Here is a 461,373-nt window from a genome sequence, read left to right on the forward strand (position 1 = left end):
ACGCGCCAGAACACCCAGATTGACCACCTGCTGGCCCAGCACATTCACCGTGCCTTTCACCACACCCAAACTTAAACCGGCGGCCAGCGAATCCAATGTGGTTGCCCCGGCCTTGGTGATGCCGCTGCCGCCCAGATTGGCACCGCCCACAAAGCCCGAACCACCGTCCGCGATATTGCCGCCGCCCGTCATCCACTGAATACCGAACTCGGCAGCATCCTCTGCATTCACTTCCACGATCAGGCTTTCCACCAGCACCTGAGCACGACGTTGATCCAGCTGATCAATCACTTCACGCAAGCTTCGGTAGACCGGATCGGGAGCGGAAATAATCAAAGTATTGGTGGATGGGTCGGCTTGCACGGTCGCACCACCCGCGCTGAAGGCCACAGTGCCGCTGGCATTGTTCGCAGCGCTCAAACCCAACTCCCCTTGGGGCTGCTGGCCCGTTGTCGCCGAGGTCGTCATGGCCTTGGCACCGCCCGTGGTGTTGGTATTGGTGTCAGGAGCCAGACTATTGTTGTTTTGCTGCTGATTCCCTGTGGACGCATTCCCCGAACCCGATTGCCCGGTCAAGGCTGCTCGCAACACTTCGGCCAGCTGCACGGCCTGGGCATTACGCAAATAGACCACGTGCAAATTGCCCTTATTGCTTTCCGGGCTGTCGATACGGCGTATCAGATCGCGCGCCAGATCCAGACGGGCCGGACTGCCTGCCCGCACCAGCACGGAATTACTGCGCGGATCAGCCACTACGGTAATGCGCTGCGCCACATCGTTGCCGGGCGTGTCCAGCATTTGCGAAGCCAGTGCCGCCACGTCCAGAGCTACTCCGTAATCAATCGGGATGATGTCGGTATTCAAGCCTGCGGGGGTATCAATCCCGGCAATCACCTGGGCAATACGATCCAGATTGTCGCCATAGTCCGTCACGACCAGAGTGTTATTGGACGGGTAGGCATTGATAGGGTTGTTGGGCGAAATCATGGGCCGCAACACAGGCACCAAGGCCGTGGCGTTTTCATAACGCAGGGTGAACACACGGGTTTCCAGCTCGCCGCTACCGCTGGCCCCGGCACCGGCGGCACGCACGGCACCACCTTGTTGACGCGCTTCGGCTTCGGGCACCACGCGGCTGACCTTGCCATTACGCAACACGGCAAACCCTTGCATGCGCAGGGCAGACAACAGCATCTCGTAGGCGGTACGGGCATCGACCGGTACTTCGGACACCAAAGTCAGTTGTCCTTTTACGCGAGGGTCCACGATGAAGTTCTGGCCGGTAAAACGGGCCAAGGCAGCCACAACCCCATCCAGCTCGGCATCCACAAAATTCAGCGTGATGTCGTTGCCTTGCGGGAACTCGGCCGGGTCGGGCAAGTCGATCGGGGCGGCACTGCCCCCGACACGTTGTGGAACCCGACGTGTCACGGCCGGAGGCGAGGTATTGCTATTGGCAAAGCGCGGGTCAGCCTGAGTGCTACGAACGGGCGTCTTGCCTACCGAGGCAAAAAACGAAGAAGGATCGGGGCCGGGCTCAGGTTTCTGACCATTGCTCGCACAGGCGCTCAACAGCACGGCTGCACCCAGGCCTAAAAGGAAGCGAGGCCGCAGCCCAGGAAGTCGTTTAGTCAAGGTACTCATAGTCAAAATATCGTTATTCCTGCTTGCTAGTCGTTGTGGCTATTCGCCATTGGGTCACACCCTGACGCTGAGGCCCCAAGGCCTCCAGTAACTCTTTGAATCGTTGATCGTCGGCTTGTCTGGCTTGGGCGCGTCCTTCAAACAGCCCACCATCCGGCCCCCACTGGCCTTGACCTGCCAAGGTCAAATCCCCCGCCAAGGTACGCAGGCTTAACTGCACGCCCTGCCCCTTGCGGCTGACTGCCAATTGGTAATCACCCAGCTCGGCCTGGGCCGCCAGCGCGGAGCGTGCATTACGCCAATCCAGTTCCAGCAACGGCCCGTTTTCAGCGGCCAGAGCCTGACTGGGCCAGCGCAGCTGCAATTGCCCTTGCGGTTGCACGGTCTGCAACAAAGGATGCAAACGTCCTAACAGCGCGGCGGGAGCGGTCAGGCTTTGGCCCGAAATACGCCAACCTTGCAGGCTGGCTTGCAGGCGCACAGGCTGATCCAGCCAGCCATGGCTCAACTCCATTTGCGGCCAGGGTGCCAAACGCCAACGCCAGCTGACAGGACCGGGAACAGTGCGGGCCAACAGACCCGAACCCACGACCAGCAAGCCTTGACCGGAGGCCAGGCTGCCATGGGCGGTTTCCAGCCGTAGCGGCAACTGCTCGGGCTGCCAGGCCAGCATCATGCGGGCAGGCAGAAAGGGCACGGCGGCCAGCAGCAAACACAGCGCCAGCAAAACCCACCCCATGATCTTGGCCAGCTTTTTCATGAAGGCTCTCCTGCACGCAGCACAATGCGGCCATCCAGCAGACCGGCGCGTTCACGGCTATCGACCACAGAGCGACTCATGCTGACTTCCTGCACGGCAAAGCCCAGCACGCGGGGGGCGTGCATCAGCCAATCCATCAAGGCAGGAGCGGCCACAGCCTGGCAGACCAGAACACGTTGCTCGGCCTGTGACTGCTCTGTCTGACACTGGGTACCCAAGGTCTGCAAGCTGCGCTGCAAGGCCTTGTCTTGCCCTTGTCCATCCACAGGCGCGACCAGCTCTTTATCCAGCACCTGAATCTGCGCCAGCACGGTTTGCAGTTGCGCCATCTCGTACTGCAGACGAGGCAGCTCCTGTTTTGCCAAGGCCAGATCACGAATGGCAGGACGTAAGAGCAACAACCACAGAAACATCAAAACCAGCAAAGCGCCCAATACCGACAAGGCCAATTGATCCCGACGGCCCAAGGCTTGCCAGTACTGTCTTGCCAGGGCGAGCTTGCTTTGTACGGTCAGCCATACAGGCTGAAGTGCGGTGAATTTGCTCATTGCGGCGCCCCCTGCTGGCTGGCTGCTTGCGCTGCTTTGCTAAAGCCGATTTCCCATTGGCGGGCAGACTCGCCCTGCTTCCACTCCAGATCCGATTCAGCCGGCAAAGGCTGCGCGGCCAGTTCGCTGGCCAGCGTCAAATGCAATTGCTGATCTTTGAAACTCAATGCCCGCACCTGTCCTTGCAAAGCAGGCCACTGCACGGCGCTGGCCATCAATAAACGATCAAAGGGAGCCGAGGCCGGGCTTTTCTCGGTCAGCAAACCATCACGATGCTGTCTGGCCTGCGTCAAGGGTGCGACGATAACGGGCAGGTGTGGCAAGGCTTGCCGAACCGCCTGCTCCATCTGAGTCTGCACCTGCCTCATTTGAGATCGCAACGACTGCGCCTGCTGCTGCAAGACCAGGGTCCAACTCAACACAGTGGCCAAAGTCCACCACAGGCTTTGTCGTAGCACGCTGCTACCACCATTCGACGCCATCTCTGGCATCAGCAAGGAGCAGGCCGGCACCGTCAAGTTTTGGCCCTGGCCCTGCCTGTCTTGTTCATGGCCATCGGACCAGGCGTAAACCCCGCTCAAAGGCAGTCCCAACTGACGCGCCTGCTCCCCCAAAGCCAGCAAAGGCTGGCGCTCCGTCCAGGCCAATTGACTCATCCCGGACGGCCCCGGTGCCGAACAGGCCACCCACACCTGTTCGATAGGGCTCAAGCACATAGGCTCGACCGCACTACACGCCACAGCCTGCCGCCGCGAGGCGCTGACCGAGGGAATACGCGCTTCCGTCACCGTCGCCATCCCTGCAGGCAGGACCAGTTCCAAAGAGCGGGCCAGGCCCTTGAACTCCTGCACCTCTCCCCGTCCACGGCGCAATACCCTGGCGCGCTTGTCCCGCAGCACAAAGTCCACCGGCTGATCCAGCCTTGGCGGAGAGTCCAAATAAATACGCAGCACTTTGCTCATCACTTCAACGAATCCAGACAATCCGGCTGCGGTCCGCAGCCCTGTTGATCAGGGCCTGGGTTGCCACCCGGCTATGGTCAAGTCGTAACTCGCCACTTAATAAAAACCATTCACTGCGCACGCTCAGCGTTTGCCCCTCCAGCGCCTCCTGACGTTGGAGGCGGGCCTGCACATCGGCCTGATCCCGAAACCACTGGCCCCGGTCGCGCTGCTCCAAGAGGCCACGCCATTCCACCAGGCTGACGGAAGGCTGCACGGCCGCCAGCACCTGGGCACTGGCGGTATTCACGTTCACGGATTTGGCTTGCGGCAAATAGCTCAGATATGGCTCCAGCTGCTTGGCCTGTTGCTCTGCATTGGGAAAGAAGTCCTGCAAATGAGAGGGCCAAGGCGCTTGCCCGGCCTGTGCCCGCTCCAATCGCTGGGCCAGCTCCAAAGCCAAAGAGGGTTCCTGCTGCACACTGCCCAGCAATTGCTCCAATGCCTGCACATAGCGGGCCTGAATGCGGCCATCGCGCAGCAATAAAGCCAGATTGAATTTGCCCTGCTCATCCTGGATATAGCCGGAGAAGTAAGCCGCACGGGTCTTGTCCGGAGTCTCTATCTTCAGCTCGCTCAGGGCCTGCGCCCACAGTCCACCTTTGTGCGTCACAGCGGAGCGCTGCGAGTCCAGACGCAAGACCAGCACAGCCCAATCCAGCGCGCCGCGCAGCAACCAGTTGGCCTGCATGTAATCGCGCTCGCTGGCCAACTGGGTTGCCAGCCCACTTTGACGCTGGACGATGCCCATGGTGGCAATGGACACTGCCATCACGACCACCAGCGCATTGATCACAGCCATGCCTTGTTGAGATGCCCGTTTCATAGCAGCATCACCACTTTGCGATACGGTTGCTCCTGCCCTTCCAACTGCACTGTCAGTTCTATGCCTGTAGCGGCTGCCCCGGCTTGATCGGGCCACGGCCAGCTTTGCCAGCCACGCGCCGGAATCCAGATACGCAAGTTCCAGGCGGTGACCTGCTCCAGCACATCTTGCAAAGGGCCCAACTCGGGCAAGGGGTAAACCGTTCCTGCCTGGGCAATAGCCCGTTGCAACACGCCTTGCTGCAAACGCCATTGAATCTGCTGGGTTCCCGCTCCGGCTTCGGCGCGACGTTCAATCATCAGGATGGCCGGGCCTTCACCCTTGGCTTGCCAGCGAATACTGGCGGGCAACACCGCCATCGCCCCCGTCGGGTCCGCAGGACCTGGCGCGGTGGGCAGATGCAACTCCAGATCCCGGCCCATTTGGGATAAGACATTGAACAAGGCCTGGGTCTGGCGCGCCTGTCGGCCAAGCTGCTCATCCGCGTGCAAGACCGCATCCAGGCCACGCCAGGACATCAGACTGATCAAGGCCATGATGGTCAGGGCCACCAACATTTCCACCAAAGTGAAGCCTTCCTGGCTCGCGTCTGTCATGGCAAGGACGCCAAGGTCGCATGCAACTCGGCCAGCACGGGGCCTTGGGGCAAGAAAGCTTGTACCGTTACCTGACGAAAGAAGCGATTGGCCGTGGCCTGCACGGTTTGCTTGCACTGCAAGTTCAAGGAACCCTGACGACAAGGCACAACGGTTTCACCCGAATCGGGAAACAGGCGGCGCAGCCGCATCTCGGCCACCACACCATCGGCTGCCAACAGAGCCAGGCTGCGTTCATGCATGGCCTGGCTACCAGAGGCGCTAAGGCCCAGTGCACGCAATCCGGCGGTCAAGGCCACCGAGACGATCGCCAGCGCAATCAATACTTCAATCAAACTCATGCCACGCTCTGTCATGACTGCACATCAAAACGGCCCGTCGGATCGCTGCGTAAATGCAGGACCTCGTGACCATCATCCAGCTCCAGCTGACGCGGCGCGGACAACCATTCATTCACAAAAACCCACGGTCCCGCCGGCTCCAGGCGCACACGCACTGATTCCAAAGTCCAGGATCGTTGAGGAAACAACTGGGCAAAGCGGGCCTGATCGCGCAGCCAGCCCGGTGTGGGGCTGGCACCATCCGTAGCGTCCGGGATCAAGCTGAAGCGATAGCCCTGCTGATCCGCACTCCAGGCGACGCTACGCCCGCTTTCACGCACATAGCTTTGCAGTTCGGCCAGACGCAGAGCCAGTTGACGGGCTTCTCGCTGTATCCCCTGATCCCGGTCCAGCACCAGCACGCTTAAACCCGCGCTGCTGACAATGCCCACGATCAGCAAGACCACCAAGGTCTCGATCAAGGAAAAGCCCCGCTGAGCCACATCAGTCCCAATTGCCTATGTCGGCATCACTGCCCGACCCACCGGCCTGCCCATCCGCCCCCAGCGAGAACACATCAATCTCGCCATGAACGCCGGGTTGCAGATACTGGTACGGATTGCCCCAAGGGTCGTTGGGCAGGCGGTCCATATAAGGACGCCAGTTGCGTGGCTCGGGAGGCTGGGTGGGACGCTGGTGCAGTGCCGCCAAACCTTGAGCGGTACTGGGGTAACGGCCGTTATCCAGGCGGTACAGCTTCAGGGCCTGTGTCAGGGCAGCAATGTCCTGACGAGCGGCGACGGCACGTGCCTGATCGGGACGGTCCATCAGACTGGGGACGACCAGGGCCGCCATAATGCCCATGATGACCACCACCACCATGACCTCAATCAGAGAAAAACCTTGTTGAGCGCGGGACTGAACAGAGCCGGCCAAACGGCGTGCCGGACGGCGAGATAAAGTAGATCGAGACATGAAGGAAATAAGCTACCCAAAAAAACCCAAGCTCTTGTCATACGGGCTTCATGCAGCACACGCACACTAAGAGCCCTTAAGACAGCCATCTTGGCCGTCTGCCAAAGCACTATGCGATGCAGTCTAAATGGGTATTATTTCCGCCATATTTCCGTCACATCTTTGGTTGCGTCTGTGTCAGGCCGGTATCGCTCTGGCCCTGATCAATTTGCTGATCAACCTGTTCCTGCCCTCGGACGGGACCATTGCGCCGGTACTGGAAGAAGACCACCGCGAGCAGATCAGCACGCAGCAAATTGCGCAGTGGTTTGGAGGCAGCACCGCGCTGCCCGAGTTGCGTCTGCATGGCATGATCGTAAGCGGCCAGGCGGGGGCAGCCCTGCTCAGCATCAATCAACAGCCGGTACGTGCGTATCGCCCTGGTCAGGAGCTGGCACCGGGTGTGCTGCTGGATTCGCTGCAACGCGAACACATTGTGATTACGGTAGATGCCGTGCCTCAACAAATCGCCACCGAGCGCAAAGGCCCCGCCATCATTCCCGGTATCCAGCAAGGGGCTAAGCCCTGAATTGAAGAGTTAGCAGTATGATTTAAAGCTGTCTTTCTTCTTCACCCTGGTGGGTATGCCTGCTTTACTTCGTCACTGGTTTGACAGCCTGCGCCCCAAGTCGCTGGCCATTGCACGCCCTGAAATGCTGCGTGCCACGCTAGGCGCCACGCTTAGCGTGTTGTTGGTTTCCTCTCTTAGCCTGTACCTGTCGGATTTTGCACATACGCATCATTGGTTGGTGGCGTCCCTGGCCGCCAGCGCCTTGCTGATTTTTCTGGTGCCAAGCAGCCCGTTGGCACAGCCCTGGAACATATTGCTGGGCAATCTGGTGGGCGCACTCACAGGCATTACCTGCGCGGTGCTGCTCCCTCATCCGATTGCTGCCATTACGATGGCCGTCTGCGTTGCCATGCCCATCATGCTGGCCCTGCGCTGCGTGCATCCGCCCAGTCTGGCAATGGCGGTCTTTCCCGCTCTGAATGGTATTCAGAACTACGACTTCGTCCTGTTTCCGGTGCTGTTTGACTCCTGCGTGCTGATCCTTCTGGGCATGCTGTACAACCGCCTGACCGGCGTGGCTTATCCGCCGGTACATAAACCCGCAACACGCCCAGCCGCCACGCCAGCCCGCTTTACGGACCAGGATTACGATGCGGCTTTAAGCCACTACAACCAGACTCTGAACATCAGCCACGATGATCTGGAAAAGCTGGTCAGTTATGTGCACCAGTCTGCCTTCCGACGCAATCTGGGCACACGCCGCTGCTCCACCCTGATGAATGATGCGCCTCTGTCCTGCCTGGTCAGTACGCCCTTGCAGCAAGCCTGGGACATGATGCGCGAGCGCAAGATCAAGGCCTTGCCCGTGCTGGATCAGAACAAGCACGTGATTGGTATCCTGGCCCTGTCGGACTTCTTGCAACGCGCCGGACTGGATCAGCCGGATAATCTGCGCCAGCGACTCAAGCGCTTCTTGAGCCCCCGACAACGTGCAGCCCCCACAGTGGCCGAGATCATGACTGCGCCGGCCGTCACCGCCAACGCGAACTGGTCGGTGGCAGAGCTGATTCCCTTGTTCAGCCAGGGCCGCCACCGTCACATGCCTGTGGTCAATGACCATAAAGAGTTGGTAGGCATGATTACCCAATCTGATCTGATGCTGGAGCTGTTCAGAATTCTGCAGCCACCACGCGGCAAGCAGGACTGAATATAAAGGTTCAGCCCAAAAAAAATCCCCACTGCTTGCCATCGCCAAACAGTGGGGACAGATCAGCACCCATGCGTCTTACACAGGCGCAGAACCTTGTTACTCGGCCTGCAAGACACCCCGGCGCAACTGATCGCGCTCGATGGATTCAAACAAGGCCTTGAAGTTGCCTTCACCAAAACCATCATCGCCCTTGCGCTGAATGAACTCGAAAAACACGGGGCCCATCAAGGTTTCAGAGAAAATCTGCAGCAAGAGACGGCGGTGGCCACCTTCCGATGTGCCGTCCAGCAAAATGCCACGGCTTTGCAGTTCTGCGGTGGGTTCACCGTGTGCAGGCAGGCGGCCTTCCAGCATCTCGTAATAGGTTTGTGGCGGTGCGGTCATAAAGCGCATGCCCATGGCCTTGAGCTTGTCCCAGGAAGCGATCAGATCATCGGTCAGGAAAGCCACGTGCTGGATGCCTTCACCATTGAACTGCATCAGGAATTCTTCGATCTGGCCCGAGCCCTTGGCAGATTCCTCGTTCAGGGGAATGCGGATTTTGCCATCGGGGGCGGTCATGGCCTTGGACGTCAGGCCGGTATATTCGCCCTTGATGTCGAAATAGCGAATCTCACGGAAGTTGAACAGGTGCTCATAGAACTGGGCCCAGTAAGCCATGCGGCCGCGATACACGTTATGGGTCAGGTGATCGATCTCTTTCAGGCCCGCGCCCACGGGATGACGATCCACGCCGTCCAGGTAAACGAAGTCAATGTCGTAGATGGAGTTGTCTTCACCAAAGCGGTCGATCAGGTACAGAGGGGCACCACCAATACCCTTGATGGCAGGCAGACGCAGTTCCATCGGTCCGGTAGGAATATCGACAGGCTGGGCACCCAGTTCCAGCGCCCGCTCGTAGGCCTTTTGCGCATCGCGCACGCGGAACGCCATGCCGCAGGCCGAAGGGCCATGCTCGGCGGCGAAGTAAGCCGCGTGGCTCTTGGGCTCTTCATTCAGGATCAGGTTGATCTCGCCCTGGCGATACAGGGACACTTTCTTGGAGCGGTGTACCGCCACTTTGGTGAACCCCATCATCTCGAAGACAGGTTCCATCACACCAGGCTGGGGAGCGGCAAATTCGATGAACTCAAAGCCCATCAGGCCCATTGGATTTTCAAACAAGTCAGTCATAGCAGACTCCAGTTGCAATCAGGTAATCAAAGATGGCGTAAAAACGCCTTGAAACTTGGGCTCAAGCCTTGCAGGGGGGCGCGCAGGATACCCCACGCACACTGCGTGCCAAGTGATCACCAAACAACAATTGAAATCCCAGAAACCTCACAGGCTCTGCTCCAGTGGGCGGGAAGCCGAAATGCATTCCCATCGCCGACATTTATTATCAGGTAAACAGGCCTTTTTTCGATATAGAGCATTACCCTAGAGGCTTCAATCACCTGCTCTAGCGCGCCAGCAACTGTGGTACGGACGAGACCAGCATCGCAATGCCGGACAGGGTCAACAGACTTAAAACAAGGGCTCGAAACGTGCTTTGGCTAATGCCCACATACAGGCGCGCGCCCGCCAGCACAGGGATCAGCACAGCCAGCATCACCAGTCCTATAGACGGCAACATGGACGGCAGAATAGAACCGGAAGCAATATAGGCCAGCAAAGTTACCGACAAAGTCGCCAGATTGAAGTTTTGTATAACGGCGCGCTGCTCATCTTTGGGCAGCCCGGTCATGGTGGTCCACAAGGTAGGAATCACCCCCGTCATACCACCGAGCCCGCCCATGATGCCGCCTATCAAACCCGACACGGCATTGGCCAGACGGCTACGCACCCTCACATGGCCCAAACGGCTGGACATCAGCATGATCGGGCACCAGATCACCATCAAGGTTCCTAAAAACGCCTTGAATACGGCTGCATCCAGGAAAGGCAGCAAATAGGTCCCCAAAGGCACACCAATCAGGCCGCCGGCCAGAAACGGCAACAGGATCTGCCAATAAGAGGTACGCCGCCGGGTGAAGGCGGCAATCATCTGCCCTGTCCAGGCACCGCATACCGCCAGCACCGCCGCCAGTTGAGGCTCCAGAAACCAGGCCCAGCAGGACATAGCCACCATGCCAAAGGCAAAGCCCGACAAACCCTGCACAAAACCCGCCACAATGGCGCCAACAGCCACCGCCCAGTAAACCGACTCCATCATCCCCCGCTGCTCCTTGCCTGTAGACAAGCGACAGTATCTCTCTTTACGAATCGAGCGGGCAGAAAAAAGCCTCCACAATGGAGGCTTCCCAAACTGTTACCGGCGTCGGCCAAGACTGGCCAATCAGGCCTGGTTCAGATTGGTTCAGGCTGGGTCAGCAGCACGCAGATCACGAGGTTGGATCAGCGATTCGGCACGCAACACGTCATTCAGGGTCTCGGCATCCATCAAACCACGCTTGAGAACCACGTCACGAATATTGGTACCTGTCTGGAAGGCTTCGGCGGCAACCGAGGTAGCCGCTTTGTAACCGATGAACGGGTTCAAGGCGGTGACCAGGGAAATGGAACGCTCGATATTGCTTTCCAGGCATTCACGGTTGGCAGTGATACCTACCACGCAGAACTGGGTCAGCGTGTCGCAAGCATTGCTCAACAAAGCCATGCTACGCAGCAGGGAGTGAATAATCACAGGCTCAAACGCGTTCAGCTGCAACTGACCGGCTTCAGCAGCCATGGTCACGGTCATGTCGGCACCAATCACTTCAAAGGCAACCTGGTTGACCACTTCAGGGATCACGGGGTTGACTTTACCGGGCATGATGGACGAACCAGCTTGCACGGCGGGCAGACAAATTTCACCCATACCAGCACGAGGACCGCTGGAGAGCAGACGCAAGTCGTTGGACAGCTTGGACAGCTTGACGGCAGCGCGCTTCAACACACCCGACAGGTGCAGGAAACCGCCGCAATCCTGAGTGGCTTCGATCAAATCGTCAGAGACACGCAGTTGAACACCGGACAGATCGGACAAGGCAGCCACAGCCAGCTGAGCATACTCAGGGTGAGCCGTAATGCCGGTACCAATAGCCGTACCGCCCAGATTCACGTCACACATCAGCTTGCGCGATTCTTTCAGACGCACGATGTCTTCGTTGATCATGGTGGCAAAGGCGTTGAACTCCTGACCCAGGGTCATGGGCACAGCATCTTGCAACTGAGTGCGGCCAATCTTCATGTACGAGGAGAATTCCTCGGACTTTTTCAGGAAGGCGTCGCGCAGACGTTCCATGGCGGCAAACAGCGGGTCCAGCGAACGGTAGGCAGCCAGGTGCAAAGCCGTTGGATAGACATCGTTGGTGCTTTGGGCCATGTTCACATCTTCATTGGGGTGAAGATACTGGTACTCGCCGCGCTTGTGACCCATATGTTCCAAGGCCAGGTTACAGATAACCTCGTTGGCATTCATATTGGTCGAGGTACCTGCGCCGCCCTGAATCATGTCTACCACGAAATGCTCATGGCACTTGCCCGCTTGTACGGCCTGACATGCAGCCACAATGGCGTCGTGCTTATCCTGCTCCAGCAAACCCAGTTTGAAATTGGCCTGAGCAGCTGCCTGCTTGACCAGCGCCAGAGCATTAATCAGTTCCGGGTAAGTTGAAATAGGCGTACCGGTAATGTGGAAATTCTCCTTGGCACGCAAGGTATGAACACCATAATAGACTTCATCGGGGACTTGGCGGTCTCCCAGCAAATCATGTTCGATACGGAACTGACTCATAATTCCTTCGTTTCCTTAATAACGATAGCAAGACTTTTTTGATACGCCTCATACTCAATCCCGGACTACAAACGGAACAAAGCCCTACCATTTCTTGCGAACTTGGCAGGGGCTCGGGGACATGCTGGCAAATACCGCTAATAAGCTTTGGATAATGCTTGTATCCAATTCCGGAAAGCAAAGGCCCGTAAAAAACGGGCCTCTATTGCAATCCGCCAAGCGGGGTGAATGATCCAACCGCCTTTTTTGAAGGCATCGTCGAGCTCGGGAAGCGCTTTGAACATTGTAAACGCCGAGCGCTCACATGCACGTCGTTTTGCGGTTTTTCTTGAGTTGGGCCCCTCTGCTTTCCTGACTGACAGTTGAAAACTCGCTTAATTTAGCGGTGTATCTCCGATATAGCTCGCTCATCATGTCTGTAACAAGAGTCTGGCGCTTTGAACACGAGCGTTGCGCGCTTGCATCATTTTGATGCGTTCAAGCCATAAGACTCACAACACAGGATCAAAAATCATCCCATGCTGCCCGGATAGGAAGTCCGGAAACCTTGCAGTTTGAGAAAAAAAGGAAGGCAAAAGAGTATACACAGGCTTTACGACTATTCTGTAAACCCATAGCCGCTTATACTGAAAAAAACTGGTCTTATTTTACTAAATGAAAATTCCTAATCAATAAAAGATGTTTAAATCAGTAAAAATGGAATTAAAAAATAAGATAAATTTCCACATTAAAAGCAGCGGCTCAGTAATAAAAGAAAGCAAACCCGTTTTTATTGGGTTTTATTGATTCTTTCTAAATAACTACTGCTCTTTGCCGCGCACTCCTTAACGGCACAGCACTATGAAATTACTCGATCTGAAATATCAAACTATCCTGAGCGAATCCCAACGCCAGGCCCACCCTAAAACCGAGGATATCGAACTGTGTTTACGCGTTCTGTCGCTGGCCTCCAGCATTAATCGCGCTTCCAGCTCTGTTCTGAACGAATTTGGTCTGTCCGAAGGACGTCTGGTTCTGCTGTTCTTGCTTAGCCGCCAACCCTCTGGCCTGAGCCCCGCGCTATTGGCAGAACAAGCTGGCGTGACCCGCGCCACCATCACCGGCCTGCTCGACGGGCTGGAACAGCAGCAATTGCTGGTACGCCAGAACAATACCTCGGACCGCCGCGTGCTCACTGTTAAACTCACCGAGGCCGGACAAGAGTTGTGCGAGCACCTGCTGCCCTATTACATCGAGTGGCTATCGGGCGTATTTAGTCATGTGCCCCAAGACGTGCGCGAACGCTTGTCCAATTTGTTATCCAAAGCCCTGCAAGGCAACGACACACCGGAAATCAAAGTTGAAAAGCCTCTTTCGCACACCATCCCCGGAACCATGCAGCGCAGTTATATGGCTTAAGGCACATACTCGCCTTGCCCCAGGGTCGACCTTGTCGTCGACCCTACACCGTCAAGGGTGGCAACCGTATCGGTGCCACCCTTTGTTTTCGTCCCTGCAAGGCTGAAATTTATGGATGCTGCTGTTATGGATGCCATGAAAAAATGGCCCAATGTGCCCGCTGTCAGCGGGTATATCTCTTTAGATCAGTCTGGTCATTGGCGTCATCATCCGGCTGGCGATGCTAACCAGCACCCAGGGCAAGTGGGCGAGCGCATTGCCCACCAGGGTTTGTTGGCATTTTTCAACCGTAATTATCAGGCGGATGAACAAGGCCGCTGGTTTATCCAGAATGGTCCGCAACGTGTTTATGTCCGTCTGGACGCGGCCCCACTGATTGTTTCCCTGGCCCAGGATCAAGCCCATTTGCAAGACCATACTGGCCGTCCCGTTGAAACTATTCAGGCCTGGTACATCAGCGCTGAGGGCAGGCTCTATTTGCGCAGCTCCGCAGGCCCGGCCTTGTTAGCGGGCCGTGATGTTCCTGCCCTGCTGGATCAGTTACGCACAGATCAACACGGCCTGGAGAGTCTGGATCTGGAGCAAGCCCAGCGCAGCGAAGGCTGGTCCTTGCCCGCGTACCCACAAGCCTGTTCCCTGACAGTCTGGTCGTCCTGCGTGTCGCCCGCCGAGGAATTGGCGTATATTGTTTTGCCAGAACCCGATCCCAATTGAACCGCCATCACAGAATCTGCATGACCCAGCCATCCGCCTCTTTCTATTTCCCCGCCCCACGCACGCAAAACTTCTGCAATCAATGTGGCAGCAAATTGACACGCCTGGTGCCCCCGGACGATAACCGCATGCGTGATGTCTGCGAAAATTGCGGCGCGGTGCACTACCAGAATCCCCGCAATGTGGTCGGTATTGTGCCCATGTGGAAGGACGATCAGGTCTTGCTGTGCCGTCGCGCCATCGAGCCGCGCTACAACACCTGGACCTTGCCCGCCGGTTTCATGGAGCTGGGCGAAACGCTGGGGCAAGGCGCCTTGCGTGAAATGGGCGAGGAAGCGGGTGCGCAAGTCGAACCCGGCCCGCTCTTTACCGTTATCAGCGTGCCTTACGCTGAACAAGTTCACGTGTACTACCTGGCCAAAGTCATCAGCGACGTGCTGGACCCCGGTCCGGAGTCCCTGGAAGCCCGTTTCTTCCACCTGGACGACATCCCTTGGGACAACCTGGCTTTTCGCACCGTAACCGCCACCCTGGAGCGTTACGTCGAAGACCACAAAGCAGGCCGCTTCCAGATTCACGAATTTGATATCGCCCCCCGCGACCACGGCTGATCATGTCGCTTGTATGGGTCGCTCCTGATCAGGCCCTGCCCAGCCCTGAACACGCCAGCCCCGAAGGGCTGGTGGCTGCCGGTCTGGATTTAAGCGTTCCACGCCTCCTGGAAGCCTATAGCCAGGGCATGTTTCCCTGGTACAGCCCTGGCGACCCGGTTCTGTGGTGGTCTCCTGATCCGCGCATGGTGCTGGAGGTCGATCAATTCAAGATTTCCCGCTCCCTGGGCAAAAAACTGCGCCAGATTGCACGGCAGCAAGATCAGGACGACGCCCCTATCCGAGTCACCTGCGATCTGGCCTTTGAGCAAGTCATAGGCCAATGCGCCGCCCAACGTAGTGCGACCGGCACCTGGATCAGCCCGGATATTGAGCAGGTCTATACAGCTTTGCACCACAGTGGCTACGCCCACAGCGTAGAAACCTGGATGGACGGCAAGCTGGTCGGCGGTTTGTATGGGGTGAATCTGGGCCGCTTTTTCTTTGGCGAATCCATGTTTGCCTTGCAAACCGATGCCAGCAAGATCGCCCTGGCCCATCTGGTGGAGTTCCTGAAGTTCGCGGGCATCCCGTATATAGACTGCCAGCAAGAGACATCGCATCTGGCCAGTCTGGGTGCCAGCCCCATCCCCCGGAAAGACTTTATGGCTGCCCTGGCCTGGGCCAAAGATCAACCCAGCCCGGTCTGGCCGCGTGGGGCATTGCAACTAGGCCTGCCCCCAACTTGCTAGGCTGGCGCGAGCATCCCATAATGGCTCTATCACGCTTGGCAGAGTCGCATGAATTATCCCAAAGCACCCAGTCCCCAAACGCTGCAATTCTATTCCACGGCCAGCTATCGTTGCAGTTACCTGCCAGAACAACAGGCACGCTCGCTGGTTGCCGCTCCTGCTCACCTGATTAACGACACGGTTTACTCCAAGCTGGTCCAGCAAGGCTTTCGACGCAGCGGCACCTTTACCTATCGCCCCTATTGCGACCAGTGCCGCGCTTGCCTGCCCCTGCGTTGTGACACTCTGCACTTTCAGCCTGACCGTGCCCAGCGCCGTGCCAAAAAACGCCACGGCAATCTGGTCGTACAAGATCTGCCCCTGCACTGGAATGCCGAACACTACGAGCTGTACCGCCGTTACCAGGCCAGTCGACACCCCGGCGCCGGCATGGACGAGGACGACCAGTCCCAGTACGCCCAGTTTCTGCTGGCCAGCCATGTCACTTCGCGTCTGCTGGAGTTTCGTGAGCCCGACGGTACCTTGAAAATTGTGGCCGTCATCGACGTACTGCAAGACGGACTCTCCGCTGTCTATACCTTTTTTGATCCCGACGACACCGGCAGCCTGGGCACCTACGCCGTGCTCTGGCAGTTGGACTATTGCCGTCAACAATCCCTGCCCTGGCTCTATTTAGGCTACTGGATCGAAGAAAGCCGTAAAATGGCCTACAAAACCCGCTTTCGCCCCTACCAGCTCCTGATAAAAGGTCGTTGGGAATGGCTGGCTTAACGTCCTCTTTTATCGATCCCCATGTCTGCCCTATTCAGCCTTTATCCCTTGGCTCGCCGGGTGCTGTTCAGTCTGGATGCTGAACACGCTCACGAACTGACTCTGAAATCCCTGCATTGCGCCCACCAAACTCCTATTTTGGGCAGTTTGCTGAAAGACCTGCCCAGCAAGCCTTTGGAACTGATGGGTTTGAAGCTGCGCAATCCTGTGGGTCTGGCCGCAGGCCTGGATAAGAATGGCGCGCATATTGATGCCCTGGGCGCACTGGGCTTTGGCTTTGTCGAAGTTGGTACAGTGACCCCGAAAGCGCAGCCCGGCAATCCCAAGCCACGCCTGTTCCGCTTGCCTGAAGCCAATAGCCTGATCAATCGCTTTGGCTTTAACAACCACGGCCTGGATACCTTTATTGATAATGTGCGCAAAAGCCAATTCCGCTCGCAAGGCGGCATTCTGGGTCTGAACATTGGCAAAAACGCGACTACCCCCATTGAGCAGGCCGATCAGGACTATCTGACGTGTCTGCGTGCGGTCTACCCCCACGCTGATTACGTTACTGTGAATATCTCCTCACCCAACACGCAAAACCTGCGTGCCTTGCAGGCTCAGGATGAACTGGCCCGTCTGCTCGGTTCCTTGCAAGCGCTACGTACGGAATTGGCACAAGAGCACCAACGCTACGTGCCTATCGTGGTGAAAATCGCTCCTGACCTGGATCAATCGCAAATTGATGCCATTGCGGACACAGTACCCTCGCAAGGTCTGGACGGCATTATTGCCACCAATACCACCTTGTCGCGCGATGCCGTACAGGGTTTGCGTCACGGTCAGGAGCAAGGCGGCTTGTCCGGCCCACCCGTGCACGAATTATCCTTGAACGTCATTCGTCGTCTGCGCGAGCAACTAGGCCCCGACTTCCCGATTATTGGTGTGGGTGGTATTGAATCTGGCCGTCAGGCTCAGGAAAAGATCCAGGCCGGAGCCCAAGCAGTACAGCTATATACCGGCTTGATTTACAAAGGCCCCGCCCTGATCTCCGAGTGCATTCGCGCCCTGTAAAACGCATCGTGCCCGCGTGACGCGGGCACTAGCATCCTGAAGCAAGTTCACTACTGGCACGGCAAGCAAGAAAAAAGCCAGCTCGATGAGCTGGCTTTTTCTTTAGCGCCTGATTAAATCAGACCAGCAAAGACTTACTTCTTGCTGGTAGCAGCCGTTGCCGCAGCGGCAGCCGCTTCAACGGTTTTATTGCTGGCTTCGGTAACTTGAGCAGCAGCTTTCAGGCTGGCGTTGGTAGCAGCCTGGATGTTGCTTTCAGCAGCATCAGCAGCTTGGCGAGCAGCCTTGACAACGGTTTCAGCCGCGTTGGAGGCCGTGGCGAAGGAAGACTTCAGCAAAGCAACAGCGCTTTCGGTACCGGTAGGTGCGTTTTTGGCCAGCTGGTCGATAGCGTCAGCAGCGTGCTGTTGACCTTGAGCCAGTTGAGCTTCAGCGATGCGCGACAGGTTCAGTTGCAGATCGGAGAAGATGTCGTAAACGCTTTTGCCATATTCCAGAGCCTGGGCAGCATTAGGCTTGGCCACGCTTTGCGACAGGGCCACAACGTCTTGCACGTCTTTGGCGTTGATAACTTGCTGGGATTGGCCAGCCGCTTGTTCCAGCGAGCTGCGCAGCAGATTCAGGTTCAGACCAACCAGCTTTTCAAAGCCTTGCAGCAATTGACCTTGAGCAGCGAACAGGTTGTTCAAAGTAGCTTGTTGGGATTCCAGTACGTTTTGTGGAATAGCACTCATGATGTTTTCCTTGGAGATACGTGGCCTGGGTCAAGCCAGCGTGAAATTAGTGTCAGTGTTACTAGACAAGGGTCTGAAGAAGGCCCGGCTCATTCGCAACTACGCAAGGCAAACCTTCTATGTTGCACCGCAACAATTCAACTTTAAGCGCTATCCAAAACAAAGTCAACGTAATTTGTTGCGCTGCAACAAAACCGTCATGGACTTGTAATCAAGACTGGAAAAACAACACTAAAACACAGACTTAACGCTGTTTGTCGTATCCCAGCGTTTCGGAAATTTTAGCGGCGGTATTCAGCAAAACGGGAATCCAGTCATCGTGCAAACGCTCGGCCGGAGCAGATAAAGACAGACCGGCCAAAAGCTTGCCGGTGTCGTCATACACACCAGCCGCAATACAGCGCACACCCATCTCCAGCTCCTCGTTATCGCGGGCATAGCCCAGACGACGAACTTGCGCCAATTCGCGCTCCAGCAATTCCAGTTGAGTAATGCTGTTACGGGTAGCACCGGCCAGGCCGGTACGCATGACGTAGGCCCGCACCTGACGCGGTTCCCAGGAAGCCAGAAACAGCTTGCCGGTCGAGGTCAAATGCAAAGGTGCATGGCCACCAATGGCGCGCACCACCTGCATACCCGAGCTCTCGCTCCAGGAACGTTCCACATAGACAATTTCATCGCCCTGCTGCAAGGACAGATTCACCGTTTGTCCGGTGTACTTGTGCAGCTCGCGCATGGGGGCCAGGGAAGCCGCACGCACATTCAGACGGCCTTTAACCAGGGAGCCCAGCTCCAGCAAACGCATGCCCAGTCGGTATAAACCGCTGTCCACGCGCTCCACATAACGTCCCACCACCAGATCGTTCAGGATACGGTGAGTGGTTGAGGTATGCAGGCCAGTTGCAGCCGCCAGATTCTTCAATGCCACTGGCTCAGATTGCTTGGCCAGTTCGTCCAATAGAATCATGGCGCGTTCCAGAACCTGGATCGACATCTGACCACCATTGTTTGACGACGCGCCTGAGGGCGTAAAGGAATTTGTTGTCATTATTAGGAGAATTATGATGCAACGCAACAAATTCCATAATATGAAATGGTCGCGCGCTTGGCAAGCGCTATTTTAGCGCAGGGCTCAAGCTCCCGCCCAAGTCCAGCACCTGCTGGCGCAAATAGGCCAAGGCCTCTGCCGCCGGTTCCGGCTCCCCTTTAACGCCCAGATCAATATGTGGCTGTCCGCCCGCTTCCCCCACGCTGGGCAGGCTAAACGCTTTCACACCTGGCCAATTCAACTCTACATGCTCCATGGCCGGCGTAATACGCGACTCTGGCAAGTTAAAGGCCAGGAAAGAGTGTTCGACTCGATGAGCCAGATGGTGCAGTTCCCGATAGCGAGTATCCAGCGTCCACTCCATCATAGGCCAGGCCATCACAGGAAAACCCGGCATGAAGGTGTGATTGTGAATGAAAAAACCGGGAATCTTGTTGTAGACGTTGGGCACAATTTCGGCACCCACCGGGAACACACCCATCTGCAGGCGCTGCTGGTTCTCGGGCAAGGACATATCTGCACTACCCACGCCATTACGCTCATTTTCAGCACAGCGCTCAGCAATCAAGGCTGCGGCCTCGGGATGCAGCTTCAGCTCCACACCCAAAGCCTTGGCCGCCGCCTGGCGGGTTTGATCATCCGGTGTCGCACCAATCCCACCACAGCAAAACACAATATCCGGCGTCGCAAAACTGCGCTGCAGGGTGGCGGCAATCGTATCCAGGTCATCAGGGATGATCTGGGCGCCCCCCAGTTGCAAGCCCCTGGCCCCCAGCAGCTCGATCAGTTTTGAAAAGTGTTTATCGTAGCGACGTCCCGACAGGATTTCGTCGCCAATAATAATCAGACGAATAATGGCTTGATCCTTAGTTGTCATGGTCAATAAGCGTAGTAGAAGCCGCTGCTGCCTCGTGCTGGCGCAGGCGACGAAGATTTTCCAAAGAGAAGTGGGCAAATACCAGAGCCGAGAACACAGGCAAGACCAGCCAGGCCGGTGGAATCAGGTTCAAAAGGGCAAAGATCAGACCGATCAACCAGTACTGGCTATTCAGACGGGACCACAGATACTTGCGCTCTTGCACATTCGCGTGCTCAACCAGGGAATCCACCCGCAACATGCGCGTCAGGGCAAAAACCCACCACAGCACGGGCAAAATCAGCGCAAAAGGAGGAAAAATCCATAACGGCAAGGTGACCAGCCAACCCATTACAAACAAGGTTCCCACCCACACCGCGTTCCAGACGCTGTAGACCGTGGCATTGTGGCCTTGCTTGACCAGATCGGGATAGTCTTTCTGCTGCAAATGGCCCAGGACCAAAGGCATGACCAGCACAGCGGCAATAATCAGGCCCAACACACCGGCCAGAGGCAACAAAATGCCTAAAGCCAACAAGGGCGCCAGATACACTTTCAGCGAGAACAGACCCAAGCCCACCAACCACTGATCCACGGATTCAAAGGCATTCCAGCCCCCCAGCAGCTCCAGCAACCAGGTCTGAATGGGGGTCCACAATAGCCAGCTCAGTAAAATCAGGCCCACAAACATGATCAGGAAAGGCATGACCAGGGCCACCAGCATGCGTGGCTGAAATTGCGACACCAAAGAACGCTTGAAGGCGATGGAGATGCTGGCCCAACCACCAGCAGGGCCCGATCGCGATGGGGCAGACGAAGATACGGACATACTGCTCCTGCTAAGCAAAATCGATTACCCGAGTATCATAGACACAGTCGCTTCTTTTTGTCTGTATGAAATTATGGCCTTGTTCAACGCCCAACACGATCTGACCGCCCTGGCGGCCCACCTGCAAGCCGAACCCGATGCTTTGTTGATTGCCTGTTTCTGCGCCGAATGGTGCAAAACCTGTCAGCAGTATCAACCCGCTTTTGAGGCTTTGGCCACACAGTTTCCCCAGGCTTGCCTGATCTGGATTGATATTGAAGAGCAGCCCGAGCTAGTGGGCGATGAAGATATTGAAGATTTCCCCACGCTGCTGATCCAGAACGAAAATGGGACCGTTTTCTACGGTCCCATGCTGCCTCATATCGAACATCTGGAGCGTCTGGTGCACAGCATCTCCGAACGCAGCCCGGTCGTTGATGCCGGGCCTGGGGATTTGCGCGCCTTAGTAGCGGCCGCCGCCTAACAGCACACCCACCGAACGCTTGCGCGTTGTATTGGAAGGAGTCGTCACCGCTGGCTTGGGCGCAGCAGCGGTCGATGGCTCGTAAGGCTTGAGGAAAAATTCATCCACGGGTGGCGTGTTCGACTGATACGAACGACGCTCGCCACGCTCGTGACGGTTGGAACCGGAACGGGACGAGGAGGCAGCCGCTGGCAGATCCAGCTTCAGACGTGGCACAGCCGTGCCAATCAGCTTCTCAATTTCTTGCAGCAAATGCTCTTCATCAGGAGCCATCAGGGCAATGGCTTCACCCGAGGCGCCAGCACGACCAGTACGGCCAATACGGTGCACATAATCTTCAGCGTTGTACGGCAAGTCCACGTTGATCACGCAGGGCATACCGGCCACGTCCAGACCGCGGGCGGCCACATCGGTTGCCACCAATACATCCACACTGCCGCTCTTGAAGGCGTCCAATACCTTCATGCGCTCCAGCTGGCTTTTATTGCCGTGGATGGATTCCGCCTTGATGCCTTCACGCTCCAGATAGCGGGCCAGTTGACCAGCACCAATCTTGGTATTGGAAAAGACGATAGTCTGGGTCAGCTTCTTGGTCTTGATCAGATGCGCCACGGCACGACGCTTCTCGTCCGCCGACATGGGGTACACCACCTGGGTGACTGTCGATGCGGTCGCGTTACGGGCAGCCACTTCGATCTCGACCGGATCATTCAGAAAGTTGCGGGCCAGCTTGCGGATTTCCTTGCTGAACGTCGCCGAGAACAACAGGCCCTGACGATTCTTCGGCAGCAAGGAAACAATACGGTCCAGATCGGGCAGGAAGCCCATATCCAGCATGCGATCAGCTTCATCCAGCACCAGAATGCTGACCTGGCTTAAATTGATCGTGCGCTGATCAATGTGATCAAGCAGACGGCCTGGGGTGGCGATGACAATTTCAACACCACGGCGCAGGGCCTCTTTTTGCGGTCCAATATCCACACCACCGAACACTACCGTCGAGCGCAAGGGGACCGATTTGCTGTAGAGCGCAATGCTCTCGGCCACCTGGTCGGCCAGCTCGCGTGTTGGTGTCAACACCAAAGCCCGCACCGGGTGGCGGGCGGGCGAAGCGCTGGTCGTGGCGTGCGCCATCAGACGATTCAGGATAGGCAAGGAAAAGGCTGCCGTCTTACCTGTACCCGTCTGTGCTGCCCCCATGACATCACGGCCGGCCAGCACCACGGGAATCGCCTCGGCCTGAATAGGCGTAGGCTTGGAATATCCCGCCTCGGTAACGGCGCTTAATATTCCAGGGTGCAGACCGAAATCAGCAAACGTAAGGTCATTGGGGGTCGAAGGAGTTTTATCTGTCATGTACGCAAAAAGTCGGCTTGCCACCAGTGGCAAGCATTTGTAACAATCCTATTTTAACTTATGCCCGCCTGCCTCACAGCAGTCACGGGCATGTCAGTACTCGGTTCAGGATTTTATGGCATCACGGCACGTATCAGCCAGAACGCCACCATCCCGGCCACGATTACCCAAACAGCGTTACGGGTACGGATGAACACCAGCACAGCCACCAGGCAGGCCAGAGCTTTAATATCCAATCGGGGGGTGTCGCCGTAAGCCCAAGGCAAAAGTTCCGGGATAATGATTGCTGCCAGAGCAGCTACCGGAGCAAAGCGCAAGGCGCGCCGCATACGTTCGGTCAGGGGCAGCAAATCACCAAACATGAAATAGCCGGAGCGGGAGAGCAAGCTGCACAACACCAACAGGGCGATTGCACCCAAAACGTACCAATCATACTGCCAATCGCTCATCACCGTGCATCCCTATGCCGTTGCAGTTGTTCTGCCGCCACGCCAGCCAGCACTCCGCCAAGCACCGCTGCCACCAGCCCCAAACGCAGGGGCAGCGCCTGTCCGACCCATGCAATCACGCTGGCCGTAATCAAACAGGCCCACATGGCACGGTTATTGACCAAGGGAATCAGGAGCGCCAACAAGGCCAGAATGGCCGCAAACTCCAGCGACCAGGAAGGCGGCACATAGGCACTGAGCACAATGCCCGACAAGGAGGCAATCTGCCAGCTTAGCCAACCAGGCAGGATGATTCCCAGGTAATACCAAAGATGCTCGCGCGAGCCGCGCTCTTTGGAGTCGCCATACTTGGACATGAACAGCACAAACACCATGTCACTGGTGATATAGCCCAGGCCCAGGCGTTTCTTCCAGCTCAGATGACGAAAAAAAGGCTGCAAGGCCGCTCCAAAAATAATGAAGCGAATATTGACGATGAACCCGGCAGTGAAAATCAACCACAAGGGCGCGTGGGACTCGATCAGCGGCAAGGCCGTCAGCTGGGCCGAGCCCGCATACACAAACAAGGTCATCAAGGTGGCTTCAAACCCGCTCAAGCCGGACTTGACCATGGCCACGCCCGTTACAAAGCCCCAGACCACAGTGGCAATCAAGGCGGGAATAAAGTCGATGAAACCGGCGCGCATGTGTACACGATCCTGTGCACTAGGCAACAAGGCCGATAATCTTGTGATGGCTGACACGCCGTCTCCTGAGATGTGCTGCCCGCAAGCTGTAAACAGCGGCGGCAGCTTTGCTTATGATTTTTCTTATTCTAGAAGCAAAACCGAGGCACGAACATCTTGCTCTGTTGATAAGGTCAAGAAAAAACAGGCCGGGTCTTGCTACAATCGCTAGTCTACGCACGTAAAGTTCGGCACCGCCGTTGCGTGCACGGTATTCTTACCTCTCTCATTGTTATCAGGAACCTTATGAGCGCCGCTATCGAACCTAAAAAAGCAGATCACGAACTGATTATGGTCGGAGCCGACGATCTGCCCGTGCACTGCCCCCGTCCAGGTGGCACACTGTGGAACATGCACCCCCGCGTGTATATCGATATCAGCAAGACCGGCGAAGCCGCTTGCCCTTACTGTGGTGCCCGCTACCGCCTGAAAGAAGGCGAGAAGGTTCACGGTCATTAATTTCTGAATCTGGCTTCGTTGGACCCCACTGCTCCCCCCTCTGGCAATGCGATAGAGCCGGGCCCTGTGCCCGGAGCTGACGCGCAACCCTGGCGTCATGCCGATACGGTTGCCCGTCTGGATTCCAGCGCCTGCCCCCTGCCCGCCTGGTTGCCTGGCGGACACATACAGACCATTCACGGGGCATTTTTTGCCCGCCATCACCATATCGCCTTTGTCCGTCAAAGGATTGATACACCCGATGGCGACTTCCTGGACCTGGACTGGACCGGGCCTGGTCTGTTTGCCGACAAGCTGGCCAACGGTGCCACCGCCCAACCCGACGCCCACTTATCCCGCACCGCCGCCCGTCGCTGGATGCAGCCTCAGGATTGGGTCAGCCTGCCCAGCACGGCCGATACCCATGCCCTGATTCTGTTTCATGGGCTGGAAGGCAGCAGCCGCAGCCATTACATCCAGGCAATCGCCCAGTACTTCCGCGCCCGTGGCTGGATTGTGGTGGTCGCCCATTTCCGGGGCTGCTCAGGCTTCCCGAATCGCATGGCACGCGCCTATTACTCGGGTGACTCGGAAGAAATCAGCTTTATCCTGAATACGGTTCGAGGCCATCTGCCCAATGTGCGCTGGCACGTAGCCGGCACCTCGCTGGGCGGCAATGCCATGCTCAAATATTTGGGGGAAGCGGGTGATGAAGTGTCCTGGTTGCAGGCATGTGCATCCATTTCGGTACCACTGGATCTGGTCGCTTGCGGCCGCTACCTGTCCGAATCCCGAATGGGCCGCTGGTTTTACTCGCCCTATTTTCTGAAAAGCATGCGCAGCAAGCTGCAGGACAAGGCTCACCGTTTTCCAGGCATGGTCGATACTGCCCGCTTGAATCAGGCCCGCACCATACGCGACTTCGACGACATTTATACCGCGCCCATGCACGGCTTCAGCCATGCGCTGGATTACTGGACGCGCGCATCCAGCAAGCCTTTGCTGCGCAATATCAAAATTCCTACGCTGGTTTTGAATGCTCGCAACGATCCTTTCGTGCCGCACACCAGTTTGCCGACCATTCAGGACTGCTCGGACTCCATCCTGCTGCATCAACCTGCCGAAGGCGGGCACGTCGGTTTCATCACGGGCAGCATCCCCGGCAATATGGGTTGGTTACCCGCAAGACTGGCCCGCTTCTTTGAAACCAATAGCTAAGATCGGCTAAAGCGGGCCTGCGGGCTCATCAGGAGCGGAAACGCTCCAGCAAGATACGCTCACTTTCCACACGTTCACGCAATTGACGAATCTGCGTATCCAGCTCGGATTGCTGATAGAAGTCCTGGGTCAAATTGCGCGCCTGCTGCAATTGCTCCACAGCGGTAGGCAGAGCCCCCACTAATTCATAGTACTCAGCCATGGCACGTCGGGCCTTTACACCGTCGCCCAAACGATCATAGGTTTGTGCCAGCAACTGATGCAGCTGGGGTTCATCAGGCCATTGCTTGATACGCTCCATCAAGAAAGCCTGCGCCTGATCGTTTTGCCCCAATTGCTGCAAGACCTGCACATAAGCCAAAGCCACCCCTTGGCTCTTGGGCCAACGCTGCCAGGCCTGCTTGGCCAAATTCAAAGCACCTTGCACATCTCGATCGGCAATCGCAATGCGTATACCCAGGGTATCCAGCTCCGGAGCCTGGAATTTGCCCTGTCCCCGCGCTTCGGTCAGATGCGCACGAGCCTGTTCATAATCCTGACGGCCTTGCGCAATATAGGCCAGACCGTACTGCGCCGCAGAGCGCTCCAGATCACTTTGTGACTGGTTCGTACTTTGTAGCGCCTGTTCCAGAACACGCAAAGACTGCCCCCCCCCAGCCTGCATCACCATCAACTTCGCACGGATATACCAGAACGAAGGGGTGTCCTGATAATTACTGGCTGGCAGACCGCGTACCCGGTTACTGATGTCCGATTCACGCTGCTGAGACATGGGGTGAGTGCTGGCGTACTCATTGGCTGTCGCGCGCTCATTCAGACGCGAAGCCGCGGCCAGACGCTGAAACATCTGCACCATGCCTTGTGGCTCATAACCAGCCTTGAGCAGCATCTCGAAACCGACGCGGTCAGCTTCTTGCTCGGCCTGACGAGAAAAACCCAGCTGCCTATCCACGGCCGCTGCTTGTCCGAAAGCAGCCGCCCCCATAGCCAGATCACCACTGCCCGCCAGGGCCCCCAACAAGGCTCCGGCCAGAGCAGCAATCAGCAAATGGTTGCTTTGCGCACTTTGGGTAATACCGCGAGCCACGTGACGTTGCGCTACGTGGGCAATTTCGTGAGCCAGCACCGAGGCCAATTCGGACTCGGACTGTGAAGCCGTGAACAGCCCGCTATGAATACCGATATAGCCACCGGGCAAGGCGAAGGCGTTGATGCTGCTATCACGCAGGGCAAATACCGTCACTGGCTGCGCCATGGCAGGACCGTACTGGGCCAGCTTGCGGCCCATATCCGTCAAATACTGATTGATATCCGGGTCCGAGACATAGTCGGGTGAACGCCTGCCCTGCTCCATGATGGCATTGCCCAAAGTCCGCTCCAAAGCCGGAGACAACTCGGCACCCGAAGCTGCTCCCATTGAAGGGATGCCCACAGGCTGCGCCTGCACAGGCAACACTGAACCGAAAGCCAGCGACAAAGCCAGACATAGAGAAAGCGCGGAACGGGCGGGTTTAAACTGCATGGATACTCCCGACAAAATCAATTGGCCCTGACCATCATAGCGCTTGTCCGCTTGCGAGATTCTGGCAAACGGTGACGCGCTGACAGGCGCATCAAGGTGCCCAAGGCATACAAAAGGCCAAACACTTCAACCAGACCGGCCAGCACCCACATAATCAGGCCACCCATGACCTGATCAGCCAGCGCATCCATACCCGGAATGGCACGACCGCATAAATCGAAAATCGGATAAAGGTCGTATTCAGTAAATGTGATGATGGCGCCCACAATCATCTGCGGCACCATCGTAATAACCGGCGAAAGTATACGCCCACCCACCGACAGCCGGGCCGGTGGTGAAGGCCGACGATCCAGAATCAGGTTCCAGTACATGATCCCGCTGATGACCACAGACCAATTCATCAAACGGTACAAACGCCAGTCCAGCATGGAATAGAACTGCACCGTAGGCAGCATCCATATCAGGACCAGGAAAACAAACAGAAAGGCGACCAGTATCGGGTTGGTCAGGACAGCCTGAACACGTCGGCCACTGGGTCGGCGCAACCATTGAGCCAAAGCCCGCCGCCAGCTCAACGGCAGTCCCGCACGCAAGGTTTGACCGGGATAGGCACCCATCAGGAACAAGGGGCCCAGATGATGCAAGATCAAATGCTGGGCCCGATGGATGAAGAACATGCGCTCAGCGTAATAGTCCAGGCGCGTGTGCAAGGAAAGGTAGAGGAGAATCAGGCCAATCCAGAAGAAGGACTGGCGCAAAAGATTGGGGCGGTGTACTTGCCGCCCCCGGACGTACAAAGCGATGACCAGCAAGAAGGTCAAAAGCAGAACAGGAGAAAACTCCCAAGGTGTCAGCCAGTCGAGCAAGGACATAGCAGCGCCATCCGCAACAAATCCAGTTGCGGTTTAGTTTATAGCAATACGCTCCCGCCCTGCCCACTTCACATTCAGCACACCGGGATAATCCCGAATCAGCCGGGCGCGCTGCATCAGTTCTGCACGCAGTTCAGGCGGGCAAGTCAAGGTCACGCACGCGGTATCGTGCGTATCGGAATGGTCTACCTGCACATTGGCCACGCGGATGCCTGCGGTATTCAGGTCCGAGTAAATACGACGCCGGATCTGGGCCAGATCGCCACGAGGGCAGACAACCGTCAAACGGGAGACGGACAAAGGGGCACGAGCACGCAGGGCAGAAGCCTGGATGCCGGCACGGCGCAAAAAGAGATCAAAAATACGCATACATTCCCCCTATTGCACATAAAAGTTGCAACACATCAGGATTCGGAAAGCCAAAGGCTTTCTAGAGAATGAAATGGCGGGGAATTTAAGACAGCAGAACAGCCGCCTGAGATACCACGCCCTGAAACTTCCAGGACGCGGCAAGCTGTGAAGGAATCAGCGGGCCTGAACGCGCCTGGACATAGATAGGTCGAACATAGATCGACTAGCACTGTCGCCGGGGTCGGGATTCACCACACAGCTCCTATAAAACCAAAGAACCCGTATTGTAACGTGCGCAAGGCAGCGCCACAAGGGCAGCCCTGTGAAAAACCTTTACTTTACAAGGCACTTGATGTGTTTAATACACAGACAAATCCAGCCAGCCCATGTAGCGATAAAAGGCCATGATGATGTGTACCAGCCAGAACAGGCTGATGTTGGCAAAGGCAACCGTAGACACCACTGCCGTCAACACACTGGGCCAGCCATGCTGATTATGCTGATCGCTTTGCGGGTTGTAGAGGGCGTCAAACTTTTCGGGGCTACGCAGCGCCAGAATCACGGCCTCGATAATCCCGGCACTGACAGGCAAGATCAGCAAATTGGGAAATAACGAATCCAGCCCCTGCTGAAACACCAGCGTTCCCAGAATGGCCAGGCCAGTAAACACCAAAGGGACATACCAAAAGCGTCTGCCCAGATAGCGATGGTGCGCACCCACCATACCTAATAAAAGAGACAGCCACGCGGCGGTGACTTTATGGCGAAAAGGTTTGGTCTGTTCAAATGACAAAGTCTGCTGAGACATGCAGGGCATCCGATCCGGGCTTGTGCTGCCAGCCATTGCGCACAGCTGTCATTTGCTTAAAGCCAATTTGACAGCCACCTTCCCGTACAATACCTGAATTACTTCCTTGCCGTCATGAGGTCCCCCATGAATGCCACCGACTACGACATCGCCATTTGTGGCGCCGGTCCCGTAGGCGCATCTTTGGCGCTAATGCTGGCTGCCCAGCACCCAAGCCCGTCACGCATTGCCGTTCTGGGGAAAAACTTCGATCTGGCCAGCACCGAACATGCTCAGGGCGATCCACGCACGCTGGCCCTCAATCACGGCAGCCGTCGTCTGATTCTGAATCAGCTCAAAGCCTGGCCCGAGCGTGCCGCCCTGATGCGCACCGTGCATGTTTCCCAAAAAGGACGCCTGGGTCGCTGTCTGATTCAGGCCGACGAACTGGGCGTACCTGACCTGGGCGCCGTGGTTCATTACGATGCTTTGCTCTGGACCTTGCACGCCCGGCTCCGGGACAGCGGCGTTACGCTACTGCCCGCTCAGCAAGCCCGCACCCACTCCGCCCCCAAACAGATTCTGCTCGACCACGATGCGGGTCAGGCCACAGCCTTGATTGCCGTACAGTGTGATGGCGTCCGCCCTACCGGCGTGCGACGCGATTATGGTCAACATGCCTTGTTGACGACGGTGCGCGCCAGCCAGCCTCAAACCGGCTGGGCCTACGAGCGCTTCACCGAGCACGGCCCCTTTGCAGCTCTGCCCCACCCTGACGCTCCCGATCTATATGCCATCGTCTGGTGCAATAGCCCGGAACGCAGCCAATCCTTGGCCGAGCTGCCTGTTCAAGAGTTCCAGGCCGCCATGCTGCAAGCCTTTGGAGAGCGCCTGGGACATCTGGAGCTGGTGTCCAAGCGTCACATCTTCCCGCTTGCCTTTCATGCTGGCCCCAGTCGCTTGTCCGAACGCCTGCTGGCAGTAGGCAATGCCGCCCAGACCTTGCACCCGGTTGCCGGTCAGGGTCTGAACCTGGGCTTGCGTGATGTCGCACAATTGTCACAGTGTCTGGCCGCCTGGCAAGCAGATTGCAGCCAGAACCCCGATCCCTTTTTGGCCCGCTATGCCCGTTTGCGTCGCCCGGATCGCTGGTTGACCGCTGCCATCACCGACACCTTGCCGCGTCTGTTCGCCACCAGGAATCCATTGATCCAGCATGCATGTGGTCTGGGACTGTTGGCCATGGACACCCTGCCCTTCGCCCGGCAGCCATTTGCCCGGCAGTTGCTGCAAGGAATGCGCGCCTAGGCCCACCTGCGTTACAGGCCCCGATGCGGGGCCACCCCTTATTCTTCTTGTAAGTCCTTGCCCACGAACCCGTGTCGCAGGGTTAAAATCTTCCCCATGCGTATCGGCCCCTGGACCCTTCCTAACCCTATTTTCATTGCCCCCATGGCTGGAGTCACAGACAGACCTTACCGTCGTCTGTGCAAGACGCTGGGCGCCGGTTATGCCGTCTCGGAAATGGCCGCCAGCAACAAGCGCTTGTGGGATAGCGTGAAAACGTCACGACGTCTGAATCACGAGGGTGAAGCGGATCCGGTGGCTGTACAGATTGCCGGTTCCGACCCTGAAATGATGGCCGAAGCCGCTGTGTTCAATATCGGCAAAGGCGCTCGCATCATTGATATCAATATGGGTTGTCCGGCCAAAAAAGTCTGTAACGTGGCCTCGGGTTCCGCCCTCTTGCGTGACGAGCCACGCATCATTGAAATCCTTGAACACGTTGTCAAGGCATGTACTCCCTACCAGGTTCCGGTTACACTCAAGACCCGCACCGGCTGGGATGCGCAATCGCGCAATGCTGTTCGTATTGCCCGCTTGGCCGAGGATATCGGCATCGCCGCTTTGACTCTGCATGGCCGCACCCGCTGCGACTTCTACCAGGGCCACGCCGAATACGACACCATACGCGAAGTCAAAAACAGCCTCTCTATTCCGGTCATCGCCAATGGGGATATCGATAGTCCCGAAAAGGCAAAATTCGTACTAGAGTACACCGGAGCGGATGCCGTCATGATCGGTCGAGCCGCGCAAGGACGACCCTGGATTTTCCGGGAAATCCTGCATTACCTCGAACATGGCGAACATCGTGCAGCCCCCACCTTCGGCGAACTGCGCGATTGCATGATCGAACACCTGCAAGACCATTACGCTTTCTATGGGCAGCACACTGGAGTACGTACTGCCCGCAAGCATATAGGCTGGTATTTGTCGGATATGCCGGACTCCCGACACTGGCTGGACCAGATTAATCGTATCGAAAACTGTGCAGATCAATTAGAAGCCATTACTCACTGGTTTCAAGAATGCGACCTGGACCAGCCCTACCTGCAATAACAGACAGCTGTGTGGCTCTTTTGTATTTAAGTACTACGTATACCTTCAGAAAAAAATGTCAACGACCAACCCACTAGAACAGTCCGTACGTGAACGCCTCGAACGCTACTTCGCCGATCTGGGCGAATCCGAGCCACGCGATCTGTTGTCGATGGTCATCTCCTGCGTGGAACGGCCTGTCCTGCAAGTTGCCCTGGAGAAATCCGCGGGCAACCAATCCAAGGCCGCAGAAATGCTGGGCATCACGCGTAGTACTTTGCGCAAGAAGCTCAGCGCCCACAATCTGCAACCCTGATTCCTAACTCTCACGTCTCACCTTCCATGAAAATCCAGACAGCTCTTCTCTCTGTCTCCGACAAAACCGGTATTGTCGAATTTGCCCAAGCACTCGCCCAACGCGGAGTGCGGCTTTTATCCACTGGTGGCACCGCCAAGCTGCTGGCCCAAGCTGGCCTGACAGTTACCGAAGTGGCCCAGCACACCGGTTCGCCAGAAATTCTGGATGGCCGTGTCAAAACACTGCATCCAAAAATTCACGGTGGCCTGCTGGCGCGTCGCGACAGCGCCGAACATTTGAACACTCTGGAAGAGCACGGCATTGACCGTATCGATCTGCTGGTCGTCAACCTCTACCCTTTCCGTGAAACCATTGCCAAGCCGGGTTGCACCTTTGCCGATGCGGTAGAGAACATTGATATTGGTGGCCCCGCCATGTTGCGCGCTGCTGCCAAGAACCACGGTACGCCTGAAGGCGGCGCCTGTGTGGTGATTGACCCTGTCGATTACGAACGCGTACTGGCTGATATGGATGGCCCTGCTGGTCACCCTTCTTATGGCCTGCGTCTGGAACTGGCCGCCAAGGTTTACGCCCACACCGCCGCTTACGACGGTGCTATTGCGGCTTACCTCACCAGCCTGGCTCAGGCTGAGCCTGCCCAGGACAGCGCCCCCGAAGTGAACACCTGGCCCAATGTGCTGACCATTCAGCTCAAACAGGAACAGACTCTGCGCTACGGCGAGAACCCGCATCAAAGCGCGGCTTTCTACACAGACGGCACCATTGGCGAAGGTCTGCTGGGTCGCTACAAGCAGCTACAGGGCAAGGAACTGTCCTACAACAATATTGCTGACGCCGATGCCGCGTGGGAATGTGTCCGCAGCTTTGACGCGGGCGCTTGCGTCATCGTCAAGCACGCCAATCCTTGCGGTGTAGCTCTGGGCGAAACCGCCGAAGAATCCTATCGCAAAGCGTTCCAAACTGACCCAACGTCGGCCTTTGGCGGCATTATTGCCTTCAACCGTGAAGTGGACGAAGCCGCTGCCCAGGCGATCAGCAGCCAGTTTGTAGAAGTGCTGCTGGCACCTTCCTACACGCAAGGTGCTCTGGACGTGTTTGCCGCGAAAAAGAACGTGCGCGTGCTGAGCATTCAGCCCGGTCAGGCTCACAACGCTTTCGACGTGAAACGTGTCGGCGGCGGCTGGTTGGTGCAAACGCCCGACACCTTCCGCGACAACACCGAAGCCTTCAAGGTCGTGACACAAGTACAGCCCACCGCCCAGCAAATGCAAGACATGCTGTTTGCCTGGAACGTGGCCAAGTACGTGAAATCGAACGCCATCGTGTTCTGCGGTCAAGGCATGACCCTGGGTGTAGGCGCTGGCCAGATGAGCCGTGTGGACTCCGCCCGCATCGCCTCCATCAAGGCTGAAAACGCTGGCTTGACCCTGCAGGGTTCGGCGGTTGCGTCCGACGCTTTCTTCCCCTTCCGTGATGGTCTGGATGTAGTTGCCGAAGCAGGCGCCACCTGCGTGATTCAACCCGGCGGCAGCGTGCGTGATGACGAAGTCATTGCCGCCGCCAACGAGCGTGGTATTGCCATGGTCTTGACCGGCACACGCCACTTCCGTCACTAATATGCGAATCCTGGGCATAGACCCTGGCTTGCGTCGCACTGGTTTCGGAGTGATCGACGCCCAGGGGCCCAGCTTGCGCTATGTGGCCAGCGGGACCATCGTGGTCCCGCCTGATCTGCCTCTTGCAGAGCGGCTAAAGCTGATTCTGACTCACATCACCGAGGTGATTGAGCAAAGCAAGCCCGATACCTCTGCCATCGAAAAAGTCTTTGTAAACAGCAACCCTGCCTCTACCCTTTTGCTGGGGCAGGCACGGGGCGCCGCTTTATGTGCGTTGGCCGTAGGCGGCCTGGATGTACATGAATACACAGCGTTGCAGATCAAGAAAACCGTCACCGGCAGCGGCCATGCTGCCAAAGAACAAATCCAGCTGATGGTCCAGCGGCTCTTGCAGCTGAACGGCCTGCCCGCACCGGACTCGGCCGACGCTCTGGCCTGCGCCATCAGTCATGCTCATCACAGCAGTGTGGTGGGCGGCCTGCAAAAAAGCGGAGCCATCACCACCGGGCCGCGCCGTCGCATTCGCGCTGGCCGGATCTTGGGTTAACTCTCCAGAAGGAATGTCATGATAGGTCGCATCCGGGGTACCTTGATCGAAAAACAGCCGCCTACCATCTGTGTGGATGTGGGGGGGGTCGGTTATGAAATCGATGTACCTATGAGTACGCTCTACCAAATGCCAGAGCTGGGCGCACAGGTCAATCTGTTCACCCATCTGGCTATTCGTGAAGATGCTCACGTGCTGTTTGGCTTTTCCAGCCTGAACGAGCGCAGCACCTTCAAGGCACTGATCAAAGTCACGGGCATTGGTGCCCGCACCGCCCTGTCCTTGCTCTCGGGCATGAGTGCAGAAGAACTGGCTGATGCCATTACGCGCCAGGAAACGTCCCGTCTGGTCAAGATTCCAGGCATAGGCAAGAAAACAGCCGAGCGTCTTTTGCTGGAGCTGCGTGGCAAGCTGGGTGCAGACCTGGGCAGCGGCTGTACAGTCAGCGCCGTTCCCAATAGCCGTGATGATGTGCTGCACGCGTTGGAAGCATTGGGCTACTCCAACAAGGAAGCCAGTGTTGCTGTCAAAGCCTTGCCGGATGATATTGATGTGTCAGAAGGGATCAAACAGGCGTTGAAATCGCTGTCACGCGCTTGAGACGACACTGCTATGTATAAAAAGTCGGGCCGTTCATATGAACGGCCCGGCTTTTTTCTGTTCGCGCAACCGCGCGGTGGCTGAGCTTCTTATTGATGCAATGATTTGCCGACTTACTGGTTTGCTCGTTTGCTCGTTTGCTCGTTTGCTCGTTTGCTCGTTTGCTCGTTTGCTCGTTTGCTCGTTTGCTCGTTTGCTCGTTTGCCAATCCAGTTTGACCTGCGCTTTGGAACATAGGCAAGATAAATGCCTATGTTTACGAACTACTCAATTCATCAAGCAAGCAGACGCCCCAAGGCGGATACATCCACATTCCCACCACTGATCAGTACGCCAACCTTGCGGCCTTGCAAATCACCCTGACGCATTACCGCCGCGGCACCCAAGCAACCTGTAGGCTCCACAACCATCTTCATGCGTTCTGCAAAGAAACGCATGGCCTGAACCAGCTCGGTATCAGGCACCGTCAAAATATCTGTAATCATGCTGCGAATCAGCTCAAACGTCATGGGTGCCAAAGCTTGGGTCAGCGCCCCATCAGCAATCGATGCAGGCGGAGCAATCTTGACGATCTCCCCACTACGCAGGGACTGCTGGGCATCATCCCCAGCCTGCGGCTCAACACCAAAGACTTCACAAGCCGGTGCCATAGCCTTGGCGGCCAGCAAGCAGCCCGACAGCAAGCCACCGCCCCCTAATGGAACATAGAACTGCTGCAAGTCCGGCACGTCCTGAAACAGCTCCAGTGCCGCCGTCCCCTGCCCCGCGATCACATCAGGATGCGCAAAGGGAGGAATCAAGGTCAGCCCTTCACGCTCGACCAGCTCTTGTGCAATTTGGGCACGATCTTGGGTCAAGCGATCGTACTCGATCACTTTGGCACCGTAGCCACGCGTTGCCGCCAATTTGGCAGCCGGAGCATCCGAATTCATGATGATGGTGGCCGGTATCCCCAAGAGCTTGGCCGACAGGGCCACAGCTTGCGCATGATTGCCCGAGGAAAAAGCGACGACCCCTGCTTTCTTCTGCTGCTCGTTCAACTGCGCCAGCGCATTGAAGCCACCGCGAAACTTGAAAGCACCAATACGCTGAAAGTTCTCGCACTTGAAGTAGACTTCGCCATTCAGGCGCTCGTTCAAGGTTGCGGAAGTCAAGACCGGTGTGCGGTGTGCCACAGGCGCCAAGCGTTCAGCGGCGGCTACAACATCAGCAAAATCAGGTAATTCCAGGGACATGGCTAAAATCTCGATTAAAAACTCCAACCCACATTATGCGCGATGCCATGCGAAGCAGCCTAGCGCTGGCCGGACAAATCCAGCCTGGCTGCTACGGATGACCGATTTGCCCACGCATTCCATGCACACTGCCATGTGCCCTGATACTCAGGCGGTGGGTGCTTGGTGTACCATACTGTATATTCAATCAGCGTAGTCATCATGGCCATACATTCCGATTCGCTCTCCAGCCTGCCTTCTGAACAGCGCATCATTACGCCCAAACCCTTGTCACCCAACGAAGAGTCCATCGAACGCGCCTTGCGACCCAAGATGCTGGAGGACTATGTCGGGCAAGCTCGGGCGCGCGAACAGCTGGAAATCTTTATTGCGGCTGCTCGCCAACGCCAGGAAGCGCTGGACCACGTCTTGCTGTTTGGCCCTCCCGGTTTGGGTAAAACCACGCTGGCCCACATCATTGCCCATGAAATGGGCGTGAACCTGCGCCAGACTTCCGGCCCCGTGCTGGAGCGCCCCGGTGATCTGGCCGCCTTGCTGACAAACCTGGAACCTAACGACGTCCTGTTTATTGACGAGATCCATCGCCTGTCTCCCGTCGTCGAAGAAATTCTGTATCCGGCACTGGAAGACTTTCAAATTGACATCCTGATTGGCGAAGGCCCGGCAGCACGCAGCGTCAAACTGGATTTGCAGCCCTTCACCCTGGTCGGTGCCACGACTCGTGCCGGCATGTTGACCAACCCCTTGCGTGACCGTTTTGGCATTGTGTCCCGTCTGGAGTTTTATGACGTCAAAGACCTGACGCATATCGTGGCGCGCAGTGCCGGGTTACTGAATGTCAGCACGACGGATGAAGGCACCTACGAAATTGCTCGCCGCTCGCGTGGCACCCCGCGTATTGCCAACCGACTTCTGCGCCGAGTACGCGATTACGCCGAAGTCAAAACCGGCGGCATCATCCATACCGAATGCGCACAGGCCGCCCTGTCCATGCTGGAAGTGGACCCACAAGGCCTGGATTTGATGGACAGAAAATTGCTGGAGGCCATCGTGCATAAATTCGACGGTGGGCCGGTTGGAGTAGACAGCCTGGCGGCTGCCATTGGTGAAGAACGCGACACGATCGAAGATGTGATCGAACCCTATCTGATCCAGCATGGTTTTTTGCAACGCACCCCAAGAGGCCGCATTGCTACCCTGAACACCTGGCGTCACCTGGGGCTCACGCCGCCACGCAACACGCAGGGTCAGGATCTGTTCGACGCAGAATAAGCGCTTAGCCCCGGCGAGCCCAGGGGCGGAACACCAACAGCAAGGTAATCGCAATCGACACGGCGGCAGCCAACAGCAAGGCTGTCAGCCAGTGTAGATGCGTGAAGGTCAACGCCAGCGTGGTGCAAAACCCCGCCAGACTGCCTGTTCCCCACAAGGCCGAACGCAACGTCGCGACCAAGCTGGCTGCACCCAAGGTTTGGTGAATGGTCACGGCGACCACGGTATAGCCAATGGGGAAAGCCATGATAAGCCCAGACAAGCTCGGCCCCAGCAAAGAGCTGCTGGTGGTCACGATAGCAACCAGAAGTCCTGCCAAGGCCCCTCTGAATATCAGCAAACCCCAGCCCGCCTTTGCTTTGCTGTTCCCTTTCATGCCGGCCAGACGGCGCGACACGCGCAAACTGACCGCAGTCACAGCAATAAACAAAGCCAGCCCCAACACAGGTTGCACCGGCATGAAGGACAAGAGCAAGGCGGCCACCGCCCAACCAGCGACCGCACACAATAAGGTGCGCCAAGGCGACAAGGTGGGAGCACAAAGAATGATGAGCAGCAAAAACAGCTGAGTCGCACTAAGCGAATACACGGCATAGGTTGCCGCCTGCTGCACATAATCGGCGGGGAACTGCTGGGACAGAAAATAGAAGCCGGGGCCCAACACCATGGGCAAACCCGCCAGAGCACCACCAATCAATGGGCCAAATGCGCCCACTGACCACGACACCAGAACAACAACCAAAGCGGTGGCGGCCATGCGGACTGCCAAGGCAGACCACGCCACATCAAGAAAAGCAGTTTCCACGACGGTATCTCGCGGTGAAACCAGGTATCCAGAGCAGCCTGACTCAGCGCTAGTAAAGACGCTGGAGCCAGGCGGCTTCTGTCATCCTTAGCTCACCACACTCCAGTCCAGGGCTTGACCGGCAGCCAGAGGAATCAATGGCTCACCGGCCATCTCCACAGACTCGGGGATCGTGAACTGGCTGCGCTGCAGGGTCATTGTTCCTTCATTGACGGGCAGACCGTAGAAAGCAGGGCCATTCAAGCTGGCAAAGGCTTCCAGGCGATCCAGACGGCCAGCCTTGTCAAAAGCCGATGCGTACAGCTCCATCGCGTGCAGTGCGGTATAACAGCCCGCACAGCCACAACTTTGTTCTTTGCGGCTACGCGAGTGTGGTGCACTGTCTGTACCCAGGAAGAAACGATTGCTGTCGCTGGTGGCAGCATCAACCAGGGCCTGGCGATGCTTCTCGCGCTTCAAGACAGGCAAACAGTACCAGTGTGGCTGCAAACCGCCTTGGAACAAAGCATTACGGTTATAGAGCAAGTGATGGGCGGTGATGGTTGCGGCAACCGGGCCTTCCGCCTGGCTCACATAGGCAGCGCCCTCTGCCGTGGTCAGGTGCTCAAACACCACTTTCAGTTCGGGGAAGGCCTTGCGCATGGGGATCATCACACGCTCGATGAATACGGCTTCCCGGTCGAACAAGTCGATGCTGGGGTCTGTGACCTCTCCGTGCATCAGCAAAGGCATACCCGATTCCTGCATCTGGGCCAGCACCTTGGAACAGTTCTTCAACAAATCTGTCACGCCCGCGTCGGAGTTGGTGGTGGCACCGGCAGGATACAGCTTGACGCCATGCACAACTCCGCTTTCCTTGGCACGGACAATTTCCTCTGGCTGAGTATTGTCGGTCAGGTACAAGGTCATCAAAGGCTCAAACTTGCCAGCGTACTCAGTTTTGGCCAAAGCGGTCAGGATACGCTCGCGGTAGGCCAGAGCCTGTGCCGTTGCGGTAACGGGCGGCGTCAGGTTGGGCATGACGATAGCCCGGTCAAATTGTGCCGCGGTATGGCCCAAGACCGATTCCAACACAGCGCCATCGCGCAGGTGCAAATGCCAATCATCAGGACGACGAATGACCAGGGTATCCACAGTAGGGCTCATATCTTTACTCAATATCAAACAAAGGCCCGTGCTTTGAACCGTCAATAAAGCAACAGGTGCCACAATTGCCTTTCAGCAGGCCGAATCCATCATTATGCTACAGCTACCTGTGCTGCGCATGATTGGCACAGGAATCCCGAACCCAAATCCATAGTGCGTTGCAGCAGCCTGTAAACACTGGAAAATCTGCTTACAGACCCGCAAAGCTCTTGCTCACAAAGGACTTGGACGTATCGGGAGTATCACGGTATGCTGACAGACAAGTCGTGCCCTAACGCATAACCCGCCCCTTCAACTCGTTTCTCAGGAGTTCCGTTCATGGCCAGCACTGAAAAAAAGCCTGCTACCCGCAAACCCAATGCAGCCTTCATGAAACCACTCACTCCTAGCCCAACACTGGCTGCGGTGATTGGCTCTGGCGCGCTGCCGCGTACTGAAGTTACGAAGAAAATCTGGGAATACATCAAGAAACACGATCTCCAGGATCCCAAGAACCGTCGCAACATCAATGCCGACGCCAAGCTGCGCCCCTTGTTCGGCAAGGACCAGGTCTCCATGTTTGAACTGACCAAGCTGGTCAGCGCTCACCTGAAATAAGCACGGGGTGCCCAGGCACCTCTGGCAATATCGGGCCGCGCCGCTGAGCTTTCAGCCGCGGCCCTTTTTTCATTTGGCGGCATCAAGTCCGCTGCTTTCTCGTCTTCATGTCGATTTCAGTCTCTACCCCACCCGCTCAACCCCCACGCGCCTTGTGCTGGCTACGCCGTGATCTACGTTTGCACGATCATGCTGCCTTGCACCATGCCTTGAAAAGTGGTTTGCCTGTAGCCTGTGTGTTTGTCTTTGACAGCACCATCCTGCAATCCTTACCCGCCAATGATGTCCGACTGGCTTTTATCTACGACAGCCTGCTACAGGTTCAGGAGCAGCTGCGTCAAAATGGCAGTGATCTGATCACGGTTTATGGGGACCCTGTACAGAAAATTCCAGAATTGGCGATCAGCCTGAATGCAAAAACCGTCTATACAAACGAGGACTACGAGCCTGCGGCCATCACGCGGGATCGGGCTGTCAGCCATGCTCTATCCTCACAAGGCATGGAACTGCAGCTATTCAAGGACCAGGTGATCTTTGCGCAGGATGAAATCCTGACCCAACAGAAGCAGCCCTACACGGTTTTTACGCCCTACAAGCGCAATTGGCTGGCGCGTATCCAATCTGAAAATGTGCAAGCATACGACTGCTCGCAAGGCCAATGGGCCGCGCTGCCCGAGCAAGCCTTGCCTGGCTTGGAGCAATTGGGCTTTCAAGACGAGTCTCGCGCAAAACTACTGAACCCCGCCGGTTGGCAAGGCGCCCAAACCTTGCTGGAAGAATTCGAACCCAGAATCCACGCTTACCAGGAGCGCCGAGACTTTCCAGCCAAACGAGGGGTATCCTATCTGGCCCCCCATCTACGCTTTGGAACCCTCTCGATCCGCCAGGCGGTATCTTTAGCTTGGCCCAGCGACTCCGAGGGCGCAGCAACATGGCTGAGCGAATTGATCTGGCGAGAGTTCTATCAACAGTTCCTGTGGCACCACCCTGAAACGGCCTCAGAGAGCTTCAAGCCCGCCTACAAGGATCTGCCCTTCCCTAATCGCGAAGACTGGTTCCAGGCCTGGAAAGAAGGCCAGACCGGCTACCCGATTGTGGATGCCGCCATGCGTCAATTGAACCAGTCAGGCTATATGCACAACCGGCTCCGTATGATCAGCGCGTCCTTTCTGGTGAAAGACTTGCTGATAGACTGGCGTTGGGGTGAACAATATTTCGCTCAGAAGCTGCTTGATTACGATATGGCTTCCAATGTGGGAGGCTGGCAATGGGCCGCTTCTACCGGATGTGATGCGCAGCCTTACTTTCGCATCTTTAATCCCATCACCCAATCGCGTAAATTTGATCCAGAGGGGCAATTCATACGACGCTATATCCCTGAGCTGGCGTCCCTGGACAAGCAGGCCGTGCATGCCCCCTGGCAGGCCAAGCAGCTTCCTATCGAATTCAGGCTGGGACAGGATTACCCGGCCCCCATCGTGGATCACGACACACAACGGCATCTTGCTTTGGCGCTATTCAAGCAAGCAGGAGAGCAAGAGCAAACGGATTGAAATACCTTAAGGATATTTATGTCAGACAGCTCCCGACCACCACCTCCAGCCAGTACCCCGGTATTACTGCAAAACCTGCAAACCGCTCATCCTCAAGCACAAGTGGCTATCCTTGATTTCGGCTCCGATCACGCCGAAATAAGCATGGCTCATAAAGGTGTCCCTGTTCATACCGAGCACTTCCCGGAACTTAGTGGGGTCCAGCTCTTGGCAAGCTGTTTCGCAGACTCCAGCTCGCGCGCAGCGCAGTTGGAACATGCTATCGAGGTCGTGGAAGACGCGATCATGCCAGCCCGCCTGGATCTGCGTCAGTTCATGGTGTTTGCCGCTGGGGAGTTTGCTGAAGAGCTTGGCGTCTGGCTCACAGAAGCTCAAGGCAGCGAGCAGCACACTCTTAATCGGGACATGATTGACGACCTGTTCACCCTGTATGCAGCAGCCAGCCAAGGAGCGGTCAGCCTGAAAATGATCAACGCGGGCTCTTTGGAAAATATCCATCAGCTGGTCAATAATCAAAACCTGGGTATTTATCTTTTGCTGCTGCGTGAGTGCCTGCATCATATGCATGTCGAACAGATCCACCTGCTGGCACCTTAAAGTCTTCCTCAACAGGGATAAGCGAAACGCACCGACCAAGGGCCTGAACCAGGGTGCATAGCCAAGCAGATGCTGGCCAAATCTGAGCAAGCCCAAGCAAAGCAACATCAAATAAAAAAAGGTGCTCATCTGAGCACCTTTTAAATATTTCTTTCTGGGCTACGCCAGAACACTACTGAAATGGGATCGCGTTAGTAGTCGTGGCCCAGAGCCTGACCACCTGCCAAAGCCAACCAGCCTTTAATCAGACGGTGGATGATCCATACCATGGCTACCAGAGCGGTTACCCAACCAATAAAGATGGTCGTCAGCAAAGCACTCAACACCACCCACAACAGTCCCCACCAGAAAGTCTTGATGACCCAATCCAGATGGCTGGCATAAATAGTGCCCGATGCATCACCGCGTTTGACGTAAGCCAGAATCACAGCTGCTACAGCTGCAGCACCGAAGATACCTGCACTGATCATAGCCAAAGAAAACAAGCCATAGCAGATGTGCGTAATCTTGCGCAGCGACAAGCCTGGTTCAAGCTCGGGGCTAATGGGCTGATTCATTCGGTTCTCCTGAAACAAGCATTAACAATAACTATACCGAACTATTTTACCCATACTTTGAGCATTAACCGTATGACAGTGGCAGAGCTACCACCATCCAGGCAGAAGAAGCGGCGTGTGAAACGCCGCTTCTATGATCCAGTCACGTTCTATGCAGTTGCTGAAGCAATAAACGTTATGCGCGCCGGTCATAGAGCAGGCCCCCCCTCATGCCGATCAGAGTCACTACCCGGGGCAATCAGCAGCAGCAGCAGCAGCAGCAGCAGCAGCAGCAGCAGCAGCAGAAGAAGAAGAAGAAGAAGAAGAAGAAGAAGAAGAAGAAGAGGTGGCCTGTCGCCACGTCTCAACAACAGACAGTCAGCACAGCAAGAGTAGAACGACCGACCACCCTGCAGGTAAGCAACGACGGATTGAACGCCAATCCTAGGGGGCAGGGACAGGATTCCATGACCAACCTACTAGGCTTAGGCCAAACGGCGTCGGTAAGAACACGGAATACACGCAGCCCAGAACGGGCCAGGAGGGGTGGCGGTGCGCCTGAACCGGGCGGTCCAGGGTCAGGCCTTCGAGCAATCCGAGACAGGCCGGTAGCCTGCGCTTTTGTCGACGCCTAAAACAAAACCCCCGCAAGGGATGCTTGCGGGGGTTTTGAGGAATAAGAGCTTGACGATGACCTACTTTCACAGACGTCCGTCCACTATCATCGGCGCAAAGGCGTTTCACAGTCCTGTTCGGGATGGGAAGGTGTGGGACCACCTTGCTATGGTCGTCAAGCGTAACTGGTTGCCGAGTCGTCTTTTTAAGGGACGCCCCAGCCAATTGGAAGAAGCACACCGCTAGCGATCAGTACGGATCAACTAGCAGCGGTTACGAAGGTGTCAAGCGCGGGTTGCGCTGCACTTCAATATTACGTTCTGTGGTCAACAACTTAACTCACTACAACCTCAAGGGTTATAGGATCAAGCCACACGGGCAATTAGTACTGGTTAGCTACATGCATTACTGCACTTCCACACCCAGCCTATCAACGTCCTGGTCTCGGACGACCCTACAGGGGGGTCAAGCCCCCGGGATACCTAATCTTCAGACGAGTTTCCCGCTTAGATGCCTTCAGCGGTTATCTCTTCCGTACGTAGCTACTCGGCAATGCCATTGGCATGACAACCGATACACCAGTGGTACGTCCACTCCGGTCCTCTCGTACTAGGAGCAGGCTCCGTCAAGTATCCAACGCCCACGGCAGATAGGGACCAAACTGTCTCACGACGTTTTAAACCCAGCTCACGTACCTCTTTAAATGGCGAACAGCCATACCCTTGGGACCGGCTACAGCCCCAGGATGAGATGAGCCGACATCGAGGTGCCAAACACCGCCGTCGATATGAACTCTTGGGCGGTATCAGCCTGTTATCCCCAGAGTACCTTTTATCCGTTGAGCGATGGCCCTTCCATACAGAACCACCGGATCACTATGTCCTACTTTCGTACCTGTTCGACTTGTCAGTCTCACAGTCAAGCACGCTTATGCCATTGCACTATCAAGACGATTTCCGACCGTCTCTAGCGTACCTTCGAACTCCTCCGTTACACTTTAGGAGGAGACCGCCCCAGTCAAACTGCCCACCATGCACGGTCCCCGATCCCGATTAGGGACCTAGGTTAGAACCGCAAACAGACCAGGGTGGTATTTCAAGGATGACTCCACGCGATCTGGCGACCACGCTTCAACGTCTCCCACCTATCCTACACAGGCCGGTTCACAATCCAATGCAAAGCTACAGTAAAGGTTCATGGGGTCTTTCCGTCTAGCCGCGGGGAGATTGCATCATCACAACCATGTCAACTTCGCTGAGTCTCAGGAGGAGACAGTGTGGCCATCGTTACGCCATTCGTGCAGGTCGGAACTTACCCGACAAGGAATTTCGCTACCTTAGGACCGTTATAGTTACGGCCGCCGTTTACCGGGGCTTCGATCAAGAGCTTGCACCCCATCACTTAACCTTCCGGCACCGGGCAGGCGTCACACCCTATACGTCCACTTTCGTGTTTGCAGAGTGCTGTGTTTTTAGTAAACAGTCGCAGCCACCGATTCACTGCGGCCTCTTCATGCTTTGTGCGCAGGCACATCACACTAATGAGGCATACCTTCTCCCGAAGTTACGGTATTAATTTGCCGAGTTCCTTCTCCTGAGTTCTCTCAAGCGCCTTGGAATATTCATCCCGTCCACCTGTGTCGGTTTGCGGTACGGTCTCGTAGAGCTGAAGCTTAGAGGCTTTTCTTGGAACTGCTTCCAGTTAGTTTAGAGCCGAAGCTCTATCCAGTCACACCCTTGAATTACGCACCCGGATTTGCCTAAGTGCCTTCTATGATGCGCCAACGGGGACATCCAACACCCCGATAACATTCTGCAATCCGTCCCCCCATCGCACTCTACGACGGTGCGGGAATATTAACCCGCTTCCCATCAGCTACGCATCTCTGCCTCGCCTTAGGGGCCGACTCACCCTGCGCCGATGAACGTTGCGCAGGAAACCTTGGACTTACGGCGAGGGGGCTTTTCACCCCCTTTATCGCTACTCATGTCAGCATTCTCACTTCCGATACCTCCAGCATTCCTCACGGAACACCTTCACAGGCTTACGGAACGCTCTCCTACCATGTGTACTAAAGTACACATCCGCAGCTTCGGTCTATGGCTTAGCCCCGTTACATCTTCCGCGCAGGACGACTCGATCAGTGAGCTATTACGCTTTCTTTAAAGGATGGCTGCTTCTAAGCCAACCTCCTGACTGTCTATGCCTTCCCACTTCGTTTCCCACTTAGCCATAGTTAGGGACCTTAGCTGGCGGTCTGGGTTGTTTCCCTCTTGAGTCCGGACGTTAGCACCCGGTGCTCTGTCTCCCGTACTGTACTTGCCGGTATTCGGAGTTTGCCATGGGTTGGTAAGTCGCTGTGACCCCCTAGCCATAACAGTGCTCTACCCCCGGCAGTAATATACGAGGCACTACCTAAATAGTTTTCGGAGAGAACCAGCTATCTCCAGGCTTGTTTAGCCTTTCACTCCGATCCACAGCTCATCCCCTAATTTTTCAACATTAGTGGGTTCGGTCCTCCAGCACGTGTTACCGTGCCTTCAACCTGGCCATGGATAGATCGCCTGGTTTCGGGTCTACACCCAGCGACTGAATCGCCCTATTCGGACTCGCTTTCGCTACGCCTCCCCTATTCGGTTAAGCTTGCCACTGAATGTAAGTCGCTGACCCATTATACAAAAGGTACGCAGTCACACCACGAAGGTGCTCCTACTGTTTGTATGCATACGATTTCAGGATCTATTTCACTCCCCTTCCGGGGTTCTTTTCGCCTTTCCCTCACGGTACTGGTTCACTATCGGTCGATCACGAGTATTTAGCCTTGGAGGATGGTCCCCCCATATTCAGACAGGATTTCACGTGTCCCGCCCTACTTGTTCGATGCTTAGTTCCACGTACTGAATTTCGCCTACAGGGCTATCACCTGCTACGGCTGGACTTTCCATTCCATTCGACTATTCACTACGCTAAAACATCCAGGCTGGTCCGGTTTCGCTCGCCACTACTTCCGGAATCTCGGTTGATTTCTTTTCCTCGAGTTACTGAGATGGTTCAGTTCACTCGGTTCGCCTCCACATGCCTATGTATTCAGCATGGGATACCGTATTACTACGGTGGGTTTCCCCATTCGGACATCTACGGATCAAAGCTTGTTTGCCAGCTCCCCGTAGCTTTTCGCAGGCTACCGCGTCCTTCATCGCCTGTGATCGCCAAGGCATCCATCATATGCACTTATTCGCTTGATCCTATAACGCTTGATGCTGTTATAGGAATATGAGTATACGTTGTTGCCGTTCATCAATCCTTAGCTGTTATCCAATCCGAAGACTGAACAACGTCTATATTTTTGAGAACTTTCGTTGAACATAATTTGTTCTGTTGCAATCACAACCCGTGTATTGTCATCACAAGGCGAAATTCGCTTTGCGTTTATTAGACAACACACCTTCGTTGTGCTTCTTCCTAATTGTTAAAGAGCAATTCGTGGGTTGCATAACCCAACGAGCAGTATTCTTTAAAAAGAACACTCTTCGTTGAATCTAGCGCCAGGTCAACCGCTGTTGGCCTGTGCCCTATACTCTGTCATGAACCTTGCTGTATCGACAACCAACCACAAAAGCGGTGGTGGAGGATGACGGGATCGAACCGACGACCCCCTGCTTGCAAAGCAGGTGCTCTCCCAGCTGAGCTAATCCCCCGAGGTAATCGTTGGTGGGTCAAGTTGGAATCGAACCAACGACCCCCGCCTTATCAAGACGGTGCTCTAACCGACTGAGCTACTGACCCATCTATCACCAGTGGGCGATACCTTCAATGGTCATGACATTAACTAACAGCCAATAAGTGTGGACGCTTTCGCTTTGCGAGCCATTCGCTCTAAAAGGAGGTGATCCAGCCGCACCTTCCGATACGGCTACCTTGTTACGACTTCACCCCAGTCATGAATCCCACCGTGGTAAGCGCCCTCCTTACGGTTAGGCTACCTACTTCTGGTGAAACCCACTCCCATGGTGTGACGGGCGGTGTGTACAAGACCCGGGAACGTATTCACCGCGACATTCTGATCCGCGATTACTAGCGATTCCGACTTCACGCAGTCGAGTTGCAGACTGCGATCCGGACTACGATCGGGTTTCTGAGATTGGCTCCCCCTCGCGGGTTGGCGACCCTCTGTCCCGACCATTGTATGACGTGTGAAGCCCTACCCATAAGGGCCATGAGGACTTGACGTCATCCCCACCTTCCTCCGGTTTGTCACCGGCAGTCTCATTAGAGTGCTCTTGCGTAGCAACTAATGACAAGGGTTGCGCTCGTTGCGGGACTTAACCCAACATCTCACGACACGAGCTGACGACAGCCATGCAGCACCTGTGTTCCGGTTCTCTTGCGAGCACGGCCAAATCTCTTCGGCTTTCCAGACATGTCAAGGGTAGGTAAGGTTTTTCGCGTTGCATCGAATTAATCCACATCATCCACCGCTTGTGCGGGTCCCCGTCAATTCCTTTGAGTTTTAATCTTGCGACCGTACTCCCCAGGCGGTCAACTTCACGCGTTAGCTGCGCTACTAAGGCCTAACGGCCCCAACAGCTAGTTGACATCGTTTAGGGCGTGGACTACCAGGGTATCTAATCCTGTTTGCTCCCCACGCTTTCGTGTCTGAGCGTCAGTATTATCCCAGGGGGCTGCCTTCGCCATCGGTATTCCTCCACATATCTACGCATTTCACTGCTACACGTGGAATTCTACCCCCCTCTGACATACTCTAGCTCGGCAGTTAAAAATGCAGTTCCAAGGTTGAGCCCTGGGATTTCACATCTTTCTTTCCGAACCGCCTACACACGCTTTACGCCCAGTAATTCCGATTAACGCTTGCACCCTACGTATTACCGCGGCTGCTGGCACGTAGTTAGCCGGTGCTTATTCTGCAGATACCGTCAGCAGTATCCCGTATTAGGGGATACCTTTTCTTCTCTGCCAAAAGTACTTTACAACCCGAAGGCCTTCATCATACACGCGGGATGGCTGGATCAGGGTTTCCCCCATTGTCCAAAATTCCCCACTGCTGCCTCCCGTAGGAGTCTGGGCCGTGTCTCAGTCCCAGTGTGGCTGGTCGTCCTCTCAAACCAGCTACGGATCGTTGCCTTGGTGAGCCTTTACCCCACCAACTAGCTAATCCGATATCGGCCGCTCCAATAGTGAGAGGTCTTGCGATCCCCCCCTTTCCCCCGTAGGGCGTATGCGGTATTAGCCACTCTTTCGAGTAGTTATCCCCCGCTACTGGGCACGTTCCGATATATTACTCACCCGTCCGCCACTCGCCGCCAAGAGAGCAAGCTCTCTCGCGCTGCCGTTCGACTTGCATGTGTAAAGCATCCCGCTAGCGTTCAATCTGAGCCAGGATCAAACTCTTCAGTTTAATCTCTGTGGTTGTCCCGTCTTGCGACGAGACCGATTGTGTCTCAAAGAAAAATTCAGAGTTACACAAGGTAATTCTTCATCTTTCGTTTGTGAGCACTTGATACAAACTTGTGGCGATCCCCGAAGGGTTCGACTCGCTCATTCCAAGCGCCCACACTTATCGGCTGTTAATTGTTAAAGAGCAGTGACAGTTGCCTGTCGTTCTACTGACTAACCCGGCTGGCTCGTCGCGCCTAGCGCTTCGTGCCTTGCTGTGTTAGCAGCAGAGAAACGAGATTATGAAGCAGATCAGGCAGTGTGTCAAGCGTTTTTTTGAAGAAGTTAGAAAGTTTTAAAACCGTCCAACTCGTCTCGCTTAAACCAGAACTTTCGTTCCTTTCTACCTGCTGAACAATCAACCGTGAGGCTAACCACCCAACTTCACAAACAAGGGTAAATTTTCAAAACCGTTTCAACCTGCAAAACCGCTTAAAAACTTAACGTTGCGTTCTCTGGAGCAGAACCTAGAACTTTAACACAGAATTTTCTGATTTGTCAAGCTCCGGGTTTTACACCCTGTCAGTTTTCTGACCAGTCATTCAAGCTTCGGTGCGGGCCTCTTGGCCAAGGCGGTGAAACTTGTCTAACTGCTCTCTGCGGCGCTTCGGGGAAAACCCTGTGTGTGCTGCAGCGAGAAAAGAACTATAGCACGACGATTTTCCGCTTTGCAAGCGTTTCATGGGGTTTTTCTTGGCATTTAAGAAGCAGAAACCCTTCAAAAACACTTAGATCATTGATAACAATAAGGAATAACTATAAAAATAATTTTTAGCTTAACTTCAGTTTTTTTCCCCTGGTAGCGGCCATCCCATCCTCAACCGCATCTTCCAGACCAAACCGCTGTTTTTCTCGTGAAAATTGGCTAGATATTCTCCAGTCGCCTAATAGCCCCTTCTCTATATATAGAGACAGCGAAACTCATCACCCACGCCAGTCATCAGTCCTTGTGCTTGCTTGCTTGCTTGCTTGCTTGCTTGCTTGCTTGCTTGCTTGCTTGCTTGCTTGCTTGCTTGCTTGCTTGCTTGCTTGCTTGCTGGCTGGCTTGCTGGCTGGCTGGATAACGGACAAAAGAACGACCACACGAACACTGCATCGGCCCTATGCCTCCAATCAACAGTGTCTCTATATAGATAGCGAGTTGAATGGCCTCCAAGATCGAGCATTATGCAGGGCTGCTAGCCGCTCGGGGCCCCGGGACCGGGTGTGGGGGCGAGTCAGAGTACTTGCCGCAGTCGCAGTCATGATCGGGGATGCAAGCAGTCTGCTGTTTGAGCCCAAAGTTTGTGATTGGTCCGGGGGACCAATCACTGGGCGAGTTCAGACTGCGCCCCGATCATGACTGCGACAAGGCGACCGGCGCATTGCGCCGGCAAGTAGTCCGCCCCAACACCCGGTTCCGGGGCCTCGAGTGGCGACCTACGTAGAGCGGTTGAAACAATGAGCGCCCTCTCTATATAGAAGGGCCATTCATCGTTGCGACTCAACCCTCTATATATAGTTGGGTGGTGAGCCTCCCCAAGAAGTAATCCAATCTCCCCCTCTATCCTCACTGACCTTCAATAGCCCTTTGGTTCTCAGTCTCTTTGCTTAGATCTTAGAGTCTCCGAGTCTCTAAGTCTCTAAGTCTCTAAGTCTCTAAGTCTCTAAGTCTCTAAGTCTCTAAGTCTCTAAGTCTCTAAGTCTCTAAGTCTCTAAGTCTCTAAGTCTCTAAGTCTCTAAGTCTGCACTCATGAGAACACCAAACATCTCAACACATCCTCTCTAGTAGAAAAAACCCAGCTTTCTCTCACCGATAGAACGTCCTCTACACCGACACGCTCTCTCTATATAGAGGACAAAGACACACCTGCAGAAAGCAACTAAAGAGACACAAGCTCACCCAAGGCAGGGCTACAAACACAGCTCCCCCTCCTATCTACTCTATATATAGAGAGATCCCCCCTTACGCCCCCAAGCAATAAGCTAATCCCCAATTCATTGTTATTTTCTGTAGCCACGTTCATTACCATTCCTTATGCACTTAATCCTCTAAGCAGGCCTCTGCTTACTCAAGAGAGTAATAATGATCAAACCAATCCTCATCTCCTTGGCATTTGCATTCAGTGCGGTCCTGGCACCGACTGCTTCCGCAGAGCCAAGCACACCCGACACGGCAGCCAAACCAGCCGCCTTGATCTCGGCTGGCGACCTGGCCACCAAGCTGGATCAAAACAATCTGCGCATTCTGGATATCCGCACAGACAAAGAATATGCAGCAGGCCATGTACCAGGTGCCGTCCACACTCCATATGGAGCCTACCGCGGCCCGGCCGAAAACGCCGGTGCTCTGCGCTCCGAAGCCGAGCTGTCTGCCCTGTTCAGCAAAGCCGGCATTTCCAAGGACAGCTACGTTGTCGTCACCTACGCGGGCGCGAACCCCACAGACTTCGGCGCAGCAGCACGCGTGTACTGGACACTAAAAGCTGGCGGCCTGACCCAGCTATCCATTCTGGACGGCGGCCTGCAAGCCTGGGAAGCCGAAGGCAAAGCCCTGAGCAAAGACACCCCCACTGTCACCCCCACCGAATTCAGCTACCACTACAACAAAGACATGGTGGTCAGCACACAAGAAGTCGCTGACTACATCAAGAACGGCCAGGCTCCCGTCCTGCTGGACGCTCGCCCAACCGAATTCTTCAAAGGCGAAAAGCGCGTTGACGCCGCCGCCCGCTACGGCACCCTGCCCGGCGCACGCGAGCTGGACTTCAACAGCTTTTTCCGTAGCGACAAACCTGTCCTGAAAGACACCGGTGAACTCGTCAAGATCGTCAAAGAACAAGGTCTGGACGACAAACCCACCGTTTCGTTCTGCAATACCGGGCACTGGGCTGCCACGAACTGGTTTGTCCTGTCCGAACTGGCCGGCAACCCTAACGTGAAGCTCTACCCCGAGTCCGTCGTGGAATGGAGCCGCAGCAACTTGCCTATGGATAACCAGCCCTCCCGTTTCGAAGTTCTGAAACTCGATGCCAAACGCGCCATTAACTAAAGAAATCGATCATGCTTTATCTGACTAGACTGGGCTTTATCCTGGCCAGCCTGGCCCTGATTGTTGGGGTCGCTCTGGTAGGTGGACTGCGCCAAGGCCTGCTCGTCCTGCTGGGGATTGGCTTTGGTGCCGTCCTGCAAGGAGCTCGTTTCGGTTTCACGACCGGATGGCGTAACTATATCGAGCGCCGTGACCCTCAAGGTATCTGGGCACAAATGCTCCTGCTGGTATTGGCCGCTGCCTTCACCCTACCCTTGATCGCCGATAGTGGCGGTGAGCTGGTTGGCGCGATTGCCCCATTGACCATCAGCTTGGTATTGGGTGCCTTTCTGTTTGGCGCTGCCATGCAACTGGCCGATGGCTGCGGTTCCGGCACTCTCTATAAAGCAGGCGCAGGCGCACCGATTTCCTTTGCGGTTCTGCCTACCTTTGCCATTGGTAGCTTTCTAGGCGCATCGCACCAGCCCGGCTGGATTGCCCTGGGCGGCCTACCCGCTATCGACCTGACTGTGTCCTTGGGCTGGCCCACTGCCTTGTTGATTACCGTACTAGGCTGCGCCGCCGTATCCTGGTTCGTCGGCCGAGGTGCACGTCGCCATCGGAAAGAGCAAAACAGCCCACCTGCCAAATGGGAAATGCGCTGGTGGATGGGCGCTTTGCTGCTGGCCGTGCTGTATGCCATTCACATGATCGTCGCAGGCCAACCCTGGGGCATCGTCTATGGTATTGGCTTGTGGGGCGCAAAAGTATTCTCGGCTCTGGGCTGGTCCCCAGTTGGCGACGCGTTCTGGGGCGTGGCTCCACATGCACAACGTCTGGCTGAACCCGTCCTGGCTGACGTTACTTCGGTCACCAACTTTGGTTTGATTTTGGGCGCCATGGCAGCCTCACGCTGGAATCATCCTGCCAATTTCAAATCCCCCAATGCCCGCACGTTGTGGGTAGGCGCAATTGCGGGCCTGGTGATGGGCTACAGTGCCCGTATGGCCTTCGGATGTAATGTGGGCGCATTCCTGGGAGGCATCGCCTCGGCCAGCATCCATGGCTGGGTCTGGTTTGCACTGGCCTTTGCCGGGTCCATCATAGGCGTGCGCATTCGTCGCCGCGTTAATCCTTGAGTCGTGCAAGCATGAGCAAAACTACTTTCCGCCTTATTACCAGTACCTTCTGGCTGGTCGTTGTCTTGCTAGTTGTCATGGACAGCCTGCAAGACTATCCCTACCGCCCCGAGCCCGCCCCCATTGCCTGGGGTAGTGGACAAGCCGCTAGCGGCGGCCACTGCTCGGGTCGATAAGCCGGGGCCTACCCGGCCTGCAACACCCCTGATGGGAGAAAACCTGGCAGCCTTACTTGGCTGCATCGGGTTTCACCATCAGGGGTTTTCTTTTGGGTGAAGTAAAGCGCATCCGCTTGTAGTGACAAACCGACAGCCTGCATTGCCCGCCCCCACACAAGCGCCAGAGCACGACAAAGCAAGCACAGAGCCGTGCTAGCATCAATCAGATTTCCCAACCCTCTGTTGTCATGCTGACCTTCCTTCGCACCACCTTTAGCCGCAGCCTGCGCATGTTTTATACCGTTGCGCGCATCATGCTCCCCATCATGATTGCGGTGCGTATTGCCGCGCAGTTGGGTCTGATCGAGCAAGTCGGTAAACTGATAGGCCCGATCATGGCACTGGTTGGCCTGCCAGCCGAAGCCGGTATTGTCTGGGCAACCACTGCTCTGGCCGGTATTTACGCTGGCATAGGATCAATGGCGGCCTTGGGCGACAGCTTGAGTTTCAACGTGGCTCAAATCAGCGTCTTGGGCACCATGATGCTGTTTGCACACAATATGCCTATGGAACAGGCCATTGTGCGTCGGGCCGGAGCCAGCTTCTGGTTTACCGCCACGCTGCGGATTGTCTGCGCCCTGCTTTACGGTGGCCTGCTGGCCTGGGGTTTGAATAGCGCCGGGCTGTTACAGGAACCCGTGTCCCTTGCCTGGCTTTATGGGCAATCCAATGCCACACAAGGCGGTTGGCAAGGCTGGGTAGACTGGTTGTGGGGAACGGCCAGCTCGCTATTCATGACCTGGCTGATTATTCTTGGCCTGCTCCTGATCCTGTCAGTCCTGGAGAAAATCGGCTTCACCCGATTGCTGACTCGACTCCTGCTTCCCTTGCTCCGCTTTTCAGGCTTGGAAGAACGAGTCGCCCCCACCACCACGATTGGCGTATTGCTGGGCTTGAGCTACGGCGGTGCCTTGATTATTGATGAGTCCCGCCAGCAGAACTACAGTCCCAGAACACGCTTGCTGGCCTTGTCCTGGCTGTCATTGAGCCACTCCCTGATTGAAGACACCATTCTTATTCTGGCTCTGGGTGCCAACATCTGGGTGGCCCTGGTCGGCCGACTTGTTCTGACCTTGTTGATTATTGGCCTGATGGCCCGTCTGACATTACCAGGTAGCGCCCTGTACAGACGCTACCTTGCTTCTGCCTCGCACCCTCAGGATGCTTAGCTTTTGACCAGCAGATCCTGAAAACGCTGGTAGAACTTCTTGAGCTTGGGCGCAATGACCATCTGGCAATAGGCTTGCTCGGGGTGCAATGCAAAATAATCGTGGTGATAATCCTCGGCCTCCCAGAAAGTGGAACTGTCGAGCACATGGGTCACGATCGGTGCATCAAACTGCGATTTGATTTCTTCGATGACTTCAAAGGCCTGGCGGCGCTGTTCTTCATTTTGACAAAAAATTGCCGACGCATACTGTGGTCCCTGGTCAGCGCCCTGACGATCCGGCGTGGTAGGGTCATGGGTCAGGAAAAATACCTCCAGCAAATCCCGATAGGAAATGACGGAAGGGTCGAATTCCACTTTGACCACTTCAATATGGCCGGTCTGCTTTCCGCAAACCTGCTCATAGGTGGGATGCTCTACATGGCCGCCACAATATCCGGGCACCACAGACTGCACACCTTGCAAGGCTTTGAAAATCCCTTCAGTGCACCAAAAACATCCGCCACCTAATATGGCTGTTTCCTTCATGAATTCTCCTTTGTTGACGAATTGGCTAGACTCAGCAACCAGGCTGCAATAGCTTGTGCTTGCTCGGCGCTGATCCGGTTTTGAGCGGGCATGGGAATAGCTCCCCAGTTCCCCCGACTACCCTGTTGAATTTGTCGCTGCAAATACGCCTGAGTTTCCTGCGCCGGACCTGACGCGTAGCGTTGGGCGATCTCCCGAAAAGGGGGCCCGACCCGTTTACGATCAATTTGATGACAGGACAAGCACTGCGCCTGCACGATATCCATCAGCGCTACCGTATCAGCCTTTGCCACCGGATTAAAGATCATCAATCCACAAAAAACTACTAATGGTAAACGTCTGGCCCAAGAGACTGAATGCAGCATGATCCTTCCCTTACAATTTACCCAGCCCTGGTCTGGGCTCGCAGTCACGCTATTATCTGATATTCATCTCTGTAATGGGCACGCATGTTAATTCACCCGCAGTTTGATCCCGTCGCCATACAACTTGGACCCCTTGCCATTCATTGGTATGGCTTGATGTATTTAGTGGGCTTTGGCCTGGTTTGGCTGGCTGGCACAGCGCGTATCCGTGCGGGCTATGACTTGCTGACCCGCAAAGACCTGGAAGACCTGATCTTTTACTGCGTCCTGGGCGTGGTGGCAGGTGGGCGTCTGGGCTACACCCTGTTCTACCAACCCTCTTACTACTTGTCGCACCCGCTGGAGATTCTGTATGTCTGGCAAGGTGGCATGTCCTTTCATGGTGGTCTGATCGGTGTGCTGGTGACAATTGCGCTGTTTGCTCGAAACCGTCGACGGCGTTTTCTGGAAGTCAGCGATTTTCTAGCTCCCCTGATTCCCTTGGGGCTGGCCGTGGGCCGCCTGGGTAATTTCATTAACGGCGAACTATGGGGTCGCCCCAGTGATGTGCCCTGGGCCATGGTATTTCCACAAGTGGATGCAATCCCTCGCCATCCTTCGCAGTTGTATGAGATGGCCCTGGAAGGCATTGCCCTGTTTATCTTGCTGTGGTGGTTCACGCGTCGTCCACGCGCCGTTGGTCAGACCAGTGCCCTGTTCCTGATCGGCTATGGTTTCTTCCGCTTCATGGTGGAATACACTCGCGAGCCCGACGGCTACCTGGGTCTGCTCAGCGCAGGCTTGTCGATGGGACAGTGGTTGTCCTTGCCCATGATTGTCGCTGGCCTGGCTCTGTTTGCGTATGCCAGCAAACGAGACGTTGTGCCTGGCAGTCAGAAATAAACAAAACAGCAGAAAAGAAAAAAGCCCGTCCAGATCTGGACGGGCTTTTTTTGTAGGTGCCCCACCATTGCCGTCAAGACCGGCATCCTGGAACCGAGGGTCCAAGATCGGCTGTCATCAAGCCAGCTTCGGGTTCGTCGACGAGGACGATCGCTCCTACTGGCTAATCCAACAACCTGTATGCCAAAAGCATTGGTTCAAGGAATGTATGGTCGTGTCACGAACACGGCAGGGACTTACTGGGATGAAGCAGTCCGCGAGGGACAACAAGGGACTGCTTTCAAATTTGGTTTAGCGCGCGGTACCCGAAGGTTCGATGACCTCATCAATCATTGCGTGCATGTCTTCAATTTTACGCTTGAAATCGCCAAAAGCAACATTAGCCAGAGGACCATCAGGTGCTTTAGCGGATAAAAACTCGCTGGCGATCTGAATGGCGGCCATGACGGCGATACGTTCGTTGCCAGAGACACGGCCCGAACCCTTGATAGACTGCATGCGCTGGTCTACCAGTTTGACAGCTTCCAGCAAGCGCGCTTTTTCGGAAGGAGGGCATGCCAGAGAGTAATCGCGGCCCAACAGGGAAATATCGACTCGTTCCATGACTTACTCCTGTACGGCACCGGGTAAACGCATCAGGATCGAACCGATCTGGTCGCGAGCCTGTCCTGCTACATCACGCAACACACCCATACCCGCGCGTGCGCTGTCCAACTCGCGACGCAAGGCAACTACCTGGGCCTGTTCCTGTTCAAGCAGCTTTTTCAGTTCTGCCTGATCAGCCTGCGCTTGTTGCTGCACCACATCCAGTTGACGCTGATGCGAAGCAACACCGGTGGACAGGGACTCGAACTCATCTTGTTGACGACGATTTTGCTGGCGCAAGGCGTCCAGCTCGGCATCCTGAGTTTTCAGACGAGCTAATAATTGAGCGCGTTCAGCGTTGAGCTGACGAGATTGCTCTACCAGTTGACCGATACGGTCAGCGAGAAAGTCGAGATCTTGCAACATGGGCCTTATCGTAAACCATTGCTAGCGTTACTGGGTAGAGGAATTTCATACTAATGATAACCTTTCACCCATCTTTCCATTACCTTTCAAACTTCTTTCAAAGCCTGCCATCCACCTACGAACACGCTCCCAAAAAACCCTAAATTTCCGGAATTACCGGGAAAACCCTTAAAAACTAGGGTCATCTCAGGGTTTCCAGTCTTCAAGTGCTCCATTACCATGCGTCACCTCTGTTCAATGCAGTCGGCACACGCAGAGTATGGAGCCCGCTCCACTATAAAGAAGCTGACACAGGAAAAAGGAAAACCAATGCGCAAGGCAGACAAGGAGAATCCACCTTATGCAAATTAAAAATAAACAGGACTTCTGGTCCGGGGTCATGTTCGTGGTCGTGGGCGCCGCTTTCGCGCTCGGGGCCACCAGCTACTCGATGGGAACAGCCGCCCGCATGGGGCCCGGCTACTTCCCCTTCTGGCTTGGTGTATGCCTGAGCTTGTTAGGGGCGGTTGTCACTTTGGGCTCGATGTCTGCCAAAGCAGAAAGCACCGAGGTAGAGAAGTTTAACTGGAAAGTGCTCTTCGTTATCATCGGCGCGGTCGTGCTTTGCGGTCTGACACTGAACTCGCTGGGTGTTTACATCTCCATTTTCCTGCTTGTACTGATCAGCAGCTTTGCCAGCCATGAATTTAGCTGGCCTGTTGCACTGGGCGCAGCCGTCTTTTTGGTGCTGTTCGTCTGGTTGGCATTCATCAAGGGCCTGGGGCTGGTGTTCCCCCTGTGGCCAAGTTTTCTGGCCTGATTAGGGGGTGAACGAATATGGAATTATTTGACAACCTGATGCTGGGTTTCTCGGTGGCGATCACGCCCGAGAACCTGGCCTACGCTTTGCTCGGTTGCATACTGGGCACCTTGATTGGCGTGTTGCCAGGCATTGGCCCTGTGCCAACCATTGCCATGCTGCTGCCCATTACGTATGTGCTGCCTCCCGTAGCCGGTCTGATCATGCTGGCCGGTATTTACTATGGCGCCCAATATGGTGGGTCTACAACCGCCATTCTGGTTGCCCTGCCGGGGGAAACCTCAGCCGTGGTCACCGTGCTGGACGGACACCAGATGGCCCGTAATGGCCGGGCCGGTGCTGCCCTGGCGATTGCTGCTCTGGGTTCTTTCTTTGCCGGTTGTGTGGCCACCGTGCTGCTGGCCGCTTTTGCTCCGCCCTTGGCTGAAGTCGCCTTCAAGTTTGGACCTGCGGAGTATTTCTCATTAATGGTCTTGGGCCTGGTCGGTGCTGTGGTGCTGGCTTCGGGCTCCCTGCCCAAAGCTATCTGCATGATCTTGCTGGGTCTGCTGCTGGGTATGGTCGGTACCGACGTGAACTCCGGTGTTGCCCGTTACGACTTCGGTATTCCAGAACTGCAGGACGGTATCGACTTCGCCGTGGTGGCCATGGGTGTGTTTGGTTTCTCCGAAATCATGAACAACCTGGAGCTGGGCGATCAACGCGTGGAGATCACTGGCAAGGTCGGCTCGCTGTACCCCAACAAGCAAGAGTTCAAGGAGTCCTGGCCTGCTGTCGTGCGTGGTACCGCCATGGGTTCTTGCCTGGGTATCTTGCCCGGTGGTGGCGCGGTGCTGTCCTCCTTTGCGTCTTACACACTGGAGAAGAAAATCTCCAAGAACCCGGAACGCTTTGGTAAAGGTCACCCTGCTGGTCTGGCCGGTCCCGAGTCTGCCAACAACGCTGCCGCTCAAACCTCCTTCATCCCGCTGCTGACCCTGGGTATCCCCGGTAACGCTGTGACCGCGCTGATGATTGGTGCCATGACCATCCACAACATTCAGCCTGGTCCACAAGTGATGACCAGCCACCCTGAACTGTTCTGGGGTCTGATCGCCTCCATGTGGATTGGTAACCTGATGCTGGTCATCCTGAACCTGCCATTGGTAGGCCTGTGGGTGAAACTGCTTAAAGTGCCCTACCGCCTGCTGTTCCCCGCCATTCTGGTGTTCTGCACGGTGGGTGTGTACTCGCTGAACTACAACGTGTTTGACATTCTGGTCACCGCCGCCTTCGGTTTGGTGGGCTACGTCTGGTCCAAGCTGCGTTGTGAAGGTGCTCCGCTGTTGCTGGGTCTGGTCCTGGGACCAATGATGGAGGAAAACTTCCGTCGTGCCCTGCTACTGTCCCGCGGTGATTACACCACTTTTGTGACACGTCCTCTGTCCCTGTCGCTGCTGGTCCTGGCTGCCTTCCTGGTTGTGGTTGTGGCCCTGCCTTCGGTGAAAAAGAAACGCGAAGAGACCTTCGTCGAAGAGGACTAAGACACCGTCCGTTCTCTGGTTTGAACGCTCCCGCTGAAAGGGAGCATTCAAACCGGCGCAGTCAACAAGAAGGCCTGATTTCGTCTCTCCACGAAATCAGGCCTTTTTCTTTGTCAGCTGATTTCGCTGCCTGCTTTCAAGACAGCCAAATCTTTGAAAGAGCGCACAGCCCTACGTCAGGAAACAAGCCTCAGGCAGCCAGAACTGCCTGCGTACATAAGCTTCCCAACAGGGGAGCCAGAATGACACCGGGGTGAGCCACGACGGCGAACAAACCATCTACAGTCCCACTAGGCCCACACAATGGCTGCTTGTTACTAGTCATGGGGCGCTGCCCGACCTCTATCGACAAGATGTGCGGGACAGAAGGTAGTTGCAGCAACTGGGCAATGGACTGACAGGTTTGCTCGGCCAGACGCTGCAAACCTGCCTCGCCTTCCAAAGGATAATCCAACGCCGACATCAACCCTCTTTCTTTGCCCGGTCGCACCTCCAGATCCTGAGCACAGAGTAAATGCCGGACCCGATTTCTATCAGCATCCAGGCGCAGTAACACGGCGGGCTGTTGCTCTATAGGCAACGCTACCCCCGCACTGGCTGCCAAAGCCAAGGCACCATAAGCATTGGCCAACACCACCTTGTCGGCCGCGATGACTTGCCCTTGCATCTCTATACCGTTCACTCGCCCTCCTGCCGACAACACACGCTGTACCGTACCGGACAAAACCGTGGCGCCATTCGCTTGTGCCGCTTGAATAAAACAACGTGCCAGATCTACTGGCTCCAAGGCGAAATCATCGGGCGCCCACATTGCCAAATCCGGTACGGCTGCCAACGACGGTTCTTTCTGACGCACTTGCGCGGCTGACAGGCTTTCAACCCTGGAACCGGCTGCCAGATGCTCGGCAATCAAGGCGGCTGTCTCGTCCGTCGTTTCCCCCCAGGACAAGGCTCCACGCACGGTCACAGGCAATGCCCCCAAGCTCTGCTTCAGACGCGTGTACTCTTCCAGAGCGTGTAGACGCAAGGCAAAGGCGTCAGTGTCATCAGAAGGTGTACTGGCGCTGGCTCCTACCCATCCAAAAGAGGCAGCGGTTGCACTAGGCACACTACCCGAACCCTGATCGATCAAAGTGACTGCGGCACCCGCTTGAGTCAGATGCCAGGCGACCGACGCCCCCATCACACCACCACCGACGACCAGCACTTTGCATTTATGCGTCATAGCTTTCTACTAATGAGTAAACAAAAAACAGCCAGCCCCTTGTGCGCATGAACAAGCGAACAACCAGCCAGGCAACAAGATACGGTCTGCTCTCAGCAAAAACAACAAGGGCCTGAATCCCTTGCGGAATTCAGGCCCTTGAGATCAGTCCAACTTACATCGTGCCTTGGCGGCGCTTGTAAAAGTTACCGATATACATGGCCAGCAGCACCAGCACGGTAGAGATCAGAATCATGATGATCCCCAGCGCCGAGAGCTTGCCCCACAAACCATCTTCGGCATAACCCAGCACCTGTACCGCCAGCACTTCCGTACCGGGACGGGACAGCACCACCGACACCGTCAGCTCACGAATGAACATGGTTGCCATCAAGATCCAGGCCGACACCACACCAGGAATCAGCAAAGGAATAATGATGCGGCGCATGGTGGTCCAGGAACTGGCCCCGGCAACGGCCGAGGACTCCTCCAGGTGGGCATGGACCTGCACAAAAGCGGCCGACAAGGGTCGGATACCGTAAGGCAGATAAGCGGCGATATAGGCCAACAGCAAGGCGGTCAGCGTGGCATACAAAGGCGTTTGCACAAAGAACCACATAAAGCCGATCCCGATCACAATCCCCGGGAAGGAAAAGGACAGGAAGCTCAAGGTATCCAGCAGCGCCGCCGCCCGCGTTCGTAACTTGACCACCACATAGGCCACAAACAGCGATAGCAATACACCCAGACTGGCTCCGACCACAGCCAGGAACAAACTGTTCTTCATGGCCACTTTGGAGATCGGATCTTGAATGACATCAATCCAGTTCGCCCAGCTCATCAAGGAGAAGGCGCGAGCACTAGGCACCATGGAATACGGAATCATGGAGGTATACAGCAGCACGGCCACAGGCAGCACCACCATCAGCAAACTGATAATGCCCACAATGATGAACAAGGGGATTTTCGCGCGACGCAATTCCAGCTGAGTGGGTTTGAAACCACGGCTGGAGATCGTCACATACTTGCTGCTTTCTTTCGTCATGTAGCGATACAGAACGATCAGGGCAATGGAGGCCGACAGCACACTCATGCCCAGCGCCGCCGCTTTTCCGTAATCCGGAGCGAAGCCGGTAGAGATCATCTCGAACAGATAAGTGGCCAGCACATCCACACGACCTGGGGTACCCAGAACACGTGGCACGGCGTAGGAAGCCAAGGCCCGCACAATCGCCAGAATGAAAGCCGCCATGATGGCTGGACGCAGAATCGGCAGGGTAACCCGCGTCAAGGTACGCCACAGACCGCCCCCGAATACACGGGAGGACTCCTCCATGGAAACGTCAAAAGAGGCCATGGCAGGCGCAATGATCAGGTAGGCCACAGGCATGTTCAACAAGCCTTCAACCAGAATCATGCCCCACAGGGAATAGATGTTCAGCGGTGCTTCCTGCAGGCCCAATGTATCCTGCAAGAACATATTGATCAGGCCGTTGGACGGGTTCAGCAGCAAGGCCCAGCTAACCGAGAACAGCAAGTGCGGAATCATCATGGGAACGATGGACAGCACCGTGAACACCCCTTTCATGGGCATGTTCGTACGCGTATTCAGGTAGGCCAGGAAAACAGCCAGCGCAGTAGAGAACAGGGAAGAGCCCAGCACGAAAACCACCGTATTGAAGGTGACTTCCAGCAAGAAAGGATCGGTGTAGGCGGCTACGTATTTAGCCGTGGTAAAGGAGCCAAAAGCCGTCAGGCCCTGCGAGAAGCTGCCCAGCAGCAACATCAGGACCGGGCACAGCGTCAGAAAGCCGACGATCAGAATAAGCGACCAGCTAAGTGGTCTGCGTGTGTGATTCATGATGCCCCGCCCTTATGCCGACAACAGCATGCAGTGTTCAGGGTGCAGGTTAAAGCGTACGGTATCGCCCTCTTTCACCTTCACGTCTGGATCAATACACACCAGAAGCTGCTCTTTACCCACTTTGACCTCGGCCTCGTAGGACTCACCGACGAACTCCAGGGCCTGGACCTGACCGTGGAACAGGTTCTGCCCCACTTCATTGGCCTGGCTGCTGACACGAATAAATTCTGGACGAATGCACAAGGTAACTTCGGTGCCCACGGGCAGGTCACGCTTCTTGCAATGCAGTTGGCCCAGTTCGCATTCCACAATGGTGGAGTCTGCACGCTGCTCCAGCACTTTGGCGCTGATCTGGTTGGCACGACCAATAAAGTCGGCCACAAAGCGGTGATCGGCATCAAAGTAAATTTTTTCTGGCGTACCAATTTCCAGAATCTTGCCACCTCGCATCACAGCGATGGAGTTGGACAAGGCCAATGCCTCGACGCGATCATGCGTCACGTACACAGCGGTAATGTCCAGACGGCTCAGAAATTCGCGCAGTTCTTTACGGGTTTCTTCACGCAGCTTGGCATCCAGGTTACTGAGCGGCTCATCAAACAAAATGACTTTAGGCTCGGCCACCAGGGCTCGGGCCAATGCCACACGCTGCTGCTGACCACCGGACAGACGCGTTGCGGAACGCTGATCCACCCCTTCCAGCTGCACAAACTTCAGGATGTTCGCGACTTTTTCACGAATCACCTCTTTGCGCTCGCCGCGCACTTGCAAGGGGTAAGCAATATTATCGAACACCGTCATGTGCGGCCAGATGGCGTATGTCTGAAACACCATGCCCAAACCGCGCTTTTCCACCGGCACAGCAATATTCTTGGCGCTGGACCAGACGATCTCGTCCCCAATGCGGATTTCACCCTCGTCTGGGGTTTCCAGACCAACAATGCACCGCAGCAGCGTGGTTTTGCCGCAGCCGCTGGGCCCTAACAGTGTGAAAAACTCATTAGCGGGAATCGTCAGGTTGATATTGTCCAAAGCCTTGAAGGTTTTGCCCTCTGAGACATAGGTCTTGCTTAGGCCGGTAATTTCAATTTGCATAATGAGTAAATGTTTTCAATAAAAATAAGGCGAGGCGCCAAGGCGCCCCGTTCTAGACGAACCTGTCGTTCTTATCGTCCCGATTAACGGACGGCGAAGATACGGCTGAATTCGCGGCCCCAACGGACCAGTTCTTCGTCGCTCAGGTCGCGAATAGGCTCGACCTTGGCTTTATCGATCCCCGCAACCGGAGGGTGTACCCCTGGAGCCAGGACGTATTCGCCAACCTTGTTGGCCAGAATGCCCATGGCTTCATTACCCAGCCAGTAGTCCAGGAACACGCGAGCAGCATCAGGATGCGGTGCATTCTTGGTCAGGGCGATGGCACGTGGGGAGCCCAGCAAGGGCTGATCCGACATGGGGCCCCAGGCCAATGGCGCAGGCGACTTGGTCACGATGTACTTGGGCATGGAAATGGCAATCAACTTCTCGCCACTTTCAATAGGAGCCGGAGTTGGGCCAAACGAGGCCACGAACATGGGCTTGTTGGCAGCCAGGCCTTTCAGGAAGTCCAGCCACTGCTCTTCACTGCTAAAGACCTTTTCCTTCAAACCAATCAGCCAGCCAATGGTGGAGGGGTGGTTGGAAGGGTTGGCCATCACAATCTTGTCTTTCCACTTGGGATCGGCCAAATCTTCGTAGCGTTGTGGCGCATCCTCGGCCTTGAGGTGGTCCGTATTATAGATATAAGACACATATTCGATGCCAAATTGAATAATCGAATCGTCTTGAATGGCCCACTCGGGGTAGCCCTGCACGGCTTCGGACTGATGAGGAATCAGCACGCCCTGCTCTTTGAGCAGTTGCAGCATCGGCAAGGGAGCCTGAACCACATCCGCCATCAACTTGCCGGCATTGAACTCGGTCAGGATGGTGGGAATGAACTTGGAGCTGGAAATACGGGTGTATTTGCCTTCAATGCCTTGCGCTTGTTGCAAGGCCTTCATGATGGGCTCTACCGCCGTGATGTTGGCGTAGAAAACAGCCTGGCCTTGAGCCTTTGCTTTTTCCAGTACGGCTGCGTCTGCCGCCCACGCCGCCCATGGCAAAGAGGTACTCATAGACGCCAGTCCGGTGGCACCTGCCAGCTTCAAGAAACGACGACGATCAAAAGTGGTCATAGGATTCAAGTTCCAGTTAATTAGCCAGGAAATTATGTGCGCCCATCATAATCCAGACAGGCAAATTCCATTTATTACAGATCTATGTTTGGTTTAGAACATGAGGGGCCTGACGCCGTCAAGCCTAAAACGTTTTGCCGCTTATTCGGGCAGGCAAAGATCAAGCCGATAAAGCTACGCTAAGCTGTACGATCGAACAGATTATTTTCAAGGAGGCCCGCGCCATGACCCCATCCATTCAGCCTAAACACTATGAACCCGCCAGCCCGCAAAAAGTGGCGTTCATTGGTCTGGGGGTGATGGGCTATCCCATGGCAGGACATCTGGCCCAGGCAGGGCATCAAGTCACGGTGTACAACCGCAATCCGGCCAAGGCGGAACAATGGAGTGAGGAGTTCAAACAGGCAAGGGCCGCTACACCGGCCCTTGCCGCTGCCCAAGCAGACATTGTCATGGCCTGTGTGGGCAATGACGATGACTTGCGCTCGATTTTTCAGGGGCCGGACGGTGTGCTGGCAGGCATGAAGGCAGGGAGCCTGTTTATCGACCACACCACTGCCTCCGCCGAAGTGGCCCAGGAACTGGGAGCACAGGCGGCCAAGCAAGAAGTTGCATTTATCGACGCCCCCATTTCTGGCGGACAGGCGGGTGCCCAGAAAGGCATGCTCAGCATTATGTGTGGTGGGCAAGCTGAGGATATGGAACGCGCCCGCCCGCTGATGATGAGCTACGCCCAGGCCTGCACCCTGATGGGGCCCTTGGGGTCCGGGCAGCTGTGCAAGATGGTGAACCAGATTGCCGTTGTCGGACTCTTGCAAGGTCTGGCCGAAGCCATGGCTTTCGGTGAACGGGCCGGACTGGATATGGAGCAGGCCCTGTCTGTATTGACCAAGGGTGCGGCGCGCAGCTGGCAAATGGAAACTAAAGGACCCACAATGCTGGCCAGAGACTTTCAGCCCGGCTTTACCGTGAACTGGATGTTGAAGGACCTGGATTTGGTGCAGCGGGAGGCACAGCGTAATGGGGCCCAGCTTCCCGCAACCCGCTTGATTCAGGAGCAGTTTGCGAAGATTGCCCAGCAGGGCCATCGCGATTGGGATATTTCTACCCTGTTCAATCTGCTGGCCCGTCCAAACGACGCGGCTTAATTCACGTGTTTTCTGGTTTAGGCGCTTCGGACTGCAGCAAGGGCAAGCGTAGCGTCGCCTTCAAACCGTAGCCGCCCATATCGTTGGGCTCTCCATCGGTCAGCACAATCGTGCCGCCATTGCGCTCGGCGTAAGCCAGCGCAATGGCCAGACCCAGCCCGGAGCCAGAACCCCGTCCACCCTTGCGTGCCGGGCCGCCCCGGTCAAAACGTACAAATACGCTTTCACGCAAACTGGCGGCCAAGCCCATGCCGTTGTCTGTAACGCTGATCCAGGCCAGCTTGTCGTCATGCCCGGCAGAAACCGTAATTGCACTGCCACTACCAGCGTGATTGATGGCGTTGTGAATCAGGTTGGAAACGGACTCGTGAATCTCGGCATCGCTGGCATACACCCACAAAGGTGCCTGCTCGCCCTCTTCTCCTGGCCCGATCCAACCCAAATCTTGACGATGCTCACGGGCCAAAGGTAGATATTGCAACACCACCTCACGCCCCAGACTGGCCAGGTCAACCTGCCCCTGGCTCATGGTGGTGGTATGACTGGCATGAGCCAAAGCCAGCAACTGCTCGGTCAGGCGAGTGGCCTGCCCCAATTGCTTGATGATCGCCCCGAGGGATTCGCGGACGCGCTCGATATCCGGTTCACGGCGAGCATATTGGGCCTGGGTATGAATAATCGCCAAAGGGGTGCGTAATTGATGCGAGGCGTCGGCCAGAAACTGGGCCTGCCGATCCAGCACGGAACGATACAACTCAATATGGTGATTGACCGAACGCACCAAAGGCACTACTTCACGAGGAACATCACGCTCGTCCAAAGGCTGCAAGTCGTCCACGCTACGGTTACGCACTTCCTGTCGCAAGGCCTGCAGGGGGCGCAAGGCCCACGCTACGGCAAACCACACCAACGCCACAGCCAGCAGCAACATACGCAAATTGCGGAAAATGCCTTCGCGCCAGGCTTCTTGCTGGGTGCGCAACCGCAAATCCAGGCTTTCGCCCACCATGACCAGAACCTGTCTGTGCTGGCCTTTGTAGTGCAGATCGCGCCACAAGGCCACCATGCGCACGGTGTCATTGCGGAAATACGAATCGTAGAAAACCGGCACGCCTTCATGGTCGGCCAGATTGGAAGGACGCGGCAGCCCTTCCATCCCCAGCAAGGTGCGCCCTTTTAACTGATTGGCATCAACACCGCCCAGGTTACGGACCAAAGGGGTAATTTCTTCGACACGGAAATACTTGCGATTACCCGGTCGGGATTCCAGCATGACCTGCGCATAAAAAGGCGGATCAATACGCAAACTGCCGTCAGTATTGAACTCCACGCTGGTCTCCAGCACTTTGGCCGGTTCCAGCAAGGCGCTGTCGTAGACATTTTCCGTGACCGCGTTCATGGCCAGGTAGTCTTCCCAGCTGTCGTAAAGCAGTAAAGCCACCACCCCCGGTATCAGCAGTACCAGCAGCCAAAAGCGCAAACTGCCTTGCCAGGCATTGGCGGGGGGTGGAGAAGGGGCCGTCATGAAACGCCGGATTCCGCCTCAAGCACTTCCAGCATGTAGCCCAGACCACGCACCGTCACGATGTGCACATCGCTATTGGCCAGTTTCTTGCGCAAGCGATGCAGGACCACCTCGATAGCATCAGGGCTGGCATCGCTATCGTGCTCGAATACTCGGGCAAATAGCTGAGACTTTTCTACAGGCATGCCAGAGCGGCTGATCAGAACCAGCAAGGCCGCATGTTCACGCGGCGTCAAATGCACAATGGCATTGTCCAGCAGGAATGCTCGGCTCTCAGGGTTGTATTCCAAAGAGCCACAGCTGACCACTGGAGCCACACGGCCACGGCTACGCCGTACCAGTGCCGCCAGGCGAGCTTCCAGCTCTTCCAGGGCAAAGGGTTTGGTCAGGAAATCATCGGCACCCAGATTCAGACCACGAACGCGATCCTGCAAGGCACCTTGAGCGGTCAGAATCAGCACAGGAGTGTGATCGCCGCGTTCGCGCATCTCGCGCAAAAGCACCAGCCCGTGTTTGTCGGGCAGGCGCAAATCCATCACGACCGCATCATACTCATGGGCCGCCAACAACACTTCTGCCGAGCGGGCGTCATGAGCGGGATCGGGCAAAAAACCACTTTGCGCCAAGGCCCGCTCCAGCCATGCGGCCATTTCCCGCTCATCTTCAACCAATAATATGCGCATGATCCCTGCTATCTAAGGTATCGGCATCAACTGCGCTTTGCAGGCGCTGACGTAAATAACGATTTTCCTGCCGTCGTCGGAACAAAATATCCGACAGCTCGTTCAGCGCTTGCTGATAGACTTCCCGCTTGAACTCAATCACTGAATCAAGTGGCACCCAATATTGACTCCAGCGCCATGCATCAAACTCCGGCGTCGACGAGGAACGCAGGCAGACATCACTGTCTCGCCCTACCAGCCGCAACAGGAACCAGATTTGTTTCTGGCCCTTGTAATGGCCACGCGCCTCCCGACGTACAAAATGATTGGGCACGTTGTAGCGAAGCCAATCTCGCGTCCGGCCTAATATACGGATATGCTCAGGCAGCAAGCCCACTTCTTCATGCAGTTCGCGGTACATCGCTTGTACGGGTGTTTCACCGTATTTAATACCGCCTTGCGGGAACTGCCAGGCATGTTCCCGAATACGCTTGCCCCAAAAAACCTCGTTCTTGCGATTAACGAGGATAATTCCGACATTAGGACGGTAGCCTTCACGATCTAACATAGGCCACCTCTAACGAATTCAATACAATTAGATCTGATTATACGTACCTGACGAGTTCCCTACCATGCATGCTAGCCAGTATCACATTAATACCCTGAAAGAAGCGCCTACCGAGGCCGAAGTTGCCAGCCACCAGCTCATGACGCGCGCCGGCATGATCCGTAAAGCCGCCGGCGGTATCTATACCTATATGCCAATGGGCCTGCGCGTGCTGCGCAAGATTGAAAACATCATCCGTCAGGAAATGGACCGCTCCGGCGCCATTGAGCTGCTGATGCCAGTCGTCCAGCCTGCCGAACTCTGGGTAGAGTCGGGCCGTTGGGAAAAATATGGTGACGAACTGCTGCGAATCAAGGATCGCCACCAGCGCGACTTCGTGCTGCAGCCTACCTCCGAAGAAGTGATCACGGACATTGCCCGCAACGAAATCCACAGCTGGCGCCAGTTGCCCATCAACTTCTACCACATTCAAACCAAATTCCGTGACGAGCGCCGTCCCCGCTTTGGCTTGATGCGTGGCCGCGAATTCACCATGAAGGATGCTTACTCCTTCGACCGCAATGCCGAAGACGCCCAAGCCAGCTACGACAATATGTACGACGCCTACATGCGCATCTTTGGGCGCCTGGGCTTGAACTTCCGTGCCGTGGCCGCTGATACCGGCTCCATTGGCGGTTCGCGTAGCCATGAATTCCAGGTGATTGCCGATACCGGCGAAGACTTGCTGGTTTACAACCCTGACACCGACTACGCTGCCAATATCGAGCTGGCTCCCGCCCCTTGCCTGCTGGCCGAGCGTGCCGCTCCTGGCCAAGCCCTGGTCAAGACCGCCACGCCTGATGCCCCCAAGTGTGAACTGGTGGCCCAATTCCTGGGCTGTGACCTGAGCCAAACCGTCAAGTCGGTTGTGCTGGCAACGGACGTCGAAGAAGACGGCAAGACCAAGAGCACCGTCCACCTGCTGCTGGTTCGTGGCGACCATGAAGTCAACGACATCAAGGTTTCCAAGCTGGCCGGCTTTGAAAAAGGCCACCGTCTGGCCACGGAAGAGGAAATTGTGGCCACCTTTGGCTGCAAGCCCGGTTACCTAGGTCCGATCGGCACCCGTCAGCCTGTGCAAGTGATTGCCGACCTGACCGTAGCCAACATGAGCGACTTTGTGTGCGGTGCCAACGAAGAAGGCTTCCACTACACGGGCGTGAACTGGGGCCGTGACCTGCCCGAGCCCATCAAGGCAGACCTGCGCAACGTGGTTCACGGCGACCCAGCCCCCGAAGGCGGCAAGCTGGCCATCCAGCGCGGCATTGAAGTGGGTCACGTTTTCTTCCTGGGCGATGTCTACTCCAAGAAGCTGAACGCCACCTTTTTGGAAACTGATGGTAAACCGGCTGTCATGCAAATGGGTTGTTATGGCATTGGCGTCAGCCGTATTGCCGCTGCTGCCATTGAACAAAACCACGACGAACGCGGCATGATCTGGCCTCGTGCCCTAGCTCCTTTCGAAGTGGTGATCTGCCCGATCGGCTTTACCAAAAGCGATGCTGTGCGTCAGACTGCTACTGATCTGTACACCCAGCTCAAAGAGCAAGGTGTGGATGTCATTCTGGACGACCGCGACGCCCGCCCCGGCATCATGTTTGCCGACTGGGAGCTGATTGGTGTGCCACTGCGCATTACCATTGGCGAGCGCGGCCTGAAAGAAGGCATGGTTGAAATGCAGGCACGCCGTGACGCCAGCAGCACCAACGTGCCGGTGGACCAGATTGCCCAGGTCAGCCTGGAGCGTTTGGCCACGCTGTAAGGACTCCAAGCAGGGCTGGCCGTGCGCCATGCCCTGCCCGTCAACATAAACTCTTTTACGAACGACATGCTTAATGACAAGTGGGACACCCAGGCTCGGCTTGATATTCGCGTATATTACGAAGACACCGACGCTGGGGGGATCGTATATTACGCCAACTACCTGAAATTCTTTGAGCGTGCGCGCACAGAATGGCTCAGGAACCTGGGCGTAAACCAATCCGATGTGGCCGAGCAGAATCAACGCCTGTTCGTAGTCAAGAAGGTTGAAATACAATATCTCAAACCTGCCCGGCTCGATGATTTGATCTCGGTGCGCAGCCGCATTACCCAGCTGGGTTCGGCTACCATCCATTTCGAACAAGGTGCCCTGCGAGGTGAGGAACTGTTATGCCAAAGCACCATCCAAATTGTTTGCGTTGACGCCAACACGCTTCGTCCAAGCAAGCTGGACTCTGATTTACGTACCCTCTTGGAAAAGGTTCAGGACTGACCATGCAAGCTACTAGCGACCTGTCGCTGATTTCGCTACTTCTCGATGCCAGTATTCCCGTTCAGCTTGTCATGCTGATTCTGTTGGGGATATCGATTCTCTCGTGGGCCTATATTTTCAGTAAACGGGCTGCACTTAAACGCACGCTGGAACAGACCCGCCGCTTTGAGGACGACTTCTGGGCAGGTGGCGATCTGGCCGTGCTTCAGCAATCCATTTCCTCGCGTCGCGCCGAACACGGTGCACTGGCCCGTATTTTTGAAGCCGGCATGACCGAATTCATCAAGGCCCGTCGCAGCCAGAGCTCGGGCCCAGCCCTGCTGGACGGTCCACGCCGTGCCATGCGCGCCAGCTACCAGCGCGAAATGGACACACTGGAAACACACCTGAACTTCCTGGCCTCTGCCGGTTCGGTCAGCCCTTACATCGGGCTGCTGGGTACCGTCTGGGGGATCATGCACGCCTTTATCGGTTTGTCCGGCATGCAGCAGGCCACCCTGGCCTCGGTGGCTCCCGGTATTGCCGAAGCCCTGATCGCCACAGCTATCGGTCTGTTTGCCGCTATCCCTGCCGTGGTTGCCTACAACCGCTTTACCAACGAGCTCGATCGTATCTCGATCCGCTTTGACAGCTTTATCGACGAATTCCTGAACATCTTGCAGCGGCAGGTGAACTGATGCCATCGATGCGTGGAAGCACCGGCCGTCACGGCCGGCGCATGAAAAATGAAATCAACGTCGTCCCTTATATCGACGTGATGCTGGTGCTGCTGGTGATCTTCATGGTCACTGCTCCCATGATTACCCCCGGTCTGGTGGAATTGCCTTCGGTAGGCCAAGCCTCCGAAGTGCCTGCCAAGCCGGTGGAAATCCAGGTTGATAAGGACGGCAAACTGGCCATTCGCTTGCGCGATGCGGGCTCCGAGTTCATGAACATCGAAAAGTCCACACTGCTCAATGAAGTGCGCTCGCGTATGGAGGCCGACAGCCCGGTTGTCATTGCCGCCGACGGCAAGGTTCCCTACGAGACCGTCATGGGCTTGATGGATGAACTGCGCTCCAATGGCATTAACCGCCTGGGTCTGATCGTCGATCGCAACAGCGATCCTGACGCTCGCAAATAACCTCTGGCCGGATAGCGTGCTCGCCGTCCGGCGCGAAAAACCTGAACTGAATGAAGCACAGAACACGCAATACCCGCAATCAGGCGCTGCGCTCGCCTGAGCAAAAGGAAGATCGGCGCGGCTTGCTCATCGCCCTGGGTCTGCACGGGCTGTTGCTGCTCGCCATTTTGGCGGGAGCCCTTTTTTCTGCGCCCAAGACCCCCAATGCGGTGCAGGTCGAATTGTGGATGGACGGTGTCGCACCCGATGCGGCCGTCAATGCTGATCCCGAAGCCCCCGAGGCCGAACCCGAGCCGCAGCCTGAGCCTGAGCCGGCTCCAGAGCCAGAACCCAAGCCCGAGCCCAAACCTGAACCTCCTCCGGCTCCCAAGCCGCCTCCAGAGCCTGAAAAGGTCACCCCTCCTGCTGAACCTGAGGTTGATCCCGAAATCGCCCTGGAGCAGGCTCGCAAGGAACGCGAGAAAAAAGAGCGTGAAGAAAAGCTGGAACAGGAGCGTCAGGAGAAACAGCGTCAGGACAAGCTAGCTGCTGAACGTCGCGAACGCGAACAAAAGGAAAAGCAGGAACAGGAACGCAAGGAAAAAGCTGAAGCTGAAGCCAAAGCCAAGGCAGACGCAGAGCGCAAGGCTAAAGCAGAAGCCGACGCGAAAGCCAAGGCCGATGCCGAACGCAAGGCCAAAGCCGATGCAGAAGCCAAAGCCAAGGCGGATGCCGAAGCTAAAGCCAAAGCAGACGCGGAACGTAAAGCCCGTGCCGATGCCGAGCGCAAGGCCAAGGAAGAAGCATTCCGCCGTGCCATGCGTGAAGGTGCCCCCGGACGTGCCGGTGGCACTGCAGACCGCAACCAGGCCGGAGGCGGTGGTGGTGACGGTGGCTACGCCGCCAAGGTGCGCGCTTGCGTGCAGCCTGGCGTGGTCTACAGCACCCCTGCCCGCTCTGAAGTACGTGGCAACCCTGCACTGCAGTACCGCGTGGACCTGAATGCCGATGGCACGCCTAACCGCGTTCAAATCAAACGATCGTCCGGCATCGCGCAGTTCGATGATGCCGTATCCAAGGGTCTTGCCCGTTGCAGCCCTTTCCCCAAACCGCCTAGCGGGCAGTATCCATCGTATATTGATGGCGAATACCGCATGTTCGATTAATCAGGAGATTGCATAATGACCGCCGCTACCCCAGCCCTGGCGACCTTAGGTCGTCATTGGCGCGCCACGGCCACTGGAGCGTTTGCCCTGGCCGCTGGCATGTTCGCCAGCCAACCGGCCCAGGCCCAACTGCGGGTCGATATATCGGGTGTGGGTGCTACCCAGTACCCCATCGCGATCGCCGATTTTGCTGACAACCCAGCCAGCCAATCGCTAGCTGAAGTTATCCGTGCCGACCTGACCCGTTCGGGTCAATTCCAATTGATCAATGCCACCGGTGCTGGTCTGAATGCAGAAAGCACGATTGCCTACGACGAATGGCGCAATCGCGGTGCCGATTACCTGGCCTATGGTTCGGTTGCCCAGACCGGCGGCCAATATTCCATCAGCTATCGCCTGGTGGATTCGGTCCGTCAAACACAGCTGGATGGGGTGGCTTTTGCGGGCAGTGAAAAAGAACTGCGCCGTATTTCACACCAGATTGCAGACCGGATTTATGAAAAAATTACCGGCGTGCGCGGTGTTTTTTCGACTCGACTGGCCTACGTGTTGCAAACAGGCAACAACTACGAGTTACAAATTGCTGACGCGGACGGGCAAAATCCGCAAGTAATGTTGCGTTCTCGACACTCAATCATCTCCCCAGCCTGGTCTCCTGACGGTAAAAAGCTGGCTTATGTGAGCTTCGAAAACGACAAACCTGTTGTATATGTGCAAACTTTGGCCACCGGTCACCGCGAACCGTTAGCTAATTTCAAGGGTAATAACAGTAGTCCCGCATGGGCTCCCAACGGCAATCAGGTCGCTGTTGTGCTCTCCAGAGACGGTATTTCGCAGATTTACACGCTAAATACGGACGGCTCCGGATTGCGCCGCGTGATGCGTTCTCCCTTGATCGATACTGAACCGAGTTTTATGCCCGATGGCAACTCCCTTGTATTTGTGAGCGATCGTGGTGGCGCTCCCAACATTTACAAAGTAAGCCTGGGTGGTGACGATGCACAGCGCATTACCTTCAACGGGAGTTACAATATTTCACCGGAGGTCTCTGCAGACGGTACTAGGCTTGTATACGTCACACGCAGAAACGGTGCTTTCCGAATTGCCACTCAAGATATGGCATCAGGAGCTGAGCAACTGCTGACGACAGGTCCCGACGATCAGTCTCCGAGTTTCGCCCCTAATGGGATGCAGATCTTATATAGTTCTGTTCAGGGGGGCCGCAGTGTCCTAGCTGTGACATCCGTGGACGGTCGCGTTCGTCAGACCCTCTCGTCTTTGAATGGCAAAGTACGCGAACCCACCTGGGGACCATTTACCAACTGACATCCTGTGTGACTCTTTTTCAAAAGGAATTCAAATGAGCTCGCGCATTCTTAAAAGTCTTACCCTCGCCGTTATGGCTGCCGCCCTTGCTGCTTGCAGCTCGGTTCCTCTGGATCAATCTGGCTCCGGTTCAACCGGCGGTACAGGATCGGACTCTGCCAGCGCAGGCCAGATCATGGACCCCTTCAACCCTCAAAGCCCACTGGCACAACAACGCTCGGTGTTCTTTGACTACGACAGCTACGTGGTTAACGACCAGTACCGTGGCCTGGTAGAAATGCACGCTTCGTACCTGAGCAGCCATCCTCAGCAAACCGTACGCATCGAAGGTAATACCGACGAGCGCGGTGGTGCCGAGTACAACTTGGCTCTGGGTCAGCGTCGTTCCGACGCCGTGGCACGCATGCTGGGTCTGCTGGGCGTAAGCAACAGCCAGATCGAAGCTGTGAGCTTTGGTAAAGAGCGTCCAAAAGCATTGGGTAACACCGAAGCTGATTACGCTGAAAACCGTCGCGCAGACATCGTTTACCAACGATAATCTCTGCATCGACCAAGTGGTTCCGACGCCGTGGCGGTTGTTAACGCCGCGGCGTTTTTTATCGGCGCTGTGCCCGATCCACTGAAAATTCGTTATGCTGGACAGCGGGCTCGCCAGGCCGGCACAAAGCCCCCAGATCACAGCCCCCAACAGAGGGGAAACCGGCAGGTGAGGAGCCTGCGCATTGCGGATGCACATTTTTTAACGGACTTCACTATGCACGCTTATAAAAAGCCTTTTCGTCTCGCGACCGTTACCCTGTTCGCTACGGCCGCCCTGTTCGCCAGCCTGCCGGCCAAGGCCTTTGCCGATGACGAGGCCCGACGCGCCATTTTGGAGCTGCGGCAGCAAATTCGTCAGATGAACGAGCAAAACACCCAGGCTCGCCTGCAATTGGCTGATCAAATTGATACCCTGCGCTCCGAAGTGGTGTCGCTGCGCGGCCAGGTAGAAAAACTGAGCTGGCAAGCCAGCGGCCAAGGCCAGGCCAATAGCCCGGCTCCCGGCCAGCAAAGCCCTCATGCCGCCGACCCACAAGAACAAGCCGTCTTTGATAGTGCCATGGACGCTTACCGCGCTGGCCAATACAAGCCCGCCGCCGATGCCTTTGCCGGCTTTCTGGCCGCCTACCCATCCAGCGTTCTGGCTGACGAAGTGCGCTTTTACGAAGGCAGCAGCCTGTATGCTGTCAAAAGCTTCAAGACCTCCATTCAGAAACTCCAGGCTTTTGTGAAGGCCTCCCCACAAAGCCCACGCGCGGCTGATGCCCTGATGGTGACAGCCTCCAGCCAGATCGAACTGAACGATCTGAGCGGTGCCAAAACCACCTTGCAGCGTATCGTCAAGGACTACCCACAATCCGAGGCAGCCGAGACCGCGCGCAGCCGCTTGAAATTGCTGGAATAATCACCCAGCGCGCAGTGCCACAAGGACCGGGTTCAGACCCGGTCTGTTTTTTTCAGGTGGCCCATCCTTGCCTGACCTCTACTGCTTGCCATGACAAACCCTTTTGCCGATTTCTCCACGCTTGAACTGACCGCGCAAGGCTATCGCCACACCTTTGTGGATCAGGGACAAGGCGCACCCGTTTTGCTGATCCACGGTTCCCTGTGCGACTGGCGCTACTGGCGCTGGCAGATCCCCGCCTTTGCTACCCAGTATCGGGTTCTGGCTCCCAGCCTGCGCTCCTACTGGCCCGGAGCACCCAGCCCCGGCCACTTCAGTACGGCGCAACACGCCCAGGACCTGCAGGCCCTGCTGGATCAGCATATTCCTGATGAGAAAGTGCATATCGTGGGGCACTCTCGCGGTGGTCATGTAGCCCTGCTGCTGGCTCAAAGAATGCCCGAGCAGGTGGCCAGCCTGACCCTGGCGGATCCCGGCTTTCCGACTCCCGGTGCCTACTCCTATGCTCCCTTGTTCCAGCAAGTGGCCGAACGCCTGGAACAGGGCGACCGCGATGGTGCCATGGCTTTGTTTGTGGATACGGTCAATGGCTCGGGGACGTGGAAGCAAATGACACGCTGGTTCCGCGAGATGATTCAGGACAACGCCCACACCATGTTGGATCAGCAGCAAGAGCCCAATCAAGGTCCGGATCTGGAGTGGCTCAAGCAGATGAAGGCGCCCTTAAGTTTCATCACAGGCGAAAACAGCCCCACACGCTATCACCACTGCATGGACATCATTCGTCAGTACCGACGCGAAGACCAGATGCATCGCATCCCGCTGGCTGCCCACGGTATGAATCTGGCCAATCCCAAGGCGTTCAACCAGGCGGTGCTGGACGCGCTGCAAGCCTGAAGCCCAATGCAAAACTGGCCGCATGCAGCGGCCAACTCCCGGTCTCTATCCAAACGCTAATTACGTTTAATAAGCCTGTGTCTTGGCAGGTCGCAACTCGCACTCGGCTTGGACCTGAGTATCGTCCGACAGATGAATGCTCAAGATGATGCGCTCCCCCAGGGCCAAGTCTTCTTTGGCCTGACCCAGCATCACGTGGAAAGCCCCCGGCTTCAGGCTTAATACTCCCCCTGCCGGGATCTCCACCTCGGAGACATGCGACATGCGCGCCATCCCCTCGCTCTCGCTAGTTTGATGCAACATCACATGCCCAAAGGACAATGAGCTGGCTCCTGTCACGGCTACGGACTGCTCACCCTTGTTCTCCAGTTCCAGATAGGCGGCGGAAGGTGTGGGCTCGGGCATCATGCGCACCCAGCATTGGCTGGCATGGACCTGCGTGCTCAAGGCGCGTACCGGTTCGGGCGTGCCATGACCATGGCCTCCATGCCCCTGTGCCATCACGGTGCCGGTTGATGCCAGCAAACTCAAGGCAAACACAATTGCGCTGCGTTTCATGATGCTCCTCGCTTCTTGTTGATCGATTGGAATGGGTCCAGCCCTGAACAGCCGGGCGCCGAACTACCCCGATACGCGGGACGATCTGATACAGTACCAGCCAGTATGCCCTTCTTACAACGGCCTTCTTTTCAGTGACGACGTCATGACCAGCACACACTCTGCACCCGAGCCTAAAATCGATATTGTTCAGTTTCGTGATCTTCTAGAGCGTCTGCATCCCTTTGCCGCCGTTTTGGGTATTGATGTTGTCCACATAGGCCACGACAACGCCTGTTTGCGCTTGCCCGAACGCAATGCCCACCAGCGCATGGGCGGCATGGTGGCAGGCCCCATGCTGATGGGGCTGGCTGATCTGGCCTTGTATGCCGCTGTAGTCGGAGCCACGGGCAACCCCGATGCTGTCACCTCCAGCCTGACCATCAATTTCCTGCGCAAGGCCCCTCCCGGCGATATTCTGGCTCATGCCCGGATTCACAAGACCGGCCGTACCTGCGCGGGCGATGTGCTGCTCGAACCGGCCAACGGTGGTCCGGCAGTCGCACAAGTTATCAGCACCTGGTCCCTGCCTCGCGCCAAATAAACCATGTTTGCAAAGTCTCAAACTACCAGCCCGAGCCAGCTCTGGTTGGCGGAGCTGCAATCCTCCCTGCGATTGGGCGGCCCCCTGATTCTGACCAACCTGGCTCAAGTCAGCCTGTTGGCAACCAACCTGATTTACATGGGCCGACTGGGCCCTGATGAGCTGGCTGCCGGTTCACTGTCCGCCAGTCTGTATCAGGCCTTCATGATTTTCAGCATGGGGCTGGTGTCCGCTGTCGTTCCCATGTTGGCCACAACGCTGGGCCGACGACTGCGCAATGTACGCGAATCCCAGCAAATCATCCGTCACGGCTTTCTGACGGCTTTACTGATTACCCTGCCTGCCTGGATTGTGTTGTGGAATGCCGAGCATATCTTGCTGATGATGGGCCAGGACCCTGTTGTCGCGGCGCGCTCGGTGACCTATATGCACACCCTGCAATGGGCTTTGCTGCCCTATCTGGGTTACATCGTGCTGCGCTCCTTCTTGGCCGCCATGGAAAAGCCGGGATGGACTTTGGCGGTGGCCATCACCGCGATCGGTATCAATGCCGTGCTGGGCTGGCTCCTGGTCTTTGGCAATCTGGGCATGCCCGCCATGGGACTGGCAGGCGCAGGTCTGGCCACCACCTTGTCCAGCATCTTCATGTTCGCAGGTTTGAGCTGGGTGGTACTGCGCGATCCGCGCTTCCGACGCTACTACCTGTTCAACGATGCCTGGCAGTGGAGTGTGAAGCGTCTGTGGAAAATGTGGGCGCTGGGCATCCCCATTGCGATTACCTTCACCCTGGAAACCCTGGTGTTTTACGCCGCCGTCATGATGATGGGCGTACTGGGGCAATCTGATCTGGCCGCACACGCGATTGCCATGCAGATCTGCTCGGTGTCCTACATGATTCCTTTGGGCTTCAGTCAGGTTGCCACCATCCGTGTGGGGCTGGCTGCAGGCCGGGTCGATCCTTTGGGTGCCCGCCGCGCCGGCTGGATTTCCTACATTCTGGGGGTAGGCTTCATGGGGCTGGCGGCTCTGGTATTCTGGTTCGCCCCCTTGACCCTGATTGGCCTGTTTCTGGATCTGGATGTCGCCGAAAACCAGGCCGTTATTCAGTTGGCCATTACCTTCCTGGCGCTGGCGGCGCTGTTTCAGATCAGTGATGGTGCTCAGGCCGTGGCTGCAGGGATGCTACGCGGCCTGCATGACACGCGCATACCCATGCTGCTGGCCTTGCTAGGGTATTGGGTGCTGGGCGTTCCTACGGGCTCTTTGTTGGCCTTCCAGTTCAATATGGGCGGGATGGGAATCTGGATCGGGCTGGTGACAGGTTTGTCTGTGGTTGCCGTGCTGATGACGCTGCGCTGGATGCGAGCATCGACACGCTTGGGCCGCAAGCGGCCTGCACAGGCAGCATAGTTCTGAGGTCGGTTCCATAGATCAATTTTGCATGGCGACTCTGTATTGCAGCTCTGTGCGTCAGCTTTGTCTTCCTGAACGGATGATAAACCAGCCCCGGAACAAACACCGAACAAGCTCGGGCTTGATCCCAGCAGCAGCCTGAATAGCCACACGAGCCACTTATAACAAAGCCCCTTGTCGGAGAGTCCGACAAGGGGCTTTGTTTATCTACAGACTGCGGGGCAGCTTACTGCTTGGGCAGTTTGCTGGCCACGCCTTCCACGTAGTAATCCATGCGGTTCAAGGCATCGTCATCCAGGAAACCGGACTCCAGACGCACCTTGCCATCGTTGTCCTTGATAGGAGCGGCAAAAGGTTGCAGTGTGCCAGCCACGATCTCAGCCTGTTTGGCCAGAACGAACTCTTTCACGTCAGCCGGCACTTCAGGACCGAAGCCTTCCAAAGCAGCCATACCGGACTTCAGGCCACCCCAGGTGCTGTCGTTCTGCCATTTGCCATCCAGAACTTCAGTCGCTTTGCGAGTGAAGTAATCACCCCAGTGGTGGGTCACGGCAGCCAGTTGAGCTTTAGGACCGAACTTGCTCATGTCGGAGTGGTAGGCAATCGCGTACTTGCCAGCTTCTTCAGCCGCTTGCACGGTGGCGGTGGAGTCGGTGTGGTGAGTCACCACGTCCGCGCCCTGCCCCAGCAGCGTGACCGCTGCGTCACGCTCTTTACCTGGGTCGTACCAGCTATTGGCCCAAACCACGCGCACTTGGGCTTCGGGGTTCACACTCTTCAAACCGATGGCAAAGGCGTTGATGCCTTGCAGCACTTCAGGAATGGGGTGAGCACCCACGTAACCGACCACATTGGACTTGGTCATCTTGCCGGCCAATACGCCAGCCAGGTAACGGGACTCGTAGAAACGGGCGTTGGTGGTGGCCACGTTAGGAGCCGTCTTGTAGCCGGTAGAGTGGACGAATTTCACGTCAGGAAACTGCTTGGCCACTTTCTGCGTCTGGTTCATGTAACCAAACGAGGTGGTGAAGATCAGCTTGTTGCCTTGCTGGGCCAGATCGCGAATGACGCGCTCTGCGTCAGCACCTTCAGGCACGTTTTCTACGTACTGAGTGACCACGCGGCCTTTCAGGGCCTCTTCCATTTCACGACGGCCAATATCTTGCTGCCAGGTCCAACCGGCTTCACCGATAGGGCTGACATACACAAAACCGATTTTCAGGGGTTCTTGATCGTTTGCCTGAGCGGACACAGGCAAGGCGGCCAGGGGGGAAGCGATGGCAGCGGCCAAAAGAGCCTTGCGCATAAAGTTTCCAGTCATGTCAGTCCTCTAGTTGTTGGGATTGAAGTTTTTGCCAAGCGATGCAGGCATATTCAACCTGATCCAGTTAGCGTTTCGGGAAATTAAAACCAGCACAATAATCGTGGCCAGATACGGCATCATGGCCAGCAATTGCGAGGCTACCGGAACACCCAGAGCCTGCGCATGATAGGTCAGGATCGTGACCCCACCAAACAAGTAAGCGCCCAGCATGACGCGCCAGGGACGCCAGGTTGCAAACGTCGTCAGCGCCAACGCAATCCAGCCGCGCCCGGCAACCATATTCTCGACCCACATGGGCGTGTAAACCAGACAGATGAAGGCACCGGCCAGACCGCAGCAGGCACCACCAAACATCAAGGCACCCAGGCGAATGTAGCGCACGTTGTAGCCCAGCGAGTGCGCCGAGGCAGGCGATTCACCCACCGCGCGCAGCACCAGACCGGAGCGGGTACGAGTCAGGAACCAGGCCACGGCAATACACAGCACCCAGGACACATAGACCATGTAATGCTGCTGGAAAAAAGCAGGCCCGATCAGGGGAATATCTTTCAGCACGGGAATGGACAGCTTGGTCACGACCAGGGAGTTGCCGGTAAAGGGCAAGCCAATATAGGCCGAGGCCCCTACCCCGAATAAGGACAGGGCCAAACCACAAGCCACCTGATTCGCGCCCAGCCAGACGGTCAGCCAGGCAAAGGCGGCTGCCATGACCATGCCAACCACCGCGCCCAGCACAAAGCCCAAAGCAGGGCTGCCGGTTTGCACGGCCACCGCAAAGCCCACAATGGCCGCCATCAGCATCATGCCTTCCGAGCCCAGATTGATGACGCCCGACTTTTCATTAATCAGCAAACCCAAGGCTGCCAGGAGCAAAGGGGTGCCTGCGTTGATGGTTGCGGCGAGCAAAGGTGCAATCGCGTCCATTACTTTCTCCAGACCAAACGCTTGGTGATGAGCACGTCACAAGCCAACAAGGAAAACAAGAGGATGCCCTGGAAAATGCCGGTAATCGCATTGGGCAAGCCCAAACGACTTTGGGCCAATTCCCCACCGATATAGAGCAAGGACATCACAAAAGAGGAAAAAATCAGTCCCAGCGGGTGCAGTCGCCCCACAAAGGCCACAATAATGGCCGCAAAACCATATCCGGGAGAAATCGAAGGAGTCAGTTGCCCAACCGGGCCCATGACTTCCGCTGCACCAGCCAGACCGGCCAATGCCCCCGAAATCAGCAAGGAACTCCACAAGGCTTTACGGGAGGAAAAACCGGCGTAACGAGCAGCCAATGGGGCCATACCCCCCACGCGCAAGCGAAAACCGGCCATGCTGCGTGTCAGGAAAAGCCAGGCCGCCACCGACGCAATCACCGCCAGCACAATACCGCTATGCAAGCGCGTGCCGGGCAAGACCGCGGGCAACAAAAAGCCGTCCGAGAACAGGCTGGACTGCGGAAAACCAAAGCCATCGGGATCGCGCAAGGCACCGTGTACCAGATAGCTGAGCAAGTGCTGGGCCACATAGACCAGCATCAGGGACACCAGAATCTCGTTGGCATTGAAGCGATCTTTCAGGAAAGCCACGATAGCAGCCCAGGCCATGCCGCCCAGCATACCGCAGGCCAAAGCCACGGTAATCAGGAAAAAACCACCGTTATCGCCATCGTCCACTTGCAGAATAAAGGCCCCGGCTGCCAAGGCGCCCATCACCAACTGCCCTTCCGCCCCGATGTTGAAAATATTGGCTCTGAAACAGATGGCCAGACCGACCGAGATCAGCAGCAAGGGCACCAGTTTGACGCCCACCTCGGCCCAACCATTCAGGTCACGCAAAGGCTCCAGAAAAAATACGTTCAAGCCCGCCAGAGGATTCTTGCCCAGCGACCAGAACAAGGTTCCGGCGACCACCATGGTCAGCAAGACAGCCAGCAAAGGGGAGCACCAGGCCATCAAGGTAGAGGGCGTGGCACGAGTCTCAAGCCTGAGCATGTTCACCCTCCTCCCACAAACCGCTCATCCATTGCCCAATCTGATCAACACTGGCTTGCGCCACGGGAATAGAGGGAGACATACGACCTTTGGAGATAACAATCAGGCGATCGGCAATCGCAAACAATTCATCCAGCTCTTCAGAGATGACCAGCAAGGCACAGCCCGCATCGCGCAGGGCCAGCAGCTCGGCGTGGATCTGGGCGGCAGCCCCTACATCCACCCCCCAGGTGGGCTGGGCAATGACCAGAATGCGAGGCTGACGGGTGACCTCACGGCCAATAATGTACTTTTGCAGGTTCCCGCCTGACAGGCTGTTGGCAGCGGCCTGCTCGTTGGAAGTCTTGACGCGGAAACGCTTGATAATCCCGCCTGCCAGACGGCGAATGCTGGGAAAACGCAGAAAACCGCGCTTCACCGTTTCCGGGTTCTGATGAGACAGCAGCAGGTTCTGAGCCAGAGACAATTCCGGCACAGCACCGCGTCCCAAGCGTTCTTCAGGTACGAAGCCCATGCCCTGATCTCGTCGCCAAGCCGCATCGCGTTGGGCAATCGCCTGACCATCCAGCAAAATCATGTCTGCCCGTGCGCGGGTATCTTCACCTGACAAGGCAGCCAGCAACTCCTGCTGACCATTACCGGAAATACCGGCTACTCCCAGAATTTCGCCCTGGTGCAGATCAAAACTGACATCCTGCAATTCACAGGCAAAAGGATGGGATTTGCTTAACTGCAGATTACGCACCTGCAAGAGCGTCCCGCCTTGTTGCATGCTGCGCTCACCCAGAGACTGAGGCTCGGCACCAATCATCAGGCGCGACAGGCTGGCCGTGGTTTCTTCGCGAGGGTCGCAATAGCCGGTGACCTTGCCCATACGCATGACCGTACAGGCATTGCACAGCTCGCGGATTTCATCGAGCTTGTGGCTGATATAGACAATGCTGCAACCCTCAGCAGCCAGTTGACGCAAAGTGCCAAACAAGCGGCGTACTGCCTGTGGGGTCAATACCGAGGTTGGCTCATCCAGAATCAGCAGCTTGGGCTTGCCCAGCAAGGCACGCACAATTTCAACCCGCTGGCACTCGCCCACGGACAACGTATGGATATGACGTTGGGGGTCCAGATCCAGACCATATTGACTGGCCGTTTCACTAATTCGACCAGCCAGCTCCTGCATATTGGTCGAAGCAGGCAGACCCAATGCAATGTTTTCCGTGACAGTCAGGGTGTCAAACAAGGAAAAATGCTGGAACACCATACCGATGCCCAACTGTCGGGCCGCCGCCGGACTGCTGATCTGGACGGGCTGGCCGTCCCACAGAATCTGGCCCTGATCGGGTTTGACCACACCGTAGATGATCTTCATCAAGGTGGATTTACCCGCGCCATTCTCCCCCAGCACGGCATGAATCTGCCCCGGCAGGATAGAGAGGGAAATATTGTCGTTGGCTACCACCGCCGGATAGGCCTTGGTGATATTGCGAAGTTCCAGGCGTGGCACAGCCTTGGGGTCTACGGATACCGTTTGCTCACCGGACTCAGAAGAATGGCCCACGGGAGACGATAGGGTCATGGCTGTATCAGCAAAAAAGTATAAAACGCCCGAGCAAGCGCATCATGGCCTGCTCAGACGTGCAAAAAGGAAGGAAAACCTAGGGCTTAACGCTTGCCCAGGGCTTGCTCGATTTTCTTGTCAGTTTTGTATTGGCTAAGAGAATATACCGCCCAAATAGCGGCCGGTATCCATCCAATGACGGTCAACTGCAAAATCAGGCAAATAATGCCCGCTACAGGCCGACCGATCGTGAAAAAGACCAACCAAGGCAGGAGCAGTGCGATCAATAAGCGCATGAGAACACTCAATTTAGTGAGGAATGGGCGCTATTTTACCCTTTATTGACCCACTGAATCATTTGTGCGCAAACCAGCAAGACCTGCGGCCCGACTCAGGCAGGCTGAGCCGGGCCGCAGCCTGAAACCAGGATTTACAGCAATTCTTTACGTAATTGCGCAGGCGATTTAGGCGACAACAGGCCAGGAGCCACGTCCAGCACGGACTGGGCACCGATTTGACCTTGCTGGTTCATGCGGTAAGCCGCACGCGCGTAGGCAACCAGCACACTGGAGGTAAATTCCGGGTTGCTGCCCAGGTTCAAGGCGTATTCAACCACTTGTTGCGAACCCGCGCCGGACTGACCGCTACGAATCACAAAACCACCGTGTGGCATGGCCGCGTGATCGCGTGCCAGGGTTTCAGCGTCAATGAAGTTGACTTCCGTGTCGTAGTCCGCGAAGTAGTCAGGCATAGTCACAATGGCTTCACGTACGGCGTCGGCGCTGGCGCCCTCTTCCAGGACCACAAAGCACTGACGCTTGTGTTTTTCACGGGTGCTCAGCTCGGGCTGCTCCCCGTTGCGCACACGCTGTACCGCTGCTTCGATAGGCAAGGTGTATTGCACACCACCGGCTACACCGGCCACACGGCGGATGGCATCGGAGTGACCTTGGCTCAAGCCTTTGCCCCAAAAGGTGTACGTCTGGCCAACAGGCAAGACACACTCGCCATACAAGCGATTCAGCGAGAACAGGCCTGGGTCCCAACCCACCGCGATCAAGGCGGTCGTGCCTGCGCCTTTGGCGGCGGCATCCACGGCTTCGTAGTACTCAGGGATACGGGCGTGGGTATCAAAGCTGTCTACCGTTGTGAACCAGCGGGCCAAGGCCGGGCCTTGTTCGGGCAGGTCATTTTTAGAGCCACCACAGAGAATCAGCACGTCAATATCATTGCGGTACTGTTCGATCTGGTCCAGGGCGCGCACGGGCACGCCTGCACTTTGCAGACGCAGGGAAGCAGGGTCACGACGAGTAAAAACGCTGACCAGCTCCATGTCCGGGTTTTGTGCCAGGGCCAGCTCTACGCCTCGCCCTAAATTGCCGTAACCTGCAATACCGACACGGATTTTGCTACTCATGGTGTTTTCCTTAAAACTGATAAATAAGTGCTGTCAGAACTGCTGCGCTCTGAAGCAACTGGCTTAGTCGCTGATCATACGGGCGGCAAAGCCCATGAACAGCAGCCCCACCGAGCCATTGCCCATCCGGGACAGACGCTGATGGCGTCGGAAAATTCCTGCCAGGCGATCTCCGCCAAAAATCAGCAAAGACAAATAACAAATGCTGATCAGTTCCACCACCAGGCCCAGCAACATAAAGGCCAGGCCCGTGTGACCTTTGGACGGGTCCACAAATTGCACGAAGAAGGACAGGAAGAACAAGATGGCCTTGGGGTTCAACAAACTCAGGAGCAAGGCCTTGCGAAAGCGGGTTTCGTGACGCAAACGCGTGTCCACAGACTGAACCGGGCCACCTTGCCTGAAGGCCGACTGTAACAGCCGCACACCCAAATACAGCAAATAGGCAGCCCCCAGCCAGCGTATGCCCATATACAACATGGGCAGCGTCTTGAGCAGCGAGGCAGCGCCCAGGGCCGTCAGCGTCATCAAAATGCCGTCGCCCACGACCACGCCCAAGGCTGCTTTATAGCCTTCGCGCACGCCATGTCCGGCGCCACTGGCCAGGACGTATAAAGAATTGGGTCCGGGCAAAAGCACGATAAACACCGTACCCACCACAAAGGCCCAGAAATTGACAATACCGATTTGTTCGAACACGCCGGCCTCGCTAAACGCAGCAGAATCCGCAATTTTAGCGCTAAAAAAATGCCCCTGGCACGGGTGGAATGCCAGGGGCGATCAGGTCAATTTGTAAGGTCTACGCTGCCGGACTGACTCGGCTACGCATTACCAGACCTGATGGACTACGCAGTCGCAAGTTCCTGGGTCTGGAACTGCTCCTGTTTCATGGTGCCTTCTTGCTGGAAACGAACGTGCCAGGACAAGGCCTCTTCCAGGATGTGGGGCGTGTGGCCACCACGTTGGCTGGCGCGCTCAAGATAGTCCAGCAAAGCAGGACGGTAGTCGGGGTGGGCACATTTTTCGATGATGACGCGGGCACGCTCACGGGGAGCCAAACCACGCAAATCAGCCAGGCCCCATTCGGAAACCAGCACGGCCACATCGTGCTCGCAATGGTCGACGTGCGATGCCATAGGCACCACGCTGGAGATAGCACCATCTTTGGCGACGGACTTGCTGACAAAAATGGACAAGTGCGCATTACGGGCGAAATCACCGGAGCCACCAATGCCATTCATCATGTGAGTGCCACAGACATGGGTGGAATTCACGTTGCCGTAGATATCAAACTCCAGGGCGGTGTTGATCGCGATAATGCCCAGGCGACGCACCAGTTCCGGGTGATTACTGATTTCCTGAGGACGCAGCACCAGCTTGTCGCGGTAGTTTTCCAGGCCTTCCAGGAACTGCGCCATCTTGGGAGCAGACAGAGTCAAGGACGAAGCCGAGGCAAAGCTCAGCTGGCCGGAGTCCAGCATGGCAATCGCGCTGTCCTGCAAGACTTCCGAGTACATCTTCAGGTCGGTGAAGGGAGAATCCAGCAGGCCGTAAGTGACGGCATTGGCAATCGTACCGATTCCCACCTGCAAGGGCAGCAAGGAGTGGCTCATACGGCCAGCGTCTACTTCGCCTTTCAGGAATTCAATAATGTGACCGGCAATTGCCTGGGTTTCTTCATCAGGTGGCAGCACGCTGGAGGGGCTGTCCAAAGCGTCGGTCACCACAATACCCACGATGCGGGAAGGATCCACCTGAATGGCGGTGGTACCAATACGCTGGTCCACATCCGTCAGTTCAATAGGCTGACGGTTGGGGCGAGCCTCGGGCACATAGATATCGTGTAAGCCTTCCATTTCCACTGGCATGCTCAGGTTCAGCTCAACAATGATTTGTTTGGCTTGCTGGGCAAAGCTGGCCGAGTTGCCTACCGAGGTCGTCGGCACAATTGCACCGGTTTCTGTAATGGCAACCGCTTCAATGACAGCGATGTCGATGGCAGGCAGGTTGCCCGAACGCATGTGCTCCACCGTCAGGGACAAGTGCTGATCGGTAAACAGGACCTTGCCTTCATTGATATGACGGCGTAGCACCGAGTCCACTTGAAACGGCGAGCGGCGAGCCAGCACACCGGCCTCGGCCATCATGCCGTCGCTATCATTACCCAGCGAAGCGCCGGTCACCACATTCAGTTTTAATTGCTCGGTCTGGGCGCGCTCGGCCAAGGCACGAGGCATGACCTTACAGTCCCCTGCACGGGTAAAACCGCTCATCCCGACATTCATCCCGTCTTTGAAGAAGGCGACTGCCTCCTGAGCGGTCATGACTTTGCCTTCCAATTCGGGGGAACGAATGCGATCCTTGAACATCGTGTGCTCCTGTCTCTGTGTCATTGATCTACCTGTTGTTGCTTTCGGAAGGAGCCAGGGCCGAAAGCGCCAGGCGAAATCTTCACGCAACAGAACGACATCACGCTTTAAAAATAGGGGCTGTACAAGCCGGAGATAAAAAGCCGAAATCGCCCTGACAACAGGCGTTTATGTTTTTTGAACAAAGCCAGCATAGCATCGCCATAATGAATAAAATAACTCCCAAGAAGTCGTAAAAGTCATAGACAAAAGGCCTGCCAATCATGGACATCCGATCCTTGCGATACTTCATTGAAACCGTTAAACATCAAAGCTTTACGCAAGCTGCGCAAAGCCTGAACGTGACGCAATCGACCATCAGCAAGATGGTGAAGCAGCTGGAAGATGAGCTGGGCGAGCCCCTGCTGATTCGCGATCACCGTCAATTACAGCTGACTGATTGTGGCAAGGTGGTGCTGGAGCGGGGGCAGGAAGTTCTGCAGAGCATGCAGGGCTTGCTGCGAGAGGTTCACGAAGTTCAGGCCTTGCAACGCGGCCGCCTGGATCTGGGTATTCCGCCCATGATTAATGTGCTGTTTACGGAAGTGCTCAAGACTTTCAAAAACCGGCATCCGCAGATCGAGTTGATTCTGCATGAAGAAACCGGCATGGGGATTGAGCGCATGGTTGCGGCGGGCACGGTTGAAATGGGGCTGAGTATTCTGCCTTTGGGGCCGGAGCTGAATGTATCGGCTACCCCCGTGGCCAAGCATGCGGTTTGGGCGATTGGCCATAAAGATACGCTGGCCGGTGCGCAAAAGAAGATCAAGCTACGGGAGTTGGAAAAGCATCCTTTGATATTCCTGGGCGAAGACTATGCCCTGACCCGTATGTTGCGGCGTGCGTTCGCTCATGCGGGCTTGCGGGCGAATATTGCGGCGCAAAGCAATCAATGGGATTGGGTGGCTTCCATGGCACAGGCGGGAATGGGAGTCGCTTTGTTGCCCCAGCCGTTTCTTTCTCGGCTGGAACCGGGGGATTGGATTGCCAAAGAAGTGGTGGAACCGGCATTGAACTGGGAAGTGGCGCTACTGTGGAATGGGCGGTATCTGTCGCAGGCGGCCAGAGCATGGCTACAGGTCTGTGCGGATGTATTGGGCGGGAACTGGCCTGAGCTTGAAGGGGATTTATAGCAGAACTATTTATTAGCCCTTGAATACTCATCGTGTACTCGACACTAGGCCAAGGCCGGCCCAATCGCATTGAATTGCCATGTACATGCAGGAGCATGTCTTTCTTATGTGACGTCGCTTCGGTTTGGAAAGGCCTGGATTAATGCATAGGCAATCTCTGTAAAGCACCACTGCTGCGGCCTGCGGGGGCGCCGGGCTTGACCACTTGCCGACGCTGCGCGTCGGTACCCTTGTCAGAAAGACAGGACGGGCGCATTCTGAACTCGCGCGATAGCTCGTCCCCCGGACGAGCTATAAGCGTCGCGCTCAAACAGCAGAATGCTTGCATCCCGTCCTGTCTTTCTGCCCGCGGCAAGTAGTCTGAATCGCCCCGCGCCCCCGCAGGCCGCAGCAGTGGTTTATAGCGTCAGCAAGCATCAAGCCAACTTCTAAGCCTGAGACGGTGTATGCAGTGAGGAAGTATTTACATGTAGAGCTGAATCACAAATCAGCATCAGCACATTCAAATTAGAGCAAGATGATCATGATGGGCCACTGCATCAAAAAATATGTGGGCGGGTAGGTGCTTAGTTGCCAGACAAGTAGATCGACTGACAAGTAAACACGAAGAAATAAATGGACAGACAGCCAAATAGACAAGCAGACAGGTAGGTAGGTAGGTAGACCAACAGAAAACAAGAAACCCCGCCAATTTAGCGTCCATCAACAGCTAGTTGGCAGGCTCATGACCATCTGCTCAGAACACATCACAAACCGCCAGTTGTCTCCACATGGAACGTAGGAAATCAAACACCTCTTTTGTTCCACATCCCTGCCAATTTCTCGTACATGAAACGACTGAAAAATCGCGCCATCTCATGCATCGAGCCGCTCAAGCCGTCTGCCCCTGCCTCGGGGCGATTCAGACTGCTTGCCGCGGGCTGTTCTGGAATCCGGGATGAAAGCCCTTTGTTGTTCGAGCGGGACGCTTGTACTTGGTCCGGGGGACCAAGTACCCCGGGAGTTCACAGGGCGCCCGGATTCCAGAACAGACAAGGGTACCGGTGCGCAGCACCGGCAAGTAGTCAAGCCCCGAGGCAGGGGCAGACGGCTTGAGCGGCGTCTTTCCTGAGACGACTTTTCTCAAAGGACAGGATCAATGCTGAAGCACTCCTGATACACAACAACTATTTGTCACCCCACCCACAGACAAAAAAAGAGCCACCCCAAACAGGGTGGCCCTCTTGAACAGCCAGGTCCAACAATCAGAAATAATTAAGCAGTCACTTTCTCTGCAACCGGCTCTTCAACTTCAGCCGAACTACGGATCAGGTAATCAAAAGCGCTCAACGCAGCCTTGGCACCTTCACCAGCAGCAATCACGATCTGCTTAAACGGCACAGTAGTCACGTCACCCGCTGCAAACACACCAGCCAGCGAAGTCGCACCGCGAGCATCAACCTCGATCTCGCCATGACGCGACAGCCCCACATCGCTGCCCTTCAACCATTCCGTGTTGGGCACCAGACCGATCTGAACAAATACACCATCCAGCTTCAGGCTCTTGGCTTCCTGAGTAGCACGGTCCAGGTAATTCAGACCCACCACCTTGGTGCCATCACCCAGAACTTCAATGGTCTGAGCCTGCATGATGATCGTCACGTTAGGCAAGCTGCGCAGCTTGGTCTGCAAGACCTGGTCAGCACGCAAGGCATCACCGAACTCGATCAAGGTAACGTGCTTGACCAAACCAGCTAGGTCAATTGCCGCCTCAACGCCGGAGTTACCACCGCCAACCACCGCCACATCCTTGCCCTTGAACAAAGGACCATCACAGTGCGGGCAGTACGCCACACCACGGTTACGGTAATCCTGCTCACCAGGCACATTCAGTTCGCGCCAGCGGGCACCAGTAGCCAGAATCACGGACTTGGCCTTGAGCTGAGCACCGCCATCCACATCCACAATGACCTGCTTGCCTTCACGGCGAATGCCTTGGGCACGATGCAGATTCATGATGTCCACATCGTAGGCTTTGACGTGCTGCTCCAGCGCCGTTGCAAACGCAGGACCATTGGTCTCAACCACCGAGATGTAGTTCTCGATCGACATGGTGTCCAGAACCTGACCACCAAAACGCTCGGCCAATACACCCGTACGAATACCCTTGCGAGCGGCGTACACAGCAGCGGCAGCACCTGCAGGACCACCACCCACAATCAGCACATCAAACTCGTCCTTGGCGTTCAAGGCTTCGGCACGAGCCGAGTTATCGCCCGTATCCAGTTTGGCCAGCAACTCTTCAGCACTGGCACGGCCTTGATGGAACATTTCGCCATTCAAGAACACGGCCGGAACCGACATGATGTTGCGCTGCTGAACCTCGTCCTGGAACAGGGCACCGTCAATCGCCACGTGCTTGATACGTGGGTTGATCACGGACATGGCGTTCAAGGCCTGCACCACGTCAGGACAGTTCTGGCACGACAGCGAGAAATACGTTTCAAAAACAAAGTCGCCGGGCAGATTACGGATCTGCTCAATCACAGCGGCATCCAGTTTGATCTCGTGGCCACCCACTTGCAGCAGGGCCAGGATCAAAGAGGTAAATTCGTGTCCCATCGGGATACCCGCAAAGCTCACGCTAATGTCGGTACCGGGACGGTTAATTTGGAAGGAAGGCTTGCGCTCTTGCGCATCCGCATCTTCGCGATAGCTGGTCTTGTCGGACAGACCATCAATTTCTTGCAACAGTTCGCGCAGCTCGACGGACTTGGCGCCAGTATCCAGCGTCGCAACGATCTCGATCGGTTGCGTGATCTTCTCGAGGTATGCCTTCAATTGAGTTTTGATGTTTGCATCTAACATGTGAAACGCCCTTTATCCTGTACTGAACGAAACAACTTGAGGTGCCTGAACCGGTCAGGCACCGGGGTGGCGGCGCAACGCACCGACCACCGCTAAAGACCCGTGTTTAAAAGGTCTTAGATCTTGCCAACCAGATCCAGGGAAGGAGTCAGCGTCTTGGCGCCTTCTTCCCATTTAGCTGGGCAAACTTCACCGGGGTGAGCGGCGATGTACTGAGCAGCTTTAACTTTGCGCAGCAGTTCGGAAGCCACACGGCCGATACCGTTGTCGTGGATTTCCAGGACCTTGATTTCGCCTTCTGGGTTCACCACGAACGTACCGCGCAGAGCGATACCTTCCTCTTCGATCAGCACGTCAAAGTTGCGCGACAGCTGATGAGTTGGGTCACCGATCATTGGGTAGTTAACTTTGCTGATGGCTTCCGAAGTGTCGTGCCATGCTTTGTGAGCAAAGTGAGTGTCGGTGGACACCGAGTAAATTTCTACGCCCATTTTCTGGAATTCGGCGTAGTGGTCAGCCAGGTCTTCCAGTTCGGTTGGGCAAACAAACGTGAAGTCGGCTGGGTAGAAAACGAAAACAGCCCACTTACCGGCAACGGTTTCGTTGCTGACTTCGATAAATTTGCCGTTGTGAAAAGCTTGTGCTTTAAAAGGTTTGATGACGGTGTTGATCAAAGACATATTTGCTCCGGTGAGTGATTAATCATTGACAGTAAAGCCATTATAGGAAGCCACTATCGATTAGTAAAATTGATTAATGCAATAACGTTAATTGCTATTAGCTATCGCGCGTCGCATAAAAACTTCTTTCTATGCGTCGCACAGACTTATGCTAACAGAGCTAGATGACAGTGCAACTATCAGCGTTCAAGCTATAAGGCTACTTCGCTGGGCACGGGGCTGGAGAACTGCTTGGCGTTGAACAAACAACGGGCAAAATCCTGCCAAAACTGCGCATCGTCGCCTAAAGAAACATTAATACGCATATATGTAGATGGTTGCTGTTGCGGGGAAAACAAGGCCCCCGGCACCAATAAATGCCCTGGTCGCCCCAAAGCACGCACCAGACTTTCCGTATCCACACCCGTATCCACCCAGACAAACATGCCCGCCTGGGGTGGTGCGTCCGGCGCCAGGCCTACATGCGCCAATTGCTCCAGGGTTTTATGCCTGTCGGCGTTGGCGTGACGGCGCAACCGCTCCAGGTGTTTGCGATAGGGTCCATCTACCAGCACCCGATGAATGACCCGCTCACCCAGCTCCGGTGACGTCAGCCCTGCCAGCATTTTCAGATTCACCAAAGACTGCAGTAGTTCGGGAGCTGCTGCCATATAGGCCACCCGCAAACCAGCTGCCATGACTTTGGAATAGCCCCCCACCAATGTCACCCGGTTCAGTTGATCCAATTGCGCTAGACGGCAGGCAGGATTGGCGTGCAGCTCGCTATAGGTATCGTCTTCAATAATGTGGAAGTCCCAGGTCTGGGCCAAAGTCAGAATGCTGTGCGCCACCGCCGGACTCAAGCTAAAGCCGGTGGGGTTATGCACCACGGTATTCAAAATAACCAGACGTGGACGATGCTCGCGCGCCAGCTGTTCCAGTACCGCCAGGTCCGGGCCATCTGCGCGGCGTGGCACACTCAGCACTCGCACATCCACCACCGCCAGGCGAGCAAACAAGAGATACCAGGCCGGATCTTCCACAACAACCGCATCACCAGGCCGTAACCAATGGCGCAGAAGTAAATCCAGCGCCTGCGTAACACCGCTGCACAATAAAAGCTGCGTATCAGGATCTGCCTGTATGCCGCTATCTTCCAGCTGTCCCGCAATGTGCTGACGCAAGGGCCGGTAGCCATGCGAATGCCCATAGCCCAGCAAGTTGGAGCCGGCGCTACGGCTGACCTGCCGCAAGGCCGCCAGAATCATCTCGTTATCCAGCCACTGACTGGGAATGCCCGCGCTGTCGCTATGCCCCATGAAACTGTTCAACATCCAGTTCACATCTATTTTGCGCGGCTCATTCTTTTCTACATGCAGGGATTCGGAACGCAGGCGTCGAGGGCTGCGCACCCGCACAAAGAAACCGGAACCGGGCCGGGACTCCACCAAGCCCAAGGCCATCAACTTGTCGTACGCGGCCACAACAGTATGCGTACTGACCCCGGCAGACTGCGCCAACCGGCGCACAGAGGGTAAGCGACTGCCGCCCCGATACCGCAAATGCAGGGCCTGCTGCACCCAGGCGACCAGTTGATCGCTAAGTGTCACGTCCGAACCGCGCACGGGCTGCCAATCCAACCATTCCATGATGCTGAGCTCCAAGCGAGAAAACCAACTGTAGCGGAAGTTTGACCAGTACAGCTTGACCGACTGATTGATGAACTGTATCGCAACTGTATTGTTTATTTATTTTAAGCTCAAAGCTGTGATAAACCTATTTCTCATCCGTGGTGATTTTCATGAGCCGCAGCACCAGTCTTCCCATGCCCAGTACCGCCCCAGCATTGCTGATCTATCTCTACGCTTTTATCGGGGTTACCGTCTTTGCCTTCACCTTGCCCATGACACGGCTGGCGGTGCAAAGCTTTGACCCTTGGCTGGTCGGAATGGCACGAGCCAGTATCGCGGGGGTGTTTGCGGCCATCATTTTGCTGGCAACCCGCAGCCGTCGCCCCACTGCGTCGGAATGGCGCGGGATTGCCCTGTCCTGTACAGGTGTGATCGTAGGCTGGCCCGTGTTTTCCTCGATTGCCATGCAGACCGTGCCTTCCTCGCACGGGGCCGTATTGAGCGGGCTGATTCCTTTGGCCACCGCCATTGTTGCCTCCGCCCGCAGCGGTGAACCCTTGAGCCGCCGCTTCTGGATGCTGAGCCTGCTGGGTGCCGTACTGGTGCTGCTCTACGCTTTCTATATCGGTGAAGGCGCCCTGCAAACCGGCGATATCTGGTTGGCTCTGGCGGTATTCATGTCTGGCGTAGGCTATGCCGAAGGGGGGCGTGTTGCCCGCACCCTGGGTGGCTGGCGCACCATCTGCTGGTGCCTGGCAGCCAGCTTGCCGCTGACCATTCCTGCCACCTTGTGGCTGACTTTTCCCATGACAGAAATGCCCTCTTCCCAATCTGTCATGGCTCTGCTCTACCTGGCCCTGTTCTCTTCCTTGCTGGGTTTCTTCCCCTGGTACAAGGCCATGGCCATGGGTGGTGTGGCCCGTATTGGTCAGGTACAACTGGCCCAACCCTTCCTGACCGTACTGATTTCGGCAGTATGGTTAAGCGAGCAAGTGGACTTGCTGACCTGGCTGTCCTGCATCGTCATCATCGCCATTATTGCCGCCAGCCGACGGGCCTGAAAACACAATGACAAGGCGGCTAAATACAGCAAGGGCATATTCACCTAACTAATACTTCGTTCCCAGCGAGGGCTCGCGCAAGCACACTGGCTCATCACTTCATGAACCATGTAAAGGCGATAGCGCGGCCCACGTGACTCCGTTTTGAGCAGGGCCGGTACTGGTATTGCCGCAAGGACATCTGATCATGCCCGCCCAAGCCCCTGCCGCGCTTGCCCTGAGCGCCCGGCCACTGATGCTGTGGAAACAGCTGCGCGACGATCTGCAATACATCGCGCGCGAACACACGGATGCCGTTCTGGCCAGTTCCCTGGCTGCGGAAGACATGGTGCTGTTTCATGCCATGTCCATCTACACCCCCGAGTTGCAAACTGTCACCCTGGATACTGGTCGTCTGCACGAAGAGACCTTGCAGCTGGGGCGGGACATCCAGCAGCACTACGAACGCCCCATCCTGTTTTTTCACCCGGATCCGGACCGGGTGCAGGAACACGTCAGCACTCATGGCACACACGCTTTTTACGAAAGTGTGGAGCTACGCAAGGAATGCTGCGCGATCCGTAAGGTAGAGCCACTGCGTCGTGCCTTGCAAGGCCGATCAGCCTGGATTACCGGTCAGCGCCGCGAACAAACAGCCAGCCGCACCGAACTGTCCAGCAAGGAATGCGACAGCGTCTTTGGGCTGCAGAAATTCAATCCCTTGATCGAATGGACTCAGGACGATGTCTGGGCCGTGATCCGTGGTTTGAGCATCCCCTACAACCCGCTGCACGACCAGGGCTACCCCTCCATAGGTTGCGAGCCCTGTACGCGCGCCATTCGCCCCGGTGAGGACGTGCGCGCCGGGCGCTGGTGGTGGGAACAGCGCGACAGCCTGGAATGCGGCCTGCATGCCAGCAATCTGAATAGCAGTGTCAACACCTGAAGGAACCCCATGGGCGAACCACTCTCTACCCGTACTCATCTGGACTGGCTGGAAGCCGAGGCCATTTTTATTCTGCGTGAAATCGCGGCTGAAGCTGAAAAACCCGTGCTGCTGTTCTCCGGCGGCAAGGACTCCGCTGTGCTGCTGCAATTGGCCCAGAAAGCCTTTGCGCCCGGCCCGCTGCCGTTTCCCTTGATGCATGTGGACACCGGCCACAATTACCCGGAAGTGATCGAATTTCGGGATCGCCGCGCCGCCGAGCTGAACGCCGAACTGATTGTGCGCAGTGTGGAGGATTCCATCGCGCGCGGCACCGTGGTGCTGCGCAATGAAACCGCCAGCCGCAACGGTGCCCAAGCCGTCACCTTGCTGGAAGCGATTGCCGAATTTGGCTTTGATGCCTGTTTCGGTGGCGCCCGCCGTGATGAAGAAAAAGCCCGCGCCAAAGAGCGCATCGTGTCTTTTCGCGACGAATTCGGCCAATGGGACCCCAAAGCGCAACGCCCCGAGCTGTGGCACTTGTTCAATACCCGTATTCACAAGGGCGAGAACCTGCGCGTCTTCCCGATTTCCAACTGGACCGAGCTGGACGTGTGGCAATACATCCAGCGTGAGGCCATTGATCTGCCATCCATCTACTACACCCACTCGCGCGAAGTGGTGGAGCGTCAGGGGCTGATCGTACCCATCACGCCATTGACTCCCTTGCTGGATGGGGAAACCTCTGAATGGCGCGATGTGCGTTTCCGCACCGTAGGCGATATTTCCTGCACCTGCCCGGTGCTCTCTACCGCCGTGTCCGTGCAAGACATTATTGCTGAGACCGCCTTGGCCACCATTACCGAGCGTGGTGCGACCCGCATGGATGACCAGACGTCCGAAGCCTCCATGGAACACCGCAAGAAACAAGGATATTTCTAATGAACACAGTCAATGACGCCTGGCTGCAGGCTGCCGATCAAGGCGTGCTGCGTCTGATTACCGCTGGCTCCGTGGACGACGGAAAATCCACCTTGATTGGCCGCTTGCTGGTAGACAGCCAGGGCGTGTTTGCCGACCAGATTGCAGCCATCCAGCGCTCCAAATACAAGCGTGGCGAGGACGCCGAACCCGATCTGGCCCTGCTGACCGACGGCCTGGAAGCCGAGCGCGAACAGGGCATCACGATTGACGTGGCCTATCGCTACTTCGCGACCCCAAAACGCAAATTCATCGTGGCCGATACCCCCGGTCACGAGCAGTACACCCGCAACATGATTACGGGCGCCTCCACCGCCCAGGCCGCCATCATTCTGATTGATGCGCACCGCGCCAAGGACGGTGAACTGCTGACCCAGACCAAGCGCCACAGCACCGTTGCCAAGCTGCTGGGCCTACGCCATATCGTGGTGGCAGTGAACAAGATGGACCTGGTCGATTGGGACCAAGCCGTGTTCGACCGTATCCATGAAGCCTATCGCCAACTGGCTACCCAGCTGGGGATTGAGCACTTTCACATCATTCCGCTCTCGGCCCTGAAGGGCGAGAACATCACCCAGGCTTCGCCACACACGCCTTGGTATCAAGGTTTGCCACTGCTGCCTTTGCTGGAATCGCTGGATCTGCGCGAGAACATTCAGCGCCCTGCCCGTTTGTTTGTGCAATGGGTGGCGCGTCATGGCGGCAGCCGTGCTGATGGCTTCCGTGGCTACGCCGGGCAGCTCAGTGGCGGTCGCATCCAGGTGGGCGATAGCGTTCAGGTATGGCCTAGCGGAAAAACGGCGGTGATCACACAGCTGTTTCGCGCGGGCACAGAACAAACTTCTGTCAGCGACGGGGACGCCGTGACTGTAGTGCTGGATCGTGAACTGGACATTTCACGGGGCGATTTGCTGACACTGGCCCATGAAGAAGTAAGCACCAGCAAACACTTTGATGCGCAGCTGTGCTGGCTGGACGAGCAGGCCTTGAACACCACCCGCTCTTACTGGTTAAAACAAGGCACACGCCTGACCCAAGCCAAGGTGCAAGCCGTTCATGCCTTGCGCGATGTACATAGCCTGCAAGAGCAGCAAGCCACTGGCAGCTTATCCCTGAATGATATTGGTCGTGTCAGTCTGGTCAGCCGTGACCCGCTGGTGCTGGACGATTATCAGGATCACTCCAGCACGGGCTCCTTTATCTTGATCGACCCCAGCACGAACCAGACCGTGGCTGCCGGTCTGGTTCAAAAAACCGCCTAAAAACGTGTAGCAGGCCTACTGTTTGGCACGCACCAAGGCGAGGGACTGTTCAGCAATGATCAGTTCCTCGTTGGTTGGAATCACCAATACACGCACGGCACTGCTGTCGGTAGAAATCACGGTTTCCCCTGCCTGATTACGAGCCGGATCAATCTCCACCCCCATCCACTCCAGGTGCTTGGCGATGCCTGCCCGAATAGACGGGCTGTGCTCGCCAATCCCCGCCGTGAAGACCAAGGTGTCCAGCCCCTTCAAGGCAACGCACAAGCCCGCCAGATTCTCTGCCGTGTGATAGCAGAAGTACTGCACCGCCAGCTTGGCACGAGGATCATCGGAAGCTTCCAGCGCACGCATATCCGCTTGATCGCCGGACAAGCCTTTCAGGCCGGATTGGGTGTAGAGCACGGACTGGATCTCATCGTGCTCCATACCCTGCTCCAGCATCCACAGCACGACACCGGCATCCAGACGCCCCGGACGAGTCCCCATAGGCAAGCCGTCCAGCGCCGTAAAGCCCATGGTGGTGTGAACGCTGCGGCCTTCTTTCAACGCGCAAGCCGATGCTCCGGAACCCAGATGGGCAACGACGACGCGCCCGTCAGCCAGTTCGGGAATTTCGCGACGCAGGTGCTGGGAAATATAGTGATAGGACAGGCCGTGGAAACCGTAGCGGCGCACGCCCTGTTCAAAGAACCGACCAGGCAAGGCAAAGTGCTGCAAATGCGGGGCATGTCCTTGATGGAAGGCCGTATCCAGACACGCTACCTGGAAGATTTCCGGGTAGTGCTCGAAGATCACGCGAACAGGAGCCAGATTGTTCTGCTGATGCAGTGGTGCCAAGGGTGACAGGCTGTCCAGATACTCCAGCACCTGCGGGGTCAAGGGTACGCTGCTGTCGTAGCGGGCGCCCCCGTGCACAATACGGTGGCCAACGGCAATAGGCCGACCATCCACATGCTCCAGCAGCCAGCGCGCCACCAAAGCCTGCGCTGTATGCAGGTCCTTGGCCTGCTCGCCATCCAGATCCTGCTTGACCATGGATTGGCCCTGGGCATCTTTAACTTTGAAGGCTGGCTGGCTACTGCCAATGCCCGAAACCTGACCGCCAAACTCAAAATCCAGATGGTCGCCCGGCTGGACCTTGTACATATGAAACTTCAGGCTGGAGCTGCCTGCGTTAATGACCAGAATCTGCTCGCTCATTAGTGCGCAGCCTCCACAGCAACTTTACGTTCCAGATAGCCCGCGTAAAGGCTGGCAACGGCGCAAGAAGCCATACGGGTCTGGGCGCTATCGGCTCGGCTGGTCAGAATGATAGGCACACGAGCCCCCATCACGATACCGGCAGCCTGGGCGCCGGACAGGAAGGTCAGGTTTTTGGCCAGCATATTGCCGGCCTCCAGATCGGGGGCCACCAGAATCTGCGCTTTGCCCGCAACGGGCGACACAATTCCTTTGATGCGCGCCGCCTCGGGGCTGATAGCGTTATCCAGCGCCAAGGGGCCGTCAAGCACACCGCCCGTAATCTGGCCGCGATCAGCCATCTTGCACAAGGCCGCCGCCTCCAGCGTGGTCGGGATTTTTTCGGTCACTTGCTCGACCGCAGACAGGATGGCGACCAACGGTTTGCCCAAGCCCAGGCCGTGGTGCAGATCAATGGCGTTTTGCACAATATCCGCTTTGGTGCTCAGATCGGGGAAAATATTGATGGCGCCGTCCGTCACAAACAAGGGCTCCGGATAGCTGGGCACATCCATGATGAAAACATGACTCAAACGGCGACCAGTCCGCAAACCTTTGCCCTGGGTGCACAGCACGGCCTGAATCAGTTCATCCGTATGCAGGCTGCCTTTCATCAGCAACTGGGCACGGCCGGCCAGCACTTCCTCTACGGCTCGCTCTGCCGAGGCATGGCTGTGGGGGGTATCAATCAAGGTGACCCCTTCCAGGCTTAAACCATGCTCTGCCGCTACGGAATGCAAACGGGCCTGCGGGCCAACCAGCACGATCTCGAACAGGCCTTGGGCCCGTGCCTGCAAGGCGGCTCCAAGGGACACATCATCGCAGGGATGAGCCACCACACAAATTCGACTGTGCTCTTTGCGAGCTTGCTCGATCAATCGGGAATAATGACTGGAAGGCCCAGTGCGATCCACGGCGGCCGTATCCGGGCCAGCAGGGTGATTCATGATAGAAGACTCCTTGGAGATGAACGAAGGCTAACCCAACACTAAACCATTTATCCAAGCGTGTGTCTTTGATTGCGAACAGGGAAACTTCAATATTTCGCCCTTTATTCTTTCCAGACCATGAAGAATGAAGCATAAAGATTAAATATTAAAAAAATCCGGTTTAGCCAAGTGCAAACCGGATTTTTATTTCTGTGGTGGCTTATTCGTCCCGAACCACCGCAATCTGAACGTATCCAGGATCAGCCACCCAGGTCTAATTAAAGGCCAAGATCACTCAAACCCGGATGCTCATCGGGGCGCCGCCCCAAGGGCCAACGGAACTTGCGTTCGGATTCTGTAATTGCCACATCATTAATGCTGGCATGGCGCACCGCCATATAGCCATGCTCGTCAAATTCCCAATTTTCATTTCCGTAACTGCGCCACCACTGACCGTATTCATCTTGCCATTCATAAGCAAAGCGCACGGCAATTCTATTTTCATGCCAGGCCCAGATTTCTTTAATCAAGCGGTATTCACGCTCTTTTTGCCATTTGCGTTCTAAAAAAGATTGAACCTGATCTCGCCCCTGCGGAAACTCGCTGCGATTGCGCCAGCGCGTATCCACGGTATATGCCTGCGAAACCTTGACCGGGTCACGACTATTCCAGGCATCCTCGGCGGCACGCACTTTCTGGCGGGCACTCTCCAGATCGAAAGGTGGCAAGGGAGGACGTGTATCCATAGTGATCTCCTAGAAAACAAGAGTGGACCGGACAGTCTAGCGGCAAAACGTAAGCAGTCTCTTACTGGCCGGTATCTGCCCAGGCTGCCTGTTCAAATCCCGCGACCAGAAAATCGATAAAAGCTTGCACACGAGCCGAGCGAGAGCGGCCCGGAGGCGTCAGCAGATGCAAGGTCAGGCTGGGCAAATCCCATTGCGGCAACACGATTTCCAACTGGCCTTGCTCGACCATATCGCCCAGCAGGAATTGAGGCAGCACGCTAAGCCCCAGGCCCTCAAGCAAGGGTGGGATCAGGGCCTGGGCATTGTTGACTTGCAAAGCGCAGGGCACGGTTTGGGAGTAATACTCCTGCCCTTGCTGAAAGCGCCAGACACTGCCGCGTCGCTCGTAGGCGTAGCGCAGGCTCATGTGCTGAGCCAGGTCGCTGGGGTGTGAGGGTCTGCCGTACTTGGCCAGGTAACTGGGGGCGGCAACCAGCCGCAGGCGCAAATTGCACAGACGGCGCACCAGAAGGCTGGAATCATCCATGGTCGAGATACGCAAGGCCATGTCGAAACCTTGTTCCACGATGTTGACCTGAGCGTCGTTAAAGTGCAGATCCAGCAGCACGGCCGGGTGCTTTTCCATGAAGGCGGGCAGCAAAGGGGCCAGATGCTCCAGCCCGAAGGACATGGGGGCAGCAATCTTGATACGTCCCTGCAGGCTTTCTTTCTGGTCGCGTGCCAGGGCTTCCGCGTTTTGTCCGGCAGCTAGAACGGCTTGGGCCTGTTCCAGGCTGGCCTGCCCGGTTTCTGTCAGGGACAGGCGTCGGGAGGTACGGTGGAACAGGGACACATGCAGCTGTTTTTCCAGCCGGGTGATTGCCTTGGAGACAGTAGGTTGTGACAGGCCCAGAACTTCGGCTGCCTGGGCAAAGGAGCCGGTTTCCGCCACAGTGGCAAAGATGGCCCAGGCTTGTAGATCCGGTAATGTTTTCATGTCGTTTTTGGAATGAATTCTATGCTATTGATTCTATTTTATTCAATCAGCAAGACGCCTAGAATTCTTTTTAGTATCCAATATTAAGGAGCGCATCATGATTGAACATCGGCCTTTTAATGAACTGGGCGGCGCCAACCACGGCTGGCTGGACGCCAAGCACCATTTTTCTTTTGCTAATTACTACGATCCCGCTCGCATGAGCTGGGGTGCCCTGCGTGTCTGGAATGACGACACGATTGCGTCCAACACCGGGTTTCCACCTCACGATCATGCCGATATGGAGATCATTACGTATGTGCGTGAAGGGGCGATCAGCCACCAGGACAGTTTGGGCAATAAGGGTCGTACTGAAGCCGGTGATGTGCAGGTGATGAGTGCCGGCACGGGTATTCGCCATGCGGAGTACAACCTGGAAAGTGGTACGACACGGATCTTCCAGATTTGGATTCAGCCAGAGCGTCGTGGTTTGCCACCTGCCTGGGGTGCCAAGCCTTTCCCCAAGGATGAGCGTTCGGGGCAATTTGTGGCCCTGGCCAGTGGTTTTGAAGGTGACGCAGAGGCTTTGCCGATTCGTGCCCAGGCCCGTGTGCTGGGAGCGACCTTGAAGAAAGGTCAAAGCACGACTCTGTCTTTGCCTGCCGAGCATCTGGCTTATCTGGTGCCTGCCACAGGGCGGGTTTCGGTAAATGGTCTGGAGTTGAATGCCCGTGATGGGGCGGCGATTCGCGATGAAACGACGCTGGAAATTCAGGCGCTGGAGGATGCGGAGCTGGTGCTGGTTGAGACGGCGCAGTAATTGCGGACGAGCTGTTTTGAAGATGGGGGAGAGGCCGTTTGAGCGCTCCCCCCGCTTCTTTTTGCTGTTCTGGTGCTCTGAAAATAAACGCAGGTAAGAGAAGATATATGTCTTTTTAAGGTCATATGTCAGCTCGGAAATTAAACAACCCAATAGAACGCTTGGGTTGCCTTGCCGTTTGCTGGCGTAATGTTGTTTGTTCAGTACTCCACCTTGGCAGAAAGACGCCACTTGGAGCCCTGCCTGGGTGTCCGGGCTGAGCACTTGCCGGTGCTGCGCACCGGTCCCCTTGTCAGGAGATAGCTACGGGCGCACCCTGAACTCCCGGGGTGGTTCGTCCCCCGGACGAACCACAAGCGCCCCGGTCAAACAACAGGGCGCTTGCATCCCTACGCTATCTCCTGACCGCGGCAGGTACTCTGAATCGCCCCGACACCCAGGCAGGGCTCCAAGTGGCTGGCATCATGAGCAATTTAAGGGCGAAACGTAACTGTGATGCCGCTCTATGAGCTAATTGATGATGGATTCAGGGGTATTTTTCGTGGCTCAATTTCCTGCCATGAAAAATACAGTTGGAGGTGGGCTGTCTCAACTGTCTGTTTTCGGTGTGGTTTTGAAAAGTATTCCTGATTTTTTGTTTAGCTTAGATAAACAATCCTTCCCCTTGTCTGTCCTTCTCATTCTGCGCAGCCTTCCCTTAACGGAAACCGGCTCATAAAGCAGATCAAAACTTCTTCTTTTCTCTGATTAAACTGTTTGTTCTCAATCGATAAGCGTCTGCCCTGCAGCAATATCGTTACAATTGTTGTAACGCCAGTTTTCAACTCTTCTTAATGCACGCGAACACACCGTGTCCTCTCCCAACCAGTATTTCGTTCTGATCGTCCCTGCCTGCGCGGCATTGCTGGGCATCGCGATGATTTACTGCTGGAGCCGTCTACGCGATCACCGTTACCTGCTCTGGATTGCCTCGGGGTATATCTCCACGGCTATTCCTATGGGGATCCATAGCCTGATGCCCAATGAGCAACTCGCCCGCTGGACTCTGCCTTTGTCGGCTATGTATTTATATGGTGTCTGGGCTTTGTCTCATGGGGTCGCTTTACGTTTTGGCGGACGTGCTCATCCCAGATTGGCTGGAGCAATCGTCCTCGTCACGCTGGGGCTGCTTTTTTATTTTTCCCAGATTGATGATGATCTCTGGCTGCGTTTACAAATTCTGAACTGGGGCCTGGCCTTGTTGGTTGCTTTGCCCATCAAGTCGATCTTGTCCGGCAGGTCACGCACGATTCCTTTGGCAACGCTGTTGCGGGCCTCTTACCTGACAGCCTTGCTTTATGCCTTTGTTCGTGTATTTGCGCTGGCCACACTGATCCCTCGCGAGATGCAGCCAGAGCTGACCCGCTCCGGGTTTTGGCTCTTGATGCTGGCGACCAATATGTTCATCAGCATTTGGGTCGCGCTGGCTATTTTGACCAGTACGGCCATGTCGATTGTGCAGACGCTGGATCATGAGCGCAGCCGGGACCCTTTGACCCGTTTGTTGAACCGTCGTGCTTTTTTCGAGCAGGTCAAAAAACGGCTGGAGCTGTATGGACATAGCGGCTGGGCGGTCATGACCTGCGATCTGGACCACTTCAAGATGGTCAATGACACCTGGGGCCATGTGGCGGGCGATCGGGCCTTGAAGGAGTTCGGGGCCTTACTGGCTCGCACGGTTCGCCAGGACGATTTGGCAGCCCGCTTTGGGGGCGAGGAGTTTGTCTTGCTGATACGCAGCACCAGCTTGCATACCGCCGTGCTGGTTGCCGAGCGTTTGCGCAGCAGTGTGATGAATCTGCATATCCCCGCCACGGCGCATACGCTGACGGCCAGTTTCGGTGTAGTTCAGCTAAACAGCAATGGCGACATCAACCAGGCCATTGAGCAAGCTGACCGGCTTTTGTACGAAGCCAAGCATGCTGGCCGCAACAAGGTCGTTTGGAAGGCGTCCTGAGTTATTCCTCCTGCTTGCTGATACCCTTACAGTCTCTTTTTTCAAGACAGCCCCGTTAGAGGCTGATTGATAGGACTATCACAGCAAAAGCCGGGGGCGTTCACGCCTCCCCAGGAGACCCCATGTCACTTACCGAACTTAGCGCCAGCGAACTGCTGGCAGGTCTGGAAAAAAGCCAGTTCAGCGCCCGTGAGATTGCCGACGAGCTGCTCAAGCAATCACAAGAAATGGCCCATTTGGGCGGTCTGGCACATTTGGATTCAGAGCTGTTTTACCAGCAGGCCGATCAGTCTGACGCACGCCGCGCCCGTGGCGAAGCCTTGGCGCTGGACGGTGTGCCTTTGGTGATGAAAGACAACCTGAACACCACGGACATGCCCACCACGTCCAGCACCGGCGCCCTGCAAGGTCGCGTGCCGCTGAAAGATGCAGATGTAGTCGCACAATTGCGCAAGGCCGGTGCCGTGCTGCCCGCCAAGTCCGTGATGCACGAACTGGCTTTTGGGATTACGACCAATAACGCCACTACGGGCCCCAGTCGCAACCCTTATGATCCAAGTCGTATTCCCGGCGGCTCTTCCGGTGGCACTGCAACGGTTGTGGCAGCTCGTCAGTTCCCGGCTGGCCTGGGCACGGATACGGGCGCTTCGGTGCGTTTGCCTGCCGCGCTTTGCGGCCTGTACGGTTTCCGTCCTACGGTAGGCCGTTATTCGGGTCAGGGCATTGTGCCTTTGTCCCCCACCCGCGATACAGCTGGCCCCATGACTCGCAGTCTAGCTGACATCAGCTTGCTGGACAGCCTGCTCTGCCAGAAGGCCCCTACTGTGATTGCCACTCCTTCCTTGAAGGAGCTGCGTCTGGGCGTACCCCGTGACAGCTTCTGGAAGGATATGGATGCCGGTGTGGCCGACGTGACCCTGGCATTTCTGGATGATTTGCAAAAAGCCGGTGTCACGCTGGTCGATGTAGACCTGTCTCCGGTTCTGAAGATCAATGCCCGCGTCGGCATGCCGATTGTGTTGTATGAGACCTTGCAGAACCTGCCTTTGTACCTGGCCGAAAACAAGTACGACATTGGCTTGGACGAGCTGATTGCCGGCATTCACAGCCCCGATGTGAAAGAGATTTTCGACGCCATTACGGGCGACTACACCATCAGCCAGGAAGCCTATGAAGAAGCGCTGAATGTAGACCGCCCCCTGATGCAGCAAGCCTATGCAGACCTGCTGCGCCAGTCCAATGTGGGTGGCCTGATCTTCCCAACCAGTCCGCTGACCGCCTGCCCGATTGGCGATGATGAAACCACCATGATGAACGGCAAGGCTGTGCCTACGTTCAACACTTACATCTCTCGTACCGACTTGGGTTCGAACCTGGGCGCACCGGGTATTTCCCTGCCTATCGGCCTGTCGGGTGGTCTGCCAGTGGGGATGTTGATTGAGGCCGGTATCGGTGCAGATGATCAGCTGCTGGCTCTGTGCCGTGCGATTGATCCTTTACTACCAGCCACACCTGCACCGGATTTGAGCAAACGGGCATAAACGACGTAAAGGCGGATTAAGCAATCTGCAGGCTACTGCACCAGGCTGAATAACTCGCCACATCCAAATGCCATCAGCCCAACAAGAAACAGGCCGAATTCCTAGGGAAATCGGCCTGTTTTTTTGATGAGGCTCCTCACGAAGGCGTCATGCGCCCGGGTCCGTATTACCACTAAACCGCCGACGCAACATCTGCACCAACCAGCCGTGATGCTCACACAGTGCAGACTGACGAGCCTTGAAAACAAAACACAATACTGTTTTTTATCACAGCATAAAATGGCACACTGAAACTTCCGCCTGCACGGCAACACCCCAACTTCACGGCCAGCACACACCATGAATACACAGATTCTTTTATTGCGTGGCGTCATGCCCACCGGCAAGAACAAGGTCTTGATGGCACCACTACGCGCAGCCCTGGAAGCAGCGGGTCTGAAAGAGGTCCGGACTTATATACAAAGCGGCAATGTGATTGTGACCACAGAGCTGGAACAGCCGGAGTTGGAGCAACTGGTTCACCACACTATCAAGAACAAGCTGGGCGGAGATATTCAGGTTATCGCCCGAACACCGACTTATTTCATGCGGGTGATGGCGAACAATCCTTTCAAGGACGAAAGCCCCAGCCAGCTATATTTCACCCTGCTGCGCTCCCCAGCAGATAGCGTCTTGCTGCATGCCTTCCACGCCCTGGAGCACGCACCGGATCAGGTCCGCGTCATTGATGACATCGCCTATATTGTGTGCGCAACCCGGTATCGAGACCTGAAAGCCAACAATAATTTCATCGAGAGAAAGCTCAAGGTCGTTGCGACGACACGCAACTTCAACACCATGAGCAAGCTGATCGCCTTGAGTACGGGTAATGAAATAGTGATGAACCCCTCAAGCTAAGGCCCGTCGAGCCAGCGCCGCAACGGCCAACTCTTTATTGGCCTCGGTGCGCAATCCATCCTCCAGAAACCAGGCAGCTGACAAGGCCGCATGCGCCATGACCCATCTGAGCAAGCGTTGACGCTCCAGCCCTGCAACCTCGATGACTACCGACAACTGCCGTGCAAAGCGCGCTGGATCGGTGCTCGTTTTAAGATCAGGGTTGCACAGCACATTTACATAGTCGTAATAGCGCTCACCAGTGACGCGCTTGGGATCTATTGCCAGCCATCCACGCTGATCGAAATCAAGAATGTTGCTATGGTGCGCATCCCCGTGCAGAACGACCTGATCACGCTGATCTCGCAGCAGCTCATTGGCCACTAGTGCGCATTCGGCCATCAAACCGCCCTCTTGCTGCGCCATCGGTGCCAGCGATTCAAAAAAATCGCTCAGGGGGCGCAAATTGTCAGGTGGGGCCGAAGGTCGGTTTGAATGCAATTGCTCAAGGGCACGGCAGATACAGGTCGTCGCTGCATCATCTTCCCCTTCTAAAGCCATGCGCAATAGATCCCTGGAGCCCGTTGCACGCTCCATCAGCAACGCTCCAGAGTCTGGGTCCAGCGCATATACATGCGCCGCGCCATCACCAGCCCACCATTGCAGCACTTGGCCGCCGATGCGCTCATCAAGATCTCGTGTGATTTTGATCATCGCCGGCTGCCCCTCCAACTTCCCGGTCAGCCGCACGGGCATCAGATCGCTGGTCGCGGTGCTGAAAGGCTTGCCAGCGGCCTGCGCCCCCCAGCGTTGGAGAAACACATTGAATAGGTTGAAGTTGGACATTGCGCTGGTTTTCGTGGAAATCTCTTTAGGCAAAAGAAAGCCTGGCGTTCAATCATGCCCGACCGCTCATGATCGAAAGCGCCCAGCTTAACTGAGCTTGCCTTATTAATGTGAGTCCAAGTCCAGACACGCACCAGAACCCGGCGTTTCCCTCCCCCCTACTTCACGCCCCAGGACAAATATGTAACAGCCTGACCCTGGTGCTCTTGAAATTAGAAAAGTCGTCCCTATAATTAGCACTCGAAGGGGTTGAGTGCTAAAACGCCTCGCCCCCACAATCGGACCAACAACTAAAGTCATCTTTAAACAGGAGTTTCTCCATGGCACTGCGTCCTTTGAACGATCGTGTGATCGTCAAGCGTCTGGACAACGAACGCACCACCGCTTCCGGTATCGTTATCCCCGAGAGCGCGACTGAAAAGCCCGATCAAGGCGAAATCCTGGCCGTTGGCCCCGGTAAGAAAACCGAGGACGGCAAGGTTCTGGCGCTGGATCTGAAGGTCGGCGACAAAGTTCTGTTTGGCAAATACTCCGGCCAGGCCGTCAAGATCGACGGCGAAGAGCTGCTGGTGATCCGCGAAGAAGAAATCTTCGCCGTGATCGAATAAGTACCGCCAACGAAAATTCAATAGGATTCAAACCATGACCGCAAAACAAGTTTACTTCGGCGACGACGCACGTACCCGCATCGTGCGCGGCGTCAACGTTCTGGCCAACGCTGTTAAGACCACCATGGGCCCCAAAGGCCGTAACGTTGTTCTGGACCGCTCTTTCGGCGCTCCTACCGTTACTAAAGACGGTGTGTCCGTTGCCAAAGAAATCGAACTGAAAGACAAGTTCGAGAACATCGGTGCTCAACTGGTTAAAGAAGTTGCTTCCAAGACTTCCGACAACGCCGGTGACGGTACGACTACCGCTACTGTGCTGGCCCAAGCCATCGTTGAAGAAGGCCTGAAGTTTGTTGCCGCTGGCATCAACCCAATGGACCTGAAGCGCGGTATCGACAAGGCCGTTGGCGTTGTGGTTGACGAACTGCGTCAACTGTCCCGTCCTTGCACCACCAGCAAAGAAATTGCTCAGGTCGGTTCCATCTCCGCCAACAGCGACCACTCCATTGGTGAGATCATCGCCAATGCCATGGACAAAGTGGGCAAAGAAGGCGTGATTACCGTTGAAGACGGCAAATCCCTGGAAAACGAACTGGACGTGGTCGAAGGTATGCAGTTTGACCGCGGCTACCTGTCCCCTTACTTCATCAACAACGCTGACAAGCAAGTTGCTGTTCTGGACGATCCGTTTGTTCTGATTTTCGACAAGAAAATCTCCAACATCCGTGACCTGCTGCCCGTACTGGAGCAAGTTGCCAAGACCAGCCGTCCTTTGCTGATCGTTGCTGAAGACGTGGAAGGCGAAGCCCTGGCTACTCTGGTTGTGAACAACATCCGTGGCATTCTGAAGACTACCGCCGTTAAAGCTCCTGGCTTTGGCGATCGTCGCAAAGCCATGCTGGAAGACATCGCTATCCTGACTGGCGGTACCGTGATCTCCGAAGAAACCGGTATGTCCCTGGAAAAAGCGACTCTGGACGACCTGGGTCAAGCCAAGCGCATTGAAGTGGCCAAAGAAAACACCACGATCATCGACGGCGCTGGCAACGGCACCGACATCGAAGCTCGCGTGAAACAAATCCGCGTTCAGATCGACGAGTCCACTTCCGACTACGACCGTGAAAAACTGCAAGAGCGCGTGGCCAAGCTGGCTGGCGGTGTTGCCGTGATTCGCGTTGGTGCTGCCACCGAAGTCGAAATGAAAGAGAAGAAAGCCCGCGTTGAAGACGCCCTGCACGCTACTCGCGCAGCCGTCGAAGAAGGTATCGTTCCTGGCGGTGGCGTTGCTCTGATTCGTGCCCGCGCAGCTGTTGCCCAACTGAAAGGCGACAACACCGACCAAGACGCCGGTATCAAGCTGATCCTGCGTGCTATCGAAGCTCCTTTGCGCACCATCGTTTCCAACGCCGGCGAAGAAGCCAGCGTGGTTGTTAACCAAGTGGCCAGCGGCACCGGCACCTATGGTTACAACGCTGCTACTGGCGAATACGGTGACCTGGTCGAGCAAGGCGTTCTGGACCCAACCAAGGTGACTCGCACTGCCCTGCAAAACGCAGCTTCGATCGCCAGCCTGTTGCTGACCACCGAAGTGGCCGTGACCGAAATCGTGGAAGACAAACCTGCTCCAGCCATGCCTGACATGGGTGGCATGGGCGGCATGGGTGGTATGGGCGGCTTCTAAGCCACTTATCAGCACCCCGATCCGGGCGGAAATTGATCACTTCTGCCCTGATCGCCACGCTTTTAGTACAAAAACCGGATGGATTTTTCCATCCGGTTTTTTTTCGCCCAAGCAAACCCCTATAATCAGGGCACTTCAATCTGCAGCGTCCTTCATGTCAGACTCTCCATTCAAAAGCAAAGGCGGTGTTGGTCGCCTGTTCAATGCCCTGCGCTACTCCAGCCAGGGCCTGGCCGCTGCTCTGCGCCATGAGGCTGCCTTTCGCCAGGAACTGGCGCTGGCTGTCATCCTGACGCCACTGGCATTCTGGCTGGGGCAAACCCCGGCGGAGATTCTGGTCCTGCTGGGCACACTGGTTTTTGTGCTGGTGGTGGAGCTGCTGAACTCGGCCCTGGAGGCCCTGGCCGACACGATTACCCTGGAGCACCACCCCTTGATCGGGCGGGCCAAGGATCTGGCCAGTGCTGCCGTGCTGCTGTCCCTTATTTTTGCTGGTGCCGTCTGGCTCAGCTTTTTGTATAGCCGTTTACTTTCCTGATTCCCATGACATTCATAGAAAAACTGAACCGTGCCTGGACGGACAACCAATCCATGCTGATGGTGGGTCTGGACCCAGACCCTGCCCGCCTGCCTTTGGAGCTGGCCAGCAAACCCGGCGCGATTTATGAGTTCTGCAAAGCGATTGTGGACGTCACCGCCGACTACACCTGTGGCATCAAGCCACAGATTGCCTACTTTGCCGCTCAGGGTGCCGAGGATCAGTTGCAAGACCTGTGCGACTACATTCGCAGCCGCTACCCTCACCTGCCCATCGTTCTGGATGCCAAGCGTGGCGACGTGGGTTCGACAGCCGAGCAGTACGCACGCGAAGCCTTTGAGCGCTACCGCGCAGATGCCGTCACCGTCAGCCCCTACATGGGCTTTGACTCGGTAGAGCCGTACCTGGAGCACAAGGACAAGGGCGTGATCGTGCTGTGCCGCACCTCCAACCCTGGTGGCTCGGACCTGCAATTCATGGAGATGGCCGACGGTACCCCGTTGTACCTGCACGTAGCCAGCCTGGTGGCAGAGAAATGGAATACAAACGGCCAATGTGCTTTGGTGGTGGGCGCAACCTTCCCCGAGGAAATTGGCAAGGTACGTGCCCGTATTGGCGATATGCCTTTGCTGGTACCCGGCATTGGCGCACAAGGTGGCGATGTGGTCGCCACCGTTGCTGCTGGTATGGACTCGCAAGGTAACGGCATGATGATCAACTCTTCGCGTGCCATTCTGTACGCCAGCCGAGGCGATGACTGGCGTGATGCGGCACAAGCTGCAGCGATTGCTACGCGCAATGCGATTAATGATGCGCGCAACAAGCAGCGTTGATTGATGGCCCTCCCGGCTTGTCGAACAAGCCCGGGGATCGCGACAGCGACAGCGACAGCGACAGCGACAGCGACAGCAATTAGTGTAGATACAAGAAAGCCCCACTCACTTGGATTCAATCCAAAGTGAGTGGGGCTTCTTATTTATTAAGCTATGACCGATAGGACCCGCTCAGGCTCAGTTGAGCCTTAAGCGTAAGAAGCAGCTTCCCCCTACTGAGTCACGAGACCTAGGCCAGGGTCTGACCTGTATTTCAGGTAGCAGGGGCAGTGTCAATCAGACACTACTTCTGCCACAAGTCCAAACGCTAAACTAGGCCTGCGCCTCGACTCTGACACTGGTTCAAATTCTGGTTTGGCTTTGGCTTTTGACCCTAGTCAAGCCTGGTTCCGGTTGCGCCACTGCTTCAGCTCCGGGTTATCCGCTCCCAGCAAACTCTCCAGCGCCTGCTCGGTATGCTCACCCAACTGCGGCGGAGCCATGCGGTAGGACACCGGACTGTCAGAGAAGCGCATGGGGCTGGCCGTCATGCTGACCTTGCCGGCCTGGCTGTGGTCCAGCTCGATACGCATATTCCGGGCCTGAACCTGCGGGTGCGAGAACACGCCGTGCAGATCATTGATAGGTCCAGCTGGCACACCGATCTTGTCCAGCGTTTCCAGCCAGTAAGCGCTAGGATGCTGTTGCATCGCGGCGCTCAGAATCTGCTCCAGCTCATCCCGGTGCTTGACCCGCTGACTGTTAATGTTGAAACGCGAATCCTCAACAATTTCCGGGTGCCCAATTGCTTCGCAATAAGCCGCGAACTGACGGTTATTGCCGATAGCCACAATGATGTGGCCATCTGCCGTCCGGAACACCTGATAGGGCACCAGATTCTGATGTGCATTACCGGCTCGCTTCGGTGCCTGCCCACTGACCAGATAATTCATGTTCTGGTTCGCCAGCATGGCTACCTGACAGTCCAGCAAGGCAATGTCGATATGCTGCCCCAAACCACTGCGTGAGCGTTCAAACAAGGCGGCCAGAATGCTGCTGGTGGCATACATGCCCGTCATCAAGTCCGCGACGGCAACCCCCGCTTTCTGAGGACCACCGCCGGGCTTGTCATCACGCTCGCCCGTCAGGCTCATCATGCCGCCCATGGCCTGGATCATGAAGTCATAACCCGGACGCTCGGCATAAGGGCCTGTCTGGCCAAAGCCGGTAATAGAGCAATAAATCAGGCGAGGGTTGATCTCTTTCAAGCTGGCGTAGTCCAGGCCGTATTTAGCCAGACCACCCACCTTGAAGTTCTCCACCAGAATGTCGCATTCCCGTGCCATGGCACGCACCACATCCGCCCCTTCCTGGCTGGCAATATCCAGGCTGATCGACTGCTTGTTACGGTTGGCCGACAAGTAATAGGCCGCTTCAGCCGTATCTTCCTTTTCAGGTGTCTGCAAAAAGGGCGGGCCCCAGGCGCGAGTATCGTCGCCGGTTTCGGGTCGCTCTATCTTGTAGACATTGGCCCCCAGGTCGGCCAGGTTCTGTGTGCACCATGGGCCAGCCAGAATGCGTGTCAGATCCAGAACCCGGATACCATCCAAAGGGGCAGGACGCGTCGCCTGCGAGGCGTGCTGATCGCTCACGTTACAGTGCTCCATTCAAAAACAATTAGTCCAGCGTGATATTGGCTTGCTTGATCAGGCTGCCCAATTTCTCGTCTTCCTGACGCAGGAACTCGGCGTACTCGGCAGGGGTGGAGGAAATGATGTCCACGCCCTGACGACGGAAGGTTTCAACAAACTCGCTGTTCTCGCTGACGGTTTTCATGGCCTGGCTCAGGCGATCAATAATTTCAGTAGGCGTGCCGCTGCTGACGTGGAAACCAAACCAGGCTGTCACGTTATAGCCCTGATCCAGGCCCAGCTCTGCAAAGGTTGGAACCTCTGGCAACAAGGAGGAACGCTCCGGACCGGACACAGCCAGGGGACGTACAGTATTGGCGTTGATGTGCGTAATTGCGGTGCCCATGCTGTCGAACATGAAGGAGATGTGACCACCCAGCAGATCAGTCATGGCAGGTGCGCTGCCACGGTAAGGAGCGTGGATCACGTCGATATTGGCCATCGTGGTAAAGGCGGCGGCCGACAGGTGCGAGGACGAGCCATTACCAAAGGAAGCGTAAGTCAGATCGTCGGGCTTGGCGCGAGCATGATTGATCAGCTCCTCGCCCGTATTGAATGGGCTTTGCTTGGCGTTCACCACCAGCACGTTCTGCCCTTCCGCCACCAGAGAAACAGCGGCCAGATCCTGCGCCGGATCGTAAGGCAGTTTCTTGTAGAGATGGTTGTTCACCACGGCCTGACCAACCGCGGCCAGCAAGACGGTATAGCCATCGGGAGCAGACTTCGCGACGAAGTCCGTAGCGATAATGCCGCTGGCGCCGGGCTTGTTTTCCACAATGATGATCTGGCCCAGATCCTTGGACAGTTGCTGCGCGACACCTCGGGCAATCACGTCAGTCACACCGCCCGGCGTAAAGGGCACAACAAGACGGATAGGCTTGTCCGGATACGCGGCTTGCGCGCCCAAGGAACAAAACAACAAACCCATTCCGGCCAGCAGAGGAGCCACTTTACGGGCTAGAATTTTTTTCATGAATCACTCCAAACTTATTTTGTCCGATAATCGAACTTGATTATTAAATTGCTAAGTCTTGTTTTTTTTACAATTTATCATCGATAATTCTTGTTAATCCCATCGAGTTCGTTAATCGAACAAAACTAGATCCTGCCACTTACTGAGCAATGACGACGAATAAAGAGACAAGCCCTACCGCCAGCAGCTACAAAAGCGATCCGGACTACATGCAATCGCTAGCCCGTGGTTTGCAGGTGATTACGGCTTTTTCAGACAGAAGGCGGCCATTGCGGGCCGCAGAAATTGCCCTGAAAACGGGTCTGGCACGGGCGGTGGTGCAGCGCTGCCTCTACACGCTGCAAGCCCTGGGCTATGCAGAGCAGGAAGGTCCATTCTGGAAGCTGCGTCCGGCGATTTTGCAGCTGGGCCATGCCTACTTTTCTTCGACCTCCATCGTCAGTCTGGCCCAGCCCATACTGGACGACCTGAGTGACCGCGTCGGTGAAACCTGTGCACTGGCCTTGCTGGATGGAGACGAAATTCTGTATCTGGCACGCGCCCAACGACAGCGTGTACTGACTGTGTCTTTGGGCCTGGGTAGCCGCCTGCCTGCTCACTGCACCTCTATCGGGCGAATGATGCTGTCGCAGTTGCCGCAAAGCAGGCTGGATGCCTACCTGGAGCTGGCTCCCTTCAAGATCATGACGCAATACACCGCCCATACTCGCGAGGCCTTGCTGCGCGAATTAAAGCAGGTGCAGGAAAAGGATTATTCCTTGATCAAGGAAGAACTGGAACTGGGTCTAACGGCCATTGGCGTACCCGTGCGCAGTGCCAGCGGGCGCGTTGTAGCCGGAATGAGCATCAGCATCAAGGACTGGCAGGATACGGAAGAAAAGCTGATCCAGCGCTGCCTGCCCGAACTACGTTCGAGCGCCAGGCAGCTGGGTTTGATGTTACCGGCCTGAGCAATCAGGCGGGATTGAGCATGGTCAGCGCACTGGCCAAGGCGTATTCCACGGCCTGCTGACGGATTTGGGCCCGGTCTCCGTCAAAGATACGGGCAGAGGCGCGGGTCACAATGCCATCACCCCGGCGCTGTGCAAAACCAAAGCACACCAGGCCAACCGGCTTGCCCGCTGTGGCTCCATCCGGACCGGCAATGCCGGTCGTGGAAATAGCCAGTTCCGCATCTGCAGTGGCTTCCAGCGCACCCGCCGCCATTTCCATGGCGGTTTCCTCGCTGACCGCGCCAAAACGATCCAGGGTGTCCTGGTTCACGCCCAGTTCCTGAACCTTGGCCTTGTTGCTGTAAGTGACCAGACCGCGCTCGAACCAGGCACTGGAGCCGGGCAGGTCCGTCAGGGCAGCAGCCAGCAGGCCACCGGTACATGACTCGGCGCAGGCCACCATCCAGCCGCGATCTTTAAGGGCTCGCCCCAGGGCCAGGGCGGCATTGCCGTGCTCGTAATCGCTCATGAGAAAACTCCAAAACGTACCAAGACAGCCATCAGCAACAAGGTATAGCCTGCCGCCAGGAGATCGTCCCACATAACGCCAAAACCATTATGCAGACGACGATCAAAATAGCGGATTGGCGGTGGTTTGAGAATATCAAAGAAACGAAATAAAACGAATGCGATGCCCTGTGCAAGCCAGGTCTGCGGAATCAGCCACAGCACCAGCCAAAAGGCGACCATCTCATCCCAATTCATGCCGCTGTGATCGGACACGCCCAGGTCGTAGCCCGTGCGGTGGCAAGCCCAGCAGCCAATGAAAAAGGTAAGTGGCAAGAAAATGGCCATTTGCGTGTCGGTCAGCACATGCAGACCCAAGACCCACAAGACCCAGGCCAGCACCGTGCCCCAGGTACCCGGCCCCGGACGCAATACGCCGGTACCGCCGCCAAAGGCAATCAGGCGCCAAGGCTTTTTCACCACCCAATCCAGGGTAGGACGTTGAATGGGATTCAAGGAAGGATCAGGAAATGTGCTCATGACACAGACTCAGCCACCAAAATGATCGAAACCGCCCTGGGCAGGGGCAGGATGCAGACCCTGTTGATCACGCACGTACACCCCGCTACCAGCGTGCATGGAGCCAATACAGCTAAGCTGCACGCCTTCGCGCTGGGCCAGCGCCATGATGGACTCCCGTTGTTGGGGAGCCCCCGTAAAACACAATTGAAAAACGTCACCACCAACCAGAACCGCTTCGCGTTGCAGCTCGGCAGGCAAACCCTTTAAGGAAAGATCCAGCGGCAAGGCGTCCCAATCCAGATGGGCGGCACATTGGCTGGCTTTGGCGATATGACCCAGGTCTTGAACCAGGCCATCAGACACATCAATGGCAGCATGAGCCAAACCTGCCAGGGCATGGCCCAGGCGGTAAGGCGGCCAGGGTTGTTCCAAGGCTGGGCGGCTGGCAGCCAGACGATCCGGGTCCGCAGCCAGTCGACCTTGCAAGAGGCGCAAGGCAATGTCTGCCGCCCCCAACGTCCCCGTCAACCAGATGTCGTCACCAGCTTGAGCCGCACTGCGTTGCAAGGCCTGTCCCACCGGGACTTCACCCAGCACCGTAATGCTGATGACCACCCCTTGCTTGCTGCGCGTGGTATCGCCACCGATCAAGGGGCATTGCGCCTGATCGGCCAGTTCAAACAAACCTTTGGAGAATGCGGCCAGCCACTCGGGCCGGACTTCGGGCATGGACAAAGCCAGAAGGCAGGCTCGTGGCTTGGCCCCCATGGCGCCCAGGTCCGACAGGTTCACGGCCAGCGCCTTGTGCCCCAAGAGAAAGGGGTCCACATCGGGAAAGAAATGTTGCCCTTCGATCAATAGATCCACGCTGCTGGCCAGTTGCCAGCCGGGTGTTGGAGTAAAAAGGGCGCAGTCGTCGCCCACTCCCAAATAGCCTTCGGGAGCGGGACGATTGAAATACTGCTGGATAAGACCGAACTCGTTCAGCACGGCACGCCCCGTTTTAGCGGCGGGCCTGCTTGGCAACTTCAGGTGCGCGTACGTCGGCGGCCAGTTTGTCCAGCACGCCGTTCACGAATTTGAAACCGTCGGTACCGCCAAAGGACTTGGCCAGTTCAACGGCTTCGTTAATGGCAACGCGGTAAGGCACTTCAACGTGATGCACCAGTTCGTAGCTGCCAATCAGCAAGATGCCGTGCTCAATGGGAGAGAGCTCTTCCAAAGGACGATCCACATACGGCAAAAAGCGTTCGCGCAGCACAGGGGCTTCGCGCATGACGCCGAACAGCAAGGTTTTGAACCAGGCTGCGTCGGCTTCGCCAAACTCCTCGTCGCCCCGGATATGGGCGTCGATGGAGGTGGCTTCCTGCAGGCCATCAGCACCTCGCAACAGCCAGGAGTAGATGCCCTGCAGGGCAAATTCGCGCGAGCGGCGGCGCGCGGATCGTCCGCTGGCCTTGCTGGCCGGGACTTTATTTGTCGTCGTCAAGATCTTCGTCCTCGTAATCTTCGTCCTCATCGTCGTCCAGCTCGGGTTCGAGGACGGCGATAAGATTGCCCAGCTCGACCGCTGTACGGGCGCAATCGCGACCTTTTTCAGCAGCACGAATCTCGGCTTGTTCATCTGTGTTGGTGGTCAGTACACCGTTGGCAACAGGAATACCGGTTGCCAGGGAGACTTGAGTAATGGCCGAAGCGCTTTCATTGCTGACCACTTCAAAGTGGTAGGTGTCACCGCGGATAACAGCACCCAGAGCGATCAGGGCATCAAATTCGCCGGTTTCAGCCATCTGGCCCAGGGTAATGCCCAGTTCCAGCGCGCCGGGGACGGACAGAACGGTCACGTCACGCTCGTCTACACCCAAAGCTTCCAGCTCTTTCAAGCAGGCTTCCAACTCGGTCAGACCGATGGATTCATTAAAACGCGCACGCACAATACCAATGTGCAGACCTTCCCCATTAAGGTCAGGGGTAACAATGTAAGGATTCATGTTGGAAGCTCCGCTTAGGATTGAGAGTCTGGTTCGCTATGGTAACCCGTCACGGTCAATGCAAACCCGGCCATGCTTGGCATTTTACGTGGTCGCGACATCAAACGGGCTTTACCAACATTGAGGTCACGCAAAATTTGTGCACCAATTCCGTAGGTGCGCAGATCGTTGCGGCTAGGGCGACCGCGTGGCGCCTGGGCCGGGCTGTCTGCAGCCCAGGCCTGAATCTGCTCGAAACTCTCTTCTTCGGAGCTCTGGCAGTTCATCAGCAAGACAACACCGCTGTCGGATTTGGCCACGGTACGCAACGCAGTGGGCAGGGTCCAACTGTGGCCCACATCCCCCTCGATCAGAACATCCAGCACGGTAGTCGGTTCATGTACACGCACCAGGGTTTCCACTTCCGGGCTGATTTCACCGTGCACCAGTGCCAGATGCAAGCCACCGGAAGACAGATCGCGGTAAGCGTGGCATTCAAATTCGCCATAAGGAGTCTTGACGGACTTCTTGTGCAAACGCTCGATCATGGACTCGTGTTCGCTGCGGTACTGGATCAGGTCCGCAATGGTGCCAACCTTGATGCCGTGTTCGCGGGCGAACACCAACAAATCGGGCAAACGCGCCATGGTGCCGTCAGGATTGAGCACTTCACAAATGACAGCAGCCGGGGTCAAGCCTGCCATCGCCGTCAAATCGCAGCCCGCTTCGGTGTGACCGGCACGCACCAGCACACCACCTTTGGCCGCCTTCAAGGGAAAAATGTGGCCAGGCTGCACCAGATCAATCGGACGTGCATCACGGGCTACGGCCGCTTGCACAGTACGGGCGCGGTCAGCAGCGGAAATGCCGGTTTCCACGCCTTCAGCCGCTTCAATCGACACCGTGAAGTTGGTGCCAAAGCGTGTACCGTTGCGGGTGGCCATCAAAGGCAGGTCCAGTTGGCGGCAGCGCTCTTCGGTCAGGGTCAGGCAAACCAGACCGCGACCATGCGTCACCATGAAGTTGATCGCCTCGGCATTTACAAATTCGGCGGCCATGACCAGATCGCCTTCGTTTTCGCGGTCCTCTTCGTCAACCAGAATAACCATGCGACCGGCGCGCAGCTCTTCAACAATCTCTGGAACGGGAGCGATTGGACTGGCGCCCAGTTGACCAGCGTCGGACTGAATTTCTTGATTCATCGTGCTCTTTGCTCAGACAGATAATAATTAAGGCCATTTTACGACACCCAAGGCCCGGCGGGCAGCTTCATTAGTCGGTACACTTGAAGACCGTGCCAAACCGCTCCAAACCCCTATGACCGAACCCATTTTGCCTGCTATGGACGAAAAGCGTCGCCGTATCCAATCCATTGAAACGGGTTTTGGCCTGTTGAAAGTGCTGGTAGATAGCGGACAACCCATGATGTTGCGAGATCTGGCCACGCAAGCTGGGATGAGTTCGGCCAAAGCCCACCCGTATCTGGTCAGTTTTACCAACGTAGGACTGGTGCAGCAGGCTCCGGCTACCGGCCTGTACGAGCTGGGGCCGTTTGCCTTGCAGATGGGTTTGGTCAGCTTGCAAAGCCAGAACCCGGTGAAGATTGCCCTGCCCCTGGTTCAAGCCTGGGCCTCGCGCATCGGGCACACCCTGGGCTTGGCGGTGCTGGGCTCACACGGACCCACCATGGTTCATATCAGCGAGGCCAGCTACCCGGTCCATGTGAACATGCGCTGCGGCACGGTCATGTCCATGCTGCACACGGCCACCGGCCACGTCTTTGCCGCCTGGCTGCCCCCTGAAGTGGCGCGCCACTACATTGAGCGCGAGGCAGGTGACAGCGCGGTTGTCACCAGTATCAGTCCGCTGCGCCCCAGCCCCAAAGAACTGGCTGCCATGCTGGAAAAAATCCGTGAACAAGGTGTGGCACAGGCACTGGGCAACCCCTTGCCCGGTATTGATGCCCTGTCCGTCCCCGTATTTGATCACTCCGGCCAGATTGTGCTGGCCCTGACCAGTCTGGGCCCCAGTACGCTGTTTGATGCCAGTATCAACAGCCCCATCCTGGCTCAGTTGCGACAGTGCGCCAACAGCATTTCACACCAGTTGGGCTGGCGCGAGCCACTAGGTACTCCCCCTTTATAAAACTTGACATGACTACACACACTTATACGGGTGTCGACACTTCAAGTTTGGCTGGTTTACATGCAAAATAATCGTTTTATCCGCCCACCTGTTGTGGGTGATTTCTCGAGTGCGATGCTGTGCTAGAACAAGAACTGAAATTTTTTGTACCCGAGAGTGCCCGTCCCGGTTTATTGACCGCCTTTGACGCAGTACGCACGGGTAGCATTACCTTAAATGCCATTTACTTTGATACGCCCGAACGCGATTTGGCGCGCTCGAGTATCGCCTTGCGTCTGCGCAAGGAAGGCGAGCAATGGGTTCAGACCGTCAAACTGCCCGGTCCTGATACCCTGTCCCGCATTGAAATCAATCACCCCCGTCCCGGCCCGGAACTGGACCTGAGCCTGTATCAGGACACACCCGCCCACGCTGCGCTGGCTCGTTACGCGGATCAGATTCAAGCCCGTTATCAAACCCGCATCCAGCGCGAGCTGGCCCTGATCAAGCAAGGCCAGTCTGAACTGGAGCTGGCCTACGATGTGGGCCATATCGAATCCAATGGTTTGAAGCTGCTGGTCAACGAGCTGGAAATTGAGCTGATCAAGGGCGAGAGCCTGACCATGTTTGAGGTCGGCCAGCGCTGGCTGTACAAACATGGCCTGATTCTGGAGATGCGCAGCAAGTCCGAGCGTGGTGATGCCCTGGCCAGTCTGGCGGACCGCCGCCGGGCCAAATCGGAAAGTCTGGATCTGACGCCCGAACAGGTAGCTGCGGCCTTGACCCGCAAAGCCTACGACCTGCCCAAACCGCATTTTGTTGACACCGAAGATCTGGAACAGTTTTATAGCCTGAGTGCCACCATGAGCCTGGAACAGGTCATTCGCAATGCCGCCTTGCTGGCCGGCGTGGATGGCATACGTCCGGACTCTTCCCGTCAGGCCGACTATCTGGCCTTGATGCGCGTGGGTCTGCGCCGTCTGCGCTCCTGCCGCAAGCTGTTCAAAATGTGGCTATCGGCTAGCGAAGGGTATGCCAATACGCGTCTGACACATTATTTTGGTCTGTTTGGTCAGGCACGCGACCATGACCTGGTACACCTGGAAATCACCCCCTTGCTGCTGCAGGCGGGAATGCCCGGCCCCGCACCTGAGCCTACTCCCGCCCATCTGGAGCACGACCCGGTCCAACTGGCCAGTGCAGCCGAGTTTCAGTCCCTGCTGTTAAGTAATCTGCAGAGCCTGATTTGCGGCCCTACGCTGGAACTGAACGGTGTACCTCAGCCCGAACATTTGATCGAAGCCCGTATCAGCCGCTGGTTCCAGACAATTCAACTACGCAGCCAACGCTTTGCGCAGATCAGCCAGGACAAGCAGCATCGTTTGCGCAACCGTATCAAGAGCCTGCGCTACTGCCTGGAGTTTTTGCCCAGCGCAGCCGACAAGCAAGGGCTGCACAAAGTGCTGCGCGAATGTCAGGCCTTGATTGGTGCAGTCACCGACGTGGACGTGGCACTGGATTGGTATGCCCAACATGCGGCCAACCCCGAGCAAGCGCAGTTTGCGCGGGACTGGCTGACGCATGCCCGCCAAGGTCGTGCCGCCCATGCACAGCATGCGCTCAATGCCTTGGATCAGCATCAGCCGCAAACAGAGCTTCTGCGACGCTGAACGTCAAAAGCACTGAAAAGCCCACTGTGCACTGAGCCTTTGCTTGCTACTACGTAGTGCTCTTTTCCTGGTCGGCCCAGGGATAAAAAAACGGCGATGCCTGTAAAGACATCGCCGCTTTTTTGACAGCCAAACTTGGATTTAAGCGTTCATGCCCAACAAGGCCGACGCAAACTCACGGGCCACAAAGGCCTGCAGATCCTGCATGCCCTCGCCCACGCCAATCCAGTAAACCGGAATAGGACGTACGCCTTGCGCACAGGCAGCAACGGCAGCCAGCGTACCGCCTTTGGCCGTGCCGTCCAGCTTGGTCACAACCAGGCCAGTCAGACCCAAGGCTGCATCAAAGGCACGGATCTGCGAAATGGCGTTCTGGCCGGTATTGCCGTCCACAACCAAGAGAATTTCATGAGGAGCCTGACCATCGGCCTTGCCGATGACGCGCTTGATCTTCTTGAGCTCTTCCATCAGGTGAAGCTGGGTTGGCAAGCGGCCGGCGGTATCCACCATGACCACGCCCATATCGCGGGCACGGCCTGCATGCACAGCATCAAACGCCACCGCGGCGGGGTCACCACCGTCCTGAGCAATAACACTGACGTTATTGCGGGTGCCCCACTCAATCAGTTGTTCACGAGCGGCGGCACGGAAGGTATCACCGGCGGCCAACAAGACTTTTGCGCCCTGCTCCTGGAAGGTGTGGGCCAACTTACCGATAGACGTGGTTTTACCTGCACCATTCACCCCGGCAATCATGACTACCAGTGGTTTGCTCGATTCCAGAGGAAAGGATTTCTCCAGGGGCTTCAAATGATCGGTCAGGATGTCGCACAGGGCCTGTTTGACTTGGGCTGCATCGCTGATTTTTTCCTTACGAACACGAGCACGCAAGGCGGTAATCAGTTTCTCGGTAGCCTCAACACCCGCGTCTGCCATCAGCAAGGCGTCTTCCAGTTCCTCGAACAGCGTTTCATCAACCTTGGCACCGACGAACAGGCTGCTCAAGCTCTGACCGGTACGCGACAAGCCCTGTTTCAAGCGCGCCATCCAGGAAGTTTTCACCACAGGTGCGGCGGCTTCTGGCTCTGGCGTCGGGGCAGGTGCTGGGGCAGGCTGTGGCGCAGGAACTGGAACAATCTCTGGCTCCGGTTCAGGAGTCGGCTGTATCTCGGGTTCCGGTTGCGGTACCGGCTCGGGAATCGGCTGCACCTCGGGTTCAGGCACTGGCTCGACCTCGGGCTCCAGAGCACGGCTTGGCTCCGGCACAGGCTGCACCTCCGGCTCGGGAATACGAACGGGTTCAGGTACGGGCTGCACTTGCGGCTCGTGGATACGGGCAGGCTCTGGGGTCGGGACACTGGCCGGGGCGGGTTGTGGCACCTCTGGCTGCGTGGGCGTAGACTCGGAAGCAGCGCGATGTTCAGCCTGGCTGGCTGCCTGGCTACCCAAAGCCACAGCAGGCGAGGCCACCGGCGTTTGAACCGGCGTGCTTTGCTCCTGCGATACAGCGGGGGATGCATCTGCCGCGTCAGCCTGGGGCTGAGACGGGGCAGGAGAAAGCGGCTCGGTCAGCTCCGTTTGAGTGACTTGTGGCTCTGGCTTGGCCTTCTTTCTTTTAAAAAAACTGAACATACGATTTACACTAGAAAATTCTGTTGAATGACCACATTATCCGATCAAAGCGCTAATGAGAAAACATGCTGTCCGTATTGTAGGTGGTGATTACCGCCGCACACCGATTTCAGTCGTCGATGCACCCGGTCTGCGGCCCACCCCGGATCGTGTGCGCGAAACGCTGTTTAACTGGCTTAACCACTTCTGGGGCGGTCAATTCAGCGACAAGAACGTGCTGGATCTGTTTGCCGGTAGCGGAGCCCTGGGCTTTGAAGCGGCCTCGCGCGGTGTCGCCTTTGTACAAATGGTGGAACGCCACGGACCCGCTGTCAGCAATTTGCGCAGCCTGCGTACCAAACTCAAGGCAGACCACGTCCGTATCCATGCGGGCGACGCCCTCCATATTCTGGAGCGCAGCCAGATGCGCTACGATCTGGTCTTCATAGACCCGCCCTTTGCGCAGGACTGGATGGAACGTATCTGGCCCTTGCTGCCCAATGTGCTGGCACCGGACGCACTGGTTTACATTGAGTCCGAAACCCCTATACAAGCCCCAGATCAATACGGGATACTACGACAGGATAAGGCAGGGCAGGTACATTATCATTTGTTGCGATTTGCTGCGATGCAAAAAACAGTCAATAATGCCGAATTTTCCGGGACGCCTGCACCGCTCCCCCCGGACTCCGACCTGCCAACTTGAACCACTTACGCGGATGCACCATGATCACAGCTGTTTACCCCGGCACCTTCGACCCCCTGACACGAGGCCATGAAGACTTGGTCCGGCGAGCCGCCAACCTTTTCGATCACGTTGTGGTCGGTGTGGCCTCCAGCCAGAACAAGCGCCCTTTCTTCACCGTTGAAGAGCGTGTTGAGATCGCCTCCGAAGTGCTCAGCCACTATCCAAATGTGGAAGTGAAAAGCTTTTCCGGCCTGCTCAAGGACTTTGTACGCGAACAAAATGGTCGCGTTATCGTACGTGGCCTGCGCGCCGTGTCCGATTTTGAGTACGAATTTCAAATGGCGGGCATGAACCGTCACCTGCTGCCCGAAGTCGAGACCATGTTCATGACTCCTTCGGATCAGTACCAGTTCATCTCCGGCACCATCGTGCGCGAAATTGCGATTTTGGGCGGTGATGTAGGCAAATTTGTGTTCCCGTCCGTGGAGCGTTGGCTACAAACCAAAGCCAAGGAACGCAATCAGCAAACGGTTTCAGCCACCTGAACTCGCCCTGCGCAGCGGTCCGTACTACACTGTAGGGTGACCGACTGGTCAAAACCAAGGACCACGCTTATCAGGACACTGCGCTATGGCACTGCACATTACTGAAGAATGCATTAACTGCGACGTTTGTGAGCCGCAGTGCCCTAACCTGGCTATTTACATGGGCGAGGAGATCTACGAGATCAATCCCAACCTGTGTACAGAATGCGTCGGCCACTTTGATGAGCCGCAGTGTGTGGTAGTGTGCCCGGTCGAATGTATCGAGGTTCACCCCCAGCACCAGGAAAGCCAGGAAACGCTGCTTGCCCGCTATCACCGGCTACAGTCCGAACCTACGACATAAGCAGAATAAGAAAAGCCCTGCCATGAGCAGGGCTTGTTCTATAGGGATCACCGCGCAGACAGCTTACTCAGCCTGGGGCAAACGCTTTAACAGACGCAGCGACTGGCCTGTATAGCGGCTGAACCACTGGGCAGGCAAATCCCCTTCGTCTACCAATTGCACGGATTGCCCATTTTCCTGCCACAGGGAAAAGGAATCCGGATCGTCTTCAATAACATCCACTTCAATATCCAGGCGCAACATACCGGGAGCGCGCAACACCAGCTGGCCAAAACGCAGTTCCATACTGAGCTCGGCCAAAGCAGGCAGCGCATCGGCGGCCAGAACCTGCCCCTGATCGTTCCCCAGCACCCATCGCCCCTTGCAGGCCAGTGCCTTGCCGTCACTAAGGGACGGGCCGCCTTGCAACAGGCAAACCGTCTGGTCAGGCGAACTTAACGCTGAACTTGTGCTCATGGCTTGAACCACTGCTTCATGGCTTCGCCCACGGTTTGTGGAACCTTGGCCCCCAACTCTTCCTTGATGATCTGCTTCACCTCGGACTTCACATCGGGGGTGGACTCTGCTTTAGCTTCTGAAGCTTGCTGGCTCAACAAATCCAGCAAACCGTCTTGCAGTGCCTTCTTGATGGAGTTGCTGGCAATGTCTTTCCACTGAATCTGGTAGGACAGCCCTGTCCAGGGGCCGGAGATATGGATAGGAATCAGCACATTGCGCAGGTCCTGGAAGGACTTGCGCTCTTCCACGGCCAGATTGTTGTGGTTCAGGCGAGCCTGCAAAGTCACATCTGCTTGCTGATTTACCAGGTCCAGCGTGGCGCCTTTAGCCGCTGTCACCGTCAGAATCGGGGTGGTGGCCCGTAAATTACGGAAAGTCGCTTGCCCTTTCTTGATATCCAGACTGCCCTGCAAACGGTTCAAGACCGTGCGGCGCAAAGGATCGGACTGGGGCAGCAGCAAAGGAATCTGACCGCCAAAGGCATTGCGCACGGCTTCGTTGATATCGCGCACGCTCTGGTCCAGATCAACGCTGCGCCAGCTGCCGTCATGCAAATCGACCGTCAGGCCGCCTTCCAGAGCATTCAGACGCTCCTGGCTTGTGGCACCTTGAGCCTTCAGGTTCAGATCCACATTGCCCTTGCCGGCCAGGTAGTCATTGCCGAACGCATCCAGCAAGAGCGAACCGACCTGCATTTGCTGCAACTTCAGGCCCAATTCGAAGCGCTTGCCGGGCTCAACCTTGGCCTTGGCCTGAAGCTGACCTTCATACGCCTGCGCATTGAACTGCGACAAATTGATCAACTGGCCCTGGTTCTTGACCTGAGCTTTCACCTGATCCATCACCACACCCAGGCTGCGCAGCTTCTCGATTTCAAAACGCAGATCAAAGCTGAGCGTATCCAGCCAAGCGTAAGAGGAAGCTTCTTCAACCACTTCTTCGGCTGCGGGAGCCGCCTCTGCCTGCTCTGCCTTGGGCTGCTCGACTTGTTCAGCTTCCTCTGCGCCCGGCTCCTGCTCGGCAGCGGCTTCCGGCGCCTCAGCCTCTGGCTCCGGTGGGGTCACCACTTCGGGGGCTGTCACCCAGAAAATCGAACGCAGTTCGTCCAGGTCCAGCTTGTCCGCTTTGAGTACCGCGTTCAGCAACGGCCCTTTACCCTTATCTTGCAAGCTCACATCCAGACTGCCTTGAGCCTGCTCGGTGCTACTGCTTAGCTGCGCACTGTATTCTTGTTTGCCTTTGTTCAGGTCTGCCTGACCCGTCAGCGGCATCTCGAAGCGGCTACCTGCGTCGGCCTCGTCTTCCACGCGGATATTGGCTTGAATCTCCGGCAGACGCAGCCACTCATTCGATGGTTGCCACTGCATGGGAGAACTGGCCTTCAATTGCGCCACACGGCTGCCTTGTTTGATGGCGCCGTCCAGCTTGGCCTGCTCAAATATCAATTCCTGGCTATTACCGGACAAGCCTTGCAGCGTCAAACCCAAACCCAGGACCTTGGGGCCGCTGACTTTCAGGCTGGCAACGACAGGCGAGCCTTCAGCCTGGGCAGGCGATACCTGGATACGAGGCACATCCAGGGCCAGATCCAGATTCTGATCTTCATTTTTGCCACGAACACGCAGCGCCAGCTTCTCGAAAGACACCAGGTCGCTGACGCTGTCGATTTCCATCTTGGGCGTATTTAGCGTGGCATTCAGATCGCTGACCGGGTAAGCGCCCAACCACTGACCTTGCAATTGGGTATCCAGATTGGTGGCGCTGAACTGGCGTTGGGCCGACTTGTAGGCCACATTGCCCTTAAGTGTCAGGCTTTGTGCCTGCAGCTGGTCCAGATCACCGATAAAGCTCAAGTTCAGCTTTTGTGCGCCGTAGGATTTGGAAGCAGGGTCCAGACTCAGTTGCCCTTGCCCTTCCAGCACGCCATCCGCCACGGGATAGTCCCCCGACAAGCGGCTCTTGAAAGCCACATCAAAAGGCTGACCAAAGGTCATGCGACCCGTGTTCACTTCAAGCTGCAACAAACGGCCAATTACATTGCTGCGTTTGCTGAAGTAATGAATCTCACCACCCTTCAGGCTCAGACCTGCAATATCAATCTGGAAATCCGTTTCGCTGCCCGAGCGCTTGGCAATCAATTCAGGAACAGGCAAGGATTCGGGTGCAGGCTCGGCTGTCTGAGGAGCCTCGGCAGCTTGTGCTGCGGGCAACAAGGATACGCCCGAGCGGGCAAGGGGAAGGTGAGGGCCAGCCGGCGGGGCTTGCAGCAAGTCGTCAAAATTCAGCTTGCCTTCTTCATCGCGCACAATCCAGGCTTTGAAGCCGGTAACAGCAACGTGGTCCACTACCAGGCGGTTATTGATCAAAGGCCACAAGGCCACCGCAAACCGGGCGCTTTCCAAAGAAGCGAAAGGATCTTCCGAATTACGGTCAGACAGGGACAGCCCCTGCACGGACAGGCCAATGCGGGGAAATAAAGAAAGTTCGATATCACCGTCAATCTTGAGCGTACGCTGATACTTTTGCTGGACGATGTCAGCCAGCTTCTGCTTGTACGAATTGGGATTGAATGTCAGCAGGAAAATCGCCCCGCCTACCACCGTGACAATAGCTAAAACGACGAGGCTGAATAAGCCCCGCTTAAACCATACTTTCATGTAAGCCTCTAGGACCTCGGGGCAGGATGCAACACGCCATCTGCCCGGATACGAAATGCTAACCCATGTCGGGCCATTGCGAAGTAACGAAAATAAGAAATATCCACCCGCACTTTAAAAAGCAGAGCCTGTTGTCAGTAATTCGCCATTATTACCAAAAGAAATAAAGGCATAGTATTAATGTCTGCGCCCTTAGATGCTTTTCTCTACATACAGGGGTTATGCTTGCTTTGTCTTATATAAGCCACTTGATCATCAATTCCAGAATTAACCATGAAACTAGAGACTCTTGCCATTCATGCTGGCTACCAGCCAGATCCGACCACAAAAGCCGTTGCTGTTCCGATTTACCAGACCACTTCCTACGCTTTCGACAACACGCAACACGGCGCGGATCTGTTTGACCTGAAGGTGCCCGGCAATATTTACACCCGCATAATGAACCCGACCAATGCCGTGCTTGAAGAGCGTGTTGCAGCATTGGAAGGCGGGATTGCGGGCTTGGCAGTAGCCTCTGGCATGGCAGCCATCACGTATGCTATCCAAACGATTGCAGAGGCCGGCGATAACATTGTGTCCGTCAGTAAACTGTACGGCGGCACCTACAACCTGTTCGCGCACTCCTTCCCGCGTCAGGGCATTACCGTCAAATTTGCCCAACCCAATGATATCGAAGCACTGGAAGCCCTGATCGACGACCGCACTCGTGCCGTGTTCTGCGAAACCATCGGCAACCCGGCTGGCAACATCATCGATATCCGTGCACTGGCCGATGCCGCTCACCGTCATGGTGTACCCCTGATTGTAGACAATACCGTGGCCTCGCCTGCCCTGTGCCGTCCTATCGAGCACGGTGCCGACATTGTCGTGCACTCGCTGACCAAATACATGGGCGGTCACGGCACCACCATTGCGGGCATGGTCGTGGACTCCGGTAAGTTCCCCTGGGCCGAGCACAAAGATCGCTTTGCCATCCTGAACACCCCTGACCCGTCCTACCACGGCGTGGTCTATACCGAAGCCTTTGGCCCAGCCGCCTTCATCGGCCGCTGCCGCGTGGCTCCGCTGCGCAATACCGGCGCTGCCCTGGCCCCCTTGAGCGCCTTCCAGATCCTGCAAGGCATCGAAACCCTGCCTCTGCGCATGGAGCGTCATACAGAAAACGCCCTGAAAGTGGCCCAGTATCTGAACAAGCACCCACAAGTGTCCTGGGTGAAGTACGCCGGTTTGCCTGACCATCCGGATCATGAACTGGCCAAGCGCTATATGGGTGGCAAGCCTGCGGCGATTTTGTCCTTTGGTATCAAAGGCGGCATTGAAGCCGGTACCCGCTTTATCGACGCGCTGAACCTGGTGCTGCGTCTGGTCAATATTGGTGATGCCAAATCCCTGGCTTGCCACCCTGCCAGCACGACTCACCGTCAGCTCAATGCCGAAGAACTGGCCGCCGTGGGCGTGAGCGAAGACATGGTGCGTCTGTCCATTGGCCTGGAACACATCGACGACATTCTGGCCGATCTGGAACAAGCTCTGGAAGCAGCGGCACGCGGCTAAGACCCAAAAATCTGTACAGGCCGGAATTGCTGTACAGGTTTTTCTGCATCAAGCAAAAAAGCCTGGAATCGGTATTGCACCGACTCCAGGCTTTTTTCATTCTTGGCAATACGGCCGTCAGACAGACCGTGTCACGGACGCAAGAGAATCAGGACTTGCGAAACAACTGCGTCAAACCACCCAGCAGGCTGCTGGCATCGGTAATGTGAGATGGGTCAAACTGACCATTGGGGCTGGCTTGATTGATCAAGGACGGCAGCATGATCTTCAGATTATCCAGCACGCTTTGCTGATTCAAACCCGACAGGTCCACCAATTGCTTGATGGCCGGTTGCCCCATCACGCCCAGCAAATCCTGCTGGCCGATTTCCTGATTGCTGCCCTGCGAAATCCAGGACGACACCACATCACCAAACCCGCCCGAGCGAAAGCGCTCGATCAGGCCGCTCAAACCGCCTGGATAGCTGCTGATGACTTGAATCAGGGCGGGCAACAAGGCGCCCTGCTCTTTGGATTTGGAATCCGTAGCCGACAAGGCCGACACAACAGAATTAAGCAAACTCATTATTTTTCTCCCCAATGCACGGCCCCGCGCGTGGGCAGGTGCTGATATCAGGCCTCATTATGCCGCGACAGGCCGCCAGGCGGGGCGGATTAATTGTCAAGGTGGGTCAATAGATCACTGGCGGAAAGGCCCTATTGCCCTGAGCTGGGCCTACGCTACACTGGTTTCTCAATAGTCCGGCATCCCCCACAGACCGACTCCATGGAGACCCTGGAATGACGCAAGCTTCCTATACCGTCCTGTCCTCTGAAGAGACTGCTCGTGCCCTGCCTTATCCTGAACTGGTCGCCCAGCTAGGCAAAGCCATGGCCCAGTATGCTGCTGGTACTATCGTCGCCCCAACCCGTCAGGTTCTGGACTATCCCAAAACGGGGCAAATGCTGTCCATGCCAGCGGTTTCACACGATATAGGTGTTCATAAACTGGCTAATGTGATGCTGGACAACCAGCGGCAGGAACTGGGCAGTATCCAGGGCCTGGTCAGCGTCTACGACGCCCAGAACGGTTTGCCGCTACTGATTCTGGATGCACCCACCCTATCCGAACGCCGTACTGCAGCAGTATCCATGCTGGGTATTCAAGCCCTGTGGCCCCAAGGGCCGGAGCACATCACTTTGCTGGGGTACGGACAGCAGGCTGTCGCGCATTGCGATGCCATCATGACGCTGTACCCCAAAGCACGCGTCACCCTGACAGGCCGTAACCCAGACCGTGCACAGGCTGTGGCCACATCCTTGCAAGCCAGATTCGGGGACCGGGTCCAGGCCACCACGGCTGTTCCGGAAAAAACGGATGTACTGATCGCCCTGACCTCCAGCCTGACACCCGTGTATCACGAACCCGCACGCCTTGACCGCTTGCTGATTGGCTTGGGAGCCTTTCAACCAGATATGGCCGAGTTCGAGGCCCACACCTTGCTGGCCAGCCGTCTATATGCCGATGATGTCGCCGGCGCCCGCCAGGAAGCAGGCGACCTGATCCAGGCCGGCGTGGACTGGGAGCAAGTCCACAGCATTCACCAGGCGCTGCGTACCCCAGCCCCCAAAGACAAGCCCTTGTTCTTCAAATCAGTAGGCTCGGCTGCGTGGGATTTGGCAGCAGCACGTTGCGCCCTGCATCATTTAAACCAAGCCTAAATACTTAGGCTGTTAACTAGCTGACTTCACACGCCAAAGCGCGCCCAGAGTGTTACTCTGGCGCGTACAATCCCTTACAGTCACTTACCGATCTCTTTTTGCCGCCCTACCCATGACTTCTACGCTCCCTCCCACCGAAGACGATCCGTATCAGATCCAGTCCAAGTTTGAAATTCTGCGTGTTTTACGGGCTATCGAAAAAGGGGGCCTGTTACTGCACATGGAAGCCAATCAGGGCAATGACCGGATTGTCACCACCATTCTGGATATTGATCTGGACAATAACGTGGTGGTGATTGATACCGCCAACAAAGAAGAAAAAACCCGCAATCTGCTGCAGTCCGAACACACCCATTTCGAGACCTCGCTGGACAAGATCAAGGTGACGTTTCAGGGCCCCACCCCAGAGGTCGTGTCCTACGAAGGTCAGCCAGCCTTGGCGATCCCGATCCCCGAATCCATTCGCCGCTTGCAGCGACGTGAGTTCTTCCGCGTCAACGTACCCGTCAGCGAACCGGCCATGGTGATCTTGCGCTTGAATAACGAGTCCAAAAGCTTTCTGCTGCACGACATCAGTGGTGGCGGCTTGTCTTTGGTGGACGAATCGCAAACCCTGGCAGAGGTGATCGGCACGCATAAAACCGAATCCCTGCTGGAACTGCCGCAAGCCGGTTCTTTTGTTGTGGCGCTACAAGTAGCGCGTACGGAAACGCAGCAACTGCCTAATGGCAAACAGATTCAACGTTTGGGCTGTACCTTCATTGACCTGTCTGCCTCCACGCAGATGGCAATTCAGCATTACATCAGCCGCCTGGAACGCCAGCAGATCGCCAAACAGCGCGGTCACGGCTAATTCGATGCTTAGGGCATCCTCAAATCGCTGGGGGTGTCCACATCGCGCAAAATCCCCTCGTCCACCAAAGGCACAAACAAGGTCTGATCCTTGTTGGCCTGCAACAAGCCACGCGCGCCCTGCTCGTCTGCAAGCTCCAAAAGCTGCTGATGCCATTCCAATCCAAAGCCAACAGGGTTGCCGGGCTGGCCATTCAAAACGGGACGTACAATTCCGGCCCCATCCTGCACAGCCTGGGCCACCGCCGCTACGGTGCTTGGCCGCAACCAAGGCATATCCGCCAGCAGAACGACATAACCATAACGGGGACTGCAAGCGTGGATCCCGGCTTTCAGGCTGACACCCATACCGCGGATGGCCTCAGGTGCCTGAACAAATCTGACCGGCAAGCCACTCAGCTCCCGACGCAAAATCTGCTCATGGACATCACAAACAAGCAGCACTTCATCAAGCACGGACAAAGCCGTCTCACAGACGCGGCGCACCATCGTTCTGCCATCTTCAGTCTTGGCCAATAGCTTCAACTGCTGGCCCGACGGATCGAACCGCCTACCCAGGCCCGCCGCCAGAATAATGCCCGCCACTCCAGATACATGCTGCTGCCCTGCCATCCTGGCTCCTTTTGAACGATGTGGTGCCTCGTCGAAAATGCTTATTACTTCGCTCACTAGACTAATAGAAAGAAGCGTGGAGGAACAAGCTGGGTGAAAGAACATTGATTAGTGGATAAAAGAAGTCTCTGTGAAAACGCCATTCAGTCGGCCTGTTGATGTGTCCGGGCTGAGCACTTGCCGGTGCTACGCACCGGTACCCTAGTCAGGAGATAGCTACGGGCGCATCCTGAACTCGCGGGGTGGTTCGTCCCCCGGACGAACCACAAGCGTCCCGCTCAAACAGCAGGATGCTTGCACCCCTACGCTATCTCCTGCCCGCGGCAAGTACTCTGATCCGCCCCAACACATCAACAGGCCGACTGAACGGCTCACAATGGTTTTCTCTCTACCAAATCCTTGCTAATTCCTTGAAAAATAGGGCTTCTTTCCTTTCACCTCCTCTGCCAGTGCCGTTTGGGCTTTGAGTGAGGCCGGTGGATGGTTTTCTTGTGGGGCCCGGGTACGGCTTGGCGGGCGAGTCAGGGCTCTTGCCGCGGGCAGAGTGCTGGGGCGGGATGCAAGGGTCGTGCTGTTTGAGGAGCACGCTTGCGGTTTGTCCGGGGGACAAACCGCGCTCCGAGTTCACGACCCGCCCGCCCCAGCACTCTGACAAGGGAACCCACGCGCAGCGTGGGCAAGAGACCCGCCAAGACAAGCCGTACCCGGGCCCCACAAGAAAACACGCGACACTGGTTAAAGCCCAAACGGCACGCCCAGAAGAAGGCTCCTCTTAAACAACGACCACTCCTGCCAGCACACAATCCCTGGGCCTCGGCAAACCACCGCCCGTTTAAAAAACAGGGCCAAGGGTTTAAAACCATCCATATCCATTTGACACCATCTGATATATTTTCCCGACGCAGACCAAGGTAGCTCCCCCTACGTCAGCCCCTCACGATGCAGCAATAATGAACGCCCAACTCTAATCAAACTGTTTCCTCTACCTCAGGGGCCATCCAGTGCAAACAATATCTCGCGCTTTCAACACCTGCTTAACAATGAAACCAACAAAACTGTGTGCCGCCCTGGCGCTTGTCATTGCCCCACTGTCTGCTCAAGCCCTGGAAGACAGAATCATAGAAAACGCCTCGGGACGCCCCGTCTTTATCGCGCGTTTTTTTGAAATTGACGATGGTCCATTCGACGACGAGGGCACTACGTCCTCCTGGAGCTGGCAAGGTCATGAAGCTTACAAAAACGAGATCGTTGACGGCTTGGGCTATTGGGCTGAAATACTCCAGACCCAAGGTAACAATCCCCCAACCATCGTCAATATCGGTACGAGTAATGTGTCGGGCAACGCCTACGGTGGCTCACCCGAAGCCAATGACGGCCAAAGTCCGTTCACGCAAATGCAGCAAAATATCTTCGGCCTGTCGCCTGCCGCCGGCTCGCTACCGTTAGGTGGACATGGTTTGTTTGGCCTGGGCACAGACGACTACGCAACAAGTCCGGCGTTTACACAAACACCCCAGACCGGTAAAGACAGCGTACTCCTGACGACCATTCATGAGGTTGCTCATGGGCTGGGTATTTTGAGCAGCGTAGAAAACAGAGGCAATAAACAGGACATACGACCGTATTTCACAAGCCAGCTGAGTAGCTGGACGCAACTGCTAAGGGACGACAACGGTAATCCAGCACAGGCAGGACAGAAAGTTCTATGCAATGGCTGCAACACCTCTTACGACCCTGATGCCTTCGATCTGCGCCAGGACAAGGGTTTCCTAGTCGGTGCCAATATCGAGCAAGTCCTGGCTGGAGGCCTGCAGGGCGTGCCCGTCAAGATACTGGGGGAAAACGGCGACGTAGATGACAACTTCATGAGCCACATCGAACTTCGAAACAGCGTCATGAGCCACCAGAATTTCCGTAACTATTCGGGCTTCATGGAAGCTGAACTGGCCGTTCTGCAAGACCTGGGCTACACCATTGACCGGGGCAACTTCTTCGGGCGCTCGATCTACGGCGATGGCCTTGAACTGGTGAATACACAAGGCTTCTTTGCCCGCAATGCCCAGGGCACCCACTACCTTCCAGGTCAGTACAACCAATCCACTTTAGGCTTGGGCCTGCATATCTATGGCAGCAATAATCAGGTCCGACAAGCCGCTGACCTGCTGGCAGCAGGATCAGGCGGTGCAGGCATACGGGTCGATGGCGAGAACAACACCCTTGTCATCGACCCAGGCGTCAGAATCTACGCAGATGGTTTGAACGGGCGAGGCGTTCAATTTGCCTATGGTCGCGGACACACACTGGTTCATCGCGGCGATATCCAGGCTAGCGGACCTCAGGGTGTAGGCCTGCGTTTCGATTTTGGCACCAACTCGCTAGGCAACGAGACCGAGCGACGTGGATCCTACATCCGTAGCAGCGAGGGCAGCAATGAAGCCCTGCTCCCCGAACTGAACGGCCCCCTGGTTCAACAAGCCGACATCAGCGGGCGAGTTGCAGGTCAAGAAGCGGCCATCCTGATCTCTGACAATGCCTACGTTGAGCGCATCAACCTGATGCAAGGCGCACAAATTGAAGGCGATATAGTGTCGCATTACGCAGAACGCGACGACAACAACAAGCTGCGTCTGACTACGCTGTCCTTTGGTCAGGCTGCCAACAAGATGGGCCGCAGCATTGATCAGCCCGATGCCACATTCCACTTGAGCTACGCCGGCAACATCACCGGCAAAGACAATTTGGCCCTGTCATTTGACGGCGGCACAACGCAACTGAACGGCACCTTGCAGGTTCACAGCGCCACCATCAAGGAAGCGGCAACCTTGGGCGGGAATGCCAGCTTCGATCTGGCCAGCGGCAATGCTCTGATTAATGCCGGCACCCTGGCGCCCGGCAACTCCGTCGGACGCATCAATGTAAATGGCAACTTCCAACAAACAGCAACAGGCCGCCTGTTAGCCGAGTTTGATGGTAAAGGCGGCCACGACACCCTTGCCGTCAGTGGCCATGCTGACCTGGCCGGCACGCTGCAACTGACGCCCGCCGCCGACTGGTATCAAAACGCCTGGTCCGTCGACACAGGCTCGTTTGTTGAAGCAACCAGCTACAGCGGCAGCTTCGGCACCACTCAAATCGCCTCCGTATCGCCCACCTTGCAATTTGACGTTGCTCCTTTGGGTAATGAGCGCTATCACTTGTCGGCCACGCGAGCCAACAATGCCTATAGCCAGTATGGCCGCGACGAGAACCAGCAAGAAGCTGGCCAAGCCTTGTTCAAACTAGCCGCCGCTGGGCCAGCATCCGCACAAGGCCTGTTCCAGACGCTCGACTTCTCCGCTACCGACGGCTCCCAAATATCCGCCGCCCTGGACCAGATCTCACCGGCAGGCTACAGCGCTGCAATGGCCGGCTCCCTGATGCATGAGCGCTCGATCATGCAAACCGCCCGCCAAGGCCTGAGCCAAAGCATGCTGCGGCCCGGTACTGACTGGCAAGGCTACGCCTTGGTATTCGGTGCCAGTGGCGATCAAAACACGCGCGGGTCCATGCTTGGCTACGATGCCAACAGTTATGGCCTGATCGTTGGAGCTGGACGCGCCCTGGAAACGGCCCCCGACTTCGCCGTGGGAGCGCAGCTGGATATTTCAGACCTGTCGGTCAAGCCGGATGCCCCGTACTCCGGCAAGAGCAAAGCCTCCGCGTTCGGCCTTGCAGCCCATCTGCAATACCGCCCCGGTGCTCGGGAAGGTCTTTTTGCATTCAGCGGGCTGCGCCTGGGTCTGGAACAAGCCGATATGCGCAGGCAAATTGCCATTGGAGACTACCAGGCCACGCACTCGTCTGACTGGACAGGACGCAACCTGTCGATTGACGCCGGCACAGGCTACCTGTGGCAGTTGAACCCATCCTTTTCTGTCGGACCCTTTGCCAGCATGAACTATGCCCTGGTGTCCCGCCCATCGGTCGACGAATCTGGCAATGCGGCCACTCGACTTCATCTGGACAGCAAGCGCGTAGACGCCTTGCGCTCCAGCCTGGGGCTGACGGCGGAATGGAAGCGCGCCCTGGCTGATGGCAGCAACTTGGCCGTGAACGTTGACATTGGCTGGAATCACGAATGGCTGGATCGCGACCTGACTCAAGCTGCCCGTTTCGCCATTGCATCCACAGATACGACGTTCAATACCCGCAGTAGCGTACTGCCTCGCGACACGATGAGCCTGCGAACTGGCCTGACCTGGCAACGCAGTGAGCGTCTGTCGATTGGCACCAGCATCAGTTCACAGTTCGGCGGCGGGTATTCATCGCTGCAAGGACAGATGAATCTGCGCTGGGCGTTTTAAAAACAGATGGCCTCACACGGACCTGAACAGCAACTATAAAAAAGCCCCCGAGAGTCGTTCGACTCCCAGGGGCACAGGTCCGACAGCCTGCCCCCAAGCGGCAGACTACCGATACTCGATCAAAGTCCGATCAACTTCATCGCTTCTTCACGCGTTGCCACGGTGGCGTACTTCTGACGCATATCGAACAGGTTCGCCTCGTGAGGGCTAATCGCACGGTCACCCACGCAATCCGATACCACCAGGGGACGGAAACCCAGTTGCATCGCATCGACCACGCTGGAACGCACACAACCGCTGGTCACGGCGCCGGCAACCAGCAGTGTTTGCACACCACGCTGGGTCAACCAAGCCGCCAAGGGCGTACCGAAAAACGCCGACGGCACGTTCTTGCGAACGATGAACTCACCGGGCGCAGGAGCCAGTTCCGGCACGATATGGCTGTTGTGCGCGTCTTCGGTCAGACCCAGCATGCCGGGCACTTTAATGCTGAAGATGTTGTTATCAGCGCCATCGTCGGCATACACGATACGCGTATGCGCCACTGGCCAGCCCTGTTCACGCGCCGTTGCCAACAGCTTCTGTGTGTTCTCGATAGCTTCAGGGATATTGCCGCCACCAAACACGGCAGGATCCGCAAAGCCATTCACCAGATCAATAATCAACAAGCCGTAAGGAGCTTTAGGCTCCAGCGTCGACCCAAACCCTTGTTGAGCGTAAACCGCTCCCTCATTCGTACTCACCAACGCCTCCGTCCAGTACTTTGCCATCACGCACGACAGCGCGGCCATCCAGGCTGACCGTGCAATTGCGCAAAGGAATATCAATGTGGCATGCGGTTGTGCGCTTGCCGCCAGCTTCATTGTTCGGGCCCAGGGAGAACAGGAAGTTACCCTCGAACGCACGCGCATCCATGCCAATGGTGTTCTCACGCGAGTACAGACCCAAGGTGGACCAGTGAGCGCGTGGCTGCAAACCCCAACCAATGTGGGAAATGGCATAACCTTCGGGATCGTTGAAGGTCTTCATGTATTCGTCCAGCAGCTCGGCTTCGATACCACCTTCAATCTTGGTGGCATAGCCGTTTTCCACGGTCAGAATGATCTGCTCGGTAGAGTATTTCTTCTGTGGCAACAGGATGTCGCCCTTGTCGATCACGATGGTGCCGTTAGTGCCCAGCTCGTTCGGCCAGGTCAGCACAAAACCGCTGGGCCAGTGGTCCCAACGACCGGGCTCATCCACAAAACCGTATTCACGAATCGCCGGGAATTCACCCAGCGGGCAACGCAGGTTCGTACCGGCAGGAGAGGTGATGCTCATTTCCTTGGCGGCCTTGATCAAAGCGGCCGCCGCAGTCACGCGTGTACGATCCGCTTCCGTTGGCACCGTGCGAACCAGAATTTCTGGTGGCTCCACGGCCAGCAGAATCTTCGTGCCCGACTTCAGAATGTCGATCTGCTCGGGCGAGAACAACAGGGTCATCAAGTCCAGCACCAGATCACTGGCCTTCAGGGCTGCAATCGCTGCTTCGTTACCCGTCAGCGGGGTCGTACCCAGGTAGGCCAGCGAGTCACGGCTCAAGGCTTTTTCCGCGTTGACCGGCAACAAGTCCAGGCGATTCACAATCGCACCCATGGACTGAGCGGCAATCTGCGCACACTGCATGGTTTGCGGATGCGTGGTCGAGCTGGTCAGCAAGGTCACGGTTTGACCGGCCTGCAGCTTGGACAGGCGTAGCACTTCTTGCCATGCCTCGATAAGTTGGTAATCACTAACTGCCATCTTGTCTCTCCTTGTGAAAAGTTCCGACACTGACGCGGAACCTTTGCATCACGACGGGCCGCCCATGCGGCCCTTTCAACATCACACCAAGCGCTGGCCCAGGAAATCACCGAAAGCTTCGTAAAAGCCTGCTTCGTTATCCCAAGGAATCATGTGACCGGCATCAGGCACGCGAACGTGCTGAACGCCAGGGGCCAGCTGCTGAATCTCGGCCACATCCTCGTCACGCACCACGTCACCACGCTCGGCTGTCATCAGCAAGGCAGGCACGGTCAAATGCGGGAAGTCGACATGAATATCGTCGGTATGAAAGCCCTCAAAGCTGGCCAGAATCGCAGGCTCATGGCAGGTGTGCAGCCACTGGGCACGCAATTGCAATTGCTCTTCGGTCCAGGTCGGGCAAAAGGCACGCATGTCTTCTGCGGTGCAGCCTTTGCGAGCCATCGCCATGGAATCGACGTACCAGGGCAACTTGGAGGGATAAGCGCGACGACCTGGGCCGGACACTGGCGGATCAACCATCACCAGACGGTTCAGGCCCTCGCTGCTCTTGTGAGCGGCACGCAAACCAATGCGGGCACCCATGGAGTGACCGACCACGATGTAGTCCTTCAGGCCCAGCGCCTGAGCCAGTGCAATCAAGTCATCCGCCTGCGCATCCAGGCTGTAATCCATACCTTCAGCCGCTTCGCTCAAGCCGCGACCACGTACGTCTTGAATGTAGGTATCAAAGTGCTTGCCGAACTGCTCGCCCACAAAGCCCCAAGTTACTGCCGGGCTGGTAATGCCGGGAACGATGATGACTGCTGGGCGCTGATCGCGACCCTCGCTGGAGCCACCGTAACGCAAGTAATGCTGACGAATGCCATTGGCATGAACATGGCCGCCGTAAAGAAAGGTACTCATTAATCTGTCCTTGGATTGAAACCGTCAGGCCCTAAGCCCGACCCATGAAAACTGCTGCTGCCTAGGCCATTTGAGGCGTAGCAGCCAGCGCGGCCCGGACCACATCCGGTGTAAAAGGCACCTGCCGAAAACGTCGGCCAGTTGCATCAAACAAAGCATTGGCAATGGCCGAGGCACAGGGTACGGAGGCGGATTCGCCCGACCCCATAGGCGGCTCGGACTGCCTGTCCATCAAAATCACCTCTATGGGCGGGATACGCGGGAAATCCACAATAGGATAGGCACCCCACTCCGCACTGACTACGCCCTGTGCGTTAAAGCGCACCTGTTCATACAACGTGCGGCTCAAGGACTGAATCACATTGCCGTGAATCTGGTGACGCACACCGGCCGGGTTCACCATCTGCCCGGTATCCTGACCCACATAAATCTTCTGCACGTCGATCACGCCCGTTTCTATATGGACCCGCAAATCCAGTAACCAGGCTGACCAGGCCGCCCCGAAACCAGGGAACTTGCTGTGTATATAACGGGCGTACGACAGACCACGGCCATACAAATAGCCCTGCTCATCCGGCTGCCCGCGCGAACCACGCTGCCCAATCTGCCAGTGCCCCTTATCCGCCACCGCCTGCAGCAGTTCCTGAGCACGTTCATCCTGATCCAGATAACGCAGGCGATAGGTCAAGGGGTCCACACCCGCTTCCACTGCCAGCTCATCCAGAAAGCAGTCATGCGCAAAAGAGTTGGGCATGGCCGACACGCCGCGCAACCAGGAAGCGCGCACAATCGCGGGCATGTCCTGACACACAATGCGCTGCTTGGGATAGCTGTAAGGCGGTACGGCCGTACGGTCCCCCATTTCCAATTGACGGGGGGACGCCGACTCCCGCCCCGTCAGCAAGAGCGCCAGATTCGGCGCATCGTTGGAGGGGTAATGGGTCACAAAATCGTAATGACGCAGTTGCCCTTGGGCATCAATGGAGCCTTCGATATCCATCAACTGAGCAGCGCCTTTAGGCTCCCAGCCGTGTTCTTGCTCTCTTGTCAGTTGCACACGCACCGGCGCACCTACGGCTCGGGACAAGAGCAAGGCATCCGCACACACATCGTCAGCACAATTACGGCCATAGCAACCGGCCGCTTCGTGACGGATGATCTCCAGACCGGCCTCGTCCTCTTCCAGCAACTGGCTCAAATGAACGCGCAACATATGCGGGTTCTGCGAGCCTGACCAGATCCGGCTATGACCGGGCTGATAGTCCGCCACCGCGCAAGACGGACCAATAGAGGCATGCAGCTGAAAAGGCCAGACATAGCTACGCTTCAAGCGTTTGCCTTCTGGCGGCAGCTCGTCAAAACCCGGCCCTTTATCGGCCAGCAAACGCTCTGTCATGGGCTGACGACGAATCAGCTGCTCCAGATTGCTCATATCCTCCAGCGGAGGAATCGCTTTCCAGCGCACTTTCAATTCGCGAGCAGCACGCATGGCGTGTTCTTCACGACGCGCGACCACACCAATAAAGTCGCCAATCACCACGACTCGCACATCGTCGCCAATATGACGGATGGACTCCTCGTCCACGGATTCCAGGCTGCGACCGATGAAGTCGCCGCTATCACGCCCTATATAAGGAGGACGCACAACACGGCCATGCAACATACCGGGCACGCGCACATCGTGCACATACACCCACTGCCCTGCGACCTTGCCCGGAATATCGACACGCGCCTGGGCTGTCCCTACAATGCGCAATTGTTCGGCCGGTTTGGTGGGAGTTTCTTTATCCAGATAGGCCCGCAGTTCCAGACCCTCCAGCAGTTGCCAGTACGTCAGGCTGCGCCCGTCCGGGGCAATGATGGTGCCGTCTTCCACGCGTAATTGATCGGCAGGCAGTGCCCAGCGTTCTGCGGCTTGTGCCAGCAGCAATTGACGTGCTTGAGCCGCCGCCTTGCGCAGCGGTACAGCATGAATCTGAATCGAAGCACTGGCGATGGTGGGGCCTTGATTGGGCACCGCATCGGTATGACCCAGCACCATTTGCACGCGTGCCATGGGCACATCCAGCTCGTCGGCCACAATCTGACTCAGTGCAGTTTGAATGCCGGTACCCAGATCCACGTGCCCATTAAAAGCGCGCACCCAGCCCTGTTCGGACACGGCGACAAAGACATCGTCGTGCGCCTGCAAATACTCGGACACCACGCCGGGCTGGCCGGGCGAAGGCTTGGGAGGCCGCGCCGGTGCCGCTAAAATCAGCAAGGTGCCAGACGCCCTGAGCAAGTCTTGCTGCTGGTGGCGCGGCGCATCGTAAGACATCACACTCTCCTGGCTGGGCTTTATATAAGGGGCTGGAAACCGGCCATCAGGGCTCCATCCCTGAAAACCTGCCTGAAACGCCCCCTGGCAAAACATTGATTACTAGCGTACACGCCCTAATAAAAACAAATGCAGTGCGCTTCAACCCATTTATCGCAACTACTATAAAGAGAAAATCAAGGGCTTAATAATCAGTGTAAACCCTATATTAAATAAGATTAGACCGAATTTCGAACGGCTTCCCAAGAGGGCTTTGATTGATACCTCAAGGGAGTAGTAGAATCTATTTACTCGATAAATTAAAGTGTATACACTTAATTTAAGCATATCAATACCGAGCTGATAAAAGCACCGCACACGCTGTCCGACAACAAGGTGCGATCTACCAAAGGTGAAACCCATGAACCCTTGTACTCGCCCGCACACCTTGCGGGTCAATCAAGAGACCCACATCATCGAGGTGGAACCCGATACGCCGCTGCTTTATGTATTGCGTAACGACCTGGAACTGAATGGCCCCAAATTCGGCTGTGGCCTGGGTGAATGTGGCGCCTGTACGGTGCTGGTCGATGGTGTGGCCGCCCGCTCCTGTGTTGTGCCTGTCAGCCTGGTAGAAAACCGTCAGATCACTACCTTGGAAGGCTTGGCCCGGAACGGCCAGCCTAATGATGTTCAGCAGGCATTTATTGACTGCCAGGCCGCACAATGCGGCTATTGCCTCAATGGCATGGTCATGACTGTGCAGGCCCTTCTGGAACGCAATCCGCAAGCCACCGAAGAGCAAATTCGGGACGAGCTGCGCTATAACCTGTGCCGTTGCGGCACACACGTAGAAATCATGCAAGCCGCTGTACGCGTCGCAAAGGCCCGGCAATGAGTCATTCAGTACAAGACCTTTCCCGAGCGTTGTGGCCGGAACTGCCTGCTGGCACCAGCCTGCTGCATGGCGCTGTTGTACGCCCTCCTTACTGGTCGTACGAGAACGGGCAGTATCTGGGTGCTGAATTACAGACCGTAAACCAGCAGGCCGCCCTGCAAGTGCCTGGTGTCGTGGCCTGTGTGCATATGGGCAATTTTCTGGGTGTGCTGGCGGTACAAGCCGAGCAGGCTCAGCAAGGCGCTGCTTTGCTGGATGCACGTTGGGCTACGCCCGTCGCAGCAAACCAGGCTGCGCTTCCAGCGAATGAGGATGTTGCTGCTACGCTTAGCACCCCTGATCAAAGCTATGAATGGCAATCTGCCGCCGAGCATCAGGAAACTGCCTGGGCCCGTGCCTGTTATCACGACAAACAGCTTTATGTTTGGGCGCATACGCAGCGCCCCGCGGCCCTGCTGATTGAGCTGCAAGCCTTGAGCGGCCTGCCCAGCGAACAGATCCATTTGCAGGATATTGCCGGTAATCAGGCCGATGCTTACGACTGTGCCATGGATGCGGCAGTCATGGCCTTTGGGCGCCCCCAGGCCGTACAAGTTCGTGCCAGCCACAGTGCAGACATCATTCGCCTGAGTGTCTTTAAAGGCACTGCAGAGCCAAACGACCTGAATGCCCATTTGCGGGCCACCCGCTGGCAACTGAATACCTTGTCCGGTGCGCGCCCTTCTCTGGCGGCCATTCTTTGCGGTCAGCCAGGTTTGCCCAGCAGCGGCCCGACCGTAAAAAGTGATTACTTCTCCGCCCCTACACCTAACTATGATGGCGCAGCCGCCAGCAGCGACCCCGACAGCCTGGCCCAGGCCACGATCTTTGCTCAAGAGTCGCAGTTCGATCAAGACTGCCACAGCCTGGGACTGGACCCCTTGGCGGCACGACTGGAACAAGTCAGTAGTCCCCAAGGTCGAGATCTGCTGCAACGGGTTGCCGAACAGTCGGACTGGTCCGAACCCTTGCCCGCCCATCAAGGCCCTTTACGCAAGGGTCGCGGGCTGGCCTACAGCCATATTGTTGAACACGTCCCCGGACAAGCTGCGCGCGAGCAGTGGTCCGCCTGGGCCGTGGATGTTAGCGTCGATACCCGCCAAGGCACACTCAGCATAGACAAGCTGACCATTGGCCACGACAGCACCGAACTGGGCAATGCCGAGCAGACCCCAGAGTCTGCACCCGCCTTGGCCGACCGACTAGGCCGTTGGGCGCAGCAACTGCTGGCCAAGGGCGTGGGCAAAGGCGGCGAAGGTCATAGCGACAGCCCCGTCAAAGAAACAGCCGACAAGCCAGCCGTTCAGCTGGTCAAACGGGAGTCTGCTGTAGGCCAGCCTTTGGCCTGGAATCAGGGCGTGGAACTGCCTGCCGCTGCCGCCATTGCCAATGCAATTTTCAATGCCAGTGGCATACGTCTGACCAGCGCGCCCTTTAGCGAACAGTCTTTGACACTGGGCTATCAGGCCGATAAGACAGGCAGCAGCAAAAAACGCAAAGCCTGGTGGGGTGCCTTGGCCGCGGTCGCCACCGGCACAGTCTTGAGTGCCCTGCCCTGGCGACCTGCCATTGCACCGGTCGGCCAGGTGGATACCTCCATCTTTTCAGAGCTGGCCATCGAACGCGGCCGCCTGGTTGCGATTGCGGGCGACTGCATGGTCTGCCACACCGCTGAAGGCGGCACACCCAATGCGGGCGGTCTGGGTTTGGATACGCCGTTTGGCACGATCTATACCACCAACATCACCCCGGACAAAGAAACCGGCATAGGCAGCTGGAGCTACAAAGCCTTTGAACGTGCCATGCGCGAAGGTATTCATCAGGACGGTCGCCACCTGTACCCGGCCTTTCCTTACACAGCCTTTGCCAAGATCAGCGATGAGGACATGCAGTCCCTCTATGCCTACTTGATGACGCAAGAGCCGGTGAAATCCGAAGTGCCTGAAACCAAACTGCCCTTCCCCATGAATATGCGGCCTTTGGTAGCGGGCTGGAACCTGCTGTTTCACCGTGATCCGAATGCCTACGTGCCGGACCCCACGCAAACTGTGCAGTGGAACCGGGGAGCCTATCTGGTCAATAGCAGCGGCCACTGTGCCGCCTGCCATAGCCCGCGCAATATGCTGGGAGCCGAGAAAGGGGGTGAAGCGAATTTCCTGGCCGGTGGTTTTGCGGACAACTGGGAAGCTCCTGCACTCAATAGCTTGTCCAAAGCCCCCATCCCCTGGACAGAGCAGGAGCTGTACCAGTACTTGCGTACCGGCTATTCGCCCCGTCATGGCGTAGCAGCAGGACCAATGGGACCGGTCGTGGCGGGTTTGGCAGAACTGCCTGAATCCGATGTCCGCGCCATGGCGCATTATCTAAGCAGCCTGAACCCGGTCGAGAGCGAACAAGAACAAACGCACGCCGCTCAGGCCGCGCTTTTGGAGCAGAACAGCCGCAGCAATAAGGAAGTGATGTTGATGCCGGGTGAAAACCTGTTCAACGGGGCTTGTGCTGTTTGTCACGACCCGCGCGGTGGGCCGGTGCTATTTGGTGCCCGCCCGTCCCTGGCCTTGAACAGCAATCTGCACAGCGAGCATCCGGACAATACGATTCAGGTATTGATGCACGGCATTACCCGTCCGGCACAGCCTGCTCTGGGCTCCATGCCCGGTTTCAAGAACAGCATGAATGACGAGCAGATGGAAGATTTGCTGAACTATATGCGGGCGCGTTTTGCTCCGGACAAACCGGCCTGGACCGGGCTGAAAGACAAGATTGCGACCATCAGGGAGCAGAAGGGACACTTGTAGACGGAGGGTGTCCGCAGAGAGTGTTTGGACACGTGGCAAACGAAACAAAGGCGGCTTCAAGTTTTCACTTGGCCGCCTTTGTTTTATGGTTCACATCGCCTTCAGACTTGGCCAAGGCCAAGATCCCAGCCAGGCCCGGACTCAAAACCCATCAGCCGGAAAAACCCCCAGCCTCCAGGAACTTCTGCTCTTCCGCCGTGGTAGTACGCCCCAGGATCGAATTACGGTGCGGGAAGCGGCCAAAGCGCTCCACCACATCCAGATGCTCTTCGGCGTGATCCAGCCAGGGACGGCCAATTTCCTGATTCAGACGCACGGCCTCTTGCTGATCGGCCAGGTTCTCTGCATGGGAATACGGCAGGTAGCAGAACACCCGACGCTCCACCGGAATCTGTTTATCCAGCCCCTTGGCCACCATTTCCTTGGCAATCGCCAACCCCTTCTCATCGGTCGCATACATGCGCGTGGTATTGCGAAAAGAGTTGCGCGGAAACTGATCCAGCAGAATCAGCAAGGCATAGGCTCCTTCTGCCGTCTGTGCCCAATCATCCAGCTCGCCCCTGGCAGCACGTTCGTGCCAGTCCAAAAACCGTTCGCGAAATTCCCGGTCAAAGTCATCGGACTTGCGAAACCATTTCTCTGGCCCTGATTCAATCCAGAAATCAATCACTGCCTGAGGATTGGGACGTGCATCTGCCATGGTGTTCTCCTGAAGCCGGTCTGGCCTCCAATACGGGGAGGCCCGAAGTTAGACGGACAGGTAAGTGCGCCGCACTTGCTCGTTGGCACTTAATTCCTGCATGGCGCCACTGTACCGTATTTGCCCCTTTTCCAGCACATAAGCCCGATCCGACACCAGCTCGGCAAAATGCAAATTCTGCTCGGACAGCAAGATGCTGACACCGGCCTGCTTCAGCTCCAGAATCATGTGCACCATCTGCTCCACAATCACGGGAGCCACGCCCTCGGATGGTTCGTCCAGCAAGACCAGATAAGGATTGCCCATCAAGGTGCGCGCGACGGTCAGCATTTGTTGCTCGCCCCCACTCATCTGCCCACCGGGCCTGTCCTGCATTTGACCCAGATTCGGAAACAGGCTGTACAAGCGCTCGGGCTGCCAGTGCGGAGCTGCTGTACCATCGGGCCAGCGCCGTGCTGGCTGACGTCCCACTTCCAGATTTTCCGTGACGCTCAGGTCGGTAAAGATACGCCGGTCTTCGGGCACAAAGCCCAAACCTGCGCGTGCGATTTCAAATGGCTGCTTGTCGTGAATGGCCTGGCCCATGAATTCAATGTGACCGTCGCAGCGCTCCATCAAACCCATAATGGATTTCAAGGTAGTGGACTTGCCCGCGCCGTTACGCCCCATCAAGGCGACCACTTCACCACGTTGCACAGTCAGTGACAGGTCAAACAAGATATGCGCAGCACCGTACCAGGCATTCAAGCCATCCACACTTAGCAAAGGCTGCTTGTCGGCCACGCCTGTGGCAACCCGCTCAGAACCGGCTACTAAATCCTGCATCATGCGGGCTCCTTGTTCTCGAATGTTTTGCCTGTGCCAAAGTACACCTCCTGCACCTTGGGATGCTGACGGATATAGTCTGCATCCCCTTCTGCCACCAGCCGACCACGGGCCAGCACCAACATGCGGTCCGAGTGCTCGAACACCACGTCCATACTGTGCTCGGTAAACAGCACACCCATATTGCGTTCGATCACCAGTTTTTTGGTCAGGCGCATCAGCTCATTACGCTCTTTGGGTGCCATGCCTGCCGTGGGTTCGTCCATCAGCAAAAGACGGGGGTCGTTGGCCAATGCAATCGCCAGCTCTACCCGCTTCACGTCCCCGTAAGCCAGCTCGCTACAAGGGCGTTCGGCCTGCGCCAGCATACCCACCTGATCCAGCAAATCCAGCGCACGAGCCCGTTCGAACTGAGCCGCCCGACGCCAGAAGGAAAACAGTTTTTTCTGATGCGCCAGCAAGGCCATCTGCACGTTTTCCACCACCGTCAGGGACGCAAAAGTTGCGGCGATCTGAAAGGTACGGCCCACCCCCAAGGCAGCAATCTTGCGCGGGGCCAGCCCTACCAGTTCCTGATCGCCCAAACGCACTGACCCGGCTGTAGGCGTCAATTGCCCGCCCACCATATTGAAGGTGGTGGTTTTGCCAGCCCCATTGGGGCCGATCAAGGCCAGAAACTCTCCGGCCTGCACATCAAACTCGATACCGTCTACGGCCAGATTGCCGCCAAACGCTTTTTTAAGACCTCGTACTTGCAGCAAACTCATGACGATGCCTCCGGTGCTACGCGGCGATGCGCCCAGCGTTTGAAAAAGCCGGCAATACCCTGCGGGAAAGCCAGAACCAGCAGCAGAATCACGCCACCGAACAAGGCGCGCCAATACTGTGTAATGCCCAGGAAGAAGTCCTGCAGCAAGGTGAATACGGCTGCACCCACCACTGGCCCAACCAGAGTTTGCAAACCACCCAGCAAGACCATGACCAAGCCATCCACGGACTTGTTCACCGCAATCACTTCGGGCGAGACACTACCCTTGGAAAACACGAACAAGGCGCCAGCCAGACCAGCAAACGTCCCCGCCAGAATAAAGGTCAGCCACTGCACGCGTTTGACGGGAATGCCAATTGCCTCAGCCCGCAAGGCCGAATCCCGGCTGGCACGCATGGCGTAACCAAAGGGGGAGAACAAGATGCGACGCAACAGGAAGGCCGCTGCCACCACCAGCAGCAAGGCAAAGTAATAGTAGCGATCACCCGACAGCCACTCCGCAGGCCAGATACCGACCACGCCATTGGAGCCACCCGTAAAGCTGTCCCACTGATACACAATCGACCAGATAATCTGTGCGAAAGCCAGGGTCAGCATAGCCAGGTAAACACCGGACAGACGCACGCAGAACCAGCCAAAGATCAGCGCACCCAAGCCTGCGACAGCTGGAGCCAGAACCAGGGACCAGCCCATGGACAAGGCCGCCGCCTTGAACAACAGGGCAGCCGCATAAGCGCCTAGACCAAAGTAAGCAGCATGACCAAAGGAGTTCATGCCCCCTGGCCCCATCATGAAATGCAGGCTCAAGGAGAACAGGGACAAAACCAGAATATCCAGAGCCAGCACGGGCGCATACGGGAACCAGTCGCTCATCAAAGGCAAGGCTGCCATCACACCCAGAACCACCAGCACCATGATCTGGAACGCTCCACTACCAGCACGAAGAGGCGCTTCGATAGGGGCCGAGTTACGGCTGACGGCTTGAGCACGTCCAAACAAGCCCCAGGGCCGGAACACCAGCACCACGGCCATGAAGATGAATTCCACCACCAGCGTCAACTTCGGAAAGGCAAAGTCCACACCAAAGAAGGTGACCGTGCCCAGCGCAATACACAGGGCCTTCAATTCAGCGACAATCAGGGCAGCCACGTAAGCGCCGGGGATGGAGCCCATGCCACCGACCACCACAATCACAAAGGCATCCCCAATCACGCTCAAGTCCAGCAGCAGATTGGCGGGCTGACGCGGCAATTGCACAGCACCACCCAAACCCGCCAGGAAGGCACCCAAGGCAAACACACCCGTAAACAACCAGGCCTGATTCACACCCAGCGCACCCAGCATTTGTCTGTCGTGGGTCGCGGCGCGCACCAGCACCCCCCATCGGGTACGGGTGAGCAAGAGCCACAGCAAGCCCAGCACTACCGGACCGATCACGATCAGCACCAGGTCATAGACCGGGAAGAAGCGCCCTGCAATGGAAATAGAACCGTTCAAACCCGGAGCCAGCGGCCCCAGCAGATCTTCCGGCCCCCACACGGCCAAAGCGCCATCATTAATCACCAGCACCAGGGCAAAAGTAGCCAATAACTGGAACAGCTCGGGCGCTTTATAAATACGCCGCAGCAGCACGATCTCCAGCAAGGCCCCCAAGGCGCCTACCAGCAAGGCTGCCACAATCAAGCCTGCCCAGAACCCCAGCGCCGAGCCCCCCATGAACTGCACGGTGGAGTACGCCATGTAGATGCCCAGCATATACAGGGAACCGTGTGCAAAGTTGACGATGCGTGTCACCCCGAAGATCAGGGACAAACCCGCCGCCACCAGGAACAAAGACGATGCCTCGGCCAGCCCGTTAAGGAACTGCACCCATAAACCCGATAAGGCCATTACTGCCTCGCGTCAGAAGTGGCGCACCAGACGGTGCGCCGATCTACGAAATACTGCGTTCCTGGAGTTATTGATTAGCCGCAGCAGGACGCCACTGGCTGACTTGCTCATCCGTAGGCTGTACATCTTTGCCATCGGCATAACGGATATTGGTCATGATGCCCTTGCCGTCTTGTTTGGCCAGCACACCCACATACGCCCCCTGGGTGGATTGCTGATCTTGCGTACGGTAAGTAATGGGGCCAAAAGGTGTGACCACATCCAGACCACGGAAGGCTTTGATCATGGCTTCCGTGTCGGTAGAACCGGCTTTTTCAATACCGGCGGCAATCGACACAATGGTGCTGTAGCCAATAATCGTGCCCAGGCGTGGGTGCTCTTTGTACTTGTCCTGATAGGCTTTCAGGAAGGCATTGTGCTCGGGCGTGTCGATGGCGTACCAGGGGTAGCCTGTCACAATCCAGCCTTCTGGCGTTTCTTCACCCAAGGGGTCCAGGTACTCCGGCTCGCCCGTCAACATGCTGACCACCGGCAAGGCGGGACTGAAGAACTGGCGCTGATTACCGGCACGAACCAGACGAGCCAGGTCGGACGCAAACAGTACGTTAAAGACCGCATCAGGCTTGGCTTCGGACAAGGCCTGCACCACGGCACCGGCATCGACCTTGCCCAGCGGGGTAGCCTGTTCAGCTACAAATTCAATATCGGGCTGGGCTTCTTTCATCAAGGTCTTGAAAGTGGCCACGGCGGACTGACCATACTCGTAGTTGGGATACACAATCGCCCAGCGCTTCTTGTTCAGCTTGACGGCTTCGGGCACCAGCATGGCTACCTGCATATAGGTAGAGTTGCGCAGGCGGAAGGTATAGCGGTTGCCATCAGCCCAGACGATCTTGTCGGTCAAAGGCTCGCTAGCCAGAAAGAATACTTTTTTGTGTTTGGCAAAGTCGGTAATGGCCAGACCGATATTGGACAGGAAGGTCCCGGTCAGCACATCCACTTTTTCACGCGAGATCAATTCCTCGGCCGCACGTACCGCATCGCCGGGATTGGAGTTGTCATCCTTGATGATCAATTGCAGCTGCTTGCCGTGAATCCCCCCGGCCTGATTGATCTGCTCAACCGCCAGCTCCATCCCGTTTCGATAGGGCCCCAAAAACGCGGGCTGGGATTTATAGCTGTTCAGCTCCCCGATCTTGATCACCCCCTCGGCGGCAGCGGTGGCCCCCAAGGTTTGCAACATCATCGTTCCTGCCAGTGCTACCCCTGCAAATGTCTTGTTCATTGTCTTCTCCGTGGGCTTGTGAGGCGAAACACGACTCAGCAACTTGTCTTGTTTTAGTGATTTAAAGTGTACACATGGTATTTTTTGGAGTAAATCGGCCAAGACCTAGGGATATACCCTTGAACACTTTAAACATAAAACACAACAAACCAAGCAGAAAGCCGTTACAGCAAGGAGATCAAGAAGAAATGAGCAGAAAAAGTAGATAGCCTGAAAAGAAGATAACTACCGATATACAGTGACTACACTTAATAAGCCCAAAGATTAAAACGCAACCACCCCGCCTGGTTCCTGCACGCGCCGAATCATGGTTTTCATAAACTGCTCCATCATATCCGGCAAAGGGGAAGCAAACGGCTAAAAACGCTAGAAAGGCTTATGAGCTACTGCTCTGGAGTCACCGCGCCAAAGTGGCAATCAGCCACTGCGAGTCTCATGAACTTTCTGCCCCGCAGAGGGTAAATCGTATAACTGAGGGGTACGCGTTGGGTTGAAGTCCTGCCATTGGCCATCACTCCAATTGCCGTTGGCCCATTCAATCGCGTAGCCCCCATTGCGCTGCAATTCGCGCACTAGTACCGCTTCCTCGGCCGACCCCAGACGCGCCGCCAACATGACGCCCGAAACACGATTTAAAGGCTCTTTTTCAGGCTTATGGCCACCCAGCTTCACGATCCCGCCCACCATGGCACCGATGTAAGCCCCCAAAGCCGCAAAGGCAAGCAACAGCAGCTGAGGCCAGCTTGTCATGCTCAATAACCACCAGCCCAGGGCGATCCCCAAGACGGCCCCTAGAACGACACCCAGGATGGCACCCAAACCACCTCCTCGGGCAGCCTTGTCCAAAGTTCTGTCACCTCCAATCGGATACTGCGCATGTTGACCTCCTGGTTTAAGGTAGAAAATCTGCAGATCCTGACTTTCCAAGCCCAGCCCCTGCAGGACTCGCGCAGCTTGTTGGGCCTGATCAAACGTATCGAATTCCGCCGCAATAATGCGTTCCATAACAAGGCTCCCCAATAAATGTGTTCACCAAAGAACCAGCAAGTTTCGTTCCCAAACCCCGCTTCTACTGGGGAAATCCTCTAGAAGGTTTCACCTGGAAATATCAATGCCTAAAGAATTTTGACGTTATATTCTCAAGAGATAAAAAAACGTAGCCTTCCAGGCTATTCTTTTGGAGACAAGATTTTGACTTTTCCCCGTCGCTTTCCATCCCGACTGACTCTTGGCGTGTTGACCACCAGCGTCTTGCTGGCCGCCTGTGCCAGCGCCCCCTTAAGTGAGCGCAGCGTCACCATCAAGCGCGACAGCTACGGCACTCCTCATATCTATGCCGACAGCACTTATGGCCTGTTCTATGGCTATGCCTATGCCGTGGCTACAGACCGTCTATACCAGATGGAAATTGCCAAGCGCTCTGGCTGGGGAACCGTGGCAGAAGTTCTGGGACCGGACTTCCTGGAGCTGGATAAAGTCACTCACAACAATATCGATCCGGACTCTATCCGCAAACAATTGGCCGCTCTGTCCAAAGAGGACCGCGCCATGTTCGAGGGCTATGCCGCTGGTTTCACCCAACGCGTTCGCGAGGTGAAAGCCCAGCGCGACACCTTGATGCCCAAGGAGTTTCTGGACAAAGGGTTTGAGCCTTCTGAGTGGCAGCCTGAAGACATTGCCATGGTCTGGGTGGGCCTGATTCTGAACCGCTTCTTTGCTGGCACGGCCGAAGTGGCCAACCTGAGTCTGCTGGAAACCCTGAAAGCAGACCAGGGCGCGGAACGTGGCGAACAGCTTTACAAACAACTACGCTGGCTGAACGACCCGACTGCCCCCACCATTATTCCGCAGCCTGACACCAAGGCAGCGCTGGCCGATTTGCCTACGCATTTGCAGGCTCTGTCCGCACAAGCGGCGCAGGACTACCTGCACAAGCAAGCCGTGGCCTTGGGCCCCACCGTGGCCGCAGGCACACCTACTGCCAGCAATGCCTGGTTGCTGGGCCCCGAAAAGACAAGCCACGGTCATGCCGTGCTGTACAACGGCCCGCAACAAGGCTGGTACACGCCGTCCATTACCTATAGCGTCGGCCTGCACGGTGCGGGCTACGACCTGACCGGCAGCACGGCCGTTGCTCTGCCCGCTATTTTGTTCGGCACCAATGGCCAGATTGCCTGGGGCTCCACCGTGGGTTCACTGGACACCAATGACGTCTACCAATTGCGCTTGAAAGACGGTGACCCGCATAGTTACTGGTACAACAATGCCTGGCACCCCATGGAGCACAAGCAGGTACGCATCAAGGTGCGTGGTCAGGACGATGTGACGCTGGACGTTTACCGCGCAGCTCAAGGTTATGTCAGCAGTTGGGACAAAAAGAACAACACCGCCTACGCCAACCGTCGCACCTGGGAAGGCCGGGAAATTGAAACCTTGCTGGGTTGGGCCCATGCGGCCAAGGCCAAGAACTGGGATCAATTCATGGCTCAGGCCTCGCGCGTCAGCGCTTCCATTACCTGGTTCTATGCCGACACCCAGAACAATATCGGTGCGGCAGCCCTGGGCCTCTTGCCCAAGCGCCCAGCCAATCAGGCGATCCAGTTCCCTGCAGCGGGCGACGGCAGTATGGAATGGCAAGGCTTCCTGAGCTTTGATCACAACCCCAAAGTGCTGAACCCGCAGCAAGGCTATATCGCCAGCTGGAACAACAAGGCCTACGGTGCCTTGCTGGCAGACAACTCCAACTTCTCCTATGTGGACCGTGTGCAGGAACTGCTGGCACCGCTACAGGCCAAGCAGCGCCTGAGTGACGAAGAAATCTGGGGCATTGACTCCCTGGGTGCCCGCTCTGATCTGAATGCGCGCTACTTCGCCCCCATCATCCAGGAAGCTGCCAAGCTGCCACGTGCCAGTGCACTGGCACGTCAGGCTGCCGAACAACTGAAAGGCTGGGACTACAAGCTGCACGTGGCCAGCAATGGCAAACAGTACGAAGGCAGCGCCCCAGCCGTGATGCAGGCCTGGATGCAAGCCGCAGTGCCCGTATTCCTGAAAGGTCGTTTGCCTGACAGCGTCTACAACACCTACACACAAAGCCTGTACCCGGCCATGGATGATCCGCGCAGTGCCCAGCCCGCTGCGGCCGCCAAGCTGATCTGGAATGCCATTCAGGGCCCGGCTGCTGGTGTGCCACAAACAATTGATTTCCTGCAAGGTCGCCCGGCCCAGGAACTGGTGCTGGACGCACTGGAGCAAGCTGCTGCCTCGCTACAGAAATCACAGGGTGCACAAGCCCAGCAATGGCGTGCTCCAGCCGTATCCATGCTGTTCGCCGCACGCAATGCGATTGGGGTGCCTTGGTCTGACCCTGCGCACGAGCGCCGCATCATGCCTTATCTGAACACCGGCAGCGCCCGATTCCAGTATGTGCTGGACCCCACCGGCGTGCGCATGTGCTCGGTTATGGCTCCCGGTCAAAGCGGTTTCATCAATCCTGAAGGCGAAGCCAGCGCCCATCACTCGGATCAGTTGGAGATGTTTGCTGCCTTCAAGTGCAAGAGCGATGCCATCAGCGCTCAGGACATCGACAAGGCCAGCCAGGATAGCCAAACCCTGCGCTACTAAGCCGTCAATAGAAAACGAGGCCTGGAGCGTGTGCCGCTCCAGGCCTCGTTTCTTTCTGCTTCACCCGGCAGGCTTAATCCCTCGCCACCACCTGGTTACGACCAGCGCGCTTGGCTTGATATAAGCGCTGGTCAGCCTGCATCAGGACATCCTCAATCACCTGACCGGGCTGGCATACCGCCAAACCCATACTGGCCGTAATCTGAAAAGCCTCGCGGTCGTGGTTATAAAAGGTTTGTGCCTGTACCTGACTCAAAAGCAGATCGGCAAAACTCAAGGCCTGTGCATCACTACGTCCGGCCAGAATCAACACAAACTCCTCGCCACCATAACGGGCCGCCAGATCATCCGGCCCCAGCTGCGCCTTGAATAAAGAGGCAGTACGCGTCAGCACGTCATCCCCTACCGAGTGACCGTGGGTATCGTTGATCTGCTTGAAATGATCCAGATCCACCATCAGCACATGCAGCCTTTCATGCACTGGTCCCTGTCCCAGCTGACGGCTAATCGCGCCCCGGTTCAACAAGCCGGTCAAGGTATCGTGTGTGGCTTGCCGATATAAACGCAGCAAAAGCCCCAGGTGAAAATAATTGGCTGTTAAAGCGACGACCAGCAAGGCTGTCAAAAGCCAAAGATCCTGTAAACCTTTCATGCTTAGCCAGGTTCCCGAACTGACACTGGCCAAAACCTGCAAAGCAATTAACGCGCCCCCCACCAAGGCTGATTCCAGCAAAGTGAAAGGAAAAATGCTTAAGGTGGCCACCAGCAGGAAAGGAATAAAGCCATACCCCAGTACAACGTACTGGCCAGCCCCGGACAGGGTCAGCAGCATATAAGCGTAAAAAGAGGCCGGCAAAATAAAGACCAGGCCGCTTAAAACATAAATACGGGTAATGCGCTGGTGGCCATTGAAAGCCAGCCATACGCACAAGATCAATCCCCCCAGGCTTAAAACCCGTATCGCCATCAAATGCGCGGGCCAGCTGGGCAAGACCAGCCAGTCCATCAAAGTCCAAAGGGGGGTCAGCAAAGCAAATAACAAGCCGACCAGAATGACACGGCTGCGCAAATACTCCATTCGGGCATGAATGAAGTCACGAGAATGATATTTCCCGCTCAGTGTGTCGCGCACCGAGCTAATACTGATCGCTTGCAAGTTTTTCCAGCCTTCCAGAATTGTTCCCATCAATCAATTCGCTAAGAAGAAACAAAGTAACATAACGGCAATTTTTAGTTACATGAGTTTGAAAAACAAGCTGTCAGTTCTTTCAGGGTCAGCCCGCGCTGACCCCGACTTACAATCACACCACTTGAGGTTGCTTACTCATCCAGCTAATTACCTCTTCCAACATCGGTTCGCCCGAATCCTGCGGGCGCCACAACAGACCCAACTGACCATGCAAGCGCGGGTCGCTCCAGTCCAGGTTCAAGATACACAGCTCCGGGTAGACCGGCACCATGCTGCGTGTCATGGGCACTAAAAAGTCGCTATTGACTGCCACACGGGCATTGGTGTGTGCGTAGGCGGACTCAATGGCGCAGGTGGGATACGACAGGCCCTTGGCATCCAGGCCCAGTTCAAAACTGCGCCGCATCGGGCTGTTTCGTGGTGGCAATATCCAGGGATACTCCAGCGTCTGCTCCCAGGTCACTTCATCTTGCTGTGCCAAAGGATGCTTGCGGCAAGCCGCTACCCCCAAAGGCACCATACCCAAAGGCAAATACGCCATCGCCGGGTTACGGCCTGCTTCATCCACACGGCCAATGACCAGATCCAGTTCGCCCTGTTCCAGATTACGACTCAAAATATCCAGCGTGCCTTCCTGAATACGGATATGGCATTGTGGATCGCGCTCGTGCAAATACACCAGCAACTGCGGCAAATAAACCGCAGCCACCATAGGCGAAATACCCAAAGTAAATTGCTGGCGAAAACCCTGCCTGTATTGCTCCAGAGTTGCACTCATGCGGTCAAGGCGATTCAACACCCCCTGGGCCTGGGAAACCAGCGCCAGGGCGGCTGGCAAAGGCTCAATGCCGCGAGCATGACGCTCGAACAAGGGCATGCCTATATTGTCTTCAAAATCCTTGAGCCATTTTGACAAGGCAGGCTGAGTCATATTGGACTGCCGGGCCACATCGCTCATGCTTTTTTCTTCGCACAAACGAATTAAAACCTGCAGATGCTTCAAGCGAATGCGTTCACTCCAGCTCATGACTTACCTATATGAAAGAGGTATATATACCTGCAAGTTATTCAATTTAACATTATGGCTACTGCTTCCATAATGGGGATACCCAAAGCTACAAAATAGGCACTTCATGTCTCAGTCAGTACCCAATTTTTTATTGATCATTGCGGATCAACTCCGCGCAGACCATTTGGCTTGTTACGGCAATAAAGAAGTTAAAACGCCCAATCTGGATGCGTTAGCCGCTCGCGGTTGGAGTGCTGACCGATTTTACGTCGCCACCCCCATCTGTATGCCCAACCGTGCGTCCCTGATGACTGGTCGCATGCCCTCGGTGCACGGCGCCCGTCACAACGGTGTGCCCCTGCCACTGGATTCCAGCACCTTTGTCGATGTACTGCGCCAGGCAGGCTGGAGCACAGCCTTGGTCGGCAAGGCGCACCTGCAAAATATAACGGATACGCCCCCGCTCTACCCACGGCCGGATGATCCTCCAACCAAGGGAGAAGCTCGCCCTCCTCTGCCTACCAACGATTACGGCCAGGAATGTGGCCAATGGTGGCGCGATCGCGCCGATCACGGTGTTCAGCTACCTTTTTACGGCTACGAGCACGTGGACCTGGCCATTGATCACGGCGATCAGGTCTGGGGCGACTATGGCCGCTGGCTGCAGGATGAACATCCTGAAATCGCCGCCCTGTCCGGCCCTGAAAACGCCATCCCGACTCCGGACTACGAGTTAAGCCGCATTGGCCAGGCCTGGCGTACCCGTGTGCCAGAAGAGTACAGCACCACGGCCTGGATTGGTGAACGGACCCGCGCTGTGCTGGACAAATATGCCCAGGAACAACAGCCCTTCTTTATTCAGTGCTCCTTCCCGGACCCGCATCATCCCTTCACTCCGCACGGTCAGTACTGGGATATGTACAAGCCTGAAGAGGTCAGCCTGCCCGACTCCTTCCACCTGGGTCCGCATCCCCTGCCTGCCCATCTGCAATTGCTGCATCAGCTGCGCGATGAAGGCAAAGCCATCAAGCACACTCCTACGCTGTTTGCCTGTTCCGAGCGCGAGGCCCACGAGGCGATTGCGCTGAACTACGGTTCCATCACGCATATTGATGCCGAGATCGGGCGCATTCTGGACCATCTGGAGCGCACTGGCCAGGCGGAGAACACCATCGTCATTTTCATGAGTGATCATGGCGACTTCATGGGCGACCATCAATTGATGCTGAAGGGTCCTGTGCATTATCAAAGCATTATTCGCAGCCCCTTTATCTGGTTTGACCCCAAGGATGCGAAAACTCAAGGCACAAGTGAGGCGGTCTGCTCTACCATTGACGTCGCGCCTACGGTGCTGGAACGTGCCGGCCAGCTGCCCTACAACGGCATCCAGGGTCGCTCCTTGCTGAAAGTGATGCACAAGGAGCCTGTGGAATGGCGCAAAGGCGTACTGATCGAAGAAGAAAACCAGCGCAAGCTGTTCAATACGCCTATTCGCACCAAGCTGCGTTCGCTGGTCACGCAGCAGCACCGTCTGAGCCTGTATGAAGGCGGTCAAATTGGCGAGCTGTACGATCTGCAAGCCGATCCGCTGGAACAACATAATTTGTGGAATGAACCTGACGCGCAAGCGTTAAAAACAACGCTTTTGTGTCAATTGATCGATACCATGATGGCTCACAGCGAAACCAGTCCCTTGCCTTTGGCGATAGCGTGAGCTGAACACTGTTAATTACCCCTATCTGGAGACATCTATGCCCACCCTTTCCTTGCTGCGCAAAGTAAGCATTTGTGCGCTGATCTTACCTTTGGCTACGCCAGTCCAGAGTGCCGAGGTGGCCACCATTGTGGTCAGTTCCGTGGCAGGAGGCCCGCTAGATGTCCTGGGTCGCATGTTGGCCCGCGAAGCCACTGAAACCACGGGCCAAACGATTGTGGTGGAGAACCGGGCGGGTGCAGCCGGTACGATTGCTGCAGAGGCAGTGGGCCGGGCCAAGCCAGATGGCAATACCTTGCTGCTGACACTGGATACGGTTGCGACAGCCAACCCGCATATTTACGTCAACAGCAAGTTCAAGATCGGGGAGTCCCTGGATCTGGTGTCTTTGCTGGGTACTTTTGACCAGGTTCTGGTGGTTCCCAGCAAGACCGGCATCACAACACCTGCCGAGTTTCTGGAGCGCGCCCGCGCTAAGCCCATGAATTACGGCTCGGCCGGTATGGGTTCGCCTGGGCATTTGATGATGTCGGCCTTGACGCAAGATAGCGGTATCAAGCTGGATCACATTCCGTATCGCAGCAATAGCGCTGTGGTCAATGATATGTATGGCGAGCGTCTGGACAGCGGCTTTCTGACGATTGCCGGTGTCTTGGGTCCGATCAAGGAAGGTTTGCTGACTCCCTTGGCGACTTCTGGCGGCAAGCGCAATCCTTTACTGCCTGAGGTTCCTACTTTGGCCGAAGCAAAGCTGCCTGGATTGGAAAACTTTAACGAGAGCTTCTCGTATCTGGTTTTCACCACCAAGGGTTCGCCTCCAGAGAAGATCAAGGCATGGAACGATTTGCTCAGCGATATCGTGAAACGTCCGTCCACCGCCGAGACTTTGCGGATGCTGGATATTCAAGCCTACGACTCATCCAAGGTTTCTCCAGCCCAATGGGTGCAGCAGCGTAACGCTCGCTGGGAACAGATTGTGCGGGATAACAATATTCGCTCTGATCAGTAATTGTTGGAATTACAGCCCCTGGTTTCAGGGGCTGTTTTTTTTGGGCTGCGTAGGTGCGTAGGTATTGCTGAGGGGAGGCTTTCTTCGTGGAGTTGCCTTGGGGAGACTCAATGCTTGATAGCGAGCCAGCTCGTAAAAAGAAGGGAGCAGGAGCAGGGAGCCGGTTAGTGCCGGTGTAGTAGTGGTCACGCCAACAACAACAACAACAACAACAACAACAACAACAACAACAACAAAAGCCAAAGCCAAAGCCAAAGCCAAAGCCAAAGCCAAAGCCAAAGCCAAAGCCAAAAGAGTAGCGCCCCAAAACCTTAAAGCCTCCTCCAGCATCGTAAAAAAGCTACTTAATCCCCACCCCCTTTTTCCTCAACTCCAGTCACCCCGCCTATGACCCACGTACTCAAACCAAGCTCAAAACCTGTCTGAAGCGTCCCAAGAAAAACGAAACCACCGTTCAACAAGTCCAAACCATTTCTACTCTCCAGTGCTGTTTGGGCTATGTACACGATGTTGCTTGTTTTCTTGTGGGGCCCGGGTACGGCTTGGCGGGCGAGTCAGGGCTCTTGCCGCAGGCAGAGTGCTGGGGCGGGATGCAAGGGTCGTGCTGTTTGAGGAGCACGCTTGCGGTTTGTCCGGGGGACAAACCGCGCTCCGAGTTCACGACCCGCCCGCCCCGGCACTCTGACAAGGGAACCCACGCGCAGCGTGGGCAAGAGACCCGCCAAGACAAGCCGTACCCGGGCCCCACAAGAAAACTAACCACCGCTCCCACGCAAAGCCCAAACAGCACGTCCAGAAGAAAGTCCCTTTCTGTCAGCACCCCTCCCACTTCAAATAAACCCTCGCATACAAGGCTCGACAAAACACTCAATCCCAATCAAGCCAACCCTGTACCCAAGCGACATATCAATCCAAACTAATCCCAGCCTTAGTCACGATATCGTGCCAATAATCCGCCTCCGCAGGCAGTCCCTTCCGAAACTCCTCAGCAGAAACCTTGGACAGCAAATACCCTTGATCCAGCAGCTTGCTGCGAATAGCCGGATCAGCCAGAACCTTCTCCAAAGCCCCTTCAATCCTGCTCACGATCTCCGTCTCCGTCCCGGCAGGAACAGCCAACGCCCACCAGTTGCTGATCACCACGTCCTTGTAGCCCAGCTCCTCCATCGTGGGGACATCGGGCAAAGCCGGGAAACGCTCTGGCAGGGCCACTGCCAAGGCCTTCAAACGACCTTCAGGCAGAAAAGCCGCCCCCAAACCATAGCTGCTGACAAACATCTGCACTTCATTGCTCAACAAAGCCTGAATCCCCGGCGCCGAGCCTCGGTAATGAATGCCCAACATGTCGCCCTCCAGGGCCTCGGACAACTTCCAGGCCGACAGCTCCGGCGTTGTGCCTGCTCCTGGCGTGCCGTAATTCACCTGCCCTTTGCGCTGCTGAACATAATCCCGGAATTCAGCCATATTCTTGACCGGCAAATCCCCATTCACATAAACAAAAGCCGCCGCATCCGCCACCTTGTTGATCACATACAAATCCTTGAACGGGTCATAACCCATGTTCTTGTACAAGAACTGATTGATCACAAAATTATTAGTGGCTGAAAACAGCAAGGTGTAGCCGTCCGGCTTGGAGCGCGCCACCATCTGCGTGCCAATATTGCCGCCCGCGCCGGTCTTGTAATCCGTAATTACCGTCTGCCCCAGCTCCTTCGACAGTTCGGGCTGCAAGATACGGAAAATAATGTCACCCGCCGCTCCTGGAGGGTAAGGAATCACCACTCGCACAGGGTGATCGGGATAATCTGCCCAGACCGGACCTGCCGCAGCCAGACCAAGCGCAGCCACCAGGCCCATCACCGTCTTTTTAATTGCTTGCATCTTGTCTCCCCCGCGCGCCTTTTACAGGTCTATGCGCATCAAATCCGTTGCCAAGCGCAAATCGCCTTTGTAGCTTTTGCGAATATCCCGAGCCACTTCATCCAGACGCTCCGGCCCCATCAAATCAACCGGCAAATGATTGCCCGCCGCACGTTTAATCACCGGACTGGTGGAGTCGTAATGTCCAAAATGCGTGGCCACTAAACTCTTCACATTGGCTTTACGAGCGATCTCACCCAACTGCAAAGGACTGGTATGGGCAAACGTCCCTACCCCTGACTGCGCGCGATGCTTCAGGAAAGACTCCGGAAAAGTGCACTCATGTATCAGCAGATCCGCATCCTGCGCCAGGCGAATCATGGACTCACACGGAGCCGTGTCGCCACTGAACGCCACAACCTTGCCTTCAGCCTCCATACGAATACCAAAGCAGTCCGTAATTTCGCTAGGAATGTGGTCCACCACATCAATGTAGATTTTGACGTCCTCGTCCTCGTACATCAGACCTGGCTCCACCTCGAAGACCTCGGGGCGCACCGCTTCAATATTTTTCTGACGAGCCGGATAAGCCGCACGAGCCTGAATATCCACCCGGAACGCGCCATTCTCGAAGGAATGATCCACAAAATCCTGCGTGCCTTTGGGGCCAAAAACCTTCAGCTTGCCTTCACGGTTAAAAACCCAGCTGGACAGTACAAAAAAAGGCAGACCGCAAACGTGGTCATAGTGCAGATGGCTTAAAAACACCCAAGGCACATCGGCTGGATTGATATTGGCCTTCACCATCTGACGCGTGGACCCTTCGCCGCAATCAAACAGATAATTCTTGCCATTCTCCAGCGTCACCAAAATGGACGACTGAGCACGATCGGGATCTGGCAACGCAGCGCCGGTGCCAAGCATGGTTATCTTCACGTAAAACTCCTCCAAACAATAAAAACATCCAGCACCAGAACAGTGCCTTCCCTATAAAGTCATAAAGTTCTATTTTTAGGACTTTATGGAAAAAGTGTACACCTCGCTATCCAGCGGCATAACTTGGTGTTTTTACCTAGGAGTGTCGTAAAGGCGCAGCGCGCCTGGGATGGCAGTCTTAAAGGCCAGGTGTCAGCTCGGTCTGAATGCTGAGATATTTAGCGGGATAAAAGACCTGTGCCGCATAAACCAGTTGATTTGCACGGTTCACAATCAGGCGAATTACCCGCACCACAGGCATGCCTATGTCCATATTCAAATGGCGTGCTAAATCCGCATCGGCAACCCGCACGGTCAGTGTCTGACGAATAGTATGGATCTGCTCGCGAGCCAGACGGTTCAGCACCAGCAGCACTGGCTCCTGACTTAATTCCGGTTGCAAGGTCTGGGCCAGAGTATTCAACACGTAGACCGTATTCAGGCTGTAAGCCACGCCATCAGCGTAATTCACACGGCTGGTCCACCAATACTCATCGGGCAAGGACTGCCCGGTAATTTCAATGGGCAAGGCACCCAGACCATTGCCCAGCTCCACCATGACCGAATCCAGACGCGTCAGATGTTCAATCAAGGCATCCCAATTGGTGGGCAACATCAGCCAATGGTCTTGCGCGACGTCGCCAATCACAAATGTGCCCTTGCCGCGTGTGCGCTCGATCAGGCCTTCGTGTTCCAGCTCATCCAGCGCCGCCCGCACGGTAGCGCGCGAGACGCCATACTCCTGCATCAACTCTTCCAGCGTGGGAATACGCGTGCCTACCGGCCATTCGCCACGCTCCAGGCGCGCTCGCAAGGTATATTTCACCTTGAGCGACAGAGGTAATTTGGACTGTTTGCGCAGCGATGAACGTGTGGGATCGACCATACCAAGAGGCAAGCAAGCACAGGAAAGTGACAAGTCCACATCATAGCCTGCGATGAGTTAAGCCGGAGTTATCCCAAAAAGGTTTAATCTTGAACAAGCAAAGCGTTTATTTTTGCAAAAGTTGGTAAACGAAAATTAAACGGATCGGATACATTATCCCAATCATTGCTTAACTCTTGATACGAGCCCGAGCCCATGGATGTTTTGCCTTCCTCCGCCTCGCACTTGGCCCAAATTTACCTGCTCGGTACCTACCGACTGCTGGTGAAAGGACAATGCCGCGCACAAATCATTAACTACGATAAAGCGCGTATTTTATTGTCCATGTTGGCCTTGGCCCAGGGCAAGCCGATTAGTCGCAGCCGTCTGGCTGAAACGATCTGGCATGAAGACCCCATCAGTGTGGGCCGCGCTCGTTTACGCCACGCGCTGCACGCCTTGCGCCGCGCCTTTGAGGGGTGTGATCAGGCCCTGCACATTACCAATGACACCCTGGCCCTGGACCCCAGCCACACCCAGGTGGATGTGCTCAGCCTGTTGCAACACCCCAGTCAGCCATCGCTTAACGATCTGGAGCGCCTGAACCTGTATCAAGGCCCCTTGCTAGGGCAGGTAAAACTGCACCATGGCGAGCAGTTACAGGACTGGTTGCAGGATACACAGCAAAACATTCGTCAAACTCTGTCGCAATGCCGTGACCGTTACATACAGTCTGGCCTGAGCACACTGCCTACGCCGCAAGCAATCAGTTACCTTAAACGCTGGCTCCTGATCTGGCCAGAAGAAGAAAAACTGCATCAAGAGCTGATTCGGCTGCTGAAACAGGAAGGCCAGCATGAAGCTGCCCTGCACGCCTACGAGCAGTGCTCGGTCTTGCTGGCCGACCGCCTGGGTTGCGAACCCAGTGCCCAGACACGCAGTCTGGTGGATTTGCCGGCACGCTCGATCAGCCCTGCCAAATCCTTACCCACGATGGTCTCCCTGCGCCTGCGCCCCTTGGCCGCGGTCGGCTTTTGCCTGCGCTTTGAGCCCGGTCACCGGCATGCTCGTGAGCGCGGCGGCCATCTGCTGGAACAATGTCGCCAGACCTTGCAAATCTTGATTGAACAGCATGGCGGCTGGCCCTGTGAGGCCGGTCCCAATCAGTTGATTGCCTACTTTGGCTATCCCGAGTTGCTGGAGTCGCCCGTTGCGCAAGCAGCCGCATTGGCACGGGTTGCGGCAACCTTGCGCATGGATGAAAACGTCAAGCTGAGCATCGCCCTCCACGCCGATCTGGCCATGGACGATCAAAGTGCTTACCCCGATCCCTGGGGCCAATTGGCACAAGTGGTACTGCCCTTGAGCTGGGAAGCCAGCCCCGGCACACCACGTATCAGCGTGCAGGCCGCTCTGCGTCTGGACACCAAGGATGTGCAAGGCCCGCTGGGCCGCCAGAGCGAAGCGCTGTGGCTTAATCTGAGCCCTTCCGACGCAGACCCTACGCGTTTAACCAGCCGCGTCTATGGCCGCTCGCAAGAGTTCGACCATCTGGTGCAAGCCTGGTCGCATATCGGTCCCAACCGTGCCTTGCATCACATTGCCATTCACGGTCGGGCTCATATCGGCAAGAGTCTGCTGGTGCAGTCTCTGGCGGACTATGTGCAGAAAACCGCCCACCACTGCATTGTGCTCAATTGTCGTGAAGACAAGCGTCGTGTGGCCTGGCATCCGATTCGTCTCTGGCTGCACGAGCAGATTGCCGATTACCTCACCGCGCAAAACGGCAAGCAGCGCGATCCCTTCTCCGTGCAAACCTTGCAAGAGGCACTGGAAATCAGCCCCAAACAGGCTCAGTCCCTGCATCAATGGCTAAATAGCGGCCCGGACGAGCAAGACCTGAACGAGCCTTCCACGGCTCATATGGATTTATTGTTCAATTTGCTCAGCGGCCCAGGCAATTCGCCACGCCGTCGCTTGCTGATAATTGAAAACGTGCAATGGGCCGACCCGCCTACCCAGCGCCTGATCCGCTTGCTGGCGCACACGGCACCGCGTCACCCCACCTTGCTGCTGACGACCAGCCGCAAACCCGGTCATGGACTGGAACGTGCCGAGCACCTGAGCCTGCGTACACTGGATCGCTCCAGCATCAACAGCCTGCTAAGCGGCCAACGGGGGCAAAGGCTGGCGCGCGATAAACGCAGCCGCCTGGTCCGCTTAAGCGCAGGCAATCCGGGCCATGCCAACGAGCTGCTGCGCTGCCATGAGCTCAATAGTGAATGCAGCGATGCCTTGTGCCTGACTGACCTGGTCTGCACCCAGTACCACAGCCTCCTGCCCGCAACACGCCACATCCTGACCAGCATCGCCTTGCAGGCACAGCCTATTTCCATCGACGAGCTGGCTCTGATGCTGCGCCTGGAAAACACCGCCTTGAGCAGTGGACTGGACACGCTGGCAACGCTGGATCTGATCGATGTGCATGACAAGCATGTCTCCTGTCTGCCGCTGGTCTCCCAAGCGCTGGAACGTGTAGCGATGCAGGAAGAACTGCGTCAGGCCCACTACGCCATCGCCCAGCACGGCATACGCCGCCGTCACGCGCCCGAGTACATTGCCCTGCATCTGTGCGAAGCGGAAAGTCCGGAAGCCGCCTTCTGGTGGCAGCGTGCGGCCCGCGAAGCGCTGGCACAGGACGACCTGCGCCAGGCCAGCCAATACCTGCAGCGCTCCTTGAACCGCAGCGAATTGATTGAAGATTTGCAGGTTCGCCAAACCCTGCAATTTGAATGTCGCATGTTGCAAGGCGCGATTGAGTCCTCGTTGTACGGCCCCGCCTCCGCCTCTACAGCCATGGCCTACGAGCTGGGCCATGAGCTGCATGACGAGCATGACTCGGATCAGGTCATGATCAGCTTGTGGACAGCCTGGACAGCCTTTCAAGCCCAGGGCAATTTCGAGCAAGCCCTGCAAAAAGCGCGCCAGTTACTGGCTCTGGCCAATGAAACCAGCCACGATCAGAACCGCAGCTGGGCCTTGTACGCCATTGGCCAGCACGAGCTGTGGAAAGGGAATGTCACCAATGCCATCCAGACGCTGAACCTGAGCCTGGCCGTCTTTGATGACCTGAAGGAGCAGAACGGTCGTCAGGCCATTGCCGAGCACTTTCCTCAGTCCATTACCTTTGGAACCCTGAGCGTCGCCCTGGCCTTGAAAGGCAATATGGATGCCGCTCAGCAACATGTCCATCTGGCCTTGCAATCCTTGCGTGCGGATACCGCTTTTTCACTGCGCGCCATTACGCACTTGTTCGTCATGCAGGCCTACTACCTGATGGAACAGCTGGAAGACTGTCAGCAAGTGGCCGAGCTGTCCTTGCAAGAGCTGCAAAAATCGCATAACCCCGAGCCCTGGTCTGCACTTAGTCGCTCGTACCTGCACTATTGCCAAGTGATGTTGCAAGGCCGAGAAACCAGTCTGCAGTCCCTGCTCGATTGCGTACAGATCGCACAGTACGGTCTACCCATCAGCACAGATGGCCTGATGAGCCGCATTGCTCGCGCCATGATACGTCTGGGTCGCAGCAATGAAGCCATGCCCTGGCTGGACAAGGCTGCCGCTCAAGGTCTGCGCTATGACACCAATAGTCTGGGCACCGAACTGCACTGTGTGCGCGGGGACGCCTGGATGGCGCTGGGCGAGAACGCGCAAGCCTTGCAGGAGTGGAATCTGGCCGAGCAACACATGGAAAAACATGGCTTGCATCGCTACGCAGACTGGATTCAGACACGCCGACAGGCCGTGCAAAAGCTCAAGGTCTAGTCAATAAAACCAGTAACGACAAGAAAATGCCCCCAAGGATCAAGCTGACTCCTTGGGGGCATTTCAGATCCGCTACCGATAATTGAATCGGCTTAAAGCAGCCACTCGATCGGCAGGATAGACAAGACGCCTACCCCGGCTCGACGCCAGATACTGGCATTCGGCTCGGAGGTGAAAAAGCGCTGGGTGCCGTCTTCGTTCAACTGAATCCACACCAGATCACCCTTTTCATCCAGTTCTACACGATAACTGCGGTAAGGCAGGACGTCCTCAAAACTCTTGGACAGGGCTTGCGCCATTTCGGGGCTCTCGATAATAAAGCCCAGCTCCGTATTCAAATTGACCGAACGCGGATCGAAATTAAAAGAGCCCACAAACAGGCGCTTGCCGTCTACCGCAAAGGTCTTGGCATGCAGGGCCGAACCCGAGCTACCAAAAGGCCCGGAGCCGTGACGCGTAGGCTTGTCCATGGTGGGCCGCAGCTCCAGTAACTGCACCCCGGCTTCCAACAAGGCTTTACGTCGTTTCGCATAGCCTGCATGTACGGCCGTCACGTCCGTTGCAGCCAGGGAATTGGTCAGGATACGGACCTTCATGCCAGGCCGCTTCATCATGTCCTCAAAGGCCCGTACACCTGCAGCGGTAGGCACAAAGTACGAGGACACCAGGTCCACCTGGCTGGTGGGCTTGCCCAGCACATGGTCCATTTGCCAGACCATCAATTGCTCCGGGTTGACCGGGCCCAAGGCCTTGGCCGGATCATCACTGATCATGGTGGTCCGCGCCCACTGGAAATCCAGCTCACCACGCACCAAATGGCTGACCAGGTCCGACTCACGCAGCACCTGCTGGTAATCCTTGGCGCGTGGTTGCGCTTCGGCTTCCTGCAACTTGGCCTGAAACTTCATCAGAGCTTCCGAACCACCCGTTTTGATCAGGCTGTCCACCGGATAGGCCGATTGACTGGCCCAGTAACGGTCAAAATCCTTGGAGACGTCCTGCACCACCGCGCCAATCGCCATCACATCCAGATCCGCAAACAAGACGTCCTGAGTCGCACCGAAGTACTCATCGCCTACATTGCGCCCACCAATAATGGTGACCTGGTTATCCACGGTAAAAGACTTGTTGTGCATGCGCCGGTTCAGACGGGAAAAGTCCGTCAGAAAACCCAGAGGTTTGGGCCAGCGCAGCACAAAGGGGTTGAACAGCCGTACCTCGACATTGGGGTGAGCGTTCAAAGCGGCCAAGATATCGTCCAGCCCGGTGATGCCGTTGTCATCAATCAACAAGCGCACACGCACGCCACGTTCGGCAGCCTGCAATAAGGTGCCCAGCATCAAGGTGCCGGTGGTGTCGCCCCGCCAGATGTAATACTGCACATCCAGCGTTTTTTGAGCGGCAAAGGCCAACAAGGCACGGGCAGCATAGGCATCGTGCGGATCGAACAAGGGATAAATGCCTGTCAGACCGGGATGCTCCTGGGCCATGGGGGCCACAGCCTGGCCAATCATGGTCTCCTTGGCCTGATCCAGCGGCAAAGCCTCACTTTGGCTACGTCCTTCCAGCGAAGGCAGGGCACAGCCTGTCAGGCCAGCCAGCAAGGCCCCACCCGCCATCAAGCTGCGCCAGAAAAAGGACGGCGCTTGTCCCGTAGAACGAGGAATCGTCGGCTTTTTAGCGGGGTCGATTTTCATGAAGGCATCTCTGTGGACATGGACATCGCTCAACATAGTAGCACCGCCCTCGGGACCAAGCCTGGGCATGTTTCGCAATCAATACTTGCAGCAAGTGACAGGGCGGACAACAATAAAGCATCCGCCCATTCTTTAAACTTGAAATAAAAGTAGCATGCCCCCCGCAACATCTCCTGCCTTACTGCCCCGTCACCTTGCCATTATGTTGCTGTTAATGCTGGGCAGCTCCTTCGCCGCCAACCATATCGCGGCCAAAGTGGCGCTGGACCATGGCACCGGGCTAATCATCTCGGTTATTTTTCGCTCGGCCGCGGCCACCCTGGCCTTGAGCATGCTGCTGATCTGGCGCAAGCAAGCCCTGTATGTGCCCCGTCAGTATCTGGGCTGGCAACTGATGCTGGGCGGGCTGATCACCATGCAGTGCATGCTGATTTATTCCTCCATTGCCCGTATCCCCGTCGCCTTGGCCTTGCTGGTGGCCAATATGTACCCGATTCTGCTGGCGCTACTGACCTGGATACTGGGCGGGCACAAACCCACGCGCAAAACCTCCATCATCATGGTGGCAATTCTGATCGGCCTCTTGTTGGCGCTGGACGCTCCCAGTCTGATCAAGGGCGCAACGCTGGATGGGCAGTGGGTCCTGGGCGTGGTGTGCAGCCTGCTGACCGCCCTGACCTTTGCGATTGGCCTGTGGATTACAGAAAATAAACTGGCGCCCTTGCCCGGCCTGGTACGCAGTTTCTGTACCATCAGCCAAACTTTGGTCTGCCTGATTGCACTTAGCCCTCTGGGACTGCTGCCCGGTGGCTCTTCGCTGCCCCACGACGCTATAGGCTGGATTGCCCTGTCGCTGGTCTGTGTGCTGTACACCACGGGCTTTGTGACCCTGTTTGTGCTGGCTCCCCGCCTGGACATGACACGCAATGCGCCCTTCATGAATATGGAGCCGGTGGCCTCGCTGATTCTGGGCTGGCTGATTCTGAAGCAGACCTTGAACTCCACCCAATTGCTGGGTGGCGCGGTGGTGCTGAGCGGGATTGTGGCGCTGGCCTACCAGCGCGCCCCACGCAAGTAAGTATCAGGCCCTGGACAGAAGGCGCTGCCAAACACAGGGCAGCACCTCTATCAAATCCTCCGGGATCAATCCGGGACCAAACTCCAGGGCGGCCTGTGAATGCAGCCAGACAGCCGCCCCCGCCGCTTCAAAAGCAGGCATGCCTTGGGTCAACAAGCCACAGACCAGACCCGCCAATACATCCCCGCTGCCCCCGGTGGCCAACCACGGCGGTGCGCAGGCATTGATCAAGGCCCGCCCATCGGGCGCGGCAATAACAGTATCTGCTCCCTTCAACACCAGCACGGCACCACATTGCGTAGCAGCCAGTCGTGCCGCTTCCAGACGATCAGGCGCTTCCTCAAAAACGCGGGCAAACTCGCCCGCGTGAGGAGTCAATACGCACTGCTCATGCAAGGCATCCCATAACTCCTGGGGCTGTGCTGCAAAGCTGCTGATGGCATCCGCATCCAGAACACAAGGTCGCCCCGTTGCCAGCAAAGCCAAAGTCAGGCGACGGGTTTCCTCACCCAATCCCGCACCCGGCCCCACCAGCCAGGCGCGAATGCGCTCGTCCGTGGTCAAAGTGTCATCCAAGGGGGCCACCATGATGCTGTCCAGCGCACCGGCGTACACCGACCAGACCGAGGGCGGCACAGCCATGCTGACCAGTCCGGCTCCTGCGCGTTGTGCTGCACGAGCCGCCAGACGGCTGGCTCCGGTCATCCGTTCGCCCCCGACCACCAAAGCGTGCCCACGCGTGTATTTATGGCTCTGGGCGCCCAACTGCGGCAGATGAGCCTGCCACAAGGCAGGTTCATTCAACCAGGTATTGGCCTCTTGCAAGGCCGGCGCTGGCATACCGATTTCGGCCAGCTCAAGCTTGCCGCACAAGGCACGGCCCGGATACAGCACATGGCCCGGCTTGTAGCGCACAAAGCTGACTGTCACCGTGGCAGGGGCAACCACACCGCGCACCTGCCCGCTGGCCCCATCCAGGCCCGATGGCACGTCAATGGCACATACAGGAACCTTGGAAGCCGCCAAAGCCTGAATCAAGGCGGCTGTCTCACCCTCCACATCACGATCCAGGCCTGCTCCCAGCAAACCATCCACCACCACGGAAAAACGTCGAAAGTCCGGACACTGACTTTCCCAGCGACCCTGCCATTGCGTTTGCGCCCAGGCGGCCGTACCCTGCCGTATAGACGGGTCCACCAGACTGAACACGGAAACCACCCGCCCCTGCTCGCGCAGAATCTGCGCCGCCACCAGAGCATCTCCACCGTTATTACCCGGCCCGCACAAGAACAGCACCGCTCCTTGCGGCCAGTGGCGCTGCACGGTACGCGCCACCGCACTGGCAGCGGCCTGCATCAATTGCTCGATGGATACCCCGAAAGCCGGAGCGGCTGCATCCATGCTGGCGCACTGTGCCGGACTGTACAGGGCCTGTTTTCCGGGCGCGGCACTCAGGGGCAAAAAACCATATTGGGACACAAAGGGCATGGCAGGCTCACAAAGGCAGAAATCAAAACGTCCCTACGCTGCACGGGCTGGTCACCCGCTGGCGGCCTGCTGAAAACAGAAGGCGTCAGGTCCTGGGCGGCCCGGAGACAAAAAAAGAACGGGTCGCCGCCCGTTCTCTTATCTTAGTGCGAAAAGTCTGAATGCAGAACTGTCGCAACAGCCACCACCTAGGCCGACGGCTGTTCTTGTCTATCCTTGACAGAGCCGACGGACAGCTCACGCGGTACCTCCACCCCGTTCTTGATCGCAATGATCTCGGCCATGATGCTGACGGCAATCTCTGCCGGGGTCTTGCTGCCTATATACAAACCAATCGGACCTTTGAGCTTGTCGATTTCCTCGGCCGTCAGATCAAAGTGCTCGGCCAGGCGTTCGCGCCGGCTCTGGTTATTACGTCGCGAACCAATCGCCCCCACATAAAAGGCACTGCTCTTGAGCGCCTCCAGCAAGGCCATATCATCCAGCTTGGGATCGTGCGTCAGGGCCACAATGGCCGTACGCCGATCCGGCACGCAGGCAATGACCTCATCATCCGGCATGCCCTTAACTACACGCGCACCCGCTACGCTCCAGCCTTGAATATGCTCGCTGCGCGGATCGCAGACCGTCACATCAAAGCCGTTGAACAAGGCAATGGTCGCCACGTACTCGGACAGTTGCCCACCACCGATCAGCAAGAGCCGGTAGGACGGGCCAAAAGTCACCGACAGGCTGTCCTGACTTAAATGCAAGGCAGCCGGAACGCGGGTGGCACTGCCCCAGGCACGGCCAGTTTGCAGATCCACATGACGTTGCACCAGATGGCGCTGCTCCAACAAGCTCAGCAATTCCGACAGGGCTTGCGGGCAGGGATTGAACTCCACCAGCAAACGGATCGTTCCACCACAAGGCAGGCCAAAGCGATGCGCCTCATCCGCGCTGACGCCATACGTCAGCATCTGAGGACAGCCATCGCCATGCAGGCGCCTATCCGCCCCTGCGGGGTCGTGATAGGCACGGATCAGGTCGTCCTCGATACAACCACCCGAGACCGACCCGACCACCGCCCCACCTTTTTCCAGAGCCATGATGGATCCCTCTGGACGGGGGGACGAGCCCCAGGTCTGCACAACCGTAACCAAAATGGCATCACGTCCTTGTGCGCGCCACTCGTGCAACTGGCGCAATACCCTGACATCCAGGCTCTCCATATGTGTCTCCAGTCTTTCCTGTGTTTATTTGAATACCGGCATACCGCCACCCTCGCCCGAATCATCAAACGGATTCAGGTCGGCACCGTACTCGTCCTGCATGTCGATCGTGACTGTATTGGGATCAACTTGGGCGCCCGTTCCCTTGTAATGCGTCACCATGCCAGGGAACAACAGCACCACAGCAATCATCACGATCTGGATACAAATAAACGGTACGGAGCCCCAGTAAATGTCGCCTGTGGCCACACCCGGAATCTTTTTCTTGGTCACTTTATCGATGTAATCATCCTTGGGCGCCACCGAGCGTAAATAAAATAGTGAGAAGCCAAATGGTGGATGCATAAAGGATGTTTGCATATTAACGGCTAAGAGCACGCCAAACCAGATTAAATCGATGCCCATCTTGTCGGCCACCGGCCCCAGCAAAGGCACGATGATGAACGCCAGCTCGAAGAAATCCAGGAAAAAGGCCAGTACAAACACCAGCACACTGACCAGAATCAGGAAGCCATATTCGCCGCCAGGCAGGTCAATCAGCAGGTGCTCCACCCACAAGTCACCATCCACGCCACGGAAAGTCAGCGAGAAGATGGTGGAACCGATCAGAATGAACATCACGAAGCAGGACAGCTTGGCCGTGGTATCCATGGCTTGCTTGAGTAGATCGGTGCTCAAACGACGACGGCTGACCGCCATCAGAATGGCACCGACTGCGCCCATCGCACCGCCTTCCGTGGGGGTGGCAATACCCAGGAAAATCGTGCCCAGCACCAGAAAGATCAGGCCCAGGGGCGGGATCATCACAAACACCACGCGTTCTGCCAGCACCGACAGCAAGCCCAGCTTCAGCCATTTGTTGATCAGGGCCAACACGAACGCCACACCACCAACCAGCAAGATGCAGATAATGACTTTCTCATCTACGGGGCCGTTGGGGTCAACCCAAAATTCGTCCAAGATATAACCGGCCACCAGCGAGATCAGCAGCAGCACACACAAGGAGCGCGCACCCGAACGGCCATTGGCCTCCGAATAAGTGCGATGTTCGGCAGGAATCGGTGGCACATCCTTGGGACGCAGCACGGCCAGAATCAGGATGTAAAGCAGATAAGCGCCTGTCAGCACCAGACCAGGCACCATGGCACCGCGGTACATATCGCCTACCGAACGGCCCAACTGGTCAGCCAGCACAATCAGCACCAGCGACGGCGGAATAATCTGCGACAAGGTGCCTGAAGCGGCAATCACGCCCGTGGCCAGTCTGCGGCTATAACCGTAGCGCAACATGATGGGCAAGGAGATCAGGCCCATGGAGATCACCGAGGCTGACACCACACCTGTGGTTGCAGCCAGCATGGCACCCACAAACACCACGGCAATGGCCAGACCACCAGGCATGGAACCAAACAGCTGACCAATCGTATCGAGCAGGTCTTCTGCCATGCCGGAGCGTTCCAGAATCAGCCCCATGAAGGTAAAGAAGGGAATGGCCAGCAAAGTATCGTTGGCCATGATGCCAAACACACGCAGCGGCAGCGCCTGGAACAGGGACCAGTTGAACAGGCCCATTTCCACACCGATCAGACCGAACACCATACCGTTGGCGGCCAGCGCAAAGGCAACCGGAAAGCCCAGCAGCAAGAAAACAATCAGTGACGCAAACATCACTGGCGCCATATTGGCGACAAATAAATCCATCATGATCTGGTTCAGCCTTTGTGTTGATGCGCTAACTTGGCCTCGGCTTGCCGAGCAATTTCTTCAGCCAGCAGCTCTTCGGGCGATTTTTCCTGCAACTTCTTGTTGGGGTTGGGGCAGGCACCGCGCAAGAAACCAATGCACTTGATCAGGTGCGAGATCCCCTGCAAGGAAATCAGGGCAAAGCCGATGGGAATAATCAATTTGGCGGGCCAGCGAATCAGGCCGCCGGAATTAGAGGACACTTCCTGAGTCAGATAGGAGTCCATGAACACCGGCCAGGACAAGGCCATGATGGCAATACAGGCCGGCAGCATGAACAGCACCACACACGCGGCTTCGATCACAATCTGCTTGCGCTCGGACAGGCGCGAGGCCAGCACGTCCACACGCACGTGCTCATTGCGCAAGAAGGTATAGCCGCCCGTCAGCAGGAACAAGGCGCCAAACAAATACCACTGCACCTCCAGCCAGGCATTGGAGCTGGAGTCAAAGAACTTGCGCGCGATGGCGTTATAAGAGCTGATCACGACAACCAGCAAAACCACCCACATGACCACCCGGCCACATAGCTGATTCAGGCTGTCGATCGCCCTGGATAGTTTGAGTAAAGATTGCATCAATCCCCCAGATTTTCTGCGTTGAAGTTAGTTGGAATCTAATGAGACCGAAAACGGGTGGCGCGCTTTTCGACTGCATCCAGCAGGAAGTACAGCGCCAGCCCCATGACGGCCAGAATGAACAGGGCGGAGAACACCCGCACCGTGTCGAACACCCCTTGGGCGCTCATGATCACAAAGCCCAGGCCACGCTGGGAGGACACGAACTCGCCCACAATAGCCCCTACCAAAGCCAGGGACAGAGCCACTTTCAGGCCCGCCATGATCGATGGCAGCGCAGAGGGCAGGCGCACTTTGAAAAACAGGGCAACCGGCCCGCCTTTCAAAACCCGGCCCAGGTCCAGAATGTCGGGCGAGACCGAGCGCAAGCCTTGCACCGTATCCACAATCACGGCAAAGACGGCGATCAGAAAAGCAATGGCCACCTTGGGCTCGTAGCCGGTACCCATCCAGACCACGAACAGCGGTGCCAAAGCCACTTTGGGAATGCTGTTGAAACCCACAATCAGGGGATAGCAAAAACGCTCGAAGAGCGGTGAACCCACGAGGGCGACGGCAATCAGCACGCCGCCTACGGCGGCCAATACAAATCCAGCCAGCGTGATGCCGAGCGTGTATAACGCTTGACCCATGTACCAACCCAGTTCGCCATACAAATCCTCCAGAATCAGCGAGGGGCGCGGCAAAATCACTTCCCGCACCTGACCCAGCCAACAAATTAATTCCCATGCCAACAGCACCACGACGGTAGAGACCACGCCCGCCAACCAGCTGGGCATGGAACGCAAGGCTTTATTCATGGCTGTCTCCTGCACCATCGGCAATACCGAACAATTGACGGATATGAGCGACATGCCGGCCGAACTCCGGGGTCTCGCGCAAGGACAGCGGGCGCGGACGAGGAAAGTCGATCTTGATCTGCTCCAGAATGCGGCCTGGACGAGACGAGAACACCAGCACGGTATCGCCCAGGAAAACGGCTTCGGCAATGCCGTGCGTCACAAACAAGGTGGTGTTGCCCGTTTTCATCCAGATGCGCTGCAATTCGGCGTTCATGTTGTCGCGCGTCAGTGCATCCAGCGCACCGAAAGGCTCATCCATCAGCAGCAGGCGCGGATCATCCACCAAAGCACGGCAAATGGAGGCCCGCTGGCGCATGCCTCCAGACAACTGACGTGGATAGCTGTCGGCAAACTGAGACAGGCCGGTCAAGGCCAGCAATTGATCCACCTTGTCCAGATAATCGGCCGTGCGCTTGCCGGCAAACTCCAAAGGCAAAAGAATGTTGTCGCGTATGCTGCGCCACTCCAGCAAGGCATCGCGCTGGAACACCATGCCCACCTGGTCGGGCGGGCCGCTGACGGGTTGCTGGTCTACCGTCAGGGAGCCACTGCTGATGTTTTCCAGCCCGGCCACGCAACGCAGGAAGGTGCTTTTCCCGCAGCCGCTGGGGCCCAGAATGCTGATGAACTGGCCTGGTTGAATATCGACATTGATGCCGTCCAGCGCCAGCACATCACGCGCGCCCTCAAAGCGCTTGCGCACATCTTGAGAAAGTACCCGCGCCGCCATTACTTCAGCTCCAGACTGCTCAGGGATTGCGGGGTGACCACGCCGGACTGGTAATAGTCCGTGGCCTTCTGACCGGCAGGAATCAGCTCTACCCGTTCCAGCGTGGCAACTGTCTTGTCCCAGTCCGCAGGCTGGTTCACGCCGATACTGCCTTGCTCGACAGCGGGGCCAAAGTAGGTTTTAAGAATGTTCAGCTGGTCCAGCAAAATGGCTTTGTCCAAACGCGCATTGGGGCGTTGCGCCACAATCGCATCCACCGCTTCTTGTTCGTGACCGCTGTAAATGTAGTTCCAGGATTTGGCCACCACATTGGAAAAAGTCGCCAGCTCCTGTCCCCGGCTGGCTAGCTTGGCTTCGCTGGTGAACAGACCAAAGCTGACCATATCCAGGCCATGCTGGGCGAAAGGAATGGCATTGGAGGCGCGCTGACGCGACACCGAAGCCAGTACAAATGGAATGGTGGAGATCACGGCATCGGCCCGCCCCACCGCATAGGTCGCTGCCTTGCCAGCCGCATCCACACTCAGCAGATCCACATCGCTGCGACGCAAGCCGCCCGCCGCCAGAAACGCATCGACAAAAGGCGCTTCCAGGGAACCAGCGGTATAAGCGATCTTGCGTCCCTTCAAACCCTCCGGCCCATTAATGCCCGAATCCTTGGGCACCAGCACGCCAATGTCGCTGGACGTGGCAAAGGTGGCCAGCCCTTTGACTGGCAAGCCTTTGCTGCGTGCAATCACCATGGATGCCAGCGCTGCCTGGCCCACATCAAAGCGATCACTGCCACCCACGATCTGCACCGCCGTGACAGAACCGTTGCCATCTTCCAGCCGTACATCCAGGCCAGCCTGCTTGAACCAGCCCTTTTCCACGGCCAGATGAAACGGTGCATGGACGGCCCAAGGGGTCCAGTCCAGCTTTACATTCAAGGGCTCGGCTGCCGCCCCCCAGGTGCTCAACAAGAAGGTGGCCCCGATTGCGAGGCGCACACGTCCCCCCAAAGCTTTACGCTCCGTCATCTCCTTACCCCCGTTTTATTTATCGTCTTGCGTCGTCTATGCGCTTATGAGCGCCGGAAAAGTCCCTTGAAGCGGTCCCACAAAATGCTGAAGAACATCTTGACCGGATTGAACTCGGCCACCACCGGCTCTTCGCCTTCGGCCAGTGGTTTTTCCAGGCGCAGGTTCACGTTCTTGCCGAACTCCGCAATCATGCGGCGCACGAAATCCTGAACCAGCCCGGAGCGCGAAAACTGCGCCAGTGGCCCCTGCAGCGAATACACCAGCTCCACTTCCACGCGGCTGCGCGCTTCGCCATCCGGATTGACCTGAAAGCTGACATCGCCACGGGCACGCGATTGGCTCAAGGAGTCCACGCCCTCACCGCGCAGCACGGCAGCACGGCGTTCGTTATCCTCTTCCAACGTGGCATTACCCTTGAAGGCAGCCGACATGGGGCCAAATTTGATGGCGATCTTGCCCTGTACCGTAGCCCCTTCCTGGGACTCGATAATCGCGCCGGGCAGACAGCCCGCCACTTTGGGCAAATCCTTCATGAAAGCCCAAACCTGATCGGCCGGGAAACGGGCATCGAAACCACCTTGAATGGCCTGACCCTTGCCCTTGTCGGCACTACCGGACGCAGTGGGCGCAGCTGCCGCCACCGGGGCGGGAGCCTGTACTTCCTCCTGTACAGCTTCAAAAGTCGTAAAGCCGTCCTGGTTCCAGTCTTGCTGCACGTTCTGCACCACGGCAGCGCGCAAGGCTTCTACCTGGGCATCGGGCTGATCGCGCAGGGCTTGCAGCACGGACAGAATGGCGGCTGTAATGCCTTGATAGCCGGTGCAGCGACAAATATTGCCGGACAACTCAATACGCACACGGGCTTCGTCTGCATCGGGCAAACGCAGCACGATGTCGCGGCTGGTCGCCAACATGCCGGGCGTACAGAAGCCGCATTGCAAGGCGTGTTTTTCCGAGAAAGCCGTACGCAGACGGCTCATGATCGGATCGTCGTCGTAGCCTTCCACGGTGGTGACTTCGTGGCCATCACAAGCACCGGCAAAAGTGATGCAGGAGCGCACTGGACGGCCATCCACCAGCACCGTACATGCGCCGCACACACCGTGTTCACAGCTCAGGTTGGTGCCGGTCAAACGGCTTTTCTCGCGGATGAAATCACCCAGATGGGTGCGCGGTTCGGCCTCGTGCTTTTGCTGACGACCGTTAACTTGAATCGAGATTTCTGCCATGTCTTAACCTTTCACACCCAGCGCTTGCTTCAGGCTGCGCTCTACTACCGTACGGAACAGCACCTGATGAGCTTCATCCCGTTGTGCCAGATACGGCTGCAAGGCCGCTGCAATCGTGTCCCCTTCCAGGACGGCGGCCCCTTGTGCAGCCACGTTCACGGCCAGCTCGGGCAAAGAGCGCGGAGCGCCTTCCATGGCTCCAATCACTACGCGCGCCGTGCGCGTGGCCGGGTCGAAATAACAGGCGCAGCTGGCATCAGCAAACTCGCCCACTTTGCGGGTGAATTTGTAGTAACCCCAACGGGCCGAACCGGACACTTCAGGTACATCCACAGACTCGATGAACTCACCGGCTTCCAGCACCGTGGTGTAGGCAGCCAGCATGAATTCGCTCATGGGAACCGTACGGCTGCCTTGGGTTCCACGCACATTGATGCGTGCGCCCAGGGCGGCACAGGTCAGTACCCAGTCTGCCGCCGGGTCAGCATGGGCCAGGCTGCCACCCAAGGTGCCGCGATTACGCACACCCCGGTAAGCAATGCGGCCTGCCACTTTCTGCATCATGTGGCCGCGCAGCAGTTCGTGAATGCCATCTTCAATCTGGGCGTGAGTCACAGCAGCGCCGATACGCACTTGCCCTTTATTGGCCGTTACCTGTCGCAGCTCGGGCACTGCCGACACATCCAGCACTCGAGCAGGGCGCACCAGACGCAGATTCAACATGGGGCCCAGGGACTGGCTGCCACCCATCAAGCGCACGGCGGAAGGGTCGCTGCCATAAGCGTCCTGGATCTGTTTCAGGCTCTGGGCCTGTTCATACTCAAACTTGGCGGCCTTCATGCCTGAACCTCCGACACGGGCTGTTTATCTTGCTGATTGGCGGGCTGTGCTGCAGCGCGAATGGCGCTTAGCAGTCGATGCGGTGTCACGGGCGTGTGCGAGACCTGTGCTCCCGTAGAGCGCAAGGCATTATTAATGGCGGACATGATGGCGGCAGGAGGTGCAATCGCTCCGCCCTCGCCCATGCCCTTGGCACCAAACTCGGTATTGGGCGATGGGCTTTCCATGTGTTCGATATGAATATTGGGCACCTCGCAGGCACCGGGCATGACGTAGTCTGCCAGGGTCGATGCCAGCGGCTGAGCAAACTCGTCGTAGGGCATTTCTTCGTACAAGGCGGTGCCGATCCCCTGGGCAATCCCGCCTATGGTCTGGCCTTCCACAATCATGGGGTTGATCATGACGCCGCAATCTTCCACCACCACGTACTTGAGCACTTCCACCCCGCCAGTCTTTGGATCGACAGCCACCACCACGGCATTGCTGGCGTAGGTGAAGCTGCCGGTATCGACTTTGGGTTTGTAGCCTACGGATAGCTCCAGACCTTGCGGGTCCACGTCCTCGGGCAAATGCTGCGGATTGATGTACCAGGCATCCGCCACTTGGGCGATGCTGATTTGACGGCCCTCGGCACTGAACATATCGCCTTGATGCTGCATGCTGTCCACATCGGCTTTCAGCATATGCGCGGCAATCTTGCGCACGCGCGGCAGCAGCTCTTTACAGGCCTTGGACACCGCACCGCCAGACATCACCAGGGAGCGCGAGGCATACGTTCCGGTAGAGAATGGCGTGCGGCCCGTATCGCCGTGCACCACTTTGATCTTGGCCACGGGAATACCCAGAATTTCGCTGGCGATCTGGGCAAACGAGGTTTCCATACCCTGGCCGTGCGAGTGCACACCCACACGCACTTCCAGCCCACCGTCCGGGGTCATGCGTACAAAAGCCTGATCAAAACCCGGAATCACCGCAGTGCCCCAACTGGCGAACACGGACGTACCGTGTGCGGACTGCTCGGTATAAGAAGCCACACCCAGACCAATCAGGCGACCATCGGGCTCACCCTTGGCCTGACGAGCCAGCACAGCCTCCACATCCACCGCAGCCAGAGCGCGGCGCAGGCTTTCTGGATAGTTGCCCGAGTCGTAGTGCTTGTTGGCCACGTTGACGTAAGGCATTTGCTCGCCTTGCACCAGGTTCATCAAGCGAATTTCCCAGGAGGGCTTGCCGACCGCCAGGGCGATCTGATCCATCATCTGTTCAATGGCCAGGCAGACACCCGTACGGGCAACGCCACGGTACGGCATGAAGCCTGGTTTGTTGGTGCCCACACCGCGCGTGCGGCAGCGGTAGCCACGAAAATCGTAAGGACCGGGCAAGTTGCCCAGGGCCTGGCCTACTTCCAAACCCACGGTAAAGGGCCAGACCGAGTAAGCGCCACCATCAATATCAATTTCAGCATCCAGCGCCAGCAGGCGGCCTTCATTGCTGATGTGTGCTTTCAGGCGGTATTGGTGTTCACGGGTATTGGCGCCAGCAATCAAGTGCTCACGGCGGTCTTCCATGAAACGAAAGGGCTTGCGGAAGGTCTTGGCCAACCAGGCCACGCACAGCTCTTCCTGATGCAGCACGCATTTATAACCAAAAGCGCCGCCCACATCGGGGGAAATCACACGAACCTGCGCCTGATCCATACCCAGGAACTGGGCAATGCCAGTGCGGTGCATATGCGGGATCTGACTGCCGCAATACACCACCAGTTGATCGGCCTGGAAATCCCAATAGGCCAGAACGGCCTTGCCTTCCATCGGCAACATGCACTGACGCGACAGGCTGACCGAGTGCTCGATCACGCGATCGGCACGGGCGGCATGCTCTTCAAAGGCCACGTCCGAGCGCAGTGTCACAAACACATTATCCTGCCAGCCTTCATGCAGCAGATCACCCTGCGCGGCCAGCGAGGCCGGCACACTGCCGTAAACCGGCAGCTCGTCGTACAGCGCTTCAATCTCCTCCAGAACGTCCTCGGCCACGGCGCGGCTTTCACCAAAGGCCATGGCAACCGGCTCGCCCACATAACGCACACTGCCCGAGGCCAGCGGCGGCATGCTGGAGGCCTGGTAACTGGGCAAAGTGGAAGCGGCGTAAATATCCAGACAGTCCGGCATATCGGCGCGGGTAATAACCTGCGCACGTGCGCTGTCTTCAATATTGATCTGACGGATTCGGGCATGCGCCATGGGGCTGCGCAGGAAGGCGACTTCCTGCAGCCCTGGCATGGTCATGTTTCCGATGAAGTTGCCCCGGCCATTGAGATGGCGCGCATCCTCCTTGCGAAGAATACGCGCACCCACTCCTTGGCCACCCAGGCTTGACGGGTGACTGTGCTGACTCATTTCACTACCTTAAGAATGTGCTGCTTAACTGCGCTTGCCCAACTCGCTGAAGGTGAAGTTGTCCAGGGCGCTTTCAGCAACCCGGAACCAACTGGCCTCCTGCTCCTGGAAGGCCTTCCAGCTTGGATAAATCTTGGCAAAATCGGCGTTGCTGTCCGACAGTTCCTTCCACAGTTCCTGGGACTTGTCGTAAGCGGCCTTCATGACGTCCTTGGGGAAGTAACGCAGCTTGGCCCCATCGGCCACCAGCTTGCGCAGAGCGCCGGGGTTCAAGGCATCGTACTTGGCCAGGCTGAGCATGGTCTGCTCATTACAGGCCGTCTCGAATGCTGCTTTGAAGTTGGCTGGCAAGGCTTCCCAGGCATCTTTATTGACCATGGTGGTCAGGGACGCACTGCCCTCGAACCAGCCGGGGGAGTAGTAGAAGGGAGCGACTTTGTTCAAACCCAGTTTTTCGTCGTCGTAAGGGCCAATCCACTCGGCCGCGTCAATCGTGCCTTTTTCAAGCGAGGAGTAAATATCGCTAGGAGGAATCTGCTGGGGCACGGCGCCCAGTTTGGACAGCACCATGCCGCCAATGCCACCGATACGCATTTTCAGGCCTTGCAGGCTGTCTAGGTCCTTGATTTCCTTGCGAAACCAGCCCCCCATCTGCACACCCACGTTACCGGCCACAAAGTTCACGATGTTGTACTGGCTGTACATTTCGCGCAGCAATTTCAGGCCACCACCAAAGTGCACCCAGGAATTGTGCTGACGGGCGTTCATGCCAAAGGACAAGCCGGTATCAAACGTTACGGCGGTGTTCTTGCCCACAAAAGCGGTACTGAGCACGTGGTTGCACTCGACCGTACCGTTGCTGATGGCATCCATGTTCTGAGCATATGGCACCAGCTCGCCACCGGGGAAAGCGCGGATTTCGAACTTGCCTTCAGTCAGTTCGCTGACACGTTTGCACAACGCTTCGGCCGAACCATAAATGGTGTCCAGGCTTTTGGGCCAGCCGGTAGACATGCGCCAGCGTACGGTGGGGCTGTTCTGCGCAATTGCAGGGGCGGCTACGGCTGCCAAACCCGCACCCGCAACCGTTGCCGATTTCAGCAGAAAACTACGACGCTCCATCACTCACCTCTTTGTATTTTTTAATGTATTTACACCCCTTGCTCGATAGGGGTCTGGGTAGTTTGCCCGCCAGTCTGGCTTGCAGCCCCAACAGCAACTGTCCGAACCTTGCCAAACCGTCCCCCCCGAGGGGCCAGACGGACGTTCCAAGCAGTGTCAGCACACTATGAAATTGACATTCACCGCTTCGATAATAGTAAGTGTGCTGATTAATTAATTTTTGGTCAAGCAGGGAAACTACTGACGCATGTCCTTGATGAGATAAAGGAAAGCATCATCAATAGCTTAAGCCTCAACTAGCGCAATCCCTTATAAAAACGATATTTGATTTTATAATTTATACAGTATACTGACTAATTGAAAGCACAACCCGGAGACAACTTTGAACTGGATAAAAATTTCCGAAACTGATGCCATCGACAACGAAGAGTCCCTGGCAATCGAGTGGGAAGGCAAGAAACTGGCCCTGCACAAACTGGATGACGAGTTCCACCTGACCGACAACGTCTGTACCCACCAATATGCCCTGCTGTCCGACGGCTACCTGGAAGACGGTTGTGTGGAATGTCCGCTGCATCAGGCCAAGTTCTGTTTGCGCACTGGCAAGGCGATGAACGCCCCTGCCACGGTGGACATCAAGGTCTACCCGCTGCGCATTGAAGGCAACGATATTCTGGCCGACTTCAGTCAGGCCTGAGCTTTTTTTTGCTGACGAGACCTGCAACATCATGGCACACCACACTTCCGTACTGATCATCGGCGCTGGCCAAGCGGCTTCGGTGCTGGCGCGCGAACTGCGCAGCCTGGGCTTTAGCGGCAGCATCACCTTGGTAGGGGATGAAACTCACCTTCCCTACGAACGCCCGCCCCTGTCCAAAGACGTGCTCAAGTCCAGCGCGACCACTGACAGCGTATTTTTGCAAAAAGCCGAGTTCTATCAAGAACAGAATATTGAACTCTTGTTGGGCACCAGCGTGCAGTCTCTGGATTGCGCCACGCGTCAGGCCAGCCTGAGCAATGGCCAGACCTGGAGCTTTGACCACGCGGTGCTGGCCACAGGCGGCGCGGCCCGCGAACTGGCTCTGCTGCCCGCCAGCCAGGCCAACGCCCTGTATCTGCGCACGCTGGACGATGCCCTGAGCCTGCAAGCTCGTCTGCAACCCGGTTTGCGCGCCCTGGTGATTGGTGGCGGTTTCATGGGTCTGGAACTGGCTTCAACTGCCAGTGAAACTGGCGCACAGGTCACTGTCATTGAAGCGAATGAACGTCTGCTGGCCCGCAACGCCCCTGCGCTGCTGTCGCAATGGTTGCTGGAGCGCTTCGAGTCGCAAGGCATCACCGTGCGCTTGGGACAGGGAGTACGTCAGGCCCACTTTGTGGCTGAAAACGAGCATCCCGTTCAGCTGGAACTAAATGATGGCCAGATCCTGAATGGCGATCTGGCCATTGTGGCCGCCGGTCTGAGCGCGAACTCCGCCTTGGCGCGGGCCAGTGGTATCGCGGTAGACGATATGACGGCCGGGATTATTGTGGATCGCCAGGGCCGCACCAGTGTGGCGGGCATTTATGCCGCTGGCGATTGCGCCACCCAGATCTGCCCCGATACCGCCGTGCGCACGCGCACCGAATCCTGGCAGAACGCCAACGAGCAAGCCCGTCAGGTGGCCCACGCCATTGCCGGGCAGGATGCTCCTGCTGCACCTGTCAGTTGGTTCTGGACGGATGTGCTCGGTTGCAACATTCAAATGCTGGGCCAAGGCAGCCCGGATCTGAACTATCAGGTACGCGGCGTCATGGACAGCCAGGGCGATGCCATCAGCTTCATGCTGCTGGCATTTGAAGGCCAGCATTTGCGACACGCAATTGGCGTCAATGCCGGCGCGGATCTACGCGCTTTGCGCAGCGTCATGGAACAGAACTTGCCTGTGGACCCGGCCATCGTGCTGGACCCGGCCACCAAGCTGCGCCAGTACGTGAAAGAAGCGGCTCGTACGGCCCAAGTCTAAGAAAGAGAAGCGGCCTGCGCCGCCTCGTCATCACGAATCATTAAAGAGTTATCAGAGGAGAACCCCATGTATCAGACGCAAACGGTGATAGGCCAGACGGTCGGGTCCAAAGACCGCCCTGTCGAGGAATGCACCTGGCCCGAGGACGTGCTCAACACCATTCCGGACTGGGTCTACACCAGCAACGACATTTACAACCGCGAGATGGAACGCATTTTCCATGGTGACACCTGGAACTTTGTGGCCCTGGAGGCGGAAATTCCCGATTCGGGCGACTACAAGCGCTCGTATGTGGGTTCCACGCCAGTGGTCGTCGCTCGTGCGGAAGATGGCAGCATCAACGTATTTGAAAACCGCTGTGCGCACCGTGGTGCCGAGTTCTGCCGCCACAATCAGGGCAATACCAATGAGTTTGTGTGCCCGTATCACCAGTGGTCCTACAGCCTGAAGGGTGATCTGCAAGGGATTCCTTTCAAGCGCGGTGCGAATAAAGAAGGCGGCATGCCGCGCAGCTTCAAGAACTCCGAGCATGGTCTGAAAAAGCTGCATGTGACAACGCACAACGGCGTAATTTTTGCGTCCTACAGCGACAAGGTCGAGCCTATTACGGAATACCTGACGCCTGAAATTCTGAAGGATTTCGAGGCGGTGTTTCCCGGCAAGAAGCTGAAGATTCTGGGTTACTACCGTAACGAGTTGCCTTGCAACTGGAAGATGTACCACGAGAACCTGAAAGATCCTTACCACGCGACCTTGCTGCACTCTTTCCTGGTGGTGTTCGGTCTGCTGGTAGCGGGCAACAAGTCGCAGATGTATGTGGACCCTGTGCATGGTCGTCATGGCTATATGGCTTCGGCCAAGTCCGAGGACAAGTACGCCGAGGTCAGTGAGGACAACAAGAAGGAAATGCGTTCCTTTGTGGACGATATGCGTTTGCGCGATGAGCGTTTTCTGGACTACGTCAAGGAGTTTGATTCGCCGTGGTCGGTGACCATGCAGACGATCTGGCCCAACCTGATTGTTCAGCGCGAGATGAACACCTTGGGTGTGCGTCAGATCGTGCCCAATGGCCCCAACAGTCTGATCATGCAATGGACCATGTTTGGCTATGAGGACGATACCGAGGAGATGACTCGTCACCGTCTGCGTCAGGGCAACCTGATGGGTCCTGCCGGTTTCCTGGGTCTGGAAGACAACGAGGCCATGAAGTTTGTGCAGGAAGGGGTACGTCGTTCCAGCAGCGAGGTGAACATCATCAAGCTGGATGAAAGCAAGCTGGGTACGTCCAATACGCTGATCTCGGAAGCGGCTATTCGCTCCATGTACCAGTACTACCGCCAAGTGATGGATCTGTAAGACGAGCTGACTTATGAAAATGGATTTTTCTTTCAAACCCGCCCAGGTTTCTGTTGAGCGTGCTTTGGCGTTAAAGGCGGAAATTGAGCTTTTCAATGCCGAGTACTGTGCCACTTTGGATCGTGGCAATGTTGAGGACTGGCCCATGTTTTTTGTGGAGGGCGCGGTTTACCGAGTCACTTCACGCGAGAACGCGGATCTGAATTTGCCGGTAGGTCTGGTCTATGCCGAAGGGCGCGACATGATGCACGATCGTGCGGTGGCTATTGCCCGCACGCAGATGTATGCCCCGCGCTACATGCTGCATCTGGTCACGGATGTGCGCGTGATCAGCGAGGCTGACAATGGCGACATTGAGGCTGAAGGCAATTTCATGCTGATGCAGACCTTGGTGGAAGGGCCTTCCACGGTGCATCTGGTGGGTAATTATTTCGATAAGTTCACGCGTGTGGAGGGTCGGTTGATGCTCAAGGAGCGTCAGGTGATTTTTGATACGTCCATCCTGGCGAACGATCTGGTGTTCCCGGTCTAAGGCCCGGGGTTTGCTTCTGGTTTTAAAACTGTTTTTTGTGTGCTGTTTCCGAGCCACTTGAGTCAGAAGGTCTTCTGATTCCTTTGAGCACCCTTCTTTGTTGAGGGGTGCTTTTTTTTGCTTATTTATTGGGGCAAAGGGCTGATGCCTGGCGCAACGTCAGAGATATGAGGCTTTAGGGCTGGTAGCTCAGGTTTGGAGGGCATTCAGCTTGTCAGGATCGGGGATAAAAGGTCTCTGTGAAAACGCCATTCAGTCGGCCTGCTGGGGTGTCCGGGCTGAGCACTTGCCGGTGCTGCGCACCGGTTCCCTTGTCAGGAGATAGCTACGGGCGCATCCTGAACTCACCCGGTACTTGGTCCCCCGGACCAAGTACAAGCGTCGGGTTCAAACAGCAGGATGCTTGCACCCCTACGCTATCTCCTGCCCGCGGCAAGTACTCTGATCCGCCCTGACACCCCAGCAGGCCGACTGAACGGCTCACAATGGCTTTTTATCTACCAATCTCTTACGGACTCTTTGAACAAACAGGGCCTCGTGCCTTGCTCTTCTGTATTTCCTAAGCACCTATCGTTCTGCTCTTCAGCCCCCCCTCCCTTCCGTTCTCCACCCATCCAATCTGGGCCCTTAATTTCATCCCACCTCTGCCAGTGCCGTTTGGGCTTTAACCCGTGTTGCTTGTTTTCTTGTGGGGCCCGGGTACGGCTTGGCGGGCGAGTCAGGGCTCTTGCCGCAGGCAGAGTGCTGGGGCGGGATGCAAGGGTCGTGCTGTTTGAGGAGCACGCTTGCGGTTTGTCCGGGGGACAAACCGCGCTCCGAGTTCACGACCCGCCCGCCCCAGCACTCTGACAAGGGTACCCACGCGCAGCGTGGGCAAGAGACCCGCCAAGACAAGCCGTACCCGGGCCCCACAAGAAAACTATCCGCCGCCCTCACGCAAAGCCCAAACGGCACGTCCAGAAGAAAGCCCTGACACCGTAATCCTTGCAAACCCACAACGCTGCCAAAAATAAAAAAGCCCCCGAGAGCCATATGGCTTCCAGGGGCACAGGTCCGATAGCCCGCCCCCAAGCGGCAGACCATCGATACTCAATTACAAGGCTATCAAAACAGACTTGTTAACGACGACTCATATCCATCAAGCACGGACGCCCATCCAGACCATGATGAAACACGTCGCTCTTTTCAAAAGCTCAAAAAAATTGAATAGCGTTAAAGACCGATCAACGTCATCGCCTCTTCACGTGTTGCCACGGTGGCGTACTTCTGACGCATATCGAACAAGTTAGCCTCGTGAGGGCCAATCGCACGGTCACCCACGCAATCCGATACCACCAGGGGACGGAAACCCAGTTGCATCGCATCAACCACGCTGGAACGCACGCAACCGCTGGTCACGGCGCCAGCAACCAGCAGTGTTTGCACACCACGTTGGGTCAACCAAGCGGCCAAAGGCGTACCGAAAAACGCCGAAGGCACGTTCTTGCGAACGATGAACTCACCGGGCGCAGGAGCCAGTTCCGGCACAATATGGCTGTTGTGGGCGTCTTCGGTCAGACCCAGCATGCCGGGCACTTTGATGCTGAAGATGTTGTTATCAGCGCCATCGTCGGCATACACGATACGCGTATGCGCCACTGGCCAGCCCTGTTCACGCGCCGTTGCCAACAGCTTCTGCGTGTTCTCGATAGCTTCAGGAATATTGCCGCCGCCAAACACGGCAGGATCCGCAAAGCCATTCACCAGATCAATAATCAACAAGCCGTAAGGAGCTTTAGGCTCCAGCGTCGACCCAAACCCTTGTTGAGCGTACACCGCTCCTTCATTCGTACTCACCAACACCTCCATCCAGTACTTTGCCATCACGCACGACAGCGCGGCCATCCAGGCTGACCGTGCAATTGCGCAAAGGAATATCAATGTGGCAGGCCGTCGTGCGCTTGCCGCCAGCTTCATTGTTCGGGCCCAGGGAGAACAGGAAGTTACCCTCGAACGCACGGGCATCCATGCCAATGGTGTTCTCACGCGAGTACAGACCCAGTGTGGACCAATGGCAACGTGGCTGCAGACCCCAGCCGATATGCGAGATAGCGTAGCCTTCGGGGTCATTGAAGGACTTCATGTACTCGTCCAATAATTGCGCCTCAATGCCGCCTTCGATCTTCGTGGCATAACCATTCTCCACCGTCAGAATAATCTGCTCGGAGGAATACTTTTTCTGCGGCAGCAGGATGTCGCCCTTGTCGATCACAATGGTGCCGTTAGTGCCCAGCTCGTTCGGCCAGGTCAGCACGAAGCCACTAGGCCAGTGATCCCAGCGACCGGGCTCATCCACAAACCCGTATTCACGAATTGCCGGGAACTCGCCCAATGGACAACGCAAGTTGGTGCCAGCAGGAGAGGTAATACTCATCTCCTTGGCAGCCTTGATCAGGGCTGCGGCTGCCGTCACACGCGCACGATCCGCTTCGGTTGGAACGGTACGAACCAGAATCTCCGGTGGCTCCACCGCCAGCAGAATCTTGGTACCCGACTTCAAAATGTCGATCTGCTCGGGCGAGAACAACAGAGTCATCAAGTCCAGCACCAGATCGCTGGCCTTCAAGGCCGCAATCGCCGCTTCATTCCCCGTCAAAGGCGTCGTGCCCAGATAGGCCAAAGAATCCCGGCTCAGGGCCTTCTCTGCATTCACAGGCAACAGATCCAGACGATTTACCACCGCGCCCATGGACTGGGCCGCGATCTGCGCACACTGCATGGTTTGCTGATTCGTCGTGGAGCTGGTCAGCAGGGTCACGGTTTGACCTGCTTGCAGCTTGGACAGACGTAGAACCTCTTGCCATGCTTCGATAAGTTGATAATCACTCACTGCCATTTTGTCTCTCCTAGTGAGACACCTCGGCTTCAAACCGACATGCCTAATCACGACAGGGCCGCCTTGGCGGCCCCTGCTCAACATCACACCAAGCGCTGGCCCAGGAAGTCACCGAAGGCTTCGTAAAAGCCTGCTTCGTTATCCCAAGGAATCATGTGACCGGCATCAGGCACGCGAACGTGCTGAACGCCAGGGGCCAACTGCTGAATCTCGGCCACATCCTCGTCACGCACCACGTCACCACGCTCGACTGTCATCAGCAAGGCAGGCACGGTCAAATGCGGGAAGTCGACATGAATATCGTCGGTATGAAAGCCCTCAAAGCTGGCCAGAATCGCAGGCTCATGGCAGGTGTGCAGCCACTGGGCACGCAATTGCAATTGCTCTTCGGTCCAGGTCGGGCAAAAGGCACGCATGTCTTCTGCGGTGCAGCCTTTGCGAGCCATCGCCATGGAATCGACGTACCAGGGCAACTTGGAGGGATAAGCGCGACGACCTGGGCCAGACACTGGCGGATCAACCATCACCAGACGATTCAGGCCCTCGCTGTTCTTGTGAGCGGCACGCAAACCAATGCGGGCACCCATGGAGTGACCAACCACGATGTAGTCCTTCAGGCCCAGCGCTTGAGCCAAGGCGATCAAGTCATCCGCCTGCGCATCCAGGCTGTAATCCATGCCTTCAGCCGCTTCGCTCAAACCGCGACCACGCACGTCTTGAATGTAGGTATCAAAGTGCTTGCCGAACTGCTCGCCCACAAAGCCCCAGGTCACCGCCGGGCTGGTAATGCCAGGAACGATGATGACGGCAGGACGCTGGTCACGCCCACCAACGGAACCACCAAAACGCAGGTAATGCTGACGAATGCCATTGGCGTGCACATGAGCGCCGTACAAAAATGTGCTCATGCTTAGCTCCGGTCCAGCTTGAACAGACGGGCAGCGTTGCCGTAGCAAACCAGCTCGCGTGTCTTGTCATCCATAGGCGCTGCCTCGATGAAATCAGCGGCCAGCTCAGTGGACTCGTAGGGGTAATCAACCGAGAACAATACGGCTTCAGCACCCATTTCACCAATTGCGCCCATTAGCGTTGGGGCAGAACAGACACCCGAAGTAGTGATCAGGATGTTGCTGCCGATGTACTCGGAAGGCTTGCGCTTCAAGGTCACACCATGTGGGTACACGGCAAAGCGGCTGTCGTAGCGCCAGCGCTGGAACGGCAAGCCTTCACCCATATGACCCAAGATCAACTTCACATCCGGGCAGCGATCAAACACACCACCGAACAACATGCGCAGCGCGTGAGTGCCGGTTTCCACGCCCCAGCCCCAGGTTGCACCCATCAGCTCCGGGTGGCCCGTGTAAGCGTGCGGCATTTCATAAGCATCAAAGGGGTGCAGATAGAACGGCACATCCAGCTTCTGCACGGTTTCCCAGAAGGCATCATATTCGCGGCCATCGTAGTACACGCCATGCGTGTGACCGTTAACCAAAGCGCCTTTCAAGCCCAGATCCTGCACCGCACGCGTCAATTCCTGCGCGGCAGCAGCCGGGTCTTGCATGGGCAAAGTGGCAAAGCCGCCCAGACGATCGGGATGGCGTGCAATTTGCTGCGCCAGGAAATCATTGTTCTGACGTGAACGCTCGATAGCGACGGACACATCCTTTTCCACCTGTACCCCAGGGCCGGTCTGCGACAGCACAACGTACTCGATACCGGCACGATCCATCACCTCCAGACGCTGGGCGTCGAAGTCATGCAAACGAGCCATCAGTTCACGCGCGTCGGCACTGTCAATATGTTTGACAAAGGCCTTGGAATAATCCTCAAAGCCAACGGCGTTGAAGTGCTCCTCCAGTGCTATTTTTTTAATACGTTTCACCGTAAATTTTCCCTAAATTATTGATTTACATAAGGTCAATCGTTTGACCCCCCAACAATATCTATCAGTATGCTGATTATTATTGTTTTCAGCAAGTCGGGAAATCACATATACTTTGGGGCGTGGACAGCGCCTGTAGAAATGACTGCAAATCAGAAATCAGGGCTTTTGTTCACGTTAGCGTAGCCCTGCTTTCCTTGTAGACGCCGACCTTGCAGCCGTACCCTTTGCAGGTCGTCCCGCTTTCAGTGTGCTGCCTTGTTGGCAACGGGCTGAAGGCCACTCAATCGATGACTGACTTATCCATGAAGAATCACGCCGAGCTAAAGCAAGAAGAACGACTGGAAGCCGACGAGGCCGAAATCCTGGGTCCAGTGGAAGAAGAAAATGCCGAGCTGTATCGACGCAAACTGTGGTCCCGGCCTGGTTTTCTGGTGCGCCGTCTTAACCAGATTCACTACGCCATGTTTTACGAGGAGTGCAAAAGTGACCTCACCCCTGTCCAGCACGGTGTCCTGTCCGTGTTGATGGGTTCACCCTGGCTGGATCAAACCACGATCGGCTACGAGCTGGGGCTGGATCGCACCACCTCGGCCGATGTCATCCGCAGGCTGGAGGAAAAAGGTTTGCTGGGGCGTCGTATCAACCCCGAAGACCGCCGCTCTCGCCAGACCTACATCACCGAAGCAGGATTGGCGGCGATGAAGGAAATCAGTGCTGGCATGAACCGCGCCCAGGAACGACTGCTGGACCCACTGACCGCCAAGCAGCGCCAGACCTTTATGACCATGCTGACGCGTGTAGTGGAGCACAACAACCAATATGGTCGTGCCGCCCTGAAAAACATGTGAGAAGCTCGGGGGGCCTCAGGCCCCTCGCGCATACCAATCAGGTAGTTCAAAGGCATGCGCTGGCAGTTGGTACAGCTGGCGCAAACTGGCCTGACTAAGCATGTCGCGGGGCTGTCCCTGCGCCAATATGCCCCCATCCCGGTACAAGATCACCCAGTCCGCCACGCGGGCCGCATGTTCGGGTTGATGCGTACACAAAAGCACACCCAGACCTTCCTGACGCAAGTGCGAGACTTGATCCAGCACCCGTAATTGATTCGCGAAGTCCAGGCTGGAGGCGGGTTCGTCCATGATCAAGAACTGCGAACGCTGCGCCAAGGCACGTGCAATCACACACAGCTGACGCTCTCCACCACTGATCTGATCAATACGTTTTTGAGCCAGCTGCCCTATGCCCAACCGCTCCAGGCAAACGCCTACCCATTGCCGGTCGGCGGCCCGAGGTTGGGTGTACCAGGCCAGCTCACTGGCACAACCTAGCAAGACCCATTGTTCTACCGTGAAGGCAAAGGCCGACTCCTGCGCTTGCGGTACATAGGCCAGTTGTCTGGCCAGGGCACGCGCACTCCATTGCTCCAGGGGCTTGCTCTGCACCTTCACCTGCCCTTTTAAAGGCGGCTGCAGGCCCAGCAAGGTGCGCAGCAAGGTGGACTTACCGCTGCCATTGGGCCCGAGCAAACAAACGACCTGCCCGGTCTGTACGCGCAGATTCAAATTACTGGCGACTTGCTTGCGCCCGTAGCCTACAGCCAGATCAATCGCTTCCAAGCCTTGTTCGCTCATCGCTGCCTCGCACCACGAGCCAGCAACAGCAAGAAGCCGGGAGCACCCACCAAGGCCGTCAGCACACCCAAGGGCAATTCCAGCGTGCCTATGCTTCGTGCCAAGGTATCGGTTAACAAGAGGAAGGCGGCGCCCACCAACAAGCAGACGGGCAATAGACGGGAGAAGTCCGGGCCAACCAATAAACGGGCCGCGTGCGGGATCAGCAAACCGACCCAACCTATAATTCCTGCCAGAGCCACGCACACCGCCGTCATCAAGGTCGCGCAAACGATCAGCAGACAACGCAAGGCAGAGACCGACATACCCAAGGAGCGGGCCTCCTCATCTTGCAGCGCCAGGACATTGATACGCCAACGCAAAAGCCAGACAGGGACGATGCACGCCAATACCATCAGCGCAGCCGGCCAGACTTCGTAGGAACGTACGGCGCTCAAACCTCCCAATAACCAGAAGGTCATGGAGGGCAATTGAGAGTAGGGGTCGGCCAGGATCTTGATCAGCGACAGGGCGGCACCCAGCAAGGTGCCCACCGCCATCCCGGCCAGGACCAATATCAGAATAGGTGGATGATGGCCTAGCATGCGCGCTAGGCTCAAGACAATGCCCACCGCTAGCAGGCCGCCAACAAAGGCCGCCATCTGCACGCCGAACAAGGAGAAATTCAAATAGATGGCCAGAATTGCTCCCAGACCTGCACCCGAGGACACACCCAGGATATCGGGTGAAACCAGTGGATTGCGAAACATGGTTTGATACGCCGCGCCTGCGGTCGAGAGCGCCGCCCCCACCAGCAAAGCCGCTGCAATACGTGGCAGACGCAAATCCCAGACCACGCGTACGGCCTGACTCTGCCCCGCTTCTGGATCGCTACCAAAACCGGCGACCAAGGCGCGCAGCACTTCTGTTCCGGACAAGGGATACGCCCCCTGCCCCAGGGCAAACACCACCAATACGGCCAGAACCAGCCCCAGCAAAAGCAGCAATAGCCCGTAGGACAAACCTGACTTCATGCGCCTTGCTGAGAACCCAGCGGGTCCAGCCCTTGTACCAATCGCTTGACCTGCTCGTCGCTCAAGGACATGCCGTAAAAAGCCGAGTAAAACTCCTGCAACTCTGAATACATGCGTGGCATGGCAGCACTGCCTTCCAGCAAGGCATTAAGCCAGATCACCCCGGCCAGGCGATTGATACCCGGCGGGCCATCCAGCCAGCCAAAGGGCAAGGCGGGTACGCGGTACAAGCGTCCTTCCTTCACTGCCTTGAGCTGATTCCAGGGAGCCTGAGTACGGGCCAGCTCAAAGAAAGCATCATCCTGAGCAAACAGCATGTCCGGGTCCCAGGCCAATAATTGTTCGTAGGAAATACGGCCCAGACGATTATCGGTTTTCTCGTCACCCATTACCGTCAAGCCGCAAAGCCGCAGCACCTCGGTATGGATGGATTGGCCCATGCCGGTTTCCAGACCATCGTTACCGCGTGCCAAATAGGCTTTCAAGCCTTTGGCTCGGGGTCTGGCAGCTTGATGTGCGCTGTCCAGAATTGCCTGTGCACGCAAGGCCAATTGCTGGCCGCGTTCGGCCTGCCCCAGGATATGACCTGCCTGACGCAACTGCGCCGGGCTGTCGTTCAGGCGACCATCCAGCAAGACATAAGGCACGCCCGTCTGCTCTTGCACGGATTTGGCGGCAGACTCGTAATAGGGATTCACATCGCCTATATCCACGACCATATCAGGCTTCAAGGCCAGCAGGCTTTCCAGGGACAAGGTACTGCCCCGACCAGCCAGACGGCCAAGATACGGCAAGGAAAAACCAGCGGCCTCCATCATGCTGCGTGCAGCAGGAGCCAGTTGAAAAGGCCAACCTAAAAGCGCGTGGGGTGCCAGGCAATACACCAGCACCGAAGCGGGCGGACCGGCTGCCACCACCCGGCCAACATGGGCCGGATCGGGCAATTTGCCCGCCACGCTGATATGCAGATTGATCGGGGCGCTGGCTCCCGCCTGCTCAGGCCGGGCCAGCAAACGGGCATGAGGCGCCAAAACCGGCAGTGCCGCCAAGGCACGCAATACATCACGACGCTTCATTTATGCCTCTCCCCCTTTAACTGCAAATCACAAAACGGCTTTAGAAACGATAGCTTCCGCCCACAAACCAGACACGTCCGGGCATGGGGTAGCCTTCTTTGTATTGGTACAGCTTGTCGCCCAGATTACGCACACCGGCTTCCAGCGTGATGTCCGAATTCGGACGCCAGATACCTTTCAAGCCCAACAAGGCAAAGCCCGGTGTTTTTTCGTAGAGCTGATCACCCTTATTGTTTGCATAGGAGTAGTAACGGCCACTTTCGGTTTCCACCGAACCCATCACTTCCCACTGCGCAGTGGGCTTCCAGCTCAGGTGAGCAAACAGGCGGTGATTGGGTGTATCCACCAGTTTGACGTCCGGGTCAGACTGGTTGCGACGATTCAAATATGTGTACGCCAGGCCTGCCGACCAATGAGCAGAAAACTCCTGCTGCAAAGACAGCTCCAGACCCATTTGACGAGCCTTGCCGACGTTGGTGGCCTGATCACAAAAACCCACTGGACGGTACTTGTCACAACCGGGAGCCTGAATAACCGTGCTTTGAATCATGTCACGCACCTGGCTCAAGAACAGCGCCGATTCCAGCTGTGCACCTTCCCATGGCTGACCGCGCAAGCCCAGTTCATAGTGAATGGCGTGCTCGGGTTTCAGATCCGGATTAGGTTGGGCGTAGCCCATGCGGCTGGAGTAGCGATCTTTAATCGTGGGGAAACGAGTCTTGTAGGCCACACTGCCGTAGACCTGCATGGCCTCGCTCCAGTCGTAACCCAGCTCCAGCAAGCCGTTGGTGGCATCGGTATCGCCGGTTTCAAAGTTGTGCGCTTCTTTGGCTTTGCGACGTTCGTGGCTGGCACCCACGCGCAACTGCCACAGCTCACCCAAAGCAATACGGTCTTCAAACGCCAGAGACGTGGTCACGTCCTTGTAGTGCTCAGTGCCCGATGGCTTGGGATCACGGTGCTGATCTTCCTTGTAGTGCAAGGCAAAATGCAGCTCGTGATTGTCCAGGCTGGTGTTGACCCACTCCAGAGCAGCACCACGGGTACGGTCCGTGTACTCGCTGGTCGGGCCAGTCAGGGTCGCGTATTGACCATCGCTATACATATCCAGACCGTTCTTGTACTTGTCTTCGTACACGCGGGTCTTGATCGTGTTGCTCTCGCCAATCTGGGTGGAACTCAGGAAGTACAGGCTTTCCTTGTCCCAGTACGGCCAGCGCCAGTAGCGTTGACCCAGCTTGGCATCGTTCACGCCGGTGTAGACCGGATTGTCTTTCTGACCTTTCTGGTTCACGTAACCAATAACGTACTCATCCGTCACATTGGGGGTGATACCCAATTTAAAAGACGCTTTCTTGTCCATTTGAGAAGCATTGCTGCGCATGCCACCCGTGTCGGTAGGACGTGCTTTTTGATCTTCAAAGCCACGCCCCAAGGGGAAGCTGCGTTCGCCTGACCAGGACAAGCCTGCCTGCATGTACCAGGAACCCTGATTGGTGCCAACGTTCAAGGCACTGTAGCGTTGATCGCCCGTGGCGTAACCGGCGCGGAACTCGCCTTCAAACTCTTTGACGGGTTTACGGGTCACCAGGTTGATGGCACCACCCATGATGTTGGGACCATACAGTAAGGAAGCTGCTCCCTTGGCCACGCGAATTTCGCTCAGGTCCATGGTGGTGAAACGGGTAAAGTCCACATAGCCGTCGTACGGCACGTACTGTGGAATACCGTCCAGGAACAAGGGCACCTGACGAGAATCGAAACCACGCACATAGACCATCTGTTCGTTACGGGCACCGCCCGCCGACACAGTCACGCCGGGTTGCACACTAACGGCGGCACCCACATCGCGCAAATCAAAAGCCTGCATTTCTTTCTGGCTGACTGCGCTCTCCCCCAAAGGAGCCTCGCGATCCAGGCTGGACTGAACAACCACTTTGCCCAGCTGAAACACGCGGTCATTGTTTTCCTGAGCCTGAGCCTGGCTAACTGCCAAGGCCCCCATCATGCTCAAGACCAATGCGCGCGGCACAAAACAGACGGACTGATGACGCGCTGCTGTGGCGCGTTTGGACTGATGTCTCATTCCCCTTCCCTATTCGATCTTTCTAATTGATTTATGAACTGACGCCACACAAAGATGCGGCACAAAAAAAAACGGACCCCAGGGGGCCCGTAAATAGAACCCATCATCGAGCGATGAGTGATGGTTCTTTCGAAAACACCGCTATATAGTAAAGCATATAGCGAAGAACAACAACTAGCCAGAAACTTTAAGGTTCAGGTTTTCCCGTCTTCCCGATTTGCGGCTTCTCGCCAACAATACGGCTGTACTGAGCATTCCTATCAAAATGCTGCCAGCAAGGTGCCTGCACAAACGGGCACCCAAACGATCCCAAGACATCAGGACCCGCGCAAATACTGGCGCAAATCCACAGGAGCACAATTTATGTTTAAAGCCATGACGCGCGGTTCGGTCCGCCTGGTTGAACGCTATCTACCCGATCCGTATATTTTCGTCATCCTGCTCACACTGATTGCCGGTATTGCGGCCATGGCGTTTGAGCAACGCTCTCCCATGGAGATCATCCAATATTGGGGTAATGGCTTTTGGGGCCTGCTGACCTTTGCCATGCAAATGCTGCTGGTCTTGCTGACCGGCCACATGCTGGCCAGCACGCCACTGGTAAAAAGCTGGTTGCGTGGCCTGGCCTCGCTGGCCCGTTCGGCTGGTTCCGCCATCATTCTGGTGACCCTGGTGTCACTGGCGGCCAGCTGGATCAACTGGGGTTTCGGCCTGGTGGTCGGTGCCCTGTTCGCCAAAGAGCTGGCTCGTCAGGTCCGTGTGGACTACCGCTTGCTGGTTGCCAGTGCCTACTCCGGCTTTCTGGTCTGGCACGGTGGCTTGGCCGGTTCTGTACCACTGACCATTGCCACCTCGGGCCACTTTTCTGAAGACAAGATCGGCATCATCGGGACCTCCGACACCATCTTCGCCTTCTTTAACCTGGCCATTGTGATCGCCCTGTTCATTCTGGTGCCACTGATTAACCGTTTGATGTTGCCCAGTGACAAGGAAAGTATTTACGTCGACCCCAAGCTGCTGGAAGACACGCCAGACGACGTCAACCAGACCACCGATCGTCCAGCAGACCGTCTGGAAAACAGCCGTCTGATCTCCATCGTGATTGGTGTCGCTGGCCTGGCCTACCTGTTTGACTACTACGTGCTGCGCGGTGCGACCCTGAATCTGAACGTGATCAACTTCACCTTCCTGATTCTGGCCATCTTGCTGCATGGCACCCCTCGCCGCCTGCTGAAAAGCCTGGATGAAGCCATCCGCGGCGGTGCCGGGATTGTGATTCAGTTCCCCTTCTACGCAGGCATCATGGCCATCATGATCGACTCCGGTCTGGCTGCCAGCCTGTCCGAGTGGATGGTGTCCTTTGCCACGGCGACCACCCTGCCCTTCTGGACCTTCATGAGCGCCGGTCTGGTCAATATCTTTGTGCCCTCGGGCGGTGGCCAGTGGGCCGTACAAAGCCCGGTCGTGATTGCTGCCACACAGGCTCTGGATGCGGACATGGCGCGCACCGCCATGGCCGTTGCCTGGGGCGACTCCTGGACCAATATGCTGCAGCCTTTCTGGGCCTTGCCGGTATTGGCTATTGCCGGTCTGAAAGCCAAGGACATCATGGGCTTTTGCCTGATTCAGTTGATTGTCTCGGGTATTGTGATCTCGATTGGTTTGACCTGGTTGTAAACCCACCCAGCAATAAAAGTAAAAGGGCCCGCTAACTGCGGGCCCTTTGCTATGACAGCTCACTGCAGACGAGGCTGACTTGCTCCCGGAACCATGCGTAGGCAAAACTGGCACGCGTGCGTTCATGCCAAATCTGGTACACACAAAACGGGGCTAAATCCAAAGGATGGTCCAGCACATCCAGCTTGTGCCCGGCACATAGCAGACGAGCCATGCGTTCAGCCAAACTGATTACAAAATCGGTACGCTCCAACACGCCGGGAACCGCCAAAAAATGAGGCAGGCTAACTTGTACTTGCCGCTGTAATTGACGTGTTTGCAAAGCATCAGCCAAACGACGCTCACGGCTGCCGTTATGACCAGGCACCCCAATGTGGCTACGTCTGCAAAACTCGTCCAATGCCATCGCCTGGCCATTACGCCCACAGGATCGCATCACCACCACATAACGGTCATGGAAAAGCTCCTGGCGAAACAACGGATAGGACACAGCTGCCGACGATGAAAGCACCAGGTCGGCTCGCCCGCCCAACAGCCAGTCTTCAGCCCCCAAATCCGCCATATCCAGGACTTCCAAGCTGCACCGCGGAGCATGCTGCTGCAAATGTGCGGTTAAGGCCGGGATCAACAAATAAGACAAATATTCCGTCGTTGCCACACGAAAGCGCACATCCAGACTGGATGGTTCAAGCTGCTCTTTATCGGTCAGCAACAAATCATCCAGCAAGCTCAAGGCTTGCTCAATACGGGGCGCCAAAGCGCGCGCCTTGTGGGTTGGCTCGACACCTTGAGCGGTACGCAAAAACAAGGCATCACCAAAATACAGACGCAGTTTTGCGATTTCCTTGCTTACCGTGGATTGATTGGACTCCAGCGTCAAAGCAGCACGGCTGACATTACCTTCTCGAAATACGGCAAGAAAAGTACGCAACTGGACCAAATCCAGATTCTTCATTTCGCTCCCCTGCTCAGGTATTTCTATTTCAGCCTAATCAATCATTCCAATACGGAATTGCCTCGCTTTCAGGCCTCTCGGACACTAGTGCGACAACTTACTACCACAGGAAACCCCATGAGGACTCTGATTAAAGCGCGCTGGGTCATTGCATTTGAACAAGGACGCCATTGCGTGATCGACCATGGCCAGCTCGTCTACGAAGGCGAACATATCATATACGTGGGCACCCGCTACGAAGGGCATGTGGACCAGATCATCGAAGCGCCTGACAGCGTTCTGGCTCCTGGTTTTATTGATACCCATGTCCACTCCGGTCATCGGGCACTGCACAAGCTTCTGGCCGACGGTGGTCGCCCTGCATTATTTGGTCAGCCTTATATGGACGTGACCATTGCACGCCAAGGCACGCAAATACGCGGTTACCCCAACTATCTGGATCAGGAGCAAGCGGCAAAAGACCCCGGTATTGCTCTGCATGCAGCCTTTACCGCAGCCGAGCTGCTGCGCAACGGCGTCACCACCTTTGTAGAGCTGGGGGGACACGTGCTTGTCCAGGAGGCATTGTGGACTCAATGCGAGGCTTTAGGTATTCGTGGATACCTGGGCCCTGGCTACGATAGTGGTCGATGGCAGTCCGATGATAAAGGTCAGCTTGAACGTATTCCCTATCCAGACCAGGGCGAGCAGCTCTTCCAGGATGCCCTGGCATTTATTCGCCGTGCACAAGCCCATGAATCCGACCTGATTCACGGCATCCTGGTCCCACGGGAAATTGAAAACTGCAGCCTGGACTTGCTACGTCAAACGGTACGTGCGGCCGATGAGTTGAAGCTACCTATGGCCACACATGCTGGCTACAACGTGATCGAGTTCATGGAGACAGTACGCGAACACGGCTTCACTCCTATCGAGCTGCTGAACCATGTCGGAATGCTACGCCCCACCTTGAATATTGGCCATGCCAACCTGATATCCAATAACCCAAAAATGAATTATTCGGGTGGAGACGACCTGGGTTTAATGGGACAGAACAAGGTATCCATCTCACACTGCCCGGTCAATATTGTGCGCCGGGCTCGCACACTGGATAACTGGAAAGCGTATCGCCAGGCAGGAGTCAATATCACCATCGGCAGCGATACCTACCCGCGCGACATGTTCATGAACATGCGTACCGCGTCCTACCACGGGAAAGTCATGAGCCATGACCTGACCGCTGCCAGTGCGGCTGAGGTATTTGAAGCCGCCACCGTGGCAGCAGCGCGCTCCTTGGGCCGGGAAGACTTGGGAAGACTGGCTGCCAATGCCCGTGCGGACATGATTCTGGTGCGGATCGGCCGCAGCGACGTGCTGCGCTATGGCCCAATTTGGGACCCTATCCGCAGCATGATTGAATGCGGCATCGGCGACGACGTGGATACCGTGATCTGCAATGGCAGAATCAGCATGCGAGACGGCGTCATACCGGAGGTGGATCTGCCAGCCTTGCGCCGTCAGGTTCAGGACTTTGCCGAAGACATCTGGCCCAGCCTGCAGGACTGGGATCAGCTCAAACGCAGTGCGCAAGATATGTGCCCCATCAGCCGCTGCACACATCTATAAAAATACCTCGTTGAGGAGACAAGACATGATCAGAAAAACAGCTCTCGCTATTGTCACAACGGCTTTACTGAACACACTTCCGATGGCACAAGCTCAGCAGGCAGATTTTCCGCAAGGCCCTGTGCGTGTCATCGTCCCCTACGGAGCAGGCGGAAGCGCGGACATTTTGGCACGCGCAATCAGCGACAAACTGACTCAATTATGGGGCCAGACAGTTATCGTAGAAAACAAGCCAGGGGGTATAGGTACGATTGGAATCATGAGCGTGGTCAAATCCAAGGCCGACGGCTACACCCTGGTCTCAGTGCCCGTATCTGACTTGGCTGTTAATCCACACCTCTACAAGAAACGATCTTTTGATGTATTGAAGGATCTGGATCCCGTCAGTCAGGTAGGCTCTGTACCCAACGTCTTGATCACTAACCCGGCGCTGGGACTGCACAGCACAGCGGATTTAATCAAACTGGCCCAGCAACCGGGTCAAAACCTGAGCTACAGCTCTCCTGGCGTGGGCAGTCAGGCACATTTGGCCGCCGAAGTATTTGCTCGTAAACATGGGCTGACACTAAACCATATTCCCTATAACAGCGTCTCGGCTGCCATTACTGACGTAGCAGGCGGTCATGTCGATCTGATGTTTGCGCAACTCCCCAGCGCCTTGGGCTTTATCCAAGGAAAAACAGTGACTTTGCTAGGTATCGCCGCTCAACAGCGCAGCCCACTACTGCCAGACACCCCCACACTAACTGAATCCACCGGCGAGACGTACGGCGATTTTATTTCGTGGTCCGGTTTAATGGCGCCAGCAGGCACACCACTAGCCATACGAGAAAAAATTGCACATGATCTAAAGCACGTGATGGACAACACGGATCTGAATCGCGTACTCGCCAGTTCAGGCACCGTGGGAATAGGTAGCACACCCCAGCAGCTGGATGCCGCCATACGCGAAGATTACGATCGCTATGGGCGCATCATTGCTGACCTGAAATTGGCCTTGGACTAAATAAAAGAGGGGGAAATAGAAATGGTGGGCGGTACAAGGTTCGAACTTGTGACTTCCACCGTGTGAAGGTGGCACTCTACCACTGAGTTAACCGCCCGGAGCTTTAAAGAACTACAAAAGCTGCGAAGAAAAAAACTATAGCATGGCCTTGATTGATTTACAAGTTCAGGGCCAGCTCTTTTCTTAAATAATTACTCCGTTGCCGGGTTGAGCATCTCACGCCACATGGGCGGCTTCTTGTTCTGCTTTTCCAGCACGTCCATGTATTTCTCGTGCTCGGCCTGATCGGCTTCGGACGCACGCAGCACTTTCAGCACACTGGCGTCAAACTTGCCCAGACTCAGATTGCTGCCATCCCCACCTTGACCATCAGACTCATCAAAGTCCATCAGCAAGGCGTCCTGGCCACGGGTCATGGCCAGCCAGACATCAGCCAGCAATTCCGAGTCCAGCAAAGCGCCGTGCAAGGTACGGTGAGAGTTGGAAATACCGTAGCGTTCGCATAGGGCATCCAGGGAGTTACGCTTGCCGGGGTGCATTTCCCGCGCCACCAACAAGGAGTCGGTGATGCTGTCGCAGTACTGCGAGAATGGGCCTTTACCTACCTTTTGCAGCTCGGCATCCAGAAAGCGTGTATCAAAGGAGGCGTTATGAATAATGACTTCCGCACCCTGCACAAAATCCAGCACCTGATCCACCACGTCCTTGAAACGTGGATGGCCGGACAGAAATTCCGTGGTCAAGCCATGAATCGCCAAAGCTTCTGGGTCGGAGTCCCGGTCCGGGTTTAGATACAAGTGCAGATGGCGGCCCGTCAATTTACGATTGAACAGCTCTACCCCACCCACTTCAACAATGCGGTGCCCTTCACGAGGCTCCAGACCGGTGGTTTCAGTATCCAGAATAATTTGACGCATTCACTTTCCCTACAAATTCAATCACAGTAATGGCACTCGACAAGGAGGCTATACAAACAACTTCCCCGCAGACCAGCACTACGGGTTTAGACAGAGGCCTCGGGCTTATCAATCAATTCCAGTTGCTTGTCCTGCCCTTCTTTCTTGCCCGCAATCAGCGTATAGGCCACCGGCACCACAAACAAGGTCAACAACGTTCCCAGGGACAAGCCGCCCACCAGCACCCAACCAATCTGTTGACGAGATTCGGCACCCGCCCCAGAGGCATACGCCAGCGGCAAGACCCCCAGCACCATGGCGCCAGTTGTCATCAGGATGGGGCGCAGGCGCATCTCGCAAGCACGCACCACGGCATTGTACAAACTGGCCCCGGCCTCGCGTTGTTGAGTAGCAAATTCCACAATCAGGATACCGTGCTTGGTAATCAGACCCACCAGGGTAATCAAGCCGATCTGACTGTAAATGGACAGCGTCCCGCCTGACAGCCATAGGGCCAGCAAGGCCCCCGTCATGGACAAGGGCACGGACAGCATGATGATGAGCGGGTTGCGCCAGCTTTCAAACTGCGCGGCCAGCACCAGATAAATAAAGGCCAGTGCCATCAGAAAGACCAGATAGATACTGCCCGAGGAATCCCGGAACTCGCGCGACTGGCCATCCAGGTCTGTCTGCACCGTTTCCGGCAAGGTCTTGCGAGCCACCTCATTCATGTGTTCGAGCACCTCACCCAAGGCATAGCCGGGGGCCACTGATGCTTCCACAATGACCGCCCGCAAGCGGTTGAAGTGGTTCAGCGATTGCGGCGATACGCTCTCGCGCACATTCAGGAAGTTGGAGGCCTGCACCATGCCACCATCTTTAGTGCGCACGTAAATATCCAGAATGTTTTGCGGGCTGGAACGAGCCTGCTTGTCCACCTGCACAATCACGTCGTACTGCTCGCCATCGCTCTTGTAGCGCGTGACCTGACGCCCGCCCAGCATGGATTCCAGAGTGCGGCCTACCGCTTCCACCGATACGCCGGTATCGGCCAGCTTGTCGCGGTCTACATCAATACGGATTTCTGGTGTGTTCAAGCGCAAGTCCGTGTCCACATTCAACAGCCCTGGATAGTCTCGCAGCTCAGCCAGAAAACCGTCCACGATCTTGGCCAGCTCCGGATACGGTGCCTGGCTCATGATCACAAACTCCACTGGCTTGGAAGTGGCCCGCTGTCCCAACGACGGCGGGTTAGTGGGGAAAGCACGCGCACCGGGAATGGCGGAGAAATGCGGTTGCAGTTCACGCGCAATGGATTGCTGGTTACGTGTACGCTCCTCCCACGGCTTCAAGCGCAAAATTGCAAAGGAATCGGTGACGGTAGGGAAACCAATAATGGACTGGTACCCCTCTGTCTCCGGTATGCCGCGATATAGCTCTTCCACCCGCTCCACATTGCGCAAGGTGTAATCCAGCGTAGCGCCTTCGGGCGAATTCACAATCCCGAAAATCACACCTCGGTCTTCAATCGGAGCCAGTTCGCTTTTGATGACCGTAAACAGCAGCCCACTGGTCGCGGCAACGGCCACACCAATGAACAGGACCAGAAAACGCCAGCGCAAGGCGCGAATCAGGATACGGCGGTAGCCTCGTGTCAGCCAGACCAGGAAATTCTCGATACCCTGGCTGACGCGGCCCACTTTCGCACTATGTGGACGCAACATGCGCGAGCACATCATGGGCGTCAGGGTCAGGGCCACGAAACCGGATACCAGCACGGCAGCCGCCAAGGTCAGGGCAAACTCAATGAATAATCGCCCGGTACGGCCTGTGGCAAAAGCCAGTGGGGCATACACCGCCACCAGGGTTAGCGTCATGGCAATCACGGCGAAGGCAATTTCACGCACACCCAAAAAGGCAGCCTGCATGGCCGTCTTGCCCTCTTCGATATGGCGGTACACGTTCTCCAGCACCACAATCGCATCGTCCACCACCAGGCCAATCGCCAGCACCATGGCCAGCAAGGTCAGCGTGTTGATGGAAAAGCCCAGCATGTACATGATGGCGAAGGCCCCGATCAGGGAAATCGGAATCGTCACAATGGGAATCACACTGGCGCGGAAACTGCGCAGGAAAAACACAATCACCAGCACCACCAGCAAGATGGCCTCGGCAATGGTGGTGTACACCGAATCAATGGATTTCTGAATGAAGATGGAGCTGTCGTAAGACACGGACAACTTCATATTGCCCGGCAGGCTTTCGTTGATGCGCTCCACTTCTGCTCGCACGGATTTGGACAGATCCAGCGGGTTGGCGGTGGACTGTTTAGTCACGCCAATGTTCAAACTGTTTTGCCCATTGAATCGGGCCAGTACCCGTTCCTCGGCAGGCCCGATACGCACGTCGGCAATATCGGAGATACGCACCGGATAACCGGCTGCCTGACTGATGATGATGTTGCGAAATTCCTCGGGCGTTTCCAGGTCGGTGGAGGAAACCACGGAAAACTCGCGTGCATCGGACTCGATACGGCCCGCCGGAATCAGCACGTTCTGTTTGCGCAGAGCATCTTCCACATCCTGCACGGTGAGCTGGTAGGCCCCCAGGCGGGTGCGATCCAGGTCGATACGCATGGCGGGCAAGCGCTCGCCAAACACGCGCACTTCGGCGGCACCAGGCAAGACGGACAGGCGCGTTTTAATGTAGCGGTTGATGTAGTCCGAGGCCTCCAGCATGCTGTAGTCGCCCGTATCCACACCTACATAAATAATCGGGGTGGAGTCTGCTTCCACCTTATTGATGATGGGCTCGTCCACCTCATCGGGCAGGAAACGTCGGGCACGCGATACCTTGTCGCGCACATCAGCCGCAGCGGCATCGGGGGCCCGGTCCAAATTGAATTTAATGTTGATCAGGCTGCGCTCGGAACGGCTGCGTGAAGTCATCACGTTCACACCCTCGATCCCGGACAACTGATCTTCAAGAGGCTTGGTCACCTGGGACTCGATCACCTCCGGTGAGGCCCCTTTATAGTTGGTGATGACGGAGACGACCGGCTCGTCAATAGCGGGGTATTCGCGTACGGTCAGGCGTTCATAGGAAATGAAACCGACCAGCACAATCACCAAAGACAGAACCGTGGCAAATACCGGGCGACGGATACATAAGTCAGAAAGAACCATGATTCCGTCCTATTGCTGCGGCTGTGTTTGGACGTCGATCACTTCCTGAATATCGACCGGCACTCCGTCACGCACTTTTTGCAGCCCGGCCACCAGCACATTGTCACCCGCTTTCAGATCGCCTGTGACTTGTACCCAACCCTGCTCGCGTACACCAACCTGCACCTGACGGCGCTCGGCCCGACCATCTTTCACAATATAAATGTACTGATCCTGTCCCGAAGGAGCCAAGGCGGTTTCAGGCACCATCAAAGCCTGGTAACGCGACAGTTCAAGGCGTACACGGCTGAACAAACCGGGGCGCAAAGCGCCATCTTCATTCGGGACCTGAGCCCGCAGCAAAATGGAACGGCCAGCCGTATCCACCGCCGGGCTGACAGCCAGTACCGAGCCATGGCGGGTTTCGCCCAGGAAGGCATCAAAGCGCAGTTCGACCGGCATGCCGGCCTTCACATCGGCCAGATATTGTTCAGGGATACGGAAGTCCACGTTCAAGGTCGAAACCGCTTCCAGCTGCACCAGATCCGTACCCGGCCCAACATAATCACCCACCGAGACATTACGCAAGCCGGTCACACCATCAAAGGGGGCACGGATACGGGTCTTGTCCAGCTGCACACGCGCCAATTGCACTTCGGCTTGCTGAACAGCCAAGCGGCTACCGGACTCGTCTTTGGCCTGCTGGCTGATAAAGCCCTGACGGCTCAATTCCGAAGATCGCTTGTGCTGACTATTGGCCAGATTCAAATTTGCCTGTGCCTGATTCAGTTGCGCCTGCGCCATGGCCGGGTCCAATTGAATCAGGAGCTGGCCTTTTTTGACGGGCTGACCTTCTTCAAAGCTGATCGCTGAAATACGACCACTGATCTCGGGCCGCAGCACGACGGACTCTCTGGCCACCAGGGTTCCCACCGCCGCCACATCACGAATCAACTCACTTTGCCGCACGGGTAAAACTTCCACCCGCGTGGCGTCAGACTGCGCCCAACTGGGGCTGCTACTGGCAAACAGTACAAGAAACAGAGAAAAAATCGTGGGACGCAGCGTGGAAATCATGGGCGGCTTATCCTGACCGGCCAGGCCGGTGAAGCTGTCTGACAAAATATGACGAGTGGCTAATAGTACTATCAGCGGGCTACAACTCTGCCCAAGATCTTATAACTGCCTGGCGATTTCCACCCCTTCATTGGCCAACTGATCCGCACGCTCGTTGCCGGGATCACCCGCATGGCCACGCACCCATAACCAGGTCAGCTCATGTTTTGCGGCCTGCTGCTCCAACTCCTGCCACAGGTCGGCATTCTTGACGGGCTTTTTATCGGCAGTACGCCAGCCGCGGGCTTTCCAGCCGGGCAACCATTCGTTCATGCCTTTTTGTACGTACTGCGAATCGGTGTGTACCCGCACCTGGCAAGGGCGTTTCAAGGCTTTGAGAGCCTCGATCACAGCCATCAGTTCCATGCGGTTATTGGTAGTATTGGCCTCGCCACCGCAAATGGCTTTTTCACGTCCGCCATGACGCAACAAGGCGCCCCAGCCCCCCAAACCGGGGTTGCCCTTGCAGGCACCATCGGTCCAAATATCGACAACATCAGTCATGTCTTGCTAATTCCCTCATCGGCAGCGCGTCCAGCAACCACCATAGGCCGACGCACACGCCGACGGTTTTTCTTCCACTTGGGCCCGACCATACGCAAGGCCGGCGTGCGTTTGACCGCACTAATCATGTAGACGGCCCCCGCAAAGCTCCACCAGCGTGCACCGCTTTGCTCCATCCAGGACCAGCGGTCCAGCCAGGACTGCTGACGGCACAACGGTGCATAACAGCCCATCTGCGTACTTTGCACATCAAAGGACAAAAGCTTTAACCAGTCGCGCAAGCGCGAGGGTGACATCACATCTCCCGGCAAGGTAGGCGTGCCCCGCTCCAGACCCGGAATCCAGTCGTGGGCACCCCACAAACTCAAGGGGTTGAAACCCGTCAGGAGAATGCGCCCTTCTGGCACCAGAACGCGCTCGGCCTCTCGCAACACCTGATGCGGGTCGTTGGCGCTTTCCAATGTATGGGGCAGGATTAAAAGATCAATGCTTTGCGTATCAAAAGGCAGATGCTCGGGTTCGGCATAAACCAGGTTCTTCTGCTGAGCGGGCAAGACGCCGGCCTGAGCCGTACATACCTTGCAGGAGATGCGACTATGCGCCAGGAGGTCCCAATGCGGCAATCCAATTTGTATGGCATGATACCCGAAGGTGTTGACCACCTCCGCATCGATTCCGGCTTGTTCCCAAGCCCGCACATATCGCCCCGGTACGGTTTCCAACCACTGGGCAAATTGATCATTCAAAGTCTGCTCCACTGGCGCTCTCTCCCTCTACCATGATGAATGCATTTACCTGGCCTGTGCCAAGCGATGTTCGCCTGATTCCACTACCAGCCCTGAACGACAACTATATATGGGCTTTAAGTCGAAACGGTCATGCCCTGGTTGTGGACCCCGGCCAGGCCGCCCCGGTTCTGGATTGGCTGGAACGCGAGTCCTTACAACTGGATGCCATTTTACTGACACACCACCACGGTGACCACGTTGGAGGTGTCATGGATGTCCTGGCCAAGCACCCGGCTCGCGTCTGGGGCCCCGCCAACGAGCGTCTGCCTGCCTGTGACGTGCGTGTCGGCCAGTCCGATAAGGTCGAGTTACCTACTCTGGAACTGACGCTGGACGTGCTGGACATCCCCGGCCATACCGCCGGACACGTTGCGTACTTTGGTCAAAATGAGGTAAAACAGCCCTTTGTTTTCTGTGGTGATACCTTGTTTGCTGCTGGTTGCGGACGCCTGTTTGAAGGCACCCCGGCACAAATGACGGATTCCCTGGGCAAGTTGGCAAAACTGCCATCGGACACCCTGATCTGCTGTGCGCACGAATACACTTTATCCAATTTACGCTGGGCTCTACAGGTAGAGCCGGACAATCCCCAACTGCATGAACGTTGGGAACAGGATAATCTCAAGCGTCAGCAAAACTTGCCTACGGTGCCCTCCACCTTGAAAACAGAATTGGCTACCAATCCATTTCTGCGTTGCGAGACGACTGCTGTTATCAAGGCTGCCGAGCACCATGCTGCCCAGTCCCTTAATAATCCTGTCGAGGTATTTGCCAGCCTGCGCGACTGGAAAAACAATTTCTGAAGATTCCGCAATGAACCTAATGAGACTTTTTGCGCTGCTATGCGCTTTCGTGCTGGCAGGCTGCGCCACAGGCCCCAAGGTCAGCCCTCAAAAAGCCGCCAAGACCTCCACCAGCATTGCCGCCGATACGTCTCGCACCATTGATCTGACCCACCCACCCAAAGACGCGTGGGACCGGATGCGCCGGGGTTTCTCCATCCCCAACCTGCATACCGATCTGGTTGATTACTGGACCAATTACTACGCTTCGCACCCCGAATCCATCCGTACCATGAGCCAGCGCGCCTCGCGCTATCTGTACCACATCATGGACGAGCTCGATGCCCGTGGCCTGCCTTCCGAACTGGCCTTGCTGCCTTTTGTGGAAAGTGCCTATAACCCCGTCGCCTATTCGCGCTCCCATGCGTCCGGTCTGTGGCAGTTCATCCCCAGCACCGGCACACAATACAAGCTGGAGCAGAACTGGTGGGTAGACCAGCGCCGTGACCCGGTCGAGTCCACTCGCGCTGCTTTGGACTATCTGTCTTACTTGTACGAGTTCCAGGGCGACTGGTATTTGGCCCTGGCCTCCTACAACTGGGGTGAAGGTTCGGTACGCCGCGCCATGGAGCGTAATGAACAGGCCAACCTGGATGTTGACTACTTATCGCTGAAGATGCCGGACGAAACACGTAATTACGTCCCCAAACTGCAAGCGATCAAAAACATTGTGGCTAACCCGGAGCGTTATGGCATCACCCTGCCTCCAGTCAGCAATACACCGTATTTCACAGCCGTGCGCAAAAACAAGGACATTGACGTAGCCCTTGCTGCTGAACTGGCTGAAATCTCCGTGGACGAGTTCAAAGCCTTGAACGCTGCCCACAATCGCCCCACAATCCCTGCCGATCGCGGTACCTTGCTGCTGCCCGCCAACAAGGTGGATATCTTCAATGCCAATCTGGCGGCCTACCAGGGCAAGCTCAGTAACTGGAAGGCCTACCAATCCAAGCGCGGCGAAAGCTATCTGTCCATTGCCCAGCGTCACGGCATTACCTTGTCGCAGCTGCGCTCCATCAACGGTTTGGGTAGCAAGAGCACCAAGGCCGTGGCCCAGACACTATTGGTGCCCAGCACCACCTTGGGTGAAGGCAGCCTGCAACTGGCTTCTCTGACCAATACACCTGCCGCCCCGGTAGCGCAAAGCACACGCCGTGCTCGTACGCAAACGGCCAGCGTCAACCGCAAGAATGACACTGTTGTTTTGCGTCGCGGCGCCAATGTGCGCACCCATACGGTTCGACAGGGCGATACACTTTACGCCTTGGCCAAACGGTACGACACTTCGGTGGCAGAACTGCGGCGCCTGAACAATATCAAAGGCAGCTCTCTTTCCAGGGGGACACGTTTGCGTGTTCCCGGTTCCAATATTCGTGGCTAAGTCCACCCACTAATTACATAAAGGATTTTCAGCATGGGTTTCCTGCAAGGAAAACGCATCCTGGTCACAGGCGTCCTCTCGAATCGCTCTATTGCTTACGGGATTGCGCAAGCATGTCGCCAACAAGGTGCTGATATTGCCCTGACCTATGTAGGCGAGCGTTTTAAAGAACGTGTTGAAGGCTTTGCCAAAGAACTGGGCACGGATATCGTGCTGCCCTGTGATGTGTCTGAAGACGATCAGATCGAACAGGCCATGGCCTCGCTGGGCGAGCGCTGGGACGGTCTGGACGGTTTGGTGCACTCCATTGGTTTTGCACCCCGTGAAGCCATTGCCGGCAACTTCCTGGACGGCCTGTCGCGCGAATCGTTCCGCGTCGCTCATGACATTTCCGCCTACAGCTTTCCCGCACTGGCCAAGGCTGCCCTGCCCTTGCTGAAGGGCCGCAAGAGTTCGGTGCTGACCCTGACCTACCTGGGCGCTGAAAAAGCCATTCCCAACTACAACACCATGGGCGTGGCCAAAGCTGCGTTGGAAGCCTCCGTGCGTTACCTGGCGGTGGCGCTGGGCGAGTACGGCATTCGTGCCAACGCCATCTCGGCCGGTCCTATCAAGACCCTGGCTGCCAGCGGCATCAAGGACTTCTCCACCATTCTGAAATTCGTAGAGACGCACGCTCCCTTGCAGCGCAACGTCACCATTGAAGAAGTGGGCAATGTGGCCTCCTTCCTGATGTCCGAATTGGCCAGCGGTATCACAGGCGAAATCACGCACGTTGACGCCGGCTTTAACTGCATCGTTCCAGGTATGCAGGAGTAAAGGCTAGCATCAGATGCCTACAAGCATCCTGATGACAAAAAGGAACAGGCTTTTGCACTGTTCCTTTTTTTTGGCCCTGGATCAGCTGCAATTTGCGCTACCGGCTTCTTATATAAGCAATAAAAAACATAAATAAATCAGTACACTGACTTTCTCGTTTTCCCTAGTAGGATATAAAAAATAATCTGTGAATAATATTTATGTCAGTGCACTGACTATTAAAGCATAAAAAATCAATCACAGAACTCGATTCTCGAGGAGACACAATGTTCCAACGCCAACCGCGTCTGCTGGCCCTGGCTGGGCTTTTGCTGAGCTGTGCAATGCTGGCCCCCGCCACCGCCAGTGCTAATAAACCGATCGAAATTATCGTCACCTTCCCACCAGGAGGGGGCACGGATTTACTGGCCCGTCTGATCGGGAATTACTTCAACGAACAACTTGGCCAGCCCGCGATTGTGGACAACCGCCCCGGTGCCAGCGGCAATATTGGCGCTCGTATGGTGGCCCAGCGCCCGGCCGACGGTCAGTCACTACTGATGGTCAACAGCTCCTTTGCTGTCAATCCGGCCGTGTTCGACAAGCTGCCGTTCGATCCCAAGAATGACTTCACAGCTGTCTCCAACTTCGCCTTTGTTCCATCGGTCGTTATCGTGCCGGCCAACTCCCCCTACAAGACACTGAAAGACATGCTCACGGCTGCCAAAGAGAAACCGGGCGAAGTGTTCTTTGGCTCTTGCGGCAACGGTACTCCGCAACATCTGGCTGGCGAAATGCTCAACGAAGCAGCGGGCGTGGAAATGGCGCATATCCCCTACAAAGGTTGCGGTGGCGCTCTGAACGATGTGATGGGTGATCAGGTGGGCTCGGCCTTCGTCACTGCCTCCAGCACCCTGCCCTTCATTGAAAGCGGGAAGGTACGTGCCTTGGCTGTGACCTCGGCAGAGCGCAGTCCCCTGCTGGCCGATGTGCCCTCGATCGCCGAGCTTGGCTACCCAGGCTACGAGCTGAACCAGTGGCACGGCTTACTGGCTCCCGCTGGCACTCCCGAGCCTGTCGTGCAAAGACTGCATGAGGCGATCGAAAAAATCATTGCGCGCGAAGATGTGCAAGCCAAGCTGACAAGCCTGGGCTACACCGTTGCCCACGACGGCCCCGCCCAGTTCCAGGCGATGATCAATGCCGACATCGACCGGTTTCGCGAATTGGCACAAAAAATTGGACTAACAATCAACTAAGGATCCACCATGAGCAAACTGAAGTTAAGCGTATCGATTGGCAATTACGACCGTACCCTGGCCTTGAAAGACGGACGTGTCGGCATTGAGGGCTGTGACATCAATGTCGTATCCCTGGAGCCCGAGGAAGCATTTCACCGTGCTTTTCGCTACGAGGAGTTCGACGTTACGGAAATCTCCATGAGCAGCCACATGATGACTACTGCGCGTGGCGACAATCAGTACGTAGGTATTCCAGCCTTTCTGTCACGCGTTTTTCGCCATTCCGGCATCTATGTGCGTACCGACCGTATCCGCAAGCCCGAAGATCTGAAAGGCAAAATCATTGGTGTGCCCGAATACCAGATCACAGCTAACGTCTGGATCCGGGGCATCTTGCAAGATGAGTTCGGTATCCGCCCCAATCAGATCAAATGGGTACGCGGAGGGATCGAAGAACCAGGCCGGGGCGAGCGCGCTCCCATTGATCTGCCAGATGACATCAGCCTGGAGCAGATCCCGGATGACCGCACCTTGTCGGACATGTTGGAAAAAGGCGAAATCGACGGATACATCGGAGCACGAGCACCTTCATGCTTTCTGCGTAACGCCCCCAATGTGGGCCGTCTGTTCGGAGATGAGTACGTGGAAGTAGAAAAAGACTATTTCCGCCGCACGGGCATCTTCCCGATCATGCATATGGTTGGCATCCGCAAGTCTCTGGTACAGGACAACCCCTGGCTGCCGGTCAGTGTGTACAAGTCCTTTCTGAAGGCCAAAGAGCTGGCCGTGCATGAACTGAACGAGTTGTGCCATCTGGCTGTCACCCTGCCGTGGATGGTGCACCATCACAATGAAGCCAAAGCCTTGATGGGAGAGGACTACTGGCCCTATGGCCTGGAGGCAAATCGCCACACCATCCAGACCTTTGCGCAGTACCACCACGATCAGGGCATGTCGCAACGCCTGGTCAAGCCCGAGGAACTGTTCGCGGCCTCCTCGCTGGACCTCTCCAAGATATAAGGCAAAACCGGCATGAAGGCTCCCGTTTTCAATTACTACGCCCCCGAAACGCTGGCTCAGGCACTGGGCTTGTTGGCCAATCAGGAAAACGCCCGTGTATTGGCTGGAGGCCAGTCCTTGCTGGCCATGCTCAATATGCGCTTTGCATTTCCGGACACGCTGGTCGATATCAACCAGTTGCCCGAACTGTCCTACCTGCAAGAGCAAGAGAATGGCGATATCGCGATGGGTGCCATGACACGACAGCGCGACATTGAATTTTCCGAGCTGGTGGCAACACGTCTGCCGCTCTGGAAGGATGCAATCCTCAACGTTGGGCATCGCCAGACTCGTAACCGAGGAACAGTGGGCGGCAGTCTTTGTCAGCTGGACCCTTCTGCCGAAATACCGACAGTCAGCATGGCGATGGATGCTGTGTTGACCGTCGCCAGCATACGTGGAGAACGAACACTTTCAATGGCCGATTTCCCGGCAGCCTACATGACCCCCAATATGCAGGCTGACGAGCTGTTGATCCGCGTCCAGGTGCAGCCGTGGCCCGCCAGTCACGGCTGGGCTTTTCTGGAGTTCTCCCGTCGGCATGGCGATTTCGCCATCGTGTCCTGCGCTGCGTTGCTGTTGCTGGATGAAGCCGGCTTGGTGAGTCGCGTCAGCATCACCCTGGGCGGAGTAGGTGCATTTCCCCTTCGCATGACCGAGGCAGAAAACGCCCTGCTGGGCACCCCGGCCAGCCCCTCAGATATCGAACGGGCCGCCGAACTATGTGGCCAGGTCGATGCTTCCAGCGATAGTTATGTCCAGGGCTGGTATCGCCAGCGGCTGGCCAAAGAATATACGGCGCGCGCCCTGCGGCTAGCGCTCTCTCGTACAGGACAACGGCATGAATAACCCCCTTCCTTCGGGCAGTCGCCCCATCACCCTGTGTGTCAATGGCCAGAACCTGACAGCCCATGCCGAGCCTCGTGTCAATCTGGCCGATTTCCTGCGCCACGATCTGGGTTTGACAGGGACCCATGTGGGCTGTGAGCACGGCGTCTGCGGCGCCTGCACCGTGCAGATTGACGGCCACTCAGCCCGTAGTTGCCTGATGCTGGCAGTACAGGCCCAAGGCAAGCATATCCGCACCATTGAAGGCCTTGCCAACGAGCAAGGCTGCTGGCATCCCATCCAGGAAGCCTTTCGCGAGCTGCATGCCCTGCAATGCGGTTTCTGTACGCCAGGCATCCTGATGTCAGTCGTCGAACTGCTGGAGAACCACAGCGATCCCGGCCCCGAACTGATACGCGACGTGCTGTCCGGTCATCTATGCCGCTGTACCGGCTACCAGAATATTGTGCGTGCGGTACAGAAAGCCGCTGCTGCGATGAGGGCCAGCCATGCTCATGAATGATCCTCACCAGCAGGAACAAGCCGCCTGCGGTCTGGGGCACTCCTTTCTGCGCCTGGAAGATGAAGCCTTGTTAACCGGGCAGGCCCAGTTTCTGGATGACATCCCCATGGAGGGTGTATTGCATGCGTGCTTTGTACGTAGTCCTCACGCGCACGCACGCATTCGTTCCATAGACCTGTCGGCGGCCCGAGCCTTACCTGGCGTACACGGAGTATTTACCGCGCAAGACCTGATGGGCGAATTAACTCATTGGCGTATGCCATTGGGCTTTGCCTTTGCCGTACTACCAGAAAATACCGTCCCCTTCGTCCTGGCACGCGAAGAAGTCGCCTTCGTTGGCGAAGCGATTGCCGTGATCGTCGCCCAGTCCCGTCACGTGGCCGAAGATGCTGCGGCACTGGTGGCTATCGACTTCGAAGTCCTGCCAGCGATTTCTGACCTGCGTCTGGCTCTAGAACCGAACGCAGCGGTGGTACGCACCGAGCTACAAAGCAATAGCCTGCAAAACTACACGCTGGCCTATGGCGATATCGATGCCGCCTTCCTTGATGCAGACATCCTTATCGAGGAATCATTTTCAGCCCACCGCGGCTGTGCTCATCCCATCGAAGGGCGAGGCGTGCTTGCACGACTGGACCCCGCCGGCAACGAGTTGACCGTTTGGTCATCCACCCAGATGGCACACGAACTGCACTACACCCTGGCCCTGATGCTGGGCCATCGCGAAGATCAATTACGTGTGATCACCCCCGACGTAGGCGGCGGTTTTGGGGCAAAGTTCATGATCTACCCCGAAGAAATCGTCATTCCAGCTGTCGCCCGCCTGCTACGTCGTCCCATCAAATGGGTAGAAGACAGGCGCGAGAACTTCCTGACCTCTATTCAGGAGCGCGACCAGGTATGGTCAGTATCTCTGGCGGCCGATAAAAACGGGCGCATACGCGGCCTGCGTGGCAGTTTCATCCATGACCACGGAGCCTACACGCCGCAGGGCACCAACGTCCCCTACAACGCAGCCTCATCCATGACGGGCCCCTATATCGTTCCGGCTTTCAGTCTGACTGCTGACGTGGTCTACACCAACAAGGTGCCAGTGGCTACCGTACGCGGCGCAGGCTATCCGCAAGCCGCGTTCGTCATGGACAGATTAATGGACCGGCTCGCGCAACAGATCGGCATGGACCCCATCCGCTGCCGCGAACTGAACCTGATTCCTGCCGCCAAAATCCCCTACACCAAGCCGCTGAAATCCAGGGCGGGTATACCACTGGTTATCGACAGCGGAGACTTTCCCCGCATGCAAGCCATGGCAGAGCAGGCGATGGACCGCGACGGTTTTGAACAACGACGACAGGCGGCCCTTGCTCAAGGCCGTTATCTGGGCCAAAGCCTGGCTAATGCCGTCAAACCTACCGGTCGCGGCCCCTATGAGTCGGCCACCGTCAAGATTTTCCCATCAGGTCGAATTGCCGTGTTCACGGGAGCCCTGGCCATGGGCCAAGGCATCAAGACCTCGCTGGCGCAGATTTGCGCAGCACATTTCGGCGTGGAGCCCGCAGGCATAGACGTTCATGCCGGCGATACACGTCACATCGGTGTGGGGATGGGCGGTTTCGCAAGTCGCCAGGCGATTATGGCGGGTACAGCCGTTGAACAGGCCTCCCGGCAACTACGCCATAAAGTGCTGCTGGCAGCAGCGGCCGTGCTGAAAGTCCCTCAAGAAACCCTGAACATTTCTTACGGCATCGTGCGTAGCAGCGCAACTGACACAACCATCAGCCTGGCTCGACTGGCCATGGAGCTCAAAGGTGTGCCGGGCTACAGCCTGCCTATCAAGACCGACCCTGGTTTGGAGAGCACCGCTCATTTTCATTGTGATGAGCAAACCTACGCCGGATCCACGCACGCCTGTGAAGTGGAGGTAGATGCCAGCACTGGCGCTATCCACATCACACGCTATCTGGCTGTGCAAGATTGCGGCACGCTCATCAACCCGATGATTGTGGAAGGTCAGGTCGTGGGCGGGGTCGTCCATGGTCTGGGCAATGCCTTGTTCGAACAGATGGCCTACGACGCCGAAGGTCAGCCCTTGTCCACCACTTGTGCAGAGTATCTTCTGCCCACCGCCCCGGAAGTACCAAATATCGAGGTGCTGTTCTGCCCCTCGCCCACACACTTGAATCCGCTAGGAGTCAAAGGCGTGGGCGAATGCTCCACCATCGCCGTCGCCGCCGTCGTCATCTCAGCCGTGGAGCAAGCACTGTCACCGCTGAATGTGCGCATCAACGAGTTCCCACTCAGCCCTATGCGGCTACTGGAACTGATCGATCAGGCCACGCAACCGACACAATAAAACAGGAAAGCTGCCATGAACTTCAAAAACCGGTTTCATATTCCTCTACCACTGGATCAGGCATGGACGCTCATGCTGGATGTACCGCGCATCATGCCTTGCCTGCCCGGAGCCAAACTGACTGATGTCTTGGACGGCAACAAGTACCAGGGTTCGGTTTCAGTCAAACTCGGGCCGATCAAACTTTCTTTTGATGGCACTGCGGAGCTGGTCAACACCGATGAGGAAAATCATATTGCCTATCTGCGTGGCGCCGGTCTGGACCCCAAGGGACGCGGTTCAGCCAGCTCGGACTTCAGCTTTGCGCTGACACCGTCACCAGAAGGAGGCACCGACGTGGAGGTCAGCACAGAGCTGACCTTGTCAGGAGCGGTAGCCCAGTATGGACGCGGCAGCGGCATGATCGCCGAAGTGGCCGGACAGATCCTGGGCCAGTTCGAGCGCAACCTTACGCGCATGGTGCGGGGTGACACCAATCCTGCACAGGGCTCTGACGCCCCCGTCTCCCCCAGCAGCCAGGGCATGACAGCCGCAGCTGGCGCTGCGGTTGCCAACATGCCCTCAATAACTGCCACGCCAGTTTCCACTATCGAAGCCCAAGCCATCCTTTATCAATCCCAAGCCGTGCTGGCTCAAACCCAGCAGCTACAGGCCCAGATGCAACAAACCCTGCTAAGGCTGCAAGCACGTGGCCGACAGGATGATGACTCTGCAGGCGAGCTCAATATGCTATCTATCGGTCTCAAAGCCTTCTGGTCGCAGATACGTTATCGAGTGGGAAGACTGTTCGGGCGCAAGGACCCCGCGTAAAGCTTACGAGGAAACTAAGCGCCTTGTACCCGGCGCTTAGACTGCCCCTGAAAATGCCAATCAGGTATCAATCGGCTGCCAACACGCAGTTATTAAAATCGCCTGACAAACTCTTGATTTAAAACAGAGAAACTTTCACCAAGAAAAAGCGATAAAGCAGCACACTGATTATATTTTTCAGCAAGTCGGGAAATAACTGAGAGATTGAGCATGGACAGCACCAGGTGGAAACGAATACAAAATAAGAATGCAGCGCCTACCTTTCCAAGTCTGGCGCTGTCCTCCCTATAATCGCCGACCTTGTTACTACCGCCCCGTTGGGGCTTATCCTGCCATCAAGCTGTGGCCTCACCAGTCACAGCTAATTGGTCACACTCTTGATGTCTGGCTTAAGCATGAAGAATCACACCGAGTTAAAGCAAGAGAAAGGACCGAAATCCGGCGAGGCCGAATCCCTCGGCCCAGTAAAAGAAGAAAATGCCGAATTATTTCGGCAAAAGCTGTGGTCGCGTTCCGGCTTTCTGGTTCGACGTCTGAACCAAATCCATTACGCCATGTTCTACGAAGAATGCAAAAGCGATATCACCCCTGTCCAGCACGGGGTACTGTCCGTCTTGATGGGCTCACCCTGGCTAGACCAAACTACCATAGGCTATGAGCTTGGTCTGGACCGCACGACCTCCGCAGAAGTTATCCGCCGTCTGGAAGAAAAAGGACTGCTGGGACGACGCGTCAACCCTGATGACCGCCGCTCGCGCCAAACCTACATTACCGAGGCCGGCCTGGCCGTCATGCAAGGACTGAGCGCTGGCATGAACAAGGCACAGGAGCGTCTGCTGGACCCACTGACGGCAAAGCAACGTCAGGTATTCATGGATATGCTGACCCGCATTGTGGAGCACAACAATCAATATGGGCGCGCTGCCCTGAGGAATATGTAGCCTGGTCGTAAATTTGAGCAAAACCCCGATATAGCTCACTTTTACTCCAGCCTTTATTCACCCTGCGCCCCCTCTCCCACAAAGTCGCTACGCAAAATGCCATGCCGCTGCAACTTGTCGTAAAAGGTTTTGCGCGGGATACGCAGATCCTGCAAGGTCGCCTTGATATCGCCACGATGGCGTGCCAGCGCCTGACGTATCTGCTGCGACTCGAACTGCTCCATGCGGGCGGGCAGGCTCAAGTCCTCGTTTTCCAGCTCCTTGATCTCCGGGTGCTGCACACCCAGCACTTCACGTTGCGCAAAGTGTGCCAGCTCGCGCACATTGCCCGGCCAGTGATGTGACTGCATATAGGCCAGACTGCGCGCATCGGGCATCTTTTGCGGCATACCGTACTTCTTGGCAGCCAGCGCCGCAAAGTGAGCGAACAGCATGGGGATATCCTCCTTGCGCTCCCGCAAAGGCGGCAGGCGCAAGGTAACCACGTTGAGTCGGTAATACAAATCGGCGCGGAAGTTCGCACGCTGGGCGGGGTCGGACAAATCCACCTTGCTGGCGGCAACGACGCGGATATCTACCGGGTGCTCTTCGTTGGAACCCAAAGGAGTTACGCAACGGGTTTCCAGCACACGCAGCAAGCGCACCTGTGCAATCATGGGCATGCTTTCGATTTCATCCAGAAACAGCGTGCCACGGTGTGCATGTTCAACACTGCCTACACGTCTGCGCTGCGCGCCCGTGAATGCTCCGGCTTCGTGGCCGAACAGCTCGCTTTCAATAATGGTTTCAGGCAAGGCACCACAGTTCAACGCTACAAAACGATGCTGTGCTCGGGCGCTCCAGCGGTGCAGCAACATGGCCACCACTTCCTTGCCTGTGCCGGTTTCCCCTTCCACCAGCACATCCACATCGGACTGTGCCAGATGCCGCAAGGTAGTGCGTAAATTGACCATGACCTCGGAATTACCCAGGAGCGCCGGGCCTTGGCCGTCCTCGTCCAGCTCTTCGCGCAAGGCACGGTTTTGCAGAACCAGACTGCGCTGCATGGCGGCATGACGTATTACCGTCAGCAGGCGTTCGGCCTGATAGGGCTTGGTCAGAAAATCAAAGGCGCCATCGTGCATGGCCTGTACGGCCATATCAATATCGCCGTGGCCAGTAATCAGTACGACGGGCTGCTCGGGATCGCGAGCATGCAAGGCCTGCATCAGCGCCAGGCCATCCATGCCCGGCATGCGAATATCCGTCACCACCACGCCGGGATAATCCTTGGGCAAGCGGCTCAAGGCCTCCTGCCCGCTGGCACAGGCCACCACTTTCAGGCCCGCCAGTTCCAGACTTTGCACCACGGCGGCACGCAAGTCCGCATCATCATCAACAAACGCGACTTCCATTCTTATCTCTCTCCCTGGGCCAGCTCGCTATCGGCATTGCGCAGCACGATATGGAACGTGGCGCCACCCAGGCGCGAAGGCCCTTCTTCCAAACGGCCACCCAGGGCCGCCACAATATCGTGCGAGATCACCAGCCCCAAGCCCACACCTTGACGGCGGCTGGAGCTAAAGGGCGTAAACAGGCGCTGACGGATTTCCGGACTCAGGCCGGGGCCGTTGTCAGAAACCACAATGCGCACATGCTGCTGCTCGCTCATCACTTCAATACGAATGCGCCCCTGACGGCTCCCTTCCAGAGCATCAAGCGCATTACGCAGTAAATTCACCAGAACCTGTTCCAGGCGTACCGGCAAAGCCCATACACGCACAGATTCGTTCACGCCTTCCAGCTCCAGATCTACACCCTGTGCCCTTGCCCGGTGTTCCAATAATTGCCAGGCGCTATCCACGGCCGAGCGTACCCGTACCGGGCCTTCCTGCTCTTTGGGCTTGCGAGCGTAATGGCACAGCTGAGAGGTAATGCTGCCGATGCGTTGGGTCAGCGTCTGGATGCGGGACAGGTTCTGCCGTGCTGTTTCCGTCTGACCCTGATCCAGCAAACGCAAAGTGTTGTCGGCATAGACCTCAATCGCCGCCACGGGCTGGTTGATCTCGTGAGCCACCCCCGCCGTCACCTGCCCCAGAAAGGACAGCTTCTCGGCCTGCTCCAACTGTTCACGCAGATCACGTGCACGCGAACGGGCTTCCTGCAGGGCCTGCATCTCCTGTTCCAGGCGGCGACGCGCCACCTGCAACTGGGCGGTGCGGGACTCCACCGCTTCTTCAAGGGCATCACGCAGCAACTCCTGCCGCGCCTGGGCTTCTCGTCGCTGTTGACTGCGTTGCAGCGCCAAGGCCGTCAGCACCAGCGCCGCAAACAACAGCCCCATCACCGTCAGACGGGATTGAAAGGCCTGGGTCTGCAACGCAGCATCCATGGGAGCCATCGCGTGCAAAACCCAATCACTGCCTGCGACAGGCTGCTGCACATGCAAAAAGCGCTCCTGCCCCAGTGTCCAGAAGGAGGCCCGTTCGCCGGCGTCCGACATGCTCAAGCCCACTGACTCCAAGGGCTCATTACCAAACTGCTGACTGGCCCGCAGCTTGACCAGTTGCTCGGGCGCAGCTTGATCCAGACTATGCAAACGCCAGTCCGGTTCACCGCTTAGCAAGATCACGCCATTGGGATCGCTTACAAACATGCGATCGCCATAACCTTCCCATTCTTTTTCCAGCAGATCGAATACCAGCTTGATGACGACCACACCAACCGGCTTGCCATCCTGATCTTGCACCATGCGTGAAATGTACAAACCCGCCTTGCCGCTGGCAGTCCCCAAGGCAAAGTATTCCGCATGCCCCTGCTCCAGGGCCTTGGTGAAGTAAGGGCGGAAACCGTAGTGATTGCCCACGAAGCTGTCGGGCTCCTGCCAGTTACTGGACACCAGCGTCTGTGAATGAATATCCAGCAGGTACAGAACAGGAGCGCCCGTATCTTCGGCCAATTGCTGGAACTTGCGATTCAAAGCCTCGGCATCACCATAGGCAGGATTGCCCATCAGGTATTGGCGCAGAGCCTCGTCCTGGGCCAGCGCAAAGGACAAGGTGCGGAATTTATCGCGAATTGTCCTGATCCAGCCGGCATTCCCGCGCATCAAGGAATCAAGCCGCTGTTCGCTTTGTGTCAGCAAACGAGCCGTGCCCAAATCGGCCGAACGCCAGAAGGCAAACAGCCCCAGCACGACGGCCAAGCCCAGCAGCAGCAACCATTCGAGCCTGAAGCGCCGCCGCATGCCCGAAGAAACCGGAATGGAGTTCATGAAACCTGTGCGAAATATCGCCAAAAATTAGTAATAGCTGTGCGGATTTTCGCACACATAAGCAGATAGCGGGGAAGTCTCCTGTCCGCAAGCCGCTTATTTACTGGTTTTCTGCCGGCGAACAGATTGGCACGGATGTTGCTTTAGTCATGAGCTTATGGGCCGGGACAAGGATTCCGGCGAGCTTAAACCGCCTGCCCACACACAATTCCAAGCAGGCCACCAGCTGACTGCCAGGTCGGCTACATCAAGTCACGGAGACGACATCATGATGGATATAAGCACAGGAGACCGTTCGGTACCGCAGATCGTCAAAATCAAGTGGTATCGAATTTTGTACGTACAGGTCATCATCGCCATCACTATCGGGATTTTGCTGGGCCATTTTTACCCCTCGCTGGGCGAGAGCATGAAGCCTTTGGGCGATGCCTTCATCAAGCTGGTCAAAATGATTATTGCGCCCGTCATTTTCCTGACGGTAGCCACCGGCATTGCCGCCATGACAGACCTGCAAAAAGTGGGCCGTGTGGTGGGCAAGGCCATGATTTACTTTCTGACTTTCTCCACGCTGGCCCTGATTGTAGGCTTGGTGGTCAGCAATATCGTGCAGCCCGGCCATGGCATGAACATTGACCCCAGCACCCTGGACCCCAGCTCTATCCAGGGCTACGTGCAGCAAGCCCATGACAGCACGCTGACGGGCTTTTTGATGAACATCATCCCCGCCACCCTGATCAGCCCCTTTACCGGTGGCGACATTCTGCAGGTACTGTTTGTGGCCGTGCTGTTTGGTATTGCCCTGGCCGCTGTGGGCGATCACGGCAAACCCGTGCTGAAACTGCTGCAAGCCTTGATGACGCCTGTTTTCAAGCTGGTTGCCATCCTGATGAAAGCCGCTCCCATCGGGGCCTTCGGTGCCATCTCTTTCACCATCGGTAAATACGGGATTGAATCCGTGTCCAGCCTGGCGCTGCTGGTGGTGACTTTCTACGTCACCTCCGTGCTTTTTGTGCTGATCATTCTGGGTGCCGTGGCCCGCTACAACGGCTTTTCCATCACCAAGCTGATCCGCTACATTCGTGAAGAACTGCTGCTGGTGCTGGGTACCAGCTCCTCGGAAGCGGCTTTGCCTACCTTGATGCAGAAGATGGAACGCGCCGGGTGTGCAAAGTCGGTTGTGGGCCTGGTTGTACCTACCGGCTACTCCTTCAACCTGGACGGCACCAATATCTACATGACCATGGCGGCCCTGTTCATCGCCCAGGCTTGTGATATTCCACTGACCTTGCAGCAGCAGGTTCTGCTATTGCTGGTTGCCATGCTCAGCTCCAAAGGCGCGGCGGGTGTGACGGGGGCCGGTTTCATTACCTTGGCGGCTACCCTGTCCGTGGTGCCTTCAGTGCCTATCGCTGGCATGACTCTGATCCTGGGGATTGACCGCTTCATGTCCGAATGCCGTGCGCTGACCAATCTGGTGGGCAATGCGGTTGCCACCATTGTGGTTGCCCGCTGGGAAGGCGAACTGGATGCCGATCAACTCAACAGCGCCATGAATGGCGAGCTGCCACCGCTGGACACCAGCGTCACCTTGCATCAGCGCGGTGACATGGAGATTCCCGCACAAGAGGCCAGCGAGCCACGTGCGACCGTTGCTGCCTGATTCAGGTACTTAATAAGAAAGGCCGGTTTTCAATTAAGAACCGGCCTTTTGCTTGTCTGCTTGTTCTTGCCAAGCTGCTCCCGCTCGTATTGCTTTGGGCAGGTCGTTAGCGACTCAGTCAGACAGAAGGAAACTGCACAATCTCGCTGTCTGGCGTCCAGGCAGGGTATTTATCCATGATGCTCAGGAACAAAGGGCTGGACTGAAAGTTCAGCAACCAGGTCGACAAGGCCGTCCAAGGCTGCGCATCAAACCAGCCCCTGTTCACTTGTGCGAATTGCCGCACAAAGGGGGCAATCGCCAAATCTGCCAGACAAGGACGCTGTCCCATCAGGTAGCCCTGCTGTTCAATGCGGGCATTCAGGCCCATCAATAATTCACTGGCTTGGGCTCTATGCAGGGCCGAAAAACTGGCTGCATCCGTGAATTGTTCATCCTCGGTATGGCGATCCGGGTATTTATAGCAATCCAGATGCCGCTTGAAAGGCCCGTCATTGGCCGCAATCAGGGCCAGCATTTGCTCGACATCGCCCTGCTCAGGCTGCAAATACTGCTTGGGATCTTGAATCGCCAAAGCCCAACGCATGATGTCCAGGCTTTCATCAATAACCTTGCCATCGGGCAAGACCAGCACCGGGACGGTGGCTTTGGGAGAGGCCAGGCGCAGGGCCTCGGGTTTGTCGCGCAGTACGACTTCGCGCAACTGACAAGTTACGCCGCTGGCCGCAATAGCCAGCCGTGCCCGCATGGCATAGGGGCAACGGCGAAAGGAATACAAAATGGGCAGATCAGATAAGGACATGCTCAATCCCGTTAAAAAGCCGCGCCACAGGCACGGACTTAAAGCGCTGGCGTTTATGCAAAGCGCCCTTCTGTAGCAGAAGGGCGGACTATAAACGACGCAGCGCCAGAATCAAGCTAGTAGAGGTAACACAGTGGCCCGATCAGGGCTAGGCGTCCTTGCCTTGCTGAGCCAGCAGGCGTTGCTCTTCCGCCTTGCGGCGGGCGGCTTCACGGCGCTCGGTCAACTCGTCCATGCTGACGCCAATGTGACGCTCTTCACGCTCGCGCGCCAAAGCCACTTGCTTTTGACGCTCACGGAAACGCTCGATCTGCTCGGGGGAACTGTGGCCGTGGCAGTAGGGACAGCTGACGCCTTCTTCGAACTGGGGCGAGGCTTTTTCCTCTTCGCTGATAGGCATGCGACAGGCACGGCAGAAATCATAATCGCCGGGTTCCAGACCGTGACGCACCGATACGCGCTCGTCGAACACAAAGCAGTCACCATCCCACAGGCTTTCTGCGGCTGGGATCTCTTCCAGGTATTTCAAAATGCCGCCTTGCAGGTGGTAAACCTGATCAAAGCCTTGCGAACGCATGAAGGCTGTGGATTTTTCACAGCGGATACCGCCGGTACAGAACATGGCCACGCGCGGTTTGCCATGCAAGACACCGCCTTCCTTGGACTGCTCGGCCACCCACTGAGGAAACTCGGTAAAGCTTTGGGTCTTGGGGTTGATGGCACGGTTAAAAGTGCCAATACCCACTTCGTAATCGTTGCGGGTATCCACCACCACCACGTCCGGATCGCTGATCAGGGCATTCCAGTCTTCGGGAGCAACATACTCGCCCACCATTTCGGCGGTTTTCAGATCCGGTACGCCCAGGGTAACGATCTCTTTTTTCAGCTTCACCTTGAGGCGGTAAAACGGAGCCTTGTCGGCATAGGACTCTTTATGCACCAGGCCAGAAATACGTGGATCGGAGTTCAGATATGCCAAGACGGCACGAATACCCTCCTGAGGGCCGGCAATCGTGCCGTTAATCCCTTCGCGCGCCAGCAACAGCGTGCCCTTGACCTCGTGCTGCTCGCAAAAAGCAAACAAGGGGTCGCGCATTTGGGCGAAATCGGGCAATTCCACGAACTTATATAAAGCCGCGATCAGGTAGGTAGACATAGGTAAACGAATTCTCTGGATAGAAGCGGTGGCGCAGCCCGCAGGCGGTAGGACAGCGTAGGCCGTCGTACACTATACGCGACTGATACCCCTTGGGCCTTTGACGCCCGTCAAAAAAATAGGGCGGGCCGGGGATTCAACTTTAAAATCATAACGCTAAAGCCGTCAGGCCGCATCTGGCCCCGGTCCCTGTTTCACTTTGCACGAGAGCTATGGATTCCGTAACACAAGCAGTCCTCGGTGCCAGCATCTGCGGCTCCCTCCTCGGGCGGCAGTATGGCCGCAAGGCGGTCCTGTCCGGTGCCATCATCGCCACCCTGCCCGATCTGGATGTCTTCATTCAATATGGGGACCCGATTACCTCCATGGTCAGTCATCGGGGTTTCTCGCACTCTTTGTTTGTGTTGAGCGCGGCAGGCATCCTGGTCACCCTTTTATGGCGACTGCTGTTTCCACAAGCACGTGCCTCTGCGGGGAGGCTGGGGCTGGCGGTCTGGCTGGCGCTGATTACCCACCCTCTTCTGGATGCCTTTACCAGTTACGGAACGCAATTGCTGTGGCCTTTGGCCGCTACCCCGGCAACCTGGTCAAGCATCTTCATTATTGACCCGCTCTATACCGTGCCCTTACTGATCGCCACGATCATAGGCTTGATTCGTGGGCCGGTACCCGCAACGATACGGGCCTGCAACTGGGCCTTGCTCTTGAGCAGCCTGTATCTGGCAGCCTCGGTAGGTGCCAAGTTCTGGGCCGAGCAACAGGCAACCGCACAGCTCAAACAAGAGCAGGTGGAAATCGCGCGGGTATACTCCGCCGCCCAACCCATGAACATCCTGCTCTGGCGTGTACTGGTGCGCGACACACAGGACCGGGAATGCGAAGTCATGGTGGGCCTGCTGGACCGGCTGCGTGCACCCAAGGGGCATCAATACGAATCCCTGTGCCTGCCCGTTCATAGCGACTACACCCAGCTGTTCCCCCCCTTGAAACAGCTGGAGCAACTGCGCTGGTTTTCGGACGACTGGCTGCGCTACGACATCATCGATGACCTGCTGGTGGTCAGTGATATACGCATGAGCCTGGGCCCTGGCCAGTACAGTTTCCGCTTTGTCGTGGCCGAACGCATTGCCGACGACACCTGGTTGCCGGTGATTCCGTATCGTTGGGCCAGTGGCCACAATATTGCTTTGCTAAAGCCCGTTCTGCGTCGTATTTGGGAGCCGACTCCACCGCTACCGCTACAAGAATGGGCCAAACGCATTGATGCCGGCGTGCCTATTCCCAGGGCAAGCCCAGACTTTCAGGACATGGATTAAGCAAGGCCAAAAACCAGAGATGGAGACGGGCCTGTACAGGGTGGGCATAGCCAACTGTTGCTAGCCCGCCCGGCCGCGTGTAGCACGCACTCCTGAAACATAAGGTCCTAGCTTGATACAAAATACGAAGTGGTGAAGCTATAAAATTGCGTCCTGCCCGATAGGGGTTTTAACGTATTGCCAACGCATCAAAAGCATCAATCACTTTCATCATGAATTTAAAAAAACTATCTGTTTTCGCCACGCTGGGCCTTTGCATCGCTATTGCGGGCTGCAACAGCGAAGAAGCGACAGAAGCACCATCTCAAGCGGTCTCGTCCGAGCAAGGCTTTATCCAGAAATACAATGCCTATGTTGAAGTCGCCAATAGCTTACATACGCCTTTCTACCGTGCGCTTTCCGATTATCAAACCGTCTACGAGCCTGCCGTGCGCTCTGGCAAGAAACTGGATAACTATTCCGTTGTTTCACTGGTAAGCATCAAGAACACCCAGGAAAAACTGAAATCCGCCTTGGCACTGGAAGCCAACATGCCGGAAATAGATGGACCAGCAAAGCAGTTTGACGACTCCTTGACCAAGCTGGCACCTCTCAATTCCGAGTTGAACAACTATGCCGAATCAAAAGAGTTTCTGACGGATGGCGGCAAGAAGGCAGCCGACAATAACGAGGCGTTCGTCAGCGCCCTGACAGAAGTCGTACAGGCAGAGGCTGCATTTCTCCAAGGTATTCAGAAACAGGATGAGATAAACATCCAGACCTCTTTCGATAAAGCTCCCAAGGACTCAATGGAGCATTACCGTTTGGGTGCCGTGCTGTTCAGCAAGCAGGCCATGAACAAGGTCGATGCTATTTTCGAGCAGCAGGGAGCAAAAGAGAGCATTCCCCCCTTCCAGGAAAGTCTTGACCAGGCAGCCGCGATGATCAGCAACTGGGATAAAAAATTCAAGGAAGAAACGCCACAAGGATGCCCAAGAATCATGTCGAAGATGAATGAATTCCTGGCTCAGGGCAGAAGCGTCATCCAGCATGCCTCTGAAGGCAATTACGTACCTCAGCAAGGCTCGATCAGCTGGCAGATCAATAACCCCATAAAAAATGACGCCAGCAGCTTGCAATTGAAATTCAATGCAATGATCGGGGCGCTTAACTATCCCCGCTGCTAATGGCGCCCAGAGACTGAGCTTGAAGCCGTAAATCTGGCGTCAGGCTCCAGTCTCAATGCAGGCAGTCATGCCGGCTCTGGCCGGCACGCTTTGTCTTGAAGCGACCTACACAATAAGCCCCCACGCTGCGCCTTTGGCTTAGTGCCTCCGAGGGGGCTTTTTACCGGGGGCGCCGAGCTTTGGGGCAGCACGGCGACAAAAAAAACCCTGGACGATTACGTCCAGGGTTTAAATTTACCCACTACGGTCACTACAAAATGACACCCGGCGCTCTGTCAAACCCGAGGATCACAAACAAGCCTTACTTCAGCATCCCTTCAACACGCTGGCGCAAGGCCGGGTCCTGCTGAATCGCCAGACTGATACCATTGTAGTCCGCCAGATCCATGCCATTGGCACTGACCACGCCTACCAGGCGCTGGTCGGCTTCCTGAACAATAGCCTGACGCTCTGCATCACTTTTGGCCGCATCCAGACGCGGCTGATATTCCGAAGCAGTTTGAGCGACCTTCTTGTAGGTGCGCGCATATTGCTCCAGCTGAGAATCCGTAGGTTTAACGACCTGGGTGGCAGCAGGGGCTGCCGAGTTGGCCGGAGCCGCATTGCCCTGGGCCATCGCAAAAGGGCTGTACATGCCAAATGCGACTGCGGTAGCAGCAAGAAAAGCTTTAACTGAGGGCTGCATGGATAGAACCTCCTAAACAGAGTCAATGAACGACCATCATGACAAGAGCGGCAGCAGCTTACAAGTTTCTCAATGTAGTTTCGTGTATCTGCATGCCACCCTTCCCGTTACAGACTTCAGTCGCGCGAGTAAGGACGTCCGTTAAAGTCCACGGTTACCAAATTGCCGTCCATCTGGCCCATGCCGGGTGAATTGGCGGGCATGCCTGGCGCGGCCACCCCACGCACACTGCCATCATTCATCATGCGTTTGACGACCTTGGCAGGCACATGGCCTTCAATCAATTGCCCCGTCTCTTCAATCATCGCGGTGTGGCAGGACGCCAGGTTTTCCGGCACTCTCAAAAGCCGCTTCACGTCTTGAATCTTCACGACCTTGACCTCTTTGACCTCAAAGCCTTCATCACGCATGTGCTGTGCCCAACCCCCACAACAACCACAGTTAGGATCCTGGTACATCGTAATAGCGGGACCCTCTGCCAACGCCATGGAACTGAAGGCCATCAGGCTGGCCGTCAACAATAAAGGTTTAATCACAATTACATTCCTGTTTTGCAGCGCCACGGCGCTCTGGTTGACACTCTCATGCGCTTGACTAAGACTAGGCACTCGCAAAAAAGTTTAACAAAACACACTAATCCGTCCTGATCCGCCATGAGTCTTGATTCCGTCAAACAGTTTTTTAACGAACACGCTGCCGATATCCAGGTAATTGAAACCACCGAAAGCACAGCCACCGTCGTGCTGGCTGCGCAAGTGCACCAAGTCGAGCCGGGGCAAATTGCCAAGACGCTTAGCTTGAAAGTGGGCGATAAAGTGGTGCTGCTGGTCGCTCGGGGCGATGCCCGCCTGGACAACAAGAAGCTGCGTACCGCCTTCGGTACGCGCGTAAAAATGCTGGACCTGGAAAGCACCGAAGCCTTGACGGGTCACCCGGTTGGCGGGGTCTGCCCCTTTGGTCTGGCTACCCCGCTGGAGATTTACTGCGATCTGTCCTTGCAGGACTACGACACGGTCTTGCCCGCAGCAGGCTCTATTAATTCTGCGGTACGCATCACCCCGCAGCGCCTGGCCGAGCTGACCAGCGCGCAATGGATTGATGTGACTCAGCCGCCTCCAGCTCAGTCCTGACCCCCACCTGCGATTGGGTCAGAGGTTGACCTGCTGCCTTGTGCCCCCAGGCACAGGCAAGCCTGCCCGTCGCTGACAGGTAAACAGATGTGTAAGTTGAATACGTACATGACCAGGCGACAAAAAACGCCATAAGAGCCCAGGGCATGGGGACGCGGCCATAAGGTATTTTCAGAAAATAAGCGGGTTCGTCCTTGCCATATCTGGTAACGAATGCCCTTTCTATCCTGATTAGGATAAGACATCGGATTTCAAATTAACTTTGTCTATCCCAGAGGAAAAAATGCCCCACCTATTATTGCTGGAGACAGATTCAGCTTTTATAAGCCTTTTTTTGGCACTGGCGCGGCAGATGAACTTTTCCGCCATCGCTGCAAATACGCCAGAAGATGTTCTGATCCGTTATCACCAGAAAACTCCTGATGCCCTGCTGTTTGGCCCCAGTGTCAGCGCCCTGCAGGCCCAGGAGTTGAGCCGTCGCATCGGACTGGATGCGGTGGAAAGCTATACCTTGCACGCCTACAGTGGCTCGACCCGGCAAGACCAGGCGCAATTGCGCACCTTGCTGGAGCAATTAAAAGCCAAGTATCAAAACGGTGCCTGTGCTTTTCACGCCGAGCAGCATCATGACTTTGGCGAGTTTGTAGGCTGTTCCGCCCCCATGAAAAAACTCTATGAAGAAATCAGCAAAGTGGCCAGCACCGACCTGCCTGTGCTGCTGATTGGCGAGAGTGGTACCGGCAAGGAACTGGCGGCCCGGGCTATTCACCGCTGCAGCGCTCGCAAGGAACAGGCGTATGTGCCCATCAACTGTTCAGCCATTTCAGAACAACTCATCGAAAGCGAGCTGTTCGGCCACGAAAAAGGCAGCTTTACCGGAGCCGAACGTAATCGGCAGGGCTACTTTGAACTGGCGGACCAAGGCACGCTGTTCCTGGACGAAATCACCGAAATGCCCATAGACGCCCAAACCAAGCTGCTGCGCGCATTGGAAAATGGCGAATACATGAAGGTAGGTGGCGACCAGTTGATCAAACATGATGCCCGCATCATCGCTGCGACCAATCGCCCGCCCATGCGCGCTATTGAGGACAAGAAACTGCGCGAAGATCTGTATTACCGCCTGGGGGTCTTTCCGATTCAAATTCCCCCCCTGCGTGAACGCGGCGACGATGCCGTCCTGATCGCCCAGCACTTGGTAGAACAGCTGAATCAGGAGCATCAGCAGAACCGCTCACTGAGCCTGGCCAGCATGAAGGAGATCGAGCGCTATCACTGGCCGGGCAATATACGCCAGCTACGCAATGCGGTACTGCGCAGCTATGTAATGAGCAACAGCGATCAGGTGGAAATCAATATGGAGGCCGACCCCATGGAATAAATGCTTGCCCAGTGTGGAACTGAGCAAGCTTGGCAAAAGCTTACTGGGCCACGGCAGGCTTCATGGAGTCTGCCAGCGCATGAGCATGCCGCAAGTGTTGCTGCAGCATGGGCAAAGCGTCCTGAGCAAAACCCATGACTTCCTTGTCTTTACCATCCTTGATGTAGTCCTCAAAGAGCTTGATGGTGTCCTCATGCGCTTTGACTGCCGCTTCGTTGGCATAGTCCGCATCGAACTGTTCACCCTCCGCGCCCTCAAGCATGGAGATCTTGCCGCGCTGCATCAGGCTGGGCTCGGTGGGCAGCTCCACCTTGCGGGCCTGTGCCAGCGTCTGCAGTTCCTTGGCCAGCTGCTCGTGGTCGTCGATCATCATTTGTGCAAATTCGACCACTCTATCGTTGTTGCTGCGCTCCAGAGCCAGCTTGGCTGCCTTCACTTCAAAATGTCCCGATTGTGCCGCATCTCTCAAGAACCCTTTATCCGGAGAAAACAGCTCAATGGCAGAAGCACTGCGAACACTCAAACCCAATACCAGACCCGCCGCCAGCGCCAAACACATCAGATGTCTTACTCGCATCGCACACCTCCAAAAACGTCAGTCATTGCCTGAAACCAGAACATCTTTGCTGACCTGAGGCCAATCAGCATGGCCAGCAAAGCCTTGACGGTGTCCTAGCAAGGACCGTACCCGCGCCTTGAACCTTGGGGCAGGAACGGAACTTGCTATGTAGATAGCACAGGGCCTGGATCATCCCGGCAACTGTGTCCAAAGAACTGTCGGTTCTCATCACCAACCACAAGGAGACGCCACCATGAAGCTGGAAATGGTTCCGCAGCTGCACATGCAGCAAACCCTCTCGCAGCGACTGCAACAGTCCGCACAAATCCTGCAGCTCTCGGCGCAGGAGCTGCAAACGCTGGTACAAGACAGCCTGCAAGACAATCCCCTACTGGAACCCGCTCCAGAACCCGCCGCCCCCGTACGAGAGGGCCTGTCCCATCCTGTGTCCAGCCAAAGCGCTCACCTGATCGATAAGCACGACATAAGCCCGGCTCCGCGCAGCCGTGACGAACAGATCCTGGAGCATGTACGTTTGAGTCACGCCAGTGAGCGCTGCAAGGCCTTATGTGCCCTGATCGTGAACGCACTGGATGACAACGGTTACTTGCGCGATCACTTTGAAGACCTGCTCCCCGACGGCTACGAACACATCCCCCTTGCCGAATGGCAAACCGCGCTGGCGCTGGTCCAGTCCCTGTCTGTTCCCGGCACAGGCGCCCACTGCCTGTCCGACGCGTTGCGCTTGCAGATCCAGGCGCGTCAGTCTCTAGACCCGGTTCTGAAACAGAGACTGCTCAAGTTAGTGGCTACCGAGCTGCCTGCGCTGGCGCAAGGCGAGTGGTCACAAGTGCAGAGCCGCCTGAATCTGTCCGATGCAGACTTTCATCAGGCGCTGCGCGAACTGCAAAGCCTGGACCCCAACCCCGGTCTGGCTTATCTGGAGCCGTTACGCCAAGCCATTACGCCAGACGTTCACGTCTACCGCGATGGCAAGCATTGGCGTGTGCTCGCGGACCCTCGCAGCCTGCCACGCGTTCAGGTGCATCAAGAATATGCCGCCACCCTGGAGCAACAGGCACGCACGCAACAGAACCGCCCTTTGCACAGCGCCCTGACTCAGGCTCGCTGGCTGGCCGAGAGTCTGGCGATGCGGCGCAGTACGGTGTGCCGTGTCGCTGAATTCATCGTCCGGCACCAGATCCTTTTTTTCGAGCTGGGTGAGCAAGGCCTGCAACCCCTGCGCATCAGCGATCTGGCCAAGGAGCTGGATCTGCATCAATCCACCATCTCCAGAGCGACTGCCAACAAGTACATGAGCACTCCCTTTGGCACCTTGAGCTTCAGGCATTTTTTCTCCGGCGAGCTGGAGACTGATTTCGGTGGCAGTTGCTCCACCGCCCTGGTCAAGGAGCAGATACGCCGGCTGATTGCCAGTGAACCAGAGCGTCAGCCTTTAAGCGATGTCGACTTGCATCAGGCGCTGCGTCAGAACAGTGTGGAGCTATCCAAACGAACCGTCACCAAGTACCGCCTGCAACTGGGTATTCCCAATGCCCGCGAACGTTTGCAACGGGCACGCCTGCGTGCTGTCAGCGGGCAGGATGTGCACCCCTTGAACTGAGCGGGTACGCAATTTGCTGATTCTCCAACGAAGATCCCTTAATAAAACAAAGCGAGAATCAGCATGAGCAAAATCATTGTGGTGTCCGTACGCGTGGCCAGTTCCGATCAACCTTGCACAGGCGGACTGGCCGTCGCAGTAGATCAATTGTTAAAGCACCCGCAGACCCAGGGCATCTGGCTGGGGTGGAACGGCCAATGTGATCCACAGCCGGGGGCGTTGCGTACCGAAGATCGGGGCAGCTACCAAGCCGTCACCTTCTCCTTCACCCAGGAGCAATACGAACAGTTTTACTGCGGTTACGCGAACACCTGCCTTTGGCCCGCCTTTCACTACCGCCTGGACCTGATGGACTTCCAGACCCACCACTTCCAGCAATACCTGGAGATCAACCGGCAAATTGCCGCTTATTTGCGCCAGATTGCCGAAGAGGACGACTTGATCTGGGTCCATGACTACCACCTGATGCCATTAGCCCATTTTTGCCGAGAGCAAGGAATGCAGCAGGCTATTGGGCTGTTCTTTCACACCCCCTTTCCGTGCCCGGAGATTCTGCGCTCCATTCCCCGCTATGAACAATGGCTGCCCATGCTGCACCATTACGACCAGATTGGCGTCCAGAGCCGTGGCGACCATCATGCGCTGACAGCCGCACTCCAGACCTTAGTGCCACCGCGTACGAGCGAGTCAGGCGCCCGTACCGTCAGCACAGACGTCTATCCCATCAGTATCGACGTGGATCTGGTTCAGGCTCTGGCCAAGGCCCCCTCATGGACCGACAGCGCCACACCAATCGAGCCAGTCAACGGGCCTGACACCATTATCAGTGTGGACAGGCTGGATTACACCAAGGGTCTGGCCTATCGGCTGCGCACCCTGGATACGCTGCTGCGCAGCTACCCGACGCTGCACGGGCAAACAACGTATGTCCAAATCGCCCCCTCTACCCGCGGCGATATTCACGATTATCAAGTCATGCGTGAAGAGCTGGAAAGTCTGGCCGGGCAGATTAACGGTCAATTTGCCACGCCAGGCTGGAGTCCGGTGGTGTACATGAACCGCGCCTTTCCGGCCGGCCAGCTGATGCGCATGTTGCGCCGCGCCCGCGTCGGTTTTATCGCACCCTTGCGTGACGGAATGAATCTGGTGGCCAAAGAATATATCGCTGCCCAGGACCCCGCCGACCCCGGTGTCCTGGTTCTGTCCACCTTTACGGGCGCGGCACAATCCCTGCAAGGCGGCTACCTGCCCGTCAACCCATTTGATGCGGACGCCACCGCACGCAGCCTGTATCAAGCCTTGAACATGCCGCTAGAGGAACGACGCCGACGCCACCAGCATTTAATGATGCAACTGCGACAGCAGGACCTGAGGCAGTGGTGCGAACAGTTCCTGCATGATCTTGGCATCAGCTCGGGTTTGAATCAGGCCCATGACCCTCTGGCTGAGCTTCCAGCATCCTGACGCGTACAAATGCATCCGGTTGGTGCTGACCCAGATAGGCCACCAAGCGCTCGCGCAACAAACAGCGCAAGTCGAACAAACGGCCCGAGTCGGCAGCACTGACCAGAAAGCGCAACTGCATCCCCCACTCATTGGTATCGGTCACCTGCAACACCTGAACGCGCCCATCCCACAATTCAGAGGACTCGCACAAGTCCTTGAATGCCGCGTTCAAGCCCTGCATTTCAACCTTGTAGTCCGCCCATAGAAATACCGTGCCCAGCAAAGAGGCGCTGCGACGGGTCCAGTTCTGGAAGACAGTTTCTACAAACCATTGCAAGGGAACGATCAGACGGCGCTCGTCCCACACACGAACCACCACATAAGTGGCCGTGATTTCCTCTATCCGGCCCCACTCCCCTTCCACAATCACCACATCGTCAATGCGTATGGGCTGGGTGAATGCGATCTGCAAACCGGCAATAAAGTTACCCAGCACCGGCCGGGCAGCAATACCGGCTACCAGCCCCGCTACCCCGGCCGATGCCAGCAGGCTGGTGCCCAGTTGCCGTGCGCCGGGTAGAACCATCAAAGCAAAGGACAAGCCCAGCAAGACCAGCAAGAAATGCACACTGCGTGCCAGCACACGCGCCTGGGTGTAGATCTGACGCGAACGCAGATTGTCGGACACATTCAAGGGATGACGCACCACCACAAGCTGGAACAGAGATTCGACTGCACTCATCAGCATCCAGGTCGTGCAGATAATCAGCACCAGCATGTCCCCAACGATCAGATAGGACTGCCACTTGGCCGAAATGGGGGCCAGCGGAATACATATGCGCAAAAATACGGCCAGAAAAAACAGCCGCGACGGCCAGCGTATCCGTTCGCTGAAAAACCGCAGAAAGTGCTCTGGCGAGGCCAGTCTTTCAATAATCTTGCCACCCAGAAAATGCACCAGCAGCAGTATCGCCCAGCCGCCCAGCAATAACAGCAGCCACATCCACCACGTCATTGACATCATGATTGCTCTCCTGAAAACCATGTCTCCAGATACAGCAACTTGTGTGCCGCGCCCCGCCCCCAGGCAGTCAGGCACGCTTTGTGCTGGGTCAGTCATAACCAATCACGTGATTGGTGTTCTTTCTCAAGGAGAGTTATATGACCCAGCACACAAACAAACAGGATCATAAAGATCAACGTGGCTTTGCCTCCATGGACGAAAAAAAGCAGCGCGAGATTGCTGCTGAAGGTGGGCGTGCCTCGCACGAAAAAGGCACCGCGCACGAGTTCACCCCGGAAGAGGCCCGTGAGGCTGGCGCTAAAGGCGGCCGTGTAGCCCATGAACGCGGTACGGCGCACGAGTTCAACTCTGAAGAAGCTCGCGAAGCGGGCGCCAAGGGCGGTCGCGCCGCTCATGAAAAGGGCACAGCTCACGAGTTCACTTCCGAAGAAGCCCGTGAAGCCGGTGCCAAGGGTGGCCGGGCAGCCCATGAAAAGGGCACGGCCCATGAGTTCGACTCCGAGGAGGCCCGCAAGGCCGGCGCCAAAGGTGGCAAGGCCACCCAGGACCAGCGACGCTAAGCCTTAACCAAGCCCCAGTTGGACGCGGCGCACCCACCAGGGCCGCCGCGCCCTGTCCCATTCCTTGTCTATTTCAGGAGCCGTCATGACAACGCGTCAAACAGTGAAAGAGCAACGTCACCTGCAAGAACAGCAGGACCAGAAGGACAAGAACGGGGTCGGCCAGAACGAGCCCGTCACGCACGATAAGAGCCACCCAGGCAGCGATTACCCCACTCCCCCCCTGCCGCAACAACACCTGGAAAAGCCTGGGTGTGAAAGTGATCTGGACCCGGCCCCCCGCTACGAAGCCTCCAGCTACAAGGGCAGCGGCAAGCTGGAAGGAAAAGTAGCCGTGATTACCGGTGGGGACTCGGGCATAGGCCGGGCCGTTGCCGTGCTCTATGCCCGAGAAGGTGCCGATGTGGCGATTGTGTATTTGCACGAGGATGAAGATGCCGGACGCACTCGTCTGGCCGTCGAGGCCGAAGGCCGCCAATGCCTGACACTGCGCGGCGATGTGAAAGACCCTGAATTTTGCCGACAAGCGATTGAGCAGGTACTGGACCGCTTCGGTCACCTGAATATTCTGGTCAACAATGCCGGCTTTCAGGAACATGCCCAATCCTTGCTGGACCTGACCCCGGAGCGACTCAATGAAACCTTCCACACCAATATCTATGGCTATATCTACATGGCCCAGGCCTGCCTGCCGCACCTTCACGCGGGCGATGCCATCGTCAATACCAGCTCGGTCACAGCCTTGCGCGGGGCCGCTCATCTGCTGGACTACTCCAGCACCAAGGGCGCCATTATTGCCTTCACGTACTCCCTGGCGGCCAACCTGGCGCCCAAAGGTATACGTGTAAACGCGGTCGCTCCCGGACCCGTCTGGACCCCCTTGAACCCCGCCGACTCCCCGGCCGAAAAAATCCCCGAGTTTGGTGCCGATACGGTCTTTGGCCGCCCCGCCCAGCCGGAAGAACTGGCGCCTGCCTATGTCTACCTGGCCAGCCCGATCACCGCCAGCTACATCACCGGCACCGTGCTCCCCATCACGGGTTACCCAGGAAGCTGATATGAATAACGCTCTGCATTTGGATCAGACCGCCTTGTTTCTAGATCTGGACGGTACCCTGGTCCCCTTGGCTGCGCGGCCTGACCAGGTATTTCTTCCCCCGTCCACCGCCGGCCTGCTGCTGAATCTGCACGCTGCCTGCGACGGCGCGGTGGCACTGGTTTCAGGCCGCGACTATGACAGCCTGCATATCGCCTGCACCAAGCTTCCGCTTGCCATGATCAGCAGCCACGGCGCAGCCATGTATGACGCCGAGGGTCAGGAATGCTGGAACATCCCGATCAACCCGGCTGAGCACCACAGCCTGTCCCGCTCTGTCGCCGCCCTGATCCACCCCTACTCACTGGTTTGGATGGAGCGCAAATCGCACGGTGTGGCTGTGCACTTTCGGCAACGCCCTGAAGTTGGCGAGGCCTTGGCCACAGAACTGCACGTGCTGTGCTCGGAATATCCCGGCTTTGATCTGATCCGTGGACATTGTGTCATCGAACTGCGCATGAGCGGCTTTGACAAAGGCCAAGCCCTGGCCCGGGCCCAACGCCTGCCCGCGTTCGCCGACCGCAAGCCCGTCATGATTGGCGACGACTTGACCGATGAGGCCGCCTTTGAGTTTGTGAACCAGAAAGGCGGGCTGAGCATACGCATCGGTCCTCAGGAGCCAGCCAGCGCGGCCCAGCTTTCCTTGCCACACCCCTCTGACCTGCTGACACTTTTGCAAACCAGTCTGCTGGAGACGCGCTTTTTCTCCGAGCTGGCACAGCGAACGCCCTCAGGCGCCAAAACGGTTGCGCCATGACTCGCTGACACTGGCCGCACTCTCTTTACTTAAAAGGATGGCCCCATGAGCAAGATACTTACCTCTACGCCCAAGACCTCCTTGCAAATCAGCCTGCCCAGCAAGGGCTGCAACAAGGGCGCGCTCCAAAGTCTGGAATTCATGGCCAGGGAACTGGCGCAATTCCTGGATCTGCCTCGAGTCCATATTGACTATGAGGACCAGCTAAAGCCCAGCTCCGGGAACACTTACTACCTCCCCCTGCAGACCTTGAGCCTGGAGCAGGCGCGACAACTGGGTATCGAACAGGCCTCCCAACTGTATGGGGGTGTAGTGCCATATGACTTTCTGGCCCATAAAATCGTCGCCCATCCCCTTCCCCAGGACGATATGAACCGCCCGGAAGGCTGGAACAATGAGCTGGGCCTGGCGTTACGGCACACGGTCTTGCCAGGCTACAGCGTCTTTTCAAGAAACGACGCGCTACGCACAATGAGCCTTCTGGATGAAGCAGGCCAGACCGGCATACGGGCCAAACTGGCCAGTGCTAATGCAGGCAAAGGCCAGAAGGTGATCTACAGCCGTCAAGAGCTGGAAGAGCTCTTGAACCTGCCGCCGTGGCAGAGTCAACTGGAACAGGGTCTGGTACTGGAGGAGAACCTGCTCGATGGCGAGACCTTCAGCATCGGCCAGACCCAGGTGGGCGAGCATCTTTTTTCCTATATCGGCCAGCAACACCAGACCACCAACCTGCAGCACGAGTCCGTATATGGCGGCTCCAGCTTGCTACTGGTTCGCGGCGGGTTTCAGCAGTTGCTGCAGCTCTCGGGCATGAAGCGCATTGAGCATCTGCTTGAGCTGACCATAAGCTACGAAAAAAACATCAGGCAGGCCTTTCCTGAACTGTATGCCTCACGTCGCAACTATGACCTCATCGTCGGTAAAAATGCGCGTGGCCACTACAAGGCAGCCGTACTGGAACATTCCTGGCGTTTCGGCGGAGCGTCCATTGCAGAGATTCTGGCCATCCGCACCCTGCAACGCCACCCTGAGCTCCAACATACCCACGCATGGACACGCGAGCGCTATCTGGACGATGCCAGCCTGGTGAAAAACTCCCCTCATCTTTACAGCCTCGACCAAGAAGACGAGGCGTATCTTGCCCGCTTCGGCGGCCCACTGCCATCATGAGTACGGAAATTTTCAACACCACCATCAAAGTGCCCCATCAGCACCTGGATGCACGCCTGCTAGTCCCCCAATCCCCTGTCCCTGGCATTTTGTTCGTGCACGGTTGGGGCGGCAGCCAGCACTTTGACCTGAAACGCGCCCACACCATTGCCGGTATGGGCTGTATTTGTCTGACCTTTGATCTTGCCGGGCACAATGCCAATCAGCACGAGCGCGAGAACGTCACCCGAGAACAGAACTTTCAGGACATCTGCGCGGCCTTTGACACCTTGAGCAGCCACCCTATGGTGGACTCCAGCTCCATCGCCATTGTGGGGCATAGTTATGGCGCCTATCTGGCCTGCCTGTTAAGTGAATTTCGATCGGTACGCTGGCTCAGCTTGCTGGCTCCTGCCTTGTACCCGGACGACGACTGGCTGTCTCCAAAGGATCAGCTCAATCGAGAGTTGCTGCAGGACTACCGTCTGCATACTCATTCTCCGCAAGAGAACCGCGCCTTGCAGGCCTGCTCCAAATTCACGGGAGATGTTCTGCTGTTTGAAGCGGAATACGATGAGCTGATTCCCCGCCAGACCTTGCTAACGTATCGCCAAGCCTTCAGCCAGGCTCATTCCCTGACACATCGAGTGCTGGAAGGCAGCAACCACGCGCTGGACGAGAAAGTCGCCCAGCGTGATTACTCCGTGCTGCTTTATCGCTGGATTCAGGAAATGATTATTGGCGCCCGTATTGGGCACCTGCCCAACAACACCACTTGACTCACGCGACAGCCGGACGGTTGGCATAGCCGGAGACAAACTCCTTGGCCTGCCCAGTCTGCGGGTCAAAGACGTGACGGCGTACCTTGCCGATATCCGCACCATAAACGTGAATGCTGATGGACACCTGGTCGTCATACATATTGGAGACCTCGTGTATATCACCCACCGTGGGTGACACCACTTCCACCACGCCTGGTTCCAGAGTCTGTGTGTCTTGTTCTGTCATATGGCCGGTATCGGGATCACGGTCAAAAGGCCGGGAGCGTTCCGCGCCACGCAACATACCAATCAAGCCCCACACGGTGTGGTCGTGGATAGGGGTTTTCTGGCCGGGCCCCCACACAAAGCTGACCACGGAAAAGCGTTCCTGCGGACAGCAATACAGCAAGTACTGCTGATAAAACTGGGGATGGGGCTGGGTGTACTCCGGGGCCAGCCAATCGTCCTGGGCCACCAGTTCGCCCAGCAGGACACGGCCATCACGCAGGATATCCGCCTCGGCGACAGCCGGGCGGCCGGTCAATTCATTCATCCCTTGAATAAAACGCTCAAAACGGGGGTGCATAAGGGGATGTCTCCATAGTTGACTGGGCCTTGCGGCCCAATTCGTGAATCAGTTCTTATTTGTTCAGATACACCGGGGCACGTTTTTCTTTGAACGCGTTCATCCCTTCCTTGGCATCATAACTATCCTCGATCGCTTTCAGTTGCCGCATGGTGCGCGCCATCTGCTCGGATGGGCCGCGCGTCAGCACTTCATTATTGATAAAGCGCTTCAAGGTTTGCAAAACACGCGGCGACATCTTGGCCAAGTCCTGCGCCATACGCACAGCAGCCTGGACTTGCTCTCCTATCGGCACCACTTCATTGGCAAAACCCAGATCGTAAGCACGGCGGGCTTCCAGCGTGCGGCACAACAAGATCACTTCCATGGCGGCATGATGCGGAATGCGCGAGGCCAGGCCCGAGATGATGCCGCCAGTAAAGCCCAGCTTGGCTTCGGGGTAGGAGAACTTGGCGCTCTCGGACGCTACCAGCAAATCCGTCATCATGGCCATCACCAGGGCTCCACCCACACACCAACCACTAACGGCCGCAATAATGGGCTTGTCGGTTTCAAAGCCTACCGTGGGAATGGCGCGCCACAACTCGGGCCACTCATTAATATCCGCCCCGGCAGAAAAAGCATCATTGCCTGCCCCGGTCAGCACGGCTACGCGGCGTGTGGGGTCTTCGTCAAAGGCCAGAAACGCCTGCTGCAGTTCCTTGACCACGGTAGCGCTCAAGGCATTGCGGCGATCAGGACGGTTGATCGTGAAGATGGAAACACCGTCATCATGGTTTTCTACAAGAATGCACTGATAATCCGACATGGTTTACTCCTCCTGGGTATTTTTCAAAGAATAGGTTTTGGTTTTATTCGCCTATGGACAGGCGGGCATCGACGGCGTGACAGCGGGTAGCCGCCACGATCAAGGGGTTGATATCCAATTCAAAGTTGGTGTCGCGTAAGTCGTGGGCCAGGAAGCTGACACGCACAATCGCATCGAGCACACCGTCACGATCCAGCATGCGTCCCCGGTACCCCTTCAGCAGCTTGTCGATCATCAAGGTAGATAAAAGTCGATCTGCATCAGCCAGGGTTAAAGGGGCCGCGGCAATCACCCGGTCCGACAGCATTTCCACCAGAATGCCACCGGCACCAAACACCACGACCGGGCCAAACTGCGCATCCTGACGGGCGCCGATCAGCAGCTCCACATCCCCCTTGGCCATGGCCTGCACCAGCACGCCTTCCAGACGGGCATCTGCTTTATAGGCTTTGGCATTGGCGTAGAGCCGGGCAAAATCGCGTCGCAAGCTGGCGTCGTCGGCCACATCCAGCGCCACCCCACCCGCTTCGGTTTTATGGACGATGTCGGGGGAGACAATCTTCATCACCACCGGATAGCCAATCTGCTCGGCCTGCACCACGGCCTGTTCCACGTCCTCGCACACCTGGCCCAGATTCACGGGCAGGCCGTAATGCGCCAGCAGACGTTTGGACTGATCTTCATTCAAAACACCGCGCGGCATGACCGTAGGCGCTTGGCAGGCACTGGGACGCAAGGCTTGCTGGCGCGGCACAAACTGACCGTGACGTTTCCAGGCGGACAAGGCCAGCGCCGCTTCCAGACTGGAACTGGCATACGCATGGCCGTGCTGGGCCAGTTTCTGCCGCAAAGGCTCGGATGTTGCGCCCGCATCAAACGCCACCATCACGGGCTTGGCCCAGTGCGGTTCGGGGTGGATGATTTTTTCAATCAGGGCCGCCATCCACTCCTGCGGACACATGGAAGCCGTGATCAATACCGCGTCACTTTGCTGATCCTGCATCAAGGCATCCAAAGTAGCGCGGGCCACTTCGGTGGAGTCCTGCGTCAGACGCGCTCCCAGATCAACCGGGTTATCCGCCTGCCCTGCCGGGTAGTGGGCAGCCAGAGCCTGCTTGGTAGTAGCGGAAAAACTGGACAGTTCCACGCCATGCTCTGCCAAAGCATCTGCAGCCAAGGCCCCACCGCCACCCGAAGGCGTCACAATCGCGACTTTGGAGATCTTGTTGCTGGTAAAGCGCACCATGCTGTTTGCCAGCAAGAGCATGGCCCCCATATCGTCCATCAGGCTGATGCCTTCATCGCGACAGACGCTGGCAAACACATCATGGTCACCCGCTACGCTGGCAGTATGCGAAAAGGCGGCCGCCTTGCCCGCACTGGAGCGCCCTGCCTTGACGGCCAGCCAGGGCTTGCCCGCGGCCTGCGCCCGACGAGCTGTGCGACGCAAAGCCTGGGTATCTTTAATGCCCTCTATATAAGTACAGATCACTTGCGTCTTGGGATCATCAATCAGGAAATCCACAAAGTCGCACAGATCCAGGTCAGCCTGATTACCCACCGAAAAACCGTAGGTAAAGCCACCGCCCATCGCCCAGGCCCGATCAAAATAGGTAGTCATCAAGGCACCGCTTTGGCTGACAAAACCAATAGGCCGTTCCGGCAGGCTGTCTCTGTCCAGCACCGGCGAAGAGCACAGCACCAGACTGCGGCTGGGGCTGATCATGCCCAGGCAATTGGGGCCGATCAGTCGCATGCCCGAGTCACGACAGATACGCAGCAAGGCCTGCTCGCGCTCCAGCCCGCGCTCGCCTGCATCAGCAAAGCCTGCGGAGATCACCAGCAAACCGCGTACCCCCATTTGGGCCGCAATCTGCGCCTGTTCCATAACGGTATCGGCCCCCACCGTAAACACGGCCAGATCCGGAGCGCTATCCAGTGCAGCCAGACCGGGCACAGCGGGCAAACCAAACAAACTGCTGCGGCTGGGATTGATAGGCAGGACCTTGCCGCCATAACCGTGCTTGAGCAGCATACGGAACAGTCGGCCGCCAAACTTGGACTGATCTTCCGAGGCGCCGACCAAAGCTATGGATGCCGGGTCCAGCAAAGCGTCCAGCGTGCTGGCGCAAGTGACGGTTTCCATCACGTTTGTCTCCTGTTGGTGGTTCTGTGAGCGTTTAGTCATCGCTCATCTTGATGGTCTTGAGCAGCTCGCTGTAATAAGCCCGACTCTGCTCCAGATCCTTGGCATACGCATCGCCGTCTTTCCAGCTGGCACTGACACTGATGCGGTGGAAACGCTCTTGAGTCTGCGGCTCGGCCAGAATTTCTTCGGTAGCCTTGGCCAGCTTCTTCATGACCTCGTCAGGCGTGCCTGCCGGTACCGCCAGCCCCCAGAACCCTTCAAAAGGCAGGGCCAGATCAAAACCGGCTTCTTTCGGTGTGGGCACATCCGGCAGTTCGGGATGGCGCACGCTGGCATAGGTCACCAGGGCTTTGGCCTTGCCGCTTTTCACCAGTTCCAGCCCGACACCATCTATAAAGAAATCGATGTGATTGCCCATCAAAGCCGTCATGGTGTCTGCCGAGCCTTTGAACGGCACATGCAGCAAGTCCAGTTTCTCGGCGTTTTCCAGAATCTCTCCAGCCAGGTGGCCGCCAGACGCAATACCTGCCGAACCATAGGTCAAGGTGCCGGGCTCCTTACGGGCCAGCTCGACAAACTCTTTCAGATTGGAGACGGGCAAATCATTGCGCACCGTCATGATGGGCAGGTAACCGGCCAGACTGCCTACAAAATCAAAGCCCTTGATCGGGTCATAAGGCACGTCGCGTATATAGGGCAGCACGGTAAAGGCGGTGCTGGTGGCCAGCAACAAGGTGTAGCCATCGGGTTTGGCGCGACCCACGATAGACGTGCCCAGCGAGGTGGTGCCGCCGGGCCGGTTTTCAATCACGATGGGAACGCCAAGCTTGACGCGCAGACGGTCGGCAAACAGACGCGCTAGATTGTCGCTGTTACCGCCTGGGGGATAGGGAACCACAAAGGTCACTTCACGGCTGGGATAGGTATCGGCCGCGATGGCCGCCGGGGCAGAAAAGCTGCTGACTGCCGCCAGTCCCGAGACCAGCACTGTGCGTAGAAACCCTGTGCGCGAAAAAAAAGAACTGAACATGATCCTTGCCTCCTGTGTGAGAGTTTTTCTCTCTTGATGTTCCAATATATAGAACGCTGTTCTTGTTTTTGATATTAAAAATGCCGTGAGAACGGCTTGAATACAACAGACAGCAACAACACAAGCAACTTAGGACAACGGTTCAAATAGTGGGATATTTGATTTCAGGTGTCAACTATTAAACCCCTTCGGGATTTCCCCAGTTCGATCATCTGGTCGCATTGGGCTTGACCGCAACGAGCTTCTGGATAAAATGAAAACACTGCTTTTCCATGTCAATTTAAAGAACGCTGTTCCAAATATCAGAACACAAACCCTTAACTGATCGAAGGAATTCACTCATGTTCTCTGCCATCGTCATCGACAAAACCGACGGCCAATACAAAGCCAGCCTGCAATCCCTGGACGAGTCCGCCCTGCCCGAAGGCCAGGTTACCGTCCGCATCGACTACTCCACCCTGAATTTCAAAGACGGCCTGGCCATGACGGGTAAATCCCCCGTAGTGCGCCAGTTCCCCATGGTGCCCGGCATCGACTTTGCTGGCACAGTGACCGACAGCAGCGACCCGAATTTCAAGTCCGGCCAGAAAGTGGTGCTTAACGGCTGGGGCTTGGGTGAGGTCCATTGGGGCGGTCTGGCACAGCAAGCACGCGTGAAAGGCGATTGGCTGATTCCCCTGCCCGACGCTTTCTCCACCCAGCAAGCCATGATGATAGGCACCGCCGGCTATACCGCTGCACTGTGCGTGCGTGCCTTGCAGCGCCAAGGCGTCACGCCTGACAAGGGACCGATTCTGGTGACAGGTGCCGCGGGTGGCGTGGGCAGTGTCAGCGTGGCCCTGCTGCATGCCCTGGGCTACACCGTCATGGCCAGCACAGGCCGACCTCAGGAAGAAAGCTATCTGAAGGCGCTGGGCGCCAGCGAGATTGTGGACCGCAACACCTTGAGCGAACCGGGCAAGCCACTGGGCAAGGAGCGCTGGGCCGGAGCCATCGACAGCGTAGGCAGCCATACCCTGGCCAATGTCTGCGCAGGCACGCAATACCTGGGTGCAGTCGCCGCTTGCGGTCTGGCCCAGGGCATGGATTTCCCTGCCTCGGTGGCCCCCTTCATTCTGCGTGGTGTGCAACTGATTGGCATAGATAGCGTGCATTGCCCCAAACCCGAGCGTCTGGCGGCCTGGGATTTGCTGGCCAAGCATTTGTCTATCGAAGCCCTGGAGCGCATCGGCGCCAGCACCATCACGCTTTCCCAAGCTATTGATCAGGCCGGCCAGTTACTGGAAGGCAAGGTACGCGGCCGCATCGTGGTTGATGTGAACGCATAAGGCCCTGTCGGCCCCCATCTACCTATCATGCTCTGGAGCTGATTCATGGATACGACATTGCCCCTGAACGGGGTTCGGATACTGGAATTTTGCAATGTGGCCGCTGGCCCGTACTGCGGTATGTTGTTGGCCGATATGGGGGCTGACGTCATCAAGATCGAACACCCCAAAGGGGGTGACACCTTGCGAAGCTGGCCGCCCATCAACCAAGGATATAGCGAGAACTTTGCTTCGCTGAACCGCAACAAGCGCTCGGTAACGCTGGATCTGAAGAACCCCGAAGATGTAGCCAAGGCACGCCAACTGGTACTGGATGCAGACGTCTTGCTGGAAAACAATCGGCCCGGCGTCATGCAGCGCTTGGGGCTGGATTATGAAAGCCTTAAGGCCCTGAATCCCAGACTGCTGTACTGCTCAATTTCTGCCTACGGACAAAGCGGCCCCCGCTCGCAAGAAGGCGGTTTTGACCTAACGATTCAGGCCATGAGCGGCGTGATGAGCGTGACGGGCGAAGCAGGTGGCGCCCCCGTTAAATGCGGAGTTCCACTGGCGGACTTTGCGGCCGGTTTGTATGCGGCGTTTGCCATCAGTGCCGCCTTGCCTCAAGCCCGCGCCACCGGTCAGGGCGCACATATCGATGTGCCCATGTTGGGGACCACCTTGGCCATCGCCGCACTGCAAACCTCAGAGTATTTCGGCAGTGGTCGCGACCCGGACAAGCTGGGTTCCGCCCACCCACGCAATGCGCCCTACCAGGCGTTCCAGTGCAAAGGCGGTTACTTCGCCATGGCAGCGGGCAACGATGCGCTGTGGCGCTCCGTCTGTCAGGTTGTAGAACGCCCGGACCTGACCGAGGACGAGCGTTTCACCAGCACCACCCTGCGCGCCAAACATCAAGACGCCTTGCGTGAACTGCTGGAAGCTATTTTTGCGCAGCACGACTCCGAACATTGGCTGACGCAATTCCGTGCCCAAGGCGTACCCTGCAGTCCCATCAACCGCTATTCCGACGTGCTGCGAGACCCGCAGGTCGAGCACATGGAGTGGGTGCAAAACATTCGCCTGCCGGGCACAGACACCGAGACGCGCACCTTTGTCTCGCCCCTGCGTATCAATGGAGTGGGCTTGCCCGTCCGTATGGCCCCCCCGGCATTGGGCGAACATAACGACAGCATCTTGCACGGAGTTACCCCATGACAGAGCCGTATTGCAGCAGCAGTCCCGACCTGAACGTGGACTGCGCGGGCAAAGTCTGGACACTGACGCTGAACCGGCCTGACAAACGCAATGCCTTGTCGGCCGATCTGGTCGAAGCCTTGATCGCGGCCGTGCAGGCCGCGGAAAAGGCCCAGGCGGATCTGCTGATATTGCGCGGTGAAGGCCGCAATTTCAGTGCCGGTTTTGACTTCAGCGACTACGAGCAACAAAGCGGGGGGGACCTGGTACTGCGCTTTATCCGCATTGAAACCCTCTTGCAGATGCTGGCCCATACGCCTTGCGCCACGCTGGCCCTGGCGCATGGGCAGAACTTCGGCGCCGGGGTGGATTTGATTGCTGTTTGTCGTCAACGTATCGCCAGTGCCGATGCCCGCTTTCGCATGCCTGGATTGCAGTTTGGTCTGGCACTGGGAACAGGCAGGCTGGCTGCCCTGATCGGCGGCCAGCAGGCTCATCAACTTCTGGCAGGAAGCCAGATTTTTGATGCTGCCAAAGCGGAGCAGCTGGGTTTTATTAACGGCATACAAGAGCCCGATGCATGGCCTGCTGTCATCGAGCAGGCTCAACAGACTGCGGGCTTGCTGGACGCCACCAGTCGCACCTATCTGCATCAGTTAACGGGCTGCCCACAACAAGCTGATCGGGATATGGCAGCCTTGGTACGCTCTGCTTCCGCACCCGGCCTCAAACAAAGAATTGCGGCCTTCCGGCAAGCCGCAAAATCTTGAACTTTCTTTCCTGAATGGAACTGCCCCCAAAAACTGGAGACGCATCCAGATTTTGGGGGCAATTTGCATCCGGGCGGCTTCTTGCAGCCAGGGCAAGCTGACTGGGGCTGTAGCAGCTTAACGGCCGCTATAGCCCAAACGGCGCGAGATCTGTGCCGCTGCCGTCATCAAGGTTTTACCGGCCTGAACCAGCCGGGCTTCCTCCAGACGTTCCGCAGGCCCGGAAATACCCAAAGCCGCCACCACCATTCCACGACTATCGTAAATAGGCGCAGCCGCCCCCACGACCTGCTCACGCCATTCGCCACGGTTAATGGCATAGCCCTGATCACGCACCTGCTCCAGCTCTCGGCGCAACTCACCAAACTTGACCAAACTGCGAGGCGTATAAGGCTTGAGGCGGTTCTTGACCAGATTCAAGGTGTCTTCACTGGCCCATGCCAGCATGGCCTTGCCGGTAGCCACACATTGCGCAGGTGAGCGACCACCCACCGTGGTGTAGGCGCGCACCGGCTGCGGGCTGTCTATCTTCTCGATATACAGCACCTCGACCCCGTCCAGCAGCGACAAATGCACCGTTTCCTGGGTTTGCTCGGCCAGCTCTTTCATGAAAGACAAGGCTTCCACCCGCACATCCAGACGGTTGGCCAGGCCCGAGCCCAGCTCCCAGAGCTTCATAGTCAGCTCGTAGCGACCCGTATCTTCATTCTTGCGTGCAAAGCCCTGGTGAACCAGGGCCTGCAACAGGCGATGCACATTGCTTTTATTGAGCATCAATTGATTGGCCAGTTCGGTGACACCCGAACCGCGTTCGTGCTTGGCCAGGGCTTCCAGGAGCACCAGGCCCTTAACAAAAGTCTTGTCCAATCGAATATCCCATCAGTCACTAAAAGTGCATGAATTGTCTCATGGAACAGAACCACGCCATAGCCAGACAAGCCCGTATAGCAAAGCAGCAAGCGGCTTTCGCAACAGTTCCATCCGCTTTTCAAGCACACAGGCTTCAAGACTTGAACCTTAAACAACAAGCCTGCTACCCACCAAGGCCAAACACCGGCCAGCAGCACAGAGGTTTTTCCGCTTTCCAGCCCAGGCCAAATGCGTGTACAAAGAGCCTTGCCTTCTCTTTCTACTGCCCGGAGCCACATCCCGATGGACACCACTTCCCCGCCTCTTGCCCTTGCCGCCATCGTGCACGCAGGCAAAGGCAGTGCCGACGCCTTGCTACTGGAATTCGTGCAGGAATTGCGCGCGAAGAACTATCGCGTCTGTGGTCTGGTGCAAGGTCCGGAAATTCAGAAGGAAGACCATAGCCTGCGCACGGTACAGGATCTGGACAAGGGCACGCTGTATCCCATTACCCAGAACCTGGGGGCGGAATCCACCGCCTGTTGCCTGGACATTGGTGCCTTGCTGGAAGCCAGCGAAGTGCTGCGGCAGGCGCTGGAAAGCCCAGCTGATCTGGTGATTGTGAATCGCTTTGGAATCATGGAAGCGGACGGCCAGGGCTTTAATAACGAGATCCTGGCCTTGATCGACCAAGGCTACCCGGTGCTGACCGTTGTGGCCCACACCTACCTGCCTGCATGGCGTGAGTTTACGGGTGGCCTGGCGGTGGAACTGGAGCCGGAGCGTCAGGCACTGTGGGACTGGTTTGAAAGCAGCCGTCAGACACCCTGAGGGGGCCAACGAGGTCCGTAAACAACTCTGGCAAGCAACTTTAAAACGCTCCGGGCAAAACCCTCAAGCGCACATTAAGCCCAACAAGGCATATAAACCGTTTAATCCAAACCACCAAAACCCGCTGTCGCCATATGGCAACCCGGGTTGGCGGCTTAAATACAGCAAACGGTTTACTCGTCCCACCCCTCCAGCACCAGCTTGCCACGTGCTTTACCCGACTCCAGCAAGGCATGGGCTTTTTTCAGATTGCTGGCATTGATACTGCCAAAACGCTCGGTCAAGGTTGTGCGGATCAGACCGGCATCGATCAAGTCGGCGACCTCGCTCAACAAGCGATGCTGGGCCAGCATGTCGTCCGTGCCAAACAAGGAGCGGGTAAACATGAACTCCCAATGCAAGGACACGGATTTGCGCTTGAGCTGGCTGACATCCAGACTGGCGGGGTCATCAATCAGGCCAAACTTTCCTTGCGGGGCGATGGCCTGAACAATCTGCTCAAAGTGCTGATCGGTATGTGTCAGGCTGACGACGTAGTCCACTTGCGGGTAGCCGATACGCTCCAGCTCGCCAGTCAAGGGCTTGCTGTGATCAATCACATGGTGGGCGCCCAGTTCACGCACCCAGGCCTGGGTTTCGGGGCGGGAAGCAGTACCAATCACGGTCAGGGAAGTCAGGCGGGAAGCCAGTTGCGTCATGATGGAGCCCACTCCACCTGACGCCCCGACAATCAGCAGACTCTTGCCGCTGGGAGCCTTGCCAGGTGCAATCCCCAGACGGTCAAACAGCATTTCCCAGGCAGTAATGGTGGTCAGGGGTAAAGCGGCTGCCGCTGCAAAATCCAGCGATTTGGGTGCATGCGCCACGATGCGCTCATCGACCAGATGCAGTTGGCTGTTCGTACCCGGACGCGCAATCGAACCGGCATACCAGACGCGATTACCCGGTTTGAACAAGCGGACCTCGGGGCCAACCGCCTTCACAATGCCGCTGGCATCCCAGCCCAACACCTTGTACTGCTGCCCAGCATCCGGCCCGCCACGTTGTCGCACCTTGGTATCGACCGGGTTGACGGACACCGCTTTTACCTCCACCAGCAAGTCACGACCACTGGCCACGGGATCAGGCAGTTCAATATCCAGTAGAGATTCTGCTTGCTCAATCGCTTGGGAAACCTTGTATCCAATCGCTTTCATCTTTGTTCCTTGGAAGCACCGTTAATCGGATGGCTCTTGGTGGCGACGTGGGGCAATGCCACTTCAGATAATCAGAGCCGAAACCACAGTGTGCAACGCCAGGGGAATCAGAAAAACCCGTGGCGGCTTGAATCCATTTTCAAAAATAATTTGAAAATCACCCCTAAAATCAGGGTCTGATCGCGGTAAAACCGTGTCTTAACGACATTCTCTATGTCTCCGAAGGATTGCCATGAAAGCGCTGCAAGATCTGGAAATTTTCGTCCGTACGGCTGATAACGCCAATCTGTCCGCCACCGCACGGTCCCTGGGGATTACTCCGGCCGCCGCCAGCGCCGCCCTCAAGCGGCTGGAGGCCGAGACCGGCGTCCAGCTCTTCCTGCGTTCCACTCGGCATTTGCGTCTGACTTCGGAAGGTGAAGTGTTTTTGGCTCAATGTCGTCCGGCCTTGTCAACCTTGCAACAGGCAGCTCTGCAGCTTGCCAGCGGCGGGCCCGGCTCGCGTGGTCAGTTAAAGCTGGCTGCTCCCTCGGACCTGGGGCGCAATGTCTTGCTGCCGTGGTTGAACGAATTTCAAGATGCCAATCCCGGTGTGGACATCCGCTTGCATCTGTCGGACCGGCTGGCCAATGTGTACAGCGAACCTATTGATGCGGCCTTTCGGTACGGACATCCCCCCGACTCCAATCTGATCGCCCTGCCCATTGCGCCTGAACACAGACGTGTGCTGTGCGCAGCCCCTTCCTACTTGCAAAGGCGCGGTACGCCCAGCTCCCCCGCCCAATTACAGGAACATGATTGTCTGTGCTTCATGCTGGGTGACGACGTTCATGACCGTTGGCGCTTTGAACGGCCGGACGAACAAGCCAGCCTGATTCGTGTGCGTGCCGTCAATGTGTCCAATGACGGCGATGTTGTCCGACGCTGGGCCCTGCTGGGCAAGGGCATCGCCTACAAGGCCCATTTCGATGTGGCACAGGATCTGGCCCAGGGTCGCTTGCAGGCCATCTGCCAGGACTGGATCGGGGAGCTGACGCCCTTGCACTTGCTGGTTGCCGGTCGGGCCCAAATTACCCCGCTCCTGCGCCAGCTGCATCAGTTCATTGTCGAACGACTGGAGCTCTGGGAGCGTCAACACCATCTGCCGAACCAATACACAGCAACGACGATGAACGTCTAGGATATCGACCCAAGGCCGTCATGCTGCCTTGCTCTAATTCGATCGATCCTTTCTTAACGTCAGCGACAAGGCAATCGAATCATGAGAGATGCGCACATGGCCAGCCCCCTTTCTCAAGGGCCCGGCTTTCCCCCTCCTTCTGCAACCCGGTATCTGAACGCGGCCCAAGCTGGCTGCTTGCAACACCCGCCCCTGGGCCGCGCAGGACGCAGCAAAACAGGCCTGATCAAGGCCCTGGCAGTAGCAAGCCTATCTGCCGCTCTGGCCGCTTGTGGTGGCTCTGAAACCAGCTCGGGCCCGGCCACCGACCCCGAAACACCCACCAATCCGGAAAAGCCTGACACACCCAGCACTCGTCACGCCCTGATCATTGATCTGGACGGGGCTACCTACCGCGCTGTGCAGCAAGGCATGGCAGCGGGCAGCCTCCCCAATCTGGCCAAGCTGAACGTCCAACTGGCCTATAGCGGCGGTGTGGTGGGCACCCCCAGCCAACAAGCCAATCTGGACATGCCGGGCTGGGCCAGCCTGCTGACCGGCACCTGGGCCAATCGTCACGGTGTGGTATCTACGGCACCAGACCAGGTCTTGCGTCAAAACAGCCTGTTTCACTCTGCCCAGCCTGGCCAGAATGCCGCGGCCGTTGCATCCAGCGGACTGGCCCATTTGCTCAAGGCTGACCATGATGCCGAGCGTCTGCACGAGCTGGCCGATTGTTCTGCACAAGCCGTCACCCTGTCCTGTGTCTCCACCCAGGCAATGAAGATGATTGAAGGAAACTACCGCAAGGTTCTGGTTCAGTACCGTTCTGCCAAAGATGCGGCATTGGATTTTGGTGTCGAATCGCCTGACTACCTGGCCACCCTGAGCAAGCTGGACAAGGAGATCGGTACCTTGATGGCGGCCACGGCCAAGCAGCAGGATCGCGAATGGTTGATTGTCGTGACAGGCAACCACGGTTTGAGCGAGCATGGGCAAGACAATGGCCTGCCCTTGCTGTCCCAGTCCGCTACCTTCCTGGCCTTCAACCAACGCGTCAACACAGGGGAACAAGGCATAGGCGCCAGCCTGCCCCAGACACTGGCCGAGCTGTATCAGTACAACAGCCTGGTTGATGTCGCTCCCACCGTCATGCGCTATCTGGACACGCTGCCCCCAGCGGCAGAATACAAGCTCGATGGCAGCAGCCTGCTGGGCCCACAAGCCGTGTCCAATCTGAATGCCACCGTCGTGGACAACAATTCTTCGTCCGTGGCCATCAAGCTGGACTGGAAAGCACCGGCCGACGCCCCCATCGATATCCTGCGCGATGGCCAGGTCATTGCTTCGCGTCTGCCCGCAGGGACACAAAGCTATACCGACAATCAGTTGACGGCCGACCTGAGCAGCAAAGGTACGTATCAGTTTGACTACACCGTGCAGGCAGGCTCGGGCGAGCAGGCCGCCTGGCGCAACCTGATCAGCCCGCCCATCTCCTACTTGCCGCCTGTGCCATTGGCCACCACCTTGCGCAACGGTCTGCTTTCTTACTACCCCTTCAGCGCGACCCTGCCGCCTGTTGATGCACAAGGCAACAGCAGCATGGCCCCCGCCTCTGCCGATCTGCCTTCGGCCGCAGGGGTAGTGGTGCCCGGCCCCTTTAGCGGCACGCATGGGCTGCTGGTCGATACCAACCATGTCACTGTCGAAGGGCTGGAAGGCTACCGCATGACGCCGACACAAGGCTTTGATATTTCCACCGGCAGCAGCCCCCAGTTCACCATCGGCTTCTGGTATCAGGTGCCCCAGTGCATTGACCGCAATAACGTCACCATCCTGTCCAACAAGAACTATGTCAGCGGTGGCAATGCCGGTGTGGCGATTGGCCTGTTCAGCAGCTCCACCAAGAACCAGTGTGGCGTGGCCTTCAATATTGGTTCAGGCGGTGTTCGTGCCGACGGCCCCACCAATCCCTACACGCAAATTCCGGTAGGCCGCTGGGTCTACATTGCCTTTGAGGTGGACGGTGTGGCCAAGAAGATGAACATGCAGATCTTCGACCCGGTCATCGGCCAGACAACGCAGGTTGCAGCTGGCAAATCCACCGGCGCTGTTGATCTGTCCAAGCTCTCTCCCTATCCGCAATGGGGGATTGGCGATGATGGCACCGGCAAGTTCCTGATGAACAAGTGCAATGGCTCGGTCACGCCGCCCTACACCGTGGGCAAATGTGCTGTTGCTCCGCCAACCCAGCAAATGTTCGGTGATCTGGCCATGTGGAATCGTGTGCTGAGCGACGAAGAGCTGCAGTCGATCTACTGGTCCAACAAGCCGCTGTCCAGCTTGTCCACCCACTAAGCGAGCACGCCATGACCTCTTTGACTCTTCTGGCTCGCTTGATGCGAACCCTGGCCCTGACGAGCGTTACGGCCCTACTGTTGAGTGCCTGCAGCGATGGCAGCAGCGGCAACCCTTCCCCAGCAAGCAACACGGGCTCGGGCAGTGAGCAGGTACCCATCGTCACGCCTCCGGCCAGCGGTTCGCTGGGCGAACAAGGCACGGACAAGCCCGCCACTCCCAATTCGCAACTGGACTGCGCTCCCTGACAGAGCCCCCCCGACCAGGCTGTGGCCACTGCCACGCCTGGCCCTCTTGCTACCTTCAATCGACAAGGCTTTCCCATGACTTACCTTAATCGTCGCAATTTTCTGCGGCTGGCCGCCAGCGCCGCTGCCTTGGGGCCCTTTCCCCCCGCCATTCAGAAAGCACTGGCCATCCCGGCCAACAATGCCACCGGCACCATCAATGACGTGGAGCACGTCATTATCCTGATGCAGGAAAACCGCTCGTTTGACCACTACTACGGCACCATGCCGGGAGTACGCGGCTTTAGTGACCGCTTCACCATCCCCATGGCCTCGGGCGAATCGGTCTGGCGTCAGCAAGGCAGCAGCGGCGTGGTGCAGCCCTATTATCTGGACGCCACCAAAGGCAATGCCCTGCGCGTGGGTGGTGCACACGACTGGAATGACCAGCAGGAGGCTTGGGACGGCGGCCGCATGGCCTTTTGGCCCAAAGCCAAATACACCAATGTGGCCATGGGCTACCTGAAGGAGTCGGACCTGTCCTTTCACTGGTCTCTGGCCAACGCCTTTACCGTCTGTGATGCCTATCACACCTCCATCAACACCGGCACTTTCACCAACCGCATGTTCCTGTGGAGCGGCACCAACGGGGCCAATGTCACCGGGCGTGCCTGCGTGACCAACTCTAACTGGGGGGGCCTGGGCCCATCCGAAGACGGGCTGGACTGGACCAGCTACCCGGAGCGTCTGCAGGAAGCAGGCGTGCGCTGGAAGGTCTACAACCGTCCCGGCAACAACAGCAATAACAATCAGCTAGTGGCGTTTGCGTCCTACCGCAAGGTCAATGAAGATCTGGCCTCGATGGGCTCGCCCTCGGCCACTTATTCACCACAAATGGAAGCACTGTCCCCCTTGTACAAGGGCTTTGGCAATACCATGCCCGACGGCGGCTTTCTGCAAGCCATTGCCGACGATATCGAGATGGGTGCCCTGCCACAGGTCAGCTGGATTGTGGCCCCTGGCCCTTACAGCGAACACCCCAGCATGGGCGTGCCCGGACAGGGTGCCTGGTATCTGGAGCGTTTGCTGAACATCCTGACGGCCAATCCCGAAGTCTGGAGCAAAACCGTTCTGATCGTGAACTACGACGAAAACGACTGCTTCTTTGACCACATGCCCCCACCAGCCCCGCCATGGCGTCACCGCGACGGCACTCTGGCCGGCAAGTCCACCGTGGATGTCTCGAACGAGTACTACACCATGCCCGCCCCGGATGGAGACTCGCGCAAGCTGCCCCCCGATGGCCGCCCCTTTGGTGCCGGCCCCCGTTTGCCAACCCTGATCATTTCTCCCTGGAGCGTGGGCGGCTGGGTGAACTCCCAGCAGTTTGACCACACCTCCGTGCTGCGCTTTCTGGAGCAGCGCTTCGGTGTGCAGGAGCCCAATATCAGCCCCTGGCGTCGAGCCGTATTCGGCGACATGCGCTCCTGCTTTGACTTCAAGTCCCCCAATGCCAACAAGCCCGCCCTGGTGTCAGCCCCCACCCGCGATCAGGCCGATGCCACACTGGCACAGCAAGTACAGGCGGGCAAGGTTCCCATGCCGCCTGTGGGTTCCGAGCCCATGCCCACACAGGATCTGATGCTGCGCCCCTCCCGTGCCCTGCCTTATCAATTGCATACCAGCGCCAATGTGGATCTGGACAAGGACAAGGTCTGGCTGACCTTCAGCAATACTGGCACCCAAGGCACCGTGTTCCATGTGTACGACGAGCTGCATCTGTCCGAGTACCCACGTCGCTTTACCGTAGAAGCCGACAAGATGATTTCGGACTCCTGGACCGTGGGCGCAGACCAGAACGGCGACTACAGCTTGTGGGTGCTGGGCCCCAACGGCTACCACCGTCATTTCAAGGGCAATCTGCACGCCCTGCGCCAGGGCCCCAAACCCGAAGTCCGCGTCTGCTACGAGCCCAAGGCCAACATCGTCTCCCTGACCATCATGAACGTGGGTAGCGAAGCGGTGACCGTCACGGTCGCCGCCAATGCGTATCGGGAAGATGGCCCATGGGTGTACACCGTGGACCCCGGCATGCAGATTGACGCACGCTGGTCGCTGGAGGGCTCGGCCAACTGGTATGACTTCACCGCCACCATGGGCGAACATTTCGAGCGCCGCTTTGCTGGCCGTCTGGAAAATGGTCGCGACGGGATCAGTGATCCGGCCATGGGTGTCGCACGCTAGTCATACTGATCAGGCAAGATAGGGCAGCCAGTCCCGGAAAAAACAGTTAGAGAAACACGATGACGCTCAACCAGATTCGGGCCTTCGTCATGGTGGCCCAGCACGGTGGCTTTACCGCCGCCGCGCGGGCCCTGAACATGAGCCACACCACGCTCAGTTCACAAATACAGATGATTGAACGCGAATACGGAGCCGAGCTGTTTCATCGCCGGGGCCGGCGTGTCGAGCTGTCCACCCTGGGGCTGGAAATGCTGCCCATGGCCCGGCGCATGATCTCGCTGGAATCCGACATGCGCCAAATGCTGGATGGCACGGGCAAGCTGCACTACGGCACCCTCAAACTGGGTGCCGTCAGCCCTTACCACGTCACCGAACTGATCGAGTCCTTCCACGCGGTGTACCCGCGCATCAAGCTGTCTGTCAAACTGGGCAACTCCGAGCTGGTCCTGGACGACCTGGACAAGTACGTCTGCGATGTCGGCGTCGTGGCCAGTTGCCAGCCCCAGCGCCGCTACTACATGCAACCCTATGCCCGTTATCCGGTCATTGCCTTTGTGCGCCATGACCATCCCTTTGCCAAGCGCGATGCCATTGCCCTGGACGAACTGGCTGGCGAGCCTTTGCTGATGCGTGAGGAAGGCTCCACCACTCGCAAGGCACTGGAAGATGCCTTGCATGAACACAAGATCAAGGTGGATATCGCCATGGAAATCGGCAGCCGGGAGGCCTTGCGCGAATCCGTGGCTCGTGGCCTGGGAGTGGGTACGGTCTCCGAGTCCGAATACGTGCCAGACCCGCGCCTGCGGGTGGTGCGTATCCAGAATGAGCCGGTCTGGACGCAAATCCATGTCTGCTGTCTGCACGAACGACGTGAGTCGCGCCTGGTGGCCGCCTTCTTCGAGGCCATTGCTCAACACCAAAGCGCCCTGTCCAGCGCCTGCAAGCTACGTGCCTAGTCGCCTGACGGCGCAATACCTGAAGCACGCCCGGCCATACTGATACCAGGCATAAAAAAAGCGGGGCATAAAGCCCCGCCCTTCCCTTTACGCCTGATTCAATGCCCCCACGAAATCAGGGTGTTTCGCCTTGTGCCAGACGCGCCTGGATTGCCTGGACAATGGCCGGGAAGTCCGCAATGGTTTCAATCACATAATGCGCGCCGGACTGGCTCAAACGCTCGCTGGCTCGCTCTACTCGTGCTTTTACTTCAGCTGGGTCAGCAGTCTTCAGTTCGGCCAGCGACAAGCCCACTTCGTTACCCGAGAGGCTCAAGCCCACCGTCCACATCCCTGCGCGGCGGCCTTCTTCGATACCGGGCACGGTATCGTCCACTTTGATGCAACGACGCACATCACCCACGCCCAAAGCCAGAACATTGGCCAAAGCCATGAAAGGACCGGGACGGCCACCCGCAGGCAGCTCATCACCTGCAATAACGCAATCGGGAGCCAGGCCCTGGCTGGCTGCGGCAGGCAACAGCACATCAAGCACCTGACGAGGGTAGCCCGAGCAGGATCCCACTTTGATGCCCTTGGCACGTAACTGCTCCAGAACAGCTGCCGCCCCTTCAATCGGAGCCGAGTACTCGGCTACTTTCTCGATCTGCATGGGCATGAAACGCTCGTAGATGGCATCAATATCGGCATCCGTGGAAGCACGCTCGAACTGGGCCACCCATTGGTCCTGAATCGATTCAGTCGCCAGCAAGGTACGGATATGATCGCGCTTGGACAAGCCCATGGGACCACGTGCCTGCTCCAGGCTGATCTGAATCCCGAAGGTGGCAAAGGCATCCACAAAAATCTGTGTCGGTGCCAGAGAACTGAAATCGACCAGCGTGCCAGCCCAGTCAAAAATAACGGCCTCCACCTTGTCCGACATAAGCGTATCCAGAGCCTTGAAATTCTGAGTCATTATTGAAAAACCTTCAGTTTTGAAAACAAACCGGATCAATAGCCGGGCTTATACCTGCACAGCATCCAGAGTCTGTGCACCAATGAAATTACGTCCTCGCGGGCCTTCCAGAGCCTGGGCAATTCGTTCTTGCCACTGCTGGGGAGCCAGACCGTAAGTGGCCGGGTCTGTACTGACGCCCAGCCCCTCCAGAAAACGGGCCAGAGCCGTCACCGCCTGCTGGCCGTTGTGCGCATCAAAAATGGACAGCAGCAAGCGGTCCAGATCGGCATCCTGCCCCAGTGCCATTTGCATCACATGCGGCAAGCTGAAGGAGCAGGCGATGCCATGCGGCAGCCCTTGTTCCAGAGTCAGCTCGTAAGACAGAGAATGGGCCAGGGCCGTCTTGGTATTGGAGAACGCCAGTCCTGCCATGACAGCCGCAACCGCCAGCTGGCCGCGCAGTTCCAGGTTGGACAAGTCCTGCATCAGCAGTGGCAGGCTGCCCATGATCTGGCGCGCTGCCGAGACCGCCAGGCTTGCCGACACCGGATTGCGGTTGACGTTCCACAAAGACTCCAGGGCGTGCGACAAGGCATCCAGGCCGCTGGCCAACGTCGCCGCTGCAGGCAGGCTGCGCATCAAGCCCGGATCAATAATGGCGGCCTGAGGCCAGGTCCAGGGCAGATGCAGGGAGTACTTGCGCCCCTGCCCCTTGTCCCAAATCGTTGCCCAGGGGGTAACCTCGCTCCCGGTACCTGCCGTGGTGGGCACGGCAATCAGGCTGCGCACCCGCCCTGGAGGCTGGCTCAGGCTGGTCTTGCCAGACAGGCAGTCCAGCAGTTCGGAAAACGTGCCCGAAGGCGTGCTGCTCAGCATGGCTTTGGCGCAATCGATCACGCTGCCACCACCCAGAGCAATGATGCACTCCACATCGGGATGATCACGCCACAGGCGCTCATACAGCGGGGCCAGCCAGGACACATCCGGATTGGGCTGTATATCGGTTTCGATCGCCACCAGTTGATCGCCCAGCAAGGCTTGCAAACGATCGCACTGGCCCAGTTCACGCGCCTCGGGAAAGGCAATCAGAATGGCTCGCCGTGTTCCCAGATGTTCGGGCAGACGCTCAAAAGCCCCATGCCCTGCATCGATCTGAACTGGATTGAAAAAATGCCACATAACAATCTCAAAAGAAAAACTGCAATCAATCGCGCCCGTTGTGGCGAATCGCTTCGCGCAGGCGGTTGGAGATAAGGTCGGCCACCACCACCATCACGGTAATGACCACAATGCAGGTCGCTGTTTCCTGGTACTTGAACAGTTTCAGGCTGCTGACCAGTTCAAAGCCCAAGCCACCGGCCCCCACCATGCCCAGCACGGTGGCCGAACGCAGGTTGACCTCGAAGCGATACAGGATCACGGCAATCCAGGCGGTAATAACCTGCGGCAAGACACCGAACACAATCACCTGCAAAGGACGCGCGCCGGTAGCACGCAGGGCATCCAATGGCCCCTGGTCAATTTCCTCAATGCTTTCGGCAAAGAACTTGCCCAGCATTCCCACTCCATGTACGGCCAGAGCCAACACACCGGGAAAAGGGCCCAGGCCCACGGCAGCCACAAACACCAGGGCCAGAATCAGCTCATTGATACTGCGGATGATGTTCAGGCTTTGGCGGGTAAAGCCGTACAAGTAGCGGTTGACCTTCAGGTTACGGGCTGCCAGAAAGGACACGGGCACTGCGCCGATCACGCCCAACACCGTGCCCCAGATCGCAATCTGAATGGTCTCGATAGCCGGAGCGAGCAAATTGCCCAAAATGCTCCAGTCCGGTGGAAAGGTGCGGCTTAGAAAGTCGGCAATTTGTGGCAGGCCGGCAGCAAACTCGGCGGCGCTTAACTGCGCCCCCTCTGCGCTCCACTGCAATCCCACCATAATGGCGGCCACCATCAGGGCGGTCAGAATCCAGCCCTTGGCACTGGTCGGGGTAGACATGACCCAGGAGTACTTGCTGTCCATCATCACGCTCCCTTGGTAGCAAGGTTTAACGGTTCGGCCAGAAAAGAAGCGGCATCACCCGTGCTGCCGGACACACCGCCGTGCCCTGGCTCGGGGCCGGGGTAAATGCGGGCCAGATCATCCTCAGTCATCTGTTCCGGGGCACCGTCATACACCACACGGCCATGGGCCAGACCCACAATGCGATCTGCAAATTCGCGTGCGTAATCAACCTGGTGCAGGTTGCAGACCACGGTAATGCCCAGTTCCCGGCTGGCATCGTGCAGATAACGCATCACCAGACGGGCCGTTTTCGGGTCCAGGCTGGCAACTGGCTCGTCGGCCAGAATGATGCGCGGACGCTGAGCCAGCGCACGGGCAATCCCCACCCGTTGACGCTGACCACCGGACAGGGAGTCGGTACGAGCCTGGGCCTTGTGCGCCAGCCCGACCCGTTGCAGACAGTCCTGGGCCAGGGCGATATCTGCCCGGCTGAACAGCTGCAAAATGGAACTCCACACGGGCACCGCCCCCAGGCGCCCAGTCAACACATTGCGCAGCACCGACAAGCGCGGCACCACGTCGTGATGCTGGAAAATCATGGCAACCTGGCGTCGCAAAGCCCGCGTATCCTGGGCGGACATGGCGTCGATACCGGCCACGGACAACTCGCCCGTATCCGCTTGGGCCAGCCGGTTCATGCAGCGCAGCAGGGTGGACTTGCCCGCCCCGGACTGGCCTAGTACCACCAGGAACTCGCCAGCCTCTGCATCCATGTCCACACCACACAGCACCTTATTGCTGCCGTAGCACTTGTTCAGGCCACGCACACGGATCATTTCATGCTCCGCAGATCCAGATCCAGCACCTTGGCGGTATCGCGCACTACGTTGTAAGCCGCGTCAGTGGTAGGCTGGAAGCCATTGAGCATGCCTTGATCGCCCCAAGGAACATCCTTGATATTGGCCAGAGCCTTGGCGACTTTCTCTTTCACACTTGGGTCCAGATCCTTGCGCCAGACCATGGGCGACTCGGGAATATCGCTGGACGACCAGACAACTTTCAAATCGCCTTCGGCCAACTGGCCCTTGGCAATGGCGCTGGCATAAATACGGTCTGCAACAGCGGCAGCGTCAACTTTCTTGTTGGCCACGGCCAGCAGGCTGGCATCGTGCGAACCGGAGAACACCACACGGGAAAACAGCGCCTCGGGCTTGTAGCCGTCGTTCTCCAGGCCCGCTTTAGGGAACAGGTGGCCGGAGGTGGAGCTGGGGTCAACAAAGGCAAAGGTGCGATCTTTCAACTGCTCCACATTTTCAATGCCACTGTCTGCGCGCACCACGATCAGGCTCTTGTACGCGCTTTTGCCCGTCTTCTTGGTCACAGCCACGGCAAAAGCTTCTACATCGGCCACCGAATTGGCCAGCACATAAGAGAATGGGCCCAGATAAGCCACGTCCAGCTTCTTGGCACGCAGGGCTTCGATGATGCCGTTGTAGTCCGTGGCGACAAAGGGCTCGACCTTCATGCCCGACTCGCGCTCCAGCTGTTCAATCACCTGCTTGCTGGATTCGATCATGGCTTGGGAATCCTCGGCAGGGATCAAGCCAATGGTCAGCGTGTCCTGTGCGGCCTGAGCCGCTGTACCGAACACCGAAAAAATAGCTGTAGCGGCCGTTGCCGCGATGAAAGAGCGGCGGGCAGTCTGAAATACGTTCTTGTTCACGGCAGTCGTCCTTAAGGTTTGTAGGAGGAATGCCGACATCTTAGGAAGGTCACATTGCCTTCATGTTATCGATTTAGGATTGAAAACATCAGTTATCTATAGATGGAGTCTATATGTCCGCCGCACGCCTACGTGCCTTTCTGGCTGTTGCCCGCCACGGCAGCTTCAGCGCCGGGGCCCGTGCCCTGGGACTGGCCCAACCCACCGTTACCAAACAGGTTCAGGGCCTGGAACAACAGCATGATGTCGAGCTTTTTCATCGCCGGGGGCGCGGGATTCAGCTAACCCAGGTCGGGCTGGCCCTGCTGCCCGTGGCACAGCAACTGGGGGCTCTGGAAATTGATGCCTTCAACCTCCTGCATGACAGTGGCAAGCTGCACGTGGGGCGCTTGCGCATTGGAGCGGTGGGGCCTTTTCATGTGATCGAAATGGTAGAGGCCTACCACAAGCTGTTTCCAGGGGTGGATATCTCCATTCATATGGGGAACTCGGCCGAGGTGCTGGCCGACCTGGCCGACTATGCCACCGATATTGCCGTGCTGGCCGGAGCCTGCGAGGACCCGGCTTTTCACACCGAGCACTACGCCAGCCATGCTGTCATTCTGTTCGCCCCCTTGTCGCACCCTTTGGCCCGGTACGACAGCGTGCCTCTGTCCGCCTTGCAGGATGCTCCGTTATTGCAGCGGGAATCGGGCTCTACCACACGGGCCTGTCTGGAAGCAGCACTGGAAAAGGAGCATATCCGGCCCCGCGCCGTCATGGAAATCGGTAGTCGGGAGGCCTTGCGGGAAGCCGTCGCCCGAGGGCTGGGCGTCGGTACGGTATCCGAGGCCGAATTCATTCCGGACCATCGTTTCAAAGCCGTTCGTATTCAGGGAGACCCCGTGCGCACCGACACATATTTGTATTGCCTGGCCGAGCGCCGGGACAGCCGCATGATTGCCCAATTTTTCACAGAAGCTTTGGCATTACGCAAGCAAATACAAACGACTACATAGACGTATTTGTGAGTTTTAGGCTACTGTGCAAACGTAGGCCATGACAGTCAGTGATGTGTTTCGTCCATTTTCTGCGCGTAGACTCACAGTTTCAAGGCCCGTCAGTTCTGTTTGATTTACTCCCAGGGAGGACGAAGACCATGCTTGGCATGATGATGAATACCCCACTGCTAGTATCATCCATACTGCGTCACGCAGCGAACTATCACGCAGACCGAGAGGTCGTCTCGCAAACCGTTGAAGGCCACATTCACCGGTACACCTATACCGATCTGTCCAAGCGCAGCCAGCAACTGGCCAATGCGCTGAAAAAAATGGGTCTGCAACATGGCGACCGCGTCGGAACCCTGGCCTGGAACGGCTATCGTCACCTGGAGCTGTATTACGGCGTATCGGGCTCGGGCCTGGTGTGCCACACCATCAACCCGCGTCTGTTTCAGGATCAAATTGGCTACATCATTGAACACGCAGACGATAGCGTGCTGTTTGCCGACCTGAACTTCATGCCGATTCTGGAGTCCTTGGCCGATCAGCTGTCCAAGCTGAAAGCCGTGGTCATCATGACGGACGAAGCGCACATGCCCAAGTCGGACCTGCTGCCCAACCTGCAGTGCTATGAAACCCTGATTGCGTCTGAATCCGATCATTTCGACTGGCCGGTGTTTGATGAGAACACGGCCTCCGGCCTGTGCTACACCTCCGGCACCACGGGCAACCCCAAAGGCGTGCTCTACAGCCATCGCTCCACGATCTTGCATGCCTTTGCCTTGAGCATGCCCGATGCCCTGTGTCTGTCTGCTTCTGACACCATTACCCCCATCGTGCCCATGTTCCACGTCAATGCCTGGGGGCTGCCTTATGCGGCCTTGATGGTGGGCGCCAAACTGGTCTTGCCCGGCCCGAAATTGGACGGCGCCAGCCTGCATACCCTGTTTGAAAACGAAGGTGTCACCATGACAGCCGGTGTGCCTACCGTCTGGCTAGGCCTGCTCGACTGGATGCAAGCCAATGGCAAAACCTTCAGCAGCCTGCAACGTCTGGTGATTGGCGGCTCGTCTGCGCCTCCAGTCATGATTACCCGCTTCCAGAAGCTGGGTGTCAAGGTACGCCACGCCTGGGGCATGACGGAAACCAGCCCAGTCGGTCTGGCGGCTGCCCTGCTGCCCAAGCACGAGTCCTTGCCGGAGAACGAGAAACTCAAGCTGCTGGCCAAGCAAGGTCGTCCGCTCTTCGGGGTCGAGTTCCGGGTAGATGGCGACGATGGTCAACCCATTGCCCGCGACGGCAAGATGTTTGGTGCCATGATGGTGCGCGGCCCCTGGATTGCGGCTTCTTACTTCAATAGCAATGACACCTCTGCCCATACAGAAGATGGCTGGTTCAATACGGGCGACGTGGTGACCATTGATCAGGATGGCTTTATCCAGATCGTGGACCGAACCAAGGATGTGGTGAAATCCGGTGGCGAATGGATCAGCTCCATCGAGCTGGAAAACATTGCCCAGGCTCACCCGGCGATCAAGGAAGCAGCTGTCGTAGCCAAGCCCGACGAGCGCTGGGGCGAACGTCCGGTTCTGGTGGTGCAGCTACAGGACGACGCCACCTTCACCAAGCAGGACATGATTGATCTGTTTACAGAACAAGTCTCCAAATGGAGTATTCCTGACGAACTGATCGTGGTCGATGAACTGCCCCACACAGCAACCGGCAAGCTCTTGAAAACCGCGATTCGCAAGCTGATTCAGGAGGATCTGGACAAGCTGGCTGCGCAGAACAAGGCCGGTTAACCAAGCTGCATCCAGCCAGATGCCTGACAGCAGAATCAAGAAGCCAGGCTCGGCTTTCTTGACGCGCAATCGCAAACAGCCCCCCCGGCAGTTATCCAACTGTCGGGGGGCTGTTTTTTGCCTTTGCCATTGGCTTTGAAAGGGCCAGAATCAAGTCCAGTATCTATGGCTGATCGCCCATATCAACAGCATGCCTCCTTCAAGGATGCACGGGCGTAGGAATATCCCAGATATTGAGATCCGCATTCTCGCGCTCCCAGGCCCGCACAGAGAACTTGGCACGATTGAACAGACCCAGATAGTTTTCATAGCGAATCTTGTTGCCTATGGCCACTGGCAACTCGTCCAGAAACTCCCTCATCTTGGACAAGTCCGCATGGTACTGAGCCGGTTCCATCAAACCGCCCGGTGTCACTGACGAGGGAGGGTCCGACTCAAAGCGATTACGCGTAAAAATCACCACATCTGAACCCCACAGAATCCGGTTCTGGTATTCATTGAAGAAATTCAGCCAATCCTGGCGACTGGGCATGCCCGGCTCGGGATTCAACATATAGTCCTGCACCAGATCCCAGGAAATATCGGTAGACCAGCTGGGGCAGGCATCCAGCACCTCTTTCACGCGCGTAATGTGGTCGCTGGTGGGTTTCACAAAACGCCCCAGGCCCGTATGCGCCCACACCACCTTGGCTTTGGGCGCATGTCCGCACACGTGCTTCAAGCCGTCCACATAGTCCTGATCGGGATAGGAATGCTCCAGCTCACCCTGGTAATTGACCTCTACCCGGTACATATCATTGTGCAAGATCGCGACCAAACCAATCTCTTCAATGGTCTTGAACAAATACTCCAGCGACTCGGAATACAGCGATACCTTGCTGCCATCGCCCGCATCAGGCGGTAGCGGCACAGAGGGGGCCTTGGTTTGTTCTACCGTTTCACCAGCCAGCTTGCTGGACACCAGCTCCTTGTGAATGGTGAACTCTCCCACCCCGGCAAACACGCCTGGAAAACTGAGCACCGCACGCTTGATATGTTGCGAGGCATATACGTCCATGGGATTGAAGGCCGTAATCATGACATCCAGCTTTTCCTGATACTGGGGCGGCAAGCGTTCGTACTCGCGCGCAAACATGGCATCCACAAAAGAGTAGTAATACAAGTCTGCTTTGGGGCCTATGTAGTAGTTCGGGCCATACATCTGATCGCCAGACTGTGCCTGGTACTGTTCAAACCCATCCCAGCGTTGCTGCAAAGGAATCGGCATGATGGTGGAGCGCACAATTTGCTGGCGATTGGCGCTCATATAGCGCTCTGCATATTCCTTTAAGGAAATACCTTGCATGGCGTAATTGGAAGCGTGGAAATGCACGTCCGCATACAGCTGGCTGGTATCCAGCCGGGGCTCCGGGCTTTGAGCCATAACACCGCTCTGAACCGCTGCGAATAAAGCCAGGCCAGACGCAGCCAGCGCTTTTGCGTTTATATGATGGCAAGTCATTCTTGTCTCCCTCTCTACAAGTAGTGTGCGAAACCTGAAACGGCAACGTAACAACCATACCCAGAGCGCCGTCAATAAATGACAGAAGATAACAGATATTCTTTTAAAGAATTTAATTCATATTTTTTTCCATACTTTTATATTTTTATTATTAATAGCCATACAAATATAATTCAAAATCAAATTAAAAATAAAATACTCAATTAAATTCTGAATTTAATTCAAGCCAATTTATTAATCACTTCAATAATCAGGCAGTACAAATCGCCTGTGCACAGCACCTGCTCCCGCATGGCCGCCCTAAGACACCGAGTTGGCAAATAGCAGCGAAGCGCCCAAGCTGAACAAGGCCACGCCTATCACCCTGTCCAGCAATCTTTGCCGGGCCAGCATGGCTGCCCGCAAGCGCTTGTTTGAGAACACCAGCGCCACAATGCTGAACCAGACCCAATGGGCAAAAGACATGAAAAACCCATAAGCGAAATTCAGCCAGAACGATGCATCCGGCTGCACCAGCTGCGTAAAGGTGGCCACCACAAACAACATGGTTTTGGGATTCAAGGCATTGGTCAAAAACCCCATGCCAAAAGCTTGCCAGGCGCTGGGCATATTTCCCGCCTCGCCGTCCGTATTCAAAACAGTGCGATTACGGAAAGACTGATAGCCCAGGTACATCAAGTACGCTGCTCCCACCACTTTCATCACCAGAAACAAGGTGGGAGACTGAGTAATCAGAATCGCAACGCCCAGCACCGTGTAGACCACGTGCACCTGCACCCCGGCAGCAATACCCAGAGCTGAAATCAGGCCAATCTTGCGGCCAAAGGAATAGCCATTACGAGTGACCATGGCAAAGTCGGGGCCTGGGCTGATCACGGCCAGGATAGTGATAGTGGCAACGGCCAACAGTTCATGCATTTTTAACAAGCCTAAGTTTGATGAAATCGGTGTGACAAGCTAGGTCAAAGGCAGCCAAACCGCAGAGCCAGTCCTACACTCTAGGAATGAGATCGTTCCTTCGCGGACGATCTACCAGTCTGCAAAGACCGCTCCAGTCAGAATGTGAAAACCCTTCCTGGTGAGCTATGTATTCATCCAATTTATATAGTTTTTGCTATTCTCAACGGGATCAATCCAGATTTTCAAAACCCAAGAAAAACCCTCCAAAACTTCTATCGTTTTCTTGTTTGAATATTTGCTCTAAAGATTTCATTATCGATAATCCTGTGCTAATTTAAAAACGATAATTCCTGCGCTATTTCTGTGAGTTTTCATCGACCATGCAAATCCCCAATCTCACGGCCTTCCGCTACTTCGACACGGCCGCCAAGGCAGGCAGCTTTGTGCAGGCAGCCCAGCTGCTGCATGTCACTCACGGCGCGGTCAGTCGCCAGATTCGGGCGCTGGAAGAATCTTTGGGGGTAGAACTGTTTGAACGGCGCAATCGAGCTGTATTTCTGACACAGGCAGGCCGCCAGCTTTTGCATGTGACCGCGCCCATGTTCGAGCGCTTGGAAGACGTGGTGTATCAGTTGCAGCAGACACAGCGTGAACATGCGCTGGTCGTTTCCTGCGAGCCCACCATTGCGATGAAATGGTTGATACCCCGACTGGGGGATTTCCACACTCTGCATCCCAATATCACCGTGCATCTGATTACAGCCGGAGGGCCAGTGAACTTTGCTCAAATGGGAGTGGATCTGGCCATACGCCGTGACGACTTTCATTGGGCAGACTCGGTCTGCGGCCTGAAATTGTGCGAAGAAATGATAGGGCCGGTCTGCCAGCCTCACTATCCCCACACCCAGGACACGGCCAAACAGGTGCTGATACAAAGCAGCTCCCGTCCGCAAGCTTGGGCCACCTGGGCGCGACTTAGCGGCCAAGTCATACGCTCTGCCAACAAGCTGGAACTAGAGCATTTTTATTTATGTATCCAGGCCGCCTTGTCCGGACAAGGCATGAGTATTGTGTCGCGTCTGATGGTGCAAGATGAACTGCAAAGCGGGCAGCTCATTGCCCCGCAAGGATTCATTGCGGACGGCTCGGCGTACTACCTGCTCTCTCCCCAGGCTCTGGATCAAAACCCGCGTGCGGAAGTATTTGCCGACTGGTTAAGTGAGCAGCTTGAGCCCTCAAAGATGAACCCAAGCCAATAAGCCCGGCTACTACTGTCCCAAGCCAAAATACTTGGTCTTGAAGGCCTCCACCTTGCCTTCATCCACGGCCCCTAGCACAGCCAAAGTTACTTCTCGGGATAGCTCACTTTGCAGTGGCAAGGCAAACCCATACTTGTCACGCTCGAACAGTCGCCCCACTACCTTCACCGGCAAGCCAGGGTTGGAATACACGTAGTACTCCAGTACCGGAGCGTCGGCAATCACGGCCACAACATCGCCATTGTCCAAAGCTGCCGTGGCTTTGTCCAAACTGGCATAACTGCGCATGGCAAGTCCCTGCTTGCGGGCATAGTCCTCTTCTACGGTCCCGATCAGCACGCCTACTGGTCGCCCCTTCAAATCGTCCACACTATTGATCTGGTTTGAGATAGCCAGCGTTGTCATCACGCTGGTGACAGAGGACGTTACAAAGGCCAAGATGCCCACCCCACACACCAGCCACAAGCCCTGCCAGATACGTCCTAACCAGCCAAAAAGATTCTTTCTGGCCGGGGCACGCCCCGAAGTCACAACAGACATCACGGTATAGAAACTCTCTGCCACGCCATCGCGCCAGCGAGCAGGGAAGGATTGGTCAAACCGCCGGTCAAACAAGGTCAAAACAACAGTGGCAAACAAAATGACAAAAGCGATCCATGCATACGCCGTAATAAAACCGGCCTGCGCCAAACCCTTGAGAACACTTTGAAAACCTGTTCCTCGATCGGAACTGACCATCAGGCGCATACCACCATCAAACCAGGGCTGGGTGAAATCCACCTTCAACGCGCGTTGCTGCGTGATAGTCAGATTAGTCATGGCAACATCAAGAGAACCCGACTCTGTGGCACTGAGCAAATCCCGAAACGTGCCGTATTCCTTATATTCAAATGCCCACTGCTTTTCTGCTGCCAAATCTTCCCATAAGTCGATAGCCAATCCGGTGAAAGCACCATCACTTTTCATTACGAATGGTGGCGAGACCAATACACCGACCGTCAATGGCGGCTCTTTGCCATAGCCTGTTTGGGGAAGCGCCGCCAACAACATCAACAGAGCAACAAGGCCAAAAAGACGTGCTTGAACAATGCGGCGGCCAAACTGATGGTGGCTCAGAAACGGGATTTTCATAGGCAATCTTGGGGGGTGTAGTCCGAGATTCCACTTGCCAGGCGGGCTGAGAATCACAAGGACGGGCGGATATTGTCTTAGAGGATAGCAAATTGGCATCGGCCCTGTTCCCGGTTCCAGAAGGATCTGCTGCCGCAAACCACGAGTTTCACAATGCCTGACAAATCAATAAAACGTCACACGCGAATCTTGTCATTCAAAGCTCTCTATGGGAAACATCAAACTATTCAATAATTCTTGAATTGTTGTATTATTACTCCATGGAAGAATCTCAAGTTATCCGCTCCCTGGCCGCTTTGGCCCACGAAGCCCGCCTACGGGTTTTCCGCGCACTCGTTGTTGCCGGGCCCACCGGACTGACACCCGGCTCTCTGGCTGAGCAGCTAGGCATTGCCCCCAACGCCTTGTCCTTTCATTTGAAAGAGCTTAGCAATGCCGGGCTGATCCACGCCGAGCGGCAAGGTCGCAATCTGCTCTACAGCGCCACCTTTCCCGCCATGAACAATCTGCTTACTTATCTGACCGAGAATTGCTGTCAGGGTCAAACCTGCCTCCCAACGCAAGACCTGTGTCAGAACTGCTAGAGCGCCGGACACTTGATATCCACGTCCTGCAAAAACCACTCGGAACTTAACTGCCTTGCTGGCTATCCCCCTGATCAGAGCACTCCGTCATGCTTCTTGCTGTACTCATTTTTATCGCTACCTTAACCCTGGTGATCTGGCAGCCCAAAGGTTTGGGCATTGGTTGGAGTGCCTCTTTAGGCGCAGTTGCTGCCTTGCTGTCTGGCGTCGTGCAATGGACTGACTTGGCCCTGGTCTGGAATATCGTCTGGAACGCCACCGCCACATTTGTCGCCATTATCATCATCAGCCTGATATTGGACGAGGCAGGTTTTTTTGAATGGGCCGCCCTGCATGTCGCCCGTTGGGGAGCCGGCAACGGGCGCAAGCTCTTTGCCTTTATCGTGATTCTGGGCGCAGCAGTCTCTGCCCTGTTTGCCAATGACGGGGCCGCACTGATTCTGACGCCGATTGTCATGGCCATGTTGCTGGCCTTGGGCTTTTCACCAGCAGCAACTCTGGCTTTTGTCATGGCAGCCGGTTTTATTGCGGACACAGCCAGCTTGCCGCTGGTCGTCTCCAATTTGGTGAACATCGTCTCTGCCGACTACTTCAAACTGGGCTTCACGGACTACGCCGCCATCATGGCACCCGTCAACATCGTGTCTGTACTGGCCAGCCTGGTCGTTCTGATGCTGTACTTCCGTCGCGACATTCCCGCCCTCTATCGCCTTGAACAATTAAGAACGCCTGCTGAGGCTATCAAGGACAGGGCCAGTTTCAAGGCTGGCTGGATGGTGCTGGCGTTATTGCTGACAGGCTTTTTTGCACTGGAACCCCTGGGTGTCCCCGTCAGTGCGGTTGCCGCAGCAGGCGCCATCATTTTGCTGGCGGTTGCCGCCCGTGGCACAGTCATCAGCACACGAAAAGTGCTGCGTGGCGCCCCCTGGCAAATCGTCATCTTCTCGCTGGGCATGTATCTGGTGGTTTACGGCCTGCGCAATGCCGGGCTAACCGATTACCTGGGCTTGTTGCTGGATCAGTTCGCCCAAGCTGGCGTGTGGGCGGCGGCCATGGGTACCGGCGTCCTGTCTGCGCTGCTGTCCTCGGTGATGAACAATATGCCCACAGTCCTTGTCACCGCCCTGTCCATTGACGCTTCCAGCGCCGAGGGCATCGTCAAGGAAGCCATGATTTACGCCAACGTCATTGGCAGCGATCTGGGCCCGAAATTCACACCTATAGGCAGTCTGGCCACCTTGCTGTGGCTGCATGTCCTGGCCCAGAAAGGCACAAAAATCAGCTGGGGCTACTACTTCAAAGTAGGAGCCATCCTGACCACACCCGTCTTGCTGATCACCCTGGCAGCCTTGGCGCTGCGACTGGGTATGGCCCACTAAACCCTGATATCAAGATCGCGCCATGACAGACATCATCATCTATCACAACCCCGCCTGTGGCACTTCGCGCAACACCTTGGGCCTAATCCGCAATAGCGGACAAGAACCCACCGTCATCGAGTATCTGCAAACACCGCCGGACCGCAGCACGCTGACTAAGTTGATCGCAAACTGTGGCCTGAGCGTGCGTGAAGTCTTGCGACAAAAAGGTACGCCCTATGAAGAACTCGGGCTCGGCGACCCGAAATGGAGCGATGAACAGCTGATTGATTTCATGTTGCAGCACCCGATTCTGATCAACCGCCCTATTGTTGTCACCCCATTGGGAACGCGCTTGTGTCGTCCCTCGGAACAGGTGCTGGAGATACTTCCCCAAGCACAACAAGGTGCCTTCCGGAAAGAAGACGGCCAAGCCGTTATTGATGAAAAAGGACAAAGAATTGAGCAAGCCTGATTTACCCAATCTGGACGAGCACGCATTTAACACTCCAGATATGGCAGAACTGCTGCCTCAAGCACGCGCCACACACCCACCTCGAATTCTGCTTTTATATGGTTCCCTGAGAGAACGCTCCTACAGCCGCTTTCTGACGCAAGAAGCAGCACGGCTGCTGGAAGCAATGGGTGCAGAAACCAGAATTTTCGACCCGCAAGGCCTGCCCTTGCCCGACGGTGCAGCAGAAGACCACCCGAAAGTGCAGGAGTTGCGCCAACTCGTGCAGTGGGCCGAAGGCATGGTCTGGACATCGCCCGAGCGCCACGGTGCCATGAGCAGCGTTCTGAAAGCACAAATTGACTGGATACCGTTAAGCATCGGTGCTGTACGCCCAACACAAGGCAAAACACTGGCCGTGATGCAAGTGTCAGGCGGCTCGCAATCCTTTAACGCCTTGAACCAGATGCGGGTTCTGGGCCGCTGGATGCGCCTGATCACTATCCCCAACCAGTCTTCGGTTGCCAAAGCCTTTCTGGAATTTGACGAAGAAGGCCGCATGAAACCTTCGTCCTACTACGAGCGCGTGGTGGATGTGATGGAGGAACTGATGAAGTTCACCTTGCTGACGCGTGACTGTGCGCAGTATCTGGTGGATCGATATAGCGAGCGCAAGGAGACGGCGCAGGAGCTGTCTGCACGGGTACAACAGCGCAGCATCTAGCGCGCCAATCAGAACGGAAAACACATCGCTGCGCTTTTCAAAAACACACAGTCGCTATACAAACAAGGTAGGGGCTTGCCCCTGCTTTGCCTCATACCCCGCAGCAACATCAGTTTCCCTTCATCTTTCCGTGCCAGGCTTTGCACATGCGTATTCTCTTAATCGAAGATGATCCTTCGCTGGGCAGTTCCTTGCAGTCCTGGCTGCATCTGGACGGCTACGCTGTGGACTGGTTGCAACGTGGCGACCAAGTGGCCACGGCCTTGGCCACTCACACCTATCAATGCATCTTGCTGGATCGGGGCTTGCCTGGTCTGGATGGCGACGCGGTCTTACGCAGTCTGCGAGGGGCCAATGGATCTCACGCACAGGTGCCCGTCATTGTGATCACTGCCCGCGATACCTTGGCCGACCGGGTACAGGGTCTGGATCTGGGCGCGGACGACTATCTGGTCAAACCGTTTGATCTTGAAGAGCTGTCCGCGCGAGTACGTGCGGCCTTGCGCCGCAGTGCCGCCCAAGCCTCTCCCCAATGGCGTCACGGTCCCGTCGCCATTGACCCGACAGCCAAGCGCGTCACCTTGAACGACAAGCCTGTGGCCGTAACAGCACGCGAATTCGCTGTTCTGCAAGCCTTGATGCACCATCCCACCCATATTCTGAGTCGTGCCCAGCTTGAAGAAGCCCTTTATGGCTGGAGCGAAGAAGTGGAGAGCAACGCTATCGAAGTACACATCTACAATCTGCGCAAGAAATTGGGCAGTGACTTCATCGTCACCGTACGTAATCAAGGCTACGTTCTGGCACCCGCATGAAAAGCCTGCTCCAGAAACTAAAGCGTATCCGCTCTGCCGCCAAGTCCCCGGTGTCACGCCCGAAAGGCTGGTCCTTACGAGGTCGTCTGCTGCTTACCGTCATGGGCACCAGTATTGGGCTGTGGCTGGTCAGCCTGGCCATCGTAGTCGGAGTGGCCTGGCACGCAACCGGCGATGTGCTTGATGATGCCCTTGAAGAAGGGGCGCGTCTGGTACTGATGCTGGACCCGCAAGAGGCGCAGGCTTCTGCCAATACTACAGACACACGACTGAACCGTGACGCGGCTCTCAAGCTGCGCATGTATTACCAGCTCGTGGCCGCAGATGGCCGGGTACTGCTGCGCGGCGACGACACTCCCAAAACGGCTTTTATCCCCCAGGCGAAACGCAAGCAAATCACCACTGTCTGGGTTGATGACGAACTCTGGCGGGTTTACGTCCGCCCCGGAGCCGAAGGGGTCACAGCCCAGGTTGGCCAGCCTATGGAAGAACGCCTGGAGCTGCTTGAAGACATGGCCGAGAACCTGGTTTGGCCCGCAGTGGGACTACTGGCGCTGCTGGGTCTATCCAGCTGGTTCCTGATCCGACGCCTGATGCGTCCTTTGGAGGACACGGCTAAACGCATCAATTCCAAATCGCCCGATGACCTCACTCCTGTAGAAGGCGGAAATCCCCCACGCGAGCTGCAACCCATGCTGGATGCATTGAATGCGCTCATGGCACGCTTGTCTTCCGCACTGGAAAGTGAACGGCGCTTTACGTCCGATGCCGCACACGAACTGCGTACGCCCTTGGCCGGGCTGCGCATGCGCGTTCAACTAATTGAGCGCGAGCTGCAACTGCCTGACGCCCATCTGCAGCAATTACGCGCAGACCTGGACCGTTGTACCGCCCTGGTAGAAAGCCTGCTCGCCCTGACGCGACTGGAGCCGCAGGCCGAACCCTTGAAGCGTGAAACCGTAGACCTGAATCAGGTCCTGGACAGTCTGATTCCATCCCTGCCTTCGACATCCATCAACATGGAAAGAGCCCTGGCCGTCACAAGCATACAGGCGGCGCCAGTGCTGTTAAACAGCGCTTTACGTAACCTGATTGGCAATGCCATTCGCTACGGCGGCGCAGGCGTCCGAGTACGGGTCGAAACAACACGCAGACACGATGGCGGTGTACGCCTTGCGGTCCGAGACAATGGGCCTGGCGTCCCCCCCGAACAACGGCCCAGACTGGGAGAACGCTTCTTTCGCGTATTGGGAACCGGCCAAACAGGCAACGGACTGGGTTTGTCCATCGTGGCCCGCATCGCGGCCTTGCACGAGGCCACGCTGTCCTTTGAAGAGGGGCTGGACGGCCAGGGTCTGAGTGTCGTGCTGGATTTCCCACCCAATTAAGTATCTTAAGATTGCCTTCAGGTTCGGGGGGTCTAATAAAACCATTCCGCAATCGGCGGAACATTGACCCGATAACCCGATACAGGAAACCCAATCATGCGATTCACTTTACCCACTCTTGCCGCCGTACTTGCTCTGAGCGCCACCGCTGCCCTCGCGCAACCAGCCAACTACACAGGCCCAAGCAATGCACCTCAAGCCGCCACGGCTGCCGGCTCCTACTCTGGCCCTAACAATGTGCCGCTCATGACCGTCAAGCAGCTCCTGGAAACCGGCCGCGACGATCAAATCGCGCGTTTGCAAGGCCGTCTGGTGTCGTTTGAAGGTGATGAGCGCTATATTTTTGAAGATGCCACCGGCCGTATCACGGTAGAGATCGACAACAAGGACTTTCCGGCTGGTCAAACCATCAGCGCCGAACAGAAAGTGGAGCTGACGGGCGAGTTCGACAAAGGCCTGCGCAAAACCGAATTTGAAGTCGACCGCCTGAGCCTGCTGCCTTAATCCTGCCTAGCCACAAGACGGGCGGTGTCCAATATCCAACAGTCAGCCAAGCGAGCAATGGGACCCCACCAGCTGGCTATTGGAAATATTACCCGCCCCTTTTGTCCGTTCTCCCTTGGCAGTCGCCACCAGCCATCGTCGCACAATTTTCTCTTCGCCAGGTTCAAGTCCCGCCAACAACCCTTCCTCCAACCTGACGAAGCGTTTGCAGAAGCATCGTTAAAAAAGAGCACAAACCGATTACCTGACGCCGTATCTGCAATACATATTCGAAACTATTGGCATCCAGGACTTCCGAGCAGTCACGTTCGACAAAATTTGTAGAAAAATTGCGCAGATTGAAAGCACGGTGGAGCAAGCAGCGTAAAGCTGCCATGCTTTCAACATACACAGCAGCTATACAAGCACTTTCAGGTTGGCCAGTACTTTCCCCCTACACAGATCCCATACCCTAACAAAACTCTGCTTTTTTTTATTTAAACTGACCTTTTTTTTAGAAATTCAGAGGGTTGGTCTGCAATCTTCATAAGTGTTCGGATGTAATAAACCTGCGCCTCTACCTGTTTATTTATTTTGTAAAACGTAGATGGGCAAACACAGCACATACTCGAACATAACTACATCCCAGCAGAGCTAACGTCAGAGGAGCAGAGAAATTGAGTATTCTGGAATCCATACCAGAACATTGGGGATACCGATTTGAATCTGTCGGCGCAGCCATAGCTGACGCTCAGATAGATCCGGCCTCCATCCACCTCAAGACTAAGGCCTATTTTTTCCTGATCATGCTCAGCGCCCAGCCCGAGCGCACCCTGGCCATCAACAGTGACCGTCGTCTGACCGGCTTTGCGCCAATAGGCAACATCGAAATCGTGCCTCAGGACTCAGAGCTTTTTTCAACCTGGCGGTACACCAAACACACCATGTTGATTGCCATGACAGAAAAGCGGCTGCTGCAGTTGAGCGGCCGCGAATGGGGAGAGGATCCCGGAGAATTTCATCTACCCAGATTGGGTGTTGTGGATGAAAAAGCGCTGGCCATTGCTGCGGAAATGCGCAATGAACTGGTATGCGCTTCCTTCGGGTATGAAGAGTGCCTCGAATCCCTACTGACGCTTTTCGGCATACATGTCCTGCGCACCTACACCAGTCTGAACAAGCGATCTACTCATGATATGCCCATCACCGGCGGTCTGAGCCCCATGATGCGCAGCCGAGTCATCGATTACGTCCATAGCCATTTGTCCGAGAAGATCACCGTCGAAACACTCGCCCGAATCGCAGGGCTGTCTCCCAGTCATTTTGCCCGAGCCTTTCGGCAATCCCTAGGCCAAACGCCTCACGAATTCGTCGTCACCACCCGCTTGCAGTTAGCAAAAAAAATGATTCAGACATCCAGCACTTCGCTATACGAAATATCCCAGCTCACAGGCTTTTCCAGCAACAGCCATATGAGCGCATCCATGAAGAAAGCCTGGGGGAAAAACCCGTCGCAGATCCGTCATTCTGAGCGTCAGACCTTCCAAGCGCGCTGCACCCTGCCTGCTCATCCTACAAAATCCTGATACACAACGCTGAGCCAACACTATTGACCTCGGATTACAACGTATGACTCCCTACCGCTTGCCCCCTTTACTACTTGCACTTTTCCTTGGCATATCTCCAGCCCCTGGCGCAGCTGCTAATCTGGACACACAAAATACGCCACATCAAAGCCGGGAAACCAATCAAGCCCCCGCAACGAATTTGCCAGCCGGGACATTTGTAGGCGACGACATCAAACTGACCTTGAAGCCGCAAGGAAGCTACGTACTCAGCGGAGACGCCGTTGGCACGCCCATACACGGTGCTTGGTCAGTAGAACGTCAAGGTAAGCACGCCATCTTGCAATTGGTGCCAGGACGGACAGGCGACACATGGAGCTTCGGTATCCGATCCGCCAACACCTTACAACTGATAGACCCGGAAAATACGGCTGCCTTAGATAGGCCGTTAGATATCTATGAGGATGCAGGCGTGCTGACTCGGTCAAAAGAATGAAAAATGGGTTCCTGATGAGAACCCATTTTCACTTAAGGCAGACGGGAGACGATATAAGACGTCTCGTACTCATGACCTGGATAGGTGCTATTAATATTTCGCATCAAGTCATGTTTGCTGATTTCACCTCGAAACGCATCATGCAGCCAGACTAGGAACTGCTCTTCCTGCGCTTTAGTGTTAATAGGCAAACGATCATATTTAGGATTTGCCTTGATCTGAACTAACAACCCATCCAGCCAGGTCTTAAACGACATATCCTGCTGTGCAGCTACGACACGCCCATCTTGAACAGTCGTGCAGCCCTGCATCAAGGGAGCCACCAAGACCAAAGACAGCAAGGTACCGCCCCCCAATTGTCGAATAGAAAATCTCATGGCGCCCTCTTCAATCCTCAAATAGATCCCAATAAGTTCCCATCCACTGAAAAGTATAGGAATGCCCGGCCTTTAAACGATAAGTCACTTCACCGTTATGAGAAATCTTGAAGAATCTGGCGTTGAAATTCTTGCAACCATCCTCTTCGTAGGACTCTGATCTCTCGCCTCGAATAATATATTGAGCCACCTCGCTTTCCTCACCGTCTGGAAATGTACATGACAAATTGAAATGCACTTCCCCCCGAGGATTGTCGGACGAAATTGTGACAGAACCAGCCTGAGCCACTCCACCCACTACTATTCCCGTAGAAGCGATAAGCAGCAATGCTTTATTCATTAATTTCATAACTTCCCCTCGGCATCTATTTTTTGGCCAATATTAAGAATCTGGAAAACCCGATTTTTATTGTATCCAAGCAAAAATAGACGTACAGACCAGCACAATCAGTTCCTTGCTCTAACTGTTAAAAACCAATCCTTTATTTATTAAATAGTTATTCAAAATCTCCTATCTAAATCGAGCAGCCAGCAAAGGCAAGACTCTCAAGGCCTGCGCTGATCTTGCGCGGTTCCCGGTCAGCGACCTTTTTTGCAACGACGACGTAGAGCCTGACTACAAATGAATTATTAATTTCACCGACTCTGTAAAACGCAGCCAAGAAAAAAGCCCCCACACATTGCTGTGCGAGGGCTTTTGAATTCTGGCGGACAGAGGGGGATTCGAACCCCCGATACGCTATAAACGTATACACGCTTTCCAGGCGTGCGCCTTCAACCACTCGGCCACCTGTCCTAACTGTTCTTTTGGCCAAGCAATTTGAAGCTGCTAACGCCAAGTCCATAATAATAGCAGCACTTATCCTTGTAACGCAAGTGCTCAAATTCTTTCTTCGGCTAATTAGTAGCAACTAAACAGTAAAGCGTACAAACAGCTTATTCCGAGTCCGGCGGATAAGCTCCACCCACCGCTCGCAGCAAGGCTTCCCAATGATCGCGCTGGCGCGCCAGGACGCGCAGGTCGGCACCCAGCAAGCGCACATCGGTAAATTCAAACGGCTCTACATCGTCCAGCCCGGCCAGTTCGGTAATATCGGCCACGCCTCGCCCCTGCCCCAGGATCTTGGGGGCCAGGTACATCAGTAATTGGTCCACTACACCCGCATCAATCAAGGCACCGGAAAGGCGAGCACCGGCTTCTGCATGGACTTCATTGATCTGTTGATCTGTCATCCAGTCCAGAACGGCACGGACATCCACCTGACCTTCGTGCAAGGGCATGGGAATAACCTGTGCATTTCGATCTGCCAGCTCCGCCTCCAGCTCGGGATCACGACGGTGACTGAATACCCAGCACGGCGTGCCGTCCAGCAAGGCAGCTTTCGGGTCCATGCGCAAATGCGTATCCAGCACAGCCTTGATCGGGGGACGCGGCGTAGAAACCGCACGCACATTCATTAAGGGATTATCGGCATGCACGGTTCCGATGCCTGTCAGCACGACGCAACTACGGGCGCGCCAGTGGTGACCGTCGTCACGAGCCTGCGGCCCGGTAATCCATTGAGAGCGACCGTCCGGCAAGGCACTGCGGCCATCCAGCGAAGCGGCCATCTTCATCCACAACCAGGGACGCCCACGTGTCATGCGGGCAAAGAAACCGGCGTTGATCGCCAGCGCCTGCTCTACGCACAAGGGGCCATCTACGGTAATACCCGCCTGACGCAAGCGTGAGACGCCGTTGCCAGCCACCAAGGGGTTGGGGTCGTACATGGAAAAGACAACACGCCCAGCGCCTGCTTTGATCAGCGCATCGGCACAAGGAGGGGTTCGCCCGTGGTGACTGCAAGGCTCCAGGGTGACGTAGAAGGTCGCACCGGCCACACTGACGCCGCGCTCTTTGGCTTGGCGCAAGGCCATCACTTCGGCGTGGGGGCCACCCGCTTGCTGTGTTGAACCCGAAGCCAATAATTGGCCATCGCGCACGATCAGGCAGGCGACTCGCGGGTTGGGGGCACTGATATAAAGGGATTTCTCGGCCAGCTCCAGGGCTTGCCGCATCCAGATGACGTCTTCTTGCTCGACCATAGCCTTAGCCGCGGTCGGGATCGTTCATTTCGTCGATCGCCTCTACGAACTCGCGGATGTCTTTAAAGCTCTTGTAGACCGAGGCAAAGCGCACATAGGCCACCTGGTCCAACTGCTTGAGCTCGGCCATGACCAGCTCGCCTATGGTCTCGGAGGAGACTTCGCGCTCGCCAGTCAGTTGAAGTTTTTCTTCGATACGCTGCACAGCGGCATCGACCTGAGCCATGGGGATGGAACGCTTGCGCAGTGCAACGCCCATGCTCGCCCGCAAACGTGCGGGATCAAAATCCATACGAGTGCCATTGCGCTTGGCCACAACCGGCAGGCTCAGCTCGGCACGCTCGTAAGTCGTGAAGCGCCGTTCACAGGCCGAGCATTTACGACGTCGCCGTATGGCGTCGCCTTCTTCGGTGATTCGAGAGTCGATCACCTGGGTATCGGCATGGTGGCAGAACGGACACTTCATTCAAGATCGCGGGCCTCGCGGCCCGCTCCGGCTGGATTACTTGGAGGAGTAAACGGGCAACTTGGCAGTCAGCTCGTGTACACGGCGACGAACGTCCGCCAAAACGGCTTCGTCGTGAGGGTTGTCCAGTACATCAGCAATCAGGTGCGCCGTCAATTCCGCTTCGGCTTCTTTAAAGCCGCGAGTGGTCATGGCAGGAGTACCCAAACGCACGCCGCTGGTGACAAATGGCTTCTCGGGGTCGTTAGGAATAGCGTTCTTGTTGACCGTGATGTGAGCCTTGCCCAGTGCTTCTTCAGCCAATTTACCGGTGATGCCCTTGGGACGCAGGTCTACCAGCATGACGTGGCTTTCGGTGCGACCGGACACGATACGCAGACCGCGCTCAACCAGAGTGCGGGCCAGAACGTCAGCGTTCTTCACAACTTGAGCAGCGTAGGTCTTGAACTCGGGAGCCAGAGCTTCCTTGAACGCAACAGCCTTACCAGCGATCACGTGGATCAGTGGACCACCTTGAATGCCGGGGAAAATAGCCGAGTTGATGGCTTTTTCGTGTTCGGCCTTCATCATGATGACGCCACCACGAGGACCACGCAGGGACTTGTGAGTGGTAGACGTCACAAAGTCAGCGTGAGGCACGGGGTTGGGGTAAGCACCACCAGCAACCAGACCGGCGTAGTGGGCAATGTCGATCATCAGCAAGGCGCCGTTTTCATGAGCAATACGAGCCATGCGTTCGAAGTCGATGCGCAGGGCGTAAGCCGAAGCACCACCCACGATCAGCTTGGGCTTGTGCTCTTTGGCCAGGCGCTCCAGCTCGTCGTAGTCCAGCTCTTCGTTCTCGTCCAGACCGTAGGATACGAAGTTGTACAGCTTGCCCGATGCGTTCACGGGGGAACCGTGGGTCAAGTGACCACCTTCTGCCAGGCTCATGCCCAGAACGGTATCACCGGGTTTGAGCACAGCCATGTACACGCCCTGGTTGGCTTGCGAACCGGAGTTGGGCTGCACGTTGGCGGCTTCTGCACCGAACAGCTCTTTCAGACGGTCAATAGCCAGTTGCTCGACCACGTCCACGAACTCGCAACCGCCGTAGTAGCGCTTGCCAGGATAACCTTCCGCGTATTTGTTGGTCAGTTGTGTGCCCTGGGCCTGCATCACGGCGGGGCTGGTGTAGTTTTCCGAGGCGATCAGCTCGATGTGCTGCTCCTGGCGCACATCTTCGCTTTGAATCGCAGCCCAAAGATCGGGGTCAACTTTGTCAAGAGTCGCAGAACGGTCAAACATGAGGGTTCCTAAGGATAAAGTGGTAGCAAACTAAGAAAGCAACATTTTAGCGCGGAAGCGCGTCAAACCACCGAGACAAACGTCTCTGGTGGCAGAAACCCCAAAAAACATGGAAATAAGTAAGGCGGCGGCAGGCGGACTCAAGAGAATATGAAAAAAACTCAAACAGTCCGCCCTGGGGAATCAGGATTGCTGGATCAAACGGGGATTCAGGGTATACACGCCGGTCAGGGATGCACGACCCAGAATATGACCTTCCATGGCGCGCAACACGTCCTGGCCATTGAAGCGACCCTCCAAAGGCAGCTCGGCAATATCCAGGGCATAAACCGTAAAGACATAACGGTGCGGCAAAGCATCGTTCCACGGAGGGCACGGGCCGTCGTAGCCGAAGTAATCACCGTTCATGTCGCGGTCGCTGGCAAACCAGTTGGTAAAGTCGTTCACGCCCTGGCGCGTATCGTCCAGAGCCAGTGGACCGGCTTTACCGCGTGGCGTGATGCCCTTGGAATAAGAGCCTTCTGCCAGGCTACGCAGTTCGGGCGAGATGTTGATCAAGACCCAATGAAAGAAATCCACCCGTGGCAAATCCGCCGGTACCTCGCGCCCATCCTGGTTCACATCGTCCGGTTTACTGGGGACATCGGGGTCGTGGCAAATAACCACAAAGGATTGGGTCTGCTCGGGAACATCGGACCATTCCAGATGCGGATTGGCGTTACCGGCCAAGGCGACTCTCGATTGCGCGTCGTAACGGCAAAACGCCAGACGCTCGGGAATCACGCTCTGATCTTGAAAAGAATCACTACGCAGTTTCATTGCAGACCTCCACAATCAATCAGCCGGTCAAAGTGACTCGCGCAAACTTGCGCTTGCCCACTTGCAGCACATAGCTGCCCGGCTCCAGTTGCAAACCTTTATCGTCCACACGTTCGCCATTGATGCGCACGCCGCCCTGCTCCACATTGCGCTGGGCTTCGCTGCCGGAAGCAACCAGACCTGCTTCGCGCAAGACACGCAGCAAAGCCAGTTCACCCGCCACGGTTACCTCGGGCATGTCCTCGGGCATTTCGCCACGACGGAAACGGGCATCGAAAGTTTCCAGCGCCTGCTCGGCGGCCTGGGCGCTGTGGAAACGTGTGACGATCTCCTGTGCCAGCTCCACTTTGACTTCACGTGGGTTACGGCCTTCTTCAATCTGCTTTTGCAGACCGGCGATGTCTTCCAGACTACGGAACGACAACAGCTCGAAGTAACGCCACATCAAGGTATCGGAGATGGACATCAACTTGCCGAACATGGAGTCCGGCGTTTCACTGATACCAATGTAATTGCCTTTGGATTTAGACATTTTTTCTACGCCGTCCAAACCCACCAGCAATGGCATGGTCAAAATACATTGCTGTTCCTGACCATATTCTTTTTGCAATTCACGACCCACCAGCAAATTGAATTTCTGGTCGGTACCGCCCAATTCCACGTCCGCTTTCAATTGAACCGAATCGTAGCCTTGCAGCAAAGGATACAAAAACTCGTGCACCGAAATAGGCTGATTCGCCTTGAAGCGCTTGGTGAAATCATCACGCTCCATCATGCGGGCCACGGTGTAACGCGAAGCCAGTTGAATCATGCCGCGCGAACCGAGCTTGTCGCACCATTCCGAGTTGTAGCGAACTTCGGTACGGGCCGGGTCCAGAACCAGCGCAGCCTGATCGTAGTAGGTCTTGGCGTTGGCAATGACCTGCTCGGGCGTCAGGGGCGGACGAGTCGTGTTGCGGCCGCTGGGATCACCAATGGTGGAGGTGAAGTCGCCAATCAAAAAGATGACGGTATGCCCCAAATCCTGCAGCTGGCGCATCTTGTTGAGCACCACTGTGTGCCCCAGGTGAATGTCGGGAGCCGTGGGGTCCAGACCCAGCTTGATCCGCAGCGGCTGTCCTGTTGCATGGCTGCGCGCCAGTTTGCGGGCAAACTCGGATTCGACGAGCAATTCGTCGCAGCCGCGTTTGACGATGGCTAAATCAGCCAGGACTTCTGGAGAAAGGGGCTCTGAGGGGGATGACATAACAAATCTGGTGACAAACTAATGAGTAAAAATGCTCGAAAAATTAAGCCTAATGCGCTAGGATAGCCTGCTATTGCGAGACGTGCTTAATAATTGAGCAAGGTTTCGTAAACCGAATTATTTTATCATTCCCGCGCAGGTCAGATCGCCAGGGCTGGAATGTTCTGTCCGCCCAGTACAACTGACCTCCGCCTGCCAGCCGGGTGGACGGTAAACCGTACGTCCAACAAGGTTCTGGTTTTATGTTCAGCAAAGGGAAACGCTCCTCCTCCCACCTCAACATCCACCAGCCTCGGTCCGCCCGAGCCCTTTTTATCCGTGCCGGTTTGATCACGCTTGCCCTTGGCTCTTTTGTAGCCGCCGGTGCACTTGCCGTGGTGATGCCCAGCAGTCCGGAACCCCAGATTTACCAAGCCCGCACCGCCTTGACCCTGCCCTCGGACCTGACCGTGCTGCAGGCCCAGGACCAGCAAGCCTACATTACTGAAACCCGCATCCGCCGTGGCGACACCTTGTCCGCCCTGCTCCAGCGCATGGAAGTCAGTGAAGAAGGCTTGTTGCAATTTCTGACGCACGACAAGAAAGCGCGCTCCATTTACAAGCTTTACCCTGGCCGTACCATCCAAGCTGCCTTGGATGCCAATGGCAATTTGCAATGGCTGCGCTACCGTCATACCCCCTACTCCGATCAGTCCGGCCAAGGTCTGGCCAGCTGGCTGGAAGTACGCCCGGACGGTAACAATGGCTTTATCGCCCAGGAACAAACCGACCTGACCCAGACCCGAGTGCGCGTGGCTCAAGCTACCATCAACAGCTCGCTGTTTGGCGCCAGCGATCAGGCTGGCATCCCCGACAACATCACGCTGCAAATGGCGGATGTGATGGGCAGCAAGATCGACTTTCTGAAAGATCTGCGCAAAGGCGACAGTTTCCGCGTGGTCTATGAGTCCTACGGTCATGAAGGCCAGGACGTGGGTTCGGGCCGCTTGCTGGCAGTGGAGTTCATCAATCAGGGCAAAACCCATGAGGCCGCCTGGTTCCAGCCTGAAAATGGCTCCGGCGGTTATTACGATTTCAGCGGCCAAAGCCTGAAAGGCGCTTTCCTGCGCACCGCCCTGAAGTTCACCCGCATCAGCTCCACCTTTGGCGGTCGCCGCCATCCGGTGCATGGCGGATGGCGTGACCACAAGGGTGTGGACTATGCTGCCCCATCCGGCACCCCCATCCACGCTACCGCGGATGGCACGGTCGAGTTTATTGGCCGCCAAAATGGTTACGGCAACACGATCATCCTGAAGCATCACGGTCAGTTCACCACCTTGTACGCTCACCAGAGCCGCTTTGCCGCTGGACTGCGCAAAGGCGACCGCGTAGAACAAGGCCAGTTGATTGGCTATGTGGGCTCGACGGGCTGGGCAACAGGCCCACATCTGCATTACGAATTCCGTATCGCCCAGAAAGCCGTTGATCCCCTGTCGGTAGACCTGCCAGTAGCACGCGTTCTGGATGCCCCGCAGCGCAAGCAGTTCCAGCAAACCCTGGCTTCCTACCAGAACAGCTTTGCCTTGCTGCACACAGATGCTGAGCCCGTGAAGCTGGCCAGCCGCTAAACCATGAAAGCCCCCCTGTTTATCGGACTGATGTCTGGTACCAGCATGGACGGTGTGGATGCCGTGCTGGCATCCTTCGGCCCACAGGGGGCACAGATACACCAAACCCATAGCCTGCCCATGCCAGTTGCCCTACGAGACGAGCTGCTGGCTTTGCAGCATCCAGGGCACAACGAACTGGCCCGCGCCAGCATCGCCGCCCAGCAGTTGACCGAGCTCTATGCTCAGGCTTGCACGCCCTGGACTCAAGGCCCCGAGAAAGACCTGATCCGTGCGATTGGCGTACACGGTCAGACTATCCGCCACGCACCTGACCAGGGCTATACCCTGCAATTGAATGCCCCTGCTCTTCTGGCCGAACGCTGTGGAGTGGACGTGATTGCGGATTTCCGCAGCCGGGATATAGCGGCGGGCGGCCAAGGTGCCCCTTTAGTGCCTATTGTTCATGAGGCTCTTTTCCGTCACGAGCACGGGCGCGTCATTCTGAACCTGGGTGGAATTGCGAATATCTCCCTGCTGCTGCCTGGACGCGATGTTTTTGGCTTCGATACTGGCCCGGCGAACATGCTGCTGGATGCCTGGGTGAGCAAGCATCAAGGCCAGTCCTACGACAAGGGCGGACAATGGGCTGATAGCGCGGCATCTGACCCTGCCTTGCTTGCCAGCCTATTGAGCGAAGCCTGGTTTGCTCTGCCTGCTCCTAAATCTACAGGTCGTGATCTGTTCAATTTGGGGTGGCTGCAGGAGCATCTGGATCGTGTTGATCCGAAAGGCGAGCTTCAGCCTGCTACGGTGCAATCCACTCTGATGGATTTGACCGCACACAGCGTTGCACAAGCCATCAGGCCTTACGCAGAACAGATTCAGGAATTGATTGTGTGTGGCGGTGGCGCTGCCAATCCGGCCATGCTGAAACGCCTGGGCGATCTGGTGACTATGCCTATCCGCTCCAGCGCCGAGCTGGGCATGGATCCGCAATCCATCGAAGCCCTGGCCTTTGCCTGGCTGGCTTACGCGCATATCGAACGTATTCCTGCGGGACTGCCCGCTGTGACAGGCGCACGGCGCGCTACGGTGCTGGGCGCTTGTTATCCGGCCTGAGAACTGCTTTTAACGTTTAGCTTCGCAAAACTTTAAAATACAGCGGCGGACTCATAATCCGTTAGCCAAGCACCTGCCAAAAAAGCAGAACATGACAAGGCAGCGCCCCTCCTGTTCAAAACAAATAGAAGCAAGCCGTTCTTTTCTTTGGGCCGTGCCATTAACAGCATTGAGCTGCTTCGCCGCCCTACCTAGGCTACGAACGAGCCCCCCAAGTTGAACCGCGAAGCGCCCTACAACGGATCAGCCCTGAAACCTGACGCTGCACGGCCTTCAACAAAACCCCATAAACAAAACACCCCAGACTCTAGACTCAGAGTCTGGGGTGTACTTTGTAGCAACTTGCCAAGGCCTGGAACGCTAAGCAATCAGCGCCAGCCTTGCCTTCTTACATCGTGAAGGAAGAACCGCAGCCGCAGGTAGTCGTGGCATTCGGGTTACGAATCACGAACTGAGCGCCGTCCAGGTCGTCCTTGTAATCAATTTCAGCGCCCACCAGGTATTGAAAGCTCATGGCGTCAACCAGCAGTTGCACGCCATCCTTATCAATAATGGTGTCGTCGTCGTTAACCAGTTCATCAAAGGTGAAGCCGTACTGGAAGCCGGAACAGCCGCCACCTTGCACGAAGACGCGCAGCTTCAGTTCGGGGCTACCTTCTTCAATCAGGAGCTCACGGACCTTCTCAACCGCTGAATCGGTAAAGATCAGTGGGGAAGGAGGGGCTTGCAGATCAACGGATTCGGTAAGAGTGCTCATGTGGTTCTCCTGCCGGCCCCCGCCGGCATGAATAATTATCATGTGATCGCCTTGCACATGACCACCCGCGGGTAAGGTGATTAGTCTGGCTGGGCGATTTTTTCCTGGCGAGAGGCGCGGATAACGCTTCCTTCCAGGACGTTCAGCGTCAAGGCGGTGGGTTCAAAGCCTGGCGGCAAAGCCAGCCAACCCATGGCGCGCTGAAACTGGTTGAAGTTTAAAACCAAGGGATCGATCTGTTCTACAGACGACTCTGCCAGTACCGAGTCCGGCCCGGAACTGGGTGATAGATCGATTTTAACGTTTTTTCCGTCTTGCCGCCCAGTCAGCTGAAACTGGAGGCGCCCGGAAAAAGCCTTTCCTTCTGGGGCGTTACGTTGCAGCAGTACCTTGTACTCCAGCAAATCACCCCTTTTCGCAACGTCCAGGGCTCGGACAGTAACAGAACCACTGGGACCGGGTGGGAGCAACTGTTCATAAAAGGCCAACTGTTCGCGCGTCTGCGCCAGTTCGGCCTGGGTAGACGACAAGGACTTTTCCAAACCCTTGCGCGTGCTCTCTTCCAGAACCAGTTGCCCGCGCAGCCCTTCAAATTCACTTTGAATTTGCTGCAGGGATTGCTGGCTACGCGCCAGATTTTGCATGGCCAGCTGTATTTGTTCGGACTGATCGGCCGGTTGAGTCAGGCTGCGGTAAAGCCACAGGCCTCCACCGCCCAACAACACTCCCAGCAATACGGCCAGCCCAATCGTAGTCGCCCCGCCCCGCGAACGGGAAGGAGCGACAGTAGAAGAATTGGTTTGCGGTGATTCAGCCATAAACATTTGACCTGTTCACCAAGACCAAGTTCCCTTTAAGGCAAAATTGCAACGTGATTCAAGCCGGTTTGTTCTGGCAGACCAAACAAGATATTCATGTTCTGCACAGCCTGACCCGAAGCACCCTTAACCAGATTGTCCTGCACCACCAGAATGATCAGCTGATCGCCATTGCCAGGACGCTGCACGGAAATACGCAGCTGGTTGGAAGCGCGTACCGAGCGGGTTTCTGGCAGAGTACCGGCAGGCAGCACATCTACAAAGGTTTCCTGGGCGTAGCGCTGCTCGTACAAGGCCTGAAAGTCTGTATCCATGGCTTCGGGCTTGATACGTGCGTAGATCGTGGAGAACATGCCGCGAATCATGGGCACCAGGTGCGGCACAAAGGTCAGACCGACCGGGCCACCAGCCAAGCGCTGCAACTGTTCCACAATTTCCGGATGGTGACGGTGACCCGACACGCCATATGCCTTGAAGTTGTCGCTGGCTTCAGCAAACAGATTGGGAACCGAAGCCCCTTTACCAGCACCGGACACACCGGATTTGCAGTCTGCAATCAGATGCTGGGTATCAACCAGCGCCTTGCCGCCTTCCAGCAAGGGAGCCAGGCCTAGCAAGACGGTGGTGGGGTAGCAACCCGGGTTACCAATAACCTTGGCTTGAGCAATCTTGTCGCGCAGCAGCTCTGGCAGGCCATAAGCCGACTGGCTCAGGATGTCCGGGCAACTGTGCTCCATCTTGTACCACTTCTGGAATACGTCCGTATCTTGCAGGCGGAAGTCTGCGGCCAGGTCAATAACGCGCACGCCCGCTTCCAGCAGACGTTCGACCTGGCTCATGGCCACGCCATGTGGAGTGGCAAAAAAGACCACGTCACACTGTTCCAGATTGGCATTTTCCGGCGTGGAGAACTTCAGGTCCACATGACCACGCAGGTTCGGATACATATCCGATACCGGCACGCCGTCCTCTTTACGCGAGGTAATGGCAACCAGTTCTACCTGGGGGTGCTGACTTAACAGACGCAGCAACTCGACCCCGGTGTAACCTGTACCGCCAACAATCCCTACCTTGATCCGGGTATCGCTATGTGTAGCCATGAACTTTCCTGAAAGAGAGACGAGCAAAAATTCTATCTTAACGTAGTCCTGCCTGTTCTCAAGCACCAGACCGGGCAAAGCAGGACAAATGTAGCCAGCAAACAAAAACCCCGGACACGTCCGGGGTTTTTGAGCACCATAAACAGGTCGCGAGGCGAATTAACGCTTGCTGAACTGTTTGCGGCGACGTGCTTTGTGCAGACCGACTTTCTTACGCTCAACAGCACGAGCGTCACGAGTCACCAGGCCAGCTTGTTTAAGAGCTGTCTTCAGTGTTTCGTCGTAGTCGATCAGAGCGCGGGTGATGCCGTGACGGGCAGCACCGGCCTGGCCGCTTTCGCCGCCGCCATGCACGTTGATCTTGATGTCGAACGATTCAACATGGTTGGTCAGCACCAGAGGCTGACGCACAATCATGCGACCCGTTTCGCGAGCAAAGTATTCGTCAACAGGCTTGCCGTTGACTACGATTTGGCCCGAACCTTTTTTGATGAAGACACGAGCGACGGAGGTCTTGCGACGGCCCGTACCGTAATTCCAGTTACCGATCATGACCTATCCTTAGATGTCCAGAGTTTTAGGCTGTTGAGCACTATGAGGATGCTCGGCACCAGCGTAAACCTTCAGTTTCTTGGCCATGGCGTAGCCCAGAGGGCCTTTTGGCAACATACCCTTGACGGCCTTTTCGATGGCACGGCCTGGGAAGCGCTCTTGCATGGTTTGGAAGTTGGTTTCGTAAATACCGCCTGGGTAGTTCGAGTGACGATAGTACTTCTTATCCTGTGCCTTGTTACCGGTCACGGCAATGTCAGCAGCGTTGATGATAATGATGTAATCGCCGGTATCAACGTGAGGGGTATATTCGGGTTTGTGCTTACCACGCAAACGGCGTGCGACTTCGCTGGCCACACGACCAAGGACTTTGCCTTTAGCGTCAATCACAAACCAGTCACGTTTGACTTCAAGCGGCTTGGCCACGAAGGTCTTCATGATGGTTCCTAAATATTAAAATTCTGGGTCAAAGCAACATGCCTGGCCCATACAATCCACCCGCTTTTTCAAGCCGGGTAGCTCTACCTGACCCTGCCAAGGCGTTATATTCCGCCCGTGCATTTCTGCCAAATAGCTCGCCATAATAACATAAATAGTGGATAACACTAGGGTTTTGCACAAAAACACAGGTTTTTTGCCACAAATAGGAGCTCTCTCATAGAGGGGAAGCCCATAAAAAACCCCTGCTTTCCAAGTGGAAAACAGGGGTTAACAAGACTGGCCTGTGGAACCGGAGCAGACTGCCCTGCCCGGTCCCAACTACAGAGATCAGCCTTTTTTCTGGTTTGCCAGAGCAATGCCCAGGTAGTTGTCATAAGAACCTTCGGCCACACGGAACCAAGGCACAATCGCGTCACGGAAGCCCATGTAGTCGTCGTGAATCTTCTTGAACATGGGATCCTTGTCGCAGAATTCCTTGTACAGAATGTTGGAGGTCTTGAAGGACTCGTCCATCACGTCGCGCGGGAAGGATTTCAGGACAGCTCCGCTGGCGATCAGGCGACGCAGTGCGCCTGGGCTTTGGGCATCGTACTGACAAATCATGCGCTCGCCCGCAGCACGCGAAGCAATTTCAATCAGGGACTGATATTGCTTGGGCAGTGCATTGAAAGCAGCGTCGTTCACGTACAGCGAAACCTGGGCCGAACCTTCCCACCAACCGGGATAGTAGTAATACTTGGCCACTTTCTGGAAGCCCAGTTTTTCGTCGTCCACTGGACCCACAAACTCCACGGCGTCCAGCGTGCCTTTTTCCAGCGATGGGTAAATATCGCCTGGTGGCACTTGCTGAGGCACCACGCCCATGCGGGCCAGCACTTCGCCAGCAAAACCGGCCGTACGCATCTTCAGACCTTTCAGGTCTTCCAGAGAGTTGATTTCCTTGCGGTACCAACCACCCATCTGGGTGCCCGTGTTACCGAAAGCGAAGTTGACGATGTTGCGAGTGGCAAACAACTCACGCAGCAGCTTGGTACCGTTGCCTTCCTGCATCCAGGCGTTCATTTGACGGGCATTCAGGCCAAAAGGCACCGCTGTGTCAAAGCTGAAAGAAGGATCTTTACCGTAGTAGTAATACGAGGCCGTCTGACCGCACTCCACCGTGCCATTGCTGACTGCATCCATCACACCAAAACCGGGGACGATTTCACCAGCTGGGTACAGACGGATGTTGAAGTTGCCGTCCGAGGCCTCTTCCACCATCTTGCAAAACGACTGGGCTGTCGAAAACAGAGCCGGGGTAGCGGGACCGTAAGTCGATGTCAGCTTCCAATTAACCTTGGGATTGCTTTGGGCAATAGCAGGAGCAGCAATAGCGGCGGTACTGGCTACGGCGCCAAGACCTGCCTTTTTCAGAAACGAGCGACGCTGCATGAATAACCTCCTTGTGGGTATTCGGTAACTGGGAAATATTTTTATGCTATGGATAGTACACTGGCGCGCCCCGAATGGGGGGCTGGGAAAGCCCGGATTATCCCGCAAATCCGGCCCTATATTGTCGGGTCTTTGATCTGAAACACCTGAAGGGTGCTCCATAGAGAACGGCCTGAGTCGGAAGCAACTCCGAACTCAGGCCGTAAACATCTGTTTATTGAGCGCCCTCTTGCCCGTGGCAAGGCATAAGGGGCTAAACCGGTTTTCCAGACAGCAGAAATCAGGAACCGGCCACCGACATCTGCTCGATCAGGATGGAACCCGTACGCTTGGAGCCAGCCGCAAAGGTATCAGCACCCACGGCAACAATCTGCGCGAACATCTCGGCCAGATTGCCCGCAATCGTTACTTCTTCCACGGCGTGCTGAATGCGGCCATTTTCCACCCAGTAGCCGAAGGCACCACGCGAGTAGTCGCCAGTCAGGTAATTGATACCCTGGCCGATCAGCTCGGTTACCAGCAGACCACGGTCCATTTTCTTCAACATGGCATCCAGGTCGTCCTCGGGACGAGTCAGGCGCGAGCTCAGCAGCAAATTGTGCGAACCACCGGCATTCCCCGTAGAAGGCATGCCCAGTTTGCGGCCTGCGTAGGAAGACAGAAAATAGCCTTTCAGCTCGCCGCCACGCACCACATCACGGTCGCAGGTACGCACCCCTTCCGAGTCAAACGGTGCACTGCCCATGGCGGCAGCCAGATGCGGACGCTCCAGCACGTCAATGTGCTTGGCCATGACGGACTTGCCCAAAGAATCCAGCAGGAAGCTGGTTTTGCGATACAGGGCCGAGCCACTGGTGGCCTGCACCAGAGAACCGATCAAGCCCACGGCCAGCGGGGCTTCAAACAACACCGGATAGCGGCCGGTCGGGATACGGCGGGCCGACAGGCGCGACAAAGTGCGCTCGGCCGCATAACGCCCAACCGACTCGGGGCTGGCCAGGCGGGAAGGGTCACGCGAGCTGCTGTACCAGTAGTCGCGGTGCATATTGTCGCCCTTGCCGGCAATGGGGCTGACGCTGAGCGAGTGACGGCTATAGGGGTAGCCCCCCAGAAAGCCGCGGCTGTTACCCATCACAAAATGCCCTTCCAGCGTATCGACCGACGCGCCTTCGGAATTACTGATCAGAGGACTCAACTCCAGCGCAGCCTGCTCGGCACGAATCGCCAGCTTGGCGGCCTGATCCGCGTCCAGCAGCCAGGGATGGTGCAGGTGCAGATCGGGATAGCTTTGCGCCAGCATGTCTTTTTCAGGCAGCCCGGCAAAAGGATCTTCAGCGGTGTAGCGGGCAATATGCCAGGCGGCTTCTACCGTTTCACGCAGCGCCTTGATCGAAAAGTCCGACGTGGAGGCCGAGCCACTGCGCTGGCCTGCAAACACGGTCACACCCAAGGAGCGGTCTTGCGTCTGCTCTACCGTTTCCAGTTCCATCTGGCGCACAGAGACGGCCAGACCTTTGTTTTCTGAAATATCGACGGCAGCATCACTGGCGCCCAGTTTTTTGGCATGCCGCAGCGCTTCATCCACCAATTCACAAAACTGGAACTGATTGGCACTGATCGACAATTGGGAAATAGTTGGATGACTCATTGCTACTCTTTGAGGGTTAGGCGGTTATCATAGCCAATTGGCGACAATCTTTGCTATTTCACTTCTTATGGCCCGTCCACGCACTGAAATCGATGAAAACGGTTACGACCGCCCCAGCAAATCGCAGGTAAAACGCGAAATGCACGCTCTGCTCGACCTGGGCAAACGCCTGATTGAGCTCTCGGACGACCGACTCAAACAACTTGATCTGGGCGAGGCCTTGATGGCTGCCATCAAGGATGCCAAGCGCATCAGCCCGACGGCCCGCGAAGGACGCCGCCGTCAAATCCACTACGTGGGCAAGCTGATGCGCAATGTGGAACCCGAACCGATCCTGAAACAACTGGACGTCTGGGAAAACGGCTCCAAGGAAGACACCCGTGCCATGCACAGGCTGGAAGCGCTACGCGACCTGTTGTTGCGTGATGACGACGCTCTGACCGAATTCATGAATGAATTTTCCGGCGCCGATATCCAGCAATTGCGCACCCTGATTCGTGCCGCACGCAAAGAAGCCGAGAAAAATTCCACACTGGTACAAGGCCAGGACCCACAGCGCAAGCACTACCGCGCCCTGTACCAGTACATCAAGACCTTGGTAGATCTTTCGGAGTCCGCATGAACCCTCTGCTTGAGTCGATTGAGATTGAAACCGGTGCCAACCCTCAGCACGCTGTTATCTGGCTGCATGGCTTAGGCGCTGACGGCCACGATTTCGCCCCTATCGTGCCAGAGCTGGGCCTGCAAAACGCCCCCGCCGTCCGTTTCATTTTCCCGCACGCCCCCATCCAGCCCGTCACCATTAACGGCGGCATGGCCATGCGTTCCTGGTACGACATTTATGTGGCGGACCTGGTGCGCCACGAGGACGAAAGCGGCCTGCGCCAATCGCAGATCGAAGTGCAGAACCTGATTGCCCGCGAAAACGCTCGCGGCATTCCCACGGAAAATATTGTTCTGGCCGGTTTCTCGCAAGGCTGTGCCATGACGCTGCAAACCGGCTTGCGCTTGCCAGAGCGTCTGGCTGGCATGCTCTGCCTGTCCGGTTACCTGCCTTTGGCGGCAGCGGTGGAAAAAGAACGTCATCAGGCCAATCAGAACACGCCTATATTCATGGCGCATGGCAGCATGGACCCGGTCGTGCCTCTGACACGTGCCGAAGCCAGCCGTCAGCAACTGGAAGCCATGGGCTATCAGGTGCAATGGAATGTCTACCCCATGCCCCACGCTGTTTGCCCGGAAGAAATCAGCGCGATTGGCCAGTTTCTGAAGCAGGTACTGAAATAGGCTTCGGGTCTGCCTGAGCCAATTGCTGGCGGTCAGGCCACATGCAAGAAAAACGCCACTGGATACCAGTGGCGTTTTTTTATGAACTAATACAAGCTGAGCATCAGTCCGAGCGACGGGTCTCACCCAGATCCAGCCAGACGCGACGCATGCTGGGGTCTTCCGGGTCCGCATCGTTCTGAAAGCCCAGACGCTTCATCAGAGCTTGCATAGGCGCATTGGAGGCCAGCACATAACCGTCGATGTAGGTCAGCCCCTGCTCGGCGGCAGCCTGTATCAGCGCCTCCATCAGGATGACTCCCAGACCACGTCGCTGCCAGGCATCCCCGATAACCAGGGCGTACTCCGCCCCCCGACCATCACCATTACGAAGATAGTGGGCAAAGCCAATAATCTCGTCACGGGGATGGTTACGGTTATCTGGATTGGGCGAACGCACGGTAGCGATCAGCGCCAGCTCCCGGTCGTAGTCAATGCGGGTGTAGCGCGACAACATGCGTGGAGTCAGCTCTCGCAGCATGGACACAAAGCGCATGTAGCGACTTTCATCCGACAGGCCACGCATAAAGGTCTGCAAGGCCTCGGCGTCCTCGGGACGTATAGGGCGCAAGGTCCAGCGCTGCCCATCCTTGAACTGACGCCGCTCAATCATGTGACGCGGATAGGGATGAATCGCCATGTGGCGATAGCCAGCCGTTTCAGGCAGTACCAGCATGGACTGCTTGCTCAGGGAAATGGAAATGCTCTTGATGTACAGGCTATTCTCGCCCGCCATGATGGGGTCCAGCACCACACGGCGCACGCCGGGCAACTCGCTCATCAAATCCGAAAGACGCTCCAGCACCTGCAACAGCTGCGTCAATACCAAAGGCGTCAATTGCGAGGACAAGCTCTTGCGCCACAAGGGACTACGCTCCACCAACTGGCGCGCCAGATAGCGGTTCAGCGGTGGCAGTTCTACCGCCGGATAGGATGAGGAAAGCCAATCCGCGTGATCGGCCCCACCAAAGACGGCGTAAGGGCCCAATTTGTCATCGGTCTCAAAACGCAGCCCCATGGGCGGGACATCAGGATCAGGCTCACCCTGATCGTGCGTCACACGCAAGTCGACAACAGGCACGTGGAAGTAGCGCAGCAGATCGCGGCACTCCTGCTCGCTAGCCTCGCGGCGCTCGCTTTGAATCTGGCGCACCAGTTCGCGAGCGGGTTCTACCTCTGGCAAGGTGCCCAGCGGCAAAGGTGGCAAGGTTTGCTGCGACAAGTGCTGGTTATAGTGATAGCGAGCCAACAGGTCAAAGGCATTGGCCGCCGTGTCCGGGGTACGGAACGCCGGTGTCCCCACCCCATCCAGCAGGTGACGCAGGGGCCGCATATCCGCATCCCCAATCAAGCACGTAATAATGGGTTTGCGAGCACTGGCCGACAGCATGGCCAGTTCACGCGATACCGCCGGCATATCGGCCAAGGGGTCCGGTGTCAGCAAGACCAGCACCCCGTCAATTTCCTTGTCATCCAGCAAGGTGGAAATAACCGAGTCGATGCGCATGGGCGTCAGTGGTACATAAGTGACCACCGGGTTCTGAACCTGGTCGCCAGGCGCCAGCAGATTATCCAGCGCCCGCTGGGTAGAGGGCGACAGCTCCGGGCAGGTCACCGCGGCATCCGAACCCAGTACATCCAAAGCCATCTGCGCGGCCCCATTCCCATTGGAGAACAAGGCAATACGCCGCCCTTTGGGACGGCGGGTGTAAACCAGCACTTTCAGGGCCGAGAACAGCTGCACAAAATAACGAATGCGCACCGCCCCCACACGCCGCATCAAGGCATTGAAGACCGCCTCGTGGGCCTCGCCCTGCTGACGCTGACCGCCTACTTTCAGGACCACCACAGGTTTGACGGCCGCCACGGCGTGCAAGGCACTGGTGAAACGACGAGAAGCAGGTGTGTGCTCCAGATACAGCGCAATACTGTCCGTGCGCGGGTCCATGGCCAGATATTCAAGCACCTCGGGCACGTCGATAACGGCCTCGTCCCCGACCGACACAATGGCAGAGAAACCCAGGCTGACATCCTCAGCCCAGTCCATCAAGGCCGAGGTAATGGAGCGTGACTGAGACACCAAGGCCACACGGCCCGCCAGAGCCATTTGCGGCTCGTGACTTAAATTGATGCCCAGATGCGGCCGTTGTATCCCGAAGGCACGCGGCCCCAGCACCAGACAATTATTGATACGGGCCCAGGAGCGCGCATACACCATGTCTTCCATAGGATCGCGGGAGGCCAGATTGGAGGGCAGCAACAGAACCACACGTGGCTTATGCACCCGGATGGCATCCAGGGCCTGTGGCAAACGCACCGGCTCGATACACACCAGCGCCAGATCCAGGCGCTGTGTATCGGTCAATCCTTCCAGACGATCGGGCACCAGCACTTGCGTGGCTGTAATCCGTGCCTGCGTGATCCGCCCAGCCAATCGGGCTGGCATCTCGTTGATCAGGGGCAAAGGCAAGGTGGACACGACCAACACCGAACGGGGCTCAAACAATGCTGTCAGACGATGCCTTAGGGCTGCCATGATTGTTCCGCCATAAGAAAACCACACACCAAAATAATGAATTCTCCCATCTTAAGCACAGCCGTCTACAAATAAAAGAGACTTGGCTGGCTATCTCTGTCTTGCATCATGCAGCCGGTTTTTATCCTGTGGCGGGCCATTCATATACTTTCGTATAGCAACCATACGCCAATGCCTGGGCAAAACGGGCGCAAAGCCAGTCGCAAAGCGGCTTGCAGGTCGTAAAATAACACCCGTTCGGAAAGCAGGACCTTTCGTTCTCTCTGACAGGAAAAAACACACTATGTCCAGCGACGACAGTCGAAGAAAGATGCTGCACAGGCCCCTCAGACGCTACTGACCCACCGGGTTGTCTGCTGATGTGGCTTGCGCAGCACGATCAGGAGTCAACCATGCACCGCATTATTCATACTGGACCGATCCGGGCCCTGACCTCGTCGGGTTCGCATCTTGCCACACCTTGCCCTCGCGAGCGCGCTATTCCTGGCCGCCGCCCCGCTATTGCCTGGCGTATCAACACGGCCAGTCGCAAACCAGAAATTCACTGGATTGCAGACAGTGACAAACCACCCTCAGCGCGAGTGTGGCGCTGCACCTTGCCCAGCCACTAAACGCTGGCCTGACGCTTACTAAATCCGCTTGTTCTTATCTTTAGTTTGCCGACCCTCACACCGGTCGGCAGGACCTGCTGTGTCCATCTCTTGGGATGGACAGCACCGTCACGCCTGTACACCAGGAGCATTACATGAGCATTCAACAACATCGTCCGCCACTGCGCTCAGCGGACTACGACGCCAAGCTGCGCACGGCCACCGAAACCGGGCTTAGCCTGGAGACGACCCTGGCCTCTGTGCAAGCCAATCTGAATGGCCTGACCGACGCCGAAGCCTTGAGCCGCCTGACCGAATACGGCCCTAACGAGGTCGCCCGGGACAAGCCCGCCCACGCCTTGATTCAATTGGCGCTGGCCTTTAAAAATCCCTTTATTGCGGTCCTGATGGTGCTGGCCGCCGTCAGCGCTGTCACCGACATCATCTTGCCCATGCGCTCGGGCGAAGACGTGGACTACACCGGCGTGCTGATTATTGTGGTCATGGTCACCTTGAGCGGCCTGCTGCGTTTCTGGCAGGAGTACCGTTCCGGCAAAGCTGCCCAGGCTCTGAAAGCCATGGTTCGTACCACCGCCAGCGTACAACGACGCTCTACCGTGTCCAGCGCTACGGTCATGCGCGAAATCCCCATGAGCCAGATCGTGCCAGGCGATATTGTGCGCCTGTCGGCTGGGGACATGATCCCGGCAGACCTGCGCTTGATAGAGTCCCGCGACTTGTTCGTCAGCCAGGCCGCCCTGACAGGTGAAGCCCTGCCTGTTGAAAAGTACGATGTCTTTAGCGCCGTCAGCAGCAAGAGTGCCTCTGCTTCCAATTCCCAGGCCGGTGTGCTGGAACAGAACAATATGTGCTTTATGGGCACCAACGTGGTCAGCGGTACGGCCACGGCAGTGGTTGTGGCCACCGGTGCCAAGACCTATTTCGGCTCGCTGGCCAAAGCCATTGTCGGCTCGCGCGCCGAAACTTCTTTTGACCGGGGCGTTAACAGCGTCAGCTGGCTGCTGATTCGCTTCATGCTGGTCATGGTGCCCATCGTGCTGCTGATCAACGGTTTCTCCAAAGGCGACTGGACCGAAGCCTTCCTGTTCGCACTGGCCGTTGCCGTCGGTTTGACCCCTGAAATGCTGCCCATGATTGTGTCCTCCAACCTGGCCAAGGGCGCGGTGGCCATGGCCAAGAACAAGGTGGTGGTCAAACGTCTGAACGCGATCCAGAACTTTGGTGCCATGGACGTGCTGTGTACCGACAAGACCGGCACCCTGACACAAGATCGCATCATTCTGGAACACCATCTGGGTCTGGATGATCGCAACAGCCCCCGCATTCTGGAACTGGCTCTGCTCAACAGCCTGCACCAAAGCGGCGTGAAGAACCTGATGGATCAGGCGGTACTGCGCTTTGCAGAAAAGACACCCTCTGCCCTGCAAGCCATCGGCTCCTACCGCAAGATCGACGAACTGCCTTTTGATTTTGTGCGTCGTCGCCTATCAGTTGTCGTGCAAAATCCGCAAGGCGAGCAGCTCATGGTCTGCAAGGGGGCGGTGGAGGAAATGCTCAGCATTGCCACCCACGTACAAGACGGTGACCAGCGCTTGCCACTGGATACCGAGCAACGTGCCCGTTTGCTGAAAATGGCTTACCGCTACAACTCGGACGGCTTCCGTGTCTTGCTGATTGCCACTCGCCGTATTCCTGTCGAACAGGCCAAGAGCCGTTACGAAGCCCAGGATGAACGCGAGATGACGGTACAAGGCTTGCTGACCTTCCTGGACCCACCCAAGGAAAGTGCTGCCCAAGCCATTGCCGCCCTGACCGAACACGGTGTAGCCGTGAAAGTGCTGACCGGCGATAACGAAATCATTACCGCAAAAATCTGCCGTGAAGTGGGCCTGGAGCCCGGCAAGCCTTTGCTCGGACCTGAAATCGAGCTGATGCAAGACCCCGATCTGCGTTGCGCTGTCGAACGTCACTCGGTTTTTGCCAAGCTCACTCCCCTGCAAAAATCGCGTGTGCTCAAAGCGCTACAGGCCAATGGTCACACCGTCGGTTTTCTGGGGGATGGCATCAACGACGCCCCCGCCCTGCGCGATGCCGACGTGGGGATTTCGGTGGATAGCGGCACGGATATTGCCAAGGAATCGGCAGACATCATCCTGCTGGAAAAGAACCTGCTGGTTCTGGAAGAAGGTGTGATCAAAGGCCGCGAGACCTTTGGCAACATCATCAAGTACCTGAACATGACAGCCAGCTCCAACTTTGGCAATGTGTTCTCGGTGCTGGTGGCCAGTGCGTTCATCCCCTTCCTGCCCATGTTGGCCATCCACTTGCTTATTCAGAACCTGCTTTACGATATCTCCCAGCTGGCTTTGCCCTGGGACCGCATGGACAAGGATTTTCTGCGCAAACCGCGTAAATGGGATGCCAAGAATATTGGCCGCTTCATGATCTGGATTGGCCCGACCTCATCCATCTTCGACATCACTACCTTTGTCCTGATGTGGTACGTGTTTGGCGCCAATACGCCTGAACTGCAATCGCTGTTCCAGTCCGGCTGGTTTATTGAAGGCTTGCTCTCGCAGACTCTGGTAGTTCACATGCTGCGTACGCAAAAGATCCCCTTCATCCAAAGCACCGCAGCCCTGCCTGTGATGCTGATGACCTTCCTGATCGCCGCTATTGGTATTTATCTGCCCTTCTCGGGCGTCGGTGCACTGGTTGGCCTGCAGCCTTTGCCTTGGGAATACTTCCCATGGCTGGTCGGCACCTTGCTGGCTTACTGCCTGGTCGCACAGGGTATGAAAATGCTGTACATCCGCCGCTTTGGCCAGTGGTTCTAAGTCTGACAGGCCTGGGCTCCCGGAACTCCTTTCGGGAGCCCAGGCCTTAACGCACATTCTGAAAGAACCTCGGGTATATGATGGCCACACGACAGACACCATCCTGCAGCCTGGCCCATACACGAAAGATATGACACCACCCCTTCGCTTCCTATCGAGCAAAACCTACCGAGCCTTGGCCCTGACCGGCATCTGTATTTTGATGGCGCTGGTCTTCATTGCCGATACCGTCACCAACTACGCTATCGCCGCTGCGGTCTTTCACACCCCGCTGCTGCTGATAGCGATTCGTTTTTTGTCGGCACGGCAAGTTGTTGCCCTGACTACCATCAGCATGGTGCTGACCGTGGTCAGTTTCCTGCTGACCCGCTCGGGCGACTACGACGTGGGCTTGGTCAATACCGGCATCAGTATTATTGCCATCGCGATCACCTCGTATCTGGGGCTGAAGCTCAAGTCTGTACAGGCAGCGGCTCATGAGACACGCGAGCATTTGCTGCGTCTATCCCGTTTGACTACCCTGGGCCAGCTCAGCACCTCGATTGCCCATGAAGTCAGCCAGCCTTTGGCCGCCATCAACAGCAGCGCGGGCGCCTGTCAGCGCTGGCTGGAAGCCTCGCCCCCTAATGTCGAGAAGGCACAGGCTGCCGCGCAGCGTATTGTGTACGACGCCCAGCGCGCCAAGGATGTGCTGGATCGGGTACGCAGCATTACCCGTAACGAAGCCCCCACCAGCAGCGCGTTTGATTTGAATCTGGCTCTGACCGAACTGCTTAGCCTGTCCGGTGGCGAGATGCGACGTCAGCATATTGATCTGCGTCTGGCCTTGCAGTCCGATCTGCCCCAGGTCTTTGCCGACCGGGTTCAGATTCAGCAGGTGATGGCCAATTTGCTGCTCAATGCCATTGAAGCCCTGTCCCCTCCCTCGGACTATCATGCGGCTCATATCACCATAGAAACCAGCGTTTTGCCCGGCGACAAGCCGCAAGCCAACAAGGTGCTGTTTTCCATCAAGGATAATGGACCCGGCTTGTCGGGCACGCAGCTGTCCCAATTGTTTGATACCTTCTGGACCACCAAGGCAAGCGGCCTGGGCCTGGGCCTGACCATCAGCCGCACCATTATTGATGCCAATAACGGCCATATCTGGGCCACTGACCAAGCCGATGGCGGTGCTGCCTTTCATTTCACCTTACCTTTGGCGCCATGACAGAAAATCTGGATTCCTCTCTGAACACGCCCACCGTCTACATCATTGATGATGACCCGTCCGTTCGCGCTGCCCTGGACGATTTGCTGGCCAGCGTAGGCTTGAACGCGCTGAGCTTTGCCTCTACACGAGACTTTCTGGCGCATCCTTTATCTGATGCCCCTGCCTGTCTGGTGCTGGATGTGCGCATGCCCGAGCAAAGCGGCACGGATTTTCATTTGCAGATGGAATCGCGCGGGCTGCATATGCCGGTCATCTTTATTACTGGCCACGGCGATATTCATATGGCGGTCAAGGCCATCAAGCATGGTGCCTGGGATTTTCTGACCAAGCCTTTTGTAGATCAGGCCCTGATTGATGCCGTGCAGTCGGCTCTGGCTGCTGATGCGCAGCGCAAGGAAGAAGCCAGAACCCGGCTGACTTTGCAGCAACGCTGGGACAGCCTGAACGCCGGCGAGCGCGATGTCTTTGAGCGGGTGGTGCAAGGCCTGCTGAACAAACAGATCGCGGCCGAGCTGGATGTGAAGGAAGTAACGGTCAAAGTTCGCCGCGCCCGCGTGATGCAAAAAATGCAGGCTGGGTCGCTGGCGGAACTGGTGCGCCAGTTCGATCAACTCAATACTGAAAGCGGCCATTAGGACAGTTCTACGCGGCGGTTCTTTCCTAGTTGGCGTGCTGGGTTAAAATACGCAGATTCGGTCCCGTATGCGGGCTTCCCAAGGTCAAGGCCACACACAAGTTATGAGCACGTCTACTTCCAACGTCATCCGCACCCGTTTTGCCCCCTCGCCCACTGGTTATCTGCACCTGGGCGGGGCGCGCACTGCACTGTTCTCCTGGGCCTTTGCCCGTCATCATCAAGGCACTTTTGTGCTGCGTATTGAGGATACGGATCTGGAGCGTTCCACCCCCGAGGCGGTGCAAGGCATTCTGGATGGTATGCAATGGTTGGGCCTGGATGCGGACGAAGGTCCGTTCTACCAGATGCAGCGCATGGATCGTTACCGCGAGGTCATCGCCCAGTTGCTGAAAGACGGCCATGCCTATTACTGCTACAGCAGCCCCGAGGAAGTGGAAGCCATGCGCGAAAAAGCGCGTGTTCAGGGTTTGAAGCCTCGTTATGACGGCACCTGGCGTCCTGAGGCTGGCAAGGAGTTGCCTGCCATCCCGGCTGATCGCAAGCCTGTGGTTCGTTTCAAGAGCCCGCAGTCTGGCGCAACCAGTTGGGACGATATGGTGAAGGGCCGCATCAGCTTTGATAACAGCGAGCTGGACGATCTGGTCATTGCCCGCCCGGATGGCACGCCTACATACAACTTCTGCGTGGTGGTGGACGATTGGGACATGGCGATCACTCATGTGATTCGCGGTGACGATCACGTGAACAACACGCCACGTCAAATTGTGATTTTGCAGGCTTTGGGCGCGACTTTGCCTGAGTACGGTCACGTGCCCATGATTCTGGGCCCTGATGGCGAGAAGCTGTCCAAGCGTCATGGTGCGGTCAGCATCATGGATTACGACAAGGACGGTTATCTGCCTGAAGCCATGATCAATTACCTGGCCCGTTTGGGCTGGAGTCATGGTGATGACGAGCTGTTCACTCGCGAGCAGTTGGTGGAATGGTTTGATACGCGCAGTCTGAGCAAGTCGGCTTCGCAGTGGGATCCCAAGAAGTTGAACTGGGTGAACGCCCATTACATCAAGGCCAGCGACAATGCGGATCTGGCCGAGCGTGTGGCTCCCCGTATTGAGGCCTTGGGTGGCAAGACGGATGGTCAGGATTTGCCCGGCATCATGGGTTTGTTGAAAGACCGTGCCGAGACTTTGAATCAGCTGGCTGAAGGTGCTTTGCTGTTCTGCCGTCCTTTCGAGCCCGCCAGCGATGAGCTGATGGCCGAGGTGTTGACACCGGAAGCGCGTGTTTTGCTGCGTGATTTTGCCAGCAAGGCGATTAGCTTGCCGCAGTGGAATACGGAGAATCTGGCTGCTTTGATCAAGCAGGTTCTGGCGGATCACGAGGTGAAAATGCCCAAGCTGGCGATTCCTTTGCGCGTGGCAGTGACAGGACAGAAGCAGACGCCTGCGGTGGATGCGGTGCTGGCTTTGGTTGGACGCGACAAGGTGTTGGGACGTTTGGCTGGGCTGTAAGCATTATTGCTAAGCACTTGAAGGGCATCTCTTATGGGATGCCCTTTTTGTTTTGTGTTTCGTTCTGCAGAACACTGTTTTGAGCGGTGTTGCGTCTGGATGGCTAATGAGGCTTGCCGGGGTTTGCCTCAAGCCTGGGGCTTAAGTGAGAGCGATTGAAGACCATGTGGGGCTGGGGTGCCGTCTCTGGATTGAAGGAAGGCGTTCTGAAGACGTCATTCGAGTGGGTGGTGCTCTGGCCGGGCTGATTGCTTGCCGGTGCTGCGCACCGGTGCCCTTGTCGAGTAATTGCTACGGGCGCGACCTGAACTCACGGGGTGGTTCGTCCCCCGGACGAACCACAAGCGCCCCGCTCAAACAACAGGTCGCTTGCATCCCTACGCAATCACTCGCCCGCGGCAAGCCATCTGAATCGCCCCGCCAGAGCACCACCCACTCGAACGACTCAGAATTGCTTCGGATTCCAGATCTTATTTAAGAAAGGGTTCTTTGGGTTTGGATGACGATGCCCAAAGCTGGGGGCTAAGCTCGTTTGAGAAATCAAGAGTTTGAAAAAACAAATACAACTTAAAACCAACTTCTACGTGCCTCTCCGTACGGGCTACCTATGATTGGAAAGCGGCGATGAATCAATTCCCCATCCCGTTTGAAGAACGGTTTACATAGACCAAAGGATAAAAATTATTCATCCGCCTCTCCCACGATAAATAGATACTCCACTTCTGCTTTGGCCCCATCTAATTGGCACAACAACAAGCCGCAAACAACGGACAACCCAGCTACTCAAAAAGTGGTGGCGATGAAAAAAATCATTAATAGCGCTCTCACTAACGGTCGGAAGCAAGATAACAGCTCGCTCCAGCTTTAGGAGTAGCAGTTTCTCTTCACTGCAGGGGTCTATCTATATTGACCTCCAAGCTCATAAATCAAAGGCCGAGGGGGTTGCCCCTCGGCCTTTGGTCCTCCTCCCCTTCTACTCTTTTGTGTCAGCTTTTTTCTTATCTGCTTTTTAAGCTGGCATCAGACCTGCTGGTTTCAGGACTCCAAGCCGTGTAATCAAGGCGGTGCAATGTTCTCTTGCTTTGGCCACGACTTCTTGTTTGGAGACGCACTGGCTTTCACCATTTTCGTAGATGACTTGGCCGTTCACGATGGTCATGGTGACGTCACGGCCGCTGGCACAGTAGACCAGGCTGGCGACCACGTCGAAACAGGGACTCAGGTGGGCTTGATCCAGGTTGACCAGCGCCATGTCGGCCAGCTTGCCTTCGCTAAGTTGGCCAGCGTCTATGCCCAGCATTTCTGCACCGCCTCGGGTGGCCAGCCAGAAGGCGTCCTGGGCGTTGCTGGCTTGTGGGTCCAGTCGTGCCAGGCGTTGAACGTAGACGGCTTGGCGCATGATCTGAAACAGGTCGACCTGGTGGCCTGCGGCTCCGTCTGCGCCCAGGCCTATGCGCACGCCAGCTTCCAGCAGTTCTTTCAGGCGGATGGGGCCGGAGGCCAGGTACTCGTTGGACATGGGGTTGTGGGCGATGCTGCATCCGGCGCGGCCTGCGCGCTCGATTTCATCGTCGTCCATCCAGATGGCATGGGCAAATCCGGCTCGTTCATCCAGCCAGCCTTGCTCATCCAGCCAGCGGAAAGGGCGTGCGCCGTAGGCTTTCTGGAAGATATCCGGGTCTACGGGCGCTTCTGAACAGTGGGTTTGCCAGCGCACGTCGAATTTGCGGGCCATTTCGGCGGAACCCAGCACCAGATCCAGGTCGTTGTAGATGATGTTGATGGGCGAGGGCCAGATCTGCACGCGGCCTTGTTGCCAGTTGCTCAAACACTCCTGCATGGTGTCCAGCTCGTGTTTCACGCTGTGGCGAAACAGGGTGTCCTGCAATCCGTTGTCACGGGCGACGGGGGTAAAGGGGCCGAACATGCCTCGGGCCACGATGCCGCGCAAACCAGTGTCTTGCAGGGCTTGGGCAACGGCGATGGTGGTTTCCGGATCTGCGGGAGCGTAGTGGTTGTCCAGCACGGTGGTCACACCGGAAGAGACGGCTTCCAGTGCCCCCAGGCGTACCGCAGCCAAGGCTTCTGCCGGGCGTATGTCGGCAGCCAAGGGCAGCATGAACTCACCCAGCCATTGCCACAGGGCCATGCCATCTCCCAAACCGCGTCCAGCCAGTTGGAACAGGTGGTTATGCGTATCGATCAAGCCAGGGATCAGGGCCTGCATGGGGGCATGGATCGTTTTCTTTCCCTGCCAATGCTGCATGTCCTGAGCCTGACCCACGGCACAGATTCGATTGCCGCTGATGGCCACGACGCCGTTTTCCAGGACCTCGTTCTGGTCGTTCATGGTGACCACTTTTCCTGCGTGAATCACGATATCGCATATTTGACTTGTCATTGTCTGTCTCCTGTTTCTTATCCTTGCGGTGTCACCCGCACGACGCTCAGAGGCGTTTCTTCCTGTGTTTCCATCACCAGCTCTTCTGTGTGTTGCCGGCCGCTGGTTCCATTGAAAAACAGATTCAGCACCACCGATGAGATTACGGTCAGCAGTACCCCGCTATGCAATAGAGGGATCAGGTACTGCGGGAACTGGTCAAAGAAGGTGGGCGCGATAGCGGGAATCAAGCCCACGCCCAGGCTGATCGCAAAGATGAAGGTGTTGTGTTTGTTGTTCTTGAAGTCTACGGTCTGCAAGACACGTACACCAGAGGCGGCCACCATGCCAAACATCACAATGGCTGCGCCTCCCAGCACATACTGTGGAACCAGAGCCACAACATGGGCAATACGCGGCACCAGCCCCAAGATAATCAGGATCAGGCCCGCGGCCAGACAGACGTAACGGCTACGTACCCCCGTCACTCCAATCAAGCCGATATTTTGGGCATACGAGGAATACGGGAAGGTATTGAATACGCCACCGATCACCGCACCCAAGGCGTCGGCGCGCAGACCACGGGCAAAATCCTCGTGGCTCAATGGACGGTTCAATATCACAGCCAGTGCATAGAACAGGCCGATGGCTTCCACCATGGTCACAATCACGACCAGCAACATGGTGAAGGTGGCACTAAAGGAAAAGGTGGGCATGCCAAAGTGAAAAGGCGTAACCAGCTCAATCCAGGGAAGTTGGTCTAGCCCTTCTACGGTGACGCGTCCCATCAAGATCGCCAGTATCATGCCAGCAGCCAAGCCCACCAGCACGGCGATGCTGCTCAAGAAACCACGACCAAATCGGGCGACCAGCAAGGTCACCAGCAGCACGGTCCCAGCAATGCCCAGGTACACCAGACTACCGAAGTCTTTGGCACCATGTCCGCCCCCCGCCCAGGTAATCGCTACCCCAAACAGACCTACGCCCAGCGACACCAGTGTCGTTCCCGTTACCAAGGGCGGGAAAAGCCACAGCAGACGAATAATCAAAGGCACCATCAGCACAGCAATGAAACCGGCCGCAATAATGGCTCCATACAAGGCAGGCAAGCCCATACCGGGCGTCAGCCCGATGGCGATCATGGGGGCAATCCCCGCAAAGGAAATTCCCATCATGACGGGCAAGCGTATTCCTACCCAGCGCCCTACCCCCATGGATTGCATGATGGAAATGATCCCACAGCACAAAAGGTCTGCATTGATCAAAATGGCAATGTCTTCCTGGCTTAGACCCAGAGCACTGCCCAGAATCAAGGGTACGGTCACCGCTCCCGCATACATGACCAGCACATGCTGCAAACCAAACAAGAAAGAGCGTCCAACAGGCAGCCGCTCGTCAATACTGTCCTGAATTTGACGGGTGTTCATAGGTTTGTCTCCTCATCTTTTTCCCGTTATTTTTTTGCTCAGTACATCGGGTAGCGGCACCGTCCCCCTTGCTGCCTGTCCGGGCCGCTCTATAAAAATGCCCCTGCCGGTGCAGGACCCAGGGGCATCTATCATCAATCTGCTGTCAGAAATTCCTCCAAATAGTCGGCTACAGGCTCAGGTGCCTCCAGAGGCAATAAATGGCCTGTATCCGGCAACTCGTACAGACCCGCCGGATGCCGCAAGCGATCGTGCATTTCCTGCATGATGGCCAGACGCACAAAGCTGCGTTCGCCATGCAATAACAAGGTCGGGCAGCGCAGCTCCTCCAGCTGCGCCCAGACATCGTCATTACGAAATGGCCAGCGCCTCAAAAAGTACGGGTCATGCCGCCGCTGCCATAAGTTCAGTTCAACCTGACTCACGGACTCGTAGGCAAACAACTGCAGCAAGGACTGCGGTGCTTGCGGGTTGGCTTTGCGCTCGTACTCCATAACCGCAGCACGGCTGGGAAAATTCGCCGGGCGTGCCATCACTTCATGCTCGCTTTGCGTAAAACTGGGCTCGACATCCAGTACTGCCAATCGGCGGACCCGTTCCGGATAACGGGCCGCGTACTGCAGGCTGACCAAGCCCCCCCAGGACAAACCGGCCAGATCGTATTGGGGCTGACCCAATGCCTCCAGCAGGCAAGCCAGATCCTGCACATGAGCCGGTGTGGCATAGTCCTGCTGCGCACACCAGTCACTTAAACCATGTCCGCGCATGTCCAGGGCGATCACTGCCCGGTTCTGCGACAAGGCGGTAGCCACCTGATGCCAAAGCCCCGCATGGCCGGTTACGCCATGCATAACGACCAGGGGCACCTGTGCGGTACGGAGAGTGCCGTACTGACGGGCGTGCAACAAACCTGCGCCGCCCTGTACATAGATGGACTGACTCATCGCAAGCTCTCGACCTGCGCGACCAGGTCATTCAGCCAGCGGCGGTATTCCACCGTGACAATATCCGCACCACGCACAGGTGTCTCACGTTCCTGGGGCTGATCGCCTTGCAGATTGATCCACAAGGGCCGCTGCGATTCGATGATGGGTTTGTCCTGACCCAGCACCTCGTCCTCAAAGTCCATGAAGAAGTCATCGTACATAGGCTCGGTCCCGAAATCGCGCGCCTGCCACCAGAAACTGCGGGTGGTAAATTCGTCCACCGGACAGGCGGCCATCAGCAGCACATAACGCTTGCCATTGGGAAAGGTACGCTTCAGATGCACGGTATGCGGCATGGTGACGTGGTATTCATTCACCGGCTCAATCAGCTCTTCTTCAATACCCAGCAGTTTTTTCTTCAAGCCTACGCCAGGCTCTTTCACACCACTGCGATCAAAGCGCAGGACATGCTCTTCGCGCCAGACTTTTACAGCTTCCACCCGTGGGTTGTCCCGGCTGCCAATGGTGCCGTCGTGCACGTAGGCAAAGTGACTGAAGTCCACAAAATTTTCCAGGCGGCGCGGCGAACTGGTGCGCCAGTCGTACGTCTTGCCTTGCAGCACCCGATAGCTGGGGTCGTTCATTTCAGGAAAGACCGGCACAGGCATTTGCGGTGTTTCCAACGCCACCCAGACGATGCCGCCCGACTCGGTAACGTTAAAACGTTTCACGTTTACGCGCATGGCACAGGTCAGCTCCTCACGGGCCGGAATGCGCACACACTCGCCTTGGGCATCAAAGCGCCAGCCATGATAGGGGCACTCGATCGTGGCATCGACAATTTCGCCCAAAGCCAGATTGGTCCCTTTATGCGGGCAACGGCTATCCATGGCAACCAGCTCGCCATTCAAGCGCGCCAGCACCAGATCCTGACCCAGCAAGCGCGCTCCAAACGGCTTGTCCAGAACCTGGCTGCTATAGGCCACAGGGTGCCAGAAATGCGCCAGTGCGCGATACAGGGGATTGCTCTGTTCCTGTGGATGACGGGCCTGGATCATCGGCACCTCATTCATGACTGTCATGGTCTACTCCTGAAAATTCCAGCTGATTCTGTTTACAGAAAATGCGCGCCGCCGTTCACCAGCAGGCTTTGCCCCGTCACAAAGTCCGAGCCGCTGCCCAACAGGAACAGGGCAGCCCCCACCATGTCTTCGGGCTTTTGGGTGCGCTGCAAACAGCGTCCCGCCACGGTGCGGCGGTCGGCCTCATCGCCCTGGGTCGCGGTAATGCCCGCATCGGGAATCAAGTCCGGGCACAAGGTGTTGACCTGAATGTTGAACGCCCCCACTTCGCGCGCCATGGCACGGCTCAAGCCCACAACCGCCGCCTTGGACGAGACGTAGTGCAGAAAATTGGGCACGCCTTTGTAGGGAGTGTTGGAGGACACATTGATGATCTTGCCGCCGCCTTGCTGCTTCATGGCCGGGATCACGGCTTTGCAGCACTGCCACAGGCCGCGCACATTGATCGCGTAGCAGCGGTCCCATTCCTCGGCAGGAATATCCATCAGGGAGCCAAAGGTACAGCCGCGGAAAAACCCGGCGTTATTAATAATGCCGTCGATGGAACCGAAGGCATCCAGAGCCGCTTTGGCCATGGCCTGGGTCTGGTCGTTATTGGAGACGTCCACCTGAACGGCGATAGCTTTGCCGCCCTCATCGCAGTATTGCCGAGCCTTGTCGCTTAAATCGCCCAGGTCGGCCATGACCAGATTGGCTCCCTGCTCGACCAAGGCATCGCAATACGCCAAACCAATCTGCCCCCCGGCGCCGGTGACGATAACCGTCCTGCCTTTCAATGAAGCATTCATTTTCCTCTCTCCTCCGTGTACGGGCGTTTGCGCCCTGCTCTTATAAATCCAGCGTCAGTGCCTCGCCGCGACTGCGGGAAACACAAATCATCATGCTTTCAGATGCGGCCCGTTCTTGCTCGCTCAGGACGTGGTCGCGGTGCTCGGGTGTGCCTGACAGGACTTTGGTCTCACAGGAACCGCAAATCCCTTCACGACACGAGCAATACACGCGTATGCCCTGATCCAGCAGACACTCCAGAATGCTGCGGCCTGCCGGAACTTCAATGGAACCGCCGGTACGGGCCAGATGAACGGTGAATGCGCTGTCTTCGCCCTGATCGGCAGCCCTAACAGGCGCGGCCGCGAAGTATTCAAAATGCACCTGTTGCTCAGGTAGATCGACACAGGCCTGCTTGTAGGCTTGCAACATGCCCGCCGGGCCACAGCAATAGAAATGGCTGCCCTGGTTTTTATAGGGAGCCAGTGCGGCGTCCATATCCATGCGCGCACCATTCATTTCGTCTTCGATCAGGACATCCAGCCGCCCCAGACCTTGGCTGTTCGCTTCTAATTGATGAAGTTCGTCCAGAAAGGCGGCGCGATTGCGACTGCGCACACAATAGAAAAGATGCCAGGGCTGGCCCAAGGCTTGCAGACGTTGTGCCATGGCGTGAATAGGCGTGATGCCTATGCCACCTGCCAGCAAGACACTGGTTGCCGCCTGGCTTTCATCCAGCTTGAACAGATTGCGAGGCTCGGAAATTTCCAGTGCATCGCCCACATTCAAGACTTGATGAACCGCACGTGAGCCGCCCCGGCTGGCCGGGTCCAGACTGACGCCAATCCGGTACTGCCCTTCGTGGCTTCCCGCCAGCAGCGAATACTGCCGAACCAGGCCCCCTGGCAAATGCACATCGATATGGGCCCCCGCCTCCACAGCTGGGAAGCGGCCTTCCTGTGGACAGAGCTCCAGTGAACGGATGCCCTCGGCCTCGATGCGTATGCTGCGTATCCAGGATTTCATGATGCTCATGCCTCCTTTTCTTATCTGACCTTTGCAGCCCCCGCTGCGGTCTATGGAAAACATTTAAGCACCCGCAATTTGATAAAACAATTGAATTTATTTTATTTATTAGTAAGATAATCTGATGAATATAACGCTCAGACAACTTCGTGCTTTTGTCGCTGTGGCGGAAGCGGGCCAGTTCACTCAGGCAGCGCGCAATCTGCACGTCACTCAATCGGCATTAAGCATGTTGATTCGGGAGCTGGAGTCCCAGACCGGGCTACGGCTGTTTGATCGGCACACCCGCAAAGTGGTGCTCAGCGAACCGGGTCAGGAGTTGTTGGGGACGGCGCGGCGTGTACTGGCCGAGGTGGAAGAAGCCGTGCGCCATTCCAGGGAGTTGACCAGTCATCAACGGGGCCGCGTGTCCATTGCCAGCGGTACGGTCTTGTCCTCCAGCTTGCTGATTCCATTTATTGCCCTGTTTCAGCAGCGCTACCCCGGCATTCGGGTGGAGTTGCTGGATATGGCAGAGCAGGACATCAGCCGCCGTCTGGAGCAGGAGCCGATTGATTTTGGTTTGGGTACAGACTGGAATCGGCCCGACACAATTGAGGCGCATCCGGTGATGCAGGACCAGTATCAGGCCCTGCTACCCCACCATCATCCGCTAACGGCCAAGGCGCAAATACGCTGGCATGATCTGGCCGCCCATCCGTTTATTGCCTTATCCTCGCACAGCCCTTTAGGTCAGGCCATACAAAGGCAATTGACGGCTTTGGACATACGCTTTGCGCAGGTGCATGAAGTGTCTTTGCACACCACAGTGCTCAGCATGGTCAGGCATGGTTTGGGGCTGGCGATCCTGCCGGCGAACACGCAAAGCCTGCCCGAAGCTGCGCAAATTATATTTCGCCCCTTGAAGGCCCCAGTGCTACCCCGGCAGGTAAGCCTGTTGCAACTGCGGCAGCGCTCTTTAGCCCCAGCAGCTACCTTATTTCGTAGTGAGCTGCTGGCTCATATCAAGCGGCAGCATTCAGGTGGCTGACTTCGATAGTGGCTTCGCCTTTGTCGCTACTGGCCCAGACCGTGCCGTCCTGAACATTCAGATTGATGGTCATGCCACGCTCGGCCAGGGCGGCTAAGGCGTCAGTCCCGGCGGTATCCAGCGCATAGACCTGTATATTGCGGGCGCGGCTGATCTTGTCCTTGATGCCACTCCACCAGACGGAGACATTGCGGCCATAGGCCAGCACCGTCACTTTGTCAGCACGGCCACTGGCTTTGATCAGACGTCTATCGTCCGGCAGGCCTACCTCCAGCCAATGCAGCAAATTGCCGCCCAGATCATGTTCCCACAAGGCGGGCTCGTCCGAGTCGCTTAGCCCGCGCGAAAAGCTCAAGGCTTCGTCCGCTTGCGCATACAAACCGTAAGCCAACAAACGCACCATCAGACGCTCTTCGGTCTCGGAGGGGTGACGGGCCAGCGTCAGGGTATGACTGCCGTAGTAGGCCCAGTCGTTATCGGCCACATTAAGTTCAGCTTTATAAATCGTCGCGCGCAGAGCCATGGAGCGTCCAGCAAAAGAAACAGACAAAAAACTGGCCGCCCCCAGGACGGCCAGGAATCATTCAAGCAAGCAGAGATCAGAATGGCAGGCGGTAGCCAGGCGACATTCTGGTCAAGCGATAGGTGGTACCACTTTGGTCACGCAGCACCAGATTGCGGGCTGTCAGGCTGACGATGTTGTAGTGGTTTTCATAAATCGGGTCGCCCGGTTCGGTTGTGACCCCATTGGATTCTTGCGTGCTGATTTGCAAGTCGTTGCCCTTGCGCACCCAGCAACCGCTTTCGTTCAAGCCTTGCGAAGGCTTGTTGGGGCGCTTGACCTGTTCGGTGTACGCCATGGAGCCGTCAGTTTGCAAGGTGAACAAGGTACGCAGCTCGCCAACCACGCCTTTCTGGCGGTGCTTGCTTAGCCAGTTACCAGCCAGTTGGTCCCCCGCCGCAGCAGGCTGACATGCAGGATGGACAGGCTTGGCAGCCGCTTGTGCAGCAGGCTCGGGAGCCGGCGCCTTGACCGCGCAGGCGCTTAAAAACACAGTAGCCAGCACAGCAACCCAGGAAGTGCGTCGCAAGATATTCGCCTTCGTCATAAAACCCCGTCCTTCATGCGTACATACCGACCCACCACAGGCCGGCGAATCCTGATTATTCTACCCGAAGGCGCTTGTATTACCCCATAACAAGATGCTTCAAAGTGGCAAAGGCAGTCGGGTCACGTTTTTGATTTCACGCATGGCCACAATCGTACGGGTTTGACGCACGCCCGGCATATTGAACAGAAAGCGATGCAGGAAATCGTCGTAGGACTCCGCGCTGGGCACCATGATCTTGAGCAGAAAATCCGCATCGCCAGTCACGGCGTGGCATTCCAGAATCTCGGGCGCATCGCGCACGGCACGAATGAAGTTATCGACTATTTCACCCGAGTGACGGTCCAGACTGATCTGGGTAAACATGCAACTTTGCAGTCCCACCTGACGGCGATCCACGCGCGCATAATAGCCTTGGATAACCTTGTTTTTTTCCAGATTTTTGATGCGCCGCCACACGGGCGCAGTGGACAAACCCACCTGCTCGGAGACCTGCTGAGCCGAGGCTCGGCCATCCAACTGCAAGGCATCCAATATTTTTAAGTCAGTTTTATCCATATTTGAATATTTACGAAATGAACATTTCAAAGAATAGGGAATACACGCAACTATAACGCAAAAAAAAGCGAGGGCAGACTCTCTATCATGATCTCTATCTGGAGGTTTCATCATGACGCAGTCCGTCGACACTCAATACAAGCTAAGCGACAACCTGACCGCACAATCAGGACGCATCTTTTTAACTGGCACACAGGCCCTGGTGCGCATGTTGCTGACCCAGGCTCGCCTGGATAAAGAACACGGTTTGAACACCGCCGGTTTTGTCTCCGGCTACCGTGGTTCGCCGCTGGGTGGCGTGGACATGATCATGTGGAAGGCCCAGAAGTATCTGGACCAGGCCAAGGTCCGTTTCCAACCCGCTATTAACGAAGACCTGGCCGCCTCCATGATTATGGGCACCCAGCAAGCTGGCGAGCGTGCCGACCGTACCGTCGATGGCGTGTTCTCCATGTGGTATGGCAAGGGCCCCGGTGTAGACCGCGCGGGCGATGCCTTGCACCACGGCCATGCTGCCGGTGCCTCCCAACACGGTGGCGTCCTGATGATTGTGGGTGATGATCACGTGGCCTCGTCCTCGTCCATTCCCCACGCCAGCGAACAATCCCTGATCGCCTGGGGCATCCCGGTGGTCAACCCCAGCTCGGTTGAAGAATACGAACGCTTTGGTATCTGGGCCTGGGCCTTGTCGCGTTACTCCGGCTCCTGGGTGGCCTTCAAAGCCATTACCGAAACCGTGGAAAGCGGCCGCTCTTTCGAGATTGCCCCTCTGGATGATCTGGCCCCGGCCTTGGCCGACAAGCAAGGCGGCAAACACCCTTACGACCCGAGCAAATTCCTGACCCCTTCCATGGAAGGTACGCTGGACGCCCGCCTGGATAGCGTGCGTGAATTTGCGCACAAGTACAGCCTGGACCGCGTGCTGGAAGCGGCACCTGATGCGCGTATCGGTATTGTGTCCACCGGCAAAGCCACACTGGATACGCTGGACGCGCTGCAGCAGCTCAGCGGTCTGGATAATCTGCCCGCCATTCGCCATCTGAAAATTGGTTTGAGCTGGCCTGTTAACCCGCAATCACTGAACGATTTTATTGAAGGCCTGGACCACGTTCTGGTCATTGAAGAAAAAGGCCCGATCATTGAAGACCAGTTAAAGAATCTGCTCTTTAACCGTGCCCAGCGCCCTACGGTGTCTGGCAAGCGCGATATCGAAAATGAAGTGCTGATCCCTGCCGATGGCCAGCTCAGCCCTGCCCGTGTGGCCGTGGGTCTGCGTCGCTGGCTGGGCCATCACGCCAATGTGCAGTTGCCTGCCTGTACGGTGCAAAACCTGGCACCGATTGATACCAATGGTCTGACTCGTCGCCCCTACTTCTGTTCGGGCTGTCCGCACAATACTTCCACCAAAGTACCCGAAGGCAGCCAGGCTATGGCGGGTGTGGGTTGCCACTACATGGCGACCTGGATGGACCGCAAAACCCGTGGTCTGACTCAAATGGGTGGCGAAGGCACGGACTGGGTGGGCCTGTCGCCCTTCATCCAGACCGGCCATATGTTCCAGAACATGGGTGAAGGCACGTATTTCCACTCCGGCTATCTGGCAATTCGTCAGGCCATTGCCGCGGGTGCCAACATTACCTACAAAATTCTGTTCAACGATGCGGTTGCCATGACAGGCGGTCAGCCGGTTGACGGCCCGATATCTGTGCCTCGCATTTGTCAGCAGACCATTGGTGAAGGTGCGCGTCGTGTGGTCATCACCACCGATGAGCCAGAGCGCTATCGCGGTGTCAGCCTGCCTGCCGGTGTGGACGTTCATCACCGTCGCGAGCTGGATCGTTTGCAGCGTGAACTGCGCGAGATCCCCGGCGTCACTATTCTGATTCACGATCAGACCTGTGCGGCTGAAAAGCGCCGACGTCGTAAAAAGAACGAGTACCCCGATCCTGCTCGTCGCCTCTTTATTAATAAGGCAGTCTGCGAAGGCTGTGGGGATTGCGGTGTGCAATCGAACTGCTTGTCTTTGGTGCCTGCTGAAACGCCCGAAGGCCGCAAGCGCCAGATCGACCAGTCCAGCTGTAATAAGGACTACTCCTGCGTGGACGGTTTCTGTCCCAGCTTTGTGTCGGTGATGGGAGGTGCCCTGCGCCGTGGCGATCAAAACGGTCAGGCCGATATGAAAGCCCAGTTGCTGGCCAAGCTGGACGCGCTGCCACAACCCAATATTCAAGCCAAGGACTGCAATGTAATTGTGGCCGGTGTGGGTGGTACTGGTGTGATCACTATTGGTGCGGTGCTCTCCATGGCGGTACACCTGGAAGGCCGCTCCAGCTCCGTGCTGGACATGACGGGCCTGGCACAAAAAGGCGGCACCGTCATCAGCCACATCCGTCTATCTGCCAATAAAGAGAACACGGGTGCGGTGCGTGTCGATCCCGGCCAAGCCGACCTGGCGATCTTGTGCGACGTGGTGGCCGCCGCTCACCCCAATGCCCTTTCCTGCCTGCGTCCTGGTCATACCCACGCCATCATCAACGAATATCTGGCTCCCACGGCCGAGTTCACCCGCAACCCGGATGCCCCTTTGGATGCCCAGCACTTGCTGAGCCAACTCAAGACCACCGCTGGCGAAAACCAGGTGCGCTCTTTCAATGCTCACCAGGCTGCCACCCTGCTGTTTGGCGATAGCCTGTTGTCCAATATGCTCTTGATGGGCATGGCTTGGCAGCAAGGTTCCATGCCCGTTAGCAGTGCGGCTGTTGAACAGGCTATCCGCCTGAACGGTGTGGCGATTCAAGCCAACCTGGATGCCTTCCATTTGGGTCGCGTGCTGGCTCACGATGAGAAAGCACTGGCCAGCCTCTTGGCTCCAGCCGCTCAGGTCGTAACCTTGCAGCGTCGCGAAACACTGGAACAAATCATGCAGCGCTGCACCAGCAGCCTGGAGCAATACCAGAACGCCGCTTATGCCCAGCGCTTTAGCAGCACCATCAATGCTCTGCGTGAAGCCGAACAGAAACTGCGTCCGGGTCAGCGTCCTACCTTGACGGAAAAAGCCGCCCGCAGCTTGTACAAGCTGATGGCCTACAAGGATGAGTACGAAGTTGCTCGCCTGTTCAGCTCGCCCGCTTTCCGCCAGGATCTGGAACAGCAATTTGAAGGTGACTTCTCCTTGCGCTTCCACTTCGCACCTCCTTTGCTGGCACGCCGTGATCCATCTACCGGCCGCCCGCGCAAGATCACATTGGGCCCACGCACCGCCACCTTGCTGCGTTGGATGGCGAAAGGCAAAGGTCTGCGCAACACGGTACTGGATCCATTTGGCTACACCCATGAGCGTCGTATGGAACGTCGCTTCTGGCGCGAATACCAGAGCCTGCTCAACAGCTTGAGCAAGAACCTGAATCAAGCCAACTACGCCACAGCGTTGGAACTGGCCGAGCTGCCCCAACAATTGCGCGGCTTCGGTCCCGTGAAAATGGAATCGGCCAAGAAGTATGAAGCCCGCTTTGCCGAGTTGTCGCAGCAGTTGAAAAACACTGGCCCGGAAATTCAGGCAGTTCCCGCCTGAGCCTTGCCCGCTGCGACTTTTGAAACGATTAACCTGCCCTTTCAGCCCTGCTTATGCAGGGCTTTTTTTTGGTTTGAACAGACATTGAAAACCGCAGCTCAGTCGTGAATTGAAGTCCGTTTTCAAACCGCTTTTCCATGCTTAACACAGGCCTTTCAAAGCATGAAAAGGCCATGCAATCGATCCAGCAATGCGTCAAAAATCAGAGACTTGGATGCGACTATGGGCCGATTGCACGTGTCCAGAACGCAACTTATTTGAGACAGCAGACACCGATTCCTAATTCCATAAGCCCCAAGCCATGATTAATGCTTGACTGTGTAGGGGCTTGCGTTAGACTTCTAAGCGTATAAGGTATCGACCTTAAACGCCTGCGTCATTTGAAAAAGGCCATTGCAGTTTTCCAGGCCAGGTCAAATGGGTGTGGACAAACTAAAGACTTGTTCTCAAGGAGCATGATCATGGCAACAGCCAAGAAAGGCGCAGCAAAAGCAGCAAGCACAAAAGCCGTTAGCCCCAAAAAAGCAACGCCAGCAAAAGCAGCCGCAGCACCCGTAAAAGCTACTGCTACCAAGACCAGTCCCAGCAGCAAAACCGCTGCCCCCAAGTCCCCCGCTAAAACCACCGCTACCAAGACCAGCAAGGCTGCTGTAAAAGCCCCTGCCAAGTCTGCAAGCAGCGCATCTGCCAAGAAAACGGCTGCGAAAAAAACAGCGGTAAAGAAAGCCACTCCAGCAAAAACCACGGCTGTTAAAGCCGCTGCGACCAAGACAAGCACCGCTAAAACCGTAGCCAAAAAAGCAGCTGTTAAAAAGACAGTCGCTAAAAAGGCGGTAGCCAAGAAAGCCGTTGCCAAAAAGGCCGTCGCTAAAAAAGCGGTAGCCAAGAAGACGGTGGCAAAGAAAGTGGTTGCCAAAAAAACGGTAGCTAAAAAAGCAGCTGCGCCCAAAACGGCCAGTGCCAAACCCGCTACCACCAAACCTGCTGCCACCGCTGCCGCAAAAAAACCGGCCAGCACCAAGGCAAGCAAACCCGTGGCCAAAAAAGCCACCCCCAGCAAAGCGGCAGCGAAACCTGCCACCAAAACCGGCACCAAAGCAGTTGTAAAGACCGCGGCTAAAAAAGCCAGTCCTGCTACCAGTGCCAAGAAACCCGTAGCTCCAAAGAAGAAAGAAGTTAAATCCGTGACCGCAGAAACCAAGACCCCAAAGACCAGCACAACGACTAACGCCACCGCTAAAGCAGGCAATAAAACAGCGGCTCGCAAAGCGACCAAAACAGCAGCAGCGCCTGCCGAACCTCGCCGCGAAGATGTCAATCCTGCTGGCTCCTGGCCCTTCCCAACAGGCAAGCGTCCTTAAGCACACGCTACTTTTATGTTTCTCCCCAAAGAGCCACCCTGATCAGGGTGGCTCTTTGGTTTGTAGCACTTGCATGCGACAATTCCCTCTCCCATCAATTCATACCAAGCAACTATGTTCAGTGAAGTCGCCCTCTTCCTAATCCATATTGTTCTGTCGCTGCTGGGCACGATTTTGCTACTGCGTGCCTGGGTGTATGCGCTCAGAATCCATCCCTTCAACCCTTATTCGCAAGCTATGTTCAAGGTCACGGACTGGCTGGTCATGCCTTTGCGCCGTGTCATTAAAAGCGGCAACCATTGGGACTGGACCTCTTTGTTCGCCGCCTGGCTTAGCGCCCTGGTATACCTGGTTTTGAGCGCCATGGTACTGACCGGATCGGTGTCCATGCTCTCGAACTTCCCCATGTTCTTGCTGGCAGCCGTCTTCACCGTTCTGCGCTGGACCTTGAGCCTGATCTTCTGGGTGGTCCTGCTGCAAGCACTGCTATCCTGGATTCAGCCACAATCGCCCAGCATGCCCTTGCTGCGTTCCATTACAGCCCCCTTGCTGGACCCGATCCGTCGCGTCTTGCCTGACCTGGGTGGTCTGGATTTGTCGCCGCTGGTCGTCCTGCTGCTGACTCAAGTGCTCAATATGGTCATCACGCGCACCGCTTTCAGTCTGGTACCAATCTAAGCAAAGCGGACTGTACACATGGAAAACCTGGGCTATGCCCAGGTTTTTTTATGCTGAATTCAAGAGCAAGAATCAGGGTGTCTTGTGCGAAAGTGGACCTTATACTGGCCTCACCACCAATCAGCAGGCCACTTCCATGACTCGCCTTCCATCAAAACCAGACACATCCAGCCGCTACCGCGAGGCCGAACAATTCCTGGCCGCACTGGACCCCGACTGGCAAGCGCTGGTCGCCCACGTGGGCCCTTGCATCCATCAGCCACGCCCCGAGCGCGACCCTTACGAAGCCCTGATTCGCTCTGTTGTGTATCAGCAGTTGCATACCCGTGCGGCTGAGCGCATCCTGCAACGCCTGATTGATATCTATCCGCACGGCCATTGCCCAACGCCCGAGGAAGTGCTGGCGACTCCGTATGACACCCTGCGCGCTTGTGGCTTGTCCGGTGCCAAAGCCAATAGCATTCTGGGCCTGGCCCAGGCGCGCCTGGATGGCATCATTCCCGACCAGGCCACCGCTTTGCAAATGCCGGATGAAGAGCTGATCAAGCAGTTGACCACGCTGCGCGGCATAGGTCGCTGGACGGTGGAAATGATGATGATGTACACGCTGGAGCACGAAGACATTCTGCCTGCGGACGACTTTGGGGTGCGCGAGGGCTATCGCAATTTGAAGCAGCTGGACAAGGCTCCCTCAGCCCGTGTCTTGCGTGAAATTGGCCAAGCCTGGGCACCCTACCGCAGCGTGGCTTCCTGGTACTTGTGGCGCATGCCCAAACAGGCGCCAGTATTGGCGCCTTCTTCGAACGAGCTACATCGCGCTCCGCGCTCGCAGGACAAGACCGTTCGCCAACAAACTCCAAGTAGCCGTCTTTATTTTGCGATTGCCCAATGCAGCTTGGGTGCATTGCTCGTTGCCGAAAGCGAGCGCGGGATTTGTGCGATTTCCCTGGGCGATGATGCCAAAGTCTTGCTGGAACAGCTGCAAGAGCAATTCAAGGCCGCTGAGCTGATCGAAGCCGATCCGCAATTCAATCAACGAGTGGCCCTGGTCGTTGCCATGGTAGAAAAGCCGACCCTGGGTTTGGATCTACCCCTGGACATCCAGGGCACCCCTTTTCAACAACGTGTCTGGGAGTTTCTACGCCATATCCCAGCAGGCCAGACCTTGAGCTATACCGAGATTGCCGAACGTCTGGGCATGCCCAAAGGCGCCCGTGCCGTGGCACGAGCCTGTGCCACCAACACCTTGGCCATTGCCATCCCCTGCCATCGGGTCGTGCGGCAAAGCGGGGATCTGGCAGGCTATCGTTGGGGCCTGGAGCGCAAGAAAACCTTGCTGGAGCGCGAACGCGCCCAAAAGGCTCAGCGCTGACAGGCGTTAAAAAACCCGGCCAATGGCCGGGTTCTTTATGCACAAAGCACTAAGGCTTTGATTACAAGGGCACCACGCGAGTTGGGCCATTACCACTAAGCATACGTACACGCTGACCAGCGGACAGAGGTACATCGGCTTCCTGGGCCACCACACGGGTTTCGCCATTATCCAGTTGAACCGTGATTTCCAGACCCTGGGTCTTGCCCATGCGGTTTTCAACCGCATTACCAACCAGACCGCCCAGAATCGCACCACCGATACTGGCCAGGATGCTACCGCGGCCACCACCAATGCTGCTGGCAGCGACACCACCCAAGGCTGCGCCACCCACGGTGCCCACGCCCGAGTTCTGGTCTTCCTGAATAGTGACGGCGCGTACCGACACCACGGTACCCAAACGCACGATCTGTTCGCGCTGAGCCTGACCGTAGCTGTACACCGAGCTGGATGCCGATTTATTGGCACAACCTGCCAGCAAAAACACGGGGGCTGCCAGACTCGCCACTACCAGCAGACGCACTTTGGGTCGATCGAAAAAAGAAACGTACATACGGTTTACTCCAAAAAACGTAGCTGGCCGAATCATAAAAAACTATCGAGCGCTCTTTTACAGACTGCGCTCAATACCATAGTGCTGTTTTAGCATGGCCGAGATATCTGACCGTTTAAATTCATGATTTTGCGGGCCATCCGCCTGAATTTTAATACTGCCCATCAAGTTACCCAAGCTGCAAGCCTCCTGCCAGCTCCAGCCTTTTGTAAGACCATATAACAAGCCAGCGCGATGAGCATCGCCACAGCCGGTGGGATCGACCACATTTTCCACGGGCACAGGGGCTATCTCGTAAGTCTGACCATTGTGATAAAGCGTGCTGCCATGCTCTCCACGCGTCACGACAGCGGCTTGCAAGCCCTGGGCAATCTCGGCCATGCTCTTGGAGGTGCGCTGCTCGATAACTTCGGCTTCGTATTCGTTAGCCGTAAGAACTTGACACAGTTCCAGCATCTCCAGCAGGTCCTCACCCGCGAACAAAGGCATGGCCTGACCCAGGTCGAAAATAAAGGGCGTACCCTGCGCATGCAGGTGACGGGCATGAGCAAACATGCCGTCTTTGGAATCCGGAGCCACAATGCCCCATGCCGCTTCCTGACCAGACAAATCGATCTGGGCAGAATTGATCATGGCGCCCGGGTGGAAAGAGGTGATCTGGCTGGCGGCCAGGTCTGTGGTGATAAAGCACTGAGGGGTGAACATCTCGGGCATCACACTCACCATACTGGTATCAATACCCAGGTTCTGCAGACGCTGTACATAATCCACACCGTCGCTGCCAACAGCCCCCACAGGAACAGGCTGGCCACCCAGCATGTTCAAGGTGTAGGAGATATTACCCGCACAACCGCCCCACTCTTTACGCAAGCTGGGCACAAAGAAGGACACGCTCAGGGTTTTGATGCTGTCGGGCAAGATGTGATCTTTGAAGTACCCCTCGAAAACCGCGATCGTATCAAACGCGATCGAACCACATACCAGCACTCGCTCGGTCATAAATTACCTTAAGGAAAAAAAGGGCTAATCTGGTAGCCATTAACTTGGAGCTGCCCGGTATTCAAAGGCAGGCGCACCATGATTTCACTGCGCGCTGCAAAAGCAGGCTCACGTCGCTCGGAAGCCAGGTACTGATCGGGCGTAATATTGCGCCGGGCGATCAAGGCTCCGGAAAAATCTTTCAAATCCAGTACCAGCGTAGGCCACTCCTGGGGCCGTTCAAACTCGTTGCGCAGCGTAAAGCCCAAGGTGGACTGTCCGGGCTGATTCGGCGCTTTATGCAAGGCCGAAGCCTGCACGCGAATCTGGTCCAGACGACGTTCGTAGGGAACCTTGCACGACAAGGTCTGACACGCGCTCTCGAACACGGGACGCAGCATGGGTATCTGGCTGACAATCTGTACGCGATACACGTACATCAGCTGCACGACGAACAGGACAACACCCAGAACGCACAAGCTGGTCCAGATCAGCGAACCCACACGCTGACCAAAACTGGCTTCGCCCTCATAACGTGTTTCGCGTTGCAAGGCTGGGTTGGGGTCAATGACCCAGTCCTGCTGAAAATCCTCGCCATCACTATCATGCGTACCATCAGCCTGACGCGAGGGGAAAGAGGCGCGCAAGGCACTGGCACGGTCGCCCACACTGAACTCAGGCTCGGCAGCCGACCACGATGCCTGACCAATATGATGGTCCCCATCTGGCTCAGAAACAGAGCCGGTCGATACGAAAAACGAGGTGTCCTGATCATCCTGCGGCAAAGGCTCGTGTCTGGAGCGGGCGCGAATGACCGACGGCTCTACCGACTCAACCGCAGGCTCTGCCGGGCGGACAAAAGGCTCGGTAGCTACAGCAGCAGGCGCGGCCGGAGTGACAGGTGCTTGTGTCAGGATGGAGTCGGGGAATTTGCGTACCTGCAAGGACTCGTGGGCCGTGCCTTCATCACGCGGCGGGGCGTGACGGGAGTGCTCCACAAATCGCGGCCCCGGAATGGGCGCTTGCAGGTCCACCGACTGCACCTGTTCCTGCCGTGGCGAAACAGGTGGCTCGGGCGCCAGACGCGGCTCGATCTGAACCGGCGTGGCGGGGGAGTGATAGGAAGGCTCAGGGGCTTGCTCATCAATGACTTCTTCAAAGCCATCGAAGATATGCGCACATTGAATGCAGCGTATATAGCCCCGGCGGCGTTGCAGCGTTTCTACACTGGCTGCAAACGATGTCCCGCAACGGGGGCAGCGAGTCTTTAGCTCCATGAACTCACCTTAAGTTCTGCCGTCTTATAACGGGCGTTGACCAGCCAAACACACCCAGCCATCGCGCTCCTGCCAAACCGACATGGGCAAGTAGGAGGAATAGACCTCGATCATTTCCTCGGCCTGCCAATCGTAAATACCGGACAGGATCAGATGCCCGCCCGGTTTGACACGGTTGGCCAGCATGGGAGCCAGCATACGCAGGGGATTGGCCAGAATGTTGGCGACAACCAGATCCGTTTGCCCTGCGGGCATGGCATCGGGCAGCAAGCCTTCAACCTCGACCTGATTGACTTGCGCATTGTAGCGCGTGGCAATCACGGCCTGCTCGTCAATGTCCACACCAACCGTATGGCCAGCACCCAGCTTGCGGGCGGCAATCGCCAAGATACCGGAGCCACAACCGTAGTCCAGCACGGTCTGACCCGCTTGCACATGATGGGCCAGCCAATCCAGACACAAATGCGTCGTGGGGTGACTGCCGGTACCAAAGGCCAGGCCGGGGTCCAATTCAATGCGCACCAGGCCGTCATCGCCTTCCTGGGCGACTGGCAGGTCCTCGTCGTCCTTGTGCCAGCTGGGCACAATCAAGATACGATCGCCCACCGGGATGGGACCAAACTGCGATTGCGTCAAACGAACCCAATCCTCGTCGGGTACTTCGCGCACGCTCCACTGGGCCTTTGCAGGATCCAGCACACCGGCTTCAAAAAGTGGTTGCAACAACTCTTCAGGCTCCAGCTCCTCGGGCAGCAAGGCCACCACCCGATTTCGGTCCCAGGCCAGCACATCCGGTTCGATACCAGGTTCGCCAAACAGGGGCTTTTCCTGGTCGGTATCACCATCGGCATCTTCCACCGACACCGACAAGGCGCCCGCCTCAAGCAAGGCATCGGACAAGCGCTCGGCCTCGTGTTCCTGGCAGCTCAGTAAGAGTTCACGCATACATAGTTTCCATAAAGCAAAACAGGGGGCTCGCCCCTGTTTTACGTAGTCATCATTCTTGTCAGGTCAGGCCTGTGGCCTGACCTGTTGCTGCCCTTACTTGCTACGTTGGGCCAGCTTTTGTTCCAGGTAGTGAATGCTGGTGCCGCCTGCCTTGAAGCTGGCGTCCTGCATCAATTCCCGGTGCAGATCCACGTTCGTCTTGATCCCTTCCACCACCATTTCGGACAAGGCAATGTCCATACGGGCAATGGCTTGCTCGCGCGTCTTACCGTAGGTAATCAGCTTGGCAATCATGGAATCGTAGTACGGCGGCACGGTGTAGCCGGTGAACACGTGCGAGTCGATACGCACGCCAGGGCCACCGGGAGTGTGCCACTTGGTAATCAAGCCCGGGCTTGGTACGAAGTTGAATGGATCTTCCGCGTTGATACGGCATTCGATCGAGTGACCTTCAAACTCGATGTCACGCTGGCGCAGCACGAACTTCTCGCCTGCGGCCACTTTGATCTGCTCCTGGACCAGATCAATGCCGGTGATCATTTCAGTGATGGTGTGTTCGACCTGAATACGGGTGTTCATCTCGATAAAGAAGAACTCGCCGTTTTCGTACAGAAATTCAAACGTACCAGCACCGCGGTAACGCATGCGACGGCAGGCATCAGCACAACGCTCGCCGATGCGTTCGATCAGGCGACGTGGAATACCTGGAGCCGGTGCTTCTTCAATCACTTTCTGGTGACGACGCTGCATGGAGCAGTCGCGCTCACCCAGCCAGACGGCATTGCGATCACCATCAGCCAATACCTGAATTTCGATATGGCGTGGATTCTCGAGGTACTTTTCCATGTAGACCTCGGGATTATTGAACGCAGCGGCGGCTTCGGTTTTGGTCGTGGCAACGGCCGTCAGCAAAGCGGCTTCGGTGTAGACCACGCGCATACCGCGACCACCACCACCGCCTGAGGCCTTGATGATGACCGGGTAGCCCACTTCACGGGCAATGCGCACGATTTCTGCGGGATCGTCGGGCAAGGCGCCATCCGAACCGGGAACCACAGGCACACCGGCCTCGATCATGGCTTTTTTGGCCATGACCTTATCGCCCATCGTGCGGATGTTCTCGGGACGTGGGCCGATAAAGACAAAACCGCTCTTTTCGACACGATCAGCGAAGTCCGCGTTTTCAGCCATAAAGCCGTAGCCAGGGTGAATGGCTTCCGCATCGGTGACTTCTGCTGCCGAGATAATGGCAGGCATGCTCAGGTAGCTGTCACGGGCTTGGGCGGGGCCAATACACACGGCCTCGTCGGCCAGACGCACGTACTTGGCACCACGATCAGCTTCAGAATAAACGACGACTGTCTTGATACCCATCTCGCGGCAAGCGCGCTGGATACGCAAGGCAATTTCGCCCCGATTGGCGATTAGGATTTTTTCAAACATATCATCAACCGATGACGAACAGAGTCTGACCGTATTCCACCGGCCCGCCGTTTTCAACCAGAATTTCCTTGATCACGCCGGACTTGTCGGCTTCGATCTCGTTGAGCAGCTTCATGGCTTCGATAATGCACAAAGGCTCGCCTTCCTTGACCGTCTGGCCCACTTCCACAAAAGGAGCAGCGCCTGGGCTAGGAGCACGGTAGAACGTGCCGACCATAGGAGCCTTGACGGCGTGGCCTTCGGGAACGGCGGGTGCAGCGGGAGCTGCGGCAGGAGCGCCAGCGGCGGGGGCTACCACCTGGGCTACAGGAGCCTCGGGAGCATAGACCACGGGAGCTGCCGAGCTTTGCGAAAATTTCACAATGCGAACCTTGTCATCACCTTCAGTGATTTCCAGTTCGGCAATGCCAGACTCGGCTACCAGATCGATCAGGGTTTTGAGTTTTCTAAGATCCATGCGTACTTCCCGCAACGCCGCACTAGCCACTGACTGGGTCAGGACGGCATTAAAAAAATATTGGTCAAAAAAACGAAACGAACCGCCTAACTATTCAAAGCAAACCGCAGCGCGGCTTCATAACCGTAGGCCCCCAAACCAACAATGACACCGCTAGCGATGTCAGAGAGATAGGAGTGGTGACGGAACGGCTCACGACGGTGAACATTGGACAGATGAACTTCAATAAACGGAATACCGACACCGGCAAGCGCATCCCGTATCGCCACGCTGGTATGGGTGTAGGCCCCAGCATTGATCAGGATGAAATCCACGCCCTCGGTACGGGCTTGATGAATTCGATCGACGAGCCCGCCTTCGTGATTACTTTGAAAAAAATGACACTGCGCGCCATGCTGGTCGGCCAGCACCTGTAAACCACTGTTGATATCGTCGAGAGTCTGATGTCCGTAGACATCGGGTTCTCGGGTACCCAGCAGGTTGAGGTTGGGCCCGTTAAGGACCAGGACATGTTTCGCCATAGCGGATTTTTCGTCAAGACAGACCGCCTTTTTACGCTAAATAACGTCATTTGTCCATAAACCTGCTTGGCTTACAAACAGTTAGCATTGGTCCCATCCCGTTTGAAACAGGGGTGGGCCAGACCGACAATTTGACGAAATTAAGCGAAAAAGTCGGCCAGTTAGCGTTGAGCTTTAATAACTTCGTCCAACTTTTCGGGATCTATCTGGCCCAAAATGCGTTCGCTGACCCGGCCATTGCTGCCAAACACGACAGTAAAGGGCAATCCGCCCTTTTTATTGCCCACGCTGCGCATTTGTTTCAGGCCGCCCGAACCAGCCAGCAAAATGTCGTAACTGACCGGCACGCGTTCCAGAAACTCTTTCACGTTATCCAGCGAGTCCACTGCAATACCCACAAAGTTCACCTCGGGGTAGCGTTTGTGCAGTTCCTGCAGATCCGGCATTTCCTTGACGCAAGGTGCACACCAGGTCGCCCAGAAGTTGACCACCAGGGGCTTGCCTATATAAGTAGAGAGCGCGCGATCTTCGCCCTGAAGATCCTTGAAGCTTTGCGCCAGGAAGGGGTCTGAAGGCAGCAAACTGGCCCAAGGGGCGGGATGCAGGGCCAAAAGACTTGCACACACTAGCGATTTCTGCAGAAAAAGACGCCTACGCATACCGGCTCACACCTGAAAAAATATCATCTGGGGATGATAGCACCGGCCCTCACCAAAGCTCACGCATCAGATCAAACAGTCGTCTAGAATACAGGCCGGAGGATTGTCATGCACATACATATACTAGGAATTTGCGGCACATTCATGGGTGGTCTGGCCCTGATTGCCCGCTCGGCTGGCCATACGGTTACCGGTTGCGATGCCGGGGTCTACCCGCCCATGAGCACGCAGCTGGAAGAACAAGGCATTGAGCTTATTGAAGGCTTTGGCGCAGAGCAAACCAGGCTGTCCCCTGATCTCTATATAGTGGGCAACGTGGTGACGCGCGGTAATCCTCTGATGGAAGCCATTCTGGATCAGGGTCTGCCTTATACATCCGGCCCGCAATGGCTGGGCGAGAACATTCTGCACAAGCAGCACGTTCTGGCCGTGGCCGGCACGCACGGCAAGACCTCCACCAGCTCCATGCTGGGCTGGATCCTGGAGCAGGCCCAGCTGTCCCCCAACTTCCTGATCGGTGGCGTGGCCCCCGGCCTGGGTGTGTCGGCCCGCTTCAATCCAGAACAATCCTTGTTTGTGATCGAGGCCGACGAATACGACACCGCCTTTTTCGACAAGCGCTCCAAATTTGTTCACTACCGCCCCCGCACGGCCATCCTGAACAATCTGGAATACGATCATGCTGATATCTTCCCTGATCTACACGCCATCCAGACCCAATTTCACCATCTGGTGCGTACCATCCCCTCCACCGGGCTGATTCTGCGTCCCACCCACACCCCCAGCCTGGACGAAACCCTGGCCCGTGGATGCTGGACGCCGGTTGAACAGTTTGGCCCCGACGGAGATTGGGACAGCAAGGCAATCAGCGCCACCTCTTTCGACGTGATGTTCAAAGGCCAGTCCCAAGGCATCGTCCAATGGACACTGACCGGCGAACACAATCGCCTGAACGCTCTGGCCGCCATCGCCGCTGCCCACCACGTGGGCGTCAAACCTGAACAGGCTTGCGCGGCACTGAGCCAATTCGCTGGCATCAAGCGCCGTATGGAAGTGCGTGGCGTGGTCAATGACATTACCGTCTACGACGATTTTGCCCATCACCCTACCGCCATTGCTACTACGCTAGCCGGTTTGCGCAGCCAGACAGGTAAAGCCACCCGAATTCTGGCCGTGCTGGAGCCACGCTCCAACACCATGAAGCTGGGTGCCATGGCTGCCCGCCTGCCCGGTTCGCTGGAAGATGCCGACCTGGTTTTTTGCTACGGCGAGACCCAGGGCAAGCACGCGCTGGGTTGGGATGCGGCCAAGGTCCTGGCTCCTTTAGGGGATCGCGCCACAGCGTGGAATGATTTGGATAAAATGGTTCAGGCCATTGTTCAGGCCAGCCAGCCCGGCGATGCCATTGTCGTGATGAGTAACGGCAGCTTTGGCGGCATTCATCAGCGCCTGCTGGATCAACTGTCACGCTGACCCTCTTATCTATATAGCAGGTGCCTCCATGATCCTCTATCTACACGGCTTTCGTTCCTCGCCTTCGTCCTACAAAGCGCAGCGCCTGAAACAAACCATGCAGGACAGGGGCTTGCTGCACCTGTGGCGCTGCCCGCAATTGCCCGCCAGCCCGGCCCAGGCCATTGCCATGTGCAAGCGCATTGTGGACACGGAAATGCAGGCCGGCATGAGCGCCGATCAATTGTGTGTGATCGGCTCCTCGCTGGGCGGTTACTATGCCAGCCACCTGGCGCAGCACTATCACAGCCGCGCCGTGCTGCTTAACCCGGTGGTCTACGCAGGGCGCGATCTGGCTACGCAGGTGGGCGAGCATGTCTGTTATCACTCGCCCGACCCGTTTCACTTCCTGCCCGACTATGTGGATGAGCTCAACGACATTCACGTACCACGCCCCAGCGATCCCCAGCGCTTTTACCTGCTGGCCGCCAAAGGTGATGAAGTCCTGAACTGGCGCGAGATGGCGGACTGGTACAAAGGCAGCCAAGGTCACATTCTGGAAGGCGGAGATCACGGCCTGACCGACTTTGATCCCTGGATCGACGAAATTTTGCGCTTTGCCCTGCAACAACCTTAACTATCTTTACCGGATGGCCAGCACCATCCAGATGGAAAATCATGTACGTCCTTTTTGAAGACAGCGGTAATTTCAAAGCAGAAAAAATATTTTCTGACAGCGATACCACCATGCAGGTGGAATCCGCGTCTGGCAAACGCAGCAAAATAAAGAAAAACAGCGTTCTATTTACCTTCGAGCAGCCCGCCCCGGCAGAACTGCTGGAAAAAGCCCAAGCGCTGGCCGAATCCCTGGATATCAATTTTTTATGGGAATGCGCCCCCCAGGAGGAGTTTGAAGCGTCCACGCTGGCACAGGATTATTTCGGTCACGCGCCCAGCGCTGTCGAAAAAACCGGCACCATCTTTGCCCTGCACAGCGCACCCGCCTACTTTCACCGTCGTGGCAAAGGGCTGTACCGCCCTGCTCCGCCAGAAATTTTGCAAGCCGCTCTGGCCGCCATTGAAAAGAAACGCCTGCAGCAAGAGCAAATCCAGACCTGGGCCGAACAGATGATCAAGGGCGAACTGCCGCCCGAAGTTGCCGAGAAAGCCAGCACCTTCCTGACTCAGCCAGACAAGAACACGCTGGAGTGGAAAGCGTTTGATCAGGCCCAGAAAGAACTGGGTGTCAGCACGGAAAAGCTTCTGCTGTCGCTGGGTGCCTGGTCCAATCCACTGACTTTGCATCAACATCGCTTTTTGGCCGCGCACTTCCCCAAAGGGACAGGCTTTCCGGAGATTGCCCTGCAAAATTGGGGGCAGGACCTGCCCGAGGCCGATGTCACCGCCTACTCGGTGGACGACGCCAATACGATTGAAATTGACGACGCCCTGTCCGTCCAGCATCCGGAACCGGGCCGCCTGCGTATCGGGGTTCACATTGCCGTGCCTTCGCTGGCCTTGGCTCGTGGCAACGAGATCGACCAGATTGCCCGCAATCGCATGGCAACGGTATACACACCGGGCTACAAGATCCCTATGCTGCCGCCCGAGCTGATCGCGCATTTCTCCCTGGATCAAGGGCAGACTCGTCCTACCCTGTCGCTGTATGTAGACGCCGACATCAGCACTGGTGAAATCCTGTCGCATCAGACTCGTCTGGAACGCATTACCGTGGCGGGCAACCTGCGCCAGCACGAGCTGGACCCGCTCATCAGCGAAGAAGCTCTGGCCGACGAAAACGCCGAACTGCCCTATGCACAATGGCTGCGTCCGCTATGGAACTTCTCGCGCCAACTGTCAGCCCAGCGTGAAGCCGTGCGTGGCAAACCGGAAAACAATAACCGTGTGGAATACAGCTTCGAGCTGGATGGCCCGCACGACGATCCAAACTCCATCATTCGTCTGGTGCCACGCGTGCGTAATGCGCCGCTAAGCCTGCTGGTGGCTGAATACATGATTCTGGCCAATCAGTTGTGGGGCGGTTTGCTGGCCGAGCACAATGTGCCCGGTATTTACCGCTCCCAGCAGTTCATGCGTACGCGTATGTCCACCACCCCCGGCCCGCACGAATCCATTGGTGTGCCGCAATACATCTGGTCGACCTCGCCTCTGCGCCGTTATGTGGACCTGATCAATCAGGGCCAGATTCTGGCGGCGGCCGAGCACGGCATCTCCGCACGCCTGGCCGCCCCCTTCCAGCCCAAGGATGCGGATCTGTACGCCATTATTGGCGCCTTTGAATCGCAATACACCCAGTGGTCGGACTACCAGTCGTCTCTGGAGCGCTTCTGGTGCCTGCGCTGGCTGCAACAAAACGACATCAAGCAAGTCCAGGCCAACTTCATCAAGGAAGATCTGGTGCGCCTGAGCAATGCGCCGCTGGTTCTTCATGTCCCCGGCCTGCCAGCACTTGAACGTGGTCAGGAAGTCACGCTGGATCTGTTGTCCTTCGACGAACTGGCTTTGACGGTGGAAGCCCGTTTGCGCTCGGTCGCCACGGCTGACTGACGATCATGACCAAGCTCGACCGCCGCCACGCGCCCAAAGACTATTTGTGGCTGGCGGTCGCCCTTTCGGCACTGATTCATCTTTTGCTGATCTTCTGGCCGGCTCGCGCGCCCTCGCCCGCACCAGCCAACAGTCTGGATGTAGCACTGGTCAATTTCAGTACCGACTCGGCACCGTTAAGCCCCCAACTGTTGGCGCAGTTGAATCTGGATGGCGGCGGAGAGCATCAGCAAGGGCAAGCCAGCAATCCTTTGCCGCTGACCGATCCCAATCTGCCGAATCAGTTAGTGCTGGAAGCCTTGCGTGCACGCCAGCAAAGCCTGGAAGCTGAACAGCAGCGCCTGCTGGGCGAGCTGGAAAGTCAGGACAAGGTACCTTTGTCGACACCCAGCTTTGAATATATTGGCGCGTCCATTGAGCCCGGCCCGGACGACCATGATCTGGACCCACAAGTGCAAAATAGCCAACTGGCGATTTTGCGCGAGCAGATTCGTGAACAACAACGCCAACCCCGCTACCACTATGTAGGCCCCAGCGCCAAAGCCAGCGAACAAGCCCAGTACCTGGATCAGTGGCGTCAAAAAATTGAGCAGACCGGCACCCGCCACTATCCGAAGCAAAATGGCGAGCAACTGTACGGTCAGCTGCAAATGACAGTCTATATCCGGCGCGATGGCAGCCTGCTGCGTGCCCAGATTACTGAGCCTTCAGATCAGGCCGCCTTGAATCTGGCGGCCCGCCGCATTGTGGAACTGGCCGCCCCCTTCGCCCCCCTGCCCGAACAAGTGGCTCCTGGCTCGGATGTACTCGTCATTACCCGCAGCTGGAGTTTTACGCATGACAGGCTCAGTATGCACGGCACGGATGTGCAATAAGATCGTATTGTCCACAGCAAGCTCTGGCAAAAGCAGACCCTAGGGTAAAATATGCGCTTTCAGCCTTGGGGCTGACACCTCACAACAAGACAAGCATCGCTTAACCATGCCCGACACGACTCCCGCCAAGCGCTACGGCGTTATTGGTCACCCTATCGAGCACAGCCGCTCTCCACAAATCCATACGCAGTTTGCCAGCCAGTTCAATCTGGCCCTGAGCTACGAGCGCATTCTGGCACCACTGGATGGCTTTAACGCCACCGTGGAGGAGTTTTTCAAGGACGGCAGCGGCCTGAATGTCACCTTGCCCTTCAAAGAGCAGGCTTATGATCTGGTGGGCCCACGCTTGAGCCGTCGCGCTCGCATGGCCGGAGCCGTCAATACGCTATGGCTGGAAGATGGGCAGTTGCACGGCTGCAATACCGATGGCGTGGGCCTGTGCTCGGACCTGCTGCGTGTCGGCCACAACCCGGAAGGCAAGCGTATCTTGCTGATCGGTGCAGGTGGTGCCTCGCGTGGAGTGGTGTTCCCTTTATTGGAAGCCGGTTGCGAAATGCTGCACATCATCAACCGCACCAGCGCCAAAGCCTACGACATTCGTGAGCAGGTCGTTGCTCTGGACCCGGATGCCTCCCGCCGCCTGAGCGCGGGCGGTCTGGACGATCATTGTGGCGACTGGGACATTGTGATCAATGCCACCTCGGCCAGCCTGAACCAGAATCTGCCCGAACTGCCAGATGCCCGTTATCGCAGCAACTCTCTGGCCTACGATATGTTTTATGCCAGCGAACCCACTGCCTTCATGCGTGCCGCCGAGCAAGCCGGTGCCACACATAGCAAAGATGGCCTTGGCATGCTGGTAGGCCAAGCGGCCGCCAGCTTTCAGATCTGGCACGGCGTAGAGGCCGATGTCGAACCCGTACTGGCCCAGCTGCGCCAGGACATCGGACAAATCTGACGTGCGTCGCCTTCTGGCCCATCCCTGGAAACTGGCTGGCCTGGCCGTTCTGGCCGTGGCCGCTGGTGTTCTGCTTTATCAGATCGCCCTGTTTCTTATGGTGCTCTGGTACAGCGTGGTGCCGCCCCGCATGACCACCTTCATGGCGGCCGAACAGGGCCAGTTGCGCAGCGCCAATGCGGATGCCGAACTGCGCTATCAATGGGTGCCGTACGACAAGATCAGCGCCAATTTGAAACGCGCAGTGATTGCCTCCGAAGATTCGAACTTCCTGAACCATTCGGGGGTCGAATGGGATGCCATTCGCAAAGCCTGGGAATACAACCGCCGCCAGTCGGAAAAGGGCTCTACCCGCCGTCGTGGTGGTTCTACCATTTCCCAGCAACTGGCCAAGAATCTGTTTCTATCGGAATCACGCAGTTATCTGCGCAAAGGTCAGGAATTGATTCTGACCTATATGATTGAAACCGTCATGAGCAAGGAGCGCATCCTGGAGCTGTACCTGAACGTAGCTCAATGGGGAGAAGGCGTTTTTGGTGCCCAGGCGGCGGCACGCCACTACTTCAAGGTTGATGCGGCCAAGCTCAGTGCCATGCAGGCCGCCCGTCTGGCGGGCATGTTGCCCAACCCGGCCTACTATGACAAAAACCGTAACAGCCCCTATTTGCAATCGCGCACGCGCACTATCAGTCAACGTATGCGACAAGTCGCTATTCCCTGACTGCAATCCGCATTTTTGTTAAGCTAGCCACGTCTTTCCTGGGCCCTATTTTCATGCGCACCGCACGCCGCTATCTCGCTTCCGAAATCTATCGCTCCAGCGCCGTGGTGCTGATTGCCCTGCTTGGCCTGTTCACCTTTTTCGCCCTGATTGAAGAGCTGGACAAGGTCGGTTCCAAGTTCACCCTGATGAATCTGTTTTACATCCAGGCCCTGGAGCTGCCCACCCGTCTGTACGACCTGCTGCCCATTGGCCTGTTGATTGGTGCCACCCTGGCCCTGGCCAGTCTGGCTCAGCGCAATGAGCTGGTAATTTTGCGTGCGTCAGGCGTTAGCGGCCTGCACATGATGCTGATGCTCTGGACCATTACCCTGCCCCTGGTAGGGGGGGCCTTTGTTTTGTCCGAGTATGTCACCCCCATGGCCGAGATCAAATCCAGTGAGCAAGGCATGGCCTTGCTGGGACGTTCCGGTGGCGGCCGTCTGGACAGTGGCTACTGGTTCAAGGAGAGCAATGACAGTGGCGGGGTGCGCATCATCAATATTGCCAACCTGCAGGGCGATGGCAAAGTAAGCGATGTCAGCGTGTTCGACTTCGCGGATGGGCAGCGCCTGAGTGCAATGACTCAAGCGCCCAGCGGACAGTTCCACAAGAACCAGCTGGACTTGCAGGACGTTACCGAAACCCAAGTCAATGAGCAGGCCCACACGGCTCTGTCACAGGATAAGGCACCTGATCAAGCGCTGGTCAAAATTGAAAAACGCCCCACCTTGACGCTGACCACCACGCTAACGCCGGATCGACTGATTGCACGCGTCGTGACCCCCGAGCGCATGTCCATTCTGGACCTGAAGGATTACATCGGCTACCTGGACGCGAACAAGCTGCAGACCAAACGTCAGGTTGTGGCCCTGTGGCGCAAAGTCGCTTACCCCTTTACCTTGCTGGTCATGATTACCATTGCTGCGCCTATCGGCTTCATGCAGACCCGCCACGGCGGTGTGGGCACCAAGGTCTTTACCGGTATCTTGCTGGGCGTGGGCTTTTTCATGATCAATCAGCTGGCCTTGAACGTGGCCATGCTCAGCAATCTGGCGCCGTGGGTCACCGCTCTGGTTCCGAACCTGATCGCCATGGCCATGGCCTTGAGTGCTCTTATCATGATGGAAAACCGGCACAACCGGCGTCGTCGCAACTCCAGCACAACCAACTAAATCATGTCCTTAGCTACTTCCCCTGCCATCTGGGCGATTGGTGATATTCAAGGCTGCTGCCGCCCCCTGGACAGCTTGCTCAGCCATCCTGATGTTGCAGCCGACAGCCAGGCCAAATTCTGGTTTGCAGGCGATCTGGTCAACCGTGGCCCGGACTCTCTGGGAGCGTTGCGCCTGATTCGTTCTCTGGGCGATCGCGCCGTCTGTGTACTGGGCAACCACGACATTCACTGTCTGGCAGTCGCTGCCGGGGTGCGCAAGCCCGGCAAACAGGATACCTTGCAGGAACTGCTGGCCGCGCCGGACGCACAAGAGCTGCTGGACTGGCTGCGACACCAACCGCTGGCTCATTATGAGCATGGCCATCTGATGGTACATGCCGGAGTGCACCCCGACTGGAGCCCGGAGCAAACGCTGGAATACGCCCACGAGCTGGAAGCACTCTTACGTGCGGATGACTGGCAAGAAAAGATTATTGAGTTGTTCGGCAACAACCCGGATCGCTGGGATGCTGGGCTACAAGGCTACGATCGCCTGCGCGCCATTGTCAGCACCTTGACCCGCATGCGCATGTGCGATGTGAATGGTCGCATGGACTTCAAGCACAAGGGTGCGCCGGATGCCGAGTCCGGCTTGCTAGCGTGGTATGAAATGCCGAATCGCGCCTGTGCCCAGGTCCCTATTATTTTTGGACATTGGTCTACGCTGGGCTTGCTGAACACGCCTACCGTGATCAGTCTGGATACCGGCTGCGTCTGGGGTCGCCAGCTTAGTGCTGTACGCCTGCAAGACCGCCATCTGGTTCAGATTCACTGCCCGGAAAGCAAGAAACCGGGCTAAAGCCATCAGGCCTCGACAGTGACGGCCTCGGGGCACACGACCGCACGGATCTGTTCACGAGCTGTTTGTGCCGTTTGCGAACGTCCCCACTCCGTACAGGATTGAGCCGGCATCAGGTCCAGAAAATGGCAGTGCACAGAGACATTACGCGCACTGAGCAGAACCCAGATATTGCCAACCAGAGACTGCTCGCCCACAAAGGCAAAGCGCTCACTGCGCTGACCTTTCTGCTCAAATACCAGAGCCACCGGCTGAATATCCACATTCAGGCTGATAGCCGTCTCAAACAAACTGGCGTGGAAAGGCTGTACATCCAGTCCGGTTGAAGTGGTGCCTTCAGGGAACAGACCTACGGCATCACCACGCTCAAAGCACACAGCCATTTGCTGGCTGACAATCTGAATGGCGCGACGCTGTCCGCGCTCAATGAAAACCGTCCCGGCACCCGCCACCAGCCAGCCAATCACTGGCCAACGGCGAATATCGCTTTTTGCAATGAAAGAGGTACTACGCACGCTGTTGAGTACAAAAATGTCCAACCAGGAGATATGGTTGGACACATAGAGCACGGAGCGATCCTGAACGGCCTGGCCGTGCTGCAGTACACGCACGCCGCAGATCAGCATCAAGAGGCGCGACATGCGCAACACCATGACGCGGCGCCCGCCTGGACGCAATACCGGAAAAAGCAGACCGACGCTTAACAAGCCGACCACGATCCACACAATCAGAGCGACAGCGCGCCAACTAAAACGAAATAAACTAATCAAAAGGCTGCAACCTTGTAGAGAGCTCAGGCCGGTGGCAGGCTGTCCAGATATCGCTGCAGGATCACGCAAGCTGCCATGGCATCATCATCGTCATTATTGCCCAGCAATTCTTGAGCCTCCATGCTGGAGCCCCGCTCATCGACCAGGTCTACTGCAACGCCATAGCGACCGTGCAGTTGGTTGGCAAAACGCCGACACCGCAGCGAAGCATACTGCTCGCCACCATCCAGGGTCAAAGGCAAACCTACCACGACGCGATCGGGCTGCCATTCCTTGAGCAAAGCCTCGATAGCCGCAAAGCGCTGTTCCCGTGTAACGGGCCGCAAAATCGTATAAGGGCGGGCCTGGCGCGTCAAGGTGTTGCCTAGCGCCACGCCAATTTTTTTCAGGCCATAGTCAAAGGCCAGCAAGGTTTGCGCCGAGCTGACCATTGACGGTGTTTCGTGTTCAGGCATGGCCCGCAGCACCTGTCAGGGTAAAAGGACTGATTCCCAGCAAAGCCAGGGCGCGATCATAGCGCTCCCCAACCGGGGTAGAAAACAGGATTTCATGGGTAGCCTTGATGCTCAGCCAGGCATTGTCGGCCATCTCGCTTTCCAGCTGGCCCGCAGCCCAACCGGCATAACCCAGCGTGACCAGCATATGCACTGGCCCCTGGCCTTGGGCCACGTCCTGCAGCACATCCCGCGAAGTAGTCAGAGTCAGATCACCTACCCCCAGACTGGAGGTATAGGTTTTATCGGAATCATGGAGAACAAAGCCGCGATCCGTTTGCACCGGTCCACCGAAGTAGACAGAAGTCGCGGCCAGATCAGCCCGGTTTTCCACATCCACCTCGATACGAGACAGCAGCTCAACCAGGCTCAGATCCGTTGGTCGATTGATAACAAGGCCCAAGGCACCTTGCTCATTATGTTCACAGACATAAATCACCGTGTCGGCCAAGCTGCCCGAAACCACACCGGGCATGGCAAGTAACAGGTGGTGCGTTAGATCAGCGCTTTCTTGGATTAGCGGGGACTGGCTAGTGGCACTCATACACACCTCCCGTCAAAACAAACCACCTTGGAACTTGAGATGATCACACTTGGATCATTTCGAAGTCTTCCTTACGAGCGCCGCATTCGGGACAGACCCAGTTCGGAGGGACGTCTTCCCAGAGTGTGCCCGGCGCAATGCCTTCCTCAGGCAAACCTGCTTCTTCATCATAAATCCAGCCGCAAATCAGGCACATCCACGTACGCATAGTATTCCTACTGTATTTGTAAACATAGTCCGATCCGCGTGCAAATCGGGGCAATCCATTAAAATGGGGTTCATATTACTAAATTACTCAACCCGTGACATCCAGAGCCTTGCCGGCCCTGCATGGGTAACCAAGACAAGATGGCTGCTGAAATCAAAAATTCAAGTCCTGCTCTGGCGCTCGTGCTGGCTCCTTATGATCCCAGCGGCGGTGCCCACCTGCCCGCCGATGCCATCACTGGCGCTCATCTGGGCTGCCATATCGTCAGCGTGCCCACCGCCTTGCTGGTGCGCGATAGCGCGCAGCAAGAAAACATTCAGACCCTGGCAGAGGACATTGCCGACGACCAGGCGCGCTGCTTGCTGGAGGACATGAACATTCAGGCCATCAAGTGTGGTCCTGTCTACAGTCCTGAAATCGCCAGCATGGTGGCCGAGCTTTGCTCCGACTACCCTGAACTGCCCTTGGTCCTGCACCTGAGCGCCATGCCCACCGGCCTGGACGAGCTGGATGCGGACGATGCTCTTGATGCCAGTTTACGCCTGCTCCTGCCCCTGAGCTCCTTATTATTGATCGACCACCCCAGCCTGGAGCGCTGGCAGGCCGACGAGCTGCTGGGCGACACCCCCGATGCCGTGGAAACCTTGTTGAATAACGGAGCCAATGCCGTACTGGTCACCGGCGTCCCCGGTGCTGCCGGACAATGGCACACGCGCTTTCAGGGACATCACGGTCGTCTGGACTACAGCATGCCGCTGGATGGCGGCCTGCGTCAGCAGGACATAGACAGTTTGCTGGCTACCGCCTGCCTGAGCTTTCTGGCTCAAGGCCACGAGCTGGATAACGCGGTAGAATCAGCCTTGTTGCACCTGCAGGCACGTGCCAGTGACACCTTCCAGCCCGGTATGGGCCACCGCCTGTTCAACCCTGTTGCTCCCCAAAATGACTGACGCCACCACCCTGCGCTTTCCTGCCGGTCTATACGGCATTACTCCCGAATGGGACGACACCGCCCGCTTGTTGAACGCAGTACGTGCCGCTCACGAAGGGGGTTTGCAGGTCTTGCAGTTCCGTCGCAAGAACGGCCCGGAACCAATCCGCCAGCAACAACTCAAAGAGTTGATCAAGCTGTGCCTGTCTTTGGATCTGCCGCTATTGGTGAACGATCACTGGAGCTGGGCGCAAGAGTTTGACGTGCAAGGCGCGCACCTGGGTAAAAGCGATGGCGAGTTGACCCAGGCCCGTCAGGCACTGGGGCCGCAAGCCCTGCTGGGACGCTCCTGCTACAACAGTCTGGATCTGGCTCGCCAGGCCCTGGCAGACGATGCAGACTACATTGCCTTTGGTGCCATGTACCCTTCCAGCGTCAAACCCGAAGCCCCCCCGGCTGAACTGAACACCTTGCGACAAGCTCGACTGCTTTGCCAAGAACAAGAACACGAGGGACGACGTGCTGCCATTGTTGCGATTGGCGGCATCACACCCGAGAAAATGCCCGAACTGCTGGAAGCAGGGGTCGATAGCGTTGCCGTTATCAGCAGCCTGTTTGAAACCAGCGATATACGCGCCACGGCGCAACGCTTTACCGACTACTTTCACGCCCAGGACTCATCGCGCTTTATGCGCTGACCCCTTGCCTGGCCTTGACCTTTTCACATCTGGATTCTTGCCTCATGTCCCGTAACTCCGAACTTTTTGAACGTGCCTGCAAAGTCATCCCCGGCGGCGTCAACTCGCCCGTCCGTGCCTTCGGTTCCGTGGGCGGCACCCCGTGCTTTATCGAACGCGCTCAGGGCCCTTACATCTGGGATGCAGACGGCCAGCAATACACGGACTACGTGGGTTCCTGGGGACCGGCCATTCTGGGCCACTCCGATCCGGACGTTATCAAAGCCGTACAGGAAGCCGCCGTACACGGCCTGTCCTACGGCGCGCCTACCGAAGGCGAAGTCGTGCTGGCTGAAACTCTGACCAAAATGCTGCCGTCCATCGAGCAAGTGCGTCTGGTCAGCTCCGGCACCGAAGCCACCATGAGCGCCATTCGTCTGGCCCGTGGCTTTACCGGCCGCAACACCATCATCAAGTTTGAAGGCTGTTACCACGGCCACGCTGACAGTTTGCTGGTCAAAGCCGGTTCCGGCTTGCTGACCTTTGGCAACCCCACCTCTGCAGGCGTGCCAGCCGAATTTGTCGGCCACACCCTGGTGCTGGACTACAACGATCTGGACGCCGTGCGCGATGCTTTCAAGCAGAAAGGCAGCGAAATCGCCTGCATTATCGTTGAGCCTTTTGCCGGCAACATGAACCTGGTGCGCCCAGCCCCCGGCTTCCTGGAAGGCTTGCGCGAACTGTGTACCGAATACGGTGCCGTACTGATTTTTGACGAAGTCATGACCGGCTTCCGTGTTGGCCCTCAAGGCGTGCAAGGCCTGACCGGCATTCGTCCTGACCTGACCACCCTGGCCAAGGTGATTGGTGGCGGCATGCCCGTCGGTGCTTTCGGTGGCCGTCGCGACATCATGCAATGTGTCGCTCCCGTCGGTGGTGTTTACCAGGCAGGCACCCTGTCCGGTAACCCTGTTGCTGTGGCCGCAGGTCTGGCAACCTTGAAGAAACTGGCTCAACCCGGTTTCTACGACACCCTGACAGCCAACACCGCCAACCTGATCCAGGGCTTGAAGGCCGCTGCAAAAGAAGCAGGCGTACCTTTTACGGCAGACCACCAGGGCGGCTTGTTCGGTATCTACTTCAGCGAAACCGTGCCCACCTCCCTGGCCCAAGTGTCGGCTGGCGACATCGAGCGCTTCAAGCAGTTCTTCCACGCCATGCTGGACAAGGGTGTGTACTTCGCACCCTCGGCCTTTGAAGCAGGTTTTGTTTCGGTGCAGCACACCCCGGACATTACCGACGCCACTGTGCAAGCGGCACGCGAAGTTTTTGCCACCTTCAAAAACTAAAAGCGCCGGACAAAAAAAGCGGGCTATATGCCCGCTTTTTTTATGCTCTGAACACTCAGTCTTGCGCCATCTGCCGCAAGACAAAGCGCTGCAACTTCCCTGTCTCGGTACGAGGCAAGGAAGTCACGAACTCAATGGCGCGTGGATACTTGTACGGCGCTGCGTTCTCTTTCACAAAATCCTGCAGCTTCTTTTTCAGCTCATCGTTTCCGGTAAAGCCAGGCTTGAGCACAATGAAGGCCTGCACAATCTGGCCCCGTTCTTCATCGGCGGCACCTACAACGCCACACTCGGCCACAGCCTCGTGCTTGAGCAAGGTGCCTTCCACTTCAGGACCGGCAATGTTGTAGCCCGAGGAAACAATCATGTCGTCGTTACGAGCCTGGTAATACAGGTAGCCGTCCTCGTCCATCTTGAAGGTGTCGCCAGGGAAGTTCCAACCGCCCTGAACAAACTGCTTCTGACGCTCGTCATTCAGGTACTTGCAGCCTGTAGGCCCCTTTACGGCCAAACGGCCTACCGTACCGACTGGCACCGGATTCAGATCATCGTCCAGAATCGTGGCGACATAACCGGGCACCACTTGGCCAATGGCACCAGCACGCACTTTTTCAGGTGGGCTGGACACGTACACGTGAATCATTTCCGTGCCACCAATGCCATCTGTCATCTCGATGCCGCTGGCCTGCTTCCAAAGCTGACGCGTCGCATCTGGCAAGGCTTCGCCTGCCGACACGGTGGCACGCAAGCTGGCCAAGGAGTAACGATCCACCAAACCAGCCATCTGACGATAGAAGGTGGGTGCGGTAAAGCTCATGGTCACTTTGAAGCGATCAATCATGCCCAGCAGATCGGAAGGCGTCAGACGCTCCAGCAGGACAGTGGATGCACCCACACGCAGCGGGAAGCACAGCAGACCGCCCAGGCCGAAAGTAAAGGCCAAAGGAGGCGTACCGCAGACCACATCATCCGGGGTCAAACGCAGTACGTGACGCGAGAAGGTATCGCACATTGCCAGCACATCACGATGGAAGTGCATGCAACCTTTGGGCTGGCCGGTCGTGCCGCTGGTGAAAGCGATCAGACAAACATCGTCAGCCGCCGTATCGCAAGCGGTGAACTCTTCGGGCTTGTCAGCCAACAAGGCTTCCAGACCCTTGGCGCTTTCATCGTTAAAGCACAACAGTTGCTTCAGAGCAGGCGTGTAGGAATCATGCGTGGAGTCCATGCAGTGTTCCAGCTCTTCACGCAGGCGCTCGTCACACAAGGCAGCATGAATCTCGGCCTTGTCCAGAATCGTCTTCAGTTCCACCGCCCGCAACAAAGGCATGGTGGGAACCGTGACCAGACCGGCCTTGATGCTGGCCAACCAGCAGGCGGCCATCATGGGATTATTGGGACCACGCAGCAAAACCCGGTTGCCGGGCACAAGCTTCATGTCCTCAACCAGAACATGAGCAATACGGTTGGTCAGCACGTCCAGCTGCTTGTAGGTCAGGCTGCGATTCTCATCGCCCTGTGCCCACTGCAAAGCCACGCGATCACCATGCCCCGCTGCTACCTGCTCTCCCAACAGCGCCACGGCACAATTGAGACGAGCGGGATAGTCCACATCCGGATTGCCTTCCAGCAACATCTCTGGCCACCACTCCATGGGTGGCAGATTGTCGCGTGCAAAGGTATCAAGGTGCGCTGAACGTTCCATCCTTATCTCCTGCGTAGATTACGCCCCACTCAGGCGTAGACCTTGGTCCATCAAAGGCGCCAGCCAAATTGGCAAGGTCTATATTGTTTAGTTCTAAAGGATATTAGCAAAAAAAACGCTCCAGTATCAGCAATCCCGACTACGGGTTATCCGCAGTAGCGCATCATCCTCCGCTGTTTCAAGGGGTATCCTAGACTGATCCCGGCTCCTCTGAGGCCCTTGCCCGCGCAACGCAAAACTCAATAATGAATTTCAGGATATAAGAAATAAATCGATCTTCTGCATGCATTTTTTTCAATTAAGAAAAATTACGGCAGGCATTATTTTTGAAACAAAAAAAAGTATCAAAAAAAGCAGAAAAGTGATTAAGCGAACAGGCGATACAGAGGCAAATGCCTTATACTTCAACTAAATAATCACTTGAATTTAGCCAGCTTATCGTGTCGGATCAAAGTTAGAGCGCCGTCCGAAGATTATTCAAAGCCGTGGCCCTAAAAGTAAATAGCAGACAAGAGTTTGCATTTCCTTACCCAATGCTTTGCCTGCTTTGCCGGTGCTTTCTATCAAGTTGATTAATTTAAGCTTAAAAACGAATTTACTTTGATCTGTCGCAATGTCAAACTTCGAACCAGCCCCTAAGATACCCACCAAGCTAACCCAGCTTGCTCATGGCTGCGGTCTGCGTCCTTCAAAGCTAAACATTTTGGACATGCACCATTAAGGCAAGCTATCTATGATCATGAACGATATCCCCGCTTCCGCCGTCGCCGATGCCGCTCCCGACTTGGAAAGCCGTGCCCATAGCGACGACCACTTCGACACCCGCCTGTGGCTGCGCTTGATGGCCTGCACCAATCTGGTTGAAGGCGAAATTCGCAGTCGCCTGCGTACCGAGCACACGACCACACTGCCCCGTTTTGACCTGATGGCTCAATTGCAGCGTCAGCCCGCTGGCATGAAAATGAGCGAGCTGTCCCGTCACCTGATGGTCACCAACGGCAATATCACGGGCATTACCGATCAGCTGGAAAAAGAAGGTTTGGTCGAACGCATCAAGGTGCTCACCGACCGTCGCAGCTCCCTGATCCGCCTGACACCCAAGGGCAAGCGCCAGTTCAAGAAAATGGCGGCCTCCCACGAGCAGTGGCTACAGGAGATGTTTGCCAACCTGTCGGAAAAAGCGCGCGTCAACCTGTTTGAAGCCCTGGGCGAACTCAAGCTGATCACTCGCAACAACGTGGCCATGGCTGCTCGCGAAAGCTAAGCGCTCCGGCGCGACCAAAGATATGCTCAGGCGGCTCAAAGCAAGTATCATTACTGCTTTGAGCCGCCTTTAACATTGTTTTTCGGATCGCGTCATGGCCGTCAATCTGTTCATTCCCTCTGAATCTGATATTCACCCCGTTGCCGGTGTCAAAATCGGTATTGCCGAAGCCGGTATTCGCAAGGCCAACCGACGCGACCTGACCGTGTTTGAATTGGCCCCCGGCACCAGCGTGGCCGGTGTGTTCACCACCAACCGTTTCCGTGCTGCTCCAGTACAAGTGTGCGAAGCGCACTTGGCTACGCACGATGGCATCCGCGCCCTGGTCATCAATACCGGCAATGCCAACGCTGGCACAGGTCAGGCTGGTTTGGAAAAAGCACAGCAAACCTGCACGGAAACCGCGCGCCTGCTGAACATCCTGCCCCAGCAAGTGCTGCCCTTTTCCACCGGCGTGATTCTGGAGCCTCTGCCCATGGATCGCCTGCTGGGCGCTCTGCCTGCGGCGGTGAACGATCTGGCCGACAACAACTGGTTCAATGCTGCTCACAGCATCATGACCACCGACACGCAACCCAAAATCGTGTCTCGTCAAATCCAGCTGTCGGGTAAAACCATCACACTGACCGGCATCAGCAAGGGCGCGGGCATGATTCGCCCCAATATGGCCACCATGCTGGGTTACCTGGCTACGGACGCCGGTATTGCTCCCGAACTGCTGCGCGATATGTGCCGTCTGGCAGCGGACCGCTCTTTCAACCGCATTACGGTTGATGGCGACACCTCCACCAACGACTCCTTCATCATCATGGCAACCGGCCAAAGCGGTGTCACGGTAGAGTCGATTGCAGACCCGAACTACAACACCTTGCTGGATGCCCTGGTCGACGCCTCGCGCGAACTGGCCCAGAAAATCGTGCGTGACGCCGAAGGCGCCACCAAGTTCATGACCATTCAGGTTGATGACGCCGGTTCCAGCGAAGAAGCTCTGAAAGTGGCTTACGCCATCGCTCACTCACCTCTGGTGAAAACAGCCTTCTTTGCCTCCGACCCGAACCTGGGCCGTATTCTGTGCGCCATTGGCTACGCCGGCATTAGCGATTTGGACGTGAGCAAATTGCGTCTGTGGCTAGGCGATGTGCTGGTGGCCGTGAACGGTGGCCGCAACCCCGACTACCAGGAAGAAGATGGCCAGCGCGTCATGCAGGAAGCCGAAATTCTGGTACGTGTTTCTCTGGGCCGTGGCCAACACAGCGAAACGGTTTATACCTGCGACTTCTCGCACGAGTACGTCACTATCAACGCGGACTACCGCTCCTGATAAAAAAACCGTCTCCACCCAATCGGTGGAGACGGTTTTTCCTTACGGACAAGCCCGCCACTGGCGGGCTTGTTCTATTTCTTGCCCATGCCCTTGACCAGCGAGAGCACCGCCAGAATCAGGAACACGACAAACAGGATCTTGGCAATCGAAGCAGCACCAGCGGCAATGCCACCAAAACCCAGCACAGCAGCCACGATAGCTACAATAAAAAAGATTACGGCGTAGTAAAGCATACGATTCTCCTCATCATCAGTACGTACAGGGACAGCACCTTGTCTGACGGGCCATCTCAACGACAGCTCATGAAATACCTACAGACAAAAAAAGGTTCCCACCCGCTAACGGTCGTACTTGTCGTAGAAGTCTTTAACCTCGCGCTCCGCCTCTTCGCGGGTACGGCCATAGCGCTCTTGCACCAGACCGGCCAATTGCGTGGCATCCCCTTTCACCTTGGCCCACTCATCATCCGTAATTTCGCCCCAGACGCTGCGGGCTTTACCGGCCAGTTGTTTCCATTTGCCTTCGATCGTGTCCTTATTCATACGTTTCCCCTTAGTAGGTCCGAAAAATAAATGACTTACGCTTCTGTGAACGCAACAGCTCTACCGTAGCGGAAGGCGAGCCACTCAAAGGCCACAGATTGAGGAGAAATGTAACAAATTAGCGATATGCCCTGTTCTGGACGAGGCAGGTCCCCTCACACGTCCTTTACGACCCGAAGACAAGGGGCCTCCCCTGCCTACCCAGTGAAAAACGAAAGGATTGGATGCAAAATACAGACAGGAGAAGGCCCAAGCCATTGACAGCAAAGCCTTTTTGCCCTATTATTTTTTGCTTGGCATTTTGCGTGTCAAGATTTTTTTATGTTAGATGGCATTACAGCGGGCTGTTATTGGCCTTTTACGCGATGCCTGTTTGACTCTTTAAGGGATTCCCTATGTACGCGGTTATAAAAACCGGCGGTAAGCAATATCGCATTACTGCTGGCCAAAAACTCAAAATAGAACAGATACCGGCAGACATTGGGCAAGAAATTTCGCTTGACCAGGTTCTGTCCGTCGGCGAAGGTGAAGCACTGCAAATCGGTGCTCCTTTCGTTGCTGGCGCTGTGGTCAAGGCTACTGTTCTTGCGCAAGGCCGTCACGACAAAATCAAGATTTTCAAAATGCGCCGTCGCAAGCACTACCGCAAAACGCAAGGCCATCGTCAAAACTACACCGAAATCCGCATCGAAGCGATCAACGCCTAAGTTGTTGCTAAAAGCGAATTTGGTATTTTCTTCATCTAGGAGCTAAAGAAATGGCACAGAAGAAAGGCGGCGGCTCTACGCGGAACGGCCGTGACTCACAGGCCAAACGTCTGGGCGTTAAAGTCTACGGCGGTCAGGTAATTTCGGCTGGCGGCATCATTGTTCGTCAGCGCGGCACTCAGTTTCACCCCGGCGTGAACGTGGGCATTGGCAAAGACCACACCCTGTTCTCCCTGGTCGATGGCAAAGTTAAATTTTCCATCACTGGTGCTCTGAACAAGCGTACCGTTTCGGTCGTTGCTGGCGAATAAGCCACCCGATCAAAGCGTACTCGCTGCGAAAAAGCCCTGCCGCCCTAGGCAGGGCTTTTTTTATGCATGGCCAACCCGCCATCGCCCAAACCCGCCCACCCGGCTTAGCCAGTCTCCCTACGGCCACAGCAAGAGATTAAAAATCGGCCACTATCACGGCACATACCGGCAGATAAGCCAATCTCCTATACACTAAGCAATTGGGGTTTTTGTTTAAAATGGTCTGCTCCCAGACCAGCAGCCCATACGGTTCTGCGGCCCCTGGACCTATACAGCACTCATCACCATGAAATTCGTAGACGAAGCGACCATTGAAGTGGTCGCAGGCAAAGGTGGAAACGGCGCTGCCAGTTTTCGCCGAGAAAAATTTATTGAAAAAGGTGGCCCCAATGGCGGCGACGGTGGACGCGGTGGCAGCATTTATGCCGAGGCTGACCGTAACGTCAACACCTTGATCGACTACCGCTACGCCCGCCTGCACCGCGCTCGCAACGGCGAAAACGGCCGTGGGTCCGACCAATATGGCGCGGGTGGCGAGGACATCACCCTGCGTGTGCCCGTTGGCACCATGATTTTTGACGCAGAAACCGGCGAGCAGCTGTTTGACATGAAGCGTCATGGCGAAAAAATAACCCTGGCCCAAGGCGGCGCCGGTGGTTTGGGTAACCTGCACTTCAAATCCAGTGTGAACCGTGCCCCGCGTCAATTTACCTACGGCAAGGAAGGCGAGCATCGCAAGCTGCGTCTGGAACTGAAGGTGCTGGCTGATGTCGGTCTGCTGGGTATGCCCAACGCCGGTAAATCCACGCTGATCACCCGCATTTCCAACGCCAAGCCGCGCATTGCGGATTACCCCTTCACCACCTTGCACCCCAACCTGGGTGTGGTGCGTTCGTCCGAAGCCCACAGCTTTGTAGTGGCCGATATTCCTGGCCTGATCGAAGGCGCGTCGGAAGGTGCCGGCCTGGGACACTTGTTCCTGCGCCACCTGACCCGCACCCGTATCTTGCTGCATCTGCTGGACGTATCCAGCCTGGACCCGGACGAGGATGTTGTAGCCAAAGTGGCTGCAGAGGCCCGTGCCATTGTTGAAGAACTGCGTCTGTACAGCGAAGAGCTGTACGCCAAGCCACGCTGGCTGGTTCTGAACAAGCTGGACATGGTCTCGGACCCGGAAGACCTGAAAGCCCGCCTGCTCAAAGAGCTGAACTGGGAAGGCCCGGTCTTTGGTATCTCCGCCCTGACCGGTGTCGGTACACAGGATCTGGTCTATCAGCTGCAATCCTGGCTGGATGAAGAAAGCCGCAAAGAGCATATCGAGCAAGATATTGCCGACGGCACCCATATTTACGACGAGAGGTTTGCCCCAGACTGATCGTGCTACACAGGTCCAGGATCTAGACTCCAGGACTGAACCCCAAAATGCCCGGAAGACGCGGTTAAGCCAACCGCCCTACTCCTGGCATTTTCTCTATTTACACGCCAAGCGATGGATTTCTGAACTCGTCATGCAGCACTCTTCTCATTCTGAATCGGCCGTTGCGCAATCGCGCCGATTGGTTATTAAAGTAGGTTCCTCCCTGGTCACCAACGAGGGCAAAGGGATTGACCTGGATGCCGTAGAGCAATGGGCTACCCAGATTGCTCAACTGCATGCCCAAGGCAAGCAATTGGTGCTGGTTTCCAGCGGTGCCATTGCCGAAGGCATGGCCCGCCTGGGCTGGCCGCGCCGACCGAAGGCCATGAATGAGTTGCAAGCGGCGGCGGCCGTCGGCCAGATGGGCTTGATTCAAGCCTATGAAGTGGCTTTTGCCCGCCATGGTGTGCGCACCGCTCAGATTCTGCTGACCCATGAAGATCTGGCCGACCGCCATCGCTACCTGAATGCACGAGGCACCATCAACACCTTGCTGGACCTGGGTGTAGTCCCCATCGTGAACGAGAACGACACGGTGGTCACGGATGAAATCCGCGTGGGCGACAACGACACGCTGGGCGCACTGGTCACCAACCTGATCGAAGCCGAAACCCTGATTATCCTGACCGACCAGGCTGGCCTTTACAGTGCCGACCCGCGCAGCAATCCCGATGCGCAGTTCATCTCGCTGGGACAGGCGGGCGATCCGACGCTGGAAGCCATGGCAGGCGGCTCGGGCAGCAATATCGGCACCGGCGGCATGATCACCAAAATCCTGGCCGCCAAACGCGCTGCGCAAAGCGGTGGCCACACCATTATTGCCTCTGGCCGCGAACAGCAAGTCCTGTCCCGCCTGGCGCAAGGTGAGCGCATCGGCACCGAGCTGCGTGCCACCCTGCCCGTACGCTCGGCCCGTCAACGCTGGCTGGTCGACCAGTTGCGTGTGCGTGGTCGCGTATCGCTGGACGAAGGCGCTGTACGTGCGCTGGTAGACGGTCACAAGAGCCTGCTGCCCGTCGGTGTCACCCATGTAGAAGGCGAATTTGACCGTGGCGACGTGGTGGCCTGCGTGGACAAGCACGGCGTGGAATACGCCCGTGGTCTGATCAACTACTCCTCAGACGACACCCGCCGCATCATGGGCCAACCCAGCCACCTGATCAATGAATTGCTGGGCAGCGAACACGATACAGAGCTGATACACCGTAACAATATGGTGTTCCCACGCAGTGCACCGGATCAGGACTAATCCTTGACCCCTACCCTGCCCGCCTGTTGAAATAGACGGATAAAACGTATCGAATTGCGACAGTGCGCGCGGTTTTTTCGCGCCTGATTGCAACACTTTCCCTTTCGGGCGATGCGCCCAAGGAACCGTATGAAGATCCTCGTGCTAGGTGCTGGCGTAGAAGGCGTAACCAGCGCTTATTATCTTGCCCGCCAAGGACACAGCGTAACGGTCATCGACCGCATGGCTGGGCCCGCTCTGGAAACCAGTTTTGCCAACGCCGGTCAGTTGTCCTTTGGCTATGCCTGCCCTTGGGCTGCGCCGGGTATCCCGCGCAAAGCCATCAAGTGGATGTTCGACGAACATCCGGCCCTGACGATTCGCCCGGATGGCACGCTGACACAAATCAAGTGGCTGCTGGCCATGTGGCGCAACTGCACAGCAGACCGCTACGCCATCAATAAAGAACGCATGGTACGTCTGGCTGAATACAGCCGCCACTGCATGGCCGAGTTGCGCGCCCAGACCGACATTCAATTCGAGCACCGTGCCCAAGGCACCTTGCAGCTTTTCCGTACGCAAAAGCAGCTGGACGGCATTGCCGCCGACATCGAGGTCCTGAAAGAAGCTGGCGTGCCCTACGAGCTGCTGTCCGCCTCCGAATTGCACACGATTGAGCCGGCTCTGCGCCACGTAGAGCACAAACTAAGCGGTGGCCTGCGCTTCCCGGAAGATGAAACCGGCGACTGCCAGATGTTCACCCGCCGCCTTAGCGAATTGGCCGAGAAGGAAGGCGTGGAATTCCGCTGGAACCAGAACATTCAGCGCATTCACAGCAACGGCACGCAGATCAGCGGCGTCCAAAGCTCCGATGGCCTGTTGACTGCCGATGCCTACGTGGTGGCCTTGGGCTCCTGGTCTACGGGTTTGATGAAAGACCTGCAGGCCATCCCGGTCTACCCGTTAAAGGGCTACTCCATTACCGCCACAATTGCGGATGCCTCGCGTGCGCCTCAGTCCACGTTGCTGGATGAAAGCTACAAGATCGCCCTGACCCGCTTTGATAATCGCATTCGCGTGGGCGGCATGGCCGAGGTCGTCGGCTTTAACAAGCGCCTGAATCCCCGCCGTGAACAGACCTTGCTGATGGTCCTGAATGATCTGTTCCCCGGCAGCTACCAAAGCGATGCAGATCTGCATTTCTGGACCGGCCTGCGTCCCAAGACGCCGGACAGCACCCCAATTGTGGGGCGTAGCCGCTACTCCAATCTGTTCCTGAACACCGGCCACGGTACGCTGGGATGGACCTTGGCTACCGGCAGTGCGCAATTGCTGGCTGATCTGATCAGCAACAAGGAGCCTGCCATCCGTGCAGACGACTTGTCAGTGCAGCGCTATTACTAAGCCCTGCCCCCCCACAGCATGAACAAAGGCTCTGCCGGTATAACCGACAGGGCCTTTTTCAACTGCCCTGCCCTGATGACATCCTGACTAGGCCAGCAACTGGCAATTAGCAGCGAACATATAGCCCCAGTTATGAATCGAGCGGATAGGCAGAACCGTGCCTCCCTGGTTGAATTTGCGTCTCATACGGCTGACCAGAACGCCCAGACGGTTGATATGCGAAGCACCGGGCGGATTGCTGATTACATCCGTTTTACTAGCCACAGCCCGCATCAACTCGTAATGACTGGCCCGGCGATCCTCTTCGCGCAGCAAGCGGACGATGAAGGCGCGCTCCGTGCTGGTCAGGCTAAACGAGATCCCGACAGGCGATATCAAGGCCCAGCCCTCCTGATCCAGCACCCACTCCTGGGGCTGAGACGGTTCAGGAATGATGGGCATCTGCATCATGCGCCGCTGCAAGCTGTGCAAACTGGCTGCCAGCAACTCCAAAGACGCATCCCTGGGGCAAAACTGATCTCCGCCGCTATGCAAGGCTTGCAGCATGGCCGAGTCCGTCGCATCAGACTGCATCAGGATTCCAATTTGCGGACACAGCATACGTAAGCGCACGGCCGCCGAGCAGATTTCCGCCAAGGCCCCGCCCAACCAGGCAATACATATCGAACCGGCGTAACGGCCCCGCGTTTGGGCCAACTGCAGCAAAGCCGTCGCATCCGGGCAAAAAATAAGACGATAACCACGTTCTGCCAGAGCCTGAATTTGTTGTTCTAGTAAGTTTCGATCAGGGATAGCCGTGGCCAGGTACAGAACAACAGGACCGCCAGCAATTTCATTTGCAACCGACATAGTTGATACCTTAACTATAATGACATCTGATGACTATGCCGGACAGTATAAATCACGACTGTGATTTTTAATTAAAACCATCGTGTTTGGCTTTACATCAACAATCTGTTGTGTGAAACATTTCTCCGAACGCCTTCGCCACGCACGTCAACATCGCGGTCTTTCTCAGGCAGATTTGGCACGTCTATGCGGATTGACCCAGAGCGCCATCTCCAATTATGAAAATGGCACTCGTCGGGATGCGCGTGAAATTCTGGAGTTGAGCAGAGCCTTGAATGTCAGCGCTTTGTGGTTGCGCAAGGGGATCGGCACGATGGAGTTCACGCAGGACAGCTACACATTGTCCGAACCCCTGGATGGTCCTCCCATTGTTACCTGGCCTTTCCGTTTGTTTTCCGTCGATGAAGTGGTTGCTTTGGCAGATGGCGAACGTGATTTGCTCGATCGCACTTTGCGTCATTTACTGGACGGCATGAAAAAACGCTAGGCACCGTACGTTCTACCCGCCTATACCGCCTGCCTTGTTAAACGCCCCTGACATTCAAGCTTTAAGCACAGGCTTGAACCCGACAAATCTGGTGCTGCCCCCATCTTAAGCTTCTCTTCGTTTCATTCAGCCGGTTAAGCCAGACATTTTTATCACATACGACATTTTTACTCAAAACCATCGTGCAGGGCGTTCCATGAACAATCTGTACTGTGAAACACTTCTCTGATCGCCTCCGCCACGCCCGCCTGCAACGCGGCTTTTCTCAAGCCGAGCTGGCTCGTCTGTGCAACCTCAGTCAAAGCGCCATCTCCAATTACGAGAGTGGTACGCGGCGTGACGCGCGCGAAATTCTGGATCTGGCCAAAGCCCTGAATATCAGTGCTCAATGGCTGAAAAACGGGTTGGGCAATATGGAGCTGAGTGCAGCCCATGCCACCACCTTGCAAGACTCCGGCGAAGGCCCACCGATTGTGACCTGGCCCTTCAACCGCTTTTCCGTGGACGAGATTGTGGCTTTGCCGCCCAAAGAGCGTGACCATCTGGATCAAACCATCCGTCATCTGCTCAACGGTATGAAAAGAAAATAAGCCTTATACGTCCACAAGCAGCTCCAAGATACCTATACTTGTCAGCACGCAGGGGTACTCGCCATTTGGCGGGTTGAGATAAACCCTCGTACCAGTACGGATAATGCCGATGCTGGGAGCGTGTGCCACAGGTGCAATGCCTGCACGGCACTTCTTCCTATATCGGCTCCACCATTTCTTTGGAGCTGCAATGACAAGCAAAACCCCTTCTTTTACGGCCACAGCGGCCAGCGTAGACCCGGCTGCGATCCAGCCCTTACCCAACTCCCGAAAAATCTACCAAACCGGCTCACGGCCTGATCTGCGTGTGCCTTTTCGGGAAATCTCCCTGGCTGATACGCCCAGCCACTTCGGCGCCGAGCCGAATCCTCCCTTAAGCGTTTATGACACCAGTGGTCCTTACACGGACCCCTCGGTACAGATCGATATTCGCAAAGGCCTGCCCCCGCTACGTCAAGCCTGGATCAGCGAGCGCAAGGACACCGAGTTGATGGCGGGGCTCAACAGCCAGTACGGTCAGGCTCGCCAGGCCGATCCGGAGCTGGATACTTTGCGCTTCGAGTTGAAGCGTCAGCCACGACGCAGCATTTCGGGCACTAATGTCACGCAAATGCATTACGCACGGCGCGGCATCATCACTCCCGAAATGGAGTTTGTGGCGATTCGGGAAAATCTGCGACGCGAGCAATACATTGAAAGCTTGCGCGCCAGCGGTCCGCAAGGTGAAGAGATGGCTCGTCGCCTGACCAAGGTACACCCTGGTCAAGGTTTCGGTGCCAGCTTGCCCACCACGGTCACCCCCGAGTTTGTTCGTGATGAAATTGCGCGTGGCCGAGCCATTTTGCCCGCCAATATCAACCACCCGGAAACCGAGCCCATGATTATTGGCCGCAATTTCCTGGTGAAGATCAACGCCAATATCGGTAACTCCGCCCTGGGCTCCACCATTGGCGAAGAGGTCGAAAAAATGACCTGGGCGATTCGCTGGGGTGCGGACACCATCATGGATTTGTCCACGGGCAAGAATATCCATGAGACGCGCGAATGGATTATTCGCAACTCGCCGGTTCCTGTCGGTACGGTGCCTATTTACCAGGCCCTGGAAAAGGTCGGCGGCATTGCCGAAGATCTGACTTGGGATATTTTCCGCGACACCTTGATTGAGCAGGCCGAGCAAGGCGTGGACTATTTCACCATTCATGCCGGTGTGCGTTTGCCCTTTATTCCCATGACGGCCAGCCGCATGACAGGCATTGTTTCGCGCGGTGGTTCCATCATGGCAAAGTGGTGTCTGGCGCATCACCGCGAAAGCTTCCTGTACGAGCATTTCGAGGACATCTGCGAGATCATGAAGCAGTACGACGTGGCTTTCTCGCTAGGCGATGGCTTGCGTCCCGGCTCGGGCTATGACGCTAATGATCAGGCACAATTCGCGGAACTGCGTACCCTGGGCGAGTTGACCCAGGTAGCGTGGAAGCATGATGTTCAAGTCATGATTGAAGGTCCTGGTCATGTGCCTTTGCATTTGATTCCAGAGAACATGCAGTTGCAGCTGGAGCACTGTCATGAGGCCCCCTTCTACACCTTGGGGCCTTTGGCAACGGACATTGCGCCGGGCTACGATCACATCACTTCCGGTTTGGGTGCAGCGATGATTGCCTGGCAAGGTACGGCGATGCTGTGCTATGTGACGCCCAAGGAGCATCTGGGCTTGCCGAACAAGAAGGACGTGAAGGACGGCATCATCACTTACAAGATCGCAGCACATGCCGCGGACTTGGCCAAGGGACATCCTTCGGCGGCATTCCGGGATAATGCCTTGTCCAAGGCGCGCTTTGAATTCCGCTGGGATGATCAATTCAATCTGGGTCTGGACCCGGATACAGCGCGTGAGTTCCACGACGAGACTTTGCCGAAAGACTCGATGAAAGTGGCGCACTTCTGCTCCATGTGTGGCCCCAAGTTCTGCAGCATGAAGATTTCACAGGATGTACGGGACTATGCCAAGGCTAACGGTCTGGATGAACAGTCCGCTGTGGATCAGGGGATGAAGGAAATGTCAGTGCAGTTTGTTCAACAGGGCAGCAAGCTGTATCAGGAGGCTTGATGCTGTGTTGAATGCGGGCCTGGTGTGAACATGATCTTTGTTTGATCAGGCCTTGATAGGTTGAAGCCCTGGGTGGATTATTTCTGCCTGGGGCTTTTTCTTTTTGGGGGCTTCGTCATTTCATTTAATTGGAAAGCGAGGTTTAACAGTCGGAAGAGATCGTTGCTGAAGACGCCAGTTAAGCCTAGCTTCAGGGTGTCCGGGCTGAGGGTTTGCCGGTGCTGCGCACCGGTGCCCTTGTCAGGAGATAGCTACGGGCGCATCCTGAACTCGCCGGGTACTTGGTCCCCCGGACCAAGTACAAGCGTCCGGCTCAAACAGCAGGATGCTTGCACCCCTACGCTATCTCCCGACCGCGGCAAACCCTCTGAACCGCCCGGACACCCTGAAGCTAGGCTTAACTGGCTCACAATCGTTTTTTTCTGGACGGTTCAAACTGTATGCTTGAATAGCGTGTGGCACTTTCCTGGTCTGCGTCGAATCTCTGACCTCTGACCTCTGACCTCTGACCTATCACCCATCACCCATCACCTATCACCTATCACCTATCACCTGAGACCTTTCACCTCCGACCTCTCTCCTCAGACGTCAAACCTCAGACCCAAGATCCGAAATCCCAAATCTCAGACCCAGACCCAGACCCTCAATACATGATTGCTTGAATAGCCACGGTATGAGCCCTTGGGGGCGGTGGGGACCCGGAGGGGCGATTCAGAGTACTTGCCGCAGGCGGGGGCATCATCCGGGGTGCAAGCACTCTGCTGTTTGAGCGGGACGCTTGTGGTTCGTCCGGGGGACGAACCACCCCGCGAGTTCAGAGTGCGCCCGGATGATGCCCTCGACAAGGGGACCGGTGCGCAGCACCGGCAAGTGCTCAAGCCCCTCCGGGTGCCCACCGCCCCCAAGGGCGTGCTCATTACTGCGTTCTACTCAATAATCAGCCCTGCCCCTCTCAAGTAACGTTAATGCCATCAACGACAACAGATAACCACCAATCAGCAGTTCACAACTAATAACTGACAACTGACAACTGACAACTGACAGAACATGCTGCCCTCAAACCATGCCCTCACTCCCCGATCAAACAAAAAAAAGCCCGGTTAAAAAACCGGGCCTTTTGTCAGCACGCCTTAAGGCGGCAAGCAGAGACTTACTTCTGCGGAGCGTACAAATACAACTCCACGCGGCGGTTCATGGCACGGCCTTCAGCCGTCGCATTATCCCCAATAGGAGCGTTCGGGCCACGGCCTTCTACCATCAAACGACCTTGTCCCACACCTTGCTGCGTCAGGTAATTCGTCACAGCGCTTGCGCGGTTAACCGACAAAGTTTGATTGGTCTGTGCCGACCCGGTGCTATCGGTATGACCGACAGCCTTGGCACGCAACTCTGGATGCTGATTCATGGCGCGAGCCACACTATCCAGAACAGGCAGCAAAGCAGGCTTTAACTGATAATGGCCGGTATCAAACGACACACTGCTAGGAATATTGACCCGCAAGCTGCCATCGGGCATTTCGGTCACATCCACACCCAGGCCAGTTGCGCCAGACTGCTGAACATCCTTTTTAATGCCAGACCAGTTGTACGCTGCAATACCACCAGCCAGTGCACCGATACCTGCACCAATCATGGCGGCCTTACTGCTATCACCAATCAAAGCCCCAAGACCAGCCCCCACAGCAGCGCCGCCACCCGCACCCACTGCGGTACGACCACCTGTACTCATATTGTCCATCGTGCCGCAAGCGGCCAAAAGGGAAAGAGCACCAGCACATGCTGCTAATTTTGCAGAACGAATGGAAATTGTCATTATTGGCTCCGTAATCTCAAATTAAGTACCAGGACCGCTTGAATGCCTCCAATACTAGCAAGAGGCACCGCAAGCAGGTACTTCAAAACAGACTTCACTGCCTTCTTTAACAATTCTTGATCTTGCCAGCGACCACACAAACTGCAGTCACTGATTGCCTGGGGGCTAAGTACTTGAAAGCTTAGAACAACTCGGCACCCGAGTCGGCAACGACTTCTTTGTACTTCTTCAGATCATTGCTGACAAGCTCGCTGAACTCAGCCATGGTACCAGGCTGCACATCCGAGCCCATGGTAGCCAGTGCTTCACGCACTGCCGGGTCCATCAAAGCCTTGGAGTAAGCGGCATGCAGCTTGTCCAGCACAGGCTGTGGTGTACCGCCCGTAGCAAACACTCCAAACCAGGTGCCCAGATCAAAAGGCTTCACGCCAGCCTGCTCCATGGTGGGAACATCAGGCAGGAAGCTGGAACGCTCCAGAGTCGTCACAGCCAGGGCCTTGACGGTATCTGCCTTGATCAACGGCGCTGCCGAAGCCAGGTTGTCAAACATGAAATGCACTTGGCCTGCCAGCAAGGCCGTCTTGGCGGGGTTGGCACCGGCGTAAGGCACATGCACGGAATTGATCTCGGCACGGGTGTTCAGGACCTCACCGGCCAGATGACCCGCACTGCCATTACCACCCGAAGCAAAGTTCATTTGACCGGGATGCTCTTTGGCGTAGCTGATCAGATCCTGCACCGAAGCAATCTTGTTTTGTTCGGCAAACTCTTTGTTCACGATCAGAATGTTAGGCACCGAGGCAACCAGGGCGATAGGCGCAAAGCTTTCGACCGGGTCAAAAGGCACCGTCTTGTACAGCCAGGGGTTGATGGAGTTGATCGCCACCGCCCCCATCATCAGGGTATAGCCGTCCGGAGCGGCCTTGGCCACAATGCTGGCACCGATATTGCCACCCGCACCCGACTTGTTCTCCACCACAACCGTGCCCAGGTCGCCTTTGACGCGTTCAGCCAGCAAGCGAGCCATGCTGTCCAAAGGGCCACCCGGTGGATAAGGCACCACGAACTGGATAGGTTTGGAAGGATAAGCATCCTCCGCCATTACAGCCGGGGCAGCCATGACAGCCGCGACACCAGAGACAGCCAGCAGCCACTTACAGACTCGAAACATCACTTTTTTTCCTTGAAATAAAAATGCATATGGGCTGCACAAGGCAGCCCATACAGAGCAGCCACTGATCCTTAATGAATGATCTGGCTTAAGAACTCACGCGTTCTTTCACTGCGTGGCGAGTCAAAGAACTCATCAGGCGTATTTTGCTCGATGATTTCGCCCTGATCCATAAAAATGACCCGATCAGCCACTTTACGCGCAAAACCCATCTCGTGGGTCACGCACAACATCGTCATGCCGGTATGGGCCAGCTCGACCATCACTTCCAGCACTTCCTTGACCATTTCCGGGTCCAGCGCCGAGGTCGGCTCGTCAAACAGCATAATTTTAGGCTCCATGCACAAGGAACGCGCAATGGCCACCCGCTGTTGCTGTCCGCCAGAGAGCTGTCCGGGATACTTGTTGGCCTGCTCTGGAATACGTACACGCTCCAGATACTTCATGGCCAGCTCCTGAGCCTGGGCCTTGGTCTTGCGACGAACCCACATCGGCCCCAAAGTCAGGTTTTCCATCACGGTCAGGTGAGGAAACAGATTGAAGTGCTGAAACACCATGCCCACGTCTCGCCGAATAGCCTCGACCTGACGCACATCGTTGGTGAGCTCTTCACCGGACACAATGATCTGCCCTTTCTGATGCTCTTCCAGGCGGTTAATGCAGCGGATCAGGGTGGACTTGCCCGAACCCGAAGGCCCACAAATAACGATGCGCTCGCCGGGGGCCACATCCAGATTGATATCGCGCAGCACATGGAACTGCCCGTACCATTTATTGACGTTCTTTAGCTGAATAATGGCGTCTGCCATGCAAAACTCCTTGTCTGGCCAGCAAAGCAATAGGTCTTAACCAAGGCTTTGCTACCTGTGTCAGCGTTCATAACCCGTTTGCAAACGTCGCTCCAGCGAACGACTGTAGCGAGAGATGGAGTAGCAGAACACAAAATAAATCAGTGCGATGAACAGATAGGCTTCCCGGCTAAAGCCGCGCCAGGCCGCATCGGCCAGGGCCACTTTGGCCGCCTGGGTCAAATCGAAAATACCGATAATCACGACCAGGGAGGTGTCCTTGAACAGGGAAATGAAAATGCCTACCAGTGGCGGGATCACGATCTTGAGCGCCTGCGGCAAGATGATCTGACGCATGGTGCGCCAGTAGCTCAAGCCCAGCGAAGCCGCGCCTTCATACTGTCCCTTGGGAATGGCCTGCAAGCCGCCCCGCACGGTTTCCGCGATGTACGCCGCCGCAAACAAAATGATGGCGATCTGAGCACGCAGCAGCTTGTCGATGTTAAAGCCCTCGGGCATGAACAAAGGCAGCATTACCGAGGACATGAACAGCAAGCTGATCAGCGGCACGCCACGAATCAGTTCGATGTAAACCACGCACACTGCCTTGACGGCCGGCAAGCGCGAGGTACGTCCCAAGGCCAGCAACAAGCCCAAAGGAAAGGCGAACGCGATGCCGAAGGTAGCCAGAATCAAGGTCAGCGGCAAACCGCCCCACAGGCTGTTTTCCACATAGCTCAGGCCCAGCACACCGCCCCACATCAAAATACCCACAACGGTCAGGCCAACCAGCCACATCACAGGCAGCCAGGGTTTCCAGAACCAACGCACGCAGCTGCACACGATCAGCAAGGTCAGCAGGATGGAGGCCAACAAGGGTCGCCATTGCTCGTCATAGGGATAGATGCCAAACAGGATCAGACGGTGCTTTTCACGAATGAAAGCCCAGCACGCACCCGCACTGGCCCGACAATCCTGCGCGGTTTGCGCATCGAAATTGGCCTTGATGAACAGCCAATCGATCATGGCTGGCACAGTCATCAAAAGCAGCCAGGCCGACAACACCGTCAAAATGGCGTTCAAGGGAGAGGAAAACAGGTTCTGGCGCAGCCAACCCAGGGTGCCCCGCTGCAGTGGCGGTGGCCCGCTTAGGGTGGATGTAGGCGTATGACTCATTTAGCGCTCCACCAAAGCAATTCGGTTGTTGTACCAGTTCATGAAGATCGAAATCGACAAGCTGACCGTCAGGTAAGCCGCCATGATGATCAAAATGCCTTCAATCGCCTGCCCTGTCTGGTTCAAGGTGGTGTTCACCACAGACACAATATCGGGGTAGCCAATGGCCACGGCCAAGGAACTGTTTTTAGTCAGGTTCAGGTACTGGCTGGTCATGGGAGGCACAATCACGCGCAGAGCCTGGGGCAGAACCACCAGACGCATCATGCGGCCACGGGACAGACCCAGTGCCTGCGCCGCTTCCCATTGTCCTTTGCCCACGGCCTGAATACCGGAACGCACCACTTCCGCCACAAAGGCCGAGGTATAGGTAATCAAACCGGCCAGCAAGGCGGCAAACTCAGGCGATAAGGTCACGCCCCCGACAAAGTTGAAACCTTGCAGACGGGGCACATCCAGCGCCAAGGGTTCGGGGCTGATCAGCAAGGCCAGAACCGGCATCAGAACCAGCAGCAAAATGCCAAAGCGAATGGTGGGGAAAGGACGGCCCGTTTTTTCCAGACGACGACGCGCCCAGTGCGCCATCAAGACCCACAGCACCACCGCCAGGCCCAGACCCATGAAGATCCAGTCCATGCCATCGCCCTGCAGGGTGGGCAGCTTCAAACCACGATTCGATAAAAATACGCCGCCCAGCGGATTCAAAGCCTGCCGCGGTCCGGGCAAGGTCTCGGTAATCAGGGCGTACCAGAAGAACAGTTGCAGCAGCAAAGGCACGTTACGCATCACTTCCACGTACAAGCCCGCCAGCCGGGAGACCAGCCAGTTCTTGGACAAGCGTGCAATGCCCAGCAAGGTGCCAAACACGGTGGCAGCAATAATGCCGATCACCGCCACTTTCAGCGTATTGACCAGACCGACCAGAATGGCCCGCCCATACGTATCCGAGGGCTTATAAGCCAGCGCCGACTCGCCAATGGCAAAGCCAGCCTCTCGATTCAGGAAATCAAAGCCTGTAGAAATATTGCGAACAGCCAGGTTGTGCAAGGTATTGGAGACCAGATACCACACACAAAAGCCAAGCACACCCAAAATCAGCACCTGGTAAATAATGCCGCGTGTGAACGGATCATTCCAGGACAGGCGCCGTTTAGGGGGGGCTGGCGCGGCAGGTGTATTTTGTGCCATAGCGTAAAACCCATGGATGCAGCACTACGCGTAGCCCTGCGAGGTGGCGCGCGTCTGGCCGAAGCCAGACGCAAGAACAAACAGCGAAGACCGAAATCTTAACGCACTGGCCAGCCGTACATCACACCACCGTCACGCCATTGCGCATTCAAACCGCGCTCCAGCTTCAAGGCGGTCGATTTACCCAGATTGCGCTCGAAGCTTTCGCCGTAGTTGCCGACCTGTTTAATTATGTTGTAGGCCCACTTGTTATCCAGCTTCAGACCTTTGCCCAGCTCGCCGGACACGCCCAGAATGCGCTGAATGTTCGGGTTATCGCTCTTGGTCTTTTCATCCACGTTCGCGCTGGTAATGCCATATTCTTCGGCCTCCAGCATGGCGTTCAGAGTCCAGCGCACCAGGGTGAACCAGTCCTCGTCGCCCTGACGCACGAATGGGCCCAGCGGCTCTTTGGAAAAATCCTCGGGCAGGATGTCGAACTCATCCGGCGTAGCCTGGGCGGCACGCATGGCTGCCAACTGGGATTTATCGCTGGTAAAGCCGTCGCAACGACCGGAGGTAAAGGAGCGCATGGCTTCTTCAGGGTTGTTGATCACCACAGGGTTGAACTTGATACCCTGACCACGGAACCAGTCCGCCAGGTTCAGCTCGGTCGTGGTGCCGGGCTGTACGCACACAGCGGCCCCATCCAGCTCTTTAGCGCTTTTCACGCCCAGGGATTTTTTCACCATCACGCCCTGGCTGTCATAGTAGTTAATGCCAGTGCTGACCAAACCCAAGGTCGTATCGCGAGAGATCGTCGCGGTGGTATTACGGGTCAGCACATCGACTTCACCCGATTGCAGGGCGGTAAAGCGCTGCTGAGTGGTCAAAGGCGTAACCTTGTATTTTTTGGCATCCCCAAAAACAGCAGCGGCGATCGCACTGCACATGTCCACGTCAATGCCGGACCAGACACCCTTACTGTCTGCCAGCGAGAATCCTGCAATACCGGTTGAGACACCGCACTGAACAAAGCCTTTCTTCTTCACCGAGTCCAGGGTTTCACCTGCCTGTGCATTAGCGGCCAGGGCCATCAACGCAACACTACATGCAATGGTTTTCACTAAGGTCATGGAATATCACCTCCTGTTTACTTTTGGTAAATGGATGCAGATTACAATTGCAGCTAAGCTGTGGTGTCCAATCGTAGAGCCAGACTGTCCAAACACAAATCGGGGGTTTCCCTCTAACAATCTGACTAATACTTTTACCTACGCCGACATTTTCATGCGAGCCCCGGCGGTCATTCCCCAGGGGCTTTCCAAGCAGATTCCTCTTTAATTGTGCGTCGCGATGATCGAGTTCCAACACGTTTTTAAATCGTATGGCCGCAGTAAAAATATTCTAGCCGACATTAATTTTCGCATTGATGACGGCGAATTCATTTTTGTTTCCGGCCCCTCTGGAGCAGGTAAATCCACTTTATTGCGTCTGATCGGAGGCCTGGAGCTGCCTAGCCGTGGCTCGGTCCAGGTCAATGGGCACAGACTGGACAAACTGCCAGCCCGCGCACGGCCGTATTTGCGACGCGCCGTAGGCGTGGTTTTACAAGATACGCACTTGCTGCAAGATCGCAGCGCCCTGGCCAATGTACTCCTGCCCCTGGCCGTCATGGGTCTGGAGCCCAGCACGGCGCAGGCACGTGCCCGCGCCGCCATGGAAAAAGTGGGCCTGCGTGGCAAAGAAGATTTAAAGCCGGTGGAAATGTCGGGAGGTGAACAACAACGGCTGGCGATTGCCCGCGCTATTGTGAATCGCCCGGCTATTTTGATTGCCGACGAACCCACTGCCAATTTGGACGCCGATAACGCCAAACGCATCATGGATGTATTGATGGACTTTAACCGGGTGGGTGTCACCACCTTGATTGCTTCGCACGATCTGAATTTGATGGCACGCTATGCACGTCGAACCCTGCTGATTCAGGATGGCCGTTTTTCCGATCACCCAGGAGTGCTGGCATGAGAACCTGGCTGCGTCATCATCAATACGCCTTTCTGGTGGCCCTGCGCCGCCTGAAAGTGCAACCCTTCTCCTCCCTGTCCAACCTGCTGGTCATTGCCTTGACCCTGGCTGTACCCGTTCTGGGAGCCAGTATCTTGCTGGCCGCTCAACCTGTCGTGCGCGAGATTCCGACCTCGCCCGAAATGACCGTGTTCATGAAGCAGAACAGCACGCTGGAACAGGCGCAAGCCTTCAGTCAGGCCGTGGGCAAAGAGTTTCAAACTGAACTGGCCCAGATCAGGCTGGTCAGCAAGGAGCAGGCGCTCAAACAACTGCAAAGCAACCCCAGCTGGACAGATGCCTTGGGCGCCTTGCCCAGCAACCCCTTGCCACACGCCATTGTGCTGACCCTGCATGAAACACCGGATCTGGTAACACGTGCTGACACCCTGGCCAAGACCTTGCAAGACCGCGAAGGCGTGGATAGTGTGTTACTGGATAGCGAATGGGTGCAGCGTCTGGCTGCAATTCTGAGCTTCATCCGTATTGGCTTATGGATTCTGATGGCAGGCGTGGGCGTAGTCGTGATTGCCACTGTGTTCAATACCGTCCGTCTGCAAGCCCTGAACCAACGTGAAGAAATTGCCGTGGCCCGTCTGGTCGGCGCCACCGAAGCCTTTGTACGCCGCCCCTTCCTGTATATGGGCGCGCTAACTGGCCTGACGGCCAGCGCTCTGGCATGCGGTCTGGCCTTGCTGGCACTGACCCCGCTGAACAAAGCTTTATCCAGTCTGGCCCAAAGCTATGGCGTCCAGTTGACGCTCCGGCTGCCGGAATTTTCTCTGTTGCTGACAGCGGCTATTTTGGTCGCCATTTTGGGCGCCCTGGCAGCACGCTGGTCTGTTACCCGTAGTACCCAATATTGATGTCACTTCCTGAACCCTGTCCCCAAGATCTGGCCGAAAAAGTGGTGGCCTGGCAAAAAACCTCCGGCCGCCACCACCTCCCTTGGCAGAACACGCAAGATCCTTACCGCGTCTGGCTTTCCGAAATCATGTTGCAGCAAACCCAGGTCGCTACCGTACTGGGTTATTACGAGCGTTTTCTGGAACGCTTCCCCACCGTCAAGGATTTGGCCGAGGCCGAGCAAGATGAAGTCATGCCCTATTGGGCCGGGTTGGGCTACTACGCCCGCGCCCGTAACTTGCACCGCTGTGCCCGCGAGGTCATGGAGACATGGGGCGGCCGTTTTCCGGCTAATGCCGCGGATCTGGCGACCTTACCCGGCATTGGCCGCTCTACCGCCTGTGCCATCGCCGCCTTCTGTTTTGGCGAACGCAGCCCCATCATGGACGGCAACGTGAAACGCGTGTTCACACGCTACTTCGGGATCTATGGGCCCACGCAGAAAAAGGCCGTGGAAAACACCTTGTGGGCCAAGGCAGATGAGGTCGTGGAACTTGCCCCCGCCAGCCTGGATATGGCGGCCTACACCCAAGGGCTGATGGACCTGGGCTCGCAATGCTGTACCCGCAGCAAGCCCACCTGTAGTCTCTGTCCGCTGCAAAGCGACTGCTACGCCCACACGCATCAGGCACAGTCCGAGCTGCCCAGCCCCAAAGAACGCATTCGTCAGGATGAGCGCTATGCGCATGTGCTGATTCTGGAACTGAATGGCCAGGTTTTACTGGAGCAACGTCCTGACAAGGGAATTTGGGGTGGTCTGCTCACCCTGCCCCAGTTTGACGATGCCATCAGCCTGCAAACGGCGGCACTGCATTGGTCTAACAAGGAGGCTATTGCGCTGGCCTCTTTCCAGCATGTGTTCTCGCACTTCAAGCTGCACATCACCCCTTGGTTACTGCAAGTCGATGAATCTGTACTGGCCGAGCCAGTGGCAGGCCAGCAATGGCAGGATCATGAAGCACTGGAGCAGACCGCTTTACCTGCGCCCATACGCAAGCTGCTGCTGGGTTTGTACCAGAGCAAGGATAGTGAACAGTTACTGCTAAGCTGATGCCAAGATCCCCGGCCTAATCCGGGGGGGAGCGGCGCCTATGCAGGCCGCGCTGGCTTATCGTTGCTGATGCTCATCAGCATCCCGCAGGCGACACCCAAGGTCATCAAGGCCGTACCGCCATAGCTCAGGAACGGCAAAGGCACGCCCACCACGGGCAGAATTCCCGTCACCATGCCTATGTTCACGAACACATAAACGAACAGCATCATGGACATGGAACCGGCCAGCAGACGGCTGAATTGGGTGTGAGCCACAGCAGCAATCGACAAGCCGCGCAGGATCAACAAGGCGTACAGCACCAGCAGCATGATGCCGCCGTACAAACCGAATTCTTCGGCAAACACTGCAAAAATAAAGTCGGTTGTGCGCTCGGGCACGAAATCCAGATGGGACTGGGTGCCCATCATGTAGCCCTTGCCGTAAACACCACCAGAACCGATCGCAATCATGGACTGGATGGTATGGAACCCTCTGCCCAAACGGTCACTACCGGGGTTCAGCAAGGTGCAGACACGGTGCTTTTGATAGTCGTGCAACACCACCCAATCCAGGTCAGGTACGCAGATATAGTCTTCGTAGTACAGCAAGGCGCTAATGCCCAGCACCAGCACCACCACAATGGGCACGATCAGCTTGAAGGACAGGCCTGCAAAGTAAATCACGCAGAAACCGGCCGCAAACACCAGCAAAGCCGTACCCAAATCCGGCTGACGCACGATCAGCAGGAACGGAATCATCAGCAAGATGCCTGCCACCATGAAGTCCAGCAGGCTCATCTTGGGCCGCTGATAGCGGTGGAAATACCAGGCCAACATCAAGGGCACGGAAATTTTGAGCATTTCCGAGGGCTGAATACGTGCCACCCCCAGGTCCAGCCAGCGCGTTGCGCCCTTGCTGGTTTCGCCAAAGAACTCCACCCCCAAAAGCAACACGACCCCGATCGAATACACCACCGGAGCCAGCTTCATCCACAAGGCAGGCGGAATCAGGGCGGCCAGCCACATCACACCAAAGGCCAACAGGAAATTACGCACCTGATCGGCAAAGCGCCAGTCTGTACCGCCCACAGCGGAATGCATGACGGTCATGCCCAGCGCAGCCATCAGCACCAGCAAAAGCAGCAAAGGCCAATCAAAGGCGGTGACGGCTCTCAGGCCCAGTTGCAAAAGTCGCTTCATTGCATCTGCCCTCGTTCCACCAACCAGTAATCAAAGACCTTGCGCACAATCGGTGCCGCAACCGAACCACCCCAACCTGCGTTTTCCACGATCAGGGCAACAGCAATTTTGGGGTTCTCTGCCGGGGCGTAAGACATGAACAAGGCGTGGTCGCGCAAACGCTCATCAATGGCGTTGGCGTTGTACTTGGCACCGCGCAAGCTAAAGACCTGTGCCGTACCCGTTTTGCCAGCGGCCTGATACGCCGCACCCGCAAAAGCCCGGCGGGCGGTGCCCAAACGCACCACATCCACCAGAGCACGTTTGACCACATCCACATTGGCCTGCTTCAGGGGGATCAGCTTGGCATCAATACGCACGGGCTGTTCAATTTCCGGATCATGGGGGCTGAGTGTCTGGGTGACCAGATGCGGAGGCCGCACAATGCCATTGCTGGCCAACACGGCAGTCGCATGGGCCAGTTGCAGCACAGTAAACGAGTTATATCCCTGGCCCACGGCCACCGAGATGCTTTCCCCGGCATACCAGCGCTGTTGGGCCGGTTTTTTGTAGGCCTGACGTTTCCATTCAGTAGAAGGCAGAATGCCTTGGCGCTCGCCATCCAGGTCAATACCCGTCTGCTGGCCAAAGCCAAACTGCTTCATGAAATCATGCAGATTATCAACGCCAATTTCTGGGCCCAATGAGTAGAAATAGGTATCGGAGGACACCACCAAGGCGCGGTGCATGTCGGTAGAGCCATACACAGCGCCACCTGCGTTACGGAAACGCTGACCACCAAACTCAAAGTAGCCAGGGTCAGAAATACGGTCCGTCGCCTTGCGCTTGCCGGTTTCCAAAGCAGCCAAGGCCACAAAGGGCTTGTAAGTCGAGCCGATAGGATAGGTGCCGTACAGTGGGCGGTTAATCAGCGGGTGGTCGGGCGAGTCATTCAGCTTGCGCCAGTTCTCTACGTCAATACCGTCAATAAACAGGTTCGGGTCAAAAGACGGGGCCGACACGAAAGCCAGCACTTCGCCAGTGCTGGGCTCGATCGCCACCAGCGCACCGCGTCGTCCTGCAAACAGGGCTTCAGCCATTTTCTGCAAGCCAATATCCAGCGACAAGCGCAAGCTGGCACCCGGTACGGGGTCGACCCGACTCAAGGTACGTACTGGACGGCCCGAAGCAGCCACTTCCACTTCCTCGATCCCTGTGCGACCGTGCAGGGTCTTTTCCCAGGTTTTCTCGATCCCTTTTTTGCCAATGACCTGCGTGCCACGGTAGTTACCAGTTTGCCCGGTTTCTTCCAGGCGCTGCTGATCGCCCTCGGAAATACGGCCCACATAACCCAGCACGTGCGCCGCCGCCTCGCCTTGCGGATACTCGCGCACCCAGCGAGCCTGCAAGGTCACACCCGGGAACTTGAAAGCATGGGCAGCAAACCAGGCGGCTTCATCATCGCTCAGGTTATTGCGCAACAGAATTTCAGAATATCGACTGTTTTGCGCGACGTTCTGCTTGAATCGACGACGATCACGTGGACTTAGCTCCACCAGCTCGCCGACACGATCCAGCATATCGTCTACCGGCTCGCCCAGACTGGCGGGTACGGCCGACAAGGTATAGTCCCGATAATTACGGGCCAGCACCTCGCCATTGCGGTCCAGAATCTCGCCTCGACGAGGGGTAATCGGGATAACAGCAATACGGTTTTGATCGGCTCGGGCGGCAAAGCCTTCGTAGCGCACCACTTGCAAATACCACAAGCGCACGCCCAGCACCCCTAACAGTACGCAGGCCAGAACGGCCGCTACCAAAGCGCGAAACAGGATGCGCTGGCGCAACTGATGCGAAGTTTTTTTGAATTCAAACATGGCCGCCCTACCCGTCAGGACGAACCGGAGTCGGACTCGTCCAGACGTCGCTGCGGCAAGAACAGCACGCTATCGGCCAGCGGCCACAGGGCGGCGGTCAACAAGGCGCCTCCGGCCCACTCCCAGCCAGACCACTCCCCTACCAGCCAAGCGTGCAGAACCCGCACAATCAACTGGGCCAGCAGCATGACAACTGCCATGTGCAAGAAGTGAGTCCACATGCCAAAGTTCAGGATACGCTTGCGTAGCAGCAATGCGCCGTACACGACCAGAATATAGGCCAGGGCATGTTCGCCCAGCAGACTGCCATCGTGCACATCCACCAGAATGCCCACAATAAATGCCAGTGACATGGGAACACGGCGCGGCTCGTGTACAGCCCAGAAGGCCAGCACCAGCATCAACAGATCGGGCGCAAAGGGCAGCAGGCGCCAGGGCAGCATGGAAACCAGCCACATCAGCAGAATCGAGCCCCACACCAACCAGGGACTGGAAGCGCGCGAAAACGGGCTGCTATCAATAGGCTGCAAACTACTCAAGGATGAGGACCGGGTTTTACGGCCAGAGGTGTCCGAGGACTCAGCGCGTCGCATCATTGGCATCGTCCTGTTCAAGAGGGCGCTCGCTCTCGGGCACCAGCAAAATCAGAAAATGGCGGTAACGCTCGGGGTGCGACAAAGGCGTCACCAAGGCCAGCGCAAAACCGGACGCATCATCGCGCTCGATACTGCTGACCATGCCCACCGGCAGACCGGCAGGGAACAAGCCACCGATACCGCTGGTGATCAAGGTATCGTTCGGCTCCAGATCCACATCAGCCGTCAGAAAACGCACTTCCACTTTGCCACCGGGGTTGCCACCGAAGGCAATCAAACGCAGACCATTGCGCAACACCTGTACCGGCACCGAGACTTTATCGTCCGTGATCAGCGCAGCTTCCGAGGTAAAGCGCGTGACGCGCACCACCTGGCCAACCACGCCGCCTTCGTCAATAACCGGCATGCCGGGTCGAATGCCGCTGGCCGAGCCTTTATTGAAGATCAGGTGACGGGCGTACCCATTAGGCGGTTCGTACAGAACCTCTACCGCGACAGACGGTTGGGTAACCGTATCGGCCACTTGCAGCAAACGGCGCAGCTGCTCGTTCTCAGCAGACAGCTGGGCGGCATGGGTAGACAACTGAGCCAGCTCGATACGCTGGCGTTGCAAGGCTTCTTTTTCGGAACGGGCGGTGGAGGCCGCGTCGGTCCAGCTGCTGAAATAAGTAACCAGATCACGAGGGGCCAGCATGACACGCTGAAAGGGATACAGCACAGTGGCCACGGCCTGCCGCACGGGTTCGAGCACAGCATAACGAGCGTCAGTAATCAACAAGCCCACAGCCAGCACCAAAAGAGCGGCCAGACGCAGCTCAGCTGATGAGCCGCGCCTAAATAGCCGGATGGAGCCTTGTTCTCGCATTACTCAAGCACTCGATCGCTTGCCCCCACAGGCAGACACTGCCGTGAAGGCCAAGCAAAGATCAATCGTAAATGAATACGGACTCCAGACGCTCCAGATGTTCCAGAGCCTCACCGCAACCCCGTACCACGCAGGTCAGAGGATCTTCAGCCACCACGACGGGCAAGCCGGTCTCTTCTTGCAGCAGACGGTCCAGGTCATGAACCAGAGCACCACCACCTGTCAGGACGATGCCCTTGTCAGTGATGTCCGCACCCAGTTCTGGAGGAGTTTGTTCCAGAGCGGTTTTAACCGCGGAAACGATTTGATTCAAGGGATCGGTAAGCGATTCCAGAATCTCGTTGGACGACACCGTGAAACTGCGTGGCACCCCTTCGGACAAATTACGACCCTTGACTTCAATCTCGCGAATTTCAGTGCCAGGGAATGCGGAACCGATCTCTTTTTTGATCAATTCAGCCGTAGGTTCACCAATTAGCATTCCGTAATTGCGACGGATGTAATTAATAATGGCTTCGTCAAACTTGTCGCCACCGACGCGAACCGATCCTTTATAGACCATACCGCCTAAAGAGATCACGGCCACTTCGGTTGTACCACCACCGATATCCACCACCATGGAGCCGCTGGCATCGGACACGGCCAGGCCTGCACCGATCGCGGCCGCCATGGGCTCTTCAATCAGGTAGACCTTGCTGGCGCCAGCGCCCAGAGCAGATTCTTTGATGGCACGGCGTTCCACCTGGGTGGAGCCGCAAGGCACACACACGATAATGCGTGGGCTGGGAGCAAACATGCTGCGTGGGTGAACCATGCGGATGAACTGCTTGAGCATTTGCTCGGTAACCGTAAAGTCCGCGATCACACCATCCTTCATGGGCCGGATGGCTTCAATATTGCCAGGCACCCGACCCAGCATTTGCTTGGCCTCCTGCCCAACGGCCTGAATGATTTTTTTACCATTAGGTCCACCTTCATGGCGGATGGCTACAACGGACGGTTCATCCAGTACGATACCCTTGCCGCGTACATAGATAAGGGTATTGGCCGTACCGAGGTCGATTGCCATATCGCTGGAAAAGTAACTGCGTAGGAATCCGAACATGGGCGCGCAAAGTGTAAAGTGTTTGGGGAAAAGGCAGGTAAATTCGGCGCGGAACTCAAGCGTAAAACGACAGGCACAAGAACCAGGCAACGAATTCAAAAATACCTGGGAAGGAAACGGTCAATGATAACTTATAATTGCTCTACATTAGGACTGTTTTAATGGTCAGTTAAGTTCTGTAACCCCCGCATTTGCTGTAAAAGTGCCAAACTGTCCCTAACTGACGGATTTCCGCTTTTTTTTATTACTCATTTTCCAGTACCCACCCACATGTCTATCACTGAACAGGATGTTGCCCGTATAGCGCAACTGGCGCGCCTTGATCTTTCTGCTGAACAAGCCTCCCAGGTCGAGCACGATTTGACGCGCATCCTGGGCCTGATCCAGACCTTGCAAACCGTTGATACTCAAGGCGTTGAGCCCATGGCCCACCCTTTGTCCGCCCGCCAGCAGATCAGTCTGCGTCTGCGCGAGGACAAGGCCCTGCCTTCCGGAACGGTAGAAAGCCGCCAGGCCATGATGCGCAACGCCCCCGCCGAGCAGGATGGCCTGTTTCTGGTGCCCACGGTCATCGAATAAAGCAAAACCATGTCTTTTACCCCTGAATTCGCGACTATTGCAGCGCTGCGCCAAGCTCTGCAAAACAAAACCGTCAGTGCCCGCGAACTGGCCCAGCAAGCCCTGGACAACAGCGCCCGTCAAAAAGAGCTCAATGCCTTCGTGCAGCAGGACGCTGCCCTGACCCTGGCCCAGGCCGATGCTGCTGACGCCCTGATTGCTCAAGGCAAGGCCGGTCCACTGACCGGCATCCCTATCGCCCACAAAGATTTGTTTGTCACCAAGGATTGGCAGACCACCGCCTGCAGCAAAATGCTGGAAGGCTACGTCAGCCCCTTTGACGCCACGGTCGTGACCAAGCTGCAGGCAGCCGGTGCTGTCTCGCTGGGCAAGTTGAACTGTGACGAGTTCGCCATGGGCTCGCGCAACGAAAGCTCGGTGTTTGGCCCCGTGCGCAACCCTTGGGATCACTCCATGGTGCCCGGTGGCTCCTCGGGTGGTTCTGCCGCCGCTGTCGCTGCTGGCCTGGTAGCGGGTGCGACTGCAACCGATACCGGTGGTTCGATTCGCCAGCCTGCCGCCCTGTGTGGTGTCAGCGGCATCAAGCCCACCTACGGCACGATTTCCCGCTTCGGCATTATTGCCTACGGCTCCAGCCTGGATCAGGCCGGCCCTATCGCCCGCAATGCACGCGACTTGCTGGACCTGCTGGAGAACATGTGTGGTTTCGACCCGCAAGACGCCACCAGCCTGGAATTTTGCGACGACCAGCCCAATAACGGCGCGCGCATTCGTCAGCAATTTGAACAGCAACAGGCTCAACAAGAAGCCCAAGGCAGCCAGCCACTGAAAGGCCTGCGTATTGGTGTGCCCGCCCAGTTCTTTGGCCCCGGCCTGGACCCGGTCGTTGCCGACGCCATTGAAGCCGCCCTGAAAACCTACGAAAGCCTGGGTGCAGAGCGCGTCACCGTGCAACTGCCCCTGACAGAGCTGTCTGTCCCGACTTACTACGTCATCAGCCCCGCTGAGGCCTCCACTAACCTGTCGCGCTTTGACGGCGTACGCTTTGGCCACCGCGCCAGCCAGTACACCGATCTGAACAGCATGATTTCGCGCTCGCGCTCGGAAGGCTTTGGCCCTGAAGTGGTACGCCGCATCCTGGTCGGCACTTATGTGCTCTCGCATGGCTACTACGACGCCTACTATCTGCAAGCCCAACGCGTGCGCCGCATGATTGTGGACGACTTCCAGAAAGTCTTTGAACAGTGCGACCTGATCCTGGGCCCCGTCACACCGGCTCTGGGCCGCAAGCTGGGTGCCACCATCGAGGATCCCACCACCGATTGGCTGGGCGACGTCTACACACTGGGCGTGAGCCTGGCCGGCCTGCCCGCCATGTCCATTCCTTGCGGCTTTAGCAAGGATGAGCGCCCCCTGCCCATCGGCCTGCAAATCATTGGCAACTACTTCCGTGAAGGCCAGTTGCTGGCCTTTGCCGACCGCTTCCAACAAGTCACCGACTGGCATCAACGTCAACCAGGACAACAATAATGGAATGGGAAATTGTGATCGGGCTGGAAACTCATACCCAGCTCTCGACCGAATCCAAAATCTTCTCCAGCAGCAGCACTCGCTTTGGCGCCTTGCCCAACACGCAAGCCAACGAAGTCGATATGGCCTTGCCCGGCGCTCTGCCTGTCTTTAACCGTGGCGCTGCCGAACGGGCAATTCGCCTGGGTCTGGCCGTAGGCGGCCACATTGCGCCGCGCTCCGTATTCGAGCGCAAGAACTACTTCTATCCGGATCTGCCCAAGAACTACCAGATCAGCCAGATGGAAATTCCCGTCGTCAGCGGCGGTACGGTCAGCTTCATGCTGGACGGTGAAGAAAAAACCATCAATCTGACTCGCGCCCACTTGGAAGAAGATGCCGGTAAATCCCTGCACGAAAACTTCCGTGGTCCTTACGGCGAGTCCAGCACCGGGATCGACTTGAACCGCGCAGGCACTCCGCTGCTGGAAATCGTGTCCGAACCTGAAATGCGCTCGGCAGCTGAAGCCGTGGGCTATGCACGCGCCCTGCACAGCCTGGTAGTCTGGCTGGGCATTTGCGACGGCAATATGCAGGAAGGCTCTTTCCGTGTGGATGCCAACGTATCGGTACGCCCCAAAGGCCAGAAAGAATTTGGCACTCGCTGCGAACTGAAGAACATCAACTCCTTCCGCTTCCTGGAGCGTGCCATTCAATACGAAGCACGCCGCCAGATCGAGCTGATCGAAGACGGTGGCAAAGTCATCCAGGAAACGCGCCTGTACGACTCGGACCGTGACGAGACCCGCAGCATGCGCAGCAAGGAAGATGCACACGATTACCGCTACTTCCCCGATCCTGACCTGCCACCTCTGTTTATCAGTGAAGAGTGGATCGAACAGGTTCGTCAGGACATGCCTGAACTGCCCGCCCAGAAACTGGCTCGCTTCGAGCAAGAGTTTGAACTGAGCCGTTACGACGCCTCGCAACTGACGGTAGATCGTGCAACGGCTGACTTCTTCGAAGCCATCTTGCAGGCGGGCTCCAAGGCGAACGCGAAACTGGCCGCCAACTGGATTCTGGGCGAACTGTCGGCTGCCTTGAACCGTGAAGAGCTGAGCATTGAGCAGTCCAAAGTCAGCCCAGCACAATTGGCTCAGCTGATTGCCCGTATTGCGGACGGCACCATCTCCAACAAGATTGCCCGTGACGTGTTCGCGGCACAGTGGGATGGCGAGCTCAATGGCGATGTGGATGCCATTATCGACGCCCGTGGCCTGAAGCAGATCAATGACGTAGGTGCCATTGAGGCCATGGTGGACGAAGTACTGGCCGCCAACCCCAGCATCGTCGAGCAGCACCGTGCCGGCAAGCCAAAGGCCTTCAACGCCTTGGTCGGTCAGGTGATGAAGGTTGCCAAGGGCAAGGCCAATCCGCAGCAGATCAACGAAATGCTCAAGCAAAAGCTGGACGCCTAAGTCCGGACTCTGCGCTTAGCGGATACAAAAACACCAGGCCAAGGCCTGGTGTTTTTTTTACTGCTGAACTCTGCTTAACAAACGCAGATGATCAGACACCGTAGCGGTCGCGGTAGGCTTTCACTTGGGGAGCGTGAGCTGCCAAAGTGGTGTCATCCGCCAGCACCGCCATGATGTCAGCCAAAGAGGCAATGCTGATCACAGGAATACCGTAAGTCTGTTCCACTTCCTGCACTGCAGAATGCGCGGACAGTTCCTGATCGTTACCGGCGCGCTCCATGCGATCCAGAGCAATCAGCACCGCGGCAGGTTCTGCACCGGCGGCCTTGATGATCTGCATGGATTCACGCACGGACGTACCCGCTGTGATCACGTCATCAATAATCACGACCTTGCCTTGCAAAGGAGCGCCCACCAGGGTGCCACCTTCGCCGTGGTCTTTGGCTTCCTTGCGGTTGAAAGCAAAAGGCACATCACGCTCACCGATTTGTGGGTGCTCGGCCAAGGCAATCGAGGTTGCGGCAGCCAGAGGGATCCCCTTGTAGGCGGGACCAAACAGCATGTCAAAAGACACGCCCGAATCCAGCAAAGCCTGAGCATAGAAACGGGCCAGCTGACCCACACTACGTCCCGTATTGAACAGGCCGGCATTGAAGAAGTAAGGACTCAAACGGCCAGACTTGACCTTGAATTCCCCAAAGCGCAGCACTCCCTGTTCCAGGGAAAAGCGCACAAAATTGCGACGATTATAGTTATTAGCCGACATGACAGAGTATGAAAAAGATAGAGACGAAAGGCATTTTAGCGTGATGTGAGCCATCACTTGGCAGGTTCGGCCAGTTCTTCCAGCAAGAAGTCGATAAAACTGCGCACTTTAGGTGTCAAATAGCGACGGCTGGCATAAACGGCATGCAGCTGCTGCAGCTCTTCGGTGTAATCAGGCAACAGGCGAACCAGCCGACCATTCTCCAGATCATCCATCACCAGCCACTCCGGCAAATAGGCCAGCCCTGCTCCACCCAACGCACTGTAATAAGTCAGATTGGTGTTATCCGAACGCATGAAAGGATTCAGGCGCAAGGACTCCGGCCCGTCCGGCCCCAAAAATTCAAAACTGGGCTGCTGTAAATAACTGGGGCTGATAGCCGGCAGACGCATCACCTCCGCACAGTTACGCGGCATGCCGTGCTGGGCCACAAACTCCGGGCTGGCCACCAGATGAAAGGGCGTGGGGCAAATAAGACGTGCAATCTGATGCGGCGCAGGCTCGCGCATCACCCGCAAGGCCAGGTCAAAACCTTCCGCCACTAAATCCACTTTATGATTGCTCAGGCTCATATCCAGAGTCACTTCCGGAAAGCGCGTTTGGTAATCCTGCAACAGCTGCGCCACTTTGCGGTTGGCAAACCATACGGGGGCCGTCACTCTCAACACACCTTGGGGCTGATGCTCAGAACCCGACAATGCCTGCTGTCCGCGCTCCAGGGTATCGAGTGCCTGCAAGCAATAATCAAAGTAGGTTTGCCCCAACTCTGTCAGGCTCAAACGACGGCTGCTGCGATGGAGCAAGCGGGCGCCCAGCTGTTTTTCCAGATTGGCCAAGTGCTTGCTGACCATGGGCGCAGACATATCCAAGCGTTGCGCCGCCGCTGCAAAGCTGCCCGCTGCGACGATTTCCCGGAACACCCGCAAACTCTGAATCGTATCCATGCTTTCCTAATAAGAAAGTAACTAATGAAAATAGGCCTGTTTATTTCCTGATAGTAATTGATTAATCTTGAACGAGCGCTAACCCGGTGCCTGTCTGGGCCTTGAATGGGCGGGACCAGCACCAGGATGTCATCACGTCATGCCTGACACAGAGCTTTTGTCACTACGCCGGGCCAGTGCTTCGTTTACCGATACTGTCAACTTTCCAAAGGAACATACATGAGCGCCCTTACCTCTAGCTGGACTCCTCGCATCCTTAGCCTGCTGCGCATCGTTACAGGCTATCTCCTGCTGACACACGGTACTGCCAAGATCCTGGGTTTCCCCAAAGTAGACATGTTTGCCAACCTGCAAATCAGCTCCATTTACGGCATTGCGGGCATTCTGGAACTGGTTCTGGGTGTCTTGCTGGTGATTGGTCTGTTCTCTCGTTTTGCGGCCTTTATCGCTTCGGGCCTGTGCGCTTTCGCCTACTTTATTGGCCACGCCAGCGGCAGCACCTTCGCAACCCCTATCCTCAATGGCGGTGAGGCGGCAGTTCTGTTCTGCTTTGCCTTCCTGTACCTGGCCTTTGCCGGCCCAGGCCCATGGAGTATTGACGCAGGCCGCGGCAAAGCCTGACGCCTTAACCAACCCCTTATCCCCTGCCCCTATCAGGGCAGGGGCAGGAGATCATCATGACAATGCCCACCTACTTCATCTCGCATGGTGGCGGACCCTGGCCCTGGATGCCTGAAGCGCAAACCATGTACGCCCCGCTGCGTGCTGCCTTGCAGGATATTCCACGCCAATTGGGGCGCACACCCAAAGCGATCTTGATGGTCTCCGCCCACTGGGAAGCTCAACAAGCCAATCTGCTGGTTGCCGCCGCAGCACAACCGAGCATGGTGTACGACTATTACGGCTTTCCGTCCCACACGTACGAGATTCATTACCCTGCACCAGGCGATCCTGCTCTGGCCCAACAGGTCTGTAATTTGCTGGAAGGCGCTGGCCTGCCCACTCATCTGGATTCGCAGCGTGGCTTTGACCACGGTGCATTCGTACCGGCTTATGTGATCTATCCGCAAGCCAAAGTGCCTATGGTGCAACTGTCCATTCACGCGAACTACGACCCGGCCCTGCACTACGCCATGGGCGAGGCGCTTGCGCCTTTGCGAGACGAAGAGGTGCTGATTATTGGCAGCGGTCTGAGCTATCACAATCTGCGCAATATGGGCCCTGGCGGTGTGCAGCCCTCTGCCCAGTTTGATGCCTGGCTGCATCAAAGCCTGAGCCTGGAGGACCCTGCCGCCCGTCGTCAGGCCTTGATGGACTGGGAACAGGCCCCGGCCGCACGTATTGCTCATCCCCGCGAAGATCACCTGGTTCCCCTCATGGTGGCCGCTGGTGCTGCGCGTGGCGACGCAGCGCATCGCTTCCACCACGAAACCCAGGCCTTTGGTGGCTTGACCGTGTCCAGCTACCGCTTCAGCTCAGCGTCGTAACAAGCTCTGACGGCCACTGACATCCAGGCAGGTTACGGGTTAAAGTGCTGACGCTATAAGGAGAATTGCCACGTGTTACGCGTCACCTCGTTAAACGTCAACGGTATTCGAGCCGCCTTTCGTAAAGGCCTGCCCGCCTGGCTGGAAGCCCAGAAACCTCATATTGTCTGCATGCAGGAAATCAAGATCAGCGAGCCTGATCTGACCCCCGATTTGACCAACCCCGGTCAATACCACGGGCATTTCCACCATGCTCAGAAAAAAGGCTATAGCGGTGTAGGCCTGTACCTGAACCACAAAGCAGAAAGCGTGGCCGAAGGCATGGCCTGCGAAGAGTTCGATGCTGAAGGCCGCATTATCCGCGCCGACTGGAACGACCTTAGTGTGATCAGCGCCTACCTGCCCTCGGGTTCATCGGGCGACGAGCGTCAAACCGCCAAGTACCGCTTTCTGGATCATTTTGAGCAATGGATTAATGGCTTGATGCAGGAACACCGCGATACCGGCCGCGAGTTCATTATTTGCGGTGACTGGAATATTGCGCACCACGAAGCCGATTTGAAGAACTGGAAAGGCAATCTGAAAAACAGCGGTTTTCTGCCTGAAGAACGCGCCTGGATGAGCAAAGTGCTGGGCGAACTGGCTTGGGTGGATGTGTACCGCAGCCTGCATCCCGATACCACGGACGAGTGCTACACCTGGTGGAGCAACCGCGGCCAGGCTTGGGCCAAAAATGTGGGGTGGCGCATTGATTATCAAATTGCCACCCCAGGTATTGCTGCCAAGGCGCGCAGTGCAACGGTCTATAAGGAAGAGCGTTTCAGCGACCACGCGCCACTGACGGTTGATTACGACTGGAGCCTGTAAATCCAGCCTGAAAAAGCCAGCGCCTTAGCTGGCTTTTTCAATCATGTAGCGCACAACGCTGCGCAATTGTTCATCGGTTGCTTTGGGTGCTGCACCGCGTGGGGGCATGGCGCCCTTGCCGTTCAGCACAACTTGCATCAAGGCGTCTTCGCCTTGGGCGATCAGGGGCTCCCAACGAGCCTTGTCACCCAAACGAGGGGCATTGGCCATACCCGATGCATGACAGACCATACACGAAGACTTGTACAGCTTGAGAGCTTCGTCCGAGTTGGCATGTGCTGCAGGTGCGGCGGCCAGCAAAAACAAAGCGGCCATTGCGGAGTACATCATGGTGGCGGGGCGATAGGTTCTCATGGGTTTACCCTTTAAACAGTCGGCATGAATGAATGCATGCCTGGCTGATACTTCGTTTTCTGTACAAGAGGCCCGTTTTTCATGGTTCGAACCTCTTGCGTTTTCACTAGCTAATCACTATTCAATAACTGCCTTGAAGCCCGGCGGAATTGATAAGTGCTTCTGGTCCTCAATTCCGCGTACCGGGTGCCAACCCTGCTTAGCCCTTGATCGGGCCGGGAGGGCTGACTTGCTTCATCAAGTCGTCGTTCCATTCGCCTTCGACCAGAACGTGACCTGCTGCGCCCAGTTCCATGGCTTCGATCAGGTTGTGGTTCACATAGGCGTACACACCAGGCTGCTTGAAGGTGTAGAGCGCCACACCGGCCGAACCGCCGCGAATGAACCAGGTTTCCAGGTTCTTGGCAGGTGGATCATCAAACTTGCCCAGTTCCCAAACCCAGTCACCGTGCCCACCGATCAGGTGAGGACGGGTGTCGCGGTTGGCCTGCGAGTGAATGAACAGCACGGTTTCACCCACGTTGGCCTTCATGGCACCGTCGCCCATCAAGGCACCGACCTTGCCGTTGAATACCACGTGGCTGGGGATCAGACCACGCATGGCTTCCAGGGTGTCGCCATAGCTTTCAGCCGAGGACCCATACTTTTTGAAGTTGCCCTTTTCATCACGAGGGATGTAGAGGTCAAACTCGCCAATGGTGTAGACACGGTCGTAATGCAGCGAGTTGCCCGCCGAATCCTTCAGGCCGTCGCGTGGCAGCACCATGACGGTACCGTGCATGCCCTGGACCACGTGCCAGGCTACCGAGCCTTCGGGTGCGCAGTGGTACACAAACGTACCGGTACGGTCGGCCTTGAAGCGCAAGGTGGCTTGTTCGCCGGGGTTCACGTTGGTCAACTTGGCACCGCCCAGCGCGCCAGTCGAGGCGTGAAAGTCGATGTTGTGCGGCATAGTGTTGCTGGCCGGGTTGACCAGAGTCAGCTCCAGGTAGTCGCCTTCATGCACAACCATGGTGGGGCCGGGCATGGAGCCATCAAACATCATGGCGTGCATGGTGGTGCCATCGCGATCGACCACGATCTCTTTTTCCACGATGCTCATGCGGAACTCCACCACGCGAGGCTCGGGACCTACTTTCTGCTCGTGCTTGTGGACCATAGGAGGCGCAACCAGATCCACCTTGACCCGCTCCAGCTTGGCGATCTGGGCTTCTGTACGCGCGGCCAGCCAGGGCGCGTTCTTCTTTGGTGCAGCCGTCTCGCGGGCTTGTACTTGAGCCGCCAGCAAAGTCGTTCCTGCGGCGACACCTAGGCCAGCACTTTTCAAGAAATGACGACGTTCCATACTACCTCCGGTTTGATCCAGGCGTGATGCCTGCTGATTAAATGTTATTCAGATCTAACAGTTACAGGATGTATTGGACCGCAATCAGACTTCCCGCTCTTTGCTGCAGCGCAAGCATCTCGCATAAGCAACAAAAAAAACCGCCCGAAGGCGGTTTTTTTCATAGACGGAATCTCACAGAAAAAACAGACCGTCCTTAAACAAGATCACGATGCTTTTACTGCACCTGCAGCATTGGCAGCGGCACCGCGACGGCCAGCCATGATACGTACCCAGACCTGCTGGAACACAATCAATGCACCGGCAATGAACACAACGTCACCCAAGGTGCGCCACCAGCGCAAGGATTGCAGGATAGGCTGCTGCATGAACTCTTCGCTACGGGCATACCACATGCCTTCCGAGATGCTGGCCCAGGCCTGAATAATCCCGGCTGGCAGCAGGCTGACGAACATCATCAGCACCAGACCCAGGTTCAGCGTCCAGAAGCCCCAGCTCATCAGGCGATCGTTGTAACGAACCTCGGGCGAGATATAACGCACCACCAGCAAGACAAAGCCCAGAGACAGGAAGCCATACACACCGAACAAGGCTGCGTGAGCATGCAATGGCGTGGTGTTCAAACCCTGGATGTAGTACAGCGAGATAGGTGGGTTGATCAGGAAGCCAAACACACCAGCACCCAGCATGTTCCAGAAGGCCACGGCCACAAAGAACATGACAGGCCAACGCAGATCACTCATCCAGCTGGCTTGTTTCTGCATCTTCCAGTTATGGAAAGCTTCGTAGCCCAACATGATCAAAGGCACCACTTCCAACGCGCTGAAGGAAGCACCAATGGCCATGATCGGCGTGGTCGTACCCGAGAAGTACAGGTGGTGCAAAGTACCAGGCACACCACCGACCAGGAACAGCGAGGCCGCTGCCAGACCCGCAATCGTGGCACTACGCTTGGAAACCAGACCCAAGGTCAGGAAGATAAAGCCCATGGCAACCGTTGCAAAGACCTCGAAGAAGCCCTCAACCCACAGGTGAACCACCCACCAGCGCCAGTACTCCATGATGGTGATATTGGTGTGCTCGCCATAGAACAAGCCGGTACCGTAGAACAGACCAATGGCCACGGTAGAGATGGTCAACAGAACCAATAAATGGTTGTCGCCCTTGTCACGACGCAAGGCAGGCCACATGCCACGCAACATCAGCAGGAGCCAGAAAGCCAGGCCAATGAACTTGATGATCTGCCAGAAACGGCCCAGATCCAGATACTCATAACCCTGGTGACCGAACCAGAAGTTCAGCTCGGGGGGCAGGATGTTTTTGATGGCCAGGAAGTTGCCGGCAAAAGAACCAATAAAGAGTACAACCAGAGCGCCGAACAGAACGTCCACACCCAGACGCTGAAACTTCGGATCCTCGCCCCCATTAATCAATGGCACCAGGAACAGACCAGCGGTCAGGAAGCCACTGGCAATCCACAAAAGGGCTGCCTGAATATGCCAGGTACGGGTCAAGGAGTAAGGGAACCACTGCGACACGTCTATGCCATAGAACATCTGGCCTTCAACCGTGTAGTGCGCCGTAAAGCCGCCCAGGAAGACCTGGATGACAAACAGGGCAACCGTCAGGAAGGCATATTTTTTCAGGGCACGCTGCGAAGGGGTCAGGCGAAATGCCAGAACCGGATCAGTGGCCGGTGCAACAGGGGCTTCCTCTTCTTTGTGCGTAAAGGCCCAGATCCAGACCAGCAAACCAATACCGGCCAGCAAGAGCACGATACTGACAATGGACCAGACGATATTGGCCGTGGAAGGATGGTTATCCACCAAGGGCTCATGTGGCCAGTTGTTGGTATAGCTGACGGTAGTGCCAGGACGCTCCGTTACCGTGGCCCAGGACAGCCAGAAGAAAAAGCGGGTCATGTCCTGACGGCGCTGCAGCTCTGGCAGGGTGTTGTCCTTCATGGCGAAGCTCTCACGGCTGGATTTCAGCTCGGGCGCATCACCAAACAGGTCGATGTAATACTGGGCAGTGGTGTCGATGGCCTTGGCGCGACGTTCGCTGATCTGCAATACGCCCGTCGCTTCATCAATGCGGTTAGGACGGTATTCGTCCTGCAGTTCCTGCCGCAAGGTGGCCTGCTGACTGGATGTCAGCTGATCATAGTTCAGCGAGTAGGTTTGCTGGGCGGCCAGATCCAGCCATGCCAGAGCCTCCCGGTGCAGCCAGTCGGCGCTCCAGTCCGGGGCCTGGTAGGCCCCATGCCCCCAGATCGAGCCCAGCTGCATACCGCCAGTACTTTGCCAGGCGGACTGGCCACGATGTATCTGTTCCTGTGAGGTAAATTCACGGCCATCCGGTGTGACTACCTTGACGGGCATGGGGGGTGCCTGACGATACACCTCCACACCTGTCCATCCCAGGATGGCAAAGGTGACCATGGTGACTGCCACCAGGGACCACCATAGTTTTTTATAGCTACGCATTTTCTTCTCCGTCTCGCTGATGAATCAAACGACCCAATCCAAACAAGTCCTGGCAGGACCCAGTTACCTGGTCAAAACCTGTTTGGGTACGGCCCCGGAATGGAGGACGGACCGAAGTACACGCCTTGTAGCGATGTTCTGCTAAGTCGGGGGTCATGTCATAGTCCTTAAAAATGTATGACAAAACATCTAAAGCAAAGACCGTGCCAAGTCCTGGACGACATAGATCAAAGGGTTGCCGTCAGCCTGGGTATAAACTACCTCGACAAAACTGGGTATTTTTCACCATAAGGGTATTTTTCACCCATGCTAGATCTCTTGATTTCCGACCTTGCCACCGAGATTCCGGGACCGTTACGCCTGCAGCGCATGGTGCATTTGCTGGCACGGCACTTTGGCTGTGATGCGGCGGGTTTGCTGAAGCTGGACGACACGGTGCTGCGCATTGTGGCGGCCAGTGGTCTGGGCCATGACACTTTGGGGCGTCACTTTGTCATTGCAGATCACCCCCGACTGACGCGGATCCTGCACTCCCCCAGCCTGACCCGCTTTGAACCCGACTGTGCCCTGCCGGACCCGTATGACGGCCTGCTTGATGACAAGCTGGGCCAGCCCCTGCCGGTGCATGATTGCGTGGGAATTACCTTGCAAGTCCAGGGCACGCCCTGGGGCATTCTGACGCTGGATGCCTTGCGACCAGGGACGTTTTCAGCCTCCACGCTGGTGGAACTCAAGCACTGGTGTCTGGTGTTGGAAAGCGCAATTCGCATCAGCGAGCTGGAAGAAGAAAACCGCAGCTTGCGCCTGCTCTCCACCTTGCCGCCCGATTACCTGTCGCGCAATAACTCGGCCGCCATCATTGGCAACAGCAAATCCCTGCTGGAGGTCATTCAATTGCTGGACACGGTGGCCACCTCCGAGCTACCTGTGCTCTTGCTGGGTGAAACCGGCGTGGGGAAGGAGTTATTCGCACAACGCCTGCACCAACGCTCACCACGCCACAACAAACCCTTGATCTACGTGAACTGCGCTGCCCTGCCCGAGTCTCTGGCAGAAAGCGAATTATTCGGGCACGTAAAGGGCGCATTCTCGGGTGCCCATGAGAATCGGGCCGGGCGCTTTGAAGCGGCCCAGGGCGGCACCCTGTTTCTGGATGAAATCGGCGAGTTGTCTTTAACGATACAAGCCAAACTGCTGCGTACTTTGCAGAACGGCGAGATTCAGCGCCTCGGGGCGGACCACCCCATCAAATTGAATGTACGTCTGGTTGCTGCCACCAACCGTGATCTGAGCCAGCAGATCGCCCAAGGTGGTTTCCGGGCGGACTTGTTTCACCGCCTGTCAGTTTTTCCGCTCACGATCCCCGCCTTGCGCGAGCGCCATCAGGACATTCTGCTGCTGGCAGGCCACTTTCTGGAAACCAACCGTTCTCGTTTGGGATTGCGCGGAATTCGCTTATCCCCCGACGCAGAAGCCGCTTTACTGGCTTATCATTGGCCAGGTAATGTTCGCGAACTAGAACATTTAATCAGTAGGGCAACCATCCGCCTGCTGGTCGATACGCCAGATCGTAACCAAATATTTACGCTTAGCGCCGATAATCTCAATTTGTTACCTTCTACTCACCAGCCTGTCGCAGCGACCAGTACGGCTATTGGCTCACCTCGCCCATCCTTGCGTCAGTCCGTTGAGCAGCTGCAAAGCCGGCTGATTCGGCAAGCTCTGGATGAGACTGATGGTAACTGGAGCCAGGCTGCCCGGCAGCTAGGCATAGACCCCAGCAATCTGCACAAGCTGGCCAGCAAACTAGGGCTTAAAACCCGCTCAGAAAGCTTAAGTGATGACTGACATATCCTACCCCTCCTTGTTAGCCAGCCTGCCCGTTTTCTCCCAGCTGGACGCAGCCAGCATTAACGAACTGTGGCAAGAGGGACGCCTGATCCACTACGACAAGGACAGCCAGGTCTTTCGTCAGGAACAAAGCAGCGACCACTTTTTTGTTCTGCTGCAAGGCCTGATCAAAGTCGTACGCACCATGCCCAATGGCTCACAACTCCTGGTACGTTTTGCCTTGCCCGGCGACGTAATTGGCATTGCCCCTGCCCTGCGCCGTCGCAACTATCCGGCAACCGCCATTAGCGTAACCACCAGCGCCGCATTGGCCTGGCCTGAAAAGTCCTGGGACAGCCTGACGCAACGCTTTCCTTGCCTGCTCAGCTCTGCACAAGACACGGTCGCGCAACGACTGAGCGATGCCGATGATCGCCTGCTGGAAATTCATAGTCTGGAAGTGGAGCAGCGACTGGCTCACAGCCTGCTGCGCTTGATTCGTCAGGTGGGTCAAAGCGGCGCACAAGGGACGTCCTTGAGTATTCCGGTAACCCGGCAAGATCTGGCCGACCTGGCCGGGACCACCTTGTACACGGCCAGCCGCGTCGTCAGCAGCTGGGATCATCAAGGTTTGATTCTGGCGGGCCGCAAGCAAATTACGATTGCGGACCTGGACAAGTTTGCACAAGCGGTTCTGGAACGCGGCTAAGCGCAGGTTTAGTCTTCAGTGACCAGACGCAGACCCAAGTAACGCGGTGGCACACCCACCGAACACGCCCCGGTTTTTGGGTCGCGAATAAAGTCGGGCATCACCGCAATGTGCTCGCCCCCCAGGGTACGGACACCGCAGTTTTCCAGGCGAGACTCTGCGCGTGGCATGCTGATACGGTGTACCCGGACATGGCAGGTATTGGTCCATTCAGCCACCTGCCCGCCCGCATCAAACACCCCATAAGCATTGGCAACGCCCTGCCCCAAGGGTGCCAAGGGAACTTCCTGTTCCTGCTTGCGTTTGTAGCTCTCCTGATACTCCTGCAGCCACAAGGCAGCTTGCTCGTTCTCATCCAGACCGCTTTGGGCCGACTCAGGCACTTTCTGGTCCGCGAAATAGCTCCACTCCAGGTAATCCGGCAGACGGAATTGCTTGCCGGTGCGCTCACTTAACCAGGCGGCGTAATCCTGGCCGTCTTGCCAGCTGACACCGACCACCGGCATATTCTTGGCCTGTCCTTGGCCCACCGCATCGGCAGCTTTACAACGCTCGGCACGAACGCACTGATCGTACTCAAACTGACTGACCTGATACTTCATGGCTTTCAAGGTGGGAACAGGAGCGTACATCACCGTGTCGGATGCAATCAGACGCCCATCCAGCAAGTATTCACCGGCCTGCATAACTTCACGCGCCGGACCGGCCACTTCAACCAGCTCGGGCAAACCCGCTGGATTGCTGGGCTCGCCAGACGAACATCCGGCCAGAATGGCCACTAACAGCACGGATCCCACTACATGGCTTCGCATTGCGCACTCCCTAAAGACAAGCACAATTGAAGCCCAAGCGCCTGCAGGCGTCCTTGCGCCAAGGCAAACAGAGTCCTTAAGGACTCAAAAATAGAAGCGATCCAAGATTCACGATTCAACAACACAGGTAAAAAGAAAGCCCCTGGGACCGGATATCGATCCAAGGGGCTGTCTGACAAGGGCCGCGATATTGCTGATTGCGCCCACTTCTCGGTACTTAAGTCAGAAAATTCACAAAACCGGTAATGATCACGGCATTGAAGAAGTCGATGAACAAGGAGCCCACCAGCGGGATTACAAAGAAGGCCTTGCGTGATGGACCATTGTCTTCCGTGAAGGCCTGCATATTCGCCATGGCGTTAGGCGTTGCGCCCATACCAAAACCACAATGACCAGCCGACATCACCACAGCATCGTAGTCCTTGCCCATGACCTTGAAAGTCACGTAGCTGGCAAAGAAGAACATCAGCACCGTCTGGGCAATCAGGATGATCAACAGCGGGCCCGCTACTTCAGCCAGCTCCCACAGCTTCATCACCATCAGCGCCATGACCAGGAAGAAAGCCAGGGACACATTGCCCATGGTTTCAAACTCTTTTTCCGGCAAGCGATAACGACGCCAGTCGATCACATTACGGATGATGGCTGCCACCAGCATGGAGCCCAGGTAGGCTGGCAACACAATGCCGCGCTCACCCAACCATTCAATGATGACACTGCCCACCCCAATCGCGATGGACAACAGGACTACGGCGTAAACCGGCATTTCAAAGCCACCATCGTCAACCTTAACGGTTTCCTTAACCGTGGTTTCCACCACATGAGGCGCATCTGCACCCTCATGCTGACGACGATGACGACGGTGTGGAGCAGGACCGTCGATATTGTATTTTTTCATCAAGCGCTTGCCCAAGGGGCCGCCGATGACACAACCCATTACCAGCCCCCATGTCGAAGCAGCAATGGCAGCAGGCAAAGCCCCAACAGCACCAGCATTTTCCAGCATTGGACCAAAGGCAGCCGAAGTACCGTGGCCCCCCGTCATGGAGATCGAACCAGCGGCCAGACCCAGCAAGGGGTTAGCGTCCATGAGGGTCGCCAAGGTCACGCCCATCACGTTCTGCAAAATAATCAGGACAACCGCGCAGCCCAGGAACAAAGCAACGGCCAGACCACCCTTTTTCAGCAACTCGAAGCTGGCTGAAAAACCGATGGTCGTGAAAAAGGCCATCAGCAAGAAATTGCGTATATCGTCGTTAAACGTAAAGTTGAACGAGCCGGTCTGATGTCCAACCAAGGCAATCAGGGCAAAAATCAATCCGCCGATAATGGGGCTGGGAATAAAATAGCGGGCCAATACAGCAACGCGATTCTTTATATATTCTCCCAGCACGAGAAAGACAGCCGCCAAACCTACCGTTTGCGCGATATCGAGCTGAATGTTCATCTATCCGTTCCTTACATCTTTGGAATAAGGGGCCTGCACCTTTGTGTCTGACAGAGGCTTCAAACCAATTTGTTCAAATAGGCATGTCTATCGTCGCTACTTCGTCCTTGTGGGACAAAGGCATGACCACCAACAGCGTAGTAAAACCGAGAAAAATAACATGAACAGGCGCCTAATGACGCCAATTTCCCTGAATCGGCCCGCTTTATTACAAAAAAACCCGCCATGTGGCGGGTTGGGAAAGGCTGGAGACTTAGCGGTCGCGCTCGATGGAAAACGCGCACAAGCTCAGTAATACCTGCTTGAATTCGCTCTCGGGAACATCAGCCAAGGCCTGAACAGCCAGCTGGGCTTCTGCCTTGGCCGCTTCACGGGTATAGGCCAAAGCATCGGTTTGCTCGATAGCCTGTGCAACAGCGGCAAAATCCGCATCACCGGTTTCAATGGCCGACTTGATCAGCTGAACCTGCTCGGGTGTGCCAACTTCCATGACACGGATCAGTGGCATGGTGGGTTTGCCTTCACGCAGATCGTCACCAACGTTCTTGCCCAAGGCCTGGGCATCACCGGTGTAATCGAGCACGTCGTCGACCAATTGGAAGGCGGTACCCAGGTGGCGGCCATAGGCGGCCATGGCTTCTTCCATTTCAGGCGAAGCACCGGCCACAATCGCCCCCACTTGCGCCGCCGCTTCAAACAGCTTGGCTGTCTTGTAGCGTACGACTTGCAGATAACGTTCCAGGGAAACGTCCGGGTCGTGTACGTTCAGCAGCTGCAAGACCTCGCCTTCGGCGATCACCGTGGTGGCTGCCGACAGCACGGCCATGGCCGGCATGGAGTTCGATTGCACCATCATCTCGAAGGAGCGCGAGTACAGGTAGTCGCCAACCAGCACGCTGGCGGCATTACCGTAGACCGCATTGGCCGTGTGGCGACCGCGTCGCATATCGGATTCATCGACCACATCGTCGTGCAGCAAGGTGGCGGTGTGGATGAACTCCACCACACCTGCCAACAGATGGTGCGTGCTCCCCTGATAAGCCAGCGCGCGGGCTACCAGCAACAGCAGCGCAGGACGCATGCGCTTGCCGCCAGCACTAACGATGTATTCGCCGATTGTGCGTATCAGCACCACATCCGAATTCAAGCGCTCACGAATGACGACATCAAGAGCCTTCATGTCGTCGGCAATAGGTTCAATCAGGGTGGACAGGTTCAAAACAGAATTCCGGACGAGTAAGGGAGGGGGCCGCTATCGGCCAACCGTAACTTGATGATTATACGATTTTGAATCGCTTTGGGCCTATTGTTACGCGTCAAGCACAACAGTGATCACAGAAAAAGGGGCCAAATTAGCGATAATAAGCATTTCAACCTGAAACGGAGACTGTCTTGAGTTCGCAAGACCTTAGTACCCTGATCAGCCGGGCCGAGCGGGTTCTCGCTCAACTGGAAGCCTGGCTGCCCCCTGCTCCACCCCCCATCAACTGGGATTCCATTGCTTTTCGCTGGCGTACCAATGGTTCGCGCGGCTGGCTTGAAGGTGTCCAGCACGTAGCCACCATCCAGACCGAAGACCTGCATCATATCGAACGCCAAAAGGGCATTATTGAGCGCAACACCCGCCATTTCCTGGCAGGCAAACCGGCCAATAACGTCTTGATGACAGGTGCTCGCGGTACGGGCAAAAGCTCGCTGGTCAAGGCCATGCTGGCCAAATTTGCCGATCAGGGCCTGCGTCTGATCGAAGTGGACAAATCCGATCTGGGCGACCTGGGCTACATCATTGACCTGATCAGCACCCGCCCCGAACACTTCATCATCTTCAGCGACGACCTGTCCTTTGAAGAAGGTGAAGCCGGTTACAAGGCGCTTAAATCCGTGCTGGACGGCTCGCTGGCCTCCCCTGGCGACAATGTACTGATCTACGCCACGTCCAACCGACGTCACCTGATGCCCGAGTACATGAAAGAGAACCTGAGTGCCTCCACGTCTGCAGACGGCGAGATCCACCCTGGTGAAGCCGTTGAAGAAAAGGTATCCCTGTCCGAGCGCTTTGGACTATGGTTGTCGTTTTACCCCTTTAAACAAGACGACTACCTGGACATTGTGTATTACTGGCTTGGCGCTTTGGGTTGCCCTGCAGAACACATTGAAAGCTCGCGTATGGAAGCCTTGCAATGGGCTCTGGAACGTGGCTCTCGCTCCGGCCGGGTAGCACGTCAATTTGCTAGAGATTGGACCGCTAGACATGTCTAAACCCACGTTGGAAGTGGCCGTTGGCGTTTTACTGAACCAACACGGCCAAGTGCTACTGGGAAAACGCCCAGCCGATAAACCCTGGCCGGGCTGGTGGGAACTGCCAGGCGGCAAGATTGAGGCGGGCGAGAGCGTCATACAGGCGCTGGTACGGGAACTGCGCGAAGAACTCGGCATTGAAACCACCCACGCACACCCCTGGGTTACCTATACACACGAATACCCCAAGAATTTCGTCAAACTCTCTTTCTGCCTGGTGCGGGAATGGGAAGGCGAACCCCAGTGCCTGGAAGGCCAAGAGCTTGCCTGGGTCAACCCTAAAGGTCCTTTGGAAGTCGGCCCTGTACTGCCTGCTACCGAACCGCCGCTTAAATGGCTGCAACTGCCCGAACGCTATCTGATTACCAACATCGACGAGCCGGCCCGCTTACCCGCCTATCTGGAACAACTGGAACAAGCCCTGCAACAAGGCCCGGCCTTGGTCCAGTTTCGTGAGCCAGCCTGGGCTGCCCGGCCCGATGCCGAATTCCATTTGCACCAAGCGTTCCTGCAAGTTGTGAACCTGTGCCAGCGCTACCAAGCGCGCTGCCTGGTCAATAGCCTGCACCCCGAGAGCTGGTGGGACCATGCCGATGGTGTGCATTTGCGCGCCAGCGACGCCCAAGCCCTGTCCGCGAAATGCCACGACACCCTGACGACATTTCCCGCAATCAGCAAAGGCCTGATCGGCATGTCCACGCACAATGAAAGTGATATTGAAATAGCCCGCAAAATCCAGGCGGACTTTCTGGTTCTGGGCCATGTCCTGGAAACCTCCTCCCATCCCGGCGATCCCGGCATGGGCTGGGCCCGTTTCGCCAGCCTGGCGGAACAAGCTGGACTACCGGTGTTTGCCATAGGCGGACAGTCGGCCAAGACCTTGGCTGACGCCCGCAACCACGGTGCACACGGTATTGCCGGTATACGCCACATGCTGGACAACGACCCGGCATGACGCCACACGTCACTATTTCGGAACATGAAGGCGTACGCTACCTGCACCTGGGCTCTGCCTGGGTGCAGGGTGCGATGCGCCTGGATGCTCCCGATCAGCTAGAGCTGCACTACATTCGTCAAATGATGATCTGGACCTTGTTCCAGACCGATCCGCGCCGTATTGCCCAGCTTGGCCTGGGCGCAGGCAGCCTGACACGCTTTTGCTACCAGCACTTCCCCCAGGCGCGCATCGACGCCGTGGAAATCAACCCGGAAGTGGTGCAGGCCAGTCGCCTGCTATTCAATCTGCCGCCCGACGACGAACGCCTGAACGTGCACACGGTAGACGCGCTGGACTATCTGGATGCCGTCTACGGCGAGCTGGATGTGCTGCAAATTGATGTGTACTCCGACCAGGCCGAGCACCCTGCCCTTGAAAGCGAAGCTTTCTATCAGGCCTGCCGCAAAGCTCTGGGGCCACAAGGACTGTTAACGGTGAATTTGCTGGGCTCGGAACTGGTCCATGCGCGCAATCTGCATGCGCTGCAAGAGAGTTTCCCGGCCGTGGTCTGGTTACCTGAAACCCATGATGGCAATCTGGTTGCCCTGGCCTTTGCTGACCCGCCGCAAATTGATTTTGATGATTTGTACCAGCGGGCCGAAGAAATCCACGCCACCCTGGGCTTGGCCGACGGCGAGGAATGGGTTGACGGACTGTATGCCTGGATGGACCAGGACTGAGGCGGTTTCCGCGCACTATCAAGCAAGGAATGAGCCGCTATTGAACTACAAGCAAGCAAACTGCAGCCCAAAGCTTGGGATGTGGTTCAATCTTTGCTTGGTCCATACGGGCACAGCTCCGGTCCAGCCCCAGGCCGGAGAGCACGGTGAAACTGCTAAAACCAGCGCCAAGAAGCCAAACCAAACTTGGATCAGAGCAGATCGGATCAAATCGAATCAGGTCAGGTCAGGCCTATTCTGTTTTAGCGGCAGAATCAGTTTCTAGCGCTTTAGACTCTTCGGGATTCAGACCTGTCGTCACATCCCAGCCACCACCCAAGGCCACCATCAGCTTGACCGCCGCCCGCAGGCGTTGAGACTCCAGGTCCAAAGCCTGCCGCTCGGCCGACAGTGCCGTAGCCTGGGTTTGTGCCAGACTCAGGAAATCCACCAGACCAGCATCAAACTGATTGCGTGTCAGCCGCAAGGACTCGCGTGCCGCGGCCAGAGAACGCGCCTGGCTGGCTTGCTCCAGCTCCAGGCCATTGCGTTCAGACAAGGCATCTTCCACTTCCTTCAACGCATCCAGCACCGTCTGACGATAGGCAGCCAATTGTTCGTCATAGCTGGCCTCGGCCTGCTCGACTTGCGCACGGCGTGCCCCAAAATCCAGCAAAGTCAGGGCAAAGGCTGGGCCCAGGGACCAGACACGCGCGGGTGCCGTCAGCCATTCGCTAAGATCACTGCTGCTGAACCCTCCACTGGCCTTCAGGCTCAGACTGGGAAACCAGGCAGCCTTGGCCACACCAATCTGGGCATTGGCCTGCGCCATGCGACGCTCGGCACGGGCCACATCGGGGCGACGTTCCAGCAAACTGGATGGCAGACCCACCGGAATATCCGGAGCAACAGGCCAGGGCGCATGAGGCACCACCTCAAACTGGGAAGGTGCGCGGCCTACCAACACAGCCATCGCATGCAGGTAGGTGGCCTTCTCGCGATTCAAGGCCAAGCGCTGGGTGCGAGCCCCCTCTAGCTGGCTTAAGGCTGCAGCCACATCTCCCGGTGCCGAAAACCCGGCGTCCAGGCGATTCTGATTGATTTGCAAAGAACGCTCGTACGCGGCCACGGTTTCATCCAGCACTCGCTCGCTGGACTCCACACTGCGGTACTGCAAATAAGTCTGTGCCAATTGAGACTGCAGGCTCAAGCGTGTAGCAGCCATATCCGCAGCACTGGCTTGCAGGCCCGCATCACCGGCCTCTACCTGACGGCGAATCCGCCCCCACAAGTCCACTTCCCAATTCACCGTGATGCTGGCGTCATAGGCGCTGCTGCTTTGGCTGGTATCACCCGACCCACTGCCACGCCTTGTCGTGCCGACCGAACTGCCTACTTGCGGGAACTGGGTCGAACGCGTGTTGGACAGGGTGGCCTGCGCCTGACGAACGCGTGCCTGTGCCTGCTGCAAAGTGAAGTTCTGCTCGTTCAGGCTTTGCATCAGGGTGTTGAGCACGCCATCGTTGAAGCTCTCCCACCAGGGGCCGCGGTCTTTCAAATCAGCCGGTTCGGCCTGCTTCCAGGCCGTGGACCGTACCTCTTCCCTGAAGTGCTCGCCCACCGGCGCTTCGGGCCGCTGATAATCAGGGCCAACAGCACATGCGGACAGGAGCAGCACCATCCCAGCCAGTGCGAAGCGCGGAAGAATCATGGCGTTAGAAGTAGGCATATCAGCTTATATATTCAAAGTTGTCTGGTTCTTGCGGCGCATGAAGCGATGGCGCAAACGATCCAGATAAAGATAAACCACCGGCGTGGTGTACAAGGTCAGGATTTGACTGAGCACCAAACCACCCACAATGGTGACGCCCAAGGGCTGGCGCATTTCCACGCCCGGCCCGGAGGCCAGAATCAAAGGAATAGCACCAAAAATGGCGGACAAGGTCGTCATCATGATGGGGCGGAATCGCACCAGGCAGGCTTCGTAAATAGCTTCACGCGAACCCATGCCGCGCTCACGCTCCATTTGCAAGGCGTAATCCACCATCATGATGGCGTTCTTCTTGACGATACCAATCAGCAAGAACACCCCGATCATGGCAATCAGGTTGAACTCGCCACTGGTCATCATCAGGGCCAGCAATGCCCCAATCCCAGCCGAAGGCAAAGTGGACAGAATGGTGAGCGGGTGCATATAGCTCTCGTACAGCATCCCCAGCACGATATACAAAGCCACCAAGGCAGCCAGGAACATCATGGGTTGCTTGGCCAGGGCATCGAGCATCTGCGCCGTATTACCTTCAAACCCGGCCTGGATCTCGCGTGTAGGAAGCTGAATACGAGCCATGGCCTGCTCAATGGCCGCCGTTGCCTGACTGAGGGTGACGCCTTCGGCCAAACCGAAGGACACAGACTCGGCCACCAGCAAACCCATATGGTTAATGCTGCGCGGCGCGGTGCCGGTCGTAAAGCGCGTAAAGGCAGACAAAGGAACGCGGGTGCCGTCTTTGGCAACAACCTCGATTTCCTTCAGGGACTCCAGATCCTGCGCAAAACGCGGCTCCACTTCCATGACTACGTAATACTGGTTCAAGCGGCCAAAAATCGTGGAAACCTGACGCTGGGAAAAGGAGTTATTCAAGGTCCCCGCCACCATGGACATATCAATGCCCAGGCGCGTGGCCATATCGCGGTCAATTTCCAGCTGGACCAGGCCTGCCTTATCGTCCGTGCCAGTGTCCACGTCCACCAGCTCTGGCAATTCGGCCATGGCTTGCTGAACCTTGGGCAACCAGGTTTTCAACAGCTCCAGATCACTGCCCAGCAAGGAATAGTCGTAAGAGCCACTGCGCCCACCGCCCCCGCTACCGACCGGAATATCCTGCTGCGGCACCATGAACATGCGCGCCCCCGGCGTGGTAGATAAAGGCTCGCGCAGACGATTCACAATATCCGTCGTGCTGGCCTTGCGCTCGTCCATAGGTTTGAGCTCAACCAGAATAAAGGACGAGGTGCTGCCACTGCGGCCACCGGCAAACACGGCCACCGAACGAATGTCCGGGTCCTGATTCAGGATAGAACGGAAGTATTCCAGCTTGGGCACCATGGACTGGAAAGAGGTCCCCCGGTCGACTCGGAAAAAACCCATCAACTGGCCAGTATCCTGCTGTGGGAACAGCCCCTTGGGCACTACGGCGTAGAGGTACACATTCAGGCCAATCGTGACGAACAAGGAGAACAACATCAGTCGATGGTGCTTGAGCGCCCACCCCAATGAACGACGGTAGCCACGCCAGCTGACGCTGCCTATCCAGCCCAAAAAGCGGCTGATAGGGTTGGTGGACTCATGCTCTTGCGGCCCAGGACGCAGCAGGCGCGATGACATCATGGGAGTCAGCATCAAGGAGATCACCAGGGACACCAGCACGGCGGTACACAAGGTGACGGCAAACTCCATGAACAAGCGCCCCGCCAGCCCCCCGATCAACCACAAGGGAATGAACACGGCCACTAACGACAAGCTCATGGCCGTGACGGTAAAGCCCACCTCCCGCGTCCCGCGCAAGGCCGCCCGCATGGGGGACAAGCCTTTTTCCAGGTAACGCATAATGCTTTCCAGCACCACGATGGCGTCATCCACCACAAAACCAGTAGCGACAATCAGAGCCATCAGGGAAATGGTGTTCAGCGTAAAGCCGAACAAATGCATGAAGGCAAAGGTACTGATCAAGGACGCCGGGACGGCAATGGCCGGAATTAAAGCAGCGCGCCAGTTTCGCAGGAACAGCAAGACCACCAGCACCACCAGGGCCACCGCAATAATCAGTGTCAGTTGAGCCTCTTCCAGCGTGGCGCGAATACTGGGCGTACGATCCTGAGCCACTGTCAATTGCGCCTGGCTGGGCAGCATTTCCTCGATACCAGCCAGGCGTTCACGAATGGTATTGACCGTCTCGATAATATTGGCGCCCGCCTGACGACGCACAATCAACAGCACCGCTTCCTGGTTATTCCAGTAACCCATGCTGTGAATGTTCTCAACAGAGTCCTCGACCTTGGCGACATCCCCCAAACGGATAACCTGCCCGTCCTGATTCTTCAGAATCAAGGGGTCAAAAAACCGTGCCTGGTTGTACTGCTTGCCCGAGTTGATCTGCCACTGGCCCTGCTCGCTTTCCAGGTAGCCATTAGGACGCAAACTGTTGGCGTTATTGATCACCGAACGCACATCGTCCAGCGCAATGCCAGCCGAGGCCAATGCCTTGGGATTCAATCCCACCCGTACCGCTGGCAAGGAGCCACCGCCCACGTCTACCGAACCCACGCCCGGAATCTGTGCCAGCTTCTGCTGCACAATGCCGCTGGCCATATCAAACAGCTGGGCCTTGTTGGCCGTCTGCGAGGTCAGCGCCAGCACCATGATAGGCATGGACGACGGGTTGACCTTCTCGTAGGTGGGCACGCTGGACATGCCCGAAGGCAACATGGGCCGGGCCTGGTTGATAGCGGCCTGCACATCGCGTGCAGCCCCTTCAATATCTCGGTCCAGTTCAAATACCAGCATGATCTGGGTGGAACCCTCGCTGCTGCGAGAGCTCATTTCCGACACCCCGGCAATAGAACCTAAAGCCTGCTCCAGTGGCGTGGCCACACTGGAAGCCATGGTTTCAGGGCTGGCACCGGGCAAATTGGCCGAAATCGCAATCACCGGAAAATCCATTTCCGGCAAAGACGCCACGGGCAAGAGCCGCAAGGCCAATGCGCCCACCAAGACCATCGCCAGTGCCAGCAGGCTGGAGCCCACTGGCCGGAAGATAAACAGCCCTAACAAGCGTTTCATGTCGACTCGCGTACCGACTTGGCGCCATTACGGGTAAAGCGGTCAAAAAACAGATAGATCACGGGAGTCGTGAACAGGGTCAGCACTTGGCTAGCCAAGAGACCGCCCACCATGACCAGTCCCAAGGGTTGACGCAGCTCTGCGCCAGAGCCGGTGGCCAGCATCAAAGGGATGGCACTGAACAAGGCCGCCAGAGTCGTCATCAAAATGGGGCGGAAACGCAGCAAGGCGGCTTGATGAATGGCCTCTTGCGGTTTCATGCCCTGCTCGCGCTGCGCCTCCAGGGCGAAGTCGATCATCATGATGGCGTTCTTTTTCACGATACCAATCAGCAGGATGATCCCGATCACCCCCACCATATCCAGATCCCGCCCGGCCAACAGCAAGGCAAGCAACGCCCCGATGGCAGCCGAAGGCAAGGTCGACAAAATAGTGATGGGGTGGATATAGCTTTCGTACAAAACACCCAGCACGATGTACATGGTCAGCACGGCGGCCAACATCAGCCACAGCGTGCTGGACAAAGAGGCATGGAAGGCCTTGGCGGCACCCAGGTAGCGGGTATCCACCGAGGATGGCATACCGATCTGGTCGGGCACGGTTTCAATGGCTTCAATGGCGTCGGACAAGGAATAGCCATCAGCCAGGTCAAAGGATACGTTCACGGACGGGAACTGTCCCAAGCGCTCTACCGATAACGTTGTGGGAACCAGCTGAATGCGCGCCAGGGAAGTAATCGGCACAGGTGTACCTGCCGCTGTCATTACATGAATATTTTCCAGATCCTGCGGGCCTTGGCGATATTGATCCTTTACCTCCAGCACGACACGGTACTGGGCAGACTGCGTGTAGATCGTGGAGATCAAACGCTGTCCGAACGCGTCGTACAGTGCATCATCGATATTTGCCTTGGTCACGCCCACACGGGCTGCCGCATCCCGGTCTATATCCAGCAGCACTTGCAGGCCATCGTTTTGCAGGCTCATGGATGCATCTTTAATCTGCGGCAAGGCGTTGACGGCATCCAGCCAGCGCGGCATCCAGGTCGTCAGCACCTCTGTTTCCGGGTCCGACAAGGCCATCTGGTACACATTACGGCTGATCTGATCGTCTACCGTCAGCTCCTGAATGGACTGTTGGTAAACCGACAAACCGGGAATATCTTTCAGACGCTCATCGAGCCTGGCCATGATTTCATTGGCGCTGGCCCGGCCTGAACCAATGGGCTTCAAAGCAATTTGCAGACGGCCATTGTTCAAGGTGGCGTTCGTGCCATCTACCCCGATAAAGGACGTGACGGCTTCCACATCCGGATCTTCCAGCACAATCGCAACGGCTTGCTGCTGCAAATTCCCCATTGCGCGGAACGACGCGGTTTGCGGTCCTTGGGTAATCGCCTGAATCAGGCCGGTATCCTGTTGTGGGAAAAAGCCTTTGGGGACGATCACGTACAGCAGGCCCGTCAACACCACTGTGCCCAGAGCTACCCACAAGGTCAGCGTCTGGTGGCGCAGCACCACAATCAGGCCACGGTCGTAAGCCGCAATGATGCGGTCCATCTGATCACCCAACCAGGTCGTGAAACGGCCATACTGGCGCTCGTCCTCGGGCTTGAGCATACGCGCACACATCATGGGCGTGAGCGTCAGCGAAATGAACAGGGACAGCAGGATGGCGACGGCCAGGGTAATGGCAAACTCACGGAACAAACGGCCGATGACATCACTCATGAACAGCAACGGAATCAGCACTGCGATCAGGGAGATGGTCAGTGACAGCAGGGTAAAGCCAATTTGCGCTGCGCCCTTCAAGGCGGCCTGCAAGGCGGTTTCGCCCTTTTCGATATAGCGGGCGATGTTCTCGATCATCACGATCGCATCATCAACCACAAAGCCGGTGGCAACCGTCAAGGCCATCAGGGTCAGGTTATTGATACTGAATCCCCACATCAGCATGATGGCAAAGGTGGCGATCAGGGAGATAGGCACGACAACGCTGGGAATCAGCGTAGCCGTCCACGTGCGCAGGAACACAAAAGTCACCAGCACCACCAGCACAATGGCCAGCATCATTTCCTTTTGCACATGGTCAACCGAGTCCCGAATGGTCTGGGTGCGGTCCGTGGCGACTTCCACATCCACACCGACCGGCAAGGAACGGCGTATCTCGGGCAGCAGGCTTTGAATCTGGTCCACTACATCAATGACGTTGGCGCCAGGCTGACGCTGAATATTCAGCAAGATCGCAGGCACAGTGCCCATCCAGGCGGCCTGACGCACATCCTGCGCATCCCGCACCACCTTGGCCAGTTCGCCCAGACGCACGGCAGCACCGTCCTTGTAGCTGACGATCAGATTTTCATAATCCTGTACCGTTTTCAGTTGTTCATTGGCACCGATGCTGGTGGAACGCTGAGGCCCATCCAGATTGCCTTTGGGCTGGTTCACGTTGGCCGCGACCACCGCCTGCCGCAGGTGACTTAAGGTCAGATTGCGGACGGCCAAGGCGTTGGGATCAGCCTGAATGCGCATGGCTGGTTCCTGACCACCCGCAATGCTGACCAGACCCACGCCCGTCACCTGCGAGAGCTTTTGTGCGACCCGCACATCAATCAGGTCGCGCACCTCGTGCAGGGGCATATTGGGGGAAGTCACCGCCAAAGAAATAACCGGGGTATCAGCCGGATTGACCTTGTTATAGATAGGCGGTGCAGGCAAATCATTGGGCAGCATATTGGAGGCGGCATTAATCGCCGCCTGCACCTCTTGCTCGGCCACATCCAGGGGCAAGCCCAAATCAAACTGCAAGGTAATGCGCGATGCCCCGCCCGAGCTGGACGAAATCATCTGCGACAGGCCCGACATGCTGCCGAAGCGCCGCTCCAGCGGTGAAGTGATCAAGGCCGCCACTACATCCGGGCTAGCGCCCGGATAGAGCGTGACCACCTGAATAGTGGGGTAATCCACCTGCGGCAAAGCGGCTACGGGCAACATGCGATAGGCCAGCAAGCCGGACACCAGCAAGGCCACCATCGCCAAGGTGGTAGCCACCGGGCGCAGGATAAAGATACGCGACATGCTCACGGCTTACTCGCTTGCAGGACGTGGACGGCGACCCTCACCCGGACGTTTGCCTTGCTCTGGCTTGTCGGCGGCATCATCGAGCGCAGGCTTTTCCTTGGCCTGACCATCTTGCTGCATCACCTCGACCTCCGAGCCTTCACGCAAACGGTCAGTCCCTTCAACCACCACACGATCGCCCTCTTTCAGGCCGGTTTTAATCAAGGTCAATTCCAGCGTGGCCGTACCCAATTCCACCACCTGGATATGGACCTTGTCCTCGGCATCCAAGGTGTACACATACGTGCCCACCGAACCCCGTTGCACAGCGTGCGATGGGATCAGCAAGCCTTGTTCCTGGCCCAAAAAGACACGGGAATTGACAAACTGATTAGCAAACAAGGTTTCATCGGCATTATCAAATTCGGCCTTCACTTTCAGCGTGCCGGTATTGATGTCGATCTGGTTATCCAGTGCCTGCAAACGGCCCTTGTCCGACAAGAGCTGACCCTTGCTGTCGATCAGGGACACCCGCAAAGGCGATTCGCTTTGTTTCATGGCCTCCAGCAGGCTGCTCAATTGATTCTGCGGCAAGGAGAACTCCACGCCTATGGGATCCGTCTGGGTAATGACGACAATCCCATCAGTACTACCGGCAGACACCAGATTGCCCTGATCCAGCTTGCGCAAACCCAGGCGGCCATCCAAAGGCGCCGTAATACGAGTGCGATCCAGCTGGACCTGCGCACGGGCCACCTCTGCTTGATTGGATTTGATCTGTGCCTGCAGTTGCTGAACGGCCGTTTCCTTGGTTTCCAAGGCCTGGCGAGCAATAGAATTCTGTTGAAACAGGACGCGGTGGCGGGCCAGTTCCTGCTGCGCCCCTTTGAGCTGAGCCTGATTCTGCGCCAATTGGCCACGCGCCTGATCCAGTTGCACCTGATAGGTACGCGGATCAATCTCGGCCAGCAAATCGCCGGCCTTTACACGTTGGCCGTCCTTGAAGTGGATGCGTTCGAGCACACCATCAACTTCACCGCGCAAGGCGACTGTTTGCAAAGGTTTGACCGTGGCAATCGCATTGACCGTTTGGTCGATCAGGCCTTCCTTGACCGTGGCCACCTGCACCGGGACTTTAGTCGCCCCCATCATGCCGCGAGGCCCGCGCATGGGAGTGGACGTACTGGAAGGGGAAGACAGGGCGTAATAAACGAGGCCTGCTGTCACCAGCAGCCCCACCACCACCCAGACATAGAAGGATCGGGACCGCCGACCTCTGCCTGTGTTCAACTCCGACATGAATACTCCCCGGCTAAAACTTGATTGTCTCTATGCACGGTCTAAATAAGCGTTTAAGCACTACCGATCGTGACGGCGACACGCATTATGCAGCCAAAACACGATAGCAATTAGTTTCAAACGATAAAGAGATACAAGCGCTGACAAAACCGCATCCCTGCTAGACCACGCTGGCACAGCAAGTATAAAAGCGGCAGTCTGAACCTTATATGAACAGCGTTTTCAGCCGAAGTTGCAACGGGCCAGCCTGAAGGGGATATCCCCCGTCACGGCCTGCGGTTTCAATTGATTATCTTGCTGCACAAAGCGTATCCAGATGACGTAGCGGTTAGCGCTCATTTCCGGATAGATGCACGCACCGGCGTCCACCCACACCCGCAGCAACTGGAAGGTCTTGCCTGCCAGCATTTCTTGATAGGAACCGTCACGGGCCAGTTGGTCTGCCGAGTCACCCGACTGGCGCAGCAAGCGCAAAATCAAGGCCAGACCTTGATACAGTGGCAGGAAAGACTCGGACCAACGGCGCAAATCCTGGACACGATCGGCATCGGGGCGCTGTTGCCAGGAATAATAAGAAGGCATGTCCACCTGCGACGTACCACCGGGCACAGCAACCCGGCCCCGCAAACTGGCCAACCATTCATTTTCACGCAGGCCCTGCCCCACCCTCCCCTGGGCCGAGAGGTCAGCAGAAGCGCGCACAATTTGTTCAATCATCTTGTCCAGCGCCTGCAGCTGAACACCGGGGTGTTCACGCAGCGCAGCCAGCGCCACGCGTTGACGCTCCAGGTCTTGAAGAACAGCAGAACGCAAATCGGTTCGATCCGAGATGTCCAGTAAATCAAACAAAGTCGCTACAGCGATCTGATGCGAGTACGCATCCTGGTTGGCCGAAAAATGAAACAGCCTATCGAACAAGTATTCGACTCTCAGTAAAGCCCGGACACGCTCATTGCAGGGGTATTCGTATAGAGTCACGCGTTTAAAAACCTTTTTCTGTCGACTGGAGGGTCAGACACGTCGTGTTGTCAGGCAGTCAAGGCACACCAGCGTTGATGTACGGCTCGCGCCCGCTCTTCCAACAGGGGCAAAGTCGTCTGCCCGTCATTCAGAACCACGTCGTCGGCCACATCCAGGCGCTGCTGACGTTGCGCCTGTGCTGCCATGATACGTTCAATTGTGGCCACTGCCAGCCCGTTGCGCTTTTGAACACGCTCGATCTGGGTCGCTTCATCACAATCTACAACGCAAATCCGGTCCACACGGTCTCGCCATCGTCCTGATTCCACCAGCAAGGGTACAACCACAACAAGATAACATCCTTGCGCTTTCAAGGTCTGTGCTTTTGTTACGTTCCAAATCAGGGGATGAATGATCGCCTCGAGTCGATGACGGGCATCAGGATCGGCAAATACACAGGCCCGCATCCAATCCCGGTCCATGGAACCATCCGCGGCCAAGGCCTGTGCCCCAAAGGCAGCGCGAATCGGCTCAATGGCCAGACCACCGGGCGCGGTCAACTCATGCGCGATGACATCCGTATCCACGACAGCCGCCCCCCAAGAGGCAAAAAAATTGGCCACCTGGCTTTTGCCCGATCCAATTCCACCGGTCAGCCCAATTGTCAGCATGCGCAATCCACGGATAAAAAACAAAACTGTAACGTACCCGCGCCAATCCTCCTACCCTGAATAGACCTGATACTGTCCCGCCGCCCCAGGTCTAGCGTAGAATTCAGCTATCAACCAGTCCACGGAAGCCCGCCATGTCTTTCACCAAGATTTCCCCCCTGCGTTCCCTTACCTTGCTTTCGGTCGTTTTGCTGGCAGCATGTGCCCAGGCACCCGTTCAGCCTACCCCTAACGAGGGTCGTGACTCCACCCAGAAAGACGCCCTGCGCCAAGCGCAAGGTAGCGGCACCGCCCGTGCCCCCTCGCAAATCAATTTAGGCTTCGGTAACCAGGAAGGCCTGCACGCCATTACACCGGCCCGAGCCCAGCAGCCTGCCGCCATGGTCGACCGTAGCGTTCCAGAGCTGGCCGAGCCCAAAACCTTTCTGGGCACCCTGTCCTGCCCACCACAAGGCGGCGCATGTGAGCCCTACAAAATCAGCGTAACCCTGGCTCCTGCTGGCCAATGGCGCTTGCGTGCCACCCCGCTGGGCGCTGGCGAAGAACACCGCATGAGCGGCTGCTGGGTACCTATCGGCACACAGCCTACCCGCATCGCTTTGCTGGCCAACAACGACTCGACCTTGGCCGATCTGAGCTTTGTGAACAACAACGTACTGCGCATTCACACCTTTAACCAGCAACGCCCTACGCTGGAGAGCCACCTGACTCGCCAAGCCGACATCGACCCGATCAGCGAGCTGGACGGCCAGGCCACTCCTGCCTGCCGCTAATCTAAGGCATAGACAGGCTGCCCACCAGGCTTGGCGGCAGCACATCGCGCAAGCCCGGCTCGCTAAATACAAAGCGGGTCAATTCAACCGCATTGCGCACGCGTAACTTCTGAAAAACGCGTGCCCGATGCGCCTCCACCGTACGCTGGGAAATCGCCAATTCAGCCGCAATCACCTTGTTCGCCTTGCCAATGGCGATATAAGACAGCACGTCGCGCTCGCGCGGAGTCAGACTTTCAAACAGCACAGAGGCGGGCAAATGACTATTCAATACCATGTCAGTCTCGTATATCTGTACCAGGCGAACAGGCCGCCTGCGATGTGAAAAATCAACCATAGACAGAGTTTGTCATTTTAGGCAGGGACTACGCGACTGTTAACTTGTACGGGATGTTTTTGTCACAGGACTAATATAGATATACGGTTTTCAATGCGTCGGAAAACCATCTTTTTACGCCTCAAATTGGGGATAAACGCAGACAAAGCTACAGCCTCATCCCCCCAAGAAACACAACAATCACCTGGGTCCCCCCCCGGATCGCTCAAACACCCCACCTCACCACAACACAACGCAACACAACAAACCCGGCCCCATAAACTGCCAGCAGAGATGAGCATTCACGGCCATGAGCCACTCTGAGGCGCAGCTCTGGGGGGCGGCGATTCAGACTGCTTGCCGCCGGCGGGAGATAGCGCAGGGATGCAAGCACCCTGCTGTTTGAACCCGACGCTTGTACTTGGTCCGGGGGACCAAGTACCGGGTGACTTCAGGGTGCGCCCGTAGCTATCTCTCGACAAGGGCACCGGTGCGCAGCACCGGCAAGTAGTCAGCCGCCCCCCAGAGCTGCGCGTCAGAGTGGCGTCTTACTGAGTCCCTCCCTGGCATGAATGGGCCTGAACTGCCACCACCCCAATCAAAGAACCAGGCAAAGACAAAGACTGCAAAAACAAACCACGCAGATATAAAAAAAGCACAGTAAAAACTGTGCTTTTCTCACCAAACAACACAAGAAATCAGGCTTTAACCATTTCCAGGTTGTCGATCAAACGCGTCGCGCCCAATTTGGCAGCGGCCAATGCCACCAACGGTTCACCAGCTGCAATTTGCTCTGGCGTCGGTTCCAGCAAATCCGACTGACGACGCAAGGCCATATAGTCCACCTTCCAGCCCAGATCCGTCATCTTCTTGGTCGCATAAGCCTCGATCTCCTCGCGGCTTTGACCTTGCTGCAAACGCTCATTCATTTCCTGCAGTGCGTAATAAATCTGCGGAGCCTGAGCGCGTTCCTCGGGACTCAAATAGCGATTACGCGAAGACATGGCCAAACCATCCTCTTCCCGCACCGTCTCGTGAGCCAGAATCTCTACCGGCAACTGGAACTGACGCACCATCTGGCGCACCACCATCAACTGCTGATAATCCTTCTTCCCAAATACAGCCACACGCGGCTGCACACAGGAAAACAGCTTCAACACAACCGTACACACGCCTTCAAAGAAGTCAGGACGGAAATGACCCTCCAGGATACGACCCAAATGATCAGGCGGGCTGACGCGAAAACTCTGTGGCTCGGGGTACATCTCGCGCTCCGAAGGAGCAAACAAGACATACACATCGCGCTCCTGCTCCATCTTGGCCGCATCTTCCTGCAAAGTGCGCGGGTAACGATCAAAATCCTCGTTAGGGCCAAACTGCAGGCGGTTCACAAAAATACTGGCCACCACCGGATCGCCATGCTGACGAGCCAACTTCATCAAGTCCAGGTGAGCTCGATGCAGATTCCCCATGGTTGGCACAAATGCCACGCGTGTCTGGCCCTGGAGCTGATCGCGCAGTTCTTGGATGTTATGGACGACTTTCAAAAAATTCTCCGCTACGGAATAAGATCAGGCCCATCGGCCTGCGCTCGAATATAAGTCAGGCGCAAATAAATAGGAGCGTAGGGCTCGGCCTGCGTGATTTCAAGCAGTGACTCTCGTGCCAATTCCAGCATCGCCAGAAAATGCACGACAAGCACCGCCGCCGGATCACCCTGATCCAGGCGTTCATTAAACAGCTCTGTAAACTCCATGAAGCGCACATGCTGCAAACGTCGCAGAATCTGGCTCATGTGATCGCGCACCGACAACTGCTCACGCGTAATCTTATGACTGGCATTGAGCTTGGCACGCTTCAAGATGCCCAGCCAGGCCTCGCGCAAATCATCCGCATTCACTTCCGGCGGAATGGCCTCAATAACCAGTTCGGCCTGGGCATTGGCCAGCAGATAGTCGCGCCCCATCAAGGGTAGCTCGTCCAGACGACGCGCGCCTTCCTTCATGCGCTCGTATTCCAGCAGCCGGCGTACCAGCTCGGCACGCGGATCATCCACCTCTTCGCCCGTGTCAGCGCGCCGTACTGGCAGCAACATGCGGGATTTAATCTCGATCAGCAGCGCGGCCATCAAGAGATACTCCCCCGCCAGCTCCAGATTGGTGGCGCGGATCTGCTCCACATAGGCCAGATACTGCCCGGTGACCTGGGCCATCGGAATATCCAGCACATTGAAGTTTTGCTTGCGGATCAGATACAGCAACAGATCCAGCGGGCCTTCAAAGGCGTCCAGAAATACTTCCAGCGCATCAGGCGGAATATACAGATCCTGAGGGATCGCAAACAGCGGCTCACCATAAAGGCGCGCCAGCACATCCTCGGGCTGAGGAGCTGGCGTATCCACAACAGTCTGCTGTGCGATCTCAGTCACAGGCGCAGGTGTACAGATTTAGTTGTTTTCGTAGTACACGTAAGGTTTCTGAGGCGTGCGAGCAGCCTTGTAACCGTCTTGCAGTTCCTGGTCAATCTGCTTGTCCCACAGACGATAACGGCCTTCACGCTGCCGTGCTTCGGTATCCGCGTTCTGCTCTTTATACTGTTTAAGAAACTGGGTAATTTCGGATTCGAAATTCTTTGCCATAATACCTGTACGCCTAAATAAATTGGATAACAGAAAAGTTTGAGTTTACTGCACCGCACACCAGAGAGTTCGCCGCATGGCATCTGAACAGACCGAAGCCGCCAAACCGGCGACCATGTCCCCTCAAGAGCGTCGAGCCATACGCATTATTCCCTACATTGTGGGATGTGCATTGTTCATGCAAATGCTGGACTCTACGGTTGTAGCCACTGCCCTGCCCACGATGGCCTTGTCGCTGGATACCAGCGTCATCCGCATGAATACCATCATTACCAGCTACCTGCTGGCCGTGGCGGTATTCGTTCCAATCAGTGGATGGGCTGCAGACCGCTTTGGTGCTCGCAAGGTGTTCCTGGCCGCCATTCTACTCTTTACAGCCAGTTCTGTTGCATGTGCCCTGTCCCAGACCCTGTCACAACTGATCATTTCCCGCGTGATACAAGGCATGGCCGGGGCCATGATGGTGCCGGTGGGACGCATTATCTTACTGCGGCGCGTCCCTAAAGATGAGCTTTTAAGCGCTATGGCGGTGCTGACCTTGCCTGCCTTGCTGGGCCCCATCATCGGCCCGCCCGTGGGTGGTTTTTTAGTCACGTACGCCAGCTGGCACTGGATTTTCCTGATCAACATCCCCGTTGGCATACTGGGCATTGCCCTGGTGCTGCGCTATATCCGCGAGGACTACCCCACAGAGCGCCCGCCCCTGGACTGGCTGGGCTTTATCTTGAGCGCCATCTGTCTGGCCACTCTGGTGACCAGCTTCGAGAACGTAGGCCATGGCACGCTGGGCTGGGATACCTTGGGCTGGCTGACACTGGCCGGTCTGGTCGCTGGCGCATGGTACGTTTGGCACTCCCGACAAGTTACCTACCCAATCATTGATTTGTCACTGCTGCGCACCAAAACCTTTGCCATTTCCGTGCTGGGCGGCAATCTGTGTCGTTTCTCGCTAGGCGCTGCGCCCTTCCTTTTGGCCATCATGCTGCAAACCAACTTTGGCATGAGCGCATTATCAGCAGGCCTGATCACCTTCACCGGTGCCATTGGTGCTCTGGGCATGAAACTGGTGGCCCCACCCATCATCCGGCGTTACGGTTTTCGCAAAGTCCTGATCGTCAACGCTTGGCTGACGGGCCTGTTCATTGCCCTGTGCGCCATGTTCCAGGCCACCACGCCCATGTGGCTCATGATTGCCGTCCTGACCGCAGGCGGTTTTTTCCGCTCCCTGCAGTTCACCGCAGTCAACACCCTGACCTACGCCGACCTGGATTCTGAGGCCATGAGCCAGGCCAGCAGTTTTGCTGCCATGGCGCAGCAACTGGCTATCAGTCTGGGGGTGGCATGTGCGGCGGTAACGCTGAATGTCAGCATGGCATTACGCGGAGCCAGCAGTGTGGAGACTCAGGATACGATCTGGGCGTTTTTGATTCTGGGTGCTATTACCGCCATCTCCAGCCTGTCCTTTGCCCGGCTGTCAGCCAGTGATGGTGAGTCTTTGCAGAAGAAGTAGGCCAGCAAGACTGAAGGAGCAAGGCACGCAGCGGCTCAAGCTGCTGTCTTGCTCAAGCTGCGCTTACGCCGGCTTATCCTCATCCTCCAGCAACATCACCAGCTTGCAATCCGGCCGTATCGCCAGGCGAAAGGTAAATTGCTGAAAGCGGCGCACTCCCTGGCTGGGGTGCCGGAAATCCCGCAAGCCGCCCTCCCGCTCCACCACGGTCTGGCGTCCCCACCAGAAAGCGAATACCTGGCTTTGCTGCGCCAACTCCTGGATCAAAGCTTGTATATCGGCCTCGTCCGCATGGGCGCCTACGTCAGCGCGGAACTCGGCCACGACGCGGCTGGCGCGCTGCTCCCAGTCCACCACCAGCTCGCGCGCTGCCGGGTCCAGGAAGATATAACGCAGCAGATTGGGCTGCTCGCTACGGTCGGGCCAGCCATCGAACAAACCCAACAAGGCTTCGTTGCGAGCCAGTACGTTCCAGCTGCGGTCCAGAATGTAGGCCGGGGCGGAGATGCTATCGACACATGCGCTCAAGCCTTGCGGCAAGGGTTGAATATCACCCTGCCAATGCTCGGGATCGGCGCAGTCAGCCAGTTCAAACAGATAGTGGCGCTCGGCCCGGGCCAGTTTCAGGACCGTTGCCAGGCGGGCGCACACCGTGGGGGACACGGTAACGTCGCGACCCTGCTCGATCCAGGTGTACCAAGTGGTGCTGATATCGCACAGCTGCGCCACTTCTTCGCGACGCAAACCAGGAGTGCGACGGCGCACACCGGGGGCCAGCCCCAGGTCTACAGGCTGGATACGCTCGCGTGCATTACGCAAAAATCGTCCCAAAGCCTGACGCCGGGTTTGAGAGGCGCTCTCGGCGCCGCCCGGATTAGCCCCTGTTGGCCCCGTCGTTCCCATATCAGCCTAATACGCCCGACAAGCTGCGGCGTACGTCTTCTTCCGTACGACCACTGCGCTGGATATAGTCTTGCAACTGGTCTTCACCAATATTGCCCACGTTGAAGTACTTGGACTGCGGGTGGCTGAAGTAGAAGCCCGACACACTGGAAGCCGGAATCATGGCGTAGCTGTCGGTGATGAACATCTCGATGTCTTCACACTGCAGGACACGGAACATATCGTGCTTGACTACGTGCTCCGGGCAGGCCGGATAGCCGGGAGCAGGACGAATGCCCTGGTACTTCTCGTCGATCAGCTCTTCGTTGGAGAGGCGCTCGTCGGTGACATAGCCCCACAAGTCGGTACGTACGCGAGCATGCAGACATTCGGCAAAGCCCTCGGCAAAACGGTCGCCCAGTGCCTTGATCATCAAGTCCGAGTAATCGTCGCCGGCAGCCTGGAAGCGCTCGGACAGCTTGTCCACGCCAATCCCGCCAGTAACCGCAAACATGCCGATGTAATCGGCCACGCCGCTTTCTTTCGGAGCAATGTAGTCAGCCAGACACTTGCTATCCACGCCTTCACGCTTGACGCCTTGTTGGCGCAGGTTGCGCCAGGTGAACAGGACTTCGCTGCGCGATTCGTCCGAGTAGACCTCGATATCTTCGCCATTGACGGTGTTGGCGGGGTAGAACGCAATCACACCGTTTGCCGTCAACCAGCGTCCTTCAATGACTTTCTTCAACATGGCCTGCCCTTCGGCAAACAGCGTCTTGGCCTGCTCGCCCACCACCTTGTCTTCCAGAATGGCCGGATACTTGCCGAACAAGCTCCAAGTCTGGAAAAACGGCGTCCAATCGATGAACTGGGCAATATCGGCCAAGTCGTAGTTTTTGAAGGTGCGGCGGCCAATGAATTTAGGGCGTGGTGGCACGTAAGTGGACCAGTCAATGGCAGGCTTGTCTTCGCGCGCTTTTTCCAGCGAGATCAAAGGCGTGGCTTTACGATTGGCATGGCGCTGGCGCACTTGCTCGTATTCCTCGCGCACTTCGGCCAAAAACTCTTCCACATTGTCCGACACCAATTGGGTAGCCACACCCACGCAGCGGCTGGCGTCCGGAGTATAGATAACCGGGCCGTCGTAATGCGGGGCGATCTTCACCGCCGTATGCACGCGGCTGGTGGTTGCGCCGCCAATCATCAAAGGAATATTGCGCTCACGGAAGTACGGGTCGCGCTGCATCTCGGAAGCGACATAGGCCATTTCTTCCAGGCTGGGAGTAATCAGGCCGGACAAACCCACGATATCGGCCTCCACTTCTTTGGCCTTGGCGAGGATCTCGGCACAAGGCACCATCACGCCCATATTGACCACTTCAAAGTTATTGCACTGCATCACCACGGACACAATGTTCTTGCCAATGTCATGGACGTCGCCCTTCACCGTGGCAATCACCATGCGGCCTTTGGAGCGCACATCACCACCTGCGGCCTCGATCTGGCGCTTTTCTTCTTCGATAAAGGGAATCAGGTGGGCCACGGCCTGTTTCATTACACGCGCGGATTTCACCACCTGCGGCAGGAACATCTTGCCCTGACCGAACAAGTCGCCCACCACGTTCATGCCGTCCATCAAGGGGCCTTCAATCACGCTGATGGGGCGACCACCCTGGGCATCGATCTTCTGACGAACTTCTTCCGTATCTTCCACGATGAAGCTGGTAATGCCATGCACCAAAGAGTGGATCAGACGCTGTTCGACGGTGGTTTCACGCCAGCTCAGGTCTTCCTCTTTCTTGGCGCCGGAGCCTTTGACGCTCTCGGCCATTTCCACCAGACGCTCGGTGGGGGTGCGTTCGTCCGCCGGATCGGTTTTCCCTTTGGGCTCGGCCCGATTCAGGATCACGTCTTCGATCAAGTCGCGCAGATGCGGTTCGATATCGGCGTACACACCCAACTGACCGGCATTCACAATACCCATGGTCAGACCTTCCTGAATAGCGTAGTACAGGAAGACGGTGTGGATGGCCTCGCGCATGGCTTCGTTGCCACGGAAGGAGAAACTGACGTTGGAAATACCACCGGACAAGCGTGCATGCGGCAGATTCTTGTGAATCCAGCCAACACCGCGAATAAAGTCCAGACCGTAAGTCGCATGTTCGTCCATGCCAGTTGCAACAGCAAAGACGTTGGGGTCGAAAATAATGTCTTCAGGTGGGAAACCGACTTCGTCCACCAGCAAGCGATAAGCGCGCTCACAAATCTCCACCCGACGCTCGTAACTATCGGCCTGACCTTGCTCGTCAAACGCCATCACAACAATGGCGGCACCGTATTTACGACACAGACGGGCATGTTCCAGGAACGGCTCAATGCCCTCTTTCATGGAAATGGAGTTCACGATGGCCTTGCCTTGAACGCAACGCAAACCGGTTTCGATCACATCCCACTTGGAGCTGTCGATCATGATGGGCACGCGGGCAATATCCGGCTCGGAGGCAATCATGTTCAGGAAACGATGCATACAGGCTGCCGAGTCCAGCATGCCTTCGTCCATATTGATGTCGATAATCTGTGCACCGTTTTCCACCTGCTGACGGGCCACCGACAAGGCTTCTTCGTAGTTTTCTTGCTGAATCAGGCGCAAGAAAGCCTTGCTGCCCGTGACGTTGGTACGTTCACCCACGTTCACAAACAGGGTTTCTTCGTCAATATTCAGTGGTTCCAGACCCGACAAACGGGTTTTGACAGGAACTTCAGGAACAATGCGGGGAGGCAGCTTGCGGCACAGCTCGGCAATGGCGGCAATGTGCTCTGGCGTTGTGCCACAGCAGCCACCCACCATATTCACCAAACCGGCTTGCGTGAACTCTTGCAGCAGGCTGGACGTATCGGCAGGTGTTTCATCAAAGCCGGTCTCCGCCATGGGGTTGGGCAAACCGGCGTTGGGGTAGACACACACATAGGTGTCACAAATCTTGGACAGCTCGGCCACGTAAGGGCGCATCAAGGCAGCGCCCAAGGCACAGTTCAGGCCAATCGTAATAGGACGGGCATGACGCATGGAGTTCCAGAAGGCCTCCACGGTCTGACCAGACAAGATACGGCCCGAGGCATCCGTGACCGTGCCCGACACCATCACCGGAACGCGCTCGCCGCGTTCATCAAAGACCGTTTCCAGAGCAAAAACAGCCGCCTTGGCATTCAACGTGTCAAAGACGGTTTCAATCAACAGAATATCGACGCCACCATCCAGCAAGGCTCGAACCTGCTCCGTATACGCTACACGCAGCTGCTCAAAGGTGACGTTACGGGCGGCCGGGTCATTCACATCCGGGGAAATAGAAGCCGTCTTGGGCTGTGGGCCCAAGGCACCGGCTACAAAACGCGGCCACTCGGGTGTACTGAAGGCATCGCGCGCCTGACAGGCCAGTTGGGCAGAAGCCAGGTTCAGGTCATAGCTGATGCCCTGCAAATCGTAGTCACCCTGGGCAATATCCGTTGCACCAAACGTGTTGGTGCTGATGACGTCGGCACCGGCGGACAGATATTTCTCGTGAATTTCACGAATGATGTCAGGGCGTACCAGCGACAGCAATTCGTTATTGCCTTTGACGTCCTTATGGTGATTCGCGAAGCGCTCGCCCCGGAAATCGGCCTCGCCCAATTTGTAACGCTGAATCATGGTGCCCATTGCACCATCCAGAATCAGAATTTGCTGCCCCAAACGGCGCGCAAACTCGGTACCACGCGTATAGGCAGAGATCGGATAAGGCAAAGCAGGATAGGACACTAAAAGCTCCGTAACACGAAACGGGACGTTGACGGCATCTGACAGCAAGAGCCGCGAGAATGGTGGATTGGCGCCACAATTGTAGCGCTTTGTACAGCGAATCCACCCTAAACACTTAACCTTTGCCCCAGCGGCATGTAACATTTTCCGCTCGGAAAGAGGTGCTTTCCGGCCCATGCAGCCTTGGGCCTGGGAAAGTCAAATGGGAAACGTGAGCGGTTCCGCCCTGGAACTGCCAAACGTGCTGCCCCCGCAACGGTACCTGCTACGCGCAAAGCCCGACACCAGCCTGCTTCTCGACCCTGAATTCATGGCCGTCCCACGATGGGCGGCTTCGCTTACTGATGTGCGGGGACGCACATCTCACAGGAATCTCCATGACACTACTGTCCATCAGACCTTTGATGGTCGCCCTGGCGGGCGCCCTGCCTTTGATCGCCACGGCCCAAACTGCCCCTGTCGCCAAACTGGATCAAATTGTTGTTACCCCTAGCCGCATGGCTCAGCCACTGAAAAACGTGGTGGGTGACGTGACGGTGATTGATCAGGAAACCTTGCAGAAAGCGGGTCAAAGCAGTGTGGCCGAAATTTTGCAGCGTCAGCCTGGAGTGGAGATTTACAGCAGTGGAGGCCCGCAGACTACAACGGGCATTTACCTGCGCGGTACCAATCCACAACATACCCGCGTCATGATCGACGGGATGCGCATCAACAGCTCCACCAGTGGTTCGGTGAACTGGCAAGCGATTGACCTCGCCCTGATCGAACGCATTGAAATTGTGCGTGGCGCAGGCAGCAGCCTCTATGGCTCGGATGCCATTGGTGGTGTGGTGAACATCATCACCAAAAAAGGCGGCGGCGACCGTGCCTTGAGCGCATGGGGGAATGTAGGCCTGGGTTCGCAAGACACCTTCAAAGCCAGCGCCGGTTTTTCAGGTGCGGCCCAAGGCTGGGACTACAGCCTGGCTTCCAGCTACGGCACCAGCGATGGTTTCAACGCAACCAACCCGCTGTCCTTCAGCTACAACCCGGACAAAAATGGCTACACCCAGCACGGACTGAACGGTTCTCTGGGATATGAATGGGCACAAGGCCAACACCTGGGCATGACTGCCATCAACAGCTTTATGGATGGTCAATTCGACAACGGCCTGTCCGAACGCCGCACCCCCAGCACGCAAACACGTCAGCAAGCCTACGGCCTGACCAGCACCAACAAGCTGTCTGAGTTGTGGACCAGCCGCCTGAGTGCCTCGCTAAGCAAAGAAACAGTGGAAAACCGCGCCTTTGGCTCTCGCTATTCCACACTGCAACGCCAATACAGTTGGCAAAACGATCTGACCGTGGCGAAGGGCCATACCGTCTCCTTGCTGGCCGAGCGTCTGGAAGAGCGCATGACCCACACCACCGTACACAAGGACGACAAGCGCAACACCAATGCCTTTGCCCTGATTTACCGTGGCGATATCAATCAACACCACCTGCAAGCCAGCGTGCGTAACGACAATATCAGTGGCTATGGCAACAAGGTAACGGGTGGCCTGGGCTATGACCTGGATATCACCAGCAACTGGACAGTAGGCGTCGCCGCCAACACGGGCTTTCGTGCACCTACGTTCGCGGACTTGTACTCGCCATACAACTGGGGCTTCCAAGGCAACCCGGATCTGAAACCGGAAAAATCCCGCAACGTCGAAGGCCATATCCGCTACACGGACGATACGACTGAGCTGGGCTTGGTGGTCTACCAGAACCGCATCCGCGACATGATCAACCCTTATGTGTGTGACGCCAACTTCGAGTGCACGACCAGCAACACCGAAAAAGCGCGTATCACCGGCTTGACTTTGACGGCCATGAAGCAACTGGGCGACACCACCTTGAGCGCTAGTGCTGACTTCACCGATCCAAAAGATAGAAACACCGACAAGCAATTGGTGCGCCGTGCCAAGCAAAACTACAAAGTGGCTGTGGAGCACAAGTTTGGTGAGCTGAAAACCGGCGCAGAGTACCTGTTCGCCTCCCATCGCTATGAAGATGCGAAGAACGAACAGCGTCTGGGCAGCTACGGCCTGTTGAACCTGACCGCCAGCTACCCTCTGACCTCCAGTCTGGAGGCCCAACTGCGTTGGAACAATGTGCTCGACAAGGATTACACCTTGGCTCGTGGCTATAACAACGCCGGCTCCAGCGTGTTCCTGAACTTTGCCTGGCGCATGTAATCAGTAAAATCAGCTTTGCTTGATTTTGGCGCGGATCTGCACAAGAGCCGCGCCATTTACTTAAAGGCGCACGATGCCCTCTTTGCCTGCGACTTGTCGTCTTCAGCACTCAAAGCGCTCTGTCTGGAGCGGATTGGGGCTATGGGGTTTGCTTTGCCTGTTCGCCCTGCTTTTGGGATTGCCCATCTTGACGCAAGCGCAGGAGCAAGACCCGCTGCTGTCACAGGCGCAGACTCAAGCACAGCCCGAGACACAGACACAGACACAGACACAGACACAGACACAGACACAGACACAGACACGCACAAAGCAAAGCACTCAAGAAGTACAGAGCAAGCAGCAAGATAAAACAATACAAAAAGCCGCGACAGGGCAAGCAGTCCAACCCCCACAAACTGTCGCTCCAGCCCGCGCGATTAGTCTGGCCCCTCACATCACTGAAATTCTGTTTGCCGCCGGTGCCCAAGAGCACTTGATCGCCGTAGACAGTTCCAGTGACTACCCGCCTGCCGCCAAGGATTTGCCCCGCATTGGGGACGCCTTGCGCGTAAACCCGGAACGGCTGCTGGAGCTAAAGCCTGATCAGGTCTGGGCCTGGCAAGCCAACCAGATCGGCCCTGAATTACAGCGCCAGCTACAGCAAACCCATATCAGCCTGATCTTTGCCGCCCCTGAAAAACTGGACGATATTCCCGCCTTTGTCCGTCTGGCAGGAGACAGCCTGGATACGGCGGAGGTGGCCGTGCCGATGGCTGCTTTGCTGGACAATCAGATTGCCGCCCTGCGCCAGAACAGCCGCTTGGGCGAGACGGTCAGCGTGTTTCTGGAAATCGGCTCCGAGCCTTTGTACACCTTGGCGCGCGATCCATTGATTCAAGATGTGCTGACCACCTGCAAAGCGCAAAACATCTACGCTCGCCATGCTGCCGTCGCCCCCACCATCAGTCTGGAAGACGTGCTGCACAAGCGCCCGCAAGTGGTCATCATGGCCTACCGTGATCCGGCCCAACTACGCGCCCGCCACCTGTTCTGGGAAAAGCATCTGGGGCTAAGTCCCCACGCCTTGCTGAACCTGAACCCGGATGCGCTGTACCGCCCCGGCCCCAGGCTGATAGAGGCTACTCGCGAACTATGCGAGCAACTGGATCGCTATCGAGCCCAGGTATCCTGAGCGGTTTTCTACTTCGGCTTAGAACTGATACTTCACCGCCAGCATCATGTTGCGCGGTTCGCCCCAGGTATAGGTGCTGTACCAGGAGAACATGGAGTAATAGCGCTTGTCGAACAAGTTATTGACGGTAAAAGTGGCCGACAAATTTTTGTTGAAGCGATAGCGCGCCATCGCATCTACCAGCCAGTACCCCGAGACCGTATGCCGCACCTTACCCGGCGATCCAGGTCGACTGACATCGCCCCAGGTCTTGCTTTGCCAACGTGCACCGCCGCCCAAGGTCAGGCCATTCAAGTCGCCCTCGAAATCGTAGGTGGTATAGATGTTGAACTGGTGCTCAGGCGATAGGGTCGACACCTTTTCACCATCGCGGCGCGACAGCTTGTAGGCATAGCCTGCATGCATCTGCCATTGCGGCGTTAACTGACCGGCCACTTCCAGCTCTACGCCATGAGTACGCACACCTTGAGTGGCCTCATAAGCGATACCCCCCGACGGTGTGCGCCCCCCCGTTTCCTTGCCAAAGTTATCCTGACGCAGCTGGAAGTAAGCCAGGCTGGACGTCAAACGGCCGCCCATGAATTCGCCTTTGACACCGACCTCGTAGTTATCGCCTCGCAAGGGATCCAGAGTACGACCGCCCTCGTCTTGCAAATCTTGGGGCTGGAAGATATTGGTGTAGCTGGCATAGACCGAGAAGTTGTCGTTCAGGTCATACACAGCCCCAAAGTAAGGCACCCATACACCTGTCTCGCGCATATCCAGCTTGTTGTAGTTGGCATAGCGTGTACCCAGCAGCAGCTTCAAGTCATCACGCAGGTTCAGGCGCGTGCTGACGTACAAACCATTTTCTCGTGTCACTTCACGATCATCGCCCAGGTGCTTCCAGTTCATGCGCGGCCAGCGACCATCCCATTGGTAGTAATTCGAGACATCGGTATTACTGTTTTCACCGTAAGACGCATTGGTCCAGCGACGACGCGATACGCCGCCTCCAACCACCAACTCATGCTCGCGTCCGAACAGTTCAAAGGGGCCGGTCGCATAGAAGTCCGCTGTATTCGAGACCGTCTTGCCCACGTAGCGCCCGGACCATAAGGAGGTGCCTTTGCCCGTCAAAGGATCGGGATTGCCAGCCGCCACCGCCGCCAATTCGGAGTCATAACCGTTGATCAGGTGATTGAGCTGCACCTTGGCCATCCAGCCACTGTCGAACTCATGCTCCAAAGTGGCAAAGGCCGAACGGGTGTACTGGTTCCAGCGACTCCAGCGCGTACCGTTATTAAAAGAACGGTCCATATCGTTGAAGTTGCCTTGCGCGTCATAAATCGGGATGCCGCCCCAGGTCGAGCCTTTGGGGTCGTTATCCTGCAAATCCGCCCCCAGCGTCAGGCGGGTGTCTGGAGTCAGGTCGGCTTCCATAATGCCGTACAGCACCAAAGTCTGACGTTGGTAGTGGTCCAGCTGGCTTTTCTTGTCCTGATAGGCACCGACCATACGGCCACGTATAGACCCTGTCTCATTCAAAGGACCGGAGAAGTCCACTTCACCGCGATAGTTGTCCCACGTACCCGCGCCCGCACTGGCATGGCCCTGAAACTCTTGCGTCGGTTTTTTGCGAATCATATTGATCGTGGCACCGGGGTTGCCACTGCCGGTCAACAGACCAGAGGCCCCTTTCAAGACTTCAACACGGTCATAAATCGCCATATCGCTTAACGTGTTACCGGCGGAGTAAGGCGAATCCCGCAAGGTGGGGATACCGTCGTACTGGAAGTTCTTGATATCGAAGCCACGGGCCTCGTAGGCGGTACGCTCGCTATCGTAAGTAATGATGCTGACGCCCGGCGTATGGCGCACCACGTCATCAATACTGGTCAGGTTGAAGTCGTCCATCTTCTTGCGTGTAGTCACGCTGATGGCCTGCGGCGTCTGACGCGGAGTCAGACGCAAGCGGGTTGCCGTGGCAATCGTGCCCGCTGCATACGTGCCTGAACCTTCGGTAATGTCGCCCAGCGCATTGCGACGCACTTCAATACTGGCCAAAGACTGCACACTGGCGTCGTCCGCCAAGGTGTCGCTATCGGGCAAGGAAATCAAGACATAGCCCTGATCCCGGCTTTGCACCTGAAACGGCTGCCCAGCCAGCAAGGCGGCAAAGCCATCCTGCACCGAATACTGCCCCTGCAAGCGCGGAGCGCGTAAACCCTGCAATCGGGAGGAATCCATCACCAGCGCTACCCCGGCCTGTTGAGCGAACTGGCTCAAGCGGCTGGCCAGATCCCCGGCCTCCAGCGCGTAGGCTTGGGTCGTCTGGGCCGAGGCCGGCGCCACGCTCAGCATCAAGGCCCCTACAAAGGCCAAGCCCAGCAGGCGGCGGCAGGTATTGGGCATGAACGGCGTCTTCACAAGCGCCAAAGGTGGCGCATTCTTCGGGACCATGAAATCTCTCCTTCTTTGGCAAGGTCTATCTGTTAAAGACGCACGAGCTCAAAAAAGCGGCAATCAAGGCCTGAAATTAATCATCAATCCTTGGTCTGACAGGTTCTGCACCTGCAATCGGGGATACAAGTCCTTTAGCAAAGTCAGAGCCGACAAGGGCTTGTCGGCAGGCAAGACAGCGCTGACCGTCAAACCTTCCATACCTTGCGGATTGATCTGTGTTTTGCCGGGGTACTGGCGGGTGATCTGCTCCAGAGCCTGCGTCAAAGGCACATGTTCCAGAAGCAACTGCCGCTGATCCCAAGTGCGTATGACACGGCTTACATCGGTCTGGCGGTTCGCCCCCAGGCCTTGCGCATTAATTTGTACCTGATCGCCGGGCCCCAACTCGCGAGCGGCTTGCGGGCCCTGGGGGCGCGGATAAGCCAGCACCCGAGACGACAGTACCGTCAACAGCGTGCCTTGCGGCTGTTCCTGCACAATAAATTCAGTTCCCAAGGCTTGCGATACCGCCTGGCTGCTCAAGACCCGCAAGGGTCGATCCGGCTGCTTGGCCACCACCACCCGGACCTGCCCTTCCAGCAGCTCAATATCCCGGTACTGCTTGCTATACAAAATCTTGACCTGTGATGCTCCGGCCAACTCCAAACGAGTGCCATCCTCCAGCACCACAATGCGCCATTCTCCGGCAGCGGTCTGTACGGACTGATTGGACCAGGGCAATACAAAGGCCAGAATCGGCAAGATAAACACCACAGCCCAGAGCAGCAGCATCATGCCCTGACGCCAATCACGCAACAGCTTGGGACGCGCCGACAATCCTGCATCCAGCGCACTACGGCCAGGGGTGGTATTGGCCTGTACCGCCAGTTTTCTGACTCTGCCCAAGACCGCTTCCATACCTGCGGCCGCCGCTTCGTGACGCGGGTCCTGCGCACGCCAGGCCATGAATTCGGCTTGGGCCTGTTCGGTGAATTGTTCGGGATCAGACAAGAGCACAACCCATTGGGCGGCCTGTCGCTCTATCTCCTCGTTGGACATGGGGCTCAAGCTGGAATCAAGGTCTGAACATGGAGCAAAGCCTGCACCAGATCATTACGCACAGTGCGTTCGCTAACCCCCAAGCTCTTGGCCACGCTTGATTGCGTTTCCCCATCCAGATAGCAGCTCAGGAACACCATGCGAGCCCGCGCGGACAACTCGTCCAAAGCCTGAGCCAACAAGGCCAGCGCCTCCAGGGTTTGGGCGCACTGCTCTGCCGAGGGTGCTTGCGCCCCTTCGGCCAAGGTCGCCTCCAAGGCTTCCAGATAGGCTTGCTCAACCGCCATGCGTCGGCTGCGATCAATTAACAGCCTTCTGGCCGTGGCAGCCAAAAACGCACGAGGATGACGTAAATGATGAACGGTAGAGGGGGCCAACAGCAGACGCACAAAGGTGTCCTGAACCAGATCTTCCGCCGTAAAGCTGCAATGCAGACGCGCGCGCAACCACCGCAACAACCAGCTACGGTGATCTTGATAGAAATCTCCCATCCCTATGGGCGCTGACGGATAGTCCATAGACCCTGATTAAACTAATCAATAATCATTCTCATTCCAAAATTATGACATGAAAAGACGGGGATTCTGATTGCGAGCGTCGCAAGCGTCGTCTGCTCACGACAGATCATCGATGAAAACAACTGTTCGCCCTGCAGGGCCGTAAAAAAAAGAAGTGCGTTCAGGCTGCAATCAAAAAGGCGGGCATAGCTATAAAGCCATGCCCGCCCAAAGATCTCTGCACAGATCATTGCCGCGGCGCCGGGTTACGCCCCGAATGTCAGGGGCATCTGCCAAGCTCTTACATCACAAAAGAAGGCAGTGTCAGCACGGCATGAGTGGGCTGGTAGCGAAAGCCTTCTACATCGTTCAGACGGGCTTTGGCACGACGGGACAGATGCTTGAGGACTTGGCTGCGCTCCACGGTGGGCAGTGTGGACAGTGCGTTTTCGATGGTGCGACCGGACAGGTCGTTGAGTGCGTAAGCAAACTCGCGAGCACCGTGGGTTTGCAGCAGCTCCAGCAGGTAGCCTTGACGCTGGCGTGATGCGGCCAGGCGCAGAGCGTCTTGCAGAGCGTTGTTGTGTGGGGTGGAACGAAACAGGTTGAGGCGGAACATAGCATTCTCCTTCGGACACAGGGGTCCAGAAAGAGTGCTCACCTCATCAGAGGGGCCCGCTTTGTGGTCCAGTGTCCAATTGACTGGTCATTAAGGAGGCTTGTCCTTTACAGGAACAAAGCCATAAAGAAGGATCAGGGTCCATTTACTTTTAAACGTGAGTAGTTAAAAAAGAAGGTGCAACGGTTTTTGCACCAACAGTATTTTCGCATCTGAGTGTGGGCTTGTCTGCCAGGCATTGGCACACGTTCCATCGCCTTGCAGACATCAAATTTATACTTAGGGATATGTCCCCTGAGCCGTCCCCACAAGCACTCAGCCCTGCCCGACCTTCCTGCGCCAGGGCCAGTGAGAACACGGACTCAGGTGCAGGAAACCGGCCATTTCATTAGAAGTGATGCGTCACACCCAAAGCCACACGGCTGCTACGCGGTTCGCTGGCACTGGCTGCCGTTTCCATATCAAAGCGACGTCCTTGAGCCGCAAAGGCATAGACGCTGGTTCGGGGCGACAAGGCATGCACATAGCCCACAGACATCACCTGAATGCGACGTGCGCGCTCATCGGTATCCTCCCATGTCCAGTTCGGACGGCCCAAAGACCATTGCAGCTGGAACTCGCCCTTGCCTACAGGAATCGCCGTGCCCACATACCAGGTGTCCAGTCGGCCACCGTTGATGAACTCCGCCGGGCCCAAGCCTTCCAAGCCCTTGTCTTGCAGATGGGCAGGACCATCATCACCATTCAGGCCCACAAAGCCATTGCTCTGACGGCTCCAGCCAGCTGCAAGACGGGCTACCTCAAAGTCATAGCTCGCACCCAATTGCCAGGCCGTAGGACGATGGGACTCGACACGACTCAAGCTCTCGTAACTGGCCCCCAACAGCCAGGGGCCGTCCTCGTAGCGCAAAGCGAGGCTATAGAGTTTGCTGCGAGACCCTCCCAGGCCCTGCTCGCCCACATCCGCGCTATAGCTGGCGCCTAACTGCATACCCGCCCATTCCGGGCTGCGCCAGCTGAACTGATTGGAGATCTGGTAGTTGTCCGAAGCACGCATCAAAGCGCCCATACCAAAGTCTTTCCAGGAACCCACTTCAATGGCAGAGACAAATTCCTGGCCCACGGTGTACAGGCGTCCAAAACGCAGCTCGCCCCAGTTATCACTGCCCAGACCCAGCCAGGCCTGATAGTTGAACAGACGCTCGGAATCCTCGGCCCGGCCTGTGGCCAGATCAATACCGCTTTCCAGATTGAAGGTGGCGCGCAGCCCATCGCCCAGATCCTCATGGCCGCGAATCCCCCACAGCGAGTCCGTCTGCCCACCGCTTAATACGTCGCGCTGCGAGCCTTCACCGCTCACGCGAGTCCAACCCAAACCGGCATCCAAAGTGCCATAGAGCTGCACCGAGGTTTCAGCATGGCTGTGGCTGGGCATCATCAGCGCTCCTGCAAGACCAAACAGGGCCACGCCAGCTGCCAAAGAAGCGGCTTTGCTCAATTGAAAAGGACTGCACTCCAGCACACGACGCCAGCCACAGGCCACAGGAACAGGTTCACGCATCAGAACTCCTAACAAGGTTTGATTACCCGTCGCCACCACCACACCTTGTGCGGTCCCGGCCACAACCCGGTCGCCCATGGCGCAAGTATCGGGTGCGGCCTGCAAAATGGCGCGGTTCAGAATCAGGTGATCCTGATGGATCAAGCGCAGATCCGCCGGCACGTAATCACCGGCAGACAACAGCACGATATCGCCAGTCACGAGCATACGAGCCGGCACGCGGGACTGGTGATCCCGTGCCAGATCGTACATGGTCAAATCGCGGCGCACCTGACAGGTTTGTTTTTTCATGGTCTGGACCACTTGGGTCAGATCAGCGGGGCTGGAACGCAGTACCCGTACCTGATTGGGGCCGTTCTGTATAAGACGGCGCAACACTTCATCAAAGGCCAGGCCATGGCGCTGGGTACTCAAGGCTTGCAACACTTGTGGCACGCTGCGGGTGGCGTAGTAGCTCAGCGCACAGTGGGCACGGCGTACCAGACGCACCGGGCTCTGGTGTACGACGGCGCTGTGATCGGGATGGAAAAACCGGCTTGCATTCATGGATACCTCTACACATTGGTGCAGGGACGGCCACCCCGCTCTGAAAGGTTAGGGATGTGTTTACCGTCGCAGTGGAAAGACAAAAATCGCTAATTGATTCGGATAGGAGTTAGCGCCTAACCGTGCCAGCACACAGCACTCCCCCTTAACGCAACGCGCCCGATTTCTTGATTGTCCAGATCGGTACCGCCGTCAACACCAACACGGTCACCAACTGCACCCACATGGTGCCCTCCCAAGATAACTCGGGCATGACATGGAAGTTCTGACCGTACCAGTTGATCAAGGCTGTACCGGGCACCAGCAAGGCCCACAGCACCGTAAAGACCTTGGTCACGTTCAGGTCGCTCATGGCCACGGACTCTCCGGCGGCACGCCAATGAAAACGCTGGCGTTCAATGACGAAATGCGCACGGCGCTGCATGCCTTCAATGGCGGCAATCAGCTCGTCCACTCGGCTCAACTCCAGGCTTTTTTCCTGATACACCCAGCGGCGCAAGCGTTGTGCGGCCTGCTCCAGATCGTCAATGGAATGCATCACATGAGACAGCGGTTTGTGCAGGGTTGCCATATGGCTGTCCAGATCAATCATGTCCTCGGCACCGCGCGAATAGTCCGTGCCGACATTGGACAGAAAGCCGCGCAAGGACAGGGTCGAGACACTCAGGCCCTGATCAATACGGTCCAGCACTTGCGAGGTCTGCGCCAGCAATTGATACAGCAAAGTCAAAGCCAGGGCATGGGAGCTGGCCAAGGACATTTCCTGGGCACTCAAGCGCTCCAGAGCCTGGCCGGGACGCAGCAGACGATGGCCAGTTTCCACGGTATACAAAGGCTGATCGTCCTGCCCCAAACACCAGATCAGGTCAGACACCTGCATCTGTTCGTCACTCACTCGCACACAGCGTATGCGTGTGGCCATCCCCAGGCTGGCCTGGGCTTGTGGCAGCAAATCCACGCGATACAACTTGCCCAGATCTTCCAGCGCCTGACGGTCAGGGGCCTGCAAGCGCCGCCAGGAAGCCATATCCTTGAAACGGGCCGTCATCGCATCCACCCTTTACGCTTTACATAGGCCAAGGGAGCCAAGGCAAATACGGCGGTCATGCCCATGACCAGCCACTCGCCACCGATAATTTCCAGCTCGGGCATATTGGCAAAGTTCTGGCCGTAAAACGCCGCGATCAGCGTAGGCGGCAAGAACACTGCAGTAACCACTGTAAAGACCTTGATCACCTGGTTCTGCTTCAAATCCAGCGTGGTCATCAAGGACTGCTGCAAGTTGCGGATCTTGTCGTGCTGAAAGCGGGCATAGCGACGCAAGCTTTGAATGTCGGAGAGCAACATGGACAGGTTCTCTGCGCTTTCGCCACCGGGCGTACGACGCAGCCAACGGCCTGCGCGAGCCAGCATCAATTGCCCTTCCACGGTTTTGGCGACCAGTTCCTCGGCCTCACCCAGGCCGATAGCGGTACTGGCAATATCCGCTACCCCGGCCTGACGGCCGGAGGTATCAAAGCCGCCACTGGCTGCCGCCACCGTATCGCTGCGCTCGTCCAGACGCCCGGCAATATCGGAAATCGTGGCACGAGCCTGGTCGTTCAGAGCCTGCAGGATCATGAACAGAATTGACGCGGGGCTGGGCGCAGCTTGTCCGGCCTCTGCCATGGCGTTCAACTGCTGGCTGACTCGCTCCAAGGTATCAACCCGCACGTCCTGCTCCACGCTGATCAGGCGGTCCTTGCTCAAGGCGAACAGCAGGCTAGTTTCGCGGTACTGCTGGCCCTGACGTATCACCATCTCCACGGGAATCAGAATAAAGCCCGCTTCTTCCGCGGCAGCACGGCCCCGTTTGACGCTCAGGTCCAGGCCCAGTTTGGCTTGCGCCTCGGCCAGTTCATCGTGCCGGCTGGCCGACAGCTGCAACCATGCCGTTTTTTGCCCGCGCTTGTCGCTCAGGCTGGACACCACCGCGCCCCCCTGTTTTTTTTCAGTCATGGCTTAGTCCTCGCTTTGTACCTGTTCCGCTTCCGGGGAAACCATGTAGTGGCCATACAAATGCAGACCGGCAAAACTGCCCAGAATCAGGATGTACAGCACCACCACCGCAATCATGATTTCGCGCTCGATATGCGCGGTGCGTGGGCGGTTGGCACGCGCCCGGTCAATGGCCTGACGGCGCTGCTGGACGGCCGCGTTGGAGTCCGACTGCAGGCTCAAGTCTTCATTCCAAACCAGTCCGCGTAATTTATCCGAGCCTGCCGTTGCCACCTCGGTACTGCTTTTCAGTGTGTTCAACATACGAAATTCTTCCCATTCATTTAAGTATCAAAGGCAGCGCGCTCTAGCGCAGCCAGCCCCGGTGTTTCACATAGATCAGCGGCAACATGGAGAACAAGGCGGTGGAAATAATCCCCACTATCTCGGCGTGCTCCCATTGCAGAATCGGCATATAGGCAAAGTTCATGCTGTAGTAGGTTGAAATCAGCATGGCGGGCAGGAACACGGCGGTCACCACCGAGAACACTTTCACAATCTGGTTCTGCTTCACGTTCAGCGCCATATTGTTGGTGGTCTGCAAAAGGCGGACGCGGTCGTGCACAAAGTTCACCTGCTTTTCCACGGCCTCGATGTCGTCGATCAGGGTATGAAAAACAGGCTTCAGTTTTTCCTGATCTGCGGGTAAACGCGCCAGGGCATGACGAGCAGCCATGGCCAGCTGCAATTGGCTTTCCAGGCAGTCGGACAAGAGTTCTTCTACTTCGCTCAAATCCATCTGGGTGGAGACCACATCACTGACGCCAAAGTCCCGGTCCTTGGTTTCCAGGCTGTTGAGCACGGCGTTGGTCTGAGTCAGCACCTTGCCCAGATCGTGGCTCAGGGAGTCCAGCAGTTCATCGGTGGCATCGTTAATGGATTGCAAAATCACCGCAAAGCTTTCAAAGGCATCGTTCTCGCGACCATCACGCTGCAAGCGCTGCAGGGCCTGGGCCAGTGGCTTGGGGCTGGGATCAGGTTCAATGGACACCAAGGCTTCGCGGCTCAGGATGAACACCACACGGCTGGCTTTCTTCTGACCCTTGTCCACGTTCAGAAACGTCACAGGCACAAAGCTGAAGGGGCCTTCCTGTGTGGGACTGTTCTGCAAGGTCTGTGGAATTTCCACGCCCAGCTTTTTACGAAGGCCACTGATCTGCTCAGTGGCATGGATGCTGATGCGCATCCAGTTATTGGGCTGGCCGTCGTTGCCAAAGAGCGGCGGCGTTTTACCTTGGTCCGTCATTGTTGATCTCCATCAGAACGGGTCTCTTGGGTGCTGGACGCATCGGGCGACGGCGTCGTGGTACCCATGTAAAAGCTGGAATGCGAGCCGGAGGTAGAACTGGTCCGGGTTTCCAGGTGCGAGTTGCTGAAAAACAGCCAGCTCACCACCACAATCAAAATGCCCCACGAAGACAGCAGCATGGAAAAGGACAGACGTTCGTAGCGCGACCAACGCTTGCGACCCTTGAGCGGTGCAACACTGGGGCGACGCGCCGAGCGGGTCCAGACCTGGGCGGCCAGCGAGTTGTCCTGATACGGTTTGCTGCTCAAGGAAGAGGGAATGGTTTGTGGCATAGCACTCTTTTGGGTTAATGAAAGCCACAGCAGCCGTCCATGACGGTGCGAACCCCGCATGGGCTGGTCTGCTGTGACAGGTTGAACAGAAAAGGGGTAGGGTCCAGTGCTCAAGAGCGCTGGGGCTGGCGATACTCACGCAGCCAGTCCTGCGTGCCGTAGCGGTGCGGGAACAGGGTGAACAGGCTGGGCGACGGGCCATGAGTGCGGCGGCGACCCAAATGCCCTACTCGCACGCCGGTATGCATGGCGTTGTAGACCTGACTGCGATCAAACGCGGGAAGCATGGCCAGAACATCGGCGCGGACACGAGCCGAAAGCTCGGGCAAGGCCTGGGCAAAAGCCAAGGTGCCGTGCGAGGCCAGCAAGTCGCACACGGCGACAGGACGGTAAGTGGCGACAGCCATACGCAAAGCGCGCTGCAAGCTATCGTGAGGGCGGGAAAACAGCATGAGATTCTCCTGGGCACACGGCCACAGAAGCGCCCCACACGTCTTAGACCGTGAGGAACCTGGAGCCGGTGCTCAATTCGCAATGGGGTTTCATGCGGACATGAAACGCGGGGCGCAACGCAAATGTGCGTCTTTCAGATTCAGGGTCAGGGCCCAAGAACGTGCTCCTTTAACAATCAAACAATGCCAATCGAACTCAAGCCCCAGGTACATCAGCACCTGAGGCTTGTGTCCGAGCGATAAAACAGAAAGAACGGATGAAATCTACGGATCCCTCAAGAAAAATCCCGTTCTTGAGGAACAACAGAATTTTCGCATCGCAACTCTGGCAGGGCCAGCCTGCATTGGGGCCTTGCGCATGGCCTTAAACATAAGGCGAATATGCCAAGGTATATATTTGCCACAGCCACAGGCCAATCGGGCTCGCATCCGTGGCCAGCCCCCTGCCCGAGCCAAATCCCTACCGCACACCAGCAAGTCGGCATACGGGTTTTCCTGCGGGCACCGGCCAAATGGATTATTCTTGCAATGTTTGCCCAGCAAAAAACCAATTCTTTATCCGTCAACAAAGACGGATGCGCAACAAAGCACCACCATGACCCAAACAGTGAACAACGATCCCTTTATCCTGGCCGGAACCAGCTACCAATCCCGGCTATTGGTAGGCACCGGTAAATACAAAGATTTTGATGAAACTCGTCAGGCTATTGAAGCCAGTGGCGCTGAAATTGTGACGGTGGCCATTCGCCGCACCAATATCGGCCAGAACGCCAACGAGCCCAATCTGCTCGATTACCTGCCCCCCTCCAAATACACCCTGCTGCCCAACACCGCGGGTTGCTATACCGCCGAGGACGCCGTGCGTACCTTGCGTCTGGCCCGCGAACTGCTGGACGGCCACAAACTGGTCAAACTGGAAGTGCTGGGCGACTCCGGCAATCTGTTCCCCAATATGCCCGAAACCTTGAAAGCCGCCAAAACCCTGGTGGATGAAGGCTTTGATGTGATGGTGTATTGCGCCGACGATCCTATCCAGGCCCGTATGCTGGAAGAGATTGGCTGTGTAGCCATCATGCCCTTGGCCTCCCTGATCGGTTCGGGCATGGGCATCATCAACCCCTGGAACCTGCGCCTGATCATCGATCAGAGCAAGGTGCCTGTGCTGGTCGATGCCGGTGTCGGTACAGCCTCGGATGCGGCTATTGCCATGGAACTGGGCTGTGATGGTGTCCTGATGAACACCGCGATTGCCGGTGCCCGCCAGCCTGTGATGATGGCCAGCGCCATGAACCTGGCTGTACAAGCCGGTCGTCAGGCTTATCTGGCTGGCCGTGTGCCCCGCAAATACTACGATGCCGACCCCAGCTCCCCCACCGAAGGGCTGATTCACTCCCGTACCTGATTGAGACATGATTCCCAACACGCTGACCATTGCCGGGGTTGACCCCTCCGGCGGCGCCGGTATTCTGGCTGATGTCAAAGCCATGAGCGCCCTGGGTGCTTATGCCACCGCTGTGATTGCCGCTTTGACGGCACAAAATACTCAAGGGGTAACCGGTATCAGCCCGGTTCCTGCCGACTTTGTGCGCCAGCAGATTGATACGCTGTTTGCCGATGTGCGCATTGATGGTGTCAAGATCGGCATGTTGGGCCAGGAGGCCGTCACCACCGTGGTGGCCGAGCGCATGGCTCACTTCAAACCCAGGCATCTGGTGCTGGACCCGGTAATGATCGCCAAAAGCGGCGATCATCTGCTGGAAAAGTCGGCCGTCCATGCCTTGCGTGAACAGTTAGTGCCCCAGTGCACCATGATCACGCCCAATCTGCCCGAAGCCGGTGTCCTGCTGGACGCCCGCCCGGTAGAAACCGTCAAGGAAATGCGTCAGGCTGCCGAGCGTCTGCGTCGCCTGATGAATCACAGCGATCAACGCTGGGTCTTCCTGAAAGGCGGTCACCTGCCCGGTTCGGACTGCATAGACCTGCTGCACGATGGCGACAAGATGATCGAAATGCCCGCCAAACGTATTGATACTGCCAATACGCACGGCACCGGCTGCACCTTGTCGGCTGCGCTGGCCGCCCTGCTACCCCAATACAGCAATGTGCCTGACGCTGCTCTGGCTGCCAAAAAGTACTTGTACGAAGCCATTGCCCGTTCGGGTGAACTGACAGTGGGCAGCGGACATGGTCCGGTGCATCACTTCCATAAACTGTGGCCATCGTCCTGATACGTGCCGTTTGATCGGGCCGCTTGAAGGCCCCTGTCTTATGTCTACACTTGGAATTATTGTCGCCATGCGCGAAGAGCTGGAGATTGTGCTGGAGCGCTTGCAAGAGCCCCAGACCATCCAGCGCGCCGGCATGGATTTTCATCGCGGCAGCTATCTGGGCAAGCCCGTTGTGGCCGTGGTTTGCGGCGTGGGCAAGGTCAACGCCGCCGCCTGCACCCAGATGCTGATCTCGGAATTTGCCGTGGGCAGCATTATCAATATCGGTATTGCGGGTGCGGTTGAACCCAGCATCCGACCGGGCGATATCGTCATTGCCGATACCCTGGTCCAGCACGATGTGGAACTGAAAGCCCTGGGTCTGGCGCCGGGACAGGTTTTCCGTCTGGATACCTTCGATTTCCCCGCTGACCCCGCCCTGCTGACCGTGGCTCAAACCGCCGCCCAGCAGATCGAAGGCCACCAGGTCCATACGGGCCGAATTGTTACCGGCGACCAATTTATCGCATGTAACGATAAAATACAGTGGTTAAGCGCCACCTTCAACGCTTTAGCCTGCGAAATGGAAAGTGGCGCCATTGCCCAGGTGTGCTATCTGAACAAGGTACCTTTTGTCTGCATACGCAGTATTTCAGACAATGCCAACAGTGAAGCGCACATGGATTTTGATACCTTCTTGCCCATTGCCGTCAACAACGCCAGCACCTTGCTCCATGCAATGGTGCCGTCCTGCTAAGCCCAACTGCGCATCTTTATCGATGTGCTGGCTTATAATCGGCTCTTTGCCAAGCCTTTAGTTTTCTGGAAGCTATGAACCATTTTGCGCTGTCTGAACTCGAACGTGCCCGTTACTACATGGTGGAACAACAAATCCGTCCCTGGAACGTATCCGACGAAAAAGTGCTGCAAGCATTGGTCGAGGTCCAGCGCGAACGCTTTGTTCCCTCGTCCTTGCGCCCTTCGGCCTTTTCGGACACCGAGCTGCCACTGATCATCAATGCCGTGGACACGCACGAGACCATGCTCTCGCCCAAAGTCGAAGCCCGTCTGGCTCAAGAGCTGCTGCTGCAGCCTAGCGACGGTGTGCTCGAAATTGGTACCGGCTCGGGCTACCAGGCTGCTTTGCTGGCTCACCTGTCCCAACAAGTTACCTCCATCGAAATTGACAGCAAACTGGCCGCTTTCGCCCAGGAAAACCTGCAGCGCAACAATGTGCGCAACGTCAAGGTTGAAGTGGGTGACGCACACGCAGGCTGGGGCACCACCGAGTACGACGCCATTCTGGTCACCGGCTCCGTGCCCACCATTCCTGATGCTTTGAAGTACCAGCTCTGTATCGGCGGCCGTCTGGTTGTAGTGGTCGGTCAAAACCCGGTCATGACGGCTGTACGTATTACTCGCACCAGCGCGGCCAGCTTCGAGACGACACCCCTGTTCGATACCTGGATCAAACCTTTGCGCGGCACCGCCGTTTCGCAATTCCGCTTTTAAGCACATATGCGGTTCATGACTCCCTTGCGCCTGGCATTGCTTTCGCTGCTTGCCTTAAGTAGCACCGCCCAGTCGCAAGATCTGCTGCAGGCCTGGAACCAGGCCCTGGCACATGAACCGCAGTTTGGCGCTGCGCAAGCTGCGCATCAAGCCGATCAGGAACAAGTACCCCAAAGCCGGGCACAACTGTTGCCACAGATCAGCGCCATCGGCACAGCCGAACTACAGGAGCGTCGTCAAACCAGCAAGCTGTCCAATCAGCATTCCAGTGACCGAGCTGCCTGGACCTTGACGCTGAGCCAGCCCGTGTACAACCGTAATGCCTGGGCCCGTTACGAACGTGCCCAATTACTGGCGCAGGGTGCGGATATTCAGCTGACGCTGGATCGGCAGGATTTGATGCTGCGCGTCAGCCAAAGCTATTTTGATGTGCTGGCTGCGCAAGATACGCTGTCCACCCTGAAAGCCCAGCAAGCCGCCATTGACGAGCAATTGCGCGCTGCTGATCAGAACTTTCAACTGGGCGGCACCACGATTACCGATACCTACGAAGCCAAATCGCGCCTGGACCTGACCCGGGCTGGCGTCTTGCAGGCTGAAAATGCCTTGCAAGTGGCTCAGGACAAGCTGGCTGCGCTGACGCTGGAGCGTTATGACACGCTGGCGCGCCTGCGTGAGCCTTTGCGTCTTCCCGCCCCGCAGCCTGCGAATTTGCAAGACTGGCTGGATCAGTCCAGCCAGTCCGGCTTGACCGTGGCACTGGCTGATATCAAGGCCCGTGCTGCCGAAGAGCAGTTGAAAAGCACCCAGGCCCTGCACGAACCCACCCTGGCCCTGAAAGCCCAAACCGGCAGCGGTAGCGACCAGACTCTGTTTGGCCAAGCGGGCGGTGGCCCACGTTCGCTGAACAGCGCTTTAGGTCTGGAGTTAAGCATCCCGATTTTCCGTGGTGGTGAAACCAGCTCGCAAGTACGCGAACAAAGCTCGCGCCTGCAACAGGCCCGCTACGATCATCAGTTCGCTATTCAGCAATCCATCCAGCAGACGCGCCAGTACTTCTCTGGCGTCACCACAGGCCTGGTCCGTGTGCAGGCACTGGAAGCAGCCACCAAATCCAGTCAGGACGCCCTGGAGGCCAACAAACTGGCTTACGAGGTCGGTGTACGTGTAAACATCGATGTACTCAATGCCCAGCAGCAGTTGTACGAAGCGCAACGTAGCTTGGCCCAAGCGCGTTACGAAGTTCTGATGAACAGCCTGCGCCTGAAAGCAGCCAGCGGCACCTTGAACGAAAACGATCTGCGTGCTATCAACGATCTGCTTGAACCGGCGTCCTGAAGCCTGCGCTGGCAAAAAATACAGACTAGGCACCGCAATCTGGCCTTTAAAGTGCGGCCTCTCCAGCCAGATTTAATATCTCCGAATTATGCTCAATATCTGCCTCTGAGGCAGACACGCCAAGCAAACCAGATCAAGCACGAGGGTCACATCAAACCTTGTTCAGCCACTGACAGTGGCATTAGCAACCCGGCCTGGCTTGGGTCCAATGCCCCGGCACATCTCAAACGCCAAGCAGTCCTGGGCATCAGGAGAACCTCGAGTTCACGACTTAAAAGCAAAAAAATCCCGGACCAAGCCGGGATTCACACATCAATCTGTACTTCGCTTTTAGTCGCGCAGCTTCTTGACCAGTGCTGTCGTGGAACGCTGAAACTCGAAGGGAATCGCGACTGCATCGCCACCCCAGCTACGCACTAAAGCCGTTTCAGGCAAGGCTTCCATATCGTAGTCGCCGCCCTTCACGATCAAGTCCGGACGCAGCGCCGCGATCAAGGCTTCGGGCGTGTCCTCGTCAAACAAGACCACCGCATCCACGCAGGCCAGCGCAGCCAGCAAGGCAGCGCGATCCTGCTCGGGATTGATGGGGCGCTCCGGCCCCTTGTTCAGACGGCGCACCGAGGCATCGGTATTCACACCGACAATCAGCGAGGCACCCAATTGGGCAGCCTCGTCCAGGTAGCTGACATGCCCACGGTGCAAAATATCAAACACACCGTTGGTAAAGACCAGCGGGCGCGCCAGGCGCCCCTGCTCCACCGCTTCACGCAAGGCGTCCAGACCCATCACCTTGGCCTCGAAACGTGCGCTCATATCAAGCCTGCACCAGCGTCGAATCAGAGCCGACCTGACGTGCCAGATCCTTGCGGTAGCGGTTCAGTTCCTGCACGGTCTCGAACGAGCTACCCATCAGCAACGACATATTGTGCAAGATGCGCGAGCTGACCTTGTGCTCCCATTCCTTGTCGAAACGAATCTGCGTATCCAGCCAGTTTTCCAGCCAGCCGGGCGATGGCAGCTTGGACTGCACGGTATCTTCGGGGAACATGGCTTTGTTCACGTGCAAGTTGGTGGGATGCAGCGCCTGAGCGGTGCGATGGGCCGAAGCCATCAGAACGCCAATCTTGGAGAAAGCCAGACGGGCTTGCAGGCCAAATTCCTGGCCCTTGTGCACCAGGGCACGCTTCATGTAGCGCAAGTAAGCACCGGCGTGACGAGCCTCGTCCTGAGCCACGATCTTGTAGATGGCCTTGATCACCGGCTCGGTATGCCAGTCGGCAGCACGGCGGTACCAGTGGTTCAGGCGCACTTCGCCGCAAAAGTGCAGCATCAGCGTTTCCATGGCCGGGGCCGGATCGAAGTCAAAACGCACCTTGTGCAGTTCTTCTTCGGTAGGCATCAGCTCGGGGCGGAAACGGCGCAGGTATTCGATCAGAACCAGCGAGTGCTTTTGTTCTTCAAAGAACCACACGGACATAAAGGCGCAAAAATCGCTGTCATCTTTATTGTCACGCAGGAACATTTCGGTAGCAGGCAAGGCTGCCCACTCGGTAATGGCGTTCATTTTGATGGTGTAGGCTTGCTCGTCTGTAAGCTTGCTGCCATCAAAGTCATCCCACGGTATGTCATGCGCAAAATTCCAGCGCACCGCTTCCATGGATTTAAATAAGTCATGGTAAAGCATAACGATTCCTAAAAAGAATCAAGCGGTTCCTTGAGGGCGGCCATTCACCGTCCGGAAGGCGCCGGAAAGCGCCAGCTTAGCAATCAGCTGGCGGACCTGCGTCTATCGTAGAACCTGCAGTTATCAGAAATATGTCAGCCACAAAAAAACTGACGCGTTGCGGGGTCGTCACACTTATCGCCCCACCAAAGCCCAGATGGCCACCCCGACCGCAACCGCCAATACAGCACATAAGGCAGTCAATAATCGGTTGGTCTGCTGCTGCGACTGGCGCAGCAGCTTGAGTTCCTGGTTCAACGCCTGCCCTGTCTCTGGCCTATTCAAAGCGGAATACACCAGACGCGGAAGCTGCGGCATGATCTGGGCCCACTGCCCTGCTTCCTGTTTCAAACGCGAATAAAAGCCCGATGGACCAATACGCTGGTACATCCACTTTTCCAGATAAGGTTTGGCGGTATCCCACAGATCCAGCTCCGGATCCAGATCCCGCCCCATCCCTTCCACATTCAGAAGGGTTTTCTGCAGCAGCACCAGCTGCGGCTGAATTTCTACATTGAACCGGCGCGAGGTCTGGAACAGGCGCAACAGCACTTGCCCCAGCGAGATCTCGGACAAGGGCCGATCAAAATACGGTTCACATACCGCGCGTACCGAGCCTTCCAGCTCCTCTTCACGGGTTTCAGGTGGCACCCAGCCGGACTCGATGTGCAATTGAGCCACCCGGCGGTAATCGCGCCGGAAAAAAGCCAGGAAGTTTTGCGCCAGATAGTTTTTGTCGAACTCGGACAGCGAACCCACAATGCCAAAGTCCAGGGCAATATAACGGCCCAAGCTCTCCGGTGCATCCGAGACATAAATATTGCCGGGGTGCATGTCGGCATGGAAAAAACCGTCGGTAAACACCTGGGTGAAGAAAATTTCTACCCCTTTGCGGGCCAGATCCTTCAAATCCACATTGGCGGCGCGCAGGCGATCAATCTGGTTGACCGGGATGCCCTTCATGCGGTCCATGGTGAACACGGTCGAGGCGCAATAGTCCCAATGCACTTCAGGCACGATCAAAAGCTGGGTACGCTCTACATCTTTGGTGAAGTTGCGGCGTAGCTGACTGCAGTTGGAGGCTTCGCGTATCAGGTCCAGCTCGTCGTTCAGGTACTTGTCGAACTCGGCCACCACTTCGCGCGGTTTCAGGCGACGGGCATCCGGGCCCAGCCGTTCCATGAATGCAGCCAGCACGCGCATCAGACGCAAGTCTTTATGGATGACCTCGCGCATGCCAGGGCGCAACACCTTCACGGCTACTTCGCGGCCATTATGCAGCTCGGCAAAGTGAACCTGCGCAATCGACGCCGAAGCGATGGGTTCGCGATCAAACTTCTGGAACAGTTCGTAAGGCGAAGCACCCAGGGCCTTCTGAATTGTGGCTTCCGCCACCTCCGAAGGGAATGGCGGCACGCGGTCCTGCAGCAACGCCAGTTGCTCGGCAATATCCAGCGGGATCAAATCCCGGCGAGTGGAGAGCACCTGGCCGAATTTAACGAAGATGGGCCCCAGACTTTCCAGGGCCAGCCGTAAACGTACGCCACGTGGCAGCTTGGGTTTGCGACCCAGGCGCACAATGCGCAACATACGTGATGCCCAAGGGTGGCGGATGCTCGATAGCACCAGCTCGTCCAGGCGATAACGGAATACAACCAGCAAAATGGTCAGCAGACGACACAAGGAGAACATGCTCAGGACTCCCGCCGACGCGCGTCAAGACGTTTCAAACGCTGGTCCAGTTCGTCCAGGCGTTGGACCAAACCAGCCGATTGCTCGCGCATCCGTTCCAGTTCGGGGCGGGTAACCAGCAAGGCGCTTTCTTCAGTCAGGTATTCGCTGGCATTACCAGCCAGACGCTGGCCCAGATCCCTCAACCCGGAAAAGGCCCGGCGCGCCCCGCTGAACAGGCGCACGGCCATGACATCACCCACGATTTTGGCCAGATCGTGCTCGGCATCCCAGCGCAGATTGGCCGCCAGGTCCGACACCAGATTGGCCAGCCCGGCCTCGCCTTGCACATGCATTAACTGGGCGACACGGCTGAAATCGCCGTCTTGAAGGATTTGTGGCAGTTCAGGCAGCTTGTCCTGAGGCAGTGTCAACGTGACATCCGGCACGACGGCAGGATGGCCTTGCTCCAGCTTTCCTTGAGAGCTGATGGTGTAGACCAGTTGCAAACGGCCCACAATCAGCGACACGGTTTTGCCTGCATGGCTGCGCAAACGCTCACGCGCCCAATCCTCGCGATCAAGCAAGGCATTGAGCAAACGCACGCCCACGGCGCCAGGTTCTAGGAATGAAGGGATACCAAGCATGTCCATGCAAGTCTACTGCCGGGGCGAGTAAACCAGTCCAATTAAAACAGCCAGTTTAACCCGACACAGACACGGCCGGATGTACAGGGCGACAGGAACACGGGCAGATGGGATCACAGCGAAACGGGAGCACTCATAACAGAACAGCCGCCTGGGTAAGAAGGCGGCTGTCTGTATAGATAGAGATCAAGCGTTGGGGTCAACCGGGATCTGCTGAATACCAGCCAGCAGCCAGCCTGCGCCGTCGGCCTTGAACAGATTCCAGACTTCCTCAAAGCGGAAAGCCTCTGCACCCACTTCTTCACGCAGCATACCGGAGTAGCGCACGCTGGCCAGGTGGCCGTCGGCTACTTTTTCGATACCCAGCAGCTCTGCATTGAGCAGTACCACTTGAGTCACGTTCTCGCCTTGGCGCTGAGCGATTTGAGGAGCGGCTTCCTTGAGCAGGTCGTCGGTCAGGAAGGTACGCAGTTGTTCCACGTCGCCCTTGTCCCACAGTTTCTGGATTTCCACGAACTGGGTCTTGGCATTGGCCAGGAACGTAGGCGTGTCGAAATCACCGGGGATAAACCAGCTTTCGTCTACTGGCGGCGCTGGAACAGCGGCGGCGGCAGCTGGCTGAGCAGCTGGAGCAGCAGCAGGCATAGGTGCTGGCGCAGCTTGGGGCTGCTTCCATGGGCTGGGAGCAGGATCAGCATTGCGCATCATGGACTGACCACCGGCCTGTTGCATGGCAGGACGAGCGGCCGAGCCACGCAGACGACGCACGATGAACAGAACGGCGAAGATCACCAGACCGATCAGCAAGAGGCTGGACATCATTTCCAGGAAAGCACCGCCCAGACCCATGCTGGACAGCAAGGCGGCAATACCCAGACCAGCAGCGATGCCGGCGATCGGGCCCAGGAAGCGGGACATGCCCGACTTGGCAGCGGTACCAGCCGCAGCCGTACCGGCAGCAGCGGCACCCGCAGCAGGCGTAGCCGAGCGAGTCGCGTTATTCGCTGCAGCAGGAGGCGTCGCTGCCGAGCGGTTGCTGGTGATGTTGGAGGATTGGCGGCCAAAACTGGAGCCACCACCCATGCGTCGTGCTTCCGCATCATAAGAAACGGTCAGCAAGGCGCCGGTGCTAAAAGCCAATACAGCGGCCATGAAATAACGAGAAAGCCGTCCAGACATAGTCACAAACTCCTGACCAGAACAAGCGCTTAACACACAGGGTTTTGACGCCCCCGGCCATGCCATCCCAGTCGATTATTCAAGAAAACTTACGATAAGCTGAACATTAACATGACAAGTTCTCATGCACCATGTTTTTTTTACCGTTCATTACAGACAAAAAACGAACGGCACCTGAAGGTGCCGCTGTTATTAGAAAGAGGATACACCCGGCATCAATCCAGGCGGATGCCTTCGTGCAGCGCGGCCACGCCGGCTGTCAGATTGAAATACTGCACGCGCTCCAGGCCCACTTCACGCATCATGTCGGCCAGGGTTTCCTGATCGGGGTGCATGCGAATGGATTCAGCCAGATAGCGGTAGCTTTCCTCGTCCTTGGCCACAAACTTGCCAATACGGGGCAGGATATTGAAGGAATACCAGTCATACGGGGCCTGCAAGGGCTTGGCCACGCGGGAAAACTCCAGCACCAGCAATTTGCCGCCCGGACGCAACACCCGCTTCATTTCAGCCAGCGCGCGGTCTTTGTGCGTCATATTGCGCAAACCAAAGGCCACCGAGACACGATCAAAATAGCCATCAGGGAAAGGCAGGTGCTCGGCATCACAGACCGTAACGGGCGTGATGATGCCCTTGTCCTGCAGACGATCACGACCCACGCGCAACATGGAACTATTGATATCGGTATGCCAGACCTCGCCGTCCGCACCAGCCTGACGCGCAAAAGTCTTGGTCAAATCACCCGTACCCGCGGCAATATCCAGCACTTTCATGCCGGGACGCACTGCTGCGCGACCGATCGTGAAGGCTTTCCAGATACGGTGCAGGCCGCCCGACATCAGATCGTTCATAATGTCGTAGTTGTTAGCCACCGAATGAAAAACTTGGGCTACTTTGCCCGCTTTTTCGTTTTCGGCCACGGTTTGAAAACCGAAGTGCGTATCGGCGTTCTGGGCGGAGGAGGTTTGAGGACGCTGTTTTTCCATAGTGCATAATCGTAACGCAGATTTCCCGGTACAGAAACGAAAATCCGGCTCGCTGAGTGCTCCCCTTTTTTACACGTTCACAAACCTGAAACATTAACGCCATATGATGGCGCTATTACGTGCAGTCAGGGATTTGAAGCGCCTGCCGTATTGCCCTTGAGCCGCCTGATGGCAACAGCAGGCCCCGCGCCCAAGCACAATACAGACAGCCAGCCTGACCCTCTATTATTTTTTATCGGACCAGTCTGAAGCTAACAATGAGTACAAGCATATTAGTCGTGGAAGATGAGCCTGCGATCCAGGAACTGATCTCTGTCAATCTGTCTTTTGCCGGCCATAAAGTGCTGCGCGCCTTCGATGCCGAACAAGCCCAGATCCTCATTCGCGCGGAACTGCCTGATTTGATTCTGGTGGACTGGATGCTGCCCGGCTCCTCGGGCATCAATCTGGCCCGCAAACTGCGCTCGGACGAACGTACCCGTCATATTCCGGTCATCATGCTGACCGCCAAAGGCTCGGAACAGGACAAGGTCGATGGCCTGGAAGCCGGTGCGGACGATTACATCACCAAGCCTTTCTCGCCCAAAGAACTGATTGCCCGCATCAAGGCCGTGTTGCGCCGCCGCGCTCCCCAGCTAACTGACGATGTGATCTCCATTGGCAACCTGCAGCTGGACCCCAGCACGCACCGTCTGTCCAGCCAGGGCATGGCGCTGACCATCGGGCCTACCGAGTTCCGTCTGCTGCATTTCTTCATGACACACACCGAACGCGTATTCACCCGCTCCCAGTTGCTGGACCAGGTGTGGGGCGACCACGTATTTGTGGAAGAACGTACGGTAGACGTGCACATTCGTCGCTTGCGCAAGGCGCTGGAGCCTAGCGGACACGACAAACATATTGAAACGATTCGTGGCTCGGGCTATCGTTTTGCCCTTTCCCCACTGGAAAAGGCGCCGACCGCCTGATCCCATGTTCAGCATATTTACGTCTATTGTTATCTGGGCCCTGTTGGGCAGCTTGATCGGCTGGTGGCTAGGGCCATTCACCGGTCTGGCCTTGTTTTGTGGTGGCCTGTTATTGCTGGTTGTCATCAGCACCCTGCAGCTTTCCCGCGTTGAACGCTGGACCCGCAACCTGAATGATCCTCCGCCCCCCGCGGTTGGCCCCTGGGACGCCATTCTGGCTCCCATCTACCGCCAACTGCGCCGTGATCGCCAGGAAATTCAGGATCTGAATCGTTACGTAGACGGCATCATGATGGCCGCCGAGGCCCTGCCCGACGGTGCCATTACCCTGAATGGGGAGATGGAACTGCAATGGTGCAACCAGACCGCCTGTGAGCACATAGGCCTGAATCTGGCCACGGACCGCCATCACAGCATCTTCAATATCCTGCGCGAACCCGAGTTTTCTCGTTACGCCCGTCAGCCTCAATGGGATGGACCTTTGCTGCTGCATCTGAGCAAAGACGGACGTGAGCGCTCCTTGCTGCTGCAATTAACCCCTTATGGACTGGGCCAGTTCCTGATCGTGACGCGTGATGTCACCCAGGTGGAAATGCTGGAGACCACCCGCAAGGACTTTGTGGCCAATGTCTCCCATGAACTGCGCACACCACTTACCGTCTTGCTGGGTTTTCTGGAAACTCTGCAGGACATGCCGCCCGAAAGCTTGCCTTTGGAACAGCGTCAACGCTACGAGCAGATGATGCTGGAGCAGACCCGCCACATGCAGTCGATTGTGTCCGACTTGCTGACCTTATCCACGCTGGAATCCTCACCCACAGTGGAAGGGGAGACAGTACAGGTCAGCCAGTTGATTGAAAGCGCGCTGAAACAAGGCGAGGCTATTTCTGGCGGCCAACACAGCTTTGTCACAGATCTGGACCCTCGCATTGCCATTCAGGGCATGGAAACCGAACTGAGCTCGGCTGTCTCCAACCTGATTACCAACGCGGTGCGCTATACCCCAAAGGATGGCACCATCACCGTGCGCTGGTATCTGAATGACAATGGTGAGGCCTGTTATTCGGTGCAAGACACGGGCATCGGTATTGCCGCCCAGGATATTCCCCGCCTGACCGAACGCTTTTACCGCGTAGACAAGGGCCGTTCCCGCTCCACTGGCGGTACGGGTCTGGGCCTGGCCATCACCAAACACATCATCGTGCGACATAACGCCGACCTGCAAATCCAGAGCCGTCTGGGTGTGGGCAGCGTGTTTATGTTGCGTTTCCCCAAGAGCCGGGTTCGACTCCAGGACAGCTAGAACATGTGGGGCCATATTGGCCCTACAATAAACGGCTCTGAAGACCACGTTGGCGGCCTTATGCCGCACAGGAGCCAAGCATGTCCCATACCAACGAGCTGCGCCCTTTCCACCTGGCTTTTCCGGTCCATGATCTGGCCGTTGCACGCCAGTTCTACGGACAGACACTGGGCTGTCCCGAAGGCCGATCCTCGGATCAGTGGATTGACTTCAACTTCTACGGCCACCAGATCGTGGCTCATCTGGCCCCTTCAGAGTGTGGCAGCAACGCCACCAGCGCGGTGGATGCCCATAATGTGCCCGTGCGCCACTTTGGCGTCGTGCTGGACATGCCCACCTGGCAGACCCTGGCTGACAAGCTGGTTGCCGCTGGCACCAAATTCGTTATCGAACCTTATATCCGTTTCAAGGGCGAACCCGGCGAACAGGCCACCATGTTCTTCATGGACCCTTCGGGCAACGCCTTGGAGTTCAAGGCCTTCAATAGCCTGGATTCGCTTTTCGCCAAATAAAGATGCACAAATCCTGGCAACTTAACGAGCAAGGCGACCGCTGTCTGCTAGTGCAGTTCAGCGGCCCGCTTTCTCTGGACACCGGCTTGCGCTGTACCCGCGCCGCCCGCTTGCTGCGCGACCACGCCCCCGCCTGTGTCCGTGATCTGGTCCCCAGCTTTACCGCAGTCGCCATCCACTTTTACCCGGATGGCAGCAGCGACCAGCTTGCTCGTTTGCACGACTATGTTCATCAAGCCCTGGCCGAGCTGGATGCCAGCCAGGACCAGGCCGCTCCCGGCGCACTGGTAGATGTTCCCGTGTGCTACGGCGGCCTCTTCGGTCCGGACCTGCCTGCCATTGCCGAGCAATTGGGGCTAAGCCAGGAACAAGTCATCGAACTGCACAGCAGCCAGGTGCAACTGGTATTCATGGTGGGCTTTGCCCCCGGCGCTCCCTATATGGGCATCTTGCCCGAGCAACTGAATGTGCCGCGCCGCGCCACACCCCGCACTGTATTGCCTAAAGGCTCGGTGGCCATTGCCAACCAGCAAACCATTATTTACCCAAACGAATCTCCCGGCGGTTGGCATCTGATTGGCCGCTCGCCAGTTAATTTGTTTGATGCCCGGCGCTCGCCCGCCGCCCTGCTCGCCCCCGGCGACCAAGTGCGCTTTGTGCCTCTGCCTCACGAGCAGTTTGATCACTGGACACCCGCATGACGGTGCATATCCTCAAACCAGGCATGATGAGCAGCCTGCAAGACCGAGGCCGTTATGGACATCAGCACCTGGGGGTTTCGCCCAGCGGTGCCATGGACGAACGTGCCCACCGACTGGCCCATTTACTGGCAGGCAATGCCGCAGAGCAGGATCTGGCCAGCCTGGAAATCACGGTGCAAGGCCCCAGCCTGCGCTTTGCAGAACCCGCCCTGTTTGTCCTGACGGGTGCGGACATGAACGCCAGCCTGGACGGCCAGCCCGTGGCGGTCCTGCGCCCTACTCTGGCGCGTGCCGGACAAACCCTGACGATGCAGTCCGCCAAACCCGGCCAAGGTGCCCGTAGCTACCTGTCTGTTTACGGCGGCTTTCAGGTCGAATCCCTGCTGGGCAGTCAAAGCACGCATATGCGAGTCGGTTTGGGCGGCTTTGAAGGCCGCGCCTTGAAGAAAGGCGACCAGATCGCATTGGCTCGACCACTACCCAATGACGAAACGACCTTGAACCGTCTGCAAGCCGAGCTGGATGAGCTGCGCATTTACATGCCCGCCGCCCTGGCCCTGGCTCCACGTGAACGCCTGCGCGTCATTCTGGATCAAGCTGATTTGTTTACCGAGGAATCACTGGAACTGTTCCAAAGCCAAAACTACCGCATCAGCCCGGCTTCAGAACGCATGGGCTATCGCCTGGAAGGCCAGCCCTTGCAGCGCAAGTCGCCAAAAGAACTACTGTCCGCCCCCACCTGCTTTGGAACAATCCAGGTCCCCAACGATGGTCAGCCCATTGTGTTGATGGCGGACCGGCAAACCACCGGCGGTTATCCGCGTATCGGACAAGTCGCCAGCGTGGATCTGGCTCAAGTTGCCCAGCGCTTGCCCGGTCAGAATCTGAGTTTTGAAGTGGTGACGGTAGAACAGGCCCATGCACTGGCTGCCCGTCAGGAGCAGGCTTTTGCACGTCTGAATGACAGCCTGGAACCTTTGCGGCAGGCTCTAAAACAGTGTGTGGCATAGAGCGTGTTAAGACACCACCGTACTAACGGGCATCTGGCCTTATCGCACATTCGTATGGCCAAACGGCCTATCAGGCCGCAAAGGCAGTAAGGCGGCTTGAACCAATCCCCCATGACGAACTCAGGAGCAAACACCCACTGCTCTTGGCTCCCAGGCTCAATACGGCTCCAACGACAGCCACCACATTCAAGCCCCAATAAAAAACACCTCGCTTTTCCAAGCGAGGTGTTTTCATTTGGTCTGACGCAAGACAGCGAATGCCGTGCGCCGTCCATAGACTTACAAAAACAGCTTGTAAGCCGGGTTATCCGTTTCGTCCCAGTGCGGGTAGCCCAGATTGCCCAGGAAAGCCTTGAATTCCTTTTTATCGGAAGGCGGGACCTGGATACCGATCAGAATACGACCGTAGTCATCACCCTGATTCCGGTAGTGGAACAAGCTGATATTCCAGTCCTGGTTCATGCTGGACAAGAATTTACGCAAGGCACCAGGACGCTCTGGAAACTCGAACCGCAGCAGGACTTCGTCCGTAGCCTGGCTGGACACTCCACCCACCATATGACGCACATGGGTCTTGGCCAGTTCGTTGCCCGTCAGGTTCAAGGTACCAAAGCCTTTCTTGACGAAACGCTCTTCCAGCTTTTCGATCTCCGCTTCCGAGGAAATCGACATACCCACAAAGACATGCGCCTTTTCAGGATTGGACATGCGGTAGTTGAACTCCGTCACCGAGCGAGTGCCCAGGGCATCGCACAGGCGGCGGAAGCTGCCTTTTGCCTCGGGGATCGTCAGGGCGAACAAAGCTTCACGAGCCTGCCCCACATCCGCACGGTCCGCCACCATGCGCATACGGTCAAAGTTCATGTTCGCGCCGGACGTGACCGCAATCAGGGTCTTGTTCTTGAGCTTGTTTTGAGCGGCGTAGCGCTTGGCACCCGCCAAAGCCAGGGCACCCGCCGGTTCCAGCACGCTACGCGAATCCTGGAACACATCTTTGATAGCCGCACAAATCGCGTCCGTATCCACGATGACAAAATCATCCACATACTGACGCACCAGACGGAAAGTTTCGGAGCCCACCTGCTTGACGGCAGTACCGTCAGAGAACAGGCCCACGTCCGACAAATTCACACGACGACCGGCCTTGATACTGCGCACCATGGCACAGGAATCTTCGGTCTGTACGCCGATTACTTTGATTTCAGGACGCAAGGACTTGATGTATGTGGCTACGCCCGCTGCCAGACCACCGCCGCCAATAGCGACAAAGACCGCTTCAATTGGGCCGGGGTGCTGCTGCAAAATTTCCATGGCCACCGTACCCTGCCCGGCAATCACATCAGGATCGTCAAAAGGGTGCACAAAGGTCAGGCCTTCGTTCTTTTGCAGTTCCAGAGCGTGCTGGTAGGAATCCGAATAGCTCTCGCCCACCAGGACCACTTCGCCGCCCAGATTACGTACACCATCAATTTTCACTTGCGGGGTGGTGGTTGGCATGACGATAACGGCACGGCAACCCAGCTTGCGCGCTGCCATGGCCACGCCTTGCGCGTGGTTACCCGCCGAAGCGGCCAATACACCCCGTTTTAATTCCGCGGCCGACAGATTGGCCATCTTGTTATAGGCACCGCGCAGCTTGAAGCTAAAAACAGGTTGATAGTCTTCGCGCTTGAGCAGGACCGTGTTACTAATTCGTGCCGATACCTGGGGAGCGGGTTCAAGTGGTGTTTCGATGGCAACATCGTACACTTTCGAGGTCAGAATGCGCTTTAGGTAATCGTTCGACATGACTCAGCTTTTAATAACAACCGGTTTTGCCACCAAGGCCAGCCGCAGGCCCCTGCCTGAGACCGCTCACCGGAAAAGAAAAACAGAATACCATAGGCGGATGCCCTAACTGGCGTCCATTATTCCCTACAAAACCCGTCCACTTTACTTATGCAAGCCTGGATCTCTGATCTTATTTCGTGGCTCTTGGCCGCCCTATCTCTGCCCGAAGTGGGCTTGAGCGCCATTTTCATCATCAGCCTGGTCTCGGCTACCCTGCTCCCCCTGGGTTCGGAACCCGCCGTATTCGCCTATATCAATCTGGCTCCACATATGTTCTGGCCCGCCGTGCTGGTTGCCACTGTGGGTAATACGGCAGGTGGGGCCATCAGCTATGCCATGGGTCTGGGCGCCGAGAAAGCCTACGAAGCCTGGCGCGAGAAGCACCCGCAACACACAGAAGACGGCGCAACTCCCAAGAACAAGGCAGCAGGCCGCTGGCACGAGCTGGGGCAGCGCTGGCTGACCCGCATGGGACCGCCCGCCCTGCTCTTGTCCTGGCTACCCGTGGTAGGCGACCCCCTGTGTGCCGTAGCCGGTTGGCTACGCCTGCCATTTTGGCCCAGCGTGTTTTACATGGCGGTGGGAAAACTGGCGCGCTATATCACCATGACCGCTGGTCTGCTGTGGATTTTCCCCAAATTGGGTTGGTAATTTGCAGCAAACTGGCCGCAAACGCCCCCTTAACCCTGACTTGGCCCTGTAGTAAGGGGGCAGCCCGGCTACGATTCGTATACACTTGTCTTTTGCCTATCTGCTCCTCGCTGAGCCGCCCTTGACGGGCCTTGCCAACTATCGCCATGAACGCCCCCATTGCAAGCAAGCACCTGGCTGCCCAGGCACGCAACAACGACACGCCGCGCCTGCGTGAAATCCCCTACAACTACACTTCGTACTCAGACCGGGAAATTATCCTGCGACTGCTGGGTGAAGAGGCCTGGGAAAAGCTGTCCGAGCTACGCTCCGAACGCCGCACCGGCCGCTCCGCACGCATGTTGTTTGAAGTGCTGGGTGATATCTGGGTCGTCAAGCGCAACCCCTATCTGCAGGACGATCTGCTGGACAATCCCAAGCGCCAGCATCAACTGATCGAGGCCCTGAACCATCGCTTGAACGAGATTGACCAGCGCCGCGACAGCGCCGTGCCCGATCGCGATGCCAAGGTTCTGCGCCTGTTGCACGCTGCTCGGGGTGCAGTAGCCGCGTTTGAACAAGAATTTACCGATACCCGCGAGCTGCGCCAGAAAATTGTGCGCTCCCTGTCGCGCCTGACCGCCAAGGACAACATCAAGTTTGATGGCCTGTCGCGCGTCTCGCACGTCACTGACGCCACCGACTGGCGTGTGGAATATCCCTTTGTCGTGCTCACCCCCGATCACGAAAACGAGATGGCCGCACTGGTGCGCGCCTGTATCGAACTGAAGCTGACCATCATCCCGCGTGGGGGTGGTACCGGTTACACCGGCGGTGCCATTCCACTTAGCTGGCGCTCGGTTGTCATCAACACCGAAAAGCTGGATGCCATTGGTAAGCCAGAACAAACCACTCTGCCCGGCATGTCCGAGCCCGTCACCACCATTCTGACCGGTGCTGGCGTGGTGACCCGTCGTGTGGCTGACGCTGCCGAAGCCGCCGGTGCCGTGTTTGCGGTAGACCCGACCTCGGCCGATGCCTCCTGTGTGGGCGGCAATATCGCCATGAACGCGGGCGGCAAGAAAGCCGTGCTGTGGGGTACTGCGCTGGATAACCTCGCCTGGTGGCGCATGGTCGATGCCCAAGGCAACTGGTTGGAAGTCACCCGCCTTGAACACAATATGGGCAAGATCCACGACGTGGAAATGGCTCATTTTGAAGTCAAATGGTTTGATGGCCGTTACGCCCCTGGTGCCCAGTTGCTGCGCAGCGAAACCCTGCACATTGAGGGTCGGCGCTTTCGCAAGGAAGGCCTGGGTAAAGACGTTACCGACAAATTCCTGGCAGGTTTGCCCGGTATTCAGAAAGAAGGCTGTGATGGCCTGATCACGCAGGCCCGCTGGGTGCTGCACCGCATGCCGGCGCATACACGCACCGTCTGTATGGAGTTTTTCGGCCAGGCCAAGCAGGCCGTGCCCTCCATTGTGGAAGTCATTGACTACCTGAACGGCGAAGGCAAGCGCATCGGCGCCATTCTGGCCGGTCTGGAACACCTGGACGAACGCTATCTGCGTGCGGTGGGCTATGCCACCAAGAGCAAGCGCGACGGCCTGCCCAAGATGGTCCTGATTGGCGACATCGTGGGCGACGATCCCGATGCCGTGGCCACAGCTGCCTCTGAAGTGGTGCGTCTGGCCAATGGCCGCTCCGGTGAAGGTTTTGTAGCCGTCAGCGCTGAAGCCCGCAAGAAGTTCTGGGCCGACCGCTCCCGCACCGCTGCCATTGCCCGCCATACCAACGCCTTCAAGATCAACGAAGACGTGGTGATCCCCCTGCGCCGCATGGGTGAGTACACCGAAGAAATCGAACGCATCAATATTGAGCTGTCCACGGACAACAAGCTGCGCTTGACCCGTGAACTGGAAGACTTCCTGCAAGGCGATCTGCCCGTGGGCAAGATCGAAGATCACAACGACGCCGAGCACACTCGCGAAGAGATTCTGGACGAGCGCCGTCACGACGCCCTGCAGATCGTGCGCGATGTGCGCCAGCGCTGGCAGTGGCTGCAGGACAATCTGGACAAACCGCTGAAAGACTCGCAAGCTGATCTGGCCGAGATTGGTGTGCCGCTGGATAGCGCCGCGATCGAGGCCCGTCTGCAAGAAGACCCGAACACCTCGATTTTCCAACTATTGCAGGATCACACGATCCGCACCTCCTGGAAAAGCGAGATCCGCGAAAACCTGGAACATATTTTCCCGGGTGCCGACTGCGCAGCCGTGCTGACCGAACTGCAAGCCATTCACGACCGTGTGCTGAAAAGCCGTGTGTTTGTGGCGCTGCACATGCACGCCGGTGACGGTAACGTACACACCAACATCCCCGTGAACTCGGATGACTACGGCATGCTGCAACAAGCCAATGTCACCGTAGCCCGCATCATGCAAATCGCGCGCGGTCTGGACGGCGTGATTTCCGGTGAGCACGGTATTGGCCTGACCAAGTACGAGTTCCTGACGCAGGAAGAGCTGGATCCCTTCCAGAACTACAAGCGCGAAGTGGACCCGAACAACCACTTCAACGCTGGCAAGCTGATGCCCGGTGCGGACTTGAGCCGCGCCTGGACCCCCAGCTTCAACCTGCTGGGCCACGAATCGCTGATCATGCAACGCAGCGAAATCGGCTCCATCTCCCATGCCATCAAGGATTGCTTGCGTTGCGGCAAGTGCAAACCGGTCTGTGCCACTCACGTGCCACGCGCCAACCTGCTGTACTCGCCCCGCAACAAGATCCTGGCCACCTCCCTGCTGATCGAAGCCTTCCTGTACGAAGAGCAAACACGTCGCGGGATCAGCCTGAAGCATTGGGAAGAGTTTGAAGACGTAGGCGACCACTGCACCCTGTGCCACAAGTGCTACAACCCCTGTCCGGTGGACATCGACTTTGGCGATGTGTCCATGGAAATGCGTTCCTTGCTGAACCGCATGGGCAAGAAGTCCTTCAATCCAGGCTCGGCCGCAGCCATGTTCTTCCTGAACGCCAAGGACCCGCGCGTCATCAAGGCCACTCGTACCGCCATGATTGAAGTGGGCTACAAGGCCCAGCGTGCTGTACACAATCTGCTGGCGGCTCCCGCCCGGAAACAGGTCAGCGCCCCGCCTGCCACTATCGGCAAGGCTCCGATCCGTGAACAGGTCATCCACTTCATCAACCGCAAGATGCCCGGCGGCCTGCCCAAGCAGACTGCCCGTAAATTGCTGGATATCGAGAACTCGGATTACGTACCTATCATCCGTAACCCTGAAGCCACCTCCGTGGATTCGGAAGCCGTGTTCTACTTCCCCGGCTGTGGTTCGGAGCGTCTGTTCTCGCAAGTGGGTCTGGCTACTCAAGCCATGCTCTGGCATGTCGGCGTGCAGACGGTTCTGCCTCCTGGCTACCTGTGCTGTGGCTACCCGCAGCGCGGCAGCGGTCAAAGCGACAAGGCCGAGAAGATCATCACCGACAACCGCGTGCTTTTCCACCGCATGGCCACCACCTTGAACTACCTGGATATCAAAACCGTGGTGGTCAGCTGTGGTACCTGTTACGACCAGTTGGCAGGCTATGAATTCGACAAGATCTTCCCCGGTTGCCGCCTGATCGACATCCACGAGTACCTGCTGGAAAAAGGCTTGAAGCTGGAAGACGTGCAAGGCGTGCGCTACATGTACCACGACCCTTGCCACAGCCCCATGAAGCTGCAAGACCCCATGAAAACGGTCAAATCCCTGGTGGGCGACAGCACCATCAAGGCAGACCGCTGCTGTGGCGAGTCGGGCACGCTGGCGGTGTCGCGTCCGGATATCTCCACGCAAATCCGTTTCCGCAAGCACGAAGAACTGCAGAAGAACCAGGACACCGTCCGTGCCGATGGTTTCCAGGGCGAAGTCAAAGTGCTGACCTCCTGTCCGTCCTGCCTGCAAGGTTTGTCCCGCTACGAGGACGAAACCAAGATGGATGCGGATTACATCGTGGTGGAAATGGCCAAGCACATGCTGGGCGAGAACTGGATGGCGGACTACGTACGCCGTGCCAACGACGGTGGTATTGAGCGCGTTCTGGTGTAAACCCAACGCATCACTCCCCCTGAACAGGCCGGCTTTATGTCGGCCTGTTTTGTAAGGGGTGAGCAAGTATCTTTTACCGCTGGACTGCTCCAGGATAAAAATGCCCCTGGGTGGGGAGAAAGCGCAGCGTGATCGCTATTCATCGCCAGGCCCTCCCCCAGAAGCGCCGCCCGGATAGCAATAAAGCAAAGGGGCTGCGCGGAGATTTTTCTGCGGAGCAGCCCAAGGAAATTCCCTTAGGGACGAATGAAACCCCAACCGCAGTATGGAAGCTTTTTCAGAATAGGTGTCTTTATGTCTGTTGATGATCCATTGCTAAACAGCCTGCAGGCCCTGCTCCGCAGTGAACGCACTGCGTCTTTGGGCACACTCAGCAATCAGGGCTTGCCGGTCGTCTCTCGCGTCCCTTTTGCGATCTGCCCCGAACAAGCCAGTATCATCATCCACATCAGCGAAATGGCGGCTCACACCCGTTATTTGCTGCAACGTCCCGATGCCAGCCTGATGGTCAGCCAAAGCGAGCATGGCCAGGATGCTGTCCATGACTTGCCCCGTGTCACCTTCCAAATGCAGGCCCGCAAACTGGAGCGCGAGCAGCCCGACTGGGAACAGGCCAAACGAGCCTATACCGCCCGTTTTCCCGATATGGAATTTCTAAGCAGCTTTACGGACTTTCATTTCTTCGCTCTGGATCTGGTCAGGGTGCGCCATATTGCCGGGTTTGCGGCGGCACGAACCTTGAAACCTGAGCGAGTGCGTGCCTTGCTGGCAGAGCCTGTGGCCAATTGAAGTCCCCGAGTTCGCAATCGCAGCACGCCTTGGAAGCGCTGGAACTGTGCTCCAGCCATCACCACGTCAAAGCACCTTAATACAACGACAAACAGGTAAGCCTTCGCCCCTTACAAGCCCCGGCCTGCACCCAAAATGTTGCAGACTCTGCAACAAATTCGTCACTAACTGATTTCCAGACAAAGAAAACAGATCACTGATTAAACGCCTTTCTCACCAGAGAAATCGCCACTCCTTCTCCTTGCCCTTCCGGTGCAGTCGTCCGTTTTCGTGTGTCTCAAACGCCAAGCATGACAAAACGTAAATTTGGCCGCTATAAGATTCAACAGCTACAACGTTAAATGGCACGCAAGGACTCGACAACACGACCTCGCAACACATTGCCGCCACACAGAGAAAAACACCCAGGAGAGGGAGAAATGTCGAACAAGAAACGCAGCACCTATGTGCTGGTGCAGATGGCCTTGCTGAGCCTGACTTTACCTGGCCTTGCCCATGCGCAAGCAGACAGCTCATTGGAGCAATGGCGTACCAAAGAATACAAACGCCAGCCTGGCCTGGACATGATCAACGCCGCCCAAGCGTATGCGCTGGGCTTTACGGGCAAGGGCGTGACGGTCGGCATTCTGGACTCTGGCATTGCGGGCAAGCATCCCGAATTTGCCGGTGCCATTGCAGGAGGCTTTGACTTCAACACCAACACCCCCTACACCAATGGCCAGGGAGTGGATTCGGACAAGGCTCCCGGCCACGGCTCCCACGTGGCCGGCATCATCGGAGCCCGCCGTGATGGCAGCGGCATGCACGGCGTCGCTTTCAACAGCATGCTCTTGCCCACCGCTTACGGGGAACCAGACGATGATGACGACGACGATGGCACTGAGCCTACCCGTGAAGAAGCAGCGGCCCACTTTGACCGCGTTGCCTCGCAAGGCTGGAATTATCTGGCGCAATTCAAGCTGCCTATTATCAACAGCAGCCTGGGGGTGAACGATTGTTCCGACTCGTATGACCCACCTTGTCATATTGTGGACTATGGCTCCGCACAAGGAGTACTGGACTGGCAGCCACTGATTATTGATGCCTTTCACAATAGTGCGGCCGCAGGCACGTTAATGGTATTTGCAACTGGCAATGAAGCTCAGGACCACCCGGACATGCTGGCCGGTTCACCTTACTGGTTCCCGGAACTGAAGGACAACTGGCTAGCCGTCACAGCACTGGATGAGCAAGGTAATCTAGCCTCCTATGCCAATAAATGTGGTGTCGCGGCTGAATGGTGTCTGGCCGCACCGGGAGGCGGCCACAATCCTGGCATTAATTCTGTCAACTCAGGTGGAGGTTATGCGCCTCTTAGCGGTACCTCCATGGCCTCACCGCACGTCGCGGGCGGTGCTGCCCTGGTAAAGGAAGCCTTCCCTTACTTCACCGCCTATCACCTTCAGCAAACTTTGCTGACCACCGCAACGCCTCTGGGTGACCCAAGCATTTACGGCTGGGGTTTAATGAACGTAGGCAAGGCCGTACAAGGACCCGCACAATTTACCCGCCTGTTCGATGTAGACACGCTAGGCTACAACTCCACCTTCGCCAATGACATCAGCGGTACAGGTGGACTACACAAGCGCGGTTCCGGCTCCCTGGAGCTGACGGGCAATAACAGCTATACCGGTGACACCACCATCAGCGGCGGTCGTCTGGCCGTCAATGGCACGCTGGCTTCTGCGGTCACAGTGGAACGCGAAGGCACCTTGGGTGGTTCCGGTACAGTCGCTCAAGTCGATAACTACGGCACCCTGGCTCCAGGTAATTCTGTTGGCACTCTGACCGTCAGCGGCGACTACACCGCCCATGCCGGTTCGGTGCATGAGCTGGAAGTTGGCCCTGCAGGTGCCACCGATCGTTTAGTAGTAGGCGGTGCAGCCCATATCGACGGCACACTGAAACTGGCCGGCGGCCCTTTCCGGCAAAACGTAGCCTATTCCTTTCTGGATGCGGCTAATGGTGTGACTGGTCAATACAGTCACATCACTTATGACATGGCTTTCCTGTCGCCCACACTGCTTTATGGCCCCAGCCTGTCCTTGCTGATCAAGCGCAATGACACACCGTTTGCCACCTTTGCCAATACGGGGAACCAGAAAGCCGTGGCCAACGCGCTGGATACCGGCTCGGATCAACCGCCAGCCGCGATGGCTGAACTGTATGACACGGTGCTCAATGCCCAGTCTGGCAGTGTGGCAGGCTATATGGAACAGCTACAAGGTCAGATCCATGCAGGAACCACTTCGGCTCTGCTGAGCAACAGCGACCTGCTGCCCCGCACCCTGGGTAAACAAGCCTCAGGCGCACGTAATACAAACGGCAAAGACACCGTCTTGTGGGCCGAAGTGATTCACCAACAACGCGATCTGGACGGTGACGACAACAGCCAGGATGTTCGTCATAAAGTGGGCGGTCTGTTCCTGGGTGGCGATACCGCCATCGGCGAACAAGGCTGGCGCATGGGTGCCTCTCTGGGCTATCAGGAAAACCGCATCAAGCTGGACGACCGCCGTCAGACCTCACGCAGCAACAGCTACAGCGCAGCTCTGTATGGGACGCAAGCGTGGGAAATGAGTTCGGGTAGTCTGAACCTGCTGGCCGGTGGTGCTTACACCCGCCACAGCCTGGACAGCGAGCGTTCTCTCTCCGTTCACCAATACGAAACACTGAAGGCTGATTACAAAGCGCACAGCATCCAGGCCTTTGCCCAACTGGGCTACCGCATGCCGGTCAGCCCACGCTCCAGCGTGGAACCCTATGCCAGCGTGAACTGGCATCAACTGCGTCACGGCTCCTTTAGTGAATCGGGCGGTCAAGCCGCCTTGCGTGGCGACTCGCAGCGCCAGAATCTGAGCACTGTCACGCTGGGTCTGCGCGGCACCACGGAACTGGACTTGTCCAAAACCACGCTGTCCTTGAGCGCCGGTTTGGGCTGGCGTCATGCCCTGGGTGACACCACTCCCGAACGTGAACTGGCCTTTGCCGCCCTGCCCGGCAGCAACTTCCGTGTCAGCGGCGCACCTATCGCCAAGAATGCCGCTGTTGCCGAGTTAGGCGCAGAGCTCAAAGCAGGCCAGAGCACATCCTTTGGTCTGAACTACCAGGGTCAGTTTGGCCGCAATCAGGATCATGCAGGCTCTATTTTCATGAAAGTGCGCTTCTAATCAAAGAACTTGCAGGGTGGTGCCTGCTCCGCACAGCCACCACCTTCGCAACAAAAATAAACAAGTATGAAGGGGCATCAGTGATGCACATACAAGGACGGGACGCTTAATAGCGCACAAGCTCGACGACATATAGGCCCGTAACGACAGGATTAAACGGTTATGCCGTTAAATATGTCTTAAGGATATCAACGGCAAGCTTTCGCAACGAATTGCCGCCAGACATAAAAAGCCGGAAAGGGGAACAGATGTCGAACAAGAAACGCAGCACTTATCTGCTGGTGCAGATGGCTTTGCTAAGCCTTGCCCTGCCGGGTATTGCCCATGCAGAACCCGACAACACACTGGCGCAATGGCGTACAAAAGAATACAAGCGCCAGCCCGGCCTGGACATGATCAATGCGGCCACAGCCTACTCGCTAGGCTTTACAGGCAAGGGCGTGACGGTCGGCATTCTGGATTCGGGCATATCGGCCAAGCACCCTGAGTTTGCGGGCGCGATTGCCGGCGGCTTTGACTTCAACACAGACACTCTCTACACCAACGGCCAAGGCGAAGACTCGACGATCCCTGCTGGCCACGGCAGCCACGTTGCAGGCATCATCGGGGCACGCCGCGATGGTGCAGGCATGCACGGCGTTGCCTTCAACAGCCAGCTTTTTGCCGTTGCTTACGGCACAAATGGTGACGACGATGACGATGACGATGACACCCCGCCAACCCGTCGGCAAATAGCGGCCGTGTTCGATCAGGTCCTGTCTCAAGGCTGGAATTATCTAGCACCGTTTAACCTGCCTATTATCAATAACAGCTCAGGAGTCAATAAGTGCGATGGCTCGTTTGGCCCACCCTGCCATGTCTTGGACTACAGCTCAGCTCAAGACGCACTCGAATGGCAGCCACTGATTATCGACGCCTTCAAGAGCAGCGTACAAGCAGGCACCTTGATGGTATTTGCTACCGGCAATGAATGGCAGGACCACCCTGACCTCCTAGCTGGCTCTCCACACTGGTTTCCCGAGCTAAAAGACAACTGGCTGGCCGTAACGGCCTTGGGTGAAGATGGATCTCTAGCCTCTTATGCGAACAAGTGCGGCGTAGCAGCCGAGTGGTGTCTGGCCGCCCCTGGCGGTGAGTGGGCTCCCGGGATTAACTCCGTCGACTCTGGTGGTGGCTATACCTACCAAAGCGGCACCTCCATGGCCTCCCCCCACGTCGCGGGCGGTGCTGCTCTGGTAAAGGAAGCCTTTCCCTACTTCACCGCCTATCACCTGCAACAAACCTTGCTGACCACCGCAACGCCTCTGGGTGACCCAAGTCTTTACGGCTGGGGCCTGATGAACGTGGGCAAGGCCGTACAAGGCCCCGCACAATTTACCCGTCTGTTCGATGTAGACACGCTGGGATACAACTCGACCTTCGCCAATGACATCAGCGGCATAGGCGGCCTGCATAAGCGCGGTTCCGGTTCTCTGGAGCTGGCCGGTAACAACAGCTATACCGGTAACACCACCGTGAGCGGTGGCCGTCTGGCCGTCAATGGCACGCTGGTATCCGCTATCACCGTAGAGGGCGAAGGCACCTTGGGCGGTTCCGGTACGGTTGCTCAAGTCGACAACTACGGCACCCTGGCTCCGGGTAACTCAGTTGGCACGCTAACCGTCAGCGGGGATTACACCGCCCATGCAGGCTCCGTACATGAGCTGGAAGTTGACTCAAGCGGCGCAAGTGACCGCTTGGTGGTAGGTGGCACGGCCCGTATCGACGGCACCCTCAAACTAGCTGGCGGCCCCTTCCGTCAGAACGTCAGCTATTCATTCCTGAATGCGACCAACGGTGTGACCGGACAATATAGCCACATCGCTTATGACATGGCCTTCTTGTCACCGACCTTAGCCTACGGCCCCAACCTGTCCTTGGTGATCGAGCGTAACGACATACCCTTTGCCTCCTTTGCCTATACCGGCAATCAGAAGTCTGTCGCCCAGGCATTGGATACCGGCTCCACACAGCCTCCTGCCGCCATGACTGATTTGTATGACACGGTGCTTAATGCCCAATCCAGTCAGGTCGCAGGCTATATGGAGCAGTTGCAAGGCCAGATTCATGCAGGCACCACCTCGGCTCTGCTAAGCAACGGCAATCTGTTGCCCCGCACCTTGGGCAAACAGGCTTCTAGCGCACGTAATGCAATGGGGAAAAATACTGTTTTGTGGGCTGAGGTCATCCATCAACAACGTGATCTGGACGGCGACGACAACAGCCAGGATGTACGCCATAAAGTCGGTGGTCTGTTCCTGGGTGGCGATACAGCCATCGGCGAACAAGGTTGGCGCATGGGTGCCTCCTTGGGCTATTTGGAAAACCGCATCAAGCTGGACGACCGCCGTCAAAGCTCACGCAGCAACAGCTACAGCGCGGCCCTGTATGGAACACAAGCTTGGGAAATGGGTTCGGGTAGTCTGAACCTGCTGGCAGGTGGTGCTTACACCCGCCACAGCCTGGACAGCGAACGCTCGATTTCGATTCACCAAAGCGCAACACTGAAGGCTGATTACAAAGCGCACAGCATCCAGGCCTTTGCCCAACTGGGCTACCGTATGCCGGTCAGCCCACGATCCAGTGTAGAACCATACGCCAGCGTGAACTGGCACCAGCTGCGTCACGGTTCCTTTAGCGAATCGGGCGGTCAAGCCGCCTTGCGCGGAGACTCGCAACGCCAGAATCTGAGCACTGTCACGTTGGGTCTGCGCGGCACCACCGAGCTGGACCTGCCCAAAACCACGCTGTCCTTGAGCGCCGGTTTAGGCTGGCGTCATGCCCTGGGTGACACCACTCCCGAACGTGAACTGGCCTTTGCCGCCTTGCCCGGCAGCAACTTCCGTATCAGCGGTGCGCCAATTGCCAAGAACGCCGCCGTTGCCGAGTTGGGCGCAGAGCTCAAAGCAGGCAAGAGCACTTCTTTTGGTCTGAACTACCAGGGTCAGTTTGGCCGCAATCAGGACCATGCTGGCTCCCTGTTCATGAAGGTCCGTTTCTAAGCAATACTACCAAGCGCGGGGCTGGCAGTACCCCAGTCCCGCTCTCAAGCAGACAGACATGAAAAATCCCTGCGATGCTCCGGGCATGGCAGGGATTCAGGCTACAAAACCAAACCGGCAATACGCCGGTCCTGGCAATTAGCGGTCAGATTCATTAAAGCTACAGACGGTGTAAACCGACAAGCCGGAATCTGTCACGGCCTTGGATCCACCCAGTTCAGGCAGATCAATAATCGCGGCAGCTTCCACCACGTTGGCACCCAGGCGCTGCAGCAAACGAGCCGCCGCCAGCAAAGTACCGCCAGTAGCGATCAGGTCGTCAATCAGCAGGACGCGCTGACCAGGACGCACGGAGTCCGTGTGCATCTCGACGCTGGCATTGCCATATTCCAGGGAGTACTCTTCGGCCACGGTATTGAAAGGCAGCTTGCCTTTCTTGCGCACAGGCACAAAACCCAAGTTCAGCTCGTAAGCCAGAACCGAGCCCACAATAAAGCCACGTGCATCCACACCCGCCACCAGATCCAGTTTTTGTCCCATGTAACGGTAGACAAAAAGGTCAATCAGAACGCGGAAGGAGCGCGGGTCCTGCAAGACGGTGGTGATATCGCGGAAAGTCACCCCTGGCTTGGGCCAGTCCGGCACATTGCGAATGATTTGACGGATGTACTGGGTGGGATCAATTTGCATGTCAAAGCTTCTACAACAAAAAATCCGGGCGCGAAGGGCGCACTTGGATACGTTGCAAGTGTACACAATTGGGCAGCAGCAACAAGGGCTCACCCGGCTTGTGCTCGTAAGTTGTACTAATACGACGCGATTGAGCAAAAATCCCTGCAGACTTGACCCGCAGCGTCCTTTTAGTTTGGTTCTAAAGTATTTATTTCCAGGCTTGATTTGCCCTGCAAGCGCCCCGCTTCAAACTGGTAAACACGATCGACCAAAGGCAGCAAACGGGTATCGTGGGTTGCCATAATCACGGTTTTTCCTTGCGCTGCAGCCAGAATATCCCGCATCAAGGCCTGGCTGGTCGGGCCATCCAGACTGGCCGTAGGCTCGTCCAGAAACCAGATATGGGCAGGCGACAACAGCACACGTGCCAGACACAGGCGGCGCTGCTGCCCCAGGGACAATTGCTGCCCCCCCTCACCCAGCCAGGTATCCAGCCCTTGGGGTAATTCACGTACCACACTGTCCAGTTGGGCGTCGTGAAGCACCTGCCAGATTTGTTGCTCTGAAGCTGTCGGTTCTGCCAGCAAAAGGTTATCTCGCACCGAACCCAGAAACAGTGGCGAGTCCTGTGCCAGCAAGGCGCAATGATCAAACCAGCTGGCGCGGCTCCAATGCTGGGCTGCTTTACCCTCAACCAGATACTGCTTTTCCGAAACAGGCAACAAGCGCATCAGCACACCCAACAAGGTGGACTTGCCGGAACCACTGGGGCCAAAAATAGCAATGTGCTCACCAGCTTGGACTTGCAGCGACAACTGCTCCAATACAGGCTGTGAACCGTAGGCAAAATTCAGATCTGTGATTTCGAGGGAGGCTGGCTTGTCCAACGCAATCGCCTGCCCTTGCGCCTGATCGGTTTCCTCAGGCTCGTCCAGAATGGTCAGCAAACGATTGCTGGCTGCCTGAACCTCTCCCAAGCGGGACGCACCGCGCATCATGGGTGCCATGATCTCGAACAAGCCCAGCAAAGCCAGCACCAGCCCCACCCACAAGGGGCCGCTCATGGCTTGCAGATTGACTTGTTGCGCTCCAACCAGCAGGCAGGTCATCAAGGCCACGCCCATCAAGACCTGCTGGGAAAACTGCCCGACAATGCCCCAGCCATTACTACGCAAACGGGCTTGCCCCAGTTCCAGGCCCAGCTTGTCCACTTGTTCCTGCACGGCATCCGCAGCGGCAAACACCTGAATATCAGCATAGGCGCGGATGGCCTGATGCACCAGAACACGCTGGCGGTTTTCCAGTTGATGGACTTGCTGGGCTGCACGGCTGGCGCCACGGGCGCAAATATACGGAATCAAACAAGCGGCAATCAGCAAACAAGCCAGAATCAGCCAGGCCCACCAGGACAGCCAGGTGTGCAGCACAACGCTAAACACCAGACCAGCCACCACAGCCGTAGTCAGCGGCACCAAAATCAGCAAAAGCACCAGATCCAGCACAGCCACGTCAGATGTCAGGCTGGAAGCCAGCTCCCCATCCCGAAACTGGGCCAAGCGAGACTGACTGAATCGGCTCAAGCGTCCGAAAACCAGGCTGCGAATGCGTACTTGCAAATCCAGCGTCAGGGCATGACCGACGACGCGCTCCAGATACCGGGAAGCGATACGCCAAAAAGATAGGCCGCGAATCATGGCCGAAGGGCCAAACAGATTGAATACGATGCCCAACGTAGCCAGAAAAGCGCTGCTTAGAAACCAACCAGCCACACCCAGCAGACCAACACCGGCCGCCACCGTGCTGATCGCCAGCAGAACCGTAAACAATACGGCCCCGCGTCGGGCGCGCAGGCTGGAACCTAGGAGACGCAACCACGCTTTCATGCCGTCAGGACTCCTTGGGCAATGTGCAGTTGGTTCGAGCACATGGCCGCCAGTTGCTGGTCATGCGTGGCCACGACCAGACAGCGTCCCTGACAGAAGCGCAGAATATTGCGCATGACACGA

The 461,373-nt window shown here is 56.7% G+C and carries 415 protein-coding genes, 4 tRNA genes, 3 rRNA genes, 1 other RNA gene and 2 riboswitches (2 of these 425 only partly in view); of the genes, 191 read left to right on the plus strand and 232 right to left on the minus strand.

Features of this window, described 5'->3' with window-relative positions; all coding sequences use genetic code 11:
* The 9 genes in view from gspD to gspG are tightly spaced (at most 13 nt apart) and all read right to left on the minus strand, a layout consistent with a single transcriptional unit that may run on beyond the window.
* On the minus strand, positions 1 to 1,644 hold the 5' portion of the coding sequence (gspD, locus tag NIZ92_RS14825) for a type II secretion system secretin GspD (protein WP_254002182.1). 669 nt of this gene lie to the left of the window's left edge; only the first 1,644 of its 2,313 coding nucleotides appear in the window; its start codon is at positions 1,642 to 1,644; its stop codon lies beyond the left edge, outside the window.
* 13 nt (positions 1,645 to 1,657) lie between these two features.
* Complete coding sequence (gene gspN, locus NIZ92_RS14830; RefSeq protein ID WP_115634009.1) at positions 1,658 to 2,404, minus strand: type II secretion system protein N; 747 nt, start codon at positions 2,402 to 2,404, stop codon at positions 1,658 to 1,660.
* Positions 2,401 to 2,952, minus strand: coding sequence for a type II secretion system protein GspM (gene gspM / locus NIZ92_RS14835; RefSeq protein ID WP_254002183.1), 552 nt, complete (start codon positions 2,950 to 2,952; stop codon positions 2,401 to 2,403). The genes gspN and gspM overlap by 4 nt, the downstream gene beginning before the upstream one ends.
* Positions 2,949 to 3,914: a GspL/Epsl periplasmic domain-containing protein gene (locus tag NIZ92_RS14840; protein WP_254002184.1), complete on the minus strand. Its 966-nt coding sequence runs from the start codon at positions 3,912 to 3,914 to the stop codon at positions 2,949 to 2,951. Before NIZ92_RS14840 ends, gspM begins: the two co-directional genes overlap by 4 nt.
* A 4-nt stretch (positions 3,915 to 3,918) precedes the next feature.
* On the minus strand, positions 3,919 to 4,779 hold the full coding sequence (gene gspK, locus NIZ92_RS14845; RefSeq protein ID WP_035271940.1) for a type II secretion system minor pseudopilin GspK: 861 nt from the start codon (positions 4,777 to 4,779) through the stop codon (positions 3,919 to 3,921).
* Positions 4,776 to 5,375, minus strand: a complete 600-nt coding sequence (locus tag NIZ92_RS14850; protein WP_115634012.1) for a type II secretion system protein J — start codon at positions 5,373 to 5,375, stop codon at positions 4,776 to 4,778. The genes gspK and NIZ92_RS14850 overlap by 4 nt, the downstream gene beginning before the upstream one ends.
* Complete coding sequence (gene gspI, locus NIZ92_RS14855; RefSeq protein WP_367881673.1) at positions 5,372 to 5,731, minus strand: type II secretion system minor pseudopilin GspI; 360 nt, start codon at positions 5,729 to 5,731, stop codon at positions 5,372 to 5,374. Before gspI ends, NIZ92_RS14850 begins: the two co-directional genes overlap by 4 nt.
* Positions 5,728 to 6,198: a prepilin-type N-terminal cleavage/methylation domain-containing protein gene (locus NIZ92_RS14860; RefSeq protein ID WP_026484756.1), complete on the minus strand. Its 471-nt coding sequence runs from the start codon at positions 6,196 to 6,198 to the stop codon at positions 5,728 to 5,730. The genes gspI and NIZ92_RS14860 overlap by 4 nt, the downstream gene beginning before the upstream one ends.
* A 1-nt stretch (position 6,199) precedes the next feature.
* Positions 6,200 to 6,670, minus strand: a complete 471-nt coding sequence (gene gspG, locus NIZ92_RS14865; RefSeq protein WP_021446951.1) for a type II secretion system major pseudopilin GspG — start codon at positions 6,668 to 6,670, stop codon at positions 6,200 to 6,202.
* A gap of 127 nt (positions 6,671 to 6,797) precedes the next feature.
* On the opposite strand from gspG, the gene NIZ92_RS14870 reads away from it, so the two are divergent.
* Together NIZ92_RS14870 and NIZ92_RS14875 are read left to right on the plus strand one after the other, a co-directional pair.
* The gene (locus NIZ92_RS14870) at positions 6,798 to 7,238 is read left to right on the plus strand and encodes a hypothetical protein (protein WP_035271935.1); all 441 of its coding nucleotides are present in this window, start codon (positions 6,798 to 6,800) and stop codon (positions 7,236 to 7,238) included.
* Positions 7,239 to 7,293: 55 nt separating this feature from the next.
* On the plus strand, positions 7,294 to 8,427 hold the full coding sequence (locus NIZ92_RS14875; RefSeq protein ID WP_009460080.1) for an HPP family protein: 1,134 nt from the start codon (positions 7,294 to 7,296) through the stop codon (positions 8,425 to 8,427).
* 99 nt (positions 8,428 to 8,526) lie between these two features.
* Here NIZ92_RS14875 and hppD read toward each other — a convergent pair whose 3' ends face one another.
* The 3 genes from hppD to aspA form a co-directional block, all read right to left on the minus strand.
* Entirely contained in the window at positions 8,527 to 9,603 is a 1,077-nt protein-coding gene (hppD, locus tag NIZ92_RS14880; protein ID WP_254002186.1) for a 4-hydroxyphenylpyruvate dioxygenase, read from the minus strand.
* Between the two features lie 268 nt (positions 9,604 to 9,871).
* Positions 9,872 to 10,621 carry a sulfite exporter TauE/SafE family protein gene (locus NIZ92_RS14885; protein WP_115634057.1) on the minus strand — a complete coding sequence of 250 codons (750 nt, stop codon included), beginning with the start codon at positions 10,619 to 10,621 and terminating at the stop codon, positions 9,872 to 9,874.
* A gap of 147 nt (positions 10,622 to 10,768) precedes the next feature.
* Positions 10,769 to 12,187: an aspartate ammonia-lyase gene (aspA, locus tag NIZ92_RS14890; protein ID WP_009460082.1), complete on the minus strand. Its 1,419-nt coding sequence runs from the start codon at positions 12,185 to 12,187 to the stop codon at positions 10,769 to 10,771.
* 840 nt (positions 12,188 to 13,027) lie between these two features.
* Between aspA and NIZ92_RS14895 the strand changes: the two genes are divergently transcribed.
* From NIZ92_RS14895 to NIZ92_RS14920, 6 genes are all read left to right on the plus strand, one after another.
* Positions 13,028 to 13,585 carry a MarR family winged helix-turn-helix transcriptional regulator gene (locus NIZ92_RS14895; protein WP_021446953.1) on the plus strand — a complete coding sequence of 186 codons (558 nt, stop codon included), beginning with the start codon at positions 13,028 to 13,030 and terminating at the stop codon, positions 13,583 to 13,585.
* A 111-nt stretch (positions 13,586 to 13,696) separates the two neighbouring features.
* Positions 13,697 to 14,299 (plus strand): DUF2946 family protein, encoded by a 603-nt coding sequence (locus tag NIZ92_RS14900; RefSeq protein ID WP_254002187.1) that lies wholly within the window; start codon positions 13,697 to 13,699, stop codon positions 14,297 to 14,299.
* Between the two features lie 20 nt (positions 14,300 to 14,319).
* Positions 14,320 to 14,910, plus strand: a complete 591-nt coding sequence (locus NIZ92_RS14905) for an NUDIX hydrolase (protein ID WP_009460085.1) — start codon at positions 14,320 to 14,322, stop codon at positions 14,908 to 14,910.
* 2 nt (positions 14,911 to 14,912) lie between these two features.
* Positions 14,913 to 15,641, plus strand: coding sequence for a leucyl/phenylalanyl-tRNA--protein transferase (gene aat / locus NIZ92_RS14910; protein ID WP_083053156.1), 729 nt, complete (start codon positions 14,913 to 14,915; stop codon positions 15,639 to 15,641).
* 48 nt (positions 15,642 to 15,689) lie between these two features.
* A complete protein-coding gene (locus tag NIZ92_RS14915; protein ID WP_060186979.1) occupies positions 15,690 to 16,412 on the plus strand; it encodes an arginyltransferase in 723 nt (240 codons plus the stop codon).
* 21 nt (positions 16,413 to 16,433) lie between these two features.
* A complete protein-coding gene (locus NIZ92_RS14920) occupies positions 16,434 to 17,468 on the plus strand; it encodes a quinone-dependent dihydroorotate dehydrogenase (RefSeq protein ID WP_060186980.1) in 1,035 nt (344 codons plus the stop codon).
* 134 nt (positions 17,469 to 17,602) lie between these two features.
* Here the strand turns inward: NIZ92_RS14920 and phaP are convergent, their stop codons facing one another.
* Entirely contained in the window at positions 17,603 to 18,202 is a 600-nt protein-coding gene (gene phaP, locus NIZ92_RS14925) for a TIGR01841 family phasin (RefSeq protein WP_009460089.1), read from the minus strand.
* Here phaP and NIZ92_RS14930 point away from each other — a divergent pair.
* On the plus strand, positions 18,201 to 18,413 hold the full coding sequence (locus NIZ92_RS14930) for a hypothetical protein (RefSeq protein ID WP_254002188.1): 213 nt from the start codon (positions 18,201 to 18,203) through the stop codon (positions 18,411 to 18,413). The two genes, phaP and NIZ92_RS14930, sit on opposite strands and share 2 nt — an antisense overlap.
* A gap of 33 nt (positions 18,414 to 18,446) precedes the next feature.
* Here the strand turns inward: NIZ92_RS14930 and NIZ92_RS14935 are convergent, their stop codons facing one another.
* The 3 genes from NIZ92_RS14935 to NIZ92_RS14945 all read right to left on the minus strand — a co-directional run bounded on the left by NIZ92_RS14935 (position 18,447) and on the right by NIZ92_RS14945 (position 20,935).
* Positions 18,447 to 19,196, minus strand: coding sequence for an IclR family transcriptional regulator (locus tag NIZ92_RS14935; protein ID WP_035271925.1), 750 nt, complete (start codon positions 19,194 to 19,196; stop codon positions 18,447 to 18,449).
* A 121-nt stretch (positions 19,197 to 19,317) separates the two neighbouring features.
* Positions 19,318 to 20,127: a molybdopterin-binding protein gene (locus NIZ92_RS14940; protein WP_035271923.1), complete on the minus strand. Its 810-nt coding sequence runs from the start codon at positions 20,125 to 20,127 to the stop codon at positions 19,318 to 19,320.
* Positions 20,117 to 20,935, minus strand: coding sequence for an EI24 domain-containing protein (locus NIZ92_RS14945; RefSeq protein WP_254002189.1), 819 nt, complete (start codon positions 20,933 to 20,935; stop codon positions 20,117 to 20,119). The genes NIZ92_RS14940 and NIZ92_RS14945 overlap by 11 nt, the downstream gene beginning before the upstream one ends.
* Positions 20,936 to 21,008: 73 nt before the next feature.
* Between NIZ92_RS14945 and NIZ92_RS14950 the strand changes: the two genes are divergently transcribed.
* A complete protein-coding gene (locus tag NIZ92_RS14950) occupies positions 21,009 to 21,398 on the plus strand; it encodes a thioredoxin family protein (protein WP_009460093.1) in 390 nt (129 codons plus the stop codon).
* On the opposite strand, the gene NIZ92_RS14955 is transcribed toward NIZ92_RS14950, so the two are convergent.
* From NIZ92_RS14955 to NIZ92_RS14965, 3 genes are all read right to left on the minus strand, one after another.
* A complete protein-coding gene (locus NIZ92_RS14955) occupies positions 21,378 to 22,754 on the minus strand; it encodes a DEAD/DEAH box helicase (RefSeq protein WP_080748056.1) in 1,377 nt (458 codons plus the stop codon). The genes NIZ92_RS14950 and NIZ92_RS14955 overlap by 21 nt on opposite strands.
* A 113-nt stretch (positions 22,755 to 22,867) precedes the next feature.
* The gene (locus NIZ92_RS14960) at positions 22,868 to 23,203 is read right to left on the minus strand and encodes an AzlD domain-containing protein (protein ID WP_254002190.1); all 336 of its coding nucleotides are present in this window, start codon (positions 23,201 to 23,203) and stop codon (positions 22,868 to 22,870) included.
* Positions 23,203 to 23,889 (minus strand): AzlC family ABC transporter permease, encoded by a 687-nt coding sequence (locus tag NIZ92_RS14965; RefSeq protein WP_009460096.1) that lies wholly within the window; start codon positions 23,887 to 23,889, stop codon positions 23,203 to 23,205. The genes NIZ92_RS14960 and NIZ92_RS14965 overlap by 1 nt, the downstream gene beginning before the upstream one ends.
* Before the next feature lie 285 nt (positions 23,890 to 24,174).
* Here NIZ92_RS14965 and NIZ92_RS14970 point away from each other — a divergent pair, with 285 nt between their 5' ends.
* Both NIZ92_RS14970 and NIZ92_RS14975 read left to right on the plus strand, forming a co-directional pair.
* Complete coding sequence (locus tag NIZ92_RS14970; protein WP_021446957.1) at positions 24,175 to 24,387, plus strand: zinc-finger domain-containing protein; 213 nt, start codon at positions 24,175 to 24,177, stop codon at positions 24,385 to 24,387.
* 66 nt (positions 24,388 to 24,453) lie between these two features.
* Positions 24,454 to 25,584 (plus strand): YheT family hydrolase, encoded by a 1,131-nt coding sequence (locus tag NIZ92_RS14975; RefSeq protein ID WP_254002191.1) that lies wholly within the window; start codon positions 24,454 to 24,456, stop codon positions 25,582 to 25,584.
* A gap of 28 nt (positions 25,585 to 25,612) precedes the next feature.
* Here the strand turns inward: NIZ92_RS14975 and NIZ92_RS14980 are convergent, their stop codons facing one another.
* From NIZ92_RS14980 to NIZ92_RS14995, 4 genes are all read right to left on the minus strand, one after another.
* Positions 25,613 to 27,106 (minus strand): M48 family metalloprotease, encoded by a 1,494-nt coding sequence (locus NIZ92_RS14980; RefSeq protein ID WP_035271918.1) that lies wholly within the window; start codon positions 27,104 to 27,106, stop codon positions 25,613 to 25,615.
* Positions 27,107 to 27,123: 17 nt separating this feature from the next.
* Complete coding sequence (locus NIZ92_RS14985; protein ID WP_009460099.1) at positions 27,124 to 27,978, minus strand: cytochrome c oxidase assembly protein; 855 nt, start codon at positions 27,976 to 27,978, stop codon at positions 27,124 to 27,126.
* Between the two features lie 33 nt (positions 27,979 to 28,011).
* Positions 28,012 to 28,347, minus strand: a complete 336-nt coding sequence (locus NIZ92_RS14990; protein ID WP_003803097.1) for a hypothetical protein — start codon at positions 28,345 to 28,347, stop codon at positions 28,012 to 28,014.
* A gap of 340 nt (positions 28,348 to 28,687) precedes the next feature.
* Positions 28,688 to 29,137, minus strand: a complete 450-nt coding sequence (locus NIZ92_RS14995) for a hypothetical protein (protein WP_226349517.1) — start codon at positions 29,135 to 29,137, stop codon at positions 28,688 to 28,690.
* A 126-nt stretch (positions 29,138 to 29,263) separates the two neighbouring features.
* Between NIZ92_RS14995 and NIZ92_RS15000 the strand changes: the two genes are divergently transcribed.
* The 6 genes from NIZ92_RS15000 (at position 29,264) to ruvA (ending at position 34,577) form a co-directional block, all read left to right on the plus strand.
* Complete coding sequence (locus tag NIZ92_RS15000) at positions 29,264 to 30,424, plus strand: FAD-dependent monooxygenase (RefSeq protein ID WP_254002192.1); 1,161 nt, start codon at positions 29,264 to 29,266, stop codon at positions 30,422 to 30,424.
* A 96-nt stretch (positions 30,425 to 30,520) separates the two neighbouring features.
* The gene (gene dusB / locus NIZ92_RS15005; protein ID WP_035271912.1) at positions 30,521 to 31,516 is read left to right on the plus strand and encodes a tRNA dihydrouridine synthase DusB; all 996 of its coding nucleotides are present in this window, start codon (positions 30,521 to 30,523) and stop codon (positions 31,514 to 31,516) included.
* Positions 31,517 to 31,571: 55 nt separating this feature from the next.
* A complete protein-coding gene (locus NIZ92_RS15010) occupies positions 31,572 to 31,811 on the plus strand; it encodes a helix-turn-helix domain-containing protein (protein ID WP_003803089.1) in 240 nt (79 codons plus the stop codon).
* A gap of 26 nt (positions 31,812 to 31,837) precedes the next feature.
* Positions 31,838 to 33,430, plus strand: coding sequence for a bifunctional phosphoribosylaminoimidazolecarboxamide formyltransferase/IMP cyclohydrolase (gene purH, locus NIZ92_RS15015; RefSeq protein WP_254002193.1), 1,593 nt, complete (start codon positions 31,838 to 31,840; stop codon positions 33,428 to 33,430).
* A 1-nt stretch (position 33,431) separates the two neighbouring features.
* The gene (gene ruvC, locus NIZ92_RS15020) at positions 33,432 to 33,977 is read left to right on the plus strand and encodes a crossover junction endodeoxyribonuclease RuvC (RefSeq protein WP_003803085.1); all 546 of its coding nucleotides are present in this window, start codon (positions 33,432 to 33,434) and stop codon (positions 33,975 to 33,977) included.
* Positions 33,978 to 33,995: 18 nt separating this feature from the next.
* Complete coding sequence (ruvA, locus tag NIZ92_RS15025; protein WP_254002194.1) at positions 33,996 to 34,577, plus strand: Holliday junction branch migration protein RuvA; 582 nt, start codon at positions 33,996 to 33,998, stop codon at positions 34,575 to 34,577.
* A 275-nt stretch (positions 34,578 to 34,852) separates the two neighbouring features.
* On the opposite strand, the gene NIZ92_RS15030 is transcribed toward ruvA, so the two are convergent.
* Positions 34,853 to 35,812, minus strand: a complete 960-nt coding sequence (locus tag NIZ92_RS15030; protein WP_088450737.1) for a threo-3-hydroxy-L-aspartate ammonia-lyase — start codon at positions 35,810 to 35,812, stop codon at positions 34,853 to 34,855.
* A gap of 201 nt (positions 35,813 to 36,013) precedes the next feature.
* Between NIZ92_RS15030 and ruvB the strand changes: the two genes are divergently transcribed.
* Positions 36,014 to 37,084, plus strand: coding sequence for a Holliday junction branch migration DNA helicase RuvB (gene ruvB / locus NIZ92_RS15035; protein WP_003803078.1), 1,071 nt, complete (start codon positions 36,014 to 36,016; stop codon positions 37,082 to 37,084).
* Between the two features lie 4 nt (positions 37,085 to 37,088).
* Here the strand turns inward: ruvB and NIZ92_RS15040 are convergent, their stop codons facing one another.
* Together NIZ92_RS15040 and pyrC are read right to left on the minus strand one after the other, a co-directional pair.
* Entirely contained in the window at positions 37,089 to 37,889 is an 801-nt protein-coding gene (locus NIZ92_RS15040) for a hypothetical protein (protein ID WP_254002195.1), read from the minus strand.
* 87 nt (positions 37,890 to 37,976) lie between these two features.
* Complete coding sequence (gene pyrC, locus NIZ92_RS15045; protein ID WP_035271903.1) at positions 37,977 to 39,035, minus strand: dihydroorotase; 1,059 nt, start codon at positions 39,033 to 39,035, stop codon at positions 37,977 to 37,979.
* A 318-nt stretch (positions 39,036 to 39,353) separates the two neighbouring features.
* Between pyrC and NIZ92_RS15050 the strand changes: the two genes are divergently transcribed.
* From NIZ92_RS15050 to NIZ92_RS15060, 3 genes are all read left to right on the plus strand, one after another.
* Positions 39,354 to 39,632 (plus strand): SWIB/MDM2 domain-containing protein, encoded by a 279-nt coding sequence (locus tag NIZ92_RS15050; RefSeq protein WP_009459783.1) that lies wholly within the window; start codon positions 39,354 to 39,356, stop codon positions 39,630 to 39,632.
* A gap of 107 nt (positions 39,633 to 39,739) precedes the next feature.
* On the plus strand, positions 39,740 to 41,185 hold the full coding sequence (locus NIZ92_RS15055) for a deoxyribodipyrimidine photo-lyase (RefSeq protein ID WP_254002196.1): 1,446 nt from the start codon (positions 39,740 to 39,742) through the stop codon (positions 41,183 to 41,185).
* An 18-nt stretch (positions 41,186 to 41,203) separates the two neighbouring features.
* On the plus strand, positions 41,204 to 41,782 hold the full coding sequence (locus tag NIZ92_RS15060) for a hypothetical protein (protein ID WP_254002197.1): 579 nt from the start codon (positions 41,204 to 41,206) through the stop codon (positions 41,780 to 41,782).
* A 191-nt stretch (positions 41,783 to 41,973) separates the two neighbouring features.
* On the opposite strand, the gene NIZ92_RS15065 is transcribed toward NIZ92_RS15060, so the two are convergent.
* The 6 genes from NIZ92_RS15065 to NIZ92_RS15090 all read right to left on the minus strand — a co-directional run bounded on the left by NIZ92_RS15065 (position 41,974) and on the right by NIZ92_RS15090 (position 48,349).
* Positions 41,974 to 42,339, minus strand: coding sequence for a hypothetical protein (locus NIZ92_RS15065; RefSeq protein ID WP_009459779.1), 366 nt, complete (start codon positions 42,337 to 42,339; stop codon positions 41,974 to 41,976).
* A 661-nt stretch (positions 42,340 to 43,000) separates the two neighbouring features.
* Positions 43,001 to 43,113: ribosomal RNA gene (rrf, locus tag NIZ92_RS15070) — 5S ribosomal RNA — on the minus strand.
* 181 nt (positions 43,114 to 43,294) lie between these two features.
* Positions 43,295 to 46,178: ribosomal RNA gene (locus NIZ92_RS15075) — 23S ribosomal RNA — on the minus strand.
* Positions 46,179 to 46,555: 377 nt separating this feature from the next.
* Positions 46,556 to 46,631, minus strand: a tRNA-Ala gene (locus NIZ92_RS15080).
* 11 nt (positions 46,632 to 46,642) lie between these two features.
* A tRNA-Ile gene (locus tag NIZ92_RS15085) sits at positions 46,643 to 46,719 on the minus strand.
* A 93-nt stretch (positions 46,720 to 46,812) separates the two neighbouring features.
* Positions 46,813 to 48,349, minus strand: a 16S ribosomal RNA gene (locus NIZ92_RS15090).
* The 16S, 23S and 5S rRNA genes sit together here with 2 tRNA genes alongside, the layout of an rRNA operon.
* Before the next feature lie 2,103 nt (positions 48,350 to 50,452).
* Here NIZ92_RS15090 and NIZ92_RS15095 point away from each other — a divergent pair.
* The 4 genes from NIZ92_RS15095 to NIZ92_RS15110 all read left to right on the plus strand — a co-directional run bounded on the left by NIZ92_RS15095 (position 50,453) and on the right by NIZ92_RS15110 (position 53,923).
* Positions 50,453 to 51,418 carry a sulfurtransferase gene (locus NIZ92_RS15095; protein WP_009454928.1) on the plus strand — a complete coding sequence of 322 codons (966 nt, stop codon included), beginning with the start codon at positions 50,453 to 50,455 and terminating at the stop codon, positions 51,416 to 51,418.
* Between the two features lie 11 nt (positions 51,419 to 51,429).
* Positions 51,430 to 52,536: a YeeE/YedE family protein gene (locus NIZ92_RS15100; RefSeq protein WP_254002198.1), complete on the plus strand. Its 1,107-nt coding sequence runs from the start codon at positions 51,430 to 51,432 to the stop codon at positions 52,534 to 52,536.
* 11 nt (positions 52,537 to 52,547) lie between these two features.
* A complete protein-coding gene (locus tag NIZ92_RS15105) occupies positions 52,548 to 52,712 on the plus strand; it encodes a hypothetical protein (RefSeq protein WP_009454924.1) in 165 nt (54 codons plus the stop codon).
* 230 nt (positions 52,713 to 52,942) lie between these two features.
* Entirely contained in the window at positions 52,943 to 53,923 is a 981-nt protein-coding gene (locus tag NIZ92_RS15110) for a hypothetical protein (protein ID WP_009454922.1), read from the plus strand.
* Here NIZ92_RS15110 and msrA read toward each other — a convergent pair.
* Positions 53,920 to 54,450 (minus strand): peptide-methionine (S)-S-oxide reductase MsrA, encoded by a 531-nt coding sequence (gene msrA / locus NIZ92_RS15115; protein WP_035273291.1) that lies wholly within the window; start codon positions 54,448 to 54,450, stop codon positions 53,920 to 53,922. The genes NIZ92_RS15110 and msrA overlap by 4 nt on opposite strands.
* On the minus strand, positions 54,447 to 54,815 hold the full coding sequence (locus NIZ92_RS15120; RefSeq protein ID WP_035275678.1) for a c-type cytochrome: 369 nt from the start codon (positions 54,813 to 54,815) through the stop codon (positions 54,447 to 54,449). Before NIZ92_RS15120 ends, msrA begins: the two co-directional genes overlap by 4 nt.
* 84 nt (positions 54,816 to 54,899) lie before the next feature.
* On the opposite strand from NIZ92_RS15120, the gene lgt reads away from it, so the two are divergent.
* On the plus strand, positions 54,900 to 55,697 hold the full coding sequence (gene lgt, locus NIZ92_RS15125; RefSeq protein ID WP_254002199.1) for a prolipoprotein diacylglyceryl transferase: 798 nt from the start codon (positions 54,900 to 54,902) through the stop codon (positions 55,695 to 55,697).
* Between the two features lie 54 nt (positions 55,698 to 55,751).
* Here the strand turns inward: lgt and ssrS are convergent.
* The 3 genes from ssrS to NIZ92_RS15140 form a co-directional block, all read right to left on the minus strand.
* Positions 55,752 to 55,935, minus strand: a non-coding RNA gene (ssrS, locus tag NIZ92_RS15130) — 6S RNA.
* Positions 55,936 to 55,988: 53 nt separating this feature from the next.
* Positions 55,989 to 56,300, minus strand: coding sequence for a cell division protein ZapA (locus tag NIZ92_RS15135; RefSeq protein WP_009454914.1), 312 nt, complete (start codon positions 56,298 to 56,300; stop codon positions 55,989 to 55,991).
* Positions 56,301 to 56,303: 3 nt separating this feature from the next.
* Positions 56,304 to 56,708, minus strand: coding sequence for a hypothetical protein (locus tag NIZ92_RS15140; protein ID WP_035273300.1), 405 nt, complete (start codon positions 56,706 to 56,708; stop codon positions 56,304 to 56,306).
* Between the two features lie 340 nt (positions 56,709 to 57,048).
* Here NIZ92_RS15140 and NIZ92_RS15145 point away from each other — a divergent pair, with 340 nt between their 5' ends.
* Positions 57,049 to 57,507: a tripartite tricarboxylate transporter TctB family protein gene (locus tag NIZ92_RS15145; RefSeq protein ID WP_009454910.1), complete on the plus strand. Its 459-nt coding sequence runs from the start codon at positions 57,049 to 57,051 to the stop codon at positions 57,505 to 57,507.
* 17 nt (positions 57,508 to 57,524) lie between these two features.
* Positions 57,525 to 59,030 carry a tripartite tricarboxylate transporter permease gene (locus tag NIZ92_RS15150; protein ID WP_022983204.1) on the plus strand — a complete coding sequence of 502 codons (1,506 nt, stop codon included), beginning with the start codon at positions 57,525 to 57,527 and terminating at the stop codon, positions 59,028 to 59,030.
* A gap of 190 nt (positions 59,031 to 59,220) precedes the next feature.
* On the opposite strand, the gene NIZ92_RS15155 is transcribed toward NIZ92_RS15150, so the two are convergent.
* From NIZ92_RS15155 to NIZ92_RS15170, 4 genes are all read right to left on the minus strand, one after another.
* The gene (locus tag NIZ92_RS15155) at positions 59,221 to 60,255 is read right to left on the minus strand and encodes an FAD-binding oxidoreductase (protein WP_254002200.1); all 1,035 of its coding nucleotides are present in this window, start codon (positions 60,253 to 60,255) and stop codon (positions 59,221 to 59,223) included.
* Between the two features lie 154 nt (positions 60,256 to 60,409).
* The gene (locus tag NIZ92_RS15160) at positions 60,410 to 62,095 is read right to left on the minus strand and encodes an iron ABC transporter permease (protein WP_022983205.1); all 1,686 of its coding nucleotides are present in this window, start codon (positions 62,093 to 62,095) and stop codon (positions 60,410 to 60,412) included.
* Between the two features lie 12 nt (positions 62,096 to 62,107).
* A complete protein-coding gene (locus NIZ92_RS15165) occupies positions 62,108 to 63,193 on the minus strand; it encodes an ABC transporter ATP-binding protein (RefSeq protein WP_022983206.1) in 1,086 nt (361 codons plus the stop codon).
* Positions 63,194 to 63,276: 83 nt separating this feature from the next.
* Complete coding sequence (locus NIZ92_RS15170) at positions 63,277 to 64,314, minus strand: ABC transporter substrate-binding protein (RefSeq protein WP_009454900.1); 1,038 nt, start codon at positions 64,312 to 64,314, stop codon at positions 63,277 to 63,279.
* A 224-nt stretch (positions 64,315 to 64,538) separates the two neighbouring features.
* On the opposite strand from NIZ92_RS15170, the gene NIZ92_RS15175 reads away from it, so the two are divergent.
* Positions 64,539 to 65,462: an NAD(P)-dependent oxidoreductase gene (locus tag NIZ92_RS15175; RefSeq protein ID WP_254002201.1), complete on the plus strand. Its 924-nt coding sequence runs from the start codon at positions 64,539 to 64,541 to the stop codon at positions 65,460 to 65,462.
* A 1-nt stretch (position 65,463) separates the two neighbouring features.
* On the opposite strand, the gene NIZ92_RS15180 is transcribed toward NIZ92_RS15175, so the two are convergent.
* Genes NIZ92_RS15180 through NIZ92_RS15190 form a run of 3 tightly spaced genes read right to left on the minus strand, consistent with a single transcriptional unit; the run spans position 65,464 to position 68,217 of the window.
* Positions 65,464 to 66,987, minus strand: coding sequence for a sensor histidine kinase (locus tag NIZ92_RS15180; RefSeq protein WP_137431226.1), 1,524 nt, complete (start codon positions 66,985 to 66,987; stop codon positions 65,464 to 65,466).
* A complete protein-coding gene (locus NIZ92_RS15185; protein ID WP_022983208.1) occupies positions 66,984 to 67,670 on the minus strand; it encodes a response regulator in 687 nt (228 codons plus the stop codon). The genes NIZ92_RS15180 and NIZ92_RS15185 overlap by 4 nt, the downstream gene beginning before the upstream one ends.
* On the minus strand, positions 67,651 to 68,217 hold the full coding sequence (locus tag NIZ92_RS15190; RefSeq protein ID WP_009454891.1) for an RNA pyrophosphohydrolase: 567 nt from the start codon (positions 68,215 to 68,217) through the stop codon (positions 67,651 to 67,653). The genes NIZ92_RS15185 and NIZ92_RS15190 overlap by 20 nt, the downstream gene beginning before the upstream one ends.
* A 64-nt stretch (positions 68,218 to 68,281) precedes the next feature.
* On the opposite strand from NIZ92_RS15190, the gene NIZ92_RS15195 reads away from it, so the two are divergent.
* The 9 genes from NIZ92_RS15195 (at position 68,282) to NIZ92_RS15235 (ending at position 76,445) form a co-directional block, all read left to right on the plus strand.
* Entirely contained in the window at positions 68,282 to 70,018 is a 1,737-nt protein-coding gene (locus NIZ92_RS15195; RefSeq protein ID WP_060186622.1) for a proline--tRNA ligase, read from the plus strand.
* Positions 70,019 to 70,084: 66 nt separating this feature from the next.
* Complete coding sequence (gene ybgC / locus NIZ92_RS15200; RefSeq protein WP_035273401.1) at positions 70,085 to 70,510, plus strand: tol-pal system-associated acyl-CoA thioesterase; 426 nt, start codon at positions 70,085 to 70,087, stop codon at positions 70,508 to 70,510.
* 2 nt (positions 70,511 to 70,512) lie between these two features.
* Positions 70,513 to 71,187, plus strand: coding sequence for a protein TolQ (tolQ, locus tag NIZ92_RS15205; protein ID WP_009454887.1), 675 nt, complete (start codon positions 70,513 to 70,515; stop codon positions 71,185 to 71,187).
* Positions 71,187 to 71,633, plus strand: a complete 447-nt coding sequence (tolR, locus tag NIZ92_RS15210) for a protein TolR (protein ID WP_035273311.1) — start codon at positions 71,187 to 71,189, stop codon at positions 71,631 to 71,633. The genes tolQ and tolR overlap by 1 nt, the downstream gene beginning before the upstream one ends.
* A 50-nt stretch (positions 71,634 to 71,683) precedes the next feature.
* Positions 71,684 to 72,778, plus strand: a complete 1,095-nt coding sequence (gene tolA / locus NIZ92_RS15215) for a cell envelope integrity protein TolA (RefSeq protein WP_254002202.1) — start codon at positions 71,684 to 71,686, stop codon at positions 72,776 to 72,778.
* A 99-nt stretch (positions 72,779 to 72,877) separates the two neighbouring features.
* Positions 72,878 to 74,104, plus strand: a complete 1,227-nt coding sequence (gene tolB / locus NIZ92_RS15220) for a Tol-Pal system beta propeller repeat protein TolB (protein WP_223254118.1) — start codon at positions 72,878 to 72,880, stop codon at positions 74,102 to 74,104.
* 34 nt (positions 74,105 to 74,138) lie between these two features.
* Positions 74,139 to 74,642, plus strand: a complete 504-nt coding sequence (pal, locus tag NIZ92_RS15225; RefSeq protein WP_009454878.1) for a peptidoglycan-associated lipoprotein Pal — start codon at positions 74,139 to 74,141, stop codon at positions 74,640 to 74,642.
* Positions 74,643 to 74,858: 216 nt separating this feature from the next.
* Positions 74,859 to 75,548: a tol-pal system protein YbgF gene (ybgF, locus tag NIZ92_RS15230; protein WP_254002203.1), complete on the plus strand. Its 690-nt coding sequence runs from the start codon at positions 74,859 to 74,861 to the stop codon at positions 75,546 to 75,548.
* Positions 75,549 to 75,638: 90 nt separating this feature from the next.
* Positions 75,639 to 76,445, plus strand: a complete 807-nt coding sequence (locus tag NIZ92_RS15235) for an alpha/beta fold hydrolase (RefSeq protein ID WP_009454876.1) — start codon at positions 75,639 to 75,641, stop codon at positions 76,443 to 76,445.
* A gap of 66 nt (positions 76,446 to 76,511) precedes the next feature.
* On the opposite strand, the gene NIZ92_RS15240 is transcribed toward NIZ92_RS15235, so the two are convergent.
* Positions 76,512 to 77,003 (minus strand): copper chaperone PCu(A)C, encoded by a 492-nt coding sequence (locus tag NIZ92_RS15240; RefSeq protein WP_009454874.1) that lies wholly within the window; start codon positions 77,001 to 77,003, stop codon positions 76,512 to 76,514.
* A 145-nt stretch (positions 77,004 to 77,148) separates the two neighbouring features.
* On the opposite strand from NIZ92_RS15240, the gene NIZ92_RS15245 reads away from it, so the two are divergent.
* Positions 77,149 to 77,586, plus strand: coding sequence for a PaaI family thioesterase (locus tag NIZ92_RS15245; protein WP_035273402.1), 438 nt, complete (start codon positions 77,149 to 77,151; stop codon positions 77,584 to 77,586).
* A gap of 3 nt (positions 77,587 to 77,589) precedes the next feature.
* Entirely contained in the window at positions 77,590 to 78,996 is a 1,407-nt protein-coding gene (locus NIZ92_RS15250; protein WP_035273323.1) for an MATE family efflux transporter, read from the plus strand.
* A gap of 229 nt (positions 78,997 to 79,225) precedes the next feature.
* Here the strand turns inward: NIZ92_RS15250 and NIZ92_RS15255 are convergent, their stop codons facing one another.
* From NIZ92_RS15255 to NIZ92_RS15290, 8 genes are all read right to left on the minus strand, one after another.
* Positions 79,226 to 80,305: a BMP family ABC transporter substrate-binding protein gene (locus tag NIZ92_RS15255; protein WP_009454862.1), complete on the minus strand. Its 1,080-nt coding sequence runs from the start codon at positions 80,303 to 80,305 to the stop codon at positions 79,226 to 79,228.
* Between the two features lie 24 nt (positions 80,306 to 80,329).
* Complete coding sequence (locus NIZ92_RS15260; protein WP_009454860.1) at positions 80,330 to 81,247, minus strand: ABC transporter permease; 918 nt, start codon at positions 81,245 to 81,247, stop codon at positions 80,330 to 80,332.
* The gene (locus NIZ92_RS15265) at positions 81,247 to 82,308 is read right to left on the minus strand and encodes an ABC transporter permease (protein WP_026485492.1); all 1,062 of its coding nucleotides are present in this window, start codon (positions 82,306 to 82,308) and stop codon (positions 81,247 to 81,249) included. Before NIZ92_RS15265 ends, NIZ92_RS15260 begins: the two co-directional genes overlap by 1 nt.
* Complete coding sequence (locus NIZ92_RS15270) at positions 82,295 to 83,881, minus strand: ABC transporter ATP-binding protein (protein ID WP_080748106.1); 1,587 nt, start codon at positions 83,879 to 83,881, stop codon at positions 82,295 to 82,297. The genes NIZ92_RS15265 and NIZ92_RS15270 overlap by 14 nt, the downstream gene beginning before the upstream one ends.
* A gap of 86 nt (positions 83,882 to 83,967) precedes the next feature.
* Complete coding sequence (locus NIZ92_RS15275; RefSeq protein WP_009454854.1) at positions 83,968 to 84,159, minus strand: YqaE/Pmp3 family membrane protein; 192 nt, start codon at positions 84,157 to 84,159, stop codon at positions 83,968 to 83,970.
* 134 nt (positions 84,160 to 84,293) lie between these two features.
* Positions 84,294 to 85,280, minus strand: a complete 987-nt coding sequence (locus tag NIZ92_RS15280; protein WP_009454851.1) for a diaminopimelate dehydrogenase — start codon at positions 85,278 to 85,280, stop codon at positions 84,294 to 84,296.
* A gap of 63 nt (positions 85,281 to 85,343) precedes the next feature.
* Complete coding sequence (leuE, locus tag NIZ92_RS15285; RefSeq protein ID WP_026485490.1) at positions 85,344 to 85,979, minus strand: leucine efflux protein LeuE; 636 nt, start codon at positions 85,977 to 85,979, stop codon at positions 85,344 to 85,346.
* 146 nt (positions 85,980 to 86,125) lie between these two features.
* A complete protein-coding gene (locus NIZ92_RS15290; protein ID WP_083054458.1) occupies positions 86,126 to 87,649 on the minus strand; it encodes an acetyl-CoA hydrolase/transferase family protein in 1,524 nt (507 codons plus the stop codon).
* A gap of 263 nt (positions 87,650 to 87,912) precedes the next feature.
* Here NIZ92_RS15290 and NIZ92_RS15295 point away from each other — a divergent pair, with 263 nt between their 5' ends.
* Positions 87,913 to 88,821, plus strand: a complete 909-nt coding sequence (locus tag NIZ92_RS15295; protein ID WP_088452294.1) for a LysR family transcriptional regulator — start codon at positions 87,913 to 87,915, stop codon at positions 88,819 to 88,821.
* A 1,254-nt stretch (positions 88,822 to 90,075) separates the two neighbouring features.
* On the opposite strand, the gene ahpF is transcribed toward NIZ92_RS15295, so the two are convergent.
* The 3 genes from ahpF to NIZ92_RS15310 form a co-directional block, all read right to left on the minus strand.
* Complete coding sequence (ahpF, locus tag NIZ92_RS15300) at positions 90,076 to 91,668, minus strand: alkyl hydroperoxide reductase subunit F (RefSeq protein ID WP_254002204.1); 1,593 nt, start codon at positions 91,666 to 91,668, stop codon at positions 90,076 to 90,078.
* 116 nt (positions 91,669 to 91,784) lie between these two features.
* Positions 91,785 to 92,348, minus strand: coding sequence for an alkyl hydroperoxide reductase subunit C (gene ahpC, locus NIZ92_RS15305; RefSeq protein ID WP_009454841.1), 564 nt, complete (start codon positions 92,346 to 92,348; stop codon positions 91,785 to 91,787).
* Between the two features lie 191 nt (positions 92,349 to 92,539).
* Complete coding sequence (locus tag NIZ92_RS15310) at positions 92,540 to 93,976, minus strand: PLP-dependent aminotransferase family protein (protein WP_254002205.1); 1,437 nt, start codon at positions 93,974 to 93,976, stop codon at positions 92,540 to 92,542.
* Positions 93,977 to 94,128: 152 nt separating this feature from the next.
* Here NIZ92_RS15310 and NIZ92_RS15315 point away from each other — a divergent pair, with 152 nt between their 5' ends.
* The 4 genes from NIZ92_RS15315 to NIZ92_RS15330 all read left to right on the plus strand — a co-directional run bounded on the left by NIZ92_RS15315 (position 94,129) and on the right by NIZ92_RS15330 (position 98,166).
* Positions 94,129 to 95,019 carry a DMT family transporter gene (locus tag NIZ92_RS15315; RefSeq protein WP_026485485.1) on the plus strand — a complete coding sequence of 297 codons (891 nt, stop codon included), beginning with the start codon at positions 94,129 to 94,131 and terminating at the stop codon, positions 95,017 to 95,019.
* A gap of 187 nt (positions 95,020 to 95,206) precedes the next feature.
* Complete coding sequence (locus tag NIZ92_RS15320; RefSeq protein ID WP_254002206.1) at positions 95,207 to 95,944, plus strand: phosphoadenylyl-sulfate reductase; 738 nt, start codon at positions 95,207 to 95,209, stop codon at positions 95,942 to 95,944.
* A gap of 9 nt (positions 95,945 to 95,953) precedes the next feature.
* Positions 95,954 to 96,865, plus strand: coding sequence for a sulfate adenylyltransferase subunit CysD (cysD, locus tag NIZ92_RS15325; RefSeq protein ID WP_238441748.1), 912 nt, complete (start codon positions 95,954 to 95,956; stop codon positions 96,863 to 96,865).
* Entirely contained in the window at positions 96,865 to 98,166 is a 1,302-nt protein-coding gene (locus NIZ92_RS15330; RefSeq protein ID WP_060186614.1) for a sulfate adenylyltransferase subunit 1, read from the plus strand. The genes cysD and NIZ92_RS15330 overlap by 1 nt, the downstream gene beginning before the upstream one ends.
* Positions 98,167 to 98,181: 15 nt before the next feature.
* Here the strand turns inward: NIZ92_RS15330 and NIZ92_RS15335 are convergent, their stop codons facing one another.
* The 4 genes from NIZ92_RS15335 to NIZ92_RS15350 all read right to left on the minus strand — a co-directional run bounded on the left by NIZ92_RS15335 (position 98,182) and on the right by NIZ92_RS15350 (position 102,062).
* A complete protein-coding gene (locus NIZ92_RS15335; protein ID WP_115634351.1) occupies positions 98,182 to 99,369 on the minus strand; it encodes an acetate/propionate family kinase in 1,188 nt (395 codons plus the stop codon).
* Positions 99,369 to 100,355 (minus strand): phosphate acetyltransferase, encoded by a 987-nt coding sequence (locus tag NIZ92_RS15340; RefSeq protein WP_009454816.1) that lies wholly within the window; start codon positions 100,353 to 100,355, stop codon positions 99,369 to 99,371. The genes NIZ92_RS15335 and NIZ92_RS15340 overlap by 1 nt, the downstream gene beginning before the upstream one ends.
* A gap of 260 nt (positions 100,356 to 100,615) precedes the next feature.
* Entirely contained in the window at positions 100,616 to 101,083 is a 468-nt protein-coding gene (locus NIZ92_RS15345; protein WP_060186612.1) for a nuclear transport factor 2 family protein, read from the minus strand.
* Positions 101,084 to 101,144: 61 nt separating this feature from the next.
* Entirely contained in the window at positions 101,145 to 102,062 is a 918-nt protein-coding gene (locus NIZ92_RS15350) for a LysR family transcriptional regulator (protein ID WP_009454814.1), read from the minus strand.
* Positions 102,063 to 102,159: 97 nt separating this feature from the next.
* On the opposite strand from NIZ92_RS15350, the gene NIZ92_RS15355 reads away from it, so the two are divergent.
* The 5 genes from NIZ92_RS15355 (at position 102,160) to NIZ92_RS15375 (ending at position 107,295) form a co-directional block, all read left to right on the plus strand.
* Entirely contained in the window at positions 102,160 to 102,861 is a 702-nt protein-coding gene (locus NIZ92_RS15355; RefSeq protein ID WP_254002207.1) for a pirin family protein, read from the plus strand.
* 517 nt (positions 102,862 to 103,378) lie between these two features.
* Complete coding sequence (locus tag NIZ92_RS15360) at positions 103,379 to 103,579, plus strand: hypothetical protein (protein WP_254002208.1); 201 nt, start codon at positions 103,379 to 103,381, stop codon at positions 103,577 to 103,579.
* Between the two features lie 132 nt (positions 103,580 to 103,711).
* Positions 103,712 to 104,857, plus strand: a complete 1,146-nt coding sequence (locus tag NIZ92_RS15365; protein WP_035273354.1) for a diguanylate cyclase — start codon at positions 103,712 to 103,714, stop codon at positions 104,855 to 104,857.
* 122 nt (positions 104,858 to 104,979) lie between these two features.
* Entirely contained in the window at positions 104,980 to 106,398 is a 1,419-nt protein-coding gene (gene iaaH / locus NIZ92_RS15370; RefSeq protein WP_254002209.1) for an indoleacetamide hydrolase, read from the plus strand.
* Positions 106,399 to 106,737: 339 nt separating this feature from the next.
* Positions 106,738 to 107,295, plus strand: a complete 558-nt coding sequence (locus tag NIZ92_RS15375) for a DUF1697 domain-containing protein (protein ID WP_254002210.1) — start codon at positions 106,738 to 106,740, stop codon at positions 107,293 to 107,295.
* On the opposite strand, the gene NIZ92_RS15380 is transcribed toward NIZ92_RS15375, so the two are convergent.
* The gene (locus tag NIZ92_RS15380) at positions 107,287 to 108,153 is read right to left on the minus strand and encodes an aminoglycoside phosphotransferase family protein (RefSeq protein ID WP_235332524.1); all 867 of its coding nucleotides are present in this window, start codon (positions 108,151 to 108,153) and stop codon (positions 107,287 to 107,289) included. The two genes, NIZ92_RS15375 and NIZ92_RS15380, sit on opposite strands and share 9 nt — an antisense overlap.
* 287 nt (positions 108,154 to 108,440) lie before the next feature.
* Here NIZ92_RS15380 and NIZ92_RS15385 point away from each other — a divergent pair, with 287 nt between their 5' ends.
* The 4 genes from NIZ92_RS15385 to pyrF all read left to right on the plus strand — a co-directional run bounded on the left by NIZ92_RS15385 (position 108,441) and on the right by pyrF (position 111,780).
* Positions 108,441 to 108,728, plus strand: a complete 288-nt coding sequence (locus NIZ92_RS15385; protein WP_009454802.1) for a co-chaperone GroES — start codon at positions 108,441 to 108,443, stop codon at positions 108,726 to 108,728.
* A 34-nt stretch (positions 108,729 to 108,762) separates the two neighbouring features.
* Positions 108,763 to 110,409 (plus strand): chaperonin GroEL, encoded by a 1,647-nt coding sequence (groL, locus tag NIZ92_RS15390; protein ID WP_026485468.1) that lies wholly within the window; start codon positions 108,763 to 108,765, stop codon positions 110,407 to 110,409.
* 154 nt (positions 110,410 to 110,563) lie between these two features.
* The gene (locus NIZ92_RS15395) at positions 110,564 to 110,947 is read left to right on the plus strand and encodes a diacylglycerol kinase (protein WP_009454798.1); all 384 of its coding nucleotides are present in this window, start codon (positions 110,564 to 110,566) and stop codon (positions 110,945 to 110,947) included.
* 5 nt (positions 110,948 to 110,952) lie between these two features.
* Positions 110,953 to 111,780 (plus strand): orotidine-5'-phosphate decarboxylase, encoded by an 828-nt coding sequence (gene pyrF / locus NIZ92_RS15400; protein WP_026485466.1) that lies wholly within the window; start codon positions 110,953 to 110,955, stop codon positions 111,778 to 111,780.
* A gap of 377 nt (positions 111,781 to 112,157) precedes the next feature.
* Here pyrF and NIZ92_RS15405 read toward each other — a convergent pair whose 3' ends face one another.
* Both NIZ92_RS15405 and NIZ92_RS15410 read right to left on the minus strand, forming a co-directional pair.
* Positions 112,158 to 113,411: a CaiB/BaiF CoA-transferase family protein gene (locus NIZ92_RS15405; protein WP_254002211.1), complete on the minus strand. Its 1,254-nt coding sequence runs from the start codon at positions 113,409 to 113,411 to the stop codon at positions 112,158 to 112,160.
* Between the two features lie 25 nt (positions 113,412 to 113,436).
* Positions 113,437 to 114,423: a tripartite tricarboxylate transporter substrate binding protein gene (locus NIZ92_RS15410; protein WP_115634356.1), complete on the minus strand. Its 987-nt coding sequence runs from the start codon at positions 114,421 to 114,423 to the stop codon at positions 113,437 to 113,439.
* Positions 114,424 to 114,572: 149 nt separating this feature from the next.
* Between NIZ92_RS15410 and NIZ92_RS15415 the strand changes: the two genes are divergently transcribed.
* Positions 114,573 to 115,373: an IclR family transcriptional regulator C-terminal domain-containing protein gene (locus NIZ92_RS15415; RefSeq protein WP_254002212.1), complete on the plus strand. Its 801-nt coding sequence runs from the start codon at positions 114,573 to 114,575 to the stop codon at positions 115,371 to 115,373.
* Positions 115,374 to 115,377: 4 nt separating this feature from the next.
* On the opposite strand, the gene NIZ92_RS15420 is transcribed toward NIZ92_RS15415, so the two are convergent.
* From NIZ92_RS15420 to ribBA, 6 genes are read right to left on the minus strand one after another with little or no spacing between them, the layout of a single operon-like run.
* Positions 115,378 to 115,884 (minus strand): CinA family protein, encoded by a 507-nt coding sequence (locus tag NIZ92_RS15420; RefSeq protein ID WP_026485462.1) that lies wholly within the window; start codon positions 115,882 to 115,884, stop codon positions 115,378 to 115,380.
* Positions 115,881 to 116,402, minus strand: coding sequence for a phosphatidylglycerophosphatase A (locus tag NIZ92_RS15425; RefSeq protein ID WP_009454786.1), 522 nt, complete (start codon positions 116,400 to 116,402; stop codon positions 115,881 to 115,883). The genes NIZ92_RS15420 and NIZ92_RS15425 overlap by 4 nt, the downstream gene beginning before the upstream one ends.
* Before the next feature lie 9 nt (positions 116,403 to 116,411).
* A complete protein-coding gene (gene thiL / locus NIZ92_RS15430; RefSeq protein ID WP_254002213.1) occupies positions 116,412 to 117,374 on the minus strand; it encodes a thiamine-phosphate kinase in 963 nt (320 codons plus the stop codon).
* Between the two features lie 13 nt (positions 117,375 to 117,387).
* Entirely contained in the window at positions 117,388 to 117,873 is a 486-nt protein-coding gene (gene nusB / locus NIZ92_RS15435) for a transcription antitermination factor NusB (protein WP_254002214.1), read from the minus strand.
* Positions 117,857 to 118,375, minus strand: coding sequence for a 6,7-dimethyl-8-ribityllumazine synthase (ribH, locus tag NIZ92_RS15440; RefSeq protein WP_009454781.1), 519 nt, complete (start codon positions 118,373 to 118,375; stop codon positions 117,857 to 117,859). Before ribH ends, nusB begins: the two co-directional genes overlap by 17 nt.
* 14 nt (positions 118,376 to 118,389) lie before the next feature.
* On the minus strand, positions 118,390 to 119,556 hold the full coding sequence (gene ribBA, locus NIZ92_RS15445; protein WP_009454780.1) for a bifunctional 3,4-dihydroxy-2-butanone-4-phosphate synthase/GTP cyclohydrolase II: 1,167 nt from the start codon (positions 119,554 to 119,556) through the stop codon (positions 118,390 to 118,392).
* A gap of 115 nt (positions 119,557 to 119,671) precedes the next feature.
* On the opposite strand from ribBA, the gene NIZ92_RS15450 reads away from it, so the two are divergent.
* The gene (locus NIZ92_RS15450; protein WP_022983222.1) at positions 119,672 to 120,499 is read left to right on the plus strand and encodes an IclR family transcriptional regulator; all 828 of its coding nucleotides are present in this window, start codon (positions 119,672 to 119,674) and stop codon (positions 120,497 to 120,499) included.
* A 119-nt stretch (positions 120,500 to 120,618) separates the two neighbouring features.
* Positions 120,619 to 122,148, plus strand: a complete 1,530-nt coding sequence (locus NIZ92_RS15455; RefSeq protein WP_022983223.1) for a CYTH and CHAD domain-containing protein — start codon at positions 120,619 to 120,621, stop codon at positions 122,146 to 122,148.
* Positions 122,149 to 122,289: 141 nt separating this feature from the next.
* On the opposite strand, the gene ftsY is transcribed toward NIZ92_RS15455, so the two are convergent.
* The gene (ftsY, locus tag NIZ92_RS15460) at positions 122,290 to 123,393 is read right to left on the minus strand and encodes a signal recognition particle-docking protein FtsY (protein WP_367881695.1); all 1,104 of its coding nucleotides are present in this window, start codon (positions 123,391 to 123,393) and stop codon (positions 122,290 to 122,292) included.
* Between the two features lie 442 nt (positions 123,394 to 123,835).
* On the opposite strand from ftsY, the gene rsmD reads away from it, so the two are divergent.
* The 3 genes from rsmD to NIZ92_RS15475 all read left to right on the plus strand — a co-directional run bounded on the left by rsmD (position 123,836) and on the right by NIZ92_RS15475 (position 125,335).
* The gene (gene rsmD, locus NIZ92_RS15465) at positions 123,836 to 124,465 is read left to right on the plus strand and encodes a 16S rRNA (guanine(966)-N(2))-methyltransferase RsmD (RefSeq protein ID WP_009454775.1); all 630 of its coding nucleotides are present in this window, start codon (positions 123,836 to 123,838) and stop codon (positions 124,463 to 124,465) included.
* A gap of 20 nt (positions 124,466 to 124,485) precedes the next feature.
* Positions 124,486 to 124,992 carry a pantetheine-phosphate adenylyltransferase gene (coaD, locus tag NIZ92_RS15470; RefSeq protein ID WP_009454773.1) on the plus strand — a complete coding sequence of 169 codons (507 nt, stop codon included), beginning with the start codon at positions 124,486 to 124,488 and terminating at the stop codon, positions 124,990 to 124,992.
* Between the two features lie 85 nt (positions 124,993 to 125,077).
* The gene (locus NIZ92_RS15475) at positions 125,078 to 125,335 is read left to right on the plus strand and encodes a YfhL family 4Fe-4S dicluster ferredoxin (protein ID WP_009454772.1); all 258 of its coding nucleotides are present in this window, start codon (positions 125,078 to 125,080) and stop codon (positions 125,333 to 125,335) included.
* A 63-nt stretch (positions 125,336 to 125,398) separates the two neighbouring features.
* Here the strand turns inward: NIZ92_RS15475 and NIZ92_RS15480 are convergent, their stop codons facing one another.
* Both NIZ92_RS15480 and NIZ92_RS15485 read right to left on the minus strand, forming a co-directional pair.
* Positions 125,399 to 125,791, minus strand: coding sequence for an MOSC N-terminal beta barrel domain-containing protein (locus NIZ92_RS15480; RefSeq protein WP_115634358.1), 393 nt, complete (start codon positions 125,789 to 125,791; stop codon positions 125,399 to 125,401).
* Positions 125,788 to 128,490 carry an AsmA family protein gene (locus tag NIZ92_RS15485; RefSeq protein ID WP_254002216.1) on the minus strand — a complete coding sequence of 901 codons (2,703 nt, stop codon included), beginning with the start codon at positions 128,488 to 128,490 and terminating at the stop codon, positions 125,788 to 125,790. The genes NIZ92_RS15480 and NIZ92_RS15485 overlap by 4 nt, the downstream gene beginning before the upstream one ends.
* Positions 128,491 to 128,763: 273 nt before the next feature.
* Here NIZ92_RS15485 and NIZ92_RS15490 point away from each other — a divergent pair, with 273 nt between their 5' ends.
* Positions 128,764 to 130,044 (plus strand): bifunctional O-acetylhomoserine aminocarboxypropyltransferase/cysteine synthase, encoded by a 1,281-nt coding sequence (locus tag NIZ92_RS15490; protein ID WP_060186600.1) that lies wholly within the window; start codon positions 128,764 to 128,766, stop codon positions 130,042 to 130,044.
* A gap of 148 nt (positions 130,045 to 130,192) precedes the next feature.
* Here the strand turns inward: NIZ92_RS15490 and NIZ92_RS15495 are convergent, their stop codons facing one another.
* Positions 130,193 to 130,609 carry a YidB family protein gene (locus tag NIZ92_RS15495; RefSeq protein WP_022983226.1) on the minus strand — a complete coding sequence of 139 codons (417 nt, stop codon included), beginning with the start codon at positions 130,607 to 130,609 and terminating at the stop codon, positions 130,193 to 130,195.
* Between the two features lie 215 nt (positions 130,610 to 130,824).
* Between NIZ92_RS15495 and NIZ92_RS15500 the strand changes: the two genes are divergently transcribed.
* Both NIZ92_RS15500 and NIZ92_RS15505 read left to right on the plus strand, forming a co-directional pair.
* Positions 130,825 to 131,745 (plus strand): delta(1)-pyrroline-2-carboxylate reductase family protein, encoded by a 921-nt coding sequence (locus NIZ92_RS15500; protein ID WP_254002217.1) that lies wholly within the window; start codon positions 130,825 to 130,827, stop codon positions 131,743 to 131,745.
* Between the two features lie 112 nt (positions 131,746 to 131,857).
* A complete protein-coding gene (locus tag NIZ92_RS15505; RefSeq protein ID WP_226349436.1) occupies positions 131,858 to 132,598 on the plus strand; it encodes a flagellar brake protein in 741 nt (246 codons plus the stop codon).
* A gap of 8 nt (positions 132,599 to 132,606) precedes the next feature.
* On the opposite strand, the gene NIZ92_RS15510 is transcribed toward NIZ92_RS15505, so the two are convergent.
* Complete coding sequence (locus NIZ92_RS15510; RefSeq protein WP_137431239.1) at positions 132,607 to 133,209, minus strand: NTP transferase domain-containing protein; 603 nt, start codon at positions 133,207 to 133,209, stop codon at positions 132,607 to 132,609.
* Between the two features lie 1,040 nt (positions 133,210 to 134,249).
* Here NIZ92_RS15510 and NIZ92_RS15515 point away from each other — a divergent pair.
* Positions 134,250 to 137,552: an autotransporter domain-containing protein gene (locus tag NIZ92_RS15515; RefSeq protein ID WP_254002218.1), complete on the plus strand. Its 3,303-nt coding sequence runs from the start codon at positions 134,250 to 134,252 to the stop codon at positions 137,550 to 137,552.
* A gap of 119 nt (positions 137,553 to 137,671) precedes the next feature.
* Here NIZ92_RS15515 and NIZ92_RS15520 read toward each other — a convergent pair whose 3' ends face one another.
* The 4 genes from NIZ92_RS15520 to NIZ92_RS15535 all read right to left on the minus strand — a co-directional run bounded on the left by NIZ92_RS15520 (position 137,672) and on the right by NIZ92_RS15535 (position 142,560).
* Positions 137,672 to 138,295, minus strand: a complete 624-nt coding sequence (locus tag NIZ92_RS15520; RefSeq protein ID WP_254002219.1) for an N-carbamoylsarcosine amidohydrolase — start codon at positions 138,293 to 138,295, stop codon at positions 137,672 to 137,674.
* Complete coding sequence (locus tag NIZ92_RS15525) at positions 138,282 to 139,334, minus strand: 2,5-dihydroxypyridine 5,6-dioxygenase (protein ID WP_226349805.1); 1,053 nt, start codon at positions 139,332 to 139,334, stop codon at positions 138,282 to 138,284. The genes NIZ92_RS15520 and NIZ92_RS15525 overlap by 14 nt, the downstream gene beginning before the upstream one ends.
* An 81-nt stretch (positions 139,335 to 139,415) precedes the next feature.
* The gene (locus tag NIZ92_RS15530; protein WP_254002220.1) at positions 139,416 to 140,240 is read right to left on the minus strand and encodes an alpha/beta fold hydrolase; all 825 of its coding nucleotides are present in this window, start codon (positions 140,238 to 140,240) and stop codon (positions 139,416 to 139,418) included.
* Positions 140,241 to 140,301: 61 nt separating this feature from the next.
* Entirely contained in the window at positions 140,302 to 142,560 is a 2,259-nt protein-coding gene (locus tag NIZ92_RS15535; RefSeq protein ID WP_254002221.1) for a xanthine dehydrogenase family protein molybdopterin-binding subunit, read from the minus strand.
* Positions 142,561 to 142,960: 400 nt separating this feature from the next.
* On the opposite strand from NIZ92_RS15535, the gene NIZ92_RS15540 reads away from it, so the two are divergent.
* Together NIZ92_RS15540 and NIZ92_RS15545 are read left to right on the plus strand one after the other, a co-directional pair.
* A complete protein-coding gene (locus tag NIZ92_RS15540) occupies positions 142,961 to 143,437 on the plus strand; it encodes a (2Fe-2S)-binding protein (protein ID WP_035273699.1) in 477 nt (158 codons plus the stop codon).
* Positions 143,434 to 146,274 (plus strand): c-type cytochrome, encoded by a 2,841-nt coding sequence (locus NIZ92_RS15545; protein WP_254002222.1) that lies wholly within the window; start codon positions 143,434 to 143,436, stop codon positions 146,272 to 146,274. Before NIZ92_RS15540 ends, NIZ92_RS15545 begins: the two co-directional genes overlap by 4 nt.
* Positions 146,275 to 146,425: 151 nt before the next feature.
* Here NIZ92_RS15545 and NIZ92_RS15550 read toward each other — a convergent pair whose 3' ends face one another.
* The 6 genes from NIZ92_RS15550 to NIZ92_RS15575 form a co-directional block, all read right to left on the minus strand.
* Positions 146,426 to 146,974 (minus strand): DUF924 family protein, encoded by a 549-nt coding sequence (locus NIZ92_RS15550; RefSeq protein ID WP_254002223.1) that lies wholly within the window; start codon positions 146,972 to 146,974, stop codon positions 146,426 to 146,428.
* Positions 146,975 to 147,022: 48 nt separating this feature from the next.
* On the minus strand, positions 147,023 to 147,799 hold the full coding sequence (locus tag NIZ92_RS15555; protein ID WP_088453187.1) for an ABC transporter ATP-binding protein: 777 nt from the start codon (positions 147,797 to 147,799) through the stop codon (positions 147,023 to 147,025).
* The gene (locus tag NIZ92_RS15560) at positions 147,799 to 148,566 is read right to left on the minus strand and encodes an ABC transporter ATP-binding protein (protein WP_035273692.1); all 768 of its coding nucleotides are present in this window, start codon (positions 148,564 to 148,566) and stop codon (positions 147,799 to 147,801) included. Before NIZ92_RS15560 ends, NIZ92_RS15555 begins: the two co-directional genes overlap by 1 nt.
* Positions 148,563 to 150,458 carry an ABC transporter permease gene (locus NIZ92_RS15565; RefSeq protein WP_035273689.1) on the minus strand — a complete coding sequence of 632 codons (1,896 nt, stop codon included), beginning with the start codon at positions 150,456 to 150,458 and terminating at the stop codon, positions 148,563 to 148,565. Before NIZ92_RS15565 ends, NIZ92_RS15560 begins: the two co-directional genes overlap by 4 nt.
* A 67-nt stretch (positions 150,459 to 150,525) precedes the next feature.
* Positions 150,526 to 151,743, minus strand: coding sequence for an ABC transporter substrate-binding protein (locus tag NIZ92_RS15570; protein WP_035273686.1), 1,218 nt, complete (start codon positions 151,741 to 151,743; stop codon positions 150,526 to 150,528).
* 417 nt (positions 151,744 to 152,160) lie between these two features.
* Positions 152,161 to 152,748, minus strand: a complete 588-nt coding sequence (locus tag NIZ92_RS15575; RefSeq protein ID WP_009464005.1) for a hypothetical protein — start codon at positions 152,746 to 152,748, stop codon at positions 152,161 to 152,163.
* A 186-nt stretch (positions 152,749 to 152,934) separates the two neighbouring features.
* Here NIZ92_RS15575 and NIZ92_RS15580 point away from each other — a divergent pair, with 186 nt between their 5' ends.
* On the plus strand, positions 152,935 to 155,367 hold the full coding sequence (locus NIZ92_RS15580) for a penicillin acylase family protein (RefSeq protein ID WP_254002224.1): 2,433 nt from the start codon (positions 152,935 to 152,937) through the stop codon (positions 155,365 to 155,367).
* Positions 155,368 to 155,440: 73 nt separating this feature from the next.
* Here NIZ92_RS15580 and NIZ92_RS15585 read toward each other — a convergent pair whose 3' ends face one another.
* Both NIZ92_RS15585 and NIZ92_RS15590 read right to left on the minus strand, forming a co-directional pair.
* Complete coding sequence (locus NIZ92_RS15585) at positions 155,441 to 156,553, minus strand: diguanylate cyclase (protein ID WP_009464009.1); 1,113 nt, start codon at positions 156,551 to 156,553, stop codon at positions 155,441 to 155,443.
* A gap of 115 nt (positions 156,554 to 156,668) precedes the next feature.
* Positions 156,669 to 157,583 carry a LysR family transcriptional regulator gene (locus tag NIZ92_RS15590; RefSeq protein WP_254002225.1) on the minus strand — a complete coding sequence of 305 codons (915 nt, stop codon included), beginning with the start codon at positions 157,581 to 157,583 and terminating at the stop codon, positions 156,669 to 156,671.
* 106 nt (positions 157,584 to 157,689) lie between these two features.
* On the opposite strand from NIZ92_RS15590, the gene NIZ92_RS15595 reads away from it, so the two are divergent.
* Positions 157,690 to 159,279, plus strand: a complete 1,590-nt coding sequence (locus NIZ92_RS15595; RefSeq protein WP_254002226.1) for a sulfatase — start codon at positions 157,690 to 157,692, stop codon at positions 159,277 to 159,279.
* 37 nt (positions 159,280 to 159,316) lie between these two features.
* Entirely contained in the window at positions 159,317 to 160,288 is a 972-nt protein-coding gene (locus tag NIZ92_RS15600) for a tripartite tricarboxylate transporter substrate binding protein (protein WP_009464013.1), read from the plus strand.
* A 24-nt stretch (positions 160,289 to 160,312) separates the two neighbouring features.
* Here NIZ92_RS15600 and NIZ92_RS15605 read toward each other — a convergent pair whose 3' ends face one another.
* The 4 genes from NIZ92_RS15605 to NIZ92_RS15620 all read right to left on the minus strand — a co-directional run bounded on the left by NIZ92_RS15605 (position 160,313) and on the right by NIZ92_RS15620 (position 164,009).
* Complete coding sequence (locus NIZ92_RS15605) at positions 160,313 to 160,618, minus strand: hypothetical protein (protein WP_254002227.1); 306 nt, start codon at positions 160,616 to 160,618, stop codon at positions 160,313 to 160,315.
* Positions 160,619 to 161,194: 576 nt separating this feature from the next.
* A complete protein-coding gene (locus NIZ92_RS15610; RefSeq protein ID WP_254002228.1) occupies positions 161,195 to 162,169 on the minus strand; it encodes a tripartite tricarboxylate transporter substrate binding protein in 975 nt (324 codons plus the stop codon).
* 21 nt (positions 162,170 to 162,190) lie between these two features.
* The gene (locus tag NIZ92_RS15615) at positions 162,191 to 163,084 is read right to left on the minus strand and encodes an MBL fold metallo-hydrolase (RefSeq protein ID WP_035273671.1); all 894 of its coding nucleotides are present in this window, start codon (positions 163,082 to 163,084) and stop codon (positions 162,191 to 162,193) included.
* 178 nt (positions 163,085 to 163,262) lie between these two features.
* Entirely contained in the window at positions 163,263 to 164,009 is a 747-nt protein-coding gene (locus NIZ92_RS15620; protein WP_009464020.1) for a GntR family transcriptional regulator, read from the minus strand.
* Positions 164,010 to 164,204: 195 nt separating this feature from the next.
* On the opposite strand from NIZ92_RS15620, the gene NIZ92_RS15625 reads away from it, so the two are divergent.
* On the plus strand, positions 164,205 to 167,813 hold the full coding sequence (locus NIZ92_RS15625) for a BTAD domain-containing putative transcriptional regulator (RefSeq protein ID WP_035273669.1): 3,609 nt from the start codon (positions 164,205 to 164,207) through the stop codon (positions 167,811 to 167,813).
* Between the two features lie 92 nt (positions 167,814 to 167,905).
* On the opposite strand, the gene NIZ92_RS15630 is transcribed toward NIZ92_RS15625, so the two are convergent.
* Positions 167,906 to 169,510, minus strand: a complete 1,605-nt coding sequence (locus NIZ92_RS15630) for a phospholipase D family protein (protein WP_035273666.1) — start codon at positions 169,508 to 169,510, stop codon at positions 167,906 to 167,908.
* Between the two features lie 154 nt (positions 169,511 to 169,664).
* Here NIZ92_RS15630 and NIZ92_RS15635 point away from each other — a divergent pair, with 154 nt between their 5' ends.
* A complete protein-coding gene (locus NIZ92_RS15635) occupies positions 169,665 to 170,588 on the plus strand; it encodes an EamA family transporter (RefSeq protein ID WP_115634376.1) in 924 nt (307 codons plus the stop codon).
* Positions 170,589 to 170,591: 3 nt separating this feature from the next.
* Here the strand turns inward: NIZ92_RS15635 and NIZ92_RS15640 are convergent, their stop codons facing one another.
* The 11 genes from NIZ92_RS15640 to NIZ92_RS15690 all read right to left on the minus strand — a co-directional run bounded on the left by NIZ92_RS15640 (position 170,592) and on the right by NIZ92_RS15690 (position 183,792).
* Entirely contained in the window at positions 170,592 to 172,076 is a 1,485-nt protein-coding gene (locus tag NIZ92_RS15640) for an NAD(P)H-hydrate dehydratase (protein WP_254002229.1), read from the minus strand.
* 188 nt (positions 172,077 to 172,264) lie between these two features.
* Positions 172,265 to 173,287 carry an XdhC family protein gene (locus tag NIZ92_RS15645; RefSeq protein WP_035273662.1) on the minus strand — a complete coding sequence of 341 codons (1,023 nt, stop codon included), beginning with the start codon at positions 173,285 to 173,287 and terminating at the stop codon, positions 172,265 to 172,267.
* Positions 173,288 to 173,311: 24 nt separating this feature from the next.
* On the minus strand, positions 173,312 to 174,988 hold the full coding sequence (locus tag NIZ92_RS15650) for a TRAP transporter large permease subunit (protein ID WP_060186748.1): 1,677 nt from the start codon (positions 174,986 to 174,988) through the stop codon (positions 173,312 to 173,314).
* A gap of 11 nt (positions 174,989 to 174,999) precedes the next feature.
* Entirely contained in the window at positions 175,000 to 175,608 is a 609-nt protein-coding gene (locus NIZ92_RS15655; protein ID WP_035273661.1) for a TRAP transporter small permease subunit, read from the minus strand.
* A gap of 38 nt (positions 175,609 to 175,646) precedes the next feature.
* Entirely contained in the window at positions 175,647 to 176,408 is a 762-nt protein-coding gene (locus NIZ92_RS15660; protein ID WP_009464034.1) for an ABC transporter permease, read from the minus strand.
* Complete coding sequence (locus tag NIZ92_RS15665) at positions 176,401 to 177,180, minus strand: ABC transporter ATP-binding protein (protein WP_009464036.1); 780 nt, start codon at positions 177,178 to 177,180, stop codon at positions 176,401 to 176,403. Before NIZ92_RS15665 ends, NIZ92_RS15660 begins: the two co-directional genes overlap by 8 nt.
* Entirely contained in the window at positions 177,180 to 178,199 is a 1,020-nt protein-coding gene (locus NIZ92_RS15670) for an ABC transporter substrate-binding protein (protein WP_009464038.1), read from the minus strand. Before NIZ92_RS15670 ends, NIZ92_RS15665 begins: the two co-directional genes overlap by 1 nt.
* A 44-nt stretch (positions 178,200 to 178,243) precedes the next feature.
* On the minus strand, positions 178,244 to 179,431 hold the full coding sequence (locus tag NIZ92_RS15675) for a 2Fe-2S iron-sulfur cluster-binding protein (RefSeq protein WP_254002230.1): 1,188 nt from the start codon (positions 179,429 to 179,431) through the stop codon (positions 178,244 to 178,246).
* Between the two features lie 3 nt (positions 179,432 to 179,434).
* Positions 179,435 to 180,271: a xanthine dehydrogenase family protein subunit M gene (locus NIZ92_RS15680; protein ID WP_009464042.1), complete on the minus strand. Its 837-nt coding sequence runs from the start codon at positions 180,269 to 180,271 to the stop codon at positions 179,435 to 179,437.
* The gene (locus NIZ92_RS15685) at positions 180,268 to 182,670 is read right to left on the minus strand and encodes a xanthine dehydrogenase family protein molybdopterin-binding subunit (protein ID WP_247966461.1); all 2,403 of its coding nucleotides are present in this window, start codon (positions 182,668 to 182,670) and stop codon (positions 180,268 to 180,270) included. The genes NIZ92_RS15680 and NIZ92_RS15685 overlap by 4 nt, the downstream gene beginning before the upstream one ends.
* Before the next feature lie 24 nt (positions 182,671 to 182,694).
* Complete coding sequence (locus tag NIZ92_RS15690; RefSeq protein WP_035273653.1) at positions 182,695 to 183,792, minus strand: TRAP transporter substrate-binding protein; 1,098 nt, start codon at positions 183,790 to 183,792, stop codon at positions 182,695 to 182,697.
* Positions 183,793 to 184,174: 382 nt separating this feature from the next.
* On the opposite strand from NIZ92_RS15690, the gene NIZ92_RS15695 reads away from it, so the two are divergent.
* The 4 genes from NIZ92_RS15695 to NIZ92_RS15710 all read left to right on the plus strand — a co-directional run bounded on the left by NIZ92_RS15695 (position 184,175) and on the right by NIZ92_RS15710 (position 187,686).
* The gene (locus NIZ92_RS15695; RefSeq protein WP_009460854.1) at positions 184,175 to 184,489 is read left to right on the plus strand and encodes a non-heme iron oxygenase ferredoxin subunit; all 315 of its coding nucleotides are present in this window, start codon (positions 184,175 to 184,177) and stop codon (positions 184,487 to 184,489) included.
* 31 nt (positions 184,490 to 184,520) lie between these two features.
* Complete coding sequence (locus NIZ92_RS15700) at positions 184,521 to 185,798, plus strand: NAD(P)/FAD-dependent oxidoreductase (RefSeq protein ID WP_254002231.1); 1,278 nt, start codon at positions 184,521 to 184,523, stop codon at positions 185,796 to 185,798.
* Between the two features lie 66 nt (positions 185,799 to 185,864).
* A complete protein-coding gene (locus tag NIZ92_RS15705; RefSeq protein WP_009460850.1) occupies positions 185,865 to 187,154 on the plus strand; it encodes an aromatic ring-hydroxylating dioxygenase subunit alpha in 1,290 nt (429 codons plus the stop codon).
* A 13-nt stretch (positions 187,155 to 187,167) separates the two neighbouring features.
* Entirely contained in the window at positions 187,168 to 187,686 is a 519-nt protein-coding gene (locus tag NIZ92_RS15710) for an aromatic-ring-hydroxylating dioxygenase subunit beta (protein ID WP_254002232.1), read from the plus strand.
* A 1,212-nt stretch (positions 187,687 to 188,898) separates the two neighbouring features.
* On the opposite strand, the gene NIZ92_RS15715 is transcribed toward NIZ92_RS15710, so the two are convergent.
* From NIZ92_RS15715 to NIZ92_RS15730, 4 genes are all read right to left on the minus strand, one after another.
* Positions 188,899 to 189,522 (minus strand): N-carbamoylsarcosine amidohydrolase, encoded by a 624-nt coding sequence (locus NIZ92_RS15715; RefSeq protein ID WP_121739520.1) that lies wholly within the window; start codon positions 189,520 to 189,522, stop codon positions 188,899 to 188,901.
* Complete coding sequence (locus tag NIZ92_RS15720) at positions 189,509 to 190,561, minus strand: M29 family peptidase (protein ID WP_009460847.1); 1,053 nt, start codon at positions 190,559 to 190,561, stop codon at positions 189,509 to 189,511. The genes NIZ92_RS15715 and NIZ92_RS15720 overlap by 14 nt, the downstream gene beginning before the upstream one ends.
* A gap of 83 nt (positions 190,562 to 190,644) precedes the next feature.
* A complete protein-coding gene (locus NIZ92_RS15725) occupies positions 190,645 to 191,469 on the minus strand; it encodes an alpha/beta fold hydrolase (protein WP_254002233.1) in 825 nt (274 codons plus the stop codon).
* Positions 191,470 to 191,471: 2 nt separating this feature from the next.
* The gene (locus NIZ92_RS15730) at positions 191,472 to 192,443 is read right to left on the minus strand and encodes an amidohydrolase family protein (protein ID WP_026485442.1); all 972 of its coding nucleotides are present in this window, start codon (positions 192,441 to 192,443) and stop codon (positions 191,472 to 191,474) included.
* A 290-nt stretch (positions 192,444 to 192,733) separates the two neighbouring features.
* Between NIZ92_RS15730 and NIZ92_RS15735 the strand changes: the two genes are divergently transcribed.
* Positions 192,734 to 193,294, plus strand: coding sequence for a MarR family winged helix-turn-helix transcriptional regulator (locus tag NIZ92_RS15735; protein ID WP_009460842.1), 561 nt, complete (start codon positions 192,734 to 192,736; stop codon positions 193,292 to 193,294).
* A 15-nt stretch (positions 193,295 to 193,309) separates the two neighbouring features.
* On the opposite strand, the gene NIZ92_RS15740 is transcribed toward NIZ92_RS15735, so the two are convergent.
* From NIZ92_RS15740 to NIZ92_RS15755, 4 genes are read right to left on the minus strand one after another with little or no spacing between them, the layout of a single operon-like run.
* Positions 193,310 to 194,077 carry an ABC transporter ATP-binding protein gene (locus NIZ92_RS15740; RefSeq protein WP_251197053.1) on the minus strand — a complete coding sequence of 256 codons (768 nt, stop codon included), beginning with the start codon at positions 194,075 to 194,077 and terminating at the stop codon, positions 193,310 to 193,312.
* The gene (locus tag NIZ92_RS15745; RefSeq protein ID WP_254002234.1) at positions 194,074 to 195,090 is read right to left on the minus strand and encodes an iron ABC transporter permease; all 1,017 of its coding nucleotides are present in this window, start codon (positions 195,088 to 195,090) and stop codon (positions 194,074 to 194,076) included. Before NIZ92_RS15745 ends, NIZ92_RS15740 begins: the two co-directional genes overlap by 4 nt.
* Complete coding sequence (locus NIZ92_RS15750; protein WP_254002235.1) at positions 195,087 to 196,166, minus strand: ABC transporter substrate-binding protein; 1,080 nt, start codon at positions 196,164 to 196,166, stop codon at positions 195,087 to 195,089. The genes NIZ92_RS15745 and NIZ92_RS15750 overlap by 4 nt, the downstream gene beginning before the upstream one ends.
* A gap of 40 nt (positions 196,167 to 196,206) precedes the next feature.
* Positions 196,207 to 198,252 (minus strand): TonB-dependent siderophore receptor, encoded by a 2,046-nt coding sequence (locus NIZ92_RS15755; protein WP_254002236.1) that lies wholly within the window; start codon positions 198,250 to 198,252, stop codon positions 196,207 to 196,209.
* A 363-nt stretch (positions 198,253 to 198,615) separates the two neighbouring features.
* On the opposite strand from NIZ92_RS15755, the gene NIZ92_RS15760 reads away from it, so the two are divergent.
* A complete protein-coding gene (locus tag NIZ92_RS15760) occupies positions 198,616 to 199,929 on the plus strand; it encodes a short-chain fatty acid transporter (protein ID WP_035273510.1) in 1,314 nt (437 codons plus the stop codon).
* A 49-nt stretch (positions 199,930 to 199,978) separates the two neighbouring features.
* Here NIZ92_RS15760 and NIZ92_RS15765 read toward each other — a convergent pair whose 3' ends face one another.
* The gene (locus NIZ92_RS15765) at positions 199,979 to 200,884 is read right to left on the minus strand and encodes a LysR family transcriptional regulator (protein ID WP_060186717.1); all 906 of its coding nucleotides are present in this window, start codon (positions 200,882 to 200,884) and stop codon (positions 199,979 to 199,981) included.
* A gap of 117 nt (positions 200,885 to 201,001) precedes the next feature.
* On the opposite strand from NIZ92_RS15765, the gene NIZ92_RS15770 reads away from it, so the two are divergent.
* Both NIZ92_RS15770 and NIZ92_RS15775 read left to right on the plus strand, forming a co-directional pair.
* Positions 201,002 to 202,489 (plus strand): chlorohydrolase family protein, encoded by a 1,488-nt coding sequence (locus NIZ92_RS15770; protein WP_254002237.1) that lies wholly within the window; start codon positions 201,002 to 201,004, stop codon positions 202,487 to 202,489.
* A gap of 25 nt (positions 202,490 to 202,514) precedes the next feature.
* Complete coding sequence (locus NIZ92_RS15775; protein WP_254002238.1) at positions 202,515 to 203,495, plus strand: tripartite tricarboxylate transporter substrate binding protein; 981 nt, start codon at positions 202,515 to 202,517, stop codon at positions 203,493 to 203,495.
* 22 nt (positions 203,496 to 203,517) lie between these two features.
* Here the strand turns inward: NIZ92_RS15775 and NIZ92_RS15780 are convergent.
* From NIZ92_RS15780 to NIZ92_RS15805, 6 genes are all read right to left on the minus strand, one after another.
* A tRNA-Val gene (locus NIZ92_RS15780) sits at positions 203,518 to 203,592 on the minus strand.
* Between the two features lie 94 nt (positions 203,593 to 203,686).
* Positions 203,687 to 204,412: a DNA polymerase III subunit epsilon gene (dnaQ, locus tag NIZ92_RS15785; RefSeq protein ID WP_009460833.1), complete on the minus strand. Its 726-nt coding sequence runs from the start codon at positions 204,410 to 204,412 to the stop codon at positions 203,687 to 203,689.
* Positions 204,413 to 204,498: 86 nt separating this feature from the next.
* Positions 204,499 to 207,576: an efflux RND transporter permease subunit gene (locus NIZ92_RS15790; RefSeq protein ID WP_254002239.1), complete on the minus strand. Its 3,078-nt coding sequence runs from the start codon at positions 207,574 to 207,576 to the stop codon at positions 204,499 to 204,501.
* Positions 207,577 to 207,585: 9 nt separating this feature from the next.
* On the minus strand, positions 207,586 to 208,632 hold the full coding sequence (locus NIZ92_RS15795) for an efflux RND transporter periplasmic adaptor subunit (RefSeq protein WP_009460829.1): 1,047 nt from the start codon (positions 208,630 to 208,632) through the stop codon (positions 207,586 to 207,588).
* A 99-nt stretch (positions 208,633 to 208,731) separates the two neighbouring features.
* Positions 208,732 to 209,175 carry a ribonuclease HI gene (rnhA, locus tag NIZ92_RS15800; RefSeq protein WP_022983314.1) on the minus strand — a complete coding sequence of 148 codons (444 nt, stop codon included), beginning with the start codon at positions 209,173 to 209,175 and terminating at the stop codon, positions 208,732 to 208,734.
* Entirely contained in the window at positions 209,172 to 209,933 is a 762-nt protein-coding gene (locus tag NIZ92_RS15805) for a class I SAM-dependent methyltransferase (RefSeq protein ID WP_254002240.1), read from the minus strand. The genes rnhA and NIZ92_RS15805 overlap by 4 nt, the downstream gene beginning before the upstream one ends.
* A 20-nt stretch (positions 209,934 to 209,953) precedes the next feature.
* On the opposite strand from NIZ92_RS15805, the gene gloB reads away from it, so the two are divergent.
* The 10 genes from gloB (at position 209,954) to NIZ92_RS15855 (ending at position 220,739) form a co-directional block, all read left to right on the plus strand.
* Positions 209,954 to 210,766 (plus strand): hydroxyacylglutathione hydrolase, encoded by an 813-nt coding sequence (gene gloB / locus NIZ92_RS15810; protein ID WP_254002241.1) that lies wholly within the window; start codon positions 209,954 to 209,956, stop codon positions 210,764 to 210,766.
* 10 nt (positions 210,767 to 210,776) lie between these two features.
* Positions 210,777 to 212,186, plus strand: coding sequence for a transglycosylase SLT domain-containing protein (locus tag NIZ92_RS15815; RefSeq protein WP_026485385.1), 1,410 nt, complete (start codon positions 210,777 to 210,779; stop codon positions 212,184 to 212,186).
* 33 nt (positions 212,187 to 212,219) lie between these two features.
* On the plus strand, positions 212,220 to 213,005 hold the full coding sequence (gene fabI / locus NIZ92_RS15820; protein ID WP_009460819.1) for an enoyl-ACP reductase FabI: 786 nt from the start codon (positions 212,220 to 212,222) through the stop codon (positions 213,003 to 213,005).
* Positions 213,006 to 213,328: 323 nt separating this feature from the next.
* Complete coding sequence (locus NIZ92_RS15825; RefSeq protein ID WP_235332528.1) at positions 213,329 to 214,243, plus strand: tripartite tricarboxylate transporter substrate binding protein; 915 nt, start codon at positions 213,329 to 213,331, stop codon at positions 214,241 to 214,243.
* 9 nt (positions 214,244 to 214,252) lie between these two features.
* Entirely contained in the window at positions 214,253 to 215,245 is a 993-nt protein-coding gene (locus NIZ92_RS15830; RefSeq protein ID WP_035273485.1) for a 4,5-dihydroxyphthalate decarboxylase, read from the plus strand.
* Between the two features lie 12 nt (positions 215,246 to 215,257).
* Positions 215,258 to 216,133, plus strand: coding sequence for a xanthine dehydrogenase family protein subunit M (locus tag NIZ92_RS15835; RefSeq protein ID WP_060186710.1), 876 nt, complete (start codon positions 215,258 to 215,260; stop codon positions 216,131 to 216,133).
* Positions 216,126 to 216,635, plus strand: coding sequence for a (2Fe-2S)-binding protein (locus NIZ92_RS15840; RefSeq protein WP_254002242.1), 510 nt, complete (start codon positions 216,126 to 216,128; stop codon positions 216,633 to 216,635). Before NIZ92_RS15835 ends, NIZ92_RS15840 begins: the two co-directional genes overlap by 8 nt.
* Positions 216,628 to 218,988: a xanthine dehydrogenase family protein molybdopterin-binding subunit gene (locus NIZ92_RS15845; RefSeq protein ID WP_254002243.1), complete on the plus strand. Its 2,361-nt coding sequence runs from the start codon at positions 216,628 to 216,630 to the stop codon at positions 218,986 to 218,988. The genes NIZ92_RS15840 and NIZ92_RS15845 overlap by 8 nt, the downstream gene beginning before the upstream one ends.
* Positions 218,989 to 219,003: 15 nt before the next feature.
* The gene (locus NIZ92_RS15850; protein ID WP_254002244.1) at positions 219,004 to 219,798 is read left to right on the plus strand and encodes an SRPBCC family protein; all 795 of its coding nucleotides are present in this window, start codon (positions 219,004 to 219,006) and stop codon (positions 219,796 to 219,798) included.
* A gap of 380 nt (positions 219,799 to 220,178) precedes the next feature.
* Entirely contained in the window at positions 220,179 to 220,739 is a 561-nt protein-coding gene (locus NIZ92_RS15855) for a MarR family winged helix-turn-helix transcriptional regulator (protein ID WP_060186707.1), read from the plus strand.
* Between the two features lie 53 nt (positions 220,740 to 220,792).
* On the opposite strand, the gene NIZ92_RS15860 is transcribed toward NIZ92_RS15855, so the two are convergent.
* Both NIZ92_RS15860 and NIZ92_RS15865 read right to left on the minus strand, forming a co-directional pair.
* Entirely contained in the window at positions 220,793 to 222,133 is a 1,341-nt protein-coding gene (locus NIZ92_RS15860) for a sigma-54 dependent transcriptional regulator (RefSeq protein ID WP_060186706.1), read from the minus strand.
* A gap of 2 nt (positions 222,134 to 222,135) precedes the next feature.
* Positions 222,136 to 223,992 (minus strand): ATP-binding protein, encoded by a 1,857-nt coding sequence (locus tag NIZ92_RS15865; RefSeq protein ID WP_254002245.1) that lies wholly within the window; start codon positions 223,990 to 223,992, stop codon positions 222,136 to 222,138.
* Positions 223,993 to 224,260: 268 nt separating this feature from the next.
* On the opposite strand from NIZ92_RS15865, the gene NIZ92_RS15870 reads away from it, so the two are divergent.
* Positions 224,261 to 225,652 (plus strand): dicarboxylate/amino acid:cation symporter, encoded by a 1,392-nt coding sequence (locus tag NIZ92_RS15870; RefSeq protein ID WP_115634395.1) that lies wholly within the window; start codon positions 224,261 to 224,263, stop codon positions 225,650 to 225,652.
* Between the two features lie 118 nt (positions 225,653 to 225,770).
* Here the strand turns inward: NIZ92_RS15870 and NIZ92_RS15875 are convergent, their stop codons facing one another.
* The gene (locus NIZ92_RS15875) at positions 225,771 to 226,454 is read right to left on the minus strand and encodes a glutathione S-transferase (protein ID WP_060186703.1); all 684 of its coding nucleotides are present in this window, start codon (positions 226,452 to 226,454) and stop codon (positions 225,771 to 225,773) included.
* A gap of 148 nt (positions 226,455 to 226,602) precedes the next feature.
* On the minus strand, positions 226,603 to 227,610 hold the full coding sequence (locus tag NIZ92_RS15880) for a rhodanese-related sulfurtransferase (protein ID WP_022983316.1): 1,008 nt from the start codon (positions 227,608 to 227,610) through the stop codon (positions 226,603 to 226,605).
* Between the two features lie 212 nt (positions 227,611 to 227,822).
* On the opposite strand from NIZ92_RS15880, the gene NIZ92_RS15885 reads away from it, so the two are divergent.
* Both NIZ92_RS15885 and NIZ92_RS15890 read left to right on the plus strand, forming a co-directional pair.
* Positions 227,823 to 228,926, plus strand: coding sequence for a metal-dependent hydrolase (locus NIZ92_RS15885; RefSeq protein WP_035273464.1), 1,104 nt, complete (start codon positions 227,823 to 227,825; stop codon positions 228,924 to 228,926).
* A 212-nt stretch (positions 228,927 to 229,138) separates the two neighbouring features.
* Complete coding sequence (locus NIZ92_RS15890; RefSeq protein WP_035273463.1) at positions 229,139 to 230,092, plus strand: DUF3829 domain-containing protein; 954 nt, start codon at positions 229,139 to 229,141, stop codon at positions 230,090 to 230,092.
* A 301-nt stretch (positions 230,093 to 230,393) separates the two neighbouring features.
* Here NIZ92_RS15890 and NIZ92_RS15895 read toward each other — a convergent pair whose 3' ends face one another.
* On the minus strand, positions 230,394 to 230,777 hold the full coding sequence (locus tag NIZ92_RS15895; protein WP_035273462.1) for a DUF4168 domain-containing protein: 384 nt from the start codon (positions 230,775 to 230,777) through the stop codon (positions 230,394 to 230,396).
* A 116-nt stretch (positions 230,778 to 230,893) separates the two neighbouring features.
* Positions 230,894 to 231,313: a DUF411 domain-containing protein gene (locus tag NIZ92_RS15900; protein WP_009460801.1), complete on the minus strand. Its 420-nt coding sequence runs from the start codon at positions 231,311 to 231,313 to the stop codon at positions 230,894 to 230,896.
* 117 nt (positions 231,314 to 231,430) lie between these two features.
* Between NIZ92_RS15900 and NIZ92_RS15905 the strand changes: the two genes are divergently transcribed.
* Complete coding sequence (locus NIZ92_RS15905; protein WP_060186701.1) at positions 231,431 to 231,907, plus strand: YbaK/EbsC family protein; 477 nt, start codon at positions 231,431 to 231,433, stop codon at positions 231,905 to 231,907.
* A 352-nt stretch (positions 231,908 to 232,259) separates the two neighbouring features.
* Positions 232,260 to 233,288 (plus strand): sigma-54-dependent Fis family transcriptional regulator, encoded by a 1,029-nt coding sequence (locus NIZ92_RS15910; RefSeq protein ID WP_254002246.1) that lies wholly within the window; start codon positions 232,260 to 232,262, stop codon positions 233,286 to 233,288.
* 40 nt (positions 233,289 to 233,328) lie between these two features.
* Here NIZ92_RS15910 and NIZ92_RS15915 read toward each other — a convergent pair whose 3' ends face one another.
* On the minus strand, positions 233,329 to 233,865 hold the full coding sequence (locus tag NIZ92_RS15915; protein ID WP_226348433.1) for a DUF4142 domain-containing protein: 537 nt from the start codon (positions 233,863 to 233,865) through the stop codon (positions 233,329 to 233,331).
* Between the two features lie 235 nt (positions 233,866 to 234,100).
* Here NIZ92_RS15915 and rpoN point away from each other — a divergent pair, with 235 nt between their 5' ends.
* Positions 234,101 to 235,471 (plus strand): RNA polymerase factor sigma-54, encoded by a 1,371-nt coding sequence (rpoN, locus tag NIZ92_RS15920; protein ID WP_239054641.1) that lies wholly within the window; start codon positions 234,101 to 234,103, stop codon positions 235,469 to 235,471.
* A 63-nt stretch (positions 235,472 to 235,534) separates the two neighbouring features.
* A complete protein-coding gene (locus tag NIZ92_RS15925; protein WP_251197066.1) occupies positions 235,535 to 236,935 on the plus strand; it encodes a trehalose-6-phosphate synthase in 1,401 nt (466 codons plus the stop codon).
* Here NIZ92_RS15925 and NIZ92_RS15930 read toward each other — a convergent pair.
* Positions 236,880 to 237,941, minus strand: coding sequence for a mechanosensitive ion channel family protein (locus tag NIZ92_RS15930; RefSeq protein WP_254002247.1), 1,062 nt, complete (start codon positions 237,939 to 237,941; stop codon positions 236,880 to 236,882). The genes NIZ92_RS15925 and NIZ92_RS15930 overlap by 56 nt on opposite strands.
* Before the next feature lie 137 nt (positions 237,942 to 238,078).
* Here NIZ92_RS15930 and NIZ92_RS15935 point away from each other — a divergent pair, with 137 nt between their 5' ends.
* From NIZ92_RS15935 to NIZ92_RS15955, 5 genes are all read left to right on the plus strand, one after another.
* Entirely contained in the window at positions 238,079 to 238,501 is a 423-nt protein-coding gene (locus NIZ92_RS15935) for a KGG domain-containing protein (protein ID WP_254002248.1), read from the plus strand.
* Between the two features lie 85 nt (positions 238,502 to 238,586).
* The gene (locus tag NIZ92_RS15940) at positions 238,587 to 239,558 is read left to right on the plus strand and encodes an SDR family oxidoreductase (protein ID WP_022983321.1); all 972 of its coding nucleotides are present in this window, start codon (positions 238,587 to 238,589) and stop codon (positions 239,556 to 239,558) included.
* Position 239,559: 1 nt separating this feature from the next.
* On the plus strand, positions 239,560 to 240,354 hold the full coding sequence (otsB, locus tag NIZ92_RS15945; protein ID WP_060186696.1) for a trehalose-phosphatase: 795 nt from the start codon (positions 239,560 to 239,562) through the stop codon (positions 240,352 to 240,354).
* 45 nt (positions 240,355 to 240,399) lie between these two features.
* The gene (locus NIZ92_RS15950) at positions 240,400 to 241,524 is read left to right on the plus strand and encodes a DUF3182 family protein (RefSeq protein ID WP_254002249.1); all 1,125 of its coding nucleotides are present in this window, start codon (positions 240,400 to 240,402) and stop codon (positions 241,522 to 241,524) included.
* The gene (locus NIZ92_RS15955) at positions 241,521 to 242,282 is read left to right on the plus strand and encodes a S9 family peptidase (RefSeq protein ID WP_083054568.1); all 762 of its coding nucleotides are present in this window, start codon (positions 241,521 to 241,523) and stop codon (positions 242,280 to 242,282) included. Before NIZ92_RS15950 ends, NIZ92_RS15955 begins: the two co-directional genes overlap by 4 nt.
* 1 nt (position 242,283) lies before the next feature.
* On the opposite strand, the gene NIZ92_RS15960 is transcribed toward NIZ92_RS15955, so the two are convergent.
* The 4 genes from NIZ92_RS15960 to NIZ92_RS15975 are packed head-to-tail and all read right to left on the minus strand — an operon-like array spanning position 242,284 to position 246,837.
* The gene (locus NIZ92_RS15960; RefSeq protein WP_060186695.1) at positions 242,284 to 242,850 is read right to left on the minus strand and encodes a cysteine dioxygenase; all 567 of its coding nucleotides are present in this window, start codon (positions 242,848 to 242,850) and stop codon (positions 242,284 to 242,286) included.
* Positions 242,851 to 242,905: 55 nt separating this feature from the next.
* Entirely contained in the window at positions 242,906 to 243,658 is a 753-nt protein-coding gene (locus NIZ92_RS15965) for an enoyl-CoA hydratase/isomerase family protein (protein WP_254002250.1), read from the minus strand.
* 43 nt (positions 243,659 to 243,701) lie between these two features.
* Positions 243,702 to 245,804 carry an acetate--CoA ligase family protein gene (locus NIZ92_RS15970; RefSeq protein WP_254002251.1) on the minus strand — a complete coding sequence of 701 codons (2,103 nt, stop codon included), beginning with the start codon at positions 245,802 to 245,804 and terminating at the stop codon, positions 243,702 to 243,704.
* Between the two features lie 34 nt (positions 245,805 to 245,838).
* Positions 245,839 to 246,837 (minus strand): tripartite tricarboxylate transporter substrate binding protein, encoded by a 999-nt coding sequence (locus NIZ92_RS15975; RefSeq protein ID WP_254002252.1) that lies wholly within the window; start codon positions 246,835 to 246,837, stop codon positions 245,839 to 245,841.
* 341 nt (positions 246,838 to 247,178) lie between these two features.
* Between NIZ92_RS15975 and NIZ92_RS15980 the strand changes: the two genes are divergently transcribed.
* From NIZ92_RS15980 to NIZ92_RS15990, 3 genes are read left to right on the plus strand one after another with little or no spacing between them, the layout of a single operon-like run.
* The gene (locus NIZ92_RS15980; protein ID WP_254002253.1) at positions 247,179 to 248,165 is read left to right on the plus strand and encodes an MDR family oxidoreductase; all 987 of its coding nucleotides are present in this window, start codon (positions 247,179 to 247,181) and stop codon (positions 248,163 to 248,165) included.
* 45 nt (positions 248,166 to 248,210) lie between these two features.
* Complete coding sequence (locus NIZ92_RS15985; RefSeq protein WP_035273440.1) at positions 248,211 to 249,362, plus strand: CaiB/BaiF CoA-transferase family protein; 1,152 nt, start codon at positions 248,211 to 248,213, stop codon at positions 249,360 to 249,362.
* Positions 249,359 to 250,111 (plus strand): enoyl-CoA hydratase/isomerase family protein, encoded by a 753-nt coding sequence (locus tag NIZ92_RS15990; protein ID WP_254002254.1) that lies wholly within the window; start codon positions 249,359 to 249,361, stop codon positions 250,109 to 250,111. The genes NIZ92_RS15985 and NIZ92_RS15990 overlap by 4 nt, the downstream gene beginning before the upstream one ends.
* Before the next feature lie 117 nt (positions 250,112 to 250,228).
* On the opposite strand, the gene NIZ92_RS15995 is transcribed toward NIZ92_RS15990, so the two are convergent.
* The gene (locus NIZ92_RS15995) at positions 250,229 to 250,978 is read right to left on the minus strand and encodes an IclR family transcriptional regulator (RefSeq protein WP_254002255.1); all 750 of its coding nucleotides are present in this window, start codon (positions 250,976 to 250,978) and stop codon (positions 250,229 to 250,231) included.
* A 285-nt stretch (positions 250,979 to 251,263) separates the two neighbouring features.
* Here NIZ92_RS15995 and NIZ92_RS16000 point away from each other — a divergent pair, with 285 nt between their 5' ends.
* Positions 251,264 to 251,791, plus strand: coding sequence for a DUF2478 domain-containing protein (locus NIZ92_RS16000; RefSeq protein WP_254002256.1), 528 nt, complete (start codon positions 251,264 to 251,266; stop codon positions 251,789 to 251,791).
* Between the two features lie 173 nt (positions 251,792 to 251,964).
* On the opposite strand, the gene NIZ92_RS16005 is transcribed toward NIZ92_RS16000, so the two are convergent.
* Positions 251,965 to 252,987, minus strand: a complete 1,023-nt coding sequence (locus NIZ92_RS16005; protein WP_254002257.1) for a zinc-binding alcohol dehydrogenase family protein — start codon at positions 252,985 to 252,987, stop codon at positions 251,965 to 251,967.
* Positions 252,988 to 253,219: 232 nt separating this feature from the next.
* Between NIZ92_RS16005 and NIZ92_RS16010 the strand changes: the two genes are divergently transcribed.
* From NIZ92_RS16010 to NIZ92_RS16030, 5 genes are all read left to right on the plus strand, one after another.
* Positions 253,220 to 254,167 carry a LysR family transcriptional regulator gene (locus NIZ92_RS16010; RefSeq protein WP_254002258.1) on the plus strand — a complete coding sequence of 316 codons (948 nt, stop codon included), beginning with the start codon at positions 253,220 to 253,222 and terminating at the stop codon, positions 254,165 to 254,167.
* An 81-nt stretch (positions 254,168 to 254,248) separates the two neighbouring features.
* Positions 254,249 to 256,504, plus strand: a complete 2,256-nt coding sequence (locus NIZ92_RS16015) for an alkaline phosphatase family protein (RefSeq protein WP_254002259.1) — start codon at positions 254,249 to 254,251, stop codon at positions 256,502 to 256,504.
* A gap of 11 nt (positions 256,505 to 256,515) precedes the next feature.
* Positions 256,516 to 256,752: a hypothetical protein gene (locus tag NIZ92_RS16020; protein WP_254002260.1), complete on the plus strand. Its 237-nt coding sequence runs from the start codon at positions 256,516 to 256,518 to the stop codon at positions 256,750 to 256,752.
* Positions 256,753 to 256,827: 75 nt separating this feature from the next.
* On the plus strand, positions 256,828 to 258,975 hold the full coding sequence (locus NIZ92_RS16025) for a phosphocholine-specific phospholipase C (RefSeq protein WP_254002261.1): 2,148 nt from the start codon (positions 256,828 to 256,830) through the stop codon (positions 258,973 to 258,975).
* Between the two features lie 59 nt (positions 258,976 to 259,034).
* Complete coding sequence (locus NIZ92_RS16030; RefSeq protein ID WP_052159501.1) at positions 259,035 to 259,931, plus strand: LysR substrate-binding domain-containing protein; 897 nt, start codon at positions 259,035 to 259,037, stop codon at positions 259,929 to 259,931.
* Between the two features lie 115 nt (positions 259,932 to 260,046).
* Here the strand turns inward: NIZ92_RS16030 and phnX are convergent, their stop codons facing one another.
* The 5 genes from phnX to phnD are packed head-to-tail and all read right to left on the minus strand — an operon-like array spanning position 260,047 to position 264,557.
* Positions 260,047 to 260,889 (minus strand): phosphonoacetaldehyde hydrolase, encoded by an 843-nt coding sequence (gene phnX, locus NIZ92_RS16035; RefSeq protein WP_035273427.1) that lies wholly within the window; start codon positions 260,887 to 260,889, stop codon positions 260,047 to 260,049.
* A gap of 48 nt (positions 260,890 to 260,937) precedes the next feature.
* Positions 260,938 to 262,050, minus strand: a complete 1,113-nt coding sequence (psrA, locus tag NIZ92_RS16040; RefSeq protein ID WP_254002262.1) for an iron-containing alcohol dehydrogenase PsrA — start codon at positions 262,048 to 262,050, stop codon at positions 260,938 to 260,940.
* 25 nt (positions 262,051 to 262,075) lie between these two features.
* Positions 262,076 to 262,894, minus strand: a complete 819-nt coding sequence (gene phnE, locus NIZ92_RS16045) for a phosphonate ABC transporter, permease protein PhnE (protein ID WP_083054586.1) — start codon at positions 262,892 to 262,894, stop codon at positions 262,076 to 262,078.
* Positions 262,894 to 263,709 (minus strand): phosphonate ABC transporter ATP-binding protein, encoded by an 816-nt coding sequence (gene phnC / locus NIZ92_RS16050; RefSeq protein WP_254002263.1) that lies wholly within the window; start codon positions 263,707 to 263,709, stop codon positions 262,894 to 262,896. Before phnC ends, phnE begins: the two co-directional genes overlap by 1 nt.
* Complete coding sequence (gene phnD, locus NIZ92_RS16055; RefSeq protein ID WP_266108806.1) at positions 263,706 to 264,557, minus strand: phosphonate ABC transporter substrate-binding protein; 852 nt, start codon at positions 264,555 to 264,557, stop codon at positions 263,706 to 263,708. Before phnD ends, phnC begins: the two co-directional genes overlap by 4 nt.
* 152 nt (positions 264,558 to 264,709) lie before the next feature.
* Here phnD and NIZ92_RS16060 point away from each other — a divergent pair, with 152 nt between their 5' ends.
* Both NIZ92_RS16060 and NIZ92_RS16065 read left to right on the plus strand, forming a co-directional pair.
* On the plus strand, positions 264,710 to 265,594 hold the full coding sequence (locus NIZ92_RS16060; RefSeq protein ID WP_035273418.1) for a LysR substrate-binding domain-containing protein: 885 nt from the start codon (positions 264,710 to 264,712) through the stop codon (positions 265,592 to 265,594).
* A 140-nt stretch (positions 265,595 to 265,734) separates the two neighbouring features.
* Positions 265,735 to 267,381, plus strand: a complete 1,647-nt coding sequence (locus NIZ92_RS16065) for a long-chain-fatty-acid--CoA ligase (RefSeq protein ID WP_083054591.1) — start codon at positions 265,735 to 265,737, stop codon at positions 267,379 to 267,381.
* A gap of 199 nt (positions 267,382 to 267,580) precedes the next feature.
* Here NIZ92_RS16065 and NIZ92_RS16070 read toward each other — a convergent pair whose 3' ends face one another.
* Together NIZ92_RS16070 and NIZ92_RS16075 are read right to left on the minus strand one after the other, a co-directional pair.
* Positions 267,581 to 268,804, minus strand: a complete 1,224-nt coding sequence (locus NIZ92_RS16070) for a hypothetical protein (protein ID WP_254002264.1) — start codon at positions 268,802 to 268,804, stop codon at positions 267,581 to 267,583.
* A 378-nt stretch (positions 268,805 to 269,182) separates the two neighbouring features.
* The gene (locus NIZ92_RS16075) at positions 269,183 to 269,800 is read right to left on the minus strand and encodes a LysE family translocator (RefSeq protein ID WP_009460710.1); all 618 of its coding nucleotides are present in this window, start codon (positions 269,798 to 269,800) and stop codon (positions 269,183 to 269,185) included.
* Between the two features lie 362 nt (positions 269,801 to 270,162).
* Here NIZ92_RS16075 and NIZ92_RS16080 point away from each other — a divergent pair, with 362 nt between their 5' ends.
* Positions 270,163 to 271,041, plus strand: coding sequence for a LysR substrate-binding domain-containing protein (locus NIZ92_RS16080; RefSeq protein WP_060186682.1), 879 nt, complete (start codon positions 270,163 to 270,165; stop codon positions 271,039 to 271,041).
* Positions 271,042 to 271,050: 9 nt separating this feature from the next.
* On the opposite strand, the gene NIZ92_RS16085 is transcribed toward NIZ92_RS16080, so the two are convergent.
* Complete coding sequence (locus NIZ92_RS16085) at positions 271,051 to 272,172, minus strand: transporter substrate-binding domain-containing protein (protein WP_254002265.1); 1,122 nt, start codon at positions 272,170 to 272,172, stop codon at positions 271,051 to 271,053.
* A gap of 260 nt (positions 272,173 to 272,432) precedes the next feature.
* On the opposite strand from NIZ92_RS16085, the gene NIZ92_RS16090 reads away from it, so the two are divergent.
* The 9 genes from NIZ92_RS16090 (at position 272,433) to NIZ92_RS16130 (ending at position 280,039) form a co-directional block, all read left to right on the plus strand.
* Positions 272,433 to 272,756 (plus strand): helix-turn-helix transcriptional regulator, encoded by a 324-nt coding sequence (locus NIZ92_RS16090; RefSeq protein ID WP_009460707.1) that lies wholly within the window; start codon positions 272,433 to 272,435, stop codon positions 272,754 to 272,756.
* Between the two features lie 89 nt (positions 272,757 to 272,845).
* Positions 272,846 to 274,135 carry an arsenic transporter gene (locus NIZ92_RS16095; protein WP_254002266.1) on the plus strand — a complete coding sequence of 430 codons (1,290 nt, stop codon included), beginning with the start codon at positions 272,846 to 272,848 and terminating at the stop codon, positions 274,133 to 274,135.
* Positions 274,136 to 274,157: 22 nt separating this feature from the next.
* Positions 274,158 to 274,589: an arsenate reductase (glutaredoxin) gene (gene arsC / locus NIZ92_RS16100; RefSeq protein ID WP_254002267.1), complete on the plus strand. Its 432-nt coding sequence runs from the start codon at positions 274,158 to 274,160 to the stop codon at positions 274,587 to 274,589.
* Positions 274,576 to 275,292: an arsenical resistance protein ArsH gene (arsH, locus tag NIZ92_RS16105; protein WP_035270663.1), complete on the plus strand. Its 717-nt coding sequence runs from the start codon at positions 274,576 to 274,578 to the stop codon at positions 275,290 to 275,292. Before arsC ends, arsH begins: the two co-directional genes overlap by 14 nt.
* Positions 275,293 to 275,438: 146 nt before the next feature.
* Complete coding sequence (locus NIZ92_RS16110; RefSeq protein WP_026485343.1) at positions 275,439 to 276,107, plus strand: response regulator transcription factor; 669 nt, start codon at positions 275,439 to 275,441, stop codon at positions 276,105 to 276,107.
* On the plus strand, positions 276,104 to 277,495 hold the full coding sequence (locus NIZ92_RS16115) for an ATP-binding protein (protein WP_254002268.1): 1,392 nt from the start codon (positions 276,104 to 276,106) through the stop codon (positions 277,493 to 277,495). The genes NIZ92_RS16110 and NIZ92_RS16115 overlap by 4 nt, the downstream gene beginning before the upstream one ends.
* A gap of 96 nt (positions 277,496 to 277,591) precedes the next feature.
* The gene (locus tag NIZ92_RS16120) at positions 277,592 to 277,999 is read left to right on the plus strand and encodes a YgiW/YdeI family stress tolerance OB fold protein (RefSeq protein ID WP_060186678.1); all 408 of its coding nucleotides are present in this window, start codon (positions 277,592 to 277,594) and stop codon (positions 277,997 to 277,999) included.
* 656 nt (positions 278,000 to 278,655) lie between these two features.
* On the plus strand, positions 278,656 to 279,564 hold the full coding sequence (locus tag NIZ92_RS16125; protein WP_152602598.1) for a helix-turn-helix domain-containing protein: 909 nt from the start codon (positions 278,656 to 278,658) through the stop codon (positions 279,562 to 279,564).
* Positions 279,565 to 279,607: 43 nt separating this feature from the next.
* Positions 279,608 to 280,039 (plus strand): hypothetical protein, encoded by a 432-nt coding sequence (locus NIZ92_RS16130; RefSeq protein WP_254002269.1) that lies wholly within the window; start codon positions 279,608 to 279,610, stop codon positions 280,037 to 280,039.
* 32 nt (positions 280,040 to 280,071) lie between these two features.
* Here the strand turns inward: NIZ92_RS16130 and NIZ92_RS16135 are convergent, their stop codons facing one another.
* The 8 genes from NIZ92_RS16135 to tyrS form a co-directional block, all read right to left on the minus strand.
* Entirely contained in the window at positions 280,072 to 280,416 is a 345-nt protein-coding gene (locus NIZ92_RS16135; protein WP_254002270.1) for a hypothetical protein, read from the minus strand.
* Positions 280,417 to 280,426: 10 nt separating this feature from the next.
* Positions 280,427 to 280,765, minus strand: coding sequence for a hypothetical protein (locus tag NIZ92_RS16140; RefSeq protein ID WP_152602597.1), 339 nt, complete (start codon positions 280,763 to 280,765; stop codon positions 280,427 to 280,429).
* A gap of 356 nt (positions 280,766 to 281,121) precedes the next feature.
* Positions 281,122 to 281,212, minus strand: a tRNA-Ser gene (locus NIZ92_RS16145).
* Positions 281,213 to 281,352: 140 nt separating this feature from the next.
* Complete coding sequence (gene ribD, locus NIZ92_RS16150; RefSeq protein WP_009460683.1) at positions 281,353 to 282,501, minus strand: bifunctional diaminohydroxyphosphoribosylaminopyrimidine deaminase/5-amino-6-(5-phosphoribosylamino)uracil reductase RibD; 1,149 nt, start codon at positions 282,499 to 282,501, stop codon at positions 281,353 to 281,355.
* 4 nt (positions 282,502 to 282,505) lie between these two features.
* Complete coding sequence (nrdR, locus tag NIZ92_RS16155) at positions 282,506 to 282,967, minus strand: transcriptional regulator NrdR (RefSeq protein WP_003801815.1); 462 nt, start codon at positions 282,965 to 282,967, stop codon at positions 282,506 to 282,508.
* Between the two features lie 36 nt (positions 282,968 to 283,003).
* Positions 283,004 to 284,254: a serine hydroxymethyltransferase gene (gene glyA, locus NIZ92_RS16160; protein ID WP_254002271.1), complete on the minus strand. Its 1,251-nt coding sequence runs from the start codon at positions 284,252 to 284,254 to the stop codon at positions 283,004 to 283,006.
* Between the two features lie 183 nt (positions 284,255 to 284,437).
* Positions 284,438 to 285,073, minus strand: coding sequence for a YbhB/YbcL family Raf kinase inhibitor-like protein (locus NIZ92_RS16165; protein WP_254002272.1), 636 nt, complete (start codon positions 285,071 to 285,073; stop codon positions 284,438 to 284,440).
* Positions 285,074 to 285,092: 19 nt separating this feature from the next.
* Positions 285,093 to 286,319: a tyrosine--tRNA ligase gene (gene tyrS, locus NIZ92_RS16170; protein ID WP_009460677.1), complete on the minus strand. Its 1,227-nt coding sequence runs from the start codon at positions 286,317 to 286,319 to the stop codon at positions 285,093 to 285,095.
* Positions 286,320 to 286,561: 242 nt separating this feature from the next.
* Here tyrS and NIZ92_RS16175 point away from each other — a divergent pair, with 242 nt between their 5' ends.
* Complete coding sequence (locus NIZ92_RS16175) at positions 286,562 to 287,929, plus strand: M23 family metallopeptidase (protein ID WP_026484381.1); 1,368 nt, start codon at positions 286,562 to 286,564, stop codon at positions 287,927 to 287,929.
* A gap of 3 nt (positions 287,930 to 287,932) precedes the next feature.
* Positions 287,933 to 289,030 (plus strand): anhydro-N-acetylmuramic acid kinase, encoded by a 1,098-nt coding sequence (locus NIZ92_RS16180; RefSeq protein ID WP_035270504.1) that lies wholly within the window; start codon positions 287,933 to 287,935, stop codon positions 289,028 to 289,030.
* Positions 289,031 to 289,418: 388 nt separating this feature from the next.
* Here NIZ92_RS16180 and erpA read toward each other — a convergent pair whose 3' ends face one another.
* From erpA to pmbA, 7 genes are all read right to left on the minus strand, one after another.
* Entirely contained in the window at positions 289,419 to 289,787 is a 369-nt protein-coding gene (gene erpA / locus NIZ92_RS16185; RefSeq protein WP_003801826.1) for an iron-sulfur cluster insertion protein ErpA, read from the minus strand.
* Positions 289,788 to 289,867: 80 nt separating this feature from the next.
* Positions 289,868 to 290,605: a DUF6776 family protein gene (locus NIZ92_RS16190; protein WP_143241235.1), complete on the minus strand. Its 738-nt coding sequence runs from the start codon at positions 290,603 to 290,605 to the stop codon at positions 289,868 to 289,870.
* A 35-nt stretch (positions 290,606 to 290,640) separates the two neighbouring features.
* Complete coding sequence (gene argC / locus NIZ92_RS16195) at positions 290,641 to 291,705, minus strand: N-acetyl-gamma-glutamyl-phosphate reductase (RefSeq protein WP_026484384.1); 1,065 nt, start codon at positions 291,703 to 291,705, stop codon at positions 290,641 to 290,643.
* A 159-nt stretch (positions 291,706 to 291,864) separates the two neighbouring features.
* Positions 291,865 to 292,257, minus strand: a complete 393-nt coding sequence (gene rpsI / locus NIZ92_RS16200; protein WP_026484385.1) for a 30S ribosomal protein S9 — start codon at positions 292,255 to 292,257, stop codon at positions 291,865 to 291,867.
* A 9-nt stretch (positions 292,258 to 292,266) separates the two neighbouring features.
* Positions 292,267 to 292,695: a 50S ribosomal protein L13 gene (rplM, locus tag NIZ92_RS16205; protein WP_003801836.1), complete on the minus strand. Its 429-nt coding sequence runs from the start codon at positions 292,693 to 292,695 to the stop codon at positions 292,267 to 292,269.
* A gap of 330 nt (positions 292,696 to 293,025) precedes the next feature.
* Entirely contained in the window at positions 293,026 to 294,129 is a 1,104-nt protein-coding gene (locus NIZ92_RS16210) for a TRAP transporter substrate-binding protein (protein ID WP_026484386.1), read from the minus strand.
* Between the two features lie 280 nt (positions 294,130 to 294,409).
* Positions 294,410 to 295,777 (minus strand): metalloprotease PmbA, encoded by a 1,368-nt coding sequence (gene pmbA, locus NIZ92_RS16215; RefSeq protein WP_026484387.1) that lies wholly within the window; start codon positions 295,775 to 295,777, stop codon positions 294,410 to 294,412.
* Between the two features lie 67 nt (positions 295,778 to 295,844).
* Between pmbA and yjgA the strand changes: the two genes are divergently transcribed.
* Together yjgA and NIZ92_RS16225 are read left to right on the plus strand one after the other, a co-directional pair.
* Positions 295,845 to 296,399 (plus strand): ribosome biogenesis factor YjgA, encoded by a 555-nt coding sequence (gene yjgA / locus NIZ92_RS16220; RefSeq protein ID WP_083054627.1) that lies wholly within the window; start codon positions 295,845 to 295,847, stop codon positions 296,397 to 296,399.
* Positions 296,396 to 297,064, plus strand: a complete 669-nt coding sequence (locus tag NIZ92_RS16225) for an alpha/beta hydrolase (RefSeq protein WP_254002273.1) — start codon at positions 296,396 to 296,398, stop codon at positions 297,062 to 297,064. The genes yjgA and NIZ92_RS16225 overlap by 4 nt, the downstream gene beginning before the upstream one ends.
* 103 nt (positions 297,065 to 297,167) lie before the next feature.
* On the opposite strand, the gene NIZ92_RS16230 is transcribed toward NIZ92_RS16225, so the two are convergent.
* Positions 297,168 to 299,639: a GNAT family N-acetyltransferase gene (locus NIZ92_RS16230; RefSeq protein ID WP_035270494.1), complete on the minus strand. Its 2,472-nt coding sequence runs from the start codon at positions 299,637 to 299,639 to the stop codon at positions 297,168 to 297,170.
* 392 nt (positions 299,640 to 300,031) lie between these two features.
* On the opposite strand from NIZ92_RS16230, the gene NIZ92_RS16235 reads away from it, so the two are divergent.
* The 5 genes from NIZ92_RS16235 to gltX all read left to right on the plus strand — a co-directional run bounded on the left by NIZ92_RS16235 (position 300,032) and on the right by gltX (position 306,448).
* The gene (locus NIZ92_RS16235) at positions 300,032 to 300,250 is read left to right on the plus strand and encodes a hypothetical protein (RefSeq protein WP_254002274.1); all 219 of its coding nucleotides are present in this window, start codon (positions 300,032 to 300,034) and stop codon (positions 300,248 to 300,250) included.
* 134 nt (positions 300,251 to 300,384) lie between these two features.
* On the plus strand, positions 300,385 to 303,087 hold the full coding sequence (gene mgtA / locus NIZ92_RS16240) for a magnesium-translocating P-type ATPase (RefSeq protein WP_254002275.1): 2,703 nt from the start codon (positions 300,385 to 300,387) through the stop codon (positions 303,085 to 303,087).
* Positions 303,088 to 303,217: 130 nt separating this feature from the next.
* Positions 303,218 to 304,297, plus strand: a complete 1,080-nt coding sequence (locus NIZ92_RS16245) for a sensor histidine kinase (protein ID WP_035270490.1) — start codon at positions 303,218 to 303,220, stop codon at positions 304,295 to 304,297.
* On the plus strand, positions 304,294 to 304,935 hold the full coding sequence (locus tag NIZ92_RS16250; RefSeq protein WP_009460643.1) for a response regulator transcription factor: 642 nt from the start codon (positions 304,294 to 304,296) through the stop codon (positions 304,933 to 304,935). The genes NIZ92_RS16245 and NIZ92_RS16250 overlap by 4 nt, the downstream gene beginning before the upstream one ends.
* A gap of 103 nt (positions 304,936 to 305,038) precedes the next feature.
* Positions 305,039 to 306,448: a glutamate--tRNA ligase gene (gltX, locus tag NIZ92_RS16255; RefSeq protein WP_254002276.1), complete on the plus strand. Its 1,410-nt coding sequence runs from the start codon at positions 305,039 to 305,041 to the stop codon at positions 306,446 to 306,448.
* Positions 306,449 to 307,457: 1,009 nt separating this feature from the next.
* Here the strand turns inward: gltX and NIZ92_RS16260 are convergent.
* The 6 genes from NIZ92_RS16260 to NIZ92_RS16285 form a co-directional block, all read right to left on the minus strand.
* A complete protein-coding gene (locus NIZ92_RS16260) occupies positions 307,458 to 308,849 on the minus strand; it encodes an amidohydrolase family protein (RefSeq protein WP_254002277.1) in 1,392 nt (463 codons plus the stop codon).
* A gap of 17 nt (positions 308,850 to 308,866) precedes the next feature.
* Positions 308,867 to 310,255: a nucleobase:cation symporter-2 family protein gene (locus NIZ92_RS16265; protein WP_052159309.1), complete on the minus strand. Its 1,389-nt coding sequence runs from the start codon at positions 310,253 to 310,255 to the stop codon at positions 308,867 to 308,869.
* A gap of 134 nt (positions 310,256 to 310,389) precedes the next feature.
* A complete protein-coding gene (locus NIZ92_RS16270) occupies positions 310,390 to 311,199 on the minus strand; it encodes an alpha/beta fold hydrolase (RefSeq protein ID WP_254002278.1) in 810 nt (269 codons plus the stop codon).
* Positions 311,196 to 312,263 carry an aromatic ring-hydroxylating dioxygenase subunit alpha gene (locus NIZ92_RS16275; RefSeq protein ID WP_045929663.1) on the minus strand — a complete coding sequence of 356 codons (1,068 nt, stop codon included), beginning with the start codon at positions 312,261 to 312,263 and terminating at the stop codon, positions 311,196 to 311,198. Before NIZ92_RS16275 ends, NIZ92_RS16270 begins: the two co-directional genes overlap by 4 nt.
* 32 nt (positions 312,264 to 312,295) lie before the next feature.
* Positions 312,296 to 313,051 (minus strand): SDR family NAD(P)-dependent oxidoreductase, encoded by a 756-nt coding sequence (locus NIZ92_RS16280; protein ID WP_083054639.1) that lies wholly within the window; start codon positions 313,049 to 313,051, stop codon positions 312,296 to 312,298.
* Between the two features lie 40 nt (positions 313,052 to 313,091).
* Entirely contained in the window at positions 313,092 to 314,066 is a 975-nt protein-coding gene (locus NIZ92_RS16285) for a PDR/VanB family oxidoreductase (RefSeq protein ID WP_083054641.1), read from the minus strand.
* 115 nt (positions 314,067 to 314,181) lie between these two features.
* Between NIZ92_RS16285 and NIZ92_RS16290 the strand changes: the two genes are divergently transcribed.
* The gene (locus tag NIZ92_RS16290) at positions 314,182 to 315,087 is read left to right on the plus strand and encodes a LysR family transcriptional regulator (RefSeq protein ID WP_052159307.1); all 906 of its coding nucleotides are present in this window, start codon (positions 314,182 to 314,184) and stop codon (positions 315,085 to 315,087) included.
* On the opposite strand, the gene NIZ92_RS16295 is transcribed toward NIZ92_RS16290, so the two are convergent.
* The 3 genes from NIZ92_RS16295 to NIZ92_RS16305 form a co-directional block, all read right to left on the minus strand.
* Entirely contained in the window at positions 315,062 to 315,610 is a 549-nt protein-coding gene (locus NIZ92_RS16295; protein ID WP_254002279.1) for a YaeQ family protein, read from the minus strand. The two genes, NIZ92_RS16290 and NIZ92_RS16295, sit on opposite strands and share 26 nt — an antisense overlap.
* Positions 315,611 to 315,686: 76 nt before the next feature.
* Positions 315,687 to 316,196 carry a hypothetical protein gene (locus NIZ92_RS16300; protein WP_026484394.1) on the minus strand — a complete coding sequence of 170 codons (510 nt, stop codon included), beginning with the start codon at positions 316,194 to 316,196 and terminating at the stop codon, positions 315,687 to 315,689.
* A 99-nt stretch (positions 316,197 to 316,295) separates the two neighbouring features.
* Complete coding sequence (locus tag NIZ92_RS16305; RefSeq protein WP_009460635.1) at positions 316,296 to 316,754, minus strand: Lrp/AsnC family transcriptional regulator; 459 nt, start codon at positions 316,752 to 316,754, stop codon at positions 316,296 to 316,298.
* A 112-nt stretch (positions 316,755 to 316,866) separates the two neighbouring features.
* On the opposite strand from NIZ92_RS16305, the gene NIZ92_RS16310 reads away from it, so the two are divergent.
* From NIZ92_RS16310 to NIZ92_RS16325, 4 genes are all read left to right on the plus strand, one after another.
* Positions 316,867 to 320,325: an indolepyruvate ferredoxin oxidoreductase family protein gene (locus NIZ92_RS16310; protein WP_083054643.1), complete on the plus strand. Its 3,459-nt coding sequence runs from the start codon at positions 316,867 to 316,869 to the stop codon at positions 320,323 to 320,325.
* A gap of 461 nt (positions 320,326 to 320,786) precedes the next feature.
* Complete coding sequence (locus tag NIZ92_RS16315; protein WP_080748011.1) at positions 320,787 to 321,686, plus strand: histone H1-like repetitive region-containing protein; 900 nt, start codon at positions 320,787 to 320,789, stop codon at positions 321,684 to 321,686.
* A 114-nt stretch (positions 321,687 to 321,800) separates the two neighbouring features.
* A complete protein-coding gene (locus tag NIZ92_RS16320; RefSeq protein WP_009460629.1) occupies positions 321,801 to 322,364 on the plus strand; it encodes a YggT family protein in 564 nt (187 codons plus the stop codon).
* Positions 322,365 to 322,500: 136 nt separating this feature from the next.
* Positions 322,501 to 323,736 (plus strand): methylated-DNA--[protein]-cysteine S-methyltransferase, encoded by a 1,236-nt coding sequence (locus NIZ92_RS16325; protein ID WP_254002280.1) that lies wholly within the window; start codon positions 322,501 to 322,503, stop codon positions 323,734 to 323,736.
* Positions 323,737 to 323,797: 61 nt separating this feature from the next.
* On the opposite strand, the gene NIZ92_RS16330 is transcribed toward NIZ92_RS16325, so the two are convergent.
* From NIZ92_RS16330 to NIZ92_RS16365, 8 genes are all read right to left on the minus strand, one after another.
* Entirely contained in the window at positions 323,798 to 324,289 is a 492-nt protein-coding gene (locus NIZ92_RS16330; RefSeq protein ID WP_026484397.1) for a glycine zipper 2TM domain-containing protein, read from the minus strand.
* A 57-nt stretch (positions 324,290 to 324,346) separates the two neighbouring features.
* The gene (locus NIZ92_RS16335; protein ID WP_060186665.1) at positions 324,347 to 325,288 is read right to left on the minus strand and encodes a carbohydrate kinase family protein; all 942 of its coding nucleotides are present in this window, start codon (positions 325,286 to 325,288) and stop codon (positions 324,347 to 324,349) included.
* A gap of 8 nt (positions 325,289 to 325,296) precedes the next feature.
* The gene (locus NIZ92_RS16340; protein WP_254002281.1) at positions 325,297 to 326,544 is read right to left on the minus strand and encodes a zinc-ribbon and DUF3426 domain-containing protein; all 1,248 of its coding nucleotides are present in this window, start codon (positions 326,542 to 326,544) and stop codon (positions 325,297 to 325,299) included.
* Positions 326,545 to 326,568: 24 nt separating this feature from the next.
* Positions 326,569 to 327,489 (minus strand): 50S ribosomal protein L11 methyltransferase, encoded by a 921-nt coding sequence (gene prmA / locus NIZ92_RS16345; RefSeq protein ID WP_009460614.1) that lies wholly within the window; start codon positions 327,487 to 327,489, stop codon positions 326,569 to 326,571.
* A 96-nt stretch (positions 327,490 to 327,585) separates the two neighbouring features.
* Positions 327,586 to 328,935 carry an acetyl-CoA carboxylase biotin carboxylase subunit gene (gene accC / locus NIZ92_RS16350; RefSeq protein WP_009460612.1) on the minus strand — a complete coding sequence of 450 codons (1,350 nt, stop codon included), beginning with the start codon at positions 328,933 to 328,935 and terminating at the stop codon, positions 327,586 to 327,588.
* A 4-nt stretch (positions 328,936 to 328,939) separates the two neighbouring features.
* Positions 328,940 to 329,392, minus strand: coding sequence for an acetyl-CoA carboxylase biotin carboxyl carrier protein (gene accB / locus NIZ92_RS16355; RefSeq protein ID WP_009460610.1), 453 nt, complete (start codon positions 329,390 to 329,392; stop codon positions 328,940 to 328,942).
* Positions 329,393 to 329,478: 86 nt separating this feature from the next.
* Positions 329,479 to 329,913 (minus strand): type II 3-dehydroquinate dehydratase, encoded by a 435-nt coding sequence (gene aroQ / locus NIZ92_RS16360; protein ID WP_009460608.1) that lies wholly within the window; start codon positions 329,911 to 329,913, stop codon positions 329,479 to 329,481.
* A gap of 161 nt (positions 329,914 to 330,074) precedes the next feature.
* Positions 330,075 to 330,539 carry a TlpA disulfide reductase family protein gene (locus tag NIZ92_RS16365; RefSeq protein WP_232466626.1) on the minus strand — a complete coding sequence of 155 codons (465 nt, stop codon included), beginning with the start codon at positions 330,537 to 330,539 and terminating at the stop codon, positions 330,075 to 330,077.
* 141 nt (positions 330,540 to 330,680) lie between these two features.
* Here NIZ92_RS16365 and mpl point away from each other — a divergent pair, with 141 nt between their 5' ends.
* From mpl to NIZ92_RS16405, 8 genes are all read left to right on the plus strand, one after another.
* On the plus strand, positions 330,681 to 332,045 hold the full coding sequence (gene mpl, locus NIZ92_RS16370; RefSeq protein ID WP_060186662.1) for a UDP-N-acetylmuramate:L-alanyl-gamma-D-glutamyl-meso-diaminopimelate ligase: 1,365 nt from the start codon (positions 330,681 to 330,683) through the stop codon (positions 332,043 to 332,045).
* A gap of 28 nt (positions 332,046 to 332,073) precedes the next feature.
* Positions 332,074 to 332,661: a YqiA/YcfP family alpha/beta fold hydrolase gene (locus NIZ92_RS16375; protein ID WP_026484405.1), complete on the plus strand. Its 588-nt coding sequence runs from the start codon at positions 332,074 to 332,076 to the stop codon at positions 332,659 to 332,661.
* A 41-nt stretch (positions 332,662 to 332,702) separates the two neighbouring features.
* Positions 332,703 to 334,592 (plus strand): ribonuclease catalytic domain-containing protein, encoded by a 1,890-nt coding sequence (locus tag NIZ92_RS16380; protein WP_022983598.1) that lies wholly within the window; start codon positions 332,703 to 332,705, stop codon positions 334,590 to 334,592.
* A gap of 5 nt (positions 334,593 to 334,597) precedes the next feature.
* Positions 334,598 to 335,467, plus strand: a complete 870-nt coding sequence (locus tag NIZ92_RS16385; protein WP_254002282.1) for an energy transducer TonB — start codon at positions 334,598 to 334,600, stop codon at positions 335,465 to 335,467.
* A 106-nt stretch (positions 335,468 to 335,573) separates the two neighbouring features.
* Positions 335,574 to 336,425, plus strand: a complete 852-nt coding sequence (aroE, locus tag NIZ92_RS16390) for a shikimate dehydrogenase (RefSeq protein WP_035270447.1) — start codon at positions 335,574 to 335,576, stop codon at positions 336,423 to 336,425.
* A gap of 1 nt (position 336,426) precedes the next feature.
* A complete protein-coding gene (gene mtgA, locus NIZ92_RS16395; RefSeq protein ID WP_035275164.1) occupies positions 336,427 to 337,146 on the plus strand; it encodes a monofunctional biosynthetic peptidoglycan transglycosylase in 720 nt (239 codons plus the stop codon).
* Positions 337,147 to 337,199: 53 nt separating this feature from the next.
* Positions 337,200 to 338,360: an LPS export ABC transporter permease LptG gene (lptG, locus tag NIZ92_RS16400; RefSeq protein ID WP_022983599.1), complete on the plus strand. Its 1,161-nt coding sequence runs from the start codon at positions 337,200 to 337,202 to the stop codon at positions 338,358 to 338,360.
* 3 nt (positions 338,361 to 338,363) lie between these two features.
* On the plus strand, positions 338,364 to 339,200 hold the full coding sequence (locus NIZ92_RS16405; RefSeq protein WP_115634419.1) for a symmetrical bis(5'-nucleosyl)-tetraphosphatase: 837 nt from the start codon (positions 338,364 to 338,366) through the stop codon (positions 339,198 to 339,200).
* 5 nt (positions 339,201 to 339,205) lie between these two features.
* Here the strand turns inward: NIZ92_RS16405 and NIZ92_RS16410 are convergent, their stop codons facing one another.
* From NIZ92_RS16410 to NIZ92_RS16425, 4 genes are all read right to left on the minus strand, one after another.
* The gene (locus NIZ92_RS16410; RefSeq protein ID WP_009460588.1) at positions 339,206 to 339,970 is read right to left on the minus strand and encodes a 1-acyl-sn-glycerol-3-phosphate acyltransferase; all 765 of its coding nucleotides are present in this window, start codon (positions 339,968 to 339,970) and stop codon (positions 339,206 to 339,208) included.
* 23 nt (positions 339,971 to 339,993) lie between these two features.
* Positions 339,994 to 340,401 carry a Holliday junction resolvase RuvX gene (gene ruvX / locus NIZ92_RS16415; RefSeq protein ID WP_009460586.1) on the minus strand — a complete coding sequence of 136 codons (408 nt, stop codon included), beginning with the start codon at positions 340,399 to 340,401 and terminating at the stop codon, positions 339,994 to 339,996.
* Positions 340,402 to 340,417: 16 nt separating this feature from the next.
* Complete coding sequence (locus NIZ92_RS16420) at positions 340,418 to 340,939, minus strand: YqgE/AlgH family protein (RefSeq protein ID WP_009460584.1); 522 nt, start codon at positions 340,937 to 340,939, stop codon at positions 340,418 to 340,420.
* A gap of 112 nt (positions 340,940 to 341,051) precedes the next feature.
* Positions 341,052 to 341,216 carry a rubredoxin gene (locus tag NIZ92_RS16425; RefSeq protein ID WP_009460582.1) on the minus strand — a complete coding sequence of 55 codons (165 nt, stop codon included), beginning with the start codon at positions 341,214 to 341,216 and terminating at the stop codon, positions 341,052 to 341,054.
* A gap of 122 nt (positions 341,217 to 341,338) precedes the next feature.
* Here NIZ92_RS16425 and NIZ92_RS16430 point away from each other — a divergent pair, with 122 nt between their 5' ends.
* The 3 genes from NIZ92_RS16430 to hemL are packed head-to-tail and all read left to right on the plus strand — an operon-like array spanning position 341,339 to position 344,173.
* Entirely contained in the window at positions 341,339 to 342,166 is an 828-nt protein-coding gene (locus NIZ92_RS16430) for a bifunctional hydroxymethylpyrimidine kinase/phosphomethylpyrimidine kinase (RefSeq protein WP_009460580.1), read from the plus strand.
* The gene (thiE, locus tag NIZ92_RS16435; protein ID WP_022983601.1) at positions 342,159 to 342,845 is read left to right on the plus strand and encodes a thiamine phosphate synthase; all 687 of its coding nucleotides are present in this window, start codon (positions 342,159 to 342,161) and stop codon (positions 342,843 to 342,845) included. The genes NIZ92_RS16430 and thiE overlap by 8 nt, the downstream gene beginning before the upstream one ends.
* 44 nt (positions 342,846 to 342,889) lie before the next feature.
* Complete coding sequence (gene hemL, locus NIZ92_RS16440; RefSeq protein WP_035270437.1) at positions 342,890 to 344,173, plus strand: glutamate-1-semialdehyde 2,1-aminomutase; 1,284 nt, start codon at positions 342,890 to 342,892, stop codon at positions 344,171 to 344,173.
* Positions 344,174 to 344,228: 55 nt separating this feature from the next.
* On the opposite strand, the gene NIZ92_RS16445 is transcribed toward hemL, so the two are convergent.
* Positions 344,229 to 345,878 (minus strand): AMP-binding protein, encoded by a 1,650-nt coding sequence (locus NIZ92_RS16445; RefSeq protein ID WP_009460576.1) that lies wholly within the window; start codon positions 345,876 to 345,878, stop codon positions 344,229 to 344,231.
* Between the two features lie 733 nt (positions 345,879 to 346,611).
* On the opposite strand from NIZ92_RS16445, the gene NIZ92_RS16450 reads away from it, so the two are divergent.
* Positions 346,612 to 347,142, plus strand: coding sequence for a MarR family winged helix-turn-helix transcriptional regulator (locus NIZ92_RS16450; RefSeq protein ID WP_009460574.1), 531 nt, complete (start codon positions 346,612 to 346,614; stop codon positions 347,140 to 347,142).
* Between the two features lie 94 nt (positions 347,143 to 347,236).
* Positions 347,237 to 348,463, plus strand: a complete 1,227-nt coding sequence (gene argJ, locus NIZ92_RS16455) for a bifunctional glutamate N-acetyltransferase/amino-acid acetyltransferase ArgJ (protein ID WP_137430655.1) — start codon at positions 347,237 to 347,239, stop codon at positions 348,461 to 348,463.
* 74 nt (positions 348,464 to 348,537) lie between these two features.
* Here the strand turns inward: argJ and NIZ92_RS16460 are convergent, their stop codons facing one another.
* Both NIZ92_RS16460 and NIZ92_RS16465 read right to left on the minus strand, forming a co-directional pair.
* A complete protein-coding gene (locus NIZ92_RS16460; RefSeq protein WP_009460570.1) occupies positions 348,538 to 348,699 on the minus strand; it encodes a DUF1328 domain-containing protein in 162 nt (53 codons plus the stop codon).
* Between the two features lie 105 nt (positions 348,700 to 348,804).
* Positions 348,805 to 349,008, minus strand: coding sequence for a CsbD family protein (locus tag NIZ92_RS16465; RefSeq protein WP_009460568.1), 204 nt, complete (start codon positions 349,006 to 349,008; stop codon positions 348,805 to 348,807).
* Positions 349,009 to 349,403: 395 nt separating this feature from the next.
* On the opposite strand from NIZ92_RS16465, the gene rplU reads away from it, so the two are divergent.
* The 5 genes from rplU (at position 349,404) to NIZ92_RS16490 (ending at position 354,075) form a co-directional block, all read left to right on the plus strand.
* Positions 349,404 to 349,715: a 50S ribosomal protein L21 gene (gene rplU / locus NIZ92_RS16470; RefSeq protein WP_003801901.1), complete on the plus strand. Its 312-nt coding sequence runs from the start codon at positions 349,404 to 349,406 to the stop codon at positions 349,713 to 349,715.
* A 50-nt stretch (positions 349,716 to 349,765) separates the two neighbouring features.
* On the plus strand, positions 349,766 to 350,026 hold the full coding sequence (rpmA, locus tag NIZ92_RS16475) for a 50S ribosomal protein L27 (RefSeq protein ID WP_009460566.1): 261 nt from the start codon (positions 349,766 to 349,768) through the stop codon (positions 350,024 to 350,026).
* A 286-nt stretch (positions 350,027 to 350,312) separates the two neighbouring features.
* Positions 350,313 to 351,401 (plus strand): GTPase ObgE, encoded by a 1,089-nt coding sequence (gene obgE, locus NIZ92_RS16480; protein ID WP_009460564.1) that lies wholly within the window; start codon positions 350,313 to 350,315, stop codon positions 351,399 to 351,401.
* 133 nt (positions 351,402 to 351,534) lie between these two features.
* Entirely contained in the window at positions 351,535 to 352,692 is a 1,158-nt protein-coding gene (proB, locus tag NIZ92_RS16485) for a glutamate 5-kinase (protein WP_026484420.1), read from the plus strand.
* Between the two features lie 129 nt (positions 352,693 to 352,821).
* Positions 352,822 to 354,075 carry a D-amino acid dehydrogenase gene (locus NIZ92_RS16490; RefSeq protein ID WP_009460560.1) on the plus strand — a complete coding sequence of 418 codons (1,254 nt, stop codon included), beginning with the start codon at positions 352,822 to 352,824 and terminating at the stop codon, positions 354,073 to 354,075.
* Between the two features lie 87 nt (positions 354,076 to 354,162).
* On the opposite strand, the gene NIZ92_RS16495 is transcribed toward NIZ92_RS16490, so the two are convergent.
* Complete coding sequence (locus NIZ92_RS16495; RefSeq protein WP_035270428.1) at positions 354,163 to 354,924, minus strand: helix-turn-helix domain-containing protein; 762 nt, start codon at positions 354,922 to 354,924, stop codon at positions 354,163 to 354,165.
* A gap of 112 nt (positions 354,925 to 355,036) precedes the next feature.
* On the opposite strand from NIZ92_RS16495, the gene NIZ92_RS16500 reads away from it, so the two are divergent.
* From NIZ92_RS16500 to thiC, 3 genes are all read left to right on the plus strand, one after another.
* Positions 355,037 to 355,411 carry a helix-turn-helix domain-containing protein gene (locus NIZ92_RS16500; protein ID WP_022983603.1) on the plus strand — a complete coding sequence of 125 codons (375 nt, stop codon included), beginning with the start codon at positions 355,037 to 355,039 and terminating at the stop codon, positions 355,409 to 355,411.
* A 212-nt stretch (positions 355,412 to 355,623) separates the two neighbouring features.
* Complete coding sequence (locus tag NIZ92_RS16505) at positions 355,624 to 356,001, plus strand: helix-turn-helix domain-containing protein (protein WP_022983604.1); 378 nt, start codon at positions 355,624 to 355,626, stop codon at positions 355,999 to 356,001.
* A gap of 40 nt (positions 356,002 to 356,041) precedes the next feature.
* A riboswitch (TPP riboswitch) is annotated at positions 356,042 to 356,136 on the plus strand.
* Between the two features lie 55 nt (positions 356,137 to 356,191).
* Positions 356,192 to 358,108: a phosphomethylpyrimidine synthase ThiC gene (gene thiC, locus NIZ92_RS16510; protein ID WP_060186658.1), complete on the plus strand. Its 1,917-nt coding sequence runs from the start codon at positions 356,192 to 356,194 to the stop codon at positions 358,106 to 358,108.
* A 1,150-nt stretch (positions 358,109 to 359,258) separates the two neighbouring features.
* Here the strand turns inward: thiC and NIZ92_RS16515 are convergent.
* The 6 genes from NIZ92_RS16515 to NIZ92_RS16540 all read right to left on the minus strand — a co-directional run bounded on the left by NIZ92_RS16515 (position 359,259) and on the right by NIZ92_RS16540 (position 365,359).
* The gene (locus NIZ92_RS16515; RefSeq protein WP_088453170.1) at positions 359,259 to 359,837 is read right to left on the minus strand and encodes an OmpA family protein; all 579 of its coding nucleotides are present in this window, start codon (positions 359,835 to 359,837) and stop codon (positions 359,259 to 359,261) included.
* Between the two features lie 265 nt (positions 359,838 to 360,102).
* A complete protein-coding gene (locus NIZ92_RS16520; RefSeq protein WP_026484425.1) occupies positions 360,103 to 361,092 on the minus strand; it encodes a tripartite tricarboxylate transporter substrate binding protein in 990 nt (329 codons plus the stop codon).
* A 71-nt stretch (positions 361,093 to 361,163) separates the two neighbouring features.
* On the minus strand, positions 361,164 to 361,901 hold the full coding sequence (locus tag NIZ92_RS16525; RefSeq protein ID WP_060186656.1) for an amino acid ABC transporter ATP-binding protein: 738 nt from the start codon (positions 361,899 to 361,901) through the stop codon (positions 361,164 to 361,166).
* A gap of 60 nt (positions 361,902 to 361,961) precedes the next feature.
* Positions 361,962 to 363,056, minus strand: coding sequence for an amino acid ABC transporter permease (locus NIZ92_RS16530; protein WP_254002283.1), 1,095 nt, complete (start codon positions 363,054 to 363,056; stop codon positions 361,962 to 361,964).
* Positions 363,057 to 364,244, minus strand: coding sequence for an amino acid ABC transporter permease (locus tag NIZ92_RS16535; protein ID WP_022983606.1), 1,188 nt, complete (start codon positions 364,242 to 364,244; stop codon positions 363,057 to 363,059).
* 98 nt (positions 364,245 to 364,342) lie between these two features.
* Positions 364,343 to 365,359 carry an amino acid ABC transporter substrate-binding protein gene (locus NIZ92_RS16540; RefSeq protein ID WP_035270417.1) on the minus strand — a complete coding sequence of 339 codons (1,017 nt, stop codon included), beginning with the start codon at positions 365,357 to 365,359 and terminating at the stop codon, positions 364,343 to 364,345.
* A 220-nt stretch (positions 365,360 to 365,579) separates the two neighbouring features.
* On the opposite strand from NIZ92_RS16540, the gene NIZ92_RS16545 reads away from it, so the two are divergent.
* The 3 genes from NIZ92_RS16545 to mutY are packed head-to-tail and all read left to right on the plus strand — an operon-like array spanning position 365,580 to position 368,247.
* Positions 365,580 to 366,251: a cell division ATP-binding protein FtsE gene (locus NIZ92_RS16545; protein WP_009460544.1), complete on the plus strand. Its 672-nt coding sequence runs from the start codon at positions 365,580 to 365,582 to the stop codon at positions 366,249 to 366,251.
* Positions 366,248 to 367,156, plus strand: coding sequence for an ABC transporter permease (locus NIZ92_RS16550; RefSeq protein ID WP_254002284.1), 909 nt, complete (start codon positions 366,248 to 366,250; stop codon positions 367,154 to 367,156). The genes NIZ92_RS16545 and NIZ92_RS16550 overlap by 4 nt, the downstream gene beginning before the upstream one ends.
* Positions 367,156 to 368,247, plus strand: coding sequence for an A/G-specific adenine glycosylase (mutY, locus tag NIZ92_RS16555; protein WP_254002285.1), 1,092 nt, complete (start codon positions 367,156 to 367,158; stop codon positions 368,245 to 368,247). The genes NIZ92_RS16550 and mutY overlap by 1 nt, the downstream gene beginning before the upstream one ends.
* Positions 368,248 to 368,285: 38 nt before the next feature.
* Here mutY and rodA read toward each other — a convergent pair whose 3' ends face one another.
* From rodA to NIZ92_RS16580, 5 genes are all read right to left on the minus strand, one after another.
* Positions 368,286 to 369,428, minus strand: a complete 1,143-nt coding sequence (gene rodA / locus NIZ92_RS16560; protein WP_035270410.1) for a rod shape-determining protein RodA — start codon at positions 369,426 to 369,428, stop codon at positions 368,286 to 368,288.
* A complete protein-coding gene (gene mrdA, locus NIZ92_RS16565; RefSeq protein ID WP_035270408.1) occupies positions 369,425 to 371,284 on the minus strand; it encodes a penicillin-binding protein 2 in 1,860 nt (619 codons plus the stop codon). The genes rodA and mrdA overlap by 4 nt, the downstream gene beginning before the upstream one ends.
* A 14-nt stretch (positions 371,285 to 371,298) precedes the next feature.
* A complete protein-coding gene (gene mreD, locus NIZ92_RS16570) occupies positions 371,299 to 371,880 on the minus strand; it encodes a rod shape-determining protein MreD (protein ID WP_080748006.1) in 582 nt (193 codons plus the stop codon).
* Entirely contained in the window at positions 371,864 to 372,745 is an 882-nt protein-coding gene (gene mreC / locus NIZ92_RS16575; RefSeq protein ID WP_009460381.1) for a rod shape-determining protein MreC, read from the minus strand. The genes mreD and mreC overlap by 17 nt, the downstream gene beginning before the upstream one ends.
* Positions 372,746 to 372,806: 61 nt before the next feature.
* A complete protein-coding gene (locus tag NIZ92_RS16580; RefSeq protein ID WP_003801946.1) occupies positions 372,807 to 373,850 on the minus strand; it encodes a rod shape-determining protein in 1,044 nt (347 codons plus the stop codon).
* A gap of 270 nt (positions 373,851 to 374,120) precedes the next feature.
* Here NIZ92_RS16580 and gatC point away from each other — a divergent pair, with 270 nt between their 5' ends.
* From gatC to gatB, 3 genes are read left to right on the plus strand one after another with little or no spacing between them, the layout of a single operon-like run.
* Positions 374,121 to 374,429, plus strand: a complete 309-nt coding sequence (gatC, locus tag NIZ92_RS16585) for an Asp-tRNA(Asn)/Glu-tRNA(Gln) amidotransferase subunit GatC (RefSeq protein ID WP_003801948.1) — start codon at positions 374,121 to 374,123, stop codon at positions 374,427 to 374,429.
* Between the two features lie 9 nt (positions 374,430 to 374,438).
* Positions 374,439 to 375,959: an Asp-tRNA(Asn)/Glu-tRNA(Gln) amidotransferase subunit GatA gene (gene gatA, locus NIZ92_RS16590; RefSeq protein ID WP_035270405.1), complete on the plus strand. Its 1,521-nt coding sequence runs from the start codon at positions 374,439 to 374,441 to the stop codon at positions 375,957 to 375,959.
* On the plus strand, positions 375,959 to 377,416 hold the full coding sequence (gatB, locus tag NIZ92_RS16595; protein WP_022983608.1) for an Asp-tRNA(Asn)/Glu-tRNA(Gln) amidotransferase subunit GatB: 1,458 nt from the start codon (positions 375,959 to 375,961) through the stop codon (positions 377,414 to 377,416). Before gatA ends, gatB begins: the two co-directional genes overlap by 1 nt.
* Positions 377,417 to 377,507: 91 nt before the next feature.
* Here the strand turns inward: gatB and pyrE are convergent, their stop codons facing one another.
* Together pyrE and NIZ92_RS16605 are read right to left on the minus strand one after the other, a co-directional pair.
* Positions 377,508 to 378,182, minus strand: a complete 675-nt coding sequence (gene pyrE / locus NIZ92_RS16600) for an orotate phosphoribosyltransferase (RefSeq protein WP_254002286.1) — start codon at positions 378,180 to 378,182, stop codon at positions 377,508 to 377,510.
* Between the two features lie 53 nt (positions 378,183 to 378,235).
* Positions 378,236 to 379,126, minus strand: coding sequence for a LysR family transcriptional regulator (locus NIZ92_RS16605; protein ID WP_137430653.1), 891 nt, complete (start codon positions 379,124 to 379,126; stop codon positions 378,236 to 378,238).
* A gap of 219 nt (positions 379,127 to 379,345) precedes the next feature.
* On the opposite strand from NIZ92_RS16605, the gene NIZ92_RS16610 reads away from it, so the two are divergent.
* From NIZ92_RS16610 to NIZ92_RS16620, 3 genes are all read left to right on the plus strand, one after another.
* Positions 379,346 to 379,747: a DoxX family protein gene (locus NIZ92_RS16610; protein ID WP_026484436.1), complete on the plus strand. Its 402-nt coding sequence runs from the start codon at positions 379,346 to 379,348 to the stop codon at positions 379,745 to 379,747.
* Positions 379,748 to 379,803: 56 nt separating this feature from the next.
* Positions 379,804 to 380,613, plus strand: a complete 810-nt coding sequence (locus tag NIZ92_RS16615; protein WP_035270400.1) for a class III extradiol ring-cleavage dioxygenase — start codon at positions 379,804 to 379,806, stop codon at positions 380,611 to 380,613.
* Positions 380,614 to 380,685: 72 nt separating this feature from the next.
* Positions 380,686 to 381,480 (plus strand): exodeoxyribonuclease III, encoded by a 795-nt coding sequence (locus tag NIZ92_RS16620; protein WP_026484438.1) that lies wholly within the window; start codon positions 380,686 to 380,688, stop codon positions 381,478 to 381,480.
* A gap of 24 nt (positions 381,481 to 381,504) precedes the next feature.
* Here NIZ92_RS16620 and NIZ92_RS16625 read toward each other — a convergent pair whose 3' ends face one another.
* From NIZ92_RS16625 to NIZ92_RS16635, 3 genes are all read right to left on the minus strand, one after another.
* Positions 381,505 to 381,834, minus strand: coding sequence for a cytochrome c5 family protein (locus NIZ92_RS16625; RefSeq protein ID WP_035270399.1), 330 nt, complete (start codon positions 381,832 to 381,834; stop codon positions 381,505 to 381,507).
* A 199-nt stretch (positions 381,835 to 382,033) separates the two neighbouring features.
* A complete protein-coding gene (gene nirK / locus NIZ92_RS16630) occupies positions 382,034 to 383,179 on the minus strand; it encodes a copper-containing nitrite reductase (protein ID WP_009458792.1) in 1,146 nt (381 codons plus the stop codon).
* Positions 383,180 to 383,385: 206 nt separating this feature from the next.
* Positions 383,386 to 385,665, minus strand: a complete 2,280-nt coding sequence (locus NIZ92_RS16635) for a nitric-oxide reductase large subunit (RefSeq protein WP_026484439.1) — start codon at positions 385,663 to 385,665, stop codon at positions 383,386 to 383,388.
* A gap of 306 nt (positions 385,666 to 385,971) precedes the next feature.
* Here NIZ92_RS16635 and norR point away from each other — a divergent pair, with 306 nt between their 5' ends.
* Entirely contained in the window at positions 385,972 to 387,513 is a 1,542-nt protein-coding gene (gene norR / locus NIZ92_RS16640) for a nitric oxide reductase transcriptional regulator NorR (protein WP_254002287.1), read from the plus strand.
* The gene (locus tag NIZ92_RS16645; RefSeq protein WP_009458784.1) at positions 387,506 to 388,204 is read left to right on the plus strand and encodes a Crp/Fnr family transcriptional regulator; all 699 of its coding nucleotides are present in this window, start codon (positions 387,506 to 387,508) and stop codon (positions 388,202 to 388,204) included. The genes norR and NIZ92_RS16645 overlap by 8 nt, the downstream gene beginning before the upstream one ends.
* 8 nt (positions 388,205 to 388,212) lie before the next feature.
* On the opposite strand, the gene NIZ92_RS16650 is transcribed toward NIZ92_RS16645, so the two are convergent.
* From NIZ92_RS16650 to ispB, 3 genes are all read right to left on the minus strand, one after another.
* The gene (locus tag NIZ92_RS16650) at positions 388,213 to 389,016 is read right to left on the minus strand and encodes an SUMF1/EgtB/PvdO family nonheme iron enzyme (protein WP_052159303.1); all 804 of its coding nucleotides are present in this window, start codon (positions 389,014 to 389,016) and stop codon (positions 388,213 to 388,215) included.
* A 217-nt stretch (positions 389,017 to 389,233) separates the two neighbouring features.
* On the minus strand, positions 389,234 to 390,463 hold the full coding sequence (gltS, locus tag NIZ92_RS16655) for a sodium/glutamate symporter (RefSeq protein WP_035270394.1): 1,230 nt from the start codon (positions 390,461 to 390,463) through the stop codon (positions 389,234 to 389,236).
* A 253-nt stretch (positions 390,464 to 390,716) separates the two neighbouring features.
* The gene (gene ispB / locus NIZ92_RS16660) at positions 390,717 to 391,682 is read right to left on the minus strand and encodes an octaprenyl diphosphate synthase (protein ID WP_009458758.1); all 966 of its coding nucleotides are present in this window, start codon (positions 391,680 to 391,682) and stop codon (positions 390,717 to 390,719) included.
* Between the two features lie 173 nt (positions 391,683 to 391,855).
* On the opposite strand from ispB, the gene NIZ92_RS16665 reads away from it, so the two are divergent.
* Genes NIZ92_RS16665 through NIZ92_RS16675 form a run of 3 tightly spaced genes read left to right on the plus strand, consistent with a single transcriptional unit; the run spans position 391,856 to position 394,438 of the window.
* Positions 391,856 to 392,722, plus strand: coding sequence for an ATP-binding protein (locus tag NIZ92_RS16665; RefSeq protein ID WP_009458756.1), 867 nt, complete (start codon positions 391,856 to 391,858; stop codon positions 392,720 to 392,722).
* Positions 392,715 to 393,716: a Nudix family hydrolase gene (locus tag NIZ92_RS16670; RefSeq protein ID WP_083054679.1), complete on the plus strand. Its 1,002-nt coding sequence runs from the start codon at positions 392,715 to 392,717 to the stop codon at positions 393,714 to 393,716. Before NIZ92_RS16665 ends, NIZ92_RS16670 begins: the two co-directional genes overlap by 8 nt.
* Positions 393,713 to 394,438 carry a spermidine synthase gene (locus tag NIZ92_RS16675; RefSeq protein ID WP_254002288.1) on the plus strand — a complete coding sequence of 242 codons (726 nt, stop codon included), beginning with the start codon at positions 393,713 to 393,715 and terminating at the stop codon, positions 394,436 to 394,438. Before NIZ92_RS16670 ends, NIZ92_RS16675 begins: the two co-directional genes overlap by 4 nt.
* A 232-nt stretch (positions 394,439 to 394,670) precedes the next feature.
* On the opposite strand, the gene NIZ92_RS16680 is transcribed toward NIZ92_RS16675, so the two are convergent.
* The 6 genes from NIZ92_RS16680 to coaE form a co-directional block, all read right to left on the minus strand.
* Positions 394,671 to 396,146, minus strand: coding sequence for an efflux transporter outer membrane subunit (locus NIZ92_RS16680; protein WP_254002289.1), 1,476 nt, complete (start codon positions 396,144 to 396,146; stop codon positions 394,671 to 394,673).
* Between the two features lie 6 nt (positions 396,147 to 396,152).
* Entirely contained in the window at positions 396,153 to 399,257 is a 3,105-nt protein-coding gene (locus tag NIZ92_RS16685) for an efflux RND transporter permease subunit (protein WP_035270387.1), read from the minus strand.
* Positions 399,254 to 402,340, minus strand: a complete 3,087-nt coding sequence (locus NIZ92_RS16690; protein ID WP_026484447.1) for a multidrug efflux RND transporter permease subunit — start codon at positions 402,338 to 402,340, stop codon at positions 399,254 to 399,256. Before NIZ92_RS16690 ends, NIZ92_RS16685 begins: the two co-directional genes overlap by 4 nt.
* 3 nt (positions 402,341 to 402,343) lie before the next feature.
* Positions 402,344 to 403,615 (minus strand): efflux RND transporter periplasmic adaptor subunit, encoded by a 1,272-nt coding sequence (locus tag NIZ92_RS16695; RefSeq protein WP_254002290.1) that lies wholly within the window; start codon positions 403,613 to 403,615, stop codon positions 402,344 to 402,346.
* 222 nt (positions 403,616 to 403,837) lie between these two features.
* Positions 403,838 to 404,593, minus strand: coding sequence for a cell division protein ZapD (gene zapD, locus NIZ92_RS16700; RefSeq protein ID WP_026484449.1), 756 nt, complete (start codon positions 404,591 to 404,593; stop codon positions 403,838 to 403,840).
* 50 nt (positions 404,594 to 404,643) lie between these two features.
* The gene (gene coaE / locus NIZ92_RS16705; RefSeq protein ID WP_009458744.1) at positions 404,644 to 405,246 is read right to left on the minus strand and encodes a dephospho-CoA kinase; all 603 of its coding nucleotides are present in this window, start codon (positions 405,244 to 405,246) and stop codon (positions 404,644 to 404,646) included.
* Between the two features lie 134 nt (positions 405,247 to 405,380).
* Between coaE and NIZ92_RS16710 the strand changes: the two genes are divergently transcribed.
* On the plus strand, positions 405,381 to 406,019 hold the full coding sequence (locus tag NIZ92_RS16710) for a hypothetical protein (RefSeq protein WP_009458742.1): 639 nt from the start codon (positions 405,381 to 405,383) through the stop codon (positions 406,017 to 406,019).
* A gap of 1 nt (position 406,020) precedes the next feature.
* Here the strand turns inward: NIZ92_RS16710 and NIZ92_RS16715 are convergent, their stop codons facing one another.
* From NIZ92_RS16715 to NIZ92_RS16730, 4 genes are all read right to left on the minus strand, one after another.
* Positions 406,021 to 406,296, minus strand: a complete 276-nt coding sequence (locus NIZ92_RS16715) for a response regulator transcription factor (protein ID WP_035270375.1) — start codon at positions 406,294 to 406,296, stop codon at positions 406,021 to 406,023.
* Between the two features lie 737 nt (positions 406,297 to 407,033).
* Positions 407,034 to 407,882, minus strand: coding sequence for a pantoate--beta-alanine ligase (panC, locus tag NIZ92_RS16720; protein WP_009458740.1), 849 nt, complete (start codon positions 407,880 to 407,882; stop codon positions 407,034 to 407,036).
* Between the two features lie 11 nt (positions 407,883 to 407,893).
* Entirely contained in the window at positions 407,894 to 408,736 is an 843-nt protein-coding gene (locus NIZ92_RS16725) for a ScpA family protein (protein ID WP_009458739.1), read from the minus strand.
* A 45-nt stretch (positions 408,737 to 408,781) separates the two neighbouring features.
* A complete protein-coding gene (locus NIZ92_RS16730; RefSeq protein ID WP_009458738.1) occupies positions 408,782 to 408,973 on the minus strand; it encodes a DUF3460 family protein in 192 nt (63 codons plus the stop codon).
* A 76-nt stretch (positions 408,974 to 409,049) separates the two neighbouring features.
* Here NIZ92_RS16730 and NIZ92_RS16735 point away from each other — a divergent pair, with 76 nt between their 5' ends.
* On the plus strand, positions 409,050 to 410,483 hold the full coding sequence (locus tag NIZ92_RS16735; RefSeq protein WP_254002291.1) for a DHA2 family efflux MFS transporter permease subunit: 1,434 nt from the start codon (positions 409,050 to 409,052) through the stop codon (positions 410,481 to 410,483).
* 63 nt (positions 410,484 to 410,546) lie between these two features.
* Here the strand turns inward: NIZ92_RS16735 and NIZ92_RS16740 are convergent, their stop codons facing one another.
* Positions 410,547 to 411,386, minus strand: coding sequence for a helix-turn-helix transcriptional regulator (locus NIZ92_RS16740; protein ID WP_060185322.1), 840 nt, complete (start codon positions 411,384 to 411,386; stop codon positions 410,547 to 410,549).
* A gap of 1 nt (position 411,387) precedes the next feature.
* Complete coding sequence (metH, locus tag NIZ92_RS16745; protein ID WP_022983630.1) at positions 411,388 to 415,161, minus strand: methionine synthase; 3,774 nt, start codon at positions 415,159 to 415,161, stop codon at positions 411,388 to 411,390.
* Positions 415,162 to 415,303: 142 nt separating this feature from the next.
* Positions 415,304 to 415,469: riboswitch (cobalamin riboswitch) on the plus strand.
* Between the two features lie 69 nt (positions 415,470 to 415,538).
* Here metH and NIZ92_RS16750 point away from each other — a divergent pair.
* Both NIZ92_RS16750 and NIZ92_RS16755 read left to right on the plus strand, forming a co-directional pair.
* Entirely contained in the window at positions 415,539 to 417,383 is a 1,845-nt protein-coding gene (locus NIZ92_RS16750; RefSeq protein WP_254002292.1) for a TonB-dependent receptor, read from the plus strand.
* Between the two features lie 187 nt (positions 417,384 to 417,570).
* A complete protein-coding gene (locus NIZ92_RS16755; protein WP_254002293.1) occupies positions 417,571 to 418,554 on the plus strand; it encodes an ABC transporter substrate-binding protein in 984 nt (327 codons plus the stop codon).
* Positions 418,555 to 418,572: 18 nt separating this feature from the next.
* On the opposite strand, the gene NIZ92_RS16760 is transcribed toward NIZ92_RS16755, so the two are convergent.
* The 11 genes from NIZ92_RS16760 to NIZ92_RS16810 form a co-directional block, all read right to left on the minus strand.
* Positions 418,573 to 420,996 (minus strand): TonB-dependent receptor, encoded by a 2,424-nt coding sequence (locus tag NIZ92_RS16760; protein WP_254002294.1) that lies wholly within the window; start codon positions 420,994 to 420,996, stop codon positions 418,573 to 418,575.
* Positions 420,997 to 421,059: 63 nt separating this feature from the next.
* A complete protein-coding gene (locus tag NIZ92_RS16765; RefSeq protein WP_254002295.1) occupies positions 421,060 to 422,037 on the minus strand; it encodes a FecR domain-containing protein in 978 nt (325 codons plus the stop codon).
* Positions 422,038 to 422,042: 5 nt separating this feature from the next.
* Positions 422,043 to 422,555 carry a sigma-70 family RNA polymerase sigma factor gene (locus NIZ92_RS16770; RefSeq protein WP_254002296.1) on the minus strand — a complete coding sequence of 171 codons (513 nt, stop codon included), beginning with the start codon at positions 422,553 to 422,555 and terminating at the stop codon, positions 422,043 to 422,045.
* 280 nt (positions 422,556 to 422,835) lie between these two features.
* The gene (locus NIZ92_RS16775) at positions 422,836 to 423,153 is read right to left on the minus strand and encodes a hypothetical protein (protein WP_035270349.1); all 318 of its coding nucleotides are present in this window, start codon (positions 423,151 to 423,153) and stop codon (positions 422,836 to 422,838) included.
* Between the two features lie 388 nt (positions 423,154 to 423,541).
* Positions 423,542 to 425,260 (minus strand): porin, encoded by a 1,719-nt coding sequence (locus tag NIZ92_RS16780; protein WP_254002297.1) that lies wholly within the window; start codon positions 425,258 to 425,260, stop codon positions 423,542 to 423,544.
* A 145-nt stretch (positions 425,261 to 425,405) separates the two neighbouring features.
* The gene (locus NIZ92_RS16785; RefSeq protein WP_254002298.1) at positions 425,406 to 426,308 is read right to left on the minus strand and encodes a CorA family divalent cation transporter; all 903 of its coding nucleotides are present in this window, start codon (positions 426,306 to 426,308) and stop codon (positions 425,406 to 425,408) included.
* The gene (locus NIZ92_RS16790) at positions 426,305 to 427,258 is read right to left on the minus strand and encodes a CorA family divalent cation transporter (protein WP_009458711.1); all 954 of its coding nucleotides are present in this window, start codon (positions 427,256 to 427,258) and stop codon (positions 426,305 to 426,307) included. The genes NIZ92_RS16785 and NIZ92_RS16790 overlap by 4 nt, the downstream gene beginning before the upstream one ends.
* 3 nt (positions 427,259 to 427,261) lie before the next feature.
* A complete protein-coding gene (locus NIZ92_RS16795; protein WP_009458709.1) occupies positions 427,262 to 427,561 on the minus strand; it encodes a hypothetical protein in 300 nt (99 codons plus the stop codon).
* A gap of 43 nt (positions 427,562 to 427,604) precedes the next feature.
* A complete protein-coding gene (locus tag NIZ92_RS16800; RefSeq protein WP_009458707.1) occupies positions 427,605 to 428,543 on the minus strand; it encodes a CorA family divalent cation transporter in 939 nt (312 codons plus the stop codon).
* On the minus strand, positions 428,540 to 428,878 hold the full coding sequence (locus NIZ92_RS16805) for a hypothetical protein (protein WP_179136473.1): 339 nt from the start codon (positions 428,876 to 428,878) through the stop codon (positions 428,540 to 428,542). Before NIZ92_RS16805 ends, NIZ92_RS16800 begins: the two co-directional genes overlap by 4 nt.
* Positions 428,879 to 428,988: 110 nt before the next feature.
* The gene (locus NIZ92_RS16810) at positions 428,989 to 429,330 is read right to left on the minus strand and encodes a hypothetical protein (protein WP_052159301.1); all 342 of its coding nucleotides are present in this window, start codon (positions 429,328 to 429,330) and stop codon (positions 428,989 to 428,991) included.
* Positions 429,331 to 429,925: 595 nt separating this feature from the next.
* Here NIZ92_RS16810 and NIZ92_RS16815 point away from each other — a divergent pair.
* The 5 genes from NIZ92_RS16815 to NIZ92_RS16835 all read left to right on the plus strand — a co-directional run bounded on the left by NIZ92_RS16815 (position 429,926) and on the right by NIZ92_RS16835 (position 434,387).
* Positions 429,926 to 430,732, plus strand: a complete 807-nt coding sequence (locus NIZ92_RS16815) for a thiazole synthase (protein ID WP_060185327.1) — start codon at positions 429,926 to 429,928, stop codon at positions 430,730 to 430,732.
* 7 nt (positions 430,733 to 430,739) lie between these two features.
* Positions 430,740 to 431,558: a bifunctional hydroxymethylpyrimidine kinase/phosphomethylpyrimidine kinase gene (gene thiD / locus NIZ92_RS16820; RefSeq protein ID WP_022983636.1), complete on the plus strand. Its 819-nt coding sequence runs from the start codon at positions 430,740 to 430,742 to the stop codon at positions 431,556 to 431,558.
* A 40-nt stretch (positions 431,559 to 431,598) separates the two neighbouring features.
* Positions 431,599 to 432,294, plus strand: a complete 696-nt coding sequence (locus NIZ92_RS16825) for a 5'-methylthioadenosine/adenosylhomocysteine nucleosidase (RefSeq protein WP_035270343.1) — start codon at positions 431,599 to 431,601, stop codon at positions 432,292 to 432,294.
* A gap of 74 nt (positions 432,295 to 432,368) precedes the next feature.
* The gene (locus tag NIZ92_RS16830; protein WP_035270341.1) at positions 432,369 to 433,049 is read left to right on the plus strand and encodes a protein-L-isoaspartate O-methyltransferase; all 681 of its coding nucleotides are present in this window, start codon (positions 432,369 to 432,371) and stop codon (positions 433,047 to 433,049) included.
* A gap of 15 nt (positions 433,050 to 433,064) precedes the next feature.
* Positions 433,065 to 434,387, plus strand: a complete 1,323-nt coding sequence (locus NIZ92_RS16835; protein WP_238441736.1) for a TolC family outer membrane protein — start codon at positions 433,065 to 433,067, stop codon at positions 434,385 to 434,387.
* 330 nt (positions 434,388 to 434,717) lie between these two features.
* Here the strand turns inward: NIZ92_RS16835 and rfaE2 are convergent, their stop codons facing one another.
* From rfaE2 to ubiE, 6 genes are all read right to left on the minus strand, one after another.
* On the minus strand, positions 434,718 to 435,200 hold the full coding sequence (gene rfaE2, locus NIZ92_RS16840; RefSeq protein WP_009458698.1) for a D-glycero-beta-D-manno-heptose 1-phosphate adenylyltransferase: 483 nt from the start codon (positions 435,198 to 435,200) through the stop codon (positions 434,718 to 434,720).
* A 1-nt stretch (position 435,201) separates the two neighbouring features.
* Entirely contained in the window at positions 435,202 to 436,071 is an 870-nt protein-coding gene (locus tag NIZ92_RS16845; protein WP_026484472.1) for a ferritin, read from the minus strand.
* 174 nt (positions 436,072 to 436,245) lie between these two features.
* Positions 436,246 to 437,802, minus strand: coding sequence for a ubiquinone biosynthesis regulatory protein kinase UbiB (gene ubiB / locus NIZ92_RS16850; RefSeq protein WP_022983639.1), 1,557 nt, complete (start codon positions 437,800 to 437,802; stop codon positions 436,246 to 436,248).
* 2 nt (positions 437,803 to 437,804) lie between these two features.
* On the minus strand, positions 437,805 to 438,434 hold the full coding sequence (locus NIZ92_RS16855; protein ID WP_026484474.1) for an SCP2 domain-containing protein: 630 nt from the start codon (positions 438,432 to 438,434) through the stop codon (positions 437,805 to 437,807).
* 180 nt (positions 438,435 to 438,614) lie between these two features.
* Complete coding sequence (locus NIZ92_RS16860) at positions 438,615 to 439,607, minus strand: Tim44 domain-containing protein (protein WP_026484475.1); 993 nt, start codon at positions 439,605 to 439,607, stop codon at positions 438,615 to 438,617.
* Positions 439,608 to 439,822: 215 nt separating this feature from the next.
* A complete protein-coding gene (gene ubiE / locus NIZ92_RS16865; protein WP_026484476.1) occupies positions 439,823 to 440,593 on the minus strand; it encodes a bifunctional demethylmenaquinone methyltransferase/2-methoxy-6-polyprenyl-1,4-benzoquinol methylase UbiE in 771 nt (256 codons plus the stop codon).
* A 257-nt stretch (positions 440,594 to 440,850) separates the two neighbouring features.
* Here ubiE and phoB point away from each other — a divergent pair, with 257 nt between their 5' ends.
* From phoB to NIZ92_RS16890, 5 genes are all read left to right on the plus strand, one after another.
* Entirely contained in the window at positions 440,851 to 441,561 is a 711-nt protein-coding gene (gene phoB, locus NIZ92_RS16870; RefSeq protein WP_035270329.1) for a phosphate regulon transcriptional regulator PhoB, read from the plus strand.
* Positions 441,562 to 441,565: 4 nt separating this feature from the next.
* The gene (gene phoR, locus NIZ92_RS16875; protein WP_009458690.1) at positions 441,566 to 442,864 is read left to right on the plus strand and encodes a phosphate regulon sensor histidine kinase PhoR; all 1,299 of its coding nucleotides are present in this window, start codon (positions 441,566 to 441,568) and stop codon (positions 442,862 to 442,864) included.
* Between the two features lie 80 nt (positions 442,865 to 442,944).
* Positions 442,945 to 443,376, plus strand: a complete 432-nt coding sequence (locus NIZ92_RS16880; RefSeq protein ID WP_022983640.1) for a VOC family protein — start codon at positions 442,945 to 442,947, stop codon at positions 443,374 to 443,376.
* 2 nt (positions 443,377 to 443,378) lie between these two features.
* Positions 443,379 to 444,077, plus strand: a complete 699-nt coding sequence (gene pxpB / locus NIZ92_RS16885) for a 5-oxoprolinase subunit PxpB (RefSeq protein WP_083054717.1) — start codon at positions 443,379 to 443,381, stop codon at positions 444,075 to 444,077.
* Positions 444,074 to 445,087, plus strand: a complete 1,014-nt coding sequence (locus NIZ92_RS16890) for a biotin-dependent carboxyltransferase family protein (protein WP_254002299.1) — start codon at positions 444,074 to 444,076, stop codon at positions 445,085 to 445,087. Before pxpB ends, NIZ92_RS16890 begins: the two co-directional genes overlap by 4 nt.
* Positions 445,088 to 445,366: 279 nt before the next feature.
* Here NIZ92_RS16890 and ilvA read toward each other — a convergent pair whose 3' ends face one another.
* Positions 445,367 to 446,875: a threonine ammonia-lyase, biosynthetic gene (ilvA, locus tag NIZ92_RS16895; RefSeq protein WP_035270321.1), complete on the minus strand. Its 1,509-nt coding sequence runs from the start codon at positions 446,873 to 446,875 to the stop codon at positions 445,367 to 445,369.
* A gap of 150 nt (positions 446,876 to 447,025) precedes the next feature.
* Between ilvA and NIZ92_RS16900 the strand changes: the two genes are divergently transcribed.
* From NIZ92_RS16900 to NIZ92_RS16920, 5 genes are all read left to right on the plus strand, one after another.
* Positions 447,026 to 447,568: a YqaA family protein gene (locus NIZ92_RS16900; RefSeq protein ID WP_035270318.1), complete on the plus strand. Its 543-nt coding sequence runs from the start codon at positions 447,026 to 447,028 to the stop codon at positions 447,566 to 447,568.
* Positions 447,569 to 447,714: 146 nt separating this feature from the next.
* Positions 447,715 to 451,656, plus strand: coding sequence for a DUF3683 domain-containing protein (locus tag NIZ92_RS16905; protein ID WP_254002300.1), 3,942 nt, complete (start codon positions 447,715 to 447,717; stop codon positions 451,654 to 451,656).
* A 294-nt stretch (positions 451,657 to 451,950) separates the two neighbouring features.
* Complete coding sequence (locus NIZ92_RS16910) at positions 451,951 to 452,445, plus strand: HugZ family protein (RefSeq protein ID WP_254002301.1); 495 nt, start codon at positions 451,951 to 451,953, stop codon at positions 452,443 to 452,445.
* A gap of 419 nt (positions 452,446 to 452,864) precedes the next feature.
* Positions 452,865 to 455,654, plus strand: coding sequence for an autotransporter domain-containing protein (locus NIZ92_RS16915; RefSeq protein ID WP_254002302.1), 2,790 nt, complete (start codon positions 452,865 to 452,867; stop codon positions 455,652 to 455,654).
* A gap of 248 nt (positions 455,655 to 455,902) precedes the next feature.
* The gene (locus NIZ92_RS16920; RefSeq protein WP_254002303.1) at positions 455,903 to 458,695 is read left to right on the plus strand and encodes an autotransporter serine protease; all 2,793 of its coding nucleotides are present in this window, start codon (positions 455,903 to 455,905) and stop codon (positions 458,693 to 458,695) included.
* Positions 458,696 to 458,833: 138 nt separating this feature from the next.
* On the opposite strand, the gene NIZ92_RS16925 is transcribed toward NIZ92_RS16920, so the two are convergent.
* From NIZ92_RS16925 to cydD, 3 genes are all read right to left on the minus strand, one after another.
* Positions 458,834 to 459,385: an adenine phosphoribosyltransferase gene (locus NIZ92_RS16925; protein WP_009458676.1), complete on the minus strand. Its 552-nt coding sequence runs from the start codon at positions 459,383 to 459,385 to the stop codon at positions 458,834 to 458,836.
* A gap of 170 nt (positions 459,386 to 459,555) precedes the next feature.
* Positions 459,556 to 461,250, minus strand: coding sequence for a thiol reductant ABC exporter subunit CydC (gene cydC, locus NIZ92_RS16930; RefSeq protein ID WP_254002304.1), 1,695 nt, complete (start codon positions 461,248 to 461,250; stop codon positions 459,556 to 459,558).
* Positions 461,247 to 461,373, minus strand: partial view of a thiol reductant ABC exporter subunit CydD gene (gene cydD / locus NIZ92_RS16935; protein WP_035270303.1) — the final stretch only. 1,574 nt of this gene lie beyond the right edge of the window; 127 of the gene's 1,701 nt are visible here — the last part of the coding sequence; its start codon lies off the right edge, out of view — the gene reads right to left on this strand; its stop codon occupies positions 461,247 to 461,249. The genes cydC and cydD overlap by 4 nt, the downstream gene beginning before the upstream one ends.

The organism is Alcaligenes sp. 1735tsa3, from assembly GCF_024134565.1.
GTDB classification, from domain to species: Bacteria; Pseudomonadota; Gammaproteobacteria; order Burkholderiales; family Burkholderiaceae_B; genus Alcaligenes; species Alcaligenes phenolicus.

Bases quoted from the DNA above. Each gene is read 5' to 3' on its own strand.
- NIZ92_RS15240 (WP_009454874.1), bottom strand. From the start codon at position 77,003: ATGAAACGCAGCGCAATTGTGTTTGCCTTGAGTTTGCTGGCATCAACC.
- NIZ92_RS16675 (WP_254002288.1), top strand. From the start codon at position 393,713: ATGACGCCACACGTCACTATTTCGGAACATGAAGGCGTACGCTACCTG.
- NIZ92_RS14940 (WP_035271923.1), bottom strand. From the start codon at position 20,127: ATGACAACTAAGGATCAAGCCATTATTCGTCTGATTATTATTGGCGAC.
- NIZ92_RS16730 (WP_009458738.1), bottom strand. From the start codon at position 408,973: ATGGCAAAGAATTTCGAATCCGAAATTACCCAGTTTCTTAAACAGTAT.
- gatC (WP_003801948.1), top strand. From the start codon at position 374,121: ATGTCTATCACTGAACAGGATGTTGCCCGTATAGCGCAACTGGCGCGC.
- NIZ92_RS16790 (WP_009458711.1), bottom strand. From the start codon at position 427,258: ATGACTGAAAAAAAACAGGGGGGCGCGGTGGTGTCCAGCCTGAGCGAC.
- NIZ92_RS15700 (WP_254002231.1), top strand. From the start codon at position 184,521: ATGGCACACCACACTTCCGTACTGATCATCGGCGCTGGCCAAGCGGCT.
- gspI (WP_367881673.1), bottom strand. From the start codon at position 5,731: ATGACAGAGCGTGGCATGAGTTTGATTGAAGTATTGATTGCGCTGGCG.
- NIZ92_RS15895 (WP_035273462.1), bottom strand. From the start codon at position 230,777: ATGCAGCCCTCAGTTAAAGCTTTTCTTGCTGCTACCGCAGTCGCATTT.
- NIZ92_RS15495 (WP_022983226.1), bottom strand. From the start codon at position 130,609: ATGAGTTTGCTTAATTCTGTTGTGTCGGCCTTGTCGGCTACGGATTCC.
- NIZ92_RS16910 (WP_254002301.1), top strand. From the start codon at position 451,951: ATGTCTGTTGATGATCCATTGCTAAACAGCCTGCAGGCCCTGCTCCGC.
- NIZ92_RS15710 (WP_254002232.1), top strand. From the start codon at position 187,168: ATGAAAATGGATTTTTCTTTCAAACCCGCCCAGGTTTCTGTTGAGCGT.
- rpoN (WP_239054641.1), top strand. From the start codon at position 234,101: ATGAAGCTGGAAATGGTTCCGCAGCTGCACATGCAGCAAACCCTCTCG.
- NIZ92_RS16680 (WP_254002289.1), bottom strand. From the start codon at position 396,146: ATGCCTACTTCTAACGCCATGATTCTTCCGCGCTTCGCACTGGCTGGG.
- nrdR (WP_003801815.1), bottom strand. From the start codon at position 282,967: ATGAAGTGTCCGTTCTGCCACCATGCCGATACCCAGGTGATCGACTCT.
- NIZ92_RS15120 (WP_035275678.1), bottom strand. From the start codon at position 54,815: ATGCTGCATTCAGTCTCTTGGGCCAGACGTTTACCATTAGTAGTTTTT.
- mpl (WP_060186662.1), top strand. From the start codon at position 330,681: ATGCACATACATATACTAGGAATTTGCGGCACATTCATGGGTGGTCTG.
- NIZ92_RS15265 (WP_026485492.1), bottom strand. From the start codon at position 82,308: ATGCTCAGGCTTGAGACTCGTGCCACGCCCTCTACCTTGATGGCCTGG.
- accB (WP_009460610.1), bottom strand. From the start codon at position 329,392: ATGGATCTTAGAAAACTCAAAACCCTGATCGATCTGGTAGCCGAGTCT.
- NIZ92_RS16845 (WP_026484472.1), bottom strand. From the start codon at position 436,071: ATGCTTTACCATGACTTATTTAAATCCATGGAAGCGGTGCGCTGGAAT.
- NIZ92_RS15675 (WP_254002230.1), bottom strand. From the start codon at position 179,431: ATGGCAGAAATCTCGATTCAAGTTAACGGTCGTCAGCAAAAGCACGAG.
- NIZ92_RS16260 (WP_254002277.1), bottom strand. From the start codon at position 308,849: ATGACAAGTCAAATATGCGATATCGTGATTCACGCAGGAAAAGTGGTC.
- NIZ92_RS16190 (WP_143241235.1), bottom strand. From the start codon at position 290,605: ATGGCTGAATCACCGCAAACCAATTCTTCTACTGTCGCTCCTTCCCGT.
- mrdA (WP_035270408.1), bottom strand. From the start codon at position 371,284: ATGTTTGAATTCAAAAAAACTTCGCATCAGTTGCGCCAGCGCATCCTG.
- NIZ92_RS16250 (WP_009460643.1), top strand. From the start codon at position 304,294: ATGACAGAAAATCTGGATTCCTCTCTGAACACGCCCACCGTCTACATC.
- NIZ92_RS15355 (WP_254002207.1), top strand. From the start codon at position 102,160: ATGATTGAACATCGGCCTTTTAATGAACTGGGCGGCGCCAACCACGGC.
- NIZ92_RS15545 (WP_254002222.1), top strand. From the start codon at position 143,434: ATGAGTCATTCAGTACAAGACCTTTCCCGAGCGTTGTGGCCGGAACTG.
- phoB (WP_035270329.1), top strand. From the start codon at position 440,851: ATGAGTACAAGCATATTAGTCGTGGAAGATGAGCCTGCGATCCAGGAA.
- NIZ92_RS15855 (WP_060186707.1), top strand. From the start codon at position 220,179: ATGTCTGGCTTAAGCATGAAGAATCACACCGAGTTAAAGCAAGAGAAA.
- NIZ92_RS15930 (WP_254002247.1), bottom strand. From the start codon at position 237,941: ATGATGTCAATGACGTGGTGGATGTGGCTGCTGTTATTGCTGGGCGGC.
- NIZ92_RS15095 (WP_009454928.1), top strand. From the start codon at position 50,453: ATGATCAAACCAATCCTCATCTCCTTGGCATTTGCATTCAGTGCGGTC.
- NIZ92_RS16315 (WP_080748011.1), top strand. From the start codon at position 320,787: ATGGCAACAGCCAAGAAAGGCGCAGCAAAAGCAGCAAGCACAAAAGCC.
- NIZ92_RS16180 (WP_035270504.1), top strand. From the start codon at position 287,933: ATGAAAGCCCCCCTGTTTATCGGACTGATGTCTGGTACCAGCATGGAC.
- phnX (WP_035273427.1), bottom strand. From the start codon at position 260,889: ATGACTCAGAATTTCAAGGCTCTGGATACGCTTATGTCGGACAAGGTG.
- NIZ92_RS15150 (WP_022983204.1), top strand. From the start codon at position 57,525: ATGGAATTATTTGACAACCTGATGCTGGGTTTCTCGGTGGCGATCACG.
- prmA (WP_009460614.1), bottom strand. From the start codon at position 327,489: ATGCGTGAACTCTTACTGAGCTGCCAGGAACACGAGGCCGAGCGCTTG.
- phoR (WP_009458690.1), top strand. From the start codon at position 441,566: ATGTTCAGCATATTTACGTCTATTGTTATCTGGGCCCTGTTGGGCAGC.
- NIZ92_RS15690 (WP_035273653.1), bottom strand. From the start codon at position 183,792: ATGGAGCGTCGTAGTTTTCTGCTGAAATCGGCAACGGTTGCGGGTGCG.
- NIZ92_RS16320 (WP_009460629.1), top strand. From the start codon at position 321,801: ATGTTCAGTGAAGTCGCCCTCTTCCTAATCCATATTGTTCTGTCGCTG.
- NIZ92_RS15750 (WP_254002235.1), bottom strand. From the start codon at position 196,166: ATGAAGCGTCGTGATGTATTGCGTGCCTTGGCGGCACTGCCGGTTTTG.
- NIZ92_RS16005 (WP_254002257.1), bottom strand. From the start codon at position 252,987: ATGAAAGCGATTGGATACAAGGTTTCCCAAGCGATTGAGCAAGCAGAA.
- NIZ92_RS16795 (WP_009458709.1), bottom strand. From the start codon at position 427,561: ATGTTGAACACACTGAAAAGCAGTACCGAGGTGGCAACGGCAGGCTCG.
- NIZ92_RS14870 (WP_035271935.1), top strand. From the start codon at position 6,798: ATGGGTATTATTTCCGCCATATTTCCGTCACATCTTTGGTTGCGTCTG.
- NIZ92_RS15815 (WP_026485385.1), top strand. From the start codon at position 210,777: ATGAACCTAATGAGACTTTTTGCGCTGCTATGCGCTTTCGTGCTGGCA.
- NIZ92_RS16385 (WP_254002282.1), top strand. From the start codon at position 334,598: ATGACCAAGCTCGACCGCCGCCACGCGCCCAAAGACTATTTGTGGCTG.
- NIZ92_RS15760 (WP_035273510.1), top strand. From the start codon at position 198,616: ATGTTTAAAGCCATGACGCGCGGTTCGGTCCGCCTGGTTGAACGCTAT.
- NIZ92_RS15385 (WP_009454802.1), top strand. From the start codon at position 108,441: ATGGCACTGCGTCCTTTGAACGATCGTGTGATCGTCAAGCGTCTGGAC.
- NIZ92_RS16645 (WP_009458784.1), top strand. From the start codon at position 387,506: ATGACTGACATATCCTACCCCTCCTTGTTAGCCAGCCTGCCCGTTTTC.
- NIZ92_RS14900 (WP_254002187.1), top strand. From the start codon at position 13,697: ATGGATGCTGCTGTTATGGATGCCATGAAAAAATGGCCCAATGTGCCC.
- erpA (WP_003801826.1), bottom strand. From the start codon at position 289,787: ATGAGCACTCTTACCGAATCCGTTGATCTGCAAGCCCCTCCTTCCCCA.
- NIZ92_RS15655 (WP_035273661.1), bottom strand. From the start codon at position 175,608: ATGCAATCTTTACTCAAACTATCCAGGGCGATCGACAGCCTGAATCAG.
- NIZ92_RS15965 (WP_254002250.1), bottom strand. From the start codon at position 243,658: ATGTCGGATTATCAGTGCATTCTTGTAGAAAACCATGATGACGGTGTT.
- NIZ92_RS16015 (WP_254002259.1), top strand. From the start codon at position 254,249: ATGAGAGATGCGCACATGGCCAGCCCCCTTTCTCAAGGGCCCGGCTTT.
- NIZ92_RS16165 (WP_254002272.1), bottom strand. From the start codon at position 285,073: ATGAAACTGCGTAGTGATTCTTTTCAAGATCAGAGCGTGATTCCCGAG.
- NIZ92_RS15630 (WP_035273666.1), bottom strand. From the start codon at position 169,510: ATGAAAATCGACCCCGCTAAAAAGCCGACGATTCCTCGTTCTACGGGA.
- NIZ92_RS16380 (WP_022983598.1), top strand. From the start codon at position 332,703: ATGTACGTCCTTTTTGAAGACAGCGGTAATTTCAAAGCAGAAAAAATA.
- NIZ92_RS16095 (WP_254002266.1), top strand. From the start codon at position 272,846: ATGCTTCTTGCTGTACTCATTTTTATCGCTACCTTAACCCTGGTGATC.
- NIZ92_RS16275 (WP_045929663.1), bottom strand. From the start codon at position 312,263: ATGACAGTCATGAATGAGGTGCCGATGATCCAGGCCCGTCATCCACAG.
- NIZ92_RS15790 (WP_254002239.1), bottom strand. From the start codon at position 207,576: ATGGTTCTTTCTGACTTATGTATCCGTCGCCCGGTATTTGCCACGGTT.
- NIZ92_RS15595 (WP_254002226.1), top strand. From the start codon at position 157,690: ATGTCTCAGTCAGTACCCAATTTTTTATTGATCATTGCGGATCAACTC.
- pyrE (WP_254002286.1), bottom strand. From the start codon at position 378,182: ATGTCGGCTAATAACTATAATCGTCGCAATTTTGTGCGCTTTTCCCTG.
- gatA (WP_035270405.1), top strand. From the start codon at position 374,439: ATGTCTTTTACCCCTGAATTCGCGACTATTGCAGCGCTGCGCCAAGCT.
- NIZ92_RS15100 (WP_254002198.1), top strand. From the start codon at position 51,430: ATGCTTTATCTGACTAGACTGGGCTTTATCCTGGCCAGCCTGGCCCTG.
- NIZ92_RS15905 (WP_060186701.1), top strand. From the start codon at position 231,431: ATGAGTCTTGATTCCGTCAAACAGTTTTTTAACGAACACGCTGCCGAT.
- NIZ92_RS16525 (WP_060186656.1), bottom strand. From the start codon at position 361,901: ATGGCAGACGCCATTATTCAGCTAAAGAACGTCAATAAATGGTACGGG.
- NIZ92_RS15180 (WP_137431226.1), bottom strand. From the start codon at position 66,987: ATGACGGCCCCTTCTCCACCCCCCGCCAATGCCTGGCAAGGCAGTTTG.
- NIZ92_RS15485 (WP_254002216.1), bottom strand. From the start codon at position 128,490: ATGAAAGTATGGTTTAAGCGGGGCTTATTCAGCCTCGTCGTTTTAGCT.
- NIZ92_RS15590 (WP_254002225.1), bottom strand. From the start codon at position 157,583: ATGAGCTGGAGTGAACGCATTCGCTTGAAGCATCTGCAGGTTTTAATT.
- NIZ92_RS16920 (WP_254002303.1), top strand. From the start codon at position 455,903: ATGTCGAACAAGAAACGCAGCACTTATCTGCTGGTGCAGATGGCTTTG.
- NIZ92_RS15310 (WP_254002205.1), bottom strand. From the start codon at position 93,976: ATGGAATGGTTGGATTGGCAGCCCGTGCGCGGTTCGGACGTGACACTT.
- NIZ92_RS15050 (WP_009459783.1), top strand. From the start codon at position 39,354: ATGGCCAGCACTGAAAAAAAGCCTGCTACCCGCAAACCCAATGCAGCC.
- NIZ92_RS16535 (WP_022983606.1), bottom strand. From the start codon at position 364,244: ATGGCACAAAATACACCTGCCGCGCCAGCCCCCCCTAAACGGCGCCTG.
- NIZ92_RS15195 (WP_060186622.1), top strand. From the start codon at position 68,282: ATGCATGCTAGCCAGTATCACATTAATACCCTGAAAGAAGCGCCTACC.
- NIZ92_RS16075 (WP_009460710.1), bottom strand. From the start codon at position 269,800: ATGCATGAACTGTTGGCCGTTGCCACTATCACTATCCTGGCCGTGATC.
- NIZ92_RS15295 (WP_088452294.1), top strand. From the start codon at position 87,913: ATGGACATCCGATCCTTGCGATACTTCATTGAAACCGTTAAACATCAA.
- NIZ92_RS16060 (WP_035273418.1), top strand. From the start codon at position 264,710: ATGTCCGCCGCACGCCTACGTGCCTTTCTGGCTGTTGCCCGCCACGGC.
- ruvX (WP_009460586.1), bottom strand. From the start codon at position 340,401: ATGGTCAGCTCGGCGCAAACCTTGCTGGCCTTTGACTATGGCCTGAAA.
- NIZ92_RS14970 (WP_021446957.1), top strand. From the start codon at position 24,175: ATGAGCGCCGCTATCGAACCTAAAAAAGCAGATCACGAACTGATTATG.
- rnhA (WP_022983314.1), bottom strand. From the start codon at position 209,175: ATGACTGATGTTGTCGATATTTGGACCGATGGTGCCTGCAAGGGCAAC.
- NIZ92_RS16610 (WP_026484436.1), top strand. From the start codon at position 379,346: ATGAGCGCCCTTACCTCTAGCTGGACTCCTCGCATCCTTAGCCTGCTG.
- lgt (WP_254002199.1), top strand. From the start codon at position 54,900: ATGTTAATTCACCCGCAGTTTGATCCCGTCGCCATACAACTTGGACCC.
- nirK (WP_009458792.1), bottom strand. From the start codon at position 383,179: ATGGAACGTCGTCATTTCTTGAAAAGTGCTGGCCTAGGTGTCGCCGCA.
- NIZ92_RS15290 (WP_083054458.1), bottom strand. From the start codon at position 87,649: ATGTTCAAGGATCGCATTCGTTCCCCCGAATTGGAAGGCAAAGTCATG.
- NIZ92_RS15985 (WP_035273440.1), top strand. From the start codon at position 248,211: ATGGATACGACATTGCCCCTGAACGGGGTTCGGATACTGGAATTTTGC.
- tyrS (WP_009460677.1), bottom strand. From the start codon at position 286,319: ATGTCATCCCCCTCAGAGCCCCTTTCTCCAGAAGTCCTGGCTGATTTA.
- NIZ92_RS15940 (WP_022983321.1), top strand. From the start codon at position 238,587: ATGACAACGCGTCAAACAGTGAAAGAGCAACGTCACCTGCAAGAACAG.
- aroE (WP_035270447.1), top strand. From the start codon at position 335,574: ATGCCCGACACGACTCCCGCCAAGCGCTACGGCGTTATTGGTCACCCT.
- NIZ92_RS16695 (WP_254002290.1), bottom strand. From the start codon at position 403,615: ATGTCGGAGTTGAACACAGGCAGAGGTCGGCGGTCCCGATCCTTCTAT.
- NIZ92_RS15425 (WP_009454786.1), bottom strand. From the start codon at position 116,402: ATGAGCACATTTCCTGATCCTTCCTTGAATCCCATTCAACGTCCTACC.
- NIZ92_RS15530 (WP_254002220.1), bottom strand. From the start codon at position 140,240: ATGAGTACCTTTCTTTACGGCGGCCATGTTCATGCCAATGGCATTCGT.
- NIZ92_RS15185 (WP_022983208.1), bottom strand. From the start codon at position 67,670: ATGCGCATATTATTGGTTGAAGATGAGCGGGAAATGGCCGCATGGCTG.
- NIZ92_RS15880 (WP_022983316.1), bottom strand. From the start codon at position 227,610: ATGTCTACCTACCTGATCGCGGCTTTATATAAGTTCGTGGAATTGCCC.
- NIZ92_RS16830 (WP_035270341.1), top strand. From the start codon at position 432,369: ATGAACCATTTTGCGCTGTCTGAACTCGAACGTGCCCGTTACTACATG.
- NIZ92_RS16580 (WP_003801946.1), bottom strand. From the start codon at position 373,850: ATGTTCGGATTCCTACGCAGTTACTTTTCCAGCGATATGGCAATCGAC.
- NIZ92_RS15660 (WP_009464034.1), bottom strand. From the start codon at position 176,408: ATGAATAAAGCCTTGCGTTCCATGCCCAGCTGGTTGGCGGGCGTGGTC.
- NIZ92_RS16685 (WP_035270387.1), bottom strand. From the start codon at position 399,257: ATGAAACGCTTGTTAGGGCTGTTTATCTTCCGGCCAGTGGGCTCCAGC.
- NIZ92_RS16010 (WP_254002258.1), top strand. From the start codon at position 253,220: ATGAAAGCGCTGCAAGATCTGGAAATTTTCGTCCGTACGGCTGATAAC.
- NIZ92_RS15890 (WP_035273463.1), top strand. From the start codon at position 229,139: ATGAATTTAAAAAAACTATCTGTTTTCGCCACGCTGGGCCTTTGCATC.
- NIZ92_RS16670 (WP_083054679.1), top strand. From the start codon at position 392,715: ATGTCTAAACCCACGTTGGAAGTGGCCGTTGGCGTTTTACTGAACCAA.
- ubiB (WP_022983639.1), bottom strand. From the start codon at position 437,802: ATGTTCTCCTTGTGTCGTCTGCTGACCATTTTGCTGGTTGTATTCCGT.
- NIZ92_RS15770 (WP_254002237.1), top strand. From the start codon at position 201,002: ATGAGGACTCTGATTAAAGCGCGCTGGGTCATTGCATTTGAACAAGGA.
- NIZ92_RS16460 (WP_009460570.1), bottom strand. From the start codon at position 348,699: ATGCTTTACTACGCCGTAATCTTTTTTATTGTAGCTATCGTGGCTGCT.
- NIZ92_RS15915 (WP_226348433.1), bottom strand. From the start codon at position 233,865: ATGCGAGTAAGACATCTGATGTGTTTGGCGCTGGCGGCGGGTCTGGTA.
- tolR (WP_035273311.1), top strand. From the start codon at position 71,187: ATGCCATCGATGCGTGGAAGCACCGGCCGTCACGGCCGGCGCATGAAA.
- NIZ92_RS15475 (WP_009454772.1), top strand. From the start codon at position 125,078: ATGGCACTGCACATTACTGAAGAATGCATTAACTGCGACGTTTGTGAG.
- NIZ92_RS15765 (WP_060186717.1), bottom strand. From the start codon at position 200,884: ATGAAGAATCTGGATTTGGTCCAGTTGCGTACTTTTCTTGCCGTATTT.
- NIZ92_RS16465 (WP_009460568.1), bottom strand. From the start codon at position 349,008: ATGAATAAGGACACGATCGAAGGCAAATGGAAACAACTGGCCGGTAAA.
- thiE (WP_022983601.1), top strand. From the start codon at position 342,159: ATGACTGACGCCACCACCCTGCGCTTTCCTGCCGGTCTATACGGCATT.
- NIZ92_RS14850 (WP_115634012.1), bottom strand. From the start codon at position 5,375: ATGACAGACGCGAGCCAGGAAGGCTTCACTTTGGTGGAAATGTTGGTG.
- NIZ92_RS16760 (WP_254002294.1), bottom strand. From the start codon at position 420,996: ATGGTCCCGAAGAATGCGCCACCTTTGGCGCTTGTGAAGACGCCGTTC.
- mutY (WP_254002285.1), top strand. From the start codon at position 367,156: ATGTCACTTCCTGAACCCTGTCCCCAAGATCTGGCCGAAAAAGTGGTG.
- NIZ92_RS15845 (WP_254002243.1), top strand. From the start codon at position 216,628: ATGAATGATCCTCACCAGCAGGAACAAGCCGCCTGCGGTCTGGGGCAC.
- NIZ92_RS16765 (WP_254002295.1), bottom strand. From the start codon at position 422,037: ATGTCCAACGAGGAGATAGAGCGACAGGCCGCCCAATGGGTTGTGCTC.
- tolQ (WP_009454887.1), top strand. From the start codon at position 70,513: ATGCAAGCTACTAGCGACCTGTCGCTGATTTCGCTACTTCTCGATGCC.
- NIZ92_RS16775 (WP_035270349.1), bottom strand. From the start codon at position 423,153: ATGTTCCGCCTCAACCTGTTTCGTTCCACCCCACACAACAACGCTCTG.
- NIZ92_RS16925 (WP_009458676.1), bottom strand. From the start codon at position 459,385: ATGCAAATTGATCCCACCCAGTACATCCGTCAAATCATTCGCAATGTG.
- pxpB (WP_083054717.1), top strand. From the start codon at position 443,379: ATGCACAAATCCTGGCAACTTAACGAGCAAGGCGACCGCTGTCTGCTA.
- NIZ92_RS16120 (WP_060186678.1), top strand. From the start codon at position 277,592: ATGCGATTCACTTTACCCACTCTTGCCGCCGTACTTGCTCTGAGCGCC.
- NIZ92_RS16825 (WP_035270343.1), top strand. From the start codon at position 431,599: ATGTCTACACTTGGAATTATTGTCGCCATGCGCGAAGAGCTGGAGATT.
- NIZ92_RS15165 (WP_022983206.1), bottom strand. From the start codon at position 63,193: ATGCAAATTGAAATTACCGGCCTAAGCAAGACCTATGTCTCAGAGGGC.
- NIZ92_RS15795 (WP_009460829.1), bottom strand. From the start codon at position 208,632: ATGATTTCCACGCTGCGTCCCACGATTTTTTCTCTGTTTCTTGTACTG.
- NIZ92_RS14885 (WP_115634057.1), bottom strand. From the start codon at position 10,621: ATGGAGTCGGTTTACTGGGCGGTGGCTGTTGGCGCCATTGTGGCGGGT.
- NIZ92_RS16090 (WP_009460707.1), top strand. From the start codon at position 272,433: ATGGAAGAATCTCAAGTTATCCGCTCCCTGGCCGCTTTGGCCCACGAA.
- NIZ92_RS16420 (WP_009460584.1), bottom strand. From the start codon at position 340,939: ATGCCCGGTGTGGTTTCGGGCAGCTTGGCCGACACGGTGATTTATGTC.
- gatB (WP_022983608.1), top strand. From the start codon at position 375,959: ATGGAATGGGAAATTGTGATCGGGCTGGAAACTCATACCCAGCTCTCG.
- cydC (WP_254002304.1), bottom strand. From the start codon at position 461,250: ATGAAAGCGTGGTTGCGTCTCCTAGGTTCCAGCCTGCGCGCCCGACGC.
- NIZ92_RS15190 (WP_009454891.1), bottom strand. From the start codon at position 68,217: ATGTTAGATCGTGAAGGCTACCGTCCTAATGTCGGAATTATCCTCGTT.
- thiC (WP_060186658.1), top strand. From the start codon at position 356,192: ATGACAAGCAAAACCCCTTCTTTTACGGCCACAGCGGCCAGCGTAGAC.
- NIZ92_RS16450 (WP_009460574.1), top strand. From the start codon at position 346,612: ATGATCATGAACGATATCCCCGCTTCCGCCGTCGCCGATGCCGCTCCC.
- NIZ92_RS15975 (WP_254002252.1), bottom strand. From the start codon at position 246,837: ATGTTCAGTTCTTTTTTTTCGCGCACAGGGTTTCTACGCACAGTGCTG.
- argC (WP_026484384.1), bottom strand. From the start codon at position 291,705: ATGGCTACACATAGCGATACCCGGATCAAGGTAGGGATTGTTGGCGGT.
- NIZ92_RS16650 (WP_052159303.1), bottom strand. From the start codon at position 389,016: ATGCGAAGCCATGTAGTGGGATCCGTGCTGTTAGTGGCCATTCTGGCC.
- NIZ92_RS15345 (WP_060186612.1), bottom strand. From the start codon at position 101,083: ATGGATACACGTCCTCCCTTGCCACCTTTCGATCTGGAGAGTGCCCGC.
- NIZ92_RS15960 (WP_060186695.1), bottom strand. From the start codon at position 242,850: ATGCACCCCCGTTTTGAGCGTTTTATTCAAGGGATGAATGAATTGACC.
- NIZ92_RS16325 (WP_254002280.1), top strand. From the start codon at position 322,501: ATGACTCGCCTTCCATCAAAACCAGACACATCCAGCCGCTACCGCGAG.
- NIZ92_RS14915 (WP_060186979.1), top strand. From the start codon at position 15,690: ATGAATTATCCCAAAGCACCCAGTCCCCAAACGCTGCAATTCTATTCC.
- NIZ92_RS15555 (WP_088453187.1), bottom strand. From the start codon at position 147,799: ATGCAGGATTTAGTAGCCGGTTCTGAGCGGGTTGCCACAGGCGTGGCC.
- NIZ92_RS16065 (WP_083054591.1), top strand. From the start codon at position 265,735: ATGCTTGGCATGATGATGAATACCCCACTGCTAGTATCATCCATACTG.
- phaP (WP_009460089.1), bottom strand. From the start codon at position 18,202: ATGAGTGCTATTCCACAAAACGTACTGGAATCCCAACAAGCTACTTTG.
- NIZ92_RS15335 (WP_115634351.1), bottom strand. From the start codon at position 99,369: ATGAGCGAGCAGATTCTGGTCATTAACGCAGGCAGCTCCAGCCTGAAG.
- NIZ92_RS16340 (WP_254002281.1), bottom strand. From the start codon at position 326,544: ATGGAGCTAAAGACTCGCTGCCCCCGTTGCGGGACATCGTTTGCAGCC.
- ribD (WP_009460683.1), bottom strand. From the start codon at position 282,501: ATGGTCGAGCAAGAAGACGTCATCTGGATGCGGCAAGCCCTGGAGCTG.
- NIZ92_RS15525 (WP_226349805.1), bottom strand. From the start codon at position 139,334: ATGGCAGTTAGTGATTACCAACTTATCGAGGCATGGCAAGAAGTGCTA.
- NIZ92_RS15665 (WP_009464036.1), bottom strand. From the start codon at position 177,180: ATGGCGGCGCGGGTACTTTCTCAAGATGTGCGCAAGCGCTTTGAGGGC.
- NIZ92_RS15670 (WP_009464038.1), bottom strand. From the start codon at position 178,199: ATGACGGAGCGTAAAGCTTTGGGGGGACGTGTGCGCCTCGCAATCGGG.
- pal (WP_009454878.1), top strand. From the start codon at position 74,139: ATGAGCTCGCGCATTCTTAAAAGTCTTACCCTCGCCGTTATGGCTGCC.
- NIZ92_RS16770 (WP_254002296.1), bottom strand. From the start codon at position 422,555: ATGGACTATCCGTCAGCGCCCATAGGGATGGGAGATTTCTATCAAGAT.
- NIZ92_RS16070 (WP_254002264.1), bottom strand. From the start codon at position 268,804: ATGGCTCAAAGCCCGGAGCCCCGGCTGGATACCAGCCAGCTGTATGCG.
- NIZ92_RS15535 (WP_254002221.1), bottom strand. From the start codon at position 142,560: ATGTCTTACGATGCGCCGCGCCACCAGCAGCAAGACTTGCTCAGGGCG.
- NIZ92_RS16860 (WP_026484475.1), bottom strand. From the start codon at position 439,607: ATGTCTGGACGGCTTTCTCGTTATTTCATGGCCGCTGTATTGGCTTTT.
- NIZ92_RS15565 (WP_035273689.1), bottom strand. From the start codon at position 150,458: ATGGCCTTATCGGGTTTATGGGTGCAGTTCCTTAACGGGCTGGCCGAG.
- NIZ92_RS15910 (WP_254002246.1), top strand. From the start codon at position 232,260: ATGAACTTTTCCGCCATCGCTGCAAATACGCCAGAAGATGTTCTGATC.
- NIZ92_RS14840 (WP_254002184.1), bottom strand. From the start codon at position 3,914: ATGAGCAAAGTGCTGCGTATTTATTTGGACTCTCCGCCAAGGCTGGAT.
- glyA (WP_254002271.1), bottom strand. From the start codon at position 284,254: ATGTTTGACCGTTCTGCGACTCTTGACAAAGTTGACCCCGATCTTTGG.
- iaaH (WP_254002209.1), top strand. From the start codon at position 104,980: ATGTCACTTACCGAACTTAGCGCCAGCGAACTGCTGGCAGGTCTGGAA.
- NIZ92_RS16300 (WP_026484394.1), bottom strand. From the start codon at position 316,196: ATGACGAAGGCGAATATCTTGCGACGCACTTCCTGGGTTGCTGTGCTG.
- NIZ92_RS15870 (WP_115634395.1), top strand. From the start codon at position 224,261: ATGATGGATATAAGCACAGGAGACCGTTCGGTACCGCAGATCGTCAAA.
- ybgC (WP_035273401.1), top strand. From the start codon at position 70,085: ATGCTTAATGACAAGTGGGACACCCAGGCTCGGCTTGATATTCGCGTA.
- NIZ92_RS16635 (WP_026484439.1), bottom strand. From the start codon at position 385,665: ATGCGTAGCTATAAAAAACTATGGTGGTCCCTGGTGGCAGTCACCATG.
- NIZ92_RS14990 (WP_003803097.1), bottom strand. From the start codon at position 28,347: ATGCGTATTTTTGATCTCTTTTTGCGCCGTGCCGGCATCCAGGCTTCT.
- NIZ92_RS15645 (WP_035273662.1), bottom strand. From the start codon at position 173,287: ATGGAGAGCCTGGATGTCAGGGTATTGCGCCAGTTGCACGAGTGGCGC.
- otsB (WP_060186696.1), top strand. From the start codon at position 239,560: ATGAATAACGCTCTGCATTTGGATCAGACCGCCTTGTTTCTAGATCTG.
- NIZ92_RS16030 (WP_052159501.1), top strand. From the start codon at position 259,035: ATGACGCTCAACCAGATTCGGGCCTTCGTCATGGTGGCCCAGCACGGT.
- lptG (WP_022983599.1), top strand. From the start codon at position 337,200: ATGCGCACCGCACGCCGCTATCTCGCTTCCGAAATCTATCGCTCCAGC.
- NIZ92_RS16140 (WP_152602597.1), bottom strand. From the start codon at position 280,765: ATGAAATTAATGAATAAAGCATTGCTGCTTATCGCTTCTACGGGAATA.
- groL (WP_026485468.1), top strand. From the start codon at position 108,763: ATGACCGCAAAACAAGTTTACTTCGGCGACGACGCACGTACCCGCATC.
- NIZ92_RS16520 (WP_026484425.1), bottom strand. From the start codon at position 361,092: ATGTTTCGAGTCTGTAAGTGGCTGCTGGCTGTCTCTGGTGTCGCGGCT.
- mreD (WP_080748006.1), bottom strand. From the start codon at position 371,880: ATGATGCGACGCGCTGAGTCCTCGGACACCTCTGGCCGTAAAACCCGG.
- NIZ92_RS15135 (WP_009454914.1), bottom strand. From the start codon at position 56,300: ATGGAACGAGTCGATATTTCCCTGTTGGGCCGCGATTACTCTCTGGCA.
- coaE (WP_009458744.1), bottom strand. From the start codon at position 405,246: ATGCTGACAATTGGGCTGACCGGTGGAATTGGATCGGGCAAAAGCCAG.
- NIZ92_RS14905 (WP_009460085.1), top strand. From the start codon at position 14,320: ATGACCCAGCCATCCGCCTCTTTCTATTTCCCCGCCCCACGCACGCAA.
- NIZ92_RS16235 (WP_254002274.1), top strand. From the start codon at position 300,032: ATGCACCGCATTATTCATACTGGACCGATCCGGGCCCTGACCTCGTCG.
- NIZ92_RS15850 (WP_254002244.1), top strand. From the start codon at position 219,004: ATGAACTTCAAAAACCGGTTTCATATTCCTCTACCACTGGATCAGGCA.
- NIZ92_RS15030 (WP_088450737.1), bottom strand. From the start codon at position 35,812: ATGTCCCTGGAATTACCTGATTTTGCTGATGTTGTAGCCGCCGCTGAA.
- thiD (WP_022983636.1), top strand. From the start codon at position 430,740: ATGATTCCCAACACGCTGACCATTGCCGGGGTTGACCCCTCCGGCGGC.
- NIZ92_RS15825 (WP_235332528.1), top strand. From the start codon at position 213,329: ATGCTGGCCCCCGCCACCGCCAGTGCTAATAAACCGATCGAAATTATC.
- NIZ92_RS15875 (WP_060186703.1), bottom strand. From the start codon at position 226,454: ATGTCCTTATCTGATCTGCCCATTTTGTATTCCTTTCGCCGTTGCCCC.
- NIZ92_RS15550 (WP_254002223.1), bottom strand. From the start codon at position 146,974: ATGGCAGATGCACGTCCCAATCCTCAGGCAGTGATTGATTTCTGGATT.
- NIZ92_RS15560 (WP_035273692.1), bottom strand. From the start codon at position 148,566: ATGAGTTTGCTGCAAGTACGAGGTCTTAAAAAAGCGTTTGGCGGCAAT.
- NIZ92_RS16175 (WP_026484381.1), top strand. From the start codon at position 286,562: ATGTTCAGCAAAGGGAAACGCTCCTCCTCCCACCTCAACATCCACCAG.
- NIZ92_RS15360 (WP_254002208.1), top strand. From the start codon at position 103,379: ATGATGGATTCAGGGGTATTTTTCGTGGCTCAATTTCCTGCCATGAAA.
- NIZ92_RS15415 (WP_254002212.1), top strand. From the start codon at position 114,573: ATGACGACGAATAAAGAGACAAGCCCTACCGCCAGCAGCTACAAAAGC.
- NIZ92_RS15490 (WP_060186600.1), top strand. From the start codon at position 128,764: ATGAAACTAGAGACTCTTGCCATTCATGCTGGCTACCAGCCAGATCCG.
- NIZ92_RS16445 (WP_009460576.1), bottom strand. From the start codon at position 345,878: ATGGAACGTTCAGCGCACCTTGATACCTTTGCACGCGACAATCTGCCA.
- NIZ92_RS15860 (WP_060186706.1), bottom strand. From the start codon at position 222,133: ATGGAAGTCGCGTTTGTTGATGATGATGCGGACTTGCGTGCCGCCGTG.
- NIZ92_RS15680 (WP_009464042.1), bottom strand. From the start codon at position 180,271: ATGAAGGCCGCCAAGTTTGAGTATGAACAGGCCCAGAGCCTGAAACAG.
- ruvC (WP_003803085.1), top strand. From the start codon at position 33,432: ATGCGAATCCTGGGCATAGACCCTGGCTTGCGTCGCACTGGTTTCGGA.
- NIZ92_RS16085 (WP_254002265.1), bottom strand. From the start codon at position 272,172: ATGAAAATCCCGTTTCTGAGCCACCATCAGTTTGGCCGCCGCATTGTT.
- NIZ92_RS15260 (WP_009454860.1), bottom strand. From the start codon at position 81,247: ATGGACGCGATTGCACCTTTGCTCGCCGCAACCATCAACGCAGGCACC.
- NIZ92_RS15410 (WP_115634356.1), bottom strand. From the start codon at position 114,423: ATGAAAAAAATTCTAGCCCGTAAAGTGGCTCCTCTGCTGGCCGGAATG.
- NIZ92_RS14920 (WP_060186980.1), top strand. From the start codon at position 16,434: ATGTCTGCCCTATTCAGCCTTTATCCCTTGGCTCGCCGGGTGCTGTTC.
- NIZ92_RS16550 (WP_254002284.1), top strand. From the start codon at position 366,248: ATGAGAACCTGGCTGCGTCATCATCAATACGCCTTTCTGGTGGCCCTG.
- NIZ92_RS15610 (WP_254002228.1), bottom strand. From the start codon at position 162,169: ATGCAAGCAATTAAAAAGACGGTGATGGGCCTGGTGGCTGCGCTTGGT.
- NIZ92_RS15935 (WP_254002248.1), top strand. From the start codon at position 238,079: ATGACCCAGCACACAAACAAACAGGATCATAAAGATCAACGTGGCTTT.
- NIZ92_RS16805 (WP_179136473.1), bottom strand. From the start codon at position 428,878: ATGCCACAAACCATTCCCTCTTCCTTGAGCAGCAAACCGTATCAGGAC.
- NIZ92_RS15740 (WP_251197053.1), bottom strand. From the start codon at position 194,077: ATGAGCGAACAAGGCTTGGAAGCGATTGATCTGGCTGTAGGCTACGGG.
- NIZ92_RS14930 (WP_254002188.1), top strand. From the start codon at position 18,201: ATGATGTTTTCCTTGGAGATACGTGGCCTGGGTCAAGCCAGCGTGAAA.
- NIZ92_RS16375 (WP_026484405.1), top strand. From the start codon at position 332,074: ATGATCCTCTATCTACACGGCTTTCGTTCCTCGCCTTCGTCCTACAAA.
- NIZ92_RS15480 (WP_115634358.1), bottom strand. From the start codon at position 125,791: ATGAGCACAAGTTCAGCGTTAAGTTCGCCTGACCAGACGGTTTGCCTG.
- NIZ92_RS15340 (WP_009454816.1), bottom strand. From the start codon at position 100,355: ATGAATCACCCTGCTGGCCCGGATACGGCCGCCGTGGATCGCACTGGG.
- NIZ92_RS15140 (WP_035273300.1), bottom strand. From the start codon at position 56,708: ATGTTGCAAGATCTCGACTTTCTCGCTGACCGTATCGGTCAACTGGTA.
- NIZ92_RS15650 (WP_060186748.1), bottom strand. From the start codon at position 174,988: ATGGATTTATTTGTCGCCAATATGGCGCCAGTGATGTTTGCGTCACTG.
- gspM (WP_254002183.1), bottom strand. From the start codon at position 2,952: ATGAGCAAATTCACCGCACTTCAGCCTGTATGGCTGACCGTACAAAGC.
- NIZ92_RS16880 (WP_022983640.1), top strand. From the start codon at position 442,945: ATGTCCCATACCAACGAGCTGCGCCCTTTCCACCTGGCTTTTCCGGTC.
- NIZ92_RS16740 (WP_060185322.1), bottom strand. From the start codon at position 411,386: ATGGGAACGACGGGGCCAACAGGGGCTAATCCGGGCGGCGCCGAGAGC.
- NIZ92_RS14945 (WP_254002189.1), bottom strand. From the start codon at position 20,935: ATGTCCGTATCTTCGTCTGCCCCATCGCGATCGGGCCCTGCTGGTGGT.
- gspK (WP_035271940.1), bottom strand. From the start codon at position 4,779: ATGAAACGGGCATCTCAACAAGGCATGGCTGTGATCAATGCGCTGGTG.
- proB (WP_026484420.1), top strand. From the start codon at position 351,535: ATGCAGCACTCTTCTCATTCTGAATCGGCCGTTGCGCAATCGCGCCGA.
- pyrF (WP_026485466.1), top strand. From the start codon at position 110,953: ATGACATTCATAGAAAAACTGAACCGTGCCTGGACGGACAACCAATCC.
- NIZ92_RS15775 (WP_254002238.1), top strand. From the start codon at position 202,515: ATGATCAGAAAAACAGCTCTCGCTATTGTCACAACGGCTTTACTGAAC.
- NIZ92_RS15060 (WP_254002197.1), top strand. From the start codon at position 41,204: ATGTCAGACAGCTCCCGACCACCACCTCCAGCCAGTACCCCGGTATTA.
- NIZ92_RS15830 (WP_035273485.1), top strand. From the start codon at position 214,253: ATGAGCAAACTGAAGTTAAGCGTATCGATTGGCAATTACGACCGTACC.
- cysD (WP_238441748.1), top strand. From the start codon at position 95,954: ATGGGCGAACCACTCTCTACCCGTACTCATCTGGACTGGCTGGAAGCC.
- NIZ92_RS15245 (WP_035273402.1), top strand. From the start codon at position 77,149: ATGACCAGCACACACTCTGCACCCGAGCCTAAAATCGATATTGTTCAG.
- NIZ92_RS15420 (WP_026485462.1), bottom strand. From the start codon at position 115,884: ATGAGCGATTACGAGCACGGCAATGCCGCCCTGGCCCTGGGGCGAGCC.
- rplU (WP_003801901.1), top strand. From the start codon at position 349,404: ATGTACGCGGTTATAAAAACCGGCGGTAAGCAATATCGCATTACTGCT.
- NIZ92_RS16515 (WP_088453170.1), bottom strand. From the start codon at position 359,837: ATGAGTACAGGTGGTCGTACCGCAGTGGGTGCGGGTGGCGGCGCTGCT.
- NIZ92_RS16025 (WP_254002261.1), top strand. From the start codon at position 256,828: ATGACTTACCTTAATCGTCGCAATTTTCTGCGGCTGGCCGCCAGCGCC.
- norR (WP_254002287.1), top strand. From the start codon at position 385,972: ATGCTAGATCTCTTGATTTCCGACCTTGCCACCGAGATTCCGGGACCG.
- NIZ92_RS15500 (WP_254002217.1), top strand. From the start codon at position 130,825: ATGACGCAAGCTTCCTATACCGTCCTGTCCTCTGAAGAGACTGCTCGT.
- NIZ92_RS16245 (WP_035270490.1), top strand. From the start codon at position 303,218: ATGACACCACCCCTTCGCTTCCTATCGAGCAAAACCTACCGAGCCTTG.
- NIZ92_RS15270 (WP_080748106.1), bottom strand. From the start codon at position 83,881: ATGACCCTATCGTCTCCCGTGGGCCATTCTTCTGAGTCCGGTGAGCAA.
- phnC (WP_254002263.1), bottom strand. From the start codon at position 263,709: ATGATCCGTGTGCGTGGCCTGAACAAGTGCTACGGCAGCAATAAGGTG.
- ribH (WP_009454781.1), bottom strand. From the start codon at position 118,375: ATGAATCCTTACATTGTTACCCCTGACCTTAATGGGGAAGGTCTGCAC.
- NIZ92_RS15865 (WP_254002245.1), bottom strand. From the start codon at position 223,992: ATGAACTCCATTCCGGTTTCTTCGGGCATGCGGCGGCGCTTCAGGCTC.
- NIZ92_RS15280 (WP_009454851.1), bottom strand. From the start codon at position 85,280: ATGAGTAGCAAAATCCGTGTCGGTATTGCAGGTTACGGCAATTTAGGG.
- tolA (WP_254002202.1), top strand. From the start codon at position 71,684: ATGAAGCACAGAACACGCAATACCCGCAATCAGGCGCTGCGCTCGCCT.
- NIZ92_RS16900 (WP_035270318.1), top strand. From the start codon at position 447,026: ATGCAAGCCTGGATCTCTGATCTTATTTCGTGGCTCTTGGCCGCCCTA.
- NIZ92_RS14995 (WP_226349517.1), bottom strand. From the start codon at position 29,137: ATGTCTCAGCAGACTTTGTCATTTGAACAGACCAAACCTTTTCGCCAT.
- NIZ92_RS16540 (WP_035270417.1), bottom strand. From the start codon at position 365,359: ATGACCTTAGTGAAAACCATTGCATGTAGTGTTGCGTTGATGGCCCTG.
- NIZ92_RS15835 (WP_060186710.1), top strand. From the start codon at position 215,258: ATGAAGGCTCCCGTTTTCAATTACTACGCCCCCGAAACGCTGGCTCAG.
- NIZ92_RS15155 (WP_254002200.1), bottom strand. From the start codon at position 60,255: ATGACGCATAAATGCAAAGTGCTGGTCGTCGGTGGTGGTGTGATGGGG.
- msrA (WP_035273291.1), bottom strand. From the start codon at position 54,450: ATGAAGGAAACAGCCATATTAGGTGGCGGATGTTTTTGGTGCACTGAA.
- NIZ92_RS16815 (WP_060185327.1), top strand. From the start codon at position 429,926: ATGACCCAAACAGTGAACAACGATCCCTTTATCCTGGCCGGAACCAGC.
- aroQ (WP_009460608.1), bottom strand. From the start codon at position 329,913: ATGGCGAAACATGTCCTGGTCCTTAACGGGCCCAACCTCAACCTGCTG.
- NIZ92_RS14980 (WP_035271918.1), bottom strand. From the start codon at position 27,106: ATGCAGTTTAAACCCGCCCGTTCCGCGCTTTCTCTATGTCTGGCTTTG.
- NIZ92_RS15725 (WP_254002233.1), bottom strand. From the start codon at position 191,469: ATGAGCACATTTTTGTACGGCGCTCATGTGCACGCCAATGGCATTCGT.
- NIZ92_RS15395 (WP_009454798.1), top strand. From the start codon at position 110,564: ATGTCAGACTCTCCATTCAAAAGCAAAGGCGGTGTTGGTCGCCTGTTC.
- phnE (WP_083054586.1), bottom strand. From the start codon at position 262,894: ATGATGGACAGCAAGTACTCCTGGGTCATGTCTACCCCGACCAGTGCC.
- NIZ92_RS15000 (WP_254002192.1), top strand. From the start codon at position 29,264: ATGAATGCCACCGACTACGACATCGCCATTTGTGGCGCCGGTCCCGTA.
- NIZ92_RS16715 (WP_035270375.1), bottom strand. From the start codon at position 406,296: ATGGTATTGAATAGTCATTTGCCCGCCTCTGTGCTGTTTGAAAGTCTG.
- NIZ92_RS15235 (WP_009454876.1), top strand. From the start codon at position 75,639: ATGACAAACCCTTTTGCCGATTTCTCCACGCTTGAACTGACCGCGCAA.
- NIZ92_RS16615 (WP_035270400.1), top strand. From the start codon at position 379,804: ATGACAATGCCCACCTACTTCATCTCGCATGGTGGCGGACCCTGGCCC.
- rpmA (WP_009460566.1), top strand. From the start codon at position 349,766: ATGGCACAGAAGAAAGGCGGCGGCTCTACGCGGAACGGCCGTGACTCA.
- NIZ92_RS15175 (WP_254002201.1), top strand. From the start codon at position 64,539: ATGACCCCATCCATTCAGCCTAAACACTATGAACCCGCCAGCCCGCAA.
- NIZ92_RS14895 (WP_021446953.1), top strand. From the start codon at position 13,028: ATGAAATTACTCGATCTGAAATATCAAACTATCCTGAGCGAATCCCAA.
- NIZ92_RS15510 (WP_137431239.1), bottom strand. From the start codon at position 133,209: ATGGCAGGGCAGCAGCATGTATCTGGAGTGGCGGGCATTATTCTGGCG.
- NIZ92_RS16495 (WP_035270428.1), bottom strand. From the start codon at position 354,924: ATGTCGGTTGCAAATGAAATTGCTGGCGGTCCTGTTGTTCTGTACCTG.
- NIZ92_RS16270 (WP_254002278.1), bottom strand. From the start codon at position 311,199: ATGAGTCAGTCCATCTATGTACAGGGCGGCGCAGGTTTGTTGCACGCC.
- NIZ92_RS16490 (WP_009460560.1), top strand. From the start codon at position 352,822: ATGAAGATCCTCGTGCTAGGTGCTGGCGTAGAAGGCGTAACCAGCGCT.
- arsC (WP_254002267.1), top strand. From the start codon at position 274,158: ATGACAGACATCATCATCTATCACAACCCCGCCTGTGGCACTTCGCGC.
- NIZ92_RS15145 (WP_009454910.1), top strand. From the start codon at position 57,049: ATGCAAATTAAAAATAAACAGGACTTCTGGTCCGGGGTCATGTTCGTG.
- NIZ92_RS15955 (WP_083054568.1), top strand. From the start codon at position 241,521: ATGAGTACGGAAATTTTCAACACCACCATCAAAGTGCCCCATCAGCAC.
- NIZ92_RS15330 (WP_060186614.1), top strand. From the start codon at position 96,865: ATGAACACAGTCAATGACGCCTGGCTGCAGGCTGCCGATCAAGGCGTG.
- rpsI (WP_026484385.1), bottom strand. From the start codon at position 292,257: ATGATCGGTAACTGGAATTACGGTACGGGCCGTCGCAAGACCTCCGTC.
- NIZ92_RS15885 (WP_035273464.1), top strand. From the start codon at position 227,823: ATGGATTCCGTAACACAAGCAGTCCTCGGTGCCAGCATCTGCGGCTCC.
- NIZ92_RS16130 (WP_254002269.1), top strand. From the start codon at position 279,608: ATGACTCCCTACCGCTTGCCCCCTTTACTACTTGCACTTTTCCTTGGC.
- NIZ92_RS15010 (WP_003803089.1), top strand. From the start codon at position 31,572: ATGTCAACGACCAACCCACTAGAACAGTCCGTACGTGAACGCCTCGAA.
- NIZ92_RS16915 (WP_254002302.1), top strand. From the start codon at position 452,865: ATGTCGAACAAGAAACGCAGCACCTATGTGCTGGTGCAGATGGCCTTG.
- NIZ92_RS14935 (WP_035271925.1), bottom strand. From the start codon at position 19,196: ATGTCGATCCAGGTTCTGGAACGCGCCATGATTCTATTGGACGAACTG.
- hemL (WP_035270437.1), top strand. From the start codon at position 342,890: ATGTCCCGTAACTCCGAACTTTTTGAACGTGCCTGCAAAGTCATCCCC.
- NIZ92_RS16225 (WP_254002273.1), top strand. From the start codon at position 296,396: ATGAACCCTCTGCTTGAGTCGATTGAGATTGAAACCGGTGCCAACCCT.
- rfaE2 (WP_009458698.1), bottom strand. From the start codon at position 435,200: ATGAGCGCACGTTTCGAGGCCAAGGTGATGGGTCTGGACGCCTTGCGT.
- NIZ92_RS15720 (WP_009460847.1), bottom strand. From the start codon at position 190,561: ATGGCAGTGAGTGATTATCAACTTATCGAAGCATGGCAAGAGGTTCTA.
- ubiE (WP_026484476.1), bottom strand. From the start codon at position 440,593: ATGGAAAAACAGCGTCCTCAAACCTCCTCCGCCCAGAACGCCGATACG.
- NIZ92_RS16265 (WP_052159309.1), bottom strand. From the start codon at position 310,255: ATGAACACCCGTCAAATTCAGGACAGTATTGACGAGCGGCTGCCTGTT.
- NIZ92_RS15970 (WP_254002251.1), bottom strand. From the start codon at position 245,804: ATGGAAACCGTCACTTGCGCCAGCACGCTGGACGCTTTGCTGGACCCG.
- rsmD (WP_009454775.1), top strand. From the start codon at position 123,836: ATGAGAAAACATGCTGTCCGTATTGTAGGTGGTGATTACCGCCGCACA.
- ruvA (WP_254002194.1), top strand. From the start codon at position 33,996: ATGATAGGTCGCATCCGGGGTACCTTGATCGAAAAACAGCCGCCTACC.
- NIZ92_RS16890 (WP_254002299.1), top strand. From the start codon at position 444,074: ATGACGGTGCATATCCTCAAACCAGGCATGATGAGCAGCCTGCAAGAC.
- purH (WP_254002193.1), top strand. From the start codon at position 31,838: ATGAAAATCCAGACAGCTCTTCTCTCTGTCTCCGACAAAACCGGTATT.
- obgE (WP_009460564.1), top strand. From the start codon at position 350,313: ATGAAATTCGTAGACGAAGCGACCATTGAAGTGGTCGCAGGCAAAGGT.
- pyrC (WP_035271903.1), bottom strand. From the start codon at position 39,035: ATGAGCCCTACTGTGGATACCCTGGTCATTCGTCGTCCTGATGATTGG.
- NIZ92_RS15620 (WP_009464020.1), bottom strand. From the start codon at position 164,009: ATGGTCGATCCCACACGTTCATCGCTGCGCAAACAGTCCAAATTACCT.
- NIZ92_RS15755 (WP_254002236.1), bottom strand. From the start codon at position 198,252: ATGAGACATCAGTCCAAACGCGCCACAGCAGCGCGTCATCAGTCCGTC.
- NIZ92_RS15640 (WP_254002229.1), bottom strand. From the start codon at position 172,076: ATGCCCTTTGTGTCCCAATATGGTTTTTTGCCCCTGAGTGCCGCGCCC.
- gltS (WP_035270394.1), bottom strand. From the start codon at position 390,463: ATGAACATTCAGCTCGATATCGCGCAAACGGTAGGTTTGGCGGCTGTC.
- NIZ92_RS15170 (WP_009454900.1), bottom strand. From the start codon at position 64,314: ATGACCACTTTTGATCGTCGTCGTTTCTTGAAGCTGGCAGGTGCCACC.
- NIZ92_RS15515 (WP_254002218.1), top strand. From the start codon at position 134,250: ATGAAACCAACAAAACTGTGTGCCGCCCTGGCGCTTGTCATTGCCCCA.
- NIZ92_RS15450 (WP_022983222.1), top strand. From the start codon at position 119,672: ATGACCGAACCCATTTTGCCTGCTATGGACGAAAAGCGTCGCCGTATC.
- rodA (WP_035270410.1), bottom strand. From the start codon at position 369,428: ATGAAGCGACTTTTGCAACTGGGCCTGAGAGCCGTCACCGCCTTTGAT.
- NIZ92_RS16735 (WP_254002291.1), top strand. From the start codon at position 409,050: ATGGCATCTGAACAGACCGAAGCCGCCAAACCGGCGACCATGTCCCCT.
- NIZ92_RS16310 (WP_083054643.1), top strand. From the start codon at position 316,867: ATGACGCAGTCCGTCGACACTCAATACAAGCTAAGCGACAACCTGACC.
- NIZ92_RS15505 (WP_226349436.1), top strand. From the start codon at position 131,858: ATGACTTCTACGCTCCCTCCCACCGAAGACGATCCGTATCAGATCCAG.
- dnaQ (WP_009460833.1), bottom strand. From the start codon at position 204,412: ATGCGTCAAATTATTCTGGATACTGAAACCACCGGTCTGGAGCCTCGT.
- NIZ92_RS16290 (WP_052159307.1), top strand. From the start codon at position 314,182: ATGAATATAACGCTCAGACAACTTCGTGCTTTTGTCGCTGTGGCGGAA.
- psrA (WP_254002262.1), bottom strand. From the start codon at position 262,050: ATGTGGCATTTTTTCAATCCAGTTCAGATCGATGCAGGGCATGGGGCT.
- NIZ92_RS16545 (WP_009460544.1), top strand. From the start codon at position 365,580: ATGATCGAGTTCCAACACGTTTTTAAATCGTATGGCCGCAGTAAAAAT.
- NIZ92_RS16800 (WP_009458707.1), bottom strand. From the start codon at position 428,543: ATGACGGACCAAGGTAAAACGCCGCCGCTCTTTGGCAACGACGGCCAG.
- NIZ92_RS15705 (WP_009460850.1), top strand. From the start codon at position 185,865: ATGTATCAGACGCAAACGGTGATAGGCCAGACGGTCGGGTCCAAAGAC.
- NIZ92_RS16625 (WP_035270399.1), bottom strand. From the start codon at position 381,834: ATGAGAACCTATCGCCCCGCCACCATGATGTACTCCGCAATGGCCGCT.
- NIZ92_RS14875 (WP_009460080.1), top strand. From the start codon at position 7,294: ATGCCTGCTTTACTTCGTCACTGGTTTGACAGCCTGCGCCCCAAGTCG.
- NIZ92_RS14960 (WP_254002190.1), bottom strand. From the start codon at position 23,203: ATGAGCGATTGGCAGTATGATTGGTACGTTTTGGGTGCAATCGCCCTG.
- NIZ92_RS16020 (WP_254002260.1), top strand. From the start codon at position 256,516: ATGACCTCTTTGACTCTTCTGGCTCGCTTGATGCGAACCCTGGCCCTG.
- NIZ92_RS16335 (WP_060186665.1), bottom strand. From the start codon at position 325,288: ATGACCGAGCGAGTGCTGGTATGTGGTTCGATCGCGTTTGATACGATC.
- NIZ92_RS14955 (WP_080748056.1), bottom strand. From the start codon at position 22,754: ATGACAGATAAAACTCCTTCGACCCCCAATGACCTTACGTTTGCTGAT.
- accC (WP_009460612.1), bottom strand. From the start codon at position 328,935: ATGTTTGAAAAAATCCTAATCGCCAATCGGGGCGAAATTGCCTTGCGT.
- argJ (WP_137430655.1), top strand. From the start codon at position 347,237: ATGGCCGTCAATCTGTTCATTCCCTCTGAATCTGATATTCACCCCGTT.
- NIZ92_RS16000 (WP_254002256.1), top strand. From the start codon at position 251,264: ATGGACACCACTTCCCCGCCTCTTGCCCTTGCCGCCATCGTGCACGCA.
- NIZ92_RS15540 (WP_035273699.1), top strand. From the start codon at position 142,961: ATGAACCCTTGTACTCGCCCGCACACCTTGCGGGTCAATCAAGAGACC.
- NIZ92_RS16750 (WP_254002292.1), top strand. From the start codon at position 415,539: ATGACACTACTGTCCATCAGACCTTTGATGGTCGCCCTGGCGGGCGCC.
- NIZ92_RS15735 (WP_009460842.1), top strand. From the start codon at position 192,734: ATGACTGACTTATCCATGAAGAATCACGCCGAGCTAAAGCAAGAAGAA.
- NIZ92_RS15570 (WP_035273686.1), bottom strand. From the start codon at position 151,743: ATGAACAAGACATTTGCAGGGGTAGCACTGGCAGGAACGATGATGTTG.
- tolB (WP_223254118.1), top strand. From the start codon at position 72,878: ATGTTCGCCAGCCAACCGGCCCAGGCCCAACTGCGGGTCGATATATCG.
- NIZ92_RS15055 (WP_254002196.1), top strand. From the start codon at position 39,740: ATGTCGATTTCAGTCTCTACCCCACCCGCTCAACCCCCACGCGCCTTG.
- NIZ92_RS16230 (WP_035270494.1), bottom strand. From the start codon at position 299,639: ATGGCAGCCCTAAGGCATCGTCTGACAGCATTGTTTGAGCCCCGTTCG.
- NIZ92_RS15110 (WP_009454922.1), top strand. From the start codon at position 52,943: ATGCTGACCTTCCTTCGCACCACCTTTAGCCGCAGCCTGCGCATGTTT.
- NIZ92_RS15685 (WP_247966461.1), bottom strand. From the start codon at position 182,670: ATGAGTCAGCACAGTCACCCGTCAAGCCTGGGTGGCCAAGGAGTGGGT.
- NIZ92_RS16080 (WP_060186682.1), top strand. From the start codon at position 270,163: ATGCAAATCCCCAATCTCACGGCCTTCCGCTACTTCGACACGGCCGCC.
- NIZ92_RS16810 (WP_052159301.1), bottom strand. From the start codon at position 429,330: ATGCTGTTTTCCCGCCCTCACGATAGCTTGCAGCGCGCTTTGCGTATG.
- NIZ92_RS15160 (WP_022983205.1), bottom strand. From the start codon at position 62,095: ATGAATCACACACGCAGACCACTTAGCTGGTCGCTTATTCTGATCGTC.
- NIZ92_RS15315 (WP_026485485.1), top strand. From the start codon at position 94,129: ATGAGCCGCAGCACCAGTCTTCCCATGCCCAGTACCGCCCCAGCATTG.
- NIZ92_RS16780 (WP_254002297.1), bottom strand. From the start codon at position 425,260: ATGAATGCAAGCCGGTTTTTCCATCCCGATCACAGCGCCGTCGTACAC.
- aspA (WP_009460082.1), bottom strand. From the start codon at position 12,187: ATGAGTCAGTTCCGTATCGAACATGATTTGCTGGGAGACCGCCAAGTC.
- hppD (WP_254002186.1), bottom strand. From the start codon at position 9,603: ATGACTGACTTGTTTGAAAATCCAATGGGCCTGATGGGCTTTGAGTTC.
- NIZ92_RS14950 (WP_009460093.1), top strand. From the start codon at position 21,009: ATGGCCTTGTTCAACGCCCAACACGATCTGACCGCCCTGGCGGCCCAC.
- pmbA (WP_026484387.1), bottom strand. From the start codon at position 295,777: ATGAGTCATCCAACTATTTCCCAATTGTCGATCAGTGCCAATCAGTTC.
- NIZ92_RS15065 (WP_009459779.1), bottom strand. From the start codon at position 42,339: ATGAATCAGCCCATTAGCCCCGAGCTTGAACCAGGCTTGTCGCTGCGC.
- ribBA (WP_009454780.1), bottom strand. From the start codon at position 119,556: ATGAATCAAGAAATTCAGTCCGACGCTGGTCAACTGGGCGCCAGTCCA.
- coaD (WP_009454773.1), top strand. From the start codon at position 124,486: ATGATCACAGCTGTTTACCCCGGCACCTTCGACCCCCTGACACGAGGC.
- mreC (WP_009460381.1), bottom strand. From the start codon at position 372,745: ATGCGAGAACAAGGCTCCATCCGGCTATTTAGGCGCGGCTCATCAGCT.
- gspG (WP_021446951.1), bottom strand. From the start codon at position 6,670: ATGTCTCGATCTACTTTATCTCGCCGTCCGGCACGCCGTTTGGCCGGC.
- NIZ92_RS16430 (WP_009460580.1), top strand. From the start codon at position 341,339: ATGGGTAACCAAGACAAGATGGCTGCTGAAATCAAAAATTCAAGTCCT.
- NIZ92_RS15350 (WP_009454814.1), bottom strand. From the start codon at position 102,062: ATGAAAACATTACCGGATCTACAAGCCTGGGCCATCTTTGCCACTGTG.
- NIZ92_RS15625 (WP_035273669.1), top strand. From the start codon at position 164,205: ATGGATGTTTTGCCTTCCTCCGCCTCGCACTTGGCCCAAATTTACCTG.
- NIZ92_RS15840 (WP_254002242.1), top strand. From the start codon at position 216,126: ATGAATAACCCCCTTCCTTCGGGCAGTCGCCCCATCACCCTGTGTGTC.
- NIZ92_RS14965 (WP_009460096.1), bottom strand. From the start codon at position 23,889: ATGCGCGCCGGTTTCATCGACTTTATTCCCGCCTTGATTGCCACTGTG.
- NIZ92_RS15605 (WP_254002227.1), bottom strand. From the start codon at position 160,618: ATGCTGGAGGAGGCTTTAAGGTTTTGGGGCGCTACTCTTTTGGCTTTG.
- NIZ92_RS16835 (WP_238441736.1), top strand. From the start codon at position 433,065: ATGACTCCCTTGCGCCTGGCATTGCTTTCGCTGCTTGCCTTAAGTAGC.
- NIZ92_RS15950 (WP_254002249.1), top strand. From the start codon at position 240,400: ATGAGCAAGATACTTACCTCTACGCCCAAGACCTCCTTGCAAATCAGC.
- NIZ92_RS16280 (WP_083054639.1), bottom strand. From the start codon at position 313,051: ATGAATGCTTCATTGAAAGGCAGGACGGTTATCGTCACCGGCGCCGGG.
- NIZ92_RS15255 (WP_009454862.1), bottom strand. From the start codon at position 80,305: ATGCGCAAGGCTCTTTTGGCCGCTGCCATCGCTTCCCCCCTGGCCGCC.
- gloB (WP_254002241.1), top strand. From the start codon at position 209,954: ATGATGAATGCATTTACCTGGCCTGTGCCAAGCGATGTTCGCCTGATT.
- ruvB (WP_003803078.1), top strand. From the start codon at position 36,014: ATGGCCATACATTCCGATTCGCTCTCCAGCCTGCCTTCTGAACAGCGC.
- aat (WP_083053156.1), top strand. From the start codon at position 14,913: ATGTCGCTTGTATGGGTCGCTCCTGATCAGGCCCTGCCCAGCCCTGAA.
- NIZ92_RS16285 (WP_083054641.1), bottom strand. From the start codon at position 314,066: ATGAGCATCATGAAATCCTGGATACGCAGCATACGCATCGAGGCCGAG.
- NIZ92_RS15980 (WP_254002253.1), top strand. From the start codon at position 247,179: ATGTTCTCTGCCATCGTCATCGACAAAACCGACGGCCAATACAAAGCC.
- mgtA (WP_254002275.1), top strand. From the start codon at position 300,385: ATGAGCATTCAACAACATCGTCCGCCACTGCGCTCAGCGGACTACGAC.
- ybgF (WP_254002203.1), top strand. From the start codon at position 74,859: ATGCACGCTTATAAAAAGCCTTTTCGTCTCGCGACCGTTACCCTGTTC.
- NIZ92_RS16530 (WP_254002283.1), bottom strand. From the start codon at position 363,056: ATGAGTCATACGCCTACATCCACCCTAAGCGGGCCACCGCCACTGCAG.
- NIZ92_RS16330 (WP_026484397.1), bottom strand. From the start codon at position 324,289: ATGTACGTTTCTTTTTTCGATCGACCCAAAGTGCGTCTGCTGGTAGTG.
- fabI (WP_009460819.1), top strand. From the start codon at position 212,220: ATGGGTTTCCTGCAAGGAAAACGCATCCTGGTCACAGGCGTCCTCTCG.
- NIZ92_RS15250 (WP_035273323.1), top strand. From the start codon at position 77,590: ATGTTTGCAAAGTCTCAAACTACCAGCCCGAGCCAGCTCTGGTTGGCG.
- NIZ92_RS16115 (WP_254002268.1), top strand. From the start codon at position 276,104: ATGAAAAGCCTGCTCCAGAAACTAAAGCGTATCCGCTCTGCCGCCAAG.
- gspN (WP_115634009.1), bottom strand. From the start codon at position 2,404: ATGAAAAAGCTGGCCAAGATCATGGGGTGGGTTTTGCTGGCGCTGTGT.
- dusB (WP_035271912.1), top strand. From the start codon at position 30,521: ATGCGTATCGGCCCCTGGACCCTTCCTAACCCTATTTTCATTGCCCCC.
- NIZ92_RS16710 (WP_009458742.1), top strand. From the start codon at position 405,381: ATGTCTTTCACCAAGATTTCCCCCCTGCGTTCCCTTACCTTGCTTTCG.
- yjgA (WP_083054627.1), top strand. From the start codon at position 295,845: ATGGCCCGTCCACGCACTGAAATCGATGAAAACGGTTACGACCGCCCC.
- NIZ92_RS16135 (WP_254002270.1), bottom strand. From the start codon at position 280,416: ATGAGATTTTCTATTCGACAATTGGGGGGCGGTACCTTGCTGTCTTTG.
- NIZ92_RS15575 (WP_009464005.1), bottom strand. From the start codon at position 152,748: ATGGAACGCATTATTGCGGCGGAATTCGATACGTTTGATCAGGCCCAA.
- gltX (WP_254002276.1), top strand. From the start codon at position 305,039: ATGAGCACGTCTACTTCCAACGTCATCCGCACCCGTTTTGCCCCCTCG.
- ahpC (WP_009454841.1), bottom strand. From the start codon at position 92,348: ATGTCTTTGATCAACACCGTCATCAAACCTTTTAAAGCACAAGCTTTT.
- rplM (WP_003801836.1), bottom strand. From the start codon at position 292,695: ATGAAGACCTTCGTGGCCAAGCCGCTTGAAGTCAAACGTGACTGGTTT.
- NIZ92_RS16210 (WP_026484386.1), bottom strand. From the start codon at position 294,129: ATGCAGCGTCGCTCGTTTCTGAAAAAGGCAGGTCTTGGCGCCGTAGCC.
- NIZ92_RS15635 (WP_115634376.1), top strand. From the start codon at position 169,665: ATGCCCCCCGCAACATCTCCTGCCTTACTGCCCCGTCACCTTGCCATT.
- ahpF (WP_254002204.1), bottom strand. From the start codon at position 91,668: ATGTTAGATGCAAACATCAAAACTCAATTGAAGGCATACCTCGAGAAG.
- NIZ92_RS15990 (WP_254002254.1), top strand. From the start codon at position 249,359: ATGACAGAGCCGTATTGCAGCAGCAGTCCCGACCTGAACGTGGACTGC.
- NIZ92_RS16405 (WP_115634419.1), top strand. From the start codon at position 338,364: ATGTCCTTAGCTACTTCCCCTGCCATCTGGGCGATTGGTGATATTCAA.
- NIZ92_RS15745 (WP_254002234.1), bottom strand. From the start codon at position 195,090: ATGAAGTCAGGTTTGTCCTACGGGCTATTGCTGCTTTTGCTGGGGCTG.
- NIZ92_RS16425 (WP_009460582.1), bottom strand. From the start codon at position 341,216: ATGCGTACGTGGATGTGCCTGATTTGCGGCTGGATTTATGATGAAGAA.
- NIZ92_RS15375 (WP_254002210.1), top strand. From the start codon at position 106,738: ATGAATACACAGATTCTTTTATTGCGTGGCGTCATGCCCACCGGCAAG.
- NIZ92_RS14985 (WP_009460099.1), bottom strand. From the start codon at position 27,978: ATGTCCTTGCTCGACTGGCTGACACCTTGGGAGTTTTCTCCTGTTCTG.
- NIZ92_RS16295 (WP_254002279.1), bottom strand. From the start codon at position 315,610: ATGGCTCTGCGCGCGACGATTTATAAAGCTGAACTTAATGTGGCCGAT.
- NIZ92_RS16905 (WP_254002300.1), top strand. From the start codon at position 447,715: ATGAACGCCCCCATTGCAAGCAAGCACCTGGCTGCCCAGGCACGCAAC.
- NIZ92_RS15105 (WP_009454924.1), top strand. From the start codon at position 52,548: ATGAGCAAAACTACTTTCCGCCTTATTACCAGTACCTTCTGGCTGGTC.
- NIZ92_RS15600 (WP_009464013.1), top strand. From the start codon at position 159,317: ATGCCCACCCTTTCCTTGCTGCGCAAAGTAAGCATTTGTGCGCTGATC.
- NIZ92_RS15925 (WP_251197066.1), top strand. From the start codon at position 235,535: ATGAGCAAAATCATTGTGGTGTCCGTACGCGTGGCCAGTTCCGATCAA.
- NIZ92_RS16855 (WP_026484474.1), bottom strand. From the start codon at position 438,434: ATGGACATGCTTGGTATCCCTTCATTCCTAGAACCTGGCGCCGTGGGC.
- NIZ92_RS16110 (WP_026485343.1), top strand. From the start codon at position 275,439: ATGCGTATTCTCTTAATCGAAGATGATCCTTCGCTGGGCAGTTCCTTG.
- NIZ92_RS15585 (WP_009464009.1), bottom strand. From the start codon at position 156,553: ATGGGAACAATTCTGGAAGGCTGGAAAAACTTGCAAGCGATCAGTATT.
- NIZ92_RS15275 (WP_009454854.1), bottom strand. From the start codon at position 84,159: ATGCGCTTATTGATCGCACTGCTCCTGCCTTGGTTGGTCTTTTTCACG.
- NIZ92_RS16605 (WP_137430653.1), bottom strand. From the start codon at position 379,126: ATGGATACGATTCAGAGTTTGCGGGTGTTCCGGGAAATCGTCGCAGCG.
- ilvA (WP_035270321.1), bottom strand. From the start codon at position 446,875: ATGTCGAACGATTACCTAAAGCGCATTCTGACCTCGAAAGTGTACGAT.
- NIZ92_RS15320 (WP_254002206.1), top strand. From the start codon at position 95,207: ATGCCCGCCCAAGCCCCTGCCGCGCTTGCCCTGAGCGCCCGGCCACTG.
- NIZ92_RS16305 (WP_009460635.1), bottom strand. From the start codon at position 316,754: ATGGATAAAACTGACTTAAAAATATTGGATGCCTTGCAGTTGGATGGC.
- NIZ92_RS16785 (WP_254002298.1), bottom strand. From the start codon at position 426,308: ATGACGGCCCGTTTCAAGGATATGGCTTCCTGGCGGCGCTTGCAGGCC.